428 protein-coding genes, 5 tRNA genes, 1 pseudogene and 4 riboswitches (2 of these 438 only partly in view) are annotated in these 451,929 nt (G+C 74.3%); of the genes and pseudogenes, 252 read left to right on the top strand and 182 right to left on the bottom strand.

The genetic code is table 11. The annotated features are described in order from the left end of the window. On the bottom strand, positions 1-207 hold the beginning of the coding sequence (locus CLV28_RS05865; protein WP_100422235.1) for a hypothetical protein. Its footprint begins 276 nt before the window's first position; only the first 207 of its 483 coding nucleotides appear in the window; its start codon is at positions 205-207; its stop codon lies off the left edge, out of view. A 327-nt stretch (positions 208-534) separates the two neighbouring features. On the opposite strand from CLV28_RS05865, the gene CLV28_RS05860 reads away from it, so the two are divergent. Together CLV28_RS05860 and CLV28_RS05855 are read left to right on the top strand one after the other, a co-directional pair. After that, on the top strand, positions 535-1,044 hold the full coding sequence (locus tag CLV28_RS05860; protein ID WP_100422234.1) for an FBP domain-containing protein: 510 nt from the start codon (positions 535-537) through the stop codon (positions 1,042-1,044). Positions 1,045-1,127: 83 nt separating this feature from the next. Continuing rightward, on the top strand, positions 1,128-1,853 hold the full coding sequence (locus tag CLV28_RS05855; RefSeq protein ID WP_100422233.1) for a tyrosine-protein phosphatase: 726 nt from the start codon (positions 1,128-1,130) through the stop codon (positions 1,851-1,853). An 85-nt stretch (positions 1,854-1,938) separates the two neighbouring features. Here the strand turns inward: CLV28_RS05855 and CLV28_RS05850 are convergent, their stop codons facing one another. From CLV28_RS05850 to CLV28_RS05840, 3 genes are all read right to left on the bottom strand, one after another. Then, positions 1,939-2,349, bottom strand: a complete 411-nt coding sequence (locus CLV28_RS05850; RefSeq protein ID WP_100422232.1) for a hypothetical protein — start codon at positions 2,347-2,349, stop codon at positions 1,939-1,941. A 142-nt stretch (positions 2,350-2,491) separates the two neighbouring features. Further along, positions 2,492-4,366 carry an alkyl/aryl-sulfatase gene (locus CLV28_RS05845; RefSeq protein WP_100422231.1) on the bottom strand — a complete coding sequence of 625 codons (1,875 nt, stop codon included), beginning with the start codon at positions 4,364-4,366 and terminating at the stop codon, positions 2,492-2,494. 83 nt (positions 4,367-4,449) lie between these two features. After that, entirely contained in the window at positions 4,450-5,445 is a 996-nt protein-coding gene (locus tag CLV28_RS05840) for a class I SAM-dependent methyltransferase (protein ID WP_100422230.1), read from the bottom strand. A gap of 48 nt (positions 5,446-5,493) precedes the next feature. Here CLV28_RS05840 and CLV28_RS05835 point away from each other — a divergent pair, with 48 nt between their 5' ends. Then, the gene (locus tag CLV28_RS05835; protein ID WP_100422229.1) at positions 5,494-6,144 is read left to right on the top strand and encodes a helix-turn-helix transcriptional regulator; all 651 of its coding nucleotides are present in this window, start codon (positions 5,494-5,496) and stop codon (positions 6,142-6,144) included. 90 nt (positions 6,145-6,234) lie between these two features. Here CLV28_RS05835 and CLV28_RS05830 read toward each other — a convergent pair whose 3' ends face one another. Next, entirely contained in the window at positions 6,235-6,594 is a 360-nt protein-coding gene (locus CLV28_RS05830) for a VOC family protein (RefSeq protein WP_100422228.1), read from the bottom strand. 19 nt (positions 6,595-6,613) lie between these two features. Continuing rightward, on the bottom strand, positions 6,614-6,856 hold the full coding sequence (locus tag CLV28_RS05825) for an acylphosphatase (RefSeq protein ID WP_100422453.1): 243 nt from the start codon (positions 6,854-6,856) through the stop codon (positions 6,614-6,616). Between the two features lie 81 nt (positions 6,857-6,937). Here CLV28_RS05825 and CLV28_RS05820 point away from each other — a divergent pair, with 81 nt between their 5' ends. Next, positions 6,938-7,243, top strand: coding sequence for a WhiB family transcriptional regulator (locus CLV28_RS05820; RefSeq protein WP_100422227.1), 306 nt, complete (start codon positions 6,938-6,940; stop codon positions 7,241-7,243). 2 nt (positions 7,244-7,245) lie between these two features. Here the strand turns inward: CLV28_RS05820 and CLV28_RS05815 are convergent, their stop codons facing one another. Next, positions 7,246-9,108, bottom strand: coding sequence for a cation:proton antiporter (locus tag CLV28_RS05815; protein WP_100422226.1), 1,863 nt, complete (start codon positions 9,106-9,108; stop codon positions 7,246-7,248). A gap of 158 nt (positions 9,109-9,266) precedes the next feature. Here CLV28_RS05815 and pdxH point away from each other — a divergent pair, with 158 nt between their 5' ends. The 7 genes from pdxH to CLV28_RS05780 all read left to right on the top strand — a co-directional run bounded on the left by pdxH (position 9,267) and on the right by CLV28_RS05780 (position 15,722). Beyond that, entirely contained in the window at positions 9,267-9,959 is a 693-nt protein-coding gene (gene pdxH, locus CLV28_RS05810; RefSeq protein WP_100422452.1) for a pyridoxamine 5'-phosphate oxidase, read from the top strand. An 89-nt stretch (positions 9,960-10,048) separates the two neighbouring features. Next, positions 10,049-10,546: a DUF1269 domain-containing protein gene (locus CLV28_RS05805; RefSeq protein ID WP_100422225.1), complete on the top strand. Its 498-nt coding sequence runs from the start codon at positions 10,049-10,051 to the stop codon at positions 10,544-10,546. Then, entirely contained in the window at positions 10,543-11,058 is a 516-nt protein-coding gene (locus CLV28_RS05800) for a mycothiol transferase (protein WP_100422224.1), read from the top strand. The genes CLV28_RS05805 and CLV28_RS05800 overlap by 4 nt, the downstream gene beginning before the upstream one ends. A 135-nt stretch (positions 11,059-11,193) precedes the next feature. After that, positions 11,194-11,787: a GNAT family N-acetyltransferase gene (locus tag CLV28_RS05795; protein ID WP_100422223.1), complete on the top strand. Its 594-nt coding sequence runs from the start codon at positions 11,194-11,196 to the stop codon at positions 11,785-11,787. Positions 11,788-11,942: 155 nt separating this feature from the next. Further along, positions 11,943-12,557, top strand: coding sequence for a YitT family protein (locus CLV28_RS05790; RefSeq protein WP_100422222.1), 615 nt, complete (start codon positions 11,943-11,945; stop codon positions 12,555-12,557). 58 nt (positions 12,558-12,615) lie between these two features. Next, complete coding sequence (locus tag CLV28_RS15455; protein WP_157802524.1) at positions 12,616-14,076, top strand: PQQ-binding-like beta-propeller repeat protein; 1,461 nt, start codon at positions 12,616-12,618, stop codon at positions 14,074-14,076. 47 nt (positions 14,077-14,123) lie between these two features. Further along, on the top strand, positions 14,124-15,722 hold the full coding sequence (locus CLV28_RS05780) for an outer membrane protein assembly factor BamB family protein (protein WP_100422221.1): 1,599 nt from the start codon (positions 14,124-14,126) through the stop codon (positions 15,720-15,722). A 37-nt stretch (positions 15,723-15,759) separates the two neighbouring features. Here the strand turns inward: CLV28_RS05780 and CLV28_RS05775 are convergent, their stop codons facing one another. From CLV28_RS05775 to CLV28_RS05765, 4 genes are all read right to left on the bottom strand, one after another. Next, positions 15,760-17,145 carry an NYN domain-containing protein gene (locus tag CLV28_RS05775; protein ID WP_157802523.1) on the bottom strand — a complete coding sequence of 462 codons (1,386 nt, stop codon included), beginning with the start codon at positions 17,143-17,145 and terminating at the stop codon, positions 15,760-15,762. A gap of 114 nt (positions 17,146-17,259) precedes the next feature. Continuing rightward, a complete protein-coding gene (locus CLV28_RS05770) occupies positions 17,260-17,874 on the bottom strand; it encodes a hypothetical protein (protein WP_100422219.1) in 615 nt (204 codons plus the stop codon). 120 nt (positions 17,875-17,994) lie between these two features. Then, on the bottom strand, positions 17,995-18,117 hold the full coding sequence (locus CLV28_RS16190; protein WP_275405076.1) for a hypothetical protein: 123 nt from the start codon (positions 18,115-18,117) through the stop codon (positions 17,995-17,997). A 135-nt stretch (positions 18,118-18,252) separates the two neighbouring features. Next, entirely contained in the window at positions 18,253-18,963 is a 711-nt protein-coding gene (locus CLV28_RS05765) for a DUF5701 family protein (protein ID WP_239073287.1), read from the bottom strand. Between the two features lie 195 nt (positions 18,964-19,158). Here CLV28_RS05765 and CLV28_RS05760 point away from each other — a divergent pair, with 195 nt between their 5' ends. The 3 genes from CLV28_RS05760 (at position 19,159) to CLV28_RS05745 (ending at position 21,115) form a co-directional block, all read left to right on the top strand. Next, positions 19,159-19,446 carry a DUF1905 domain-containing protein gene (locus tag CLV28_RS05760; RefSeq protein ID WP_100422218.1) on the top strand — a complete coding sequence of 96 codons (288 nt, stop codon included), beginning with the start codon at positions 19,159-19,161 and terminating at the stop codon, positions 19,444-19,446. 184 nt (positions 19,447-19,630) lie between these two features. After that, positions 19,631-20,359, top strand: coding sequence for a hypothetical protein (locus CLV28_RS15450; RefSeq protein ID WP_157802522.1), 729 nt, complete (start codon positions 19,631-19,633; stop codon positions 20,357-20,359). Between the two features lie 120 nt (positions 20,360-20,479). Then, positions 20,480-21,115 (top strand): hypothetical protein, encoded by a 636-nt coding sequence (locus CLV28_RS05745; protein ID WP_100422215.1) that lies wholly within the window; start codon positions 20,480-20,482, stop codon positions 21,113-21,115. A gap of 4 nt (positions 21,116-21,119) precedes the next feature. Here CLV28_RS05745 and CLV28_RS05740 read toward each other — a convergent pair whose 3' ends face one another. From CLV28_RS05740 to CLV28_RS05725, 4 genes are all read right to left on the bottom strand, one after another. Further along, positions 21,120-21,794 (bottom strand): ABC transporter ATP-binding protein, encoded by a 675-nt coding sequence (locus tag CLV28_RS05740; protein ID WP_100422214.1) that lies wholly within the window; start codon positions 21,792-21,794, stop codon positions 21,120-21,122. 59 nt (positions 21,795-21,853) lie between these two features. Next, complete coding sequence (locus tag CLV28_RS05735) at positions 21,854-22,984, bottom strand: ABC transporter permease (RefSeq protein WP_100422213.1); 1,131 nt, start codon at positions 22,982-22,984, stop codon at positions 21,854-21,856. A gap of 76 nt (positions 22,985-23,060) precedes the next feature. After that, a complete protein-coding gene (locus CLV28_RS05730; protein ID WP_157802521.1) occupies positions 23,061-23,585 on the bottom strand; it encodes a hypothetical protein in 525 nt (174 codons plus the stop codon). Positions 23,586-23,655: 70 nt separating this feature from the next. Next, positions 23,656-23,949: a DUF4287 domain-containing protein gene (locus CLV28_RS05725; RefSeq protein WP_100422211.1), complete on the bottom strand. Its 294-nt coding sequence runs from the start codon at positions 23,947-23,949 to the stop codon at positions 23,656-23,658. A 109-nt stretch (positions 23,950-24,058) separates the two neighbouring features. Between CLV28_RS05725 and rlmC the strand changes: the two genes are divergently transcribed. From rlmC to CLV28_RS05710, 3 genes are all read left to right on the top strand, one after another. Continuing rightward, positions 24,059-25,246: a 23S rRNA (uracil(747)-C(5))-methyltransferase RlmC gene (gene rlmC, locus CLV28_RS05720; protein WP_100422210.1), complete on the top strand. Its 1,188-nt coding sequence runs from the start codon at positions 24,059-24,061 to the stop codon at positions 25,244-25,246. 56 nt (positions 25,247-25,302) lie between these two features. After that, complete coding sequence (locus CLV28_RS05715; protein ID WP_100422209.1) at positions 25,303-26,559, top strand: ATP-binding protein; 1,257 nt, start codon at positions 25,303-25,305, stop codon at positions 26,557-26,559. 64 nt (positions 26,560-26,623) lie between these two features. After that, complete coding sequence (locus tag CLV28_RS05710) at positions 26,624-27,865, top strand: AI-2E family transporter (protein ID WP_100422208.1); 1,242 nt, start codon at positions 26,624-26,626, stop codon at positions 27,863-27,865. Between the two features lie 72 nt (positions 27,866-27,937). On the opposite strand, the gene CLV28_RS05705 is transcribed toward CLV28_RS05710, so the two are convergent. After that, entirely contained in the window at positions 27,938-28,558 is a 621-nt protein-coding gene (locus CLV28_RS05705; RefSeq protein ID WP_157802520.1) for a hypothetical protein, read from the bottom strand. Positions 28,559-28,705: 147 nt separating this feature from the next. On the opposite strand from CLV28_RS05705, the gene CLV28_RS05700 reads away from it, so the two are divergent. Genes CLV28_RS05700 through CLV28_RS05690 form a run of 3 tightly spaced genes read left to right on the top strand, consistent with a single transcriptional unit; the run spans position 28,706 to position 31,259 of the window. After that, positions 28,706-28,987: a hypothetical protein gene (locus CLV28_RS05700; RefSeq protein WP_100422206.1), complete on the top strand. Its 282-nt coding sequence runs from the start codon at positions 28,706-28,708 to the stop codon at positions 28,985-28,987. Next, on the top strand, positions 28,984-29,307 hold the full coding sequence (locus CLV28_RS05695) for a hypothetical protein (RefSeq protein ID WP_100422205.1): 324 nt from the start codon (positions 28,984-28,986) through the stop codon (positions 29,305-29,307). Before CLV28_RS05700 ends, CLV28_RS05695 begins: the two co-directional genes overlap by 4 nt. Then, positions 29,304-31,259 carry a hypothetical protein gene (locus tag CLV28_RS05690; protein WP_100422204.1) on the top strand — a complete coding sequence of 652 codons (1,956 nt, stop codon included), beginning with the start codon at positions 29,304-29,306 and terminating at the stop codon, positions 31,257-31,259. Before CLV28_RS05695 ends, CLV28_RS05690 begins: the two co-directional genes overlap by 4 nt. On the opposite strand, the gene CLV28_RS05685 is transcribed toward CLV28_RS05690, so the two are convergent. Then, positions 31,232-31,717 (bottom strand): hypothetical protein, encoded by a 486-nt coding sequence (locus CLV28_RS05685; RefSeq protein WP_100422203.1) that lies wholly within the window; start codon positions 31,715-31,717, stop codon positions 31,232-31,234. The two genes, CLV28_RS05690 and CLV28_RS05685, sit on opposite strands and share 28 nt — an antisense overlap. A gap of 66 nt (positions 31,718-31,783) precedes the next feature. Between CLV28_RS05685 and CLV28_RS05680 the strand changes: the two genes are divergently transcribed. Further along, positions 31,784-33,130 carry a DUF2809 domain-containing protein gene (locus tag CLV28_RS05680; protein ID WP_157802519.1) on the top strand — a complete coding sequence of 449 codons (1,347 nt, stop codon included), beginning with the start codon at positions 31,784-31,786 and terminating at the stop codon, positions 33,128-33,130. 131 nt (positions 33,131-33,261) lie between these two features. On the opposite strand, the gene CLV28_RS05675 is transcribed toward CLV28_RS05680, so the two are convergent. From CLV28_RS05675 to CLV28_RS05665, 3 genes are all read right to left on the bottom strand, one after another. Further along, positions 33,262-33,819 carry a dihydrofolate reductase family protein gene (locus CLV28_RS05675; protein WP_100422201.1) on the bottom strand — a complete coding sequence of 186 codons (558 nt, stop codon included), beginning with the start codon at positions 33,817-33,819 and terminating at the stop codon, positions 33,262-33,264. 152 nt (positions 33,820-33,971) lie between these two features. After that, the gene (locus CLV28_RS05670) at positions 33,972-34,994 is read right to left on the bottom strand and encodes a LacI family DNA-binding transcriptional regulator (protein WP_100422200.1); all 1,023 of its coding nucleotides are present in this window, start codon (positions 34,992-34,994) and stop codon (positions 33,972-33,974) included. 88 nt (positions 34,995-35,082) lie between these two features. After that, a complete protein-coding gene (locus CLV28_RS05665; protein WP_100422450.1) occupies positions 35,083-36,798 on the bottom strand; it encodes a glycoside hydrolase family 13 protein in 1,716 nt (571 codons plus the stop codon). Positions 36,799-37,152: 354 nt separating this feature from the next. On the opposite strand from CLV28_RS05665, the gene CLV28_RS05660 reads away from it, so the two are divergent. Genes CLV28_RS05660 through CLV28_RS05650 form a run of 3 tightly spaced genes read left to right on the top strand, consistent with a single transcriptional unit; the run spans position 37,153 to position 41,052 of the window. Beyond that, positions 37,153-38,421: a sugar ABC transporter substrate-binding protein gene (locus CLV28_RS05660; RefSeq protein WP_100422199.1), complete on the top strand. Its 1,269-nt coding sequence runs from the start codon at positions 37,153-37,155 to the stop codon at positions 38,419-38,421. 52 nt (positions 38,422-38,473) lie between these two features. Further along, positions 38,474-40,129, top strand: coding sequence for an ABC transporter permease subunit (locus CLV28_RS05655; protein ID WP_100422198.1), 1,656 nt, complete (start codon positions 38,474-38,476; stop codon positions 40,127-40,129). Further along, positions 40,129-41,052, top strand: coding sequence for a sugar ABC transporter permease (locus tag CLV28_RS05650; RefSeq protein ID WP_100422197.1), 924 nt, complete (start codon positions 40,129-40,131; stop codon positions 41,050-41,052). Before CLV28_RS05655 ends, CLV28_RS05650 begins: the two co-directional genes overlap by 1 nt. Before the next feature lie 4 nt (positions 41,053-41,056). Here CLV28_RS05650 and CLV28_RS05645 read toward each other — a convergent pair whose 3' ends face one another. From CLV28_RS05645 to CLV28_RS05635, 3 genes are all read right to left on the bottom strand, one after another. Then, entirely contained in the window at positions 41,057-41,524 is a 468-nt protein-coding gene (locus CLV28_RS05645) for a YciI family protein (RefSeq protein WP_239073288.1), read from the bottom strand. Positions 41,525-41,590: 66 nt separating this feature from the next. Further along, positions 41,591-42,511 carry an alpha/beta fold hydrolase gene (locus CLV28_RS05640; RefSeq protein ID WP_100422196.1) on the bottom strand — a complete coding sequence of 307 codons (921 nt, stop codon included), beginning with the start codon at positions 42,509-42,511 and terminating at the stop codon, positions 41,591-41,593. Positions 42,512-42,720: 209 nt separating this feature from the next. After that, positions 42,721-43,707 (bottom strand): alpha/beta fold hydrolase, encoded by a 987-nt coding sequence (locus CLV28_RS05635; RefSeq protein WP_100422195.1) that lies wholly within the window; start codon positions 43,705-43,707, stop codon positions 42,721-42,723. A gap of 131 nt (positions 43,708-43,838) precedes the next feature. On the opposite strand from CLV28_RS05635, the gene CLV28_RS05630 reads away from it, so the two are divergent. Further along, a complete protein-coding gene (locus CLV28_RS05630) occupies positions 43,839-44,591 on the top strand; it encodes an HAD family hydrolase (RefSeq protein ID WP_100422194.1) in 753 nt (250 codons plus the stop codon). Further along, on the top strand, positions 44,591-47,068 hold the full coding sequence (locus CLV28_RS05625; protein ID WP_100422193.1) for a glycoside hydrolase family 65 protein: 2,478 nt from the start codon (positions 44,591-44,593) through the stop codon (positions 47,066-47,068). The genes CLV28_RS05630 and CLV28_RS05625 overlap by 1 nt, the downstream gene beginning before the upstream one ends. A 98-nt stretch (positions 47,069-47,166) precedes the next feature. Here CLV28_RS05625 and CLV28_RS05620 read toward each other — a convergent pair whose 3' ends face one another. Continuing rightward, positions 47,167-48,234: a hypothetical protein gene (locus tag CLV28_RS05620; RefSeq protein ID WP_100422192.1), complete on the bottom strand. Its 1,068-nt coding sequence runs from the start codon at positions 48,232-48,234 to the stop codon at positions 47,167-47,169. Between the two features lie 305 nt (positions 48,235-48,539). Next, on the bottom strand, positions 48,540-50,144 hold the full coding sequence (locus tag CLV28_RS05615; protein WP_100422449.1) for an ABC-F family ATP-binding cassette domain-containing protein: 1,605 nt from the start codon (positions 50,142-50,144) through the stop codon (positions 48,540-48,542). 134 nt (positions 50,145-50,278) lie between these two features. On the opposite strand from CLV28_RS05615, the gene CLV28_RS05610 reads away from it, so the two are divergent. Further along, positions 50,279-50,557, top strand: a complete 279-nt coding sequence (locus CLV28_RS05610) for a type II toxin-antitoxin system VapB family antitoxin (protein ID WP_100422448.1) — start codon at positions 50,279-50,281, stop codon at positions 50,555-50,557. Beyond that, positions 50,554-50,952: a type II toxin-antitoxin system VapC family toxin gene (locus CLV28_RS05605; protein WP_100422191.1), complete on the top strand. Its 399-nt coding sequence runs from the start codon at positions 50,554-50,556 to the stop codon at positions 50,950-50,952. Before CLV28_RS05610 ends, CLV28_RS05605 begins: the two co-directional genes overlap by 4 nt. Before the next feature lie 62 nt (positions 50,953-51,014). Here CLV28_RS05605 and CLV28_RS05600 read toward each other — a convergent pair whose 3' ends face one another. After that, positions 51,015-51,596: a DinB family protein gene (locus tag CLV28_RS05600; RefSeq protein ID WP_100422190.1), complete on the bottom strand. Its 582-nt coding sequence runs from the start codon at positions 51,594-51,596 to the stop codon at positions 51,015-51,017. Positions 51,597-51,664: 68 nt separating this feature from the next. Between CLV28_RS05600 and CLV28_RS05595 the strand changes: the two genes are divergently transcribed. Continuing rightward, positions 51,665-53,047, top strand: coding sequence for a low temperature requirement protein A (locus tag CLV28_RS05595; RefSeq protein WP_100422189.1), 1,383 nt, complete (start codon positions 51,665-51,667; stop codon positions 53,045-53,047). A 31-nt stretch (positions 53,048-53,078) separates the two neighbouring features. Continuing rightward, on the top strand, positions 53,079-53,768 hold the full coding sequence (gene pnuC, locus CLV28_RS05590) for a nicotinamide riboside transporter PnuC (protein ID WP_100422188.1): 690 nt from the start codon (positions 53,079-53,081) through the stop codon (positions 53,766-53,768). Positions 53,769-53,955: 187 nt separating this feature from the next. Here the strand turns inward: pnuC and CLV28_RS05585 are convergent, their stop codons facing one another. From CLV28_RS05585 to CLV28_RS05565, 5 genes are read right to left on the bottom strand one after another with little or no spacing between them, the layout of a single operon-like run. After that, positions 53,956-54,504 carry an MOSC domain-containing protein gene (locus CLV28_RS05585; protein ID WP_100422187.1) on the bottom strand — a complete coding sequence of 183 codons (549 nt, stop codon included), beginning with the start codon at positions 54,502-54,504 and terminating at the stop codon, positions 53,956-53,958. Between the two features lie 10 nt (positions 54,505-54,514). Then, positions 54,515-55,246, bottom strand: a complete 732-nt coding sequence (locus CLV28_RS05580) for a phosphatase PAP2 family protein (RefSeq protein WP_100422186.1) — start codon at positions 55,244-55,246, stop codon at positions 54,515-54,517. Then, positions 55,243-55,953 carry a phosphatase PAP2 family protein gene (locus tag CLV28_RS05575; RefSeq protein WP_100422185.1) on the bottom strand — a complete coding sequence of 237 codons (711 nt, stop codon included), beginning with the start codon at positions 55,951-55,953 and terminating at the stop codon, positions 55,243-55,245. Before CLV28_RS05575 ends, CLV28_RS05580 begins: the two co-directional genes overlap by 4 nt. A gap of 10 nt (positions 55,954-55,963) precedes the next feature. Then, entirely contained in the window at positions 55,964-57,289 is a 1,326-nt protein-coding gene (locus CLV28_RS05570; protein ID WP_100422184.1) for an MFS transporter, read from the bottom strand. Next, a complete protein-coding gene (locus CLV28_RS05565; protein WP_100422183.1) occupies positions 57,286-57,915 on the bottom strand; it encodes a helix-turn-helix domain-containing protein in 630 nt (209 codons plus the stop codon). The genes CLV28_RS05570 and CLV28_RS05565 overlap by 4 nt, the downstream gene beginning before the upstream one ends. Before the next feature lie 137 nt (positions 57,916-58,052). Between CLV28_RS05565 and CLV28_RS15445 the strand changes: the two genes are divergently transcribed. Together CLV28_RS15445 and CLV28_RS05555 are read left to right on the top strand one after the other, a co-directional pair. Further along, positions 58,053-59,558 carry a trypsin-like serine peptidase gene (locus CLV28_RS15445; protein WP_157802518.1) on the top strand — a complete coding sequence of 502 codons (1,506 nt, stop codon included), beginning with the start codon at positions 58,053-58,055 and terminating at the stop codon, positions 59,556-59,558. Next, positions 59,555-60,538 (top strand): MvdC/MvdD family ATP grasp protein, encoded by a 984-nt coding sequence (locus CLV28_RS05555; protein WP_100422182.1) that lies wholly within the window; start codon positions 59,555-59,557, stop codon positions 60,536-60,538. The genes CLV28_RS15445 and CLV28_RS05555 overlap by 4 nt, the downstream gene beginning before the upstream one ends. 119 nt (positions 60,539-60,657) lie before the next feature. Here CLV28_RS05555 and CLV28_RS05550 read toward each other — a convergent pair whose 3' ends face one another. Beyond that, positions 60,658-61,851, bottom strand: a complete 1,194-nt coding sequence (locus CLV28_RS05550; RefSeq protein ID WP_239073289.1) for an MFS transporter — start codon at positions 61,849-61,851, stop codon at positions 60,658-60,660. A 44-nt stretch (positions 61,852-61,895) separates the two neighbouring features. Between CLV28_RS05550 and CLV28_RS05545 the strand changes: the two genes are divergently transcribed. Both CLV28_RS05545 and CLV28_RS05540 read left to right on the top strand, forming a co-directional pair. Continuing rightward, positions 61,896-62,726, top strand: coding sequence for an MBL fold metallo-hydrolase (locus CLV28_RS05545; RefSeq protein WP_100422181.1), 831 nt, complete (start codon positions 61,896-61,898; stop codon positions 62,724-62,726). Positions 62,727-62,772: 46 nt separating this feature from the next. Next, positions 62,773-63,687 carry a hypothetical protein gene (locus tag CLV28_RS05540; RefSeq protein ID WP_100422180.1) on the top strand — a complete coding sequence of 305 codons (915 nt, stop codon included), beginning with the start codon at positions 62,773-62,775 and terminating at the stop codon, positions 63,685-63,687. Positions 63,688-63,697: 10 nt separating this feature from the next. Here CLV28_RS05540 and CLV28_RS05535 read toward each other — a convergent pair whose 3' ends face one another. Continuing rightward, positions 63,698-64,375, bottom strand: coding sequence for a sugar O-acetyltransferase (locus tag CLV28_RS05535; RefSeq protein ID WP_308440391.1), 678 nt, complete (start codon positions 64,373-64,375; stop codon positions 63,698-63,700). Next, the gene (locus tag CLV28_RS05530) at positions 64,372-64,878 is read right to left on the bottom strand and encodes a MarR family winged helix-turn-helix transcriptional regulator (protein WP_100422179.1); all 507 of its coding nucleotides are present in this window, start codon (positions 64,876-64,878) and stop codon (positions 64,372-64,374) included. The genes CLV28_RS05535 and CLV28_RS05530 overlap by 4 nt, the downstream gene beginning before the upstream one ends. 72 nt (positions 64,879-64,950) lie before the next feature. Between CLV28_RS05530 and CLV28_RS05525 the strand changes: the two genes are divergently transcribed. Then, positions 64,951-66,273 carry an FUSC family protein gene (locus CLV28_RS05525; RefSeq protein WP_100422178.1) on the top strand — a complete coding sequence of 441 codons (1,323 nt, stop codon included), beginning with the start codon at positions 64,951-64,953 and terminating at the stop codon, positions 66,271-66,273. A gap of 4 nt (positions 66,274-66,277) precedes the next feature. After that, the gene (locus tag CLV28_RS05520) at positions 66,278-66,904 is read left to right on the top strand and encodes a nucleoside/nucleotide kinase family protein (RefSeq protein ID WP_100422177.1); all 627 of its coding nucleotides are present in this window, start codon (positions 66,278-66,280) and stop codon (positions 66,902-66,904) included. A gap of 98 nt (positions 66,905-67,002) precedes the next feature. Here CLV28_RS05520 and CLV28_RS05515 read toward each other — a convergent pair whose 3' ends face one another. Further along, positions 67,003-67,191 carry a hypothetical protein gene (locus CLV28_RS05515; RefSeq protein WP_100422176.1) on the bottom strand — a complete coding sequence of 63 codons (189 nt, stop codon included), beginning with the start codon at positions 67,189-67,191 and terminating at the stop codon, positions 67,003-67,005. Positions 67,192-67,398: 207 nt separating this feature from the next. Beyond that, positions 67,399-69,129, bottom strand: coding sequence for a GAF domain-containing SpoIIE family protein phosphatase (locus CLV28_RS15440; protein WP_170062621.1), 1,731 nt, complete (start codon positions 69,127-69,129; stop codon positions 67,399-67,401). A gap of 63 nt (positions 69,130-69,192) precedes the next feature. Between CLV28_RS15440 and CLV28_RS05500 the strand changes: the two genes are divergently transcribed. Continuing rightward, a complete protein-coding gene (locus tag CLV28_RS05500) occupies positions 69,193-70,608 on the top strand; it encodes a glycosyltransferase 87 family protein (protein WP_100422175.1) in 1,416 nt (471 codons plus the stop codon). Here the strand turns inward: CLV28_RS05500 and CLV28_RS05495 are convergent. Continuing rightward, positions 70,564-71,589, bottom strand: a complete 1,026-nt coding sequence (locus CLV28_RS05495; protein ID WP_100422174.1) for an Lrp/AsnC family transcriptional regulator — start codon at positions 71,587-71,589, stop codon at positions 70,564-70,566. The two genes, CLV28_RS05500 and CLV28_RS05495, sit on opposite strands and share 45 nt — an antisense overlap. A gap of 71 nt (positions 71,590-71,660) precedes the next feature. Between CLV28_RS05495 and CLV28_RS05490 the strand changes: the two genes are divergently transcribed. The 5 genes from CLV28_RS05490 to CLV28_RS05470 all read left to right on the top strand — a co-directional run bounded on the left by CLV28_RS05490 (position 71,661) and on the right by CLV28_RS05470 (position 76,509). Beyond that, positions 71,661-73,244: an MFS transporter gene (locus CLV28_RS05490; protein WP_100422173.1), complete on the top strand. Its 1,584-nt coding sequence runs from the start codon at positions 71,661-71,663 to the stop codon at positions 73,242-73,244. A gap of 175 nt (positions 73,245-73,419) precedes the next feature. Then, positions 73,420-73,899, top strand: coding sequence for an ATP-binding protein (locus CLV28_RS05485; RefSeq protein ID WP_100422172.1), 480 nt, complete (start codon positions 73,420-73,422; stop codon positions 73,897-73,899). A gap of 2 nt (positions 73,900-73,901) precedes the next feature. Further along, a complete protein-coding gene (locus CLV28_RS05480; protein WP_203968209.1) occupies positions 73,902-74,651 on the top strand; it encodes an SDR family oxidoreductase in 750 nt (249 codons plus the stop codon). A 213-nt stretch (positions 74,652-74,864) separates the two neighbouring features. Continuing rightward, positions 74,865-75,503 (top strand): DnaJ family domain-containing protein, encoded by a 639-nt coding sequence (locus CLV28_RS05475; protein ID WP_100422171.1) that lies wholly within the window; start codon positions 74,865-74,867, stop codon positions 75,501-75,503. Between the two features lie 151 nt (positions 75,504-75,654). Beyond that, complete coding sequence (locus CLV28_RS05470; protein ID WP_100422170.1) at positions 75,655-76,509, top strand: SDR family oxidoreductase; 855 nt, start codon at positions 75,655-75,657, stop codon at positions 76,507-76,509. 85 nt (positions 76,510-76,594) lie between these two features. Here CLV28_RS05470 and CLV28_RS05465 read toward each other — a convergent pair whose 3' ends face one another. Continuing rightward, complete coding sequence (locus CLV28_RS05465) at positions 76,595-77,029, bottom strand: VapA/VapB family virulence-associated protein (RefSeq protein ID WP_100422169.1); 435 nt, start codon at positions 77,027-77,029, stop codon at positions 76,595-76,597. A 169-nt stretch (positions 77,030-77,198) separates the two neighbouring features. Next, the gene (locus CLV28_RS05460) at positions 77,199-78,347 is read right to left on the bottom strand and encodes an FUSC family protein (RefSeq protein WP_157802516.1); all 1,149 of its coding nucleotides are present in this window, start codon (positions 78,345-78,347) and stop codon (positions 77,199-77,201) included. Between the two features lie 97 nt (positions 78,348-78,444). Between CLV28_RS05460 and CLV28_RS05455 the strand changes: the two genes are divergently transcribed. Continuing rightward, the gene (locus tag CLV28_RS05455) at positions 78,445-79,113 is read left to right on the top strand and encodes a hypothetical protein (protein ID WP_100422167.1); all 669 of its coding nucleotides are present in this window, start codon (positions 78,445-78,447) and stop codon (positions 79,111-79,113) included. Positions 79,114-79,228: 115 nt separating this feature from the next. After that, on the top strand, positions 79,229-80,752 hold the full coding sequence (locus CLV28_RS05450; protein ID WP_100422166.1) for a PepSY-associated TM helix domain-containing protein: 1,524 nt from the start codon (positions 79,229-79,231) through the stop codon (positions 80,750-80,752). Between the two features lie 111 nt (positions 80,753-80,863). Here CLV28_RS05450 and CLV28_RS05445 read toward each other — a convergent pair whose 3' ends face one another. Beyond that, positions 80,864-81,544: a 4'-phosphopantetheinyl transferase family protein gene (locus tag CLV28_RS05445; RefSeq protein ID WP_100422165.1), complete on the bottom strand. Its 681-nt coding sequence runs from the start codon at positions 81,542-81,544 to the stop codon at positions 80,864-80,866. Positions 81,545-81,583: 39 nt separating this feature from the next. Then, entirely contained in the window at positions 81,584-83,308 is a 1,725-nt protein-coding gene (locus CLV28_RS05440) for a PP2C family protein-serine/threonine phosphatase (protein WP_100422164.1), read from the bottom strand. 203 nt (positions 83,309-83,511) lie between these two features. On the opposite strand from CLV28_RS05440, the gene CLV28_RS05435 reads away from it, so the two are divergent. Continuing rightward, positions 83,512-84,210 carry a GNAT family N-acetyltransferase gene (locus tag CLV28_RS05435; protein WP_100422163.1) on the top strand — a complete coding sequence of 233 codons (699 nt, stop codon included), beginning with the start codon at positions 83,512-83,514 and terminating at the stop codon, positions 84,208-84,210. A gap of 142 nt (positions 84,211-84,352) precedes the next feature. On the opposite strand, the gene CLV28_RS05430 is transcribed toward CLV28_RS05435, so the two are convergent. From CLV28_RS05430 to CLV28_RS15435, 4 genes are all read right to left on the bottom strand, one after another. After that, complete coding sequence (locus CLV28_RS05430; protein WP_100422162.1) at positions 84,353-85,396, bottom strand: NAD(P)/FAD-dependent oxidoreductase; 1,044 nt, start codon at positions 85,394-85,396, stop codon at positions 84,353-84,355. After that, the gene (locus tag CLV28_RS05425; RefSeq protein ID WP_100422161.1) at positions 85,393-85,914 is read right to left on the bottom strand and encodes an isoprenylcysteine carboxyl methyltransferase family protein; all 522 of its coding nucleotides are present in this window, start codon (positions 85,912-85,914) and stop codon (positions 85,393-85,395) included. Before CLV28_RS05425 ends, CLV28_RS05430 begins: the two co-directional genes overlap by 4 nt. Beyond that, positions 85,914-87,140: a type III polyketide synthase gene (locus CLV28_RS05420; RefSeq protein WP_100422160.1), complete on the bottom strand. Its 1,227-nt coding sequence runs from the start codon at positions 87,138-87,140 to the stop codon at positions 85,914-85,916. The genes CLV28_RS05425 and CLV28_RS05420 overlap by 1 nt, the downstream gene beginning before the upstream one ends. A gap of 69 nt (positions 87,141-87,209) precedes the next feature. Beyond that, positions 87,210-89,285: a variant leucine-rich repeat-containing protein gene (locus CLV28_RS15435; protein WP_157802515.1), complete on the bottom strand. Its 2,076-nt coding sequence runs from the start codon at positions 89,283-89,285 to the stop codon at positions 87,210-87,212. Positions 89,286-89,409: 124 nt separating this feature from the next. Between CLV28_RS15435 and CLV28_RS05410 the strand changes: the two genes are divergently transcribed. Continuing rightward, the gene (locus tag CLV28_RS05410) at positions 89,410-90,258 is read left to right on the top strand and encodes a UbiA family prenyltransferase (protein WP_239073290.1); all 849 of its coding nucleotides are present in this window, start codon (positions 89,410-89,412) and stop codon (positions 90,256-90,258) included. 239 nt (positions 90,259-90,497) lie between these two features. Further along, positions 90,498-91,184: a GNAT family N-acetyltransferase gene (locus CLV28_RS15795; RefSeq protein WP_203968210.1), complete on the top strand. Its 687-nt coding sequence runs from the start codon at positions 90,498-90,500 to the stop codon at positions 91,182-91,184. On the opposite strand, the gene CLV28_RS05400 is transcribed toward CLV28_RS15795, so the two are convergent. Further along, on the bottom strand, positions 91,159-92,079 hold the full coding sequence (locus tag CLV28_RS05400) for an SDR family oxidoreductase (protein ID WP_100422159.1): 921 nt from the start codon (positions 92,077-92,079) through the stop codon (positions 91,159-91,161). The genes CLV28_RS15795 and CLV28_RS05400 overlap by 26 nt on opposite strands. Before the next feature lie 71 nt (positions 92,080-92,150). Between CLV28_RS05400 and CLV28_RS05395 the strand changes: the two genes are divergently transcribed. Further along, positions 92,151-93,422: a low temperature requirement protein A gene (locus tag CLV28_RS05395; protein WP_239073291.1), complete on the top strand. Its 1,272-nt coding sequence runs from the start codon at positions 92,151-92,153 to the stop codon at positions 93,420-93,422. Positions 93,423-93,441: 19 nt separating this feature from the next. Here the strand turns inward: CLV28_RS05395 and CLV28_RS05390 are convergent, their stop codons facing one another. Continuing rightward, complete coding sequence (locus CLV28_RS05390; protein WP_100422158.1) at positions 93,442-93,789, bottom strand: DoxX family protein; 348 nt, start codon at positions 93,787-93,789, stop codon at positions 93,442-93,444. Between the two features lie 111 nt (positions 93,790-93,900). Between CLV28_RS05390 and CLV28_RS05385 the strand changes: the two genes are divergently transcribed. Next, a complete protein-coding gene (locus CLV28_RS05385; RefSeq protein ID WP_100422157.1) occupies positions 93,901-94,317 on the top strand; it encodes a winged helix-turn-helix transcriptional regulator in 417 nt (138 codons plus the stop codon). Further along, positions 94,314-94,784 (top strand): GNAT family N-acetyltransferase, encoded by a 471-nt coding sequence (locus CLV28_RS05380; protein ID WP_239073292.1) that lies wholly within the window; start codon positions 94,314-94,316, stop codon positions 94,782-94,784. Before CLV28_RS05385 ends, CLV28_RS05380 begins: the two co-directional genes overlap by 4 nt. A 70-nt stretch (positions 94,785-94,854) precedes the next feature. On the opposite strand, the gene CLV28_RS05375 is transcribed toward CLV28_RS05380, so the two are convergent. From CLV28_RS05375 to CLV28_RS05365, 3 genes are all read right to left on the bottom strand, one after another. After that, on the bottom strand, positions 94,855-95,652 hold the full coding sequence (locus CLV28_RS05375) for a potassium channel family protein (RefSeq protein ID WP_100422156.1): 798 nt from the start codon (positions 95,650-95,652) through the stop codon (positions 94,855-94,857). 80 nt (positions 95,653-95,732) lie between these two features. Next, positions 95,733-95,942 carry a hypothetical protein gene (locus tag CLV28_RS05370; RefSeq protein ID WP_100422155.1) on the bottom strand — a complete coding sequence of 70 codons (210 nt, stop codon included), beginning with the start codon at positions 95,940-95,942 and terminating at the stop codon, positions 95,733-95,735. Then, positions 95,939-96,115, bottom strand: a complete 177-nt coding sequence (locus CLV28_RS05365; RefSeq protein ID WP_157802514.1) for a hypothetical protein — start codon at positions 96,113-96,115, stop codon at positions 95,939-95,941. The genes CLV28_RS05370 and CLV28_RS05365 overlap by 4 nt, the downstream gene beginning before the upstream one ends. Positions 96,116-96,316: 201 nt before the next feature. Here CLV28_RS05365 and CLV28_RS05360 point away from each other — a divergent pair, with 201 nt between their 5' ends. The 7 genes from CLV28_RS05360 (at position 96,317) to CLV28_RS05330 (ending at position 104,771) form a co-directional block, all read left to right on the top strand. Further along, on the top strand, positions 96,317-98,065 hold the full coding sequence (locus tag CLV28_RS05360) for an amidohydrolase (protein ID WP_100422153.1): 1,749 nt from the start codon (positions 96,317-96,319) through the stop codon (positions 98,063-98,065). Continuing rightward, entirely contained in the window at positions 98,062-99,042 is a 981-nt protein-coding gene (locus CLV28_RS05355; RefSeq protein WP_100422152.1) for a CobW family GTP-binding protein, read from the top strand. The genes CLV28_RS05360 and CLV28_RS05355 overlap by 4 nt, the downstream gene beginning before the upstream one ends. Positions 99,043-99,173: 131 nt before the next feature. Then, complete coding sequence (locus tag CLV28_RS05350) at positions 99,174-100,034, top strand: CPBP family intramembrane glutamic endopeptidase (RefSeq protein ID WP_100422151.1); 861 nt, start codon at positions 99,174-99,176, stop codon at positions 100,032-100,034. Positions 100,035-100,152: 118 nt separating this feature from the next. Next, positions 100,153-101,511 (top strand): aspartate aminotransferase family protein, encoded by a 1,359-nt coding sequence (locus CLV28_RS05345; protein WP_100422150.1) that lies wholly within the window; start codon positions 100,153-100,155, stop codon positions 101,509-101,511. Positions 101,512-101,543: 32 nt separating this feature from the next. Beyond that, entirely contained in the window at positions 101,544-102,302 is a 759-nt protein-coding gene (locus tag CLV28_RS05340; RefSeq protein ID WP_100422149.1) for an SDR family NAD(P)-dependent oxidoreductase, read from the top strand. Between the two features lie 40 nt (positions 102,303-102,342). Beyond that, positions 102,343-103,068: a sulfite exporter TauE/SafE family protein gene (locus CLV28_RS05335; protein WP_100422148.1), complete on the top strand. Its 726-nt coding sequence runs from the start codon at positions 102,343-102,345 to the stop codon at positions 103,066-103,068. A gap of 98 nt (positions 103,069-103,166) precedes the next feature. Continuing rightward, positions 103,167-104,771 (top strand): aminotransferase-like domain-containing protein, encoded by a 1,605-nt coding sequence (locus CLV28_RS05330; protein WP_157802513.1) that lies wholly within the window; start codon positions 103,167-103,169, stop codon positions 104,769-104,771. Positions 104,772-104,963: 192 nt separating this feature from the next. Here the strand turns inward: CLV28_RS05330 and CLV28_RS05325 are convergent, their stop codons facing one another. Then, a complete protein-coding gene (locus CLV28_RS05325; RefSeq protein ID WP_100422146.1) occupies positions 104,964-105,446 on the bottom strand; it encodes an SRPBCC family protein in 483 nt (160 codons plus the stop codon). Continuing rightward, complete coding sequence (locus CLV28_RS05320; protein ID WP_100422145.1) at positions 105,443-105,817, bottom strand: ArsR/SmtB family transcription factor; 375 nt, start codon at positions 105,815-105,817, stop codon at positions 105,443-105,445. Before CLV28_RS05320 ends, CLV28_RS05325 begins: the two co-directional genes overlap by 4 nt. Before the next feature lie 133 nt (positions 105,818-105,950). Between CLV28_RS05320 and CLV28_RS05315 the strand changes: the two genes are divergently transcribed. From CLV28_RS05315 to CLV28_RS05290, 6 genes are all read left to right on the top strand, one after another. Further along, complete coding sequence (locus CLV28_RS05315) at positions 105,951-106,340, top strand: hypothetical protein (protein ID WP_100422144.1); 390 nt, start codon at positions 105,951-105,953, stop codon at positions 106,338-106,340. A 60-nt stretch (positions 106,341-106,400) separates the two neighbouring features. After that, positions 106,401-106,880: an ArsR/SmtB family transcription factor gene (locus CLV28_RS05310; RefSeq protein WP_308440392.1), complete on the top strand. Its 480-nt coding sequence runs from the start codon at positions 106,401-106,403 to the stop codon at positions 106,878-106,880. Then, the gene (locus CLV28_RS05305; protein WP_100422437.1) at positions 106,880-107,863 is read left to right on the top strand and encodes a cation diffusion facilitator family transporter; all 984 of its coding nucleotides are present in this window, start codon (positions 106,880-106,882) and stop codon (positions 107,861-107,863) included. The genes CLV28_RS05310 and CLV28_RS05305 overlap by 1 nt, the downstream gene beginning before the upstream one ends. A 16-nt stretch (positions 107,864-107,879) precedes the next feature. Then, positions 107,880-108,509 carry a hypothetical protein gene (locus CLV28_RS05300; protein ID WP_100422143.1) on the top strand — a complete coding sequence of 210 codons (630 nt, stop codon included), beginning with the start codon at positions 107,880-107,882 and terminating at the stop codon, positions 108,507-108,509. Then, positions 108,506-109,174 (top strand): DUF4166 domain-containing protein, encoded by a 669-nt coding sequence (locus tag CLV28_RS05295; RefSeq protein WP_100422142.1) that lies wholly within the window; start codon positions 108,506-108,508, stop codon positions 109,172-109,174. Before CLV28_RS05300 ends, CLV28_RS05295 begins: the two co-directional genes overlap by 4 nt. A 179-nt stretch (positions 109,175-109,353) precedes the next feature. Then, a complete protein-coding gene (locus tag CLV28_RS05290) occupies positions 109,354-110,253 on the top strand; it encodes a PrsW family glutamic-type intramembrane protease (RefSeq protein WP_100422141.1) in 900 nt (299 codons plus the stop codon). Between the two features lie 201 nt (positions 110,254-110,454). Here the strand turns inward: CLV28_RS05290 and CLV28_RS05285 are convergent, their stop codons facing one another. Beyond that, positions 110,455-110,715, bottom strand: a complete 261-nt coding sequence (locus CLV28_RS05285; RefSeq protein ID WP_100422140.1) for a hypothetical protein — start codon at positions 110,713-110,715, stop codon at positions 110,455-110,457. Between the two features lie 160 nt (positions 110,716-110,875). Here CLV28_RS05285 and CLV28_RS05280 point away from each other — a divergent pair, with 160 nt between their 5' ends. From CLV28_RS05280 to CLV28_RS05270, 3 genes are all read left to right on the top strand, one after another. After that, positions 110,876-111,628: a ZIP family metal transporter gene (locus tag CLV28_RS05280; RefSeq protein WP_100422436.1), complete on the top strand. Its 753-nt coding sequence runs from the start codon at positions 110,876-110,878 to the stop codon at positions 111,626-111,628. 59 nt (positions 111,629-111,687) lie between these two features. Then, complete coding sequence (locus CLV28_RS05275) at positions 111,688-112,719, top strand: NAD-dependent epimerase/dehydratase family protein (RefSeq protein ID WP_100422139.1); 1,032 nt, start codon at positions 111,688-111,690, stop codon at positions 112,717-112,719. Between the two features lie 108 nt (positions 112,720-112,827). Further along, complete coding sequence (locus CLV28_RS05270) at positions 112,828-113,913, top strand: TIGR00341 family protein (protein WP_100422138.1); 1,086 nt, start codon at positions 112,828-112,830, stop codon at positions 113,911-113,913. Between the two features lie 3 nt (positions 113,914-113,916). Here the strand turns inward: CLV28_RS05270 and CLV28_RS05265 are convergent, their stop codons facing one another. The 3 genes from CLV28_RS05265 to CLV28_RS05255 form a co-directional block, all read right to left on the bottom strand. After that, positions 113,917-114,474 carry a DJ-1/PfpI/YhbO family deglycase/protease gene (locus CLV28_RS05265; protein WP_100422137.1) on the bottom strand — a complete coding sequence of 186 codons (558 nt, stop codon included), beginning with the start codon at positions 114,472-114,474 and terminating at the stop codon, positions 113,917-113,919. Positions 114,475-114,530: 56 nt separating this feature from the next. Continuing rightward, the gene (locus CLV28_RS05260; protein ID WP_100422136.1) at positions 114,531-115,118 is read right to left on the bottom strand and encodes a CDP-alcohol phosphatidyltransferase family protein; all 588 of its coding nucleotides are present in this window, start codon (positions 115,116-115,118) and stop codon (positions 114,531-114,533) included. A 141-nt stretch (positions 115,119-115,259) separates the two neighbouring features. Beyond that, on the bottom strand, positions 115,260-115,835 hold the full coding sequence (locus CLV28_RS05255; RefSeq protein ID WP_100422135.1) for a TetR/AcrR family transcriptional regulator: 576 nt from the start codon (positions 115,833-115,835) through the stop codon (positions 115,260-115,262). A gap of 120 nt (positions 115,836-115,955) precedes the next feature. On the opposite strand from CLV28_RS05255, the gene CLV28_RS05250 reads away from it, so the two are divergent. Further along, positions 115,956-116,378: an organic hydroperoxide resistance protein gene (locus CLV28_RS05250; protein ID WP_100422134.1), complete on the top strand. Its 423-nt coding sequence runs from the start codon at positions 115,956-115,958 to the stop codon at positions 116,376-116,378. A gap of 226 nt (positions 116,379-116,604) precedes the next feature. On the opposite strand, the gene CLV28_RS05245 is transcribed toward CLV28_RS05250, so the two are convergent. Beyond that, positions 116,605-117,705 (bottom strand): fatty acid desaturase family protein, encoded by a 1,101-nt coding sequence (locus CLV28_RS05245; RefSeq protein WP_100422133.1) that lies wholly within the window; start codon positions 117,703-117,705, stop codon positions 116,605-116,607. A gap of 198 nt (positions 117,706-117,903) precedes the next feature. Between CLV28_RS05245 and CLV28_RS05240 the strand changes: the two genes are divergently transcribed. Continuing rightward, on the top strand, positions 117,904-120,198 hold the full coding sequence (locus CLV28_RS05240; protein ID WP_100422132.1) for a SpoIIE family protein phosphatase: 2,295 nt from the start codon (positions 117,904-117,906) through the stop codon (positions 120,196-120,198). Here the strand turns inward: CLV28_RS05240 and CLV28_RS05235 are convergent. From CLV28_RS05235 to CLV28_RS05215, 5 genes are all read right to left on the bottom strand, one after another. Next, positions 120,182-120,631: an ATP-binding protein gene (locus CLV28_RS05235; RefSeq protein ID WP_100422131.1), complete on the bottom strand. Its 450-nt coding sequence runs from the start codon at positions 120,629-120,631 to the stop codon at positions 120,182-120,184. The genes CLV28_RS05240 and CLV28_RS05235 overlap by 17 nt on opposite strands. A gap of 9 nt (positions 120,632-120,640) precedes the next feature. After that, on the bottom strand, positions 120,641-120,922 hold the full coding sequence (locus CLV28_RS05230) for an STAS domain-containing protein (protein ID WP_239073293.1): 282 nt from the start codon (positions 120,920-120,922) through the stop codon (positions 120,641-120,643). A 113-nt stretch (positions 120,923-121,035) separates the two neighbouring features. Beyond that, entirely contained in the window at positions 121,036-121,911 is an 876-nt protein-coding gene (locus CLV28_RS05225; protein WP_100422129.1) for an SDR family NAD(P)-dependent oxidoreductase, read from the bottom strand. Further along, complete coding sequence (locus CLV28_RS05220) at positions 121,908-123,437, bottom strand: flavin-containing monooxygenase (protein ID WP_203968212.1); 1,530 nt, start codon at positions 123,435-123,437, stop codon at positions 121,908-121,910. The genes CLV28_RS05225 and CLV28_RS05220 overlap by 4 nt, the downstream gene beginning before the upstream one ends. A gap of 56 nt (positions 123,438-123,493) precedes the next feature. Continuing rightward, positions 123,494-124,255, bottom strand: coding sequence for a TetR/AcrR family transcriptional regulator (locus tag CLV28_RS05215; protein WP_203968213.1), 762 nt, complete (start codon positions 124,253-124,255; stop codon positions 123,494-123,496). 67 nt (positions 124,256-124,322) lie between these two features. Between CLV28_RS05215 and CLV28_RS05210 the strand changes: the two genes are divergently transcribed. After that, positions 124,323-125,723, top strand: coding sequence for an MFS transporter (locus CLV28_RS05210; RefSeq protein WP_100422127.1), 1,401 nt, complete (start codon positions 124,323-124,325; stop codon positions 125,721-125,723). 55 nt (positions 125,724-125,778) lie between these two features. Further along, on the top strand, positions 125,779-126,333 hold the full coding sequence (locus CLV28_RS05205; RefSeq protein WP_100422126.1) for an SRPBCC family protein: 555 nt from the start codon (positions 125,779-125,781) through the stop codon (positions 126,331-126,333). Between the two features lie 3 nt (positions 126,334-126,336). On the opposite strand, the gene CLV28_RS05200 is transcribed toward CLV28_RS05205, so the two are convergent. The 3 genes from CLV28_RS05200 to CLV28_RS05190 are packed head-to-tail and all read right to left on the bottom strand — an operon-like array spanning position 126,337 to position 131,289. After that, entirely contained in the window at positions 126,337-127,125 is a 789-nt protein-coding gene (locus CLV28_RS05200; RefSeq protein ID WP_203968215.1) for a deoxyribonuclease IV, read from the bottom strand. Positions 127,126-127,129: 4 nt separating this feature from the next. Further along, a complete protein-coding gene (locus CLV28_RS05195; RefSeq protein ID WP_239073294.1) occupies positions 127,130-130,267 on the bottom strand; it encodes a hypothetical protein in 3,138 nt (1,045 codons plus the stop codon). Positions 130,268-130,317: 50 nt separating this feature from the next. After that, positions 130,318-131,289, bottom strand: coding sequence for a peptidoglycan DD-metalloendopeptidase family protein (locus CLV28_RS05190; protein WP_100422124.1), 972 nt, complete (start codon positions 131,287-131,289; stop codon positions 130,318-130,320). Positions 131,290-131,467: 178 nt separating this feature from the next. Here CLV28_RS05190 and CLV28_RS05185 point away from each other — a divergent pair, with 178 nt between their 5' ends. Next, positions 131,468-134,182 carry a phosphoenolpyruvate carboxylase gene (locus CLV28_RS05185; RefSeq protein WP_239073295.1) on the top strand — a complete coding sequence of 905 codons (2,715 nt, stop codon included), beginning with the start codon at positions 131,468-131,470 and terminating at the stop codon, positions 134,180-134,182. Positions 134,183-134,256: 74 nt separating this feature from the next. Here the strand turns inward: CLV28_RS05185 and CLV28_RS05180 are convergent, their stop codons facing one another. After that, positions 134,257-135,030, bottom strand: coding sequence for a VOC family protein (locus CLV28_RS05180; RefSeq protein WP_100422123.1), 774 nt, complete (start codon positions 135,028-135,030; stop codon positions 134,257-134,259). An 87-nt stretch (positions 135,031-135,117) separates the two neighbouring features. Here CLV28_RS05180 and CLV28_RS05175 point away from each other — a divergent pair, with 87 nt between their 5' ends. Continuing rightward, positions 135,118-136,596 carry an NAD-dependent succinate-semialdehyde dehydrogenase gene (locus CLV28_RS05175; protein ID WP_100422122.1) on the top strand — a complete coding sequence of 493 codons (1,479 nt, stop codon included), beginning with the start codon at positions 135,118-135,120 and terminating at the stop codon, positions 136,594-136,596. 21 nt (positions 136,597-136,617) lie between these two features. Here CLV28_RS05175 and CLV28_RS05170 read toward each other — a convergent pair whose 3' ends face one another. Both CLV28_RS05170 and CLV28_RS05165 read right to left on the bottom strand, forming a co-directional pair. Continuing rightward, a complete protein-coding gene (locus CLV28_RS05170; RefSeq protein ID WP_157802512.1) occupies positions 136,618-137,034 on the bottom strand; it encodes a type II toxin-antitoxin system VapC family toxin in 417 nt (138 codons plus the stop codon). Positions 137,035-137,063: 29 nt separating this feature from the next. Next, complete coding sequence (locus CLV28_RS05165; protein WP_157802511.1) at positions 137,064-137,327, bottom strand: ribbon-helix-helix protein, CopG family; 264 nt, start codon at positions 137,325-137,327, stop codon at positions 137,064-137,066. Between the two features lie 151 nt (positions 137,328-137,478). Between CLV28_RS05165 and CLV28_RS05160 the strand changes: the two genes are divergently transcribed. The 3 genes from CLV28_RS05160 to CLV28_RS15425 are packed head-to-tail and all read left to right on the top strand — an operon-like array spanning position 137,479 to position 139,176. Further along, a complete protein-coding gene (locus CLV28_RS05160) occupies positions 137,479-138,840 on the top strand; it encodes an MFS transporter (protein WP_100422432.1) in 1,362 nt (453 codons plus the stop codon). A 34-nt stretch (positions 138,841-138,874) separates the two neighbouring features. Beyond that, positions 138,875-139,042, top strand: a complete 168-nt coding sequence (locus CLV28_RS15430) for a type II toxin-antitoxin system prevent-host-death family antitoxin (protein WP_157802510.1) — start codon at positions 138,875-138,877, stop codon at positions 139,040-139,042. Continuing rightward, positions 139,036-139,176 (top strand): hypothetical protein, encoded by a 141-nt coding sequence (locus CLV28_RS15425; RefSeq protein ID WP_157802509.1) that lies wholly within the window; start codon positions 139,036-139,038, stop codon positions 139,174-139,176. Before CLV28_RS15430 ends, CLV28_RS15425 begins: the two co-directional genes overlap by 7 nt. A 24-nt stretch (positions 139,177-139,200) precedes the next feature. Here the strand turns inward: CLV28_RS15425 and CLV28_RS05155 are convergent, their stop codons facing one another. The 3 genes from CLV28_RS05155 to CLV28_RS05145 are packed head-to-tail and all read right to left on the bottom strand — an operon-like array spanning position 139,201 to position 141,226. Then, positions 139,201-139,932: a nucleoside/nucleotide kinase family protein gene (locus CLV28_RS05155; RefSeq protein ID WP_239073296.1), complete on the bottom strand. Its 732-nt coding sequence runs from the start codon at positions 139,930-139,932 to the stop codon at positions 139,201-139,203. After that, a complete protein-coding gene (locus CLV28_RS05150) occupies positions 139,929-140,897 on the bottom strand; it encodes a 5'-3' exonuclease (RefSeq protein WP_100422119.1) in 969 nt (322 codons plus the stop codon). Before CLV28_RS05150 ends, CLV28_RS05155 begins: the two co-directional genes overlap by 4 nt. A gap of 38 nt (positions 140,898-140,935) precedes the next feature. Continuing rightward, positions 140,936-141,226 carry a hypothetical protein gene (locus CLV28_RS05145; RefSeq protein ID WP_100422118.1) on the bottom strand — a complete coding sequence of 97 codons (291 nt, stop codon included), beginning with the start codon at positions 141,224-141,226 and terminating at the stop codon, positions 140,936-140,938. A 106-nt stretch (positions 141,227-141,332) separates the two neighbouring features. Here CLV28_RS05145 and CLV28_RS05140 point away from each other — a divergent pair, with 106 nt between their 5' ends. Next, on the top strand, positions 141,333-141,710 hold the full coding sequence (locus tag CLV28_RS05140) for a VOC family protein (RefSeq protein ID WP_100422117.1): 378 nt from the start codon (positions 141,333-141,335) through the stop codon (positions 141,708-141,710). Between the two features lie 18 nt (positions 141,711-141,728). Here CLV28_RS05140 and crcB read toward each other — a convergent pair whose 3' ends face one another. From crcB to CLV28_RS15420, 6 genes are all read right to left on the bottom strand, one after another. Further along, entirely contained in the window at positions 141,729-142,097 is a 369-nt protein-coding gene (gene crcB / locus CLV28_RS05135) for a fluoride efflux transporter CrcB (RefSeq protein WP_100422116.1), read from the bottom strand. Next, entirely contained in the window at positions 142,094-142,525 is a 432-nt protein-coding gene (locus tag CLV28_RS05130; protein WP_100422115.1) for a fluoride efflux transporter FluC, read from the bottom strand. The genes crcB and CLV28_RS05130 overlap by 4 nt, the downstream gene beginning before the upstream one ends. After that, positions 142,522-143,103 (bottom strand): universal stress protein, encoded by a 582-nt coding sequence (locus CLV28_RS05125; RefSeq protein WP_100422114.1) that lies wholly within the window; start codon positions 143,101-143,103, stop codon positions 142,522-142,524. The genes CLV28_RS05130 and CLV28_RS05125 overlap by 4 nt, the downstream gene beginning before the upstream one ends. 61 nt (positions 143,104-143,164) lie before the next feature. Then, a complete protein-coding gene (locus tag CLV28_RS05120; protein WP_100422113.1) occupies positions 143,165-144,178 on the bottom strand; it encodes a sigma-70 family RNA polymerase sigma factor in 1,014 nt (337 codons plus the stop codon). 63 nt (positions 144,179-144,241) lie between these two features. After that, positions 144,242-146,455 (bottom strand): SpoIIE family protein phosphatase, encoded by a 2,214-nt coding sequence (locus CLV28_RS05115; protein ID WP_100422112.1) that lies wholly within the window; start codon positions 146,453-146,455, stop codon positions 144,242-144,244. Between the two features lie 163 nt (positions 146,456-146,618). Then, entirely contained in the window at positions 146,619-146,768 is a 150-nt protein-coding gene (locus tag CLV28_RS15420) for a hypothetical protein (protein WP_157802508.1), read from the bottom strand. A 240-nt stretch (positions 146,769-147,008) separates the two neighbouring features. Between CLV28_RS15420 and CLV28_RS05110 the strand changes: the two genes are divergently transcribed. Continuing rightward, positions 147,009-147,707, top strand: coding sequence for a hypothetical protein (locus tag CLV28_RS05110; protein ID WP_239073297.1), 699 nt, complete (start codon positions 147,009-147,011; stop codon positions 147,705-147,707). Positions 147,708-147,710: 3 nt separating this feature from the next. On the opposite strand, the gene CLV28_RS05105 is transcribed toward CLV28_RS05110, so the two are convergent. Beyond that, on the bottom strand, positions 147,711-148,418 hold the full coding sequence (locus CLV28_RS05105; protein ID WP_100422111.1) for a potassium channel family protein: 708 nt from the start codon (positions 148,416-148,418) through the stop codon (positions 147,711-147,713). Beyond that, positions 148,411-149,811, bottom strand: a complete 1,401-nt coding sequence (locus CLV28_RS05100) for a potassium transporter TrkG (RefSeq protein WP_100422430.1) — start codon at positions 149,809-149,811, stop codon at positions 148,411-148,413. The genes CLV28_RS05105 and CLV28_RS05100 overlap by 8 nt, the downstream gene beginning before the upstream one ends. Positions 149,812-149,895: 84 nt before the next feature. Between CLV28_RS05100 and CLV28_RS05095 the strand changes: the two genes are divergently transcribed. The 9 genes from CLV28_RS05095 to CLV28_RS05060 all read left to right on the top strand — a co-directional run bounded on the left by CLV28_RS05095 (position 149,896) and on the right by CLV28_RS05060 (position 159,710). Continuing rightward, the gene (locus tag CLV28_RS05095; RefSeq protein ID WP_100422110.1) at positions 149,896-150,243 is read left to right on the top strand and encodes an S-adenosylmethionine decarboxylase family protein; all 348 of its coding nucleotides are present in this window, start codon (positions 149,896-149,898) and stop codon (positions 150,241-150,243) included. Positions 150,244-150,278: 35 nt separating this feature from the next. After that, on the top strand, positions 150,279-150,962 hold the full coding sequence (locus CLV28_RS05090) for a DUF4178 domain-containing protein (RefSeq protein ID WP_157802507.1): 684 nt from the start codon (positions 150,279-150,281) through the stop codon (positions 150,960-150,962). 59 nt (positions 150,963-151,021) lie between these two features. Beyond that, complete coding sequence (locus CLV28_RS05085) at positions 151,022-151,234, top strand: DUF350 domain-containing protein (protein ID WP_100422108.1); 213 nt, start codon at positions 151,022-151,024, stop codon at positions 151,232-151,234. Positions 151,235-151,239: 5 nt separating this feature from the next. Then, positions 151,240-152,805, top strand: coding sequence for a polyamine aminopropyltransferase (locus CLV28_RS05080; RefSeq protein WP_275405078.1), 1,566 nt, complete (start codon positions 151,240-151,242; stop codon positions 152,803-152,805). A gap of 73 nt (positions 152,806-152,878) precedes the next feature. Beyond that, positions 152,879-154,504 carry an LLM class flavin-dependent oxidoreductase gene (locus CLV28_RS05075; RefSeq protein WP_100422107.1) on the top strand — a complete coding sequence of 542 codons (1,626 nt, stop codon included), beginning with the start codon at positions 152,879-152,881 and terminating at the stop codon, positions 154,502-154,504. Positions 154,505-154,542: 38 nt separating this feature from the next. Further along, entirely contained in the window at positions 154,543-155,757 is a 1,215-nt protein-coding gene (locus tag CLV28_RS05070) for a MalY/PatB family protein (protein ID WP_203968216.1), read from the top strand. A gap of 133 nt (positions 155,758-155,890) precedes the next feature. Then, positions 155,891-157,915: a penicillin-binding transpeptidase domain-containing protein gene (locus CLV28_RS05065; protein WP_100422106.1), complete on the top strand. Its 2,025-nt coding sequence runs from the start codon at positions 155,891-155,893 to the stop codon at positions 157,913-157,915. Between the two features lie 74 nt (positions 157,916-157,989). Further along, positions 157,990-158,061, top strand: coding sequence for a putative leader peptide (locus CLV28_RS16300; protein ID WP_373314316.1), 72 nt, complete (start codon positions 157,990-157,992; stop codon positions 158,059-158,061). A gap of 227 nt (positions 158,062-158,288) precedes the next feature. Next, positions 158,289-159,710, top strand: a complete 1,422-nt coding sequence (locus CLV28_RS05060; protein WP_100422105.1) for a dicarboxylate/amino acid:cation symporter — start codon at positions 158,289-158,291, stop codon at positions 159,708-159,710. Positions 159,711-159,867: 157 nt separating this feature from the next. On the opposite strand, the gene CLV28_RS05055 is transcribed toward CLV28_RS05060, so the two are convergent. Next, positions 159,868-161,106: an amidohydrolase gene (locus CLV28_RS05055; protein ID WP_100422104.1), complete on the bottom strand. Its 1,239-nt coding sequence runs from the start codon at positions 161,104-161,106 to the stop codon at positions 159,868-159,870. A 74-nt stretch (positions 161,107-161,180) separates the two neighbouring features. Here CLV28_RS05055 and CLV28_RS05050 point away from each other — a divergent pair, with 74 nt between their 5' ends. The 4 genes from CLV28_RS05050 (at position 161,181) to CLV28_RS05035 (ending at position 163,599) form a co-directional block, all read left to right on the top strand. Beyond that, positions 161,181-161,633 (top strand): hypothetical protein, encoded by a 453-nt coding sequence (locus CLV28_RS05050; protein ID WP_157802506.1) that lies wholly within the window; start codon positions 161,181-161,183, stop codon positions 161,631-161,633. 105 nt (positions 161,634-161,738) lie between these two features. Next, a complete protein-coding gene (locus CLV28_RS05045) occupies positions 161,739-162,398 on the top strand; it encodes a hypothetical protein (RefSeq protein ID WP_157802505.1) in 660 nt (219 codons plus the stop codon). A gap of 38 nt (positions 162,399-162,436) precedes the next feature. After that, complete coding sequence (locus tag CLV28_RS05040) at positions 162,437-163,138, top strand: copper resistance CopC family protein (RefSeq protein WP_100422101.1); 702 nt, start codon at positions 162,437-162,439, stop codon at positions 163,136-163,138. A gap of 179 nt (positions 163,139-163,317) precedes the next feature. Next, positions 163,318-163,599, top strand: a complete 282-nt coding sequence (locus tag CLV28_RS05035; protein ID WP_100422100.1) for an HU family DNA-binding protein — start codon at positions 163,318-163,320, stop codon at positions 163,597-163,599. 137 nt (positions 163,600-163,736) lie between these two features. On the opposite strand, the gene CLV28_RS05030 is transcribed toward CLV28_RS05035, so the two are convergent. Further along, the gene (locus CLV28_RS05030; RefSeq protein ID WP_100422099.1) at positions 163,737-164,762 is read right to left on the bottom strand and encodes an NADP-dependent oxidoreductase; all 1,026 of its coding nucleotides are present in this window, start codon (positions 164,760-164,762) and stop codon (positions 163,737-163,739) included. Positions 164,763-164,917: 155 nt separating this feature from the next. After that, positions 164,918-167,662 carry a lysylphosphatidylglycerol synthase transmembrane domain-containing protein gene (locus tag CLV28_RS05025; protein WP_239073299.1) on the bottom strand — a complete coding sequence of 915 codons (2,745 nt, stop codon included), beginning with the start codon at positions 167,660-167,662 and terminating at the stop codon, positions 164,918-164,920. Between the two features lie 200 nt (positions 167,663-167,862). Between CLV28_RS05025 and CLV28_RS05020 the strand changes: the two genes are divergently transcribed. Further along, the gene (locus CLV28_RS05020; RefSeq protein ID WP_157802504.1) at positions 167,863-168,774 is read left to right on the top strand and encodes an HdeD family acid-resistance protein; all 912 of its coding nucleotides are present in this window, start codon (positions 167,863-167,865) and stop codon (positions 168,772-168,774) included. A gap of 4 nt (positions 168,775-168,778) precedes the next feature. On the opposite strand, the gene CLV28_RS05015 is transcribed toward CLV28_RS05020, so the two are convergent. Further along, entirely contained in the window at positions 168,779-169,591 is an 813-nt protein-coding gene (locus tag CLV28_RS05015) for a CPBP family intramembrane glutamic endopeptidase (protein WP_100422426.1), read from the bottom strand. A 157-nt stretch (positions 169,592-169,748) separates the two neighbouring features. On the opposite strand from CLV28_RS05015, the gene CLV28_RS15415 reads away from it, so the two are divergent. Continuing rightward, positions 169,749-170,978 carry a hypothetical protein gene (locus CLV28_RS15415; protein ID WP_157802503.1) on the top strand — a complete coding sequence of 410 codons (1,230 nt, stop codon included), beginning with the start codon at positions 169,749-169,751 and terminating at the stop codon, positions 170,976-170,978. 205 nt (positions 170,979-171,183) lie between these two features. Here CLV28_RS15415 and CLV28_RS05005 read toward each other — a convergent pair whose 3' ends face one another. Then, positions 171,184-171,984 (bottom strand): glycerophosphodiester phosphodiesterase, encoded by an 801-nt coding sequence (locus CLV28_RS05005; protein ID WP_239073316.1) that lies wholly within the window; start codon positions 171,982-171,984, stop codon positions 171,184-171,186. 265 nt (positions 171,985-172,249) lie between these two features. Here CLV28_RS05005 and CLV28_RS15410 point away from each other — a divergent pair, with 265 nt between their 5' ends. The 4 genes from CLV28_RS15410 to CLV28_RS04985 are packed head-to-tail and all read left to right on the top strand — an operon-like array spanning position 172,250 to position 174,972. Continuing rightward, positions 172,250-172,927, top strand: a complete 678-nt coding sequence (locus CLV28_RS15410) for a hypothetical protein (protein ID WP_157802502.1) — start codon at positions 172,250-172,252, stop codon at positions 172,925-172,927. After that, entirely contained in the window at positions 172,920-173,234 is a 315-nt protein-coding gene (locus CLV28_RS04995; RefSeq protein WP_100422095.1) for a transcriptional regulator, read from the top strand. Before CLV28_RS15410 ends, CLV28_RS04995 begins: the two co-directional genes overlap by 8 nt. Then, a complete protein-coding gene (locus CLV28_RS04990) occupies positions 173,231-174,193 on the top strand; it encodes an ABC transporter ATP-binding protein (protein ID WP_100422094.1) in 963 nt (320 codons plus the stop codon). The genes CLV28_RS04995 and CLV28_RS04990 overlap by 4 nt, the downstream gene beginning before the upstream one ends. Beyond that, entirely contained in the window at positions 174,190-174,972 is a 783-nt protein-coding gene (locus tag CLV28_RS04985; protein ID WP_100422093.1) for an ABC transporter permease, read from the top strand. Before CLV28_RS04990 ends, CLV28_RS04985 begins: the two co-directional genes overlap by 4 nt. A gap of 155 nt (positions 174,973-175,127) precedes the next feature. Here CLV28_RS04985 and CLV28_RS04980 read toward each other — a convergent pair whose 3' ends face one another. The 5 genes from CLV28_RS04980 to CLV28_RS04960 form a co-directional block, all read right to left on the bottom strand. Beyond that, positions 175,128-177,686, bottom strand: coding sequence for a heavy metal translocating P-type ATPase (locus CLV28_RS04980; protein WP_100422092.1), 2,559 nt, complete (start codon positions 177,684-177,686; stop codon positions 175,128-175,130). 162 nt (positions 177,687-177,848) lie between these two features. Then, positions 177,849-178,229, bottom strand: a complete 381-nt coding sequence (locus CLV28_RS04975; protein ID WP_100422091.1) for a heavy-metal-associated domain-containing protein — start codon at positions 178,227-178,229, stop codon at positions 177,849-177,851. Positions 178,230-178,305: 76 nt separating this feature from the next. Next, positions 178,306-178,635: a metal-sensitive transcriptional regulator gene (locus CLV28_RS04970; protein ID WP_100422090.1), complete on the bottom strand. Its 330-nt coding sequence runs from the start codon at positions 178,633-178,635 to the stop codon at positions 178,306-178,308. Positions 178,636-178,733: 98 nt separating this feature from the next. Beyond that, positions 178,734-179,252 carry a hypothetical protein gene (locus CLV28_RS04965; protein WP_157802501.1) on the bottom strand — a complete coding sequence of 173 codons (519 nt, stop codon included), beginning with the start codon at positions 179,250-179,252 and terminating at the stop codon, positions 178,734-178,736. A gap of 113 nt (positions 179,253-179,365) precedes the next feature. Then, positions 179,366-179,680 carry a heavy-metal-associated domain-containing protein gene (locus tag CLV28_RS04960; RefSeq protein ID WP_100422088.1) on the bottom strand — a complete coding sequence of 105 codons (315 nt, stop codon included), beginning with the start codon at positions 179,678-179,680 and terminating at the stop codon, positions 179,366-179,368. 196 nt (positions 179,681-179,876) lie between these two features. On the opposite strand from CLV28_RS04960, the gene CLV28_RS04955 reads away from it, so the two are divergent. After that, complete coding sequence (locus tag CLV28_RS04955; protein WP_157802500.1) at positions 179,877-180,575, top strand: HdeD family acid-resistance protein; 699 nt, start codon at positions 179,877-179,879, stop codon at positions 180,573-180,575. A 72-nt stretch (positions 180,576-180,647) separates the two neighbouring features. Then, the gene (locus CLV28_RS04950; RefSeq protein ID WP_100422086.1) at positions 180,648-182,783 is read left to right on the top strand and encodes an MMPL family transporter; all 2,136 of its coding nucleotides are present in this window, start codon (positions 180,648-180,650) and stop codon (positions 182,781-182,783) included. On the opposite strand, the gene CLV28_RS04945 is transcribed toward CLV28_RS04950, so the two are convergent. Beyond that, on the bottom strand, positions 182,764-183,405 hold the full coding sequence (locus CLV28_RS04945; RefSeq protein WP_100422425.1) for a response regulator transcription factor: 642 nt from the start codon (positions 183,403-183,405) through the stop codon (positions 182,764-182,766). The two genes, CLV28_RS04950 and CLV28_RS04945, sit on opposite strands and share 20 nt — an antisense overlap. Before the next feature lie 94 nt (positions 183,406-183,499). Between CLV28_RS04945 and CLV28_RS04940 the strand changes: the two genes are divergently transcribed. After that, positions 183,500-184,747 (top strand): sensor histidine kinase, encoded by a 1,248-nt coding sequence (locus tag CLV28_RS04940; protein WP_170062620.1) that lies wholly within the window; start codon positions 183,500-183,502, stop codon positions 184,745-184,747. Positions 184,748-184,763: 16 nt separating this feature from the next. Here the strand turns inward: CLV28_RS04940 and CLV28_RS04935 are convergent, their stop codons facing one another. From CLV28_RS04935 to hemC, 6 genes are all read right to left on the bottom strand, one after another. After that, positions 184,764-185,252, bottom strand: a complete 489-nt coding sequence (locus tag CLV28_RS04935) for a hypothetical protein (RefSeq protein ID WP_100422084.1) — start codon at positions 185,250-185,252, stop codon at positions 184,764-184,766. A 51-nt stretch (positions 185,253-185,303) separates the two neighbouring features. Beyond that, positions 185,304-186,221 (bottom strand): hypothetical protein, encoded by a 918-nt coding sequence (locus CLV28_RS04930; protein WP_100422083.1) that lies wholly within the window; start codon positions 186,219-186,221, stop codon positions 185,304-185,306. 60 nt (positions 186,222-186,281) lie between these two features. Further along, positions 186,282-187,622 (bottom strand): glutamate-1-semialdehyde 2,1-aminomutase, encoded by a 1,341-nt coding sequence (gene hemL, locus CLV28_RS04925; protein ID WP_170062632.1) that lies wholly within the window; start codon positions 187,620-187,622, stop codon positions 186,282-186,284. Positions 187,623-187,704: 82 nt separating this feature from the next. Then, positions 187,705-188,700 carry a porphobilinogen synthase gene (gene hemB / locus CLV28_RS04920; protein ID WP_100422424.1) on the bottom strand — a complete coding sequence of 332 codons (996 nt, stop codon included), beginning with the start codon at positions 188,698-188,700 and terminating at the stop codon, positions 187,705-187,707. 5 nt (positions 188,701-188,705) lie between these two features. Next, the gene (locus tag CLV28_RS04915; protein WP_157802499.1) at positions 188,706-189,848 is read right to left on the bottom strand and encodes a uroporphyrinogen-III synthase; all 1,143 of its coding nucleotides are present in this window, start codon (positions 189,846-189,848) and stop codon (positions 188,706-188,708) included. Between the two features lie 149 nt (positions 189,849-189,997). Further along, complete coding sequence (hemC, locus tag CLV28_RS04910) at positions 189,998-191,032, bottom strand: hydroxymethylbilane synthase (protein ID WP_239073317.1); 1,035 nt, start codon at positions 191,030-191,032, stop codon at positions 189,998-190,000. A gap of 271 nt (positions 191,033-191,303) precedes the next feature. Between hemC and CLV28_RS04905 the strand changes: the two genes are divergently transcribed. Beyond that, complete coding sequence (locus CLV28_RS04905) at positions 191,304-191,909, top strand: hypothetical protein (RefSeq protein ID WP_100422079.1); 606 nt, start codon at positions 191,304-191,306, stop codon at positions 191,907-191,909. Between the two features lie 28 nt (positions 191,910-191,937). Here CLV28_RS04905 and CLV28_RS04900 read toward each other — a convergent pair whose 3' ends face one another. Beyond that, positions 191,938-193,362 (bottom strand): protoporphyrinogen/coproporphyrinogen oxidase, encoded by a 1,425-nt coding sequence (locus CLV28_RS04900; protein WP_239073318.1) that lies wholly within the window; start codon positions 193,360-193,362, stop codon positions 191,938-191,940. After that, positions 193,359-194,420 carry a uroporphyrinogen decarboxylase gene (hemE, locus tag CLV28_RS04895; RefSeq protein ID WP_100422078.1) on the bottom strand — a complete coding sequence of 354 codons (1,062 nt, stop codon included), beginning with the start codon at positions 194,418-194,420 and terminating at the stop codon, positions 193,359-193,361. The genes CLV28_RS04900 and hemE overlap by 4 nt, the downstream gene beginning before the upstream one ends. Positions 194,421-194,477: 57 nt before the next feature. Between hemE and CLV28_RS04890 the strand changes: the two genes are divergently transcribed. Beyond that, positions 194,478-195,782, top strand: a complete 1,305-nt coding sequence (locus CLV28_RS04890) for a glutamyl-tRNA reductase (RefSeq protein WP_157802498.1) — start codon at positions 194,478-194,480, stop codon at positions 195,780-195,782. A 38-nt stretch (positions 195,783-195,820) separates the two neighbouring features. On the opposite strand, the gene CLV28_RS15790 is transcribed toward CLV28_RS04890, so the two are convergent. Beyond that, entirely contained in the window at positions 195,821-196,483 is a 663-nt protein-coding gene (locus tag CLV28_RS15790) for a TetR/AcrR family transcriptional regulator (protein ID WP_203968239.1), read from the bottom strand. A gap of 108 nt (positions 196,484-196,591) precedes the next feature. On the opposite strand from CLV28_RS15790, the gene CLV28_RS04880 reads away from it, so the two are divergent. The 3 genes from CLV28_RS04880 (at position 196,592) to CLV28_RS04870 (ending at position 200,315) form a co-directional block, all read left to right on the top strand. Continuing rightward, positions 196,592-198,079: an MFS transporter gene (locus CLV28_RS04880; RefSeq protein WP_203968242.1), complete on the top strand. Its 1,488-nt coding sequence runs from the start codon at positions 196,592-196,594 to the stop codon at positions 198,077-198,079. Between the two features lie 110 nt (positions 198,080-198,189). Continuing rightward, positions 198,190-199,146, top strand: a complete 957-nt coding sequence (locus tag CLV28_RS04875; protein WP_100422076.1) for a Ppx/GppA family phosphatase — start codon at positions 198,190-198,192, stop codon at positions 199,144-199,146. Between the two features lie 143 nt (positions 199,147-199,289). After that, the gene (locus CLV28_RS04870; protein WP_100422075.1) at positions 199,290-200,315 is read left to right on the top strand and encodes a M23 family metallopeptidase; all 1,026 of its coding nucleotides are present in this window, start codon (positions 199,290-199,292) and stop codon (positions 200,313-200,315) included. A 9-nt stretch (positions 200,316-200,324) separates the two neighbouring features. Here the strand turns inward: CLV28_RS04870 and CLV28_RS04865 are convergent, their stop codons facing one another. From CLV28_RS04865 to purB, 4 genes are all read right to left on the bottom strand, one after another. Continuing rightward, positions 200,325-201,902, bottom strand: coding sequence for an arylsulfotransferase family protein (locus CLV28_RS04865; protein ID WP_157802497.1), 1,578 nt, complete (start codon positions 201,900-201,902; stop codon positions 200,325-200,327). Between the two features lie 62 nt (positions 201,903-201,964). Continuing rightward, positions 201,965-202,360, bottom strand: coding sequence for a type II toxin-antitoxin system VapC family toxin (locus tag CLV28_RS15405; RefSeq protein ID WP_157802496.1), 396 nt, complete (start codon positions 202,358-202,360; stop codon positions 201,965-201,967). Further along, complete coding sequence (locus tag CLV28_RS15785; RefSeq protein WP_203968243.1) at positions 202,357-202,716, bottom strand: FitA-like ribbon-helix-helix domain-containing protein; 360 nt, start codon at positions 202,714-202,716, stop codon at positions 202,357-202,359. The genes CLV28_RS15405 and CLV28_RS15785 overlap by 4 nt, the downstream gene beginning before the upstream one ends. A gap of 96 nt (positions 202,717-202,812) precedes the next feature. Beyond that, a complete protein-coding gene (gene purB, locus CLV28_RS04850; protein ID WP_373314320.1) occupies positions 202,813-204,315 on the bottom strand; it encodes an adenylosuccinate lyase in 1,503 nt (500 codons plus the stop codon). Positions 204,316-204,447: 132 nt separating this feature from the next. On the opposite strand from purB, the gene CLV28_RS04845 reads away from it, so the two are divergent. Together CLV28_RS04845 and CLV28_RS04840 are read left to right on the top strand one after the other, a co-directional pair. Next, positions 204,448-204,792: a hypothetical protein gene (locus tag CLV28_RS04845; RefSeq protein WP_100422072.1), complete on the top strand. Its 345-nt coding sequence runs from the start codon at positions 204,448-204,450 to the stop codon at positions 204,790-204,792. Further along, positions 204,789-206,396, top strand: a complete 1,608-nt coding sequence (locus tag CLV28_RS04840; RefSeq protein WP_100422071.1) for a PGAP1-like alpha/beta domain-containing protein — start codon at positions 204,789-204,791, stop codon at positions 206,394-206,396. The genes CLV28_RS04845 and CLV28_RS04840 overlap by 4 nt, the downstream gene beginning before the upstream one ends. On the opposite strand, the gene CLV28_RS04835 is transcribed toward CLV28_RS04840, so the two are convergent. Further along, positions 206,353-206,751, bottom strand: a complete 399-nt coding sequence (locus tag CLV28_RS04835) for a phage holin family protein (protein ID WP_100422070.1) — start codon at positions 206,749-206,751, stop codon at positions 206,353-206,355. The two genes, CLV28_RS04840 and CLV28_RS04835, sit on opposite strands and share 44 nt — an antisense overlap. A gap of 102 nt (positions 206,752-206,853) precedes the next feature. On the opposite strand from CLV28_RS04835, the gene hisC reads away from it, so the two are divergent. The 4 genes from hisC to CLV28_RS04815 all read left to right on the top strand — a co-directional run bounded on the left by hisC (position 206,854) and on the right by CLV28_RS04815 (position 212,172). Beyond that, entirely contained in the window at positions 206,854-207,957 is a 1,104-nt protein-coding gene (gene hisC / locus CLV28_RS04830) for a histidinol-phosphate transaminase (RefSeq protein WP_100422069.1), read from the top strand. A gap of 349 nt (positions 207,958-208,306) precedes the next feature. Further along, positions 208,307-209,464, top strand: a complete 1,158-nt coding sequence (pdhA, locus tag CLV28_RS04825) for a pyruvate dehydrogenase (acetyl-transferring) E1 component subunit alpha (protein ID WP_203968245.1) — start codon at positions 208,307-208,309, stop codon at positions 209,462-209,464. Next, positions 209,461-210,564, top strand: coding sequence for an alpha-ketoacid dehydrogenase subunit beta (locus CLV28_RS04820; RefSeq protein ID WP_100422068.1), 1,104 nt, complete (start codon positions 209,461-209,463; stop codon positions 210,562-210,564). Before pdhA ends, CLV28_RS04820 begins: the two co-directional genes overlap by 4 nt. 84 nt (positions 210,565-210,648) lie before the next feature. After that, the gene (locus CLV28_RS04815) at positions 210,649-212,172 is read left to right on the top strand and encodes a dihydrolipoamide acetyltransferase family protein (RefSeq protein WP_100422067.1); all 1,524 of its coding nucleotides are present in this window, start codon (positions 210,649-210,651) and stop codon (positions 212,170-212,172) included. A 63-nt stretch (positions 212,173-212,235) separates the two neighbouring features. Here CLV28_RS04815 and CLV28_RS04810 read toward each other — a convergent pair whose 3' ends face one another. Beyond that, the gene (locus CLV28_RS04810; protein ID WP_203968246.1) at positions 212,236-212,547 is read right to left on the bottom strand and encodes a hypothetical protein; all 312 of its coding nucleotides are present in this window, start codon (positions 212,545-212,547) and stop codon (positions 212,236-212,238) included. 142 nt (positions 212,548-212,689) lie between these two features. Between CLV28_RS04810 and CLV28_RS04805 the strand changes: the two genes are divergently transcribed. Beyond that, positions 212,690-213,505: a sirohydrochlorin chelatase gene (locus tag CLV28_RS04805; protein ID WP_100422418.1), complete on the top strand. Its 816-nt coding sequence runs from the start codon at positions 212,690-212,692 to the stop codon at positions 213,503-213,505. Here CLV28_RS04805 and CLV28_RS04800 read toward each other — a convergent pair. Further along, a complete protein-coding gene (locus tag CLV28_RS04800; protein WP_100422066.1) occupies positions 213,463-214,947 on the bottom strand; it encodes an MFS transporter in 1,485 nt (494 codons plus the stop codon). The two genes, CLV28_RS04805 and CLV28_RS04800, sit on opposite strands and share 43 nt — an antisense overlap. A gap of 101 nt (positions 214,948-215,048) precedes the next feature. Here CLV28_RS04800 and soxR point away from each other — a divergent pair, with 101 nt between their 5' ends. The 3 genes from soxR to CLV28_RS04785 all read left to right on the top strand — a co-directional run bounded on the left by soxR (position 215,049) and on the right by CLV28_RS04785 (position 218,838). Continuing rightward, the gene (gene soxR / locus CLV28_RS04795) at positions 215,049-215,573 is read left to right on the top strand and encodes a redox-sensitive transcriptional activator SoxR (RefSeq protein WP_239073319.1); all 525 of its coding nucleotides are present in this window, start codon (positions 215,049-215,051) and stop codon (positions 215,571-215,573) included. 33 nt (positions 215,574-215,606) lie between these two features. Beyond that, positions 215,607-217,703, top strand: coding sequence for a bifunctional copper resistance protein CopD/cytochrome c oxidase assembly protein (locus CLV28_RS04790; RefSeq protein WP_100422064.1), 2,097 nt, complete (start codon positions 215,607-215,609; stop codon positions 217,701-217,703). 196 nt (positions 217,704-217,899) lie between these two features. Continuing rightward, positions 217,900-218,838, top strand: coding sequence for a type IV toxin-antitoxin system AbiEi family antitoxin domain-containing protein (locus CLV28_RS04785; protein ID WP_157802495.1), 939 nt, complete (start codon positions 217,900-217,902; stop codon positions 218,836-218,838). 78 nt (positions 218,839-218,916) lie between these two features. On the opposite strand, the gene CLV28_RS04780 is transcribed toward CLV28_RS04785, so the two are convergent. Further along, positions 218,917-219,405, bottom strand: coding sequence for a hypothetical protein (locus CLV28_RS04780; RefSeq protein WP_100422062.1), 489 nt, complete (start codon positions 219,403-219,405; stop codon positions 218,917-218,919). A 154-nt stretch (positions 219,406-219,559) separates the two neighbouring features. Here CLV28_RS04780 and CLV28_RS04775 point away from each other — a divergent pair, with 154 nt between their 5' ends. The 4 genes from CLV28_RS04775 to CLV28_RS04760 all read left to right on the top strand — a co-directional run bounded on the left by CLV28_RS04775 (position 219,560) and on the right by CLV28_RS04760 (position 225,443). Next, positions 219,560-220,201, top strand: a complete 642-nt coding sequence (locus CLV28_RS04775; protein ID WP_239073320.1) for a DUF4956 domain-containing protein — start codon at positions 219,560-219,562, stop codon at positions 220,199-220,201. Next, the gene (locus CLV28_RS04770; protein ID WP_100422061.1) at positions 220,201-221,019 is read left to right on the top strand and encodes a polyphosphate polymerase domain-containing protein; all 819 of its coding nucleotides are present in this window, start codon (positions 220,201-220,203) and stop codon (positions 221,017-221,019) included. The genes CLV28_RS04775 and CLV28_RS04770 overlap by 1 nt, the downstream gene beginning before the upstream one ends. Positions 221,020-221,157: 138 nt before the next feature. Then, entirely contained in the window at positions 221,158-223,221 is a 2,064-nt protein-coding gene (locus CLV28_RS04765; protein ID WP_100422060.1) for a carbohydrate-binding domain-containing protein, read from the top strand. Between the two features lie 38 nt (positions 223,222-223,259). Then, positions 223,260-225,443, top strand: a complete 2,184-nt coding sequence (locus CLV28_RS04760; protein ID WP_100422059.1) for a S9 family peptidase — start codon at positions 223,260-223,262, stop codon at positions 225,441-225,443. Between the two features lie 252 nt (positions 225,444-225,695). Here the strand turns inward: CLV28_RS04760 and CLV28_RS04755 are convergent, their stop codons facing one another. The 9 genes from CLV28_RS04755 to CLV28_RS04715 form a co-directional block, all read right to left on the bottom strand. Beyond that, positions 225,696-226,556 (bottom strand): anti-sigma factor, encoded by an 861-nt coding sequence (locus tag CLV28_RS04755; RefSeq protein WP_239073321.1) that lies wholly within the window; start codon positions 226,554-226,556, stop codon positions 225,696-225,698. Further along, entirely contained in the window at positions 226,540-227,106 is a 567-nt protein-coding gene (locus tag CLV28_RS04750; protein WP_100422058.1) for an RNA polymerase sigma factor, read from the bottom strand. Before CLV28_RS04750 ends, CLV28_RS04755 begins: the two co-directional genes overlap by 17 nt. 100 nt (positions 227,107-227,206) lie before the next feature. Further along, on the bottom strand, positions 227,207-227,941 hold the full coding sequence (locus tag CLV28_RS04745) for a class F sortase (protein ID WP_157802494.1): 735 nt from the start codon (positions 227,939-227,941) through the stop codon (positions 227,207-227,209). Positions 227,942-227,956: 15 nt separating this feature from the next. Further along, the gene (locus CLV28_RS04740) at positions 227,957-228,841 is read right to left on the bottom strand and encodes a DUF4397 domain-containing protein (protein WP_100422056.1); all 885 of its coding nucleotides are present in this window, start codon (positions 228,839-228,841) and stop codon (positions 227,957-227,959) included. Positions 228,842-229,096: 255 nt separating this feature from the next. Then, positions 229,097-232,789 carry an HtaA domain-containing protein gene (locus CLV28_RS04735; RefSeq protein ID WP_100422055.1) on the bottom strand — a complete coding sequence of 1,231 codons (3,693 nt, stop codon included), beginning with the start codon at positions 232,787-232,789 and terminating at the stop codon, positions 229,097-229,099. A gap of 98 nt (positions 232,790-232,887) precedes the next feature. Continuing rightward, a complete protein-coding gene (locus tag CLV28_RS04730; RefSeq protein ID WP_100422415.1) occupies positions 232,888-233,718 on the bottom strand; it encodes a heme ABC transporter ATP-binding protein in 831 nt (276 codons plus the stop codon). Further along, entirely contained in the window at positions 233,715-234,827 is a 1,113-nt protein-coding gene (locus CLV28_RS04725) for a FecCD family ABC transporter permease (RefSeq protein WP_100422054.1), read from the bottom strand. Before CLV28_RS04725 ends, CLV28_RS04730 begins: the two co-directional genes overlap by 4 nt. Then, on the bottom strand, positions 234,824-235,981 hold the full coding sequence (locus CLV28_RS04720; protein WP_100422053.1) for a heme/hemin ABC transporter substrate-binding protein: 1,158 nt from the start codon (positions 235,979-235,981) through the stop codon (positions 234,824-234,826). Before CLV28_RS04720 ends, CLV28_RS04725 begins: the two co-directional genes overlap by 4 nt. 120 nt (positions 235,982-236,101) lie before the next feature. Next, positions 236,102-236,755, bottom strand: coding sequence for a biliverdin-producing heme oxygenase (locus CLV28_RS04715; protein ID WP_100422052.1), 654 nt, complete (start codon positions 236,753-236,755; stop codon positions 236,102-236,104). 198 nt (positions 236,756-236,953) lie between these two features. On the opposite strand from CLV28_RS04715, the gene CLV28_RS04710 reads away from it, so the two are divergent. The 6 genes from CLV28_RS04710 (at position 236,954) to CLV28_RS04685 (ending at position 243,846) form a co-directional block, all read left to right on the top strand. Next, the gene (locus tag CLV28_RS04710) at positions 236,954-237,208 is read left to right on the top strand and encodes a hypothetical protein (protein WP_157802493.1); all 255 of its coding nucleotides are present in this window, start codon (positions 236,954-236,956) and stop codon (positions 237,206-237,208) included. Continuing rightward, positions 237,205-239,523, top strand: coding sequence for a hypothetical protein (locus CLV28_RS04705; protein WP_100422050.1), 2,319 nt, complete (start codon positions 237,205-237,207; stop codon positions 239,521-239,523). Before CLV28_RS04710 ends, CLV28_RS04705 begins: the two co-directional genes overlap by 4 nt. Further along, positions 239,499-240,173, top strand: coding sequence for a hypothetical protein (locus CLV28_RS04700; protein WP_157802492.1), 675 nt, complete (start codon positions 239,499-239,501; stop codon positions 240,171-240,173). Before CLV28_RS04705 ends, CLV28_RS04700 begins: the two co-directional genes overlap by 25 nt. Next, positions 240,160-240,837, top strand: coding sequence for a hypothetical protein (locus CLV28_RS04695; RefSeq protein WP_100422048.1), 678 nt, complete (start codon positions 240,160-240,162; stop codon positions 240,835-240,837). Before CLV28_RS04700 ends, CLV28_RS04695 begins: the two co-directional genes overlap by 14 nt. Positions 240,838-240,958: 121 nt before the next feature. Continuing rightward, a complete protein-coding gene (locus CLV28_RS04690; RefSeq protein WP_100422414.1) occupies positions 240,959-242,941 on the top strand; it encodes an NHL domain-containing thioredoxin family protein in 1,983 nt (660 codons plus the stop codon). A 56-nt stretch (positions 242,942-242,997) separates the two neighbouring features. Beyond that, positions 242,998-243,846: a sugar phosphate isomerase/epimerase family protein gene (locus tag CLV28_RS04685; RefSeq protein WP_100422413.1), complete on the top strand. Its 849-nt coding sequence runs from the start codon at positions 242,998-243,000 to the stop codon at positions 243,844-243,846. Position 243,847: 1 nt separating this feature from the next. Here CLV28_RS04685 and CLV28_RS04680 read toward each other — a convergent pair whose 3' ends face one another. Next, positions 243,848-244,687 carry a DUF308 domain-containing protein gene (locus tag CLV28_RS04680; RefSeq protein WP_100422047.1) on the bottom strand — a complete coding sequence of 280 codons (840 nt, stop codon included), beginning with the start codon at positions 244,685-244,687 and terminating at the stop codon, positions 243,848-243,850. Positions 244,688-244,791: 104 nt separating this feature from the next. Beyond that, positions 244,792-246,336, bottom strand: coding sequence for a hypothetical protein (locus CLV28_RS04675; RefSeq protein ID WP_100422046.1), 1,545 nt, complete (start codon positions 246,334-246,336; stop codon positions 244,792-244,794). 145 nt (positions 246,337-246,481) lie between these two features. Between CLV28_RS04675 and CLV28_RS04670 the strand changes: the two genes are divergently transcribed. Continuing rightward, entirely contained in the window at positions 246,482-247,174 is a 693-nt protein-coding gene (locus CLV28_RS04670; protein WP_100422045.1) for an HAD hydrolase-like protein, read from the top strand. Positions 247,175-247,226: 52 nt separating this feature from the next. After that, positions 247,227-247,997 carry a MerR family transcriptional regulator gene (locus tag CLV28_RS04665; protein ID WP_100422044.1) on the top strand — a complete coding sequence of 257 codons (771 nt, stop codon included), beginning with the start codon at positions 247,227-247,229 and terminating at the stop codon, positions 247,995-247,997. A 152-nt stretch (positions 247,998-248,149) separates the two neighbouring features. Here the strand turns inward: CLV28_RS04665 and CLV28_RS04660 are convergent, their stop codons facing one another. Both CLV28_RS04660 and CLV28_RS04655 read right to left on the bottom strand, forming a co-directional pair. Next, complete coding sequence (locus CLV28_RS04660) at positions 248,150-249,499, bottom strand: MFS transporter (protein ID WP_157802491.1); 1,350 nt, start codon at positions 249,497-249,499, stop codon at positions 248,150-248,152. Next, complete coding sequence (locus tag CLV28_RS04655) at positions 249,496-250,098, bottom strand: TetR/AcrR family transcriptional regulator (protein ID WP_100422042.1); 603 nt, start codon at positions 250,096-250,098, stop codon at positions 249,496-249,498. Before CLV28_RS04655 ends, CLV28_RS04660 begins: the two co-directional genes overlap by 4 nt. Before the next feature lie 95 nt (positions 250,099-250,193). Here CLV28_RS04655 and CLV28_RS04650 point away from each other — a divergent pair, with 95 nt between their 5' ends. The 13 genes from CLV28_RS04650 (at position 250,194) to CLV28_RS04590 (ending at position 262,052) form a co-directional block, all read left to right on the top strand. Then, positions 250,194-250,718, top strand: a complete 525-nt coding sequence (locus CLV28_RS04650) for a DinB family protein (RefSeq protein WP_100422041.1) — start codon at positions 250,194-250,196, stop codon at positions 250,716-250,718. Between the two features lie 74 nt (positions 250,719-250,792). After that, positions 250,793-251,782, top strand: coding sequence for a hypothetical protein (locus tag CLV28_RS04645; RefSeq protein ID WP_100422040.1), 990 nt, complete (start codon positions 250,793-250,795; stop codon positions 251,780-251,782). A 773-nt stretch (positions 251,783-252,555) separates the two neighbouring features. Further along, entirely contained in the window at positions 252,556-253,575 is a 1,020-nt protein-coding gene (locus CLV28_RS04640; protein ID WP_100422039.1) for a pirin family protein, read from the top strand. A gap of 14 nt (positions 253,576-253,589) precedes the next feature. Then, positions 253,590-254,114, top strand: a complete 525-nt coding sequence (locus CLV28_RS04635) for an RrF2 family transcriptional regulator (protein ID WP_244900135.1) — start codon at positions 253,590-253,592, stop codon at positions 254,112-254,114. A gap of 165 nt (positions 254,115-254,279) precedes the next feature. Then, positions 254,280-255,443, top strand: a complete 1,164-nt coding sequence (locus CLV28_RS04630; protein ID WP_100422037.1) for an ABC transporter substrate-binding protein — start codon at positions 254,280-254,282, stop codon at positions 255,441-255,443. Positions 255,444-255,523: 80 nt separating this feature from the next. Further along, positions 255,524-256,315 carry an ABC transporter ATP-binding protein gene (locus CLV28_RS04625; protein WP_239073327.1) on the top strand — a complete coding sequence of 264 codons (792 nt, stop codon included), beginning with the start codon at positions 255,524-255,526 and terminating at the stop codon, positions 256,313-256,315. Further along, a complete protein-coding gene (locus CLV28_RS04620) occupies positions 256,312-257,223 on the top strand; it encodes an ABC transporter permease (RefSeq protein WP_100422035.1) in 912 nt (303 codons plus the stop codon). The genes CLV28_RS04625 and CLV28_RS04620 overlap by 4 nt, the downstream gene beginning before the upstream one ends. Before the next feature lie 46 nt (positions 257,224-257,269). Beyond that, entirely contained in the window at positions 257,270-258,640 is a 1,371-nt protein-coding gene (locus tag CLV28_RS04615; RefSeq protein WP_100422034.1) for an LLM class flavin-dependent oxidoreductase, read from the top strand. Beyond that, positions 258,637-259,917 carry an MFS transporter gene (locus CLV28_RS04610; RefSeq protein ID WP_100422412.1) on the top strand — a complete coding sequence of 427 codons (1,281 nt, stop codon included), beginning with the start codon at positions 258,637-258,639 and terminating at the stop codon, positions 259,915-259,917. Before CLV28_RS04615 ends, CLV28_RS04610 begins: the two co-directional genes overlap by 4 nt. Beyond that, entirely contained in the window at positions 259,914-260,555 is a 642-nt protein-coding gene (locus CLV28_RS04605) for an NADPH-dependent FMN reductase (protein ID WP_100422033.1), read from the top strand. The genes CLV28_RS04610 and CLV28_RS04605 overlap by 4 nt, the downstream gene beginning before the upstream one ends. Further along, positions 260,552-261,070, top strand: a complete 519-nt coding sequence (locus CLV28_RS04600) for a flavin reductase family protein (protein WP_100422032.1) — start codon at positions 260,552-260,554, stop codon at positions 261,068-261,070. Before CLV28_RS04605 ends, CLV28_RS04600 begins: the two co-directional genes overlap by 4 nt. A gap of 157 nt (positions 261,071-261,227) precedes the next feature. Next, positions 261,228-261,509, top strand: coding sequence for a type II toxin-antitoxin system TacA family antitoxin (locus CLV28_RS04595; protein ID WP_100422031.1), 282 nt, complete (start codon positions 261,228-261,230; stop codon positions 261,507-261,509). A 3-nt stretch (positions 261,510-261,512) separates the two neighbouring features. Then, entirely contained in the window at positions 261,513-262,052 is a 540-nt protein-coding gene (locus tag CLV28_RS04590) for a GNAT family N-acetyltransferase (RefSeq protein WP_100422030.1), read from the top strand. Positions 262,053-262,147: 95 nt separating this feature from the next. On the opposite strand, the gene CLV28_RS04580 is transcribed toward CLV28_RS04590, so the two are convergent. Continuing rightward, positions 262,148-262,218 (bottom strand) — tRNA-Gly (locus tag CLV28_RS04580). Between the two features lie 116 nt (positions 262,219-262,334). Between CLV28_RS04580 and CLV28_RS04575 the strand changes: the two genes are divergently transcribed. From CLV28_RS04575 to CLV28_RS04530, 10 genes are all read left to right on the top strand, one after another. Then, entirely contained in the window at positions 262,335-262,886 is a 552-nt protein-coding gene (locus tag CLV28_RS04575; RefSeq protein ID WP_239073322.1) for a TM2 domain-containing protein, read from the top strand. A 57-nt stretch (positions 262,887-262,943) separates the two neighbouring features. Beyond that, the gene (gene dcd, locus CLV28_RS04570) at positions 262,944-263,519 is read left to right on the top strand and encodes a dCTP deaminase (RefSeq protein WP_100422029.1); all 576 of its coding nucleotides are present in this window, start codon (positions 262,944-262,946) and stop codon (positions 263,517-263,519) included. A gap of 34 nt (positions 263,520-263,553) precedes the next feature. Next, complete coding sequence (locus CLV28_RS15400; RefSeq protein ID WP_157802490.1) at positions 263,554-264,618, top strand: hypothetical protein; 1,065 nt, start codon at positions 263,554-263,556, stop codon at positions 264,616-264,618. Positions 264,619-264,737: 119 nt separating this feature from the next. Then, positions 264,738-267,788, top strand: a complete 3,051-nt coding sequence (locus CLV28_RS04560) for a Na+/H+ antiporter subunit A (protein ID WP_100422028.1) — start codon at positions 264,738-264,740, stop codon at positions 267,786-267,788. Positions 267,789-267,832: 44 nt separating this feature from the next. Then, entirely contained in the window at positions 267,833-268,327 is a 495-nt protein-coding gene (locus CLV28_RS04555) for a Na(+)/H(+) antiporter subunit C (RefSeq protein WP_100422409.1), read from the top strand. Next, positions 268,324-269,961 carry a Na+/H+ antiporter subunit D gene (locus CLV28_RS04550; protein ID WP_100422027.1) on the top strand — a complete coding sequence of 546 codons (1,638 nt, stop codon included), beginning with the start codon at positions 268,324-268,326 and terminating at the stop codon, positions 269,959-269,961. Before CLV28_RS04555 ends, CLV28_RS04550 begins: the two co-directional genes overlap by 4 nt. Beyond that, complete coding sequence (locus CLV28_RS04545; protein WP_239073323.1) at positions 269,958-270,626, top strand: Na+/H+ antiporter subunit E; 669 nt, start codon at positions 269,958-269,960, stop codon at positions 270,624-270,626. Before CLV28_RS04550 ends, CLV28_RS04545 begins: the two co-directional genes overlap by 4 nt. Continuing rightward, positions 270,623-271,015, top strand: a complete 393-nt coding sequence (locus tag CLV28_RS04540) for an MrpF/PhaF family protein (RefSeq protein ID WP_100422026.1) — start codon at positions 270,623-270,625, stop codon at positions 271,013-271,015. The genes CLV28_RS04545 and CLV28_RS04540 overlap by 4 nt, the downstream gene beginning before the upstream one ends. After that, on the top strand, positions 271,015-271,422 hold the full coding sequence (gene mnhG, locus CLV28_RS04535; RefSeq protein ID WP_100422025.1) for a monovalent cation/H(+) antiporter subunit G: 408 nt from the start codon (positions 271,015-271,017) through the stop codon (positions 271,420-271,422). The genes CLV28_RS04540 and mnhG overlap by 1 nt, the downstream gene beginning before the upstream one ends. Before the next feature lie 36 nt (positions 271,423-271,458). Next, a complete protein-coding gene (locus CLV28_RS04530; protein WP_100422024.1) occupies positions 271,459-272,457 on the top strand; it encodes a cation diffusion facilitator family transporter in 999 nt (332 codons plus the stop codon). A 132-nt stretch (positions 272,458-272,589) separates the two neighbouring features. On the opposite strand, the gene CLV28_RS04525 is transcribed toward CLV28_RS04530, so the two are convergent. From CLV28_RS04525 to CLV28_RS04515, 3 genes are all read right to left on the bottom strand, one after another. After that, positions 272,590-273,165 carry a methylated-DNA--[protein]-cysteine S-methyltransferase gene (locus CLV28_RS04525; protein WP_100422023.1) on the bottom strand — a complete coding sequence of 192 codons (576 nt, stop codon included), beginning with the start codon at positions 273,163-273,165 and terminating at the stop codon, positions 272,590-272,592. Positions 273,166-273,230: 65 nt separating this feature from the next. Beyond that, on the bottom strand, positions 273,231-274,745 hold the full coding sequence (locus CLV28_RS04520; RefSeq protein WP_100422022.1) for an AlkA N-terminal domain-containing protein: 1,515 nt from the start codon (positions 274,743-274,745) through the stop codon (positions 273,231-273,233). Positions 274,746-274,778: 33 nt separating this feature from the next. Continuing rightward, positions 274,779-276,149: an FAD-dependent oxidoreductase gene (locus CLV28_RS04515; RefSeq protein ID WP_100422407.1), complete on the bottom strand. Its 1,371-nt coding sequence runs from the start codon at positions 276,147-276,149 to the stop codon at positions 274,779-274,781. Positions 276,150-276,232: 83 nt separating this feature from the next. Here CLV28_RS04515 and CLV28_RS04510 point away from each other — a divergent pair, with 83 nt between their 5' ends. Then, on the top strand, positions 276,233-276,595 hold the full coding sequence (locus CLV28_RS04510; RefSeq protein ID WP_100422021.1) for an ArsR/SmtB family transcription factor: 363 nt from the start codon (positions 276,233-276,235) through the stop codon (positions 276,593-276,595). Positions 276,596-276,608: 13 nt separating this feature from the next. On the opposite strand, the gene CLV28_RS04505 is transcribed toward CLV28_RS04510, so the two are convergent. After that, entirely contained in the window at positions 276,609-277,694 is a 1,086-nt protein-coding gene (locus CLV28_RS04505) for an LppM family (lipo)protein (protein ID WP_100422020.1), read from the bottom strand. 149 nt (positions 277,695-277,843) lie between these two features. Between CLV28_RS04505 and clpB the strand changes: the two genes are divergently transcribed. The 6 genes from clpB (at position 277,844) to CLV28_RS04475 (ending at position 285,644) form a co-directional block, all read left to right on the top strand. Continuing rightward, complete coding sequence (clpB, locus tag CLV28_RS04500) at positions 277,844-280,465, top strand: ATP-dependent chaperone ClpB (RefSeq protein WP_100422019.1); 2,622 nt, start codon at positions 277,844-277,846, stop codon at positions 280,463-280,465. Positions 280,466-280,619: 154 nt separating this feature from the next. Further along, positions 280,620-280,913 carry a hypothetical protein gene (locus tag CLV28_RS04495; protein ID WP_100422018.1) on the top strand — a complete coding sequence of 98 codons (294 nt, stop codon included), beginning with the start codon at positions 280,620-280,622 and terminating at the stop codon, positions 280,911-280,913. A 271-nt stretch (positions 280,914-281,184) separates the two neighbouring features. Further along, positions 281,185-282,267, top strand: coding sequence for a CAP domain-containing protein (locus CLV28_RS15780; RefSeq protein WP_203968250.1), 1,083 nt, complete (start codon positions 281,185-281,187; stop codon positions 282,265-282,267). Then, positions 282,267-283,031, top strand: coding sequence for a CAP domain-containing protein (locus tag CLV28_RS04485; RefSeq protein ID WP_100422017.1), 765 nt, complete (start codon positions 282,267-282,269; stop codon positions 283,029-283,031). The genes CLV28_RS15780 and CLV28_RS04485 overlap by 1 nt, the downstream gene beginning before the upstream one ends. A gap of 122 nt (positions 283,032-283,153) precedes the next feature. Continuing rightward, positions 283,154-283,267, top strand: a riboswitch (TPP riboswitch). Beyond that, positions 283,260-284,963 carry a phosphomethylpyrimidine synthase ThiC gene (gene thiC, locus CLV28_RS04480; protein WP_100422016.1) on the top strand — a complete coding sequence of 568 codons (1,704 nt, stop codon included), beginning with the start codon at positions 283,260-283,262 and terminating at the stop codon, positions 284,961-284,963. It overlaps the preceding riboswitch by 8 nt. 153 nt (positions 284,964-285,116) lie before the next feature. Further along, positions 285,117-285,644 (top strand): hypothetical protein, encoded by a 528-nt coding sequence (locus CLV28_RS04475; protein ID WP_100422015.1) that lies wholly within the window; start codon positions 285,117-285,119, stop codon positions 285,642-285,644. 52 nt (positions 285,645-285,696) lie between these two features. Here the strand turns inward: CLV28_RS04475 and CLV28_RS04470 are convergent, their stop codons facing one another. Continuing rightward, on the bottom strand, positions 285,697-286,506 hold the full coding sequence (locus CLV28_RS04470; protein WP_239073135.1) for a C40 family peptidase: 810 nt from the start codon (positions 286,504-286,506) through the stop codon (positions 285,697-285,699). Positions 286,507-286,508: 2 nt separating this feature from the next. Then, a riboswitch (cyclic di-AMP (ydaO/yuaA leader) is annotated at positions 286,509-286,676 on the bottom strand. Positions 286,677-286,947: 271 nt separating this feature from the next. Between CLV28_RS04470 and CLV28_RS04465 the strand changes: the two genes are divergently transcribed. Together CLV28_RS04465 and CLV28_RS04460 are read left to right on the top strand one after the other, a co-directional pair. After that, positions 286,948-287,775 carry a DUF4184 family protein gene (locus tag CLV28_RS04465; RefSeq protein ID WP_157802489.1) on the top strand — a complete coding sequence of 276 codons (828 nt, stop codon included), beginning with the start codon at positions 286,948-286,950 and terminating at the stop codon, positions 287,773-287,775. 9 nt (positions 287,776-287,784) lie between these two features. Next, positions 287,785-288,525: a TetR/AcrR family transcriptional regulator gene (locus CLV28_RS04460; protein ID WP_100422013.1), complete on the top strand. Its 741-nt coding sequence runs from the start codon at positions 287,785-287,787 to the stop codon at positions 288,523-288,525. Positions 288,526-288,527: 2 nt separating this feature from the next. Here CLV28_RS04460 and CLV28_RS04455 read toward each other — a convergent pair whose 3' ends face one another. Next, on the bottom strand, positions 288,528-289,091 hold the full coding sequence (locus tag CLV28_RS04455; RefSeq protein ID WP_239073134.1) for a septum formation family protein: 564 nt from the start codon (positions 289,089-289,091) through the stop codon (positions 288,528-288,530). Between the two features lie 262 nt (positions 289,092-289,353). Here CLV28_RS04455 and CLV28_RS04450 point away from each other — a divergent pair, with 262 nt between their 5' ends. After that, on the top strand, positions 289,354-291,585 hold the full coding sequence (locus CLV28_RS04450; protein WP_100422012.1) for an NTP transferase domain-containing protein: 2,232 nt from the start codon (positions 289,354-289,356) through the stop codon (positions 291,583-291,585). A 120-nt stretch (positions 291,586-291,705) separates the two neighbouring features. Then, entirely contained in the window at positions 291,706-294,129 is a 2,424-nt protein-coding gene (locus CLV28_RS04445; protein WP_100422011.1) for a glycoside hydrolase family 94 protein, read from the top strand. A gap of 93 nt (positions 294,130-294,222) precedes the next feature. Here CLV28_RS04445 and CLV28_RS04440 read toward each other — a convergent pair whose 3' ends face one another. The 4 genes from CLV28_RS04440 to CLV28_RS04425 are packed head-to-tail and all read right to left on the bottom strand — an operon-like array spanning position 294,223 to position 297,904. Continuing rightward, entirely contained in the window at positions 294,223-294,768 is a 546-nt protein-coding gene (locus CLV28_RS04440) for a DUF4190 domain-containing protein (RefSeq protein WP_100422010.1), read from the bottom strand. Between the two features lie 19 nt (positions 294,769-294,787). After that, positions 294,788-295,579 (bottom strand): exodeoxyribonuclease III, encoded by a 792-nt coding sequence (locus tag CLV28_RS04435; protein ID WP_100422009.1) that lies wholly within the window; start codon positions 295,577-295,579, stop codon positions 294,788-294,790. Between the two features lie 22 nt (positions 295,580-295,601). Further along, positions 295,602-296,297 carry a response regulator transcription factor gene (locus tag CLV28_RS04430; RefSeq protein WP_100422008.1) on the bottom strand — a complete coding sequence of 232 codons (696 nt, stop codon included), beginning with the start codon at positions 296,295-296,297 and terminating at the stop codon, positions 295,602-295,604. Then, positions 296,294-297,904 carry an ATP-binding protein gene (locus CLV28_RS04425; RefSeq protein ID WP_100422007.1) on the bottom strand — a complete coding sequence of 537 codons (1,611 nt, stop codon included), beginning with the start codon at positions 297,902-297,904 and terminating at the stop codon, positions 296,294-296,296. Before CLV28_RS04425 ends, CLV28_RS04430 begins: the two co-directional genes overlap by 4 nt. Before the next feature lie 216 nt (positions 297,905-298,120). On the opposite strand from CLV28_RS04425, the gene CLV28_RS04415 reads away from it, so the two are divergent. The 8 genes from CLV28_RS04415 (at position 298,121) to CLV28_RS04380 (ending at position 305,412) form a co-directional block, all read left to right on the top strand. Continuing rightward, a complete protein-coding gene (locus CLV28_RS04415) occupies positions 298,121-299,140 on the top strand; it encodes a Bug family tripartite tricarboxylate transporter substrate binding protein (RefSeq protein ID WP_100422005.1) in 1,020 nt (339 codons plus the stop codon). After that, a complete protein-coding gene (locus CLV28_RS04410) occupies positions 299,137-299,694 on the top strand; it encodes a tripartite tricarboxylate transporter TctB family protein (protein ID WP_100422004.1) in 558 nt (185 codons plus the stop codon). The genes CLV28_RS04415 and CLV28_RS04410 overlap by 4 nt, the downstream gene beginning before the upstream one ends. Beyond that, positions 299,687-301,363, top strand: coding sequence for a tripartite tricarboxylate transporter permease (locus CLV28_RS04405; protein WP_100422003.1), 1,677 nt, complete (start codon positions 299,687-299,689; stop codon positions 301,361-301,363). The genes CLV28_RS04410 and CLV28_RS04405 overlap by 8 nt, the downstream gene beginning before the upstream one ends. Next, positions 301,360-301,791: a universal stress protein gene (locus CLV28_RS04400; RefSeq protein WP_100422002.1), complete on the top strand. Its 432-nt coding sequence runs from the start codon at positions 301,360-301,362 to the stop codon at positions 301,789-301,791. Before CLV28_RS04405 ends, CLV28_RS04400 begins: the two co-directional genes overlap by 4 nt. Before the next feature lie 28 nt (positions 301,792-301,819). After that, the gene (locus CLV28_RS04395; RefSeq protein WP_100422001.1) at positions 301,820-302,593 is read left to right on the top strand and encodes an SDR family NAD(P)-dependent oxidoreductase; all 774 of its coding nucleotides are present in this window, start codon (positions 301,820-301,822) and stop codon (positions 302,591-302,593) included. A 75-nt stretch (positions 302,594-302,668) separates the two neighbouring features. Further along, complete coding sequence (locus CLV28_RS04390) at positions 302,669-303,922, top strand: PP2C family protein-serine/threonine phosphatase (RefSeq protein ID WP_170062619.1); 1,254 nt, start codon at positions 302,669-302,671, stop codon at positions 303,920-303,922. Then, a complete protein-coding gene (pyrE, locus tag CLV28_RS04385; protein ID WP_100421999.1) occupies positions 303,919-304,503 on the top strand; it encodes an orotate phosphoribosyltransferase in 585 nt (194 codons plus the stop codon). Before CLV28_RS04390 ends, pyrE begins: the two co-directional genes overlap by 4 nt. A gap of 51 nt (positions 304,504-304,554) precedes the next feature. Next, positions 304,555-305,412, top strand: a complete 858-nt coding sequence (locus tag CLV28_RS04380) for a type III secretion system chaperone family protein (protein ID WP_100421998.1) — start codon at positions 304,555-304,557, stop codon at positions 305,410-305,412. A 13-nt stretch (positions 305,413-305,425) separates the two neighbouring features. Here the strand turns inward: CLV28_RS04380 and CLV28_RS04375 are convergent, their stop codons facing one another. Beyond that, complete coding sequence (locus CLV28_RS04375) at positions 305,426-306,208, bottom strand: HAD-IIA family hydrolase (protein WP_100421997.1); 783 nt, start codon at positions 306,206-306,208, stop codon at positions 305,426-305,428. A gap of 89 nt (positions 306,209-306,297) precedes the next feature. Between CLV28_RS04375 and CLV28_RS04370 the strand changes: the two genes are divergently transcribed. From CLV28_RS04370 to fbaA, 3 genes are all read left to right on the top strand, one after another. Beyond that, a complete protein-coding gene (locus CLV28_RS04370) occupies positions 306,298-306,966 on the top strand; it encodes a TrmH family RNA methyltransferase (protein ID WP_100422403.1) in 669 nt (222 codons plus the stop codon). Between the two features lie 176 nt (positions 306,967-307,142). After that, the gene (locus CLV28_RS04365; RefSeq protein WP_100421996.1) at positions 307,143-307,865 is read left to right on the top strand and encodes a class I SAM-dependent methyltransferase; all 723 of its coding nucleotides are present in this window, start codon (positions 307,143-307,145) and stop codon (positions 307,863-307,865) included. A gap of 348 nt (positions 307,866-308,213) precedes the next feature. Next, positions 308,214-309,233, top strand: coding sequence for a class II fructose-bisphosphate aldolase (gene fbaA, locus CLV28_RS04360; RefSeq protein ID WP_100421995.1), 1,020 nt, complete (start codon positions 308,214-308,216; stop codon positions 309,231-309,233). Positions 309,234-309,355: 122 nt separating this feature from the next. Here fbaA and CLV28_RS04355 read toward each other — a convergent pair whose 3' ends face one another. Further along, the gene (locus CLV28_RS04355; protein WP_100421994.1) at positions 309,356-309,796 is read right to left on the bottom strand and encodes an STAS domain-containing protein; all 441 of its coding nucleotides are present in this window, start codon (positions 309,794-309,796) and stop codon (positions 309,356-309,358) included. A gap of 184 nt (positions 309,797-309,980) precedes the next feature. On the opposite strand from CLV28_RS04355, the gene CLV28_RS04350 reads away from it, so the two are divergent. Continuing rightward, a complete protein-coding gene (locus tag CLV28_RS04350; protein WP_100421993.1) occupies positions 309,981-312,230 on the top strand; it encodes an ATP-binding SpoIIE family protein phosphatase in 2,250 nt (749 codons plus the stop codon). A gap of 6 nt (positions 312,231-312,236) precedes the next feature. Here the strand turns inward: CLV28_RS04350 and CLV28_RS04345 are convergent, their stop codons facing one another. Continuing rightward, complete coding sequence (locus CLV28_RS04345; protein ID WP_100421992.1) at positions 312,237-313,931, bottom strand: SulP family inorganic anion transporter; 1,695 nt, start codon at positions 313,929-313,931, stop codon at positions 312,237-312,239. Positions 313,932-314,100: 169 nt separating this feature from the next. On the opposite strand from CLV28_RS04345, the gene CLV28_RS04340 reads away from it, so the two are divergent. Then, entirely contained in the window at positions 314,101-315,045 is a 945-nt protein-coding gene (locus CLV28_RS04340) for a DUF1254 domain-containing protein (RefSeq protein WP_100421991.1), read from the top strand. A 51-nt stretch (positions 315,046-315,096) separates the two neighbouring features. Here CLV28_RS04340 and CLV28_RS04335 read toward each other — a convergent pair whose 3' ends face one another. Next, positions 315,097-315,447 (bottom strand): STAS domain-containing protein, encoded by a 351-nt coding sequence (locus CLV28_RS04335; RefSeq protein WP_100421990.1) that lies wholly within the window; start codon positions 315,445-315,447, stop codon positions 315,097-315,099. An 87-nt stretch (positions 315,448-315,534) separates the two neighbouring features. On the opposite strand from CLV28_RS04335, the gene CLV28_RS04330 reads away from it, so the two are divergent. From CLV28_RS04330 to CLV28_RS04290, 9 genes are all read left to right on the top strand, one after another. Then, positions 315,535-315,990 (top strand): DUF3151 family protein, encoded by a 456-nt coding sequence (locus CLV28_RS04330; protein WP_100421989.1) that lies wholly within the window; start codon positions 315,535-315,537, stop codon positions 315,988-315,990. A gap of 176 nt (positions 315,991-316,166) precedes the next feature. After that, a complete protein-coding gene (locus tag CLV28_RS04325) occupies positions 316,167-317,459 on the top strand; it encodes an adenylosuccinate synthase (protein WP_100421988.1) in 1,293 nt (430 codons plus the stop codon). A gap of 69 nt (positions 317,460-317,528) precedes the next feature. Further along, positions 317,529-318,155, top strand: a complete 627-nt coding sequence (locus tag CLV28_RS04320) for a DUF4333 domain-containing protein (RefSeq protein ID WP_100421987.1) — start codon at positions 317,529-317,531, stop codon at positions 318,153-318,155. A gap of 96 nt (positions 318,156-318,251) precedes the next feature. Beyond that, positions 318,252-319,550 carry a phosphoribosylamine--glycine ligase gene (purD, locus tag CLV28_RS04315; RefSeq protein ID WP_100421986.1) on the top strand — a complete coding sequence of 433 codons (1,299 nt, stop codon included), beginning with the start codon at positions 318,252-318,254 and terminating at the stop codon, positions 319,548-319,550. Then, positions 319,547-320,506: a phosphoribosylaminoimidazolesuccinocarboxamide synthase gene (locus CLV28_RS04310; protein WP_100421985.1), complete on the top strand. Its 960-nt coding sequence runs from the start codon at positions 319,547-319,549 to the stop codon at positions 320,504-320,506. The genes purD and CLV28_RS04310 overlap by 4 nt, the downstream gene beginning before the upstream one ends. A gap of 458 nt (positions 320,507-320,964) precedes the next feature. Further along, positions 320,965-321,237, top strand: a complete 273-nt coding sequence (purS, locus tag CLV28_RS04305; protein ID WP_100421984.1) for a phosphoribosylformylglycinamidine synthase subunit PurS — start codon at positions 320,965-320,967, stop codon at positions 321,235-321,237. After that, complete coding sequence (gene purQ / locus CLV28_RS04300; RefSeq protein WP_100421983.1) at positions 321,237-321,953, top strand: phosphoribosylformylglycinamidine synthase subunit PurQ; 717 nt, start codon at positions 321,237-321,239, stop codon at positions 321,951-321,953. The genes purS and purQ overlap by 1 nt, the downstream gene beginning before the upstream one ends. Continuing rightward, positions 321,950-322,468 (top strand): GNAT family N-acetyltransferase, encoded by a 519-nt coding sequence (locus CLV28_RS04295; protein WP_100421982.1) that lies wholly within the window; start codon positions 321,950-321,952, stop codon positions 322,466-322,468. Before purQ ends, CLV28_RS04295 begins: the two co-directional genes overlap by 4 nt. Beyond that, positions 322,465-323,082 (top strand): DUF998 domain-containing protein, encoded by a 618-nt coding sequence (locus CLV28_RS04290; protein WP_100421981.1) that lies wholly within the window; start codon positions 322,465-322,467, stop codon positions 323,080-323,082. Before CLV28_RS04295 ends, CLV28_RS04290 begins: the two co-directional genes overlap by 4 nt. 196 nt (positions 323,083-323,278) lie before the next feature. Here the strand turns inward: CLV28_RS04290 and CLV28_RS04285 are convergent, their stop codons facing one another. Together CLV28_RS04285 and CLV28_RS04280 are read right to left on the bottom strand one after the other, a co-directional pair. Beyond that, positions 323,279-324,553 carry an O-succinylhomoserine sulfhydrylase gene (locus CLV28_RS04285; RefSeq protein WP_100421980.1) on the bottom strand — a complete coding sequence of 425 codons (1,275 nt, stop codon included), beginning with the start codon at positions 324,551-324,553 and terminating at the stop codon, positions 323,279-323,281. Next, on the bottom strand, positions 324,550-325,035 hold the full coding sequence (locus CLV28_RS04280) for a rhodanese-like domain-containing protein (protein WP_100421979.1): 486 nt from the start codon (positions 325,033-325,035) through the stop codon (positions 324,550-324,552). The genes CLV28_RS04285 and CLV28_RS04280 overlap by 4 nt, the downstream gene beginning before the upstream one ends. A gap of 7 nt (positions 325,036-325,042) precedes the next feature. Continuing rightward, positions 325,043-325,155: riboswitch (SAM riboswitch) on the bottom strand. 120 nt (positions 325,156-325,275) lie between these two features. Further along, a riboswitch (SAM riboswitch) is annotated at positions 325,276-325,391 on the top strand. 40 nt (positions 325,392-325,431) lie between these two features. Here CLV28_RS04280 and CLV28_RS04275 point away from each other — a divergent pair. The 5 genes from CLV28_RS04275 (at position 325,432) to CLV28_RS04255 (ending at position 329,468) form a co-directional block, all read left to right on the top strand. Beyond that, positions 325,432-326,862 (top strand): aminotransferase class V-fold PLP-dependent enzyme, encoded by a 1,431-nt coding sequence (locus CLV28_RS04275; protein ID WP_100421978.1) that lies wholly within the window; start codon positions 325,432-325,434, stop codon positions 326,860-326,862. A gap of 167 nt (positions 326,863-327,029) precedes the next feature. Next, positions 327,030-327,692: a hypothetical protein gene (locus tag CLV28_RS04270; RefSeq protein WP_100421977.1), complete on the top strand. Its 663-nt coding sequence runs from the start codon at positions 327,030-327,032 to the stop codon at positions 327,690-327,692. An 81-nt stretch (positions 327,693-327,773) separates the two neighbouring features. Beyond that, entirely contained in the window at positions 327,774-328,376 is a 603-nt protein-coding gene (locus tag CLV28_RS04265; protein ID WP_100421976.1) for a GNAT family N-acetyltransferase, read from the top strand. Positions 328,377-328,521: 145 nt separating this feature from the next. Continuing rightward, the gene (locus CLV28_RS04260) at positions 328,522-329,109 is read left to right on the top strand and encodes a hypothetical protein (RefSeq protein WP_100421975.1); all 588 of its coding nucleotides are present in this window, start codon (positions 328,522-328,524) and stop codon (positions 329,107-329,109) included. A gap of 20 nt (positions 329,110-329,129) precedes the next feature. Beyond that, the gene (locus CLV28_RS04255) at positions 329,130-329,468 is read left to right on the top strand and encodes a hypothetical protein (protein WP_157802488.1); all 339 of its coding nucleotides are present in this window, start codon (positions 329,130-329,132) and stop codon (positions 329,466-329,468) included. Positions 329,469-329,495: 27 nt separating this feature from the next. Here the strand turns inward: CLV28_RS04255 and CLV28_RS04250 are convergent, their stop codons facing one another. The 3 genes from CLV28_RS04250 to CLV28_RS04240 are packed head-to-tail and all read right to left on the bottom strand — an operon-like array spanning position 329,496 to position 333,208. Continuing rightward, a complete protein-coding gene (locus CLV28_RS04250) occupies positions 329,496-330,443 on the bottom strand; it encodes a MaoC family dehydratase (RefSeq protein WP_100421973.1) in 948 nt (315 codons plus the stop codon). After that, positions 330,440-331,801, bottom strand: coding sequence for a 3-oxoacyl-ACP reductase (locus CLV28_RS04245; RefSeq protein ID WP_100421972.1), 1,362 nt, complete (start codon positions 331,799-331,801; stop codon positions 330,440-330,442). Before CLV28_RS04245 ends, CLV28_RS04250 begins: the two co-directional genes overlap by 4 nt. Before the next feature lie 3 nt (positions 331,802-331,804). Further along, positions 331,805-333,208 carry an acetyl-CoA C-acetyltransferase gene (locus CLV28_RS04240; protein WP_100422402.1) on the bottom strand — a complete coding sequence of 468 codons (1,404 nt, stop codon included), beginning with the start codon at positions 333,206-333,208 and terminating at the stop codon, positions 331,805-331,807. Positions 333,209-333,425: 217 nt separating this feature from the next. On the opposite strand from CLV28_RS04240, the gene CLV28_RS04235 reads away from it, so the two are divergent. Next, positions 333,426-334,145: a TetR/AcrR family transcriptional regulator gene (locus CLV28_RS04235; protein WP_100421971.1), complete on the top strand. Its 720-nt coding sequence runs from the start codon at positions 333,426-333,428 to the stop codon at positions 334,143-334,145. Further along, positions 334,142-336,277, top strand: coding sequence for an acyl-CoA dehydrogenase family protein (locus tag CLV28_RS04230; protein ID WP_100421970.1), 2,136 nt, complete (start codon positions 334,142-334,144; stop codon positions 336,275-336,277). The genes CLV28_RS04235 and CLV28_RS04230 overlap by 4 nt, the downstream gene beginning before the upstream one ends. Here the strand turns inward: CLV28_RS04230 and CLV28_RS04225 are convergent. Next, positions 336,237-337,307 carry an EamA family transporter gene (locus CLV28_RS04225; RefSeq protein WP_100421969.1) on the bottom strand — a complete coding sequence of 357 codons (1,071 nt, stop codon included), beginning with the start codon at positions 337,305-337,307 and terminating at the stop codon, positions 336,237-336,239. The two genes, CLV28_RS04230 and CLV28_RS04225, sit on opposite strands and share 41 nt — an antisense overlap. Before the next feature lie 73 nt (positions 337,308-337,380). Here CLV28_RS04225 and CLV28_RS04220 point away from each other — a divergent pair, with 73 nt between their 5' ends. Further along, a complete protein-coding gene (locus CLV28_RS04220; protein WP_100421968.1) occupies positions 337,381-338,307 on the top strand; it encodes a LysR family transcriptional regulator in 927 nt (308 codons plus the stop codon). A gap of 46 nt (positions 338,308-338,353) precedes the next feature. On the opposite strand, the gene CLV28_RS15975 is transcribed toward CLV28_RS04220, so the two are convergent. Further along, on the bottom strand, positions 338,354-339,319 hold the full coding sequence (locus CLV28_RS15975; protein ID WP_239073133.1) for a DUF2599 domain-containing protein: 966 nt from the start codon (positions 339,317-339,319) through the stop codon (positions 338,354-338,356). Between the two features lie 205 nt (positions 339,320-339,524). On the opposite strand from CLV28_RS15975, the gene purL reads away from it, so the two are divergent. The 13 genes from purL (at position 339,525) to purM (ending at position 358,105) form a co-directional block, all read left to right on the top strand. Next, on the top strand, positions 339,525-341,885 hold the full coding sequence (gene purL / locus CLV28_RS04205) for a phosphoribosylformylglycinamidine synthase subunit PurL (RefSeq protein WP_100421967.1): 2,361 nt from the start codon (positions 339,525-339,527) through the stop codon (positions 341,883-341,885). Positions 341,886-342,059: 174 nt separating this feature from the next. Beyond that, positions 342,060-342,437, top strand: a complete 378-nt coding sequence (locus tag CLV28_RS04200; RefSeq protein WP_239073132.1) for a hypothetical protein — start codon at positions 342,060-342,062, stop codon at positions 342,435-342,437. Between the two features lie 59 nt (positions 342,438-342,496). Continuing rightward, positions 342,497-343,219, top strand: a complete 723-nt coding sequence (locus tag CLV28_RS04195; RefSeq protein ID WP_100421966.1) for a copper homeostasis protein CutC — start codon at positions 342,497-342,499, stop codon at positions 343,217-343,219. 214 nt (positions 343,220-343,433) lie between these two features. Beyond that, positions 343,434-345,161 (top strand): ABC transporter substrate-binding protein, encoded by a 1,728-nt coding sequence (locus CLV28_RS04190; RefSeq protein ID WP_100422399.1) that lies wholly within the window; start codon positions 343,434-343,436, stop codon positions 345,159-345,161. Positions 345,162-345,234: 73 nt separating this feature from the next. Continuing rightward, complete coding sequence (locus CLV28_RS04185) at positions 345,235-346,227, top strand: ABC transporter permease (RefSeq protein ID WP_100421965.1); 993 nt, start codon at positions 345,235-345,237, stop codon at positions 346,225-346,227. Continuing rightward, positions 346,220-347,293: an ABC transporter permease gene (locus tag CLV28_RS04180; protein WP_203968114.1), complete on the top strand. Its 1,074-nt coding sequence runs from the start codon at positions 346,220-346,222 to the stop codon at positions 347,291-347,293. The genes CLV28_RS04185 and CLV28_RS04180 overlap by 8 nt, the downstream gene beginning before the upstream one ends. A 32-nt stretch (positions 347,294-347,325) precedes the next feature. Beyond that, a complete protein-coding gene (locus CLV28_RS04175) occupies positions 347,326-348,180 on the top strand; it encodes an ABC transporter ATP-binding protein (protein ID WP_203968118.1) in 855 nt (284 codons plus the stop codon). Positions 348,181-348,182: 2 nt separating this feature from the next. Further along, positions 348,183-349,118: an ABC transporter ATP-binding protein gene (locus tag CLV28_RS04170; protein ID WP_100421964.1), complete on the top strand. Its 936-nt coding sequence runs from the start codon at positions 348,183-348,185 to the stop codon at positions 349,116-349,118. Positions 349,119-349,266: 148 nt separating this feature from the next. Then, the gene (locus CLV28_RS04165; protein ID WP_100421963.1) at positions 349,267-349,638 is read left to right on the top strand and encodes a sterol carrier family protein; all 372 of its coding nucleotides are present in this window, start codon (positions 349,267-349,269) and stop codon (positions 349,636-349,638) included. Positions 349,639-349,977: 339 nt separating this feature from the next. Continuing rightward, a complete protein-coding gene (locus tag CLV28_RS04160; protein WP_239073131.1) occupies positions 349,978-354,786 on the top strand; it encodes an ExeM/NucH family extracellular endonuclease in 4,809 nt (1,602 codons plus the stop codon). A gap of 153 nt (positions 354,787-354,939) precedes the next feature. Beyond that, positions 354,940-355,326 carry a hypothetical protein gene (locus CLV28_RS04155; RefSeq protein ID WP_100421961.1) on the top strand — a complete coding sequence of 129 codons (387 nt, stop codon included), beginning with the start codon at positions 354,940-354,942 and terminating at the stop codon, positions 355,324-355,326. Positions 355,327-355,397: 71 nt separating this feature from the next. Then, entirely contained in the window at positions 355,398-356,945 is a 1,548-nt protein-coding gene (gene purF / locus CLV28_RS04150) for an amidophosphoribosyltransferase (protein ID WP_100421960.1), read from the top strand. Positions 356,946-356,998: 53 nt separating this feature from the next. Further along, positions 356,999-358,105 (top strand): phosphoribosylformylglycinamidine cyclo-ligase, encoded by a 1,107-nt coding sequence (gene purM, locus CLV28_RS04145; RefSeq protein WP_100421959.1) that lies wholly within the window; start codon positions 356,999-357,001, stop codon positions 358,103-358,105. Between the two features lie 293 nt (positions 358,106-358,398). Here purM and CLV28_RS04140 read toward each other — a convergent pair whose 3' ends face one another. Then, a complete protein-coding gene (locus CLV28_RS04140) occupies positions 358,399-358,593 on the bottom strand; it encodes a DUF3073 domain-containing protein (RefSeq protein WP_100421958.1) in 195 nt (64 codons plus the stop codon). A gap of 338 nt (positions 358,594-358,931) precedes the next feature. Between CLV28_RS04140 and CLV28_RS04135 the strand changes: the two genes are divergently transcribed. Then, complete coding sequence (locus tag CLV28_RS04135; RefSeq protein ID WP_100421957.1) at positions 358,932-359,141, top strand: BldC family transcriptional regulator; 210 nt, start codon at positions 358,932-358,934, stop codon at positions 359,139-359,141. A 375-nt stretch (positions 359,142-359,516) separates the two neighbouring features. Here the strand turns inward: CLV28_RS04135 and CLV28_RS04130 are convergent, their stop codons facing one another. The 5 genes from CLV28_RS04130 to CLV28_RS04110 all read right to left on the bottom strand — a co-directional run bounded on the left by CLV28_RS04130 (position 359,517) and on the right by CLV28_RS04110 (position 360,880). Next, positions 359,517-359,795 (bottom strand): DUF3618 domain-containing protein, encoded by a 279-nt coding sequence (locus CLV28_RS04130; RefSeq protein ID WP_100421956.1) that lies wholly within the window; start codon positions 359,793-359,795, stop codon positions 359,517-359,519. Beyond that, a complete protein-coding gene (locus CLV28_RS04125; protein WP_100421955.1) occupies positions 359,792-360,343 on the bottom strand; it encodes a phage holin family protein in 552 nt (183 codons plus the stop codon). Before CLV28_RS04125 ends, CLV28_RS04130 begins: the two co-directional genes overlap by 4 nt. 175 nt (positions 360,344-360,518) lie before the next feature. Next, a tRNA-Phe gene (locus CLV28_RS04120) sits at positions 360,519-360,594 on the bottom strand. 44 nt (positions 360,595-360,638) lie between these two features. Next, positions 360,639-360,712: transfer RNA gene (locus CLV28_RS04115), tRNA-Asp, on the bottom strand. Positions 360,713-360,807: 95 nt separating this feature from the next. After that, positions 360,808-360,880: transfer RNA gene (locus CLV28_RS04110), tRNA-Glu, on the bottom strand. A gap of 102 nt (positions 360,881-360,982) precedes the next feature. On the opposite strand from CLV28_RS04110, the gene CLV28_RS04105 reads away from it, so the two are divergent. The 7 genes from CLV28_RS04105 (at position 360,983) to CLV28_RS04080 (ending at position 367,861) form a co-directional block, all read left to right on the top strand. Further along, entirely contained in the window at positions 360,983-361,345 is a 363-nt protein-coding gene (locus CLV28_RS04105) for a metallopeptidase family protein (protein ID WP_100421954.1), read from the top strand. Between the two features lie 66 nt (positions 361,346-361,411). Further along, positions 361,412-362,404 (top strand): UDP-glucose 4-epimerase GalE, encoded by a 993-nt coding sequence (gene galE, locus CLV28_RS04100; protein WP_100421953.1) that lies wholly within the window; start codon positions 361,412-361,414, stop codon positions 362,402-362,404. Positions 362,405-362,540: 136 nt separating this feature from the next. Next, on the top strand, positions 362,541-363,566 hold the full coding sequence (locus CLV28_RS15970) for a polyprenyl synthetase family protein (RefSeq protein ID WP_157802487.1): 1,026 nt from the start codon (positions 362,541-362,543) through the stop codon (positions 363,564-363,566). Next, positions 363,563-364,438: a phytoene/squalene synthase family protein gene (locus CLV28_RS15965; RefSeq protein ID WP_157802486.1), complete on the top strand. Its 876-nt coding sequence runs from the start codon at positions 363,563-363,565 to the stop codon at positions 364,436-364,438. Before CLV28_RS15970 ends, CLV28_RS15965 begins: the two co-directional genes overlap by 4 nt. 71 nt (positions 364,439-364,509) lie before the next feature. Further along, positions 364,510-366,186: a phytoene desaturase family protein gene (gene crtI, locus CLV28_RS15960; RefSeq protein WP_239073130.1), complete on the top strand. Its 1,677-nt coding sequence runs from the start codon at positions 364,510-364,512 to the stop codon at positions 366,184-366,186. Then, positions 366,183-366,602: a lycopene cyclase domain-containing protein gene (locus CLV28_RS04085; protein WP_100421951.1), complete on the top strand. Its 420-nt coding sequence runs from the start codon at positions 366,183-366,185 to the stop codon at positions 366,600-366,602. Before crtI ends, CLV28_RS04085 begins: the two co-directional genes overlap by 4 nt. Then, entirely contained in the window at positions 366,599-367,861 is a 1,263-nt protein-coding gene (locus CLV28_RS04080; RefSeq protein WP_100421950.1) for a prenyltransferase, read from the top strand. The genes CLV28_RS04085 and CLV28_RS04080 overlap by 4 nt, the downstream gene beginning before the upstream one ends. Here the strand turns inward: CLV28_RS04080 and CLV28_RS04075 are convergent, their stop codons facing one another. Further along, positions 367,862-369,295, bottom strand: coding sequence for a M15 family metallopeptidase (locus CLV28_RS04075; RefSeq protein WP_100421949.1), 1,434 nt, complete (start codon positions 369,293-369,295; stop codon positions 367,862-367,864). It lies immediately after the preceding gene. Between the two features lie 419 nt (positions 369,296-369,714). Here CLV28_RS04075 and CLV28_RS04070 point away from each other — a divergent pair, with 419 nt between their 5' ends. Both CLV28_RS04070 and CLV28_RS15770 read left to right on the top strand, forming a co-directional pair. Continuing rightward, positions 369,715-370,311 carry an antibiotic biosynthesis monooxygenase gene (locus tag CLV28_RS04070; RefSeq protein ID WP_100421948.1) on the top strand — a complete coding sequence of 199 codons (597 nt, stop codon included), beginning with the start codon at positions 369,715-369,717 and terminating at the stop codon, positions 370,309-370,311. Between the two features lie 66 nt (positions 370,312-370,377). Then, entirely contained in the window at positions 370,378-372,294 is a 1,917-nt protein-coding gene (locus CLV28_RS15770) for a mechanosensitive ion channel domain-containing protein (RefSeq protein WP_203968113.1), read from the top strand. Here the strand turns inward: CLV28_RS15770 and surE are convergent. The 4 genes from surE to CLV28_RS04045 form a co-directional block, all read right to left on the bottom strand. Beyond that, positions 372,288-373,055: a 5'/3'-nucleotidase SurE gene (gene surE, locus CLV28_RS04060; RefSeq protein ID WP_100421947.1), complete on the bottom strand. Its 768-nt coding sequence runs from the start codon at positions 373,053-373,055 to the stop codon at positions 372,288-372,290. The genes CLV28_RS15770 and surE overlap by 7 nt on opposite strands. Before the next feature lie 37 nt (positions 373,056-373,092). Continuing rightward, positions 373,093-374,082: a 1-phosphofructokinase family hexose kinase gene (locus CLV28_RS04055; RefSeq protein ID WP_100421946.1), complete on the bottom strand. Its 990-nt coding sequence runs from the start codon at positions 374,080-374,082 to the stop codon at positions 373,093-373,095. Positions 374,083-374,093: 11 nt separating this feature from the next. Beyond that, positions 374,094-374,858 carry a glycerophosphodiester phosphodiesterase gene (locus tag CLV28_RS04050; RefSeq protein WP_100421945.1) on the bottom strand — a complete coding sequence of 255 codons (765 nt, stop codon included), beginning with the start codon at positions 374,856-374,858 and terminating at the stop codon, positions 374,094-374,096. Positions 374,859-374,956: 98 nt separating this feature from the next. Continuing rightward, entirely contained in the window at positions 374,957-375,604 is a 648-nt protein-coding gene (locus CLV28_RS04045) for a DedA family protein (RefSeq protein ID WP_100421944.1), read from the bottom strand. Positions 375,605-375,913: 309 nt separating this feature from the next. Between CLV28_RS04045 and CLV28_RS04040 the strand changes: the two genes are divergently transcribed. Beyond that, on the top strand, positions 375,914-377,281 hold the full coding sequence (locus CLV28_RS04040; RefSeq protein ID WP_100421943.1) for a glycosyltransferase family 2 protein: 1,368 nt from the start codon (positions 375,914-375,916) through the stop codon (positions 377,279-377,281). 5 nt (positions 377,282-377,286) lie between these two features. On the opposite strand, the gene CLV28_RS04035 is transcribed toward CLV28_RS04040, so the two are convergent. Continuing rightward, complete coding sequence (locus CLV28_RS04035; protein WP_157802485.1) at positions 377,287-377,832, bottom strand: Rv1352/Rv1906c domain-containing protein; 546 nt, start codon at positions 377,830-377,832, stop codon at positions 377,287-377,289. A 397-nt stretch (positions 377,833-378,229) separates the two neighbouring features. Here CLV28_RS04035 and CLV28_RS04030 point away from each other — a divergent pair, with 397 nt between their 5' ends. Continuing rightward, positions 378,230-378,751: a hypothetical protein gene (locus CLV28_RS04030; RefSeq protein ID WP_100421941.1), complete on the top strand. Its 522-nt coding sequence runs from the start codon at positions 378,230-378,232 to the stop codon at positions 378,749-378,751. 255 nt (positions 378,752-379,006) lie between these two features. Here the strand turns inward: CLV28_RS04030 and CLV28_RS04025 are convergent. After that, a tRNA-Lys gene (locus CLV28_RS04025) sits at positions 379,007-379,082 on the bottom strand. Between the two features lie 113 nt (positions 379,083-379,195). Here CLV28_RS04025 and CLV28_RS04020 point away from each other — a divergent pair. Continuing rightward, the gene (locus CLV28_RS04020; protein ID WP_157802484.1) at positions 379,196-379,621 is read left to right on the top strand and encodes a transferase; all 426 of its coding nucleotides are present in this window, start codon (positions 379,196-379,198) and stop codon (positions 379,619-379,621) included. Between the two features lie 50 nt (positions 379,622-379,671). Here the strand turns inward: CLV28_RS04020 and CLV28_RS04015 are convergent, their stop codons facing one another. Next, positions 379,672-381,258 (bottom strand): multicopper oxidase family protein, encoded by a 1,587-nt coding sequence (locus tag CLV28_RS04015; protein WP_203968112.1) that lies wholly within the window; start codon positions 381,256-381,258, stop codon positions 379,672-379,674. Beyond that, positions 381,255-381,713, bottom strand: coding sequence for a hypothetical protein (locus CLV28_RS04010; RefSeq protein ID WP_157802483.1), 459 nt, complete (start codon positions 381,711-381,713; stop codon positions 381,255-381,257). The genes CLV28_RS04015 and CLV28_RS04010 overlap by 4 nt, the downstream gene beginning before the upstream one ends. Positions 381,714-381,864: 151 nt before the next feature. On the opposite strand from CLV28_RS04010, the gene CLV28_RS04005 reads away from it, so the two are divergent. Next, on the top strand, positions 381,865-382,338 hold the full coding sequence (locus CLV28_RS04005; protein WP_157802482.1) for a hypothetical protein: 474 nt from the start codon (positions 381,865-381,867) through the stop codon (positions 382,336-382,338). A 209-nt stretch (positions 382,339-382,547) separates the two neighbouring features. Then, positions 382,548-382,829 (top strand): HesB/IscA family protein, encoded by a 282-nt coding sequence (locus CLV28_RS04000; RefSeq protein WP_100421938.1) that lies wholly within the window; start codon positions 382,548-382,550, stop codon positions 382,827-382,829. Positions 382,830-382,908: 79 nt separating this feature from the next. Here CLV28_RS04000 and CLV28_RS03995 read toward each other — a convergent pair whose 3' ends face one another. The 3 genes from CLV28_RS03995 to CLV28_RS03985 are packed head-to-tail and all read right to left on the bottom strand — an operon-like array spanning position 382,909 to position 384,837. Beyond that, positions 382,909-383,667 (bottom strand): hypothetical protein, encoded by a 759-nt coding sequence (locus tag CLV28_RS03995; RefSeq protein WP_157802481.1) that lies wholly within the window; start codon positions 383,665-383,667, stop codon positions 382,909-382,911. Then, entirely contained in the window at positions 383,664-384,056 is a 393-nt protein-coding gene (locus tag CLV28_RS03990; RefSeq protein ID WP_100421936.1) for a DoxX family protein, read from the bottom strand. Before CLV28_RS03990 ends, CLV28_RS03995 begins: the two co-directional genes overlap by 4 nt. Before the next feature lie 46 nt (positions 384,057-384,102). Continuing rightward, on the bottom strand, positions 384,103-384,837 hold the full coding sequence (locus CLV28_RS03985; RefSeq protein ID WP_373314258.1) for a M50 family metallopeptidase: 735 nt from the start codon (positions 384,835-384,837) through the stop codon (positions 384,103-384,105). A 197-nt stretch (positions 384,838-385,034) separates the two neighbouring features. Between CLV28_RS03985 and CLV28_RS03980 the strand changes: the two genes are divergently transcribed. Beyond that, on the top strand, positions 385,035-386,636 hold the full coding sequence (locus CLV28_RS03980) for a DEAD/DEAH box helicase (protein ID WP_100421934.1): 1,602 nt from the start codon (positions 385,035-385,037) through the stop codon (positions 386,634-386,636). Between the two features lie 317 nt (positions 386,637-386,953). Here CLV28_RS03980 and CLV28_RS03975 read toward each other — a convergent pair whose 3' ends face one another. Continuing rightward, positions 386,954-387,841, bottom strand: a complete 888-nt coding sequence (locus tag CLV28_RS03975; RefSeq protein ID WP_100421933.1) for a hypothetical protein — start codon at positions 387,839-387,841, stop codon at positions 386,954-386,956. 351 nt (positions 387,842-388,192) lie between these two features. Here CLV28_RS03975 and msrB point away from each other — a divergent pair, with 351 nt between their 5' ends. Continuing rightward, entirely contained in the window at positions 388,193-388,600 is a 408-nt protein-coding gene (msrB, locus tag CLV28_RS03970; protein WP_100421932.1) for a peptide-methionine (R)-S-oxide reductase MsrB, read from the top strand. A gap of 120 nt (positions 388,601-388,720) precedes the next feature. On the opposite strand, the gene CLV28_RS03965 is transcribed toward msrB, so the two are convergent. The 4 genes from CLV28_RS03965 to CLV28_RS03945 all read right to left on the bottom strand — a co-directional run bounded on the left by CLV28_RS03965 (position 388,721) and on the right by CLV28_RS03945 (position 392,250). After that, a complete protein-coding gene (locus CLV28_RS03965; protein WP_100421931.1) occupies positions 388,721-389,143 on the bottom strand; it encodes a phage holin family protein in 423 nt (140 codons plus the stop codon). A gap of 76 nt (positions 389,144-389,219) precedes the next feature. Further along, positions 389,220-389,684 carry a MarR family winged helix-turn-helix transcriptional regulator gene (locus CLV28_RS03960; RefSeq protein ID WP_100421930.1) on the bottom strand — a complete coding sequence of 155 codons (465 nt, stop codon included), beginning with the start codon at positions 389,682-389,684 and terminating at the stop codon, positions 389,220-389,222. A gap of 143 nt (positions 389,685-389,827) precedes the next feature. Further along, positions 389,828-391,378 (bottom strand): MDR family MFS transporter, encoded by a 1,551-nt coding sequence (locus tag CLV28_RS03955; protein ID WP_100422394.1) that lies wholly within the window; start codon positions 391,376-391,378, stop codon positions 389,828-389,830. A gap of 320 nt (positions 391,379-391,698) precedes the next feature. Continuing rightward, positions 391,699-392,250, bottom strand: coding sequence for a MarR family winged helix-turn-helix transcriptional regulator (locus CLV28_RS03945; RefSeq protein ID WP_157802480.1), 552 nt, complete (start codon positions 392,248-392,250; stop codon positions 391,699-391,701). Between the two features lie 175 nt (positions 392,251-392,425). Here CLV28_RS03945 and CLV28_RS03940 point away from each other — a divergent pair, with 175 nt between their 5' ends. The 3 genes from CLV28_RS03940 to CLV28_RS03930 all read left to right on the top strand — a co-directional run bounded on the left by CLV28_RS03940 (position 392,426) and on the right by CLV28_RS03930 (position 394,920). After that, complete coding sequence (locus CLV28_RS03940) at positions 392,426-393,025, top strand: hypothetical protein (RefSeq protein ID WP_100421927.1); 600 nt, start codon at positions 392,426-392,428, stop codon at positions 393,023-393,025. A gap of 265 nt (positions 393,026-393,290) precedes the next feature. Further along, positions 393,291-393,911 (top strand): DUF47 domain-containing protein, encoded by a 621-nt coding sequence (locus CLV28_RS03935; RefSeq protein ID WP_100421926.1) that lies wholly within the window; start codon positions 393,291-393,293, stop codon positions 393,909-393,911. 4 nt (positions 393,912-393,915) lie between these two features. Further along, on the top strand, positions 393,916-394,920 hold the full coding sequence (locus CLV28_RS03930; protein ID WP_100421925.1) for an inorganic phosphate transporter: 1,005 nt from the start codon (positions 393,916-393,918) through the stop codon (positions 394,918-394,920). 140 nt (positions 394,921-395,060) lie between these two features. Here the strand turns inward: CLV28_RS03930 and CLV28_RS03925 are convergent, their stop codons facing one another. From CLV28_RS03925 to mshD, 3 genes are read right to left on the bottom strand one after another with little or no spacing between them, the layout of a single operon-like run. Then, positions 395,061-396,089, bottom strand: coding sequence for an NUDIX hydrolase (locus CLV28_RS03925; RefSeq protein WP_100421924.1), 1,029 nt, complete (start codon positions 396,087-396,089; stop codon positions 395,061-395,063). A gap of 4 nt (positions 396,090-396,093) precedes the next feature. After that, complete coding sequence (locus CLV28_RS03920) at positions 396,094-398,364, bottom strand: RNA degradosome polyphosphate kinase (RefSeq protein ID WP_100421923.1); 2,271 nt, start codon at positions 398,362-398,364, stop codon at positions 396,094-396,096. Then, a complete protein-coding gene (mshD, locus tag CLV28_RS03915; RefSeq protein WP_100421922.1) occupies positions 398,361-399,356 on the bottom strand; it encodes a mycothiol synthase in 996 nt (331 codons plus the stop codon). Before mshD ends, CLV28_RS03920 begins: the two co-directional genes overlap by 4 nt. A gap of 53 nt (positions 399,357-399,409) precedes the next feature. Here mshD and CLV28_RS03910 point away from each other — a divergent pair, with 53 nt between their 5' ends. Then, positions 399,410-400,711, top strand: coding sequence for an MFS transporter (locus tag CLV28_RS03910; protein ID WP_100421921.1), 1,302 nt, complete (start codon positions 399,410-399,412; stop codon positions 400,709-400,711). Positions 400,712-400,868: 157 nt separating this feature from the next. On the opposite strand, the gene acs is transcribed toward CLV28_RS03910, so the two are convergent. Continuing rightward, positions 400,869-402,890: an acetate--CoA ligase gene (acs, locus tag CLV28_RS03905; protein ID WP_100421920.1), complete on the bottom strand. Its 2,022-nt coding sequence runs from the start codon at positions 402,888-402,890 to the stop codon at positions 400,869-400,871. 189 nt (positions 402,891-403,079) lie between these two features. Between acs and CLV28_RS03900 the strand changes: the two genes are divergently transcribed. Next, a complete protein-coding gene (locus tag CLV28_RS03900; protein ID WP_100421919.1) occupies positions 403,080-404,147 on the top strand; it encodes an NADH:flavin oxidoreductase/NADH oxidase in 1,068 nt (355 codons plus the stop codon). Here CLV28_RS03900 and CLV28_RS03895 read toward each other — a convergent pair. After that, a complete protein-coding gene (locus CLV28_RS03895) occupies positions 404,144-405,097 on the bottom strand; it encodes an NAD-dependent epimerase/dehydratase family protein (RefSeq protein WP_100421918.1) in 954 nt (317 codons plus the stop codon). The two genes, CLV28_RS03900 and CLV28_RS03895, sit on opposite strands and share 4 nt — an antisense overlap. A gap of 192 nt (positions 405,098-405,289) precedes the next feature. Here CLV28_RS03895 and CLV28_RS03890 point away from each other — a divergent pair, with 192 nt between their 5' ends. Then, the gene (locus CLV28_RS03890; protein ID WP_100421917.1) at positions 405,290-406,027 is read left to right on the top strand and encodes a TetR/AcrR family transcriptional regulator; all 738 of its coding nucleotides are present in this window, start codon (positions 405,290-405,292) and stop codon (positions 406,025-406,027) included. On the opposite strand, the gene CLV28_RS03885 is transcribed toward CLV28_RS03890, so the two are convergent. Continuing rightward, complete coding sequence (locus tag CLV28_RS03885; RefSeq protein ID WP_100421916.1) at positions 406,001-406,849, bottom strand: HAD family hydrolase; 849 nt, start codon at positions 406,847-406,849, stop codon at positions 406,001-406,003. The genes CLV28_RS03890 and CLV28_RS03885 overlap by 27 nt on opposite strands. Positions 406,850-407,044: 195 nt before the next feature. On the opposite strand from CLV28_RS03885, the gene ssd reads away from it, so the two are divergent. From ssd to CLV28_RS16185, 7 genes and pseudogenes are all read left to right on the top strand, one after another. Continuing rightward, on the top strand, positions 407,045-407,836 hold the full coding sequence (gene ssd / locus CLV28_RS03880; RefSeq protein ID WP_100421915.1) for a septum site-determining protein Ssd: 792 nt from the start codon (positions 407,045-407,047) through the stop codon (positions 407,834-407,836). After that, complete coding sequence (locus tag CLV28_RS03875; protein WP_373314254.1) at positions 407,833-408,990, top strand: TadA family conjugal transfer-associated ATPase; 1,158 nt, start codon at positions 407,833-407,835, stop codon at positions 408,988-408,990. The genes ssd and CLV28_RS03875 overlap by 4 nt, the downstream gene beginning before the upstream one ends. Then, positions 408,987-409,655: a hypothetical protein gene (locus CLV28_RS03870; RefSeq protein ID WP_239073129.1), complete on the top strand. Its 669-nt coding sequence runs from the start codon at positions 408,987-408,989 to the stop codon at positions 409,653-409,655. The genes CLV28_RS03875 and CLV28_RS03870 overlap by 4 nt, the downstream gene beginning before the upstream one ends. Then, the gene (locus tag CLV28_RS03865; RefSeq protein WP_239073128.1) at positions 409,652-410,212 is read left to right on the top strand and encodes a type II secretion system F family protein; all 561 of its coding nucleotides are present in this window, start codon (positions 409,652-409,654) and stop codon (positions 410,210-410,212) included. Before CLV28_RS03870 ends, CLV28_RS03865 begins: the two co-directional genes overlap by 4 nt. A 335-nt stretch (positions 410,213-410,547) precedes the next feature. Then, on the top strand, positions 410,548-410,790 hold the full coding sequence (locus CLV28_RS03860) for a DUF4244 domain-containing protein (RefSeq protein WP_100421914.1): 243 nt from the start codon (positions 410,548-410,550) through the stop codon (positions 410,788-410,790). Between the two features lie 57 nt (positions 410,791-410,847). Continuing rightward, on the top strand, positions 410,848-411,162 hold the full coding sequence (locus CLV28_RS03855; protein ID WP_239073127.1) for a TadE family type IV pilus minor pilin: 315 nt from the start codon (positions 410,848-410,850) through the stop codon (positions 411,160-411,162). Then, positions 411,102-411,641: pseudogene (locus tag CLV28_RS16185) on the top strand (Rv3654c family TadE-like protein); the annotation flags it as partial. The gene CLV28_RS03855 and the pseudogene CLV28_RS16185, both read left to right, overlap by 61 nt. Positions 411,642-411,809: 168 nt before the next feature. Here the strand turns inward: CLV28_RS16185 and CLV28_RS03845 are convergent. Beyond that, positions 411,810-414,515, bottom strand: a complete 2,706-nt coding sequence (locus CLV28_RS03845; protein WP_239073126.1) for a DEAD/DEAH box helicase — start codon at positions 414,513-414,515, stop codon at positions 411,810-411,812. Then, positions 414,512-415,450 (bottom strand): molybdenum cofactor guanylyltransferase, encoded by a 939-nt coding sequence (gene mobA, locus CLV28_RS03840; RefSeq protein ID WP_239073125.1) that lies wholly within the window; start codon positions 415,448-415,450, stop codon positions 414,512-414,514. Before mobA ends, CLV28_RS03845 begins: the two co-directional genes overlap by 4 nt. Before the next feature lie 179 nt (positions 415,451-415,629). Between mobA and CLV28_RS03835 the strand changes: the two genes are divergently transcribed. From CLV28_RS03835 to CLV28_RS03805, 7 genes are all read left to right on the top strand, one after another. Continuing rightward, positions 415,630-417,135 (top strand): MFS transporter, encoded by a 1,506-nt coding sequence (locus CLV28_RS03835; RefSeq protein ID WP_100421913.1) that lies wholly within the window; start codon positions 415,630-415,632, stop codon positions 417,133-417,135. Position 417,136: 1 nt separating this feature from the next. Then, a complete protein-coding gene (locus CLV28_RS03830; RefSeq protein WP_170062618.1) occupies positions 417,137-419,674 on the top strand; it encodes a molybdopterin oxidoreductase family protein in 2,538 nt (845 codons plus the stop codon). After that, a complete protein-coding gene (locus CLV28_RS03825) occupies positions 419,671-421,428 on the top strand; it encodes an FAD-dependent oxidoreductase (RefSeq protein WP_239073124.1) in 1,758 nt (585 codons plus the stop codon). The genes CLV28_RS03830 and CLV28_RS03825 overlap by 4 nt, the downstream gene beginning before the upstream one ends. A 9-nt stretch (positions 421,429-421,437) precedes the next feature. Continuing rightward, on the top strand, positions 421,438-424,083 hold the full coding sequence (gene nirB / locus CLV28_RS03820) for a nitrite reductase large subunit NirB (RefSeq protein WP_100421912.1): 2,646 nt from the start codon (positions 421,438-421,440) through the stop codon (positions 424,081-424,083). A gap of 92 nt (positions 424,084-424,175) precedes the next feature. After that, positions 424,176-424,535, top strand: coding sequence for a nitrite reductase small subunit NirD (gene nirD / locus CLV28_RS03815; protein ID WP_100421911.1), 360 nt, complete (start codon positions 424,176-424,178; stop codon positions 424,533-424,535). Further along, positions 424,532-425,761, top strand: coding sequence for a uroporphyrinogen-III C-methyltransferase (gene cobA, locus CLV28_RS03810; RefSeq protein WP_100421910.1), 1,230 nt, complete (start codon positions 424,532-424,534; stop codon positions 425,759-425,761). The genes nirD and cobA overlap by 4 nt, the downstream gene beginning before the upstream one ends. 91 nt (positions 425,762-425,852) lie before the next feature. Continuing rightward, the gene (locus CLV28_RS03805; RefSeq protein ID WP_100422385.1) at positions 425,853-426,953 is read left to right on the top strand and encodes a uroporphyrinogen-III synthase; all 1,101 of its coding nucleotides are present in this window, start codon (positions 425,853-425,855) and stop codon (positions 426,951-426,953) included. 18 nt (positions 426,954-426,971) lie between these two features. Here CLV28_RS03805 and CLV28_RS03800 read toward each other — a convergent pair whose 3' ends face one another. The 3 genes from CLV28_RS03800 to CLV28_RS03790 form a co-directional block, all read right to left on the bottom strand. Further along, the gene (locus CLV28_RS03800) at positions 426,972-427,175 is read right to left on the bottom strand and encodes a helix-turn-helix transcriptional regulator (protein WP_100421909.1); all 204 of its coding nucleotides are present in this window, start codon (positions 427,173-427,175) and stop codon (positions 426,972-426,974) included. After that, positions 427,172-427,570, bottom strand: a complete 399-nt coding sequence (locus CLV28_RS03795; RefSeq protein WP_100421908.1) for a hypothetical protein — start codon at positions 427,568-427,570, stop codon at positions 427,172-427,174. The genes CLV28_RS03800 and CLV28_RS03795 overlap by 4 nt, the downstream gene beginning before the upstream one ends. Before the next feature lie 121 nt (positions 427,571-427,691). Beyond that, a complete protein-coding gene (locus tag CLV28_RS03790) occupies positions 427,692-428,999 on the bottom strand; it encodes a M18 family aminopeptidase (protein WP_100421907.1) in 1,308 nt (435 codons plus the stop codon). An 88-nt stretch (positions 429,000-429,087) separates the two neighbouring features. Between CLV28_RS03790 and CLV28_RS03785 the strand changes: the two genes are divergently transcribed. Beyond that, a complete protein-coding gene (locus CLV28_RS03785; RefSeq protein WP_157802478.1) occupies positions 429,088-429,969 on the top strand; it encodes a TetR/AcrR family transcriptional regulator in 882 nt (293 codons plus the stop codon). A 6-nt stretch (positions 429,970-429,975) separates the two neighbouring features. Here the strand turns inward: CLV28_RS03785 and CLV28_RS03780 are convergent, their stop codons facing one another. Genes CLV28_RS03780 through CLV28_RS03770 form a run of 3 tightly spaced genes read right to left on the bottom strand, consistent with a single transcriptional unit; the run spans position 429,976 to position 433,097 of the window. After that, on the bottom strand, positions 429,976-431,211 hold the full coding sequence (locus CLV28_RS03780; protein ID WP_100421905.1) for a hypothetical protein: 1,236 nt from the start codon (positions 431,209-431,211) through the stop codon (positions 429,976-429,978). Beyond that, positions 431,208-431,768: an RNA polymerase sigma factor gene (locus CLV28_RS03775; protein WP_100421904.1), complete on the bottom strand. Its 561-nt coding sequence runs from the start codon at positions 431,766-431,768 to the stop codon at positions 431,208-431,210. Before CLV28_RS03775 ends, CLV28_RS03780 begins: the two co-directional genes overlap by 4 nt. A gap of 60 nt (positions 431,769-431,828) precedes the next feature. Then, positions 431,829-433,097, bottom strand: coding sequence for a threonine/serine exporter family protein (locus tag CLV28_RS03770; protein ID WP_100421903.1), 1,269 nt, complete (start codon positions 433,095-433,097; stop codon positions 431,829-431,831). A gap of 177 nt (positions 433,098-433,274) precedes the next feature. Here CLV28_RS03770 and CLV28_RS03765 point away from each other — a divergent pair, with 177 nt between their 5' ends. From CLV28_RS03765 to CLV28_RS03740, 6 genes are all read left to right on the top strand, one after another. Next, the gene (locus CLV28_RS03765) at positions 433,275-433,823 is read left to right on the top strand and encodes a sigma-70 family RNA polymerase sigma factor (RefSeq protein ID WP_100421902.1); all 549 of its coding nucleotides are present in this window, start codon (positions 433,275-433,277) and stop codon (positions 433,821-433,823) included. After that, positions 433,820-435,229, top strand: coding sequence for a hypothetical protein (locus CLV28_RS03760; protein ID WP_100421901.1), 1,410 nt, complete (start codon positions 433,820-433,822; stop codon positions 435,227-435,229). The genes CLV28_RS03765 and CLV28_RS03760 overlap by 4 nt, the downstream gene beginning before the upstream one ends. A 147-nt stretch (positions 435,230-435,376) precedes the next feature. Continuing rightward, a complete protein-coding gene (locus tag CLV28_RS03755; RefSeq protein ID WP_100421900.1) occupies positions 435,377-437,692 on the top strand; it encodes a sodium-translocating pyrophosphatase in 2,316 nt (771 codons plus the stop codon). A gap of 67 nt (positions 437,693-437,759) precedes the next feature. Next, positions 437,760-438,341, top strand: coding sequence for a prolipoprotein diacylglyceryl transferase (locus CLV28_RS03750; protein ID WP_100421899.1), 582 nt, complete (start codon positions 437,760-437,762; stop codon positions 438,339-438,341). Positions 438,342-438,422: 81 nt separating this feature from the next. Further along, complete coding sequence (locus CLV28_RS03745) at positions 438,423-438,848, top strand: hypothetical protein (RefSeq protein WP_157802477.1); 426 nt, start codon at positions 438,423-438,425, stop codon at positions 438,846-438,848. 36 nt (positions 438,849-438,884) lie between these two features. After that, positions 438,885-440,531, top strand: coding sequence for a DUF7059 domain-containing protein (locus CLV28_RS03740; RefSeq protein ID WP_100421897.1), 1,647 nt, complete (start codon positions 438,885-438,887; stop codon positions 440,529-440,531). A gap of 126 nt (positions 440,532-440,657) precedes the next feature. Here CLV28_RS03740 and CLV28_RS03735 read toward each other — a convergent pair whose 3' ends face one another. The 3 genes from CLV28_RS03735 to CLV28_RS03725 all read right to left on the bottom strand — a co-directional run bounded on the left by CLV28_RS03735 (position 440,658) and on the right by CLV28_RS03725 (position 444,191). Beyond that, the gene (locus tag CLV28_RS03735; RefSeq protein WP_170062617.1) at positions 440,658-442,328 is read right to left on the bottom strand and encodes a sensor histidine kinase; all 1,671 of its coding nucleotides are present in this window, start codon (positions 442,326-442,328) and stop codon (positions 440,658-440,660) included. Next, positions 442,321-443,076, bottom strand: a complete 756-nt coding sequence (locus tag CLV28_RS03730) for a response regulator transcription factor (RefSeq protein WP_100421895.1) — start codon at positions 443,074-443,076, stop codon at positions 442,321-442,323. The genes CLV28_RS03735 and CLV28_RS03730 overlap by 8 nt, the downstream gene beginning before the upstream one ends. 356 nt (positions 443,077-443,432) lie before the next feature. Next, a complete protein-coding gene (locus tag CLV28_RS03725) occupies positions 443,433-444,191 on the bottom strand; it encodes a TetR/AcrR family transcriptional regulator (RefSeq protein ID WP_239073123.1) in 759 nt (252 codons plus the stop codon). A gap of 146 nt (positions 444,192-444,337) precedes the next feature. Between CLV28_RS03725 and CLV28_RS03720 the strand changes: the two genes are divergently transcribed. The 5 genes from CLV28_RS03720 to CLV28_RS03700 form a co-directional block, all read left to right on the top strand. Continuing rightward, positions 444,338-447,004 (top strand): beta-d-glucosidase, encoded by a 2,667-nt coding sequence (locus CLV28_RS03720; RefSeq protein WP_239073122.1) that lies wholly within the window; start codon positions 444,338-444,340, stop codon positions 447,002-447,004. 115 nt (positions 447,005-447,119) lie between these two features. Then, the gene (locus tag CLV28_RS03715) at positions 447,120-448,805 is read left to right on the top strand and encodes an ABC transporter substrate-binding protein (protein ID WP_100422383.1); all 1,686 of its coding nucleotides are present in this window, start codon (positions 447,120-447,122) and stop codon (positions 448,803-448,805) included. Between the two features lie 77 nt (positions 448,806-448,882). Beyond that, on the top strand, positions 448,883-450,010 hold the full coding sequence (locus CLV28_RS03710; RefSeq protein ID WP_100421893.1) for an ABC transporter ATP-binding protein: 1,128 nt from the start codon (positions 448,883-448,885) through the stop codon (positions 450,008-450,010). After that, positions 450,007-450,987 carry an ABC transporter permease gene (locus CLV28_RS03705; RefSeq protein WP_100421892.1) on the top strand — a complete coding sequence of 327 codons (981 nt, stop codon included), beginning with the start codon at positions 450,007-450,009 and terminating at the stop codon, positions 450,985-450,987. Before CLV28_RS03710 ends, CLV28_RS03705 begins: the two co-directional genes overlap by 4 nt. 1 nt (position 450,988) lies before the next feature. Continuing rightward, positions 450,989-451,929: the 5' portion of an ABC transporter permease gene (locus CLV28_RS03700; protein ID WP_239073121.1), read on the top strand. It continues 181 nt past the right edge of the window; only the first 941 of its 1,122 coding nucleotides appear in the window; it begins with the start codon at positions 450,989-450,991; its stop codon lies beyond the right edge, outside the window.

Below are 451,929 nucleotides of genomic sequence, written 5' to 3'. Positions count from 1 at the left end.
GTCGCGCGTCCACGCGGCGATGTTCTCGGGCGTCGGGTCGAGGTGCGCCATCGCGGTCACGACGTGGATGCGGCTCATCGCGGGCAGCGCGAACGTGCGCTGGTAGCCCACGAGCGCATCCACGGGGCCCACGGCCTCGTGGGTGACCTCGCACCCGGCGTCGGTCAGGCGGGTGGCGGCGGACTCGAGGTACTCGGCAGGCGTCATGCGCCGGAGAGTAGCGGGTCGCGAGAGTCACGAACAGGCCCTGTCCGAGGCCCGGGAAGGGGCCCGGACGTGACGCCCGCGGGGGTCGAGGCGTAGCGTGGTGAGGTCGCACACCGGTGCGGCACGGACCAAGGAGCAGCTGTGCGATCGATCGGCACGGGAACGGTGGTGGCCCGGCGGGCCTGCACACCAGCGCCCCGCCCCGTCGCCGCGACCCGCTGACCCCCTCGGGGTGTCGGACGACGGTCGCGGGGCTCAGCCCTACCCCGACCCTGGCACGGCCCACCACACCGCGGCCGCGCCGTCCTGCACCGGAAGCCGAGAACCATGAACCCCCTGGACGACAAGCAGATCCGCGCCGCCTTCGTGAACGCGTCGCGCCGTGAGGCCAACCAGGCCACCCTCCCCGACCTCGACGAGGTCGACTGGGAGAACATCGAGTACCTCGGGTGGCACGACCGCAAGGCGCCGCTCGCGTCGTACGTCGTGCTCGAGATCGACGGCGAGGCCGTCGCCGTGATGCTGCGCTCCGACGACGCCAAGACCGGTCGGGCGCGCCGCAAGGCCGTGTGCGCGTGGTGCGAGGACGTGGTCGTGACCGACGACGTCTCGCTGTACGTCGCGCGTCGCGGGGGCGCGTCGGGCAAGCGCGGCAACACGATCGGGACGCTCATCTGCACCGACTTCGGGTGCTCGCGCAACGTGCGGCGCACCCCCACGCGCGCCGAGGCCGGCAGCGACGTCGAGGCCGTGCGCGACGTGATCCGCGAGCGGCGCGTCGCGGGCCTGGTCGAGCGGTCCACACGGTTCGTGGGCGAGGTGCTGAGCACGCGCTGACGGCTGCGGGTCGTCAGGCTCGTCGCGCTCGTCGCGCCTAGGGTGGGTCCCGGCGCGACGGGCGCGCCCGGACGGAGGCACGCATGACCGGCACGTTCCTGCTCGACGGGCTCGCGAACCTGCGCGACGTGGGCGGCATCCCGGCGGGCGACCGCACGATCCGTCCCGGGGTGCTGTACCGCGCGGACTCGCTCGCGGCGCTCACGCCCGCCGGGCGCGCGCAGCTCGCGGCGAGCAGCATCGGCGCGGTCGTCGACATGCGCAGCTCGACCGAGGTGCTGGCCTCACCGGGCTGGGCGCCCGACGCCCCGCACCCGCGGCTGCACCCGATGCCCATGCTCGAGGGGGCCGTGCAGCAGCTCGCGACCATGCCGACGCTCGAGGGCGTCTACCGCGACCTGCTGCAGGGTGCGGGCGAGCAGTTCGTGCAGGTCGCGCGCCTCGTCGTCGAGACCGCGCCCGAGGGCGTGCTGGTGCACTGCACGGCGGGCAAGGACCGCACCGGGGTCGCGACGGCGCTCCTGCTGCTCGCGGTCGGGGCCGACCGCGAGGCGGTGCTCGCCGACTACGCGCTCTCGAGCGACAACCTCGACGGCCCGTGGATGGAGCGCACGTCGGCGGCGGTGCGGGCCGCGGGTGCCGAGCTCACGCCCGCGCTCGTCGAGCTGCTCGGCGGCACCGACCCCGTGGGGCTCGACCGGGTGCTCGCCGAGGTCGAGGAGCAGCACGGGAGCGTGCTCGGCTACCTCCGGGCGCACGGCCTCACGGACGCCGAGGCCGAGGGGCTGCAGGAGCGGCTGCTCGCCTGACGGCTTCAGCGGTTCAGGGGCTCAGAGACTCAGCGGTTCAGAGACTCAGCGGTTCAGAGGCGCGGCGATTCTGTGGGCCAGCGGTTCAGCGCGCCTGGCCGAGGTGCGAGCCCTTCGCGAGCGCGAGGGCGAGCACGCGCGCCCGGGCGCCGCTGGCCCGCCAGCCGACGACCTTCTCGCGGTGCACGACCGTGCCGTCGAGCGACACGTCGACGGGCCACGGGCGCCGGAACGCGACGCGGCCGATCCACACGAGCGGCAGCAGGAGCAGCAGCAGGAGCATCTCGCTGAGCATGATCACGAGCACGACGATCACGGGGACGGCGAGGATCAGCCCGATCACGAGCAGGATCGTGCCGAGGATCCCGAACTCGTCGAGGTCGCCGAAGTCGAACGACGGCAGGTCCATCCCTTCGGGGGTGCGGACCTTGCGCCGCCACGGCCACACACGGCGGCGGACGACGTACTCACGGCTGTCGGGAGCGGTGACCTTCACGGCGGTGAGCCTAACGTCCCCGCGCCCGGTCGGGCCTCGCGTCCCACGGGGATCCCCGCCACGGGATCACGTGTGCACGGGCGGCACCGGCACGGGTGGCACCCTCAGGGGGAAGGCCGCCCGCGACGGTGCCGCCCAGCCCTCAGGGCTCGACGATCGCGAAGTCGGGGTCGCCCTGCACGAGCACCCCGAGCAGCGCGCCGAGCACGCCCTGGTCGCCGTCGACGTCGACGCCGGGCGACGTCGTGTCGCCCCCGAGCAGCGCGAGCAGGCGCGTCTTGGTCACGCTGACGGTCGCCTGGGCGCTCGCGGCGTCGGGCGTGCGCTCGCGGTGCACGAGCACGCCGTTGCGGAGCGTGACGCGGTGGTTCCGGTCGATGTCGGTGAACGTCAGGTCGAAGACCAGGTCGAGGTCCCACGCGCGCGGCCCGTCGACCGAGATCGCGATCGAGTCGAGCAGCTGGGTGGGGCTGAGCCGCGCGACGATCTCGGGGGCGTCGCTCCGCAAGGGGGTGCCGAAGTTCGCGACGCGCAGCTCGGTCGCGCCCGAGAGGTAGAAGTTGCGCCACGTGCCGTTCTCGGCGCCGTAGGCGAGCTGCTCGAGCGTGTCGGCGTAGAGCTCGCGGGCGCCCGCGTGATCCTTGTCCGCGAAGACCGCGTGGTCGAGCAGGGTCGCGGCCCACCGCAGGTCGCCCTCGTCGAAGGCCTCCTGCGCGACCTCGACGACCCGGTCGATCCCGCCGATGGCCTTGACGTACCGCTCGGAGAGCGGCTTGGGCGGGTGCGGCCACAGCCGTGCGGGGTTGCCGTCGAACCAGCCCATGTACCGCTGGTAGATGGCCTTGACGTTGTGGCTCACGGAGCCGTAGTAGCCGCGCGCGTGCCAGGCGTTCTCGAGCGCGGGCGGGAGCGTGATCTCCTCGGCGATCTCTGTGCCGGTCATACCCTGGTTGAGCATGCGCAGGGTCTGGTCGTGCAGGTAGGCGTACAGGTCGCGCTGGAGGCCGAGGTACTCGCGCAGCTCGTCGTTGCCCCACGTCGGCCAGTGGTGCGACGCGAACACGACGTCGACGCCGTCGGCGTAGCGGTCGATCGCCTCGGTCAGGTACTGCGACCACACGTGGGGGTCGCGCACGAGGGCGCCGCGCAGCGTGAGCAGGTTGTGGAGCGTGTGCGTCGCGTTCTCGGCCATGCACAGCGCGCGGTAGCGCGGCAGCACGAAGTGCATCTCGGCGGGGGCCTCGGTGCCGGGGGCCATCTGGAACTCGATCTCGAGGCCGTCGATCGTGTGCACCTCGCCGGTCTCGCGCACCGTGAGGTTCGGGTCGACGATCCCGGGGGCACCGGTCGACGTGGTCTGGCCGAGCCCGGCACCGACCTGGCCGCGCGGTCCGCGGGCGAGCGCCGCGCCGTACATGTACCCGGCGCGGCGGCCCATCGCGGTGCCCGCGTAGACGTTCTCGGCGACGGAGTGCTCGACGAACTCCTCGGGCGCGACGACGGTGACCTTCCCGGCGGCGACGTCCGCGGGGTCGACGACGCCGAGCACACCGCCGAAGTGGTCGATGTGGCTGTGCGAGAAGATCACGCCGACCACGGGGCGGTCGCCGCGGTGCTCGCGGTACAGGGCGAGCGCCGCGGCGGCGGTCTCGGCGGAGATGAGCGGGTCGACGACCACGACGCCCGTGTCGGACTCGAGGAACGACACGTTCGACAGGTCGAGCCCGCGCACCTGGTAGATGCCCTCGACGACCTCGTACAGGCCCTGGCGGGCGACGAGCTGCGACTGGCGCCACAGGCTCGGGTTGACCGTGTCGGGCGCGTCGCCGTCGAGGAAGGCGTACGTGTCGGCGTCCCACACGACGTTCCCCGCGGCGTCGTGCACGACCCCCGGCTCGAGCGCGCCGAGGAACCCGCGGTCGGCGGCCTCGACGTCGCGCACGTCGTCGAACGGGAGCCGGTCCCGGATCTCCTGCTGCTGGCGGCGGATGTGCGCGCCGGCGTCCTTCTGGTCCATCGGGTTGCTCCTCGTTCTCGAGTCGGGTGCCTGCAGGAGCAACGTATGGCCGGGGGTCGGGGTCCGCGACCGGGGTCGCCGGCTCAGCCGCTGCGCCGGGCGGCCCACGCCGTGCGGGTGCCGCGCACCAGGAGGTCGTCGCGCTGCGCGACGCCGAGCGGCCCGTCCCCGAGCAGCGTCGCGAGTGCGGCGCGGTCGTCCGGGTCGAGCGCGTCACCCACCGCGGCCGCGGTCCGGGCGAGGTTCGCGTGCGCGTAGCGCGCGAGCGCGGGCTGGGTGGCGGACGACGCATCCGGGGTCGCGGTGCGGCGCGCGGTCTCGTGCCACCCCGTCGCGGCGAGGGTCGGGGTCCAGTCGGGGTGCGCGTCCATGTCGCCGTGCGCGACCGTGACCAGAGCCTGCAGCCGCGCCTCGAGGCCGGGGCGGCCGACCCCGGGGTCGTCGGGCAGGAACGTCGGGCGGGCGTCCATCTCGACCACGACGAGCAGCCCGTCGGGAGCCACGACGTCGTGCAGGCGCCGGAACCCCGCCGCCGGGTCGGCGAGGTGGTGCATCGACATCGACGCCCACACGAGGTCGAACGGGCCGGTGAACGCGTCGTCGCGGGGCCAGCGGCCGTCGTCCGCGACCGTGTCGAGGTCGTAGGCCACGGTGCGGACGCGGTCGGCGACGCCGTCCGCGAAGGCGCGGGCGCGCGTGCGGGCGAGCATCTGCGGCGACGCGTCGACGGCGGTCACCTCGGCGCGCGGGAACCGGTGCGCGAGGGCGAGGGTGCCGGTCCCGGTGCCCGCGCCGAGGTCGAGCACGCGGCGGGTCGCAGCGCCCGCGCGCAGGTCGAGGGCCCAGGCGGTGTGCTGGTCGAGGAGGTCGGCCAGCACGACCGCGTCGAGGTCGAGGAGCTCGGCGAGGTCTGCGTCGTCGTGGGCGGTGTCGTCATGGGCGGCGTGATGGTGATCGGCGCCATCGTGGCTGTGGCTGTGGCTGTGGCTGTGGCTGTGGTTGTGGCTGTGGTTGTGGCTGTCGGCGTGGGCGTGGGCGTGGGCCGACCCGGGGTTCTCGTGGCTCTCGGAGTGCGTCATGGGTCCAGCCTAGGACGGATTCTGCCTCTGAGGCATAGACTCTTGCGCATGGCGCAAGAATCCGCACCGACTCCCGAGCAGCCGCAGCGCGACCCGGTCGGCAGGGTCCACGGAGAGCACGACCCCGTCGACCATGACGCCCTCGTCCGGCACCGCATCCGCGCCCTGCGCGTCGCCCGCGGGTGGTCGCTCGACGCGCTCGCCGCGCGCTGCGACCTGAGCCCGTCGACGCTCAGCCGCATCGAGACCGGCCACCGGCGCATCGCCCTCGACCAGCTCGTCCCGCTGGCCCGCGCGCTCGGCACGACGCTCGACCAGCTCGTCGAGGCGGCGGACGACGCGGTCGTGATCCGACCGCACCGGCACGAGGCCCGCGGCACGACCGTCTGGACCCTCGCGAGCGAGCAGGGGCCCTGGGGGCTCACGGTCGCCCGGATGCGCATCACCGCACCGCCGCCGCCCGCCGGGTCGGCCGGACTCGGCGTGCACCCCGGGCGCGACTGGTTCACGGTGCTCTCCGGCACCGCGGTGCTGCGTCTCGGCGACCGCACGCTCGTCGTCGAGGAGGGCAGCTCGGCCGAGTTCTCGACCATGACGCCGCACGCGTTCGGCGCGCTCGGCGACCCGGTCGAGATCCTCGTGATCCTCAGCCGGGACGGGGAGCACGCGCACCTGGAACGCCCGTCGTCCGACGACTGACCCCCGCGCCGGCCGCACCCTCGACATCGGACGCACCCCGCGCCGTCAGACCCCCGCGCCCGACGCACCCGCGCCGTCCGACGCCCGCGCTCAGCCCCAGCAGAGGCAGAACGGGTGGCCCGCCGGGTCGGCGTACACCTGGAACCCGCGCGGGGTCGAGGTGTCGGCGGCCTGGAGCAGGCGGGCACCGAGCGCGAGCGCCTCGTCGTGCGCGGCGGCCGGGTCGTCGACGTACAGGTCGACGTGCGCCTGCTGCGGCGCGCCGTCGGGCCAGTCCGGCGGCACGAGGTCGGGCGCGAGCTGGAACGCGATGCGCGGCGAGCCGTCCACGAGCACGGTGTGCCAGTCGTCCTCGGCCGCGACGGTGCCGCCCAGCAGGCCCGCCCAGAAGCGGCTCTCGGCGGGCAGGTCCGGGGCGTCGAGGACGGTGATCTGTCGGGTGATCCTCATGCTGCCAGTCTGACCGCGCTCACTCGTCCCGCACGTCGACGCGCTCGACCCGGCCGGGCGTGCCTCCGCCGTGCAGCCACGTCACGAACGCGTCGACCGCCGGCCGCGGGCCACGCGCCTCGACGTGCACCGTGCCGTCTCCGTGGTTGACCGCCTCGCCGTCGATCCCGAGCCCCGCGAGCCGCTCGCGCGCCGCCCACCGGAACCCGACGCCCTGCACCTCGCCGTGCACGACCGCCCGCACCGACCGTTCGTCCGTCATCGCGACCACCTCCGGCTCCCATCATGCATCCGTGCGGCCGTTCGCGACCGAACACCAGGTGTACCCACGCGAGGAGGCACCATGACCACAGAGTCCAGCCGACGCCGCGACAGCGACCTGGCCGCGCTCGTCGAGCACCTCGACGCCCTCGAGGGCGCCGGACGTCGCGTGCCCTGCCGCGCCGGGAGCGTCACGAGCACCGCGATCTGGACCTCGGACGACCCCGTCGAGCAGGAGGTCGCGGCGCAGCGCTGCGCGGGGTGCCCGGCGCTCGCGTCGTGCGGGGCGTTCGGGCTCGCGCACCCGCGCGAGCTCGGGGTCTGGGGAGGGCGGACGGCGCACGCGCGGCGTCGTCGGCCGCGCTTCGACCCGTCCGTGGCGGCCTGACGTCAGCCGCGCATCTCGGTGCTGATCTGGTCGGCGTCCAGCACGTCGAGCGCCGACTGCAGCGCGGCCGAGCTGAACACCCCCAGCGAGCGTGCGTCGAGCAGGGCCGCGCGCTGCGCCTCGATCACGCGCAGGCGCAGCGTGCGGTACTGCGTCGCGTACTCCTGCGCGGCCTCGGGCGAGGGCGGGCGGAGGTCGCGCGCGCCGTCCGACCCCGTGCCGGGTCGTGACACCGGTCCCGACCCCGTGGCCACGGCGGTCCCCGGGGCGCCGGCGGGGGCGTCGTCTGCGGGGCTCGCGTCGTCGCCGGGGCTCGCGTCGTCGCCGGGGCCCGTGCCGTCCCCGGGGCCGTCGTCCGCCGGGGCGTCGTCCGCGTCGTCCGACCGCTTGTCGATCTTGCGGCGCACGCGGTCCACGATCCGGGGGTCCCAGCGCGAGCCCGCGTCGCGGGCGGCCTCCTCGAGCACGGTCCAGGAGGCCCGGCGCATGAGCGTGACCAGCTCGCCGCGCTCCGCGTCGTCCGACCACGTGCCACCGCCGATCCCGAGGCGCCGCACGACCCAGGGCAGCGTGCCGCCCTGGACGAACAGCGTGCCGATCGCGACGACGAACGCGATGAGCAACAGGTACGGGCGCTGCGGGGTGTCGAGGGGGAGCGTCTGCGCGGCCGCGACGGTGACGGCGCCGCGCATCCCGGCCCACACGAGCACGGTGCCCTCGCGCCAGCCGAGCGGCACGGCCGCGAGGTAGTCGATGTCCGCGACCTTGCGCCGCACGCGGCGGCGGGCGTGCTCGATGCGCTCGGCGGGGGCGTCGCTCGTCGCGAGCCGCTGCTTGAGCGCGGGCAGGCCCTCCCGGATGGCCTCGCCGCGGCGGCGCTGGCGGCGCGCCGTCCACAGCAGGTTGGCGACGTACCCGGCGCGCAGCGCGACGATCGCGACCGCGGCGACCAGGCCGATCCCGAGGGCCGCCCAGCTGCTGCTCTCCGACGCGCGCACGTCGTCGACGGTGCCGATGAGCTCGTACCCGACGAGCAGGAACACCGCGCCCTCGAGGACGAGCTGGACGGTGCCCCAGTTCGCGCGCTCCGCGATGCGGTCCTGCGGCCGCAGGAACCGCGTCGCGCCCCTGCCCGTGACGATGCCCGCCGTCACGGCCGCGACGAGGCCCGACGCGCCCAGGTGCTCGGCGGGCAGGTACGCGATGTACGGCGCGACGAACGACACCGCGGTGCTCGCCGCGTCGTTGCGCACCGCGTGCCGCACCCGCAGGTTCAGCGCCCCGACCACGAGGCCGATCGCGGCGGCGATCACGACCGAGACGACGAAGTCCCACGCGACGCCCAGGAGGCTCACGCTCACGGCCGTGGCCGCGACGGCCGAGCGCAGCAGCACGAGCGCCGACGCGTCGTTGAGCAGGCTCTCGCCCTCGAGCACCGCGACGATGCGCGGCGAGACGCCGAGGCTCTTGACGATCTGCGTCGCGACGGCGTCGGTCGGGCTCACGACGGCCCCGAGCGCGATGCCGAGCGCGAGCGGGATGCCGGGCACGAGCCACCAGAACAGGAACCCGAGCACGACCGAGCTCACGACCACCAGCACCACGGACAGCCCGCTGATCGCGGCGAAGTCCCGGCGGAACTCCATGGTCGGCATCGACACCGCGGTCGCGTACAGCAGCGGCGGCAGCACCCCCGCGAGGATCACCTCGGGGCCGAGGTCGACCACGGGCATGCCCGGCACGAGGCTCGCGAGGATCCCCACCGCGACGAGGATCAGCGGTGCCGCGACGCGCGTGCGGGGCGCGAGCGCCGTCACCGCGACGATGCACAGCACCCCGCCGACCGCCATGAGCGCGTAGTCCACCAGGGTCTCCCTTCCCGGCGCCGGCCCGGCACGGGCCGGGGGCTCCCGGACGGCGCGGACGTGACGTGCCTACGCTGCCAGGAGTGCGCCCCGACCGCGACGGCACGACGGCGCGACACCACGGCCGCCGCGACACCACGCGTGGCTACGCTGACGCCATGAGCCCGGCCGACAGCCCGATCCTGCGCACCGACTACACCGGCGACGGCCTCGACGAGGCCGACCTCCTGCCCACGCCGCTCGCCCAGGTGCGCGCCTGGGTCGCCGCCGCGCAGGCCCGGCAGGCCGCGCAGGGTGACGTGCCCGAGCCGACCGCCCTGTCGGTCGCGACGGTCGACGCGGCCGGGGCGCCCGACGTCCGCACGGTGCTCATGCGGTTCCTGGACGCGCGCGGGCCCGGGTTCGTCACGGACCTGCGCTCGGCCAAAGGCCGCGAGATCGGGGGGAACGCGGCGGTCGCGGCGTCGCTCACGTGGCCGTCGATGTTCCGTGCCGTGCGGTTCCGGGGGAGTGCCGTCGAGATCGGGCGCGGCGAGGTCGCCGAGTACTTCGCGGGCCGCCCGTGGGGGTCGCGGATCAGTGCGTGGGCGTCGCACCAGTCCGCCCCGACGGCCTCGCGCGCCGAGCTCGAGGCCGCCTACGCGGCCGTCGCCGCGCGCCACCCCGACACCGGGTCGCCCGACGACGTGCCCCTGCCCGACCACTGGGGCGGGTGGCGCATCACCTGCACCGAGGTCGAGCTGTGGGCCGGACGCCGCAACCGGCTGCACGACCGGATCGTGCTGACCCGCGTCGGCGAGGGCGGGCTCGACGACGCCGACGCGTGGTCGGTGGGGCGCCGTCAGCCCTGAGGCCGCCGTTGCCGCCTCGCGTGGCCGGTCGCCCGGGCCGCGGGCATGATCGGACGCGAGCAGGGGCGCCCGACGACGAAGGAGTGCGCATGGCCAGGTTCACGGTGTGGAAGTTCGACGACCCGGAGGGCGCGGACGTCGCCGCCGGGATCCTCAAGCGCGCCGCCTCCGAGGGGCTGGTCACGGTCGTCGACCACGTCGTCGTCTCGTGGCCCGAGGGCGACGGTCGCCCGTCGACCCACCACAGCCACGACGACACGGTGCGCGGCACCGGGTGGGGGGCGTTCTGGGGCATGCTGCTCGGCGCGCTGTTCTTCCTGCCGCTCGTGGGCGCGGCGGCGGGCGCCGCGGTCGGCGGCATCAGCAAGGCCCTCAACGGCATGGGCATCACCGACGACCAGCTCGACGCGGTGCGCGAGCAGGTCACGCCGGGCACGTCCGCGCTGTTCCTGATCAACGAGGTGGGCGACCCGGACCTGCTCGGCGAGCGGTTCCACGGGGTGCGCGCGACGCTCGTCGCGACCAACCTGACCGACGCCGAGCGTGACCTGCTGCTCCAGACCTTCGGCGGCGGGCCGGTGCGATGAGCGGCGTCGCGACGCTCCAGGACCTCTTCGGGCGCATCGTCCCCGCCGTCACGGCCACCGTCGACGGGCTCGACGACGACGCGCTGACCGCCCGCCTCGACCCGGCCGCGAACACCCTCGCCTGGCTCGCGTGGCACGTCGCGCGTGAGCAGGACGTGCAGGTCGCGGCCGCGGTGGGTCGTGAGCAGGTGTGGACGGCGCAGGGCTGGGCCCGGCGGTTCGACCTGCCGTTCGACGACGCGGCCATGGGCTACGGCCACACCGCGGACGACGTCGCCGCGGTCCGCGCCCCCGCCGACCTCCTCGTGGGGTACCTGCGGGCGGTCGGGGACGAGTCGGCCGAGGTGCTCGCCGACCTCGACGACGCGGCCCTCGACGAGGTCGTCGACGAGCGCTGGGACCCGCCCGTGACGCTCGGCGTGCGGCTCGTGAGCGTCGCCGTCGACGCCCTGGAGCACGCGGGCCAGGCCGCGTACCTGCGCGGCGTGCTCGAACGCACGGGCCGGGCGTGAACCGCCCGCGCCGCCCACCGCTGCCCGCTGCCCGCCCGGCCCACCGCCGAACGCGCGATCCGTACCGCTCTGGGGCGAAAACCCGTCACGGATGGCGCGTTCGGCGGTGGGGGCGTGAGCCGATAGCGTGACCGCGTGCCCTCCCTCGTCGCGCCGGTCGTCGCCCCCGGAACCCTGAGCTCGCGCGCGCAGCCGCACCTGTGCACCACGACCCCGACGGGCGCGGTCCTCGACCTGCGCCCCTGGGTAGCGGACGACGCCCCCGCGGTCGCGGCCGTGTACGACGACCCGGCCGTGCAGCGGTGGCACGTGCGCAGCATGACGCTGCCAGAGGCCCGGGCGTGGGTCGTCGCGCGTGGCGACCTGTGGACGACCGAGTCGGGTGCCGAGTGGGCGGTCACGGCGGGCGGCGAGCTCGTCGGCCGGTGCGGCCTGAACTACCTCGACCTCGACGCGGGCGTCGGCACGGTCGCGTACTGGGTCGCCCCTGCGGCCCGGCGCCGCGGGATCGCGACCGCCGCGCTGCGCGCGGTCGTGCGGTGGGCCTTCGACGAGGCCGGGCTCCAGCGACTCGTGCTCGACCACTCGACGCACAACGCGGCGTCCTGCACCGTCGCCGAGGGTGCAGGCTTCGCGTGCGAGGGCACCGAGCGGGCGTCGGTCCGCCACGCGGACGGGTGGCACGACATGCACCGGCACGCGCTGCTGCGCACCGACGACCCCCGCTGACTGCCCCACCGTCCCACCGCCGAACGTGCGATCCGTACCGCTCTGAGGCGAAAATCCGTGACGGATGGCGCGTTCGGCGGTGGGGGCAGTGCGTGCCAGGATGGTTGCCGCCCGCACCACCCCCGCCGGGCACGCACCGCTGAGGAGAACCACCCATGACCTCGCCCGCCCCCGCGGACCTCAAGCACAGCCTGCTCGAGGACGCGCTCGGCATCCTCACCGGGACGTTCGTCGTCTCGTTGGGGCTGTTCCTGCTGCACTCGGTCGGCGCCGTCACGGGCGGTACCGCGGGCCTGTCGCTCCTGCTCGGGTACACCGTCGACGTGCCGTTCGGGGTGCTGTTCGCGCTGGTCAACCTGCCGTTCTTCCTGCTCGCGATCAGCAAGAAGGGCTGGGACTTCACGATCCGCTCCGGGATCTCGATCGCGATCGTCTCGACCCTCAGCTCGCTGCACCCGGCGATGTTCGGCGACCTCGAGCTGCCCACCGCATACGGCGTGCTCGCCGGCAACGTGCTCGCGGGAGTGGGCCTGCTCATCCTGTTCCGGCACCGCTCGAGCCTCGGCGGGTTCAACATCGTCGCGCTGATCCTGCAGGAGCGCGCGGGGCTGCGCGCCGGGTACGTGCAGATGGTGCTCGACGGCCTCGTGGTGCTCGCGTCGTTCGCCGTGGTCGACCCCGGCACCGTGCTGATCTCGGCCGGCGGGGCCGTGCTGCTCAACCTGATCCTCGCGATGAACCACCGCCCCGGGCGGTACCAGGGGTACTGACCCGACCGCTCACCGGAGGCCGCGACGCGGCGGGCGGCTGGATCGGTACCCTCGCGGCATGACGAGGCGGCAGGGGAGACGAGACCGCGACCACGTGGTCCTCGAGTTCGACACGGTCGAGCCGGACGACGCTCACCCGCCGGCCGCCGCGCCCGCCGAGGAATCGCGCGTGGCCGCGCGGGCCGGACGACGCAGGGTCCGCTGGTGGCTGGCCGGTCTGGTCGTGGTCGGCGTCGTCGGGGCCATGGCGGCGGCGGACCGGTGGCACGAACGATCGGTCGAGGACCGTCTCGCGGACTCCGAGGGAGGGGTCACGTCGCTCGGCCCCGCGCCGTCCGTGCTCTGGACGACGGACGGCGTGGGCGACGTCGCGATGCAGCGCTGGGACGAGACCACGCTCCTCGTCGGCACCGAGGTCGTCGCGATCGACCCGGGCACGGGGGAGGAGCGGTGGACCGCACGGCTGGGCAAGGAGCCCGCGTGCGGATCCCCCACGACCGTCGACGGGTCGTGGACGCGCACGCTCACGTGCGTGTCGACGGTCGACGGGGACGCGACGGCCACCGTGCTCGACGACCGCGGTAGGACGCTCGGCGAGCGTACGTTCGAGGACGTCGCAGGCGTGGCCGCCGTCGCCGGCGACGGCGTGGTCGCCGAGATCCGCCGGGTCGACGGCCCCGGGAGCATCACGGTGCCCCGGGTATCCGTCGACGGTGCGACCCGGGGCCTGGCCACGGTGCGCGCGGTCGAGGTCACGATCCGCGACGTGCGCGCCGGCGAGGCGCTCGCCGTCACCCGGGTCGACCCGACGCCGCAGGACCAGGCGTGCCCGGGCGAGACCACCGCCGCTCCAGGAGTCGAGGACGACGGCAGGGTGCTCGTGCTCGCCGACTGCGGGCTCGACGCGTACCTCTCGCCCACGGGGGTCCGGCTCGACGACCCCGAGGTCCCTGGCGACAGCGTGGTCGCGCTCGGCGACGGGACGTCCCAGCGACGCGCGTCGGCCGGGTCGTGGGGCGCGGTCGTCGACGCCGACGGGGCCGAGGTCTGGCGGCCGGAGGGGGAGGTGCTGCGGCCCGTCGCGTCGGACGGCGCGTCGCGCGACGTCGTGCTGGTGCGCGAGCCGTCGGGGGTGGTCAAGGCGTTCGACGGCTCGCACCGTGAGCTGTGGTCGAGGACGGTGAGCGGCGCGACGCTGCTCGTCCAGGCGTCGGGCACCGTGGTGATGAGCGGGCCGACCAGCATCGTCGCGCTCGACCTCGACGACGGCGACGAGGTCTGGAGGCTCCCGATGCGCGCCGACACGTTCGTCGCCGGCGGGCTCACGGACGGCGAGCACGCGATCGTGCGCACCGCGACGTCGAACGGCGGCCCGCCCACGAACGGACGGCTCGCCGCGCTGCGGCTCGAGAGCGGATCGGCGGACTGGACGGTCCCGATCGAGGGTGACGCCGTGCTGACGGCGGTCGACGGCGCCGTTCTCCTGCTGGTGGACGGGGCGTTGGAGCGCCTGGGCTGAGCACCGACCGGCGGTCGCGCGCCACCCGCAGGGACTAGGCTCGACACGTGGCACACCGGCGTCGGCACCAGCACGAGGACGAGACGGTGGTGTTCGAGCTCGTCGACACCGCGTCCGAACCGCCGCGCGACGCGACCGGCCCGGACGGGCCGGTCGGCGAGGACGTGGCGGACGCCGCCGGGCCGGGGGAAGCCCCCGCTGACGCCCGGCGCAGTAGCCGACGCCGCACCGTCCCGCGCTGGGCCCTGGTCGCGGGGGCGCTCGGGATCGTCGGCGTCCTGTTCACGGGCGCGCGCCTGCACTCGCAGCACCTCGAGGCGCAGCGGGTCGCCGCGCCCGGCGGGCTGCTCCCGATGTCCACCGCCCCGGCGTCGCTCTGGTCGGCCCCGGCCGACGTCGGGTCGACCCTCCTCGCGTGGGACGACCTCGCGCTCGTCGTCGGTGACGGCGTGCGCGCCCTCGACCCGGCCACAGGCGAGGTGCGCTGGCAGGCAGACCTCGGCACCGCGACGCAGTGCGGTGACCCCGAGCGGGCGGGCGAGGAGCGCTGGTCGGACCAGCTCGTGTGCCTGGCCGGCGAGGCCGACGCCCGCGAGGTCGTGGTCCTGGACCGCGACGGGGAGGTCGTCGCGCAGCGCAGCGTCGACGCGGACCCGACCGACCTCGCCGCGACCGTGTTCGGCGACCTCCTGGTCTCGGCCACGCGGCTCGGGGAGCCTGTTCCTGTGGAGAAGCTCGACGAGGTCCAGGTCGCGGCGCTCACGGGCGAGATCGACGGCCTCGCGAGCAGGCTCCGGCCGCGCGACGTCCGCGTCGTGTTCGAGGACGCGAGGTCCGGAGAGGTCGTCGAGGAGACCGTCCTCGAGGCGGGCGGGGACCTGACCGCGTGCGTGGTGGTCAACGACGGCCTCGACTCGATCGAGGTCGAGCCCGACCGTCTCGACGTCTCCCAGGGGCCGGCGACGATCCGCGTCTCCGGGTGCGGCGTGGGCGGCACCTTCGGCCTGGACGGGCGGCCGTTCGAGGGCGGCGAGGTCCAGGAGGTGCGGCCGCTGGGCGACGGGAAGGTCGTGCTGACGGGCTCGCAGGGCCGGTCGACGGTCGTGGACGCGGCCGGCGAGACCCTGTGGGACCCCGACGGCACGATCCTCGAACCGATGGCCTCCGACGGCACCGCGGACGCGACCACGCTCGTCTCCAAGCCGGGGAGCGTCATCAACGGCGCGCTGCGCGCGTTCGACAGTGACCGTGAGCCCCTCTGGTCGTCGGGGGACGGCGTGTGGCAGGTGCTCGTCCAGACGGCGGGGACGGCGGTCGTCGTCCGCTCGCCCGACGTCGTCGGGATCGACCTCACGACCGGCGACGAGCTGTGGACGACCGAGTCGCCCGAGGACGGATTCATCGACGCCGCCTACACCGACGGGACGCACGCGATCGTGCGCATCCTGCGCTACCGGGAGTCCGAGTCGGACGACCCGTCCACCCCGTGGGGCTCGGACGTGACCGCGACCCTCGTCGCGTGGGACCTCGCCGACGGCTCGCGCGCATGGTCCGTGCGGCTGACCGACGGGTACGGTGACGCGCCCCTCGCGATCGACGGCTCGCTCGTCGTCAAGCAGGAAGGCACGGTGTCGCGCCTCGGCTGACGGTCCCGGATGCCCAGGACCGTCAGCCGCGCGTCGGTCAGTCGTCGAGCAGACCGCCGCCGACCCAGGCGCGCAGCGCCGCGACGTCGCCCGGGCTCAGGTCCATGCGCGCCCCCCGGCACAGCCCGACCACGTGGTCCGCGTACGCGGCCGCGAGCTCGGCCGCGCTCGGGCCGTCGCCGAGGGTGACGTCGGCGTAGAGCACGCCCGAGATCACGAAGTTCACGGTCGAGCGGCCCACGGGCGCGCCCGCCTCCTGGCACGCGTCCCGGACGCGCCGCGACGTCGCGGCACGGTCGAACGGGTGCGCGGCGACGTCGTCCGCGAGGGCCGTGAGCAGCGCCCGGTAGTTCTGCGGGCTCAGGCCGGGGACGTCCGTGACCGCGGTGACCTGGCGCTGGAGCGCGCTCGGGTCGGTGTCGGTCGTGGCGCCCGGGATGTCGGCCTCGCCGAAGCGCGCCGGGTCCCACACGTGGCCCGGCGGGCGCGAGGAGACTCCGACCTCGGGCACCTCGTGCGCGAGCCACGCCGCGAACCCGCCCGTGCCGGCCCAGTCGGAGCCGGCGAGCGCCGGGTCGGCCTTCTGCGCGACCTGCGCGACGGCGCCGAGCGTGAGCGGCCGGTCGGCGGCGCGCACGCGCTTGAGCACGACGGCCCGGGCGGGGGAGAACGGCAGCAGCTCGAAGTCGTCGGCCGCGGGTGCCGGGGCGGGGGCTTCCGTCCCGGCGGGCGTCGTCTCGGCCGCGGACGTCGCAGCCGGCGGCTCGGCCTTGGCGTGGCCCTGGCCTTGGCCGCGGCCGCGCGATCCGCCCGACCGGCCGCGCGAGGTGCGCGCCGGGGCGGGCTGCGCCACGGGGGCGTCGTCGAGCACGCCCGCGGTGCCCGTGACGAGCTCGGCGAGGTCGTCGGCCGTGATGACGGTGTCCGCGACGGCGCGGTAGGCGCTCGCGGCGGGGCTCGCGGTGATGATGGTGACGCGGCGGTCGTCGGCGCGGCAGCGCTGGAGCAGGGGCGTGAAGTCGGCGTCGGCCGAGACGATCACGAACTCCTCGTAGCGGGTGTCGGCCGCGAGCGCGTCGACGGCGTCGAGCACGAGGTTGATGTCGGCGGACGACTTGCCCTGCTGCGTGAGCGACGGGCAGTCGACGACCTGGAACCCGGCGCGCGTGAAGTTGGGTCGGAACTGCGAGAAGACCGACGGGTTGAGGTAGCACGAGCGCACGAGGAACCGTCGCGTGAAGTCGCCGTCGGCGTCGGTGCCCGTCTCGAGCTCGGCGAGCCAGTGCCCGGGGTCGGTCGCGAACGCCTCCGCGGCGGCCGGGTCGAGCCGGCGCAGCCCGATGTACACGTTGTCGAAGTCGACGAACATCGCGGCGCGGAGGTTGCGCGTGCTCTCGGTCGGTCCTGCGGTAGTCGTGGTCACGCGACCCATCATCCTCGCCCGCGCGGTGCGCCGCGTCCGGGGGTGCGTGCGGGGCGGTCACCATGCCGCGAGCCTCACCGCTGACGAGGAAGTCGCGCCCTCGCTCTCTCCCGGCTAGCAGAGCTCCTCGGGGGCCTCGGACCCGCACAGGTAGAAGTCCCACGACGTCCGAACCGCGTGCTCGGATCCGTCTGCCAGGAGGTATGTCACGGTCACGTCCCCCACATGGGCCCCGCGCTCGTCGGCGGTGAGGCTGATCAGGATCTCGTCGGTCAGCGGGCCCTCGAACCCGAGGTCGTCGCTACATGTCGCGCTGACGTCGAGCCCTTCGGTGCCTTCCCGCAGCTGCGTCGACCCGATGTCCAGATCCGTCGCCTTTCCGCGCATGCTCCCGATCGGTGTGTCGGTCGCGGGGTCGAAGGTGCGGGCGTACGCCACGGCCGATACGGGTTCCGGGCCGGTGGTGTCGGCGAACTCCAGTCCGGTCACTCGGGCTGGTCCGTCGTCCGTCGTCATGCACGGGATGAAGGTCCCGAATGTCCCGCTCCACTCGTGAGTGGTGGGAAGGTTCCGCGGGGCGCGGATCGAGATGGATCCCGAGTTCCCCATGCTGAGCGACATCGGTCCGTCCATCTCCGAGTGCACGACCGGCTCCGCCGAGCAACCCCCGACGATTAGCACCGCGACGACCCCGGCAATCGCAGCCGCCGTTGCTCGATTCCTCATCACCAGCTGCTCCTCTTCGCGCCGTCAACTGTGCGGGCGCAGCCATCCGGGACGCGCAGCGCACGACCCATGGATCGCATCACGCGGGGAACCGCAGCGTCGGAACCACGCCGGGCAGGTACGTCACTCCCATGCGGTGAGTTCCTCCTCGGGCAGGGGCGAGAAGAGGGCGTCCGGCACCCCGGTGTCGAGCGTGCCGAACTCGCGCGCGCGGAGGCGCGACTGCGTCGTCTTGGTCTCCTGCACGGTGACGACCGTGGCCCGCGGATTCGACGTGATGCATGAACACTAGGACTCTGGTCTGGCCCGGGCTACCAGACCGGGCCGGGCTGGGTGACGGAACCAGCGCGGACCGGTCTGACCCGCACGACGCAGGCCCGGTCAGCGCCGTCCGGCACCCGACGCGAACCCGAGCCAGGTGTGCCGGTTGCCCGCCCAGCACCACCCGACCTTCGGCGCGCCGCGGTTCTCCGTGCCGTCGCGCCCCGTGCCGTTCGAGATCCACAGCGCGGGCGTGCGCGCGTCGAGCCGCCCGGTGGGCTTGCGCAGCCGCGACCCGATGGTCATGAAGCAGTGGTTGCGCTCGATCACGTCGGGCACCTGGAGGGCCCACGCGATGCCCTCGGTGAGGGTGAGCGGGGTGCGTCCAGTGCCCGTGATCGCGGGCAGCGCCTCGTCGGGCGACCAGTTCGCCATCTCGTCGCCCCGCGCGGGCGCGGTCACGACGTACAGCGGCCCGTCGGGGAGGGTCACGCCCTCGACGGGGGCGAACCGGTCGACGTCCGCCATGTCGACGACGACGAAGCCGGGCTTGTCGCCCAGACGCAGCAGCGGCGCGAGGGCGGACGCCGGAGCCACCGTCGGGTGGACGACGAGCAGCAGGTCCTCGGCGGGGTCGCGGTCGTCACCGACGCGGGCGGCGAGGTCCGTGGCCGCGGCGCGGAACGCGGCGGGCGTCATGCCGGCGATCCGGGGGACGCCGAGCTCGACGAGGCGCTCGGCCTGCACGGTGATCGAGGGCAGCGGGGCCACGGGGGTCGGCTCCTGGGTCTGGGTCTGGGGCTGTGTCTGGGTCGGTGCGGGCGCGGTCACGGGGCCTCCGGGAGCTCGTCGGGCAGGCGTTCGTCGGGACGGTTCCAACACGGGGCGGGCGCCGGGTGTTCCCGCGGAGCCGGACGGCCAGGACTGGCGGGCGTTCGGGCGCTCCGACGGTCATGCTGCCGAGCGAGCCGGCGTTCGGGCGGACGTCGAGGTGGCGCGCCGCGCACGACCTGGCAGGCTCGGACCATGGCCCTCGCAGAACCGCAGCCCCTCGACATCACGTTCACCGCACCGATCCGCACGGACGGTCCGTTCGCCCGGTTCCTGCTCGTCGAGAGGTCGGCGGAGCTGCTCGGCACCGGTCGGGCGGTCAAGGTCGTCGCGACGTTCGACGGTCACGAGGCGGCGGTCACGCTCATGCCGTCGGGCACGGGCGAGCACCTCCTGCCGCTGCGGGCCGCGATCTGCACCGCGATCGGCAAGGGCGAGCAGGGCGACGAGGTGACGGTGCACCTGACGCAGCGGACCACCTGACGGCGTGGACCCGCCCCGGACGACGAAGCCCTCGGCCGCGGGGCGCTACGACGAGGCGTGATGACAGGGCGCGATGACAGCGCGCGATGACAGGGCCGCCGCGACCGGGAACCCTGGACCGCGGCGACCCGTTGGAAGCAGGGACCGCCACGACCCCCGGGCGGTCGACACCCAAGGAGCACGGATGCCCGCGACCCAGCCTGACGGCGGACTGACCTTCGACGCGCGCGCCGCCGCGATCCTCGGGGCGACGTCGTTCGCCTGGTACGCGGTGCCCGACGTCCTGCACGGCAGGGGAGCGCGGGCGCTCGCGAAGAGCGCGGTCATGACGGCCGGGATGGTGCTCGTCGCGACGTGCACCGACGACGGCCGCCGGACGAGCGACGCGGTCCAGCAGCTGCGCGACGTGCTCGACGGGAACCTCGACGCGTCCGACCCGGCGCACGACGCACCGGTCCCGACGTTCGACCAGGCCGAGGACGCCGACCATGCGGAGGCCCACGACCACACAGAGGACTACGACAGACCGGCGGCTCCCGACCTCGACGTGGCTCCCGACCGCGACGCGACCTCCGACCTCGATGCGGCCTCTGACCTCGACAGGGCTCCCGACCTCGACAGGGCTCCCGACCTCGACGACGTCCCCGACAACCCGCTGCCGTCCCTCGACGAGGACGTGCCCGTGCGGGTCACCCCGGGAGGGCGCGCGGTCCTCGCGGGAGGGCTCGTGCTCGTGCTCGGGGCGACCGCCGCGGTCGCCGTGGTCGGTGAGAAGGCGGCCTACCGGTGGGGCGAGCGCATGCGTGCGCGCGGCGTGCGCGCCCCGCACACGCGGGTCGGGCTCGCGCTCGGCGCGGTGACGGTGGCTCTCGCGGGCGCCACCGCACGCCTCGACTCGGGCCTCGACGTGTAGCACCTCGACGTCCCGCCGCGACCGGTAGCACCTCGACCCGTAGCACCCGACGTCTCTCGCGTCGCGACCGTCGGCTCCCGACCGGTTGCCCGGGCGCACCGGCACGGGCAGGCTCGACGCATGTCGCACCAGAGCAGCGAGGGCGGTCGCGCCGCGAGGACGGTCTCCTGGGTGCTCGCGGGCGTGGTGCTGCTCGCGGTGCTCGCCGGGTTCGGGTTCCTGGTCGTGGTCGGCTCGTCGCTCGGGGACGCGCTGGGCGCGGACCCGGACCCGCCGTCCGCGGCCGAGGACGGCGCCGCGACGCCGTCAGGCACGGTCGAACCCACGGGAGCGTGCCCCGACCTCGGCGACGGCGCCGGTGGTGCCCCGGGCGGCACGGACCCCGGCTGCGTGCCCTACGACCCGGACGCGCTCATGGGTTCCAACGAGGCGTACCGGCAGCGCGCGGGCGGGCCCGAGGACCATCCCCGGGCGCTCGCGGCCGTGCCCGCCGTCGAGGAGGCCCTTGCCCCGCTGGCCCGCACGTCGGACGCCGTGGCCGCGGACGACGTCGTCGCGGCGCTCGCCGACCTCGGGTACGCGGACGTGCAGGTCGTGGACCGGAACGCGTCGGGAGACCTGGTCGACACGGTCGGCTTCGGGTTCGTCGCGGGCGACGGCTGCGTCTACGGCGGGGTCGGCCCGGACGGGCGGCTCGACGTGCAGGCGGGCGGCGGGATCGCGGACGGCGGCTGCCTCGAGATGCCGTCGCACTGACGGGTCACACGAGGCGACCGTCGCGCAGGTGCACGAGCCGGTGGACGCTGCCGAGGGTCGACTCGTCGTGCGTCACGAGCAGCATCGCGGCGTCCTGCTCGCGCGCGAGGGACGTCACGAGCTCGATGATCTCGGTGCCGCGCTCGTGGTCGAGGGCCGACGTCGGCTCGTCGACGAGCAGCACGTCGGGCTCGCCGACGAGCGCCCGGGCGATCGCGACGCGCTGGCGCTGCCCGCCCGAGAGCGTCCCGGGACGCTTGTGCGCCCACGGCGCGAGCCCGACCGCGTCGAGCAGCTCGAGCGCCCGTGCGCGTCGTTCGGCGGGCTTGCGTCCGCGCAGGTGCGAGAGCAGCTCGAGCTGTTCGAGGGCCGTGAGCGACGGGACGAGCTGCGGCTGCTGGAACACGAAGCCGATGCGGGTCAGGCGCACGCGCGTCGCGTCGTCGGGCGGGGTCGTGGGCGTGAACACGGGCTCGCCGTCGCCGAAGGTCACGGTGCCCGACGTCGGCCGGGTCAGCCCGCCAGCGACCGCGAGCAGGCTCGACTTGCCCGAGCCGGACGGCCCGAGCAGCGCGGTCGTCTCGCCCGAGGGGACGTGGAGGGTCACGTCGTCCACGGCCGTGAGCGTCTGCTCGCCGTCCGGGTAGACGAGCGTGACGCCGTCGATGTGCAGGTCCATGGGGCTCCAGGGTCGGGGTTCGGTGCGGGGGTCGGACGACGCTCAGCGGGCCCGGGCGGTCAGCGCGCGGCCAGCGCGGCGTGCGGGTCGACGCGCGTGATCTGCAGGACCGCGAGCCACGCGCCCGCGACGCCCAGCACCACGAGCACCGCGGCGGGCAGCAGCACGGTCGAGGCGTTGACGACCGTCGGAGCGACCGACGAGAGCAGCGCGGCCGTGCCTGCCGCGAGGAACGTGCCCAGGCCCACGCCGATCGCGAGGATCACGAGCGCCTGCCCGATCGCGTCGCGCATGAGGTAGCGCGTCGACGCGCCAAGGGCCTTGAGCACCGCGATGTCGCCGCTGCGGCTGATCGTCCACACCGTGAAGAACGCGCCGACGACGAGCGCCGAGATGCCCACGAGGAACACCTCCATGAGCAGCAGCGACCCGTGCTCGGACGAGTACGAGCTGATCGCGCTCTTCGCGGCGTGCCGGGACTCGGTCTGCGTGCCGATGTCGGTGTCGGCGGCGGCGAGCGCGTCGTCGTCGAGGTCGGTCGTGAGCGCGACCACGGTCGCGACGGTCGTCGGTGCGGCGTCCGGGGCGAGGTGCGCCCCGAGGGACTGCCAGTCCTCGAGGCTCGTCCACAGCACGGGCGTGTGGGCGTACGACGCGTCGACGTCGAGCACGGTCGTGACGGTCAGGTCGAGGTCCCCGATGCGGACGACGTCACCGGCCTCCGCGCCGAGGTCGTCGGCCGCGCCCGACGACAGGAGCGTCGTCCCGGGCGCCACGTCGACCGCGTCCGCGCCGTCGTCCGGCACCGGGAGCAGGCCCGACGAGGGCGCGAGGCCGAACGCGGTCACGGCCGCGGTCGTCGCGGGCGACGTCGCGCGGGTCTGCGCGATCCCGAGCGGCTGCGCGTCGGCGACCCCGTCGACCTGGGCCCACGCCTCCCACTGGTCCTGCGTGACCTGCGACCCCGTGAACGTGGGCCCGCCGCCGGGACCGGCGGGCTCCGCGTCGTCCGGCACCGTGAACGCGAGCTGGTCGGCGGGCAGTCCCGTGACGCCCGAGGTCGACTCGTCGGCGAGGCCCTCGGTCAAGGACGCGAGGAACACCACGAGGTAGGTGATGAGCACGATGACGGTCGCCATGAGGACGAACCGGCCCCGCGCGAAGCGGAGGTCACGCAGCGCGACGAACATGGTGCGACTGTGCCCTGTCCGGCGCCGTCGCGCACCGCGACACGCGCGCCGTCGTGAGTGTGCGGCCGGGCGGTCGTCAGGGGTCCACGACCCACCCCTCGGGGGTGGTGACGACGTGCAGGTGCTGGCCTGCGGGCCGACCCGCCGCCGGGTCGAGGATCGGCTCGCCGGTCTCGTCGGGGAGCAGCCAGGCGTAGACCTGCACGCGCAGGCCGCGAGGGACCGCGTCGACGCCGGCCTCCGCCCCGCCGTGGAACGACGCCTCGAGGTAGAGGTGACCGTCATGGCCCGCGGGCAGCGCCCCCTGCTCGACCTCGTCGACCGCGACCACGACGGTCACTGTCTCGGAGCGGGCGGGATCGTCCTCGGACGACGCCCAGACCCGGCCCGGGGTGACGTCCTCGACCGTGCCCCGGACGACGACGTCCGACCAGGACGCGAGCTCCTCGGCGGACGACGGCGGCTCGTGGTCGCCGGACGTCCCCGCGACGAGGTCCGTGAACTCGTCCGCGGAGACCGGCGGGGCGCCGCCGCACCCAGCGAGCAGCGCCGCGAGGGCGAGCGTCGACGCCACGACGAGGCGGGCAGGTCGTGCGGGCATGGCAGGCTCCCACGTCGCGCCCCGCCGGTCGGGGCCCCGCCCGGTACGTGTCGGGGAGAGTCCGAACCTTTCAGGCGTTCGGGTTCGACGCCTTGCCGTCGAGCCACAGCGTGTCGGACGGGTCGGCGTGCGTGCCGTCCGTCCCGACGTGCTTGCTGCTGATCTGCGGTCCCTTGGTGATCACGTGCACCATCGCCATGCCGTGCCCGCGGCCGAGGCCGTAGTCCTGCGCGAGCCACGCGAGGATGTCGCCGGCCTTCGTGCCCGGCGCGTCGAGACCCTTGGCGTGCGCGACGTCGACGAGCTCGCGAGGGGTGAGCCCGGTCTTCGTCTCGACGGCGTCGAGGTAGGCCTGGAACGACATGGTGGTCCTCTCGGTCGGGGTCCGCGGGAGCGAACCTGTCACGAGCGTCGACCGGCCGCGACCCGGGAACTCATCGGGGACGACGGCGCCCGCGCCGTAGGATCGACGGATGCACTGCCACTACTTCGCCGCCGGGCGGTGCGGCTCCTGCACGCTCATGGAGCAGCCGTACGCCGAGCAGCTCGCGGCCAAGCAGTCCGTCGCGGCGGGCGTGCTCGGTGACCGCGACGGACTCGTGTGGCTCGACCCGCACGCGAGCCGCGAGTCCGGGTTCCGCAACAAGGCCAAGATGGTCGTCGGCGGCACGGTCGACGCCCCGACCGTCGGGATCCTCGACCCCGACGGCCACGGCGTCGACCTGCGCGACTGCGGGCTCTACACGCCCGGCATCCACGCGGCCCTGCCGGCGCTCGCGGCGTTCGTGACGCGCGCCGCGATCGCGCCGTACGACGTCCCCGCGCGCCGCGGCGAGCTCAAGAACCTGCTGCTCACCGAGTCGCCCGACGGCGAGCTCATGCTGCGGTTCGTGCTGCGCTCGCAGGAGCCCGTGGCGCGGATCCGCAAGCACCTGCCGTGGCTGCTCGACGCCGTGCCGGGCCTGCGGGTCGTGTCCGTGAACCTGCTGCCCGAGCACCGTGCCGTCGTCGAGGGCGAGCGCGAGATCGTGCTCACCGACGCCGAGACCCTCACGATGCGGCTCAACGGGATCGGCCTGCACCTGCGCCCGCAGAGCTTCTTCCAGACCAACACCGAGGTCGCGGCCGCGCTCTACCGCGGGGCGACGTCGTGGCTGACCGAGGCCCTCGCGCGCGCCGGGGTGGCGGACGGCGTCCCCGCCCGCGTCTGGGACCTGTACTGCGGGGTGGGCGGGTTCGCGCTGCACGTCGCGCGCGCCCTCCCGGACGCGGACGTCACCGGCATCGAGGTGAGCGCCGAGGCGATCGAGAGCGCGCGCACGACGGCCCGCGACCTCGGGCTCGGAGGGGAGTCCGGCGCGCGTGTGCGGTTCGCGGCCGGCGACGCGACCGGCTTCGCGGTCGGGGCGGACGCCGCACCCGACGTCGTCGTCGTGAACCCGCCCCGCCGTGGGCTGGGTGCCGACCTGTGCGCACGGCTCGAGACGTCGTCCGCCCGGTGGGTCGTGTACTCGAGCTGCAACCCGGCGTCTCTCGCGCGTGACCTCGACGCGATGCCGTCGTTGCGGCCGGTGCGCGCGCAGCTGTTCGACATGTTCCCGCAGACGACGCACGCCGAGGTGCTGGTGCTGCTCGAACGCCGTCCGAGCGCCCAGAGGTAGCGTTTGGACCTGCCCAGAGGTAGCGTTTGGACCTGCCCAGAGGTAGCGTTTGACCTGTGACTTACCTGCCTCGCATCGTGGACGAGCGACTTGCCGAGCTCGTCGGAGGGCTCCCGGCCGTCGCCGTCGAGGGGCCCAAGGCCGTCGGGAAGACGCGCACTGCCTCGAGACTGGTCGCGTCCACCATCGCGCTCGACGACCCGGACGAGGTGGCGCTGCTCGCCGCCGATCGCGGCCGGCTGCACCGGCTTCCCAAGCCCGTCCTGATCGACGAGTGGCAGCGACACCCCGCGGTCTGGGACATGGTGCGCCGTGCGGTCGACGACGGTGCCGGGCCCGGCAGCTTCGTGCTCACCGGGTCCGCGACGCCCTCAGCGCCACGACACTCCGGTGCAGGGCGGATCATGAGTCTGCGCATGCGCCCGCTCGCCTTCAGCGAGCGAGGGCTCGAGAGGCCGACGGTCTCCCTCGGCGAGCTGCTCTCCGGCAGTCGGCCGGAGATCGCCGGAGCGAGCTCGATCGCGCTCGACGACTACGTCGAGGAGATCGTGGCCTCAGGGCTCCCGGGTGTCAGGACGAGGGAAGGCGCTCTGCGCGCAGAGCTCCTCGACGGCTACGTGTCGTCGATCGTCGAGCACGACTTCGCCGAGCTCGGCCACGTCGTGCGACGCCCTGCCTCGCTGCGGTCGTGGTTCGCGGCCTTCGCCGCGGCGACGTCGTCGACCGCCACCTACAGCTCGATCCTCGACGCGGCCACGGCGGGGCTCCCGGAGAAGCCTGCGAAGTCCACGACCATCGCCTACCGCGACACGCTGGCCCGCCTGTGGATCCTCGACGAGCTGCCCGCGTGGCTCGGACCGCGCAACCACCTCGCGGCGCTGACGCAGGCGCCCAAGCACCACCTGGCCGACCCCGCGCTCGCGGCACGGCTGCTGAACGTCGGTGCCGGAGCCCTTCTCGACGGGTCCGCGCCCGCGCGGGGTGGCGCGCTGCTCGGCGCGCTCTTCGAGTCGCTGGTCACGATGAGCGTGCGCGTGCTCGCCGAAGCCTCGCGTGCGCGGGTGTCGCACCTGCGGACCAAGCGCGGCGAGCACGAGGTCGACCTCGTCGTCGAGCGGGACGACGGTCGGGTGCTCGCGATCGAGGTGAAGCTCGCGCGCACCGCGAGCGATGCCGACGTGACCCACCTGCGATGGCTGCGCGAGAAGATCGGGCACGACCTGCTCGACGCGGTCGTCGTGACCACGGGTGACGTCGCCTACCGGCGGCCGGACGGGATCGCGGTCGTCCCGCTGGCGCTGCTCGGGGCATGAACCAGGGGCCGGATCGGGGATGATGGGCCACGGTCCGCCGTCCGACGCCCCGAGAAGAGCCCCCATGACCACCCAGACCACCGCCCCTGACACGGCGCCCGCGCCCGGCATGTCGCCCACGGTGCGCACGCTCGTGACGCTCGCGGCGGCCGTCGTCGTGCTGGCCGGGGTGCACGCCGCGAGCGGGATCCTCGGCCCGCTGCTGCTGGCCGCCGTCATCGTCATCATCGTGATGCCCGTGCGCGAGCCGCTCGTGCGGCGCGGCTGGCCGGGATGGCTCGCGACGACCGGCGTGATCGTCACCGCGTACCTGATCCTCGCGGCCCTGCTCGCGATGCTCGTGTTCGCGGGGGTGAAGTTCGGGCAGCTCGTCGCGGACTACCTGGGCGAGCTGCGGCAGACCGTCGACGACCTCACGGGCATGCTGCAGAACCTCGGCCTCGACACCGACGTCGCCGACCTCGCGACGTCGTGGCTCGAGCCCGGCAAGGTCCTGTCGATCGCGTCGAACGTGAGCGGGATCGTCGTGTCGATCGGCACCGCGTTCTTCTTCGTGCTCGCCTACGCGATCTTCATGTCGGCCGACGCCGCCCGGTACGGCACCGCACGCACCCACTTCGGGCGCACGCACGGCGTCGTGATCGACCGGGTCACGGGCTACAACCGCGGCGTGCGCCGCTACTTCGTCGTCAACGCCAGCTTCGGCCTCGTCGTCGCGGTCATCGACGGGCTCGCGCTGTGGGCGCTCGGCGTGCCCGCGCCCGTCGTGTGGGCGATCCTCGCGTTCGTCACGAACTTCGTGCCCAACATCGGGTTCATCCTGGGCCTCGTGCCGCCGCTCGTCATGGCGCTCGTCGTCGGCGGCTGGCCGCTCGCGCTCGCCGTCGCGGCCGTGTACTGCGTCGTCAACGTGGTGCTCCAGGTGCTCGTGCAGCCCAAGTTCGTCTCCGACACCGTGTCGCTGAGCCTCACGCTGTCGTTCATGTCGGTCATCTTCTGGACCTTCATCATCGGCCCGCTCGGCGCGATCCTCGCGATCCCGCTCACGCTCCTCACCCGGGCCCTGATCCTCGAGCCCGACCCCGGGTCGGGCTGGCTCCGGTGGCTCTCCGGCGACGGCGACGCGGCGCCGAAGGACCCGCTGCCGGACGACGGCGCCGCAGCTGCCGGAGACGCCGACCTCGCCCCCGCTGTGGTCGGGGCAGGTGCGGTCATGGACGGCGCGGACGACGCGGTCACCGCTGGCGCGGTCTCGGACGACGCGATCTCGGACGACGCTGCCGAGCGGGGTGACGCCCGCCCCTGACCGGCTGCCTGTGGACGACCGTGCCCGGCGCCGTCGTCCGACCGCTCGCGCCCACGGGCTGAGCGGTGCGGCTCAGGTCGGGTCGACGGTGGTGAGGTCGACCGGGGCGCCCGCGCTCGGGGACGACGTGGTGGGCGGGACGTCCTGGTCGATGCAGAACTCCCCCTCGGGCGCGGTGAGGCCCCACGGGTCGGTGTCCTCGGTGTGGAACGGGACGGCCGCCGTCGCCGTGGTGCGGCGGTCGTTCACCCGCGCCTGCATGATCGCGGTGACGCCGTCGTCCACGGTGGTCGCGGTGATCTCGGTCGCCAGATACAGGGACGTGGTGTCGTCCGACAGGTAGCACGCAACGTGTCTCACCTCCCAGCCTGCGGCGCGCAGGTCAGCGACGAACTCGACGCTGCTGGCCCACGCGTCCTGCGTGCGGTCCTCGGTCGTCGTGACGTGTGCCCGGTAGGCGGCGACGTTGACCGACCGGAAGTGGTTCGCCTTGGCAGGGACGACCTTCCAGCCCGCGACGAACGGGTCGTCCGCGAGCGCCGCGACGCGGGCGGCGTCGACGTCGTCCGGATCGATGCCCGGGTCCCCGAACGAACAGCCGGCGAGCACCGCCGCGGTGAGCGCGAGAGCGCCCGCCGCGGTCGCCCGGGCGCGGGTCGTCGTGCGTCGCATGCCGTTCTTCCCCCTGGTCATGGGGGGCAGTATGCCGTGCAGCGCGAGCCACGGGCGACGAGTTCCGCGACGCCCGGCGCGGTCCGGTCCTGTGGACGCGCGTGCGGCGGACCGTCGTCCGACCGCTACCCTGCGCATGGCCACGACCGGGCGCGCACAGGGGGAACCATGGACAGGCTGTTCGTCGACCACGAGGAGGTCCGCGTCGTCGCGGACGGCCTCCACGAGATGTCGGACGAGCTCCGGCCGGGTGGCCCGGACCAGCCGTCCGCCGACTGGGAGGCCGCGTGCGGCGCCGACCTGCTGCCCGACGTGCAGGACATGCAGGCCGCGTGGCGGTCCGAGGTCGTGGCCACGGCGAACGCGCTCGGTGAGTTCGCGGCGCGGCTCGACGTCATCCTCGCGAGCACCGACGCGGCGGACGCCTCGCTCGCCCGGGCCGCGCGATGAGCGCGCTCGACACCGCCCGCCGAGCCGCGGCGCTGCACGCCGCCGGCGTGTCCGCGGCGACGACCCGCAAGGTCGCGTCCGTCGTCCGCACCGCAGGCACGGACGCCGTGCTCGCCCTCGGCCCGCGGGTGCTCGCCGACGTCGCGGCCGGGCGTGCGCTGCACGCCGTCCTGCGCGATCTCGGTCGCAGGCCCGTGCCCGTGGTCGTCGCCGCGCTCGACGACGTCGCGCACGTCCAGGCCGTCCTCGCCGCCGTGCCCGGCGGCGGGCCACGCGCCGTCCGCGCGGACGACGCCCGACCTGCGGGGGCCGCGGCGTGATCATCGACGACCTGTGCACCGACAGCCGGGCGGCGATCACGACCGCCCAGGGTCTCGTCGACGACGTCGAGCACGCGCGCTCGACCCTCTTCGGGGTGTCGCCGCTCGACACCATGGCCGCGCACCGCGTCGCGAACGCCGTCGACGCGACCGTCGACGGCACGATGAGCCACCTCACCGCGATCACGCGCTTCGCGGACGAGCCGCCACCGGGCAAGCCCGAGCAGGTCAGCCTCGTGGTCGCGTCCTACGACGGCCGGGCGGCGTCGCTGCGCGCGAACGTCGACGCGCTCGAGGCGGCCGCCACGACGTTGCTCGACGGGCACCTGTCGGGGGCCGCGCGCGTCGCGTTCACGCGGTCGGCGACTGCGTTCGCCCGCCAGGTGCGCGTCGACGTCGAGACGATGTCCGGGTCCGTCGTGGCGCTCCTGCAGTTCCAGGTCGCGCTCTCGCTCGCGCACCTCACGTACCGCGGCGGTGCCGCGCAGCTCGCGACCGGGCGCACGACGCTCTCCAGCGCGATCGGCGTCTGCTACGCGTCGTCCGGGTGGGGGGACGCGTCGATGCGCCTCGAGGAGGCGCGCGGCCGGGCCGACTCCGCGCTCGCGGGACTCCGGGAGATCGTCGCCGGGCTGCAGGTCTGCAACGCCGCGTACGTCGCGACGCAGGAGGCGGGGGAGCTGCTGCGCAAGGGCCTGCAGGCGGCCCGCGAAGGCGCACGCCTCGGTGACCTGAAACCCGTCGCGGGGATCCGGATCGCCGACCTGTACGCGGCGAAGGTCGCGGGGACGGCCGCCGGCGGCAACCCCGTGCTCGACGACGCCGAATGGGACGCCTGGACGCAGCGCTGGGAGAAGCTCTCCGACGCCGAGCGTGCCCGGCTCCAGGCGCTGCTCGACGCCGCGCCCGACGCCGAGTCGACGGCGCTCATCCTGTCCGCGCTGGGCACGGGGGCGCCGTTCGGCACCGTCGTCGCCTACGCCGAGAAGGTCGTGACGCTGTCGCCCGAGGAGGTCGCAGCGCTCAACGAGTTCTCGCCGTCGGACTACCCGGTGGGCACGGGCACGGGCACGGGCACGGGGACTGGTGCGGGCAAAGGCCCGGGCGAGGGGCCGGGGGCGGTCGACGTCCCGACCGTCGCGAAACCCTTGTCGCCGGAACCTCCGACGACCTGGGATCCCCTGACGGTCGGGGACCCGCTCGACGTCGGCCCGCCACTCGCCGTCGGAGGGCCGCTCCTGCCTGCACCCGGGCCGGTCGACGTACCGCCGACCGATGACCTCGCACCGGGTGACCGGCCGACGAGCCCGGGTGCGGGTACCGGCGGTTCGGTCGAGCTGCTCGTGCTCGCGGCGAGCCACGACCCGTTCGTCGGCCTGTGGATCCTGCAGGGTGAGCTCGTCGACGGGTACGTGCCGCCGTTCCTCGACGGGCTCGAGCTCGACCCGGCCTGGGCGACCCCGACCGAGCGGATCGAGGGCGTGCTCGCCGCGCTCGGGGGCGCGCAGGACGTCGAGCATGTCGACCTCGGCGCGGACGGCAGCGACGGTCAGGGCGACGGTGGTACGGGCAGCGTCGGCCACGGTGATGACGGTCCTGACGGTGGCGCTGGTCCTGACGGTGGCGCTGGCACCGGCGTCGGCGGCGTGCCGGGCTTCGCGTGGACGCCGGTCGGCGCGGCGGTCGAGGTCGATCCCGGCGCGCCCGCAGCGACCGCCGCAGCGCTCGACGCGGGCAGGCCGGTGCCGGTGCTGATCGGCCCGGAGGGCGGCGACGGCCCGCCGCGCGTCGTCCTGCTGACCGGGCACGACGGCGCGATGTTCTCCGTGCTCGACCCGGCGACGGGTGACACGCTCGAGCTCACCGACGCGCAGATCTTCGCGGGGGCGGACTCCGCCGAGGCGGCAGGCGGCTGGGGCCCGGTCTACGGGGTGCTCACGCCCACGGGGTGATCGTCGGGCGCGCCGTCCGACGCGCCCTCGGCCGCACGGCGGTCGTGGCGCGCCACGAGGTAGCGGCCACCGCCGGCCGCGACGGCCCCGTGCACGGCGAACGCGATCGCCGACATGTCGATGGAGTCGGGCGGCAGGAAGACGAACATCGAGAGGCCGGCGCCCGTGAGCGCGAACGCGACCACGGAGACCCACGTCGGCGGCTGCCCCCGCCAGGTCGCGTGCAGCACGTGCTGGACCAGCCACCCCACGGGCCACCCGACGAGCATCGTGACGATCGTGACGATCGCGAGGAATGCGATCGTCACCGCGGCGATCAGCAGGAGCGTCGATGCGTCGCCGGTGAGCAGCGACGACAGCATCCAGACCACGGCGAGTCCGCCGTCGAGGACGCCGACGATCAGCAGCGCCCGCGCGCAGGTGCGGGTGACCAGGAACGCGTGCGGGAACTCGCTCATGGCGACATCCAACCACCAGCGGTGCTGCACGCGGACCGGCGTCCGGGCGACTGGCAGCATGGCCGGGTGCATCCTCCCGAGCGGCCCGGACCGCAGCATCACGCCCCGTCGTCGGTCCCGTCGCCCGGCTCGGCGGTCGCGCCTCCCCGTGCCCGACGTCGGACGGCGGCCCTGGCCCTGGTGCTCGCGGTGGCCGCGGGCCTGGGCGTCGTGCGCCTGCCCCAGCCGTGGGGCGACATGGGCGGCGACCTCGTGTACGCCGTCGCGGTCTACGCGGCGATCGTGCTGGTGCTGCCCCGGATGCGTCCGGTGTGGGTCGCGGTCGTGGCGGTCTCGACCTGCTGGGTGATCGAGCTCGCGCAGGCGACCGGGCTCGTGGGCGTGGTGGTCGACGCCGTGCCGGCTGCGCGCTGGGTGCTGGGGACGACCTTCGCGGTCCGTGATCTCGTGCTCTATGCCGTAGGGGGTGTGCTCGCGCTGCTCGTGGACCGTGGGCTCGTCCGTCTCGCGCGTGGTTCTGTGCGCAGTGGTTCTGGCCGCAGTGGTTCCGCGCGCAGTCGTCCACAGGGTGCACAGGGTGTGGATAACTCTGTCCACAATCATCCACAGGCTGTGGAGGAAGTGCTCGCGGGAGGGAACTCGACCGCGGTCGTCCGGGTCGGCGACCGCGTTCACCGCACGGCCGGACCCTGGACGCCCACGATCCATGGACTGCTCGACCACCTGCACGAACGCGGCGTGGACGACGTGCCCGTGGCGCACGGCACCGACGACCAGGGGCGCGAGGTGGTGTCGTACCTGCCGGGCGACGTCGCGCACCACCCGCTGCCCGCGTGGCTGTGGACGACCGAGGTGCTGGTCGACTCCGCCCGGTGGCTGCGGAGGTTCCACGACGCGGGAGCCGACTACGCGACGTCCGACCGTCCGACGCTCGACGCGGCGGACCGCGACGGACCGACCGGCCCTGCGGCGTCCGACACGACCGACCGCGTGTGGCGGTCGCCCGTCCACGAGCCCGTCGAGGTCGTGTGCCACAACGACGTCGCCCCGTACAACATGGTGTTCCGCGACGGTCGGCTCGTCGGCGTCATCGACCTCGACACCGCGTCGCCCGGCCCGCGCGTGTGGGACCTCGCCTACCTCGCGTACCGGCTCGCACCGTTCGCGGCCGACGCGTTCGACGGGGCGGACGACGTCCCCGACCTCGACCCGCTCGCCCGCCTCGACGCCCTCGTCGACGCCTACGGGATGCCGTTCGCGCGCGCCGACGTGCTCGCGACGATGGCCGACCGGCTCGACGAGCTCGCGCTGGACGCCGAGGGCCGGGCTGCGACGTCCGGCCCCCCGGAGCTCCGGGAGCACGCCGCGATGTACCGGGCGGACGCCGAACGTCTGCGGGCCCTGCGCCCCTGACCCCCACCGCCGATCCCACCGCCCGCCCCACCGCCGACCGCGCGATCTGTCACCGGAAATCGCGGAATCGTGTGACAGATCGCGCGTTCGGCGGTGGGCACCGCGGGTGGGCAGCGGGTGGCGGACGGCGGTCAGCGGCGTGCGTAGGCGAGGTGCACCGTGCCGTCGGCGAACGCGTGCGTGCGGGTTAGCGTGAGGTCGAGGCGCGCGCCGTCGGGCAGCGCGCGCGTGCCGCCACCGACCACGACGGGCGACACGAACAGGTCGATCGCCTCGACGAGCCCGGCGCGCAGGAACGGCGCGGCCGTCGTCGGGCCGCCGATCGAGACGTCACCGCGCGCGGACGCCACGAGGTCGCGCACGTCGTCCGCGGCGAGGGTCCGCACGAGGCGGGTCCGGGCCGTCGAGACCTCGGCGAGCGTCGAGGAGACCACGACCTTGTCGATGCCGGCCCAGACCTCGGCGTACTCGGCGATCTCGGGCGGCAGCTCGCCGAACACCGCGGCGGGGTCGTCCCACACGGTCAGCACCTCGTAGGTGCGGCGTCCCAGGACGATCGTGCTCGCGCGTCGCTCGATCGCGTTGACCGCGCGGTGCACCTCGGGCGACGGCTGCGCCCAGTCGAAGCTGCCGTCGGCGTCGACGACGTAGCCGTCGAGCGAGCAGAGGGCGGTGTACACGAGTGCCATGCGGGGTGGACCGCCCGGCACGGCAGAACTCATCGGTGCGTCGCCGAACACGCGATCAGGCACCGCCGAGCACGGGGTTGTGCACACCGGGAGGCGCTCGGAGTGTGCCCAACCCCGTGCTCGGCGCGCAGTGCAGCGCCCCGGCAGGCGGGTCAGGGCGCCGGGCGCGCCGTGCTGCCGCGCACCACGAGCTCGAACGGCAGGGCGGTCGAGCGGGGCGCGGCGTCGGCGTCCGCGGCGTCGGGGTGCAGGTCGTCCATGAGCAGCTCGACGGCGAGAGCGCCCTGCCGCTGGGGGAACTGCGCGACGGTCGTGAGGTCGAAGAACGCGGCGAGCTCGTGGTCGTCGATGCCGGTGATCGACACGTCGCGGGGCACGGACATGCCGAGGTCCTTGGCGGCGAGGATGCAGCCGATCGCGACCTCGTCGGAGCCTGCGACGATCGCGGTCGGGCGCCCGTGGGGCCGTCCGAGCAGCTGCTTGGCTGCGACGTAGCCGGTGTCGATCGAGTACTCGGCCGAGCGGTAGTCCTCGTCGGGCACGTCGATCCCGGCGCCGTGCATGGCCTGCGCGAACCCCTGGCGGCGCGAGAGGTTGAGGTCGAACGCGCCGTCCTCGTCGAGCGACCCGCCGGCGAACGCGATGCGCGTGTGGCCGAGCGCGAGCAGGTGCTCGGTGCACAGCCGCGCGACCGCGGGGTTGTCGATCGTGAGGGTGCGCACGCCCGTGAGCGGTCCGCCGATCCCGACGAGCGGCTTGTGCAGGGCGTGCAGGCGCTGCACCTCGGCCTCGGTGAGCTCGAGCGACACGGCGATCACGGCGTCGACGCGCTTGCGCAGCAGGAACTGCTCGAACACGCTCGCGCGGGCCGCGCCGTCCTCGCGCAGCGTGTAGAGCGTGAGGTCGTAGCCGCGTTCCATGAGGGCGCGCTGGGCGCCCTCGATCACGGCCGAGAAGTACCAGCGGTCGACGAACGGCACGACGACGCCGACGTTGCGGGTGCGTCCGGAGGCGAGCGACGAGGCGCTCGACGACGCGACGTACCCGAGCGTCTCGGCGGCCTCGACGACCTTGCCGCGCGTCGCGGCCGAGACGTGCCCGTTGCCGCTGAGGGCCCGCGAGACGGTCGCGGCGGAGACTCCCGCGAGCGCGGCGACGTCGGTGATGCTCGCCATCGGGTCTCCAGGTCGTCGGGGTCGTGCGCGGACGGCCGTGCGGGCGGCGGGGGCCGAGGCTCCCGCCGCCTGCGATGCTACCGAAGCCTCAGGCGATCCAGACGGTCGTGTCCGTGGGCACGCCGCCGTCGGCGAGCGGTCCGCTCGCGGCGAGCAGCTCGCCCGCGGGCAGCGGGACGACGCCGTCGCCGAGGTTCGCGACGACGGTCACGTCGCCCGTGCGGAACGCGAGCACGTCGTCGCCGTAGCCGTCGAGCCAGGTGAGAGTGCCGGTGCCGAGGGAGTGCGCGCGGCGCGCGGCGAGCAGCGCCCGGTACAGCGAGAGGGTCGACGACGGGTCGTCGGCCTGGCGGTCGCGCGCGAACCGGTCCCAGTCGGCGGGCTGGGGGAGCCAGCTCGCGTCGGACGGCCCGAACCCGAACGACGGTGCCCCGGCCTCCCAGGGCAGGGGCACGCGGCAGCCGTCGCGGCCGTAGCGCTCGCCGTCGGTGCGGAACCACGTGGGGTCCTGGCGGGCGTCGTCGGGCAGGTGGATCGCCTCGGGGAGCCCGAGCTCCTCGCCCTGGTAGACGTACGCCGAGCCGGGCAGCGCGAGCATGACGGCGGTCGCGGCGCGGGCGCGGCGCAGGCCGAGCTCCTCGTCGGGCAGGCCGGGGCTGCGCGGCCCGATGCCGGCGCCCTGGGGGCTGTCGGCGGTCAGCGCGAGCCGGCTCGCGTGCCGGATCACGTCGTGGTTGGACAGCACCCACGTGCTCGGGGCGCCGACGCTCGCGAACGCGCCGATCGACGCGTCGATGACGCCGCGCAGGTCGGGGGCCGACCACGCGGTCGACAGGTACGAGAAGTTGAACGTCTGGTGCAGCTCGTCGGGGCGCACGTAGTTCGCGAGCCGCGTGATGGGCTCGACCCATGCCTCGCCGCACAGCGCACGGTCGCCGTCGTACTGCGCGAGCAGCGCGTGCCACGACCGGAAGATCTCGTGCCCGCCCTCCTGCGCCCAGAACGGCGGGGTCGCGGCGACGATCTCGGCCTCGGTCATCGTCGCGGCGTCGACGCCGCCCATGCTCGACGCGTCCGCCGGAGGCGTGAAGTCGGGCAGGCCGGGAGCCTTGATCATGCCGTGGGCGACGTCGATGCGGAACCCGTCGACGCCGCGGTCGAGCCAGAACCGCAGCACGTCGAGGAACTGCTCGCGCACCCAGGGGTTCTCCCAGTCGAGGTCGGGCTGCGACGAGTCGAACAGGTGCAGGTACCACTGGCCGGGGGTGCCGTCGGGCCGGGTGACGCGCGTCCACGCGGGCCCGCCGAAGATCGACTCCCAGTTGTTGGGCGGCAGCTCGCCGTGCTCGCCCCGGCCCTCGCGGAACATGTACCGTCCGCGGGCCTCGCTGCCCTCGGGCGCGGCGAGCGCCTCGGCGAACCAGACGTGGTCGGACGACGTGTGGTTGGGGACGACGTCGACCACGACCTTGATCCCGAGCCCGTGCGCGGTCGCGAGCATGGTGTCGAAGTCGTCGAGCGTGCCGAACACCGGGTCGACGTCGCAGTAGTCGGCGACGTCGTAGCCGGCGTCGCGCTGGGGCGAGGTGAAGAACGGCGACAGCCAGACGGCGTCGACGCCGAGCGACGCGAGCGCGGGCAGACGGTGGGTGATGCCGGGCAGGTCGCCCACGCCGTCACCGTCGGAGTCCGCGAACGAGCGCGGGTAGACCTGGTAGATGACGGCGTGCCGCCACCACTCGTCGCCCGGGGCGCTCGCGGCGGGGGAGAGGTCGGGGCGGGGGGCGTTCTGCAGCGTCGTCAACGGGTTCTCCTCGGGCGTGGGGCGGGCGGTGCGTGGGGCCGACGCGGCGCGCAGCGGGTCGTCCAGGTGCACCTCCAGCGTAGGGCCAATCAGGAAACGCTTCCAATCCCGTCCGTGAGTGCGGGGCCAGTGCGATCGCTGGCCGGCACCAGTTGCGCGGCAGAATCGGCGGTTCTGAGAGGAAATAGCGCGAAATGGCAACGGGTCACAGGTGCGTAACGCGGGATGGAAGCGTGTTGCATCCGGGTGGAAACGCTTGCTATACATGCCCTTGCTTGCACTCAGGGAGAACGACCTCCCGGCCTTCCGGCCGGCGCGGTGCTCACCCTCCGCCCCACCCAGGAAGGCACACCAATGAAGGTGACCAGACGGACGACCGCCGCGGCGGTCGTGGCCCTCACCGCGATCACGGCCCTCACCGCGTGCTCGTCGAGCGACGACGCCGCGTCGTCCGGATCGAGCGAGTCCGCCGCCGCACCGGCGAGCGACCAGACCCTCACGATCTGGCTCGACGAGCAGCGCGCCCCCGCGGTCGAGCCGATCGCCGAGCAGTTCCAGGCCGACACCGGCATCACCGTGAAGTCCGTCGTCAAGGACTTCTCGACCGTCGACCAGGACTTCATCAGCCAGGTCCCCACGGGCAAGGGCCCGGACATCATCGTGAGCCCGCACGACAAGCTCGGCGCGTACGTGCAGAACGGCGTGGTCTCGCCGATCGAGCTCGGCGACACGGCTGACCAGCTCGCCGACGTCGCGGTCCAGGCCGTGACCTACGACGGCGACGTGTACGGCCTGCCGTACTCGATCGAGAACGTCGCGCTGCTGCGCAACACGGCGCTCGTGCCGGACGTCGCGACGGACTTCGACGACGTGATCGCCAAGGGCCAGGCCGCCGTGGAGGCGGACGCGAAGGTCAAGTACCCGTTCCTGCTCGGGCTCGACCCCAAGCAGGGCGACCCGTACCACATGTACCCCCTGCAGACGTCGTTCGGCTCGAGCGTCTTCGCGCAGAACGAGGACGGCTCGTACGACGCGACCCGGCTCACGCTCGGCGACGAGGCGGGCCAGAAGTTCGCCGCAGCCGTCAAGACGTGGGGCGAGGAGGGCGTGCTCAACGCCAACATCACGGGCGACATCGCGCTCGAGGCGTTCGAGAAGGGCGAGTCGCCCTACTACCTGACCGGCCCGTGGAACGTGCCCGCGATCAAGGACGCCGGCATCGACTACGCGATCGACCCGCTGCCCTCGGCCGGCGGCGAGCCCGCGCAGCCGTTCCTCGGCGTCAACGCGTTCTTCATCTCGTCCAAGAGCGAGAACAAGGTCGCCGCGACCAAGTTCCTCACCGACTACCTCGCGACCGACGCCGCGCAGAAGGCGCTGTTCGACGTCGGCGGTCGCCCGCCGGCGCTCACCACCGCGTACGACGAGGTCGCCGCGGCCGACGCCGACGTCAAGGCGTTCGGCGACATCGGGCTCGACGGCGTGCCGATGCCCGCGATCCCCGAGATGGCCGCGGTCTGGGCCGACTGGGGCGGCGCCGAGCTGCAGCTCATCAAGGGCGAGGGTGACCCCGCCGAGGTGTGGACCAAGGCCGCCGACAACGTCGAGTCGAAGATCAAGTGACCCTCTGCGTGCGCGGGGCCCCCGGCCCCGCGCACGCCGGCTAGGAGCCCGCATGTCCCAGCACGAGACCACCGCGACCGACGTCGCCCCGTCGCGACCCGGCGCCCCCGCGCCGGGCCCCGCTTCGGCGTCCGACCGCGGACGCCGCCCCCGGCCCCCGCGCCGGATCGAGAGCGGGACCATGGTCGCGCTCGTCACGAAGATCGTGCTGCTCGGCCTGCTCGACGCGGTCGCGGCGTTCGCGATCGTCGTCATGGTCGGCCTCGACATGTGGCTGCCGATCGTCGCGACCGTGGTCGCGACCGGCCTGATCAACTGGATCTACCTCGGCCGCGGCACGCGGCTGCCCGGCAAGTACCTCGTGCCGGGCGTCGCGTTCCTGCTCGTGTTCCAGGTGTTCGTCGTCCTGTACTCGGGCTACGTCGCGTTCACCAACTACGGCGACGGGCACAACGGCTCCAAGGACGACGCGATCGCGGCGATCAGCCGCGCGGGCCTCGACCGCGTGCCCGACTCGCCGTCGTACCCGGTGAGCGTCGTCGAGAAGGACGGCGAGCTCGGCCTGCTCGGCCAGGCGCCCGACGGCGACGTCGTCGTCGGCACGTCCGACGAGCCGCTCACCGTGGTCGACGACCCCACGCTCAACTCGCTCGGCGTGCCCACCGGCGCGCCCGGCTGGACGACCCTGTCGCTCTCGGACGTGCTCGGGCGCCAGGGCGAGGTCGTCGACCTCACGGTGCCGCTCTCGGAGGACCCGGGCGACGGGTTCCTGCGCACCGACGACGCCTCGACCGCCTACGTCTACCGCTCGGCGATCGTGTACGACGAGGCGACCGACACGTTCACCGACGGCGACGGCGTCGTCTACACCGACGACGGCGAGGGCGAGTTCGCGTCCGCCGACGGCCAGGTGCTGCGCCCCGGCTGGAAGATCACCGTCGGGTTCGAGAACTTCGAGCGCGCGTTCAGCGACCCGCAAATCTCCGGCCCGCTGCTGCGCGTGACCGTGTGGACGTTCGCGTTCGCGATCCTGTCGGTCGCCACGACCTTCGCGCTCGGGCTCTTCCTCGCGACCGTGCTCAACCACCCCCGCATGCGGGGGGTCAAGGTGTACCGCGTGCTCGTGATCCTGCCGTACGCGTTCCCGGCGTTCCTCTCGGGCCTCGTGTGGGCCGGCCTCATGAACCCCGAGTTCGGGTTCATCAACCAGGTGCTGCTCGGCGGCGCCGAGGTCCCGTGGCTCACCGACCCGTGGCTCGCCCGGTTCTCGGTGCTGTTCGTGAACCTCTGGCTCGGCTACCCGTACATGTTCCTCGTGTGCACGGGCGCGCTGCAGTCGCTGCCCGGCGAGCTCGAGGAGGCCGCGCGCGTCGACGGCGCCGGACCGTGGACGGTGTTCCGCTCGATCAAGCTGCCGCTGCTGCTCGTGTCGACCGCGCCGCTGCTCATCGCGTCGTTCGCGTTCAACTTCAACAACTTCAACGTGATCTACATGCTCACGCGCGGCTGGCCGCGGTTCGACGACACGACGCTCGACATCGGCTCGACCGATCTGCTCATCACCATGGTCTACAAGATCGCGTTCGGCTCGGGAGGTGCGCGCGACTTCGGCCTCGCGAGCGCCCTGTCGATCCTCATCTTCCTGCTCGTCGCGGCGGTCTCGGTCGTCGCGTTCCGCCGCACCAAGTCGCTCGAGGAGATCAACTGATGTCCGCGCCCGCGCTCTCACCCCGCCGCACGCCGTCCGCCACCCCGACGGCGCCGCAGAAGCGGCCGTTCTCGCTGCGACGCTGGTTCCGGGACACCGGCTGGCGGCACCTCGTCGCGCTCGTGCTCGTCGTGTTCGCGGTGTTCCCGCTGCTGTACGTGCTCTCGGCGTCGCTCAACCCGGGCGGGTCGCTCGTCGGCTCGAACTCGCTGTTCACGACCATCGACTTCTCGAACTACGTCGACCTGTTCGGCAACCCGTCGCAGCCGTACGGGCAGTGGTTCGTCAACACGCTCGTGATCGGCCTGACGACGGCCGTGCTCACGGTGTTCATGGGCGCGATGGCCGCGTACGCGTTCTCGCGCATGCGGTTCACGGGACGCCGCATGGGACTGCTGTCGCTCATGCTCGTGCAGATGTTCCCGCAGTTCCTCGCGTTCGTGTCGATCTTCCTGCTGCTGTCATCGATCGGCGACGTGTTCCCCGCGATCGGTCTCGGCACGCGCCTCGGCATGATCATGGTGTACCTCGGCGGCGCGCTCGGCGTGAACACCTACCTCATGTACGGCTACTTCTCGACCGTGCCGGTCTCGATCGACGAGGCCGCCAAGATCGACGGCGCCGGGCACGCGCGGATCTTCTTCACGATGATCCTGCGGCTCGTCGCGCCGATCCTCGCGGTGGTCGGGCTGCTGTCGTTCATCGCGACGACCGGCGAGTACGTGATCGCGTCGGTCGTGCTGACCGACCCGAGCACGCAGACGCTCGCCGTGGGGCTCTACCAGTACGTGTCGCAGGCGTTCTCGAACAACTGGGCGATCTTCTCGGCCGGCGCGGTGCTCGCCGCGGTGCCCGTGATGGTCGTGTTCCTGCTGCTGCAGAAGTACATCGTGGGCGGCCTGACGGCGGGCAGCGTCAAGTAGCTCGTCAGGCCCACGGCCGAACGCAACCTTTCGCACCACAGACCTCGGTCGGACGGTGCGGAAGGTTGCGTTCGGCCGTGGGTCGCCACTCCATGACCTCGCGGATCTCGATCCACTCGTAGAGCGGCGAGCCGCCCGGCCCGGGCTCCGACGACACGTACGCCGCGAGCTCGACCGCGCGCTCGTACGAGGCGACGTCGACGAAGTACCACCCGGCGACGAGGGGCCCGTCGGCGGGGGCGTCCGCGGTCACGGGCTCGGCGTCCGGCCCGCCGTAGCGCACCCACGAGCTCGCCGGCGCGAACGCCTGCGCGTCGACGTACTCGCCGGTCTCCCGGAGCAGGTCGTTGACCTTCCCGAGGAAGGCCATGTGCGCGTCGACGTCCTCGGGCGCCCAGCGGTCCATGGTCGGGACGGGTCGGTGCGGTGCGGGGCCACCACGGTAGTGCTTGACGAGCAGGTACTTCGGCACGGTTCTCTCCGTTCTCTCCGTTCTCGGGGTTCTCGGGGTGTTCGGGCGTGCGTGTGGTGCGCCCCGTCAGCGCGCCCCGTCGAGCACCTCGCGCAGCCGCGCGGCGAACTCCGCAGGCTTGCCGGGCATGCCCTCGCCCTCGCCGACGAAGCCGCCGTGGTGGCTCGGGAACACGGTCACCTCGGTGCCGAGCGCCGCGGCCAGGCCCCGGGCGGTCCGGCCCGTGAGGAGCTCCGCGGACTCCTCGCCGGCCGCGACCACGACCCGCGTGGACGCCGCGACGAGGCGCGCGACGTCCGGCACGTAGGGCACGCAGGTGAGGACGTTCTGGCCGAGCAGCGGGTCGTCGCGCCGGCCGTCGTCCTCGGTCGGGAGGCCGAACGTCGCGGGGTCGGGTGCGGCGTCCGCGAACCCGGCGGGCAGCGGGCCCTGGGCCATGACGAGCCCGAGGAACCGGGCCATCGCGGGGCCGAACCCGTCGCGCTGGTAGGCGTCGGCCATCGCGGCGTTCACGGCGAGCACCTCGGCGCGGTCGGGCACGTACTCGGCGAGCGGCGGTTCGTGCGCGACGAGGGTGCGCAGCAGGTGCGGGTGCGCGGCGACGAGCGCGAGCGCGTTGACCGCGCCGCCGCTCGACGCGAACACGTCGACCGTCTCGACGCCGAGCGCCTCGATCACGCGCGCCAGGTCGTCGGCGTGCAGCTCGGGGGTCGAGCGCGGGGTGACGCCCGGCTCGACGTCGTGCCGCGTGCTGCGCCCGGCGCCGCGCGGGTCGTAGGTCACGACGGGCCGGTCGTCGAGGCGCGCCGCGATCTCGGCGAACCCGCCCGCGGCCATGGGCGACCCGATCGCGAGCAGCACGGGCCGCTCGGGCGTCGCGCTCGCGAGGTCGCCGTGCACGTCGTAGGCGATGGTCGCGCCGGGCGCCTCGAGACTCAGGTGGCGGACGGCGCGGGGTGCGTCCGGCAGGACGGTCTCGTTCGTCATGGGCGGGCCCTCTCGGTCGGTCGCACGCGGACGTTCCGCACGCTACGGAAGCAGGGACCGCTGCGCGCGTGGGAACTCATCGGTCGACGGCCGAACGCCCACGGCCGAACGCAACCTTGTGCACCGAAGACCGGGGCCGGACGGTGCGCAACGTTGCGTTCGGCGGTGGCGGTGGGGCCGGGGGGGGGGGCGGACGGCGGAGGGCCGGGTCAGTCCAGGAGCGCGTCGAGCGCCGCAGGCAGCTCCTCGAGCACCGACACGTGCCCCGCGCCCGGGACCTCCCAGAGCTCGGCCTCGGGCAGCGCGTCGAGCAGCATCCGGGCGTGCGCGGGCGGCACCACGCGGTCCTCGTCGCCCTGCACGAGCAGCACGGGCACGTCGACAGCGCCGAGGTCGAACCCCCAGGGCCGCACGAACGCGACGTCGTCGTCGACGAACGCGTCCGGCCACGCCGCGCCCGCCGGGGCGGCGTCCGCACCGAGCGAGGACCACCTGCCCTCGAGGGCGGCCCAGTCGGCGGCCGTGAACGACGACGGGTCGAACTCGGCGCTCTCGCCGTGCCGGGCGCGGGCCTCGCGGCCGTCGAGCGCGGCACGCAGCCCGCCGTCGTCCGCCATCCCGGCCCACCAGGCGGGCGCGCCCGCGGGGCCGTCCGACCGCGTGCCGCCCGCGAGCGGCGCGAGGCCGGCGAACGTGACCGCGGCGGTGACCCGACCGGGCAGCAGCGCGGCGCACGCGAGCGCGTGCGGGCCCCCGCCGGAGGCGCCGAGCACCGCGAACGGGCCGAGGTCGAGCGCGTCGGCGAGGTCGGCGACGTCGTCGGCGACCGCCGCGACGGACCGCCCGGGGTGCGGCGTCGACCCGCCGTAGCCCGCGCGTCCGAACGTCACGAGGCGCAGCCCGCGCTCGACGCACGCCGCGACGAGCGGGGCGAGCGGGGCGCCGGACTGCGGCGAGCCGTGGTGCCACACGACGGTGCCGGTCGTGCCGGTCGCACCGGTCGTGCCGGTCGTGCCGGTCGCACCCGAGTCGCGGGGCCGCACGTCGTGCACGCGCAGCACGCGGCCGTCGCGCAGGGTCACGTCGTGCTGCGTGGTCTCGTGCCCGACCGCAGCAGCCCCGGCCGCACCGGACCCGGCCGCGCCGGCCCCGGCCGCGTCGGCCCCGGCCACGGCGTCCTCCGTCGGATCCGTCATGCTCCCGACTCTAGATCCGCCCAGGTCCAGGCGGCAGACTGGGGGTGCCGCGCGTCGTCGGGCAGCGACCTCCGTCGTGCGGCACTGTGGAACCTCGGTAGAGCTTCGACGACTTTGGAAGAGAGCCTCCTTTGACCTTGCGTGCAGTCCTGTTCGACCTCGACGGCGTCCTCACCCCGACCGCCGAGGTCCACATGCGGGCGTGGTCCCGCCTGTTCACCGGGTTCACCGAGGCGCGCGGGCTCGCGCCCTACACGGACGCCGACTACTTCGCGCACGTCGACGGCAAGCCGCGCTTCGAGGGCGTCGCGACGTTCCTCGCCTCGCGCGGCGTCGAGCTGCCCTGGGGGGCGGACGACGACGCGCCGGGTTCCGGCACCGTGTGCGCGCTCGGCAACGAGAAGAACGAGATCGTCAACCGCATGTTCGACGAGGAGGGCATCGACCCGTACCCGGGGTCGGTCGCGTTCCTCGACGAGGTCACGGCCGCCGGTGCGCAGGTCGCCGTCGTGTCGTCGTCGCGCAACGCGCCCGCGGTGCTCGCCGCGGCGGGACTCGCGCACCGCTTCGAGGTGGTCGTCGACGGCGTGGTCGCGCAGGCCGCAGGCCTGCCGGGCAAGCCCGCGCCGGACACGTACGTGCACGCCGCGCAGGTGCTCGGCGTGCCGGTCGAGGAGTCGGTCGTGGTCGAGGACGCGCTCTCGGGCGTGCGCGCCGGGCACGCCGCACCGTTCGGCCTCGTGCTGGGCGTCGACCGGGGCGTGGGCGCGCAGGCGCTGCTCGACGCGGGCGCCGACGTCGTCGTGGGAGACCTCGGCGAGGTCGACGCGACGATCCTGGACTGGTCGCGCGCGACGTCCGCCACCGACGGGAAGGACGCCTGATGCCCCGCACCGAGGACGAGCGCCGCCGGGTCGACCGCGCACGGTTCCCCGTCGACCCCTGGCGGCTCGTCGAGTCGCGGTACTCGGGCGAGGAGCTCGGCGTCACGGAGACGCTGTTCGCGGTCGGCAACGGCTACCTCGGCATGCGCGGCAACGTCGAGGAGGGCCGCGACTCGCACACGCACGGGACCTTCGTCAACGGGTTCCACGAGACGTGGAAGATCACGCACGCGGAGGAGGCGTACGGGCTCGCGCAGGTCGGGCAGACCATCGTCAACGCGCCCGACGCCAAGGTGATCCGGCTGTACGTCGACGACGAGCCGCTGCTGCTGTCGGTCGCCGAGCTGCTCGACTACGAGCGCGCGCTCGACCTGCGCGACGGCGTGCTGCGCCGCGAGCTGCTGTGGCGCACGCCCGGCGGCAAGCGCGTGCGCGTGCGCAGCGAGCGCATGGTGTCGTTCGACGAGCGGCACCTGGCCGTCATGACGTTCGAGGTGACCCTGCTCGACGAGGCCGCGCCCGTCGCGATCTCGTCGCAGATCCTCAACCGGCAGGACGGCGAGGACGAGTACCACGTGCCGTCGGCGGCGATGGGCGAGGGGTTCGACCCGCGGCGCGCCAACCGGTTCTCGGAGCGCGTGCTCCAGCCGACGCTCCAGTGGGCCGACGACGACCGCCTCGTGCTCGGCTACCGCACGACCAACTCGGGCATGACGCTCGCCGTCGCGGCCGACCACGTCCTCGAGACCGAGAACCGGTACGAGCGGCGCACCCAGGTCGAGGACGACCTCGCCAAGCACGTGTTCCGGGTCTCGGCCGAGCCGGGCGTGCCGATCCGCCTGACCAAGACCGTCGCGTACCACACATCGCGCGGCGTCCCCGCGCGCGAGCTCGTCGACCGCTGCCGCCGCACGCTCGACCGTGCGCGCGACGTCGGCGTCGAGGGCATCCAGGCCCGTCAGCGGGAGTGGCTCGACGCGTTCTGGGAGCGGTCCGACGTCGAGATCGAGGGCGACGACGCCGCGCAGCAGGCGGTGCGCTGGAACCTGTTCCAGCTCGCGCAGGCCACCGCGCGCGCCGAGGGCACGGGCGTGCCGGCCAAGGGGCTCACGGGCTCGGGCTACGGCGGGCACTACTTCTGGGACACCGAGATCTACGTGCTGCCGTTCCTGACGTACACGAGCCCGCGGTTCGCGCGCAACGCGCTGCGGTTCCGGTACACCATGCTCGACGCGGCCCGACGACGCGCGGCCGAGGTCTCGCAGGAGGGCGCGCTGTTCCCGTGGCGCACCATCAACGGCGAGGAGGCGTCCGCGTACTACGCGGCAGGGACCGCGCAGTACCACATCGACGCGGACGTGAGCTATGCGCTCGTGCAGTACGTGCGCGCGACGGGCGACGCGGAGTTCCTCGACCACGAGGGCGTCGACATCCTCGTCGAGACGGCGCGCATGTGGGCCGACCTCGGGTTCTGGCGCACCAACGGCGACGACGCGTTCCACATCCACGGCGTCACCGGCCCCGACGAGTACACGACCGTCGTCAACGACAACCTGTTCACCAACGTCATGGCCCGGTTCAACCTGCGGGCCGCCGCGATCGCGCTCGAGACCATGTCGGAGCGGGACCCGGCCGCGCGCGCCGCGGCCGACCGGCGCCTCGGCGTCACGCCCGACGAGATCCTCGAGTGGCGGCGCGCCGCCGACGCCATGGCGATCCCGTACGCCGAGCACCTCGGGATCCACCCGCAGGACTCGCACTTCCTCGAGCGCGAGGTGTGGGACGTCGCCGCGACCCCGGCCGACCGGCGTCCGCTCCTGCTGCACTACCACCCGCTCGTGATCTACCGGTACCAGGTGCTCAAGCAGGCCGACGTCGTGCTCGCGCTGTTCCTGCAGGGTGCCGAGTTCACGCCCGAGCAGAAGCTCGCGGACTTCGAGTACTACGACCCGCTGACCACGGGCGACTCGACGCTCTCGGGCGTCGTGCAGTCGATCGTGGCGGCCGAGGTCGGCTACCAGGACCTCGCGCTCGAGTACTTCGACAAGTCGCTGTACGTCGACCTCGCGAACCTGCACGACAACGCCGCGGACGGCGTGCACGTGGCCTCCGCGGGCGGCGTGTGGTCGGCGCTCGTGCACGGGTTCGGCGGCGTGCGCGACCACGCGGGCGGTCGCTTCACGATCGACCCGCGCCTGCCGCGGTCGTGGGACTCGCTGACGTACCGGATCACCGTGGGCGGCTCGCGCCTGCGCGCGACCCTGCGGGCCGACGCCCTCGAGCTCGTGTGCGAGACGGGCGACGGCGCGACCGTGCACGTGCGCGGCACCGAGGTGCACGTGGGCGCGGGCGAGACCGTGACCGTGCCGCTCGACGGTCAGGGGCCGCTGCGCCCCGGCCGCCCCGGCATGCGGGCGCTCGCGGGCAACCGCCGCGAGGACGGCACGCTCATCAAGGCCGAGGTGCCGCATGGGTAGGTGTCACGCCGCCGCCCACCGCCGAACGCAACCTTGTGCACGGTTCTGATGCCTGTCGTCGTGCACAAGGTTGCGTTCGGCGGTGGGCCTGTGACGGGTCAGGCGGGCTGCTTCTCGCGCAGCGCCTGCGCCTTGGCGAGCCGCTCCGCGACCTTCGCGTTCTGCTTGTCCGCAGGGCACGCCGCGAGGTAGCGCTCCAGGATCGCGACCTCCGCCGCGTAGTCCTTCGCCTGGCGGTACATGATCGCGGCGGTCGTGGTGAACGACGGCGTCGGCGCGGCCGGTCCGCTCGCGCGCTCCGCCGCGTCGACGCACTCGAGCGTGAGGGCGAGCGCCTCGTCGGTGCGACCGTCGCGCTTGAGGTCCCGGATCGTGTCCGTCCACTCGGTGAACCGGCGCCCGCGCACCTGGTCGGGGGCGTTGGCCGGCGTGGTCGCGGCAGAGCTCTCGACGCTGTCGGACGTCGCGGACGGCGCAGTCCCGGGCGTGGCCTCGGGCGTGGGCGTGGGCGAGGCGTCCAGCGCGGGCTCGGGCTCCGCCTCAGGCTCTGGCTCTGCCTCGGACGTGGGCTCTGCCTCGGACGTGGGCTCTGCCGCCGGCTCGGGCTCTGCCGCCGCCTCGGGCTGCGACTCGACGGCCAAGGCGTCCTCGGCGGACCCGACCGGATCGCTCCCTGCGGCGGGCGTCTCGTCGATCGTCACGTTCGCGACGAAGGTCGAGGGCGCGGGCTCCGCGGCCGGCGCCTCGACGGGCTCTGCGTCGGCGGGCTCCGTGTCGGCGGGCTCCGTGTCGGCGGGCTCTGCGTCGGCAGGCTCTGCGACGGCGGGCGTCTCCGCTGCTGGCACGGTCGCGGCAGGCACCGACTCAGCCTCGACGGGTGCTGCAGGCACCGGCTCGGCCTCGATGGTCGCGGCAGGCACCGGCTCAGCGGGGACGGGCTCGGCGGGCGAGCCCTCCGCGGGGGCGGACGCGACGGAAGCTGCGACGTCCGAGGTCTCGGGCGCGGGGGCGACCGGGGCCTCCGAGGCGGTGAGCATGGCGTCGAGCTGTGCGGTGCTCGACTGCTCAGCGTTCGAGTGCTCGGCGTTCTCGGAGGGCGACGTCTCGGGCGCCGGGGCCGACGTCGACGCACCGCGTCGACCGAAGATCTTCTTGAACCAGTTCACAGGGGCTGCCTCCAGGGCTGGCCGACGTCGCAGAGCCCTCGGGCGGAGCGCGGCGCAGGCCGGGACGTTTCGGGACGACGCGACCGTACCCAGCGCACCCGGACGTCGTCACATCCGTCCGCGCGTCGCGCACCGCGCGTCACGCACCGCCCGCAACATCCTGCGTGCCGAGCACGGGGTTGGGCACACCCGACGGGCGTCGCCGTGTGCACAACCCCGTGCTCGGCCGGACACAACCCCGTGCTCGGCCGGACACAACCCCGTGCTCGGCGAGCGGGACGCCGGAGCGCGCCGTCAGAGCGCCGTCAGAGCGCGCCGGTCGCCGCCGACTCTTCGACCCCGCCCGCGCCGTCGAACGTCAGCAGCCGGTGCGCGACCTTGTCGATGAAGTATCGGTCGTGGCTCACGACGACGACGGCGCCGGGGAAGTGCGCGAGCGCGCGCTCCATGACCTGGGCGGAGGTCAGGTCGAGGTGGTTGGTCGGCTCGTCGAGCACGATCACGGACGCGCCCGAGAGCAGGCACTGCGCGATCGCGACGCGTGCCCGCTGCCCGCCCGAGAGCGTGCCGATCTTCTGCCGCAGCTCCATCTCGGAGAACTGCAGCATCGTCAGGAACCGGGTGACGTTCTTCTTGGTCGCGGAGAACGCGAGCGTCCCGGGCGCGGCGCTCACGGCGTGCGCGACGGTGTCGTCGAGGTCGAGCTCGGCCACGACCTGGTTGTACGAGACGAAGGTCGAGTTCTTCTTCCAGGTGATCTGCCCGGCGTCGGGCGGCGTGACCTGCGTCAGCACGTCGAGCAGCGTCGACTTGCCCGAGCCGTTGGCCCCGACGACGGCGACGCGGTCGCCGCGGTGCAGCGAGAACGTGAGGTCGCTGAACAGCGGGTCGCCGCCGTAGCCCTTGGTCAGGCCCTCGACCTGCACGAGGTTGTCGCTCACGTGCAGGTCGGCGTAGATGCTGGTGATGATCTGGTCGACGGGGCGCGGCGCCTGCTTCTTCTTGATGTCGGCGAGCTTGCGCCGCAGCCCGCGGCTCTTGTCCTTGGCGGCCTGACGGCGCGCGTCGCTCGCCTCGGCCTCGTACGCGAGCAGCTCCTCCTCGTGCGCGAACTGCCGCTCGATGGTCTTGATGCGCGACTGCTTGGCGTGCACGTAGTCGGAGTACCCGCCCTCGTACTCGTGCAGGCGGTGGTTCTCGATCTCGACGATCCGGGTCACCGCGCCGTCGAGGAACTGCCGGTCGTGCGAGACGACGAGCACCGCGCCCGGGTACGACTGCAGCCAACTCTCGATCCACCGCACGCCCTCGAGGTCGAGGAAGTTCGTGGGCTCGTCGAGCAGCAGCACGTCGGGGCGCTGCACGAGGATGCGTGCGAGGGCCGCGCGGTTGCGCCAGCCGCCCGAGAGCTGGTCGACGGGCAGCACGCGCCGCTCGGCGTCGAACCCGAGGCGCGTGAGCACGGTGTCGATCGTGTTCTCGTACGACCAGCCGTCGATCGCGTCCATGCGTTCGAACAGCTCGGCCTGCTCGGTGAGCAGCCTCGTCATCTCGTCGCCGCCGTCGTCCATGAGGCTCGGCTCGGCGAGGCGCTCGCCGATCGCGTCGAGCCGAGCCTGCGTCGCGTGGACGTCGGCGAACAGCTCGCTGAGCTCCTCGACGGCACTACGGTGCCCTGCGAGCTCGGAGAACTGCGAGAAGTAGCCGATCGTGACGCCGAGGTTCACGTCGACCGTGCCGGCCGTGGGCTCCTTGCGCCCGAGGACCAGCTCGAGGAACGTCGTCTTGCCGGTGCCGTTGCGGCCCACGAGGCCGACGCGCTCGCCCTCGCGCAGCTTGAGGAACGCGTCGCGCAGCACGACCTTGTCGTCGAACTGCATGCTCACGGCGTTCAGGCGGATCAGGCTCACGGGGGTCCTCTCGGGCGCCGTGCCGGACGTCGGCACGGACCTCGAACCCTACGCGGGCCGTGGGTGCGGGGCTGGCGGGCGTCAGGGTAGACGAGGCCTTCTGCCAGGGTAGATCGAGGTCTAGCATGGAGCCCATGGGCCTCAACATCAAGAACGAACGGACGCACGCCCTGGTGCGTCGCCTCGCCGAGGTGACGGGTCAGTCGCAGACGAGCGCGGTCGAGGACGCGGTGCGGCGCCGCCTGGACGAGGCGCTCGACGCGGACGGTCTCGCGGCCGCGGAGCGTTCGTCGCGTGAGCAGGACGTGAACCGTCTGCTCGCCGAGTTCCGCGGTGCCCTGACCGACGACGACAAGGAGCGGATGGGGCGCACCGCGAGCGAGCTCTACGACGACGCGGGGTTGCCCCGATGATCGTCGACACGTCCGCGATCGTCGCGATCCTCACGGGGGAGGAGGGTGCCGAAGCGCTCTCCTCGGCACTCCTCGACGCCGGGGGTGCGCAGATCTCCGCAGCGACCCTCGTCGAGCTCTTCGCGGTCGTCGACTCGAGATCCGCTCCTGAGCAGCGTCGACGCGTCGACGCTCTGCTCGCCGCGTACCGGATCACCGTGACGCCGTTCACCGCGGAGCATGCCGCGGTCGCGCGCGAGGCCTACCGGGACTTCGGGCGCGGGAGCGGCCACCCGGCACGCCTGGACCTCGGAGACTGCTACTCGTACGCGCTCGCGGCGGTGGCGAAGGAGCCGATCCTGTTCGTCGGCGACGACTTCACGCGCACCGACCTGCGGTCCGCGCTCGCGCCCTGACGCGCGCGCCAGCGTTCCGGCGTGCCCAGGGCGCAGTCGTGCCCAGCGCTCAGGCGTCGCGTTCAGGCCTTCTGGGCGAGCGCCTCGAGCCGCGCGACGTACGCGGCCCAGCCGTCTGCCCCGAGCGGCGGCACGTTGTCGCCGGCGCTCCGCAGCCCGACGGCGCCGTCGTGCAGCTCGCGCAGGACGTCGGCCTGGCCCGCGTGCCGGGCGAGGTCGGACGTCGTGTGGACGACCAACCGCCGCAGCGTGACGTCGGGGCTGCCCCACCAGGGCACGTGCGCGGGCGCGTCGAGCCCGAGCTCGGCGATGTTCGCGTCGGCGAACGCCCACACCCGGCGGTACAGGTCCACGACGCCGTCGAGCGACTCGTCGGCGGTCGCGTACATGTCGGCGTTGGGGTCGTCGTCGCCCGCGGTCTCCCAGGTCTGCTCGGAGGGGTCGGGCCAGGGCCGGCCCACGCAGTCGCCGAAGTAGCCGATCTCGATCGCCGCGGCGTGCTTGACGAGCCCCAGCAGATTGGTGCCGGTGGGGGTGCGCGGCCACCGGGCGGCGCGCTCGTCGAGCCCGTCGAGCTTGAGCAGGAGCGCGTCGCGCGCCTCCTGCAGGTAGCGGTGGAGGATCTGCTGCTCGTCGTCGGCCATGCGTCCAGACTCGCTGCGCACGCGGCGTCCGGCAAGCCCTTTCGCACCCACCCGGGCAGCATGGGGCCATGAGCGACGACGGGGACGGCGCGGCCGCGCCGGAGGAGTCCGGGGGGCAGGCCGACGAGCGGCACGCGTCCTGGCTCGAGCTGTTCTTCGACCTGGTCGCGGTCGCGGGCATCGGGATGCTCGCGCACCTGCTCGCGCACGACGCGAGCGCGGGCGGCCTCGCCGTCTACGCGATCGCGTTCACCGCGTACTGGCTCGTGTGGGCGTGCTTCACGACGTACGGCAACCTCGCGGGCGAGAGCACGCGCACCCCGACGATGCTCGTCGGCATGGCGGTCCTCGCCGTGATGACCGCCGCCGTGCCGGAGATCCACGGCGAGCACGCGCTCGGGTTCGCCGTCGCGTACGTCGTGGGCCGCCTCGCGGCGTCGCGGCCGTGGCACCGCGGCACGGTCGTGGTCGACCTGCCCGTGGTGCAGGCCGCGTTCGGGGTCGTGCCGTGGGTCGTGTCCTTCTGGTTCGAGGGCACCACGACGTACGCGCTGTGGGCGCTGGGGCTCGCGCTCGACCTCCTCATGCTGCTCACGACGACGCCCGAGCGGTTGCTCGCGAGCAGCCAGGAGCGGCTCGACCGGGTGCGCGTGCAGCACACGGCCCGCGGTCGGGCGCACGACGCCCGGGAGGGTGGTCGTCGGGAGCGCCGGGCCGCCGCGGCCGACCCGGCCGGGCGGCGTCCGCGACGACCCGAGCGCGCGTTCCCGGACGAGGTCACGGCCGCGACGTCCGACGTCCCGCACCTGGGGGAGCGGCTCGGCCTGTTCGTGCTGATCGTGCTGGGCGAGGGGCTCGTGCAGGCGATCGACGGCGCGAGCGAGGCCGTGTGGGACCGCTCGCTCGCGGTCACGGGCGCCGGGGCGTTCGCCCTCGTCGTCGGGCTGTGGACGGTCGCGGTGCGGCGCGGGTACGCGGGCGTGGCGCTGCTGCCCGAGCGCGGGCTGACGCCGCGGCTCGCGTGGGCGGCGCACCTCGTCGCGACCGGGGCGCTCGCGACCCTCGCGGCCGTGCTCGGGGCCGTGGTCGCCGAGCCGTCCGCGCCGGTGATCGACCACGACCGGTGGATCCTCGTCGCCGCGTCCGCGACGTTCGCGGCGCTCGCGGTCGTGGTGCACGCGTCGCTCGCGGCACGGTCTGCGGACGCCGCCCGGCGGGCCGCCCTACGGCGTGCGGTCGCGGTCGGGGTGCCGATGCTCGCCGCGGCGGCCGTGGTCGCGCTGCGTCCGGGCGCCGCGGCCGAGGGGGTCGTGTGGGTGCTCGCCGGCGGTGTGCTGGTCACCGTCGTGCTCGACGTGCGGTCCCGCGGCGCGGGGCGCGCGCGCCGGGGGAAGCAATCGCGCGGCGTCGGCGTTGATCGTCCGGGCCCGGAGGTCGGGCCCGCGGACTGACCGGGCGTCGTCCGCGACGACGGGAGGTCCCGTGGACGTCATCCACTGGCTGTTCGACGCGCAGCTCGTGATCGGCTCGCAGGTGATCCTGTGGCGCGAGGTCCTCGGCAACCTGTTCGGGCTCGCGTCGGCGCTCGGCGGGATGCGCCGACGGGCGTGGGCGTGGCCCGTCGGCATCGCCGGGAACGTGCTGCTGTTCACGGTCTTCATGGGGGCCGTGTTCGGCACGCCCCACCCGGTCAACCTGCTCGGGCAGGCGGGCCGGCAGGTCATGTTCGTCGCGGTGTCCGTCTACGGGTGGCGGCGCTGGCGCTCGGCCGCGCGCGACGGGGCGGACGTCGGGCCCGTGACGCCGCGCTGGGCGTCGTGGCGCCAGCGGGCGTTCCTCGTGGTCGCGATGGTCGGCGGCACGGCGCTGCTCACGCCCGTGTTCCGGGCCCTCGGCTCGTACGAGCCGGTGTGGTCGGACGCCTGGATCTTCGTCGGGTCGGTGCTCGCGACGTACGGCATGGCGCGCGGCTGGACCGAGTTCTGGCTCGTGTGGGTCGCGGTCGACCTCGTGGGCGTGCCGCTGCTGCTCGGCGCGGGGTACTACGCGTCGGCGCTCATGTACGTGGTCTACGGCGCGTTCACGCTCGCCGGGTTCTTCGTGTGGTGGCGCGTCCAGCGTCGGACGCCGCCCCTGGCCTCGCCCGAACCCGGGGCCCTGGTCGCGACCTGAGCGCCCGGCCGGCCGGCCCTCGGCGCGCGCTCAGTCGCAGGTGCAGCGGTCCGCCTCGGCGACGCCGGCGAGCGCCTCCTCGACGTGCAGGCCGCAGCCGGTCCAGGTGGTCTTGGCGCATCGCGGGCACCGTGCGGGGCTGCACATGGGGTCTCCTCCGGGTCGAGCAGGGGTCGCGTCCAGTCTCTCAGACCGGCGCGAGCGCCTCGTGCGGGCCGTCGGGCAGCTCGACGGTGATCGCGTCGCCGGGGCGCATCACGCCGCCCTGCTCGACCACGGACATGACGCCGCCCTTGCGCACGACCCCGCCGTCGGCGTCCGGCACGAGGAGCTGCTTGAGGAGGCGGTCGCGGAACGTGTTGATCTGCTGGCAGGGGTTGCGCAGTCCGGTGACGCGGAGCACGACGTCGTCGCCGATCCGCAGGCGCGCGCCGCGGGGGAGCGCGAGCAGGTCGAGTCCGGCGGTCGTGACGTTCTCCCCGAGCTCTCCGGGTGCGACGTCGTAGCCGGCGGCGCGGAGCTCGTCGAACAGCTCGGCGTGCATGAGGTGCACCTGGCGGAGGTTCGGCTGGGTCGGGTCGGTGCGCTTGCGGCTGAGGTGCTGGACGAGCTCTCCCGCGTGGGTGTCGCCCTCGATGCCGTGGCCCGCGACGACCGTGACCTGCTCGCGCGTGGGCTTGCTGAACTCGTGGTGGGCGCTCGCGGCGACGGCGACGACGCGGGGGGAGGGGCTCATGCGGCGGAGGTTAGCGCACGGCGGCCCGGCGTCGCAGGTAGGCCCATGCGAGCAGCACGCACACGAGCCCGTTGACGATCGCGAACCCGACGTCGGTCACGTGGTGCATGCCCCGGTACAGCCGCGCGGTGCCCACGAGCAGCGGCTCGGCGACGCACAGGATCGTGACGGTCCAGCGCAGGCCGGTGTGCTCGATGCGCTGCGCGAGCATCGCGAGCGTGAAGAACAGCGCGGTCGAGGCGCCCGTGTGACCGCTCGGGTAGCTCGCGGTGGGCGGGGAGTCGTCGAGCTTCTCGACCTCGGGCCGGTCGCGGCCGACGACGGTCGCGGCCGTGACGAACACGAGGGCCTGCACCGAGACGGCGATCGCGGGCACGACCGCGAACCACCACTGGCGCGAGCGCCAGAGCAGCACGAGGCACGTGATCACGGTCATCGCGATCACGAACGGCGTGGACCCGGCGAGCGAGAACCAGCCCGAGACGGTGTCGCCCCAGCCCGAGCGGTTCTCGGCGAACCAGTCGTTGACGCCCTCCTCGGCGGGCAGGTCGTTCAGCGGGCCGACGATGAGCAGCCCGATCCCGGTGATCACGGCCCACAGCGCGACCGCGGGCAGCAGCGCGCGCAGGCCCAGGTCGCGGGCCGCCTCGCCCACCGTGGGCCGCGAGGTGTCGATCTCGTAGCGGTGGACGAACGGGTGGTCGGCCTGGCGCCGGGTGGGGGCGTGCGTCGTGGTGGTCATGAGTCCTTCGCAGGTCGGGTGGGGCCGTGGTCGGGTTCGGGCAGGTCGCCGGGGTGCTGCGGGTTCCAGCCCACGTAGCCCAGGTAGGAGGCGGTCGAGAGCGTCGCGCCGAGCAGGCAGCCCGCGACGACGTCGGAGGGGAAGTGCGCGCCGAGCAGGAGCCGGTCGAGCGACGTCAGCACGACGACGGACCCCGCGACGAGGGGGACGACGACGCGGGCGCGCGGTCCCAGCACGGGCCACACCAGGAGCGTGAGCGTCACGGCGGCCGTCGCCGACGCGGTCGCGTGGCCCGACGGGAAGCTGAAGCCGGGCGCGTGCACGAGCGCGTCCTCGACGACGGGCCGGGCGCGGCCCACGACCTGCTTGGCGAGCACGGCGACGCCCCACGAGGCGAGCAGCGTGCCGACGGCCCACAGCGCGCGCGTCGCGAGGCCGTGCCGGCGCCAGACCCACAGCGCGAGCACCGCGCCCGCGAGGTTGACGTACCGCGGCTCGAACACCTCGGACCACACGGTCGCGGCGGTCTCGACCGCGGGGTGCTCGCGCGTGAACGTCGTGGTCGCCTCGACCACGGACACGTCGAGGTCGAGCAGGCCGGGCGCCTCGGCGCGCACGAGGTACGCGAGCACGAGCGTGGGTACCGAGGCCACGAGCGCGAACGCGCCGGCCCTCAGGAGCGCGCGGCGGCGGGGTCTCGTGAGCATCCCCGGGACACTAGCGGGGGGTCGTGCGACTCGCCCGTCGGAGCGCGGCGGGGGCTGCGACGGCCGCGCCGGCGAGCACGCCGACCGCGGTCAGCGCGACGAGCAGCCGGTAGTCGACGGCGCCGACGACGGCCGCCCCGACGAGCGTGAGCACGAGCTGCGGCACGTTGAGCAGCAGGTTCGTCGCGGCCGACGTGCGGCCCTGGAGCCGTGCCGGGGTCAGCAGCTGGCGCTCGGTCACGAACCCGACGATCGCCCACGTGATGCCGAGCCCGACGAGGCCGAGGCCGAGCAGCACGCCCACGACGCTCGTGCCCAGCGTCGGCAGCACCCCGAGCGCGACGACCCCGAGCGCGACCACGACGAGCCGCGGGGCGCCCCAGCGCTCCACGAGCCGGCCCGCGGTGAGGCCCGCGACGATCGCGGTCACGGCCTGCACGCTCGAGATCGGGCCGAGCAGCTCGGGCTCGAGCCCGAGACCCTGGTCGATGATCGCGAAGCTCACCGCGTTGAGCAGCCCCACCCCGCCGAACGCGACGGCCAGCGCGATCGTCATCGCGCCGAGCGGGGCCGTGCGCAGCAGGTGCCGGAACCCGGCGGCCGCCTCGGTCCAGAACGCCTCGCGCTCGTCGGACGGCGTGGGCGGGGTCTCGACGAGCGCGACCCGGCCGATCAGCGCGGCCGCGGCGACGAACGCGACCGCGGCCGCCGCGACGAGGGGGCGCGGGCCCGCGACGGCGTAGATCGCCGCACCGATCACGGGCATCGCGAGGCGGAACACCTGGTCGATCGTCGTCAGCCGCCCGTTGGCGCGGCCGAGCGCCGCGTCGGGCAGCATGTCGCGCACGAGGCCCGACTGCGCGGACGCCGTCGCGAAACCCACGGTCGAGTAGACGACCGTCACGAGGTAGACCAGCCAGAGCTGACCGGCGTCCTGCACCGCGAACAGCGACGCGAGCGTGAGGGCGCCCGCGAGGTACGTCACGACCATCATGCGGCGCCGCGAGACGCGGTCCGCGAGGTGCCCGAGCAGCGGGGCGACGAGCGCGGGTGCGCCCAGCGCCGCGAACACGAGCGCGGCCTGACCGTCCGAGCCCGTGAGGTCCTTGACCCACACCGCCAGGATGATCACGAGCACCGAGTCGGCGAGGTTGGTGCAGGCCCACGCGGCCGTGAGCAGGCGGAACGGGCGCGTGCGCAGGGCGGCCTGCGGGTCGGGTGCGACGCTGTCGGAGGGCACGCTGTCGGACGGCGCGGCCGGGGTCGGGTCGGACGGCACGGTGTCGGACGGCGCGGTGTCGGACGGCGCAGCCGGGGTCGGCCGGTCGGTGCTCATCGCGGGTCTCCCGGGACGTCGGCGTTGACGACCGCGAACAGGTGCGCGCGCCGGGCGTCGGCGGGGCGCCGGGCCGGGTCGTGGCGGTCGGCGAACCGGTCGACCAGCGCGTTGACCTCGGCCGAGAGTGCGGCGAGCTCGTCCTGCGTGGCCCAGAACGTGGCGGAGGTCTGCGTCGAGGCGAGGGCCCACGCGTCGTCCGCCCGGGTCGATCCGCCGGCGCGGGTCGCGGCGTCGAGCCAGGCGTGAACGCGGGCGGTCTCGCGGTCGAGCAGCAGGTGCGCGAGCTCGGCCGAGGCGCGGCGCGAGTCGGGCACGGCCGGGTCGAACCGGCTCGCGCGCGAACGGCTCACCGTGCGGAACGGCTTCTCGCGACCGCGCGGCTCGGCGCGCTCGACGTACCCGTACCGCACGAGCTGGTGCAGGTGGAACGAGCAGCTCGCGACGGACTCGCCCGTGAGCTCGGCGCAGCGGGTCGCGGTGGCCTCGCGCTCGGTGTCGAGGAGCTCGAGCAGCGTCAGGCGCAGGGGGTGCGCGAGGGCGCGGATGCGCGCGGGGTCCGAGGTGACGTCATCGGTGAGGGTGCCGTCGCCCGTGACTTCGTGGTGCTGCTCGGGGCTGCTCATGCGACCGACGATAGATCATCAAGACCTCTTGATCAAGAGGTCTTGATGATCGACCGCGTATCACCGCGACCTCGCGGGCCCTCGTTCCGGGTGGAGGCCCGAGGAGGAGCCCCGGGCCCTGGTCAAAGGGGACGACCATGCCCACCACCGGATCCACCAGCTCGCCCAAGCGCGCCCGGGCGCGCAGCCCCAAGAAGGCTCCGTTCGCCCACCTCGACGACGCGCTGTTCGTGCCGCGCCTCGACCAGCTCGACCTGGGCGCCGACGCGCTCGAAGGCGCCGGGCCCGGCTACTCCGAGCTCATGGAGTCGATCTGCGGCGTCGTGGACGACTCGCAGGAGGTCGAGCAGTACGACGGCACGCTCGGCGTGACCGCCGCCTTCGTCGCGGCCCACGAGCAGCCCGTCGCGCAGGTCGCCTGGAACGCGAACCTCGCGAGCACGTACACCGACCCCGGCAACGTGAGCGGGGTGCGCTGGGGCAGCGGGACCATGATCGGCCCCGACCTGTTCCTCACCTGCGGCCACCTGTTCGACGCCGACCCCAACGGGTGGCGCATCCCCCGCCAGAACGGCACCGTCACGGCGATCACGCCCCAGCAGGCGGCGACGTCGATGCACCTCAACTTCCTGTACCAGCGCGACCCGTCAGGCGCGATGCGCGCCGAGCAGAGCTTCCCGATCGTGGCGCTGGTCGAGTACCGGCTCGGCGGCCTCGACATGGCGCTGTGCCGCATCGGGGGCAGCCCGGGCAGCACGTACGGGTGGACCGAGTTCGGCACCACCAACCCCGCCGTGGGCGACATGCTCGCGATCATCGGGCACCCCGCGGGCCAGCCCAAGCGCATCGAGGCCGGACCGGCGACCGGCGTCACGGGCACGGTGGTCTCCTACAACGACATCGACACCCTGGGCGGCAACTCGGGTTCCGGGATCCTGCACGCGGCGACCGGGCGCGTCGTCGGCGTCCACACCAACGGCGGCTGCAACAGCGCCGGGACGGGCAGCAACACCGGCGTCGCGATCGCGGCGATCGTCGCAGCCTCGCCGACGCTGCGGTCGCTCACGCCCAGCTCGAGCACGGCCTCCGCGGCCGACCGGCCGTTCGCGACCCGGATCTCGGACGACGTCCTCGCGACCCACGCGGCCGCCGACCGGATCGACACCGCGTTCCTGCGCGACCACGGCGGATTCACCCTGGCGACCCTCGACGACGTCGGCACCGGGCTCGGCCGGGACACGACGCTCGTGAGCGACCAGATCGGGACGCCGCTCGCCCGCGACGTGCGAGGCACCGTGCTCTCGGGCGACCTCACGACCAAGCTCGCGGGCGACCTCGGCACCGTCGGGGCAGGGGACGACCCGAACAACACCCTCCAGGAGGGCGTCTTCGACCCGGGCAAGGTCTTCGACCCGGTGCTCGACCCCGTCGTCCGCGGGGGGCTCGCCGGGTTCCTCGGGGCGACCGTGCGACCGTTCGTGCAGGCGGGCGAGCACGCCGACGTCGGGGCGCCCGGCGACGGCACGCTCGCCGACCAGGTGCTCGCCGAGCTCGACGCGTTGCTCGTGGCGCAGCAGTCCGTCACGGCCTCGCTCACGACCCTGCGCGCCGCGCTCGCGGCGATGTTCGAGGAGGAGGCGTGATCGGGATCGTCTCCCACGCCGACGACCTGCACGCGGTCGCGGTGCGCCGGCACCTCGACGCCGCAGGCGCCCGGCACGTGCTGCTCGACACCGCCACGGTGCCGAGCAGCGCGTCGCTGACCACGCGCCAGACGCCGCAGGGCGGGTGGTCCGGCACGTGGGAGACGCCTGACGGAACCGTCGACCTCGCCGCGCTGCGCGCCATGTGGTGGCGGCGCCCGCAACCCTTCACGCTGCACGACGAGCTCGTGGGTGGCGACGACCGCGGGTTCGCGCACGGCGAGTGCGCGTCGCTCGTGGCCGGGCTGTGGACCACTCTCGACGCGGAATGGGTCAACGATCCCGACCTCGACGAGACGGCGTCGCGCAAGATGTGGCAGCTGCGCCTCGCGGCGTCGATCGGCCTGCGCGTGCCGCGCACCTGTATGACGAACGACCCGGCGAGCGCGCGAGCGTTCGTCGGCGCCGAACCCGAGGGCGTGATCTACAAGCCTTTCAGCGGCACGCCGCGCACCTGGCGCGAGACGCGGCCGGTTGGCCCCGACGACCTCGACCGGCTCGACCTCGTCCGGCTCGCGCCGGTGATCTTCCAGGAGTACGTGCCCGGCGGCGGCGACGTGCGGGTCACGATCGTGGGGGACGAGGTGTTCGCGGCACGGATCACCGCCGCGTCGACGGGGTACGAGTACGACTTCCGGGTCGACCCGGACCCCCACATCGTCGAGCACCGGCTGCCCGCCGACGTCGAGTCCGCGCTGCTCGCGCTGATGCGGCGGCTGGGCCTGCGGTACGGCGCGGTCGACCTGCGGCTCGCGCCCGACGGCGGCTACGTGTTCCTCGAGATCAACCCCGCCGGGCAGTGGCTGTTCGTCGAGATCGCGACCGGGCAGCCCATCACGGCGGCGCTCGCGGGGCTGCTCGCGCGCCTCGACCGTGCGCCGGCCGAGCACGGGGTCGAGCGCGGTCGAGCACGCGCTTAGGCACACGCACAGGTGCCGCGGGTGTGCCCAACCCCGTGCTCGGCGCGCAGGGCAGCGCCGGCGCGCAGCAGGTCAGGTGCTCAGCGGCGCAGTGGAACAGCAGCGCGGGCGCGCAGCGCTCAGGGGCGCGCCGGGAACGTGCGCGGCGCGACCAGCACGAGCACGAGCGCGAGCGCGACGATCCCGGCGCCGACCCACGCGAGCATGCTCGCGCCGGACGCCTCGAGCACCGCGCCTCCGAGCGCCGCACCGACGCCGATGCCGAGGTTCGCGGTCGTGTTGACGAACGCGCCCGAGATGTCGGGCGAGACGCCGTCCGACCGGATGACCGCGGCCTGGAACACGGGCGGCATCGCGCCGAAGGCCGCGAGCCACACCATGCACACGAGCAGGACCGGCACCAGGTGCGGCAGCGCGAGCCCGAGCGCGACCAGGGTCGCGGTGACGACGGCGACCGGCAGCGCGGCGCCGAGGCGCGGACGGCGGTCGACGGCCCACGCCGCGAACGCCGTCCCGACGAGCCCGAGCGCGCCGAAGACGAGCAGCACCGGTCCGAGCGCGCTGTCGCGCAGGCCGGCACCGAGCAGGATCACCGCGATGTACGTGTACACGGTGTAGTGCCCGAGGAACACGAGCGAGTTCGCGGTCGCGGCGATCGCGAGGCGCGACCGGTGCCCGCCGCCCGCGGCGCGCTTGTCGCGCGGGGGAGTGTTCTCGACCGCGGGCAGCAGCGCGACGACGAGCGCGGCCGCGAGCAGGCACGCGATCACCAGCACCCCGAAGGCCCACCGCCACCCGACGGCCTCGCCGAGCGACGTCGACAGCGGCACGCCGAGCACGAACCCGGCGGTGCCGCCCGCCGACGTGATCGACAGCGCGCGCCCGACCTGCAGCGGACCGACGATGCGCGTCGCGTACGCGATCGCGACCGAGAAGAACAGCGCGTGCGCGATCCCGCCGAGCGTCCGCCCGACCGCGAGCACCGCGAAGCCCGGCGCGAGCATGACCACGACGTTCGACGCCGCGTACCCGACGAGCGTCCCCACGAGCAGCGGCTTGCGGGGCAGTCGGCGCGTGAGCGCCGTGAGAGGGATCGCGAGCGCCGCGACCATGAGCGCGTAGATCGTCACGAGCAGCCCGGCGCGCGACTCGCTCACGCCGACGCCCTCGGCGATCTGCGGCAGCAGGCCCACGGGCAGCACCTCGACCGTGATCGCCACGAACGTTGCGACCGCGAGCGTCAGCAGCCCCGGCATCGCGCCGCGCAGGCTCGGCGGTGGCGTCGGACGGCGGTCGGCCGGGTCGGGGGTCACGCGTCCAGTATCCCCGCCGGGGCCGTCTGGCTAGGGTCGTGGTCATGACCTTCTGGATCTGCCGCACGTGCGGCGTCGAGCACGCGTCCCGTCCCGAGGTCTGCGCGATCTGCGCGGACGAGCGCCAGTGGGTGCCCGCCGAGGGGCAGGTGTGGACGACGCTCGACGAACTCGCGGGCGAGGGCATGCGCGTCGCGGTGTCCGAGCTCGAGCCCGACCTGTTCGCGCTCGACACGGTGCCCGGCCCCGGGGGCGGGGGCGTCGGCATCGGGCAGCGCGCCAAGCTCGTGCGCACCCCGGCGGGCATGCTGCTGTGGGACCCGCTGGGCTTCGTGGACGACGACGCCGTGGCCGCGGTCCGCGCGCTGGGCGACGTCGTCGCGGTGGCGGCGAGCCACCCGCACATGTTCGGCGTGCAGGTGGCGTGGGCGCGGGCGCTGGGCGACGTCCCGGTGCTGGTCGCCGCCCCCGACATGTCGTGGGTGCAGCGCCCCGACCTGCTCGTCGAGGCGTGGAGCGGCGACACCGAGGTGCTCCCGGGCGTGACGCTCACGCAGCCCGGCGGGCACTTCCCCGGCAGCGCGGTCGCGCACTGGGCGGCGGGCGCCGACGGGCGCGGGGTGCTGCTGAGCGGCGACACGATCATGGCGAACCCGGACCGTGCGTCGGTGAGCTTCATGCGCTCCTACCCCAACCGGATCCCGCTCTCGGCGGCGGTGGTCGAGCGCGTCACGGCGCACGTCGAGCGGTTCGCGTTCGACCGGCTGTACAACAACTTCGAGGGCGTGATCGAGACCGACGCACGCGCCGTCGTCCGACGCTCGGCGGACCGGCACGTCGCGTGGGTGCGCGGCGACCACGACGACCTGACCTGAGGCGACCTGGACCGCCCGCCCAGGTCGCCGGACTACCCTGCGCACCATGCCCACGCTCGACGTCACCGCCCTGACCACCACGCCCTCGGCCGCGCAGGTCGACGCGCTGCGGGACTCCGCGCTGCGCGGCGAGCTCGGCGCGGCGAGCGCCCGCACGGCGCGCGCGGACGCCTCGGGCGCAGCCGTCGCGGCGACGCTCGTCGCGGGGTTCGTGGCGCTGCTGCCGCTCGCGTTCCTCGCGCTGACCCGCAACACCTCGCACCTCGCGGTGATCGTCGCGATCGTCGCGGTCGCGGTCGCGCTGTGGTTCGGGGTGCGCGCCCTGGTGGGCGCGTCGGCCCGACGCCGGTGGCGCGACCACGCCCGCGTCGTCGCGTTCGCGCGCGCGAACGGGTTCGACGCCGAGCCGGTGGTCGACCTGTCGTCGGTGCCGTCCGGGTTCTTCCACCTGGGCCGCGACGGTCGGACGACGGACCGCGTGCGCTGGGTCCGCGGCGGGGCCACGGCCGAGGTGGGCACGTTCACGTTCACGCGGGGCGGCTCGAACGCGCAGTCGTGCCGCTACCTCGCGCTCGACCTCACGGGTGGCGCGCCGCGCGAGCCGTGGGGCGAGGAGCTGCCCGACGACGTGATGCCGCACGAGGAGCCCGTCGAGGCCGAGGCGACGTCGGCCGCGCTCGTGCCCGCGGGTGCCGCGCACCGCATGCACCTGCTGACCGTCCCCCGGGCGCGGGGCGAGCTCGACGGGGCGCCCGGCGTGGTGCGGCACGGCGACGTCGCGGCGTACCCGGTGCTCACGCCCGCGCTCGCGCGCCTGCTGACCGCGCACGAGCCGGCGCTCGTGGCCGAGGCGGGGGACGGCTGGCTCGTCGTCTCCGCGTTCGGCGCGACCGACGCGACCGACGCCGCGCTGTGGGAGCGGTTCGCCGCGATCGCGGACGCGGTGCCCGCGCAGGCCTGACGGGCCCGGGTCAGTCGATCTCGCGCACCACCCGCGCCGGGTTCCCGACCGCCACCACGTTCGGCGGCAGGTCGCGCACCACGACCGACCCGGCGCCGACCACGGTGTTCTCCCCGATGGTCACGCCGGGGCACACGGTCACGCCGCCGCCGATCCACACCCCGTCGCCGATCGTGATCGGCCGGCCGCCCTCCCACCCCGCACGGCGGGTCACGGGGTCGATCGGGTGCGTCGGCGTGAGGAGCTTGACCGAGGGGCCGATCAGCACGTCCTCGCCGATCGTGATCCGTGCGACGTCGGCGCACTGCATCCCGTAGTTGATGAACGACCGCGCCCCGACGTGCGTCTGGTAGCCGAGGTCGCAGTAGAACGGCGGCCGCACGTCGGCGCCCTCGCCGAACGTGCCGAGCATCTCGGTGAACAGTGCGCGACGCTCCTCGGCCTGGGCGGGGTGCAGCGCGTTGATGCGGTGCTGGAGGTCCTTGCGACGCTCGGCGTCGGCCTGGATCTCCGGGTCCCAGGCCTGGTAGTCGAGACCGGCGAGCATGCGCTCGCGCATCGTCATCCCGGCCGCGCGCGGGTCGTCGGCCGGGTCGGGCCGGGGCCCCGGGCTTCCGGTCGTCCCGGTGCTCCTGGTCGCAGCCGGGTTTCCTGCGGGGTCTTGGTCGGACGTCGTGTGCTGGGTCATGCGGTCCACGCTACGCGCGACGGCGCGTCGTCGACCGCGCGCAGCACCACCGCGAGCAGGCGGGCGAGCTCGGCCCGGGCGTCGGCGTCGAGGTCGGCGAGCACCGCGCGCTCGCGCTCGACCTGCGCCGGGAACTGGGCGTCGACGAGCGCGACGCCGGCGGGGGTGAGCGCGACGAGCACGCCGCGCCGGTCCCGCTCGGGCACGGTCCGCTCGACGAGGCCCGCACGCTCGAGCCGGTCGACGCGCTTGGTCACGGACGCCCCGGGCGCCTGGTGCAGCGTCTGGATCTCGCCCGCGCGCAGTGGCCGTCCTGCGCGACGCAGGGTCGCGAGCACGTCGAACTCGGGGCGCGTGAGGTCGTGGTCGGCGAGCGCGACTTCGGACTGCTGCGTCACGAGCGCGGCGATCCGGGTGATGCGGGCGACGACGTCGGCGGGCGAGGTGTCGACGGCCGGCAGCCGCTCGGCCCACTGCGCGCGCACACGGTCCACGTAGTCCATGGTCCGAGCCTAGCGACGGACATCACTGATTCACGAATGTTTTACCTGTGAAGTACCACGTAGGATCGCAGCATGACCCTCGCTCCTGCGGCGCGCACCCGCGCCGCGACCCGCGACGCGGCGCGGGAGATCCTCGCCCCCGCGACGCTGCGCGCGGCGCTGCACGTCACGCCCGCCGACGCCACGGTCGCCGCCGCCCTGCGCTGCGGGCTCGCCGTCGCGCTCGCGCTCGTCGTGGCCGCCGCGACCGGGCACCGCGACCTCGCGGGCTTCGCCGCGCTCGGCGCCCTCGCCTCGGTCTACGGCCGCTACGACCCGTACCGGCGGCGCGCCGTCCTGCTGGCCGTCGTCGGTGTCGTGCTCGTGGTGGGGATCACGCTCACGGGACTCACGACGGCGCTCGGCGCGCCGGTCGCGGTCACGCTCGTCGTGGTCGCGGCCCTCGCGGGCTCGACCACCGCGTTCGCCGACATGACCCGGCTCGGCCCGCCCGGCGCCACGATCGTCGTGTTCGCCGCGGGCGCCGGGATGGCCGGCAGCCCCGACCTCGCGGACGTCGGCCGGCACGCGCTCGCCGCGGCGGTGGGCGTCGCGATCGCCTGGGTCGTGTGCACCGCCGGGTACCTCGCGCGACCCACGGCCCCCGCCCGGCTCGCGGTGCGGCGGGCCGGGGATGCGGCGCGGCACGCGCTCGACGGCGGGAACGTCGACCGCGCGCAGGCGACGGTCGCCCACGCGCGCCGGGTGCTCGCCGACGACGCGTCGCACGAGCGCACGCGCCCCGAGGCCCTGCGGCTCGCCGCCCAGGTCGACGTGATCGAGGCGACGCTCACGCCCGCGGGCGTCCAGCACGGGCGCTGGGACGCGCCCGCCGGGCTGCCCGCCCGGACCACGCTGCGACGTCAGCTCGCCCTCGCCGCCCGTGCGGGCGGCTGGTGGCAGGCACCCGCACGCGTGGCCGCCGCGGCGCTCGTGGCGGCCGGTGTCGCGCAGGTCGCGGGCTTCGGCCACCCCGTGTGGGCGGCGGTCGGCGCGACCGCGACCCTGCAGGGGGTCTCGCACCGCCACGCCGCGGTGCGCGGCCTGCAGCGCGCGGCGGGCACGTGCGTCGGCGCGCTCCTGGCGTGGCCGCTGCTCGAGCTGCACCTCGGGTTCTGGGCCGCGATCGCCGTGATCGTGGTGCTGCAGGTCGTGACCGAGATGATCGTCGGCCGGCACTACGGGGTCGCGATGCTCACGATCACGCCCATGGCGCTGCTCATGACGTCGCTCGCGGCGCCCGCGACCGGGACCCTCGCGCTCGACCGCGCCCTGGACACCGTGATCGGCGCCCTGATCGGCGTCGTCGTGCTGGTCGTCGTGCCCCTCGCGCACGGGAGCCGCGTGAGAGCCTGACCGGGTGCGCGTCGAACCCCTGACCCCGCAGGCCCTGGTCGAGCGCCTCACGGACTCGCTCGCGGCCCTGCCGCGCGAGCGCCGGTGGCGCGTGCTGGTCGACGGTCACCCGAGCACCCGGCCCGGCGACCTCGCCGACACGCTCGTCGAGCCGCTGCACGCGGCCGGTCGTGCCGCGCCGCGCGTGCGCACCGGGGACTTCCTGCGTGCCGCCTCGCTGCGGCTCGAGCACGGACGGCACGACCCGGACTCCTACCTCGACGAGCGTCTCGACGTCGCGGCGCTCGACCGCGAGGTGCTGCGGCCTTTCGGCCCGCAGGGCGCGGGCACCTACCTGCCGAGCCTGCGCGACCCACGCACCGACCGCTCGACCCGGGCGGTGCCGGTCGCGGCCCCGCCGGGCGCCGTCCTGCTGCTCGACGCGCACCTGGCCCTGGGGCTCGGGCTCGCGGTCGACGTCACGGTGCACCTCGCCGTCCGGCCCGAGACGCTCGCGCGGCGCGTCGCGGCGGACGACGCGTGGACGCTCCCGGCGTACGCGCGGTACCGGGCCGAGACGGACCCGGAGAGGGTCGCGGACGTCGTGGTGCGCGTGGACGACGCGCGGCACCCCGCGCTCGTGCTGCCGTGACGCGCGTGGTGCCGTGACGCGCGTGGTGCCGTGACGCCCGTGGTGCCGTGGCGCTCGCGCCGACCCGACGTGCGCGCCGGGCTCGCTGGGGGTGGGGCTCAGGCGGGCACGCAGTCGCGCTCGAGCCAGCGCTGGACTATCGCCGCGTCGGCCCGTGCGCGCAGTGCGCTCGTCGGGGCGGTCGCGCGCTGGTGACGGTGCCACAGCAGCGTCTCGCGGTCGTGCGCGAGCGCCCACATGAGCGCGCGCCGCACCTGCTCGTGGCTCGGCGTGGTGGTCAAGGTCATCGGTGCTCCTGGTTCGTGCGTGTCCCCGTCGTCCTAGAGATGTCGGCGGCACCCGCGGGTGACGCCGTCGCAGGTCACGATCCGATAACGGCAGGACCGCCGACGTCTTGCGATACTCACCGTGCGATCCGTACCCCGGGCGTCCGGCGGGAGAACCCCCGGTGAACTCTCGTCCCGATCCGGGCAGAGCGGGACGCGAGCGACGCCCTACGCGGGCGCGCCGACCGTCGCCGTGAGCACCGCGACGTCGTCGTCGGCCGTGCCGCCCGGCGCGAGGGCCTCGAGCAGGTCGACCGCGCGCAGCCCCGCCCCGTGCACCGCGGCGACGCGCAACAGCTCGTCGACGCTCGCGCGCAGCGACGTCCCACGACGCTCGACCAGCCCGTCGGTGTACAGCACGAGCGTGTCGCCCGGCGCCAGGCGCAGCGCGCGCTCGGTGCGCGGCAGCGCGTGCGGCAGACCCAGCGGCAGGTCGGGGGCGTCGGACGACGCACGGTCCGTCACGCCGTCCGCGCGCACCACGACCGGGGGGAGGTGGCCCGCGGACGACCACCGGACGTCGCGCGCGCCGTCCGACCCCGCGGGGCCGAGCCGCACCAGGACGACCGTGCCCGTCGCGTCGAGGCGGGTGCCGAGCGCGACCGCGTCGAGCCGCGCGAGCACGTCGGACGCGGACCCCGGGTTCTCCCACGCGAGCGTGCGCAGCATGATCCGGAGCTGACCCATGAGCGTCGCCGCGTGCAGGTCGTGGCCCGTGACGTCGCCGACCACGAGGTCGAGCGAGCCGTCCGGGTGGGGGAGCACGTCGAACCAGTCGCCGCCCACCCGGTCGGTCTCGAGCGCGGGCGCGTACACCGCGTCGAGCGCGACGTCCGCGACGGCCGGGAGCGTGCCGAGCATCGCGCCCTGGAGCACCGTCGCGATGCGCTGCTGACCCTCGATGAGCGTCGCGCGCTCGAGCGCGACCGCCGCGTACCCCGCAAGTGCCGCGAGGAGGTCCACGAGGTCGGTGTCGAACGTGCGGGGCGCGGCCCAGCGCAGCACGACCGCGCCGAGCGTCGCGGTGCGCGTCGAGACGGGCACGATCGCGGTCGCGCCCGGCCCGCCGATGCCGCGCATCACGGGGAACACGTCGGCGAGCGCGTCGGCGTCCTCGAACAGGAACGTCTCGCGGTGCGCGACCGCGCGCACGCCGGGCCACTCGACCTCGGTGAGGGCGCGGGGCGACCACATGTCGTCGGGCATGCCGGGCACGGGCTCGGCGCGCGCCCAGCGCACCTGCTCGCCGTCGACGAGCGCGACCGCGCAGCGCACCGCGCCCGCGACGCTCTCCGCGACCTCGTGGACCGCGTCGAGCACGTCGACCACGGTGCGGCCGGCGGCGAACCGCTCCGAGAAGCGCAGCAGCACGCGCGAGTGCTCGTCGCGGCGGCTCGCGCGGGCCTCGGCGCGCGCGGCGCGCTCGCCCTCGGCGCGCAGCCGGATCTCGGTCGTGCACGACTCCGCGAGGTCGGCGAGCACGGCGAGCTCCGACTCGGTCCACACGCGCGGCTCGCCGTCGATCGCGCACAGCGAGCCGACCGCCCGGCCCGAGGGGTCGCGCACGGGGAAGCCCGCGTACGCGATCGCGCCGAGGTCCTCGATCGCGAGGTTGTCGCGCAGGAAGTCCACCTCGCGCGCGTCCGACACGACGAGTGGCCCGTCGGCCGCGACGACGTGCTGGCAGAACGAGTGCGACAGCGGGGTGCTGCGCGCCGTGGCCCAGGGCTCGGGCAGCCCGATCGCGCCGGGAAACACCTGACCGTGGTCGTCGACGAACGACACCAGCGCGACGGGCGCGCCGATGTACGCCTGCACGAGGCGGGCGTAGCGCTGGTACGACTCGTCGTGGATGTCGCCGACGACCTCGGCGAGGGACGGCGCGTCAGGGTTGTGCACGTCGCAAGTATCCGCCACGCGACGCCGTGCTCCGACCAGGCCCGTGATCGGTAGGGTGTCGCCGTGATCGAGACCCCCGCGCGGCACGACGGTCCGTGGTCGTCCCGCGCAGCGCGCACGCTCGGCGGGCTGCCCGTGGTGTGGATCGGCTTCGTGCTGGTCCACGCGGTGCTCGTGCACCAGGTCGCGCAGTTCCCCGGGCAGCTCGACGGCGACGTCGACCTCTACCGCTCGTGGGTCGAGGCCGGGCTGCGGGACGGCACGTGGCCCGTGCTCGACACCGGCTGGGTGTACCCCGTCGGCGCGCTCGTGCCGATCACGCTCCCCGGGCTGTGGTCGCTCGACCCCGAGGCGTACCGGGTGCTGTTCGTCGCGATGGTCGTGGCGCTCGACGGACTCGCGGTCGGGTCGCTCGTGCGCGCGGGCCGTGGACGCACCACGGGCGCCTGGTGGTGGCTCGTGTTCCTGCTCGCGCTCGGGCCGATCACCCTGACGCGGCTCGACGGCGTCTCCGCCGCGCTGACCGTGATCGCGCTCGCGCAGCTCGCGCCCGTCGCCCGGCCGCGCCTCGCGAGCGCCCTGGCGACCGGCGCCGCGTGGGTCAAGGTCGCGCCGGGCGCCGTCCTCGTCCCGCTCGCGCTGGTCGTGCGCCGGCCGTGGCGGCGCGTCGTGCTGCCCGCGGCGCTCGTCTCGGCCATCGTGGTCGGGCTCGCGCTGCTCGGCGGTGCGGGAGCGCGCGTGCTGACGTTCTTCGGCGACCAGGGCAGCCGCGGCCTGCAGGTCGAGGCAGTCGCCGCGACGCCGTTCTCGCTCGCGCGCCTGTGGTCGGGCGAGTTCCCGGTCGTGTTCGACGCGCCCCTCAAGGTCCTCGAGATCACCGGGCCCGGGACGGACGCGACCGCGGCCGCGCTCGACACGCTGCTGCTCGTGGCCGTCGCGGCGGTCGCGCTCGCGACGTGGCGCTCGGCCGCGCGCCTGCGCCGCGCCGTGCCGGACGACGTCGCGCGCCGCGGTCCCGACCTCGAGCTCGTGCTCCTGGCGACGCTCGCGCTCTCGCTGTGCCTCGTCGCGTTCAACAAGGTCGGCTCGCCGCAGTACGTCACGTGGTTCGCGCCGCCCGTCGCGGTCGCGCTCGCGGCGCTGGGGGCGCGCGGGTCGCGCGTGCTGCGGCCCGGGACGTGGACGGTGCTCGCGGCCGCCCTGCTCGTGGTCGCGCTGCTCACGCACCGGCTGTTCCCCGACCACTACGACGAGTTCCTGCTGGCCGTGCCGCTCGACACCGTGCTCGCGGCGGTGCGCAACGCGCTCGTGCTCGTGCTCGCGGTCGCGGCGGGCGTGCTCGTCGCGCGCGTGCGGGTTCGGGAGGGTGCCGGGTCCGCGGGCGACGGGCCGGTGGATGGTCGGTCGGTGGACGACGGGGCGGTGCGCGCGTCGTCAGCGGACGACGGGGATCGCGACCCGGGCGGTCCGACGACCTGACGCGTCGAGCACGGTGCCGACGATCTTCGCGGTGCGCAGCACGGTCGAACGGTCGACGATCACGACGCCCGGCAGCCGCGCCTCGAGCGTCGACTCGAGGCGCTGCACGTCCGTGAGGGTGCGCAGCCACACGCCCACCGCGATGTTCCAGCTGCCGATCGTCGACATCACGGTGCGCACCTCCTCGACCCGACCGAGCTCGGTGCCCACGCGCTGCGCCTGCGCCGCGGGGACGCGCAGGAAGTACCAGGCGTTGACCGGCCACCCCGAGACCGCCCGGGTCACCTCGGTGCGCAGGCGCACGTGCCCGTGCAGCACGGTCCGCAGCGTGTCGCGGGCCCGGCGCTCCGAGACGCCGAGCCGCCCCGCGAGGGCGGTCGCGCTCACGCGTCCGTCGGCCGCGAGCTCGGCGACCACGGACTGCTCGAGCGGGGTCGTGGCGCGTCGTGCGAGCGGCGGCGCGGGCTCCTCGAGGCGGGCGACGGTCTCCGGGTCGAGCGCCCGCAGCCGCCACGTGCTCGCGTCGGCGAGCACCTCGGCGACGATCTGCGACCGGATCGACCGGATCGAGCGCATGCGTCCGAGGCGGTCCACGAGGTACTCGGCGAGCGCCGTCTGATCGGTCGCGGCGACCGTGAGCAGCAGGTCGCGGCTGCCCGCCGTCACGTCGATCGAGAGGCACTGCGGGTCGTGCGCGAGCTCGTCGACGAGCGCGTGCACGTGCCCGGCACGGCTCTCGAGCTCGACGAGGGCCCCCGCGGGGTCGCTGCCCACGAGGCGCGCGGGGTAGGCGGTGACCCACGCCAGACCGTCGCCCGCGAGGCGCTCCCACCGCCGCGCGACGGTCGCGGGGTCGAGCCCGAGCACCTCGCCGAGCAGGGTCCACGAGGCGCGCGGGCGCACCTGGAGCGCGTGCAGGATCCGGCGATCAGCCTCGTCGAGGTCGGAATCCTGCAATCGTGAGGTCGATTCCGTCGGCATCCTGCGATGTTACCCGCCGGAAACGCTGCCATCCCTAGCGTCGGTCGCACGATCCGACCGGGAGGTCACACATGTCTTCACCATCGTCATCACGTACCGGCGCACCGGCGCGCACCGCGACGGTCTCGTCGCTCGTCGGGTTCCTCGTCGTCATGGAGCTGTCGAGCGGGTTCCTCCAGGGCTGGTTCCTGCCGCTGCTCGGGCAGATCGGCGAGCGCTTCGACGCCCCGCCGAGCGCGCTCAACTGGGTCACCTCGGTGTTCCTGCTCACGAGCGTCGTGTTCGTGCCCGTGATCGCCAAGATGGGCGACCGCTACGGCCACAAGCGCATGCTCGCGATCGCCGCCGCCCTGACCGCGATCGGCTCGATCGTCGTCGCGGTCGCGCCCACGTTCGAGATCTTCCTGCTCGGCCGCGCGATCTCGGCCGCGCTCGTCGCGTTCATCCCGCTCGAGTTCGCGATCGTCCGCGACCGCAACCCCGAGAACGCCGGCAAGGCGATCGGCCTGCTCATCGGCGCGCTCACGCTCGGCGCCTCGCTCGGCGCACTGCTCTCGGGCGGCCTCGGCGAGGTGCTCCCGCTCGGTGTCGTGCTGTGGGCCCCGGCCGTGCTGCTCGCCCTGTGCGTGCCCGTCGTGATCTTCCTCGTGCCCGAGACGTCGGTGCGCTCGACCGGCACGATCGACTGGTGGGGCGCTGCGCTCCTGGGCCTCGGCCTCGTGATGCTGCTCGGCGGCGTCGGCAACGGCAACGTGTGGGGCTGGACCGACCCGAAGACCCTCGTCGCGATCGTCGGCGGTGCCGTGGTGCTCGCCGGGTGGACCGCGCTCGAGCTCCGCGTGACCTCGCCGCTCGTCGACCTGCGCGCCGTCGGCTCCTCGGGCGTGGGACTGCCCATCGGCCTCGGCGTGCTGTTCGGCGCCTGGATGCTCGGCGGGCAGACCCCGCTGTCGGTGTTCGCGCTGACCGACCCGGACGTCGCTGGGTTCGGGCTCGGCATGGGCTCGGCAGGCGTCGGCCTGATCGCCCTCGTCGCGGGCGGCTTCGCGTTCCTCGGCGCGAGCATGGGCGACCGGATCGCCCGCCGCATCGGCTACCGCGCCACGATCCTCGCCGGGAGCCTCACGGCCGGCGCGACCTACCTCGTCATGGCGGCGTGGCACTCCTCGACCCCGGGCTACCTCGCGCTGACCGCGGTCACGTCGGTCGCGGGCGGCGTCCTCATGGCGACCCTGCCCACGATCGTCGTGATGCGAGCCCCGCAGGACCAGGTCGCGATCACCTCGTCGCTCTACAACACTTCGCGCACCGCCTCGGGCGGCGCCGCGGGTGCCGTGTTCGCCGCGATCATGAGCGGCCTCGTCACGACCGTCGGCACGGGCGACGCGGCGTCGACCGTCGCGAGCGAGTCCGCGTACGTCGCGGTGTGGCTCGTCTCTGCCGGCCTCGCGCTGACGTTCGCGGTGCTCGCGCTGCGGATCTCGAACGGCAAGGCACGCGCCGGCGAGTCGGACGGCACGCCCGCGACCGCCTCGACCGTCGAGGCCGCCGCCCCGGTCTCGCCGACCCCGGTCTCGCCGACCCCTGTGCCGGTCGGCGCCGGACCGGCGGTCCCGGTCGTGGCACGCGGAATCCTCGCGGAGGAGCCTGCCTGACCTGCGACGACGCATCCCGGGGGACGGCTCGACCGGGCGGACGGCGCGGCCGCGGTCGCGCCGTCCGCCCCCGAGGCACCGGACGTGGCGCCCACCACATCCGGTGCCTCTCGCCGCGCGTGCACGGCCCGGACGGCGCACCCTGGAGGTCCGACCAGACGAGGGATGTGATCGTGTGCACGAGCTCGACGAACAGGTTCCCCCGGCAGGTTTCGTCCCGCAGCGCCGGTGGGTGATCGACTCGCTCGACGAGCTCGCCCGGCTGCGGGGCACGCTCCACGAGGAGCTCACGGGGCTCCCGCCCGCGGCGGGCGCGCGGCTCACCGAGAGCGCCGAGCAGATGGTGCTCGTCGCGAGCGAGCTCGCCACGAACGCGCTGCGGCACGCCCTGCCCCCGACGCGGGTCGTGCTCTCGACCCGCGGCACCCAGCACCTGCTCGACGTCGCGGACCACGACCCGACGGGCGTGCCCGAGTTCGGCGGCGACCGTGCGCCCGGCGAGGGCGGCTTCGGCCTGATCCTCGTGGCACGCGTCGCGGAGGCCGTCGGCTGGTACCGCGTCGGCAACAGCAAGCACGTGTGGGCGGTCTTCACGCCCGAGCCGGGCGCGCCCGACACCCCGGCCGCCGAGGCCCTGGCGCCGACGGCGGGATAGTCGTGCGGGTCGCGGTCGTCGGCGGCACGGGCACGCTCGGGAGGGCGACCGTGCTCGCCCTCGAGGCCCGGGGGCACGACGTGCGCGCGCTCGCCCGGCACGCGCCGCACCGGGTCGACCTCGCCACGGGGCGAGGGCTGCACGAGGCGCTGACCGGCTGCGACGTCGTCGTCGACGCGACCAACGCCGTCTCGGTGAGCCGGGCGCGCACCGCCGCGGTGCTCGTCGACGGCACCCGGCGGCTCATCGCGGCCGAGCAGCAGGCCAGCGTGACGCACCACGTGGGCGTCTCGATCGTCGGGTGCGAGCGCGTGCGGGCCTACGGCTACTACGCGGTCAAGGCCGAGCAGGAGGTCGTGGTCGAGTCGTCGCCCGTGCCGTGGACGCTCGTGCGGGCGACCCAGTTCCACGACCTGCTCGGGTCGGTCTTCGCGGGGGCCGCCCGGGCGCGCGTCCTGCCCGGCCCCGGGTTCCCGCTCCAGCCCGTCGCGGTCGCGGACGTCGCGGCCGCCCTCGCGGACGTGGTCGAGGCCGGTCCGCGGCGGGGTCGCGTCACGGTCGCGGGCCCCGAGGTGTCCGACGTCGCGGGGCTGGCCCGCCAGTGGGTCGCGGCCACGGGCACGACCGCGCTCGTCGTCCCGCTGCGCGTGCTCGGTGCGAGCGGCCGGGCCCTGCGCGCCGGCGCGCTCACCTGCGCGGACCCGGACGTGCGCGGCGCGGTCACGTTCCGCACCTGGCTCGCGGCCCGCTGAGCCCGAAGGGCGCCGTCCGCACTGCCCGCCGTCCGCACTGCCCGCCGCCCGAACTGCCGCCGCCCGCACTGCCCGCCGAGCACGGGGTTGTGCACACCGGCGAGGGCCGCGCGTGTGCACAACCCCGTGCTCGGCGGTGCCTGATCGCGTGCTCGGCGGACGCCGCTCGGTACGCTGGTTCCACGGGTGTCCAGCGAGCCGAGGGAGTCCGTCATGAGCGAGGACGCCGCGCGCAACGCCGCGCAGTACCGCGCGGACCGGGACGCCGGGGGTCCGACGGCCTACGACCCGGACGACGCCGACCGGCAGGTCGCCGAGTTCGAGCAGGCCGAGCGCGAGAAGGCGCTCGCGGAGCGTCGGCGGCGGGACCGTGCCGCGACCAAGCACCTGTGGGTCGAGCGGCAGATCCAGCAGGCGATGGAGCGCGGCGAGTTCGACGACCTCCCGCTCGCGGGTCGCCCGATCCCCGGCATCGACAGCCGCGACCCCGACTGGTGGGTCAAGAACCTGATCGAGCGCGAGCAGATCACGGGCGTCGCCCCCGAGGCGATCCAGCTGCGCAAGGACGACGCCGTGCTCGACGCGCGTCTCGACGAGCTGTTCACGGCCGACGAGGTCAGGGCGGCGCTCGACGAGTTCAACGCGCGCGTCGTGGCCGCGCGACGTCAGCTCACGGGCGGCCCGCCCGTCGTGACCCCGCTGCGCGACGTCGAGCACGAGGTGGCGGCGTGGCGCGCGCGCCGGGCGGCGCGGGTCGCGCGCGCGAAGGGCCCCGGGGACGCCGCGGGGCCGACGGCGCCCGGCGCACCGGGGGAGGCCCGGGCACGTCGACGCTGGTGGCGCCGGGCCTGAGCCGTGCAGCGCCCGGAGCGCCGTGGCACCGAGAAGTGGCGCACGTCGCTCGCGCTCTCCGCTCGCTCCCCGTGCGAGTGCGCGCACGCCTGCTTACCGTGCGAGCGGCGTCAGGAAGCGGCGCCACCCCCTCGTCACGGAAGGACGCGTGATGACCCCACCGTTCCCTGCCCAGCAGCAGGAGCCGCCCGGCCTGACCGGGCGCATGGACCCGGTCCCGGACCACGGCGAGACGTCGTACGTCGGGCGTTCCCGGCTCGAGGGTCGGCGGGCGCTGATCACCGGCGGTGACTCGGGCATCGGCCGCGCGGTCGCGATCGCGTTCGCGCGCGAGGGCGCGGACGTCGCGATCGGCTACCTCCCCGAGGAGCAGGAGGACGCCGAGGCGACCGCTGCGCTCGTGCGCGAGGCCGGCCGCACCGCCGTCCTCGTCCCCGGTGACCTGCGCGACGAGACCGTGTGCCACGAGGTCGTCGCGGGAGCGGTCGACGGGCTCGGCGGCCTCGACGTGCTCGTCAACAACGCGGGCTTCCAGATGGCCCGCCGCGAGTCGGTCGCGGACGTCACGACCGACGACCTCGACCGCGTCATGAAGACCAACCTGTACGCGCTCGTGTGGGTCACGCAGGCCGCGCTCCCGCACCTCGAGGCGGGTGCGAGCATCATCAACGTGTCGTCGATCCAGGCCTACCAGCCGTCGACGTCGCTGCTCGACTACGCCTCGACCAAGGCTGCCATCAACAACATGACGGTCAACCTCGCGGCCGAGCTCGGACCGCGCGGGATCCGCGTGAACGCGGTGGCCCCGGGGCCGATCTGGACCCCTCTGCAACCGGCGACGCAACCGCCCGAGAAGCTCGAGACGTTCGGCGAGGACACCCCGCTCGGGCGGGCGGGCCAGCCCGCCGAGACCGCGGGGGCGTTCGTGTTCCTCGCGTCCGAGCGCGAGGCGAGCTACGTCTCCGCAACCGTCCTCGGGGTCACGGGCGGCAAGCCCGTGTTCTGAGGATTCGGGCGGGACGCCAGGCCCTGTGCCGGCCAGACGTCCCGCCCGGCCCCGCCCGCGAGAGCGGGCGGGGCACCCGCCGGGGTCAGGCCCAGCTGCCGGAGCCCCCGCCGGTGCCGGTCGACGTGCCGAACGCGCCGGCCTGGAGCGACCCGAGGAAGGTGCTGCTCGAGTCGAAGAAGTTCACGTTGAAGTACACGGGCGTGGTGTTGAACTGGAAGCTGACCGTGTCGCGGTAGAGCCGGTCGAGGTCGTCGGTGTAGACGTCGCCCCAGAACCCGCCGCCGCCGGGCACCGCGATGCCGCCCGCGTTGCCCACGAACGACTTGCCGCCCGTGACGTCGATCGAGACGCGGATCCAGAACACGAGGCTCGCGACGCTGCCGGTCGCGGGGTAGGACGCGGTGGCCGTGCGGATCTGCTCGGCGGCCGCGTCGATCTTGTCCTGCGGGAGGATCTCGGCGACGGAGGCGGCGAAGTCGTCGGCGACGACGGCCCGGTCGATCATGGTCTCGCTCATGGTGTGCTCCCTGCTGCGTGTGGTCGACGCCCTGGGCGTCGTCGTCCGGGCCCGGCGACGGTGCGCGGGCCGTGAGGAGCGCCGGGAGGGCCGCTCGGACAGGGGCCGGCGGCCCCTCGCAGCAGGAGGGAGCCCACGCCGCGACGTCCCGTGACGTCGCGGCGGGACTTCACCCCGCGGCGTCGTCCTCGAGGGTCGCGAGCGCGTCGGCGCCGCGGCGCAGCGCGAGCACGAGCGTGCCCGCGACGAAGAAGTCCTCCTCGGACTCGTCGCGCGCGCCCCGCACCACGGTCCGCAGGTGGTCGGCCACGTCGCGCACCTCCGCCGCGCGGCCCGGGTCGGAGCGCAGCACGTCGGCGTACGTCGCGAGCGCGTCGGCGACGTCGGGCCGCACCGAGGCGCCGAACGCGAGCTCGTCGCGCCCGTCGGACTCCCAGCGCATCACGAGCCGGCTCACGTCCTCGACCATCTCGGCCGTGACCCGCAGCGCCTCGGCGCGCACGAGCAGCCGGTGCACCTCGCCCGAGCGGCGGCGGGCCCGCACGTTGCCGCGCGCTGCCTCGCGGCTCTCCTCGACGGCCGCGGTCGCGCGCGCGAGCACGGGCCGGATCTCGCGCCGGCGCTCCTCCCACTCGTCGTCCGCGGGCGGGGTGCTCGCCCGCAGCCCGTCGACGACGGCGTCGAGCTGGTCGGCCAGCCGGTCGCGCAGCCGGTCGAGCTCGATCGCGGACGGCACGATCAGCAGCGGCGGCGCGAGCGCGTTGACGAGCGCGCCGATCGCCGCGCCGAGCGCGACGAGCCCCGCGTACGCGCCCACGAACCCGAGCTTGTCGGTGTTGCCGATGATCAGCACGATGAGCGACGACGTCACGACCCAGTCGCCGAGCATCCCCCAGCCGCGCCAGCCCGCCAGCAGGATCGCGGCGCCCACGACGACCGCGATCGCGATCGCCCCGGGCGCGAGCACGAGGTCGGCGAGGCGCGCGATCACCGCGCCCGCGACCACGGCGCCCGCCGCCTGGAGCCCCGAGACGGCCGAGCCCACGACCGTCCGGTTGGTCGCGACGACCGCGCCGAGCGGCGCGTAGTACGCGAAGTCCGAGATCGGGGCGGGCAGCAGCAGCGCGACGAACCACGCGAGCGCGGCCGCGAACGCGCCCTTGAACGCCATGGACCAGCGCGGGTGCCGCGCCCAGAGCCGGTCCGCGGCGCGCGCCGCGCGCCCGACCCACCCGTCGCGCCAGCGTCGGGCGCCGGTCTCCCGCGCGTCGGACGGCGGACGGTCGGGCAGGCGCGCTGCGCCAGGATCAGGGGGCATGGTCCCGCACGCTACGCGCGGGGCCGCGGCACGCCAGCGGGGGTGCCCGACTCGGGCGACTCTTCCCGAGATGTCGGCCCGGCGCTAGGATCCGCGCATGATCACGACGACGCGGGGGGCGGTGCGTGCGCCCGCGCGCCCACGACCCGCCGCGGTCGTGCAGGTCGTGCGGGCCGCGCTGCTCGCGGCGACCGCGGTGGCGTTCGCCGCGGGCGCGCACGTGCTCGCGGGCGGACTGCTGCCCGAGGCGCGGGGGACCGTCGCGGTCGTCGTGCTCACCTTCGCCCTCACGAGCGCGGTCGCCCGCACGCGGCTGCGCCTGCGCACCCTGCTGCCGACCCTCGTGCTGCTCCAGCTCGCGCTGCACCACGCGTTCGCGGCGCTCGCCGGGCACGCGCCCGGCACCGAGCTGTCGTCGGGCGGCGCCCACGCGCACCATGCCGCGCCCGACGCCGCGCCCGACCTCGTCGCCGGTCTCGCGACCGCCGCGCACCAGAGCACCGGCATGCACCCCGGCATGCTCGCGGCGCACGTCGGCGCCGCGGCGCTCACGGGCGTCGTGGTCGTCGCCGCCGACCGTGCGGCCGAGGCCGCGGTCGACTGGTTCACCGCGGTCGTCCCGCGTCTGCTCGGGTTCGTCCCGCTCGCGATCCCCGTCCCCGGTGCCCGACGCCGCGCGCCGCGCCGTGTCGTCCGCCCGGCCCAGGTCTTCCTCACCGCGCGTCCGCTGCGGGGCCCACCTGCGGCGTCCGCGGCCACCGCCTGACCCCTCCCGTCCGGGACCGGGTCCCGGGGCCGCGCACGCTCGCACCCCCCGACCCTGCGACGACGGGCGCGCCCTGCGCGCGCCCGGACGCTCGCGCGCACCCGGAGAGAGACCCATGACCACGACCATCTCACCCACACCCAGCACGCCCGAAAGTCCCAGTACCTCTGAAGGTCCCGGCGGCCCGACGACGGACGGCCGGACCACCCCGCCCGACGCCGGGAGCCCGGTCGCGTCGTCCGGCACGACCCGCCGGCGCGGCGTCTGGCAGGCGCTGCACCCGCTGCTGCTGCGGCTGCACTTCTACGCGGGGATCCTCGTCGGCCCGTTCCTCGTGGTCGCCGCGACCACGGGCCTGCTGTACACGCTCGCGCCCGTGATCGAGCGCCAGCTGCACGACGACCTGCTCGTCGTGCCGGTCGGCACGGCCGTCGAGCCGCTCGGCGACCAGGTCGCGGCCGCGCGCGACGCGTACCCCGAGGGCACGGTCGCCAAGGTGATCGTGCCGGGCGAGCAGGACCTCTCGACGCGCGTCGTGCTCGCGGTCGACGACGTGCCCGAGGGCGCGACCCGCACCGTGTTCGTCGACCCGTACACGGGCGACGTGCTGGGGCAGTCCACGACGTACGGCAACTGGCTGCCCGAGCGCGAGTGGATCGAGACCCTGCACAGCTCGCTGCACCTGGGCACGGTCGGCTACGTCTACAGCGAGCTCGCGGCCTCGTGGCTCGGGATCGTCGTCCTCGGCGGCCTCGCGATGTGGATCGCCCGTGCGGTGCAGAAGCGTCGCGCCCGCCTGCTCGTGGTGCCCGAGGTCTCGGCCCGCGGACGACGCCGCACGCTCAGCTGGCACGGGGTCGTGGGGCTGCTCGCCGCGGCCGGGCTCGTGGTGCTCGCCGTCACGGGCATCACCTGGTCGACCTGGGCCGGCCCGCGGGTCGACACGATCCAGCGTGCCGTCTCGACCGAGGCGCCCGTGCTCGACACGAGTCTCGACGGCTCCGGCCCTGCGGGCGGCGGCGGGCACGGCGACCACGGCGGCGGTGGTGGCGAGGGGCTGAGCGACGAGCACCTCGCGCACGGCGGCTCGTGGGACGGCGTGAACGACGCCGCGACCGTGGCCGGCCTCGACCTGCCGTGGACCGTCACGCCGCCCGCGGCCATGGGCCAGGCGTGGACGGTCGCCGAGTCGGCGACGTCGTGGCCCGCCGCGAACGACACGATCGCGGTCGACGCGAGCACGGGCGAGGTCGTGGACCGCGTCGACTTCGCCGACAAGCCGCTCATGTCGAAGCTCACGACGTGGGGCATCTACTTCCACCTCGGGATGCTGTTTGGCACCGTCAACCTCGTGTTCCTCGCCCTGGTCGCGAGCGCGCTCGTGGTGCTCGTGGTGCTCGGGTACCGCATGTGGTGGCAGCGGCGTCCCACCCGGGCGACCGGGTGGAAGCCCGGCCCGTTCGTGCGTCGCGGCGGGCTCGCGAAGGCCCCGCGCTGGCTCGTCGCGGTGATCGCGGGCGTCACGCTCGTGACCGCCTGGTACCTGCCGCTGTTCGGGATCAGCCTCGCGGCGTTCCTCGTGGTCGACGTGGTGCTCGGCGCGCGTGCGCGCCGGCGGGTGGCGCGCCCGAACGCGTGACCTGACCGCGCTACCCCCCACCGGGCGCCCCCACCGCCGAACGCGGGATCTGTTCGCCGTTTCATCGATTCATGACGAACAGATCGCGCGTTCGGCGGTGGGGGCTGCCGCCTACCGCGGGATCGCGAGGGCGACTGCGACCAGGGCGTCGCCGGACGGCGCGGCGTCGGGCACGTCGGTCAGCGACAGGTGCGCCGTCGCGCACGCACCGGACGCGCCGACCACGCGCGCCGGCGCGTCCGCGGGGCCCAGCACCAGGTCGTCGCGTGGCGCGAGCAGCCCGCACCCGACGGCCTTGAGCACGGCCTCGCGCCGCACCCACGCCCGCGTGAAGGTCTCCGCGGACCAGCCCGACGTCGGCCGCTCGGCCGCGGGGACGGCGTCCGACAGGTCGTCGAGGTGGCTGACGACGGCCGCGACCTCCTCGACGTCGACCCCGACCCGGGCGCCGGGCGGCCCGTCGAGCAGCGCCACGAGCACGACGTCGCCCGCGTGCGCGAGCGAGAAGTCGGGGCCGTCAGGGGTCGTGGGCCGCCCGTGCGTTGGCCCGGGCGGGGCGACGTCGATCCGCACGCGGGCCGGGTCGGTGCCCCGGGCCGCGCCGAGCACGGCGCGCAGCAGCGTGCGGCCCGTCGCGAACCGCTCCTGGTCGGCCACCCGCCGGTAGCGCGCGAGGCGGGTGCGCTCGTCGTCGGTGAGCCGGTCGAGCGGCAGCGCGTCGAGCGGGGTGCGACGCGCGACGTGGAGCGTCACGGGGTGCGCGAGGTCGACGCGGACCGTGCGGTGCTCCATGGCGCGAGCCTACGGGCCGGCGTCCGGCCCCGGGCCGCGTCAGACCGGCTGCGTCTGCGCCGTCGTGTGGGAGGACGGCGCATCGGCGCGGGTCACCGGGCCGGGTGCGGTGATGGTGCCGAGCGGGACGGACGCCGCGGCGTGCGGACGCGACTCGTCGTGCTGGTAGGTCGCGAGCGCGACGTCGTCGGTGCCGCCGTCGGGCAGGAGGGTCGCGATCAGCGCGTCCGGGAGGTCCTCGGCGGCGATCTTGCGCAGCAGGGTCGAGGCGACCGACCCGAGCCGGTCGAGGCCCACGCGCAGGGACTCCCCGCGGCGCTCGACCAGACCGTCGGTGTAGATCAGCACGGTGTCGCCGGTCGCGAGCGGCGTCGTCGCCTCGCCGCGCTCGTCGCGCGCGATCGTCAACGACGGGCCGTGCGCGCGGTCGAGCCACTCGACCGCACCGTCGGCACGCACGAGCACGGGCGGCGGGTGGCCCGCGGTCGCGTACGTGAGCTCGTGCGTCGCGGTGTCCAGCACGCCGCAGAACACGCTCGTGAACTCCGCCCCGGGCAGGGTGCGCGCGAACCGGTCGAGCCCGTCGATCGTCGCGGCCGGGCCGACGTTGTCGAGCATGAGCGCGCGGCTCGCGGACCGGAGCTGGCCCATGCGGGCCGCGGCACTGAGCCCGTGCCCCACGCAGTCGCCGAGCACCACACCGGTGCGCCCGTCGCCGAGGTCGATCACGTCGTACCAGTCGCCGCCCACCGCGAGGCTGCCGTCGGCGGGCCGGTAGCGCGCGTGCCAGCCCTGGCCGAGCTCGTCGTCGGGCAGCATGGCGGCCTGCAGCGCCTCGCTCACCGAGCGCAGCTCGCCGATCTCGCGCAGCACCGACAGCGTGCCGCTCATCGCGGTGCCGACGGCCGAGGCGAGCAGCGCCAGGAACGAGCGGTTCGCGGCGTCGAACGGGCGGTGCGGGTTCGCCTCCATCACGAGCACGCCCTGCGCGACCGCGTCGCCCGGGGCCGCGAGCGGCGCGGCGACGGCGGACGCGACCGCGACGGCGGTGCGGGTCTCGAGCACCTCGTCCAGCACGTGGCGCGGGACGATGCGGCGGGTGCGCCCCTCGCTCGTCGAGGCGATCAGCACCGGCCCGGCGGTGCCGCGCAGGTACAGGTTGGCGTAGCGCACGTCGGGGCTGCGGTCGAGCACCTGGATGGTCGCCCGGGCGAGGTCGCCCACGTCGCCCTGGAGCTCCTGCAGCGTCGTCGAGAGCTCGCCGAGCGTGATGAGCCGACGACGGTCGACGACCTGGTGCGTCGTCTCGGTCGCGATGTCCATGAGCCCGCGGATCTCGCCCGCGGAGTCGCGCAGGGGGCTGTACGAGAAGGTGAAGGAGGTCTCCTCGAGGAACCCCGAGCGCTGCATCATGAGGGGCGCGTCGACCTCCCACACGGGCTCTCCCTCGCCGAGCACCTGGTCGAACCAGGGCTCGAGGTCGGGCCAGATCTCCGCCCACGTCTCGTCCGCGGGTGCCGCGAAGGCGGCCGGGTGCTTGTCGCCCAGCATGTCGCGGTATCCGTCGTTGTAGAGCATCGTGTGCTCCGGGCCCCACGTCAGCATGATCGGGAACCGGGTGCCGAAGCACAGCCGGACCGCGGAGCGCAGACCTCCGTCCCACGTGCTCGGGTCGCCGAGCGGGGTCGTCTCCCACGCGAACGCGCGCGCGAGTGCGCCGGTCTCGCTGCGGCCTGTCGCCGCAGCGAACCAGTCAGAAGTCACCGTGGCATCGTACGGGTCGCGTGTGAAGGTCGAGGGACGGGCCGTTCACGGTCCCTCCACCGGCGACCGCGTCATCTGTTCCGCGAAATCGCCGAGAAGCGTGACGGATCGCGCGTTCGGCGGTGGGTGGGCGGCGGTGGGCGGACGGCGGTGGGTGGGCGGCGGTCGTGCGGTGGGCGGACGCCGGGCGGTAGCGTTCCGGCATGACGACGCCTGCCGCCCCCACCCCGCCCGACCTGCTCGACGTCTGGCCGATGGCCGGTCTCGTGGTGCGGCAGGGCGACCTCGAGCTGCGCTACCTCGACGACGAGCTGGTGCACGAGCTCGCCCTCCTCGCGGCGCAGGGAATCCACGACCCGGGGTTCATGCCCTTCACGTTTCCTTGGTCGGTCGGTGAGCCGACCGCGGTGGCGCGCAGCGTGCTCGCCTACCAGTGGGGCGCTCGCTCCCGCCTGAGCCCTGAGTCGTGGACGATGGAGCTCGCGATCGTGCGCGGCGGGCGGGTGCTCGGCGTGCAGTCGATCTTCGCGACGGACTTCGTGGTGCGACGCGAGGCGGAGACCGGCTCCTGGTTGGGTCGCGCGCACCAGGGGCAGGGGATCGGCACGCGCACGCGGCTCATGATGCTCGGCCTGGGCTTCGACGGGCTCGGTGCGCTGGGCATGACGACGGCCGCGTGGGTCGACAACGCGTCGTCCCTCTCCGTGACGCGCAAGGTCGGGTACCGGGAGAACGGTCGGGGCTGGCTCGAACGGGGTGGCGAGCGCACCGCCGAGCAGCGGTTCCGGCTCGAGCGGGGCGACTGGGAGGCGGGGCTGCCGACCCTCGACGCCTTGGTCGCGCAGCACGGCCCGATCGAGCTCGAGGGCGTCGAGCGGGTCCGGGCGTTCCTCGGTCTCTGACCTCCCACGGGCCCCGTCGCCACCGCCGAACGCGTCATCTGTTCCGCAAAATTGCGAAAAGCCGTGACAGATGACGCGGTCGGCGGTGGGGTACGGCGGTGGCGGTGGCGGTGGCGGTGGCGGTGGCGGTGGCGGACGGCGGTCAGCGGGCCAGGCGGTCGACCACGGCGCCGTAGAGCGCGGGCGCGTGCGTGGCGAGCGGCACGATCGCACGTCGCGCGGGCGACGTCGCCGCAGCCACGAGGCCTTGCGTGAGCACGCGGTAGTCGCGCGTGACCCGCGCCCACGCCCGCTCGTACGCCTCGGGGTCGTCGAGGTGGCGGACGGCGGCCGCGGCCTGGGCGAGCCCGACGCGCAGTCCCTCGCCGGTGAGCGCGTCGACGTACCCGGACGCGTCGCCCACGAGACGGACCCGCCCGGCCGTGCGTCGTCGGGCGTCCTGCCGCAGCGGGCCGGCGCCGCGCACCCCGCCGAGCGGCTCGGCGGCGGCGAGCCGCGCGGCGAGCTCGGGCACGCTCGCGAGCCCGGTCGCGTAGTCGGTGCCGCGCGGTCCGAGCAGCGCGACGCCCACGACGTCGTCCGCCACGGGCGTCACGTACGCCTCGACGCGCGCCGCCCAGTGCACCTCGACGAGGTCCGTCCATGCCTCGACCCGGTAGTGCTGGCGCAGCCCGAACCGCTGGGTGCCGGACGACGCACGCCCCGCCCGCCCGGGACGCGCGGTCTCGAGGCCGGTGATCCGGCGCACGGTCGAGTGCAGGCCGTCGCACGCGAGCATCCATCGTGCGCGCACGCCCGCGGCCTCGACCGCGTCGACGGCCTGCGTCACGGTGTCGACCCGGGCGTCGACGAACCCGACCCCGAGCGCGACCGCGCGCTCGTGCAGGGCGGCGTGCAACGTCGTCCGCCGCACGCCACGGCCCAGGATGCCACCGCCGAACCGGTGGTCGGCGACGCGGCGGCCGTCGCGGTAGCTGATGCCCGCGAGCACGTGCCCGGGCGGGTCGACGCCGAGTCGCTGCACGGCGGCGAGCGCGCCCGGCATGAGGCCCTCGCCGCACGCCTTGTCCACAGGGGCCGTGCGCGGCTCGACGACGACGGCCGAGAGCCCGGCGAGCCGGGCCTCGATCGCGGCGGCGAGCCCGACGGGGCCGCCGCCGACCACGAGCACGTCGGTGCGGCTCACGCGCGCACGCCCGCCTGCAGGGCGCGCTCCTCGCACGGGATGCGGTACCCGAGCAGGAGCCAGGCGTTGAGCACCGTGAACGCGACCGCGGTGATCCAGGCACTGTGCACGAGCGGCAGCGCGAAGCCCTCGACGACGACCGCCACGTAGTTCGGGTGCGGGATCCAGCGGTACGGCCCGGCCGTGACGAGCCGGTCGCCCGGCACCACGATCACGCGCGTGTTCCAGTGCGCGCCGAGCGTCACGACGCACCACCACCGCAGCCCCTGCGCGGCGACGACGAGCACGATCATGGGCCAGCCGAGCCACGGCACGAACGGCCGGTCGAGCGCGAGCACCTCCCACACGCACGCGACCAGCAGGCCCGTGTGCAGCGCGACCATTGCGGGGAAGTGCCCGCGACCCGACTCGACACCGCCGCGCGCGAACGACCACCGCGCGTGACGGGTCGAGAGCACGAGCTCGACGAGCCGGTCGACCGCGGTGAGCGCGACGAGCACGAGGTAGAGCGTGAGCATCAGGCCTCCGGGTCGGTCGGGGTGGTCGCGGGTCTCGGGTCGGTCGGGTCGGTCGGGTCGGTCGGGTCGGTCGGGTCGGTCGCGGGGGGTCGGCGCAGCAGCACGAGCTCGGCGCTCACGCCCGGCCCGAACGCGAGGACGACGACGTGGCCGCCGGGTGCGGGGGCGTCGTCCGCGAGGGTCGCGGCGAGCACGTGCAGCACCGACGACGACGAGAGGTTGCCCGTCGCGGCGAGCGCGGCCCGGGTGCGGGCGACGTCCTGCTCGTCGAGGCCGAGCGTCTCGCCGACGGCGTCGACGACCTTGGGGCCGCCCGCGTGCACGACCCATGCGGCGACGTCGGGCACGTCGAGACCGTGCGGGGCGAGCAGCGACTTCACGTCGGCCGCGAGGTGCTCGCGGATCACGTCGGGCAGCCCGGCCGAGAGCACGATCCCGAACCCGGTGTCGCGCACGTCCCAGCCGAGGTGGTCGCTCGTGCCGGGGTAGAGCCGCGACCGGGTGTCGACCACGTCGAGCACGGGGTTGTGCACCGCCGAGCACGGGGTTGGGCACACGTCCGGCTCCGCCGGGTGTGCCCAACCCCGTGCTCGGCGCGCAGTGTCGGACGCCGCGGGGTGCGTGTCGCCGACCATGACGACCGCGGCGGCGCCGTCGCCGAACAGGCCGCTCGCCACGACGTTGGCGGTCGAGTCGTCGCCGTGCTGGATGGTGAGCGAGCACAGCTCGACCGAGACGACGAGCGCGACGTGCCCGGGGTGCCCCGCGAGGTGGTCGTGCACGCGCGCGAGGGCCGCGGCACCGGCCACGCAGCCGAGCCCGAACGACGGGGTGCGGCGCACGTCGTCGCGCAGCCCGAGGCGGGGGACGAGCAGCGCGTCGACGGACGGCGCGCTCACGCCGGTCACGGTCGTGAAGAAGATCAGGTCGACGTCGCGCGCTGCGATCCCGGCGGCATCGAGCGCCGCGCGGCACGCCTGCTCGGCGAGCGCGGGGGCCTCGCGCAGGTAGTGGCCGGTCGCGACGCCGAACGACGTGACGCCCGCGTACGCCTCGAGCGGCAGGGCGAGGTGCCGGGTGTGCACGCCCGCGTTGGCGTGCACGCGCTCGAGCAGGGAGCGCCGCGGGCCGGGCTCCGTCAGGAGCGGCCCGAGGACCCCGGTGATCTCGGCCTGCGCGTACGCGTGCGCCGGGAGCACGGGGGCGACGGCCAGGACGCGCGACATGCGGGCATCGTGTCACCGGCCGTGGGGGCTCGCGCGGCAGGACGGTCCGCCCTGCCGCGCGAGCGGCCGTCAGCTGTCGGCGGGGAGCTCGAGGTCCTCGTACTCCGCGAGCATGTCCTCGAGGTACTGGTCGAACTCCTCATCGGTCATGTCGCTGAGGTCGGGGAGGTCCTCGGTGCCGTAGTCGTCCAGGCCGAAGTCGTCGGTCCCACCGTCGGTGCCGTAGTCGTCCAGGCCGTAGTCGTCGAGCCCATAGTCGTCGGTGCCGTAGTCGTCGAGCCCGTAGTCGTCGAGCCCGTAGTCGTCCAGGCCGTACGGGTCGCCGTAGCCCCCGCCCATGCCGAGGTCGCCACCGAGCTCCTCGATGCCCTTGCCGAACTTCTCGAGGGTCTCGTCGAGCGTGCCGGCCTCCTCGAGCTCCTGGACGTGCTCGCCGAACACGGTGAGCGCGCTCGTGAACGAGCCGAGCAGCGACACGTGCCAGCGGCCGTCCTCCTGGAAGGCGACGGGACCGATCTCGTCGAGGCCGAGGTCGGAGGCGCCGTCGACGTCGCTCAGGCACATCTCGGTCTCGCCGGCGCCCGCGTCGACGGACACGCAGGTGCCCCGCAGCGACACGGTCACGCCGTCCGAGGTGACGCCGAGGTCGTCGACCGTGAGGCGGGCGACGTCGCCCTCCTGCTCGGCGACGCTGAACGTCGACGCCGTGAACTCGAACTCCCCGGCCTCGGCCGTGGCGGCGTCGTCGTCCATCATCGCGGGACCGTAGACCGCGAGGAACCGCGCCTCGGCGGTCGCGAGCGCGGGGGCGAGGTCGCGCACGTCCGCGGACGACGCGAACGCGCTGAGCGCGTCGGTGAGGCCGGTCGCGGCCTCCTCGGGGGTCGAGAAGTCACCGATCTCGTCGTCGGTGAGCATGTCGCCGCGCTCCGACGTCTTCGCGGACGTCTCGAGGCCGTACTCGCCGGCGGTCATGAGCGCCGACACGTACCAGTCGCCGCCCTCCTCGACGGTCACGAGGAACGGCTCGATGCCGTCGGTCTCGAGGTCGGAGACGTCGAACGTCGCGGGGAACGCGTCCTCGAGCGCGGTGCGGATCTCGTCCTTGGTCGCGTCCTCGTCAGCGAGGGCCTCGTCGATCGTGTCCCACACGAGGTCGCCCTCGGGGCCCAGGTCCCCGGCGTTCTCCTTGGCGTAGTCGATCGCCTCGGTGCCGAGGGTGAAGACGTCGTCGGTGAGCGCGTCGACGTCGGCGTCGATCGTGAGGCTGCCGTCGGTCAGCGTGACCTTGGCGAGCCCGTCGCCGATCTCCTCGGTCGACGTCGCGAGCCCGTCGACCGTGATGTCGAGGTCGTCGACGACGGCCTCGAACGCCTCGGTGACCTCCGCGGGCACTGTGGTCTCCGCGTCGGTGGCGAGGTCGCCGAGCCCCGCGAAGGGCTTGACCTCGGCGGGGGACAGCACGCCGTACACGGCGACGCCGTCGAGGTTCGCGGCGCCCTCGACGAGCTGCGTGACCGCGGCCTCGGGGCTCGCCGCGCCGCCGAGCTTGGAGAATAGCGTGGTCCACGCGAACGCGCCACCGCCGACGAGCACGAGCGCCACGGCCGCGGAGATGCCGATCACGAGCGGACGGCGGCTACGACGCGGGGGGACCGCGCCGAACGCCGTGGTCTCGGTCCCGGCAGGCCCGGCAGGGTTCGTGGCCCACGCGCCGCCCGCGACGGGCAGGGCGGTGGTCGGGGCGCCCGTGACGGGCAGCGCCGCGGTCGCGGGTGCCCCGGGCGGGGGCGGGGGGACGCTCGCGACGGCCTGCGCGGCCGCTGCCTGACCCGGCGTCGGGGGCAGGGGGCGGACGACGGTCAGGTCGTCGGGCGCCTGCGCGGCGTTCGCGCCGGGCGCAGGTGCGGGCGCAGGAGCAGGTGCGGGCGCCGCCGCCACCGGTCCTGCTGCGAGCGCCGCGGTGACCCCGGCGTCGCCGAGACCTGCGAGCCAGGCACGCAGCTCGGGGTAGAGCGCGGGGTTGCGCGCGATGTCGGCGCGCAGGTCGGGGCGCGCGGTCGCGATCCGGGCGAGGGCCTCGCCGGGTGTCGCGGGGTCGAGGGCGGTCGCGGACGTCGCGGACGCGGGGTCGATCTGGGACACGGGGGTTCCTCGGGGTCGCTCGGGCTCGGTGCGGTGCGGGCTCATCCTGCCCGAGACCACCGACGCGTGCGGCGGCCGTCCACAAGCGGGCGCGGGGCGACCCTGCACGCGCTACGGTCCCCCCATGGTGCCGATGGGCGTGCGCGTGCGAGGCCTCGTGGTCGCGAGCCATGCGGGCCCGACGGCCGTCGTCACGCTCCTGACGCTCTCGCTCGCGACGGGGATCGAGGCCGGCACGCTCACGACGGTGCTCGTCACGGCCGCGGTGCTGTGCGGCCAGCTCTCGGTCGGGTGGTCGAACGACTGGCTCGACGCGGCCCGGGACGCCCGTGTGGGACGGTCCGACAAGCCCACGGTCGTGGGGGTGGTCGGCGCGTCCGAGCTGCGCACGGCGGCGTTCGTCGCGCTCGCCGCGTGCGTCGTGCTCTCGTACGCGAACGGCTGGGTCGCCGGGACGTTGCACGTGCTCGCGGTCGCGAGCGCCTGGTCGTACAACGTGCGGCTCAAGTCGACCGTGCTGTCGTGGCTGCCGTACGCGGTCTCGTTCGGCCTGCTGCCCGCGTTCATCGTCGCGGCGCCCGACGACGGCCGGGTGGTCGCCGCCTGGACCGTGGCCGCGGCGGCGCTGCTGGGTGTGGGGGCGCACCTCGCGAACGTGCTGCCCGACATCGAGGACGACGCCGCGACCGGCGTCCGCGGTCTGCCGCACCGGCTGGGACGTCGCCGCGTCGCGGTGCTCGCCCCGCTCGTGCTGCTCGCCGCGAGCGTCGTGATCCTGGTCGGGCCGTCGTCGTCGCCGGGCCTGCCGCGGATCGCGTTCGCGTCGCTCACGGTGGTCATGGCGGTCGCCGCGGGGGTCGTCGGGGCGCGCTGGCCGCGCAGCCGGCTGCCGTTCGGGCTGAGCATGGGCGTCGCCGCGCTGTGCGTGGTCGAGCTCGTGATCGTCGCGCCGAGCGTCGCGCTGCCCGGATGACCTGGCGACCTGGCGACCTGGTGACCCGGTGACCCGGTGACCCGTTGACCGGCCCGCCCGGACGGTGGGCCTCGGACGGCGGCCGGCGGGCTCGGCGTCGTGAACAGGCTCAGCGCGGTGAGCAGGCTCGGCGCCGTGAACGGGGTCAGCGCGGTGAACCGGTTCGGCGGTGAACGGCGCACGAACGCTGGGCGCGACCCCTTCCGGCGCGCCCGAGCGCTCGCGTAGCGTGTGCGGTCGTGGCGCACACCCTCGTCTGCCCCGACCCCGGCGGCCGCACCCCGGCACCGCTCGCGACGGGCACCCCCACACCCGGAGTTCGGACCGTCGAACGCCAGACCGTCGAACGCCAGACCCTCGAACGTCAGACCGTCGACCGTCCGACCGTCGACCACCCCTCCGCCGAACCCCACCTCACCGAACACCCCTCCGCAGCGACCCTCGTCGGCCGCGCGCGCCGCGTCGCGGCCCGCCTCCCCGGCCCCCCGCCGGGTGTCGCGCTGCGCCCGCTGCGCGCGCGCGACGCCCCGGCGCTCGCGGTCGCGTCGCTCGCGGCGTGGGCCCCGGTCGCGGTCGACCTCGACGAGGCCGCGGACGACGTCCGCGCGGTCCTCGCGGGCGCGTACGGGCCACTGTGGTCGGCGGCGTCACCGAGCGCCTGGGTGGGCGACGTGCTCGTGGGATCGGTGCAGACCGTGCGGGCCTCGCCGTGGGAGGACCGTGCGTGCCCGTTCGTGCTCGACCTGTTCGTGGTGCCGGGCTGGCGTCGGCGCGGGATCGGCGGCGCGCTGCTCGCGGCTGCCGCGCGTGCGTGCGTCGCGGCGGGTGCCGCCGAGCTCGCGCTGCGCGTCGCGGACTCGACGTCGCCCGCCGCGCACCGCCTCTACGCGCGCGCCGGTCTCATGCCGGCAGCGACGTCCCGGTGAGGTCCTGCGCCACGACCCAGAGCCGGGCCGCGACGTCGTCGTCCCGCATGCGACGCGTGAGCCGGGCGACGCCCGGCGGGCCGACCATCGAGAAGCGGCCCGTCGGGCCGTAGTACCCGCCGTTGACGGCGTCGGGGCTGGTCGCGGCGAGCAGGAGCGGCTCGGCCCCGGCGGCGGCGTCCTGCGAGGGCACGAGGCCGAACAGCCCGGTCGAGAGCAGTCCGCGGGCGGGCGCGTCACGGCCGAGGCTCGCGCCCGCCGACTGCAGGTTGGTGCGCGCGAACCCGGGGTGCGCGGCGTCGCTCAGGAGGTCCCAGCCGCGCTGGTCGGACACGTGCGCGAGGTGCCGGGCGAGCAGGAGGTCGGCGAGCTTGGACTGCGCGTACGCGCGCGTGGGGGAGTACCGGCGGGTCGACTGGAGGTCGTCGAACCGGATCCGTCCCACGGTCGCCATGCCGCTCGACATGGTCGTCACGCGCGGTGCGGGCGCCGCGAGCAGCAGCGGCAGCAGGCGGTTGGTCAGGGCGAACGGGCCGAGGAAGTTCGAGCCGGTCTGCAGCTCGAACCCGTCGACGGTCTCGAACCGCTCGGGCGGCGTCATGACGCCCGCGTTGTTGACGAGCAGGTCGAGGTGCGGCAGGTCGCGGGCCAGGCCCTCGGCGAACGCCGCGACCGAGGCGAGGTCGGCGAGGTCGAGCACGCGCACCTCGGCGCTCGCGCGCTCGTGCGCGGTGACGATCTCCTGGAGCGCTGCCTCGCCCTTGGCCCGGGTGCGCACCGCGAGCACGACGTGCGCGCCCGCGGCGGCGAGCCGCTCGGCCGCGACGCGCCCCGTCCCGCTGTTGGCGCCGGTCACGACGACGGTGCGGCCGGTCTGGTCGGGGACGTGCAGCACGGGGCCTCCTGGGGTGGTCCGTCCGTCGGCCCCGACGGGTGCCGGACGACGGATCGGGTGACCATCGGAGCATGGACGAGGCACCCTCGCAGGACGCGCCCACCGTGGCGACGGCGCGCGCGCACCGGCGCGTGCCCATGCGCGGCCGGGATCCGCACGAGCCGCACCGGGCCGCGACGCCGCTCGAGCTGCTGTTCGACCTCACCCTCGTGGTCGCGTTCAGCGCGGCGAGTGACGAGCTCGCCCACCTGCTGGCCGAGGGGTTGGTCGGCGGTGCGGTCCTCGGTTTCGCGGTCGCGATCTTCGCGACGGTGTGGCCGTGGGTCAACTACTCCTGGTTCGCCTCGGCGTACGACACGGACGACTGGGTGGTCCGGCTCCTGACCATGGTGCAGATGTTCGGCGTGCTGCTCGCCGCGCTCGGGATGCCGCAGTTCTTCGAGTCGATCGCGAACCGCGAGAGCCCCGACAACACGGTCGTGATCGTCGGGTACGTCGTCATGCGCCTCGCGATGGTCGTGCTGTGGCTGCGCGCGGCGGCCGAGGACCCGGTGCACCGCCGGGCGTGCCGCACGTACGCGCTGCTCATCTCGGTCGTGCAGGTCGCGTGGGTCGTCTCCGCGTTCGTCGACCTGTCGTTCGTCACGGGACTGGTGTTCGCGCTGTGCGCCGTGGCCGCGGAGATGCTCGTGCCGGTGGTCGCCGAGCGCCAGGGGCCGATGACCCCGTGGCACGCCCACCACATCGTCGAGCGGTACGGCCTGCTCGTGATCATCGCGCTCGGCGAGGTCGTGCTCGGCACGACGGCGTCGATCTCGGCGGTCGTGCAGGAGCAGGGGTGGACGGCGGAGGCGGCCACGGTCGGGTTCGCGGGCGTCGCGCTCGTCTTCGGGATGTGGTGGGTGTACTTCACGCTGCCGTTCGCCGAGGTGCTGCACGTGCGACGTCGGCGGTCGTTCGCGTTCGGGTACGGGCACATCCTGGTCTACGGCTCGATCGCGGCGCTCGGCGCGGGACTGCACGTCGCGGCGTACACGGTCGAGGGGGAGTCCGAGCTCTCGGGCACGGGCGCCGTGCTCGCGGTCGTGGTGCCGGTGCTGATCTACACGGTCCTCGTGTTCGGCATCTACGGCGCCGTCGTGCGGCACGTCGACGGCCTGCACGTGGTGCTGCTCTCGGCGACGCTCGTGGTGCTGCTGGTCGCGGTCGTGCTCGCGGCGAGCGGGGCGCCGTTGGCGGTCACGCTCGCTGTCGTCGCGGCAGCCCCCTGGGTCACCGTGGTCGGCTACGAGACGGTGGGTCACCGGCACGTGGCCGCGGAGCTCGGCCGGCTCGGCGCATGACGGCCGAGCCGGCGCGACGTCAGGCGGACAGGATCCGGAGCACGGCCGCGGCGACCGCGAGCAGCATGAGCACGACGACGGGTGCGACGTTCTTGTCGCCGGCACGCAGGTGCGTGACGACCGCGCCCGCGAAGTAGAGCGCGAGGCACACGGCCGCGGCGATGCCGATCGGCGCCCACCACAGGCCGACGACGAGGCCGACGGCCCCGGCGAGGAGCAGGGCCCCGAGGAGGGGGATGTGCTGCTGCTTGACGCCGAGGCCGGTGAGCTGGGTCGTGAGCGCCTCGACCTGCTTGACCTTGCCGGCGCCGGACATGACGCAGGCGAGGGCGAGGACGACGGACACGATGGCGGCGGCGATGAACACGGGTACTCCTGGGGGTTCGGGTCGAGAGCGGGGGCGCGGGAGCGCCGTCCGAAGTCTGGGGCGACCGGTGGCCTCTTGCCAAAAACGGCATTAGTGGCTCACTCTGGGTAAGTGACTTCTCTCGCACCAGCCCCAGCCGCGCGCACGCCGCTCGACGAAGGCCCCGACGGCTCGGCCTGCACCGTGTTCCAGCGCACCCTCGAGCTCGTCGGACGACGGTGGTCGGGTGCGATCCTGTTCGCCGGCGTCGCGGGGGCCCGGCGGTTCGTCGAGTACCGGCGCGCCGTGCACGGCATCTCGGACCGCCTGCTCGCCCAGCGCCTCAAGGAGCTCGAACGGCAGGGGCTCGTCGAGCGCGAGGTCGTGCCCAGCACGCCCGTGCAGATCCTGTACCGACCGACCCCGCGCGGGGCCGAGCTGATGGCGGCGCTCGGGCCGCTCGCCTCGTGGGGAGGCCGACACCTCGACGTCGTCGCGCCCGACGTCGTCGCGCCCGACGGATCCGCGCCCGGTCCGGCGTCCGCGTGAACGCGCACCCGCCCACCGACGCCGTGATCGCCGACGTCGCCCCGCTCGTGGTCACGGCGGCGCGGGTCGACGACGCCGCCGCCCTCTGGCCGCTCGTGCAGCAGCTCGCCGCCACGGCCACGCCCGACCGGGGTGCGTTCGAGCGCACGCTGCGCGACCTCGTCGACGCACCGACGTCCCTGGTCGCGGTCGCGCGGACCGCGGCGGGCGACGTCCGCGGCTACCTGCTCGCCCACCGGCAGCCGACGTTCTTCGCGGGGGCGCCGGTCGTGTGGGTCCAGGAGGTCGTCGTCGACGAGGGCTCGCGGCGCGGCGGCGTCGGCCGACGGCTCATGGCGCACGCCGAGGCATGGGCCGCCGAGCAGCGCGCCGCGTACGTGTCGCTCGCGAGCCGCCGCGCGGGCGACTTCTACGCCGCGCTGGGCTACGCGGACTCGGCGACGTTCTACAAGCTGCCGCTCGCCTGACGGCCCGCGGGCTCGCGCCGCAGCGTCGTCAGGTCCATCGCGTCGTCGGGTCCATCGCGTCGTCCGGGCCTCAGCGGCGCTGGACCCGCGCCGCGGCGAGGCTCACGATCAGCGCGACGAACACCACGAGGTACACCTGCCCGATCACGGCCTCGCTCATCGCGAGCAGCCGGCCGAGCGGCTCCGCGGGGGTCAGGTCGCCGTACCCGAGGGTCGTGATCGTGGTGAGCGAGAAGTACATGAACGACGACGTCGGCTGGTCCTCGCCGAAGAACGGGGTGCCGCCGAGGTTCTCGACCGTGAGGAACGCGTAGAAGTACGCGACGGGGATCAGCAGGTACGCCCCGACCGCGCCGAGCACGGTCGCGAGCGTGACCGACCGGTGGTGGATCACGCGGCGGGCGACCACCGCGGGGGCGAGCACCGCGAGCGCGAAGAGCACGGGCGGGGCGGTGGTCACCTCGTCGGTCGTGTCGACGAGCAGCACGAGCACGAGCGCCGTCGCCGCGACGAGGACGAGGACGGCGTACGCGGGCCGGCGCCAGCGGGCCCGCAGGCCCGCCGCGCGCAGGGCGAGCGCGAGCGTGAGCGTGACCGACGCGGTCGTCGCGAGGCCCGTCAGCGTGGCCCACACACCGCCGACCGCACCGAGGTCGGCGAGCGAGAGCATGGTGATCGTGATGCCCGTGAGCACGAGCAGCACGCCGAACCTGTCGACCCAGCGGCCCGACTCGTCGAAGAGCGTCGAGGATGTGGTGACGGGCTGGCGTCCGCGCGCGAAGAACGGGGGCCTGGCCTCCGAGGCGTCGGGGAAGTCGCCCGGCGTGGGGCCCTCGGGCTCGCGGGGGGTCGGGTCGTCTGCCTGCACGCCTCCTGCCTACCTGCTCGCGGGGGCGTGCGCGCGGCGGCGCGCGGGTCCACCCTCGCCTGCACCCACGCCCCAGGAGCTCACCCCTCGGCCGCGGCCGGGCGGGAGGCGTCGACGAGGTACTCGACGCCGTCCAGCTGCACCTGGACCTTCTCTCCCGCGACGCCCTTGGCCGCGAGCAGGACCCGTGCGTCGCGCGTCTGGATCCCGAGCTTGGAGTCGGCGATCACCCGGGTCTGAGCAGCGTGCACCTGGGACGGGGTGATCTTGTACAGCCTGCGTTCGGTCATCGGGGCTCCTGGCGGGCGGACGTCGTGCTGTGCTCAGTATCGTCGCCGTCCGTCGGGGTGTCGAGGACGACGGGCAGGCGATCCAAGGGCGGCAACGAGTCGGTGTCGTCCCGGACGAACGCCTTCAGCAACGCGGACTCGCTCTCCTCCGCGAGCGGGCTGTCGATCAGCATGCGCATCGCCGCCTCGCCGACTTCCTCGACGTTCGCCTGGTCGCTCAGCGACTTGTCGTCGGCGAGGTCCCGGTGGCATGACCACCGTGTTTCGCACGTCTCGCACGCGTTACGTCTGGTGCGCCCGTCCTGGTCCCGGTCTGGGCCTGTGCCGGGCCCGGCGCTCGCGGGAGGGTCGGGGTACCCGCAGAGAGGACCACCATGTCGACCAGCACCCCCACCCCCGCAGCAGCACCCGCGCCCGCACCCGACGAGATCGTCGTCTACCCGGCGCGCCTGGTGCGCACCATGGACCCTGCACGCCCGGTCGCCGAGGCCGTCGCGGTGCGCGGCGACCGCGTCGTCGCGGTCGGCACGCTCGACGAGCTCCGCGCCTACGGCCCGGTCACGGTCGACGACCGGTACGCGGACGCCGTCCTGCTCCCCGGCTTCGTCGAGGCCCACAGCCATGCGATGAGCGGGTCCTCCTGGGACAAGGTCTACGTCGGGCGGTTCGAGCGCACCTCGCCGGACGGGCGCGTGTGGCCCGGCTGCGAGGACGTCGCGGCCGTCGTCGACCGCCTGCGCGCGGCCGAGGCCGAGCTGGACGACCCGGACGCGCCCCTGCTCGCCTGGGGTCTCGACCCGATCTACTTCCCGGGCGAGGAGCTCGCGGCGCGCGAGCTCGACCGCGTCTCGACGACCCGCCCGGTGCACGTGCAGCACGCGAGCGGGCACATCGTGGCCGTGAACTCCACGATGCTGCGGCTCGCGGGCGTCGACCGCGGCACCGACGTCGAGGGCGTCGTCAAGGACGCCGCGGGCGACCCGACCGGCGAGCTCCAGGAGTTCGCCGCGATGGGGCTCGTCATGGCGCACGTCGGGGCGGGCAACCCCATGGTCACGACCCCCGCGGCGCTGCGGGCGTTCGCGCAGGACGCCGTCAACCACGGCGCGACGACGCTCACCGACCTCGGCTCGGTCGAGGTCGCGGGCCCCGCCGGCCCCGCGACGTACCTGGAGACCGTCGACGAGACGTTCCCCGCGCGCCTGTCGGTGTTCCACTTCGGCTCGGCCGGGGCGCTCAGCGGGCCGCCACGCGAGGCCGCCGCCCGGATCGCGGCGGCCCGCGAGCTCTCGACCGACCGGCTGCAGCTCGGGCACGTCAAGCTCATGCTCGACGGCTCGATCCAGGGCTTCACCGCGCGGCTCATGGAGCCCGGCTACCTGGGCGGGCGGCCCAACGGGATCTGGGCGATGGCGCCGCACGAGTTCGAGGAGGCGCTCACCGCGTTCCACGTCGCCGGGCTGCTCGTGCACGTGCACTGCAACGGCGACCAGGCCACGCAGCTGTTCGTCGAGACGCTCGAGCGCGTGCTCACCGCGCACCCGCGCCCCGACCACCGGCACACCGTGACGCACTCGCAGATGACGACGCCCGCGCAGTACCGGCGCATGGCCGCGCTCGGCATGTGCGCGAACATCTTCGCCAACCACGTCTGGGCGTGGGGCGACCAGCACATGGACGTGACCGTGGGCCCCGACCGCGCGGCCCGCATGAACGCGGCCCGCACCGCGCTCGACACGGGCGTGCCGATCTCGCTGCACTGCGACACCCCGGTCACGCCCCTCGCCCCGCTCGAGACGGTGCAGCACGCCGTGACCCGGCAGACGCCGTCCGGCCGGGTCATGGGCGAGCACGAGCGCATCACCGTGGGCGAGGCGTTGCACGCGGTCACGCTGGGGGGCGCGTACATGCTCAAGCTCGACCACGAGGTCGGGTCGATCGAACCCGGCAAGTACGCCGACCTCGCGGTGCTCGCCGACGACCCGATGGCGGTCGAGCCCGACCGGATCGGGAGGATCGCGGTGCTCGGGACGGTCGTGGGCGGCCGGCACCACGCGTCCACGGTGCACGCGACGGTGACCGCGTCGTCGGCGCCCGCCCCGGCGCTCGCGGGGGCCCGGTGACCGCCCGGCTGTCCGTGCTCGGGGGTTACCTCGGCGCGGGCAAGACGACTCTGCTCAACGGCCTGCTCGACACCGCCGGGGGCCGCCGGATCGCGGTCGTCGTGAACGACTTCGGGACCGTCAACGTCGACCGCCGCCTCGTGCGCTCGGCGACCGCCGACACCCTGGAGCTGAGCGACGGCTGCGTGTGCTGCACGTTGCGCGGCGAGGTGGCCGACGTCATGACGCGGCTGGCGCGCCGGGACGACCTCGACCACGTCGTGGTCGAGGCGTCCGGGGTCGCCGACCCGGCGGGCCTCGCGACCTGGGGCCGGTTCCCGGGCCTCGCGCCGGGCCCGACGATCGTGTGCGTCGACGTCACGCGCATCACGCGCTGGCGGCGCGACCCGTACGTGGGCGACCTCGTCGAGCGCCAGCTCGCCCGCGCCGACGTGCTCGTGCTCACGCGCACCGACCTCGCCGCGGCCGAGACGGTCGCGGCCGCGGAGGCCGCGTGCCTCGCGCTCGCGCCCGGCGCACGCGTGGTGCGTTCGCGCGGGGGAGACGTCCCGGCGGCGGTCCTGCTCGACGACGTCGCGCAGGACCTCGCCCCCGCCCCCGTGGGCATCGACCCGCACCGGTCCGAGTCGGTCGCCCTGCAGGGGCTGGTCGACGTGCCGCGGCTCGTCGCCCGGCTCGGGCGCACGCCCGCGACCCTCGTGCGGGCCAAGGGGTTCGTGCGCGACGCCCGCTCGCCGGGCGTGCGCACGCTCGTGCAGCTCGCGGGCGGTCGCGTCGAGGTCACGCACGCGGGCCCGTGGGCCGCGGACGACGTCCCCGGCCTCGTGCTCGTGGCCGCAGGCCCCGACGCGCGGGCCGTGCTCGCCTCGACGGCCTCGGGCCTGCGCGCGACGGCGCTCACGGGCACGGCGTCATCAGGCACGGCGCCGTCAGACACCGTGTCGAGGACGCTCGGGGCCCCGCTGCCCGTGGCCTGACGCGTGGGTCCGGGGCCGACGACGGCCCCGGACCCTCCGGTCGCCACCGACGGGGCGCGACCCTACGCTCGCCAGATCGGGACCGGGCCCGACGTGGCCGCGGGGCCACCCCAGGAGCGAGGGGCGGCACCATGGCAGAGCATCCCGGCCCGGTCGAGCAGCACTCGTCGGCGTGGCAGCGGTTCTGGGAGCGGGGCGGGTGGTGGCGCGCGTTCGGCGTCGCGGTCGTGTACGTCGCCGTGTACACCGGGGTGTCCCGGCTCGTGGCGCTCACGGGGCGCGGTCCGGACAGCATCGACACCGTGCTCGACTCGGCCGGCACGGTGTTCTTCGGCCTCCTGCTGCCGATCCTCGTGATGGGCGTGCTCCTGGCCGTCCTGGTGCGGACCACAGGCCTCTGGCGCGAGGTGTTCGGCCCGCAGCCGGTGCAGGGTCGCCGGTGGATGTGGATCGCCCCCGTCCTCGTGCTCGTCCCGGTCGTGCTCCACGTCGCCGCCACGAGCTGGTCGTCGTACGACGTGTCGGTCGTGCTGACCGTGCTCCTGCTCGGCCTGTGCATCGGGTTCGCCGAGGAGGTGCTGAGCCGCGGCGTCGCCGTCGCCCTGCTGCGTCGCGCCGGGTACGGCGAGAAGGCGGTCATGGTGCTGTCCTCGCTCGTGTTCGCGCTGCTGCACAGCATCAACGTCACGTCCGGCATGGAGATCGCCACGGTCGGGGTGACCGTGGTCTACGCGTTCGGGTTCGGCGTCACGATGTACCTGTCGATGCGCGTCACGGGCAGCATCGTGCCCGCGATCCTGCTGCACGCCGCGACCGACCCGACGACGATCCTCGCGACCGGCGGCATCGACACCCACGGCGCGAACGCGGGCGCCGAGGCCCTCGACTCGGCCGCCGGCGCGTTCAACGTCCTCTACCTCGTGCTCGCGATCGTCGCGGTCGTCGTCGTCTCGGGGCGCGCCCGCGAGCGCGGGACTGTTTCGTCCGTGTAAACGCTGGCCCCCCGGTCTGGTACCCGCGCTGGCGCTACCGGCTCCCGCGGGTGGTGGCGCACGCTGGTACCGGGCGCCCCGGCGTCCGACACCTCGCCCACCACCCGAAGGAGGCACCATGCCCGCACCGAAGGACGACGCCGGTCGCCGCACCTACGAGCTCGACCGCGCCCACGTGTTCCACTCGTGGTCGGCGCAGGCGGCCCTCGACCCGATGGTCGTCACGCGCTCCGAGGGCTCCTACCTGTGGGACGCGGACGGCGCCCGGTACCTCGACTTCTCGGGCCAGCTCGTCTACACGAACGTCGGCCACCAGCACCCGCGCGTCGTCAAGGCGATCCAGGACCAGGCCGCGACGCTGTGCACCATCGCCCCCGCGCACGCCAACGACAAGCGTGCGCTCGCCGCGAAGCTCATCACGGACCGTGCCCCCGAGGGCATGAACAAGGTCTTCTTCACCAACGGCGGCGCCGACGCCGTCGAGCACGCGGTCCGCATGGCCCGCCTGCACACGGGCCGCTACAAGGTGCTCACCCAGTACCGCGGCTACCACGGCGGCACGCACCTGACGATCAACATGTCGGGCGACCACCGCCGCTGGCCCAACGACAACGGCACCGCCGGCACCGTGCACTTCTGGGGCCCGTTCCTGTACCGCTCGGCGTTCCACGCGACGACCGAGGCCGAGGAGTGCGAGCGCGCGCTCGAGCACCTCGAGCAGCTCATCCGGTTCGAGGGCCCCGAGTCGTTCGCGGCGCTCGTGCTCGAGACCGTCGCCGGCACGTCCGGCGTCATGCCCCCGCCGCCCGGCTACCTGCAGGGCGTGCGCGAGATCTGCGACCGCTACGGGATCGTGTACGTCGCGGACGAGGTCATGGTCGGGTTCGGCCGCACCGGCACCTGGTTCGCGGTCGAGCAGCACGGCGTCACGCCCGACCTGATCACCTTCGCCAAGGGCGTCAACTCCGGGTACGTGCCCCTGGGCGGCGTGATCATCGGAGACCACATCGCCGAGACGTTCGCGCACCGCGTCTACCCGGGCGGGCTCACCTACTCCGGCCACCCGCTCGCGACCGCGGCGGCCGTCGCGACGATCGAGGCCATGGCCGACGAGAAGATCGTCGAGAACGCCGCCGAGATCGGCCGCACCGTGCTCGGCCCCGGCCTGCGGGCGCTCGCCGAGCGGCACCCCAGCATCGGCGAGGTGCGCGGTGTCGGCGCGTTCTGGGCGCTCGACCTCGTGACCGACCGCGAGACCAAGGAGCCGCTCGCGCCCTACGGCGGCTCGAGCCCCGCGATCCAGGCCGTGCTTGCCGAGGCCAAGGCCCAGGGCCTGCTCGTGTTCACCAACTACCACCGCATCCACCTGGCCCCGCCGCTCAACGTGACCGAGGCTGAGGTCAAGGACGCGCTCACCGCGCTCGACGTCGCCCTCGCGCACGCCGACGCGGTGTACACGGGCGCCCCGATCGCCTGAGCCGGCCACCCCACCCGCACCGAAGGAGCACCATGAGCACCACCAGCAACCCCGTCGCCGTCGTCACCGGCGCGAGCAGCGGCATCGGCGCGGCCACCGCGCGGGCGCTCGCGGGCGTCGGCTACGACGTCGTGCTCGGCGCGCGTCGCCTCGACCGGCTCGAGGAGGTCGCCGCGGAGTGCGGCGGCACCGCGATCGAGCTCGACGTCACGGAGGACGACTCGGTCGCTGCCTTTGCCGCGGCCGTCGACGAGAAGTTCGGGCGCTGCGACGTCCTCGTCAACAACGCGGGCGGTGCGCTCGGCACCGAGTCGGTCGCCGAGGCGAACATCGACGACTGGCGCTGGATGTACGAGGTCAACGTGCTCGGCACGCTGCGCGTGACCAAGGCGCTCCTGCCGGCGCTCGTCGCGTCGGGCGACGGCCAGGTCATCTCGATCGGGTCGATCGCTGCGCGCGAGCCCTACAAGGGCGGCGCCGGGTACAACGCCGCCAAGCACGGCGTCGCGGCGCTCTCGCGGGTGCTGCGCATCGAGCTGCTCGGCCAGCCCGTGCGGGTCTGCGAGATCGACCCGGGCATGGTCCACACCGACTTCTCGCTGGTGCGCTTCAAGGGCGACCAGGAGAAGGCCGACGCCGTCTACCGTGGGGTCACCCCGCTCACGGCCGAGGACGTCGCCGACACCGTGAGCTGGGTCGCGACCCGACCCGCGCACGTGAACATCGACCAGATCCTCATGCTCGCCCGCGACCAGACCTCCGCGCAGGTGGTCCACCGCACCGAGCAGTGACCGGCGCGCACGAGCGCCCGCGCGTGGGGATGATGCGAGGGTGACCCCCTCGATCCTCGCGCTGGCCGCCGCGACCCTCGTGGTCGCGGTGGCCGCGCTCGCGCAGTCGGCGACCGGCTCCGGCTTCAGCGTCATCGCCGCGCCGCTGCTGCTCGTGATCGACCCCGTGCTGGTGCCCGGCCCGCTGCTGCTCCTGACGCTCGTGGTCATGGCGAGCGTCGTGTGGCGCGAGCGGGCGGGGCTGCGGCACGTCGACCTGGGCTGGGCGGCCGTCGGCGCCGTGCCGGCCGCGATCGGCGCGACCTGGCTCGTGCCCGTGCTCGACGAGCGGACGACGGCCCTGGTGCTCGGCCTGTTCGTGACAGTGAGCGTCGTGGCGGGCCTCGCCGGGTGGTCGGTGCGTCAGAACCGGGCCACGCTCACCGTCTCGGGCGCCCTCGGCGGCGCGCTCGGCACGATCGCCGCGACGCCCGGGCCGCCCGTGATCGTCGTCTACCAGCAGCCCGACGTGACCCGGTACCGCGCGAACCTGTCCGCGTTCTTCTTCGTGACGTCGGCCGTGTCGTTCGTGTCGCTCTTGGCCTCGGGCGGCACCGGCGCGCACGACGCCGTCACCGCGGCCGCGCTGCTGCCCGGGCTCGCGCTCGGGATCGTCGCGGCGCAGGTGCTCGTGCCGCGCATGCCCGCGCGGTGGGTGCGGCCCGGCGCGCTCGCGCTGTGCCTCGTCTCGGGCGTGAGCCTGCTCGTGTCGGCGGCGACGGCGTGACGGGGCGGGACTCGACGGGGCGGGACGCGACGGGCCGGGACTCGACGGGCCGGGACGCGACCAGGCGCGACTCGACGGACCCCGGCGACGATGGGCCGGTGCGCGCCTGGATCGACCGCTCCTCGTCCGACCCGCTCTACGTGCAGGTGCGCCGGTTCGTCGAGCGCGGTCTGCGCACCGGGAGGTTCCCGCCGCAGCGTCGCCTGCCGTCGTCGCGCGAGCTCGCGCAGGCGCTCGGCGTCTCGCGCAACACGATCAACGCGGCGTACCTCGAGCTGGTCGCCCTCGGGCTGCTCGTGAGCCGGCCGCGCTCGGGCCTCTACCCGGCGGGGGCGTCGCGGCGCGACCCCGACGAGCGGTGGCCGGGCGGCGGGCTCAGCGGTGGCCGAGCCGGTGCCGCTCGGGACGGAGCTGCCCACGGCGGTGCCGCCTATGACGGTGCCGCCCACGGCGGTGCAGATCACGGCGGGACCGGCCACGGCGGGTCGGTGCGTCCCGGGACGGGCCGCGGTGACGTCGTCCGCCCGGCGAGCGCGCCCGACTGGGCCGACCACGTGATCGCCGTCGACGACCCGTGGCCCGAGCGGCCCACGATCGAGCCCGACTACACGGACTTTCCGTACCCGTTCCTGCCGGGGCAGGTCGAGCTGCGGTCGTTCCCGGCGCGCACGTGGCTGCGCGCGAGCACGCAGGCGTTCGACGGCCCGCACCGCGCGTTCAGCCTGCGCGACTCGGTCGCGCGCGACGACCCGCTGCTGGTCGACGAGATCTGCTCGACGATCCTGCCGGCCAAGGGCATCGCCGCGACGCCCGACGAGGTGCTCGTGACCAACGGGTCGCAGCAGGCGTTGAGCCTGCTCGCGGCGACGCTGCTCGACCCGGGCCGCACGGTCGCGGTCGAGAACCCGGGCTACGTGGACGCGGCGCGGATCTTCCGCCGGGCGGGCGCGCGGCTCCTGCCGTGCCCCGTCGACGCGCACGGCGTGGTGATCGACGACGTGGCCGACGTCGACGTCGCGTACGTGACGCCGAGCCACCACCACCCGACGAACGTGACGCTCAGCCCGGCGCGGCGCGAGCGCCTGCTCGCGCAGGCCGTCGCGCGCGACTTCGTGGTCGTCGAGGACGACTTCGACTCCGAGGTGCGCTACCGGGGGTCGCCCACGCCCGCGATCAAGGCGCGCGACGTGGACGGCCGCGTCGTGTACCTCGGGACCTTCTCGAAGTTCCTCGCCCCGGGCCTGCGGCTCGGGTTCCTCGTGGCGGACGCCGCCCTGGTGCGTGAGCTGCGCGACCGCCGGTACCACCAGACCAAGCACCCGTCAGGGCACCTGCAGCGCACGCTCGGGCTGTTCGTCGCGTCGGGCGACTACCACCGCCAGCTCATGCGGCACCGGCTCGACCTGCGGCGCAAGTGGGAGACGCTCGGCGCGGCGCTCGACGCGCACGTGCCCTGGCCCGTGGGCGAGCACCCCACGGGCGGCCTGAGCTACTGGCTCACGGGGCCCGAGGGGTTCGACGGCACGGTCGCGGCGCGCCTGGCCCGGCGGCACGGGGTGCTCGTGAGCCCCGGGGCGGCGTACCACCTGACCCCGGACCCGCCGCGCACGAGCCTGCGCGTGGGTTTCAACGCGATCCCGCAGGCGCGCATCGTGCCGGGCGTCGTGCGGCTCGCCGAGGCCATCGGGGAGGCCACGGCCTGACCCTGGTCCCCCTGGACCCAAGCCCACCGCCGGCTGACCCCCACCGCCGGCTGGCCCCCACCGTCGGCTGCCCCCCACCGCCGAACGCAACGTTGTGCACCGTCCGGGTGGTCGATCTGGTGCACAACGTTGCGTTCGGCCGGGGGCCGGGGGCCGGGGGCCGGGGGCCGGGGGCCGGGGCCCGGGCGGGGTTCAGGCCGTGAGCTCGGCAGTGAGCGCGTCGAGGCGGTCGTACGACTCGGTCATGCCGCCCTCCATTCCGGAGGCGAGCATCCCGTCGCGGTCCTCGACCGACTGGTAGGTCGCGTGCACGTGCAGCCGGGTGCCGCCGTCAGGCAGCGCGGTCAGTGTCATGGCCTCGAGGCTGACGTGCCCGGGGTAGCCGGCGAACTCGAAGGTCTGCACGGCGGACTCGGGCGGCGTGACCGAGTGGAACGACCCGTGGAACCCGAACTCGCCGTCGTCGGCGACGTGCGCGTACGCCCACGAGCCTCCGGTGCGGGCGTCGTAGTGGTCGAGCCGCATGGCGTAGCGGTGCGGGCCGAGCCAGCGGGGCACGAGCTCGGCGTCGGTCATGGCGCGGAACAGCAGCTCGCGCGGGGCGTCGAAGTCGCGGGTCACGTCGATGAACGGCGTGCCGGGCTCGGCGGTCACGGTGGTGGGGTGCGTGGTCATGGTCGGGTTCCCTCCGGTTCCCCCCGGGACGCAGGGTCCTGGAGGGTGTCGAGCACCGCGTCGAGCCGGCGGAACGAGCGTTCGGCCGCGAGTCGGTACCCGTCGATCCAGCCGGTCAGCGCCTCGAGCGCCGCCGGGTCGAGGTGGCACGGCCGTTTCTGGCCCTCGCGCGTGCGGGTGATGAGGCCCGCGCGCTCGAGCACCTGGACGTGCCGGGAGACGGCCTGGACCGTGATCGGGAACGGCTCGGCGAGCTCGTTCACGGTCGCGGGGCCGCGGGAGAGCCGGGCCACGAGCGCGCGGCGCACCGGGTCGGCCAGGGCGAGGAACGCCCGGTCGAGGTGGTCGTCGGTCTCGTGGTCGGCGTGCACGGTGGTCCTTCCCGAGGGGGCGACGGTTGTTCAACCAAGCCGTTGTTCAAACAGACAGTTGATCAACCGATACGTTGAACATACGCCCGACGGCGCGCTGCCGCAAGAGGGTCGTCGTGAGATCGTCGGGGTCATGAGCCCCGCACGCGTGACCGCGATCGTCGGCGTCTACCACGCGGACGGCGGCCTCGCGGGCGAGGTCCGGTACGTCGTCGGCAAGGTCCTGGGGCGCGCGCACTGCGCGCTGTGCGACGTCACGCACTCGCCCGTGCGTCGCAAGCGCGCCTGGGACGCGATGGTCGCCCGGCTCGACGTGCCCGTCGAGCTCGTCCACCTCGACGAGATGTCGGACGACGTCGCCGCGGTCGTCGCCGAGGCGGGCAGTCCCGTCGTGCTGGGCTGGGTGCCCGCCGCGGGGGCCGGTCGGTGGGTCGTGCTGCTCGAGGCCGCCGCGCTCGAGACGCTCGACGGGTCGGTCGACGCGTTCGAGGTCGCGCTGCACGCGGCGATCCACCGGCTCTGACCCGGGTCGTGCGTGCGGCAGGTGCGTGCGGGTTCGCTGCACGCAAGTTAGCATCGCTGAATGACGATGCAATCGACGGGTGTCGAACGATCGCGCTCGGAGGCCGGGCAGCCCGAGCCGGCGACGGGCAACCACGAGCTGACCGTGCCCGACGAGCTGACCGTGCCCGACGAGTCGACCGGGCCTGACGAGCCGATCGTGCCCGACGAGTCGACCGCGCTCGCCCCGGCAGCGGCGCTGTTCCGGGCGCTCGGGGAGCCCGCGCGGCTCACGATCCTGCAGCACCTGTTCACCGGCGAGCACCGGGTGCGCGACCTGACCGACCACCTCGGCCTCGCGCAGAGCACGGTGAGCGCGCACCTGACGTGCCTGCGCGAGTGCGGGCTCGTCGTCTCGCGCGCCCAGGGGAGGGCGTCGTGGTTCTCGCTCGCCGAGCCCGAGCGCCTGCACGGCCTGCTCGCGGCGGCCGAGCACGTGCTCGCGGGCACGGGCGCCGCGGTGACGCTGTGCGCGCACGTGCCCGCACCGCGGGAGCCCTGATGGCGCACGCGCACGGTCATGGTGACGGCCGAGGGCGCGGCCACGGACCCGGACCCGTCGGGGGAGCCGGCCATGCGTCGTCCGGCACGGGGGACGCGGCCGACCACCGCCGCCGGCTCGCGATCGCGTTCGGGATCACCGCGACCCTGCTCGTCGCGCAGGCCGTCGGGGCGGTGCTCACGGGGAGCCTCGCGCTGCTCGTCGACACCGCGCACATGCTCACCGACGCGGGCGGGCTGCTGCTCGCGCTCACGGCCGCGCAGCTCGTGCTGCGGCCCGCGTCGAACCGCCGCACGTGGGGGTTCCGCCGCGCCGAGGTGCTCGCCGCGCTCGCGCAGGCCGCGGTGCTGCTCGCGGTCGGCGTGTACGTGCTGGTCGAGGGCGTGCGGCGGCTGCTCGCGCCGCCCGAGGTGCCGTCGACCGAGCTGCTCGTGTTCGGGGTGATCGGCCTGGTGGGCAACCTCGTCGCGCTGCTCGTGCTCGCGGGGCGGCGCTCGGCGTCGTTCAACCTGCGCGCGGCGTTCCTCGAGGTGCTCAACGACGCGCTCGGGTCGGTCGCGGTGATCGTCGCCGCGATCGTGATCGCCACGACCGGCTGGTACCGGGCCGACGCGGTCGCGGGCCTCGTGATCGGCGCGCTGATCCTGCCGCGCGCCCTGCGGCTGCTCGTCGAGACCGCGAGCGTGCTGCTCGAGTCGACGCCGCCCGGCCTCGACCTCGACGAGGTGCGCGCCGCGCTGCTCGACATGGACCACGTCGAGGGCGTGCACGACGTGCACGCGTCGCTCATCGCGAGCGGTCTGCCCGTGATCTCGGCGCACGTCGTGGTCCAGGAGGGCTGCTTCGCGGACGGTCACGCACCCCGGATCCTCGACGACCTCCAGCGCTGCGTCGCCGAGCGGTTCGCGCTGCCCGTCACGCACTCGACGTTCCAGCTCGAGACGCCCGAGCACGCGCGGCACGAGCCCGGTCACCACGACTGACCGCTAGCCTGCGCAGGTGGGCACCCGAGGCATCTACGTGGAGACCGTCGTCGCGGCGTCGATCGACGACGTCTGGTCGTTGACGCAGGACCCGGTGCAGCACGTGCGCTGGGACGTGCGGTTCACGCAGATCGTGCCGACCGGCGTGACCGACGACGGCGCCGAACGGTTCACCTACACCCGGCGGGTGCCGTTCCGCACCGTCGCGGGCGACGGCGTGAGCCTCGGGGAGCGCGGCGGCCCCGGCGGCGCGCGCACCTCGGCGCTCCGGTTCGCCACGGCCGACCGGCTCTCGCCGATCCGGGCCGGGCGCGGCTACTGGCGGTACGTGCCCGAGGACGGCGCGGTCCGGTTCGTGACCGGGTTCGACTACGCCCCGGGCTGGGGTGCGCTGCTCGACCGGCTCGCGCGCCCGGCGCTCGGGTGGGCGACCGCGTGGAGCTTCGACCGCCTGCGGATCTGGGCGGAGCGCGGTGACCCGCCCGAGCGGTGGCCGCTGTGGAGCGTGCTGTGGATCTGGCGTCCGGAACGACCGCGCGCGTCCCGGTGCCGCCGCGCGCCCGCGCACGGACGCCGCCACGACGACCACCTGCGCGACGCCCCCGCGACCCTCGCGACCCTTCCCACCCCGGAGTCCGAGACATGACCTCGATGTTCGAGCAGGCGATGGGCGAGGACTTCGACCGGCTGCACCCGATGATGCGTCGGCGGTTCGGCGTGGGCCTCGACGCGGGCGAGGCCTGCGTCGGGCGAGGCGTCATGACGTCGGTCCGGCGCGGACCCTGGTGGACGGTGCCGTTCCTCCAGCTCGGCAGGCTGCGCAACATCCTCGTGCCGGACGTCGGCACCGACGTGCCGTTCACCGTCGAGAACTACCCCTACCGGGACCCGTTCGGCCGCGAGACCGTCACGTTCGTCCGCTCCTACGCGCTCGGCGGCCACCGTCGACGGTTCGACGCGACCATGGTGCTCGCGGACGGCAAGGTCGTGGACTACCTGGGAACCCACCAGCACCTCGCGGTCGACCTCGACCTGCAGGTCGACGACGACGGCGGCCTGCGACTCACGTCCGACGCGCAACGCTTCTACGAGGGTCCGGTCGGCTTCCGGTTCCCGATGCTCTTCAGCGGCCGTGCCCGCCTGCACGAGTGGTACGACGACGCGCAGGAGAGGTTCCACGTCGACCTCGAGGTCCACAACGACCGGTTCGGGTTCCTCTTCGGGTACCGCGGGTCGTTCACCTGCACCTGGATCCCGGCCTCGGACGCGCCCGAACGGCTCAAGCCCCGCCGGCACGAGCGACGCACGTGACGGGCGCACCCCACCGGAGCAGGTGAACGGGCACGCCCGAACCGGCGCGCCCGAACCCGGGCTGCGCGGCGTCGGACCTCGACCACCGACCGCGGTTCGCCGCGCCGCCCGCCCCGCGGGTGGCCATACTCTGTGCCGGACGTCGTCGCGGCGTCACCCGCGATCCGCCTGGAGGAACCATGCACGACCCGACGCCCACCCCGGGCAAGCAGCTCACCGCGCGCGGCTGGTGGTGGAAGGCGCTGATCGGCGGCGGGGCGCTCTGGCTCGTGACCGCGGCCGTGACCGCGTCGACCCAGAACTCGAACCTCATCCCGACCGTGATCCTGCTCGGCAGCTTCCTCGTGCCGTTCTGCGTGGTGCTCTACGTGGTCGAGCGCGCGCAGGGGTCGCTCGACACGTTGCTGCTGTTCATGGCGTTCTTCGTCGGCGGGATCTTCGGCGTGCTCGGCGCGTCGATCCTCGAGCAGCACCTGACCCCGTCGTGGTGGGTCTACGTCGGCGTCGGCGCGATCGAGGAGCTCGTCAAGATCCTGATCTTCCTCGTCGTGGGCACGTACGTCGCGGAGCGGACCGCGCTGCGCGGCGCGTGGCTCGGGGCCGTCGTCGGCGCAGGGTTCGCGGCGTTCGAGTCGGCCGGGTACGCGTTCAACGCGGGCCTGACGAGGTTCGGCCACATCGACCTCGACGCCATGCTGCGGACCGAGGCCGTGCGCGCCGTCCTGACCCCCGTGGGGCACGTGCTGTGGACGGCGATCCTCGGCGCCGCGATCTTCGGGGCGGCGTCGGCCGCGGGCCGCTACAAGCTCACCGGCGGCGTCGCGCTCGCGTACCTCGCGGTCACGGGCCTGCACGCGCTGTGGGACTCGATGGGGTTCCTGTCCGCGTACCTCGCGATCAAGGTCACGGGCGGCGTGCAGCACGTGCTCGCCTACGGGCGTCTGCTCCCGACCGCCGCGGACAATGCCGGCACGTACGCGACGATCTTCTACGTGGTCGGGCTCGCGCTCATCTCGTTCGGGGGCATCGTGCTGCTGCGTCGGCTCACGCGGACGCCGGCCCCGGCCCCCGCCCCGTAGCCCGCGGCATCGTCCCCACGGCCCGCGGCCCCGCCGTCCGGCAACTGCCCCGCCGCCCCCACGGCCCGCGGCCCCGCCGTCCGCGCGCCGAGATAGAACCGAGCGGCCGAGGTAGAACGTGCGGGCCTCTATCTCGGCCGCTCGGTTCTACCTCGCGGTGACCGCCGACCGCCGGCCGCTGACCGGTGCCGGGTCGCGCTGTCAGGGGCGGACGGCGCGGGCGTCGTCCGCCCGGACGGCACGCCCCGCGCCGCGCTCGGGCAGGAGCAGCAGGACTGCCGTCGCACCGAGCACGGTCGCGACGTACGCGGCGACGGCGGTCGGCGCGGTCGCCGTCAGGGTCACGGGAGCGCACAGCGCGACGGCCGCGACAGCGCCCCAGAACCGGTCGCGCTCGGCGTGGGCCCGGACCGCGGTGCGGGCGACGACGAGTCCGACCGCGACGGCGATGACGATCTCCACGGAGCTCCCCCTTCGTGGCCGCCGCGCCGTGCGGAGGCCGTGCGGCACACGGTAGCGGGGCACGTGCCCGTGCGGGGGATGCGTGCCCCGGGCACGATGGCCGTGTCGGCGGACCGGACCCGAGCGGGCCGGTGTCCGGACCTGAGCGGAGGTGGCGCGCGTGCCGGGATGGCTCGAGGCGGGGGCGTGGGGGCTGCTGGGCGGCGGCGCGCTGCTGATCGGCGCGCTCGTCGCGTGGTTCGTGCGCGTCCCGTCGCGCGTGGTCGCGACCGTCATGGCGTTCGGCGCGGGCGTGCTGGTCTCGGCCGTCGCGTTCGACCTCACCGAGGAGGCCGTCGACCAGGGCGGTCTCGGCCCGACGATCCTGGGGTTCGCCGCAGGGGCGCTCGCGTACGTGGGCGCGAACCTCCTGCTCGCCCGGCACGGGGCGCGGCACCGCAAGCGTTCGGGCGACCAGCAGCCCGGTGCGGACCAGCAGGGCAGCGGGGCGGCCATCGCGATCGGCGCGCTGCTCGACGGCGTGCCCGAGTCGGTCGTGCTCGGCGCGAGCCTGCTCAGCGGGCAGGGCGTGAGCCTGTCCGTGCTCGCGGCCGTGTTCATCTCGAACCTGCCCGAGGGCCTCTCGAGCGCGGCGGGCATGAAGAACGCGGGTCGCAGCGCGCGGTACGTGCTCGGCACGTGGACGGCGATCGCCCTGAGCGCCGGGGTCTCCGCGCTGCTCGGGTACCTGCTGCTCGACGGCGCGTCGGGCGCGACCCTCGCGGTCATCAACGCCGTCGCGGCCGGGGCGATCCTCACGATGATCGCCGACACGATGATCCCCGAGGCGTTCGAGAAGGCGCACCTGTTCACCGGGCTCATCACGGCCGCGGGGTTCCTCGTCGCGCTGTCCCTCACGACGCAGGGCGGCTGACCGACGCGCCCGGGGCCCGCCTGCGGCGTTGAGCGGCGCGCGCGGGCGAGCATGGGGGCATGAGGCTCCTCGTGCTCGGCGGGACGCGGTTCCTCGGCCGCGCCCTGGTCGACGACGCGCTGGCCCGCGGCTGGGACGTGACGGTCCTGCACCGCGGGTCCGCGCCCCTGCCTGCGGGATGGGAGGCGGTCACGGACCTGCACGGCGATCGCACGACGCCCGGGGGTCTCGACGCGCTCGACGCCCCGACCGGCGGGCAGGACCAGGCGCGCTGGGACGTCGTCGTCGACACGTGGTCGTGGGCACCGTCCGCGGTGCGCGACGCCGCACGGGCGCTCGCCGACCGGGCCGACCGCTACGTCTACGTGTCGAGCCGGTCGGTGTACGACGCGCCCGCGCGGGGCGCCCGCGAGGACTGGCCGCTGGTCGACGGGTCGCCCGACGACGGCGCCGACGTGCCGTACCCGCGGCTCAAGCGCGGCGGCGAGATCGCCGCGGTCGAGGTGTTCGACGGCCGCGCGACCGTGGTGCGCCCCGGGGTGATCCTCGGCCCGCACGAGGACGTCGGCCGGCTGCCGTGGTGGCTCGCCCGGGCGGCGCGCGGCGGGCGGATCCTCGCGCCGCGCCCGCGCAGGGCAGAGGTGCAGTACGTCGACGCGCGCGACCTCGCCCGGTTCACGCTCGACGTCGCGCCCCGCGGCGGGGTGTACGACGTCGTCGGGCCGGCCGGGACCGCGACCATGCGCACGGTCCTCGAGGAGTGCGTCCGGGCGACCGCGACCGCCCGCCGTCGGGCCGGCGCGCCCGAGGCCGAGCTGTGCTGGGTCGACCCCGAGGACGTGCTCGCCGCCGGGATCGCGCCCTGGACGGACCTGCCGTTGTGGCTCCCGCCCGGCCCGGACCACGACGCGCTGCACGGCGCCGACGTCTCGACCGCCCTCGACGCGGGGCTGCGCGTGCGCGGCCTCGACGCGACAGTGCGCGACACGTGGGCGTGGCTCGAGAGCGTCGGCGAGGCGCCGTCGCGCGCCGGGCGGCCGCGGCTCGGCCTCGACCCGGACGTCGAGGCGCGGGTGCTCGGCCCCGCGTGACGAACCCAAGCCCGTGGGCGATACTGAGCCGCTGAGTCCGGCCCGACGCCGCCTCGGCCGGGCGCGATCGACCGGCGCTGCCCGTCGCACGCGCCGAGAGAGCCGCCCATGAGCACCGTCGTCGACCCCACCGACTCCGCCGCCGCCGCGGACCGTCCGCCCACGCCCGCGGGCCGCCGTCGCACGTTCACGCTCGTGCCCGCCAACCAGCGGCGCAGCCTCGACGAGCTCGTCGACCGCCTCGACCTCGACGCGGGCGACACCCGGGCCAAGCGCTCGGCGTTCTGGGCCATGCTCACGCTCTCGGGGATCATCGCGATCTCGGGCGTCATCACGGACTCGACCGCGACCGTGATCGGGGCCATGATCATCGCCCCGCTCTCGACGCCGATCCTCGGGATGGGCATCGGGATCGTCACGGGGCGCGCCGGCCACGTCGGCCGCTCCGCCCTGTACGTCCTGACCGGTGTGGCGCTCGTCGTCGCGATGGGGTTCCTCGCGGCGCTGGCTCTGCCCGCGACGTCCGACGTCCTGACGAACCCGCAGGTCACGGGTAGGACGTCGCCCGGCGTGCTCGACCTCGTCGCGGCCTTCGCGACCGGGTTCGCCGGGTCGATCGCGCTCTCGCGCAAGGACCTCGGCGACGTCCTACCCGGCATCGCGATCGCGATCTCGCTCGTGCCGCCGCTCGGCGTGGTGGGCGTGTGCCTCGGCTCGGGCGCCCCGGCGCTCGCCGCCGGCGCGCTGCTGCTGTTCCTGTCGAACGTGGTCGCGCTCGTGATCGCGTCGACCGTGGTGTTCGTCGCCGCGTCGTACGGGCGTGACGCGCTCGGGGCGCAGGAGACCGCGGAGGGCGTCGCCCGCCGCAAGCGCGCCTACGTCGCGATCGGCGCGGTCGCGGTCGTCGTCGCCGTGCCGATGATCGTCAACACGGTCTCGGTCACGCTCCAGGCCGTGTGGGCGGGGCAGGTCAAGGGCGCGGCCGAGCGCTGGCTCGCCGAGACCCCCGGGGCGACCGTCGAGGACGTGTCGTGGCAGGGCGACGAGATCATCGTGTCGGTGCGCAGCCCCGAGGCGCTGCCGGACGTCGACGACCTCCAGACGACGGTCGACGACCTCGTGCCGCTCGACCCCGACGTCGTGGTGCTGCACACCGTGGGCGAGCGCGTCACGGAGCAGCGCGCGGGGGAGTGAGCCTCAGTCGGTGAGCGCCTGCTCGACGGCCCCGAGGAACGCGTCGAGGTCGTCCGGCGTGCGGGACGTCACGAGCGTGAACCCGCCCGACTCGTCGGTGACGACGGGCTCGTCGACCCACGTCGCGCCCGCGTTGCGCAGGTCGGTCGCGAGCGACGGGTACGACGTCAGGCGGACGCCCTCGGCGAGCCCGGTCTCGGCGAGCATCCACGGCCCGTGGCAGATCGCTGCGACCGGCCGGGCCGCGGCGGCCACGGCGCGCACGATCGCCAGCGCGCGCTCCTCGAGCCGCAGCGCGTCGGCGTTGAGGGTGCCGCCAGGGACCAGCAGCAGGTCGTAGTCGGCGGGGTCGACCTGGTCGAGCGTCGTGTCGGGGTCGACCTGGGTGCCCGGGTCCTGGTCGCCCACGAGCGTGCGCACGGGCGCGTCGTCCACGGCGGCGACGTGGACCGTCGCGCCCCGCTCGCGCAGGTGCTGCACGGGGACGACGAGCTCGTCCTGCTCGACGCCGTAGTTCGTGACGATCGCGAGCACGCGGCGTCCGTCGAGGGTCGTGGTCATGGTGCCTCCTTCGTCCGGTCCCACGACTCGATCACGAGGCCCGACGACTCGCACGTCTACCGCGAGAGCATCGCGCGCAGGTACTGCCCCGCGGCGATCCAGTGCCCCGCGCAGCCGGCGAACACGACGACCTCGGCGGCCACGTAGACCCCGGAGTGGACGGCGTCGAACGTGCGCGCGAGCAGCATCACGGGCAGCCCGAGCATGAGCAGCGCGGTGCGCACCTTGCCGACGATCGTCACGGGCACCTCGGGGTTGCCGTGGAACTTCACGAGCGCGACGAGACCGAGCGTGAGGTCGGGCACGACGATCGCGACGAGCACCCACCAGGGCACGATCCCGACGGCCGCGAGCACGAGGGTCACGGTGACGATCATGAGGCGGTCGGCGATCGGGTCGAGCGCGGCGCCGAACCGGCTCACCTGGTCGAGTCGCCGCGCGAGGTAGCCGTCGACCCAGTCGGTCGCCCCGATGACGACGAGCACCCAGATCGCCGCCCGGTACTCGCCCGGCCCGAGCACGAGCCACGCGAACAGCGGCAGCCCGAGCAGCCGCAGCACGGTTGCGAGGTTCGCCCACGTCAGGACGTCGTCCCGCACGGCCCGCGTCACGCCGCGGGGTGCGCCTGCGCCGATGAGCCTCATGGCGCTCATCCTCCCACCGAGGGCGGCGGGAGCTCGCGTCGAGCGGAGTGATCCCGGCGACGTCCGCGCGCGAGGTGCCGGGCGTCGCCCGCCGGGGCGGGCGGTGAGTGAGGTTCCCGTGCCGGACGCCGCCCGCCCGGGTCAGCGGTGCGCGCGCACGATCGCGGTGCCGACCCGGGTCACGCGCTCGGCGAGCCCCGCGCCCTCGCCCACGTACCCGGCGACCATCGCGCCGTCCCGCAGCATCATGAGCTCCTCGGCGGCCGCGGGCGGGTCGTCGACGCCGAGCTCGCGCACGAGAGACGCGAGGGTCTCGACCCACCAGGCGCGGTGCGCGGCCACGACCCTGCGCACGGGGTGCTCGGCGTCGGGGTACTCGGCGGCGGCGTTGATGAACGCGCAGCCGCGGAAGTCGGGCCGGCACACCATCTCGCCCGCGAAGCCCGCGATCTCGCGCAGGGTCGTGGCGGCGTCGTCCGGGTGGGACGCCCGCAGCCCGTCGAGCGCGTCGCGCTCGCGCGTCGCCCAGGCCTCGAGGTAGGCGACGACGAGGTCGTCCTTGCTGCGGAAGTGCCGGTAGAAGGTCACCTTCGAGACCTCGGCCGCGGCGATGATCCGGTCGGCGCTCACGGCGCGCACGCCGTCGGCGTAGAACTGGCGCGTCGCCGCGTCGAGGATCCGCGTCCGGACGTCGGAGGGTCGGGTCGTGCCGGTCATGTGATCACTCTCCCACGGGGTGCTCCGGGCGGGGTGGTTGCGTCCGGGAGGTGCTCGTGCTTAGGTAGACGAACTAGTAACTCTACCTCGGGCGACAGCCCGACGACACGAGGAGCACACATGGCAGCGATCTACACGGCCGTCGCGACGGCCACGGGCGACGGACGCAACGGGCGCACGCGCTCCGACGACGGGATCCTCGACGTCGACCTCGCCGTCCCGAAGGAGATGGGCGGCGCCGGCGGCGCGAGCAACCCCGAGCAGCTCTTCGCCGCGGGCTACGCCGCGTGCTTCCACTCGGCACTCAAGCTCGTCGCGGGCAAGCAGAAGGCGCCGATCAGCGACTCGGCCGTCGTCGCCGAGGTCGGGATCAACCCGAACGGCGAGGGCGGGTTCGTGCTCGCCGTCGCGCTGCACGTCGAGCTCGCGGGCGTCGACCAGGCGACCGCCGACGCGCTCGTCGAGGCCGCGCACGTCGTGTGCCCCTACTCGAACGCGACGCGCGGCAACATCGAGGTCACGGTCGACGCGACCGTCGCCTGACCGCGGGTGCGTCGTCCCGCGAGGTGAGTCGTCCCGCGAGGTGAGTCGTCCCGCGGGCGGGTCGCCGGGCACGGGGCTGCGCCGCGCGTGCGTCGTCCCGCGAGATAGAACTGAGGGCGCGAGATAGAACGTGGAGCGTTCTATCTCGCGCCCTCAGTTCTACTTCGGCGCAGGCGTCCGTCGGCGTGAGACCCATCGGCGGGGTGTCACGCCCGCGCGCGGCTCGTCAGCGGCCGCGGAGCTGGTGGAACATCGGGCAGTCGAACGGGTCGCGCGCCTTGAGGCCGACCTCGTTGAGGTACCGGACCACGATCATGTACGAGTGGAACAGGTTGGTCTCGGTGTACGGCATGCCGAGCCGCTGGCAGTGCTCGCGCACCATGAGCCGCGCCTTGATCAGGTGCGGGCGGGGCATCGACGGGAACAGGTGGTGCTCGATCTGGAAGTTCAGGCCGCCCATGAGCACGTTCATGAACCAGCCGCCGCGGATGTTGCGCGAGGTGAGCACCTGCTTCGACAGGAAGTCGAGCTTCTCGTCGGCCGCGACGATCTTCATGCCCTTGTGGTTGGGCGCGAACGACGCCCCCATGTACACGCCGAACACCGCGAGCTCGACGCCGATGAACGCGAACGCGAGCCCGAGCGGCAGCGCCCAGAAGATCAGGGCGGTCACGACGGTCAGGCGCGTGATGATGAGCGCGAGCTCGACGGTCCGCTCGCGGCTGGGCTTGCTCGCGAACAGCGACCGCAGGGCGACGACGTGCAGGTTGAGGCCCTCGAGGGTCAGCAGGGGGAAGAACAGCCAGCCCTGGAACCGGTGGATGAGCGAGAAGAACCGGCCGCGCGGCTCGGCCGCGCTCTCGGGCGTGAACACGATGACATCCATGTCGATGTCCGGGTCCTTGCCGATCTTGTTCGGGTTCGCGTGGTGACGCGTGTGCTTGGTCATCCACCACGAGTACGAGATGCCCACGAGGCCGTTGGCGAGCAGCCGCCCCACGCGGTCGTTGACGGGGCCCGACTCGAACACCTGACGGTGCGCGGCCTCGTGCGTCACGAACGCGAACTGGGTCATGACGATCCCGAGCGCGCCCGCGATCAGCAGCTGGAACCAGGAGTCGCCCAGCAGCACGAACCCGGCCACGCAGCCCGCGAGCGCGAGCGTGAGGACGCCGAGCGTGACCATGTAGTAGGTGTGCGTGCGGCCCAGGAGCCCGGCCTCGCGCACGCGCTGCGACAGCGCGGTGTAGGTCGAGGTGATGCTCGTGCCGTCGCCCGTGCGGGGCTTGGTGGCTCGGAATCCTGGCTGGACGGTCGTCGATGTCATTCGGACCCCTCAGGGGTTCGGTGCCGACTTCCCAGCCGTACGTCTGTGAGCAGGTGCTCGGGCTCTCCGGATGCCGCGAGTCTACGTGCCAGGAGGCCCGAACGGACGGGATGCGTGTGGAGGAACGGTGCATAGACTTGCGGACGTACCGGCAGCGCGACCCTCGCCTGACCACGGCGACCGAGCACTGGAGCCCGTATGACCGACCCTGGGCACGACGCCCCGCTGGACCTCCTGCCGCCGGACGTCCCCGTCGACCTCGACAACTGCGCACGCGAGCCCATCCACATCCCGGGACGCATCCAGCCGCGCGGGGTCCTGCTGGCCCTGCGGGCGTCGGACGCGCGGGTCACGCAGTGCTCCGACACCGTGGCCGCGGTCCTGGGTCGGCCCGTCGACGACGTGCTGGCCGCGCCGCTCGCGGACGCCGTGGGTGCCGCCGCGGCGCGCGCCATTCTCGACCGCGCCTCGACCATCCCCGACCTGCGCGCGCGCAACCCGCTCGACGTCGTGGTCGACGTCGCCGGGGTCGGGCTCGTGCGGATGGACGCGATCCTGCACCACGCGCCGATCGCGCCCGGTGCGGTCCCCGAGGCCGAGCCCGTGCTCGTGGTCGAGCTCGAACCGGTCGACGGCGCGCGGCCCCTGACGTTCGAGGACACGTTCCAGCCCGTGCGCGGCGCGCTCGCCGACCTCGACCGTGCCGGGTCGCTGACCGAGCTCTACGACGTCGCGGTGCGGCACGTGCGCTCCCTGACGGGCTTCGACCGCGTGATGCTCTACCACTTCGACGCCGACTACAACGGCGAGGTCGTGGCCGAGGCCCGCCGCGACGACCTCAACGCGTTCCTGGGACTCCACTACCCGGCGTCCGACATCCCGCCGCAGGCCAGGGCGCTGTACGAGAAGAACTGGATCCGGCTCATCGCCGACGTCGCGTACGAGCCGTCACTCGTCGTGCCGACCGACGACCCCGTGACCGGGCAGCCGCTCGACCTCACGTTCAGCACGCTGCGCAGCGTGTCGCCGATCCACGTCGAGTACCTGCAGAACATGGGCGTGGGTGCGTCGATGTCGATCTCGCTGCTGCGCGACGGCCGGCTCTGGGGCCTCATCGCGTGCCACCACTACTCGGGCGCGCACGCCCCCACGTACGCGGCGCGCGCGGCCGCCGAGTTCCTCGGGTCGTCGTTGTCGATGCGGCTCGTCTCGCAGGTCGAGGACGACCGCGCCGAGGCGCAGCGCCGCACCGCGGGCGTGCTCGCGCACCTGGTCGCCCGCTCGCAGGACGACGCCACCCCGCTCGCGGCCGCGCTCTCGGGCTCGCCCGGCCTGCTCGAGCTCGTGCCCGCGCAGGGCGCGTTCGTCCTCGCGGAGGGTCGGGTCGAGTCGCGCGGCACCGCGCCCGACGACGACGCGTGCCGCCGCGTCGCGCAGCGGCTCGCCGCCGCGGGCACCGAGATCGTGACGACCGACCACCTCGAGGGCCTCGACCGGTCACTGGCCGACGACCTGCCCGGCTCGGCCGGGCTGCTCGCGATCACGCTGCCCGGCGGCGCGTGCGCGGTGTGGCTCCGCGACGAGGTGCGTCAGCAGGTCGACTGGGGCGGCGACCCGTACAACAAGGCGATCGCGCGTCGCGAGGGCGACACGGTGCGCCTGTCGCCGCGCAAGAGCTTCGAGCGGTGGCGCGAGGTCGTCGACGGGCGGTCCGCACCGTGGACCGAGGACGAGGTCGACGCGGCCGCGACCCTGCGTTCGCACCTCGTCGAGGCGCTGCTGCTGCGCGGGCGGCGCGACATCCGTGCGGCCGAGGCGCTGCAGCGCAGCCTCCTGCCCGCGACTCTCCCCGTGGTCGAGGGGTGGCGGATCGAGGCGCGCTACCAGCCGTCGGACGGCGGGTATGCGGGCGGCGACTGGTACGACGCGATGCTGCTCCCCGGCGGACGGCTCGCGGTCGTCGTGGGCGACGTCACGGGTCACGGGCTCGCGGCGTCCGCGACCATGGGGCAGCTGCGCAACGGCCTGCGCGCGCTGCTCTCGGTCGGTGGCGGCCCCGACGCGGTGCTCATGAACCTCGACGCCCTCGCCCGGCTCACGCTCCCGGGCGAGGTCGCGACCGTCGTCGTCGCCGTGGTCGACCCGAGCGACGGCACGGTCGAGTACGCGACCGCCGGGCACCCCCCGCCCCTGGTCGTCGCTCCCGGCTCCGCGGAGTTCGCGCCGCGCGTCGTGGGCGCGCCCGTGGGCGTCGGCGACCTGCCGCGCGCGGGCGGGACCACCCGGGTCGAGCCCGGGGGAGCGCTCGTGCTCTACAGCGACGGGCTCGTCGAGCACCGGGACGAGTCGGTGCGCACGGGGCTCGAACGGCTGCGCGCGACCTTCGCGGATGGCCCCGCCGGGCCCGACGACGCGCTCGACGCGTGCCGCGACCCCCGCTCGGAGGACGACGCGACGCTGATCGTGGTGCGGCGGCTCAGCTCGCCGTCGTGAGGCGCGAGCGGTCGTCCGCGGCGAGCACCGCCCAGACGTGCTTCGCGGTGCGGGTCGAGTACCAGCCGACGTCCTGCGCGAGGCGTGAGGCGAGCACGAGGCCGAACCCGCCCTCGCCGGCGGCACGTGGCCCCGCGACGACGGGCGCCGACTCGGGCGCGTGGTCCACGACCTCGATCATGTAGGCGCCACGGCTCTGGTGCAGGCGCACGAGCGCGGGGGCGCGACCGTGCCGCAGCGCGTTCGTCGTGAGCTCGCTCGTGACGAGCACGATCGACTCGGGGATCTCACCGAGGCGACGCGTCCCGGACCCGGGGAGCATCGTGTAGAGCGCGTCCCGCACGTGCGTGAGGTCGTCGGTGGTCGTCACGGCCCACGCCGCCACCTCGGTGAATCCCGAGGGGGTGCGTGCTGGGGGCAGGGTGGCGTCCACGGAGCGTTCCTAGTCGGCGATCGTGAAGAGCGGGGCGACGCCGCTGAGGTCGAGCAGGTCGCGCACGTTGACGGGCGTCCCGACGAGCACCGGCGGGGTGCTCGTCCGGCCGGCGGCGAGGTACAGCAGGCGCAGGCCGCCCGAGTCCAGGAACGTCACGCGGGTCAGGTCGATCGTCACGCCGCCCTGCGCGGGCAGGCTCGCGACGAGGTCCTCCTCGACCTTGCCCTGGATCGCGGCGTCGATCTCGCCCCACATGACCCAACGGTTCCCGTCGGACTCGAGGCTCACGCCACCGTGCACTGAATCTTCCACGTCGACCTTCGTTTCGCTGCCGTGGCCGCGCATGGTCTGCGGGCGGCCGGAATCATCATGCCTGATCGGACGGCCTCACGCAGAGCGGGTCACCGCGCGCGGCCCACCCGCTCGACCAGTCCGGCCGCGAGCGGGGCCGCGTCGAGGTCGCCCGCGCGCACCCGTGCGGCGATCGTGCGCCGCACCTGGCGGTCGGCGACCGCGGGCAGGTGCCGCGCGAGGGCCATCTCGAGCCGGCCGCGGCGCGTGGTGGGCACGTCGCGCAGCGGCCTGCGGGACGTCGCGCACCGCAGGATCGCCGCGACGACGCCCTCGACGGGCTCGTAGCGGGACACGCCCTGGAGCGACAGGCCCGCGTCGGCGGTCGAGGAATGGATGGGCGAGGCGACCATGGACGGGTAGACCACGCTCACGCCGACGTGCGTGCCGACCTCGAGGCGCAGCGCGTCGGCGTACGCGACGAGCCCGCGCTTGGTGACGCCGTACGCGGCGGCGAGCGGGAGGGGCAGCACGGCCATGCGGGACGAGACGAACACCACACGACCGCGCGAGGCCACGAGGTGGGGCAGGGCCGCGGCCGTCGTCCGCCACGCGGCGAGCAGGTTGACCTCGACCTGGCGGCGCACCTCGGCGGACGGCGCGAGCTCGGCCGGGGCGGGGCCGCCGACGCCCGCGTTGTTGACGAGCAGGTCGATCCCGCCGAGGAGCTCGGCGGCCGCGGCGACGCCCGCGGGGACGGCGTCGTCGTCGGTCAGGTCGCACGCGAGGACGGGGGCGTCGTCGTGCTCGACGGCGCGCAGGTCGAGGCCGACGACGCGGGCCCCGGCGGCGACGAAGTCCTCGCGCAGGCGGGTGCCGAACGTCCCGGCCGCGCCGGTCACGACGACGCGCTGGCCGCGCAGGGTCCGGGGGGTGCGGGTCTTGTCGGGCCTGGTCTTCTCGGGCCTGGTCTGCTCGGTGGTCATCGTGCGTCTGCCTTCTCGTGCGTGGTCGTGGTGTCGTCCTGCGGGGTCTCGCCGTGCGGCGTGCCGTCACGGGCGGCCTCGCGTGCGGCGGGCGTCGGCGTGGTGCTCTGCGGCGCGGCCGGCGCGAACGCGACGCCCTGGCCGCGGCTCGCGCGGCGCGCGCCGTCGACGAGCTCGCGCGCGGCGAGCGCGACGTAGCCGTCGAAGTCGACCCGCATCGCGGGGCGCGACTCGCCCCAGCGGGCGCGCGCGGCACGCAGCTCGCGCACGCACGCGGCGCGCTGGTCGGCGTGCGACGGCAGCGCGTACTCGCCCGCGACGTGCGCCGCGACGAGCCGGCCCTGGGCCTCGACCACGGGCAGCGCCGCGCCCGTGGACTGCATGAGCCCGACGAAGTACAGCCCGGGCTGGTCGAGGTGGAACACGTGGCGGTAGAGCATCAGCCGGTCGGCGCCGGGCGCGAGCACCGCGGGGTCGAGGAACGGGACGTCGACGCGGTAACCCGTGCACCAGACCACGAGGTCGGCGCGCTCGCGGCGTCCGTCGGTGAACACGACCGCGTCGCCGTCGAGGCGCTCGACGCCGGGGCGCACCCCGATCTCGCCGTGCGCGACGCGCGCGTACAGGGCGTCCGAGAGGGTGGGGTGGCCCTCGAGGAACCCGCGCGTGGGTCGCGGCAGGCCGTGCGACTCGGGCCGGCCGGCGGCGAACCCGATGGTCGTCTCGCTGATGCGCTGGCGCAGGCGCCAGGGCAGGTGCTTGGCGAGCGCGCCGTTGAGCGTGTCGGACGGCCGCCCGAACACCTGCTTGGGCACGACCCACACGCCGTGCCGCAGCGACAGGTGGGTCTCGGCGGCGGCGTACGACGCGTCGACCGCGATGTCCATGGCGGAGTTGCCGCCGCCGACGACGACGACGTGCCGGCCCGCGAGCTGCTCGGGCCCCCGGTAGTCGTTGCTGTGCATCTGGTCGCCGTCGAACGTGCCGGGGTAGGCGGGCTCGGGCCAGCGCGGTGCGGCGTTGTGGCCGTTGGCGACCACGACCGCGTCGTAGTGGTCGGTGCTCGTGCCGTCGGGCCCTGTCGCGGTGACCTCCCAGCCGGCGTGCCGTCCGTCGTCGGTGCCGGACGTCGCCCCCGCGGCCCGCACGGACGTGACCTCGTGCCGGAACCGGGTGCGCTCGACGAGCCCGAAGGTGCGCGCGTAGTCGGCGAGGTACCCCGCGACGCGGTCGTGGCGCGGGAAGTGCGGCCAGTCGGCGGGCATCGGGTGGTCCGTGAACTCGGTGCGCGTGCGCGAGGTGTTGAGGTGCAGCGTCGAGTACGCGGGCGAGCGGCCGCCCGCGCCGCCGAGCACCCACAGGCCGCCGGGCACGTCGCCCGCGTCGTACGCCCAGGCGTTGACGCCACGGTCGAGCAGGGCCTTGAGCGTCGCGAGGCCCGAGGGGCCGGCGCCGATCACGGCGACGCGGGGTGACGTCAGGGGCGACGTCGGGGTGGACGTCGGGGCGGACGGCGTCGGCGCCATCGGGACTCCTTCGGCAGCGGGCCGAGCGCTAATAGAACGCTCGTTGCATTACTGCGTCAGTGTGCACCAGCGCCGTACATCGCGTCCACCCAGCGGTGCACGAACGCCCGGGTCTCGCGGCGGGCCCGGGCGTCGCCGTCGCGCTGCCCCGGGGCCACGGCCGCGAGCGTCACGACGTGGCCGTGCACGGCCCACACGAGCGAGCGGACGGCGGTGTGCGGGGTCGGCTCGTGCAGCAGGCCGCGCGCGTGGGCGGCGGCCAGGAGCGCCTCGACCTCGGCGTAGATCGGGTCGGCGTAGTCGGTGTCGAGGCGCCCGTGCTCGGCCGGTGCCAGCCAGCGCCGCAGCCACAGCGCCGTGGTCTCGGGGCGGTCCTCGAGGAAGTCCACGAACGCGTCGACGAGGTCGTGCAGCGCGGCGGCGAGCGCCTCGGGGCCCTCGTCGAGCGCCGCGCGCGCGGGGGTCACGGCGGACTCGACCGCGGCACGCTCGGCCGCGAAGATCCGCGCGAAGCAGGCGTCGTAGAGCTCGGCCTTGCGGCCCCCGTGGTGGTGCACGGTCGCGACGTTGACGCCCGCCGCCTCGGCGACGTCGCGCACGCCGACGGCGTCGAACCCGCGCTCGGCGAACAGGCGGGTCGCGGCGCGCAGCACGATCTCGTGCGTGTCGCGCTGATCCTCGCGGCGGGGGCGTCCGGGGCCACGCCTCGGGGCGCCGTCCGCCCTGGTCACCGGCCTGGTCGCCGGGGTGGTCACGGGCGGGCTCGCACGGGTGGTCTCGGGCGGGGCAGCGCTCGGGTTTCGCTCCGTCGTGGTCACCCCGTTAGCATGCCGTATTCAATCAGCCGTTGGAAACCGCAACGGCCCGAGTCGCAGGAGGCCGTGCATGGGCGCACCGCCGGTCGCAGCACCCGTCCGCACCATCCCGGGCCGGTCGCTGCTCGCCTACGCGAGCGGATCGCTCGGCATGGGCATCTGGGTCACCGTGCCCGGGCTCCTGCTGCTCGTCTACCTGACCGACGTGCTCGGCGTGACGCCGTGGCTCGCGGGGCTCGTGGTGCTCGTGCCGAAGATCCTCGACGTCGTGCTGCACCCCTGGGTCGGGCAGGTCTCCGACGCGCAGCTCGCGCGGTACGGGCACCGGCGCCGCCTGCTGTGGGTCGGCACCGCGCTGGCGCTCGGCATGGTCCTGCTGTTCTGGGGGCCGGCGACGCTCACGGGCGACGCCGCCGCGATCTGGGTCACGGGCGCCTTCGTGCTCGCGAACCTCGCGTTCGCGGCCTTCCAGGTGCCCTACCTGTCGACGCCCTCGGACCTCGCGATCGGGTACGGCGAGCGCACCCGGCTCATGACCTACCGCATGGTCGTCCTGACCGTCGGGATCCTCGTCTCCGGGCTGCTCGCGCCGATGATCTCGCACGGCGCCGACGGCACGCGCGCGAGCTACCTGCTCATGGCCCTCGTGCTCGCTGTCGTGATGCTGCTCGCGATGCTCGGCGGGATCCGCGGCGTGCGGCTCGTGACGCGCGACGCGCCCGGGGTGCCCGAGGAGCTCGTCGCGGGCGGTCCCGGGGCGTCGGCCGTCGCGGCGACCCCGCACGACGCGCGCCCCCTGCGCGCCCGCATGGCCGAGGCGCTGCGCGACCGGCACTTCCGCCCGCTCGTGCTGGCCTACCTGGGCATGTCGACGACGTCGCACCTCGTGCTCGCGGGCGTGCCGTACTTCGCCAAGTACGAGCTCGACCGCGCGGGCCTCGCGACCGTGCTCGTGGCCGCGTTCGTCGCGCCCGCGCTGTTCGCGACGCCCCTGTGGATGCTGGCCTCGCGCCGGTTCGGCAAGCAGCGTTGCCTGCTGTGGGCCCAGGGCACGTTCGTCGTCGGCTCGCTCGTGCTCGCCCTCGGCGCCGGTGCCGGGGTGCCCGTGCTCGTGGCCGCGGTCGCGGTGCTCGGGACGTGCTTCGCCGCGATGCAGCTGTTCCCGTTCTCGATGGTCCCCGACGTCGTCCGCCACCACGGCGACGAGGGTGCGGCCAAGGCCGGGACGTACACCGGGGTGTGGACGGCCACCGAGGCCACGGGCGCGGCGCTCGGCCCGTACCTGTACGCGAGCTGCCTCGCGATCGGCGGGTTCGTCGCGACCACCGCGGGCGAGGCCGTGATCCAGCCGGGGGCGGCGCTCGTGTGGGTGCGCATCGGCATGGGCGTGGTGCCCGCGGTCGTCATGGTCGCGGTCTGGCTCGTGCAGCGCACGTACCGGCTCGACGAGGTCGCGCGCGCGGCGGAGTGACCCGGATCACACGGAACCCTGGCGGTCGGGCGCCCGGGCGACTAGCGTCCTGCGCATGGTCAACAAGGAGATCGTCGAATCAAGGGTGATGGACGCTCCGGTCGACGCCGTCTGGCGCGTCATCACCACCATCCGGGACGCGGCGTCGGTGCTGCGGGGGGTCGAGAGGATCGAGGTCGTCGCGGGTGACGACGGGCCCGACGGCTACGCCGTGGGGCTGCGCTGGAAGGAGACGCGCAAGATCCTCGGCCGCTCGGGCACCGAGGAGATGGAGGTGACCGACGTCGAGCCGGGCCGCTCGACGCGGATCACGGCCGAGAGCGGCGGCATCGTCTACACCACGACGTTCGAGCTGCAGAAGATCGGGCCCAAGACGCGTGTGGTCGTGCGGTTCTCGGGCATCACGCCGCCCGACGCGTCGGTCGTGACGCGCGGCATGGTCGCGCTGTTCGGCGGCCTCGGCACGCTCGCGACGGGCGCAGGGCTGCGCCGCGACCTCGAGGACATCGAGAAGGCCGCCGCCGGGCGGCTGACCGAGATGGCGGGCGGTATCACGCCGACGAACGGCGAGGGCACGACGCCCGAGTCCGCCGCCGCGGCGCAGGGCTGAGCCTCAGCCCACGCGGGCGCGCAGCCAGGCGACGTCGTCGGGCGCGCTCGCGTGGGTCTCGCACACCACGGGCGCGTCCGCCGCGCGCACGAGCGCGACCAGGGCCTCGGGGTCGATCGTGCCCTCGACGAACGTCGTGTGCCGGTCCTGGCCCGAGTCGAACGCGCCGATGCTGCCGTTGGCGTGCACCAGGTCGATCCTGCCCGTGATGCCGCGGACCGCGGTGACGGCGTCCGCCAGGTCGATCCCGCCCGCGTGCGCGTGGCACGTGTCGAGCGTGAAGCCCACCTCGACGTCCCCCGACGCCGCGGTCACCGCGTCCCACAGCTGCGCGATGCGGTCGAGCCGGCGGGCCATCGAGTGGTCGCCGCCCGCGGTGTTCTCGATCAGCACGGGCACGTCGGTCTCGAGCGACTCGACGGCCTTGCGCCAGTTGTCGAACCCCTTCGCCGGGTCGTCGGCCGCGGTCACGTGCCCGCCGTGCACGACGACGCCCGCCGCCCCGACCTGCGACGCGCCGTCCATGATCTTCTGCAGCAGCTTGCGCGACGGGATCCGGATCCGGTTGTTGGTCGAGGCCACGTTGATCACGTAGGGCGCGTGCACCACGAGCCGCAGGTCGGCCGCCGCGGCGTCGGCGCGCAACGCCTCGGCGCCGCCCGGGTATGTCCACTCGGGGCCCTTCCACGACTGCGGGTCGCTCAGGAAGATCTGCGCGACGTCCGCCCCCAGGGCCTGCGCCTGGGTGATCGCGTCCGACTGGTCGACGTGTGCTCCGATCCGCATGGGCACGAGCCTATGCCGACCGACGTCGCGCGCCCACCGCCCGGAGCACGAGCCACGCGACCGCGACCGCGGCGAGCACCGTCGCTCCGAGCGCCGCGACGAGCAGCGGCAGGTCGGTCGGGATGCCCAGGTGCACCGTGATGCCGAGGATCCGCGAGAGCCCCCACGGCAGCAGCGCCATCTGGTCGTTCCAGACCGTGAGCGCGTGCTCCGTGCCGAGCGCGGCGACCCCCAGGCCGCCGAGCACGAGCGGTGCCGCGCCGGCGGCGAGCACGCGGCCGACCGCGCCCGCACGCGAGAAGCCTGCGACGCGCAGCGCGAACGCCGCGCACACGAGCACCCACGCGAACCCGGCGAACGCGACGGTCACGTACGCGGTGCGCGCGCCGGGCGCCGTCCAGAACCCGAACCAGTAGCCGCCCGGCCCGCGCGGCGAGAGCGCCACGAGCAGCACCACGGTGCGGGCGACCGCGGCCCCGCCGACCGCGGCCACGAGCGGGCGCACGCCGCGCCGTCCGCCCGCGAGGAGCAGGACCAGGCCGAACACCGCCCACGCGCCCAGCACGAGTGCGAGGTGCGCGGGCGCGAGCGCCCACGTGTAGACGACGCGGCTCGCCACGAGGGCCAGCACGGGGACGGCGACGAGCAGCACCCGGTCGGCGCGGCCGAGCCCGGCGCCCTCGTCCGCGAGCCGCCACGGGCGGGTCGCGCCCACCCACAGCGCGCGCGCCGCGCCCGCGCCGGGCAGCCGCCGGCCGCGGCGCACGAGCAGGCGCTGCGCGGGGGCGGTCCCGAGCGCGAGGGCGACCACGAGCACCACGAGCAGGGTGCGCGCCCAGCGGGCGGCGGCGGGGTCACGGTCAGCGCGGGCCGTGCCGAGGTCGGCCGCGGTCACGGTGTACGCGGGCAGCGCGACGTCGTCGCCGTAGCGGTCGAGGTGGTCGGCGCGCGCGACATCCCAGGCCTCGCGCGCCGCGTCGCGCTGCGCGAGAACCGTCGCGGAGCCGGTGTCGAGCCACTGCGCGTGCCGCAGCACGAGCGTGCGGTAGGCGGAGAGCATGCGCAGCAGGTCGACCTCGTAGTCGAGCGCGTCGAGCATCTGACGGCGCGACGCCGGGTCGGTCCACGTCGCGGCGTCGGTCCCGGCGATCGTCGCGCGCATGCCCTCGGCCGTGGCGACCGCCGCGGCGCCCTGCGCGATCGCGTCGTCGACCGCGCCCGGCCCCGAGTCGCGGACCACGGAGTAGATGGAGTCGAGCGCGGCCGAGTCGCCCGTGAGGATGTCCCACTCGAAGATCCACATCATGGGCGGCGGCTCGAGCCCGAGCGCGCGGGTGCTGGTGCGTGCAAAGGGTGCGACGTACAGACCCTGGGTCACGGCCTCGCGCGAGTCGGCCATGGCCTGCGCGACCGCGTGCACGGTCGCGGGGTCGTCCGAGAACGTCGCGCGCGCCCAGTCGGCGGTGAGCTGTGCCGGGTCGGCGTCCGGGTCCCACGCGAGCCGCCCGGCGACGTACACGTTGAGGTCGTAGAGCTGCCAGAACCCCGTGCGCCCGTACAGGCTCAGCGGCCCGGCGTGCCACGGCCCGCCGTCCTGCGTCCACGTCCACGCCCCCTCGACCTGGGGGTTCGCGGTGCGGTAGTGGTCCAGGGCCGTCGCGAGCTGCGAGCCGAGGTCGTTCGGGACCGCGCCGAACGCCTCGAACTCGCGGCGCGCCTGGAACTCGACGACGCGCCGCTGCGTGCCGACGTCGAGCGTCGGGTTGAGCGGCAGCCACGAGTAGAAGTCGCCCGCGACGAGCTTGGTCGACACGACGAGGTGGGGCGAGTCGATCCCGTCGAGCACCGCCGCGTACGACTCGGGGTTCGTGTGCATGTCGCCGACCGCGCCCACACCCACGCTCCACGACCGGAAGATCACGTCGCGGTCGGCGTCCTCGGCGACGGCGAGGAACGCGGTGAGCATCCGGCGGACGGCGTCGGGCGTGGTCACGCCCAGCTCGGACCAGTAGTCCCAGCCGGGGTTGTCGTAGATCGCACCGCCCTCGCCGATCCGGATCATGAGGCCGTCGACGCCCGTCTCCTCGAACAGCTCGCGCAGGCCCGCCGCGTACACGTCCCACGTCCGCGCGTCCTGCGCGTCCCACCCGCGCGCGTCGAGGTACTCCTCGAGCGGCGTCGAGAGCGCGAGCATGTCGGTGCTGAGGTAGACCCGCATGCCGCGCTCGTGCGCGTACCGCCACAGCGGCGCCCAGGCCTCGCGCATCGCGAGCGCCCGGCCCACGTGCGGGTCGTCCTCGGCGTAGACCTCGTGCCCGTCGCCCACGCCCGAGAACGTCACGTACTCGAGGAACCCCGGCAGGACGATCGCGTCGTACCCGCGCGCCAGGGTGCGGTCGACGTAGTCGCGGAGCTCGGCCGCGTCGCCCGCGAACGCGTCGGCGTCGACGTACGGGGCGTCGTCGAGGATCGCGTCGTCGAACGCGCCCGAGTTGTGCGAGTAGGGGTCGCCGGCACCCCAGGCCTCGGGGGAGTCGTCGACGCCGGCGGCGCCCTTGTCGACGAGCCGCGTCGCGAGCGCGGGGGCGACAACGACGCCGTCCTCGTCGGCGGGCAGCAGCGCGTGACCGGTGCGCACCCGGTCGGCGAGCCGGTACAGGCCCGCGGCGGCGCCGCGCGCGTCGGCGGCCTCGAGGCTCCACCCCGCGGTGTCGGACGACGCCCGGTACGCCTCGTCGTCGGCGCCACCCCCGGCCGGGGCGGGGAGCGTCGCGCCCGTGCTCACCGCGAGCTCGCCCGGGGCGCCCGACCCCGGACCCGTCACGACCGTGGGGAGCGGCGCGCCGCGCGAGGCGACCGCGTCGGCGAGCTCGCCCGCGGCCTGGACGACGGCGACGTCGTCGGGGACCGCGACCGTGGTGATCGCGGGGGCGGGGTCGTCGGCGCGCACGGGCGCGACCGCGCTCGTGTCGGGCACGGGTTCGACGGGCGTGGTCGAGATCGCGAGGAACCCGCCGATCTGGCCGGCGAGACCGAACCCCAGGGCGAGCAGGAGCACGAGGGCGGTCAGGGCGAGCAGCGGGGCGCGCAGCGCGCGGCGGCGCGCGGTGGCGGGGGTGGGCGACGGCGGCGTCGCGGTGGTCGGCACCGGGACAGCGTAGGTGGTTCAGGTCACACGAAGGTCACGCGTGGGCGCGGTCACTTCCGCTGCAGGTTCGCCGTCCACACGAAGCCCCGGGTCGAGCCGTACTGGACGTCCGTGTAGTTCCCGATCCGGGCGTAGACGGTCGAGATCGTGGCCCCCTTCGGGATCTTCCGCACCTTGCGGTACCCCGAGCTCGGACCGATCCACACCGACGAGGCCCGCAGCGTCGTGTACCGCGGCGCGGCGGTCGACGTCCCCGGCTTGTCCGCCAGGACGTAGCTCGACGAGACCCAGCCCTTGGTCGAGCCGATCGTGACGGGCACGAACCCGTTCGTGAGCCGGCCGGGGGTCGAGCGCATCGCCGTCCCGCGCGAGACGGTGCGCAGGACCTTGTAGCCCGTCGACGGCCCGGACCGGACGTTGAGCGACGTCGACGCGTAGTAGGTGCAGCTCGTCTCGCGCACGCGCTGGTCGAAGATCGCCCCCTTGGCGATGCTCACGCCCCGCAACGTGAACCACCGCACGGGGTCGACCGTCGTCCCCGTGCCGTGGAACGCGCCCTTCCACACCTCGACGTGCAGGTGCGGGCTCGTCGCCGGACCGCTCGAGCCGACGAGCGCGATCCGCTGGCCCTTCGCGACCCGCTGGCCCGTCGAGACGTACTTCGTCGCCGAGTCCATGTGCACGTACGCGACGTAGTACGTCGTGCTCGCGACGGTCGTGCGGACCACGACGTAGCCCGCGTTCCCACCCTTCGGGTTCACCGCGGCGGTGACCGTCCCGCCCACGGACGCGTAGATCGGTGCGCCGCGCTGTGCCTCCAGGTCGATCCCCAGGTGCTGCGCGGACGCCCCCGCGACCGGGAGGCAGCGCGGCCCGTACATCGACGACGTGTAGAACGTCTCGGCCTTGAGCGGCAGCACGCCGGGGACGGTCGCGGCGCTCGCGGGCGCGGCCCCCACGAGCGACGCGGCGAGGACGAGCAGCGGCAGCAGGGCCGCGAGCCAACGACGGGAGCTCGGCACGGTGGGCCTCCTGGTGCGCCTGACCGCGGGACGTGCGGCCACCACCGATGGTGGCACGACGTGCGCGGCACGGGCGAGCGGTGCGCGGCGGCCCGGCGTCGGCGCAGGTGGCGGGCGTCACGGGTCAACTGCCGGACGCTTGACCCCCCGGTGACGCGGAGCGTCTACCCTCTTTACCGTGACTGACAACGTCGAGAACCCAGAGACGACAGAGGCCGGGCGCGGGCTCGCGCGCCACGACGTGCCCGACCGGCTGCGTGACGACGTCCGCCTGCTGGGCGGGCTGCTCGGCACGGTCCTCATCGAGTCGGGCGGGCAGGACCTGCTCGACGACGTCGAGCGCCTGCGCGAGCTCGTGATCGCCGCCTACGACGAGCGCGGCACCGACGGGGAGTCGTTCGCCGCGGCCGAGGCCGTCGTCAAGGGCTTCACGCTCGAGCGCGCCGAGCAGGTCGCCCGCGCGTTCACCTGCTACTTCCACCTCGCCAACCTCGCCGAGGAGTACAACCGCGTGAGGGTGCTCCGCGAGCGCGAGTCGGCCGAGACCGCGGGCGCCGCGACGAGCGACGGCTCGCTGCCGCAGGCGTTCGAGCAGCTCGCGCAGGAGGTCGGCCGCGAGGAGGCCCTGCGCCGCGTGCGCGCCCTCGAGTTCCGCCCCGTGCTGACCGCGCACCCGACCGAGGCGCGCCGCCGCGCCGTCTCGGGCACCGTGCGCCGCATCTCGGTGCTGCTCAACGAGCGCGACTCGCTCAACCTCGGGGGCGCGTCGCTCGCCGAGAACGACCGCGCGCTCGTCGCCGAGATCGACATCATGTGGCGCACGTCGCCCATCCGGGCCGCCAAGCCGACCGTGCTCGACGAGGTCAAGACCGCGCTCGGCGTGTTCGACGCGACCATGTTCGACACGTTCCCCCAGGTGTACCGCCGCCTCGACGACTTCCTGCTCGGCGAGGGCGCGGGCCGCGAGGAGCCGCTCGCCCGCCCGTTCGTGAGCCTCGGCAGCTGGATCGGCGGCGACCGCGACGGCAACCCGAACGTGACCGCCGAGGTCACCCGGGCCGCCGCGGCGCTCGCGTCCGAGCACGCGCTGACCGCGCTCGAGAGCGAGGGCCGGCGCGTCGCGCGCAAGCTCACGCTCGACGAGGAGGGCACCCCGCCGTCCGAGGACCTGCTCGCGCTGCGCCAGCGTCAGCGTCAGCTCTCGGCCGAGCTGTCCGAGAAGGCGGACGCCGAGTCGCCCCGCGAGCCGCACCGCGCCGCACTGCTGTTCGTGGTCTCGCGCATCGCCGCGACCCGGGCTCGTGACGCCGACCTCGCCTACGCGGGCCCCGAGCAGCTCGAGGCCGACCTCGCGATCGTGCAGCAGTCGCTCGTGGCTGCCGGTGCGGCGCGCTCCGCGTACGGCGACCTGCAGCAGCTCGTCTGGCAGGTCGAGACGTTCGGGTTCCACACCGCCGAGCTCGAGGTGCGTCAGCACTCGCAGGTGCACGCCGCGGCCCTGGCCGACCTCGAGAAGAACGGCGTCCACGGCGACCTCGAGGACCGCACGCGCGAGGTGCTCGACACCTACCGTGCGATCGGCTCGATCCAGCAGCGCTACGGCGTCAAGGCCGCGCGCCGCTACATCGTGTCGTTCACGCAGGCGCCCGAGCACATGGCTGCGGTGTACCAGCTCGCCGAGTACGCGTTCCCGGACCCGGCTGAGGCGCCCGTCATCGACGCGATCCCGCTGTTCGAGACGTTCGACGACCTCGAGAACAGCATCCCGATCCTCGAGTCGATGCTCACGCTCCCGCAGGTGCGCAAGCGTCTGGCCGAGACGGGCCGCCGCGTCGAGGTCATGCTCGGCTACTCGGACTCGTCCAAGGACGTCGGCCCGGTCGCCGCGACCCTCGCGCTGCACTCCGCGCAGCGCCGGATCGCCGAGTGGGCCGAGCGCAACGACATCACCCTCACGCTGTTCCACGGCCGCGGCGGCTCGCTCGGCCGTGGCGGCGGCCCCGCCAACCGTGCGGTGCTCGCGCAGCCCCCGGGCTCGGTCGACGGGCGCTTCAAGCTGACCGAGCAGGGCGAGGTCATCCTGGCCCGCTACGGCGACCCGGTCATCGCGGAGCGCCACATCGAGCAGGTCGCCGCGGCGACCCTGCTCGCGTCGGCCCCGTCGGTCGAGAAGCGCAACGCCGAGGCGACCGAGCGGTTCACCGCGCTGGCCGCCGAGCTCGACCGGACGTCGCGCGCGCGGTTCCACGAGCTCGTCAAGGCCGAGGGGTTCCCGCAGTGGTTCGCCGAGGTCACGCCGCTCGAGGAGGTCGGCCTGCTGCCGATCGGCTCGCGCCCCGCCAAGCGTGGCCTCTCGGTCAACTCGCTCGACGACCTGCGCGCGATCCCGTGGGTGTTCTCGTGGTCGCAGGCGCGCATCAACCTCGCCGGCTGGTACGGCCTGGGCACCGCGCTCAAGGAGTTCGGCGACCTCGAGCTGCTCCAGCAGGCGAACCGCGAGTGGCCGCTGTTCTCGACGCTGCTCGACAACGTCGAGATGTCCCTCGCCAAGACCGACGAGCGCATCGCGCAGCAGTACCTCGCGCTCGGCGACCGCGACGACCTCGCCGAGATGGTGCTCACCGAGCTCCGCCTCACGCGCGAGTGGGTCCTGAAGGTCACGGGCAACGCGTGGCCGCTCTCGGGTCGCCGCGTGCTCGGCCGGGCCGTGCAGCTGCGCTCGCCCTACGTCGACGCGCTCTCGCTCATCCAGGTGCGCGCGCTGCGCGGCCTGCGCCACGGCGAGATCGAGACCGGCGAGAACGGCGTGAGCCCCGCGACGACCGACGAGCTGCGGCACCTGCTGCTGCTCACCGTGAACGGCGTGTCGGCGGGCCTGCAGAACACCGGGTGACGCCACCCCCCGGGGTGATCCCGGACGAGCACGCGAGCGGCGGTCGAGGGTTCCTCGGCCGCCGCTCGCGTGCGTCACGCGGGCTCGGGCCGCGCCATGACCTTGAACCGTGCCCCGAACGGGTCGACGAGCGTCGCGAGCCGCCCGTAGGGCGTGTCCTCGGGTCCCTGCTCGACGCTCCCGCCGTGCGCGGTCGCGAGCGCGGCGGTCTCGTCGGCGTCGGTGACCTCGACGTACACGCCCCAGTGCGCGGGCATCGCCTCGGGCAGCCACGCGGAGGCGTCCATGACGCCCGCCCACTGCGCGTCGTCGGCCGTCTGCACCGCGTAGCGGAAGTCGTTCGTGTCGCCCTGCACCTCGATCTGCCAGCCGAAGACGTCCTGGTAGAAGTCGAGCGCCGCGCGGTAGTCGCGCGTGAGCAGCTCGTGCCACGTCGGGGCGCCTGGCTCCTCGGCGACCTGGAACCCGTCGTGCCCCCGCGCCTCCCACAGCCCGACCGCGGCGCCGCCCGGGTCGGCGACGAACGCCATGACGCCCTGCCCGGGGATCTCCATGACGGGCACGAGCGCGGTGCCTCCGGAGGCCACGGCACGGTCCAGGGTCGCTGCGGCGTCCGACACCTTGAGGTAGACCTGCCACGCGGACGGCGCGGTGCCCGGGTTGGGCCCGACGCCGGCGACGACCTTGCCGTCGAGCGTGAACGCGCCGTAGTGGCCGAACTCCGCGCCGTAGTCGTGGTGCTCCCAGCCGAGCACCGCGGTGTAGAACGCGACGCTCGCGGGCAGGTCGTCCGTGCCCAGGTCGTTCCAGCAGGGGGCACCGAGGGGCACGTTCGCACGGGCAGCCATGGCACGACCGTACTGCGGGGCGTCCCCGCGCGCCGGACGGGCAGGGGAGATCTTGCGTGCCGCTGCGCACGTGGTGACAGTGGGCGCATGAGCACCGAGATCCGCACCGCAGCCCAGGCCACGCTCCCCGCCGTCCCCACGCAGCTGTGGATCGGCGGGCGGTGGCGCGACGCCACGGGCGGGGGCACGTTCGCCGTGACCGACCCGGCGAACGGCAACGAGCTCGCGCGCGTCCCCGACGCCACGGTGGCGGACGCCGTCACCGCGCTCGACGCGGCCGTGGCCACCCAGGCCGAGTGGGCCGCGACACCGCCGCGCGAACGCGGCGAGGTGCTGCGGCGCGCGTTCGAGCTGGTCGTGGAGCGCACCGACGAGCTCGCGACGATCATGACGCTCGAGATGGGCAAGTCCCTCGCGGAGTCGCGCGCCGAGATCGCGTACGCGGCCGAGTTCTTCCGGTGGTTCTCGGAGGAGGCGGTGCGGATCGCGGGACGCTGGTCGACGGCCCCCGCCGGCGGGTCGCGACTGCTCACCATGAAGCAGCCCGTGGGCCCGTGCCTGTTCGTCACGCCCTGGAACTTCCCGCTCGCGATGGGCACCCGCAAGATCGGGCCGGCGCTCGCCGCCGGCTGCACCGTGGTGGTCAAGCCGGCGTCGGCGACGCCGCTGTCGATGCTCGCGCTCGCGGGGATCCTCGCCGAGGCGGGCCTGCCGGACGGCGTGCTGAACGTCGTCACGACGCGCTCGACGGGCGACGTGGTCGACCGTCTGCTCGCCGACCCCCGGCTGCGCAAGGTCTCGTTCACGGGCTCGACCGACGTGGGCCGGGGCATCGCGGCCAAGGCCGCGCAGAACCTGCTGCGCGTGTCGATGGAGCTCGGCGGCAACGCGCCGTTCCTGGTGTTCGCCGACGCGGACCTCGACGCCGCGGTCGAGGGCGCGATGCTCGCGAAGATGCGCAACGTGGGCGAGGCGTGCACCGCGGCCAACCGGTTCCACGTGCACCGCGACGTCGCGGACGAGTTCGCCGCGCGGCTCGCGGACCGCTTCGCGGCGCTCACGCTCGGGCACGGGACGGCCGAGGGGACCGACGTCGGCCCGCTCGTGGACGCCTCGACGCGCGACAAGGTCGCCGAGCTCGTCGACGACGCGGTCTCGACCGGCGGGCGCGTGCTCACGGGCGGCACGGCGGTCGACGGGCCGGGGTACTTCTACCGGCCGACGGTGATCACCGGCGTGACGGGCGAGGCGCGGATCCTGCGCGAGGAGGTGTTCGGGCCCGTCGCGCCGATCACCGTGTTCGACGACGACGCCGAGGCCGTGCGGGCCGCGAACGACACCGAGCTGGGCCTGACGGCGTACGTGTTCACGCGGTCGCTCGACCGTGCGATCCGGGTCAGCGAGGCGCTCGAGACCGGGATGGTCGGGCTCAACGCGGGCATCGTGTCGAACCCGGCGGCGCCGTTCGGCGGGGTCAAGGCGAGCGGGTACGGGCGCGAGGGTGGCGTCGAGGGGATCGAGGAGTACCTGTCGACCAAGTACGTCGCGGTCGCGCTGCCCGACTGAGGCGCTGAGGGCCCCACGGCGTCAGAGTTCGAGGTCGACCGGGTCCACACGTCGAAGCCCCGGGACGCCGTCATAGTCACGGTCTGGCGAGAGGATGACGGAGATGCCGAGCAGGAGGCCCGTCGCGGCGTGCACGGCGTCCCGTCCGCCGAGCGTTGTGCGCGCGACGAGCGCCAGGGAACGGTCGAGAACGGCACGATCGAAGGGGTGGAGCACGCAGACCGCGGCAGCGAGCTGCGCCTGCCGTACCGCGTCCGCACGGTTTGTCCGCCGCATCCGGTGGTGGACCAGCTCCTGCACGAGCTCGATGCTCGCGTGCAGCTCGACGACTCCCCGTTCGGCGGCGGCGATGACCGCTCGGCATGCGTCGCGCTGCTCGTGCGCCCCACCGAGCGCGTAGGCGAACACTGCCGTGTCGACGAGCGTGCGCCCGCCCACGACGCCCTCGCGCCGAGATCCGGTCGTCGTCACGGTACCTGTGGCGCGATGTCGCCGACCAAGGCGCGCTTGGACTCGGCCCAGTCGGGCTCGGGCCCGGCGTCCGTCAATGGTTCGGCCAGGAAGTCACGCGCGGCGGAGGCCCGCAGGGCGACGTCCGACGCGAAGTGCTGGTCGATCGCTTCGCGGACGACCGTGGCCACCGATGAGCCTCGCGCAGTCGCCTCCGCCTCGAGGCGGGCGTACCGCTCCTGGTCTACCAGGATCTGCAGGCGTCGTTCGAGCAAGGACATGCTCATACGTTAGCAGGAGTATGCATGCTGCGTACCGTCGCTGTGCACGAGAAGATTGCCCGGGAACACCGTCGGGCTCCGCGCGGTTGCGCACGTCGTGACTTCTGACGTGGGCTTCCGGTCCGAGCGCGGCCCCATCCTGATCGCCCTGATGATGACGACCGGGCTCATCGCGATCGACGCGACGATCCTCGCGACCGCCGTCCCGACGATCGTCGACGACCTCGGCGGGTTCGCGCAGTTCCCGTGGCTGTTCTCGGTGTACCTGCTCGCGCAGGCCGTGTCGGTGCCGGTGTACGCCAAGCTCTCCGACGTGGTGGGCCGCAAGCCGATCGTCCTGCTGGGGATCGGTCTGTTCCTGCTGGGCTCGCTGCTGTGCGGCCTCGCGTGGTCCATGCCCGCGCTCATCGCGTTCCGCGCGGTCCAGGGCCTCGGGGCCGGCGCGGTCCAGCCCATGGCGATCACGATCGCGGGCGACATCTACACGCTCGCCGAGCGCGCCAAGGTCCAGGGCTACCTCGCGAGCGTCTGGGCGATCTCGTCGGTCGTCGGCCCGACCCTCGGCGGGGTGTTCTCGGAGCTCGGCATCTGGCGCTGGATCTTCTTCGTCAACGTCCCGCTGTGCCTGCTCGCCGGGTACCTCATCGTGCGCAGCTTCGACGAGACGATCGAGAAGACGACGCACCGCATCGACTACGCGGGCGCGACCCTGCTGACGACGTCCCTGACCCTGCTGATCCTCAGCGTGCTCGAGGGCGGGCAGGCGTGGGCCTGGGGCTCCTGGCAGTCGATCGGCGGGTTCGCCCTCGGCGGCGTCCTGCTCGTCGCGTTCGTGCTCGTCGAGCGTCGCGCCCCCGAGCCCGTGCTGCCGCTGTGGGTGTTCTCGCGACGCCTGCTGCTCTCGACCGCCCTGGTCGCGCTCGGCGTCGGCGCGATCCTCATCGGTCTGACGTCGTTCGTGCCGACCTTCCTCGAGGGCACCCTCGGCGTCTCGCCTCTCGTGTCCGGGCTCGCGATCGCCGCGCTGACCCTCGGGTGGCCGATCGCGGCCTCGTTGTCCGGGCGCCTGTACCTGCGCATCGGGTTCCGTCGCACCGTGCTCATCGGGATGGGTCTCGCGATCACCGGGACGCTCCTCATGGCGTTCCTCGCCGGCTCGCCGTCGGTCGTGTCGGTCGCGCTCTCGACGTTCGTGGTCGGCCTCGGCCTCGGCCTCGTCGCGACCCCGTCGCTCATCGCGGCGCAGACGTCCGTGCCGTGGAACGAGCGCGGCGTCGTGACGGGCAACAACATGTTCGCGCGGTCCATCGGCAGCGCCGTCGGCGTCGCGATCTTCGGAGCGCTCGCCAACAACGTCCTCGGGGCGGACGGCGCGGGCGACCCCGCCGTCGTCGGCGACGCCTCGCAGGTGGTGTTCGTCGCGGTCGCGGTCGCCGCCGTCGCGACGCTCGCGGCGGCGCTGTGCATGCCGCGCACGGTCCAGGAGGCGCCCGAGCCGGTGCCCGCCGCCTAGGCTCCCGCGGGCCACTCTGACGTATCGTCGATGCATGGAACCGATCGTCGAACTCGCGTGGGTGCCCCGGACGGCTTCCGCCGTCGTCAGCACGCGAGAAGGCCGTGCGGACTGGTCCCATCTGCTCTCGCGGGCGAACTTCGGTCACGAGCGCATCGTCATCACCCGTAACGGTCGGCCTGCCGGCCTGCCGGCGTGCTGATGGGGATGGACGAATTGGAGCACCTCGAGCGCCTCGAGGAACTCGTGGACAGCCTCGCCGTGGCGCAGGCGCGGGCTGAGGACGACGGGGAGCGCATCGACGCTGACGCGCTCTACGCCGCCCTCGGCCTGTGACGGATACGCCCTCTGCGGTGAGGTTCACCTGGCCCTCGTCGCGACCCCGTCGCTCATCGCGGCGCGGACGTCCGTGGAGTGGAACGAGCGCGGCGTCGTGACCGGCAACAACATGCCGCGCACGGTCCAGGAGGCGCCCGAGCCGGTGCCCGCCGCCTCGGCTCCCGCAGGCGTCGAGGCCGTGTCGATGCGGACGTCGACCAGCAGGTCGGCCCGGTCCCGCGGCGCGAACCGCGCCTCGAAGTCGCGCTCGTTCGGCACCCAGACCTCGTTCCACAGGGCGTCGTGCCGCCGCCCGAGATCGGCGTCGCGCGCCATGCCGCGGGACGTCGCGGTCGCCAGGTCGACGTCGCACCACACCGCGACGTCCAGCGCGGGCGACGCGTCAGGGTGGAACAGCCCGATCAGGTCGACCACCATCACGTCGGCGACGGGCACGGGCTCCGGGGCGCCGAGCGCACGCACGCCCCAGTCGAAACGCCGGAACGTCGATGCACGGCTCTCGCGGAACGGCGTGAGCACCTCCGTGACGAGGCGCTCACGCTCGACGCCGTCCCAGTCGGTCGAGCGCCGGTGCGAGCGCACCGGATCGAGGAAGTCGTCACCGCGCATCCGGACCGCGCCCGGCACCGCGGCGACGATCCGCCTCGCGAGGGTCGACTTGCCCGACCCCCCGTACCCCGAGACGCCGACGACGATCGGCCGGCCTGCGAGACGCTGCTCGGCGGCGATGCGGTCGGTGAGCTCGGCGATCACGAGCCCAGCGCACCCAGCACGCGCTGCACGCTCGAGCGCAGCCCCCAGCGCTCGGTCAGCGCGTCGAGGGCCGCGGGGTCGGCCGGGGCCGCGGGGACGGCGTCCGACACCTCGCCCACGGGGGCGTCGGGGGCGACGGTCACGACCACGGGCGCGACGGCCAGGTAGTCGGCGGCCTCGACGAGGCGGCGACGCTGCGTCGCGGTCAGGCCCTTGTCGGACTCGTCGTCGCGCGCGGCGAGGATCCCGTCGAGCGAGCCGTACCGGTCGAGCAGCTTCGCGGCGGTCTTCTCGCCGATGCCCGCGACGCCCGGCAGCCCGTCCGAGGGGTCGCCGCGCAGCGTCGCCATCTCGGCGTACGCACGGCCCGAGGCGACCGCGTACTTCTCGCGCAGCAGCGCCTCGTCGACGACCGTGAGGTCCTTGACGCCGCGGGCGGGGTAGAGCACGCGCACGCCCGCGGCGTCGTCGACGAGCTGGAACAGGTCGCGGTCGCCCGTGACGACGTCGACCGGCACGCCCGACCCGGACGCGAGCTCGCGCGCGACGAGCGTGCCGATCACGTCGTCCGCCTCGTAGCCGGGCACGCCCACGCGGGCGATGCCGAGCGCCGCGAGCACCTCGACGATCACCGCGACCTGCGGCGTGAGCGCGTCGGGCACCTCCTCGACGTCGCCGGCGTCCGACCCGCCGGCCGAGCCGCCCGCGGGCGTCGCGACGCGGTGCGCCTTGTAGCTGGGGATCGCCGCGACCCGGAACGCGGGCCGCCAGTCGTCGTCCCAGCAGGCGACGAGCCGCGTCGGCCGGTACTCGGTCACGAGCGTCGCGATCATGTCGAGCAGCCCGCGGACGGCGTTCACCGGCGACCCGTCGGGCGCGCGCAGCGAGTCCGGGACGCCGTAGAACGCGCGGAAGTACAGCGAGGCGGTGTCGAGCAGCAGCAGCTTCTCGGGGCGGTCGGTCATGCGCCCCACGGTAGCGGTGGGGGGCGACGCGGACGGCGTCAGCGCAGCGGGTGCCACCGGTTGCCCCACCGGCGCGTGACCCTGGGCGGCGACGCCTCGGCCATCTCCTCGACCCGGTGGTACGCGGCGAGCCCGACCTGCGCGGCCGCGACGTCGGTGTCGACCATGAACCGCACCGTGATCCGGGCCTGGCCGCGCACGACCGCGATGTCGGTCGCCTCGACCGTCGCGAGCGCGGCCACGGCATCCGCGGTCGCGGGGAGCACGGTGGCCGGGTCCGTCGAGCGGTCGAGCGCCCCGACGGCGAGGGTCACGCGGTACGACGGCACCGACCCAGCCTCCCACAGCGGCCCGCGGCTGGTCGGCGATGAGTTCCGGCCCGGGGGACGGTCTGCCCCTCGGAGGCCGTCGCCCGACGGCCGGAGCGGAGCAACCATGTTCACCACCGGGTTCAGCGGGTTCTCGGTCGACGACGTCCCCGCGGCGCGCGCCTTCTACGGCGACGTGCTCGGCCTGCCCGTCGAGGGCGACGACATGCTGCGCGTGACCATCGCTCCGGGCGTCGACGTGCTCGTCTACCCCAAGGGCGAGGCGCACCGGCCGGCGTCCTTCACGATCCTCAACTTCCCCGTGCCCGACGTCGCGGCGGCCGTGGCCGAGCTGAGGGCGCGCGGCGTCGAGTTCGAGACGTACGAGGGCACACCCACGGCGGTCGACGACGACGGGGTGTTCCGCGGCGGCGGCCCGGAGATCGCGTGGTTCACCGACCCCGCGGGCAACGTCCTGTCCGTGCTGGCGGACGACGCGCGCTGACCGGCGTCGGGCGCGGCACTACAGCGCGGCGGCGAGCGCGATGCCGAGCGCCGCGGCCGCGACGGCCGCGACCGTGGTGCCGAGCGCGTTGGCGAGCGCGAGCCGCCCGCGGTCCGACTGCGCGAGCCGCACCGTCTCGACCATCGCGGTCGAGAACGTGGTGAACCCGCCGCAGAACCCGGTCGCGGCGTACAGGTGCCAGGCCTCGGGGGCGTCGTGGTGGATCACGGCGCCCATGACGACGCCGATCACGAACGATCCCAGCACGTTGATCGTGAACGTCGCCCACGGGAAGGCGGTGCGCCAGCGCGCCCGGATCACGCCGTCGGTCACGAAGCGCGCCCCGGCGCCCAGGCCGCCGCACACGCACACCAGCACGAACGTCATGCGCGTGCGCCCCGCGCTGCGAGCACGACGCCACCCGTGCAGGCGAGCGCGCCGAGCACGAGCGTCGCCGCGGCGTACCCGAGCGCGGTCGCGACGTCACCGCCCGCGAGGAGCCGCTCGATCTCGAACGCGAGCGACGAGAATGTCGTGAACCCGCCGAGCGCGCCCGTCCCGACGCCGAGCCGCACGCGCCGCAGGCCCGTGGTCTCGGGGCCGCGGCGCACGAGCGCCTCGAGCAGCAGGCCCAGGCAGAACGCCCCGACGACGTTCGCGGTGAGGGTCGCGAGCGGCCAGCCCGCGACCGTCGGGACGGCGAGCGCGAGCCCGTACCGCCCGGCCGTGCCGACCGCCCCGCCGAGCACCACGAGGGCGACGAGCGCGGGCTGCGCGTGCGCGGGCCGCGGGGGCCGCGAGGACTCTGCGGTCACCGGGCGTCGGTCCCGTCGTCGTCGGTCCTGTCATCGCCGCGCCGGCGGTCGTCGACCCGGTGGTCGTGGTGCAGGTTCGGCAGCACCGTCACGGGCCGGTGCTGCGAGTGCGCGAGGCGCCCCGCGACGGACGTGCCGATCACGGTCTCCATCCACCGGCCGAACCCGGGCTTGTGCGTCCCGACGACCACGAGCGTCGCGTCGTGCGCCTCGGCGGCCGCGACGATCCCGTCGCGCACCTCGCCCGCGGTGCGCTCGTACGACCACGCGACCCCGGTGCCGTCGAGCTGCGCGGCGAGGTCCGCGCGCAGGGCGTCGTCGCCCGCCCAGGCGTCGCCGTCCGGGTCGAGCGGGACGACGACGCGCGCGCCGTCCGCGTCGTGCTCCAGGACGCTCGCCGGGTCGACCCACACGCACACCAGGCCCACGCCGAGACGGCGCGCGAGCTGCGCGGCCCGCCGGGCGACGTCCTGCCCCTGGCCGGGGTGCACGCCCACCACGACCGGCCCGGAGCCGGGGCTCCCGTCGCCGTGCGGGTGGTCCGGGTCGTGCGCCGCCGGGCGGCCGCCGTGCGTCATGCGTCCACCGTATCGTCGGCGCCCGCGGCAGGGGCGCCGTGCGGGCGCCCGACGCCGGGGCTCAGGCGTCGAGGTGCAGCGGCAGCCCGAAGCGGGGGAAGTGGGTGCCGACCTCCAGGAACGCGACGATGCCGGTCACGCGGCCGTCGGCGTCGAGGTCGAGCACCTGCAGCGCCCAGGCGTCGTGCCCGCCGGTGGGCGACGGGCGGTACTGGCCGAACGCGACCGACCCGTTCGCTGCGACGGGCACGAGCCGCGAGCCGCGACACCCGTGCCCGGGGCCGACCATCCAGCGCACGACCTCGGGCGCGCCGCGCAGCCACAGGTCGTAGGGCGGCATCGAGAGGGTCGCGTCCTCGTGCAGCAGCGCGACGAGCGCGTCCATGTCGTACCGCTCGAACGCGTCGACGTACCGCGCGAGCAGGGCCGCCTCGACCGCGGACGGCGCCCCCGAGCTCCAGCGCGTGCGCGCGGCGAGCGTCGCCCGGGCCCGCTGCAGCGCGCTGTTGACCGACGCGACCGTGGTGTCGAGCAGCGTGGCGACCTCGTCGGCGCGCCAGCGCAGCACCTCGCGCAGGATCAGGACCGCACGCTGCTTGGGCGGCAGGTGCTGGATCGCGGCGACGAAGGCGAGCCGGATCGACTCCCTGCCCACCGCGACGTCGGCCGGGTCGCCGTCGAGCGGCAGCACCGAGTCGTCGGCGACGGGCTGGACGAACCTGTCCTCGGGCAGCACGTCGCCGAGGTTCTCGAGCTCGGCGGTGCGCGCCGCGGTCATGTCGACGGGACGCTCGCGCCGCTGCCGGCCCGCGAGCGCGTCGAAGCACACGTTGGTCGCGATGCGGTAGAGCCACGAGCGCAACGACGAGCGGCCCTCGAAGCGCTCGTACGAGCGCCAGGCGCGCACGAAGGTGTCCTGCACCGCGTCGTCGGCCTCGAACGACGAGCCGAGCATCCGGTAGCAGTAGCCCGTGAGCTCGCGGCGGTACGCGTCGAGCGCGTCGCCCAGGCCGTCGAGCGTGGGGAGGTCGTCGCGGGTCGTGACAGCCGTGCCCGCTGCGATTGTCTCGGTCATGCCTGCTCCTCGGGGTGGCGCGCCGGGAGCTCGACGCGCGGCGGACGTGGTCCACCTCACACGCTACGCGCGGCCCCCGACACGGTGCGCGACGGGTCGCACGCGACGCGGCACGGGAAGCTCGCGCGCGAGCGTGAACCACACGGACTTGCCCGGCCCCCCGTCGTCCGCGGGCTCGACGCCCCACGCCGACGAGAACCGTGCGACGAGCTGCATGCCGCGCCCGCCGCCCGCGTACGGCGACGGGTCCTGCAGCACCGGGTGCTCGGGCGACGCGTCCGCGACGGCGACGCGCACCTGGTCGTCGTCGACACGGACCCCGAGGCGCACGGGCAGCTCGCCGTGGTGCAGCGCGTTGGTCACGAGCTCGCTCGTGAGCAGCATCGCGTCGCGGCGCAGGCGCGAGGCCACGCCGCAGCTCTCGAGCAGGTCGTCGACCCACCGGCGCGCGTTGCCCGCCGAGGCCCGACCGGGGCCGACGTCGCGCGAGCGCGCGACCGGGTCGGCGTTCGTCGCGGGCCGGGTCGCCGCACCGTGGCGCACGCGCACCGCGAGCACCGCGACGTCGTCGCGCTGGCGCTCGCCCACGAGGCGGCGCACGAGCGCGTCGGGCAGCGCCGCGGTCGATCCGTCGCCGTACGCGGCCGCGGCCTGCACGAGCGCGTCGACGTCGACGCCCGTGAGAGCGGCGCGCTGCTCGACGAGGCCGTCGGTGAACAGCACGAGCGTGTCGCCGGGGGAGAGCCACGCGGTGTGGTCGGCGCGGTCGGAGCCCGGCGCGACGCCCAGCATGAAGTCGGGCGCGCCCGAGAGGATCTCGGCCGTGCCGTCGGCGCGCAGCACGACCGGGGCGATGTGGCCGGCCGACGACCACGTCAGCACGTGCCCGGGCCGGGCCGGGTCGTTGCGGCGGTCGAGCCGGGCCACCACGGCCGTGCCCGTCGCGTCGAGCCCGAGCCCCGTGTTGGCGCGGTCGAGCAGGCGCAGGAGCGTCGCGGGCGACTCGTCCTGGCTCCACGCGAACGTGCGCAGCATCGACCGCAGCTGGCCCATGACGGCCGCGGCGCGCATGTCGTGGCCCGTGACGTCGCCGATCATGAGCACCGCGGCGTCGTCGTCCAGCACGACGGCGTCGTACCAGTCGCCGCCCACCTGGTCCGAGCGCGCGGCGGGCGAGTAGGTCGAGGCGAGCTCGAGCCCCGCGACCGCGGGCAGCTTGGTCAGCATCGCCGCCTGGAGCGTCGTCGCGACCGCGCGACGGTCCTCGAGCAGTCGCACGCGGTCGAGGGCCTGCACGGTGTACCGCGCGAGCGCGAGCTCGACCGAGCGCTCGTCGTCGTCGGTCTCGTGCGCCGCACCCCACACCACGCACACCACGCCCACCAGGCGCCGGCCCGAGTGCAGCGGCAGCACCACGCGCGCGCCCGTGCACGCGTCGATCGACGCGCCGGGGAACGCGCGCAGCACGCTCGCGGCGTCGTGGAACTGGCACAGCTCGCCCGTGCGCGCGGCCTGCGTGAGCGGCGACTCGGCGTCGAGCGGCGTCACGAGCGCAGCAGCGGCCTCGCCGGGCGGCAGGAACGTGTTCGACGCGTATGCGAGGGACTTCCCGTCGGCGTCGAGCAGCGCGAGCCCCGTCCACCGGGCGCCCAGCCCTGCCATCGCGACGCGCGACAGCGTCTCCTCGACGTCGCTCACGGACCCGGCGTCGGCGAACGCCTCGGACAGCATGAGCAGCGCGCGGCTCTTGCGGTTGGCGCGCACCGCGACGTGCTGGATGCGTCGTGCCCGCTCGCGCTCCGCACGCATGCCGAGCTCGGCCGTACAGGCCGCCGCGAGGTCGGCGAGGGCGGCACGGTCCTCCGCGCTCCACACCCGTGAGGCGGTGTCGGCGGCGCACAGCGCACCCACGGGACGACCGCGCAGGTCGTGGATCGGGTAGCCGACGAATGCGCCGACGCCCAGGAGGGCGACCGTCGTCGCGACCCGGGCCCGCGCGTCGCGCGTGATGTCGTCGATCACGAGCGGGGCGCCGTCCTCGACGACGATGCGGGCGAGCGACCGGTGCCCCTGCAGGCGGCGCTCGCGCTGCAGCGTGTCGTTCAGGCCGAGCGCGCCCGGGAAGACGTCGGCGTCGTCGAGCACGATGACCACGGCGGCGAGCGGGGTGCCCAGGTGCCGGCGCACGAGCCGCGCGAACCGGTCGAACGAGGGGTCGGGCGCGGCCGAGTCGAGGCCTGCCTCGACGAGGTCGCGCACCGCCTCCACCCGGGTCATCGGTCCAGTATGTCGAGGTTTTGGCCCGGCGAGCGGTGAGGGCCTCGACAATTTCGCGCGCCCCGGTGTGTTTTCACCCGTTCACCTCGGGCCGCGACAGCCCCCAGCCGCGACCCCGGCCGCGCCCCGGGGCTCGTGCCCGGGGACGTGGACGGGGACGGGATCAGCGGACGCCGGTGCCGCGCCCGCCGCGGTGCGGGGTGTGCGCGCGGACCCAGTGCAGGATCGGCCCCTCGCCGCGGTGCAGGTCGCTGCGCAGGTGCTCCTCGTGGTACTTCAGGTCCGCCTTGATGAACTCTCCTGGCAGGGACATGACCGCTCCTCGTCGGGGAGGCCCGCGAGGTCCGGCGGACCCCGGGACGTCGGGTCCGTCCCCTCACCACCGAGGGAGCGCCGCGGGGCCGTGTCGTGACACCGGATCCACGACGCGCCGCAGCCGCTCGCCCGGCCCGCACGCTGCCGCCGGCAGGCCGCCTGCCGCAGCCCGTTGCGCGTCGCCGGGGCCGGGAGCACACTGGAGATCCACCTGTCTGCTCGTCCGGAGGAGTCCGGGATGAACGCGATCGGATCGTACGACCTGCTGCCGATGCTGGGACGCGGCAAGCACCGCAACCCCCGGCGCGGCGCGTGCTTCATGGAGCTCGCCTCGTACCTGGCGGGCGAGAAGTGGACCGACCACCCGGCCTGCACCCACCCGCTGCTCGCGATGATGGCCCGAGCGGTCAACGACCTCACGTCGAACGCGGGGCGTCCGCTCCTCGCGCCGCACGTGCCGTCGGTCATCGGCCTGACGAGCAAGGACCCGCACTGGGACGTGCTGATCGCGCTGCGTGCGGCGACCACCGCGTTCCCCGTGGCGCCCGACGACCGTCGGCAGACGCTCGCCGTGTCGATCCTCGGCGCGGAGCGCATGCTCGACGTGCTCGACGACCGCCCGCCGGGCACGCGCTCGGCACGCTCGCAGGAGGCGCTCGCGGCCGCGCCCGAGGTCACGGCGTGGGCCGAGCGCTTCTGCTGGGGCGGCAAGGTGCGGCCGTCACGCTTCGTGCGCGACGCCGCCCCGAGCATCGTCGCGGTGTCGGTCCAGGCGCTCGGCGAGGCGTCGGTGTTCGACCCGGACCTGCTCATGCGCGACCTGCTCGTCGACACGATCGCGGACTGCCGCGGCTGGGCGGCGGTCGACGACCCGCCGACCGCTCTCGTCCCCGCGGACTGGGCGGACGTCGTCCGCCCGGCCGGGGCCGACGTCTGACGTTCAGCGCATCCGGCTGAACGCCTCGGCCTTGTCGACGTCGCCCGCGACGATGATCCGGTCCGTCTCGGCCAGCACGGTCGTGTTGCTCGCGTACGACCAGCGCCCGCCCTCGGGGCGAACGGCGACGATCGTGACGTCGTGCTTGGGGCGCAGGTCGGAGCCGCCGAGCGGGACGCCCACGTAGGCCGCGGGCGGGTTCGTCTTGATCATGACGAACCCGTCCTCGAACTCCACGTAGTCGAGGATCGCGCCGCGCACGAGGTGGGCGACGCGGCGGCCCATGTCGTGCTCGGGGTAGATGATGTGCGGCACGCCGAGCTGCTCGAGGATCTCGCCGTGCGGCGTGCTGATCGCCTTGGCCCACACGGTCACGTCCCCGAACCGCAGCAGCCGCGAGGTCACGAGGATCGACGACTCGATGTGGGTGCCGATCCCCACCACCGCGCGGTCGTACTCGTGCACCGCGAGCTGGCGCAGCACCTCCTCCTTGGTCGCGTCGGCGCGCACGACGTGCGTGAGGCGACCGTTGAGCGACTGCACCCTCTCCTCGTCCACGTCGATGCCGAGCACGTCGATGCCCGTGTCCATGAGCTCGAGCGCGAGGGAGGTGCCGAACCGGCCGAGGCCGATGACGACGACCGAGTCGGCCTCCGCGAGACGCTGCGGAGGGCGCTGGCCGAACCAGGGTGACCTGCTCGAGCTAACCAATGATCGGCCTTTCCTTGGGGAGGTCGTACAGGCGCGTGCGGCGGCGCAGGACGAGCGACGTCGCGAGCGTGATGGGCCCGAGGCGACCCACGAACATGAGCCCGACGAGGATCAGCTGGGCCGTGGTCGGCAGGTCGGCCGTGATGCCGGTCGACAGGCCCACGGTCGCGAACGCCGAGATCACCTCGAAGAGCGTGCGATCCAGACCGTAGTCCTCGATCGTCAGCAGCACCATCGTCGAGCCGACCACGAGGCCCACCGCGAGCAGCGCGACGCTGATCGCCTGGCGGTGCGTCGAGCGGGGCAGGCGCTTGCCGAGCACGTGCACCGCGACGTCGCCGCGCACCTCGGTCAGGATGATGAAGTACAGGATCGCGAAGGTCGTGACCTTGATGCCGCCGCCCGTGCCGGCCGGGCCCGCGCCGATGAACATCAGGATGTCGGTGCCGAACCAGCTCGTCGACGTCATCTGGGACGTGTCGATGCTGTTGAACCCGGCGGTGCGCGCCATGACGGACTGCGTGAACCCGCTGAGCACCTTGTCCGCCACACCCATCGGGCCGAGCGTCCCGGGGTTGCGCCACTCCGACGCGGTGAAGAACAGCGTGCCGAGCACGAGCAGCGCGCCCGAGGCGAGCAGGACGACGCGCGTGTTCATGGTCCAGTGCAGGGGCGTGCGCAGCTCGCGGCGCAGCTCGAGCAGCACGGGGAACCCGAGGCCGCCGAGGATCACCGCGGCGCACAGGGGCAGCAGGATCAACGGGTCCGACGAGTATCCGATGAGGGAGTCCGACCACAGCGCGAACCCCGCGTTGTTGAACGCCGAGACCGCGTGGAACACCGCGAGCCACGCGGCGCGCAGCGGCTCCTCGCCCAGCGCCCACCAGCGCACCCACAGCACGACCGCGACGACGCCCTCGATCACGAGCGCCGTGCGCACGACCCGCTGGAGCAGCCGGCGTACGCCCCCGAGCGCGGTCGACTTGACCTCGGCCGCCGCGGACAACCGCGAGCGCATGCCCATGCGGCGTGCCACGAGCATGCCCAGGACCGTCGCGAACGTCATGACGCCGAGGCCGCCGATCTGGATCAGCGCGAGGATGACGACGTGGCCGAACCCGGTCCAGTAGGTCGGGGTGTCGACCACCGCGAGTCCCGTCACGCACACCGCCGACGCGGCCGTGAACAGCGACTCCATGAACGACGCGCCGCCCGGGCCGACGGACGCGATCGGCAGCATGAGCGCGGCGGTGCCGAGCGCGAGCGCGGTGAAGAACCCCAGCACGATGACCTGGGCGGGGTGCAGCCCGCGCAGTCGCACGCTCAACCAGCTCCGCGATCTCGGCACGATGCCCGATCGTAGACCTGCCCCGGGGTGTCCACCGTGTGACATCGCCCCGCGCGTCGGGCGACGCGACATCTAGGGTCACGGCCGACAACCCGTCGAGACCAGCACGAACCAGGAAACACCGCGCACATGCCCCCGAACCGCAACCTCGTCTACGTGTTCGACGTCGCCGGGGCGGACCCCGCGCTCCTGGACCACGAGCCCTCCGTGCGCCACGCCGTCGACCGCGTGCTCGACGCCTCCGGGCTCACGCGCGTCGCCGAGGCCTCCCACCGGTTCGAGCCGCAGGGCTTCAGCCTGGCCGTCGTGCTCGCCGAGTCCCACCTCGCGGTGCACACGTGGCCCGAGGACGGCACCGCGTACCTCACGCTCACGACCTGCCGGGCTCCGGCGTCCGACGCGTTCGAGGACGAGACCGCGGCCCTGCTGACCGACCTGCTCGCGGCGACCGCGGTGACCGTCCGGCGGCTGGTGTGAGCGTGCGGACGCGAGCCAGGCTCGCGATCGGTGACGTGCTGACGATGTCCGGCCTGCGGCACGAGGTCACGGGGGTCGTGGTCTACGTGTCCGTGGCCGACCCCGACGAGACGTGGGAGGAGTGGGCGCTTCGCCGCTCCGACGGCGCCGAGCCGTGGATCGAGTACGAGCACGCGGACCGGCAGGTCACGTTGCACGACCAGGTCGAGGTCGAGGAGTGGCCCGAGGTCGAGACGTGGGTGCCGGGGCAGCGTGTGACGCTGACCCGCGCTGGCAGGCCGTCCACGTTCACGGTGCGCGCGCGGGGCGCGGGGCGGGCCGTCCACGTCGAGGGTCACCTGCCCGTGCCGATCGTGCCCGGGCAGGTGGTCCGGTACGCCGAGCTGGCCGGGCCGCGCGGGCGGCTCGACGTCGAGAAGTTCGACGAGCACTCGATCCGGGTCTACCGGGCCAGGCCGCTGGACCATCCCGAGGAGCAGGTCGTCCTCGGCCGACGCATCTCGCGTCGCACGCCCCCGAGCCCGGGCACGATCGTGGTCGCGTTCCTGGTCGCCGCGGTGCTCGGCCTGCTGATCTGGGCGATGGTCGCCGCGGCCCACGCGGACGACGACGAGGACCTCGACAGCATCTACGTGAACTCCGGCTGCACGAGCCGGGGGCTCTCCGGCTGCGACCACCGCTCGGTCTACGGCGGCGGTGGCGGCGGGCTCGGGAAGTAGCCGGCCCTCTCGCACCTGCCGTTCGACCGCACGACACCACCCACACCAAGGAGTCACCCATGCCCGACGTCCTGATCGAGCTGCTCTCGACGATCCTCTACTCGGTGCTCGGCATCGTGCTGCTGGTCGGCACGATCGTCGTCGTCAACAAGACGTTCAAGCTCAACCTGCACCACGAGCTCGTCGAGGAGCACAACGTCGCGTTCGGCCTCATGCTCGGCGGCCTCGCGGTCGCGATCGGCATCATCGTCGCGGGGACGATCTCGTCCTGAGCGCCGTGACGACCGGCCCGGCCGGGCCGCGGACGGCGCCCCCGGCCTCGGCCCCGGAGATGGACCGCCCGACCGTGTTCGCCGCGGCGCTGCTGGTCGCCGTCGGCGGGATCGTCTACGAGCTGATCCTCGGCACCGCCGCGTCGTACCTGTTCGGCGACTCGGTCGTCGCGTTCTCCGTCGCGACCGGGCTCACGCTGTTCGGCATGGGCCTCGGCTCGCTCGTCTCGGCGCGGCTTGCCCGCTCGGCCGGGCTGAACTTCGTGCGCAACGAGCTGCTGCTGAGCCTCGTGGGCGGCAGCTCGGTGCTCGTGCTGTTCGCGGCGTTCAGCCTCACCGAGGTCTACTGGCTCGTCTTCGTGCTGCTGAGCCTTGCGATCGGCGCGGGGATCGGCGTCGAGATCCCGCTGCTCGTCGCGCTGCTCAAGGACAACGGTCGCGACGAGTCGGTCGCGCTGCTGTCGAAGGTGCTCGCGGTCGACTACTTCGGGGCGCTCGCGGCGTCGCTCGCGTTCCCGTTCGTGCTGCTGCCGTACCTCGGGCTCATGCGCACCGCGTTCGCGGTCGCGATCGGCAACGTGCTCGTCGCGCTGTTCATGCTGCGCCGGCTCGGGCAGCGCGCCCGCTGGACGTGGCTCTCGGTCGGGACGCTCACGCTGCTCACGGTGTGCTTCGCCGCGTCGCACGTGCTCGAGGAGGCCGTCAACACGCGGCTCTACCAGGACCCGGTCGTGTACTACGACGCGACCCCGTACCAGAAGCTCGTGCTGACGGACTACCGGGGCGACGTCCGCCTCTACCTGAGCGACCAGCTCCAGTTCTCGTCGGTCGACGAGGCCCGGTACCACGAGACGCTCGCGCACGCGGCGCTCACGTCGGTCGCCGGGCCGCGGGACGTCGCGATCCTGGGCGGGGGCGACGGGATGCTCGCGCGCGAGGTGCTGCGCTACCCGGGCGTCGACTCGGTGACGGTGGTCGACCTCGACCCGGCCGTGACCGAGCTCGCGCGCACGCACCGGCTCGTCGCCGACCTCAACGGCCACGCGTACGACGACCCGCGCGTGCACGTCGTCAACGGCGACGCGTTCCGGTGGGTCGACACGACCGACGAGACGTTCGACGCGGTGCTCGTCGACCTCGTCGACCCGTCGAACGAACGCATCGCGAAGCTCTACTCGCAGGAGTTCTACGCGATGGTCGTCGCGCACCTGCGCCCCGGCGGCGTCGTCGCGACCCAGGCGACGTCGTCCTACTTCACTCCCGACGCGTTCTGGCAGGTCGTCGCGACGCTCGACGCCGCCGCACCGGGGCGCACCGTGGTGCCGCTGACCGTCAACGTCCCGTCGTTCGGCGAATGGGGTTTCGCGCTGTCCGTGCCGACGCGCGACGCGCTGTTCGCGCGCACGCCCCTGCCCGCGGGGCTGCGGTTCCACACCCCGGAGTCGCTCGCCGCGACCACACGACTCGGTGCGGACAGCCCGGGGGAGCGCCGCGCCATGCCCGTCTCGACGCTCCTGTCGCCCACGATCTACCGCACGTACCAGGACGACATGCGGCACTGGCGGTACTGACCGCCGCGACCGCGCCGGGGGCGTCGCCGCGGGTATACCGTCGAATCCTCGACGGAACGGCGGCTGGAGCAGCATGGACTACGGGCACGACCTCCTCTTCGGCACCTTCCTGACGCCGTCCGCCGCGGACGCCGAGCGCGTCGTCGCGCTCGCCCGCGTGGCCGACGAGACGGGCCTCGACCTCGTCGCGCTCCAGGACCACCCGTACCAGGCGAAGTTCCTCGACGCGTGGACGCTGCTGTCCGTCATCGGTGCGAGCACCGTGAACGTGCGCGTCGCGCTCGACGTCGCCAACCTGCCGCTGCGCGACCCCGCGGTGCTGGCCCGCAGCCACGCGAGCCTCGACCGCCTGACCGGCGGACGCGTCGAGCTCGGGATCGGCGCGGGCGCGTTCTGGGACGCGATCGCCGCCAACGGCGGGCCGCGCCGCACACCCGGCGAGGCCGTCGAGTCGCTCGCCGAGGCCATCGCGATCGTGCGCGACCTGTGGGCCGAGGACTCCGGGTCGGTGCGCCGCCGCGGCACCCACTACGACGTGCACGGCGCGCACCCCGGGCCCGCGCCCGCGCACGACATGGCGATCTGGGTCGGGGCCGTCGGCCCGCGCATGCAGCGGCTCGTCGGCCGCCTCGCCGACGGCTGGTGGCCGTCCATGGCCTACCTCGGCCCCGAGAAGCTCGCCGAGGCCAACGCCCGCATCGACCAGGCCGCGGCCGACGCCGGACGCGCGCCGGCCGACGTCCGCCGCCTCTACAACGTCAACGGGCGCTTCGGCCGCGGGGCGGGGATGCTCCAGGGCTCGCCGCAGGACTGGGCCGAGCAGCTCGCCGCGCTCACGCTCGAGCACGGCACGAGCGCGTTCGTGCTCGCGACCGACGACGCGGGGACGATCCGCCGCTTCGCGACCGAGGTCGCGCCCGCCGTCCGCGAGCTCGTCGACGGCGAGCGGGCCCGTGGTGCCTCCACCATGACCACGGAGGCCACGGACGGGGCGGAGGAGGCGAAGGACGTCAAGGCCGCGCGCGTCGCGGGTGGTCAGGTGTCGGACGTCGGTCGAGCGGCCGGTCCGAGCCCCTCCGCCGCGTCCGGGGCCGGGCTGCGAGTCACGCCGACGCCGGACGACGGGACCCGGCGCAGCGCCGTCCGCGCCTGGGACGAGTCGACCCGGCCGAGCGGGCCCGGCGCCCCCGCGGGCCGGGAGTACACCCCGCACGAGACCGCGACCGGTCAGCACCTCGTCGACGTGCACGACCACCTGCGCGCCGAGCTCGACCAGGTCCAGGGGCTCATCGACCAGGTCGCGGCCGGGGCGCTGAGCGTCGGCGCGGCGCGCTCCGCGATCAACACCATGACCATGCGGCAGAACTCCTGGACGCTCGGCACCTACTGCGAGTCGTACTGCCGCGTCGTCACGACGCACCACACCATCGAGGACCAGTCGATGTTCCCGCACCTGCGCTCGGCCGAGCCCGCGCTCGCGCCCGTGATCGACCGCCTCGAGGCCGAGCACCACACGATCCACGAGGTGCTCGAGGGCGTCGACCAGGCGCTCGTCGCGATGGTCGCCGAGCCCGACCCCGCCGCCGGGATCGCCGGGCTGCGCGCCGCGGTCGACCTGCTGAGCGACACCCTCCTGTCGCACCTGGCGTACGAGGAGCGCGAGCTCGTCGAACCGCTCGCCCGCCACGGCCTCGGCTGACCGGGGTCGGACGCCGCCCGCCCGGGTAGCGTGGACACGTGGCCACCGAGACCCCCGACCTCACGCCCTTCGACACCCTCACGCTCGCCGACCTGCGGCGCCGCACGTCCGTCAAGTGGCGCGCGTACGCGCCCGACGTGCTGCCGCTGTTCGTCGCCGAGATGGACGTGACGCTCGCGCCGCAGGTCGTCGATGCCGTGCACCGCGCGATGCAGGACGGTGACACGGGCTACGACCACGGCACCGGGTACGCCGAGGCGCTCGCCGGGTTCGCGGCACCCCGCTGGGGCTGGGAGATCGACGTCGCACGCACGCGCACGCTCGCCGACGTCATGGTCGGGCTGACCGAGGTCATTGGCGTCCTCACCGGGCCGGGCGACGCCGTCGTCGTCAACCCGCCCGTGTACCCGCCGTTCTACTCGTTCCCCGGCAACGCGGGGCGTCGCATCGTCGAGGCGCCGCTCGCCGACGGGCGGATCGACCTCGACGCGCTCGAGGCCGCGTTCGCCGACGCGACGGGCGTCGCCGCGCACGGCGACGGCCCGGGCAGCGGACGCCGCGCCGTCTACCTGCTGTGCAACCCGCACAACCCGACGGGCACCGCGCACACGCGCGCCGAGCTCGAGGCCGCGCTCGCGCTCGCCGCCCGTTACGGGGTGCGCGTGGTGGCCGACGAGATCCACGCACCGCTCGCAGGGCACCTCGCGACCGACGGGCCCCGGTTCACGCCGCTGCTGAGCGTCGACGGGTCGGACGACGCGATCACGGTGCTCTCGGCGTCGAAGGCGTGGAACCTCGCAGGGCTCAAGACGGCGGTCGCCGTCGCCGGTCCCGGTGCCGCGCACGACCTTCGACGGATCCCCGAGATCGCGAACCACGGCGTCTCGCACCTCGCGGCCGTCGCGCACGCCGCCGCACTGCGCGACGCGGTCCCGTGGCTCGACGCGGTGCTGCGCGGCATCGACCGCAACAAGGAGCTGTTCGCCGACCTCGTCGAGATCCACCTGCCCGGCGCGGTCCACCGGCCCGCCGAGGCGACCTACTTCGGGTGGGTCGACTGCCGGGGCCTCGACCTGGGGGCCGCCGGTGGTCGGACGCCGTCGCGGTACTTCCTCGACGAGGCGCGGGTCGCCGTCAACGAGGGCGCGACGTTCGGCGAGGCCGGGCGCGGGCACGTGCGCGTCAACCTCGCGACGTCGCCGGCGATCCTCACCGAGGCGGTCGAGCGGATGGGTGCGGCGCTCGCGCGGTGACGGCATCGCCGAGGTCCATCGCCGGGACGTGAGGGTCGCGTGAACGTACGCCACGCCGGGTGACCCCGGCAACCGCCGCGGGCTACGGTGCACCGGGCGAATCAGCCCGAACCGGTCGGCAGAGGGGCACGACATGCAGGGCAGGGCAGCACGTACGGGGGTCGTCGCGCTCGTCGCGACGGTCGCAGGTCTGAGCCTCACGGCGTGCTCCCCGCCCGACCCGGAGCCCGAGGACGCCGCCGCCGAGCTCGCCCGGGCCCTCGCGGGCGGGTCCTTCGAAGGGCTCGCGCTCGCCGCGGACGACGGCACGGAGCTCGCGGCGGACGACGTGGCCGCGGCCCGCGACACGCTGTTCGAGCCGCTCGCCGACGTCGCGCGCACGGTCGACGTGACCCGCGTGACCCCGCACGTCAACGACGCGGACCACGCGACCGCGACGTTCGCCTGGACGTGGGACGTCTCGCCCGACGACCCGTGGACGTACACGACGGACGTCATGCTCGAGAAGGTCGACGCGCCCGAGGGCGTCGAGACCGACGTCGTCTGGCAGGTCGACTGGGAGCCCGACGTCCTGCTGCCGCACCTCGCCGACGGCGGGTCGCTCACGGTCGACCGGGTGCGCGCAGAGCGCGCGGGGATCCTGGGCGAGGGCGGCGACCCGATCGTCAAGGACCGTGCGGTCTACCGCGTGGGGGTCGACAAGACCCGGGCCACGGACGCCGCGGCCCAGCGGAAGGCCGCGCGCGAGCTCGCGGCGCTCGTGGGCCTCGACGCCGACGACTACGCCACGCGCGTCGAGAACGCGGGGGACAAGGCGTTCGTCGAGGCGATCACGGTGCGCCAGGACGACACCACGTCCCTCGACGTCGAGGCCGCGCAGGCGATCCCGGGCGTCGTGACCGTCCCGGACCAGCTGCCGCTGGCCCCGACGCGCGACTTCGCGCGCGCCCTGCTGGGCCGTGCGGGCGACGCGACCGCGGAGGTCGTCGAGGCGTCGGACGGCGCGGTGCTGGCCGGGGACACGGCCGGGCTGTCGGGCCTGCAGCAGCAGTACGACGCGCAGCTGCGCGGCACGCCCGGGCGGACGATCAGCCTGCAGCCGGCCGAGGGCGACCCGACCGAGCTGTTCTCGACCCCGCCGGTCGCGGGCGTCCCGCTCGCGACGACCCTCGACGTGGGCATGCAGACGGTCGCGGAGGACGTGCTCGCGGACGTCGCCCCCGCGAGCGCCCTGGTCGCGATCGACGTGTCGACGGGCGACGTGCTCGTCGCGGCGAGCGGGCCGGGCGGCGACGGGCTGTCGACCGCGACGCTCGGCGAGTACGCGCCGGGCTCGACGTTCAAGGTGGCCTCGACGCTCGGGATGCTCCGCACGGGACTGACGCCCGACTCGACCGTGGCCTGCCCGGCGTCGATCACGGTCGACGGGCGCGAGTTCCGCAACGTGCCCGGCTACCCGGCGGACGCGACGGGCGACGTGCCGCTGAGCGTCGCGTTCGCGAACTCGTGCAACACGGCGATGATCGGGCAGCGCGACGCGGTCGACCAGCAGGCGCTGCACGACGCCGCGGCCGACCTCGGGCTCGGCGTCCCGGCGCCCGCGTTCGGTGCGCCGGCGGCCTGGGGCGACGTGCCGACGACGGCGGGCGAGACCGCGCACGCGGCCTCGATGATCGGGCAGGGTGAGATCGTCGCGTCGCCGCTCGCGATGGCGCGCCTCGCGGCGAGCGTCGCGGCCGGGCATCGGGTCGACCCTGTGCTCGTGCGCCCGGCCGCGGGGGCGACGTCGGGCGACGACGTGGCCGCGGGGGCGGCGTCAGAGAGCGCGAGCGGGACCGCGGGCCCCACCGGCACCGCGGATCCGAGCCCGAGCGCGACGGTCGTGCCCGACTCGGGGCTCACGGAGGGCGAGGCGGACACGCTGCACACGCTCATGCGCGGCGTCGTCACCGACGGCAGCGCCGAGGTCCTGGGCGACCTGCCGGGCGACCTCGCCGCGAAGACGGGGACGGCGCAGTTCGGCGACGGCACGCACGCGCACGCGTGGATGATCGCGGTCCAGGACGACGTCGCGGTCGCGGTCATGGTCGCGGACGGCGAGTACGGCTCGACCACGGCCGGGCCGCTGCTGCACGAGTTCCTGGAGCGGATCGCCTGACGGGTGTCCACGGTCACACCCGCGGGGTGGCCGGGACGGGAATACGGCGGGGCGGCTCTCAGGTTGTCCCCACCATGACCCCGTGGAACCTCACCGAGCGCCGCGCCGTCGACCTGCACCGGGTCGCCAGCGCGCTGTGTCGCTGACCCCACGCGCCTGACGCCGGCCACGCCGGCGGCCCTCCCGGCTGACGACCCGCCGGGTGCGCGTCCCACGCCCGTCCACCCCCACCCACCGCCGAACGCGGGATCCGTCACGTCTGCGTGCCCGTAGGCGCGACGCATGACGCGTTCGCCGGTGGATCGCGAGAGGTATCCCCGTGTCCACCACCCCTGCACCGGCGTCGACGACGCCCACGCGCCGACGGCTCCGCATGCCGTCGTTCTCCGTCCAGATCCTCCTCGGCCTCGGCATCGGGATCGTCCTCGGCGCCCTCGCGCTGAGCCTCGGCCCCGTCGACGCCGGCACCGACCACGAGACGCCCAACTGGCTCGCGTCGACGCTCGGCACCATCGGCACGTCGTTCGTGACGCTGCTCAAGGCGATCGTGCCGCCGCTCGTGTTCACCGCGATCGTCGCGTCGATCGCGAACCTGCGGAAGGTCACCAACGCCGCGCGTCTCGCCGGCCAGACCCTGCTGTGGTTCGCGATCACCGCGCTCATCTCGGTGGCCGTCGGCATCGGCCTCGGGCTGATCTTCCAGCCCGGCACCGGCACGGGCCTGAGCCCCGAGGACGGCGCCGACCCGGGCCGCAGCGGCAGCTGGCTCGACTTCCTCAACGGCCTGATCCCCGGGAACTTCCTCGGCATCGGCGCGGGCACGCAGCTCGAGACGGCCGCCGACGGCACGACCAGCGCGAGCACCTCGATCTCGTTCAACGTGCTCCAGATCGTCGTGATCGCGCTCGTGATCGGCGTCGCGACGCTCAAGGTCGGCGCCAAGGCCGAGCCGTTCCTCGCGTTCAACCGCTCGGCGCTGTCGATCATCCAGACCGTGCTGTGGTGGATCATCCGCCTCGCGCCGATCGGCACCGCGGGCCTCATCGGCTACGCGATCGCGACCTACGGCTGGGACCTGCTCGCACCGCTCGGGAAGTTCGCGATCGCGATCTACACGGGTCTCGCGATCGTCCTGTTCGTCGTCTACCCGATCATCCTGCGCTCGAACGGGCTGCGGATCCGCAGCTACTTCAAGGGCGCGTGGCCCGCGATCCAGCTCGCGTTCGTCTCGCGCTCGTCGATCGGCACGCTGCCCGTGACGCAGCGCGTGACCGAGCGGAACCTCGGCGTGCCGCGCGAGTACGCGTCGTTCGCGGTGCCGCTCGCCGCGACGACCAAGATGGACGGCTGCGCCTCGATCTACCCCGCGATCAGCGCGATCTTCGTCGCCGAGATCTTCGGCGTGCACCTGTCGATCACCGACTACCTGCTCATCGCGTTCGTGTCGGTCGTCGGCTCGGCCGCGACCGCGGGCCTCACCGGCGCGCTCGTGATGCTCACGCTCACGCTCTCGACCCTGGGCCTGCCGCTCGCGGGCGTCGGACTGCTGCTCGCCATCGACCCGATGCTCGACATGGGCCGTACCGCGGTCAACGTCGCCGGTCAGGTGCTCGTGCCGACCGTCGTCGCCAAGCGCGAGGGGATCCTCGACCAGGAGCAGTACGACTCGGTCACGACCGAGGACCTCTTCTCGGACGACGAGGCGGACGCCCGGACCGAGGTGCCGGACGACGGGACCGCGGTCGCGTCGTCCGCCACCGAGGTCGCGGGGCCGCGCGAGCACGCGAAGGTCTGACCCGGCCGCCCCACCGCCCGGCCGCCCCACCGCCCGGCCGCCCCACCGCCCGGCTGCCCCACCGCCGGCCGCCCCACCGCCGAACGCGCGATCTGTCACGGATTCTGGCTCAGAACCGTGACGGATCGCGCGTTCGGCGGTGGGCGTGCGCCCGGGGTCAGGCGGTGAACCGCTCCGAGCGCTCCACGACCCGACCGCGGCCCCGGCCGCCGTCGGCCTCGCGGTCCCACGTGTAGACCTCGGTCCCGGTGATGAGCACGTGCTCGGCGCGCGCGGTCACGTCGAGCGGGTCGCCCGACCACACGACGACGTCGCCGTCGAGCCCTGGCGCGAGCGCACCCACGCGGTCGTCGAGGTCGAGGAACGCGGCCGGGTTGGTCGTGAGGGCCGCGAGCGCGACGTCGCGGTCGAGCCCCTCCTTGACCGCGAACGACGCCTGGTGCACCAGGAAGTTGATAGGCACCACGGGGTGGTCGGTCGTGATCGCGACCCGCACCCCGGCGCGGGCGAGCGCCCCGAGCGCCCCGATCGAGCGGTCGCGCAGCTCGACCTTGGACCGCGAGGTGAGCAGCGGGCCGAAGATCACCGGCACGTCGCGCTCGGCGAGCACGTCGGCGATCGCGGCGCCGTCGGTGCCGTGGTTGACCACGAGCCGGTACCCGAACTCGTCCGCGAGGCGCAGCGCGGTCGCGATGTCGTCGGCGCGGTGCGTGTGCTGGTCCCAGAACAGCTCGCCGTCGAGCACGCGCGCGAGCGTCTCCTTGGCCAGGTCGCGCGCGAACGGCTTGCCCTCGGCTTGCGCGGCGTCGCGTGCGGCCGCGTACGCCTGCGCCTCGACGAACGCCTCGCGGATCACCTGCGCGACGCCCATGCGGGTCGACGGTGTCTTCTTGCGGTCGCCGTACACGCGCTTCGGGTTCTCGCCGAGCGCGGACTTGACCGACACGGCCGCGCGGATCACCTGCTCGTCGACCGTGCGCCCGCCCCACGTCTTGATCGCGACGGTCTGCCCGCCGATCGGGTTGGCCGAGCCGGGCTTGACGACGGCCGTCGTGACGCCGCCCGCGAGCGCGTCGCGGAACCCCTCGTCCTCGACGTACAGGCCGTCGATCGCGCGGAACGCGGCGCCGTTCGGGTTGGTCGACTCGTTGGTGTCGTTGCCCGCCCAGCCCTCGCCCTCCTCGTGCATCCCCATGTGCGCGTGCGACTCGACGAACCCCGGGAGCACCCAGCGGCCCCCGGCGTCGAGGACGCGGACGCCGTCCGGCACCGTGACGTCCGTGCCGACGGCCGTGATCACGCCGTCCTCGATGAGGACGGTCGCGTCGTCCAGGGGTGCGGACGCGACGGGGACGACGTAGCCGTGGGTGATGGCGATGCTGCTGCGAGTGGTCATACCTCTATCCATACTCCTTCGACCTGGACGTGTGCAGGACGGCGCCGCCGCGGTCGGTCTGTCATGCTCGGCCCATGAGCCCGCGACGCGCAGCACCGCACCGACCGGCCGTGCTCGTGGCGGGCGGGATCGTCGCGGGCGGGATCGTCACCGCGGCGCTGCTCGCGGGGTGCGCGTCGACGCCGACCGTCGGCGCCTCGGCGGCGTGCGAGGCACCCAGCATCACGGTCGAGCCCCGCGCCGTGGCACCGGGGGAGTCCGTGATGATCACGGGCGAGGGGTTCATGAGCGACTGCGACGACACCCCCGACGGCGACGCGGGAGATCCCCTGCAGGGGCTCGAGGTCGTGTTCGACCACGACGGGCAGACGTACGCGGGCGGCACGGCCGACGCCGGGCCGTCGGGCACGCTGTCGATCACGGTGCCGGTGCCGCTCGACCTGCCCGCCGGGAAGGTCGACGTGAGCGTCGGGACGTCGGAGCCCGAGACGATCACGGTCTCGCCGCTCGAGACCACGGGCGGCTGACCCCCGCCGACCCCCACCGCCGACCGCGCGATCTGTCACCGTTCTGGGCCGATTCGCGTGACGGATCACGCGATCGCGGGTGGAGCGGCACCTAGAGTGGACGCCGTGCCCGCCACCCTCGACCGCCCGCTGCGCCTCGCGCGCACCGCGGTCGTCGCGACCCTCGTGCTCGCGCTGTCCGCGACGGGCCACGTGCTCGCGGGCGGCACGCTGCCGGGCGTCGTCGGTGCGGTCGCGCTCGCCGCGGTCACGCTCGCGGTCGTCGCCGCGGCCTCCCGGTGGACGACGACGGCCGCGCGGCTGGTCCTCGTCCTGGCCGTGGGGCAGGCCGGGCTGCACCGCGGGATGTCCATGCTCGGCGGGGCGGTGCCGTGCGCACCCGACGGGCTCGCGGACCCGCACGCCGCGCACGCGGGCACGGCGCTGGTCGGGAGCACTCTGGCCGGGAGCACGGCGCTGGGCGCAGGATCGCCCGTGGCCGTGTGCGCGCCGTCGCCGGTCGGCATGCTCACGCACGGCGACCCCGCGGCGATGCTCGTCGCGCACGCGGTCGCCGCGCTCGTCGCCGGGGTGCTCGTCGCCCGCGGCGAGCAGGCGGTGCGCGGCCTCGCGGCGTGGATCGCACTGCGCGTCCCGGCCGCGACCCCGCCCGGCGTCGTCCGCCCGGTGTTGCGGGCGCGGGTGCGGCAGCGGCCGCGCCTCGTGCGCGCCCGCACGGCCGTGCTCGTGCGGGGCCCGCCGCGCGCGCCCGCTCCCGCCCTCTGACCTGCCCGACGCCCGGGCACCCTGACCGAAGGATCCCGATGACCCGCCAGAACCTCCCCGCCCGCCCGGCGACCGCCCGCCGCGCCCTCGCCGGACTCGGCACGGCCGCCCTCACGGGTCTGCTCCTGCTCGCCGTGCCCGGCGCAGCGCAGGCGCACGACCAGCTCGTGGGCGCCGACCCCGCGGACGGCTCGACCCTGACCGCCGTCCCCGACGCGATCACGCTCACGTTCAACGAGGAGGTGCTCGAGGTGTCGCCCGAGATCGTCGTGACCGACGCGTCGGGCACCGCCGTGACCGACGGGACCCCCACCGTCTCGGGCATCGACGTGACGCAGGCGCTGCCCGCCGACCTCGCGAACGGCGAGTACGACGTCGCGTGGCGCGTCGTCTCGGGCGACGGGCACCCGATCGACGGCGAGCTGAGCTTCACGGTCGACGCGCCGGCCCCGGTCGCGACGCAGGAGCCGGCCGCGACCTCGGACGTCGCGACGGATCTCGCGACCGACGCCGCCTCGGACGGCGCTGCCTCGGACGACGCCGCCGCGAGCGAGGCCACCGACACCGCGCCGAGCGCGCAGGCCGTGGTCACGTCCGCCACGACCGACGACGGCGCGCCCACCGCGCTCCTGATCGGTGGCGCCGCGGTGCTCGCCGCGGCGCTGGTCACGGTGCTGCTCGTGGTGCGCCGCAACCGCGGGTTCACGGGCGGCAACGGCCCGGCGAGCGGTCAGGCCTGACCGCGAGGGCCGTCCGCACGCCCGTTCGAGGGCTCCCGACGGGCGTGAGTGACGTTTCTCGCCCAGAATCGCCGGGGAAAGCCCGTGTTCGTGCCGAAAGTCGGCGCATTCAATGGCACAGTAGTCCCCGACGCACGCGGGCAACCGCCCGCGACCGCGTGAACTGAGAGAGGAACCCCATGGCGCTCAACAAGTCCGATCTGGTTTCCGCCATCGCCGAGAAGGCCGGCCTGTCGAAGGTCGACGCCGGTGCTGCGGTCGACGCCCTCCAGGCTGTCCTGGTGGAGTCGCTCGAGCAGGGCGAGGCCGTCAAGGTCACGGGCCTGCTGTCGGTCGAGCGTGTCGAGCGTGCCGCTCGCACGGGCCGCAACCCGCGCACGGGCGAGGAGATCTCGATCCCGGCCGGCTACGGCGTGAAGGTCAGCGCGGGTTCCGTGCTGAAGAAGGCCGTCCAGAAGTGACGTCCGCGGCGCGCTGAGCGCCGCAGCGACCGCCCCGGCGGTCAGCGCACAGGGCCCGGACCACCTCGGTGGTCCGGGCCCTGTCGCGTTCGGTCCCCGTCGCGGGCGGCCCTGTCGCTTCCGGGCTGCGGTGCTGGTCAGGCCGTACGCACGACCATCTTGCCGGTGTTCTCGCCGTCGAGGAGGCCGAGGAACGCGTCGACCGTGCGGCCCACGTCGCCGACCGCGTCGACCACGGTCTCGTCGAACACGAGCTCGCCCGAGCGCACCCACGGCCCGACCTCGGCGAGGAACTCGGGCATGTGGTGCTGGTACGCGGCGAGCGTGAAGCCCGTGAGCGTGAGGCTGCGCGTCACGACGTTCGTCATGTTGTCGGGCCCGGGCTGCGGCTCGGTCGCGTTGTAGGCGGAGATCGCGCCGCACAGCGCGACCCGGCCGCCGGTGGTCATGACGTCGAGGGCGGCCTCGAGGTGGTCGCCGCCCACGTTGTCGAAGTACACGTCGATGCCGTCGGGCGCGGCGTCGGGCAGCTGGCTGCGGATCGGCGCGGCCCGGTAGTCGATGCCCGCGTCGAACCCGTACCGCTCGACGAGCGCCGCGACCTTCTCGGGCGTGCCCGCGCTGCCGACGACGCGGCTCGCGCCCTTGAGGCGGGCGATCTGCCCGGCGGCCGAGCCGACCGCACCCGCGGCACCCGAGACGAGCACGGCGTCGCCCTCGCGGAACCGCGCGATCTGCGTGAGCCCGACCCACGCCGTCAGACCGGTCATGCCGAGAATCCCGAGGAACGCGGACGTCGGGACGCCCGGCACCTCCTCGACGACGCGGACGGCGGCCGCGTCGAGCTGGGCGACGTCGCGCCACCCGTCGCCGTGCAGCACGACGTCACCGACGGCGACGTCGTCGGCCTCGGACGCGACGACGCGGCCCACGGCCGCGCCGACGAGGGGCTCGCCCAGGGCGAACGGCGGGACGTACGACTTCACGTCGTTCATGCGGCCGCGCATGTACGGGTCGACCGAGCAGAACTCGTTGACGACGCGCACCTGGCCGGTCGCGAGAGGGGGGAGGTCGACGGTCTCGACCTGGAAGTCCGCGTGCGTGGGCCGGCCGGTGGGCCGTGCGTTCAGCAGCACGCGCGTGCTCTGCGTGGGGATGTCCATGCATCGAGCGTCGCACGACGCGCGGTTGCTCGCGGCTGGTCCGCGGGGGTCCGGGGTGTGGCCTCGGCGACAGGGTCGGCGGACGACAGGGTCGGCGGGCGACGGGCCCGGCGGGCGACGGGCCCGACGGACGACAGGCCCGACGGACGACAGGGCTACAGGTCGTTGACCTTTTGCAGGTACCGCATCGCGACCCACCCGATCGGGATGCGCGCCCAGTAGGTCGCGACGCGGAACACGACGGTCGCCGAGAGTGCGACGCCCGCCGGGACGCCTGCGGCGGTCAGACCACCCGTGAGCGCGAGCTCGATCGTGCCGATGCCGCCCGGCGTCGGCACGAGCGCGCCCGCCGTGTTGCCCACGAGGTAGATGATCGACACGTCGACGAGCGTGAGGTCGACGTTGAACGCCTGGAGCGCCGCGTCGAACGCGAGCACGTAGCTCAGCGCCTGGATGACGTTGCCGAGCATGCCGAACGCGAGCCGCTTGGGCTGGCCCAGGATCGCGCTCAGTGCGGGCCAGACCTGCCGGAGCGTCGGGCGGATCTTGCGCAGCACCCACACCCGGACCCCGGGGATCAGCAGGGTAGCGACGACGAGCAGCGCGACGCCGCCGATCGCGAGCAGGACCGTGGTCGACGGCAGCTCGACGAGCCCGTCGCCCTTGCCCGTGGTGACCATGAGCAGCAGCAGCATCGCGATTGTCACGACGAACTGGCTGAGCTGGATCACCGCGACGGTCGCGACCGACAGCGACATCGTGACCCCGCGCCGGGTGAGCATCCGCAGGTCGAGGGCCGCCGCACCGACGCCCGCCGGCGCGGCGAGCGCGACGAACGACGCGGCCGCCTGCTTGGCGATGGCCCGGAACATCGGCAGCCGCACGGGCGCGAACGCGACGAGCGTGAACGCCGCGCCGAGCCACGTGAACAGGCCGAGCACGAACGACGCGACCGCCCACCACGGGTTCGCCTCGCTCACGGCCGAGGCGATCTGGTCGAAGTTGAACGTCGTGACCACGACGACGACCACGACGATCGTGAGGGTCAGCGTGACGATGCGCCGGGTGCCGAACCGCTCGATCTGCTCGGGCTCGATCACCGCCTCGGGCAGCCGTTCGACGAGCGCCGAGCGCAGGTCCTTGAGCAGCGACTTGTCGCGCCGGATCTCGTCGCGCGTCGTGCGCGGCAGCGCGACCGGCTGCAGGAGCGGGCCGATCGCGGCGATGTCGTCGTCCGGCAGCACCTCGACCGCCGAGGCGACCGCGCGCGGCGCGCCCACGCGCAGCGCGAGCAGCGCGACCATCTGCGTCAGGTCCATGCGCCGCGCGAGCTCGCTCGACGCGATGTCGCCCTGGTCCCAGCCCGTGATCCACACCTCGGGGGCGCTCGCGGTCGACTCGCCGACGAGCAGGACGTCTGAGGTGAGCGCGCGGTGCGCGAGCCCGGCGGAGTGCGCGGTCCGCAGCTGGCGCCACACCTCGGCGAGCACCTCGTCGGTGAGCCGCTCGGCGGGCAGGTCGCGCAGGGAGACCGCCCCGGCCGAGTGCTCCTGGACGAGCACCATCGAGTCGGCGGCCTCCCCGATGCCGAGCAGCCGCGGCGTGCGGACGCCGGCCGCGGTGGCCGCGTACGAGAGCAGGGCGTTGCGCTCGGCGACCGAGCGCAGGTTGATCGTGTTGCGCCCCTCGACGCCGCGCAGGCGCAGCGCGCGCCACAGGCGGGTCAGGAACCCGACGACCACGCGGTCGCCGTCGAGCACGACGACGTCGCGCCGCACCCCGTACGGCGTGAACATCGCGTAGACCCGGGAGTCGCCCGCCCGGCTCAGGGCGATGGCCGCGGCGTCGGACGACGTCGTGTCGGCCGGGTCGTCGCGGCGGTCGGCGGGCAGGAGGTCGGGGGCGATCGAGGCGTCCTCGGTCACCGACACGAGGTGCTCGGCGCCGTCGCGGTGCACGGGGTCGACGTGCAGCGCGGCGACGACCTCGCCGTCGGCCGCGACGTCCGAGATCGGGTCGGTCTCCGCGACCGCGCGCTCCGCGTCGTCCGACAGGTCGCGCACGCGCACGACCACGGACGGCGTGAAGCCGGCCCGGCGGATCGCGGTCACGAGGTCGCCGTCGAACGCGCGCTCGGAGCGCACGCCCGAGACGTAGCGCACGGTGTACCCGGCGACGCGACCGACGAGCAGCGCGACGAACACGCCGGGCAACGAGACCGTGTTCGTGATGATGAGGACGAAGAACGTGAAGAACAGCAGGTTCCAGGACCACGCGACCGTGCGGCGTCGGGTGCGCGGGCCCGCGACGGTGAGCAGCGCCGCGACCGCCGCGGGGTAGACGGGCAGCGCGAGCGCGGCGGCGGTGCCGTAGCCGACCGAGAGGCCGTCGACGAGCGAGTCGGATCCCCACCAGATCACGGCCGCGGCCACGAGGGCGCCGAGCACGAACGCGAGCGCCGCCGCGCTGATGGCCTCGATGATCTGCCGGCCGAGTCGGCGGATCCCGAGCTCGATCAGCACGGCCGCGGGCGCGAACACCGTGACCAGGAGCTGGAGCACCGCGACGGGGATCACGAGCACCTGCGCGAGGAGCTGCGAGAACCCGCGCACGTCCTCCGTCACGCCGACGGTCGTGCCGTGCGCGTACACCGAGGCGAGCAGCACCACGACCACGCCGAGCGCGGCGAGCACGATGGCGAGCAGGTCGGACGGGTGCCGCATGCGCGCCTCGGCCGTGTCGACGACGCGGACCAGGCCTTCGTCGTCCGGGCGGGCTGGCTCGGGGTCGGGCTCGTGCACGCGCGCGGCGAACAAGGGCACGTCCGTGCCCGGCGGCGGCGCGGGCACGATCGCCCCGGCGCCGTCGACCACGCCGGAGGCAGGCTCGCGCGGGGACATGCGGCGAGTCTAGGCCGCGCACGGCCCGTCCACCGGGCGTCGGGGCGGCGTGTGAGACGCACGGCACGTCACGGTTCGGACACGGGCTCGTGCGGGTCGGGCGCTCCGGGCGCTGGCCGCGCGACCCGCGGTCCGTCCTGCCAAGGTGGGAGGACGGCGCCCGGTGGCGTCGGACCCGCGACGACAGGACGGTGGCGACGATGGCACGCGAACGAGGGCACTCCCCGGCGGCCGACCCCGCACCGACGCCGCGCGCGTTCCGGCGCGTGTGGTGGATGCCCGTGCTGCGCGGGCTCGTGCTCGTGGTGCTCGGGCTCGTGCTGCTGCTCGACCCGTTCCAGACCCTCGACGCGGTGCCGTGGATCCTCGGCGGGTTCCTGCTCGTCGACGGGCTGCTGCTCGCGCTCCAGGGTGCGGTGCAGCGCAAGCAGCTCGGCTCGGTGTGGTGGCTCGTGCAGGCCGCGGTCGACGTCGTGTTCGCCGCGACGTTCGTGCTGTGGCCCTCGATCACGCCCACCGCGATCTACTACGTCGCGGTGTGCTGGATCCTCGTGCTCGGCATCACGGCGATCGTGGGGGCCGCGTTCCTGGGTCGCAACCGTGACCTCGCCGCGTCGTGGATGCTCGTGCTCGGCGTCGTGTCGACCGTGTTCGGGCTGACGCTCCTGACGCAGCGGCTCGCCGACTCGGGCCTCGTGTTCGTGTGCGTCGTCGTGAGCCTGTACGCCGTGGTCATGGGCGCGATCCTCGTGGTCTCGGGCTTCGCGGTCCGTTCGATCGCGGTCGAGCTGCGCGACCTGCGCGCGCAGGCCGAGGCCGCGGGCGTCGTCGTGACCGGCGGGTCCGTGCTCGGGGCGGCGGCCGACGCGCCCGTGGTCGAGCAGCCGAGGGTCGCGGCGGCGCCGGACCGGAAGGTGACCCCGGAGCCGACGCCCGTCGAGGAGGTGCGGACGACGGACGCTCCCGGTCCGGCACGGACCACCGCTCCGGACGGGTCGAGCACCGGTCCTTTGACCGACCCGACCTCCGGCCCGACGCCCGACGCCGGATCGACGACGGAACCGGGCCCCGCGCCGTCCGGCAGCGAGCCCGGGCGCGGTCCGGGCGCCTGACGGCTCAGAGCCCGAGCCAGTCCTTCGCGCCCTCGGGCAGCAGCGCGTACCCGACGAACGCGACCACGTCGAGGAGCGTGTGCGCGACGACGAGCGGCAGCACGCGGCGTCGTCCCCAGCGCGAGGTGTAGAACCACGAGAAGACGACGCCCATGACGACGTTGCCGATCGCGGGGCCGATGCCCTGGTACAGGTGGTACGAGCCGCGAAGCAGCGAGCTCGCGACGACGAACCTCACGCGCGACCAGCGCAGGTCGGTGAGCCGCTCGTACAGGTAGCCGACGACGATCACCTCCTCGAGCAGCGCGTTCTGGAGGGCCGAGAGGATCAGCACGGGCACGGTCCACCAGTACGCGTCGAGCCCCGACGCCTGGACCTCGACCGTGATGCCGATCGCGCGCCCGAGCAGGTAGAAGCCGAGCCCCGGGATGCCGATCGCCGCCGCGAGGGCGAACCCCCACGCGATGTCGCGCCCCGGGCGGCTCGCGTCGAGGCCGAGCGCGGCGCGCACCGAACGCCCACGGCCCGCGAGCAGGTACAGCGCGAGCGCGACGGGCACGAGCGCGAAACCGATGCCGAGCAGCTGGTACGTCAGGTCGAGGTACGGGCGCGGCGAGCGCGTCGGGTTGAGCTGGGTCGACTGCTCGGCGAGCGGCGTCTGTGCCGAGAGCCGGGCGACGATGTTCACGAGCGCGTACACCGCCGACTGCCCGAGGCTCAGCCCGAGGACGATCCAGATCTCCGCGGTGACGCGGCGGCGGGGCTCGCCCGTGAGCGTCCCCGGGCGCGACCCGGGCGCCCGCCCGACGGCGGGCACGGGACCGGGGGAGGGGGCGTCGTCGGGCACCACCCGGTTATAGCACCGGGGCCTCGGACGCCGCTGGGCGGGCCTCTCACGAGATCCGCACAAGTCCGCCCGAGATCGGTCCCCGCGCACCCAGGAGGTGTCCGGATCGGGTACCTAGCCTTGGCCCGTGACCACCGTGCAGCGACCCCCGCAGCCGGCGCGCCCCACGGGCACGCCGGACCCGGTCGCGCCCGCGGACGACGACAAGGGCACGCCCGAGCCGCCACGGCTCAGCGGGATCCAGATCACCGCGAGCGCGCTCGCGGCGGTCAGCTCGACCCTCGCGCTGTCGTACCTCGGGGTCGCGGGCACGATCATCGGTGCCGGCATCGCGTCGGTGCTGACCGTGCTGGGCAACTACTTCTACACGCGCTCGATCCTGCGCGCGCACCGCACCGTCAAGGCCGTGCGGCCCGTGCGCGTCACGGGTGCGCGCCGGGCGGGCGGCACGACCGTGCTCGACGTCGCGGTCGACGCGGCGCTCACGGGCCAGGCCGACGGGTCGGTCGAGACCGTCAGGATCGACGGCGTGACGGTCGAGACCGCGGACTTCTCGACCTCGCCGACCGCGGTCCAGGGCGTGCTGCCGGGCCTCGACGACCTCGACCTCGCGGCGGCGTCGGACGGCGCGGGCGGCGTCGGTCCCGCGGGCGCAGCGGGCCGGGGGGCCGACGGTGCGGACGGCGCGGAGGGTGCCGACGGTGCGGACGGCGTGGGGGATCCCGAGGACGGCGCGCCGCGCCGGCGCACGCGACGCCGGCTCGTCGTCGCCTGTCTCGCGGTGTTCGGCGTGATCCTCGCGGGCATCACGGCCTTCGAGATGGTCGTCGGCAAGCCGCTCACCGACGTGCTGAACGGCACCGAGGGCTCGGGGTCGAGCATCTCGCACGTCGTGAACCGCAGCGCGTCGGTCGACGAGACGCCGATCGACGACGCCCCGGCCGGCGAGGTGCCCGCCGACGAGGCTCCTGCCGACGAGGCCCCGGCCGGCGACGACCCGGCCGTCGAGGACGGCTCGGGCACCGGGACGGACGGGACCGGGACGGACACGGGCACCGACGGCACCGGAACGGACGGCACTGACACGGGCACGGACACCGGCACCGACGGCTCCGGAACTGACGGCACCGGGACGGACACGGGCACGGACACCGGCACCGACGGCACCGGCACCGACACGGGCACCGACGGCTCGGGCACCGGGACCGACACGGGCACCGACGGTTCCGGTGCGGAGACCGGGACCGACGGTTCGGGCTCCGGCGACGTCGAGCAGGACGGCGCCGGGCCGACACCCGCGCCGTCGAGCACGGGCTCGCCGAGCGCGGCGGCCACGGGCGTCCTCGCCGCCCCCTGACGAGCACCCGCGAGCGGGAGCTCGGCGAGCGCGCCACGGACGAGCGCGCCCGGAGCGTGCCCTTGACGATCGTGCCGGCCCGACGGCGTGCCCGGCCCCGCGCCGTCCGACGCGTGCCCGGCTTGACGACCCGCCCGGCCCCGCGCCGTCCGACGCGTGCCCGGCTTGACGACCCGCCCGGCCCCGCGCCGTCCGACGACCGGGCTCAGGCGTGCGCGTGCAGGCGGACGCCGGCCGCGACGTCCGACCCCCGGCGCTCGCGGCCGAGGGGAGCGTGGCCCCGCCCGGCGAGCCAGCCCACGAGGCGGTCGGGGCGGTCGGTGATGATCGCGTCGACGCCCTGCTCGACGGCCCACGCCCACTCGTCGGGCTCGTCGAGCGTCCACACCATGACCTGGATGCCGGCGGCGTGCAGGTCGTCGAGCAGCCGGGGCTGCTGCGCGAGCAGGATCCCGTGCGGGTTGCAGGCGTGGACGCCGAGGCTCGCGCACGCCGAGCCGAGGTCGGCGGGAACGTCGGCGAGCAGCAGGCCGCGGCGGACGGCGGGCGCGGCGTCCCGCAGCGCGGCGACGGTCGCGCGCGAGAAGCTCTGCGCCACGACGCGCGAGGTGAGCCCCGCGACGGCGAGCGGCCCGGCGACGAGCCGCACCTCGCTCGGGGTCCACTCGCCCTTGAGCTCGACGAGCAGCCGCAGGCCGGGCCGGTCGGCGAGGAACGCGACGACCTCGGCGAACGTCGGCACGCGCTGACCGGCGTAGGCGCTCGCGAAGGAGGTGCCCGCGTCGAGCGAGCGCACGGCGCGGCGGTCGAGCACGGTGACGCGGCCCGAGCCGTCGGTCGTGGCGTCGACGGTCGCGTCGTGGATCACGACGACCTCGCCGTCGCGCGTGAGCCGCAGGTCGAGCTCGATCATGTCGGCCCCGGCCCGCCAGGCGGACTCGAAGGCGGCGAGGGTGTTCTGGGGAGCAACGGACGAGTTGCCCCGGTGGGCGACGACGGCGGTCACGGTGCGGCTCCTTGGGTGAGGTCGCGCGCCGGCCCCTGGCGAGGCCGGGCGAGCACACCGTAGGCAGCGCGCGCCCTGCGGGGGAGGGGTCGCGGGGGGTTCGGGAGGAGTGTTCGGCGAAGGTTCACCGGGCGACCCCCGGGCGGACGGCGGGCGGCCGCCCCTTGCGCGGTGAGCGCCACGGTGGTCTACTTGCAAAGTAGTTTGCAGCGCAAAGTTACCCGCCGACGACGGCGGGCGACCGCGATCCGAGGGGGAACGCACGATGATCGACGACGCACGACGCACGACGGGCGACGGGACCGGCCCGGCGCCGCAGGACGACGCCGCGCTCGACCCGGCCGAGAGCCTGCGGCTCATCCGCGCGCAGCAGGACCGCGCGCGCGACCTCACCCCGGACGGCCGCGTCGTCTACGGCACCTGGGGCGTCGCGTGGCTCGTCGGCTACGGCGCGCTGTGGTTCAGCGTCGACAACGCCGACTCGGCCGCCGGGGCGTGGGCCTTTGTCCTGTTCGGCACGCTCGTGCTCGCGGCCATCGCGACGACCGTCGTGCACACCACGCGCCGCAGCCGGGGGATTGCCGGGCCGAGCGCGCAGGTCGGCACCCTGTACGGGATCGCCTGGGGGATCGCGTTCACCGCGATGTCGGTCACGCTCGGCGGCCTCGCCACGGCCGGCGCGAGCCCCGACGTCGTGGGCCTCGCGGCCAACGCGATGTCGTGCCTCGTGGTCGGCATGCTCTACTTCCTGACCGCCCTCGTCTGGGGCGACCGCCGCGTCTACGTGCTCGGCGCATGGATCCTGCTCGTCGGCGCGGTCTCGCCCTACGTCGGCTACCCCGGCAGCTACCTCCTGCTCGCGACCGCCGCCGGCGGCGGGTTCCTCGTCATGGCTGGCGCCGAGGTGCGCGCCGCCCGGCGCCGGGCGGCGACCGGTGGCTGAGCCCGGCGGCCCGGGCCTCGACCCGGTCATCCACGCCGCGTCCCGGCTGCGCGTCGTCGCGACCCTCGCGGCGCTCGTCCCGGGCGACAAACTCTCGTTCCCGCGGCTGCAGACGCTGCTCGACATGACGGCGGGCAACCTCTCGACGCACCTGCGCAAGCTCGAGGACGCCGGCTACGTCGTCGTCCACAAGACCCACGAGGGGCGGACCCCCGCCACCTACGTCGAGCTCACGGCCCGAGGTCGTCGTGCGTTCGAGCAGTACACCGAGACCATCACCGCACTCCTGGGAGGGGCAGGACGATGACCGAGGGACCAGGTGGGGCAGCAGCCCGCCGGGCCGGACCGACGCTGGTCGAGGTCGACCGCGTGACCAAGCGGTTCGGCGACGTCACGGCGCTCGACGACGTGTCGCTGAGCGTCGGGCCGGGCGAGCTCGTCGGCATGCTCGGGCCGAACGGGGCGGGCAAGTCGACGCTCCTGTCGCTCGTGTCCGGGCAGCGCCGACCCGACGCCGGGACCGTGCGCCTGGGCGGCGGCGACCCGCGCGACGCCGCGAGCCGCGTGCCGCTCGGTCTCACCCCGCAGGAGACCGGGCTGCCGCCGACGCTGCGCGTCGGGGAGGTCGTCGAGTTCGTCGGCCGGCACTACCCGTCGCGCGTGCCCACCGCCGAGCTGCTCGACCGGTTCGGCCTCGCCGACCTCGCGAAGCGGCAGACCGGGTCGCTCTCGGGCGGCCAGAAGCGTCGCCTCGCCGTCGCGCTGTCGCTCGTCGGCCGGCCGCGCGTCGTCCTGCTCGACGAGCCGACGACAGGGCTCGACGTCGGGGCGCGCCAGGCGCTGTGGGCCGCGATCCGCGAATACCACGCGGACGGCGGCACGGTGCTCCTGACGAGCCACTACCTCGAGGAGGTGCAGGAGCTCGCGCAACGCGTCGTCGTGATCGACCGCGGGGTCGTGCGCGCCGACGCCCCGCTCGAGACCGCCCTCGCGCAGGTCGCGCTGCGGCGCGTCCTGGTGCGCAGCGACGCCCCGCTCGACGCCCTGCCCGGGGTCGTGCGGGCCGAGCGCGTCGCCGACCCCGGCACCGCGGGCGACCCCCGGTGGGAGCTCTACACCCCCGACGCCGACGCGCTCGTGCGCGAGCTCGTGACCTCCGGCACGCCGTTCCACGGCCTCGAGATCCGCGGGGCGTCGCTCGAGGAGGCGTTCGAGCAGATGGTCGCGCACGACGCCGTCCGGACCGACGAGAGGAGCGCCCGATGAGCGCCGCCACGACCACGGCCGCCCGCCCGGGCGTGCTCACGCTCTGCCTGCTGCACGTCCGGTTCCAGTTCCTCGAGACCGTGCGCGTGCCCATCGCCGTGATCGGCAACCTCGTGTTCCCGGCGCTCGCGATGTTCTTCTTCGTGGTGCCGCAGGACGCCGTCGCGGGCGACCCGCTGCAGTCGACCGTCGCGGTCGCGTCCCTGAGCCTGTTCGCGGTGTGCTCCGCGTGCCTGTTCAGCTACGGGGTCGGTGTCGCGGAGGACCGGCAGCAGCCGTTCGACCCGTTCGTGCGGGCCCTGCCCGCGGGACCGCTGCCGCGCATGGTCGGGCGGATCGTCAACGGCATGATCTTCTCGCTGTTCGGCGTGGTGCCGGTCGTGCTCATCGGGTGGCTGTTCACCGCCGCCGCGCCGAGCGCGATCCAGCTCCTGGTCGGGGTCGTGACGCTCGTCGTCGTCGCCGTCCCGTTCACGCTGCTCGGCCTCGCCGTCGGGTACTCGCTCCCCGCCAAGGCCGCGCTGCCCGTGGTCCAGGTGATCCTGTTCCCGCTCGCGTTCGCCGGCGGGCTGTTCCTGCCGCCGTTCCTGTTCCCTGCGTGGCTCGACACGGTCTCGGAGCTCACCCCCACCCGGGCCGCGCGCGACGTGCTCGTGCAGACCCTCACGGGCGAGCCCGCCTACGCGTACGCGTGGGTCGTGCTGATCGGCTGGGCGGCGGTGTTCGCGGCTCTCGCCGTGGCGGCGTACCGGCGTGACGAGGGCCGCCGGTTCCGCTGACGGCCCCGCCCCCTCTGCGCCTCCCCTTTTTCGCGCCGAACCGGCGATCGTGGTCGATCTCGAGCCTCGGACCGACAACGATCGCCGGTTCGGCGGTGCAGGATCGCCGGGTCGGCAGGGGGGGCGGGGTTGGCGGTGCAGGATCGCCGGCCGGGTCAGCCGGCCCGGCGCAGGCGCAGCGAGTTACCGACCACGATGACCGAGCTCGCCGCCATCGCGGCGCCCGCGATCATCGGGTTGAGCAGCCCGGCCGCGGCGAGCGGGATCGCCGCCACGTTGTACGCGAACGCCCAGAACAGGTTCTGCTTGATCACGCGCAGCGTTCGGCGCGAGAGCCGGATCGCGGTCGCCGCGGAGCGCAGGTCGCCCCGCACGAGCGTGATGTCGGACGCCTCGATCGCGACGTCCGTGCCGGTGCCCATCGCGAGGCCGAGGTCGGCACCCGCGAGCGCCGCGGCGTCGTTGACGCCGTCGCCGACCATCGCGACGACCTTGCCCTCGGCGCGCAGGCGGGCGACGACGTCGACCTTGTCCTGCGGCAGGACGCGCGAGATCACGTCGTCGTCGGGGATCCCGACGGCGCGTGCCGCGGTCAGCGCGGAGCCCTCGGAGTCGCCCGTGAGCAGGATGGGGCGCAGTCCGAGCGCGGTCAGCTCGGCGACGGCCTCGGCGGAGGTGTCGTTGACGGGGTCGCGCAGCACGAGCACGCCGCGCGCGGCGCCGTCCCACCCGGCCACGACGGCGGTGGCGCCGGACGACTCGGCGTCGCGGACGGCGTCCGACACCTCGGTGGGGACGGTCAGGCCCTGCTCGCCGATCCAGGCGAGCTGACCGACGACGACGCGTCGGGACCCGAGGTCGGTGCCGGTGCCGAGGCCGGCGTGCGCACGGCGCACGACGGCCTCGACGCCGCCGCCCGCGCTCGACCGGAAGTCGAACGCCTGGAGCGAGCCGACGGTGACGCCGTCGGCGCCGGCGTCGTGCGGTGCGTCGGAGGTGTCGGACGACGCCCCCGCGGCCGCGACGGCCTGCGCGATGGGGTGCTCGCTCAGGGCCTCGACGACGGCGGCGTGCGCGAGGACGTCGTCCTCGGCGGAGCCGGGGGCCGCGACGACGGTCTCGAGCGCCATGCGCCGCTGCGTCACGGTGCCGGTCTTGTCGAGCACGATCGTGTCGACGCGGCGCGTGGACTCGAGCACCTCGGGGCCCTTGATGAGCACGCCGAGCTGCGCGCCGCGGCCGGTGCCGACGAGCAGCGCGGTCGGGGTCGCGAGGCCGAGCGCGCACGGGCACGCGATGATCAGCACGGCCACGGCGGCGGTGAACGCGAACGCGACGTCCGCGCCCGCGACGAGCCAGCCGGCGAGCGTCAGCACCGCGATCGCGAGCACGATCGGCACGAACACCGCCGAGATGCGGTCGGCGAGCCGCTGCACGGGCGCCTTGCCGGTCTGCGCCTGCGTCACGAGGCGTCCGATGCGCGCGAGCGTCGTCTCCTCGCCCACGCGGGTCGCGCGGACGAGCAGGTGGCCCGACGTGTTGACGGTCGCGCCCGTCACGTCGTCGCCCGGGCTCACGTCGACGGGCACGGGCTCGCCCGTCAGGAGCGAGGTGTCGACCGCGCTCGTGCCCTCGACGACCACGCCGTCGGTCGCGACGGTCGCGCCGGGTCGCACCGTGAACAGGTCGCCCTCGGCGAGCGCGGCGACGGGCACCTGCTCGGTCACGAGGCGGCCGCCGTCGCGGCGGGGGTCGCCGTCGGCGTCGACGAGCACGCGCTCGGCGTCCTTGGCGCCGAGCGCCAGCAGGGCGCGCAGCGCGTCGCCCGCGCGGCGCCGTGACCGGTGCTCGGCCCAGCGGCCCGCGAGCAGGAACGTCGTGACGACGACCGCGACCTCGAAGTACAGCTCGGGCGTGCCGTGGTGCTCGCGCGAGGGCAGCAGCGTGAACTGCATCTGCATGCCGATTTCGCCCGCGCCGCCGAGCAGCAGCGCCCACAGCGACCACAGGGTCGCGGCGATCACGCCGATCGACACGAGCGTGTCCATGGTGGACGCGCCGTGCCGGGCCGCCCGGAACGCGGCCGCGTGGAACGGCCACGCGCCCCACACCACGACCGGCAGGGCGAGCGCCGCGACGACCCACTGCCAGCCGTCGAACTGGAGGGCCGGGACCATCGAGAGCAGCACCACGGGGGTCGCGAGCACGGCGGAGACGACGAGGCGCCGCTTGAGGTCGGCCCCGCGGTCGGGCGTCGGGGCGGAGGTGTCCTCGCCCTCGACCATGACGTGCCCCTCGGCCATCGAGTGGCCCGAGAGCGCATGCTCGGCGGGGTCCATGCCGGCGTGGTCAGGGCTCGTGTGGTCGGTGCCCTTGTGGTCGGACGCCGCGTGGCCGCGCGGTCCTGCCGCGGCGTCGGTGGCGGGCCGGGTCGTGCGCCGACGGGTGACCCGTGCGGTGTAGCCGGCGCTCGCGACGGCGGCCCGCAGCGCGTCGTCCGACACGTCCTGCGTGAGGACGACGTGCGCGGACTCGAGCGGGAGATTGACGGTCGCCGTGACGCCGGGGACCTTGCCGAGCTTCTTCTCGACGCGGGCGACGCACGACGCGCAGGTCATGCCGTCGACCGCGAGCTCGACCTCGGCGAGGGGTGCTGCCGGGGCGTCGGGCTCGCGGGTGCCGGCGGGGGTGCTGCCGGTGTTGGTGCTGCTCATGGTGGCCTCCGTGGGTGTGGGTGCCGTTCAGGGTGGGTGCCGTTCACGGTGGGTGCTGTTCACCGCCGAGCACGGGGTTGGGCACACGCGGCACGCGTGTCGGTGTGCCTAGGCCCGTGCTCGGCGCGCAGTGTCTGGCGCGCGCGGTGCTCGGCGCGGTGCTCAGCCGCGGGGGATGCGCGGGTCGTACGTGACGGGCTCCGGTGCCGACGCGTCGCCGCCGCAGCACCCGCCGCCGCAGCACCCGCCGCCGGCGGCCTCGGCGGCCTCGCGCTCGGCGGCCTGGGCCGCGGCCTGCGCGGACTCGGCGTCGACCTGCACGGCGAGGGACGCGAGCCCGTAGCCGGACTCGTCGACGGCCTCCCGGAGCTCGGCCTCGTCGAGCGGGTCGTCGGACGTGACGGTCACGCGCGAGGCCTGCCCGACGCGCAGCTCGACGCTCACGCTCTCGACGCCGGCCACCTGGCCGAGGTCGCTCGTGACGTGCTCGACGCACGCGCCGCACGTCATGCCGGTGATGCCGAGGGTGGTGACGGTGGTCATGGGTTCTCCTGTGGATGCGGGTGGTGCGAGTGGTCGTGGGTGCCGGGCAGTGCGGGCAGTGCCGGACGGCGCGTGGTCAGCTGCGCACGAGGCGGGAGATCGCGTCGGCGGCCTCCTTGACCTTCGCGGCGCCCTCGGCCTCGGAGCTGCGCGCCGCGCTGACGACGCAGTGGCCGAGGTGGTCCTCGACGAGGCCGATGCTCACGGCCTGGAGCGCCTTGGTCACGGCGGAGACCTGCGTGAGGACGTCGATGCAGTAGGTGTCGTCCTCGATCATCCGGGCGATGCCGCGAACCTGGCCCTCGATGCGGCGCATGCGCTTGAGGTACGCGTCCTTGTCGGGCGTGTACCCGTGCGGGGGCGCGGGGGTCTCGTCAGCGATGCCGCTCGCGGTGGGGTCGGTCATGGCAGGCTCCTTCGTGATACCCGGTGGGGGTATCTCGAAGGTACCCCCCTGGGGTACCTGGGTCAAGCGGGCCTCGCGGCCGAGGCCGCCGTGGCAGGTCAGGCGGCGGGGGCGACCCGCCACGCACGGGGCAGGAGGCGGAGGCCGCCGAGGACGATCCGCAGCACGAGGACCCCGAGCAGGACCAGCATGACGACCGCGACCCAGCCCGAGGCGACGGGGCCGCCGTCCTCGGAGGTGAAGAGCACGGACTGCCCCGCGGTGACCACGAGGCCCACCGCGCCGTACAGCAGGACGAGCCCGCGCCCGAACGCCGGACGCCGGACGGTCGCGGTGGTCCGCGACGGACGCAAGACCCGGGGCAGCGGGAGCACGAGCCAGACGATCCAAGCGAAGAGGAGCGCCGGGGGCCAGGCGAGCCAGCGGACGAGCGCGATCCCGGGGACCTGCGACATGGCGTCGCTGCCCACCGTCGCACCGAGGATCGGCGCGACGACGACGACGAGCAGGATCTGCACCGCGACGCACCCGAGGAGGTACACCGTCATGAGGTCGTCCACGCGCCCCCAGCGGCGGGCCTGCCAGGCCGCGAGCTCGGACGGCGACCTCGGTGCCATCGTCATCCCCCCACGACGGGAGGTCGTCGACGCTCACGAGACATGGGATGCAGCATCGCACGAACCCGCGCCTCCGGTAGGGGGAGAACTCCCCGGCGCCCTGTGGACGGTGCTCAGGCGCCCCCGGCGCGTACCGCGGAGTCGTGGGCGGCCTGCATCGCGGCGGCCTGCGTGGCACGCTCGAGCGCCTCGGCGTCGGGCGCGACGTCGACCGCGGCCACCGTGAGCCCGGCGTCCTCGACCGCGGCCCGCAGCGCGACGTCGTCGAGCAGGCCGTGCGAGTGGACCCGCACCTGGGCGGGGCGGCCCGCCCGGAGCTCGACCGCGACCTCCTGCGTGCCCGCGACCCCCTCGAGCGCGGCACGGACCCGCGCGACGTCGTCGATCCCGGTGATGCCCTGGACGTGCAGCGTGGTGACGGTCGTCATGACGGTCCTCCCGGTCGGTGTCCCCCGACCACGGTAGGCACCGGGGCGGGAACCTGCCGGACGACGCGCGGTCGGGACGGCGCGTCCGGCCCGCGCGCGCCGACACCGCACCATGGCTCGGACGCGCGATGATGGGGCGATCCACGATGATGGGCACGGAGCCGCGACGCCGTCCGGCACAGGAGGAAGGACCCCCATGAGCAGCACCGCACCACGACCGCCGATGCCGGCGAACTTCGGACAGCTCGCGCAGAGCGTCTGGTACTGGCCGGTCGTGCGCGGCGTCCTGACCGCGCTGTTTGGCCTCGTCGCGATCTTCGCGCCCATCGACACCTCGCGCGCGCTCGTGCAGGTGTTCGGCGTGTTCGTCATGGTCGACGGCCTCGTGAACCTGATCGACGGGATCCGTCGCAAGGGCACCGCGGCCGGCACGTTCAACACGACCCTCGGCGTGCTCGGGCTCGGGTTCGGCCTCGTGCTCGTGCTGCTGCCCAACGTCGCGATCGGCGTCGTCCTGCTGCTCATCGCGCTGTGGGCGTTCGTGATCGGCGCGTTCCAGCTCGTCGTGAGCCTCGGCGTGCGGCGTGCGCAGGGCGGGTCGTGGATCTGGGGCGCGATCAGCGGTGTGCTGCTCATCGCGCTGGCCGTCACCTGCGTCGTCAAGCCGAGCCAGACCGTGAGCGTGCTCGCGGTGATCGTCGGCATCTTCGCGGTCGTGACCGGGATCGTGCTGATCGTGCTCGGCTTCCGGCTGCGCGACCTCGGCAAGCACCCCGAGCACGCCGCGGGCGTGTTCGGCGCCGCCGGTCCCGGCGCGACCGGGCCGGGGTCGTCCCGCCAGGGCGAGGTCATCGAGGGCGAGATCGTGATCGAGGGCAAGCCGATCGACGAGTAGTCGTGTCGCGCCCGCCACGATCGTGGTGCCTGCACCACTGACGGCGGCGCGCGGGGAACGAACGATGGACTCATGGTCCAGACACTCGAACCCCCGCGCGTCGCCCCACCGGCCCGGCGCACGCCCCTCGTCGAACGCGTCGCCCTGTGGAGCGCGACCCACCGGTGGACGGCCATCGGCCTGTGGGCGCTCGTGGTCGCCCTCACCTTCGGGGTCGGCACGGCGGTGGGCCCGCGCGACGCGACGGCCCTCGACCTCGGCGTCGGGGAGTCCGGCCGGGCGTCGCAGGTCGCGGCCGACGCCGGGTACGTCGACCCGGTCGTCGAGAACGTCCTGATCACGTCGCCCGACGGCGGCCCGCTCACCGCGTCGTCCGACGCGGGGCAGGCGGCCGACGCCGCCGCGGACGACCTCCTGACGGGCCTCGGCGCCCTCGACGAGGTCGCCGCCGTGACCGGACCCGTCCCGTCGGACGACGGCACCGCCGTCCTCGTGAGCGCCCGGCTCGTGGGCACCGCGGACGACGCGCAGGCGAAGGTCCCCGCGCTGCAGGACGTCGTCACCGACGTCCAGGCCGACCACCCCGACCTCCTCGTCGAGGAGGTCGGGACGGCGTCGATCGGCGTCGAGTTCGACGAGTGGCTCGGTGCCGACCTGGAGAAGGCGACCGGGCTCAGCATCCCCCTGACGCTCCTGATCCTCCTGGTCGTGTTCGGCGCGATCGTCATGGCGGGCGTGCCGCTCGTGCTCGGCGTCGGGTCGGTCGCGTCCGGGCTCGGCCTGTGGATGCTCGCCTCGCACCTGGTTCCCGACCCGGGCATGGTGCTGCACCTCATCGTCCTCGTGGGCCTCGCCGTGGGCGTCGACTACTCGCTGTTCTACCTGCGCAGGTTCCGCGAGGAGAAGCACGCGGGTGCCGGCGACGTCGACGCGGTCGCGATCGCCGCCCGCACGGCGGGGCACTCGGTCGTGGTGTCCGGGATCGCGGTCACGCTCTCCATGGCCGGGCTGTACGTCGCGGGGGACACCACGTTCTCCGCGCTCGCGACCGGCGCGATCCTGGTCGTGCTCGTGGCCCTCGTCTCGGCCGTCACCGTGCTGCCCGCGATGCTCGTGCTCCTCGGTCGCTGGGTCGACGCGCCCCGCGTCCCGCTGCTGGGCCGGCTCTCGGGCCGCGAGCCCCGGTTCGTCCCCGCGCTGCAGCGCCGCGTGCTGGCGCGCCCGGTCCGCTGGGCCGTCGGCTCCGTCCTGCTCCTCGTCGCGCTCGCCGCACCGCTGCTGGGCATCTCGCTGCACAACACGACCGTCGCCGACTTCCCGCGCACCCTGTCGACCATGCAGTCGTACGACCGACTCGTCGCGGCGTACCCCGAGCAGGCGTCCGCCGTCCAGCTCGTCGTGCAGGTCCCCGCGGGCCAGGAGGACGCGCTGCTCGCGGGCATCGCCGACCTGCCCGCCGCGGCGGACCCCTGGGTGTCGGACGACGGCCGCACCGCCGTCGTCCCTCTCGACGAACCGCTCGACCAGGTCCGGGCGGACGACGTCCCCGCGGTCCGCGACGCGACCGGCGCGAGCTTCGTCGGGGTCACGGGCGAGGCGGCGCAGGACGCCGACTTCACGGCCAACCTCCAGCGGGCCATGCCCGTCGTCGTCGCCGCGGTGCTCGCCCTGACCTTCGGGGTGATGCTCCTCGCGTTCCGGTCGCTCGCGGTCGCCGGGCTCACGGTCGTGCTGAACCTCCTGTCGCTCGGCGCGACCTTCGGGATCCTCACCGCGGTGGCGCAGGGCTCGTGGGCCGAGGCCCTCGGGTTCCCGTCGAGCGGGCACGTGGTCTCCTGGATCCCGCTCCTGGTGTTCGTGGTGCTCTCGGGCCTCTCGCTCGACTACCACGTGTTCGTCGTGAGCCGGATCCGCGAGCACGCGCAGCGGGGGGTCGGGGCCGCGGAGGCGATCCGCGCGGGCGTCGTCGGGACCGCGGGCGCGGTCACGAGCGCGGCCGTCGTGATGGTCGCGGTGTTCTCGATCTTCGGCCTGCTGAGCTTCATCGAGCTCAAGCAGCTCGGGATCGGCCTCGCCGTCGGCGTGCTGCTCGACGCGACGCTCGTGCGCCTCGTGACGCTGCCCGCGCTCATGCTGCTCGCGCGCCGGTGGCTGTGGTGGCCCGGCGTCCGCGCCCGCCGCGCGGAGGTCAGCCCCGCAGGTAGGTGAGCACGGCGGCGACGCGGCGCGACGCCGACGTCGCGGGCGGGAGGTCGAGCTTCGTGAAGATCGCGTTGATGTGCTTCGCGACGGCCTTCTCCGTGACGAACAGTCGCGCCGCGATCGCCGCGTTCGCGTCGCCCTCCGCCATCGTCGCGAGCACCTCCCGCTCGCGCGGCGTGAGGCGGTCGAGCCGGCCCTGGGCGGTGCGGCGCGCCATGAGCGCCTCGACCACCTGGGGGTCGACGACCGTGCCGCCCGCCTGCACGGTGCGCAGCGCGCCGACGAACTGGACGTCGTCGAACACGCGGTCCTTGAGCAGGTAGCCGACCCCCGCGCCCCCGCCCGCGAGCAGCTCGTCGACGTACAGCTGCTCGACGTACTGGGACAGGATCATGACCGGCAGCGGCCTCTCGGCGCGCAGCGCCAGGGCGGCACGCAGGCCCTCGTCGGTGAACGACGGGGGCAGGCGCACGTCGAGCAGGGCCAGGTCGGGGGCGTGCTCGACGACGGCGGGAACGATCTCGTCGCCGTGCGCGACGGCCGCCACCACCTCGATGCCGTGCGCGTCGAGCAAGCGCACGAGGCCGTCGCGCAGCAGGTACTGGTCTTCGGCGAGGACGACGCGCATGCGCCGGAGTCTAGGTGTCGCCGAGCGCGAGCACCGCCGGATCCGGGTGCAGGCACCACCGACACCGGCACCGGAAGTCGGGCAGGGTGGTCCCATGACCACCGCCGCACGCGCCGTCTGGCGCGGGACCCTCCTGGCCGGCCGCGCCATCCTCGAGATCCTCGTGCTCGCGTGGGCGCTCGTCGTGGTGGTCCTGTCGTTCCTGGGCGTCGGGATCCTGCTCGCCCCCGGGGCGCTCGCGGCCGTGCGGGGCGACGCCCGGTGGCAGCGGCGGCACGCGCTGCGCTGGTCGGGCGTCGAGGTGACCGAGGCGTACGGTCCGCAGCCCGTGCGGACCCCGGGGTTCCGGGGCGCCGCGCGCTGGTCCTGGACCGCGCTGCGCGACGGCGCGACGTGGCGCGACCTCGGGTGGCACCTGGCCGACCCGGTGGTCGGGCTGGCGATCGCGCTCCTGCCTCTCGCGCTCGTGGCGAACGGCGTCTGGGGCGTCGTGCTCCTGGGCCTGTGGGAGCCCGCCGCCACGTGGGACGGCAATTGGTACCTCTTCGTGCCTCTCACGAGCCAGACCGCCGCCGGGATCGCGGCGGTGCTCGGCGTGGTCCAGGTGGTGTGCGGGTTCGCCGCCGCCGCGTGGTTCGTGCGCCTGCACGCCCGGTGGGTGCGTGCCGTCCTCGGGCACCGCGCGCGCGACCTCGAGCGGCGCGTCGAGCACCTCGCACGCTCCCGCGCTGACGCCGTCGACCACCAGGCGTCGGAGGTCCGCCGCATCGAGCGCGACCTGCACGACGGCGCCCAGGCGCGGATCGTCGCCACGGGCATGACGCTCGCCGCGGCCGAGCGCCTCCTCGACACGGACCCCGAGGCCGCCCGCGCGCTCCTGCAGGACGCCCGCGCGACGTCGTCCGCGGCGTTGCAGGAGCTGCGCGACCTCGTCCGGGGGATCCACCCGCCCGTGCTCGCCGACCGGGGGCTCGTCGACGCGGTGCGCTCGCAGGCCGTCGCGACCGGCCTCGACGTCGACGTCGTCGGTGCGCTCGACGCACGCCCGCTGCCGAGCGTCGAGTCCGCGGCCTACTTCGCGGTCGCCGAGCTCCTCGCGAACGTCGCCAAGCACGCAGGCGTCGGCGCCGCGTCGGTCGACGTGACCCGGGACGGCGCGGACCTCGTCGTCGTGGTGTCGGACGACGGCACCGGCGGTGCCGACGCGACCCGCGGCACCGGCCTGGCGGGCGTGGCCCGACGGCTCGCCGCGTTCGACGGGACGCTCGACCTGGTGAGCCCCGCGGGCGGCCCGACGCGCGCCACGGTGCGCGTGCCCGCCGCGTGGCCCTCGGACGGCTGACGCGCCGACGCCCCGATCAGTCGACGAAGTCGGGGACCTCGACGTCGATCGGTCCCGAGAACCGCGCGCAGTCGCGCTTGACGAACGGCTCCGTGCTCGCGAGGTCGTCGAGGATCATCTGCTCGATGAGGTGGTTCTCGGCGGGCCACTCGGGCTCGGGTCCGGGCTCGCGCAGCATCTCGACCGCGATGAGCACGTCGAAGTCGAGGCCCGGAGGACGCAGCGACCCGGCCGCGGCGAACACGGCCCCCGGGAGCACCGCGACCTCGGTGCCCGTCGGGTCGTCCGTGAAGTCCGCGAGGTAGCGCGCGGTCTGGTTCATGAACGCCACGACGTACCGCACCCCGTAGTTCGACGCGGCGACGCGGATGTCCGCGGACGTGGGGATCGCCGCCGTCACGACGAAGCCCGGCGGGACCGGTCCGTCGTAGGCGCTCAGCGCGCGGTAGGACGGCCGTGTCCAGGCGGGTTGGTCGAGTATGCGGCGGGCGAGGTTCTCCGGCATCGCGCCAGAATGCCACGGGTCCTGCGAAACATGGAAGGTGTCTTCCAGATGTCAGGACGACGGCAACGCCCATTCGTCCGGGATCAGCTGGATGTGCTGGAGCCGGTCGACATCTGTTGCGGGCACGAACACGTCGTAGACCCCGGCGTCGAGCTTGCGCCAGCCCAGGCCCTCGGCGAAGTCGGCGTCGTGCCCCGTGTACGTGCACCAGTACATGAGGGTGCCGTCCTGAACAGTCCACTGTCCGATCACGCGGACCGGGAGGCCCTGGACGACCCCGACCATCGAGAGCTCGAAGATCTCGCCGACCTCGGCGCGATCCACCTCGGCGCGCCAGCGCCCGGCCGGGGTGGAGGTGAATCCCGGGCCGGCGTACTCCTCGGCCGCGAGGACGACGCGACCGTTCTCGAGGACGTCGGCGCTGTACATCTTGCCCCGATAGTCGGTGATCGCTCCGGTGCACGGCGAGATGTACGGACCCGGAGGTTCGACCACGTCGGTCCAGGAGACCCAGCCGGTCGCGACGTCGACGTACCGCGCGACCAGGCGCGAGGTCCCGGCGCGGGTGAAGCGATGGATCTCGCTGCCGCGGGGGACCCGCGACGAGACGAGCCAGTACAGCGGGACGATGCCGCCCGACCACGCGGTGAACCCGGTCCCGTTGAACGGCGGCCGATCCACGAACGGCCCACCGGTGATCGCGCGGGACTCCTGGTCCACGCCGCCGGTCGCGTCCTCGTGCCGCAGCTGCGCGGTCAGCGGGTACAGGAGCATGTCGACGTGCTCCGCGTCGCGGGTGAAGGGGCTCCCGGGGAACCCGAGGCCGAACAGGTCGAACAGGTCGGCCGGGGTGCGCGCCTCGCGTGCGTCGGCGGCGCGCACGACGAAGCCCGCGACCTGGTCGAACGTCCCATCGAGGTAGTTCTTCACCATGGCGGGCAGCAGTGCCTTCTGCATGATCGTCTCCACGTCGGACACCCTAGGCCCGGGCGTGGAGGGTCTGGGCCGGCCGTGCGCTCCGTGGACGGCTCAGGCCGTGGCGCGCGCCGCCGCCCGCGCGCCCAGCGGCAGCGCCTCGAGGATCCGGTCCACGGCCGCGTCGTCGTGCGCCGCGCTCACGAACCACGCCTCGAACACCGACGGCGGGAGGTTGACCCCGGCGTCGAGCATCGCGTGGAACAGGGCCTTGTAGCGGAACGTCTCCTGGGCCTGCGCGGCCGCGTAGTCGTGCACGCCGTCCACGGTCGAGGGCCCGAAGAACGCGGAGAACAGCGAGCCGGCGCGCTGGATCACGTGCGGCACGCCCTCGGCGTCGAGCGCGTCGCCGAGCGCGGTCGACAGGACCGAGGACACCTCGTCGACGCGCGCGTACACCGCGTCGTCCGCGAGGCGCAGGGTCGTGAGGCCCGCGGCCACGGCGACGGGGTTCCCCGAGAGCGTGCCCGCCTGGTAGACGGGGCCGAGCGGTGCGAGGTGGTCCATGACCGCGGCCGGGCCGCCGAGCGCGGCGACGGGCATCCCGCCGCCGACGACCTTGCCGAACGTGAAGAGGTCGGGCGTGTAGTCGAGCGAGTCACGGTTCTCGTACCCCCACCAGCCTGACGGGCCGACCCGGAACCCGGTGAGCACCTCGTCCATGATCATGAGCGCGCCGTGCGCCGAGGTGATGCGGCGGATGCCCGCGTTGAACCCGGGCAGCGGCGGCACCACACCCATGTTCGCGGGGCTCGCCTCGGTGATCACGGCGGCGATGTCGCTGCCCCGCTCGGCGAACACGGCCTCGAGCGCAGCGAGGTCGTTGTACGGCAGCACGAGCGTCTCGGCGGCGCTCGCCGCGGTGACCCCGGCCGAGCCCGGCAGCGCGAGCGTCGCGACGCCCGAGCCGGCCTCGGCCAGCAGCGCGTCGACGTGCCCGTGGTAGCAGCCCGCGAACTTCACGACCAGCGCCCGGCCGGTCACGCCGCGCGCGAGGCGGACGGCGGTCATCGTGGCCTCGGTCCCCGTCGAGACGAGGCGCACCCGCTCGGCCGCGGGCACGCGGCGGCGGATCTCCTCGCCCAGCTCGACCTCGGCGAGGGTCGGTGCACCGAACGACAGACCGCGGGCTGCGGCGTCCTGCACCGCGGCCACGACCTCGGGGTGCGCGTGACCCAGCAGCGCGGGTCCCCACGAGCACACGAGGTCGGCGTACTCGCGACCCTCGACGTCGGTGACCCAGGCGCCGCGCGCCGACGTCAGGAACCGCGGGTCGCCGCCGACCGACCCGTACGCGCGCACGGGCGAGCTCACGCCGCCCGGCAGGACGCGCTGCGCACGCTCGAACGCGCTGTGGTTGTCGGGGCTCGTGCCGAGCGAGGCGGCCGCGGCCATCTGCGTCGCGGTCCCGGTCGTGTCGGTCATCGCTGGGTCTCCATCGCTCGGGTCACTGGTCTCGTGTCGTTCAGGGGGTCGCTCAGGCGTCCGCGGCGAGCCACGCCGCGATCTCGGTCGCCCAGTACGTCAGCACGACGTTCGCGCCCGCGCGCCGGATCCCCAGGACCGACTCGAGGATCGCGCCCCGGCGGTCGATCCAGCCGTTCGCGGCGGCCGCCTCGATCATCGCGTACTCGCCCGAGACCTGGTAGGCGGCCACGGGCACGTCGGACCGCTCCGCGACGCGCGCGAGCACGTCGAGGTACGAGCCCGCGGGCTTGACCATGACCATGTCGGCGCCCTCGGCAAGGTCGATGTCGGCCTCGCGCTCGCCCTCGCGGCCGTTCGCGGCGTCCATCTGGTACGTGCGACGGTCGCCCTGGAGCGCCGAGTCCACGGCCTCGCGGAACGGGCCGTAGAACGCGCTCGCGTACTTCGCGGAGTAGGCCAGGATCGCGACGTCGCCGAACCCGGCGTCGTCGAGCGCGTCGCGGATCACGGCGACCTGGCCGTCCATCATGCCGGACGGCGCGACGACGTCGGCCCCGGCCCTGGCCTGCTCCACGGCCATGGCCGCGTACACGGGCAGGGTCGCGTCGTTGTCGACGCGGCCCTGGTCGTCGAGCACGCCGCAGTGGCCGTGGTCGGTGAACTCGTCGAGGCACGTGTCGGCCATGACCACGAGGCCCTGGCTGGTGCCGGCCGCGACCTCGGAGTCGACGATCGAGCGCGCCGTGCGCAGGGCGCGCTGCAGGACGCCGTCCGGGTCGGTCCCGGCCGAGCCCGCCGCGTCGCGCACCGCGGGGATGCCGAACAGCATGATGCCGCCCACGCCCGCCGCGAGCGCCTCGCGCACCGCGCCGGGGAACGACGCCTCGGAGTGCTGGACGACGCCCGGCATCGACGCGATCGGGTGCGGCGCGTCGATGCCCTCCTTGACGAACATCGGCAGCACGAGGTCGCGCGCGTGCAGGCGCGTCTCGGCGACGAGGCGTCGCATCGCGGGGTTCGTGCGCAGACGGCGGGGGCGCAGCAGGACGGTCACGTGGGGCTCCCAGGGGTGGCGGGGGTTTCGTCGGTCACGGCCGGTGGTGTCACGGCTGGTGGTGTCACGGCCGGTGGTGCCGAGGACGTCGGTGCCGGACGTCGCGGGGTGAGCGCCGCGGCAGGGGCTGCCGTGCGGGACGCGGCACGGGCGCGCCGGTCGTTCGCGGTCGCGCGGGCGACGGCCTCGATCGCGGCGAGCAGGCCCGCGTCGTCGGCCGTCGGGGCGACCTCGTCGACGCGCAGGTCGACCTCGGCCGCGGCGCGCGCGGTGGGCCGGCCGATCGCGACGCCCGCGACGCAGCCGTGCGCGCCGAGCTGGGCGGCGACCTCGCGTGCGACCGACCCGGAGGTCAGGACGACGACGTCGACCGTGCCCTCGCGCCACGCCGCGACGGCCTCGGGCGAGAGCGGGTGCGAGACGGTCCGGTAGACCGTGACGACGCTCGGGTCGTACCCGGCGGCGGCGAGGCCCTCGACCATGCGCGGTGCGGCGAGGTCGCCCTGCGGCACGAGCACGCGCGGCGGGGCGAGCGCGTCGCCCGGCGGGGGGAACGCGGCGAGCAGGCCGCGCGCCGAGTTCTCCTCGGGCACGAGCTCGACGTCCACGTCGATCGCGGCGAGGCCGGCCGCGGTCGCGGGCCCGACGGCCGCCCACCGGGCCGGGGCCGCCGCGAGGTCGGTCCCGGCGCGCGACGCCGCGGCGACGAGCTCGTCGATCGCGTTGACGCTCGTGACCGTGACCCACGTGAACGCGCCGCGCGCGAGGGCCGCGACGGCGTCGTCGACCGGCGTGACGTCGTCCACCGGCGCGCGCGTGATCGCGGCGCTCACGACGGCGCGGGCGCCCCGGGCCTCGAGCAGCGCGACGAGCCCCGCGGCACGCTCGGGCGCGCGCGGCACGAGGACGGTGAGGCCGTCGAGCGGGTCGGCCGGGTCGGCCGGGTCTGCTGGGTCGGTGTTGCCGGCGTCGCCGGTGCCGACCGCCGTGCCGGGCGCGGTGTCGATCGCGCTCCCGACCTGAGCCTCGCCGCCGGTGGCATCGCCGGCGGTGGCACCGCCATCGCTGGCATCGCCGCCATCGCTGGCATCGCCGCCGGCGGTGTCACCGACCGCTGCGGGCACGGCATCGGTGGGCACAACGCCAGCGGGCGCAGCGTCGGCAGGCACAGCGTCGCTTGTCACTGCGTCGTCCGGCGTCGGGGCGTTCGCGAGCCGGACGGCGCGGGCACGCTCGATCCCGGCCGCGAGGCGGTGCATGTCGCTGGGGTCGCGCAGGCGTCCGGGCATCAGTCGCCCGTCCCGGGGGTGCCGGTCGCGCGCAGCGGCGCGAGCTGCTCGGCCCCGCGGGCGAGGAGCTTGTCCGCGACGTGCACCCCGAGGTCGTGCGCGGCCTGGGTCCGTGCGGCGGCAGTCGCCGTCGTGGAGTCTGTGGACCGGTCGGAGCCTGCGGGGAGCGCCTCGAACGTGGTCGACGCGGTGTGGCGCAGCGACTCGCTGCCGTCGACGCGCGCGACGACGGCGCGCAGCACGAGCGTGTCGCCGGGCAGTGCGTCGACGGGGGTGCCCTCGAGCGTCGCGGAGGTGCCGACCGGTGCGGCGCAGCCTGCCTCGAGGCGGCGCAGCAGCGCACGCTCGGCGGTCACGGCGAGGCGCGTGGGCTCGTGGTCGAGCGCGGCGAGGGCTGCGGCGAGCGCGGGGTCGTCGCGCGAGCCCGCGCGCACCTCGACGCCGAGCGCCCCCTGGCCGGGGGCGGGGAGCACGGTGTGCGGGTCGAGCAGCTCGGTCGCGGAGTCGATCCGGTCGATGCGGCGCAGGCCTGCGGCGGCGAGGACGACGGCGTCGAGGTCGGCGTCGGGCCCGAGCGCGCGCGCGAGCCGGGTGTCGACGTTGCCGCGGATGTCCACGACCTCCAGGTCGGGGCGCACGAGCCGCAGCTGCGCGGCGCGGCGCGGGGAGCCCGTGCCGACGCGGGCGCGCGCGGGCAGGGTCGCGAGCGTGAGGCCGTCGCGCGCGCACAGGGCGTCGCGGGGGTCCTCGCGCTCGGGGGTCACGAGGTGCAGGCCCTCGGCGGGCTGCGTGGGCAGGTCCTTGAGCGAGTGCACGGCGACGTCGCAGCGTCCCGCGAGCAGGGCGTCGCGCAGCGCGGTCACGAAGACCCCGGTGCCGCCCATCTGGCTCAGCGGCCCGGTGAGCACGTCGCCGTCGGTGCGCACGCGCACGAGCTCGACGTCCTCGCCCGTGAGCTCCTGGAGCCGTCGGGCGACGTGCCCCGACTGCGTCCACGCGAGCGTGCTGCCTCTGGTCCCTACCCGGATCGTCACCGCCCAAGTGTCCTCCGTCGGCGGGTCGATTGTCGAAATGTGATCCACGGACGTGACGCGGAAATGACGTGCGGTCATCTTCGTGACGACATCGCGTCAGCATTTCCAGAATTCCGCACAATGCGGCGTCCGACAATCGGCCGGCGCGACGGGAAAAGGCGGCGGAATCGTCGTCCACAGCAACTTCCCAGGCGCGTCGTGGCGGCGTCCCAGACCCGGGCGCTACCTTGCCGACGAGCGGCACCGAGGCCGCAGGGAGGACACACCACGCATGGGAACCAAGCGCGTCGTCTACACGCCCGAGCAGGCGCAGGCACGCTCCGACATCAAGCTCGCCGCGGTCGACCTCGCCGCGTACCTGCACGGGTACGGCGCACGGGTCTCGTTGCGCCGGGTCACGCCGCAGCGCGGCACCGTGAGCGTGCGTGCCCCGCGCCCGCAGGCGCAGCCCGTGGCCGTCGAGGTGCGGCTCGAGGACGGCGCGCCCCGGTACTCCTGGACCGACCGCGAGAGCGGGGGAGAGGTCGAGGCGTCGACGTTCGCGGAGGTCCGCGACGAGCTCGGCGTGCGCGTGCGGCGCCCCGGGCGCGTGGTCGTCGAGGCGCTCCTCGCGCTGCTCGCGGTCGCCGCGCTCGCGGGCCTCGTCGCGCTCACGATCCCCGCGTGGCGGCACCTGGAGTACATGCACCCCGTGCGCACGGTCGCGCTCGGGGTCCTGCTCGCGGGCGCCGCGGTCGTCGTGCTCGAGGCGCGGCGCGTGCGCCGTCGGGTCACCGCGCAGGCCGAGTTCGCGGTGCGCATGCGCAGCGCCAAGGAGCGCGAGCAGCTCGTGGTGCGCGGGGCCGCGCCGGGCGAGCGCACGGCCGTCGCCGGCTGAGCGGGGGACCGCTCCAGCTCCGCGACGGCTACAGCTCCGCGACGGCCGCGCTCGCGTGGCCGACGACCGCCGCGAGGCCCGTGCCCGCGACCCAGCCGCCCGTGAGCGCGAGGCCGGGGACGGCGTCCGCCCGGGCCGCGACGTCCGCGACCGCCCGCCGGTAGTCCGGCGTCGGGGGCGGCAGCGTGCCGTCCCAGCGCGTGCTCAGGTGGGCCTCGACCGCGGACGGCGCGAGCGGCGTCCCGAGGAGCGTCGCGGCGTCCGCGACGGCCCGGGCGAGCGTCGGCTCGGGCGTCGGCACGCCCAGGCGCCCGTACGACAGGCGCACGACGTGCCGCCCCGCGCCGAACGTCGAGCGCACGCGCTCGGCCAGCCACGGCCACTTCGCGGTCGCGTGCGTGAGCGCCTTCGCACCCACGTCGGTGCCCGGCGCCACGAGCACGCCGGTACCGCGCGGCGCCGCGTCGAGCGCGGGGGCGTCGAGCAGGAGCGTCACGAGGCGGACGTCGGTCCCGGCCGGCCGTGGCGGCGTGACCCCCACGCCGGTGGGGCCGCCGTCGGCGCCGACGTCCTGCACGAGGTCCACGACCCCGGGTGCCGCGACCACGAGCCGGCGCGCCAGCACGGGGTCGCCCGCGCCGTCGACCAGCACCGACCACGCACCGTCGGTGCGCGTGCGGAACACGGCCGAGACGTGCGCGCCCGTGCGGACCGTGCCCGCCGGGCCGACCCCGGGCGTCTCCTCGACCGCGGCGACGAGCGCCGTGACGAGTCCGTGCACGCCGCCCTCGACGCCCCGCACCGCCGAACCCGCCGGCGCGAGCGCGCGCAGCGAGCGCACCGCCCCTGCGAGCGAGCCCTCGCGGTCGAGCGCGGCGCGCAGCCCGGGCGCGACCGCGTCGACGTCGAGCGCGTCGAGCGGCGCCGAGTGCACGCCCGCCGCGACCGGCGCGACGAGCCGGTCCACGACCCGCGCGCCCAGGCGCGAGCGCACGAGCGCCCCGAGGTCCGAGGCGTCGGTGCGGCCCGCGGGCAGCCACCGGTCGAGCGAGGCGCGCAGGGCGCCGCGCAGCCCCACGGCCCGGCGCACGTCCGCGGCCCACGGGTCGCCCGGGATGCCCAGCACGCCCGCCGCCGGGATCGGGAACACGTCGTCGGCGGTGCGGATCCACGCGCTCGCACCGCTCGGCTCGACCACGTGCAGGCCCAGGCTCCCGGCCAGCGCCGCGACGCCCGTGCCGCGCGCCGCGAACGACTCCGCGCCCACGTCGACGGCCAGCCGGGCGCCGTCCGCCCGCACCAGGGTGCCGCCGCGCACCGGACCGCCGCACCGCGCCCCCGCCTCGAGCACGAGCACGCGCAGGCCGCGCGCCCGCAGGCCGTGCGCCGCGGTCAGCCCCGCGACACCACCGCCGACGACGACCGCGTCCCACACCTGCCCGGGCGCGCTCACAGCGAGTGCACGAGCTCGACGACGCGGGTCAGGACCGTCGGGTCGGTCTCGGGCGGCACGCCGTGGCCCAGGTTCACCACGTGCGCCGGGGCCACCCGGCCGCGCGCGACCACGTCGCGCACGTGCGCCTCGAGCACGGGCCACGGCGCCGCGAGCAGCGCCGGGTCGACGTTGCCCTGCAACGGCACGCCGCCGCCCAGCAGCGCGTCCGCCTCGTCGAGCGGCGTGCGGTGGTCGACGCCCACGACGTCGGCCCCGACCGCGTGCATCGACCGCAGCAGGTGCTCGGTGCCCGTCCCGAAGTGGATGACCTGCACGCCCAGGTCGTGCACGTGCGTCAGCGCGCGGGCGCTCGCGGGCGCCGCCCCGGCCTCGTAGTCGGCGCGCGAGAGGCTGCCCGCCCACGAGTCGAACAGCTGGGCCGCGCTCGCCCCTGCGCGCACCTGGGCGCGCAGGAACGTGCCCGTGAGGTCCGCGGCCCAGGTGACCAGGCGGTCCCAGGTCTCGGGGTCGGCGTGCATGAGGGTGCGCGCCGCGAGGTGGTCGCGGCTCGGGCGGCCCTCGACGAGGTACGCGGCGAGCGTGAACGGCGCGCCCGCGAAGCCGATGAGCGGGGTCGCGCCGAGCGCGTCGACCGTGAGGCCCACGGCCTCGACGACGGGCGCCAGGGCCTCTTCGGTCAGCTCGGACTCGACGAGGCGCGCGACGTCGTCCGCGGTCCGGTACGCCTGGCCCATGACCGGGCCCACGCCGCTGCGGATCTCGACGTCGACGCCCGCGAGACGCAGCGGCACGACGATGTCCGAGAAGAACACCGCGGCGTCCACGCCGTGCCGGCGCACGGGCTGGAGCGTGATCTCCGACGCCATGTCGGGGCGCAGGCACGACTCGAGCATCCCGGTGCCCTCGCGCAGCGCGCGGTACTCGGGCAGCGAGCGGCCGGCCTGCCGCATGAACCACACCGGTGTGATTTCCGGGCGGTCGCCGTGAATTGCGCGCACGAAGGGCGAATCATTCGTGACGCCGGTCACCAGGGGGTGGTTCGAGGGAAGGTTCACGCCACCGATTCTGCCTTTGCCTGCCGTGAATGATTAAATCGACGCACTGTGGTGCTCATGTCGATGACGGCCAGCCACCACGACCTCGACCTCGACGCCCTGGAGATCCTCTCCGGCGGAGCGCACACGGTCGCAGCGTCGGCGGTGACCACGTGCCAGGCGATCTCCGGAGCGGTTGCACTCGCGACGTGCAACCGGTTCGAGCTGTACCTCGACATCGACGGCACCCTGACCGACCTCGCCGCCGAGCACGCCGCCCGGGAGATCGCGGGCCTCGTCGCCACGGCCTCGGGCGTCACGCTCGACGAGGCCGTGGCCGCGTTCACGGTGCGCCGCGCGGACGACGTCGTCGCGCACCTGTTCGACGTCGCCTCGGGGCTCGACTCGATGGTGCTCGGGGAGCGCGAGATCGCGGGCCAGGTACGCCGCTCGCTCGCGACCGCGCACGCCGAGGGCACCACGAGCGCGTCGCTCGAACGGCTCTTCCAGACCGCCTCGCGCGCGTCCAAGGCCGTCGCGGCCCGCACCCACCTCGGCGCCGACGGCCGCTCGGTCGTGTCGGTCGCGCTCGACCTCGCCGAGCCCAGCGTGCCCGCGTGGCGCGCCGCCCGCGCCGTGATCGTCGGCACCGGCGCGTACGCGGGCGCCTCGGTCGCCGCGCTGCGGGCCCGCGGGTGCACCGACGTGCGCGTGTGGTCGGCCTCGGGCCGTGCCGCCGAGTTCGCGGCCTCGCACGACGTGATGGCCGTCGACGACCTCGTCGGCGCCCTCGCCGACGCCGACCTCGTGGTCTCGTGCTCGGGCACCGCGCGCCGTGGTCCCGTCGCCACGACCGACGGCGACATCGCCTACCTCGTCCACGCGGCGGCCGTGGTCCAGGCACGCTCGCGCGCCACCGCCCGCGCGGGCGACGACGCCGGGTCGCACGGCCTGGTCGTGCTCGACCTCGCGCTGCACCACGACGTCGAGCCCGCCGTGGGCGACGTCGACGACGTGCTGCTGCTCGACCTCGCGGCCGTGCGCGCCAACGCGCCCACCGAGACCGCGGAGCGCGTGAGCTCGGCGCGCGAGATCGTCGCGGGGTCTGTCGCCCGGTTCACGGTCCAGGAGTCGGAGCGCAGCGCCGACGGCGTGATCGTCAGGCTCCGCGAGCGCGTCGAGGCCGAGCTCGACGCCGAGCTCGCGCGCAGCGCCGGGTCGTTCTCGACCGACGCGGACCGTGCGGCGCACGAGCGGTCGCTGCGGCGATTCTCGGGCGCGCTGCTGCACCGGGCGATCTCGCGGGTGCGCGAGTCGGTGCGGTCGGGCGTGGACGCCCGGACGATCGACCCGGACTCCGTGCTGGAGCAGCTCGCCGGCTGACCGCCGTCGGGCGTGCCGGGCCCCGGGCGTGCCGGGCCTCAGTCGTGCCAGGTGCCGACCCACTCGTCCCAGGCGGGACCGCCCTCGAGCACGACCCCGGCGCTCGCCTGCGCGCGCATCCCGGCGTCCACCAGGTCGAGGTAGCGCAGGTGCAGGGCGTCCGCCTGCGCGCGGGGGAGCGGGAGCGTCGGGCGCAGGTGGAGCAGGAGCTGCATGACGTCGGCGGCGGTGAGCCCCGCGGGCACGACCCCCGCCCGGACGTCCTGCGCGACGAGCGTCTCGAGGGCCTCGTGGAGCTCGTCCGAGGCGCGGGCGAGGTCGGGCGGGATGGGCGTCGTGGCTCCCGTGGGTCGCAGCAGCGGGCCGGTCGCGGTGCTGATCTGGCAGGCGACGAAGCGCACGACCGCCCCCGGCGCGACCTCGTCGGCGACGCGTCGCGCGAGCCGGGCCGCCTCCTGGACGCCGTGCGTGTGCAGGGCCTCGACGAGCGCCTCCTTGGTCGGGTAGCGCCGGTACACGGACCCGACGCCGACGCCGGCCTCGCGGGCGACGTCCGACATCGCGGCACCGTGCCCCTGGGCGGCGAACACGGCTCGCGCGGCGACCAGGATCGCGGTGTCGTTCGCCCGCGCCTCGCGCTGCCGCCCGGGGAGGGCGGCGGCGTCGCGGTCGGGAGGGGACGCGGGTGTGGACGACGGCATGCGCCTCACGGTAGCCCGTGGGGCGGTGCTACAGTGAATCGGAACGGATGTTCCGTTCCGATCAATGGCCCGGGAGACCGGGACCCCGTCCGAGAGAGCGAGACGTCCGTGTCCGCCAGCACCACCACCGGCCCCACGCCCACGCCGGGCGCGACCCCCGCCCCGGCGGCGACCCCTGCCCCCGGGGCGGCAGCCATCGCCGGGCCCACCCCCACGACCACCGTCGCGCGCCGCCCGGGGCTCGTGACCCTCGCGCTCGCCGTGACGGTCCTCGCGTACTCGCTCGCCCAGACGCTCGTCGTCCCCGCGCTGCCCACGATCGGCGTCGAGCTCGGCGCGAGCGCCCAGGGCACCGGCTGGATCCTGACCGCGTTCCTGCTCGCGGGCGCCGTCCTCGCCCCCGTCGTCGGCAACCTCGGCGACCGGCTCGGCCACCGCCGCGTGCTCGTCGGCACGCTCGTCGTGTTCGCCGTCGCCACGACGGTCGCGGCCCTCGCCCCGAACCTCGGCGTGCTGCTCGTCGCGCGCGTCGTCCAGGGGGCCAGCACCGCGACGTTCCCGCTCTCGCTCGCCCTCGCACGGCAGGTCCTGCCCGCCGAGCGGCAGGGCAGCGCGTTCGGCTGGATCGCCGGGATGATCGGGCTCGGCGCCGGCGCGGCACTCGTCGTCGGCGGCGTCGTCGTCGAGGAGCTCTCGTGGCGCTGGCTGTTCGCCCTCGGCACCGCGGTCGTGCTCGTCGCGCTCGTCCTCGTGCTCGCGTACGTCCCGCGCGGCACCGCGCCCGGCGTCGCGCGTCGCACCGACTGGCCCGGCATCGTGCTGCTCTCGGGAGGGCTCGTGGGCATCCTCCTCGCCGTCTCGCAGGGACGCTCGTGGGGCTGGGACTCGCCCGCCACCCTCGGCGTCGGGATCGGCGGCGTCGTGCTGCTCGTGGTGCTGACCCTCGTCGAGCTCCGCACCGCGGCGCCCGTCGTCGACGTCCGCACCTTCCGGCACGGCCCGCTCGTCCTGATCAGCCTGCTCACGGTCGCCGTCGGGTTCGTGCCCTACGTCTGCTACGTCGCACTGCCCGTGCTGCTGCAGTCGCCCTCCGCGACCGGGTTCGGCCACGGCATGAGCGTCACCGCGTCAGCGCTCGCGCTCCTGCCCAGCGCGGTCATGGTGTTCCTCGGCGGCCGACTGACGCCGGTCCTGGTCGCCCGCACGAGCACGGGCGTCGCGGCGCTCGCGGCCTCGGGGGTCATGGCGGTCGGCGCCGCCGGGCTCGCCCTGTGGCCGGCCTCGACCTGGGCCGTCGTCCTGTGGTTCGGCGTCCTCGGGCTCGGCAACGGGATCGGGTACGCGATCTGCGCGCAGCTCGTCGTGAGCTGGTCGCCCGCCGCCGAGACCGGCGCGGCCATCGGCCTCAACAGCGTCGTGCGGACCGTCGGCTCGGCCGCCGCGGCCCCCGTGATCAACGCGCTCCTGGTCTCCGCGGCGAGCGTGAGCAACCCGTCCGCGCCGTTCAGCGACGCGTTCTGGACCGCGACGGCCGTGAGCGTCGTCGGCGTCCTCGTCTCGATCGCCCTCGTGGGCCGGTCGCGCCGGAGCGCCTGAGCGCGACGGTCGCCCCGGGTCGGCTATCGTCGGCGCGTCCCGGGGCGACCCACGCCCCGGCAGTCCCGGGGGAGACCCGTGCGCATCGCCCACACCGACGGCCCCGCCCGATGACGGCGGCGCCGTCCCGCGACCCGGGCGCGCTGCGCCTCGGCGTGCTCGACATCGGCTCCAACACGGTGCACCTCGCGGTGGTCGACGCCGCCCCCGGAGCCCGGCCCGTGCAGGCCGCGGGCGACCGGACCGTGGTGCGCGTCATGCAGTACCTGCGACCCGACGGCTCGATCTCGCCGGACGGCGTCGCGGCGCTCCTCGCGGCGGTCGAGAGCGCGACCGCCCTCGCCGCGGCCTCGCACGTCGACGAGATGCTGCCCATGGCGACGTCGGCGCTGCGCGAGGCCACGAACGGGCCCGAGATCCTCGCAGCGATCAGCGCGCTCGTGGGCACGCAGGTCCAGGTGCTCTCGGGCGTCGACGAGGCCCGCCTGACGTTCCTCGCGGCCCGCCGGTGGCACGGCTGGGCGGCCGGCCGCCTGCTCGTGCTCGACATCGGCGGCGGGTCGCTCGAGATCGCGGCGGGCCTCGACGAGGAGCCCGAGCTCGCGGTCTCGGTCCCGCTCGGCGCGGGGCGCATGACGCGCGAGCACCTCACGAGCGACCCGACCGACCCCGAGCAGGTCGAGGGCCTGCGCGCGCACGTGCGCGAGACGCTCGCGTCGGCGGTCGTCGCGTTCGACGCGCTGCCCGCCCCGGACCACGTCGTCGTGACGTCCAAGACGTTCCGCTCGCTCGCGCGGCTCGCCGGCCAGAAGGTCGACGTGGTGGGCCCCGACGAGCGGTGGCGCATGCGTCGCGGGCAGCTCAGCGACTGGGTCCCGCGGCTCGCGCGCATCGACGCCGAGGGGCGGACGGCGCTGCCGGGCATCACGCCCGAACGGACCTTCCAGATCGTGGCGGGGGCGGTCGTGGCCGAGGAGGCGCTGCGCGCGTTCGGCGTCGACGAGGTCGAGGTGTGCCCGTGGGCGCTGCGCGAGGGGGCGATCCTGCGGCGGATCGACCGGATCTGACGCCCCCGGGCGCGGCGCGGAAGCCCTGATCAGGGCGGACGCCTCACATCGCGCGCGTCGGGCGAATCGATCTTATGGTGCTCCGGGGGACATGATCGGCTGGTCGTCAAGGCGACACGCCGGGAGCACCGAAGGGGATCGCCATGCGTATCGTCCACGGCCCTGCCGACACCGCAGCGGCCACCAGTCCCGCACGGCGTGCGCTCGCACGCGGCGTCGCGCTCGCTCTCGCACTCGTGCTCGCGACGGGCGTCACCGTCGTCGGCGTGGCGCCACCCGCCCACGCGGCGTCGACGTACGTCGCCCCGCTCCCGGCCCGGACCTACGTCCTCTCGTCCTACTACGGCCCCCGGTGCATGCCGATCGCGGGAGCGTCCGCGTGGCATCTCGGGCAGGACATGGGGGCGGCGTCCGGCACCGACGTGAAGGCGATCGCCGCGGGCACCGTCACGCGGGCAGGCGCCGTCTCCGGGTTCGGGCAGTGGGTCGTGATCGAGCACACGATCTCCGGGAAGAAGGTCTCGTCCGTCTACGGGCACGTGATCGACGGGGACAGGTACGTCAAGGTCGGCTCGAAGGTCTCCCAGGGCCAGCACGTCGCGGACGTCGGCAGCTCGGGCACCTCCACGAGCCCGCACCTGCACCTCGAGATCTGGAAGGGCAGCTATGGCAACGGTGCGACCGTGGTCGACGCGCTCGCCGCGCTCAAGTACTACGGCGTCGACCTGACGACGACCTCGACGCGCAACTACTCGCGCACCGTCCCGTCGTCGTGCACCTACTACACGACCGCGAACGTGAACCTGAGGACGGGGCCCGGGACGTCATACTCCTCGCTACGCGTGGTCCCCGTCAACGGGCGCATGACGGCGAAGCCCGGCGCGAGCTCGGGCTCGTGGCGCAAGGTCACCTACGGGTCCACGACGGGCTGGATGTCGGCGAGCTACGTGTCGCCGAACCTCACGGTGCTGGGGACCCGGTGGGTGCGCGTCTCGGCCCTGCACCTGCGCTCGAAGCCCTCGACGTCGTCGACGATCGTGCGCACGCTCTCCCGCGGGCAGGCCGTCGGGCTGCTGTCCGCCACGACGTCGACCGGCTGGGTGCGCGTCAAGGTCGGCAGCAGTACCGGGTACGTCGCGGCGACGTACCTCTCGCGGGTCCCGCAGTAGCGGCCGAGGTCACGGCGTGCCGGTGCCCAGCACCGCGCCGTCCGCGGCCAGGGCCTCGACCGCGACGTACTCCGCGTCGTCGGGCACGGGGGCGAGCGCGGTCTCGAAGCCGTCGCGGGGCACGGTCGCGACCTCGGTCGCGGACGCCTCGTCGTCGCCCGCGACGAGGCGCCACGACGCGACGTCCGTCGCGCCGTTCCACGTCACGTACGCGGTGCCGTCCTCGACCACGACGGCAGGGGGGTCGGACGGCGTCGCGTGCCAGTCGGCCCGGTACGCGCGGTAGCTCTCGCCGGCCTCGATCGGGAACTCGCGCACGAGCTCGCCGTCGGCCGTGTACTCGCCGAAGACCTGCGCGTCGCCCCAGCCGATCACGACGTCCCCGTCGTCGAGCACCTGCACGTTGCCCTGCGAGCCGGCGACGAGCGTCGGGTCGCTCGGCAGCCACTCCTGGTCGACGGTCGCGGTCGTCGGCACGCCGTCGGCGTCTGTCTCGAGCGCGAGCCGCAGGCCGCGGGAGTGGTCGCCCACGGCCGGGTCGCCCTCGTTGTCGAACACCGTGAGCGTGCCGTCCTCGTGGAGCTGGGCGTCGTGCTGCCACGCGAACTGCGCGCCCGTGCCGGGCTCGTCGTCCGGGCCCGAGCCGACCATCTCGACGTCGCTCGACCGGCCGCCGAGGGTCCAGCGGACCTCCCCGGTCCCGCGGTCCAGCGCGTACACCGCGTGCGTGTTGCGACCCGAGACGAGCACGTCGCCGTCCGGCGTGAGCTTTTTCGCGGAGTTGACGTGGAACCAGTCGAACGGGGCGTCCTGCGTCCCCGTCGCCTCGGCGTCGTCGGTCGCCTCGGGCGTCGCGAACGTGTCCGCGAGGTCGACGTGGTCGAGGGCCGACCACGTGCTGACCACGTCGCCTGTCATGACGTCGACCTCCTGCACGACGCCGTCGAACACGTAGCCGTCCGCCGGGCCGCCGAGCGCCGACAGGTCGCGCGGGACGATCGGGTACGACGTCAGGAGCATCGTCCCGTCGGGCGTGATGGTCGAGTCGTGCAGGTCGGCGTGGTCGGGCTCGAGCGGGTCACCCGTCGTCACGCGCGCGATCTCCTGGTAGCTCGTGTCGAGCACCACGATCGACCCCTGCCCGTTGCCCACGAACGGCGCCCGGCCCTCGTAGTAGGTCAGCACGGGCTCGCCGTCGAGCTCCTGGACGCGCACGTCGTAGCCCGCCGACCGACCCGGCGAGATCCACACCGGCTCGCCCGTCGCGTCCACGAGCAACGGGCCCACGTGCACCGCCTCGTCCTTCTTGGGCCCCAGCACGTACAGGTCGTCCGAGGTGTCGGACGACGCGGCCGGGCCCAGCGTGACCGGCAGCTCGGGGGCGACGACGTCGGTCGAGACGTACGACCGCACGCCGGGCCCGGTCGGGGTCGGGTCGCTCACCGGCGTCTCGTCGGGCTCGGCCGATCCGGTGCACGACGACGCGAGCAGCGTCGCGGCCACGAGCGCGGCCACGCCCGACGTACGGGCGGCGGCGGTGCGCCGGAGCCGTGCCGCGCAGGGGTGGGGGCGGGTGTCGTTCGCCATGCTGTCGAGGATGCCGCACGCGGCCGGTCGCCGCCCGTGGCTCGTGCGCACCGTCGGTACCGCTAGCGGACCGCCACGACCGTCACGTCGTGCAACGGCGCCCGTGCGAGGCGTGCGTCGGCGGTCAGGAGCGGGGCGCCGAGCGCCCGCGCGAGGGCGACGTAGTGCGCGTCGGCGACCCGGAGCGTGGTGTGCAGCCGCCAGATCTCGGGGACGAGCGACGAGGTCTCGAGCCGGTCGCACGGGACGATCGCCCACGCCTCCACGGCACGCTCCGCCTCGGCGGCGGTGATGGCACCTGCACGCTCGAGCCGCGCGAGCGCAGAGAGCACCTCGGTGTCGACGAGCGCGGGAGCGACGAGGTCGTGCCCCGCGATCGCCGCGAGCGTGCGGTCGCGGAGCAGGCCGGGCACGAGCGTGCTGACCGCGGCCGAGGCGTCGAGGACGAGCCGGCTCACCGGGCCGGACCCGACGGCGACCCGGCCGCGGTGCCTGACGTGTGCGCGGTGCCGGACGTGTGCGCGGGGGCGCCGTCCTGCCCGACCTGGACGTCGTGCACTGCTCGGACGTCGTGCTCGGGCCGGACGTCGTACTCGACCCGGACGTCGTCGAGCGCGTGGACCACGTCGATCGGACGCGCTGCCACGGGCTCGGCGCGGCGCGCCTCGATCCAGGCGTCGAGCGACGGTCGGGAGAGGTCACGCCGCAGCAGGCGCGTGACGTACTCCGACATGGTCACGCCCTGCTCGGCCGCGCGCTCGGCGAGGGCCGCGTGCAGCGCGTCGGGGAGGTTCTTGACCTGGAGCATGCCCATGGGGCGACACTAGCATGCCCGCAGCATGCTGCGTCGTCCGGGCTCGGCCCCGACCCGGTCACGGACCCGACGCGTCCCGGAGCCCCCGGTCGCGGCTCAGGCCAGGTGGTCGGCCACGAGCCGTGCCGCGATCCCCGTGTACGTGCCCGGGGTCAGCGCCTGCAGGCGCGCGGTGACGTCGTCCGGCAGACCGAGGCCCGCGACGAACTCCCGCATCTCGTCGCCCGTGAGCCGGTGCCCGCGCGTGAGGTCCTTGAGGCGCTCGTACGGGTTCTCCATGCCGGGCACGCCCGCGACCGAGGCCGCGCGCATCGCCGACTGGATGGGCTCGCCGAGCACCTCCCAGTTGGCGTCGAGGTCCTCCGCGAGCAGCGCCTCGTTGACGTTCAGGGCCTTGAGGCCGCGCGCCACGTTGTCGATCGCGAGCAGCGAGTGCCCGAACGCCGGGCCGATGTTGCGCTGCGTCGTCGAGTCCGTGAGGTCGCGCTGCAGGCGCGAGGTCACAAGCGTCGCCGAGAGCGTGTCGAGCAGCGCGCAGCTGATCTCGAGGTTCGCCTCGGCGTTCTCGAACCGGATCGGGTTGACCTTGTGCGGCATGGTCGACGAGCCCGTCGCGCCCGCGACGGGGATCTGCGTGAAGAACCCGAGCGAGATGTACGTCCACACGTCGGTCGCGAGGTTGTGCAGGATCCGGTTGAACCGCGCGACGTCGGCGTAGACCTCGGCCTGCCAGTCGTGCGACTCGATCTGCGTCGTCAGCGGGTTCCACGTCAGGCCCAGGCCCTCGACGAAGTGCCGCGACACCGCGGGCCAGTCGACGCCCGGCACCGCGACCGTGTGCGCGCCGTACGTGCCCGTCGCGCCGTTGAGCTTGCCCAGGTACTCGGCGCCGGCGATGCGGCGCAGCTGGCGGCGCAGGCGGTGCGCGAGCACCGCGAGCTCCTTGCCGATCGTGGTGGGCGTCGCGGGCTGCCCGTGCGTGCGGCTCAGCAGCGGCACGTCCGCGCTGTCGCGCGCCATCCCCGCGAGCTGGTCGGCGAGCGCCGTGGCCGCGGGGGCCCAGACCTTCGTCACGCCGCCCTGCACCATGAGCGCGTACGAGAGGTTGTTGATGTCCTCGCTCGTGCACGCGAAGTGGACGAGCTCGCCCACGCCGGTCAGGACCGTCTCGCCGAGCACCTCGGGCGCGCGCTCGATGCGGCGCTTGATGAAGTACTCGATCGCCTTGACGTCGTGGACGGTGGTGCGCTCGATCTCCTTGAGCTCGGCCACGCCGTCCGCGTCGAAGTCCGTGACGATCGCGCGCAGGTAGGCGCGCTCGGCGTCGCACAGGCCCGGGGCGCCCGGGACGACGGCACCGTCCGTGACGCCGGGGACGCCGTCGCACAGCGTGATCAGCCACTCGACCTCGACGTGCAGGCGCTCGCGGTTGAGCGCGGCCTCGCTGAGGTGGTCGACGAGCGGCGCGACCGCGGCGCGGTAGCGGCCGTCGAGCGGGCCGAGCGCGATCGCCGGCTCGGCGTCGGCGAGCACGGTGCGCGCGGGGGCGTCGGTCAGGGACTGGGGCGCTGCGTTCTCGGACGCGATGTTCTCGGGCACGTGCCTGATTCTCCCACGCGCGCACGGCGGCGCACCGATCGTGTCCGTGCACAGGCGCGCGCGGCGCCCCGTCGTCCCCAGGTGGCCACGCGTCCCGCCCGCGGACGGCGCGTGGTCCCTAGCGTCGCGGCCATGACCTCGACCCTTCCGCCCCGGTCGTCCGACCCGGTGCCGCCGTCCGTGCCCGAGACCGTCTCCGTGTGGAGGTGGTCGGGGCCGGTCGGGGTGCGGGGCGACGTGGACGCGCTGCGCTCCCTGCTGGACGACGCCGCACGGTCCCTCGCGGGCACGCGCATCGAGTCGTGGGCGGGCTTCGCCGCGCAGGCGTACCGGCGCCGGCTCGACGCGCTCGACGCGGCGCTCGCGCAGGCCGAGCGGCTCGTGGGCGTCGCGCAGTGCGAGGCCGACCGGCTCGCGCGGCTCCTGGACGACGCCGCGACCGAGCACCACTACCTGTACGCGGAGGCGACCGCGTGAGCGCCGACGACGTGCGCGACCTGCTCGTGTCCGGCGGCCGCCTGACCGCGGTCGACGTCGACCGCATCCGCGACTCGGCGCGACGCACGCGCGACGTGCGCGACGTGCTGGGCACGGCGCTCGCGCGGCTCGAGGCCGCGCGCACGGGCGCAGCGGTGCTCGACGTCCCGACCCCCTCCGGGCCGCAGGCCGCGGCGCGCCTCGCGATGCTGGGCCACCTGTCGCACGCGACGCTCGTGGCCCTCACCGGCGCGGGGGACGCGGTGCGCGCGACGCTCGAGGCGGCGCGCGGGCACCTCGAGCACGCGTGCGGCGGGCTCACGGACCTCGCCCGCAGCGTCGACCACGCCGCGGGGATCTACGACGACGTCGACGCGAGCGTGTGGTCGCGCATCACCCGCGGCGTCGGCGCCACGATCGACGCGTCGACGTTCCCGGGCACGCAGGTGCCGTTCGCGCTCGCGCGCGGCGCCGCCCGGACGGGCCTCGGCGCGCTCGGCGGCGACGGGTGGCGGTGGAAGTACGTGACCGACGCGACCGCGCAGGAGCAGGAGGCGATGGCCGGAGGGCTCTCGCAGGTCATCGCCCACGGGCCGGGCCTGCTCGGGCCGCTGGACGACGGGTCCCGGGACGCGGACGTCCCCGGGGCCGCGGACGACCTCGGGCGGCTGCTCTCGGTCTACCGCGCACGGTTCGAGGAGCTGCCCGTCGTGACCGAGGTCGACGCGACGGGCGTCGACCTGGGCAGCCCGCGGACCATGCGGGAGGCGCTCGAGAACCTCGACGTGCTCTACGACCACGACAGCGACGCGCTGCCGACCGGCAGCGTCGGCGTGCAGCGCATCCTGGGTGACGACGGCGCGACGCGCTGGCTCGTGACCGTGCCCGGCACGCAGCTCGGCCCCGGCACGGCGTTCGGGGCGGTGCAGGACGTGCAGGCCATGGCGTCGGACGCCGCGGTGCGCGAGCGCACCGACACCGTGCAGGTCGTGCTCGAGTCGATGCGGCGCGCCGGGGTCGGCGCCGACGAGGACGTCATGATCGTCGGTCACAGCCTCGGGGGCATGGCCGCGACCGTCGTGGCCGGTGCCGCCACGGGCTTCCGCGTGCGGCAGGTCGTGACCGCCGGGTCACCGGTCGCGCTCTACCCCGTGCCGTCCGACGTGCGCGCGACGCACGTCGAGGTGACCGGGGAGGTCGTGAGCGCCCTCGACGGCGCACCCAACCCGGCCGTCGAGAACCGGGTCACCGTCGCCGGGCGCATCGACCCCGCCGCCATGGGCGACGACGCGCTCGCGCACTCGATGCGCTACCAGCTCGACGTGCTCGACGCCGCGACGGCCGAGGGCTCGCCCGCGCTCGGCGCCAACCTTGCGGCCGCGCAGGACTTCCTCGACGGCGAGGTCGTCGAGACGCGCGTGTTCGAGGGGCACCTCGTCGAGCGCGAGCCCGCGCCGACGCCCCCGGGCGGCACGTCGGAGCTGCGGCCGTTCGGTCCGCAGACCCTGGGCCCGCCGACGTTCGGGCTCCCGCCCGTCGGCACACCGGCTGGCGGTGCCGTCAGCGGCGGTCCGAGCTCGACAGCCCCGGGAGCACGGCCGTGATCGCCCAGCTCACCACGGAGATGATGAACGCGATCCACAGGGCCCACCAGAAGCCGCCCTCGATCGAGATGCCCCACGACGTCTGGCTCGTGATCCAGTCGGTGAGCATGAGCATCAGGGCGTTGATGACGAGGTGGAACAGCCCGAGCGTGAGGATGTACAGCGGGATCGACAGGATCTGCACGATCGGCTTCACGATCGCGTTGACGAGCGTGAAGATCAGCGCGACCACGAGCAGCACGATGATCGTGCCCCCGACGGTGTTGTCGCTCTCGATGAAGAAGTGCTCGTCGATGATCAGGCTCGTGAGCCAGAAGGTGAAGCCGGTGACGACGAGGCGCAGGAGGAAGTACATGGGGTCCATTGAACTACGTGCCGCTCGGGCACGGGTCGAGGGCGCGCCCTCGTGATCCGGCGAGGTTCCGACCGCGGCGCGCGGGAGTGGCATCCTGGTGGCGTGACCGCCCCCCGCGCCCCCCGTGTCCCCGTCCGCGACTCGATCCAGGCCCTGCCCGCCTACGTGCCGGGCGCCCGCATCCCGGTCGGGGCGTCGGCGTACAAGCTCTCGTCGAACGAGAACCCGTACCCCCCGCTGCCGTCGGTGCTCGCCGCGATCGCGGACGCCGCGGCCGACGTCAACCGCTACCCCGACATGTTCGCGACCGAGCTCGTCGAGCGGATCGCCCAGCACCTGACGGTGACGGGCGGCGTGCCGGTCGGTCCCGAGAACGTCGTGGTCGGCAACGGGTCGGTCGCGGTGCTCCAGCACGTGCTCGACACGGTCGTCGAGCCGGGCGACGAGGTCGTGATGCCGTGGCGCTCGTTCGAGGCGTACCCGATCACGGTCGCGGTCGCGGGCGGCGTCTCGGTCCAGGTGCCCGTCACGGCCGACGGGCGGCTCGACCTGCCCGCGATGGCGGCCGCGATCACGGAGCGCACGCGCGTCGTGCTCGTGTGCAGCCCCAACAACCCGACGGGTCCGGTGGTGCACCAGGGCGAGCTCGACGCGTTCCTCGCGCAGGTGCCGGGCGACGTGCTCGTGGTGCTCGACGAGGCGTACGTCGAGTTCGTGCGCGACCCCGACGTCGCCGACGGCCCCGCGACGTTCGCGGCGCACCGCAACGTGGTGCTGCTGCGCACGTTCTCGAAGGCGTACGGGCTCGCGGGCCTGCGCGTCGGGTTCGCGGTCGCGCGGCCCCGCCTCGCGTCGGCGTTGCGCTCGGCCTCGACGCCGTTCGGCGTGAACCACGTCGCGCAGCGTGCCGCGATCGCCTCGTTGGGAGCAGTCGACGAGCTGCTCGAGCGGGTCGAGGCGCTCGTGGCCGAGCGCACCCGGCTCGTCGAGGGCCTGCGCGACCAGGGGTGGGACCTGCCGGACGCGCAGGGCAACTTCGTGTGGTTCGACCTGGGGGAGCGGACGGCGGCGCGCGCGGCCGAGTCGACCGAGGCCGGCGTGCTCGTGCGCCCCTTCGCGGGCGAGGGCGTGCGCGTGAGCGTCGGCGAGCGCGAGGCGACCGACCTGTTCCTGCGTGTGGCGGCGGGCTGGCGCACCGCACGCTGAGGCTCGGCGCGGACCCGACCGGGCGGCGTCCGACGGCTCGCAGGGAGAATGGCGGACCCGACCGGGCGGCGTCCGACGGCCCTGTGCCGGGAGGCGTCCGACGGGCCTGTGCCGGGCGGCGTCCGACGGCCTGGTGCGGGCGGTCTGCGCCCGTGCGGCGCGCGGCCGGACGTTGGAGGATTCCCACAAAGGACGCGACGGAGCATTGCGGTGCTCACGGATCCACAACCTACGGTTCCGTAGCCTACGCTGGCGTAGCCTACGGAACCGTAGGAAGGTGGACCGCACCCGTTGCCCACGCCCGCTGCACGCGCTGCACCGCAGCGCAGGAGCACGAAGGAGACCCGGAGTGAACCAGCAGGACGCACCCGCCGACGTCGACCCCGACCTCGTGCAGCTGCTCACGCCCGAGGGCGTCCGCGTGAGCGACGAGGCCGTCGCCCCCTACGCCGCGCGCGTCGCGCACCTCGACGCCGCCGCGCTGCGCGAGCTCTACCACGACATGGTCCTCGTGCGCCGGTTCGACACCGAGTCCACGTCGCTGCAGCGCCAGGGCGAGCTCGGGCTCTTCCCGCAGTGCCTGGGCCAGGAGGCCGCGCAGGTCGGCTCGGGCCGCGCGCTCGCCCCGCAGGACTACGTGTTCCCGTCGTACCGCGAGCACGGCGTCGCGTTCACCCGCGGCCTCGACCTCGCCGAGATCCTGCTGCAGTTCCGCGGCGTCGACCACGGCGGCTGGGACACCGAGAAGCACAACTTCCACCTCTACACGCTCGTGATCGGCTCCCACACGCTGCACGCGACCGGCTACGGCATGGGCCTGCAGCGCGACGGGCTCGTCGGCACGGGCGACCCCGAGCGCGACACGGCCGTGGTCGCGTACTTCGGCGACGGCGCGACCTCGCAGGGCGACGTCAACGAGGCGCTCGTGTTCGCCGCGACGACCAACGCACCCGTCGTGTTCTTCTGCCAGAACAACCAGTGGGCGATCTCCGAGCCCACCACCCGCCAGTCGCGCGTGCCGCTGTTCCACCGCGGCCGCGGGTTCGGCATCCCGAGCGTGCGCGTCGACGGCAACGACGTGCTCGCGAGCTACGCGGTCATGGACGAGGCGCTCGAGCGCGCCCGCAGCGGCGGCGGCCCGACCTTCGTCGAGGCCTACACGTACCGCATGGGCGCGCACACGACGTCCGACGACCCGACCCGCTACCGCTCGCGCTCCGAGGAGGAGCACTGGCGGCGCCGCGACCCCATCGACCGGCTCGCGGCCCTGCTGCGCGCCGAGGGTGCGTGGGACGACGCGTGGGCGGCCGACGTCGAGGCCGAGGCCGACGGGCTCGGCGAGCACCTGCGCACCTACGTGCGCGCGATCGAGGCGCCGCCCGCGTCGTCCATGTTCGACCACGTCTACGCGAGCGAGCACGGCACGGTGAGCGCCGAGCGCGCGTGGCACGCTGAGTACGAGGCGTCGTTCGACGTGGACGCCGCGGCGCAGGGCGGTGCCCGATGAGCGCCGCGCACGAGGGCACGTTCGGCGAGGAGGCCACGGTGAAGACCCTGACGCTCGGCAAGGCGATCAACGAGGGCCTGCGGCGCTCGCTCGAGCACGACCCCAAGGTCATGCTCATGGGTGAGGACATCGGCGCGCTCGGCGGCGTGTTCCGCGTGACCGACGGCCTGCAGAAGGACTTCGGCGAGGACCGTGTGGTCGACTCCCCGCTCGCCGAGTCCGGGATCGTCGGCACCGCGATCGGCCTCGCGCTGCGCGGCTACCGCACGGTGTGCGAGATCCAGTTCGACGGGTTCATCTTCCCCGCGTACGACCAGATCACGACGCAGCTCGCGAAGCTGCACAACCGGTCGAAGGGGCGCCTGAACCTGCCCGTCGTGATCCGCGTGCCGTTCGGCGGCGGCATCGGCGCGGTCGAGCACCACAGCGAGAGCCCCGAGGCGCTGTTCGCGCACACCGCCGGCCTGCGCGTCGTCTCGCCCTCGACCCCGCAGGACGCCTACACGATGATCCGCGAGGCCATCGCCTCGCCCGACCCCGTCCTGTTCTTCGAGCCCAAGGCGCGGTACTGGGACAAGGGCGAGGTCGACCTGAGCCTCGGCGCCCCGGTCGGCGGCGCAGCGTCGGACGGCGCAGCGTCGGGCAGCACGGTGTCGGACGACGGCTCCGCGGTCGCGTCCTCAGCCGCGGGCTCGACGCTCGGCACGGCCCGCGTCGTCCGACCCGGCACGGACCTCACGCTCGTGACCTACGGACCCGCGGTGCACGTGTCGCTCAAGGCCGCCGAGACCGCCGCGGCCGAGGGGCGCAGCGTCGAGGTGATCGACCTGCGCTCGATCTCGCCGCTCGACACCGCGACCGTGACCGCGAGCGTGCGCCGCACCGGACGCTGCGTCGTGGTGCACGAGGCGCCCACGTTCCTCGGCTCGGGCGCCGAGGTCGCCGCGCGCGTGACCGAGGAGTGCTTCTACTCGCTCGAGGCGCCCGTGCTGCGCGTCGGCGGGTTCCACACGCCGTACCCGGTCGCGAAGATCGAGCACGACTACCTGCCGAGCGTCGACCGGATCCTCGACGCCGTCGACCGCGCGTTCACGTACTGAGCGCGTCGCCGTCACGAACCGACCGTCCCGACCGTCCCGACCGTCCTGACCCGACCCGACCCGACCCAGGAACAGGAGCACCCCGTGCCCACGCAGCAGCAGTTCCGACTCCCCGACGCCGGTGAGGGCCTGACCGAGGCCGAGATCGTGCGGTGGCTCGTCGCGCCCGGCGACGTCGTGACCGTCAACCAGACGATCGTCGAGATCGAGACCGCGAAGTCGCTCGTCGACCTGCCGTCGCCGTGGTCCGGGACCGTGACCGCGCTGCTCGTCGAGGAGGGCGTCACGGTCGAGGTCGGCGTGCCGATCATCACGATCGAGACCGAGGGCGACGGGCCCGCGGACGGCGCGGGCGGCGCTGCCGGCGCAGGCTCGGCCGATGGTGCAGGTTCGAGCGGCGGCGCAGGTTCGAGCGGCGGTGCAGCACCTGCCGTGGACGCCGGGTCGGCCGCGGACGCCGGGTCGGGCGCGGACGCAGGGTCGGGCGCGGTGCTCGTCGGGTACGGCACCGCGCAGCACGGCACCGGGCGCCGTCCGCGCCGGGCCGCTGCGCCGTCGACCGCTGCGCCTGCTCCCGGTGCGCCTTTGACCGCTCCGGCCGCGGCCGTCACACCTGCTGCCGCGACCCCGCCCGCGACGTCGTCGGCCGCCCACGGGACCCCGGCTGCGGCGTCCGCGTCACCGGCGACGACCGCGGGGGACCAGGGGCGCGTGCTCGCCAAGCCGCCCGTGCGCAAGCTCGCCAAGGACCTCGGGGTCGACCTCGCGAGCATCGACCCGACCGGCCCGGGCGGGATCGTCACGCGCGAGGACGTTCTCGCGCACCAGGCGCGCGCCGAGGCGCGCGAGCTCGCGACCTACGACGAGTCCGAGCCGTGGCGCGAGGCCGGCGGCGTCACGGAGGACGGCCGCCAGACCCGCGTGCCCGTCCGGTCGGTGCGCAAGCGCACGGCCGAGGCGATGGTCGCGAGCGCGTTCACGGCCCCGCACGTCACGGTGTTCGCGACGGTCGACGTCACGCGCACCATGCGGCTCGTGGCCCGGCTGCGCGAGGACCGCGAGTTCGCCGACGTGCGCGTCACGCCCCTGCTCATCACCGCGAAGGCTCTCCTCATCGCGGTCAACCGGCACCCGGAGATCAACGCGAGCTGGGACGAGGCGGCGCAGGAGATCGTCTACAAGCACTACGTGAACCTCGGGATCGCGGCCGCGACGCCGCGCGGGCTCGTGGTGCCGAACGTCAAGGACGCGCACGCGCTCGACCTCAAGGGGCTCGCGCAGGGCCTCGCCGACCTCACCGCGACCGCCCGTGCGGGGCGCACCACGCCGCGTGACATGAGCGACGGCACGATCACCATCACCAACGTGGGCGTGTTCGGGATCGACACGGGCACCCCGATCCTCAACCCCGGCGAGGCCGCGATCCTCGCGTTCGGCGCGATCCGCGAGCAGCCCTGGGTGCACAAGGGCAAGATCAAGAAGCGCTGGGTCACGCAGCTCGCGCTGAGCGTCGACCACCGGCTCGTGGACGGTGAGCTCGGGTCGCGCGTGCTCGCGGACGTCGCGCGCGTGCTCGAGGACCCGGCGCAGGCGCTCGTCTGGTCCTGAGTCTCGTCTGGTCCTGAGTCTTGTCGGCTTGGCTTGGCTTGGCTTGGCTTGGCCCGGCTCGGGTCAGGCCGGGCCGAGGCGCGTGAGCTGGTCGTAGAGGTCCCAGTCGGCCGGGCGCACCTCGGGGTCGAACCACTCGGCACCGCGCTCGATCCACCGGCGCCGGTAGTCGCGGGCGCGCTCGACCGGGACGTCGTCGACGCCGGACTCGGCGCCGCAGCAGTCGCAGATCGTCCGGGTCGGGCCTTGTGCGGTCCAGGGTGGTTCGCCCAGGTCCCAGCCGCATGCGCGGCAGCGCGTCGGCGGTCCGGCGCCCGTGCCGTCAGCACCCGACGTGCCGTCAGCACCGCCCGAACCGGTGTCGTTGGTGCCCACAGCGCGCTCCCGTCGTGTGCAGGTGATCGCATCGTAGCCCTGGGATTCCGGCCCTGGACAGGGTGAACGTGCCCGACGTCCGGGGTGAAAACGGCGCCGTGGTCGCGCTACCGTGGGGCTCCCCGAGACCCCTGGAGTCGCCGTGCGCACGCAGACCCCCGTCCTCGTCGGCTGCTCCCACGGGACCGCCGACCCCGCCGGTCAGGCCGCGATCCGCGCGCTGCTCGACGACGTGCGCGCGGCCCGGCCCGCGCTCGACGTGCGCGAGGCGTTCGTGGACGTGCAGCAGCCCGAGGTCGGCGACGTCGTGAGCGAGGTCGTGCTGGGCGGTCCGGCCTCGGACGACGCCGGGGCCGGCGTCGTGAACGGTGCTGTGGACGGCGCCGCGGACGACGCCGCGGACGCCGCGGACGGCGCGACGGTGGCCGACGCGGTCGTCGTGCCCCTCCTGCTCTCGGCCGGGTTCCACGTCCACGTCGACGTCACCGAGGCGGTGGCCTCGCGCGGGGCCGACGCCGGGGCCGCCGTCCGCACCGCCGCGCTGGGGCCCGACGCGAGGCTCGTCGAGATCCTGCGCGACCGTCTCGACGCGGCGGGCCTCGCGGCGTCCGACACCGTGGTCCTCGCCGCGGCCGGGTCGAGCGACGAGCGCGCCTCGCGCGACGTCGAGGCCGTGCGCGACGCGCTCGCCGCCGCGATCCCGCAGCCCGTGGTCGTGGGCTACGGGTCGATGGCACGCCCGAGCGTGCGCGAGGCCGTCGCCGCGGCGCGCGAGGCCGGGGCCGCACGGGTCGTCGTCGCGTCGTACCTGCTCGCCCCCGGGTTCTTCCTCGACCGGCTGCGCGAGGCCGGGGCCGACGTCGTCAGCGACGCCCTCGCGCCCGACCCGCGCCTGACCGCGGTCGTGCTCGACCGCTACGACGCCGGCGTCGAGGCCCTGCCCGCGCTCGCGCGCTGAGCCGCGCCGGGTGCGACCCTGCCGCCGAGCGCCGCCCCCGCGGCACCCAGGACCAGCACGACCACGAACGCCGCGAGATACCCGGCCGGGACGACGTCGCGCAGCGCCCACACGAGCGAGCCGGTCAGGGCGAGGGCCGTCGCCTGCGCGAGCGCGCCCCCGACCTGCAGCGCCGACGACGCGTCGCCCTGCCCGCCCGCAGGAGCGAGGTCGAGCGCGAGCACCGAGAGCGTCGGGCTCACCACGCCCATGCCGACGCCCGCGAGCACCCAGGCCGTCACGCCCGCGGCGACGGGGACGTCGGAGCTCACGAGCAGGGCGCTGCCGGCCACGCCGAGCGCGAGCACCGCCCCGCCCGCCTGCAGGAACGTCGGCGCGCTCCATCGCGCGGTCCAGCGCTGGCGCGCCCACGACCCCGCCGACCAGCCGAGCGCCCCCGCCGTCAGCACGAGCCCCGCGAACGGCGCCGAGTAGCCGCGCTCGGTCGTCAGCAGCAGCGGGATCAGGGCCTCGGCGCCGACGAACGCCGCGCTGACGAGCGCCTGGACCGTGACGACGGCCGGCAGGCCGCGCGCCGCCCGGAACGTGCCGCGCGGCAGGAGCCTCGGAGTCGCGACGGCCACGAGCAGCGCGCCCACGAGCAGTCCCGCGACGCGCGTCGTCCCGGTCCACGACCCCGCGAGGTGCAGCAGCGCGACACCGCCCGCAGCGGCGACCGACCACCCGACGCGGCCCACCGCAGCGCGGGTCGAGGCCGCGTCGGCCGGGGCCGCGGGGGCGGCGTCCGACGTCCGCAGCGCGGGCAGGACCAGCGCGACGAGCGGGACCATCGCGACCGCGACCCCGAGGTAGATCCAGCGCCAGCCCACGTGCTCGACCACGAGGCCCGCGAGCGCCGGGCCGACGAGCGACGGCACGATCCACGCGGCCGAGAAGAGCGCGAAGACGCGCGGGCGCTCCGCGGGCGCCCACGTGCGGCCGACGAGCACGTAGACCGCGACCCAGAAGACGCCGCCGCCGAGCCCCTGGAGGGTGCGGCCCGCGAGGAACGTCGTCATGGTCGGGGCGAGCCCGGCGACGACGAGACCCGCGGCGAAGCCGCCGAGCCCGGCCAGCATCGGCGCGCGCGGGCCGACGCGGTCGCACCACGGCCCCGCCAGGACGAGGCCGACGACGCTCGCCGCGATCGTGCCCGCGAACGCGAGCCCGTAGAGGGAGAGCCCGTCGAGGTCGTCGGCAACGGCGGGCATCGCGGTCGCGACGCCGAGCGTCTCGAACGCGGCGAGGACGACGAGGGCGACGAGTCCGAGGAGGGTGCCGCGCGGGGCGGTGGTCGGTGGGGGAGCGCCCGGGGTCTGCGGGGCTGCGTCGGCGTGCGCGCCGGTGTCGGGCGCGGTGCCGGGCGCGGTGCCGGTGTCGGTGTCGCGGGCGTGGGAGGTCATGGGTCTCCTGACGTCGTGGACCCGCGGGCGCGGGGCTTCATCAGTCTTGAACCTCGACTATGGTTGAGGTCAAGGGGAGTCCGCGAGGCCGGGGGAAGCCGTTGACCAGCGACGACAGGGCGACGAGGGCGGCGCACGTCGATCCTGGGCGCACCGAGCTCACGCCCGCCGAGCTCGCCGCGCGCAGCGGCGTCGCGATCTCGGCGCTGCACTTCTACGAGCGGCAGGGGCTGATCGTGTCCCGGCGCACGCCGGGCAACCAGCGGCGCTACGCGCGCAGCACGCTGCGACGGGTCGCGTTCGTGCGGGCGTCGCAGCGCGTCGGCATCCCGCTCGCGCGCATCCGGGCCGCGCTCGAGACGCTCCCGACCGACCGCGACCCCCGCGCCAAGGACTGGCAGCGCCTCACGCGCGCCTGGCGGGCCGACCTCGACGCGCGCATCACCGCGCTCGAGGCGCTGCGGGACGACCTCGCGGGCTGCATCGGCTGCGGCTGCCTGTCCCTGCGGCGGTGCACGCTGGTCAACCCCGGCGACGCGCTCGGCGACGAGGGCGCGGGCGCCAGGCGGTTGCCGGGAGCGACGGACGGTGCAGAACCTCACGGATCCGGTCCCGACGAGGGGTAGGGCGCACACCTGCCCGACCCCTACCCTGGACCCGTGACCTCCACCGCCTCGCGTCCCAGCGCGACGTCCACGACCTCCGGGGCGCGCACGCGCGACCCGCTCGTCGCCCCCGGCACGCCCTGGTGGCTCGTCGCGGCAGGGCCGGGCGCCGTCCTCGTGGCCGTGCTCGCGGTGCTCGCGGCGGGCGCGTTCTCCGGGGCGCTCGAGGCGACCTTCGTCGACCCCGGCACCTTCGCGCGCATCGGCCTGCCGATCTCGACCGTGCTGACCGAGCTCGCGGCGTCCGTGACGATCGGCTCGCTCGCGCTCGGCGCGTTCGTGCTCGCGCCCGGCCGCCCGCTCGCGCGCGCCCTCGCGACCGCGGGCGTCGCCGCCGCGACCTGGGCCGTGCTGACCGTCGTCCAGCTCGTGCTGCGGTACTCGTCGATCTCCGGCACGCCCGTGACCGCGTCGTCGTTCGGCGACCAGCTCGGCCAGTTCGTCACCCAGATCGCGCTCGGGCAGACGTACCTCGCGATCATCGTGGTCGCCGCGACCACCTCGGCCGTCGCGCTCGCCATCCGCACGCCCAACGGGGCGCTCGTGACCGGGCTGCTCGCGCTCGTCGCGATCGGCGTCCAGGCGAGCACGGGGCACGCCTCGGGCGCGGCCAACCACGAGATCGCGATCTCGTCGATGTTCCTGCACCTCGCGGGCGCCGCGCTGTGGATCGGCGGCCTCGGCGGCCTCGCGGTGAGCCGCGTGCGCGGGGCGATCGGGCGCAAGCAGTTCACCGACGCGGTCTCCCGGTACTCCGGCATCGCGCTGTGGTGCTACGTCGCCGTCGGCGTCTCAGGCGTCGCCAACGCGCTCATCCGCGTCGAGAACCTCGCCGACCTCGGCACGCGCTACGGCGAGCTGCTGATCGTCAAGGCCGTGCTGCTCGTCGTGCTCGGCACGTTCGGGTTCGTGCACCGCGAGTCCGTGATCCGGCGCATGCGCGGCCTCGGGTCGCTCGCCAAGGCCGAGCGCTCGGGCGTCGAGAAGGTCACCACGCGGCTGTTCTGGCGGCTCGTGTCGGTCGAGCTGCTCGTCATGGGCGCGGTCTCGGGCGTCGCCGTCGCGCTCGGCTCGACCGCCCCGCCCATCCCCGACGACCCGTTCGTCGACCCGACGCCCGCCGAGGTCGTCACCGGTCACGAGCTGCCGCCCGAGCCGTCCGCGGCCGGGTGGGCGTTCGGCGTCCAGATCGACCTGCTGTGGGCGTTCGTGTGCGTCGCGGGGATCGTCGTCTACCTGCGCTGGGTGCGGCGTCTGCGCCGTCGCGGCGACGCGTGGCCGTGGCAGCGGGCGGTGTTCTGGTGCGCCGGGATGCTCGTGCTGCTGTGGACGACCAACGGCGGTGCCGCCGTCTACGGGCACGTGCTGTTCAGCGGTCACATGATCCAGCACATGACGCTCGCGATGATCGTGCCGATCTTCCTCGTGCTCTCCGCGCCGGTCACGCTGCTCCTGCGCGCCAACGCCGCGCGCCGCGACGGCTCGAAGGGCCCGCGCGAGTGGACGCTCGGCCTCGTGAACTCGAAGTTCGGGCACTTCGTCGCGCACCCCGTCGTGGCGGGCGTGAACTTCGCGGGCTCGATGATCGTCTTCTACTACACGCCCGCGTTCGAGTACGCGCTCACGACCTACGTGGGCCACGTGCTGATGATCACGCACTTCACGCTCGCCGGGTACCTGTTCGTCAACGCGCTCATCGGGATCGACCCCGGGCCGGCGCGCCTCGGCTACCCGCAGCGGCTGCTCCTGCTGCTCGCGACCATGGCGTTCCACGCGTTCTTCGGCGTGACGCTCATGATGAGCAACGAGCTGCTCGTCGCCGACTGGTTCGGGCTCATGGGCCGCCCCTGGGGGCCGAGCGCGATCGCCGACCAGCAGAAGGGCGGCGGCATCGCGTGGAGCATCGGGGAGATCCCGACGCTCGCGCTCGCGCTCGTCGTGGCGCTGTCGTGGTCGCGGTCCGACGAGCGCGAGGCGCGCCGTCGCGACCGCCGCGTCGATCGCGACGGCGACGTCGAGATGGACCAGTACAACGAGATGCTCGCGCAGCTCAAGGAGCGCGACGACCGGGTCGAGCACCCCGACCGCTGACCCGCCGGCCGCCCCGGCCGCCCACGGCCGCCCACGGCCGAACGCAACGTTGCGCACGATGAAGTGGCCTCCGGTGGTGCGCAACGTTGCGTTCGGCGGTGGGGATGGTCGTCCACAGGGGCGGCCGGTGGCAGGTCGTGCACAGGCTTCGGGCTTCGGGTGTCGTGGCCGGCGCCCGACGTGGTGCTCTCGTGCGATGCCGACCGCGACCGAGATCCCCTCCACGCTGCACGCGCGCGCCGTCACGCAGCAGGGACTCGTCTCCGCGGGCCAGGTCCTCGCCTCCGGCATCTCCCGGCGGGTCCTCGACCGGCTTGTCGCGAACGGCACCTGGGCCCGGGTGTGCCGTGGCGTCTACGACACCGTGCCGTCCGCACCGCGTGACGTCGACGCCGGACGCCGCAGGGTTGCGTGGTCCGCGTTGCTGGCCGTCGGGCCGGAGGCGGTCGCGGTCGGCCCCTGCGCGCTCGCCCTGCTGGGAGTCCGAGGGCTCCCGGTGCACATCACGCCGGAGGCCGCGGTGCCCGGCGGTGCGTTCCGTCGCGACCGCGGCGACGTCCGGGTGCGGCGCTTCGACGACGGGATGCGCACGTGCACGGTGCAGGGAGCACGCGTCGCGGAGCCTCGGTGGGCACTTGCCCAGGCGGTGCCCGAGCTGCCGCGGCAGCACGCGCTCGCGGTGCTCGACGACGTGCTTCGGCGTCGTGTGCTCGACCCGCGGGGTGTGGATCTCGCACATGCCGTCGCGCGCGGACGGCGGGGCGTCGAGGCGCGCCACGACCTCTGGGAGTGGGCCGACGCCCGGTCGGAGTCGCCGCTCGAGTCGTTCGCCAGGCTCGCGTGCATCGACGGCGGCACCCGGCCCGACACGCTCCAGCTCGTCGTCCGGGACGAGCGCGGGCGCTTCGTCGCGCGCGGGGACATGGGGTGGCGGCTCCCCGGCGGGCGCTGGTTGATCGCCGAGATCGACGGTCGCGACGTGCACAGCACGCCGGAGGCGGTGTTCGCCGACCGGCAGCGGCAGAACGCGATGCTCGCCACCGGGCGCGTCGAGCTCCTGCGATTCACGAGCCGCGACCTCCCGGAGGCGATGCCTCGAGCGATCCGCGCGGCCCTGCGCACGTTCCGCACCTAGCCACCCACTGCCGAGCGCAACCTTTCGCACCAGATCGCGCGGCTGCGTGGTGCGGAACGTTGCGTTCGGCGGTGGGCGTCAGGAGGCCGGGGCGACCAGCCACCCGCCGTCCGAGGCCTCGGTGACCGTCATCGTGGCCGATCCGGGCGTCACCACGACGGGGTCCGTGGGGGCGTCGGCGCACAGGTCGGCCTCGTCGCGCGGGACGTCGACGACGTCGGCGACCTTTCCGCTGTCGACGAGCACCAGGTGGCCGAGCGAGTCGTCGTCGAGGTCGGGGACGTCGCCGGTGGCGGGGCCGGCGTCCGAGCCGCCCGCGGCCAGCACGGCGTCCGGATCCTGCCCCGGGCACGCGATGACGATGCGCTGCCAGTCGGTGTGCATGGTGCTCACGAGGTCGACCTCGCCCGTGCTGCCCCCGGCGACGTCGATCGCCTGCAGGAACTCCGACTCGAGGGTCACACCCTCGTCCGCGCTGCACGCGGCGAGCGCGAGCACGAGCACGGCGGGCGCGACGACGGCGGTGGCGCGGACGGTCAGGGACGAGGTGTGGCGACGGGAGCGCATGCCCCCAGTATTCCCCCGGCCGGGCGCGCCCGGCCCGCCCGGCCCGCCCGGCGCCGTCAGGCACCGGCCCGCCCGGCGCACGCACCCACCCGAGGCGGAACTCGAACGTCGCACCCAACCGCGTCAAAGCCCACGCACAGGTTCGGGGCGCTTGATGGATGCAGTCACCGAGACCCTGGAGGACCTCATGGGCCAGCTCGCCCTGTTCGGCGTCGACCTCGTCGCGATCGCCGTGCTCACGTTCGGCATCTACTTCCCCCGGCACCGCCGCCGCGACCTCGCGGCCGCGTACCTGGGCCTGAACGTCGGCGTGCTCGCGGTCTCGGGGGTGCTCGCGCAGAGCGCGATCGGTGCGGGCCTCGGCCTCGGGCTGTTCGGCGTGCTGTCGATCATCCGGCTGCGCTCGTCCGAGATCGCGCAGCACGAGGTCGCGTACTACTTCTCGGCGCTCGCGATCGGCCTGCTGGGCGGCCTCGGTGGCCTCGGCGGCCTGCCTGCGTGGATGGCGCCGACGTTCATCGCGGTCATCGTCGTGACGATGTTCGTGGGCGACCACCCGCGTCTGCTGGGCCGCTACCGCTCCCAGACGGTCGTGCTCGACACGGCGATCACGGACGAGTCGCGGCTCGTGGCGCACCTGGAGGCGCTCCTGGGGGCCCGGGTGCGCGCGCTCACGGTGCAGAAGGTCGACCTCGTGAACGACACGACGGTCGTCGAGGTCCGGTACGAGCTGCCCGTGGGGACGACGGCGCAGGCCGGGTCCGGTGCGACGTCGGCCTTCGCGGGGGTGCGCTGATGCGCGCGCCCGGCACGCACGTCCCGCTCGCGGGCTTCGCGCCGATCACGATCGACGAGCTCGTCACGCAGGCCGCGCTGCTGACCCGCGTGGACCGCAAGTACGTGGTCCCGGTGGCCGCGCTCGACGTGCTGCTCGGGCAGCTCGCGCGGTCGGACGCGGACGACGCCCCGCGGGCTCTCGACATCGGCGGTGAGCGCTCGTTCGGGTACGCGTCGGTGTACTTCGACACCGTGGACCGCGACAGCTACCACCGCTCGGCGCACCGGCGCCGTCGGCGGTTCAAGGTGCGGACCCGCACGTACGTCGACACGGCCGAGTGCTGGCTCGAGGTCAAGACCCGCGGGCCGCGTGGCACGACCGTCAAGCAGCGTGCGCCGCACGCCGCGGCGCCCGACGCGCTGCCCGACGACGGTCGCGCCTTCGTCGCGGCGACGCTCGCCGGCGCGGGCGTCCCCGGCGTCGACGTCGCGGGCCTGGTGCCCGTCCTCGAGACGCGCTACCACCGCAGCACGGTGCTCCTGCCCGCGACGTCGAGCCGCGTCACGATCGACACGGGCCTGACCTTCGTCGACCGGGCCGCGGACGACGTCCCCGCGGTCGGCACCACGGGCATGGCCGTGGTCGAGACCAAGACGGGGTCGACGCCGTCCGCGTTCGACCGCGCGCTGTGGGCGGCGGGGCACCGACCCGTGCGGATCTCGAAGTTCGGCTCGGGACTCGCGGTGCTGCACCCCGAGCTCCCCGCGGCGCCCTGGCGGCGCGTGATCGACCGCCACCTCCTGCCCGGCATCGCCCCGGCGGCGCACGCCGCCTGACGGGACGCGGCCCGGCGTCCGACGTCCGGCCGACCGAACGCGACCGAAGGATCACGAACCAACGGCCGTGACGAACGACTGACCTTCACGAACCAACGACTTCACGAACGACATGCACGTCCGACCCAAGGAGACATCGTGCGACGCAAGCTTCCTCTCATCCTGACCTCGTCCGCGGTCGCGGCCCTGCTGATCGCGGGCTGCACCACCACCGACGACTCGACCGACACCGACGCGACCGGCAGCGCGAGCACCGAGACCGCGCAGGTCGCCGAGCTCGACCAGGAGGTCACGACCGACGACGTCATGGCGGACAACACGGCCGCGCACGAGGTCGACGCGTCGTCCGACGACGCCGACGAGGTCGCGATCTCGCTCGACGGCGACACGGCGAGCGTCTCGTCGTCGGACGACGACGCCGTGACGGTCGACGGGTCGACCGTCACGATCACCGCGCCGGGCACGTACCGGCTCTCGGGCTCGCTCGACGACGGGCAGGTCGTGGTGTCGTCCTCGGCCGAGGGCACCGTGCGCGTCGTCCTCGACGGCGTCGACATCAGCTCGTCCACGGGCGCGGCCATGGTGGTCGACGACGCCGACGACGCGGTCGTCGTCCTCGCGGACGGCTCCGAGAACCGCCTCGGCGACGCGACCGAGTACGACGACACGACGTCGGAGAACGCCCCGAACGCGGCCCTGTTCTCGGCCGCGGACCTCGCGATCACGGGCTCGGGCGCGCTGACCGTCCAGGGCAACGCGAACGACGGCATCACGAGCAAGGACGGGCTCGTGATCGAGTCCGGGAACATCACGGTCGACGCGGTCGACGACGGGATCCGCGGCAAGGACTACCTCGTGGTCTCGGGCGGCACGCTCGACGTGACGGCCAGCGGCGACGGGCTCAAGGCCGACGACGACTCGGACGAGACGCTCGGGTACGTGCAGGTCACGGGCGGCACGACCACGGTCGACGCGGGCGCCGACGGGGTGCAGGCCGAGACCGACGTCGTGGTCTCGGGCGGCACGCTCGACGTGACCTCGGGCGGGGGCGCGGGCGCCGAGCTCGCGGACGACGCGTCCGCCAAGGGCCTCAAGGCCGGCGTCGTGGCCGTGGTCGGCGGGGGAGAGGTGACGGTCGACGCCGCGGACGACGCCGTGCACTCGGGCAACGTGGTCGCTGTCGACGACGGCACGCTCGACCTCGCCTCGGGCGACGACGGCGTGCACTCGGACGGCGGCCTGTGGATCGGCGGCGGGTCGGTCACGGTCAGCGAGTCGTACGAGGGCCTCGAGGGCACGCACATCACGATCGCCGACGGCACGGTCGACGTGACCGCGAGCGACGACGGCGTCAACGCGTCGACCGGCTCCGGCGAGGCGGAGGGGATGATGCCGGGCGCGGCCGCCGGGGGCACGACGCAGGACGGTGACACGGCGCAGGACGGTGACACCGCGCAGGACGGCGGGATGCCGCAGATGCCTGAGGGGATGGCCGAGGGCGATCGCCCCGCGATGCCCGGGGGCGGCGAGATGGGTGGCGCCGGCGGCGGCACGGGCGGTGGCATGGACACCGCCGAGGACGTGAGCGTCACGATCTCGGGCGGCTCGGTCACGGTCGACGCGGGGGGCGACGGCCTCGACTCGAACGGGTCGATGGACGTCTCGGGCGGCACGGTCGTCGTGCACGGCCCGACGAACGACGGCAACGGCGCGCTCGACGTGAACGGCACGTTCACGGTCTCGGGCGGCACGGTCCTCGCGGTGGGCAGCTCGGGAATGGCGGTCGCGCCGGACGTCGACTCGCCGCAGGCCTCCGTCATGGCGACGCTCGACGCGACGTACGACGCCGGTGCCGACGTGCAGGTGGTCGACGCGGACGGCGACGTCGTGGCCTCGTTCACCGCGACCAAGGCGTTCTCGTCGGTCGTGTGGTCGTCGCCCGACGTCGAGGACGGCGCCGTGTACACGGTCACGGTCGACGGCACCGAGGCAGCCACCGCGACGGCCGGTGAGTACACGAGCGGCGGCATGGGCATGGGCGGCGGGATGCCCGGCGGTGGCATGCCCGGTGACACGGACCAGGGCACCGGCCAGAGCTCGGACCAGGGCACCGGCGCGACGTCCGGCACGACGGACGGGACGAGCGACGGCACGACCGGCACGACCGGCGGGACGGACGGCTCGGACAGCGGCACCGTCTGAGGCGGGAGGTCGTCGGCGGCGCGTGATAGGACGGTGGAGTGACCCCTGACACGAACGCCGCGACCACCCTCGGCGGCGACCACGCGACCACCGACCCCCGCACCAGCGACGCGCCCAGCACCGATCCGTGGGCCGACCTCGACGCCTACGTCGCGCTGCCCCGCACGAGCGGCCTCGCGCTCTCGCCCGACGGCACGCGCCTGGTGACGTCGGTCGCGACGCTCGACGCGAAGCGCACGCGCTACGTGACCGCCCTGTGGGAGGTCGACCCGACGGGCGCCGCCCCCGCGCGCAGGCTCACGCGCTCGACCAAGGGCGAGTCGTCCGCGGCGTTCACGGCGGCCGGCGACCTGCTGTTCACGTCGGCCCGCCCCGACCCGTCGGGCGAGGGCGACGACGACGCGCCGTCCGCCCTGTGGCTGCTGCCGGCCACGGGCGGCGAGGCGCGCGTGGTCGCGACGGCACCGGGCGGCGTCGGCTCTCCGGTCCCGGCGCGCGACGCCGCGACGCTGGCCCTGACGTCGTCGCTGCTGCCCTCCGCCCGCGACCTCGACCACGACGCCGAGCTCCGGGACGCGCGCAAGGAGCGCAAGGTCGCCGCGATCCTGCACACCGGCTACCCCGTGCGCTACTGGGACCACGACCTCGGCCCCGACCGCACGCACCACCTCGTCGCCGACCTCGCGGCGCTCGCGGGCGACCAGGTGTCGGACGCCGCGACCGCGGCCGACCCGGACGCGCGCCTCGCGCTGCGCGACCTCACGCCCGCACCGGGCGCGGCGCTCGAGGGTGCGCAGGTCGCGCTCTCGCCCGACGGCCGCACGCTCGTGACGACGTGGGCGGTCGCAGGGCCGCGTGCCTCGGTGCGCACGACGCTCGTCGCGATCGACACCGCCACCGGCGAGCGCCGCACGCTCGTCGACGACCCGGCGGCCGACGTCGGTGCCCCGCAGGTCTCGCCCGACGGCACGCTCGTGTCGTTCGTGCGCGAGACGATCTCGACGCCCGAGCTCGCGCCGGTCGCGACCCTCGGCCTCGTCCCCCTGGCCGGGGGAGAGGCCACGCCGGTCGCGCAGGGCTGGGACCGTCGTCCGACCGGGGAGACCTGGCTGCCGGACTCGAGCGGCCTGCTCGTGACCGCGGACGACGAGGGCAGCGGTGCGGTCTTCCACGTGCCCGCGGACGGTGGCGAGGTCGTGCGCGTGACCTCTGACGCGGCGGTGTTCACCGACGTCGTGGTCGCGCGCGACGGGTCCGGGGCGTACGCGATGAGGTCGAGCTACCTCGCGGCGCCGCACCCCGTGCGCCTCGACCTGGCGGCGTTCCGGGCGACCGGCGAGCCCGTCGCGGCGGTCGCGCTGCGCTCGCCCGCGGGCGCACCCGAGCTGCCCGGGACGCTCACCGAGGTCGAGGCCCACGGCACCGACGGAGCGCGCGTGCGCTCGTGGCTCGCGCTCCCCGCGGGCGCGTCGGCCGAGAGCCCCGCGCCGCTCGTGCTGTGGGTGCACGGCGGGCCGGTCGGCTCGTGGAACACGTGGTCGTGGCGCTGGAACCCGTGGATCCTCGTCAAGGCCGGCTACGCCGTCCTGCTCCCGGACCCGGCGCTGTCGACGGGGTACGGGCAGGAGTTCCTGCAGCGCGGGTGGGGCGCGTGGGGCGACCACCCGTTCACCGACGTCATGGCGGCGACCGACGCGGCTGAGGCGCGCGACGACGTCGACGCGACGCGCACCGCGATGATGGGCGGCTCGTTCGGCGGGTACATGGCGAACTGGATCGCGGGCCACACCGACCGGTTCCGGGCGATCGTGACGCACGCGAGCCTGTGGGCGCTCGACCAGTTCGGACCGACCACCGACGCGGCGTTCTACTGGGAGAAGGAGATGACGCCCGAGATGGCGGCCGCGCACTCGCCGCACCGCGCGGTCGGCGACATCCGCACGCCCATGCTCGTGATCCACGGCGACAAGGACTACCGCGTGCCGATCGGCGAGGGCCTGCGCCTGTGGCGCGAGCTGCTCGCCGACTCGGGCCTGCCCGCCGCGGACGACGGGTCGACCGTGCACCGGTTCCTGTACTTCCCGGACGAGAACCACTGGATCCTCGCGCCGCAGCACGCGATCGTCTGGTACCAGGTGGTGCTCGCGTTCCTCGCCGAGCACGTGCTGGGCACCGCCCCGGGCGAGGACGGCGCCCCGGAGCTCCCGACGACGCTCGGCTGACCCGCCGCCGGCCGGGTGTGACGCGGCCCGGGTGTGACGCGGCCCGGGTGTGGCGCCGGGCCGCTGTGTCGCCGGCCGGGTGTGTCGCCGGCGGGGTGTGACGCCGAGATAGAACTGAGCGGCCGAGATAGAACTCCCAGAGTTCTATCTCGGCCGTTCAGTTCTATCTCGCGTGGCCCCCCGGGCCGTGACCGGGATCGAGAGTCGGCGGGCGGACGCGGCGGGCCGGGCGGCAGACGCAGAGCGGCGGGCTCAGGCGCCCGTGAGGCCTCCGCGCACGATCGAGTCGCCCGAGTGCGCCGGGTCACCGTCGAAGTGCTCCTCGGAGACGTCGACGAGCGAATACGTGCTCAGGTCGAGGCCGTCGGGCACGGGGAAGGTCCCTTCGGTGCCCGAGAGCACGCCGAGGCTCACGAGACCGCTGAGGTCGTCCGCGATGAGCCACACCTCGCGGTAGCCGCCGTCGGTGGGCGGCGCCTGCATCTGCACCACGACGGAGCGGGCGCCGTCGGGCGCCTCCTCGACGCGCGCGTCGCCCGTCGCGTCGGGCCAGTCCGGCAGCGGGTCGAGCGTCGCGGTCGCGACCGTGAGCTCGGGCGGGGCGCTCGGCGAGCCGGTGGACGTCGCGCTGGGCGAGGGGTCCGCGACCGGTGCGGCGTCGCGGCCTCCCCAGAGCACGCCGCCAGCGACGCCAGCGACCAGCGCGACGCCGGCCGCCGCGGCGAGCCATGTGCCCGAGTAGCGGCGGCGACGGTCGGCGAGCGGCACGACCGGGGCAGTCGTGTCGGAGCCCGTCGTGCCGGAGTCCGTCGTGCCGGAGTCCGTCGTGCCGGTGGTGGCCGGCGCCGGGAGGTCGCGCACGGCGTCCGACAGGCCGAGCTCGGCGTGGATCGAGGCCCACACGCCCGCGGGCGGGTCGACGAGCGCGTCGTCGTCGGTCACGCTGCGGCCCGTGGCCGCGACGTCCGCGAGTGCCGCGACCTCGGTGCGGCAGGCCTCGCACGCGGCGAGGTGGGCGCGCTGACCGGCGTCCGCGACGTCGTCCGCGGGCTCGCCGAGCGCGAGGAGCGCGAGGACCTCGGGGTCCACGTGCTGGTCACCGTGCTGCACCATCCACCTCCAACCGTGCGCGGAGCCTCGTGAGGCTTCGTCTGACGTGACTCTTGACGGTACCGAGGGGCAGCGAGAGCTCCTCGGCGATCTGCGTGTGCGTCATGTCCCCGAAGAACGCGAGCTTGAGGATCGTGCGGCCGGGGTCGCCGAGCCGGTCGAGCTCGTCGGCCACGAGCACGCGGTCCGCGACGCGCGCGCCGAGCGGGTCGGACTCCCCGACGGGGTTCGGGGCGACCGCCTCGGCGGCGTGCTCCTGCTTGCGCGTCCTGGCCCGTGCGGCGTGCGCGTCGGCGATCTTGTGCCGGGCGATACCGAGCAGCCAGGTCGAGAGGCGTGCGCGGTCGGGGTCGTACCCGGCGCGTCCGCGCCACGCGGCGACGAACACCTGCTGCGTGACGTCCTGCGCGTCGTCCCGGTCGCCGAGCGAGCGCAGGGCCACGGTGTGCACGAGCGCGGACCACCGCTGGTACGCCTGCGCGAGCCCGACCTCGTCGCCACGGGCGAAGGCCTCGGCGACGCGAGCGTCCTCGGGCGTGACGTCCGGGCTCACGGGCCTCCTTCGTGGTCGGCGGGTCGACGGTCTCCTGCGGGGCAAACTACACGGGTCGGTCCTGCCCGGCACCGCACGGCCCGCCGGGCGTGCCGGACCATCACGGCACCGCCGTGACGATCACGTTGTCGGCGTAGTGGCCGATGCTCGCGTCCCACCGGCCGCCGCAGGTGACGAGCACGAGCCGGGGCGGTCCGTCGCGGTCGAACACCTGGTCGAGAGGCACGTCGGTCTTGGCGATCCGCTCGACGGTCGCGACCGTGTACTCGTGGGCGGCGCCCGTCTCGTCGAGCACGCGCACGGCGTCGCCGGGGCGGGCGTCGACGAGCCGCGCGAACTCGCCGAGCCCGTCGGCCACGGTGTCCACGTGCGAGGTCACGACCGCGGTGCCGGCGTCCGACCCGGGCACGGCGCCGTAGCGGTACCACCCGGCGACCTTCCCGGACTCGGGGATCCCGACCGTGCCGTCGTCGTCCACGCCGACCGGTGTGACGGGCATGTCGACGTCGAGCGCGGGCAGCTCGAGCCGCACGGGCGCGGGCTGTCGGACGACGGGTGGCAGGGTCGCGGCGACGACGGGGACGCCGGTGGGTCGGGGCCCGTCGTCCGCGGCGGGGCGGGTCGACCCGGGGGCCGGGGCGCCGGTCGGGGAGGCCGACGCCCCGGCGTCCGGGGGACCGTCCGCCGTCGCCGGGGCGACGACGGACGGGCCGGCGCCCGCGCTCTGCAGGAGGAGGATCCCGAGAGCGACGAACGCTGCGGCGAGGCCGGCCGTCACCAGGGCGAGGGCGGGGAGCCGCCGGCCGGCCGGTCTCGTCGCGTCAGGGGTGCGCATGGTGCGGGCGCCGCCTCAGTGGCGCGAGCGCACGCGGTGCGCGCGGGGGTGCGTCTGCGCGTGCTCGCGTGACGCCTTGACGAGCATCGTCACGCACGCGGCGAGCAGGACTCCGACGAACGCGAACAGCGCGCCGACCGCGATCGGGCCGAACGTCTGCTGGTCCGGGGCGGCGAGGCCGGTCTGGCCGGCGTCGACGCCGGCCGGGGCCGAGCCCATGCCGTCGACGGTCTGCACGGCGAGCGCGAGGTTGTCGTCGTCGAGGCTGCCCCACGCGTAGGCGATGGTGTTGGTGCCCTCGGCGACGTCGACGTCGGCCGGGCCGATGACGGGGTCGGTCGTGCCGGTCGCGGCGACCGACGCCGAGACGGTCCCGGCGGGCAGGTCGAGCACCTTCTCGTCGGGGTTCGCGAGGTTCTCGATCACGGGGCTGTCGCCCGCGAGGACGTCGACCGCGGGGGCCGCGGCGACGTGCCGGACCGTGAGCCGGCCCTCGCCCGCGGCGATCTCGGACGTGTCGTTGGTGAACAGCGTCGCGGTCGGGGTGCCCTCGGCGTCGAGGTGCGCGGCCGCGGTGTAGTTGACGCCCGCCTCGAGCGGCAGGTCGACGGGGCCGATCGCCGGGTCGGAGTCGTCCGCGGCGTCCGCGGCCGTGATCGCGACGGTGTAGGTGCCCGGCGCGAGCTCGAGCGGGCCGGCCATGTCGCCGGGCTCGAAGTCGTCGAGGGTGAGCTCGCCGTTCACGTAGACGTCGACCGTCAGGTCGGGGACCCCGTGGAACACGGACAGCATGGCCTGGTCGCCGTCGGCGGCGCTCGCGGGGAGCGCGAGCACGGCTCCTGCTCCGAGGGCCAGGGCTGCGGTGCCGACTGCGGCGACCGCTCGGTACGTCGTGCGCATGAGTTCTCCAGGTGTTCGTGCCTCGTCCTCGAGCCGGACGAGAACGTCATGGACGTGCTGACACCTGGTTGTTCGGCCGCGGGGGCGTGCGCGGATGCACCTGTTTTTTTTGGGACGCTCGCCGAGATGGACTGGGCATAGGCCGAGATAGAACTGAGGGGCCGAGATAGAACTCTCAGAGTTCTATCTCGGCCCCTCAGCTCTACTTCGCGGGGGTGGTGGCGACGCATCACGACGCCGCCACCACCCCGTGCGTCAGGCCGTGTGCGTGAACCGGCGGCGCGCCACGAGGGCGCCCGTGCCGAGCAGCAGCAGCCCGAGCGCCGCCCACGCCGCCGCGAGCCCGTCGGCCCCCGTCGCCGCGAGCGAACCCGTGAGGGCGTCGCACTCCACGTCGCCGCCGAGCGGCATCGTGAACGACACCGGGGCGAGCGTCTCGCCCGCCGAGTAGAACCCGGCGAACGCCGCGGCACCCGCGGCGGTGAGGGTCGCGGGCACGTCGGTCCACGCGGCCTGCGAGCCCGAGACGCCGCCGTGGCCGCTGAGCGCGAGGGTCGCGATCGCGACGCCCGACTGCGACGACGCGTTGCCCTCCATGTCGCTCGACGCCATGTCGGCGATCAGCAGCGCCGAGGAGGGGCTGGTGACGCGCACGCGCGGGTTCGAGATCTTCAGGTCGAGCAGACCGTCGTGACCCGTGAAGTGCACCGCGCCGCCGAACGACGCCTGGCCCTGGACGAGCTCGGTGTTGAAGCGGCCGGTGCCGCCCGACCACACATACTCGCTGCCGGACGTCGAGGTGCCCTCGGTCGAGACCGAGCCCTTGGCGATCGGGCCGGTGATGTACGCGGTGAAGCTGTCGCGCACGCCCCAGCTCAGCGTCGCGCCCGAGACCGCGCGGGCCGTGCACTGCGGCGCCGCGACGGGCGCCGCGACGACCGTGATGGTCGCCGAGACGGTGTGGTCCGCACCCTCGAGCGAGAGCGTGTGCTCACCGGCCTCGAGGTCGGTCGGGATCGTCACGGTGACGCTCGCGGTGCCCTCGGCGTCGGCCGTGACCCCCGTGGCCAGGGTGCGGGGCGTCGAGCGGATGACCGAGATCAGACCCGTCTCGCCCGCGCCGAAGCCCGAGCCGCCGATGGTGACGTCGTCCCCGGGGGAGACCTGCGTCGCCGACAGGGTCGCGACGCCGTCCGCCCCGGAGCCGGAGCCCGAGCCGTCGGAGCCCGAGCCGGAGCCCGAGCCGGTGCCCGACCCGTCGGTCCCCGCGTCGGTCGAGCCGCCGGGCGTCGTGGTGTCGGCCGCGCCGACCGTGAAGGTCACGGGGTCGAGCGCGGTGCCCGCGGCGTAGAACCCGGCGAACGCGTCGGCGCCCGCTGCCGTGAGGGTCGCGGGGGCACCCGTCCAGGTGGTCGCGCCCCCGGCGACGGCGCGGCTCGCGGCCGAGAGGTCGAGCGTCGCGAAGCGCACGCCCTTCTCGTCGTACGTCGAGCCGTCGAGGCCCGCCGAGGCGACGTCGACCAGGAGCGTCGCGCGGGACGCGCTCGTGACCTCGACGCGCGGCGCCGAGACGACCATGTCGAGCAGGCCGTCGTGGCCCGAGAACCGCACCGCCCCGCGGTAGGACGCGGTGCCGGTCGTGCCGTCGAGCGAGCCCGCGGACTGCGGGAACCGGAACAGGCCGGCGCCCGTGGTCGTGGCGCCGCCCGACGTGGTGGTGGTGCCGTGCGCGACGGGGCTCGCGATGTAGCTGCGGAACGACTGCTTGAGGCCCCACGTGAGCGCCCCGGCCGTGGTCGGGTTGGTGGTCGGCGGGGTCGTGGGCTCGGTCGTGGGCTCGGTCGTGGGCTCGGCGGTCGGCTCCGTCGTCGGCTCAGTGGTCGGCTCGGTGGTCGGCTCAGTGGTCGGCGGGGCCGTGGGCTCGGGGTCCACCGGGGTGGCGGCGAGCGTGACCGGGACGAAGATCTCCTGGTCGGCGTTCGTGGTGCCGCCCGCGGCGTAGGTGTAGACGCCGTAGCGTCCGCCCTCGAGCGCGGTGTCGGTCACGGTGAACGTGGCCTCGAACGTGCCGTCGGTGCTCAGCGGCACCCACGCGGCGCGCACCGTGTCGACGTACTTCGGGTCGACGGTGTCGAGCACGGCCTGGGAGATCGCCCAGCGCTGGACGGCGGCCTTGCGCGACGACGCGGGTGCGCCCTCGCTCGGACGCCAGGTGTCGAGCGTCTTGCCGAGGATCACGTAGGTGCCCTGCGGGCCCCGGGGGAGCGGGGCACCGTAGCCGCCGACGTTGCCCTCGGGGTCGTACCCGCTGCCCTTGACCACGATCTCGTCGCCGGCCTGCACCTCGGTGTCACCCAGGGGCGTCGTGCCGTCGGCGGCGAGCACCTCGAGCGTGGGCTCGAACACGGGCGCGGTGGTGAAGGTGACCGGGACGAAGATCTCCTGGTCGGCGTTCTTGGTGCCGCCCGCGGCGTAGGTGTAGACGCCGTAGCGTCCGCCCTCGAGGTCGGCGGCCGTGACGGTCACGGTCACCTCGAAGCTGCCGTCCTCGCTGATGGGTGCCCAGGCCTTGCGGATCGTTCCCTGGAACTGGGCGGGGACCTGGTCGAGCACCGGCTCGGCGAGGGCCCAGGTCTGCACGGCGGCCTTGCGTGACGACGACGGGGCGTCGAGCGACGGCTGCCAGGTGTCGAGCACGGACCCGAGCACGACGTAGGTGCCCTGCGGCAGGGTGTTCGGGACGGGGACGCCGCGCCCGCCGACGTTGGCGGCGGGGTCGTAGCCCGTGCCCTTGATGACGATCTGGTCGCCCTCGCGCACGGGGGTGTCGCCCAGGGGCGTCCCGTCCGCGGTCAGGACGGCGAGCGCGGGCTCGAACACCGGCTCCGGGTCGGGCGTGGGCTCGGTGGTCGGCTCCGTCGTCGGCTCGGTGGTCGGGGTCGGCGTCGGCGTGGGCTCGGGTGCGGTCACGGAGACGGACGCGAAGGCGTCGAGCGTGCGGTCCGTGGCCGAGAGGGCGTGCGCGGCCGAGGTCGCGACGACGTAGTCGGTGCCGGCCTTCAGGGTGCCGGCGGGCACGGTGAGGGTGGTCGTGAACGTGCCGTCGGTGAACCCGCGGACCCAGGCGGTCTTCGCCCAGCCCGTCGCGGGGTAGGGGCTGCCGCCGGTCCAGAGGTCCTTCGCGCCGATCGAGACGTAGGCGCCGTTGGCGGCGCCCGCACCGACGAACCCGGTGCCGGTCACCGTGAAGGTGTTGTCGACCGTCGGGTCGACGTCGGAGGCCGGGCTCACGGAGATCACCGGGTCGGCGACGGGCGCGGGGGCGACGTAGGCCGGGGCGCTAAACGTCACGGGGTCGAGCGCGGTACCGGCGGGGTAGAACCCGGCGAACGCCGCGGCGCCGTCGGCGGTGAGGGTCGCGGGCGCGGCGCTCCAGGTGAGCGTCCCGTCGGCCTCGGTCGGCGTGCCGAGCGCGAGGGTCGCGAACGCGACGTCGGTGCCCGAGAAGTCGTCGCCCGAGAGGCTCGCGGACTCCGCGTCGAGGTAGAGGGTCGCGCTCGAGGGCCCGGTCACGACGACGCGCGGCGCGCCGAGCGTCATGTCGAGCTGGCCGCCGTGGCCCACGAAGCGGACGCCGCCCGCGTAGGCGGCGGCGCCGGTCGCGTCGGCGTCGAGGTCGGCCGTGCCGAGCGGGAACGTGAAGGTGCCGTCGGCCGCGACGGCCGCGCCGCCGCTCACCGTGGTCGTGCCGTGCGCGATCGGGCTCGCGAGGTAGCTGCGGAACGACTGCTTGACGCCCCAGGAGAGTGTGCCGTCGCCGGCGGCCGCGGCGGTGGGCGCGGCAGCGGTCGCGACGGGGCTGACGCCCACGAGCGCGAGCGCGGCGACGAGCGTCGCGGCGAGGAGGGAGGCGATGGCGCGCGGCCCTCGCGTGGACTGGATGTGCACGGGTTCTCCTGGGTGGTGGGAGCGGTCGACGGGGCAAATCTACAAGGTTAGGCAAACCATATCTAGATGAGGTTCACCTAAGTAGTGAGAGGTGGGTCTCAGCGCCGCGGCAGCACGATGGGCGCGCCGCCGCCGGGATGGTCGAGCACCTCGACCGGGTGGCGGTAGACCTGCGTGAGCAGGTCGGCCCGCATGACGTCGAGCACGGGGCCGTCCGCGACCACGAGCCCGTCGTCGAGCACCGTGACCTGGTCGGCGTGCGCGGCCGCGAGCCCGAGGTCGTGCAGCACGACGACGACGGCGGCCCCGGCCTCCGCGCGCTCCCGGGCCACCCGCAGCACGAGCTCCTGGTGTCCCAGGTCGAGCGCCGCGGTGGGCTCGTCGAGCAGCACGGTGCCCGCCCGCTGCGCGAGCACCCGGGCGAGCGCGACGCGTGCGCGCTCGCCGCCCGAGAGGGTCGGGTACGAGCGTGCCGCGAGGTGCCCGGTGTCGGTGGCCGCGAACGCCGCGGCGACCGCGGCGTCGTCGTCCTCCTCGAACGGGGTGCCCGCCCACGGGGCGCGGCCCATGCGCACGACGTCCTCGGCGGGGAACGGGAACGCGATGCCGACCTGCTGGAGCAGGACCGCCCGGCGGGTCGCGAGCTCGGTCGCGGACCACGACCCGACGGGAGCGCCGTCGACGGTCACGGTGCCCTCGTGCGGCGTCAGGTCGCCCGTGAGCACGCCGAGCAGCGACGACTTGCCCGCGCCGTTCGGGCCGATCAGCGCGCGCACCTCGCCCGCGCGCACGGTCAGGTCGACGCCGCGCAGCACGTCGGTGCCGCCCAGGCGCAGCCGGGCGCCCTCGACCCGGGCGACGACGTCGCCGCGGTCGGCCGGGACGGGCAGGCGCGTCGTCCGACGCCACGGGGCCCAGGTGCGGCTCATGCCCACCCTCCCTGCCGTGCGCGCGTGCGACGGAGCAGCCAGAAGAAGAACGGGCCGCCGATGAGCGAGGTGATCATGCCGAGCGGCAGGTCGACGTTGTCGACCGCGGTGCGCGCGAACAGGTCGGCCGCGAGCAGCAGCACCGCCCCGGCGAGCGCCGAGACGGGGATCAGCGTGCGGTGGCTCGGGCCGAGCACCATGCGCACCAGGTGCGGCACCACGAGCCCGACGAACGCGATGATGCCCGTGAACGCGACCCCGGCCGAGACGAGCAGCGCGACCACGGCGACCACGACGAGCCGCAACCGCTCGACGTCCACGCCCAGGTGCCGGGCGGCACGCTCGCCGAGCGCGAGCAGGTCGAGCCGGGTGCGCACGAGCATCGCGACGACGATCCCGCCGAGCGCGATCGGCAGCGCGACCGCGACCGCGTCCCAGGTGGCGCCGCTGAGCGAGCCGAGCTGCCAGAACACGATCTGCTCGCGCGCGGCCGCGTCGGCCACGAACACGAGGAACGCGAGCAGCCCGCCCGCGAACGCGTTGACCGCGATGCCGGTGAGCACGAGCGTGACGACCTCGGTGCGCCCGTTGCTGCGCGCGAACGCGTACACGAGGGCGGTCGTGACCAGGCCGCCCGCGAACGCCGCCGCCGCGATCCACGGGCCGGCGACGAGCGAGCCGCCGAGGACGATCGCGGTCGACGCGCCGACCGCGGCGCCCGAGGACACCCCGATCACGCCCGGCTCGGCGAGCGGGTTGCCGAACACGCCCTGCATGAGCGCGCCCGCGCAGGCGAGCGACGCCCCGACGGTCAGCGCGAGCACGACGCGCGGGAACCGCACGATCCACAGGGCGTTCTCGCCCTGCGGGTGCGCGGGCAGCGGGCCGACGTCGAGGCCGAGGTGGTGCGCGAGCGAGCCGAGCACCTCGACGGGAGCCACGGGCACCTGTCCCGACATCCCGGCGACGACGGTCAGCACGACGAGGGCGACGCTGAGGCCGCCCACGACGAGGGTCGTGCGGCGCGCGCCGTGGGCGGGCTTGGTGGGGGTCGGCGCGGGCGCGGCGGGGTCGGTGCGCGGGGCCGCGTCGGTCGTGGGGGAGGTCACGCGGCGTCCGTCCCGTAGAGCGCGGCGGCGAGCGCGCTGATCGTGCCCGCGGTGCGGGGTCCGAACGTCAGCAGGTCGGTGTCGTCCATGTCGATCACCCGGCGGGCCTCGCCCGCGGGGGTCTGCCCCACACCGGGGATCGCGAGCATCGCGTCGATCCCGCCCGCGGACTCGAGGCCGCCGGTCATCACGAGGTAGGCGTCCGGCGCGGCGGCGATGAGGGCCTCGCTCGTGACGGGGGCGTACTCGCGGCCGAGGTCGATCGCGGTGCCGGCGTCCTGCGCGCCGATCGCGGCGAGCAGCTCGTCCGCTCCCGAGCCGGGCCCGAACAGCAGCTTGACGTTCCCGCCGCGCAGGTAGAGGAACGCGACGAGCGGCGCGTCGGCGGGCTCGGGCACCCCGGCGAGCGCGACGCAGATCTCCTGCGCGGTGCGCTCCGCGAGGTCCGTGCCCGCCGCGGGCACGCCGAGCGCGGTCGCGACGGCCTCGATGCGGGGGCCGACGCCGTCGAGCGTGCGCGCGGAGTCGAACAGCACCACGGGCACGCCCGAGTCCTCGAGCTGCGTGCGGGTCGCGTCGGTCAGGATCGTGTCGTCCGCGAGGATCACGGTCGGGTCGAGGCCGAGCAGGGCCTCGACCTGGAGCGCGTGCCCGCTGCCCGTGACGACGGGCAGGTCGGCGGCCTCCGCGAACCCGGTCGACGCGTCGCGACCCACGACCTGGTCGCCCAGGCCGAGGCTGAACACGATCTCGCCGAGCGTGCCGTACAGGTCGACGGCGATGATCCGGCTCGTGTCGGTGACGGTGACCTCGCCGCCCTCCGACGGCACCGTCACCGGCAGCGTCGGCGCGGGCGCGTCGGCGATCGGGTGGATCGCGTCATCCGCGACCACGCCCGTGCGCGGCCCGTCGGGCAAGGACGCCGGGGCGGCGGGGCGGGGTTCCGCCCGGGCCGCCGTGCACGCGTCCGCGGGCGTCGTGGCGTCGGGGGCCGCGGTGCCGGCGGTGGTGCCGGACGACGCGGCGTCCGTCGGCGCGGACGCCGCGGCCGAGGTGGTGGCCGGCTGCGTGGCCGCGGTCTCGATCGGCGCGCAGCCGGCGGCGAGGGCGACGGCGAGCGCGACGAGCGCGACCGCGGTGCGGGGGCGGTGCATGGGACGACTCCAGAGCAGATAAGGGTAGGCGACGCTAAGTCGGTACGGGTCGTGCGAGGGCCGCGAACGCGACGTCCCGCACCGCCACCACGGCGGGCGCGGTGCGGGACGTCGCGCTCGTCAGCGCACGTGCACGGCGCCGAGGTCGGCGAACACGGCCGAGTTGAGGCGGAACGCGAGCTTGGCCTCCGCGACGGTGCGCGCGGTCTGCTCGGCGTCCAGGGCGAGGCCGTCCAGGCGCTCGCGGTAGACGTCCTTGAACGGCTTGGCCTTCGGGATCTCGTCGAACGTGTAGAACGCCAGGCCGTCGACCGACAGGCCGTAGTGACGCTCCATCATGCGCTTGATGATCTGCCCGCCCGACAGGTCGCCGAGGTAGCGGGTGTAGGCGTGCGCGGCGTACCGGGCGACGTCGTCGCCCAGGCCCCGCAGGTGCGCGGCGTACGCCTCGGTCGCCGGGTGGATCGTGATGCGCTCGGCCCAGTCCTCGCCGACGAGGAACGCGAGGTCCCGCTCGATCGACGGGGTCCGGGTCAGCTCGTCGAACACCAGCGTCGCGCCCTGGGCATCGTGGCGGACGACAGCGCTCGCGGCCTCGAGCGCGCCGTAGATGGCGTACTGCTGCGCGGCGAGGTCTGCGTAGGCCGCGACGTCGAGCTCGCCGCGCATGAGCTGCTCGACGAACCCGGACGACTCGGCCGCCTCGTGCTCGGGGCGCGTGCCCTCGCGCAGCAGGAGGGAGAGCGTCGGGGTGCTGGCGGGCGCTGCGGTCACGGGGGACTCCTCGCGAAGACGGCTGCTCGCAGCCGTGGTGACAAGACGTCAGGAACTGTAACCCATGAAGGTAAGGCTTGCCTATAGTCGTCTCGCAGTCCGTCACGATCGCAGGGCCCTGGCCGCCGCTCCGCTAGTGTCAGGGCGGCGCAATGTCGGCTTCAGGGGGTTTGGGTGTCAGCACAGGGGGATCTCGTCGTGTCCTACGGCACGATGGCGGACGTGACGACCGCGCTCGTCGCGCTGGTCGGGGTCTCGCCCGAAAAGGCGCAGGCGTGGTGCGACGGTGTCGGGAGCACCCAGGTGCGTGACGCCATCGACGACTGGTCCCTGTGGTACTCGAGCGAGCTCATGCTCGCGCGTGACGGGCTCGTCGGCCTGCACGAGCAGCTCGCGGTCGTCCGTGAGTCGCTGGAGGCAGCCGACGCCGAGCTCGGGCGGGCCGCGTCGTGACCCAGTGGAGCGACCTCGACCCGGGCGCGGGGGAGATGATCGGGCCCATGGGTCTGGCGGCACTCCTGAGGGGCCAGGAGACGGCGCTCGCCGAGGTGTACGAGGGCACGCGGCGCGCTCGAGAGGAGCTGAGCGACGACACCTGGTCCGGCGAGGCGGCGGTCGCGTGGCGCGGTGTGAGCGCAACCCTGCGCGAACGGCAGGAGCGGCTGGTCGAGGGCGTCGGGCCGGTGCACGGCGCGCTCGACGACTACGCCACGGCGGTCGTGGACATCGCACTCACGGCGAGGATCCACCAGAACGCCCGCGAGGACGCGATGAGCCGGCGCAACCTCGTGTACTCGCTGACCTCCTACACGCCGCCCGCGGTGGTCGCCCAGGTCGAACGCCTCGCGGAGCAGGGCGCGCTGGACCTGGACCACGCGGAGGTGCAGCTTCGCGCGCTCGCTCGCGCCCGGCAGGACGCCGACCAGGCGCTGATCCGCGCACTCGCGATCCCCTCGACGACGAACTGGACCCAACGCAAGGCCGTGCTCGCGCGCGCCGGCATCACCGACGTCGAGTCGCTCTCGACCACGAAGCTCGTCGACGCGTACGCCGACCTGGCAGACCGCCTGATGGACGGGAGCATGACGGCGGACGAGGCGCAGCAGCTCGCCGACTTCCTCGACGTCTGGGGGGACGACCCAGAGGTGATGGACGCGTACTTCGCGAAGCTCGGGCCGGCGCGCACACGGGATCTCGTCAACGAGCTCGGGGTCGAGATCGGACGGCAGGGAGTCGACGACGCACTCCTCCTTGCCGCCGCCACAGGCCTTCGGCACGGCCTCGCCACCGCCTCGCAGACATGGGACGAGAAGGCAGCCACCGACTTCGCCGACGCAATGATCGAGTCGGCCTTCCCCGGTGTGGGCGGCGGCTACTCGACGATCTCCTGGCTCTTCTCCGACCCGCGGGGCGACCGGATGGGCGCCGAGTTCACCGTCGCCGTCCTCGACCGGATCGACGCGATCGAGCGGGGCCCCCGGGACAACACCAACTCCCGCCTCGAGGACGCGAGCGTCATGCCGGGCGGAAGCTGGCTGTTCAAGTACGAGGGAACCACCGACGAGGCAGCCTGGGGCCAGCCCGCGATCCACGTGCTCCAGACCCTCGCGACCTACCCCGAGGCGACGCTGGAATGGTTCTCCACCTCCGATCCCGATCCTGTCGAAGGGGGCGACGAGAGGAAGGGCGATCCGTTCGACCTCGGGAAGGCGCGGATTGCCTACTGGTTCGGCGACCGCGACTGGAGCGTCAAGACCACGGGCGACGGGTTCGAGACCCCCGCGGCACTGTGGCTCTCGATGCAGTCGGTGACCGGCGCACCGGGGAGCGGCGGCTACGACCCGGGCCCGTGGAACTTGGCTGAGAAGGTCTCGGGAACGATCATGCAGCAGCTGCCCGACAACGCGTCGTTCACCACGGAGAACATGTCGACCGACGCGGCGATCGGCATGGCGGCTGCATTTACCGTTGAGTTGCCGATGCTGACCGAGAGTGCGGTGATCGGAACGGCTGATAGTTGGGATACCCCGAACTCGCAGGTTCTACCGTGGGCTGTCGAGGAGCGCGCGGTCTTGGCTGTGGACCGACGGGATCTCGCAGAGTTTCTCGGGATCGTCGGCCAGAACGGGAGCGCGGGGACACTGCTCCGCGAGTCGGTAGTCGCGTACCAGAACGGTCTGATCGCAACCGCGGCAGCCGACCCGACGGCGTCGATCGGTGCGGGCGTTTCCGCTACAGACGGCGTCTTGACGCGAGTCATGGGTCTGCAGGCGATGCTCGACGGTCCCGCGCACGGGACACAGATCGCCGATGCCGCGCAGCTCGACGCGCATCACAAAGCGATCACGGACTGGATCGGGAAGGGCGCCGAGGCAGTCGTGCGCATCCCGGGGGGCGACCGCGTGGTCTCGTCGGTCGGGAACCGGGTCGCGCAGTGGGCCGTCGAGTCCGTCTGGGACTTCGGAGAGGGCTACGCAAAGTCCGAGGGCGTCAAGCTCCTGGCATCGCACATCCCCGCGACGTGGACGGGCAACGAGAGCGCCACGATGGCAGCGTCCACCGAGGAGTGCCTCGCGCGCTCGAAGGAGCTGCAGCGAGAGGTCGAGGCAGTGGCGTGGGCGATCGACCCGAACTCCTACGTGTCGACGGACCGAGCCGCCTACTACGAGCAGCTCGCACAAACGTACCGGGACGTGTATGGCGGATTCCGGGATCTCGCGGACGGAAAGGCTGGGGAGGCTGCATGCGTGGCACCGGAGTTCGACTGATTGTCGTCGGTGTACTTGTCGGCGTTGGAGTGGTGGGGTTGTCGGCGTGTGGTCCGCCGGAGGAGTGGTCGTGGGATCGGGATCCCGAGCCGGCGGTGACGCCGTCGATCGTGTGGTCGGACGGTGAGCCGACGTCGGATCTGGAAGCTGATCCGTGGGTGCAGGCGGTGCGGGCCGGGTTGGTCCCGTATGCGGTCGCGTACGACAGTCGGGATCTGCGCAGCGACTCGTTGCACGAGACGTGGACCGCGAACGGGATCGACCGGATGACGCGGAAGCTCATGTACTTCGTCGGTGAGGACGATTGGCCTCGCATTCCGGGGCCGTACCCGTTCGACCCGTTGACGGTCGAGGTGGCGCAGGACGGTGCGAGCGCGACCGTGCACGGCTGCTCGCTTGTGCCCTGGTGGTACACGAGCCTTGACCCGTGGGAGCGGCTGGAGCACGAAGCGTCGCCCACCAAGATCAGGTTCGAGGTCGTCACGACGGCCGAGGGGGCCTACCTGATCGACAGCGTCGAACCGACGCTGGTCGCGTGCGAGTCGGATCACATGACGGCGGGGGTGTTCGATCCGCTCCCGGACGGCAGTTGGGAGTTCGAGTCGGGGCAGATCTTCACGCGTGACGAGGCGGCTGATGCGGGGGAATGACGTCGGGCGGCGCTCTGTCGTCGGCGTTCTCGTCGGCGTTGGAGTGGTGGGGTTGTCGGCGTGTGGTCCGCCGGAGGAGTGGTCGTGGGATCGGGATCCCGAGCCGGCGGTGACGCCGTCGATCGTGTGGTCGGACGGTGAGCCGACGTCGGATTTGGAAGCCGATCCGTGGGTGCAGGCGGTGCGGGCGGGACTGGTCCCGTACGCGGTGGCGTATGACAGTCGGGATCTGCGCAGTGACTCGTTGCACGAGACGTGGACCCCGAACGGGATCGCTCAGATGCGAAAGGACATCGCGAGTTTTGCGGGCGAGGACGATTGGTGGCGCATGCCGGGGCCGTTCCCGTTCGACCCGTTGACGGTCGAGGTGGTGCAGGACGGTGCGAGCGCGACGGTGCAGGGCTGCACTCTGGAGCCGTGGTGGTACGGACGCCTCGACCCCTGGGAGCGACAGGAACGGCAGGTCTCGCCTAGCACGATGAGATTCGAGGTCGTCAAGACAGACCCCGGGGGCTACTTGGTCGACAGCGTCGAGCCGATCGGCGTTCCTTGTGAGTCGGATCACATGACGGCGGGGGTGTTCGATCCGCTTCCGGACGGTAGCTGGGAGTTCGAGTCGGGGCAGGTCTTCACGCGCGACGCCACGGCCGACGCCGACTCGTGACGCGCGCCCCGACCCACTGACGGTCGAGCCCGGTCGCGTGCCCCGTCGTGTGCGGGAGAATCAGGCGGTGCGATCCACGACCTCATCCGGCCCCGAGCCGACGCAGACCACGCCCGCCTCGATCCCTGCCGCCCCCGCCCCGACGCGCCTCCCGCGCGTCCGCGCCTCCGAACTCGTCGGCCGCGGCTGGCTCAACACGGGCGGCGAGCAGATCACGCTCGCCGACCTGCGCGGCAAGGTCGTGGTGCTCGACTTCTGGACGTTCTGCTGCATCAACTGCCTGCACGTGCTGGACGAGCTGCGGGACCTCGAGCGGCGCTTCGCCGACGAGCTCGTGATCATCGGCGTGCACTCGCCGAAGTTCGCGCACGAGGCCGACCCGGTCGCGCTCGCCGCGGCGGTCGAGCGGTACGAGGTGCACCACCCGGTGCTCGACGACCCGGAGCTCGTCACCTGGTCGGCGTACACCGCGCGGGCCTGGCCGACGCTCGTCGTCGTCGATCCTGAGGGCTACGTGGTGTGGCAGATGGCAGGTGAGGGGCACGCCTCGGCGCTCGAGGCGCTCGTCGCGGAGCTCGTCGCCGAGCACGACGCCAAGGGGACCCTGCACCGGGGGTCCGGTCCGTACGTGGCCCCGCCTGCGACGTCCGGCACCCTGCGGTTCCCGGGCAAGGCCATCGGCCTGCCGAACGGCAACCTGCTCGTGGCGGACGCCGGGCACCACAGCCTCGTCGAGCTCGCGGCGGACGGCGAGACCGTCGTCCGGCGCATCGGCGCGGGCGAGCGTGGGCTGGTGGACGGCGCGGCGGACGTCGCCCGGTTCAGCGAGCCCAACGGCCTGTGCCTGGTCCCGGAGGAGCTGCGCGCCCGGACCGGGTTCGACGTGCTGGTGGCCGACACGGTCAACCACGTGCTGCGCGGGGTGCGCCTCGCCGACGGCCTCGTGACGACGGTCGCGGGCACGGGCGAGCAGTTCATGGTCGGCGCGACCGACAACGTGCCCGGCACGGCGGGGGTGGTCGACCTCGACGACGCGTTCGACGCGCGCGCGGTCAAGCTGTCGTCGCCGTGGGACGTCGTGTGGTTCGAGCCGATGGGCGCGTTCGTCGTGGCCATGGCCGGCAACCACACGCTGTGGGGGTTCGGGCGCGACCGGATCGCGCACCTCGGCGGGACCATGAACGAGGGCCTGCTCGACGGCCGTCTCGCGGAGGCGTGGTTCGCGCAGCCGTCGGGCCTCGCGGTGGGCCCGGACGGCGCGCTGTGGGTCGCGGACTCGGAGACGTCGTCGCTGCGCCGGGTCGAGGCGGTCACGGGCACGCCCGAGGGCACGGTCACGACGGTGGTCGGCCAGGGGCTGTTCGACTTCGGTCACCGCGACGGGGCGGCCGACCAGGCGCTGCTGCAGCACCCGCTCGGCGTCGCGGCGCTGCCCGACGGCTCGGTCGTCGTCGCCGACACGTACAACGGCGCGGTGCGCCGGTACGTCCCGGCGGCGGACGGCGCCCCCGGCCAGGTCACGACCCTGGCCACTGGCCTCGCCGAGCCGAGCGACGTCGTCGTCCTCGTGGACGGCGCACCCTGGACCGGGGCGGACGCCGCCCCCGGCCCCGACGCGCGGCTCGAGCTGCTCGTGGTCGAGTCGGCCGCGCACCGGCTCACGCGCGTCGCGGTGCCGGCCTCGCTCGCGGGCGAGGTGCTCGACGCGGGCGCGCACCGCACGCAGCGCCCCGTGACGGACGTCGTCGCGGGCGAGCTGCGCCTCGACGTGCCGTTCACGCCCGCGCCGGGGCAGAAGATGGACGACCGCTTCGGCCCCTCGACGCGCCTGCAGGTCAGCGCGACACCGCCCGAGCTGCTGCTCGACGGCGCGGGCGACGCGACCGACCTGACGCGCGTGCTGCGCATCAACCCGGACGTGACCGAGGGCGTGCTGCACGTGACCGCGCAGGCGGCGTCGTGCGACGTCGTGGCCCCCGGTGACGAGGAGACCGTGTTCCCGGCCTGCCACCTGGCCCAGCAGGACTGGGGCGTGCCGGTGCGCGTCGTGCCGGGCGGGGCGTCGGCCCGCGACCGCGTGCTGGTGCTGCCGCTGCGGGGGTAGTCGGTGCCCCGCCCGCCTGGACGCGAGCACCAGCGCCGCGGTCTAGTGTGGCGGGCATGTCCGAACCGCGCGTGCACGTGACCCTGTCCACCGCGTCGACGTACCCGCGCCGCGCCGAGTACGCGTTCGACGTCGCGGCCGGCCTCGGCTACGACGGCGTCGAGGTCATGGTGTGGGGCGACGAGACGACGCAGGAGGCGCACCTGCTCGAGGCGCTGAGCTCGAAGTACTCGATGCCGATCCGCAGCATCCACGCGCCCACGCTCCTGGTGAGCCAGCGCGTCTGGAAGGGCGGCCCGGCGCCCAAGCTCACCCGCACGGTCGACATGGCGGTCGAGCTCGGGGCGGGCACCGTCGTGGTGCACCCGCCGTTCCGGTGGCAGCGCGAGTACGCGCGCGGGTTCGAGCAGCAGGTGCACGACCTCGCGCGGCTCACCGACGTGACCATCGCGGTCGAGAACATGTACCCGTGGCGCGGCGGCAAGCGCGAGCTCGTCGCCTACCTGCCGGGCTGGGACCCGTCGGAGCACTCGTACGAGTCGGTCACGCTCGACATCTCGCACACCGCGGTCGCGCACCAGGACCCGCTCGTGCTGATGGACTCGTTCGGCCCGCGCCTGCGGCACGTGCACCTCGCCGACGGCACGGGCGCGGTGTTCGACGAGCACAAGGTGCCCGGCCGGGGCACGCAGCCGTGCGCGCAGGTGCTGCACCGGCTCGGCGAGCAGGGCTGGTCCGGGGACGTGGTCGTCGAGATCACGACCCGCAAGGCCAAGGACGACGCCGAGCGTGAGAAGGACCTCGAGGAGTCGCTGACGTTCGCGCGCGAGCACCTCGCGGCCGGAGCCGCCGCACGCACGACGGCCCCCGACGCCGCAGGGGCGCCGGAGGCCGTCGAGGGCTGAGTCAGTCGCGCGGCTCGTCGCGCGGGTCGGGTGCGGCGTCGGTCGTGCCGGCCGCGGTGAACGGACCGGTCCCGACCGGTCCGCCGTCGCTCACGCCCGCGACGTTCACGGTGGCCTCGGGCGAGGCGCCCGCCTGGAGGGTGCCGGGCTCGACCACGACCTCGCGCGAGGTGTCGGACGCCGGACCCGCCGTCGTCCCCGTGCGTGCGGACCCGCCGGACGCGGCCCCGGTGCCGGTGCGCGCCGAGACGGGACGGCCGGCCGCGGCGTCCTTCGCGGACACGTGCAGGGCCCAGCCGGCGACGGTCAGCACGATGCCCGTGAAGATGAGGAACACCGCCAGCGCGGTGATCACGAGCTGCAGGTCCTCGAGCGGCTTGACCAGCACGAGGATGCCGAAGAACAGCCACAGCAGCGCGGTCGTGAGCTCCCAGTCCCACGCCGGACGGCGGGCGCGGAACGCCCGCACGCCGCTGACCAGGTTGACGACGCCCGCGACGATCGCCCAGATCGCGACGATCCGCAGGATCGCGGTGAACGTGGACTCGGGCCACACGAGCACCGCGACACCGGCCACGGCCGCGATGATGCCGAGCACGAGCCGGATCGTCGCGCCGTTCGCGTCCTTCTCCTTGGTGCGCTGCCACTCGACGATCAGCACCACGGCCTGGAGCGCGAACACCACGAAGAACAGCCACTGCAGCAGCGTGTTGCCGAGGTCGGGCCACAGGAAGATCACGAGGCCGACCACCAGGAACAGCACGCCGCGCACGAGCGCGGTCGCCCAGACCTTCTTCGCGACCTCGAACGTGTGCGTGCTCAGCAGCTCGTCGTCCGCCATGACGTCCTCCCCATTCGGCGCGCCCGCTGGCGGCCGCTCGTCAGCCTGTGGACGCAACGTAGCGCCCCGGGCGTCGTCGCGCGCGACGGCGCCCGGGGGAGCGATCAGGCGCGGTGACGACCGCGCCGCGCGACGCTCACGCCGCCGAGACCTGCGAGCACGAGCGACCCGGCGCCGGCGAGCGTCGCGTACACCGGGAAGGTGGCCCCGGTCGCCGCGAGCGTCGGGGTCGCGACCGCGGCCGCGACGATCTGCTCGGTCGGCGCGGCGACCGAGACGCCGAGGACCTCGCGGGGCGCGGCGGCCGCCGGCGCCTCGACGGTGGTCTCGGTGCCGGTGGTCTCGGTGCCCGGGGTCTCGGCGCTGGGGGCCTCCGTGCCGGGGGTCTCGGGGTCGGTGGGCTCCGGGGTCTCGACGGTGCCGGTCGACGTGCCGGACTCCGTGTCCGTGCCGGGCGCGTCCGTGTCGGTGCCGTCCTGGTCGCCGGTGTCGACGCCGGGCGTCGGGTCGGTGGTCGGGTCCGTCGTGGGCTCGGGCTCCGGGTCGACGGTGGGCTCGGGCTCGGGCGCCGGCTCGACGACCTCGTCGTCGACGAGCGTGATCGCCTTGAGGTGCGTCCCGCCGCCGGCGTTCTGCGTGCCTGCGTTGTCGGTCGTGAGCGCGGTGACGCAGTACTGCCCGGCCGGGAGGTCGGCAGCCGCGAACGTGGCCGACCATGCGCCGTCCGACCCCACGGGGGCCGTGGTGGTCGCGACGAACGCACCGCACTTGCCGTTGTCCTTGAGCGGGCGCAGGTGGAGCGTCACGAGGTCGTCGGCGAGCGCGTAGTCGTCGGTCGCGGTGCCGGTCACGGTGAAGCCGCGGTGCACGACGTCGTCGACCGAGGGCGACGTGATGGTCACGACGGGGGCGGCGTTGGCGAGCGCGGGCGTCGCGACGGGGAGGTCGGTGTAGTAGCCCTTGCCCTCGATCCACTTGTACGCGGCGATGACGGCGGAGCCTGCGGGCACCGACGCCTTGTGCGTGTCGACCGTGAAGTACGCGGCCTTGCCGGGCTGCACGACCTGCGCGTCCGAGTTCCCGTACGGGGTCTTGTAGCGCACGGTGACCGCGTGGGCGCCCTTGTTCACGTAGTACCCGGAGAGGTAGACCGTCCCGTCCTGGGGGTGCACCCAGGCGTTGGCGTTCGCGGTGCCGCGCGGGTTCTGCGTCGCGACGACCTCGGCGTACTGCACGGTGCGGGCGGTGTACCGGGCGGAGGTGTCGGGGGTCGCGGGCACGTACGCGGCGACGGTGACGCTGCCCGCGGGGGCCGTGCCGAGGCCCGTCGGGAGCTCGACGTAGGCGGCCTTGCCGGGCTGGACCTTGCTGAAGGACTGCGTGCCGTAGGGCGTGGTGATCTTGACGTCCACGGCCGCGGACTCGTTGTTGTAGACGTGGACCGCGAGGGTCGTGGTCTCGGTGTCGGTGTACGCCTTGGCGCGCGCGCTGATCGTGACGTTCACGGGCGCGGGGGCGACGGCCTCCCCGAACGCGGTGGTGCCCGTGGGCGTCTGCTCGGTCGCGGCGGCCGGGCCGGCGACGACGGGGGCGGCGCAGATCGCGGCCGCGACGCCCAGCGTGAGCAGGGCGGACTTCTTGCGGGTCATGGGAGTCCTCGGGGTGGCGCGTCGGGGGAGGGTGACCACGCTACGAGGCTTCGTGCGGCACGAAGGGCCGAAGTCCCGAAAAGTAGATGAAGATTCAATAACAGTTGCCGGGAGGCGCTCCGCCCGCGCGTGCGAGGCTGGGCGCATGCAGCTGCCGACCCGCCCTCGCCTCGTCCTGCTCGACCTCGACGGCACCCTCACCGACTCCGCGCCCGGGATCATGGCGTCGATGCGCCACGCGTTCGGCGCGCTCGGCCTCCCGGTGCCGGACGACGCCGGGCTACGCTCCATGGTCGGGCCGCCGTTGCAGGTCAGCATCGCCGAGCAGGGCGTCCCGGACGAGCTGAGCGACGCGCTGATCGACGCCTACCGCGCCGAGTTCCGGCGCGAGGGCATGCTCGGCGGCAACTCCGTGTTCCCCGGCGTGCCCGAGGCGCTCGACGCCCTGCGCGCGGCCGGCCTCCCGCTCGCGGTCGCGACGTCCAAGCCGCAGGTGTTCGCCCGACAGATCGCCGAGCACTTCGACCTCGCGCGGCACATGGTCGGCGATGTCGAGGGCGTCTTCGGCGCCGACATGGACGGCGGCCCCCGGGCGACCAAGGCTGCCGTGATCGAGCACGCGCTCACCTCGCTCGCCGCCCGCGGGCTCGACCTGCGCGAGCACCCGCAGGACGTCGTCATGGTCGGCGACCGCTCGCACGACGTGCACGGCGCCGCCGCGCACGGCATCGCGACCGTGGGCGTGGCCTGGGGGTACGCCGAGCCCGGTGAGCTCGAGGACGCGGGGGCGGTGACCGTCGTCCGACACCCGGACGAGCTGGCGGCACTGATCGCTTGACCTTGACGTAGCGTCAACTTCTACCGTGGATCGTGCACGGAAGGAGGACGCCATGGACGACTGGTCCATCCACGAGGTCGCCCGGCTCGCCGGGACCACGAGCCGCACCCTGCGGCACTACGACGCGATCGGGCTGCTGAGTCCCACGCGCGTCGCCGCCAACGGGTACCGGCACTACGACGCCGACGCGCTCGTGCGCCTCCAGCGCATCCTCCTGCTGCGCGAGCTCGGGCTCGGCCTCCCGGCCGTCGCCGAGGCGCTCGACGGGCAGGTCGACGAGGTCGACGCCCTGCGCACCCACCTCGGGTGGCTGCGCTCCGAGCAGGACAGGCTGGCGCGACAGGTCGCGTCGGTCGAACGCACGATCGCCGCACGCACGCGGCACGACACGGAAGGAGGCCGGCTCGTGGCGAAGGACATGCTCGACGGGTTCGACCACACGCAGCACAAGGACGAGGTCGAGCGACGCTGGGGCAAGGACGCGTACGCGCGCTCCGACGCCTGGTGGCGCTCGATGTCGGACGACGAGCGGTCGGCCTGGCAGGCCGACGCGACGCGGCTCCAGCAGGACTGGGTCGCGGCCGCGACGGCGGGCACCGACCCGTCGTCCGAGGTCGCACAGGCGCTCGCGGAGCGGCACGTCGCCTGGCTCGGGGCGATCCCGGGCACGCCCGGGCACGGGGGAGAGCCCGACGTCGACTACGTGCTCGGCCTCGGCGAGACGTACGTCGCCGACGACCGGTTCGCCGCGCACTACGGCGGCGTCGAGGGCGCGACGTTCGTGCGCGACGCGCTCGCGGAGTGGGCGATCCGGCGGGTCTGAGAGGTGCGCGGGCGTGCGTGCGGGCGTGCGGTGATGCCGTGCGGCCGTGCGTGCGTGCAGTGGTGCGTGCGGTGATGCCGTGCCGCCAGCCCGCGAGGTAGAACCGAGCGCGCGAGATAGAACCCCGGGGCCTCTATCTCGCGCGCTCGCTTCTACCTCGGCGAGTCGTCCCGTGGGTCGGAGTCGGTCGGCGAGTCAGCGGGCGGGTCGGCGGGCGGGGCGGCGGGCGGGTCGTCGTGCACGTCCTCGGGGTTGGGCAGGCCGGCCAGGAACCGGAAGCCGAGCGCTGCCGCGGCGGCGGCGAGCCCGCCCGCGACGACGAGCGGCAGCGACAGCCCGCCGCGCGCGAGCAGTCCGCCGAGCACCGACCCCAGCGGCATGACGCCCCACAGCAGCGTGCGCCAGGTGCCGTGGACGCGGCCGAGCATCGGCCCGGGGATCACGGCCTGGCGCAGCGACATCACGAGCACGTTCCACACGGTGGTCGACCCGAACGAGACCGCGACGCACACCGCCGCGACGGCGATCGCGGCGCCGCCGTCGAGCACGAGCGGCACCACGCCGAGCGTGACGAGCGACAGCGGGCCCACGAGGTTCGCCGCGGCCATCGCGGTCCCGGCGCCGAGCCGCACCTTGAGCCGCCCGACGACGGTCGCGGCGAGCAGCGCACCGACGGCCCCGCACAGCAGGAACGCGCCGTACCAGGCCTCGTCGAGGCCGAGCGCGTCGAGCACGAACAGCGCGAGCGTCGCGGTCGCGGCCGAGAAGCACAGGCCGATGAATGTGCTCAGGAGCCACAGCGGCTTGAGCATCGGATGTCCCACGATGTACCGGAACCCGTCGGCGACCTGCCGGTACCAGGCGGTCGCCTCGGTCGGCGGAGCCGTGCGGTGCTCGCCTGCCGCGGCGGCGGGCAGCCAGAGGGCGAGCAGCGCGGCCACGGCGTAGGACAGCGCTCCCACCCCGAGCGGGACGACCACCGCGACCGCGAAGAGCGCCGAGGTGATCGGCCCCGAGACGAACTGCTGCACCACGATCTCGCCCGCCTCGATGCGCGAGTTCGCGCGGGGCAGCCCGCGCCGCGGCACGATCGACGGGACGACGGCGCGGATCGCGCCGTCGTACACGGTCTCGAGCGCCCCGTACGCGAAGATCACGAGGTAGAGCCACCAGATGGTGAGCGCGTCGGTCGCGGCGAGCACGAGCAGGAGCACCGCGAGCGCCGCGCGCACGGTGTTGGCGACGCCGAGCGCGCGTCGTCGGTCGACCCGGTCGAGCAGGATCCCCGCGGGGATCGCGAAGAACAGCCAGGGCAGCATCGCGACCGCGGCGACGCCTGAGACGAGCAGCGGGTCGTCGGTCAGGCGGACGGCGAGCAGGGGAGCGGCGACGCGGGCGATGCCGTCGCCGAGGCTGGACGTGAGGTTCGCGGTGAAGACGTTGGTGAACGCGGGGCCGAGGGGCTCCGCGGCGGACCCGTCGCGTGGTCGGGGGCGCCTCACGCGGCGGGCACGGCGGCGCCGACGGCGCGCAGCACGAACGACTCGGTCGCGCTCACGGCGCGCTCGCGAGCGTCGGTCTCCTCGGGGATCAGCCGACCGGAGAGGCACGCGTTGACGAGGTTGACGGTGATCTCGACGTCCTGGCGGGGGAACTCGCCGAGCTCGACGCCCGCAGTGATGATGCGGCGCAGGATCGCCTCGACGATCACGGCGTGCTCGCGCAGGCGGGCGCGGGTGGAGCGCGACAGCACGGTGCGCAGGTCCGGGCCGGGGGCGAGGTGGAAGATGCGGGTGAGCTGGGCCTGCTGGCGGATGTAGGTGCGCAGCTGCTCGACGGGGTCGTCGACGTCGGCGAGCGCGCGCTCGAGCGTGCCCACGTACTGCTCGGTCTCGTGCGTGATGAACCCGAGCAGGAGGGCTTCCTTGTCGGCGAAGTGGTTGTAGACGGCGGTGCGCCCCACCCCGGCGGCGGCGGCGATGTCCGCGAGGGAGATCGCGTCGAACCCGCGCTCCATCATGAGCGTCGACAGGGCCGAGAAGAGCTTCTGCCGGGTCTGCTCGCGATGCTCGTGCAGGGATCCACCGATGATCTTGGGCATGCTGACATACTAGGCACGCGTCGTCAGATCGCCTGCATCCCCGCGGGCGGTCGCGCGTCCCCGCGGCGTCGGGGCGCGCGGGTACGCTGCGGGCCATGACGGAGATCACGCCCGACACCAAGGACTGGACCTGGGTCCTCGAGCGCCCCTGCCCCGAGTGCGGCTTCGAGGCGTCGTCGGTCACGCCCGACGCGGTCGGCGCGCTCGTGCGCGCGGTCGTGCCGCGCTACGTCGAGGTGCTCGCCCGCCCGGACGCGCGCGACCGCCCGGCGCCCGACGTCTGGTCGGCGCTCGAGTACGGCGCGCACGTGCGCGACGTCTTCGGGGTGTTCGACGTGCGGCTCGCGTCGATGGTCGAGGGGGACGCGCCCGAGTTCGCGAACTGGGACCAGGACGCCACGGCGCTCGCGGACGACTACGCCTCGCAGGAGCCTGCGGTCGTCGCGCGCGAGCTCGAGATCGCGGCCGACCGGGTCGCCGGGCGCTTCGACGCGGTCGTGCCGGACCAGTGGGAGCGCCCGGGCCTGCGGTCCAACGGCTCGCGGTTCACGGTGCGCACGCTCGGGCAGTACTTCGCCCACGACGTGGTGCACCACCTCCACGACGTCGGGGCCCGCTGACCCCCTCACCTGCGCGAACGTCCCCGTAGCCTGCGCGAAACACGGCGGAATCCTGGCGGGTCTACGGTCCCGCCATGGTGGAGATCTCAGGCGGCCTCCCGGCCGCGTACGCGCACGACCACGTCCTGGTGGTCCCGGCCGGCGCCACGCCGCTCGACGGCTTCGCCCGGGCCTGGTTCCCCGACGCGACGTGGTCGCGCGAGCCGGTGAGCGCGGAGGAGGCCGGACGTCGCGCGCCGCGGTCGACGGGGGCGCGGTTTCGTGGGCTCTCGGTGCAGGTCGCGGCCGAGCCGGGCGAGCTCGCGCTGACCCCGGGCTGGACGGTCGTAGGGCCGTTCGCGACCGAGGCGGGGCGGGTCGCGGGCTTCGAGGTGCCGACCGACACGTGGGTGCTGCACGCCGAGGCGACGGTCGAGCGCGGGGCGCCCGCGCAGGGCGGGCCCGACCGGGACGGCATCGCCCGGGCGTTCCCGGCCGGTCATCCGGTGGGCGCCGAGCTGCAGGTGCTGCGCTGGGCGGTCGCGGTCGCACGGGTCGTCGGCGGCGCGGTGCTGCCCGACACGCGCGCGGTGCTGCGGCCGGACCCGCAGGGCGCGGTCGACCTCACAGTCTACGGGCCGCTGGTGCTGACCTCGGGCGAGATGCTGCCGCTGCTGCGCAAGGCGGTCACGGGCGCGCGCATCGTCTCGGAGGGCACCGACGCGCGGGGCGCGGCGTACGCGTCGCTCGTGGGGGAGTCGGCGTACGACGGGTCGCTGCACCTGACGATGCAGCGCGTCGACTCGGTGCCGAACGCCTTGGCGGCGCTCGACTGGCGTGACTACGGGCCGTTCGCGTACGCGGTCGCGTGGCGCCCGACGGACGGCTACGAGCTCGACCTGGAGGACCCGTCGGGCACGCACCTGATCGCGCGGGCGCGCATGCGCGCGGCGGCGGCCCGGCTCGCGGAGTCGCTGCAGCGGCGCGTCGGGGGTGCGGTGGTGGACGACGGCGGGTTCCTCACGCCGGTCCCCGGCCTGCGTGCGCGGGGTGCGGACGAGTCGCACGGGCGCCTCTGGGGCTAATCCGTCCACACCTGTTATCCACAGCCCTGTGAAGGGCGGGATGCCTGCACGGCTCTGCCTGTGGACGAATCTGTGGGCAACCTCGTCCGTGCAGGTCAGGGCCTCGCAGCCGCGTCCTGACGGGGGTCCGGCGGGAGTGTGGCGCGGATCTCGGGGTGAACGCGCGGTGTCCGCGGGGTGAGGCCCGTCGGGCGTCCACGGACTGGGCAGGGCTGTCCACAGATTTTGTCCACAGGGTTGTGGGTGATTCCGGGAGCATGCGGCTCCGGTTGTGGACGACGCTGTGCGTTTCCTGGGGGCCCGCCGGATCGCCGTCGTGCTGTTGCGCACGTCACATCCACGTACTAGACACGACCACGGCGGCGACGATGCCGCGGACCCGACGGTGGACGACGAGCCGTCGCCCGCGACCCGCGTCGCTGCCGACCACACCGGAGAACGGCTCGACATCCTCGGCACGCCGAGGGCTGCGCGTGACGGCGCAGGTCCCGCCGGACCCGGAACCTCGACCACGAGAGGGCGTCGGTCGACGCGTCAGGGTCCCAGGACCCCTGACGTCGAGACCGCACCACGCCGCGACGTCACCGCGGCGCCCCGACCGTCCGCGTCCCTGGGGAGGCGGACGGGTGACGCGGGGCACGGGGTCGACAGCGGGGCTCCGCGGCCAGGAACGACGCCGCGGAGCCCCGCTGAGGGTGTGGATCGGCCCCGCCGTCGCCGCCCGCCGTCCACAGGACGTCGCGCCCGCGCCCGAGGCTCCTTACGCTCGCACCATGAGCAACCTCGAGACCCGCCCCCAGGAACAGCTGTGCGGCGCCGGGAGCCAGGGCGCGCAGGTCGAGGTGCTGACGTCGCGCGACGTGCCCCTCGGCGGCCCGCGCGCCATGACCGTGCGCCGCACGATCCCCCAGCGGGCGCGCTCGCTCGTGGGGGCCTGGTGCTTCTGCGACCACTACGGGCCCGACGACGTCTCGCGCAGCGCCGGGATGCAGGTGCCCCCGCACCCGCACACCGGGCTGCAGACCGTGACGTGGCTGTTCGAGGGCGAGGTGATGCACCGCGACTCGCTCGGCAGCGAGCAGCGCGTGCGCCCGCGCGAGCTCAACCTCATGACCGCGGGTCGCGGCATCTCGCACTCCGAGGAGTCGCCCCGGTCGCACGGGCCCGTGCTGCACGGCGTCCAGCTGTGGACGGCGCTGCCGGCCTCGGCGCTCGGGGACCGGCCGTCGTTCGAGCACCACGGCAACCTGCCCGACGTGTTCGCGTTCGGTGCGCGCGTCCAGGTCATCATGGGCCGCGTGGGGCTCGGCGGGCGCTGGATGGTCTCGCCCGCGACGACCCACACCCCGCTCGTGGCCGCGCAGGTCGACCTCGACCCGGGCAGCGACGTCCGGCTCGACGTCGACCCCGTGCACGAGCACGCGCTGCTCGTCGACCACGGCGAGGCCACGCTCGAGGGCGAGGTCGTGCCGCCGTCCGCCCTCGGGTACGTCGGGCCGGGGCGCGACGAGCTGCGCGTGACCGCGTCGACCGCGGGCCCGGTGCGGGCCGTGCTGATCGGCGGCGAGCCGTTCGACGAGGAGATCGTCATGTGGTGGAACTTCGTGGGGCGCAGCCACGAGGACGTCGCCCGGGCGCGCGCCGACTGGCAGGTGCAGCTCGAGCCGGGGGCGGACGGCGCGGCGCCGGGCCACGCCGAGGGCGCGCGGTTCGGTCGCGTCGACGGGTACGCCGGGCCGCCGCTGCCCGCGCCCGCGCTGCCCGACGTGCGGCTGCGCCCGCGCACGCGGTAGGGGTCGCCCGCGACGTGCCGGTGAGAGACTGGGGCGTGCGCATCACGGCGAAGGTGGACTACGCGGTGCGGCTGTGCGTCGAGCTCGCCGGCCGCGACCGCCCGGAGGCGTTCGTCAAGGCGGACGACCTCTCGGCCGCGCAGGACGTGCCCGTCGCGTACGTGCTCGGGATCCTCAACGCGCTCAAGCAGGCGGGGATCGTCGAGAGCCGGCGGGGGGCGGACGGCGGCACGCGCCTCGCGTCGCCCGCGCGCGAGATCGTCGTGGCCGACGTGATCCGCGCGATCGACGGACCGCTCGCGACCGTCGGGGGCACGCACGTCGAGGAGGTCGACTACGGCGGCCGCGCGACCGCGGTGCGCGACGTCTGGGTCGCGCTGCGCGCGTCGATGCGCTCGGTGCTCGACGTGGTCACGCTCGAGGACGTCGCCCGCTCGGCCCTGCCCGAGCCCGCCGCGACGTTCCTCGCCGACGACGACGCGTGGGCGACGCGGCCCAACGGTCGCGCGACGTGGGTGGGACGCCGGCAGGACGGCTGAGCCCGGGAGGGCATCGCGTTACACGTTCTCGCATCGTGACCCCTTCTTGAGCAAAAGACTCAAGTTCACTACCGTCGTCCGCATGACCACGCACCCCACCCGCCACCGCTCCTCGTGTCGCCCCGCCCGCACCGCCGCCCCACCGCCACCACCCCGGGAGACACCATGACGCACCAGATCCGTACCCAGCACGCACCCGGCACCACCCAGCACGCACCCAGCACCACCGGGCGCACGCCCCGCACGACCACCCCGAGCGCGACCCGGGCCCTCGCCCGACGGCGCGCGCTCACGCTCCCGGCATCCGCCGGCGTCCTCGTCCTCGCCCTGACTGCCTGCTCCGCGTCGAGCGCGACCACCCGCGACGACGGCACGACCGTGCTGCGCTACCAGGGCGCCGTCGCGAGCGTCGGCTACCCCGAGCTCGCCGAGGACCTCGGCTACTTCGAGGACGTCGAGCTCGAGTGGGTCGGCGACGTCACCGGCGGCCCCGCGTCGATCCAGGCGGCCGTCACGGGCGAGACCGACTACGGCAACGCGTTCAACGGCGCGATCGCCAAGCTCGCCTCGACCGGCGCCGGCGTCACGTCCGTCATCACCTACTACGGCGCGGACGACCTCACCGCGAGCCACTTCTACGCGCTCGAGGGCAGCGGCGTCACGGGCGCCCGCGACCTGATCGGCAAGAAGGTCGGCGTCAATACGCTCGGCGCGCAGTCCGAGACGGTCCTGCGCGACTGGCTCGCGCACGAGGGGCTGAGCCGGGACGAGATCGACGAGGTCGAGCTCGTCGTCATCCCGCCCGTCAACGCCGAGCAGGTGCTGCGCGAGGGCCAGGTCGACGCCGTGAGCCTGGGCGGCGTGCTCCAGGACACCGCGCTCGAGCGCGGCGGCCTGACCGCGCTGTTCGGCGAGGCCGACCTCTACGGCGAGTTCGGGTACGGCTCGATCATCTTCCGCGACGACTTCATCGCCCGGAACGAGGACGCCGTCGCGGACTTCGTGCAGGGCACCGCCCGCGCGATCCGCTGGGCCCAGACCTCGCCGCCCGAGGAGGTCCGCGAGCGCTACGTGTCGATCCTCGAGGAGCGCGACCGCGGCGAGACGACCGACCTCGTCAAGTACTGGAAGTCCACGTCGATCCCGACCCCCGGCGGGGTCATCCAGGAGGACGAGATCTCCCGCTGGGTCGAGTGGCTCGAGGACGACGGCCAGATCGAGCCCGGGTCGCTCGACGTCCCCGACCTCTACACCAACGAGTACAACCCGTACGCCAACGGCACGTACGCCCCGGACGCGGGCCCGGACGGCGAGGAGGTGACCTCGTGACGCTCACCGCGGCGGCGGCGTCCGCCACCGACGTCCTCGCCCCGGACGCGGGCGCGCCCGCCCGGCTCCGGTTCGAGCACGTGCGCAAGGAGTTCACGGTGCGCGGCGACCGGCGCCGCGCACCCTCGACCCTCGTCGCGGTCGACGACCTCTCGCTCGACGTCGCCGCGGGCGAGCTCGTGACCGTCGTCGGGCCCTCCGGCTGCGGCAAGTCGACGCTGCTCGACCTCGTCGCGGGGCTGTCCACCCCGACGTCCGGCCGGATCCTCGTCGACGGGCGCGAGGTCACGGGGCCCGGCCTCGACCGCGGGATCGTGTTCCAGCAGTACGCGCTGCTGCCGTGGCGCAGCGCGCAGCGCAACGTCGAGCTCGGGCTCGAGGCGCGCGGCCTGCCGGCGCCCGAACGGCGGCGCGTGGCCCGCGAGAAGCTCGAGCTCGTCGGCCTTGCCGGGTTCGAGGACCGCTACCCGCACGAGCTCTCGGGCGGCATGAAGCAGCGCGTCGCGATCGCCCGGGCGCTCGCCTTCGACCCCGAGGTGCTGCTCATGGACGAGCCGTTCGCGGCCCTCGACGCGCAGACGCGCGAGCAGCTCCAGGACGAGCTGCTGCGCATCTGGCGGGCCACGGGCAAGACGATCGTGTTCATCACGCACGGCATCGAGGAGGCCGTGTACCTGGGCCAACGGGTCGTCGTGCTCTCGGGGCGGCCCGGCAGGGTCCGCACCGTGATCGACGTCGACCTGCCCCGCGGCGACGAGCTCGCCGGCACCGACCTGCGCACGGACCCCCGGTTCGTCGCCCACCGGCACACCGTCTGGGAGGCGCTGCACGCCCCCGCCGGCACGCCCGAGCGCACCGGAGGTGCGGCATGACCACGACCATCAGCCGTGACGCCGGCCCGACCGCCGGCCCCCGGACCGACCCGGCGACGGACGCGATCGGGGTCGACGCCCCCGCGTTCGCCGACCCGCCCACGCTCGGTCGCCGCAACGTGCTCGCGGTGCGCGGCGGCTCCGGGCGCGCGCGGCGCACGGGGCTCGTGGTGCTCCGCTCGTCGCTCGCGTTCGTCGCGTTCTTCGCCCTGTGGGAGCTCGCGCCACGCCTCGGCTGGGTCGACCCCGTGTTCCTGCCGCCCCTGAGCACGGTGCTCGCGACGTTCGGCGGCCTCGTGGCCGACGGCACGCTCGCCGAGCAGGTCGGCACGAGCCTCGTGCGCGCCGTGAGCGGGTTCGCGATCGCCGTGTCCTTCGCGATCCCCGCGGGCGTGCTCATCGGCTGGAACGACCGCGCCGCGCAGTACCTCAGCCCGTTCCTCGAGGTGCTGCGCAACACCGCGGCGCTCGCGCTGCTGCCCGTGTTCATCCTCGTGCTCGGCATCGGGGAGACGTCGAAGATCGCGATCGTCGTCTACGCCTGCTCGTTCCCGATCCTGCTCAGCACGATCACGGGCGTGCGCACCGTCGACCCGCTCCTGGTGCGCAGCGCGCGCTCGCTCGGCCTCGGCCGGGTCGCGCTGTTCACCAAGGTCGTGCTCCCGGCGGCCGTCCCCACGGTCTTCACGGGCGTGCGCATGGCCGCGACCGCGTCGATCCTCGTGCTCATCGCCGCCGAGATGGTCGGCGCCAAGGCCGGCCTCGGCTTCTACATCACGTACACGCAGTTCAACTTCCAGATCCCCGAGATGTACGCCGGGATCCTGACGATCGCGCTCGTCGGGGTCGCCGTCAACACGCTCCTGGTGACCGTCGAGCGCCGGCTCTCGCGCTGGCGCACCGCCTGACGCCCGCCACCCGACCCTCGCCCGCGACCACGCGAAAGGCACGACCATGCCCGCACCCCGTCCCCGCACCCTGAGCCTCAACCTGTTCCTGTACCACCTCGGTCACCACGAGGCCGCGTGGCGGCACCCGTCGACCGACCCGTCCCGCATCTACGACCCCACCTACTACGTCGAGCTGGCCCGCAAGGCCGAGGCCGCCAAGCTCGACGCCGTGTTCTTCGCCGACGGACCCGTGCTCCACAGCGGCGTCGACCACAACCCCGCCGAGGGGCCCGAGCCGCTCCTGACCCTCGCGACGATCGCCGCCCACACCCGGCGCATCGGCCTCGTCGCGACCGCCTCGACCACGTTCTACGAGCCCTACAACCTCGCCCGGCTGTTCGCCTCGCTCGACCACCTCAGCGGCGGCCGGGCCGGGTGGAACGTCGTGACCACCCAGTCCGCGGACGCCGCAGCCAACTTCGGTCTCGACGCGCACCCCGACCCCCTGGCCCGGTACGCACGGGCCGAGGAGTTCCTCGAGGCGACGACCCGGCTGTGGGACTCCTGGGAGGAGGGTGCGGCGCTCGCGGACCGCGTGCAGGGCCGGTGGGCCGACCCCGACCGCATCCACCCCGCGGACTTCACGGGCGAGCACCTCGCGGTCGCCGGCGCGCTCAACGTGCGCCGCACGCCGCAGGGCCGCCCCGTGATCGTCCAGGCCGGTGCGTCGAACGCGGGCCGTGACTTCGCGGCCCGGTGGGCCGAGGCGATCTTCACCGCGCACCAGCGGATCGAGGACGCGCAGGCCTTCTACTCGGACGTCAAGCGGACTGCGCTCGCGCACGGCCGCTCGGCCGACCAGATCAAGATCCTGCCCGGGATCAGCCCGTTCATCGGGTCGACCGAGGCCGAGGCGCGCGAGCTCGAGGCGACGTTCAACGAGCTCACGGTGCCCGAGTACGGGCTGCGCAACCTCGGCGCGCAGGCCGGCGTCGACCTGACGACCCTCGACCTCGACGCGCCCGTGCCGCTCGACCTGTTCGCCGACGCGGGCGACGTCACCGACAACACGCGCAGCCGGTTCCAGGTCGTCGCGGGGATCGTGCGGCGCGACCGGCCCACGCTGCGAGAGCTCCTGCACCGGCTCGCGGGGGCCCGCGGCCACCAGGTCGTGGCCGGCACGCCCGAGCAGATCGCGGACCGCATCGAGACGTGGTTCACGCAGGGCGCCGCCGACGGGTTCAACGTGATGCCGCCCGCACTGCCGCTCGGCCTCGACGCGTTCACCGACCACGTCGTGCCGATCCTCCAGCGGCGCGGGCTGTTCCGCACCGAGTACGAGGGCACGACGCTGCGCGACCACCTCGGGCTCGAAGTGCCCGAGAACCGGTGGACGCGTCAGAGGGCGGCCCTCGGGGCCCGCGCGAGCGCATGATCCCCGCGCCGAGCCGCCGCACCCTGCTCACGGCCGTGCACGTCCCCGCGGGCGTGCTGGGCCTGGGCCAGGGCGCGGCGGCGCCGGTCGTGGCGCTCGCCGCGCGTGAGCTCGGCGCGTCCGTGCCGGTCGCGGGGCTGGTCGTGGCGCTCGGCGCCCTCGGCCTGCTCCTGGCCGACCTCCCTGCGGGGGCGGTCGTGGCCCGCTGGGGCGAGCGGACGGCGATCGCGGCGTCCGGCGTCGTGGGCGCGGCCGGCGTGACGCTGAGCCTGCTCGCGCCCGACGTGCTCTGGCTCGCCGTCGGGGTGCTCGTCACGGGTGCCGCGGGCGCCGTGTGGGGCCTGGCACGCATGACGTACCTCGCGGCCGCGGTGCCGCCGCAGGCCCGGGCCCGGGTCATGTCGACCATGACCGCCGCGATGCGGGTCGGGTTCTTCGTCGGCCCGTTCCTGGGCGGGGCCGTGGTGCTCTCGCTCGGTCCGCGCGGCGGGTTCGTCGTCGAGCTGGTCGCGGTCCTGGTCGCGACCGTGCTCATGGTCCGTGTCCCGGACCTCGCGGTGCCGCCCTCGGCACCGGGGTCGCGCGTCGTGACGGTCGCGCGGGCCAACGCCGCGCTGCTCGCGTCGCTCGGCACCGGGGTCGCGCTCCTGGGGCTGGCCCGCGCGGCCCGCACGGCCGTCGTGCCGCTGTGGGCCGAGCACATCGGGCTCGGCCCGGCGGCCGCGAGCCTCGCCTGGGGCGTGGCGAACGCGGTCGACGTCGCCGCGTCGTACCCCGCCGGCGCGCTCATGGACCGCGTCGGACGGCGCGTGGTGACCGTCCCCGCGATGGGCGTCCTCGCGCTCGGGTTCTGCGTGCTGCCGCTCACGGGGTCGCCCGCGACGTTCCTCGCCGCCACGGTGCTGCTCGGCCTGGGCAACGGCATGACGAACGGGAGCGTCATGACGCTCGGCGCCGACGTCGCCCCGGCGTCTGCCCGCGCCGAGTTCCTCGCGTCCTGGCGCCTGCTGCACGACGCGGGCGCGCTCGCCGGGCCCGCGCTCGTCGCCCTCGTGGCCGCGGTCGCACCGCTCGCCGCAGCCGGCGCCGTCCTCGCGGTCGGGGCGACCGCGGCCGGCTGGACCCTGTGGCGCACCGTGCCCCGGTACGTGCCGTCGCGCGCGGACCGATGTCGCGACGTCGTGACCAGCGCGCCGACCGGCAGCGTGCCGACCGGCAGCGTGCCGACCGGCGGCGTCCCGACCACCACCGACCTGACGAACGGAACCGTGCCATGACCATCGAGCAGAACCCTTCGCGCCAGAACCCTTCGCACCAGACCGACCGCACCTCCGAGGGCCACCCCGCCCGCGTCGTCGTCCTCGTGGGCAACCCGCGGGCCGGGTCGCGCACCCTCGCCGTGGCCCGGCTCGTCGCCGAGCGTTCGGCCAGCCGCCTCGGCATCGACGGCGCGGTCGAGACGATCGACCTCGCGACGCTCGGCGGGCGCGTCCTGACGGGCGGCGAGGGCGTCGACGACGCCCTGCGCACGCTCGGGGAGGCGACGCTGACCGTCGTCGCGACACCCGTCTACAAGGGCTCCTACACGGGGCTGCTCAAGGCGTTCCTCGACCGGCTCCCGGCCGGCGGGCTCGCGGGCGTCGCCGCGGTGCCCGTGGTCGTCTCCGCCGCGCCGCACCACGCGGCGGCGGGGGAGCGGCACCTCGCGCCGCTGCTCGCCGAGCTCGGTGCGACGCTCCCAGCGCGCCCGCTGAGCGTGCTCGAGTCCGAGATCCCGCACGCCGACCAGGTGGTGCGGCGGTGGCTCGACGAGTCGGTCGGGCACCTCGCGCGGGCCGTGCACGCCCCGCGCGCCGGGGGCGTGAGCTCCGACGCGGTCACCCCCCACGTCGTGCTCGCCGGAGGTGCCCGATGACCGCCGTCGACGAGACCCGGCACGCGACCGCCGTCCCCGTGCCGCCCGAGGCCCTGCGCGCGGTGTTCCGCGGGCACCCTGCGGGCGTCGCCGTCGTCACGACCGTGCACGAGGGGCGTCACGTCGGGTTCACCGCGACGTCGGTCATCTCGGTCTCGGCCGACCCGCCCGTCGTCGCGTTCTCCCTCGCGGCGACCTCGTCGTCGTGGCCCGCGCTCGCCACGGCGCGGACCGTCGCGGTGAGCCTTCTCGGCGCGCACCAGGCCGACCTGTCGGCGCGGTTCGCGACGAGCGGCATCGACCGGTTCGCGGACGGCGGGTGGGTGCCCCTGCCCTCGGGAGAGGCCGTGGTCGACGGCGCCGCGGGCTGGGTCCACGGGCGGGTGCTCGACCGGGTCGTGGCGGGCAGCAGCCGGATCGTGACCGTCGAGGTCCTCGCGCACCACGTGCGCGACGACGTCGCACCGCTCGTGTTCCACGACCGGGGGTACCGGGCGCTGGGGGCGCGGGTCTGACGGCCCGCCGATGACGGGTCGCCCCGACGACGTCGGCCCCCGCACCGAGGTGGTGCGGGGGCCGTCGTGCGCGGAGTCGCGGCGCTGCGGCAGCGGTCCCTGACGTGCGCTTGCACGGGGTCTTGCACGACCCACCGCGTGATGCCATTGTGAGTACATGAGTGCTGCAACGAAGGACGAGCGTCTGCAGGTCCGTGTCAGCCCGGACGAGAAGCACCGCGCTGAGGAGGCCGCACGCATCGAGGGCACGTCGCTGTCGTCGTTCGTCACAGCCGCGGTGCGTCAACGCGTCGACCTCGTGCTCGCCGATCGTCACACGATCGTCCTGGGCCCGGCCGCGGCCGCGGAGCTCTCCGACGCACTCGCACGTCCCGCGGAGGTCAGTCCCAGGATGCTTGCGGCGCTCAGCCGCCCGACCGCTTTCACCTGGGCCGACTGACGCGTGGAGCTCCTGCGCCCCGTCCCGCTCACCAGGGCCCACGACCGCACCGGCTTACGCAGCGGCGCCGACACTCTCGACGAGTATCTGAAGCAGACGTCGACGAAGGCCCAGAAGACCGGCACCGCGGTCGTGTGGGTCGTGACCGACACCGCCCTGAAGGTCGTCGCGTACATGACGTTGTCGATGACGGCGGTCGCGCGCACGTCCGCCCCTGCCTTTCGCAGGGGCTCACCGGTCCTCATCCCCGGACTTCTCATCGGACGACTTGCGGTGGACCAGCGCTACCAGAGGAAGGGCCTGGGCACCCGGCTCGCGATCCACGGCCTGAACGTGGCCGTCACGACCAGCGCCGACGTCGGCTTCAAGGCCGTCTTCGTGAACGCGCGCGACGCGGACGCGCGTCGCTGGTGGGTCGACGCGATGGGATTCCTGCCGTGCGACCCCGATGACCCCGACTGCCTGGACCTCTACCGCACGACCGCGGACATCCGCGCGACGTACGAGGCGCACGCACGAGCAACGCTCGCGGCGGAGCAGTAGGACGCGTCGCGAGGCCGCGAACGCCCCCGCACGACGAAGGCCCCCGCTCGACGAAGGCCCCCGCACCGTGGAGGTGCGGGGGCCTTCGCGGACCGAGCGGATGACGGGAATCGAACCCGCGCTATCAGCTTGGGAAGCTGAAGTTCTACCATTGAACTACATCCGCGTCGCACGCCTGACGGATGCGTGCGACACGAGCATACCCAGACATGCGACACGATCATACCCAGATGCGTCGGTGATTCCAGAACCGGCGCCGTCCACCGAGGAGACACGACTGCCGTGAGCAGCCAGGACCCGTACGACCCCTACGCGAGCGGCAACGACCAGCCGACCGCTCCGCTGCCGCAGGACCAGACGCCCCCGTACGGGTCCGCGGGACCGACCGGGTACCCGGCGCAGCAGGCCTACGACCAGGCCCCGCAGCAGCCCTACGGTCAGCAGTCGTACGGTCAGCAGCCCTACGGCCAGGCCCCGCAGCAGCCGTACGGCCAGCAGCCGTACGGCCAGCAGCCGTACGGGCAGCAGCCCTACGGCCAGCCGACCCAGCCGGGCCAGCCCCCGTATCCCGCGCCGTACGCGGCGCAGGACCCGTACGCCAAGTCGCGCCTCGCGGCGGGCCTGCTCGGGATCTTCCTCGGCGCGCTCGGCATCCACCGCTTCTACACCGGGTACACGGGCCTCGGGATCACGATGCTCCTGATCTCGGTGCTCTCGTTCGGGTTCCTCGCGTGGGCCGTCGGGATCTGGGGTCTGATCGAGGGGATCCTCTACCTCACGGACAAGACGGGCTCGTTCTCGCGCGACCGCTCGGGGCGTCCGCTGCGCGACTGACGGGTCGCTGGTCGGGCGGCCCTACTCCGGGGCTGCCCGATCGGCTACCGTGGCGGCGTGCTGCTCTCCGACCGTGACATTCGCGCCGAGCTCGACGCCGGCCGTGTCCAGCTCGACCCGTACGACCCGGCGATGCTCCAGCCGTCGAGCATCGACGTGCGCCTCGACAAGTACTTCCGGCTGTTCGACAACCACAAGTACCCGTTCATCGACCCGCGCGAGGACCAGCCCGAGCTCACGCGGCTCGTCGAGGTCGACCCGGACGAGCCGTTCATCCTGCACCCGGGCGAGTTCGTGCTCGGGTCGACGTTCGAGGCGGTCACGCTGCCGGACGACGTCGCGGCGCGTCTCGAGGGCAAGTCGAGCCTGGGCCGTCTGGGCCTGCTCACGCACTCGACCGCCGGGTTCATCGACCCCGGGTTCTCGGGCCACGTGACGCTCGAGCTGTCGAACGTCGCGACGCTGCCGATCACGCTGTGGCCGGGCATGAAGATCGGCCAGATGTGCTTCTTCCGCCTGTCGTCGCCGTCGGAGCACCCGTACGGGTCGAGCGTGTACGGCTCGCGCTACCAGGGGCAGCGCGGACCGACGGCGTCGCGCTCGTTCCAGAACTTCCACCGCACGACGGTCTGACGCCGGACCGCACGAACCGACGAACGAGACGACGATGCCTCCCGCCTCCCTGCCACCGCTCCCGCTGTCGACCGCCGCCGGCTACCAGGCGCGGCACCTGCTCGTGCTGCCGGGCGACGTCCTGGTCGACGAGGTCGAGACCCTCGCGGTCTCCCGCTTCGCCGGGGCCCGGTGGGACGTCGTCCCCGCGGGCGTCGAGCCCGCGACGGTCGCGCCGCGCACGGCCGCGCCGGGCGAGCCGGGGGTGCTGCGCACCTCGCGGCACACCACGCTCACCGGTCCGTTCGCCCCGGGCCCGGGCCTGCCGCCCGGGTCGGCCATGGTCTTCGACGTCGTGACGCCGCGCGAGCGCGGCGAGGCCGCGTTCCCGGGGTCGGGCGACCGTGACGGACTGGGCCGGGCCTTCCCGGCGGGTCTTCCCGAGAAGGAGGAGCGCCGCGCGGTCGACTGGCTGGTGGAGGCCGCACGCCGGCTGGGCGGCTCGATCGCGGTCGACGTGCCGTCGTCGGGCGCGCCCGGCATCGTCCTGACGCCGGACCCGGGGGTCGCGGTCGACATGACGCTCTACTCGGACGTCTGGCTCGAGCCCGACGCCGCGCAGGCCGTGCTCGGGCAGGTCGACGGGCGGATCCGGCTCGCGATGGACGGCGTCGACTGGCAGGGTCCGCCCGCGGGCATCGCGGACAAGCCCCTGTACCGGGGCGAGCAGATGGACCCGGCGGTCCGCAAGCAGATCCACGCGGCCGCCGACGACGTCGACATCGCCGCGCTCACGAGCGGCGAGCCGCTCGACGGGTACGGGCTGCTGCTCGACCTCGGCGTCGACGGCATGATCGCGGTCGAGATCGGCGACGAGCCCGACCTGCCGTTCCTGCTGCGCGGCCTGCCGTGGGCGGCCGGCGGCGCGGTCTCGTACCGCGTGCGCTGGGAGCCGGACGACCTCGCGGCGTCCCAGGACGAGTTCCCGCCCATGGAGTACACGGTCGCGCGCAAGCGCTCGGCGGGCATCGTCGCCGCCCTGGCCAAGGCGCTGCACGGCGCCGTGGGAGGCGAGATCGCCGACGAGGCGGGGTTTCTGGTCGAGCCCGACGACCTCTGACCGCACTCACTGACCGCTCGGTCGGGAAGATGTGATCTTCGCCCGTCCCCGCACGTCAGGGCGGGTGCCGTTGATACGATCACGACACCTCGCCCACCCGCCCACAGGACGGAGCGGACGTGCTGCTGCTGCTCGTGGCCCACCTCCTCATGGCCGTTGCCGCGCCCGCACTCGTGTCGTGGCTGCACCGGCGGGCGTTCTGGGTCCTCGCGCTCGCCCCCGCGTCGGCCTTCGTCTACGCGCTCGCGCTCACGCCGCGCGTCATGGACGGCGACTTCCCCGAGCAGACCGTCTCCTGGGTGCCGTCGATCGGCCTCGAGCTCGCGTTCCGCCTCGACACCCTCGCGTGGCTCATGCTGCTCGTCGTGGGTGGCGTCGGCGCCCTCGTGCTCGTGTACTGCTCGGCGTACTTCTCACGCTCCGCGACGGGCCTGCGCCGGTTCGCCGGGGTCCTCACGGCCTTCGCCGGGTCCATGGTCGGGCTCGTCACCGCCGACGACCTGCTCCTGCTGTTCGTGTTCTGGGAGCTCACGACCGTCTTCTCGTACCTGCTGATCGGCCACTACGCCGAGCGCAAGGCCGGCCGCCGCGCCGCGATGCAGGCCATCGTCATCACCACCGCGGGCGGTCTCACGATGCTCGTGGGCCTCGTGATCCTGGGCGTCTCGGCCGGGACCTACCGCGTGTCGGACGTCGTCGCCGACCCGCCGTCCGGCACCGCGGTCACGGTCGCCGCGGTCCTGCTGCTCGTGGGTGCCGCGACCAAGTCCGCCCTCATCCCCTTCCACTTCTGGCTGCCCGCCGCGATGGCCGCCCCCACGCCCGTGAGCGCGTACCTGCACGCTGCGGCCATGGTCAAGGCCGGCGTCTACCTCGTGGCCCGGTTCGCGCCCGCGTTCTCCGACCTGCCCGAGTGGAAGGCGGTCGTGATCGCGCTCGGCGGCGGCACGCTGCTCGTCGGCGGGTACCGCGCGCTGCGGCAGCACGACCTCAAGCTGGTGCTCGCGTTCGGGACCGTGAGCCAGCTCGGCCTCATCATCCTGCTCGTGGGCCTCGGCACGCGCGGTGCGGCGCTCGCGGGGCTCGCGATGCTCGGCGCGCACGCGATGTTCAAGGCCGCGCTGTTCCTCTCGGTCGGCATCGTCGACGCCGCGACCGGCACGCGCGACCTGCGCCGACTCACCGGGGTGGGTCGTCGTCTGCCGTTCACGGCGACCGCGGCGGCGCTCGCGACGCTCTCGATGATCGGGTTCCCGCCGTTCGCCGGGTACGTCGCCAAGGAGGCCGCGCTCGAGTCGCTCGTGCACGGCACGGGCCCGGGCTGGCTCGACGCGACCGTGCTGTGGGTGTTCGTGGTCGGCTCGGTCCTCACGGTCGCGTACGGCGCGCGGTTCTGGTGGGGCGCGTTCGCGACCAAGCACGCCGAGGTGTCGGTCGCCCGCGCCAACGCGCACGTCGACTCGACGGCGTTCGACCTGCCCGCGGGCACCCAGACCACGCGCCGCACGCGCCGCAACGCGCTCGCGACGGTCGGCGACGCCGAGGTCGAGCCGATCGACCCGCGCCGCATCGAGCGCCCGTCGTTCCTGCTCGTGGGCCCGCCGATGATCCTCGCGGTCATGGGTCTGCTCGCCGCCCTGCTGCCGCACGTCGGCGAGCAGGTGCTCGGCCCCTACGCCGCGACCTACCCCGCGGGCGAGGAGGGGCACCTGACCCTGTGGGGCGGGTTCGGGCCGCCGGTCGTGCTCACGCTCGTCGTGTTCGCCGGCGGTGCGCTGCTGTTCTGGCAGCGCGGCTGGGTCGAGCGCTTCCAGGCGTCGGCGTGGGACGTGCCCGAGGCCGATCGCGTCTACCGGCGCACCATGCGCCGCCTCGACGACCTCGCGGCCGACGTCACCGCCTGGACGCAGCGCGGCTCGCTGCCGTTCTACCTGGGCGCGATCCTGCTCGTGCTCGTCGTCGGCCCCGGCATCGCGGGGCTGTCCGGCTGGTCGGGCGAGCTCACGGTCAAGGCGTGGGACCGTCCGGCGCAGCTCGCGGTCGTGCTCGTCGTGTGCATCGCCGCGATCCTCGCGACGCGTGCCCGCCGCCGCCTCAAGGCCGTGCTGCTCGTGGGCGCCGCCGGGTACGGCAACGCGGCGCTGTTCCTGCTGCACGGCGCGCCCGACCTCGCGATGACGCAGGTGCTCGTCGAGACGGTGACGCTCGCCGTCATGGTGCTCGTGCTGCGCCGGCTGCCCCCGTACTTCTCGGACCGCCCGCTCGTGGGCAGCCGGTTCGTGCGGCTCGGGATCGGCCTCGCGGTCGGCCTGACCATGATGGCGTTCGCCGTGGTCGCGCCCCTGGCCCGCATCGCCCGGCCCATCTCGCTCGACTTCCCCGCCGAGGCGTACGAGTTCGGTGGCGGCAAGAACGTCGTCAACGTGACCCTCGTCGACGTGCGCGCCTGGGACACCGTGGGCGAGATCTCGGTGCTGCTCGTCGCCGCGACCGGCGTCGCGTCGCTCGTGTTCCTGAGCCGGCGCAGCGGCGAGATCGAGCGCGTGCGCAGCGTGCGGGCCATGCCCGAGCCGCCCCAGGTGTGGAGCGAGCCGTCGGACGGCGGGTCGGCGCTGCGCCGTCGTGCCGTGCGGCCGGTCCCGGGCCCGGACGGCAGGACGAGCGCCACGACGACCGCGGTGCGCCCCTGGTTGCGCGCCGAGGGGACCCTCGCGCCGCAGCGCCGGTCGGTCATCTTCGAGGTCGTCACGCGCCTGGTGTTCCACTCGATGATCGTGTTCGCGCTGTACCTGCTGTTCTCGGGCCACAACTCGCCGGGCGGCGGGTTCGCGGCCGGCCTGCTCGTGGGCATCGCGCTGCTCGTGCGCTACCTCGCGGGCGGCCGCTACGAGCTCGGCGAGGCGGCGCCGATCAACCCCGGCCTGCTGCTCGGCACGGGCCTGTTCCTGTCGGCCGGGGTGGGGCTCATCGCGCTGCTCGCGGGCGGCGAGGTGCTGCAGTCGGTGATCGTCGACCTGCACGTGCCGCTCCTGGGCGACATCCACCTCGTGACGTCGCTGTTCTTCGACGTGGGGGTCTTCCTGCTCGTGGTCGGTCTGGTGCTCGACATCCTGCGCTCGCTCGGCGCCGAGATCGACCGCCAGGTCGAGGCCGGGGGTGAGGTGCTGTGATCTCCGCGGAGTCCGTGCCCAACCCGCCCGACCTGGGCCTGTCGATGGTGCCGAGCCTCGCGCTCGTGCTCGCGATCGGCGTGCTGTTCACCACGGGCGTGTACCTGCTGCTCGAGCGCAGCCTCACGCGCGTGCTCATCGGGTTCGTGCTCGTGGGCAACGGCGCGAACCTGCTGCTGCTCGTCGCGGGCGGACGGGCGGGCGGCGCGCCGATCGTCGGCCTCACGGCGACCGAGCGCATGAGCGACCCGCTCGTGCAGGCCATGATCCTCACCGCGATCGTCATCACGCTCGGCATCACGGCGTTCGTGCTCGCGATGGCCTACCGGTCGTGGCAGCTGCACGGGCACGACGAGGTCCAGGACGACCTCGAGGACCGCCGGATCGCGCGCATCGCGGCCGAGAACGCGCCCGTGTACGACGACACGGACGCGTCCGACGCGAGCACGCTCGACGACGAGGCCAGCACCGTGCGCGACGACACGAGCGAGCTCGGCTCGGGCGACCGACGTCGGCACGACGACGGGGGGCGCGCATGAGCTACGGCGTCCAGACCCTCGTCCCCCTGCCCGTTCTGCTGCCGCTGTTCGCGGCGGGGCTCGCGCTCGCGCTGTACCGGTTCCCGCGCGCGCAGCGCGTGATCTCGGTCGTGACGCTCGCGCTCGTCCTCGCGGCGTCGGTGGGCCTGCTGATCGGGGCCGACTCCGGGCCCGTCGTGGTCGACGTCGGCGGGTGGGCCGCGCCCGTGGGCATCGACCTGGTCGCCGACCGGCTCTCGGCGCTCATGCTCGTGGTGTCCTCGACCATGCTCCTGGCGGTCCTGCTGTACTCGCTGGGCCAGGGCATCGCGGACGACGCCGACGACTCGGTCGAGTCGATCCCGGTCGCGATCTACCACCCGACCTACCTCGTGCTCGCCGCGGGCGTGTCGAACGCGTTCCTCTCGGGCGACCTGTTCAACCTGTACGTCGGCTTCGAGGTGCTGCTCGCCGCGAGCTACGTGCTGCTGACCCTCGGGGGCACGGGCGAGCGGATCCGGGCCGGGTCGATCTACGTGGTCGTGGGCCTCGTGTCGTCGGTGATCTTCCTCGCCGCGATCGCGCTCACGTACGCGGCCGCGGGCACCGTGAACCTCGCGCAGCTCTCGCAACGTCTGCCCGAGATCGACCCGGACGTGCGGCTCGGCATCCAGCTCATGCTGCTGCTCGCGTTCGGCATCAAGGCGGCGATCTTCCCGCTCTCGGCGTGGCTGCCCGACTCCTACCCGACGGCGCCGGCGCCCGTGACGGCGGTGTTCGCGGGCCTGCTGACCAAGGTCGGCGTCTACGCGATCATCCGCACCCAGACGCTGCTGTTCCCGGACGGCCGGGTCGACGACGTCCTCATGGTGCTCGCGCTGCTGACGATGGTCGTCGGGATCCTGGGCGCGGTCGCGCAGAACGACATCAAGCGTCTGCTGTCGTTCACGCTCGTGAGCCACATCGGGTTCATGCTGTTCGGCATCTCGCTCGCCTCCGAGGCGGGCATGTCGGCCGCGATCTTCTACGTGGTGCACCACATCACGGTGCAGACGACGCTGTTCCTCGTCGTGGGCCTCGTCGAGCGGCGCGGCGGGTCGACGTCGCTCGACCGGCTCGGCGGCCTCGCGAAGGTCGCGCCCGGCCTCGCGATCCTGTTCTTCGTGCCCGCGATGAACCTCGCCGGCATCCCGCCGCTGTCCGGGTTCCTCGGCAAGGTCGGTCTGCTCGAGGCGGGCGTGACCGAGGGCGGCGCGCTCGTGTGGGTGCTCGTGGTCGGGTCCGTGCTCACGTCGCTGCTCACGCTCTACGCGATCGTCAAGGCCTGGAACAAGGCGTTCTGGCAGGCGCCGCCCGAGGACCTCCCGGAGGTCACGATGCCCGCGACCATGGTCGGCCCCGCGGCGGGCCTCGTCGTGTTCGGCGTCGCGCTGACCGTCGCCGCCGGGCCGCTGTACGCGTACACCGACCGTGCGGCCTCGACCCTCATGGACGGCCGCTCGTACGTCGAGGCGGTCTTCCCGGGCGGTGCGGAGCGGGGCCAGGGCCAGTCCGACAAGGTCGGCGACACCGCGAAGGTGCAGGACGACGACCCCGCACCCGCGTCGCCGACCGCGGTGCCGTCGTCCGACGCCACGACGGGAGGCACGCCGTGAGCCCCGCGACGCCGCAGGACGCCGGCTGGTGGGCGCGGTGGCGCCACCGGATGCGCACGCAGTGGCACGCCGCGCTGTGGCTCATGGTCGTGTGGGTGCTGCTGTGGGGCGGCGTGTCGGTCGCGAACGTGCTCGCCGGGACGCTCGTCGGGTTCCTGCTGATCTCCGTCATGGCGCTGCCGAGCATCGACTACCGGGGGCGCGTGCGGCCCGTCGCGGCGCTGCGCCTGCTCGGGTTCTTCGTGCGCGACCTGCTCGTGGCCTCGGTCCAGGTGTCGTTCCAGGCGCTGCGGTTCGGCTGGACGCCGCACGGGGCGGTCGTGCGCGTGCCCATGCGCGACACGGGCGACCTCTACCTCACGGTCACGTCGGTGCTCACGTCGCTCGTGCCCGGCACGGTGATCGTCGAGGCGCACCGGATCACGGGCACGCTGTACGTGCACGTGCTCGACCTCGAGTCGTCCGGCGGGGCCGACGCGGTGCGGCACCACATCCACGAGCTCGAGGAGCGGGTGCTGCGCGCGCTCGCGTCCGACGACGAGCTCGCGCACGCGGGCCTCGGCCCGCAGGGGACGGCGGTGGCCGACGCGCGCGCCGTCGAGGCCATGGCGGGGGACGTCGACCCCGGCGCCCCGTCGGTGACGCCCGAGGAGGACCGACCATGATCGTCGTCGCGATCGTCTGCGCCGTGCTCGTCGCCACGGGCGGCGTGCTCGCGCTCGTGCGCGTCGAGCGCGGGCCGTCGATGCTCGACCGCACCATCGGGCTCGACGTGTTCACCGCGACCCTGGTCGGCGTGATCGCGGTCGAGGCCGCGTTCTCGCGGCGCGCCGAGACCATCCCGATCCTCGTGGTGCTCTCGCTCGTGGGGTTCGTCGGGTCGGTCGCGATTGCGCGGTTCGCCGCGGTCGAGCCCGAGGGCGAGGGGCGCATCCGCACGGCCGAGGAGATCGCCGCCGAGGACGCCGAGCGCGCCGAGGCGATCGAGCACGACCGGACCTCGGCGGCCGACCCCGAGAGCCACGGCGGCTACCCCGAGGGAGAGGTGCGCTGATGGACTGGATCGCCGTGGCCGACGTCGTCGCCGCCGTGCTCATGCTCTGCGGCGCGTTCCTCGTGCTCGCCGCCGGGGTGGGCGTGGCCCGGTTCCCGGACCTGCTCGGGCGCATGCACGCCGCGACCAAGCCCCAGGTGCTCGGCCTGGTGCTGCTGCTCACGGGCGTGGGCCTGCGCGTGCACGCGTGGGACGTCGCCGGGATGCTGTTCCTCGTCGCGGTCTTCCAGCTGCTGACCGCGCCCGTCGCGGCGCACATGGTCGGCCGTGCCGGGTACCGCACGGGCAAGGTCGACACGAGCCTGCTCGCGCTCGACGAGCTGACGCCCGACCAGGAGGCTGCCGAGCGTGCGGCGCAGGACGAGGCGGACGGCGAGACCGAGCAGGCGGACGCCGACCCGCGGTAGGGCGCGGGGCCGCGTGCGCGTGGTAGACCGGACCCCATGACCGACGCCCCGCGCCCGCACGACGTGTCCGCCCGCCTGGCCGGGGCCGTGGGCACCGACGACGACGAGGGCGGCGACGAGTCGACCACGACCGTCGTGATCGCCTTCGCTGCGAACGCGCTCATCGCCGTCGCGAAGACGTTCGCCGCGATGCTGACCGGCTCGGCGTCGATGGTCGCCGAGGCCGTCCACTCGTGGGCCGACACGGGCAACGAGGTGTTCCTGCTCATCGCGGGCCGGCGCTCGCGGCGTCCCGCGAACGCCGACCACCCGCTCGGTCACGGCCGCGAGGCGTACGTGTGGTCGATGTTCGCGGCGATCGGGCTGTTCGCGATCGGGGCGGGCGTGTCGATCACGCACGGCATCCAGGAGCTCGTGCACCCCGAGCCCGCGACCGACTACGGCGTCGCGTACGCGGTGCTCGCCCTCGCGTTCCTGCTCGAGGGCTTCTCCTTCTTGCAGGCGGTGCGCCAGACCCGCGCCGAGGCGGCGCGTGGCGAGCGCGAGCTGCTCAAGCACGTGCTGCGGACGTCCGACCCGACCGTGCGCGCGGTGTTCGCCGAGGACGCCGCGGCGCTGATCGGGCTCGTGGTCGCGTTCGTCGGGATCGTGCTGCACCAGGTCACGGGCTCGCCCGTGCCCGACGCGATCGGGTCGATCGTCGTCGGCCTCGTGCTCGGCGTCGTCGCCGTGGTGCTGATCGACCGCAACCGGCGGTTCCTCGTGGGCCAGGGCGTCGAGCCGCGCACCCGGTCGCTCGTGCTCGAGCGGCTGCTCGACGCGCCCGTGGTCGAGCGCGTGACGTACCTGCGCATCGAGTTCGTCGGGCCGCGCTCGCTGTACGTGGTCGCGGCGGTCGACATCGTGGGCGACGAGGTCGAGTCGGACGTCGCACGCACCCTCGCGCGCCTCGAGCGGGCCATCGTCGCGGAGAAGGCGATCGTCGGCTGCGTGCTCACCCTGTCGGCCCCCGAGGACGTGTCGCTCGCGCCGTAGCCGTGCTCGTCCGCGTAGCCGTGCTCGTCCGCGTCCCCCCATCCCCGCGAGGTAGAACCGAGCGCGCGAGATAGAACGTGCAACGTTCTATCTCGCGCGCTCGGTTCTACCTCGGCGACAGAGGTGGCGGGGTCAAGGCGTCGCGGCCTCGCGCGCGAGCAGCGACTCCTTGACCTCGAGCCCGTAGCGGAAGCCGCCGAGCGTCCCGTCGGTGCGCAGCACGCGGTGGCACGGCACGAACAGCGCGGCCGCGTTCATCGCACACGCCCCCGCCGCCGCGCGCACGGCCGCGGGCCGACCCGCTCGCCCCGCGTACTCGGTGTACGTCACGGGCGCACCGGGTCGGACGTCGCGCAGCACCTCCCACGCGTGCGCCCGGAACGGGCCGGAGACCTGGGTCACGGCGACCGCGCGCGGCGCGTCGAGGTCGCCCGCGTAGTACGCCCGCACCGCGGTCACGGCCGGGCGGACGGCGGGGGCGTCGTCCGCCACCTCGTCGACGCGGGTGGGGCGCAGGCTCGGGTGGACGAGCGCGACGAGCGACGCGACGTCGTCGGTCCAGCCCGAGGCGAGGACGGCGCCCGCGGCGTCCGCGACGATCGTGAAGGGTCCGTCGGGGGTGGAGAGCGTCGTGCTCGTCGCGGGCGTGCTCGTCGCGTGGTCGGTCGCCGCGGTGTCGGTCGGGGCCGCGGTACTGGTCGTGGTCATGGTGCTCCTCGGTCGGGATGCCGCAGGTCGGGGCCCTGCGGGTCGGGATGCTGAGGGTCAGGGTGCTACCGGGCAGGCTGCTGTGGTGCGGGCGCGGCGGCGCGCCACAGGTGCATGCCGGCGTACGAGCGCCAGGGCGCCCAGCGGGCCGTCGTCGCGTCGGTCAGGGGGTCGGGGAGCCCGAGGCGTCGGGCGCCGGCGCGCAGCGCGAGGTCGGAGCCGAGCAGCACGTCGGGGTCGCCGAGCACGCGCATCGCGACGTACCCGGCGGTCCAGGGTCCGACGCCCCGCCGGGCGAGCAGCGCGGCGCGCAGCTCGTCGGGGTCGCTCGCGGCCGAGACGTCGAGCGAGCCGTCGGCGAGGGCGGCGGCGACGCCGAGGATCGCCTCGACACGGGCGCGCGGGCCGCCCAGCACCGCGTGGCCGTGCTCGGCGACCTGGGCCGCGGTGGGGAACAGGCGCCCGAGGCCACGGGCGGCGAGGTCGGGGCCGAGGTCGGCCGGGGTGCCGAGGGTCGCGAGCCGTCCGAGGTGCGTGCGGGCGGCCTTGACGGAGATCTGCTGCCCGATCATGGCGCGCAGCACGACCTCGTGCGGGTCGACGGCGCCGGGCAGGCGGATCCCGGGCGTGGCGCGCACGCTCGCGGCGAGCGCGGGGTCGGCGCCGAGCACCTCGTCGACGGCGAGCGGGTCGGCGTCGAGGTCGAACAGGCGGCGCACGCGGGCGATCGCGACGGGCAGGTCGGCCAGGCCCGTGACGTGCAGGCGCACCGCAAACCGGTCGCCGTCGGCGTGGACCTCGACCGCGGCGGGGCCGTGGGGGAGCGCCAGGGTGCGCGCGTACGTCGTCGTCCCGCCCTGCTCGACGCCGTCGACCGCCCGCGCGTCGAGGAACGCGAGCACGCCCGCGGCGTCGAACGGCGCGCGCACGGGGAGCGTGAGGTCGACCGTGACGGGACGCCCGGGCGCCGTCGGCGCGGGGTCCGGAGGCCTGCCCGGGGTCCGGTGGCCCGCGCGGCGGGTGGCGCGCAGCACGGTCGGGGACATCCCGAACACCTCGGCGACGGTGTCGTTGAACTGCCGGATGCTCCCGAACCCGGCGGCGAACGCGACGTCCGCGAACGGCAGGTCGGTGGCCGTGACCAGGGTGCGGGCGGTCTGCGCGCGCACCGCGCGGGCCACGGCGAGCGGGCCCGCGCCGAGCTCGGCGCGCATGACGCGCCCGAGGTGCCGCTCGGAGTAGCCGAGCCGTGCGGCGAGCCCGGGCACGCCCTCGCGGTCGACGACGCCGTCCGCGACGAGCCGCATCGCGCGGGCCGCGAGGTCGTGCGCCGCGTTCCACGCGGGGGTGCCCGGGACGGCGTCCGGCAGGCAGCGCTTGCACGCGCGGAAGCCGGCCTCGTGGGCCGCGGCCGACGTCAGGTAGAACGCGACGTTCTCGGGTTTCGGGGTGCGCGCGGGGCACGACGGGCGGCAGTAGATGCCCGTCGTGCGCACCGCGGTGATGAACTGCCCGTCGAACCGGCGGTCGCGCGCGCTGATCGCGCGGTAGCGCTCGTCGAAGCTCGTCGGGGTGCTCATGCCCCCATCGTCACCCGCGCGCGGGCACCCGGGCTAGCGGGATTCGGACGTCGCGGTGGGGTCCCCGACGCCGAGCGTGACGAGCTGCGGCTCCGGCGTCGTGCCGCCGCAGCAGGACCCGCCCGCGGCGTCGTCCTCGACGAGGTCGGTCGAGCAGACCCCGGTCGCGGGCAGGTTCAGCCGGACGGCGTCGGCCGCGACCCGGTCGCCCGCGAGTGCCGCCGCGACGGACCGGACCTGCTCGTAGCCGGTCGCGAGGAGGAACGTCGGCGCGCGGCCGTAGGACTTCATGCCGGCGAGGTAGAACCCGTCGTCGGGGTGCCGCAGGAGCGTCTCGCCGTGTGGGGGGACGGTGCCGCACGAGTGCAGGTTGGGGTCGATCAGCTCGGCGAGGCCGCTCGGCGACTCGACGACGGGGTCGAGGTCGAGGCGCACCTCGCGCAGCATGTCGAGGTCGGGGCGGAACCCGGTGGCGTTGACGATCGCGTGCACGTCGAGGTCGACGGTCTCGTCGCGCGAGCGGCCGAGGACGCGCACGGTGTCGTCGCGCGCGACGAGCTGCTCGATCGAGATCCAGCGGACGAGGGTGAGGCGGCCGGCGTCGAGGGCGTCACGCAGGCGGGTGCCGAGCAGTCCTCGCGCGGGCAGCTCGTCGTCGGTGCCGCCGCCGAACAGGCGTCGCGGCGAGCCGCCGCGGATCGCCCAGGTGATCGTGGTGCCGGGGGCGGACTCGGCGAGCTCGACGAGCGACAGCAGGGTGTTGGCCGCGGAGTGGCCCATGCCGACCACGAGCGTGTGCTTGCCGGCGAACCGATCGCGGGCGCCGCCGAGGACGTCGGGCAGCGGGCCCGTGACGAACCGCTGGGCCTGCGCCTCGCCGAGTGCGGGCAGGCCGCTCGTGCCGAGCGGGTTGGAGGTCGTGAACGTGCCGGACGCGTCGATCACGGCGCGCGCGAGGACGTCCTCGACGCGGCCGTCGCCGGTCACGGTGCGCACGCGGTACGCGCGGCGGTCGCGGCCGAGGCTGCGGGTCTTGTCGGCGCCGTCGCGCGCGACGGCCAGGACGCGGGTGCGGGTGCGCAGCCGTGCGGCGATCTGCGGGGTCGCGGCGAGCGGCGCGAGGTACTCGCTGACCAGGTCGCCGCCGGTGGGGAGGGTGTCGAGGTCGGGCGTGGTCCACCCGGTCGGGGCGAGCAGGCGTCGCGCCGCCTCGTCGACGTCGTAGCGCCAGGGCGAGAACAGGCGCACGTGGCCCCACGACGCGACCGCGGCTCCGGCGCCGTCGCCGGCCTCGATCACGACCGGTTCGATGCCTCGCTCCAGCAGGTGGGCGGCGGCGGCCAGCCCGACGGGCCCTGCACCGATGACCACGACCGGCAGGTCGGCGCGCACGACGTCGCTCATCTTCACTCCTTGCATCGAGAACGATCAATGGGTTGCTCGGACCCAACGTATCCACAAACTTCGATACGTGGCAAGATGGGTGCATGACGACGACCGAGCTGCACCTGTCGGCCGAGCCGGCCACGACCTCCTGCTGCGCCCCCGTGCTACGGACCGTCGACCCCGGGACCGCGCGCGACCTCGCGCGCACCTTCAAGGCCCTCGCCGACCCCACGCGCGTGCAGCTGCTCTCGATCGTCGCCGCCGGCGCGGGGGGCGAGGCCTGCGTGTGCGACCTCACCGAACCTGTCGGCCTCTCCCAGCCGACCGTGAGCCACCACCTCAAGATCCTCGTCGACGCCGGACTCCTGCACCGCGAGCAGCGCGGCCGCTGGGCGTACTACTCCCTCGTGCCGGGGGCGCTCACGGCGCTCGCGGGCACGCTCACGGAGACCGTCGGGGGCTAGCGGGCGTCCGCGCTCAGGAACGCGGTGCGTCCGGGTCGTCACCGGGCGTGCCGGGCGGCGGCGGGGGAGCGTCGGGCGCGGGCGGCGTGGTGGGGTCCGTGGGCGTGGTGGGTGCCGCCGGGCTCGGGGGCTCTCCGGGGCTCGACGGTGCGGCGGGGTTCGTCGGTGCCGCGGGGCTCGTCGGTGCCGTGGGCGCGGACGGGGTCACGGGTGCCGGCGGCGTCGTCGGCGCCTCGGGGGTGCCCGGTGTCTCGGGGACGGGGGACACGGCGTCGGACGGCGCGGAGGGCGCGGCGTCGGACGGTGCGGCAGCAGTCGGCGGGCCCGGTGCGGGCTGGTAGCCCACTGGAGCCCCGGGCGGGGGCGGGGGCGGCGGCGCGTACGACCCGACGCCGGCTCCGGCGTCCGCGGACCGGGCGGCGTCCTGGCGCGAGCTGCGGCGCACGAGCCACACGGCGAGCGCGACGATGGCCGCGAGCACGATCACGGCGATCGCGATGATCCACCCGGTGCCCAGCCCGCTGCCGCCCTCGACGGCCGACCCGCGCGCGCTGATCTCGGTGACCTCGCCGTAGGCGGGCGTCCACACGACGGTGTTGTCGCCCTCGAGCTCCCCGGTGTGCTCGGTCACCTCGCCGGGGAACGTGATCGACACGCGGACGTCGAGCGAGTCGAGCATGCCGTCGGGCACCGCGGTGCCCGAGTCGTCGGTCAGGTCCATCTCGCCGCTGACGACGTACTCGTCGCCCTCGCGCGTGACGCTGAGGTCGTCGGCCCCGCTGCCCTCGGAGACCTCGTCGATGGGTGTGTCCTCGAAGGTGACCTTGGTGCCCGTGTAGCCGTCTTCGGCGTACGGCTCGGACGTCGCGCCCTCGGGCAGGTCGTCGGTGTCGACGCCCGCGCCGGACTGGTCGGCGAGCTCCTCGGGCGTGGTGCCCAGGGCGTCGGCGACCTCGTCGGAGAACGCGATCACGAGCGAGCCGCTCGCGGTGTCGTCCTCGTGGAGCGTGTAGTCGACGTGCATGCGCATGCAGCCGGACAGCAGCAGCGCGCAGGCTGCGGCGAGGGTCGCGAGGAGGGCACGCCGGTGTGCGGTCATGGTTCCAGCATGAGCGCATCTGCGGCGGGTGCAATCGGGGGCGGCGTCGCGCCCGTGGCCTCCGCCGCTCCTCAGGGTTGAGCGGAATAGACTCAACTCTGGTCCCGTTGACGTGATCAGACCACCCGACCGACACACCAGGGAGTGCCATGGACACCAAGTTCACGACCATGTCGCAGCAGGCGATCGGCGACGCGATCCAGCAGGCGTCGGCCGCCGGCAACCCGCAGCTCGAGCCCGTCCACCTGCTCTCGGCGCTGCTCGCCCAGCCCGGCGGCGTCGCGATGGGGCTGCTCGACGCCGTGGGCGCCGACGCGCAGGCGATCGGCCAGAAGGTCCGCGCCCAGCTCGTCGCCCTGCCGTCCGCGAACGGCTCGGCCGTCGCGCGCCCGACCGCCTCGCGCGGCACGTCCGTCGTGCTCGAGCTCGCGGGCAAGGAGGCGGAGTCGCTCGGCGACGAGTACGTCTCGACCGAGCACCTGCTGATCGGCCTCGCCGCGTCGTCGTCCCCCGCGACCGACGCGCTCGCCGGCGCGGGCGCGACCGCGGACGCCCTGCGGTCCGCGCTGCCCGCCGTCCGCGGCTCGGGGCGCGTGACCAGCCCCAACCCCGAGGGGACGTTCAAGGCGCTCGCCCAGTACGGCGTCGACCTGACCGAGCGCGCCCGCGAGGGCAGGCTCGACCCGGTGATCGGCCGCGACGCCGAGATCCGGCGCGTCGTGCAGGTGCTCAGCCGCCGCACCAAGAACAACCCCGTGCTCATCGGCGACCCGGGCGTCGGCAAGACCGCCGTCGTCGAGGGCCTCGCGCAGCGCATCGTCGCGGGCGACGTCCCGACGTCGCTGCAGGGCAAGCGCCTCGTGTCGCTCGACCTCGCGGCCATGGTCGCGGGCGCCAAGTACCGCGGCGAGTTCGAGGAGCGGCTCAAGGCCGTCCTCGAGGAGATCACGGCGTCGGACGGCGAGGTCGTGACCTTCATCGACGAGCTGCACACGGTCGTCGGCGCAGGTGCCGGCGGCGAGGGCGCGATGGACGCGGGCAACATGCTCAAGCCCATGCTCGCCCGCGGCGAGCTGCGCCTCGTCGGCGCGACCACGCTCGACGAGTACCGCGAGCACGTCGAGAAGGACCCGGCCCTCGAGCGGCGCTTCCAGCAGGTCTACGTGGGCGAGCCGACCGTCGAGGACACGGTCGCGATCCTGCGCGGGCTCAAGGAGCGCTACGAGGCGCACCACAAGGTGACGATCGCCGACTCGGCGCTCGTGGCCGCCGCGACTCTCTCCGACCGGTACATCACGGGCCGCCAGCTGCCCGACAAGGCCATCGACCTCGTCGACGAGGCCGCGTCGCGCCTGCGCATGGAGATGGACTCGTCGCCCGTCGAGATCGACGAGCTCCAGCGTGCCGTCACGCGCCTCGAGATGGAGGAGGTCGTGCTCAAGGACTCCGACGACGCTGCGTCCGCGGAGCGTCTTGAACGCCTGCGCAAGGACCTCGCCGACCGCCGCGAGGAGCTCGCCGCGCTGACCGCGCGCTGGGAGTCCGAGAAGGCCGGCCACAACCGCGTCGGCGACCTGCGCGCCCGCCTCGACGAGCTGCGCACCGCCGCCGAGCGCGCGGTGCGCGAGGGCGACCTCGAGGCCGCGGGACGGCTGACCTACGGCGAGATCCCGCAGGTCCAGCGCGAGCTCGCCGAGGCTGAGGCCGCGGAGGAGGAGTCGAGGGCGGCCGCGTCGTCCGCCGAGCACGGGGACACGGACGTGCCGCCCATGATCGCCGACAAGGTCGGGGCCGACGAGATCGCCGAGGTCGTCTCCGCCTGGACGGGCATCCCCGCCGGGCGCATGCTCCAGGGCGAGTCCGAGAAGCTCCTGCACATGGAGGAGGTCATCGGCGAGCGGCTCATCGGGCAGCGCACCGCGGTCGAGGCCGTCTCGGACGCGGTGCGGCGCGCCCGCGCGGGCGTCGCCGACCCGGACCGGCCCACGGGCTCGTTCCTGTTCCTCGGCCCCACGGGCGTCGGCAAGACCGAGCTCGCGAAGGCGCTCGCGGACTTCCTGTTCGACGACGAGCGCGCCATGGTGCGCATCGACATGTCGGAGTACTCCGAGAAGCACTCGGTCGCGCGCCTCGTCGGCGCGCCCCCGGGGTACGTCGGGTACGAGGAGGGCGGCCAGCTGACCGAGGCCGTGCGGCGACGTCCGTACTCGGTCGTGCTGCTCGACGAGGTCGAGAAGGCCCACCCCGAGGTGTTCGACGTGCTGCTGCAGGTGCTCGACGACGGGCGCCTGACCGACGGCCAGGGCCGCACGGTCGACCTGCGCAACGTGATCCTCGTGCTGACCTCGAACCTGGGGTCGCAGTTCCTCGTCGACCCGACGCTCGACGACGACGCCCGGCGCGAGGCCGTCATGGGGGCCGTGCGGGCGAGCTTCAAGCCCGAGTTCGTCAACCGCCTCGACGACGTCGTGGTGTTCGACCCGCTCACGATCGACCAGCTGGGCCGGATCGTGGACATCGCGGTCGACCGCCTCGCCGCGCGGCTCGCGGACCGGCGCATCACGCTCGACGTGACGCCCGAGGCGCGCGAGCGGCTCGCGCTCGACGGGTTCGACCCGGCGTACGGCGCCCGCCCGCTGCGCCGCCTCGTGCAGCGCGAGATCGGGGACCGGCTGGCCCGGCTCCTGCTCGCGGGCGAGGTGTCGGACGGCGCGACCGTCGTCGTCACGTCGGGCGACGACGGGCTCGAGGTCGGGGTCCGTCAGGCCTGACGTCGGCTGGCCAGGGGCATCCGCGCCCCTGGCCAGCCTGCTCGTCACCGTATAAAGGGTGATTTGAGCGGATGTGTTGCGCCCGGGTCCCGGAGGTGCAACGCTTCCGCCAACGCTTCCGCAGGGGGAGCTGGGAATGCCAAAGGGGGCATTGATGAAGCGCAAGATTCTGGGTGCGGCGATGGCGGCGGTGATCGCGCTCGGGGGCGTTGCCGTGGCGGCTCCGGCCAACGCCGCGACGACCAGCACCGGGTGCCAGGTCGTCGGTGGTTATGCCAACGGCAAGTTCACGGTCTACAACATCTCCTGCAACTACCCGGTGTCTGTCCGGGTCTACTACCGGCACCCGACCACAGGTGTCGTGACCTCGCGGTGGGTCGGGCCTGCCAGCATCGGACACCCCGCCACGGTCGCCGTTCCGTACTACGTCAGCTGGACGCTCTCTTAGCTCGATCTGGTGGGTGGTGCGCTCGGTCACGGGCACCGGCGGCGGGCCGGGGTGCAGCAGCACCCCGGCCCGCCCTCGTGCGTCCGGAGTTCACCCGGGAGGCGGGCGAATCGTTCCCCGCGCGGTATTGACGTGGCGCTCCTAGTGTGAATCGAGTCACGGCCCCGAGGGCAGGGGCGATCGTCGATCTGCTGGGGGCAGCATGCCGCTCGCCGTTCCGGAACCGCACGCGCATGACGCCCCCGTCTCTCCGTGGCGACACCGACGGCGGGTGAGCGGCCTCGTGCTCGTCCTCGTCGTGGCGGCAGGTTTCGCCCCGGTGCCCGGGGCGGTGGTCGCGCAGCAGAGCCTGCCCGCGGACCCTCCCACGGCGAGCGACAGAGCGGCAGCGTCGGGACGGCCAGCGACCACGGCGCTCGTGGCGGAGCGGTCGAGCAGTCGCGACGCCGCCGCGCTCGCGGCCGAGGCCGCGGCTGTGGCGGACGCTGCCGAGCGGACTGCGGAGAGGGAGGCCGCCGCGTCGGAGGCGGCCGCACGGGCCGCGCAGCAAAAGGCCACGGACGCCGCGTCCGAGAAGGCGGCCGCTGAGAAGGCGGCTGCGGCTCAGACGGCTGCGGCTCAGACGGCTGCGGCGAAGAAGCAGGCGGCACAGAAGGCCGCGGAGAAGCAGGCGGCGCTCGACGCCGGGCCCGCCCGCCTCGGGGCGCGCGGCGCGAAGACCCTCGCGGTGCAGAAGCGGCTCGTGGCCCACGGGTGGCGCGTCGCGGCCGACGGCGACTTCGGGCCGGCCACCGACCGCGCGCTGCGCGCGTTCCAGTCCTCCCGTGGTCTCACGGCCGACGGCGTCGCGGGGGACCGGACCGTCGCGGCGCTGAACGCGGCGCCGCGGGCGACGAGCGGTGGCACGGGGAGCGCGTCGTCCGGCGGATCGTCGTCGGGCGGCTCGTCGGGCGGGTCTGGCGCCCCGGCGAAGTCGGCGCCCCAGGCCGCGTCGGCCCCGAGCGGCGGCGTGGTCGCGCAGACCAACTGGTACCGCGCGCAGGCCGGCTGCGGGCCGCTGAGCGTCGACTCCCGGCTCGGCGCCGCGGCGCAGGGGCACGTGAACGACATGGCGGCCAAGGGCTACTTCGCGCACGACAGCCTCGACGGCACGACGTTCGACCAGCGCATCCGCCGCGCCGGCTACGGCGCACCGGGCGGGGAGAACCTCGCGCGCGGGCAGTCGAGCGCGACGCAGGTGCTGCGCGACTGGATGGCCTCGCCGGGGCACCGGGCGAACATCGTCAACTGCGCGTTCCGCACCATCGGTGTCGGGCAGTCGGGCAGCTACTGGGCACAGGACTTCGGGTACTGATGCGCCGCGCACCGCTCGTCCTCGCGCTCGTCCTCGCGCTCCTCTGCGGGGTCGCACCTGCGGCGTCCGCCCAGGGTCACGCCGCCCGGGCGGTCCCCTCCGCCGCGGTCGTCTCCGGCTCGGGCGTGACCGCCTCGGTCCCCTCGACGGTCACGCCCGCCGTGGTGCTGCACGCCGCGACCCGGCCGACGGTGCGCCTCGGGTCCCGCGGGTCGACCGTCGTGGTGCTCCAGAAGCGCCTGCGGGTGCACGGCTGGTACGTCGCCGCGGACGGCGTCTTCGGGTCCAAGACCCTGGCCGCGGTGCGGAGCTTCCAGCGGTCCGTCGGGCTCGGCTCCGGGGGAGTCGTCGGACCCAAGACGTGGGCCGCCCTGGGCAGGTCGCCCGCGAAGACGCCGCCCGCGACGCTCCACGGATCGCTCTTCGCGATGACCAACTGGTACCGGGTGCGCGCCGGCTGCAAGCCCCTGGTCGCGGACGCACGGCTCACGAGCGCCGCGCAGCGCTACGCGACCGACATGGCGACGCACGGGTACTTCTCGCACACGGGCCGCGACGGCAGCACGTTCGTGCAGCGCATCAAGGCTGCCGGATACCCGTCCCCGGGCGGCGAGAACCTCGCGCGCGGCCAGACGACGCGGACGCAGGTCATCACGGACCTCATGGCGTCGACGACGCACCGGGCGAACGTCGTCCGCTGCTCGTTCGTGCGCCTGGGTACGGCGCGCTCGGGCACGTACTGGGTGCAGGAGTTCGGGTACTGACCGGTCGGACGCCGGTCGGCCGGGTCGTCGCGCACCTGCGGTACCGTGGGCGCGTACCACCCGATTCACCCGAATCGCCGAGCAGTGCCGCAGGCGTACGCCTGCACGATCGACCACAAGAGAACACAGCCCACGGGAGTCCGCGGCAGCGGACTGAGAGGGCGGCTGATGCCACGCCGCCGACCGTCTGAACCTGTTCGGATCATGCCGACGTAGGGAGAGAGTCAGATGACTTCCGCACGCCCCGAAGCCGCCGCCACGCGCGGCGGCGCCATCGCCGAGAACGGCGAGCACCGTCTCACCACCGGCCCCGTCGCGGGCTCGTCCAAGGTCTACCTCGAGGTCCCGGGAGCCCCGCACCTGAAGGTCCCCGAGCGTCGCGTGCACCTGAGCAACGGCGAGCACCTCGACCTGTACGACACCTCGGGCCCGTACACCGAGGGCACCGCCGAGGCCCCGGCCCCGTCGATCGACGTCCGCGCGGGCCTGCCCCGTACCCGGGACGCGTGGACCCGCCCCGCCCCGGTCGACGGCGCGAGCACGCAGCTCGCCTGGGCGCGGGCCGGGATCGTCACGGATGAGATGCGGTACGTCGCGGCCCGCGAGGGCGTCGACGTGCAGCTCGTGCTCGACGAGGTCGCGCGCGGGCGCGCCGTCATCCCCGCGAACCACCGCCACCCCGAGTCCGAGCCGATGATCATCGGCAAGGCGTTCGGCGTGAAGATCAATGCGAACATCGGCAACTCGGCGGTGACCTCCTCGATCGAGGAGGAGGTCGAGAAGATGGTCTGGGCGGCGCGCTGGGGCGCGGACACGCTCATGGACCTCTCGACGGGCAAGGACATCCACGAGACGCGCGAGTGGATCATGCGCAACTCGCCCATCCCGGTCGGCACGGTGCCGATGTACCAGGCGCTCGAGAAGGTCAAGGGCGACCCGGCGGCGCTCACGTGGGAGGTCTACCGCGACACGGTGATCGAGCAGGCCGAGCAGGGCGTCGACTACATGACCGTGCACGCGGGCGTGCTGCTGCGCTACGTGCCGCTGACCGCGCGCCGCGTCACGGGGATCGTGAGCCGCGGCGGGTCGATCATGGCGGCGTGGTGCCTCGCGCACCACCAGGAGTCGTTCCTCTACAGGCACTTCCGTGAGCTGTGCGAGATCTTCCGCGAGTACGACATCACGTTCTCGCTCGGCGACGGCCTGCGCCCCGGGTCGATCGCGGACGCGAACGACGCCGCGCAGTTCGCGGAGCTGCGCACCCTCGGCGAGCTCACGAAGATCGCGAAGTCGTACGGCGTGCAGGTCATGATCGAGGGCCCCGGGCACGTGCCGATGCACAAGATCGTCGAGAACGTGCGCCTCGAGGAGGAGCTCTGCGAGGAGGCGCCGTTCTACACGCTCGGCCCGCTCGCGACCGACATCGCCCCGGCGTACGACCACATCACCTCGGCGATCGGCGCGGCGATCATCGCGCAGGCCGGCACCGCGATGCTCTGCTACGTCACGCCCAAGGAGCACCTCGGGCTGCCGAACCGTGACGACGTCAAGACCGGCGTCATCACGTACCGGATCGCGGCGCACTCGGCCGACCTCGCGAAGGGGCACCCCCGCGCCCAGCTGCGGGACGACGCGCTGAGCCGGGCGCGCTTCGAGTTCCGTTGGCACGACCAGTTCGCGCTCTCGCTCGACCCGGACACGGCGCGCGAGTTCCACGACGAGACGCTCCCGGCCGAGCCCGCCAAGACCGCGCACTTCTGCTCGATGTGCGGGCCGAAGTTCTGCTCGATGCGCATCAGCGCCGACGTGCGCGAGTACGCCGAGAAGAACGGCCTCGACACGGTCGAGGCGATCGAGGCGGGCATGGCCGAGAAGTCGGCCGAGTTCGCGGACGCCGGCGGGCGCGTCTACCTGCCCGTGACCACCGCCTGACCTGGGGCCCGACGGCGTCCGACCCCCGGGCCGGACGCCGTCGGCGGGCCCGTGCGGCGAGCGCGGGCCGGGGAAGGGACCTGTGTACGCTCCGGTGCCATGAGCGCAGGGGACCGATGAACAGCGCAGGGCGAGCATGAGCGCAGGGCGTCGATGATCACCGGGGGAGCACCGCGGGCGCGTGCCGTCGACGTCGGTGCCTACGCGGACCCGCGGCGCCCCGGTCGGGTCGTGCTCGTGGTGCTCGGGGTGCTGCTCGGCCTCGTGGTCCTCGTCGGGCCGCTCGTCCTCTACGCCGTCGTCTCGGGCGAGGCGCACGCCGAGATGTACGACGAGGCGTACGCGTGCGACCCGGACGACACGGAGGGCGTGCTCGCGACGGACGCCCTGCTCGCCCTGGTGCCGCCCGATGCGACGGTCGGACCGGTCGAGTCCGGCTGCGACACCGACGACCGGTACCGCTTCGCGTACGTCGTGGTCGAGGGGATCGACGTCGAGACGGCCGACGCGTACTACCTCGCGGCGGCGACCGCGCAGGGGTTCACCCGCACGACCGCCGGCGGTTCGACCTGCACGTCGGTCGACCGCGACGGCCGGTCGATCGCGCTCGAGGTCTCCCCGGACCCCGAGGGCGTCGTGGTCTCGCTCGTCGCCGCGGCCGACGGGAAACGCCAGTGCTGACACGACGGCGCCCGACCCTCGAGGTCGGACGCCGTCGGCGTGTCCGTGCGCGTCAGACCGTGATCGCCTTGGACGACACCCGCAGGAACGTCGGGCTCGACTGCCAGATCTGGCGGAACTGCACGGTCTTGCCGGGGCGTGGCGCGTCGATCATGGTGTTGCCGCCCGCGTAGATCGCGACGTGCCCGGGGCTCCAGATGAGGTCGCCGGGGCGCGCTGCGCTGCGCGAGATCTTCTTGCCCTGGTGGCGCTGCGCCGAGGACGAGCGCGAGAGGGTCTTGACCCCGGCCTTCTTGTAGACGTAGCTCGTGAAGCCGCTGCAGTCGAAGCCGGCGGGGGTGCCGCCCCCGTAGCGGTACTTGGTCCCCACGTACTTCGAGGCGACGTTGAGCACGCGCGAGGAGTACTTCGAGACGGTGATGCGCTGCGACTTCTGGATCCCGCGCAGCCCGGTGCTGCTCGACGGGATCGCCACCGCGGTGAGCGTGTGGTTGCCGTAGGAGTGGCGGTTCGAGGGGCGGTACCAGGCGTATCCGCGGCTGTCGAACGACATCTTGCGGAACGTGTGCCCGTCGATCTTGAAGTAGGCGACGCCGCGGACCGGCTTGCCCTTGTAGGTCGCCTTGAGGCGGATCATCGGCGAGCTCTTGTACTTGACGATCGTCGACGTGCTCGCCGTGACCGTGATGGCAGGGCGCTTGACTGCGGCCTCGGCGGGGGCCGCGGCCAGGGGGTTCGCCGCGAGGGCGGTCCCGCCGATGAGGGAGGCGGCGAGGGCCAGCGCGACGGAGAGCCGGCGGCGACGCGGTGCCTCGCCGTGCGCGTCGGGGCGCGGCTCGGCCAGGGTCTGGGTGGTGGACATGCGTGACCTCTCGACGCCTTCGAGGTGAGCTGTCGGGTTCGGGCCGGAGGTGTGGCCCGGTCTCGTGGACCGTGATCGTCCGTGAGACTTCACCCCGAGGGTGACCTGTCGGTCGCCCGGTGGAGAGGTGGGTCCCCCGCCGCTGCCGTGCGTGTCGTCGTCGTCCGTGACCGTCGGCAGCGCTCGGCGTGCGGCCCGGATCTTCCGCCTTCGGGGTCGAGGACGGTCCAGCGAACGTAGCCCGATACGCAGGGGAGGTCACTATTCGATAACGAGGATTGCCGACGGTTTGTGTGAAGGCCTCGTGGGAGCGGGGCGTTCCGCGCGAAACGGTGTGTCCGGCTTGCCCCTGGCCGCGATACATTGCGCCGTCTTCACGAGCCGCCGATTGGTTGAATCCTTGATCACCCGGCACCTCGCCCCCAGGAAAGAGGTGCGGCCGTGCCGTTCACCCCGAGCCACGTGCTCGCCGTCCTGCCCGGCATCGGACCACGCGGCTCGCGCCGTGCCGCGCTGCTGCTGCCGTCCGCCCTGGTCGCCGGCACCGTCGTCCCCGACATCACCTACTACGTGCCCGGCGTCTCGATCGACCACTCGCTCGGCATGCACACCGCACGCGGGGTCGTCACGACCGACCTCGTGGTCGGCCTCGTGCTCGTCGCGCTCTGGCTCGCCGTGCTGCGCACCCCGCTGCTCGAGCTCGCGCCCGACGTCGTGCGCTCGCGCGTCGACCCCGTCCCCCGGCCGCGGACGACGCGGGCCTGGCTCGCGCTCGCCGCCGTGGCCGTGGTCTCGGTGCTGCTGGGCGCCTGGTCGCACGTCGCGTGGGACGAGCTGACCCACCCGGGCGGGCTCGGGGCGCAGCACGTGCCGTGGATCGCGCAGTCGCACGCCGGGGTCGCGGGCTCCGCGTGGCTCCAGCTCGTCTCGAGCGCGGTCGGACTCGTCGGCACGGCATGGTGGCTCGAGGTCCGACGCCGACGCACCCCGCCCCGCGTCGTCCGACCGCCCGCGCTGCCGGTGCGGCGCGAGGTCGCGTGGGGCGTGCTCGCGGCGGCCTGCGTGGTCGCGGTGCTCGGCACGGCGGTCGTCCTCGGGGTCGGGGGAGCGCGGGCGAGCGGGTTCGTGCTGCTGACCGGGGTCATGACCGCCGTGGCCTGGACGCTCGTCGCGGCGTGCGTCGCCTGGTGGGCCTGGCGCGCGACGCGGGGCGGTGCGCCCCGCCCCGGGACCCGACCCGACGGGCACCCCCAGGACGCCGCGCTGTAGGGTCGCGACGTGAGCGAGAGCCCGTCCGAGAGCGCGCCCGGCACCCCTGCCGGGCCGCGCCCCACCCGCCGGTACGCCAAGGGGCAGGCGACGTGCGCGGCGCTCGTCGCCGCGGCGGGCGACGTGTTCGGCGAGGTCGGCTACCACGGCGCGTCGCTGCGGGACATCGCCGCGCGGGCGCAGATCTCGCACCCCGGGCTGCTGCACCACTACCCGACCAAGGCCGACCTCCTCGCCGCGGTGCTCGCACGGCGCGACGAGGTCGACGACGCCGCGATCGACGCGGACCTCGCGGCGGGCGTCGACTTCTTCGAGGCCCTCGTCCGCCTGGTCGAGCGCAACGCCGCCCGGCCCCGGATCGTCGAGCTCTTCGCGGTGCTCTCGACCGAGGCCACCTCGCCCGACCACCCCGCGAACGGGTACTTCCGTGCGCGGTACGCGCGGAGCGTCGCGACCGTGGCCGCCGCCGTCGAGGCCCGGGTCGAGGCGGGGGCCCTCGCGCCGGGCACCGACGCCACGTCGATCGCCCGGGCGGTCGTCGCGCTGCTCGACGGCCTGCAGGTCCAGTGGCTGCTCGAGCGCAGCGGCGGCACGTCGGCCGTCGACGCGCCTGCGGTCGACGGGCTTCCGGTCGACGGGCTTCCGGTCGACGGGCTTCCGGTCGACAAGCCTGCGGTCGACATGGCAGCCGAGGTGCGCGCGCACCTCCAGCGCCTGGGCCTGCTCGGTCCGGGCGCAGCGGGCGCCTGACCTCAGTCGAGCAGCGAGCCCTCGCGCGACTCGCCGGCCGCGACGCACAGCGCGGTCCGGTCGCCGTCGGCCCACGAGGCCTCGGTCGGGATCCACAGCACGAGGCGGAACTCTGCCGGGTCGACGCCGTCGGCGGTCAGCGTCCGGTCGGTGCACACGCGCGCGGCGCGGCGCTGCGCGTCGCGCTCCCCGGGCCACACGGCGGCGTCCGACCAGTCGGTGCGCGCCACGACCTGCGCCTCGTGCGCGTCGGCGCACGGCACGACGTCGACGCGACCCAGCGCACCGTCGTCCGGCAGCGTGGCGAGGCAGCTGCCCAGCACGAGCTGGCGGCTCGCGGCCGAGGTCGGTGAGGCGACATCCGCGGGTAGCGGGGCCGTCGACGCGTGGTGCGACCACGCGAGCCCGGCCCACGTCGCCCCTGCGACGACCACGAGGCCTGCGGCGGCCAGCGCGACGGTCCGCGCGGTCCGGCGTCGTCGCCCGGCCGTGGCCGCGACGTCGGGCTCGGGGGCCCACCCGGGCGCCCGGTGCGGCGCGGGGTACAGGTGCTCGTCGGGCGTCACGGGCTCACGCTACCGGGAGCGCGCCCCCGCGCGGGCGGACGCCGCAGGACGAGGTTTGCAAGGAAGGCGTCCTAACGGCATATGATCGCCAGTGGTACCGGGCGTCGTCAGCCCGTCGCGTCGCACCCGCCTCACGGTAGGAGCCGGCCCTGGTGCCGCGGCGGAACGCGGTCGCAGGGTCGCGCGACGTCACCCAGACAGCGTCGACGTCGTCACCACGACGGCGTCGTCGAGACAGCGTCACCCGACGAGTGAGGACGCCATGGCCCCGCAGCGTGCACAGTCCAGCCCCACCCTGACCCCGACGGGCCCGCGCGCCGCGGTCGTCCTCGCCGCGGGCAACGACGACGCGTCGCGCGCCCTGCTCTCGCAGCCGCTCGGTGACGCGACGGTCGTCGAGACCGCGGTCGACAACGTGCGCCGCATCGTCGACGCCGACCGGATCGTCGTGGTGGTCGCCGCGGGGGACCGGACCGTGCGCGACCTCCTGGGGGACGACCTCACGTACGTCGAGCAGGCCGAGGCCTGCGGCACCGGCGACGCCGCGCTCACGGCCCGCGCCGCGGTGCTCGCCGCGCTCGGGGACGACGCGGCCGACGCGTCGGTGCTCGTCGCGTACGCCGACACGCCGCTGCTGCGCTCGCAGTCGCTGCGCGGCCTCATGACCCGGCACCTGCTCACGGGCGCCGACCTCTCGCTGCTGTCCGCCGTGGTCGACGCGCCCCGCGCGACCGACGGCCGCATCGTGCGCACCGACGGCGAGATCAGCGCGATCCTCGAGCCCGAGGACCGCCCCGACGTCGAGGTCGACGGCCCCACCGAGATCAACGTCGGCGCGTACGTCGCCGCGCCGGGCCTGCTGTTCGACGAGCTCGACGCGATGGTCGCCGACGGCGAGAACCGCCTCACCGAGCTCGCGCGCCGCGTCATCGCGCACGGTCGCCGCATCTCGTCGTACCGCATCTACGACACCGACGAGGTGCGCGGCGTCAACACCGACGCCGAGCTCGCCGAGGCCGCGGACGTCGTCCTCAAGCGCCTGTTCATGCCGAAGAAGAACACCGACACCAAGATCGTGTTCGGCACGGGCGGCTGGCGCGCCGTGATCGGCGAGGGCTACACGCTCGCGAACGTGCGCCGGCTGTGCCAGGCCATCGCGAACCAGGTCGTGCGCCAGGGCATCGAGACGCAGGGCGTCGTGATCGGCGGCGACCGCCGGTTCCTGTCGCGCGAGTCCGCCGAGGCCGCGGCCGAGGTGTTCGCGGGCAACAACATCCCCGTCGTCCTGCTGCCCGACGACGTCCCGACGCCGCTCGTGACGTTCGCCGCCCCGCACCTGGGCTCGGCGCTCGGCATCATCATCACGTCGAGCCACAACCCGCCCGAGTGGAACGGCATGAAGGTCTTCCGCGCCGACGGCTCGCTGCCGCTCGACGACGAGACCGACCGCTACCAGGACGAGGCCAACGCCCTGGCGGTCGACGACGTCATCACGCTCGACCTCGCGCTCGCGCGCCGCACCGGCATGGTCACCGACAAGGTGCTCACCGAGCCCTACGTCGACGCGATCGAGAAGATCGTCGACGTCGACTCGGTGCGCGGCTCCGACCTGCGCGTGATCGTCGACCCGATGTACGGCACGAGCCAGCTCACGCTCGGCACGATCCTCAACGACATGCGCGTGCGCTCGGAGTTCATCCACGCCGCGCACAACCCGCTGTTCGGCGGCATCGCGCCCGCGCCCGACCTGCAGCGCCTGAGCACGCTCATCACGATGATCGAGCAGGGCGGCGGCCGCTACGACCTCGGCATGGCGACCGACGGCGACTCGGACCGCATCGGGATCGTCGACGAGACCGGCGAGTACATCACCACGAACGACCTGCTGCTCCTGCTCTTCTGGTACCTGCACGAGGTGCGCGGCGAGAAGGGCGGCGTCGTGCGCAACCTCGCGACGACGCACCTGCTCGACCGCCTCGCGGCGCACTTCGGCGAGGAGTCGTACGAGTGCAAGGTCGGCTTCAAGCACGTCACCGCGGGCATGGAGAAGATCGGCGCGGTGCTCGGCGGCGAGTCCTCAGGCGGCCTGACCATCCGCGGCTGGATCCTCGGCAAGGACGGCATCTTCGCGTGCGCGCTCGTCGTCGAGATGCTCGCCCGCACGGGTAAGCGCATCTCCGAGCTGCGCGAGATGATCTACGAGATCACGGGCCGCCTGTACACGCTCGAGGCGAACGTCGACTCGACCCCCGAGATGCGCGTGGCCGTGCCGCGCCGGCTCGAGGCCGAGCCGCTCACGCACGTCGGCCCGTACCCCGTCGTCAGCGTCTCGCACCTCGACGGGACCAAGATCCTGCTCGAGAACGACAACTGGGCGCTCCTGCGCTTCTCCGGCACCGAGCCGGTCCTGCGCATGTTCGTCGAGGCGGACTCGCCCGAGAAGGCTGCCGAGCTGCTCGACTGGCTCAAGGGCTTCGTTACCGCGGGCGTCTGACCCCGCGGCCCGCGCGGCCGTACCGCACCCCGCACGACCAGCACGACCTGCACGACCCCGCGGCCCCGCGGGGCGCACCAGCACCAGCAGCACGACCTCACAGACAGGAACCGCCCGACGATGCGCTACGGCCACTTCGACACAGATCGCGACGAGTACGTCATCGACCGGCCGGACGTGCCGGTGTCGTGGACGAACTACCTCGGCACCAAGGACTTCTGCACGGTCCTGTCGCACAACGGCGGCGGGTACTCGTACTACAAGTCGTCGCAGTACGGCCGCATCTCGCGGTTCCGTCAGAACGGCGTGCCGCTCGACCGCCCGGGGCACTACGTGTACCTGCGCGACGAGGCCGACGGCGACTACTGGTCGGTGTCGTGGCAGCCGGTGGGCAAGGGCCTCAAGGCGGACGGCCACCCCGACGCCGCGGAGTACACGACGCGCCACGGCCTGAGCTACTCGACGTTCGAGGCGAAGTACAAGGGCATCGACGCCGAGCAGACGATCTTCATCCCCCTGGACGACGACGTCGAGCTGTGGGACGTCACGCTGACGAACACGACCGACGAGGTCCGTGAGCTCACGGTCGGCTCGTACGTGGAGTTCAGCTTCCACACGATCACGATCGACAACCAGAACCTGCAGATGTCGCTCTACGCGTCGGGCTCGTCGTACGAGGACGGCATCATCGAGTACGACTTCTACTACGAGCCGTGGACGTTCCACTGGTTCGGGTCGAGCCGGACCCCGTCGTCGTACGACTCGCTGCGCGACAACTTCATCGGCCCCTACCGCTCCGAGGCCAACCCGATCGCGATCGAGCGCGGCGAGGGCTCGAACCAGAGCGCGACCACGCAGAACCACTGCGGCTCGCTGCAGCACAAGATCACGCTCCAGCCGGGCGAGACCACGCGCCTCGTCTACATGCTGGGCTACGGCTCGCGCGACGAGGCCGGCCGCCCGCTGCAGGAGAAGTACGCGGACGTCGCGAACGTCGACGCCGAGCGCGCGCGCCTCAAGAAGTACTGGACGGACAAGCAGGACAAGCTCCGCATCCGCACGCCCCACGAGGGCATGAACACCATGATCAACTCGTGGACGCTGCTCCAGGCCGAGACGTGCGTCGTGTGGTCGCGCTTCGCGTCGTTCGTCGAGGTCGGCGGCCGTGCGGGCCTCGGCTACCGCGACACCGCGCAGGACGTCATGAGCGTGATCCACTCGAACCCGACCAAGACGCGTCAGCGCATCGTCGAGCTCCTGCGTGCGCAGACCGAGGCCGGGTACGGGCTGCACCTGTTCGACCCGAAGACCTTCGACCCCGACGCGCCGAAGCTCCCCGACGTTCCGTCGCCGACGATCGTGCCGACGCCGAACCTGGCCGACCTCATCCACGGCCTCGAGGACACCTGCTCCGACGACCACCTGTGGCTCGTGCCGTCGGTCGTGGAGTACGTCAAGGAGACGGGTCGTCTCGAGTTCCTCGACGAGGTCATCCCGTTCGCGGAGGGCACCCCGGCGACGGTCTACGAGCACCTCACGCGCGCGCTCGACTTCTCGACGCAGCAGGTCGGCGAGAACGGCGTGGCCCTGGGCCTGCGCGCCGACTGGAACGACTGCCTCAACCTCGGCGGCGGGCAGACGTCGCTCGTGACGTTCCTGCACGCCTGGGCGATCCGCTCGTTCCTCGAGATCGCGCGCCCGCTGGGCCGCGAGGACGACGTGCGCAAGTACGAGGCCGAGCTCGAGCGCATCACCAAGGTCGCGGACACCGAGCTGTGGGACGGCAAGTGGTGGATCCGCGGCTACACGCGCGACGGCGTCAAGGTCGGCTCGAACGAGAACGCCGAGGGCAAGATCTTCCTCGAGCACCAGGCCTGGCCCGTGATCGCGGGCATCACGTCGCAGGAGCGCGGCGAGCAGTCGATGGACTCGGTGCGCGAGCTCCTCGGCTCGGAGTACGGCAACCACCTGAACTGGCCGGCGTTCACGACCGTCGACGACACGGTCGGGTTCGTGACCCGCGTGTACCCGGGCATCAAGGAGAACGCCGCGATCTTCAGCCACCCGAACGCGTGGCCGATCATCGCCGAGGCCATGCTCGGCCGCGGTGACGAGGCCGTGCAGTTCTACGACTCGATCCTGCCGTACAACCAGAACGACAACATCGAGGTGCGCGGCGCCGAGCCCTACGCCTACGTGCAGTTCCTGTACGGCCGCGACCACGAGTGGTTCGGCAAGGCGCAGAACCCGTGGCTCACGGGTACCGCGGGCTGGATGTACACGGCCGCGACCAAGTACATCCTCGGCGTCCGCCTCGCGCTCGACGGGCTCGTCGTCGACCCGTCGATCCCCAAGGACTGGGACGGCTTCGAGGTGCGTCGTGAGTGGCGCGGCGCGGTCTACCAGATCGAGGTCAAGAACCCCGACCACGTCTCCAAGGGCGTGCGCTCCGTGACGGTCGACGGCGTTGAGGTCGACCCGACGCAGCCGATCCCCGTGCAGCCCGAGGGCGCCGAGGTCTCGGTCGTCGTCACGCTGGGCTGACCGGCCGCCCGAGGTCCTCGGGCGTCGGACGACGAAGGGCCGGGTCGCGTGCGCGACCCGGCCCTTCGCGGTCGGTGGGGGTGTCCGGGAGGGTCAGTAGGAGGAGGTCCCGGAGAGCAGCAGGCCCCAGAGCCCGACGAAGATCACCCAGATCGCGATCCCGGCCGCGCCGATGACCACGCCGGCGATCGCCATGCCGCGTCCCTCGAGCCCGTCGCGCTTGATCTGCCGCAGCGCGACGATCCCGAGGACGAGGCCGACGACGGCCGGGATGGCGTAGATGACGAAGCCGGCGATCGAGGTGACCATCGACGCGATCGCGAGGCCGCTCGTCGGGCGCTTGGCGGGGGCGTACGGGTAGCCGTAGTGCCCGGGGACGGGCTGCTGGCCGTAGGGGGCCTGCCCCTGGCCGTAGGGAGCCTGGCCGTAGGGAGCCTGGCCGTAGGGGGCCTGGCCGTAGGGGGCCTGGCCGTAGGGCGGGGTCCCGTACGGTGCGGTCGCCGCGGGCTCGCCCCCGTACGGAGGGGTCCCGGACGCAGGGGTACCGGACGCAGTGCCGCCCGTACCGGCTGGCGTGGCGTACGGGTTCGGCGGCGTGTCGTCGCCGTACGGGTCGTGCGGCGGGTACGGGTTCGTCATGGCAGGACCGTATCGGTGCTCAGTCCGCCAGGTCGAGCACGATCGGCACGTGGTCGGACGCGCCCTTGCCCTTGCGCTCGTCGCGGTCGATCACGGCGCCGGTCACGCGCTCGCGCAGCGCCGGGGAGGCGTAGGCGAAGTCGATGCGCAGCCCCTTGTTCCGGGGGAACGCGAGCTGCTGGTAGTCCCAGTAGGTGTACGTGTTCTCGGCCGGGAGGATCTCTCGCGTCATCTCGGTGTACCCGGCGGCGCCGAAGGCCGCGAACGCATCGCGCTCGGCGGCCGAGACGTGCGTCTTGCCCGCGAAGACCGCGGGGTCCCACACGTCGGTGTCGAGCGGGGCGACGTTCCAGTCGCCCATGAGGCAGATCTGCGCGGCCGGGTCGTCGGCGAGCCACGCCTCGGCCTGGTCGCGCAGGCGGGCGAGCCAGTCGAGCTTGTACGCGTAGTGGGGGTGGTCGAGCTCGCGCCCGTTGGGCACGTACAGGCTCCACACCCGCACGCCGCCGCACGTCGCGCCGATCGCGCGCGGCTCGAGCACCGCGGGGTCGCCGAAGGCCGGCTGACCGGGGAAGTGCCGCACGACGTCGTCGAACCCGACGCGGGACGCGATCGCGACCCCGTTCCACTGGTTCGACCCGAGGTGCTCGACCTCGTACCCGGCGGCCTCGAACGCGAGGTACGGGAACTGGTCGTCGCGCGCCTTGGTCTCCTGGATCGCAAGCACGTCGGTGCCGGTGCGCTCGAGCCACGCGACCACGCGGTCGACGCGGGTGCGGACGGAGTTCACGTTCCAGGAGGCGATGCGCATCGGGCCAGCGTACGCGGCGGCGTCAGACCGGGCGGAAGCCGTTCTCGGGCCGTCCGGTGCCCCCGTAGCGGGGGTCGACGCTCGCGCGCCCGCACGCCACGAGGTGCTCGAGGTAACGGCGCGCGCTGACCCGCGCCATGCCGGTCGCCGCAGCCACCTCGGCGGCCGAGAGCCCGGCGTCCGCGGGGGCGTGCGCGAGCGCGGCCGCGACACGGTCGAGGCTGCGGGGCGACAGGCCCTTGGGCAGCGTCGGCGTCGGTCCGCGCCCCTGCACGAGCGCGTCGACGCCGGCCTGGTCGAGCTCGCCGTGCACCGCCCGCACCCCGGCACGGAAGCGCAGCACCTCGTCGAGCCGCTCGCGCAGCGCGGCGGCGGTGAACGGCTTGACGAGGTAGTGCTGCACGCCGCCCGCCATGGCCTCGCGCACGGTGTCGAGCTCGCGCGCCGCGGTCGTCGCGATGACGTCGACGGGCGGGCCGGGTCGACGCCGGATCTGCCGCAGCACGTGCAGTCCCGTGGTGTCGGGCAGGTAGATGTCGAGCAGCACGAGCTCGGGGTCGAACAGCGTGACCGCGCGCAGCGCCTCGTCGCCCGTGTGTGCCTCGGCGACGACGACGAACCCGGGGTGCGACTCGACGAACCCGCGGTGCAGGCGGGCGATCGTGCGGTCGTCCTCGACGACGAGCGTGCGCACGCGCTCGTCGGTCCGCGGGCTCACGGCGCGACCGCCGCGAGCGGGGCGTGCGGGTCTGCGGCGACGGCCGGGGCCGGCAGCACGACCGCGACCCGCGCGCCGCCCAGGGGAGAGGCCGTGAGCCGCACGTCCCCGCCGCGTCGCTCCACGATCCGGCGCACGAGCGTCAGCCCGATCCCGCGGCCCGGAGCCCCGCGGCCCGGGCCGCGCAACGCCTTCGTCGAGAACCCGGCCACCCACACGGCCTCGCGCAGGGCCCGGGGGACGCCCGCGCCGTCGTCGTCCACCTCGAGCCGGACACCGGAGGCGGAGTCGTCGACCAGGACGCGCACGTGCCCGCCCGGACCGGCCGCGTCGACCGCGTTGTCGACGAGGTTGCCGAGCACCGTCAGGAGGTCGGCGTGCAGGCGCTCGGCCGCCGCGCCCGCGGGGGCGGCGAGCCGCGACGCCGGGTCGACGTCGAGGTCGACCCCGCGCTCGCGGCACGTCGACGCCTTGACCAGGAGCAGCGCCGCGACCTCGGGCGAGCCGACGTGCGGCGCCGTCGACGACGCCGTGAGCAGGCCGCCGTGGCCGACCCGCTCGATGAACGCGACCGCCTCGTCGACCTGCCCGAGCTCGAGCAGGCCCGAGACGACGTGCAGCTTGTTCGTGAACTCGTGCGACTGCGCGCGCAGCGCGTCGGTGAGGCCGCGCGCGCCGTCGAGGTCGCGCAGCAGCGCGTGCAGCTCGGTGTGGTCGCGCAGCACGAGCACCGTGCCCACGTCGCGGTCGTGCGCGCGGGCGTGGTCGGCGCGGGCCAGGAGCACGCGCTCGCCGACGAGCACGAGCTCGCCGGCCTCGGGCAGGTCGCATAGGCGCGGGTCGAGCACCTCGTGGGCGGGCGAGCCCACGACGTCCCTGTCCAGGCCGAGCAGCCGCCGCGCCTCGTCGTTGACGAGCGCCACGCGCCCGTCGCCGTCGACCGCGACCACGCCCTCCGAGATCGCGTGCAGCATCGCGCTGCGGGTCTCGAGCAGCGCCGCGATCTCCTCGGGCTCGAGCCCGAAGATCCGTCGTCGCACGAGCCGCGTGACCCACCACGCGCACACGACGCCCGTGACGACCGCGCCGCCGACCGCGCCCCACAGCCAGCCGACCTCCTCGAACAGGTCGTCCTGGAGCTCCGACTCGAGCACGCCCACGCTCGCGGTCCCCACGACCTGCCCTGCGGCGTCGAAGATCGGCACCTTGACCCGCCAGGACTCGCCGAGCGTGCCGGTCTGCGTGCCGACCCAGACCTCGCCCGAGAGCGGCACGGACGGGTCGGTCGAGACGAGCTCCCCGATCCGGTCGGGGTCGGGGTGCGACAGGCGCAGGCCCGCGTCGTCGGTCACGACCACGTAGGTCACGTCCGAGGCCTCGCGGATCACCTCGGCGATCGGCTGGACCGTCGCCGAGGGATCGGCGTCGTCGAACGCGTCGACGATCGCCGGCAGCCGGGCGACGGACAGCGCGACCCCCGTCATGCGGTCGAGGTACGCGTCGCGCAGCTGCTTCTCCTGGAGGGCCGTGGCGACCGCGCCCGTGACGGACACGACCAGGAGCACGACGGCGAGCTGCAGCACCAGGAGCTGCAACCGGAGCGGCATTGCCCGAATCACCGCACCAGTGTGCCCCAGGTCACGCCGAGGTCGGTCCGGGGGTGCGACCGAAACGACCGGAACCACGACCCGGACCACGACGGGGACCGTGACCGGAACGACCGCAACGACCACGACGACCACAAGCCGGGCGTGCCCGGCGCGCGGCCCTAGCGTTCGCCGGACCCGGCCCGCACCGTCGCGGGCCACGCTCGAGGAGGAGCCATGCGACACGTCCACCGCCCCCTGACCGCGATCCTGTGCGCCGGCGGGATCGCGCTCTCCCTGACCGCCTGCGCGAGCCTCGACCCGCAGACGCCGGCCGGGACCGACGACGGCGCCGCGGCGCTCGGCTCGCTCGACGTCGTGGTGCCGGCCGACCCGGGCGGCGGCTGGGACCAGACCGGCCGCGCGCTGCAGAAGGACCTCCAGGCGCAGGACCTCGCCGGCACGGTGACCGTGACCAACGTCGGCGGCGCGGGCGGGACCGTGGGACTCGCGTCGCTCGCGAGCACCACCGACCCCGAGACGCTCATGGTCATGGGGCTCGTCATGGTCGGTGCGGTCGAGACCAACCAGGCGCAGGCCCGGCTCGAGGACACGACGCCCATCGCCCGGCTCACGGACGAGGCGCTCGTCGTCGTCGTGCCCGCCGACTCCCCGTACGAGACGCTCGAGGACCTCGTCGCGGACGTGCAGGCCAACGGCAAGGACGTCGCGATCACGGGCGGCTCGGCGGGCGGTGCCGACCACATCCTCGCCGCGATGCTCCTGCAGGCCGCGGGGACGCCGTCCGAGGAGATCCCCGGGACGCTCAACTACATCGCCTACTCGGGCGGCGGCGAGTCGCTCGCCGCGCTGCTCGGCAGCAAGGTCGACGCCGGCATCTCGGGCGTCGGCGAGTACGCCGAGCAGGTCGAGGCCGGCACGGTTCGCGCGCTCGCCGTCTCGGGCGCCGAGCCCGTCGACATGCTCCCCGGCGTCCCGACCATCACCGAGGCCGGGTACGACGTCGAGCTCACCAACTGGCGCGGCGTCGTCGCCCCCGGGGGGATCAGCGACGGCGAGCGCGCCGCGCTCGAGCACGCGGTCGAGGAGCTCGCGACGTCCGACGCCTGGCAGGCGACGCTCGACGAGAAGGGCTGGGCCGACGCCTACCTCGGCGGCGCCGAGTTCGAGACGTTCCTCGACGAGTCGATCGCCGAGGTCAAGGTCACGCTGACCGACCTCGGGCTCGTGCAGTGACCACGCCGACCTCCGTGGCGACGTCCCCCGACGACGGGCGGACGGCGCTCGCGGCCCTGCGCCGCAGGCCCGGCGAGCTCGTGGCCGCGCTCGGCGTGCTCGCGCTCGGGATCTTCGTGCTCGTCGACACGCGCACGATCGTCGTGCCCGGCTCGGCGAACACGCTCGGCCCGCGCGCGTTCCCGTACCTTGTGGGGGCGCTGCTCGTCGGCGCCGGGATCACGCTGCTCGTCGGGCTCGCCCGCGGCCGGCACGGCGAGGAAGAGGGCGGCGAGGACGTCGACGCGTCCGTCCCGACCGACTGGCGCACCGTGGCCCTGCTCGTCGCGGTGTTCCTGGCGCACGTGCTCACGATCACCACGATCGGGTGGCCGCTCGCGGCGACCCTGCTGTTCGGCGGCTCGGCGATCGTGCTCGGCGCCCGGCCGTGGTGGCGCGCGCTCGCGCTCGGGCTCGTGCTCGCCGTGACCGTCCAGGTCGTGTTCGGCGGGCTGCTCGGCCTGTCGCTCCCGCCCGGCCCGCTGTTCGAGTCCGTGGCGGTGTTCCGTGGATAACCTCGCCGCGCTGCTCGACGGGTTCGCGACCGTCGCCCAGCCCCAGTACCTGCTCTACGCGCTGTTCGGCGTGTTCGTCGGGACCGCCGTCGGCGTCCTGCCCGGCATCGGCCCGGCCATGACGATCGCGCTCCTGCTCCCGCTCACCTACTCGTTGGACGCCACCGCGGCCATCATCGTGTTCGCCGGCATCTACTACGGCGGCATGTACGGCGGTTCCACGACGTCGATCCTCCTCAACACCCCCGGGGAGTCGGCGTCGATCGTCACGGCGCTCGAGGGCCACAAGATGGCCAGGCTCGGGCGGGGCGCCGCGGCGCTCGCGACGGCCGCGATCGGCTCGTTCGTGGCCGGCACCATCGCGACCGTCGCCCTGACGTTCGTCGCGCCGGTCGTGGCGCGCTGGGCCGTGCAGCTCGGCGAGCCCGACTACTTCGCGCTCATGGTCGTGGCGTTCGTGACCGTCGGGGCGCTGCTCGGCTCGTCCGTGTCCCGCGGGCTCGCGGCCCTCGCGCTCGGGCTGTTCCTGGGCCTCGTCGGCACCGACACCCTCACGGGGCAGCAGCGGTTCACGTTCGGCGTGCCGAGCTTCGCCGACGGCGTCGACGTGGTCGTCGTCGCGGTCGGGCTGTTCGCGGTGGGGGAGGCCCTGCACGTCGGGTCACGCCTGCGGCACGGACCGGTGCACCTCGTGCCCGTCGAGCGCGGCTGGCGCTCGTGGATGCGCCGCGAGGACTGGCGACGCTCGTGGAAGCCCTGGCTGCGGGGCACCGCGATCGGGTTCCCGGTCGGGACCATCCCCGCGGGCGGTGCCGACGTCGCGACGTTCCTGTCGTACGCGACCGAGAAGAAGCTCGCCGGTCCCCACCGTGCCGAGTTCGGCAAGGGCGCCATCGAGGGCGTCGCCGGGCCCGAGTCGGCCAACAACGCGGCCGCGTCGGGCGTGCTCGTGCCGCTGCTCACGCTCGGCCTGCCGACCACCGCGACCGCGGCGATCATCATCGTCGCGTTCCAGTCGTACGGGATCCAGCCCGGGCCCCTGCTCTTCGAGAGCCAGTCGTCGCTCGTGTGGGCGCTCGTCGCGAGCCTCTACGTCGGCAACCTCATGCTCGTGGTGCTCAACCTCCCGCTCGTGGGCATGTGGGTCAAGGTGCTGCAGATCCCGCGGCACTACCTCTACGCCGGGATCCTGCTGTTCGGCGCGCTCGGCTCGTTCGCGCTCAACTTCGCGCCGGTCGACGTGCTCGTGCTGCTCGGCGTGGGTCTGCTCGGCTTCGTCATGCGGCGCTACGGCTACCCCGTCGCACCGCTCGTGGTCGGCATGATCCTCGGCCCCATGGCCGAGGACCGGCTGCGCCGGTCGCTCGCGATCAGCCAGGGCGACCTCACGACCCTCGTCGCGAGCCCCTTCGCCGCGACCGCGTACGGCGTCATGGCGCTCCTGCTCGTGGCCGGGCTGTGGCTCAAGCGCCGCGAGCGGGCCGCGGGTGCCGTCACGTCCGGCCACTCGTCCGACGACACGTCCGGCCACTCGTCCGACGACGCGTCCGGCCACGCGTCCGACGACGTGTCCGGCCCGGCGTCCGGCAGCGAGCAGGACGCCGGTCACGACCCCGGGTCGGGGACCCGCCCATCCCACGCTGCGACGTCCGAGGAGACGAACCGATGACCGGACCGCGCCGCACGATCGTCCTGGCCTTCGTCCCGAGCGCGCTCGGGCGCGAGGCGGCCCGCGTGGCCCGCGACCAGGCGGCGCTCACCGGGGCGCGCGTCGTCGTCGTCAACACGACCCGGGCCGACCGGCTCGTCGACCTGCGCTGGGCCGACGAGCAGCAGGTCGCCGAGGTCGTGGCGCTCCTGCGGCGCGGCGGTGTCGCGCACGAGGTGCGGCACGCCGCCGACGACCGCCTCGCGGCCGAGGTCGTGCTCGACGTCGCGGCCGAGGTGGGGGCCGCGCTCATCGTCATCGGGGTGCGCCGCCGCTCGCCCGTGGGCAAGCTCGTGCTCGGCTCGACCGCGCAGCGGATCCTGCTCGACGCGCGCTGCCCCGTGCTCGCGGTCCCCGCGACGCCGCCCGACGACGCGCTGCCCCGGTGAGGTCCCCGCCTGCCCGTAGGCTGACGCCATGGGCACAGCACTCATCACCGGCGCGAGCGCCGGCCTCGGTCTCGAGTTCGCGTGGCAGCTCGCCACCGCCCGGCACGACCTCGTGCTCGTCGCGCGCGACGAGGCCCGGCTCGACCTGCTCGCGGGCCAGCTCCGGGCCGCGGCCGGCGTGCACGTCGAGGTCCTCCCGGCCGACCTCTCGGTGCCGGACGACGTCGCCCGGGTCGCGTCGCGGCTCGCGGTCTCGGCACCCGAGGAGCGCCCCGTGGGTCTGCTCGTCAACAACGCCGGGTACGGGCAGCGGCAGCGGTTCGTCACCGGCGACCTCGACCGCGAGCTCGCGGCCCTCGACGTCATGGTGCGCGCGGTGCTCGAGCTCTCGCGGGCCGCGGCCGAGCAGATGGTCGGTCGGGGGCGCGGGGCGATCCTCAACGTCGCGTCGGTCGCCGCGCTCATGGCCGGCGGCACGTACTCGGCGCACAAGGCCTGGGTGCGCACCTTCACCGAGGGGCTCGCGGTCGAGCTCACGGGCACCGGGGTGACGGCGACCGCGCTCTGCCCGGGTTTCGTGCACACCGAGTTCCACGAGCGCGCCGAGATGCGCGTCGACGGCTACCCCGAGATCGCGTGGCTCAGCGCCGACGCCGTGGTGGCGCGGGCGCTCGCGGACGTGCGTCGCGGCGTCGTCATCTCGACCCCGTCGCTGCGCTACACCCTCGCCTCGGGGCTGCTGCGGGCGCTGCCGCGCCGCGCGGTGCGTGCGCTCGAGGGCGGGCGGCGCGGGCGGCGCTGACCGCAGCGCGGATGCGCGCGTCTCGCCCGGCGAGAACGCGCGGGGCGCGGCCGGGGTGGACGTAGCATGCGGGACGTGGACGCGAGGATCGGCACGACCCTGGCGCCGGACCGGCGCGACGTCGACTATCGCGCGGTGTTCACCGCGCTCTCGGCCCCCAAGCTCGTGCTGAGCCCCGACCTCGTGGTGCTCGACGCGAACGACGCCTACCTCGCGAGTCGCCGGCGCACGCGCGCGTCGATCGTCGGCCGGCACCTCGCCGACACCGACCCGCAGCAGCGCGAGCGAGCCCCGGAGAGCGTCGCACGCGTCGTGAGCGCCCTGCAGCGGGCCCGCCGCACCGGCCGGTACGAGATCGTCGAGCCCCATCGTCTCGACGTGCCCGGCCCCGACGGCACGATGCGCGAGCGCTACGTGCTCGTCACGGTCATGCCGGTGGTCGCCGCGACCATGGAGGTCGAGGCGCTGATCCTGCGCCTCGAGGACGTCACCGGCATGCTGAGCCCCGCGCACGCCGGGGCGGGCACGGACGACGTGCTCGCGATCCGCGCGTCGCTCGCCCGGATGCGCCGCGACGTCGCGCGCGAGCGGGTCGCGGCGCGACGCCTCCAGGACTCCGTGCTCACGGCCCCGCCCGCGACGCCCGGTCTCGTGCTGGACGTGCGGTACCGGCCGGCGTCGACCGAGACGCGCCTCGGCGGTGACTGGTACGACGTGATCACGCTGCCCGACGGGCGGACGGTGCTCGTGGTCGGGGACGTCACGGGCCACGACGTCGACGCGGCGGCGACCATGGCGCACCTGCGGGGCGTGCTGCGCACCGTCGCCTACGACTCCGCGGGGTCGCCCGCGCAGGTGCTCGACCGTGCCGAGCGTGTCGCCGCGGGCCTCGGCATCGACGCGTTCGCGGCGGTCGGCGTGGTCGCGCTCGACCCGCCCGCGGACGACGGGAGCCGGCGTCTCGTGTGCGCGCGGGCCGGGTCCTTGCCGCCGTTGCTGCGGCGCGCCGACCGTTCGGCCGAGCTGTTCGACGCGCCTCCCGGCGCGCTGTTTGGGCTACGGCTCCCGGGGCCGCGACCCGAGGCGGTCACGCACCTGTGCCCGGGCGGGACCCTGCTGATGTTCACCGACGGCCTGGTCGAGCGGCGGGACGAGAGCTGCTGCACGTCGCTGGAACGGCTGCGCGACGACGTGGCGGCGATGGTCGACGTCCCGCCCGAGGTGCTGTGCGACGCGGTGCTGGGCGCGGGAGACGGCGGTGGTGACGACGACGTCGCGCTCGTCGCGGCGCGGGTCCTGCCCGCCCCGGGCGATATCGTGGCGCCATGACGAACGAGACCGCCGCCTTCGGCGCGACCCCCCGCGAGCAGCTCCGCGACCTGATCAAGGAGCTCGCCGTCGTGCACGGCAAGGTCACGCTGTCCTCGGGCAAGGAGGCCGACTACTACGTCGACCTGCGCCGCACCACCCTGCACCACCGGGCTGCGCCCCTGATCGGCCACGTGCTGCTCGACGCGCTCGAGGAGTGGGGCTTCGGCACGGCGGAGGTCCAGGCCGTCGGCGGGCTCACCCTCGGCGCCGACCCGATCGCGACCGCGCTGCTGCACGCCGCCGCGTCGCGCGGGCTCGACCTCGACGCGTTCGTGGTACGCAAGGCCGCCAAGGCGCACGGCATGCAGCGCCAGATCGAGGGCCCGGACATCGCGGGCCGCAAGGTCGTGGTGCTCGAGGACACGACGACCACGGGCGGCTCGCCGATCACCGCGATCGAGGCGGCGCGCGCGCAGGGCGCCGAGGTCGTCGCGTGCGCGACCATCGTGGACCGCGCGACCGGCGCGGGCGAGAAGATCGAGGCGCTCGGGGTGCCCTACCGCTACCTGTTCGACCTCGCGGACCTCGACCTCGTCTGAGCCGTCCGGGCAGCTTGTCCCGGTACGCCCGGGAGGCGCTATTCTCCGGCCATGGACCCGTTCGCCGGCATCTTCGCCCTGATCGTGCTGGCCGCCTTCGGCGGTGCCATCGCCGTCAACCAGATCGCGCGCGTCCGGGCGCGCGAGCGCGGCGAGGCGCTCGCCGCGTGGGCGCTCGCCCGAGGGTGGCGCTCGCTCGACCAGGACCCGTACCTGCCGGGCCGGTGGGCCGGCACACCCTTCGGCGAGGGCGACGACAGGCGCGCGACCGACGTCGTGCGCGGCGTCCGCCACGGGTACTCGATCGTGTCGTTCACGTACCGGTGGACGACCGTCTCGACCACGAGCGACGGCGACGGCGGGCGGCGCACGTCGCGCACGAACCACCACGCGCACGTCGTCGCGCTCGACGTGCCGCCGAGCCTGCCGACGGTCGAGCTCACCCCGCAGGGGCTGGGCTCGCGCATCGCGACCTTCTTCGGCGGGCAGGACGTCGAGGTCGGCTGGCCGCCGTTCGACGACGCGTGGCGGGTGCGCACGAGCGACGAGCACCACGCGCGGTCGATCCTGGACGCCCGCGCGACGCAGCGGCTCGTGCAGCCCGACGTGCTCGGCCGGCCGGTCCGGCTCGAAGGGCACTCGCTGCTCACCTGGGTCTCGGGCCCGACCGACGTCGCGGGGCTCGACCACCGCGTCGACCAGGTCGCCGAGCTCGCGCAGGCGCTCGGGCTGCGGCCCGACGCGGTGCACGACGCCCCGCCGCCCGCCGCGCCGCGGGGCGGGATCCCCGGCCCCGCGTCGTCGGGCATGCCGGACTACGGCACCCCGGACGGCGGTACGCCCGACTACGGCACCACCGGGTACGGCATCTCCGGGCACGGCACGCCCGACTACGGCACCTCGGACTAGACGAGGTCGACGACTAGACGAGGTCGACGAGGTCCGCGACCGAGTCCTTGACCACGCTCGGTCGGAACGGGTACTTCTCGACCTCGCTGAGCCGCGTGGAACCGGTCAGCACGAGGTAGGTCAGCAGGCCGGCCTCGATGCCCGCGACCACGTCGGTGTCCATGCGGTCGCCCACCATCGCGGTCGACTCGGAGTGCGCGTCGATCCGGTTGAGCGCCGAGCGGAACATCATCGGGTTCGGCTTGCCGACGAAGTACGGCTTGCGGCCCGTCGCCGCGGTGATCATCGCGGCGACCGCGCCCGTCGCGGGCAGCGGACCCTCCTGCGACGGCCCGGTCGTGTCCGGGTTGGTGCAGATGAACCGGGCGCCGTCCTTGACCAGCCGCACGGCCTTGGTGATCGCCTCGAACGAGTACGTGCGGGTCTCGCCGAGCACCACGTAGTCGGGGCTCGACTCGGTCAGCGTGTACCCGGCCTCGTACAGGGCCGTCGTGAGCCCGGCCTCGCCGATCGCGTACGCCGACCCGCCCGGGATCTGGTCGTGCAGGAACTGCGCCGTGGCGAGCGCGGACGTCCAGATCGACTCCTCGGGCACGTCGATGCCCGAGGTGCGCAGGCGCGCGCGCAGGTCGCGCGGCGTGAAGATCGAGTTGTTCGTCAGGATCAGGAACGGGCGCTGCTTGTCGCGCAGCGCCCGGATGAACTCGGGCGCCCCGGGGATCGCGTGGCCCTCGTGGACGAGCACGCCGTCCATGTCCGTCAGCCAGCTCTCGATCACGCGCTCGGATTCGCTCATGTCCCGAGCCTAGTGCGGCCCGCCGTACGGGATCGACCACGCTGGTGGCCGTGGTCGCCGTGGTAGCCACGGACGGCATGATGGTCGCCATGGACGGGACGGCGGACGACGCGCACGACGACGCGCGTGAGGTGGGCGTCGGCCCGTGGCCGGGCGGCGAGGCGACGTGGCCGCGGACGGCGGACGGCGCCCCCGACCCCCGCTACGACCCCGAGCTGCTCGCGGGCGGAGACCGGCGCAACGTCGTCGACGCGTTCCGCTACCTCACGGTCGAGGCGATCGTCGCCGAGCTCGACACGCGCCGGCACCCGCTGCACGTCGCGATCGAGAACTGGGGGCACGACCTCAACATCGGCTCGGTCGTGCGGACCGCGAACGCGTTCAACGTCGCGGGCGTGCACGTCGTGGGCCGTCGCCGCTGGAACCGGCGCGGCGCGATGGTGACCGACCGCTACCTGCACGTGCACCACCATCCTGACGTGGACGCGCTGCTCGCGTGGGCCGCGGGGGAGTCGCTGCCCGTGCTGGGCGTCGACAACGTGCCCGGGTCGGTCCCGATCGAGGGCTTCGCGCTGCCGCGCGCGTGCGTGCTGCTGTTCGGGCAGGAGTCCGCGGGCCTGAGCCCCGAGGCGCTCGCGGCGAGCCGGGCGGTGCTGCACATCACGCAGTTCGGCTCGACGCGCTCGATCAACGCGGGAGCGGCCGCCGCCGTCGCGATGCACGCCTGGGCGACCCAGCAGGCGGACGTGCCGCGGTGACGGTCGATCCCCCCGACGCCGACGGAGGGGCGGCGGGCGATCCCCCTGACGCCGAGGGAGAGGTGGCGGGCGATCCCCCTGACGCCGAGATAGAACCGAGCGCGCGAGATAGAGGCCTCGGGGTTCTATCTCGGCCGCTCGGTTCTATCTCGGCGGGTGGCACCGGGGCGGGAGACGTGGCTGGGGCAGGCGACGAGGCCGAGGCGGGAGACGAGGGCGGGGGAGGCGGCGAGGCCGGGGCTGCGCGGGGTGCGGGACGGTGGCCCGCCTACAACGCCGCACAAGTCGGGCGTGGGCCGCGCGATCTCGTGCTGCGCGCGATCGCGCTGGGCCGCACGCCGACGCCTGGTGCGTTCGCGGTCGTTCCCTCGCCGAGCGGTGCTCGGCAGGCGATCGATCTCGGGTGCGGCGCAGGGGTCGAGACGTCGGCGCTGCTCGCCGCGGGGTACGACGTGCTCGCGATCGATCCCGCCCCGGGGACCGCGGAGCTGCTGGAAGGCCGCGCGCCGTCGTCCGACGGGGAACGGCCCGAGAGCGGGACGCCGCGGCTCGAGGTGCGGGTCGCCGGCTTCGAGGACCTCGGGCCGCTGCCCGACGCCGACCTCGTGCACGCGTCGTACTCCTTGCCGTACGCCCCGCCCGACGTGTTCGAGCAGGTCTGGGCCGCGGTGCGCGCGTGCCTGCGCCCCGGCGGGATCGTCGCGGTCGACCTCTTCGGTGACCGCGACGGGTGGGCGGGTGCGCCGGGCGAGACGTACCTGCGTCGCGCGGAGGTCGACGCGCTGCTCGACGGTCTCGAGGTGCTGTGGTCCGAGGAGGAGGACGCCGAGGGGCCGTGCTGGTCCGGGACCAAGCACTGGCACGTGTTCCACGTGATCGCCCGGGCGGTGCGTCCGTGACCTCGTGCAGTCACCGTGCCCTGCGATGCATCCACCGAGGTAGAAGCGAGCGCGCGAGATAGAGGCCTCGGGGTTCTACCTCGGGCGCTCGCTTCTATCTCGCGGGCCTGAGCCACGGGGCCCGAGCCACGGGGCCTGAGCCACGGGGCCCGAGCCACGGGGCCCGAGCCACGGGCCCGCGGCACAGGTCCGCGACGCGGGCCGGGCACCCGGCGTCCGACCAGTAGACGCTCGGAGCGTTCCCAGGTGGACGTGACAAGATGGGGACGACAACCGGGTGTGCTCGCCGCCGCGTCGACGCGCGGGACGTCGTCGCCCGTACCCCTCCCGTCGTTTGGAGCTCAGCAGATGCCTATCGCAACCCCCGAGGTCTACGCCGAGATGATCGACCGGGCGAAGGCAGGCAAGTTCGCCTACCCCGCCGTCAACATCACGTCGTCGCAGACCGTGACCGCCGCGCTCCAGGGCTTCGCCGAGGCCGAGTCCGACGGCATCATCCAGGTCTCCGTGGGTGGCGCCGAGTACGCGTCCGGCTCGACCGTCAAGGACCGTGTCGCCGGGTCGCTCGCGCTCGCCGCGTACGCCGCCGAGGTCGCCAAGGGCTACGGCATCACCGTCGCCCTGCACACCGACCACTGCGCCAAGCAGAACCTCGACTCGTGGGTCCGCCCGCTGCTCGCCCTCGAGGCCGAGCAGGTCAAGGCCGGCAAGCTCCCCACGTTCCAGTCGCACATGTGGGACGGCTCGTCCGTGCCGCTCGACGAGAACCTCGTGATCGCCGAGGAGCTCCTCGAGCTCTCGGTCGCCGCGCGCACCATCCTCGAGATCGAGGTCGGCGTCGTCGGTGGCGAGGAGGACGGCCACGAGGCCGAGATCAACGAGAAGCTCTACACCTCGGTCGAGGACGGCCTCGCGACGGTCAAGGCCCTCGGTGCGGGCGAGAAGGGCCGCTACCTGACGGCCCTGACGTTCGGCAACGTGCACGGCGTGTACAAGCCGGGTGCCGTCAAGCTGCGCCCGAGCCTCCTGCGCGAGATCCAGGACGGCGTCGGCCAGGCCATCGGCAAGGAGAACCCGTTCGACCTCGTGTTCCACGGCGGCTCGGGCTCGACGGCCGAGGAGATCTCCGAGGCGGTCGACAACGGCGTCATCAAGATGAACATCGACACGGACACGCAGTACGCGTTCTCGCGCCCGGTCGCCGGCCACTTCTTCAGCAACTACGACGGCGTCCTCAAGGTCGACGGCGAGGTGGGCAACAAGAAGGCCTACGACCCGCGCGCCTGGGGCAAGCTCGCCGAGGCCGGCATGGCCCAGCGCATCGTCGAGGCGTCGCAGCAGCTGCGCTCGGCCGGCAACAAGCTCTGACCCACGGTCCCCGGGCGTTCGCGCCCTGACCGGATGACGAGGGCCCCGGTCCGCCACCTGGCGGGCCGGGGCCCTCGTGCGTGCTGCGGGCGAGTCGGCGCCCGCCCAGCCCTGCGGCCTGCTCAGTCCTGCGGCTCGCGGCGACCGCGCTCGATCGGCACGGGCCCGCTGACCTCGAAGCCCGGGTCGTCGTCGGCGATCTCGAGGAGCTCGCCGATGCGGGTCACGTCGAGCAGGAACCGCACGGTCGGCGGTGCCCGCAGGATCCGCACGGGGTGCGCGCTGCGTGACGCGAGCCGAGCGAGGAACGCGACGCCCGAGGAGTCCATGAAGGTCACGTGGTGCGCGTCGATCTCGACGGGCAGTCCCGTGGCCTCGGCGTGCGCGGTGGCCTCGGTGAGCTCGCCCGCGAGGTCCGCGTCGACCTCGCCCGAGAGCACGATCCGGGCGCGTGCCGACCCCACGATCACGTGGACGCTCGCGGGGTCCCCCGCGGGTGCGGTCGGGGCGCTGGCGCCCTGGTCCGGGGCGCTGCCCGGCGTCGATGCACGTCCGTCGCGCACGATGCTCCCTTCCTGTCGCGGCCCGGGGGTTGCTCCGGGTCCCACAGGGAACCAATCTACGGTTGAATGACCGTTCGGGATAGCAACGCGCGCGGACGAGCTGACGACGGAGGACGACGTGGACGACGGATCACCCTCCGGGGCGGCGCAGGTGCCGACCCCCAGGAAGGGTCTGCCGTTGCCCATGCCGCGGCCCGGAGGCGGTGTCGGGGTGCCGCTCGAGGCGCGCGCGCACGCCATGTCGGCGTCGTCGGTCGCGATGTTCCTCACGGGCTCGCGGGCCGAGGGAATGCCGATCCTGTGGGTCAACGACGCGTTCGTCCGGGAGACGGGTTTCACCCTCGAGGACGTCGCGGGGCGGGGTCGCGGCCCCGAGGTGCTCGTCGGGCGCCTGGTCGAGTCGTTCGACGTCGACGCGATGCGCACGGCGGTCGCGCAGGGGCGCGGCTCGACCGAGATCTTCCACGCCCTGCGCGCCGACGGCACGCCCGCGTGGATCCAGCAGACGCTCGACCCGATCGCGGACCCGGACGGCGACGGCCCGCCCCGCTACTGGGTGGGCGTGCTGCTCGACGTGTCGTCGCACATGCGGCGCCAGGCCGAGCAGAGCGCGACGCTCGAGGTCGAGCGCCGCGCACGCACGGGCCTCGACGTGATCGCGCAGGTCTCGGACCTCCTGGCCGACCTCGAGTACCCGTTCGTGCTGCGCGAGATCGCGGAGCACGTGAGCGGTCCGGTCGTGGCGTGGGCGGGCTTCTACATGAACGACGGCGGGCTGCGGCACGCCGAGGGGATCGACGTCGCCGCCCCGCCCTCGGGTCGTGGGCGCCAGCACGAGTGGCGGCCCAGCACGCGCCCGGAGAACCCGCCGGCGACGGGCGAGATGGACGCGCTGGGCGACCCGGTGCGCCCGGGCGCGGTCTCGTCGGTGTCGATCGACGGCGCGGACGTCGACGACGCGGTGCAGATGCTCCTCGACGGCGCGGACGACCAGCCCGTGCACTTCGACCTCGACGGCGAGTACCAGCGCTCGTCGGCGTCCGCGTGGCTCGCCGCCGACCTGCGCGAGCGCCTGCCCGCGGGTCTCGGGGACCGTGACGTCTCGGTGCACCCCGTGCCGGGCCGACGCCGCGTGCTGGGCCTCCTCGTGGTCGTGGCCCGGGCCTCGGCCGCGGACGACGTCAACGTGCCCGCCGTCCTGGGCGTGACCGCGCGCCGCGCGGGCCTCGCGATCGACAACGCACGCCTCTACGCGCGCGAGCACCGGCTCGCGGAGACGCTGCAGCGCGCGATGCTGCCCGAGCAGGCGGACGTGCCGGGGCTCGACGTGTGGACGTACTACGCCCCGAACTCGGAGCACGCGCAGGTCGGGGGCGACTGGTACGACGTCCTGCAGATCACGCAGGACGTCGTCGGGATCGTGATCGGCGACGTCGTGGGTCACGACGTCGAGGCCGCCGCGGCGATGGGCCAGCTGCGGTCGGTCGTGCGCTCGTACGCGTACGAGCGCACGACGCCCGGCCCGGTGCTCGAGCGTGTGGACGCGCTCGTCGCGGGCATGCGCATCCCGCGCTCGGCGAGCCTCGTGTACGCGACGCTCGTGCGCTCGGCCGTGCCGCCCGAGGAGGACGTCGACGCCACGGGGCAGCGCTGGATCCTGGAGTACTCGCGGGCCGGGCACCTGCCGCCGCTGCTCGTGCGCGACGGCGAGGTGCGGCTGCTCGGCGAGGCGGGCGGCCCGCTCGTCGGGTTCGGCTCGCGGCCGCGGTCGACGGGCCGGGCCGACCTCGAGCCGGGCGACACGCTGCTGTTCTACACGGACGGCCTGATCGAGCGGCGCGACCGTGCGCTGCGCGTCGGGCTCGACGCGCTGGTCGAGACGTCCGCGGTGATCGAGGCGACCGACGCCGCGGGGATCGGCGAGGAGCTCCTGTCGCGCCTCGCCGAGGCGCCCGAGGACGACGTCGCGCTCGTCGTCGTGCGCGTGCCCGACCCGACGGGTACCGGCGGTTCGCCGGCCGCGAGCCCGCGCAGCCGCCGCTGGCTGCTGCCGAGCGAGGCCGCGTCGATCGGCCGCGCGCGTCACGCGGTGCAGCGCACGTGCGCCGCGTGGGAGCTCCCCGACGTCGCGAACGCCGAGCTCGTGGTCTCGGAGCTCGTCGCCAACGGCGTGCTGCACGGGTGGGGGCACATCGCGCTGCGGCTGTTCGAGACGGGCGAGGGCCTGCGCATCGAGGTCGAGGACTCCAACCCGGCGCCGCCGGTCACGACCGACGGGCACGCCAACCGTGCGGGCGGGTTCGGGATGCAGATCGTGGAGCGGCTCGCGGAGTGGGGGTGGCGTCCCTCGCGCGCGGGCAAGGTCGTGTGGGCCAAGCTGCGTCCGGCCCCGGAACGCACGCCGGTCGCGACCGACGCGACGCCGGTCGGCTGACGCGCCTCAGCCTGCGGGCGGGGACGCGAGCCGCCGCGCGTGCTGCACGGCCGCGTCGAGCGACTGCGTGATCCCGGGGCGCGCGGCGAACACGTTCGCGGTCCCGACGCCCCGGCCGACGCCGGTCCGCTCGAGCTTGGCCGCGAGCCGTGGCTGCACCCCGGCGAGCACGAGCGTCGCGTGCTCCTGGGCGAGCGCGTGCCGGTATGCGTCGAGCGCCCGCAGGCCCGTCATGTTCATGTCGGGCACCGCGTGCAGGCGCAGCACCACGACCGCGCCGCGCGCACCCCGCGGGTCCGGCAGCAGCCCGGCGAGACGCGGGAACTCGGCGAAGAAGCTCCACCCGCGCAGGCCGAGCACGACGACCTCGCCCGGCCGGACGACGTCCGGCACGGGGCCCTCCTGCCAGTAGCCGTCGTCGCCGCGCACGAGCCCGTCGACGCGGCCCGCGCGCGACGACGACGCGACGAAGACCGCGATCGAGAGGCCGGCGCCGAGGAAGATCGTCCACTGCAGCGGGACGAACAGCGCCGAGACGAAGGTCAGCGCACCGGCGGCGAACGACACGTACGACGTCTCGAAGGCCATGCGCACGTACGCGACGCGGCCCAGCACGAGCTCGCCCGCGATGACGAACAGCAGCCCGGCGATCACGGCGAGCGGCACGCGCTCGGCGAGGCTGCCGAGCAGCACGAGCAGCGCCGCGAGCCAGACCGCCGCGAGCACGCCGCCCCAGCGCGACCGGGCGCCGCCGCTGACGGAGATGCCCGTGCGCGAGAGCGACCCGCCCGTGGGCATCGACTGGAAGAAGCTGCCCGCGAGGTTCCCGAGGCCCTGCCCGAGGAAGTCGCGGCTCGGCGGGGCGGGCGAGCCGTCCGGGTTCGGGTAGGCGGTGCTGATGCCGGCGCCCTGCACGAGCGCGACGAGCGCGACCGAGACGGCACCGAGCGCGAGCGTCGGCACGAGGTCGAACGCGGGCGCCTCCGGCCCGGGCAGCCCGCGCGGGATGCTCGCGATGTCGCCCACGGTCGCGACCGAACCCAGGTCGGCCAGCGCGACGACGACCGTCATGACGACGAGCACGAGCACGGGGGCGAGCTTGGCGGTCAGCGAGAAGCGCTTGCCCACGATCACGAGCGCGAGGCTCGCGACGGCGACGAGCGTGGTCGGCAGGTCCCACGAGCCGACGTGCGTCAACCAGTCCCACGTCTGCGTGAGCTTGTTGCCGCCCTCGGGCTCGTAGCCCGAGAAGTCGCCCAGCTCGCCGAGGATGATCAGCACCGACGCGCCCGCGACGAACCCCGTCATGACGGAGCTCGACACGAAGTTCACGAGGCTGCCGAGCCGCAGCACCCCCAGCAGGAACATGACCGCGCCGGTCAGGAGGGTGACCGTGAACAGCGCCCCGGGCATCTGGGCGTCGGTGATCGCGGCCGCGCTCAGGACGCTCCCGGTCGAGAGCGCGATCGCGCTCGTGAGGGTCGAGATCATGAGCACCGAGCCGGTCGTGAGCGCGGCGACGAGCGTCGCGACGATCCCCGAGTAGAGCCCGTAGACGGGGTCGACGCCCGCGAGCTGCGCGTACGCCATGCCCTCGGGGATCGAGAACACCCCCGTCGCGAAGCCTGCCGCGACGCCCGAGCGCAGCGAGTCGCGGCGCGAGGGCGACGAGTATGGGCGTGCAGGAGGGGAGGTCGTCACGACGGCCAGGCTAGCGACGTGCGCGCGTGCGCGCCGGGGGAGCGGGCACGCGCCGACGCCCGCCTCCGACGGGTCGTACGCCGGCCGCGCGCCCCGGCGCGGGCGCCCCTACGCTGTGGATCGCCGCGTGGGGAGGCCGCGTCGGCGCCGTCGAGCAAGGAGACAGACCGTGCCAGGAACGCGCGTCACACTCGAGAGCTTCGCGCACGCGGAGACGTCGTCCTACCTCCTCAAGCAGCTCGAGAAGGCTCCCGTCAACGAGTACTTCCACAACCGGGTCCCCGTGGACGTCGAGAACCAGGTCATCATCCGGTCCAACGTGGACCTCATCTACTCGTACGCCGTGGTCGACGTGACCGACGAGGCGACGTTCTCGGTCGCGCCGTCCGCCGAGTACCAGGTGGACCAGATCATCGACGAGAACCACTACGTCGTGGGCGTGGTCTACCCGGGAGAGACCCTGACCGTGCGCAACGACGACCTCTCGACGGGCACGCACGTGTACGTCCTCGGCCGTACCGCGATCACGGGCGGGGTCGAGCGCGCGCACGAGCTGCAGGACGCCCGCCGCATCACCGCGGCGACCTCGAACGCGTACGTCGCGCCCGAGTACGACCAGGACAGCCTCGTCGCGATGCGCGCCGAGATCGAGTCGCGCGCCGCCGAGGCGGACTTCTCGCGGGGCTTCGGCACCCCCGCGTCGACCGACCCCGTGAACCATGCGCTCGCCGCCGAGCTCGGGTGGGGAGGGCTGCCTCCCGAGCACGCGCAGTACTTCCAGGCCCTGGCGACCGGGACCGGCTGCGACCTGTGGACGTTCGACGTGCCGCCCCTCGACTACGCCAACAACGGCTACTTCTCCGTGATCAAGTACACCGACTCGGGCTGGCTCGACGTCGCCCGGCCGGGGTTGTCCGACACCGAGATCGTGCGCGACGACGACGGGCGGATCACGATCTGCTTCGGCGACGGCCGGTGCGACCACCCCAACACGATCGAGACCCAGGAGGGGCAGCGCTTCTTCCACGGGATGCGCATGTACCGGCCGCTCGACGTCGAGGAGACCAAGGCCTACATCGAGCGACTGCGCGCCACGCCCCCGCGCCCGGCCTGACCGCAAGGCCGGCGGCGTCCGACCCGGGTCGGACTCCGCCGGGGGTAGCCGTCAGTCGGCCGAGGAGTCCGTGCGCGTGGACGTGGGTGCGCAGCGGTGCTCGGAGTCGACCCGGAACAGCTCGAGCGCCCCGCACACCTCGAGAACGAACAGGTCGCGGTCGTCGCAGCCGCGCAGCACGGTCGCGCCGCCGCGCTTGCGGCCCGAGTCGGCGAGCGAGATGAGGAACGCCGCGCCGGTCGAGTCCATGAACGTCACGCGGCACATGTCGATCACGAGGAGCTGGCGGCGCAGGCCGACCACGCGGGCCGCGATCTCGGGGAACTGGTCCCGCTCGGCGAGGTCGAGATCACCGGCGATCACGAGCGTGGTCGTGGCCGGCGACGTCGCGATCTCGATCATGCACCGAACTGTAGACAGTCGGGGTGGTGCCCGCACACGGTGGTGGCCCGTGCGGGTGTGACGCCCGTCGCCTGCGAGGATGGGGGCATGACGTCGACCCCCGCACCCCGGCCCGCCCACCCCGCGCAGAACCTCCTCGGCGGTCCCGCACCGACGCTCCTGCCCGACACCCACCCGGACGTCGCGGCCCGGGCCGCGCTCGCCGCCGGGGAGGCGCTCGACGCCGTCACACGCACGCACCCCGCGTCGTCCTACGTGTGGGCGGTGCTCGCCGAGATCGCGCTCGACGGCGACGACCCGGTCGCGGCCTACGCGTACGCGCGCGCCGGGTACCACCGCGGGCTCGACGCGCTGCGCCGTGCGGGCTGGCGGGGCCAGGGGCCGATCCCGGCAGACCACGCCGCCAACCAGGGGTTCCTGCGGGCGCTCCTCGCGCTCGCGGACGCCGCCGAGGAGATCGGCGAGGACGACGAGGCGGCACGCTGCACACAGTTCCTCGTCGACTCGGGCACCTCGGCCGACGAGGTGCGCACGCTGCGCTGACCCCGCCCGGCGTCGTCCGGCACGCGGAACCCCGGCGGAACCCTCGGCGGCGCACCGGCGGCGGCAACGCGCCCTCGGGTCAAAGACTTGTAAACTCGTGCAGGTTCGTCGGGCGCTCGGCCCGCGAGCCCGCGGGCCTCGGGCCCGGAATCTCGGCAACCGGAAGTAGGGATCGCATGCCAGCCGTCGTGCTCGTCGGGGCGCAGTGGGGTGACGAGGGCAAGGGGAAGGCGACCGACCTCCTCGGCTCGCGCGTCGACTACGTGGTGAAGTTCAACGGCGGCAACAACGCCGGCCACACGGTCGTCATCGGCGACGAGAAGTACGCGCTGCACCTGCTGCCGTCCGGGATCCTGTCTCCCGGCGTCACGCCCGTGATCTCCAACGGCGTGGTCGTCGACATCGACGTGCTCTTCGAGGAGCTCGACGCGCTCATCGCGCGCGACGTCGACGTCTCGAAGCTGCTCATCTCGCAGGGCGCGCACGTCATCGCCGGCTACCACCGCACGATCGACAAGGTCTCGGAGCGGTTCCTCGGCAAGCGCCGCATCGGCACCACGGGCCGGGGCATCGGGCCCGCCTACGCGGACAAGATCAACCGCGTCGGCCTGCGCATCGCCGACCTGTTCGACGAGAAGATCCTCGCCGAGAAGATCGAGGGCGCGCTCGACCAGAAGAACCACCTGCTGGTCAAGGTCTACAACCGCCGCGCGATCACGGTGCAGGAGACGCTCGACGAGCTGCTCGCCAACGCCGAACGCCTCAAGCCGATGGTCACCGACACCGGCCTCGTGCTCAACAAGGCGCTCGACGACGACAAGACGGTCCTGTTCGAGGGCGGTCAGGCGACCATGCTCGACGTCGACCACGGCACCTACCCGTTCGTGACGTCGTCCAACGCGACCGCGGGCGGCGCCGTGACGGGCTCGGGCATCGGGCCGACGCGCGTCGACTCCGTGATCGGCGTCATCAAGGCGTACACGACGCGCGTGGGCGAGGGGCCGTTCCCGACCGAGCTGTTCGACGACAAGGGCGAGTACCTGCGCAAGACCGGCGCGGAGTTCGGCGTCACGACCGGCCGCGCGCGCCGCTGCGGCTGGTACGACGCCGTGATCGCGCGGTACTCCTCGCGCGTCAACGGGCTCACGGACATCGTGCTGACCAAGCTCGACGTGCTCACCGGCATGGAGAAGGTGCCCGTGTGCGTCGCGTACGACGTCGACGGCGTGCGTCACGACGAGATGCCGATCGACCAGACCGCGTTCCACCACGCGAAGCCGATCTACGAGGAGCTCGACGGCTGGTGGGAGGACATCTCCGCCTGCCGCACGTTCGAGGACCTGCCGGTCAACGCGCAGCGCTACGTGCGCGCGCTCGAGGAGATGTCGGGCACCCGCGTCTCGGCGATCGGCGTGGGCCCGCGTCGCGACGAGATCATCCCGATCCACGACCTCATCCACGGTCGCTGACGCGTCCGGGCGTCCCACACTGTGGGGTGCCCGGACCCGTCGGGAGGCCGCGTTGGTACGTTCCTTCCCATGAGGCCAACGACGTCGACCCCCGCCCGCCGCGCGACCCTCGCCCTGATCGTCGTCGGCCTGGCCGCAGGGCTCGGCGGGTGCTCGGTCTCGGTCAACAAGACCGTCTCGGGGAGCACCGTCGCGAACCTCGCCGAGGACACGTTCGAGGAGCAGATCGGGCAGCGTCCCGAGGTCGAGTGCCCCGAGTCGCTCGCGCTCACGATCGACGAGACCATGCGGTGCACGCTCACCGACCCGTCGTCGGGCACCGAGTACGGCATGACGGTGCTCGTCCAGGACGATGCCGCGGACGGGTCGGGCCTGCACTTCCAGGTCGACGACGAGGCCAAGGGCGCAGGGACGACCGACGACGCGGCCGACGACGCGGACGCCGACGCAGGCTCGCCGACGCTCTCGGCCGGGGCGGTCGAGGCGTCCGCCGCCGACGCGCTCGAGAAGAGCGTGGGCGTGCGCCCCGAGGTCGAGTGCCCGAGCGCGATCGTGCTCGAGGCCGGCCAGACCCTGCGCTGCACGGTCACCGACCCGAACACCGAGACGCGGTTCGGCATGACGACGACCGTCGACGAGCCCGCCGCGGACGGTTCCGGCCTCTCGTTCCAGGTCGACGACGTCCCCCTGGACTGAGACGTCCCCCTGGACTGAGACGGCCCCGGACCGAGACGGCCCCTGGACTGAGACGTCCCAGGGGCTGGCGGACGCTCGCCGGTAGACTCGCCTCCCGTGAAGATCCTCGTCGTCGGAACCGGTGCCCGAGAGCACGCCATCGTCCACGCCCTCGCGCACGAGGCCGCGCTCGCGGGCGGTGAGACGCACGAGCTGCACGCCGCACCCGGGAACCCGGGCATCGCGGCGCTCGCGGAGCTGCACGCGGTCGACGCCCTCGACGGCGCCGCGGTCGCGGCGCTCGCGACCTCGCTGGGCGTCGAGCTCGTCGTGGTCGGCCCCGAGGCCCCGCTCGTCGCAGGCGTGGCCGACGCGGTGCGCGCGGCCGGGATCCCCTGCTTCGGCCCGAGCGCCGAGGCCGCGCGCCTCGAGGGGTCGAAGGCCTTCGCCAAGGACGTCATGGCCGCCGCGTCGGTGCCGACCGCGCTCGCGCACGTGTGCACCGACGTCGCGCAGGTCGCCGAGGCGCTCGACGCGTTCGGCGCCCCGTACGTCGTCAAGGACGACGGCCTCGCCGCCGGCAAGGGCGTCGTCGTGACGTCGGACCGTGACGAGGCGCTCGCGCACGCCGCAGCGTGCTTCGAGGCGCGCGGCACCGACGGCCGCGTCGTGATCGAGGAGTTCCTCGACGGGCCCGAGGTCTCGCTGTTCTGCATCTGCGACGGGACGACGGTCGTGCCGCTCGCGCCCGCCCAGGACTTCAAGCGCGTGGGCGACGACGACGCCGGGCCCAACACGGGCGGCATGGGCGCGTACAGCCCGCTGACGTGGGCGCCCGAGGGGCTCACCGAGGAGGTCGTGACGCGCATCGCGCAGCCCACGGTCGACGAGATGGCGCGTCGCGGCACGCCGTTCCAGGGCGTGCTCTACGTGGGCCTCGCGCTGACGAGCCGCGGCACCCGTGTGGTCGAGTTCAACGCGCGGTTCGGCGACCCGGAGACGCAGGTCGTGCTCGCCCGGCTGCAGACCCCGCTCTCGGCGGTGCTGCTCGCGGCGGCGCGCGGCGAGCTCGCCGACCAGCCGCGGCTGCGGTGGTCCGACGGCACCGCGGTGACCGTCGTCGTCGCCTCGCACGGCTACCCCGAGTCCCCCCGCACGGGCGACGCGATCACCGGGATCGACGCGGCCGAGGCCCTCGACGCCGTGCACGTGCTGCACGCCGGCACGTCGACCGCGGACGGCGGCGCGCTCGTGAGCGCGGGCGGCCGGGTCCTGTCCGTGGTCGGGCAGGGCGCCGACCTCGACGCCGCGCGCGAGCGCGCGTACGCGGGCGTCGCGCAGATCGCGCTCGACGGCTCGCACCACCGCACCGACATCGCCGCGAAGGCCGCGGCCGGTCAGGTCGTGGCCCTGTGAGCGCGGACGCCGTGCGCGGCCTCGACACCGCGTCGCTCGACCTGCCCGGGTGGCGGCACGTCTACTCGGGCAAGGTCCGTGACCTGTACGAGCCCGACCTCCCGGCGCTCGGTGGCGCGCACCCGCTCGGCGACGTCGTGCTCGTCGTCGCGAGCGACCGCGTCTCGGCGTACGACCACGTGCTGAGCCCCGGGATCCCCGACAAGGGCACGGTCCTGACGCAGCTGAGCCTGTGGTGGTTCGAGCAGCTCGCGGACCTCGTGCCGAACCACGTCGTGTCGACCGAGGTCTCGGCCGAGCCGGGCGACGGCCTCGTGCCCGACGTCGTCGCCGGCCGGGCGATGGTGTGCCGGCGGCTGCAGATGTTCCCGGTCGAGTGCGTCGTGCGCGGCTACCTCACGGGCTCGGGCCTGGTCGAGTACCGCGCGGGGCAGAACGTGTGCGGCGTCCCGCTGCCCGCGGGGCTCGTGGACGGCTCGCGGCTCCCGGAGCCGATCTTCACGCCCGCGACCAAGGCCGAGATCGGCGACCACGACGAGAACGTGACGTTCGATCAGGTCGCCGCGACGATCGGCGACGAGGCGGCCACGCGCCTGCGCGACCTCACGCTCGCGGTGTACGCGCGGGCCGAGTCGATCGCGCGCGAGCGCGGCGTGATCCTCGCCGACACCAAGCTCGAGTTCGGGATCGACCCCGAGTCGGGGGCGGTCGTCCTCGGCGACGAGGTGCTCACGCCCGACTCCTCGCGCTTCTGGCCCGCCGACCAGTGGGAGCCGGGGCACGCGCAGCCGAGCTTCGACAAGCAGTTCGTGCGGGACTGGCTCACGTCCGCGGAGTCGGGCTGGGACAAGGCGTCCGACGTCGCACCGCCCGCGCTGCCCGGGACCGTGGTCGAGCGCACGCGCGACCGCTATCTCGAGGCGTACGAGCGGCTCACGGGGTCGGCGCTGCACTGACGGACCTGCGGCGCCGCGCGGCGTCCGCCCGGCTGCGGCGTCCGCCCGGCTGCGGCGTCCGCCCGGCTGCGGCGTCCGCCCGGCTGCGGCGTCCGCCCGGCTGCGCTGACGGACCTGCTGTGCCGACGGAACCCGCTGCGACGGGCCCGCACGCGTGGACCTGCGGGAGCGAGCGCCAGGGGGTGCGCCCGCTCCCGCAGTAGATCGGCGACGACGTCAGGGGGAAGGGCGTCGCTCGAACATGTGTTCGAGCATAGGGTCTCGTCGGCGCGTGCGCCAGGGGTGCGCGCACGTGTGGACGACCGGGTCGCGGACGCCGTCCGGGGCCGTGGCGCAAGGCCGGTAGACTGGCCCCGGAATCCCGGCGCCGTGCTCTGTCCCCGCTCGCGAGCCCTCCCGGCTCGGTGCAGCGGTCGCGCAGGCCGGTGCCCTCACACCCAAGTGCTCGAGGAGCCCCCGTGGGACGCGTCGTCGTCGAGGTCATGCCCAAGCCCGAGATCCTGGACCCGCAGGGCAAGGCTGTCGTCGGGGCGCTGCCGCGCCTCGGTTTCACCCAGTTCACCGGCGCCCGCCAGGGCAAGCGGTTCGAGCTCGAGGTCGAGGGCGACGTCACGCCCGAGGTCCTCGCCGCGGCCCGCGAGGCCGCCGAGACCCTGCTGTCGAACCCGATCATCGAGGACGTCGTCCGCGTGGCCGACATCTCGGACGTGACCACCGAGGTCACGGCCTGATGAGCGCGACGCTCGCCTCCGCACGGATCGGCGTCGTCACCTTCCCCGGGACGCTCGACGACCGCGACGCCGCACGCGCCGTCCGCCTCGCCGGTGGCGAGCCCGTGTCGCTGTGGCACGCGGACGCCGACCTGCACGGCGTCGACGCCGTGGTGCTGCCGGGCGGGTTCTCGTACGGCGACTACCTGCGCGCCGGCGCGATCAGCCGCTTCGCGCCCGTGCTCGACACGCTCGTCGACGCCGCCAAGGGTGGCCTGCCGATCCTCGGGATCTGCAACGGCTTCCAGGTGCTGACCGAGGCGCACCTGCTGCCCGGGTCGATGATCAAGAACGACCACCTGCACTTCGTGTGCAAGGAGCAGGTGCTCACGGTCGAGAACGCCGAGACCGCCTGGACGCGCGACTACGCGCAGGGGCAGCGGATCACGATCCCGCTCAAGAACCAGGACGGCCAGTTCGTCGCCGACGAGCGCACGCTCGACGAGCTCGAGGGTGAGGGCCGCGTCGCGTTCCGCTACACCGACGGCAACCCGAACGGCTCGCGCCGCGACATCGCCGGCATCACGAACGCCGCGGGCAACGTCGTCGGGCTCATGCCGCACCCCGAGCACGCGGTCGAGGCAGGCTTCGGCCCCGCGTCCGAGGCGGGCGCCCGCGCCGGCACGGACGGGCTCGGGTTCTTCACCTCGGTGCTCGGGTCGCTCGTCCACGCGTGACCTCGAACGCTCGAGGTGCCGTCCCGCTGGTGCTGACGAGCGTGCCGTGGGCCGACCCGGCCGGTACGGCGCTGCGCCGCGAGATGTTCGAGCGCACCAACCTCGCGCTGTACCCCGACGGGTTCGGGCACCTCGCGGCGCCCGGCGCCTGGGAGGCCGACGACACCGCGCTCGGGCTGACGTGCGTCGTCTCGCTCGTCGTGACCCGCGGTGGGGCTCCCGTGGGTCACGCGGCGCTGCGGACGCCCGACGACGGCGCCCCCGCGGGCGCGCTCGAGGTCTCCAAGGTCTACGTGCGCGCCGAGGCTCGGCGCACCGGTGTCGCGAGCGCGCTGCTCGTCGCTCTCGAGGACGCCGCCCGGGCGCGCGGCGCGCGGCTCCTGGTCCTCGGCACCGGCCCGCGCCAGCCCGAGGCGGCCGCGGCGTACGTGCGGCACGGCTACGCGCGCATCGACGGCTACCCGCCGTACGACTCCTACGGCGACGCGCTCTGCTTCGGCAAGAGGCTCGCGTGAGCCTGCGCACCCGCCCCCGGGCCTGGGCGCTCGTCCCGGCCGTGCTCGCACCGGTCGCGATGATCGGCGGGTGGCGGCTCGCCGCGGCGCAGCAGCCCGCGTTCGACCCGGTGGCCCAGACGATCTCCGCACTGGCCGCGGCGCCGTCGTCCGACACCTGGATCATGACCGCCGGACTCGCGCTCACCGGCGCGAGTCACGTGGTCACCGCGCTCGGGCTCACGGGCCTGCCCCGGCCCGGGCGGGTGCTGCTCGCCCTCGGAGGTGTCGCGACCGCAGCGGTCGCGGCACTCCCGGTCGACCTGCACCCTGCAGGACACACGGTCGCCGCGACCGTCGGCTTCGTGGCGCTCGCGGCGTGGCCCGCGGCGTCCGCGCGTCGGGAGAGCGGCGGGCCAGGGCCGGGCGTCGCAGGTCTGCCCGCGCCCGTCGCCATCGGCACGACGGCCGCGCTCGCCGCCCTCCTGGGCGTGTTCTTCCTCGAGCTGACGCGCGTCCTGCCGGACGACGGTGCCGCGGTCGGTCTGACCGAGCGGCTCGTCGCCGGGGCGCAGTCGCTCGTGCCGCTGGGGGTCGTCGTCGGGGCGCTCGTCAGCGGGCGACCTGCGCGCTGACCAGGTGAGCGCGTGCCCCGGGCCGCAGCCGGAACCACGCACGAGCTACGAGCCACGAGGCGCGACCCGGCCCAATGCCTCGCGACGGTCACGTTCTGGCCCTCGTCCCCGCGAGCGTCACGTTCTGGCCCGTTCCCGGAGGCGTGAAGGGGCCCGGACGTGACCCTCGCGGGTCGAGGCGCACCGAGCGCTGTGCCTACCTCGCACCCAGCGCTTGTTCCACGTCCTCGATGATGTCCAGCGGGTCCTCGAGCCCGACGCTCAGGCGGACCGTGGTCTCCGCGATGCCCACGGCGGCGCGGCCCTCGGGGCCGAGCTTGCGGTGCGTCGTCGTCGCGGGGTGCGTCACGAGCGACTTGGCGTCGCCGAGGTTGTTCGAGATGTCGACGATCCGCAGTGCGTCGAGGAACGCGAACGAGCGCTTCTTGGCCGTCTCGGGGTCGGTGCCCTCGGGCACCGCGATGTCGAGCGTCACGACCGTGCCGCCGCCGGTCTGTTGCGAGCGCGCGAGCTCGACCTGCGGGTGCGAGTCGAGGAACGGGTAGCGCACCTGCGCGATCCCGGGCAGCTGCTCGAGCGCGGCCGCGACCTGCGCGGCGTTGGCGTTCTGCGCGGCCACGCGCACAGGCAGTGTCTCGAGGCCCTTGAGCAGCGTCCACGCGTTGAACGCGGAGAGCGACGGGCCGGTGTTGCGGATGAAGGTCTGGACGGGCCCGTAGACGTAGTCCTCGCTGCCGAGGATCGCGCCGCCGAGCACGCGGCCCTGGCCGTCGATGTGCTTGGTCGCGGAGTACACGACCACGTCGGCGCCGAGCTCGAGCGGCTTCTGCAGCAGGGGAGTCGCGAACACGTTGTCGAGCACCACGGTCGCGCCCGCGGCGTGCGCGAGCTCGCTCACGCGGCGCACGTCGACGATGTCCTGCATGGGGTTGGACGGCGTCTCGAAGAACACGACGTCCGCCGGCGTCGAGAGCGCCTCCTCCCACTGCGCGAGCACGTGCCCGTCGACGTAGTCGGTGCGCACGCCCCACTTGGCGAAGATCTCGTCGAAGATCACGAGCGACGAGCCGAACAGCGCGCGGGCGGCGACGATGCGCGACCCCGAGCCGACGAGCGCGGCGAGCGCCGTGAACACGGCCGACATGCCCGAGGCGGTCGCGTAGCACGCGTCGGCCCCCTCGACGAGGCGCATGCGCTCCTCGAACGCGTGCACGGTCGGGTTGCCGTAGCGCGAGTAGATGAAGCGGTCGAGGTCGCCCTTGAACGCGGCCTCGGCGTCGGCGGCGTGGCCGTAGACGAAGCCCTGCGTGAGGAACAGCGCCTCGCTCGTCTCGCCGAACTCGGACCGGCGGTGACCGCCGCGCACCGCGAGCGTCGCGGGGCGCGCCGAGGCGGGCAGCGGGCCGCGACCCGAGCCGCCGGGGATCTCGCCCGGCCCGGACGAGCCGGTGACGCTCCCGAACCCGCTCATGCCCGGGCCTCGTCCGGGGTCGCGCCCGTCGCGGCGTCCGACGGCCAGGTGGTCGTGGGCAGGCCCGCGGCCTGCCAGCCGGTGTGCCCGCGGCGACCGTCGGGGCCGACGTCGCCCTCGAACCCGTGCAGCACGTTGTAGGCGGGCCCGTACCCGGCGGCCGTCAGCGCGGCGGACGCGCCGATCGAGCGCTGCCCGGAGCGGCACAGGAAGACGATGGGCTGGCCGGGGCGGACGCCGGTCGCGAGGACCTCGTCGACGAACGCGGGGTTCGGTCCCTGCGGCGTGACCCACTGCGCGAACCCGACGGTCTTGCCGAGCTGCGCGACGTCCGGGACGCCGATCGTGCGCCACTCGCCCTCGGTGCGCACGTCGACGATGACGGCCTCCGGGTCGGTGCGGAGCAGCTCCCACGCGTCGGTCACGGTGAGGTGGCCGGCGAAGCCGTCGGCGGGCTGGGGCGTGATGCGGGGTTCGACCATGATGTCTCCTCCATCGGTCGTGGCGGTAGCACCCTCGCCCGCTCGCCGCGCCGGAGCGCGGGGACCAGGGGGTTGCTGCGGCGTCATCGTGCCAAGTCACTCGGCCGCTCTGGATGGTTGCTCGGATGCTACGCCACGCCGGGCGGCGTCCGACGCCCGTGTCCAGAACTCGTGCCCACGATGCGAGACGCCGCGACCACCGGTTGACACGCTCGACGGCGCTCGCGGATGCTTGACGCAGGTCATGAGTGCCAGCGCAAAACCCCGGTTTGCTGGCCGGCAACCCTCCACTCGCGGTGGGGTGCCCCGGGTGACGACCCGGCCGCTCGCCACGAGGCGTGGGGCAAGCGCGGGGAAACGCCGGTGGGTGCGTCCCCGAGATCTCGGAGGAGCACCATGAGCGCACAGACCATCGACACGACCTGTCCGTCGGCCCCCGGCACGGTGCAGGACGTCGCACCCGTCCTTCCCGTCGCGAGCGGCGACACGTTCGTCCCCCTCGTCGACGGCACGAGCGTGCGGTACGCGAACCTCGACGTGGCGGCCTCGGCTCCGGCGCTCGCGAGTGTCGCGGCACGCGTGAGCGAGGTGCTCCCGCTGTACGCGAGCGTCCACCGCGGCGCGGGCTACCTCTCGCAGGTCTCGACCGCCCTCTACGAGGCGTCGCGGCAGAGCATCGGTGCGTTCGTCGGGGCGCGCGCGGACGACGTCACGATCGTCACGCGCAACACGACCGACTCGCTCAACCTCCTCGCGGGCTGCGTGCCCGCCCAGGCCGACGGCACGCCCGGGCGCGTGCTCGTGCTCGACGTCGAGCACCACGCGAACTTCCTGCCCTGGCAGCGCACGGGCGCCGCGACGGTCCTGACGGGCGGGGCGACCGTCGCCGCGACCCTCGACGCGATCGAGGGCGAGCTCGCGCGCACCCCCTACGCGCTGCTGGCCGTCACGGGCGCCTCGAACGTCACGGGCGAGTCGCTGCCCGTCGCCGACCTCGTGCGCCTCGCGCACGACGCCGGGGCGCGCGTGCTGCTCGACGGCGCCCAGCTCGTGCCGCACCGCCGCTTCTCGCTCGAGGCCACGGGCGTCGACTACGTCGCGTTCTCGGGCCACAAGACCTACGCGCCGTTCGGGGCCGGTGCCCTCGTGGGCCGCCGCGACTGGCTCGACACCGGCACGCCGTTCCTCGCGGGCGGCGGCGCGGTGCGCAACGTGCGCGTCGACGCCACGACGTGGCACCCCGCGCCCGCGCGGCACGAGGCCGGCTCGCCCAACGTGATCGGGGCCGTCGCGCTCGCCGCCGCGTGCGAGGCGCTCGCGACCGTCGACCCGGCGTCGCTCGCCGAGCACGAGGCGACGCTGCGCGCACGGCTCGTCGACGGCCTGGACGCTCTCGAGGGCGTGCACGTCGTGCACGCGTGGGACGACGCGACCGACCCGGTCGGCGTCGTGACGTTCGTGGTCGAGGACCACGACCCGGGGCTCGTCGCCGCGTACCTCTCGGCCGAGCACGGCATCGGGGTGCGCGACGGTCGGTTCTGCGCGCACCCGCTGCTCTCGCGCCTCGGGCTCGACGGTGGGGCGATCCGCGCCTCGGTGGGCGTCGGGACCGCGGGCGAGGAGGTCGAGCGGCTCATCGGCGCGCTCGCGTCGTTCGTCGCCGACGGCCCGCGTGCGCAGTACGCGATCGTCGAGAACCTCTGGACCGTCGTCGACGACCCGCGTCCCGTGCCTGCCGGCTCCGGGCTCAGCGGGCTCTTCGCGACCGCCGCCGCGGGCTTCATCGCGGAGTCCGCGGGCTGCGGCCCGCTGCCCGCCGACGGCTGACCCGCACCACGCCCGCGCCGGGCCTGACCGGCGCCACCCGCACACGCCGTCGCGCGCACGACCCCTGCACGCGCGGCCCCGCGCACGACCCTGCACGCCGTCCCGCGCTCGGTCCCCTCCGCGACCCTGCGCGACGTCGCGACCCCTCCCGCACCCCGGAGACCCTCATGAGCCACGTCCTGCCGTCGGCGACCCCCGATCTCCCCCAGTTCACCTACGCCGTCCGCTTGCCCGACGGGCGGACCGAGTCCGTCGTCGGCCCGGCGGGGCTCGCGAGCTGCGCGATCGCGACCGGCCCGGCCGACCCGGCGCGCGCGTCCCTCGCGCTGCGCCGGTACGCCGCGACGCACGAGGGCGTCGCGCTGCGCCTCGAGCAGGCGGCGAGCCGACGCGAGTTCGTCGTCACCCCCGCGCAGGCCGGGCACGGGTCGACGCTCCAGCTCGTCGGCTCGGGCGTCGGCTGCTCGACGTGCCCCGAGGGGCCGTTCGACGTGATGTACCCGCCGAGCGACCTCGAGACGGCGGTCGGCACCGACGACGACGCCGCCGACCACCTCGGCGACGAGCTGTGCGAGCGCGCCCTCGCCCAGGCCGTCGTCGAGCGCGCGGCGGCGCACGAGCACCGGGAGCGCGCCGCACGCCTCCTGGCCGACCCGTCCGTGCGGGGTCGCTGGGAGGTCGACAGCTGGCTCCGGGAGGGGATCTTCACGCGCCGGCAGGTGGTGCTCACGGGCGAGCGCGGCCTGCTCCACGGGCGCACCGCGGTGCTGCTCCCGGTCGCGCAGACCCCCTGCGGCCAGGCGGTTCACGCGGCGTCCACCTCGTCGTAGCGCGAGAGTTCACCGGGCGTTGCGAACAGGTACCTCGAACCCTCTAGTCGAGAGGGCCTGCGGTGTGCTCCCATTTTCCTCATGGAGCACCACGTCCACCTCGACGGCCACGGATTCCGCCTGGAACCGCTGGCCCTGAGCCATGCCCCCGCGCTCGCCGGGATCGTCGACGAGGCGATGTGGGCGGGCATGAGCGGTCCCCTGCCCGTGGGGATCCCGGGCATGGTCGAGTACGTGCTGCGCAACCAGGCAGCGGCCGACGTGGTCGCGTTCGCGGTGCTGCGCACCGACACCGGCGAGGTCGTCGGCAGCACCGCTTTCCGCGACCACTCGGCCGACGACCGTCGCGTCGAGATCGGGCGCACCTTCTACGCGCGCTCGACGTGGGGGACGCTCGTCAACCCGGTCGCGAAGTGGCTCATGCTGCAGCACGCGTTCGAGGTGTGGGACGTGCACCGCGTCGGGTTCCGCGTCGACGTGCGCAACACGCGCTCGCTCGCCGCGATGCGGCGCCTCGGCGCCTACGAGGAGGGCGTGATGCGGGCGCACCGCACCGCGTGGGACGGCTCGCGCGCCGACTCGGTGTGCTTCTCGATCCTCGCCCCCGAGTGGCCGGGCGTCGAGCTCGGCCTGCTCGGGCGCATCCTCGGCACGAACGTGCTGGCGATGCCCGACATCGCGTAGGCGGCTCCGAGGCGCACCGCCTGGCGGGCGCCGACCTCACGACGCGGCGTCTTGCTCCGTGGGCGCCCGAGCGGGCCGTGCCGCACGTTCGATGGGATGGCCGCGTGGCCCGGCCGGGCCCGCACCATCGACGCAGGGGGACGACGTGAGCACGTATCCGCAGGGCAACGGGACGCAGGGCTACGGACCGCAGACCGACCGAACGCAGGGCTACGGACCGCAGTCGCACGGCTCGCAGGGCTACGGACTGAGCTGGCCCCAGGAACCCGACGCGCCGAAGGGCACCCCGGGCCCGCGTGCGCCGATGCAGCCCGACGTGCTGTGCAAGGCGATCCGGATGCTCCGCGTGTGGATTGCGATCGCGACGCCTCTCGGGCTCATCTCGCTCGCGATCATCGGCTCGATCGCCGCCGAGTACGGCGCGCCCGCGTCGCTGATCGCGTCGCTGTGGGTGGCCGCGGTGACGACGCTCGTCCTGGTCGGGCTCGAGCTCTGGCTCGCGGTGCTGGCCCTGCGCGGGCGTCGGTGGGCCCGCGTGACGCTCGTGGTGCTGCTCCTGGTCGGCGTCGTGGAGGACGTCGTCCAGCTCTTCAGCGGGACGTCGGGCTTCGCGGTGCTCCTGACGATCGGCGGCGCGGTGCTCGCGATCGTGATCGTGGTGCGGCTGTGCAGCGCGGAGGTCGGCTACTACGAGCGCCAGGTCGCGGCGTACCGGCTCGCCACGAAGGGCTGAGCAGAGTGAGACGTGTGCTCGTGCGGGGGCCGTCCTGCGGCGCGTTCGTGGTCGCTGCCGCGCTCCTCGTCGGCGGGTGCCAGGCGGGGGACGCGAGCCACGAGCTCGTCGTGACTACCGCCGAGGGCGACACGACCTACGTCGTCGATGCGGGTGACATCCCGCGGGACGGTCTCGTCGCGGCAGGCTGCGTGCTCCTCGGCGCACCAGTCAGCGATCTCGTCGATGGATGGGAGCTCGTGTCCCCGGGATCGGTCGTCGCTGACGGGGTGCTGGAGTCGTTCACGGTCGACGGAGAACGCTTCGGCGCTCACGAGTGCGCCCGCTACCTCGAGGAGAACCCGCAGTCAGGAGGCTGACGAGCGACCTGACCGCGGGCAGGACGGTCACGCGCGGGGCGTGACCGTCCCGGTGAGGTGCGGCCGACCGTGCCGTGCGTCCCAGCCGACGTAGTCGAACCCTGCCGGGCCGCGCGTGATCGCGACGTCGACCGTGCCGGGCAGCAGCACGGGCGTGGCGAACTCGACCGACCAGTCGTAGGCGTCGCCCCGCGCGGGGCCGACCTCAGCGAGCGCGCGCGCCGCGGTGTACATGCCGTGCGCGATGGCCCGCCGGAACCCGAACGCCTTCGCGCCCAGCGCCGACGTGTGGATCGGGTTGCGGTCGCCCGAGACCGCGCCGTACGCGCGCCCGGTGCCCGCGTCCAGCCGCCAGCGTGCGGTGGGCACCGGAGCGACGAAGGTCTCGCGTCGGTCGTCGGTGCCGGACGACGCAGCCGCAGTGACGTCGTCCGGCAGGGTGAAGCCCTTGGCCAGGTACGTCGACACGCCGCGGTAGGCCGTCTCGCCGGACGTCGCGACCTCGGTCACGAGGTCGACCTGCACGCCCCGCCGGTGCGGGCGCAGGTTCTCGGCCCACGCCGTCACGCGCAGGGTCTCGCCGAGCGCGACCGGGCGCGTGAGCGTGACCGCGTTGGCGAGGTGCACCAGGCCGACGAGCGGCAGCGGGAAGTCGCCGCGCACCATGAGCGCCGTCGCGACGGGGAACCCGAGCACGTGCAGGAACCCCGCGGGCAGGTGATCGACGGGGCCGGTCGGCGGCGGCTCGCCCACGACCCGCCGGTACGCGGCGAGCCGGGCCGCGACGTCCGGCAGGTCGGTCGCGACGTGCTCGACCCGGTACGCGACCTCGGGCAGCGCGAGACCGCCCGGGGCGCCCGGGAGCGTGCGCCGGGCGGCGTCGACCGCCGAGCCCGCCGCGCCGCGGGCGAACGACCGCCCGAGCGCGGGGACCTCGGCGAGGATCTCGACCCGCGTGCCCGCAGGGGCCGTCACGCGCCCACCAGGTTCTGCCCGCACACGCGCAGCACCTGACCGCTGATGCCGGTCGTGCCGGGCGAGGCGAGGAACGCGATGGCCTCGGCGACGTCGATCGGCTGCCCGCCCTGCTGGAGCGAGGACGCGCGACGCGCTACCTGGCGCGGCACGAGCGGGATCGAAGCGGTCATGTCGGTCTCGATGAACCCGGGGGCGACCGCGTTCGCGGTGCCGCCGAGCGGAGCGAGCAGCCGGGCGTGCGCGCGCGTGTGGCCGATCACGCCGGCCTTCGAGAACCCGTAGTTGGTCTGCCCCCGGTTGCCCGCGATGCCGGACGTCGAGGCGAGCGACACGACGTGCGGGGTCTCGGAGAACCCGCCGACCTCGAGGAGGTGCTCCGTGATGCGCAGCTGCGACTCGAGGTTGACCGCGATCACCGCGTCCCACTTCTCGGGCGTCATGTTCGCGAGCAGCTTGTCGCGCAGGATCCCGGCGTTGTGCACGAGCACGTGCAGGCCGCCGTGGCGTGCGCGCGCGTGCTCGAGGATGCGCGCACCCGCGTCGTCCGCGGTCACGTCGAGCTGGAGCGCGGTCCCCTTGATCTCGTTGGCGACCGCGGTCAGGGCCTCGCCCGCCGCGGGGACGTCGACCACGACGACCTTCGCGCCGTCGCGCGCGAGCGTGCGCGCGACCTCGGCGCCGATGCCCCGGGCGGCCCCGGTGACGACCGCGACGCGCCCCGCGAGCGGCTGCGACCAGTCGAACCCGCTCGCGTCCCACGCCGGACCGTCGCCGACGCGCAGCAGCTGGCCGTCCACGAACGCGGACTTCGCCGACAGGAAGAAGTGCAGCGCCGCGAGCACGGCCGGGTCGCCGACCTGCGCGCCCGCGGTGAGCTGCACGCCGTTGCCGGTCGCGCCGCCGCGCAGCTCCTTGGCGAGCGAGCGCACGAACCCGTCGACGCCCTGCCGGGTCGCGGCGATCGCGGGCGCGTCGTCGTCCCCGGGAGCGCGCGAGAGCACCACGACTCGACCGCCGCGCGCGAGCGAGCGCAGGTGCCCGGCGACCGCCAGCACGGCCTGCGACACGTCGCCCGGTCGCTCGGCCCCCGTGAGGACGACGACCACGGCGCCCCAGCGCTCGGACGCGTCGGCGGGCGCCTGGCGCACGTCGAGGTCCCAGCGCAGCAGGGCCGCGGCGACGTCGTCCGCGTCGTCGTGGACGCCGGGCGTGCCGCCGACGACGAGGACCGGGCCGGGCACGAGCGGCGCACCCGGCTCGTACCGGCGCAGCACGGCCGGCTGCGGCAGCCCGAGCTTCTTGGCGAGGGTCTTGGTGAACCCCGCGTTGACGGCGTTGAGGTAGGAGTCGGTCATGGCTCAGGCCTCCGTCTCGGTGGACGTCGTGGTGGTCGTGGCGGTGGGCTCGACGCCGCCAGCGGACTCGACGACCGCGGCGACGCCGAGGCCGCCCGCGGCGCACACCGAGATCAGGGCGCGGGCCGGGCGGCCCGTCTGCGCGGCGCGGGCCGCGACGAGCTTGGCGGCGGTCGCGACGATCCGCCCGCCGGTCGCGGCGAACGGGTGACCCGCGGCCACGGACGAGCCGTTGACGTTGAGGCGCTCGCGGTCGATGCTGCCGAGCGCGCCGTCGAGGCCGAGCTCGGTGCGGCAGTACTCGTCGTCCTCCCACGCGGCGAGCGTGGTGAGCACGGTCGAGGCGAACGCCTCGTGGATCTCGTAGAAGTCGAAGTCCTCGAGGCCGAGCCCCTGGCGCGCGAGCAGGCGGGGGACGGCGTGCGCGGGCGCCATGAGGAGGCCCTCGTGGCCGTGCACGTAGTCGACGGCCGCGGTCTCGGCGTCCACGACGCGCGCGAGCACGGGCAGGTTGCGCTGCGCGGCCCACTCGCGCGAGGCGAGCAGGACGGCGGACGCGCCGTCGGTCAGCGGTGTGGAGTTCCCGGCGGTCATGGTGGGTGCGGTCTCCAGGCGCGTGCCGAACACGGGCTTGAGGCCGCCGAGCTTCTCGAGCGAGGTGTCGGCGCGCAGGTTCTGGTCGCGCACCAGGCCGCGGTGCGGGGTCACGAGGTCGTCGAAGAACCCGGAGTCCCAGGCGGCGGCGAGGTGCTGGTGGCTCGCGAGCGCGAGCGCGTCCTGCGCCTCGCGCGTGATTCCCCAGCGGGCGGTCGTGATGGCCTGGTGCTCGCCCATCGAGAGCCCGGTGCGGGGCTCGTCGGTCGACGGCGTCAGGGGTGCGAGGTCCTTGGGGCGGACCTTCGTGAACGCCTTGACGCGGGCGCCCGCGCTCTTGGCGTGGCTCGCCTCGAGCAGCGCTCGGCGCAGGCCCTCGCTCACGGCGATCGGCGCGTCCGAGACGGTGTCGGTGCCGCCGGCGATGCCGGACTCGACCTGGCCGAGCCGGATCTTGTTGGCGATCGTGACGACGGCCTCGAGGCCGGTCGCGCAGGCCTGCTGGAGGTCGTACGCGGGGGTCTGGGGCGACAGCGACGAGCCGAGCACCGACTCGCGCACGAGGTTGAAGTCGCGGGAGTGCTTGAGCACCGCGCCGCCGACGACCTCGCCGATCCGCTCGCCCTGGAGCCCGAAGCGTGCGACGAGCCCCTCGAGGGCGGCGGTGAAGAGCTCCTGGTTGCTCGATCGCGAGTACTTGCCGCCCGCGCGTGCGAACGGCACGCGGTTGCCGCCGACGATCACCGCGTCGCGGAGACCTCCGGTCGGCTGCCCCGGGGTGGGGGAGGGCTGGGCTGGGTTCCTGGGGGCCACGGCGTCGTGCTCCTTCGCATCGTTGTGCGGGTGGTCGTGGTGCGTCGTCGGTGTCGTCCCTGCCTCGTGCGCGCACGACGACGTCACGGGGTGTCCTTGACTCACAGTACCTGATACTCTGAGTTTCGCGTGAGGCCCGTCACAGGCCCGCGCCCCGAGCGCGGCCGACGCCGCCAGCCTAGGGACGACACCGACGTCGGGCACGAGGAGCCGCACCGTGAGCAACGAGACCACCAGGACCAGGCCGGGGTCCGCGCCGCCGTCGACCGACGGCCGGTCGACCCGGTGGGACGACCACCGCGCCGCGCGCCGGCATGAGCTCGTGCAGGCCGCGCGCAAGGCCGTCCACAAGAAGGGCCCGGGCGTGTCGATGGACGAGATCGCGGCCGAGTCCGGGACCTCCAAGTCGATCATCTACCGCTACTTCGACGACAAGGTCGGGCTCCAGGTCGCGATCGGCAACGACGTCGGCGTCCAGATGCACCACGCGCTGACCCGCGCGGCCGAGGAGGCCGGCACCCCCAAGCGCGCGCTGCGCGCCATGGTCCGCGTCTACCTCGAGATGATCGAGCAGTCGCCGCACGTCTACTGGTTCGTCACGCGGACCGGCGTGATCGTCGGCACCGACGGCGACGGCGCCCCCGTCAAGGCGCCGCTGGACGCGTTCCTCGAGTCCGTGACCGAGCTCGTCGCGCAGCCGTTCGCGCAGGTCGCGCACGTCGCGCCCGCGGACGCCGCAGCCTGGGCCGCCGGGGCCGTGGGCTTCGTCCGCGGCGCGGGGGAGTGGTGGCTCGGCCACCGCGACCGGCCGGGCACCCCGACGCGCGAGGCGCTCACCGAGCAGGTCTCGGACTGGCTCTGGTTCGGGCCCGTCGGCGTCCTCTCCGACCACCACGACAGCACCACGGCGACCACCACAGCCAGGGAGAACTCATGACCACCACGTCGGACCGACCGGTCGAGACCACCACCAACACCACGACGGGCACCGCCGGGACCGGGCGCGCGACGTCGTCCGCCCTGCACCACGAGGCCGCCGAGGGCCGCGTCGACGTCGCGTGGCTCTCGACCCACCTGCTCGGCCGCTGGGCCGACCTGCGCGCGAGCGCGCGCGCCACCGCCGGCGAGAGCGCGTTCCACAAGATCGAGGGCCAGAGCAAGGAGGAGCACCGCGAGCGCGTGCTCGAGCAGTGCCGGGCGCTCGCCGCCAAGGGCCAGGTGCACCTCGCGTTCCCCGAGCGCCTCGGTGGCGGGAACAACCCGGGCGCCAACCTCGCCGGGTTCGAGGAGCTCGTCGCGGCCGACCCGTCGCTCCAGATCAAGGCCGGCGTGCAGTGGGGCCTGTTCGCCTCGGCGATCCTGCACCTCGGCGTCGAGGAGCAGCAGGACCGCCTGCTGCCCGCCGCGATGGACCTGAGCGTCCCGGGCGCGTTCGCCATGACGGAGACCGGGCACGGCTCGGACGTCGCCGCCGTGGCCACGACCGCGACGTACGACCCCGAGACGCAGGAGTTCGACCTCCACACGCCGTTCCGCGCCGCCTGGAAGGACTACCTCGGCAACGCGGCGGTGCACGCCACGGCAGCGACCGTGTTCGCGCAGCTCATCACCCGCGGCGTCAACCACGGGGTGCACTGCTTCTACGTCCCGATCCGCGAGGTGGCCGCCGACGGCACGGCCGGCGCGTTCCTGCCGGGCATCGGCGGCGAGGACGACGGCCAGAAGGGCGGCCTCAACGGCGTCGACAACGGCCGGCTGCACTTCGACCACGTGCGCGTGCCGCGCGCCGACCTGCTCTCGCGCTACGGCGCGGTCGCCGAGGACGGCACCTACTCGTCGTCGATCGACAGCCCCGGGCGCCGGTTCTTCACGATGCTCGGCTCGCTCGTGCAGGGCCGCGTCTCGCTCGACGGCGCCGCGTCCAACGCGTCGAAGATCGGGCTGCAGATCGCCGTGACCTACGCGAACCAGCGGCGCCAGTTCGCAGGCCCGGGCACCGACGAGGTCGTGATCATGGACTACGGCACGCACCTGCGCCGCCTGCTCCCGCGCGTCGCCGAGACCTACGCGACGCACTTCGCGCACGACCGCCTGCTCGACCTGTTCCACTCGGTGTTCTCGGGCGAGCAGGACACGCCCGAGACGCGCGAGGACCTCGAGACGACCGCCGCCGCGCTCAAGGCGACCAGCACGCGGTTCGCCCTCGACACCCTGCAGGAGACGCGCGAGGCGTGCGGCGGGGCGGGGTTCCTCACCGAGAACCGCATCACGAGCCTGCACGCCGACATGGACGTCTACGCGACGTTCGAGGGCGACAACACGGTGCTGCTCCAGCTCGTCGGCAAGCGCCTGCTCTCGGACTACGCGCGCGCCATGAAGGGCATCACGCCCGGCGGCATGGCCCGGTACGTGGTCGAGAAGGCCGCGGACGCCGCGATGCACCGCACGCCGCTGCGCCGCGCCGCGCAGGCGCTCGCCGACTCGGGCTCGGTGCGCCGCGCCGCGGGCCACCTGCGCGAGGAGGAGACGCAGCGTGCGCTGCTGACCGAGCGTGTCGACGCGATGGTCGAGGAGGTCGCGCTCGCGCTGCGCCCCGCGCAGAAGGCCGACCCGGTCAAGGCCGCCGAGATCTTCAACCAGCACCAGGTCGCGCTCGTGGACGCCGCGAAGGCCCATGCCGACCTGCTGCGCTGGGAGGCGTTCACGCAGGCCCTCGCCGGGATCGAGGACGAGGGCACGCGAGCCGTGCTGACCACGGTGCGCGACCTGTTCGGCCTCACGCTGGTCGAGCGCAACCTCGCCTGGTACCTGATCAACGGCCGCATCTCGTCGCAGCGCGCACGTACCGTGACGAGCTACATCGACCGTCTGCTCGTGCGCCTGCGTCCGCACGCGCAGGACCTCGTCGACGCCTGGGGGTTCGGCCCCGAGCACCTGCGCGCCAAGATCGCCTCGGGCGCCGAGGCCGAGCGCCAGGACGAGGCGCGCGCGTACTACCGCGCGCTGCGGGCGAGCGGCGACGCGCCCGTCAGCGAGAAGTCGCAGAAGAAGGCCGCGAAGCGCGCCTGACCCGCACCGCCGAGGGCGGCGCCGTGCCTGCGGGCGCGGTGCCGCCCTCGGCGTGTCCGGCTCGCGCCCGCGGGCGGGGCCGGGTGCGCGGGCGTGACCGCGGTCGTGGTCGTGGACGCACGAGCGTCGCGACGGCGACCCCGAGCAGCAGCACCGCACCGCCCGTGGCCTCCCACGCGTTGGGCAGCTCGTCGAGCACGGCCCAGGCGGACGCGAGCCCGACGACCGGCACGAGCATCGCGAACGGCACGACCGCGGACGACGCGTGGTGCGCGAGCAGGGTGTTCCAGATCCCGTAGCCGACGAGGGTCGCGACCCACGCGGTGTACGCGGTCGCGAGCGCCGCGGCGAGCGTCGGGTGGGCGAGCGCGTGGGCGACCTCGGCCGGACCGTCCACCACGAGCGAGAGCAGTAGGAGCGGCACCGGGACCACGGTCGCCGACCACACCGTCATCGAGAGCCCGGCGCCGCGCGCGGGTGCGGCGTCCGGCGTCCGCGTGGAGGTGTCGCCGGGCGGCCGGGTGCCGGTGCCGCGTGCGGCGGCCCGCCGGGCCGCGACGTTGCCCAGCGCCCACGAGGTCGCGGCGCCGACCACGAGCACGACGCCGAGCGCGGGGGTCGTGGCGGCGCGTCCGACGGCGACGATCCCGAGCCCGACTGCGCCGATCGCGACCCCGATCACCTGGGGACGTGTCGGCCGCTCGTGCAGCACGCCCGCCGAGAGCACGATCGTCAGCACGACCTGCGCCTGGAGCAGCAGCGACGCGAGCCCCGCGGGCAAGCCCACGGCGATCGCCGTGTACAGCAGCGTGAACTGTCCGAGGCTCATGCACGCCCCGACGAGCACGACGTCGCGCCACGGGACCTGTGGTCGTGGGACGAGCCAGAGTGCGGGGACGAGGACGACGACGAACCGCACGGCGAGCAGCAGCATCGGCGGGAACCCGTCGAGCCCGAGGTCGATCACGACGAAGTTCACGCCCCAGATCACGGCGACGAGGGTGGCGAGGGCGACGTGGCGAGGGGGCATGGGCTGATCCTGGTCGCCGTTGACCGTGCAGGTCCAGCAAACCTTCGTGAGCAGAACTCGGTAGCATCGCTGCATGATCGATCTTGTCGCCGTCGAGGCGCTCGTGGCCGTCGACCGCTGCGGGTCCGTGGGCGGCGCCGCGACCGAGCTCGGGTTCACGCCGTCCGCGGTCTCGCAGCAGGTCAAGCGGCTCGAGCGACAGGTCGACGCGGTGCTGCTCGAGCGCGCGGGGCGCGGCGTCGTGCTGACCGCCGCGGGCCGGCGCCTGGCCGCCGAGGGGCGCGCGCTCGCGGCCCAGGTCGAGGAGCTCCGCTCCCGGCTGCACGCCGACGAGGGCCGCCCGGTCGGGCTCGTGCGACTCGCGGCGTTCGCGACCGCGGTGCGCGGGCTCGTGCCCGACCTCCTCGCGGGGTTGCGCGAGTCCGCCCCCGGCCTCGACGTCGAGGTCCGCGAGATCGACCCGTGGGACGCCGTCGCCGAGGTCGCCGCGGGCCGCTGCGACGTCGCGCTCGTGCACCACTGGGAGGGCATCGGGCTGCGCATCCCGGCAGGACTGCGGTCGGAGCGCGTGCTGGTCGACACCGCCGACGTGCTCGTGCACAGCGACGACCCGCTCGCGGGCCGTGCGTGGGTGACCCCGACCGAGCTCGCCGACCACGCCTGGGTCTCGACGCCGCCCGGCACGATCTGCCACGCGTGGTTCGACCACATGTTCCGCGGGGCCGAGCGCGCGCCGCGGGTCGACTATCGGTGCGTCGAGTTCGCGTCGCAGGTCGCCCTCGTCGAGCGCGGCCTCGCGGTCGCGCTCGTGCCACGGCTCGGGCGGGGGCGCCTGCCCGCCGACGTCGTCGCCGTCCCCGTGCGCGACCCCGAGCCGACCCGACCCGTCGACGTCGTGTGGCGCGCGAGCATGACCGCTTCGCCCGCCGTCGCGGCCGTGCGCGACCGCCTGCGCGGTACGTCGGACGCCCCGTCCCGAGCCGGTGACCCGGGCCGGTGACCTGCGCCGGGACGGCGGTGCGTCCCGGCCGGGCCCAACCGTCCGACTACGTCGGGTTGCAGCGCGCCACCATCACGGCCAGCAGCCCGACGTCGGGCCGCCACGGCTCGAGGTTCCACGTCGCCTTGTCGGGTGCGCCGACCGCGTGGCAGTCGAGCTGGTCGCGCATGCCCGGCACGTCGGCGTCGGGCTCCGCCGCGACCACCGCGCTCCACGTCGCGTCGACGCCCGCCATGCCCGCGCCGCGCGCCCAGGGCGACGGGTCGACCGCGAGCGACCGGCCGCCCTCGGCCTCGCCCCACGTCGCCGAGACGAGCGCGTCGGCGCCGAGCGTCACGACGACGGGCGCGCCCGGCCCTGTCGTCCCGGGCGCAGTGCTTCCGGGGTCGGACGACGCAGCCGCGGCGCCGTCGTCCGACGCGGGCGCGTCGTCGGTGGTCGTTCCCTCGGCGGCCGTTCCCTCGGCGGTCGTGATCAGGAGCGACGCGCCGTCGACCTCGACGTCCGCCCCCGGGGCGTCGACCGTGATGCCGCCCACCGTCGTCCCGTCCGTCGTGGCAGTGTCCATGGTGCTCACGTCCGACGCGCTTGCGCCGTCCGGTGTCGCACCGACGCGCACGGAGATCGTGCCGTCGGCGTTCCGGGCGAGCGTCGCGCCGGCCGGGTTCGTGACGGTGATGACGACGGTCGCGGCGCCGTCGACCGTCGCGGTGCGGCTCGTCGCGGGTCCGTCACCGAGCGTGCCGTGCGGGGCCGTGGTGGTTCCGGTCGCGTGCACGTCGGCGACGACCTGGTCCGGACCGGCAGCGCCGACGACCATGCCGAGGTCGATCGCCGGCATCTCGGCACCGCCGGGAGCCGCGCCCTCCGACGCGACCGCGGTGCCGTCGTCCGCGGACGACGGGGAGACCGCGGGCGCGTCGTCCGAGCACGCGGCGAGGCCCACGGTCAGCGTGACCGCGAGCGACACCGCGAGCAGGTGCCGCCGGGCGGGGCGATCGGGACGTCTCACGTCGCGCACGCTAGCGCACCCGAACGCCGGGTGCGGGGCGCCGGACCACGCGATGTCGTCGTGCCGACCGGGTGGGCGACGGGCGTCCCGGCGTGCTCCCGGACGGCGGCGCGGCACGTGCGCGCGGGCCGGTAAACTGGCGGTGTCCCAGCACCCCTGTGCCCGGCGCCTGCGCGCCGTCGGCACGCCACCGACGAGGGATCCGATGAGCGCCCCCACGAACGACGCGACCGCCCGCCCCGGTACGCCCCGCCCCGTCCTCGACACGGTCGAGAACGCCGCCGCGACGCCCGAGGAGTCCCAGCCGTTCGCGGAGCTCGGGCTCAAGCCCGACGAGTACCAGCGGATCAAGGACATCCTGGACCGCCGTCCCACGGCCGCCGAGCTCGCGATGTACTCGGTCATGTGGTCCGAGCACTGCTCGTACAAGTCGTCGAAGAACCACCTGCGCAAGTTCGGCGACAAGGTGACCGACGAGATGAAGAAGCACCTCCTCGTCGGGATCGGCGAGAACGCGGGCGTCGTCGACATCGGTGACGGCTGGGCCGTGACGTTCAAGGTCGAGTCGCACAACCACCCGAGCTACGTCGAGCCCTACCAGGGTGCCGCGACGGGCGTCGGCGGGATCGTGCGCGACATCATCTCGATGGGCGCGCGCCCCGTGGCCGTCATGGACCAGCTGCGCTTCGGCGCCGTCGACCACCCCGACACCGCGCGCGTCGTGCACGGCGTCGTCTCCGGCGTCGGCGGCTACGGCAACTCGCTCGGCCTGCCCAACATCGGCGGCGAGCTCGTGTTCGACTCGTCGTACCAGGGCAACCCGCTCGTCAACGCGCTCTGCCTCGGCGTGCTGCGGCACGAGGACATCCACCTCGCCAACGCCTCGGGCACGGGCAACAAGGTCATCCTGTTCGGCGCCCGCACGGGCGGCGACGGCATCGGTGGCGCGTCGATCCTCGCGTCCGAGACGTTCGAGGACGGCGTGCCCGCCAAGCGCCCGAGCGTGCAGGTCGGCGACCCGTTCATGGAGAAGGTGCTCATCGAGTGCTGCCTCGAGCTGTACGCGGCGAAGGTCGTCGAGGGCATCCAGGACCTCGGTGCGGCCGGCATCTCGTGCGCGACGTCCGAGCTCGCGTCCAACGGCGACGGCGGCATGCACGTCGACCTCGACGACGTGCTGCTGCGCGACCCGTCGCTCAACGCGGGCGAGATCCTCATGTCGGAGTCGCAGGAGCGCATGATGGCGGTCGTGCGGCCCGAGAAGCTCGAGGAGTTCCTCGCGATCACGGGCAAGTGGGACGTCGAGACGTCCGTCATCGGCGAGGTCAACGGCACGGGCCGCCTCACGATCGACCACCACGGCCAGCGCATCGTCGACGTCGACCCGAAGACCGTCGCGCACGAGGGCCCGGTCTACGACCGCCCGTACGCGCGCCCGGCCTGGATGGACGCGCTCAACGCCGACACCGCCGACTCCCTCGCCCGCCCGGAGAGTGGCGACGAGCTGCGTGCGACCGCGCTGCGCCTGCTCTCCTCGCCCAACCTCGCGAGCAAGGAGTGGGTGACCAACCAGTACGACCGGTTCGTGCAGGGCAACACCGCGCTCGCGCAGCCCGACGACGGCGGCGTCGTGCGCGTCGACGAGACCACGGGCCTCGGCGTCGCGCTCGCGACCGACGCGAACGGCCGCTACGCCAAGCTCGACCCGCGCACGGGCGCCCAGCTCGCGCTCGCCGAGGCGTTCCGCAACGTCGCCGCGACGGGCGCGCGCCCGCTCGCCGTGACCGACTGCCTCAACTTCGGCTCGCCCGAGGACCCGGACTCGATGTGGCAGCTCGTCGAGGCCATCGAGGGCCTCGCGGACGGCTGCATGGAGCTCGCGGTGCCCGTGACCGGCGGCAACGTGTCGCTCTACAACGGCACGGGCGAGCCCGGGCAGATCGACTCCTCGATCCACCCGACCCCGGTCGTCGGCGTCCTCGGGGTGCTCGACGACGTCGCGCAGGCCACGACGTCGGGCTTCCGCGAGGCCGGCGAGGTCGTCGTGCTGCTCGGTGCGACGCGCGCCGAGCTCGACGGCTCGGCCTGGGCCGACGTCGTGCACGGCCACCTGGGCGGGCTCCCGCCGCGCCTCGACCTCGCGGCCGAGAAGGCGCTCGCCGACGTGCTCGTGACCGCGAGCCGCGACCACATCGTGACGGCGGCGCACGACCTCTCGGAGGGTGGCCTCGCGCAGGCGCTGCTCGAGTCGTCGCTGCGGTTCGGCACGGGCGCGAGCGTCTCGCTCGACGCGCTGTGCGAGCGCGACGGCGTGACGCCGTTCGAGGCGCTGTTCTCGGAGTCGACCGCACGCGCGATCGTCACGGTGCCGCGCTCCGAGGCGCAGAAGCTCGTCGACGCGTGCGTCGCGCGCGGCGTGCCCTACGTCAAGCTCGGCGAGACGGGACGCACGGTCGAGGTCGACGGCGAGGACGTCGAGGCGCTCGAGGTCGTCGGGCAGTTCAGCCTCCCGCTCGCCGAGGCCGACGCCGCGTTCCGGGCCACGCTGCCCGCGATCTTCGGCTGACCCCGATCGTCAGCCGCAGGGCGCCGTCCTCCGGGACGGCGCCCTGTGGTCGTCCTGGCCTCGGCTGACTAGGCTGGGAGGGACGTGACGGCGTCCCGGACGCGGGGGTCCGGGACCGGTGCCGAGGCGGCGCCCGAGGCGCACGTCGTGGGGACGTGGCTGATGACCGGGTGGATGACGACGTGGTTGGCGGGCTGGTGGCCCGTCTTGGCGAGCGCTGCGGTGATGGTGGTCGTTCTCGTCCACGCCGTCCTGTCACGCGCCCGTGTCGAGCCCGTGCTCGGGCCCGACCCGCTCGTGGCGCTCCGCGTGCAGGTCCGCCTGTCGGAGCTCGCGGCCGAGCTGCGCCGCATCGAGGCCGATCCGGACCTCTACGGCCGTGTGCACCACTACCGCGCGGTGCGCGGCGCGTACGACGGCCTGCTGCGCGAGGCCTGCGCGCTGGCAGGCCTCTCGCTCGACGCCCCCGCGCTGCAGGCGGGGATGCTCGACGACCCCGACGAACGCATGCGCGAGGAGCTCGAGCTGAGCGCCCGCGGCTGGTCCTGGTAGCAGGGCCGCCCGCCGCGACGTTCTAGGATCACCCGGTCGGACGAACCGGGGAGGACACCATGGGCGCACGCGTGCTCGAGATCGCTGTGCAGGACGTCGAGGGCGTGCGCGTCGCCGCGCGCGTGGGCGCGGCCCGGGTCGAGCTCTGCTCGGCGCTCGGTGCGACCGGTGGCCTGACGCCGAGCGCGGGCCTGCTGCGCGCGGTGCTCGCCGCCGCCGGCGAGGTCGAGGTGCACCCGCTCGTGCGGCCGCGACCGGGCGGGTTCGTGTACTCGGCCGACGAGCTCGACGTGCAGGTGCGCGACGTGCGCGACGCGGTCGCCGCGGGCGCGCACGGCGTGGTCGTGGGCGTCCTGCGCGCCGACGGCACGGTCGACGAGGACGCGCTGGGCCTGCTCGTCGAGGCCGCGCAGGGTCGCGAGGTGACGTTCCACCGCGCGTTCGACGTGGTCGACGACGTCGCCGCCGCCCTCGACGTGCTCGCACGCCTCGGCGTCGCGCGCGTGCTCACCTCGGGCGGCGCGGCGACCGCGCCGCAGGGCCTCGACCGCCTCGCCGCGACCGTCGCCCGAGCGGCGGGGCGCGTGCAGGTCATGGCCGGTGGCGGCGTCCGACCGGACGACGTCGCGGCGCTCGTCGCGACGGGCGTCGACGCGGTCCACCTCTCGGCCAAGGCCGTGGTGTCGGACGCCGGCGGGCCGGGTGGCGGGGGTGACGCGGGTTTCGAGGTCACGGACGAGACCGTCGCGGCGGCTGCCGCGGAGGCGCTCGCGCACGCCTGACCGGCCCGTTCTGCCGGGGATCCCGGGGGTTCCGGGCGGTCCGTCCCGATGGGAGCGTTGCCGTCGAGTTTCAGTTAGGTAACTTTCCTGATGAATCTGGCTGTGATGTGGATCAATTCGTTAGTGTTCCTGCACGACGCCCCGCAGGGGGGTGGACGCACGAAGATGTGCGGCGCGAAGCGCCGACCATCGACCTTCTTCGAGAGGACCGATGATGATCCGAAGCACGGGGCGCAAGCGCCTCCTTGCCGTGACCTCCCTGGTTGCCGGCGTGACCCTCCTGGCAGCCGGCTGCGGTGGCGGGGACGACGAGGGCAGCGGCGACGGGACCAAGTCCCCGGCCGCCGCCGAGGGCACCGACACCGATCGCACGCTCATCGTCTGGGCTGGTGCTGAGCCGCCCATCACGGCGAACTTCAACCCCTTCTCGCCCACGCTGCTCGCCGGGACGAACGGCGTCATCTACGAGACGCTCTTCTACTACAACAAGACGTCGGCCGAGGCGCCGCGCCCGATGCTGGGTGAGTCGTTCGAGTGGAACGAGGACGGCACGGAGCTCACGATCAAGCTCCGTGAGGGCGTCAAGTGGAACGACGGTGAGGACTTCACCGCGGACGACGTCGTCTTCTCGCTGACGAACAAGTTCACCACGCGTGCGTACATCACGGGTGCCGAGGCGGTCGACCCGCTGACGGTCAAGGTCTCGTTCGACGGACCCGAGTTCACGAACGAATTCTCGGTGCTCGGCACGACGCTCATGGTCCCCGAGCACGTCTGGGCCGAGAAGGAGGCCGATGTCGAGGCCGCCCTCACGTGGACGAACGAGGACGCCCCTGTCGGCACCGGCCCCTACACGGTCGGCGAGACCTCGGCCGACTCGTACACGTTCGAGGCGAACCCGGACTACTGGGGCGGCAAGCCCAAGGTCGCGCAGGCCCGCTACATCGGCGTCGCAGGCAACCAGTCCGCCCAGGACATGCTCACGACCGGCCAGATCGACTGGACCGGCATGTTCATCCCTGACCCGGACTCGATCGTCAGCTCCTCGGGCGACGCCGTGGGCTACGTCAACACCCCGCAGGACCCGACCGCCATCTACACCTGCGCGAACGTGGACCTCGGGTGCGAGGGCCCGCAGACCGACGTGGCCGTCCGCCAGGCGCTCAACGTCGCGATCGACCGCACCGAGATCAACAACAAGGCGTTCGTGGACCTCGCGGCACCGGTCTCGCCGACCTTCGCGCTGCTCGGCCGTGACGACAAGTGGATCGCCGACGGCATGCCCAAGGAGAGCCCCCAGACCGCGAACGCGGAGGAGGCCATGAAGATCCTCGAGGACGCCGGCTACACCAAGGGTGCGGACGGCATCTACGAGAAGGACGGCCAGAAGGTCGAGATGACCCTCACGTCGCCCGCGACGTGGACGGACTACAACAGCACCAACAAGCTCGTCGCCGCGCAGGCGCTCAAGGCCGGGATCAAGATCGACGTGACCGAGCCGACCCAGCAGGAGTGGGGCGACGCGCGCTTCTCGGGCAACTTCCAGCTCACGCTCGGCGGCATCGTCGGCACGTCCGTGCCCGACCCGTTCCAGATCTACAAGGACTGGTTCACGACCGACGCGACGATCAAGGTCGGCGAGACGCTCGAGCCGGGTGACTGGAACTTCACGCGCTACAGCAACCCCGCGGTCGACGAGGCCGTCAATGCTGCCGCGGCGACGAACGACGAGGCCGCGAAGAAGGACGCCTACGCCAAGGTGCAGGCCGAGATCACCGAGGACCTGCCGTACATCCCGGTCGTCGTCAACGCGACCGAGACCTTCTGGAACGCGAAGGACTACACGGGCTGGCCGACCGAGGACAACCTGTACGCCTTCCCGCCGGCGTGGGGCGCGGGCGCCTCTGGCCTCATCCTGAGCCAGCTCGGCGGCACCGAGTGATCGTCCGCCGGAGAGGCGCTGAGACGGTGAAGAACTGTGTGGCGCAGAGCGCGCCGCAGACTGGGGCAGAACGGTGAAGTACTACACACGACGCATCGTCTTCTACGTGTTGACGTTGTGGGTCGCGATCTCCTTGAACTTCCTCCTCCCGAGGTTGTCTCCCGGAGACCCGGCCCAGATCATGATCGACAAGATGAGTCGTGGCGGCGAAGTCACCCCGGAACAGATCGCAACCATCCAGCGCCTCTTCGGCGGCGACTCGGACCAGTCCCTCTGGGACGCGTACGTGCAGTACCTCAACCAGGTGATCCACTGGGACCTGGGAACGTCGGTCACGAAGTTTCCGGCCCCGGTCACCGAGCTCATCTCCCAGGCGCTCCCGTGGACGATCGGGCTGGTCGGTCTCGCGACCGTCATCTCGTTCCTCGTGGGCGTCGGCGCCGGCGCCATCATCGGATGGCGCCGGGGCACCTGGGTCGACCACATCGTGCCGTCGACCACCCTCATCCAGTCGCTGCCGTACTTCTGGCTCGCGCTGCTGCTGATCTACCTGCTCGCGGTGCAGAACCCCGTGTTCCCGGTCGGCAACGGCTACGACATCCGAGAGTTCGGCGGACCCGAGTGGAGCTGGGCGTTCGTGGGTGACGTGATCTACCACGGCACCCTCCCGGCGCTGACGATCGTCATCAGCTCGGTCGGGGGATGGCTGCTCGGCATGCGCAACATGATGGTCTCGACGATGTCCGAGGACTACATCGTCACGGCCGAGGCCAAGGGGCTGCGCAAGTCGCGGATCCTCATGACCTACGCGACTCGCAACGCGGCACTGCCCTCGATCTCCGGCTTCGGCATCACGCTCGCGTTCGTCGTCGCCGGGTCGATCGTCATGGAGCAGGTGTTCAGCTACCCCGGCCTCGGCAAGCTCATGATCACGGCGGTGCGTGGCAACGACTACGCCCTCATGCAGGGCCTCTTCCTGGTGATCACGCTCACCGTGCTCGCGGCGAACTTCATCATGGACATCGTCTATGGCTTCATCGACCCGAGGACCCGATCCAATGCCTGAGGACATCCGAACCGAACTGACCGTTCCCGAGACGGCCGCGAGCGGCGACACCGTCCCCGAGGTGCCCACGGCGAGCGCACGCGAGGCGGTCGGCGTGGCGCGCACCGTCGAGGTCGCGTCCAGCCCTTCGCCGACCTCGCCGACACCGCCGCGCGCGGTCCCGCGATTCGCCCTCCCGCGGTTCTCGGGCAAGCTCGTCGTGGGCCTCGTCCTGGTGATCGGCGTGGTCCTGCTCGGGCTCGTCGGCCCCTTCTTCACGCAGGACCCGGCGAACACCGAGAACCCCGCGATGCTCCCTCCGGGAGGCGACCACCTGCTGGGCACCACGGCCCTCGGCTACGACGTGCTCGCGCAGCTCGCGATCGGCACGCGCGCCTCGCTCTGGGTCGGGCTCCTCGCAGGCTCCATCGCGGTCGTGCTCTCCCTCGTCTTCGGCATCGTCGCGGGGTACCGGGCCGGGATGACCGACGAGGTCCTCTCGTTCGTCACCAACGTCATGCTCGTGATCCCTGGTCTGCCCCTCGTCATCGTCATCTCGGCGTTCCTCGAGGTGCGCAGCATGCTCGTCGTGGCGGTCGTCCTCGGTCTCACGAGCTGGTCCGGCTCAGCAGTGATCCTGCGCATGCAGGCGAAGTCCCTGCGGAACCGTGACTACGTCTCCGCCGCCCGTGTCGCGGGTGAGAAGGCTCCCCGGATCATCGCGGTCGAGATCCTGCCCAACCTCCTGCCCCTCCTGACCGCGCAGTTCCTGTTCGGCGTGATCCTCGCGATCCTCGCCGAGGCGGGGCTCTCGTACCTCGGCCTCGGCCCGTCCGGGTCGGTCACGCTCGGCACGATGCTCAACGAGGCACAGGCAGGCTCCGCCCTGTCGCGCGGAGCGTGGTGGTGGTTCATCCCGCCGGGCCTCGTGATCGCCCTGTTCGGCTGCGGGCTCTCGCTCATCAACTTCACCATCGACGAGATCATCAACCCCAAGCTGCGCATCGCACCCGCTGCCCAGCGCAACGTCCGCAAGGCGCGTCGCGAGCGCGACGCGCAGCGCAGCACCGAGGAGGCGGCCGCGTGAGCGCCGAGCTGACCAGCGACCAGACCGTCGGCGTGACGCCGGAGCCGGTGCTGACCGCGAGGAACGTCTCCATCGAGTACGAGGTGGATCCGGTCGTCAAGGCGGTCAAGGACGTCTCCCTGACGCTCAACCGCGGCGAGATCCTGGGTCTCGCCGGCGAGTCCGGCTGCGGCAAGACGACGCTTGCGTACGGCCTGAACCGACTGCTCAAGGCGCCGGCGCTCATGACGTCCGGAGAGATCGTCTTCCACGACAGGAGCGGTGAGGACGTCGACGTCCGGGCGCTCGACGGCGACGGTCTGCGCGCCTTCCGCTGGGACAAGATCTCGATGGTCTTCCAGGGCGCGATGAACTCGCTCAACCCGGTCATCAGCATCCGTGCGCAGCTCCACGACGTCCTGACGACGCACCGCCCCGGCATGAGCAAGGACGAGAAGGAGGCACGAAGCGTCGAGCTGCTCACGCTCGTCGGCGTGGACCCCTCCCGTATCAACAGCTACGCGCACGAGCTCTCCGGCGGTATGCGCCAGCGCGTCATGATCGCGATGGCGCTCGCCCTCGAGCCGCAGATCATGATCATGGACGAGCCCACGACCGCGCTCGACGTGGTGGTCCAGCGCGGCATCATCCGCGAGATCATGCGGCTGCGCGAGCAGTTCAACTTCGCGGTCGTGTTCATCACGCACGACCTGCCGATGCTGCTCGAGATCTCCGACCGCATCGCCGTCATGCTGCAGGGCGAGATCGTCGAGATGGGCACCGCGCAGGAGATCTACCGCAACGCCCAGCACCCCTACACCCGCAAGCTCCTGAGCTCGTTCCCCAGCCTGACCGGGACGCGCGGCGACTTCGTGCGCCGGGGCGACAGCACCGAAGGAGCGGCCTGACCATGGCGACCGACACCACCAGCACGCCACGGCCCGCGGGAGAAGCACCGGGTGCTGCCACGCTCGAGCTCCGGGGGGTTCACAAGGACTTCACGCTGCGGCAGGGCTTCAAGCGGTCGACGCTGCACGCCGTCAAGGACGTGTCCTTCACGCTCGAGCCGGGCAAGACGATCGCCGTCGTGGGCGAGTCGGGCTCGGGCAAGTCGACCGTCGCGCGCATGATCGCGAAGCTCGAGACACCGACGACCGGTGAGATCCTGCTCGACGGCAAGCCGCAGCCCCGCGGCGGTCGAGCGCTCGACCGGTACCGGTCGAACGTCCAGATGGTCTTCCAGGACCCGTTCGCGTCGCTCAACCCGTTCCACACGATCGCCCATCACCTCGAGCGCCCGCTGCGCCTGCACAAGCGGGAGCTCAGCCGCGAGCAGATCGACGCACGGGTGCTCGAGCTGCTCGAGCGCGTGCGGCTGTCGCCCGCCGAGGAGTTCGCCCGGCGCAAGCCGCACGAGCTCTCGGGCGGCCAGCGCCAGCGCGTCGCGATCGCCCGCGCACTCGCCCCGGGTGCGCGGTTCCTGATCGCGGACGAGCCGGTGTCGATGCTCGACGTGTCGATCCGGCTCGGGGTGCTCAACCTGCTCGCCGACCTCCAGCGCGAGGAGAACCTCGGGGTCCTGTACATCACGCACGACCTCGCGACCGCGCGGCACTTCAGCGACGAGATCATCGTGATGTTCCGCGGTGACGTGGTCGAGCGTGGGCCGGCGGACGAGGTGATCCTCAACCCGCAGCACGACTACACCAAGCTGCTCCTGCAGGCCGCGCCGAACCCGGAGAACCTCGGCAAGATGCGCGACGAGGTGCGCGCCGAGCTCGCGGGCCTCGCCGAGGGCGAGACCCTCGACGCCGGGCGCGACAGGTTCGGTACCCGCGGGCTCTGACCCCGCACGAAGCACCACGGGCTCCTCCCGACGACGTCGGGGGGAGCCCGCCGTGCGTCCGGCGTCGGCCCGTGAGCTCGTCGCCCGACGTCGCGCCTGCGCGTGCCGGGCGGTGCCGGGTGCCCCGCGCGGCCCGTACCCTCGTGCCATGCCCGCCCGACGACGCACCGACCCCGCGGTCGGCCGTGCCGCCCTCGCCGCATGGCAGGACGGCGCCCGTGACCGCACGACCGTGACGACCGCGGTCCGGTTCACGCTCGAAGAGCTCGCGGACGTCGCGCCCGGGCACACGGTCGAGGTGCGCGTGCCCCCGGCGGGAGCGACGCAGTGCATCGCCGGGCCGCGACACACGCGCGGCACCCCGCCGAACGTCGTCGAGACGGACCCGACGACGTGGCTCGAGCTCGCCTCCGGCTCCCTGACCTGGGCCGACGCCGTGGGCTCGACGCGGGTCAGCGCGTCGGGCGAGCGGGCCGACCTGCGCGAGGTGCTCCCGCTCCAGGCGGCGCGCCGGCGCTAGGTGCACCGCCCGCAGCGAGGTCGGTCCCGGCCGGCCCGCCTGCATGCCCGCCTGCCGTCCGCGCGTCGCCGCGCGACGTCCGACGGTCCGGGCTAGGTTCGTGCGACCAGCGGCCGAGCGCCGGGGACGCCCTCACCCGGGCGATCTCCGCCACCCGGGAGTTTTCGGGCACGTGACACCGGAGTCATGTGTTGTTCACACCCGGCGTGTTGGCTCGGAGGGCCGCTGCGACCCGTCGCTCACGCGGCGCGAAGGTGCGCCGGAGATCCCGGCTCGACACGGAGGGAAGTCAGCGTGATCAGTCGTCACCAGTTGTTCTCGGGCGGACGGAGGGCAGCGGTGGCGTCATGCGCCGCGCTCGCCCTCGCCGTCCCGACCGCGGGCGCCGCACTCGGCGCCACCCCCGCTCCCGGAGACCCGGACGGCGCGCACGTCGTCATCAGCGAGGCGTACCTCGTCGGCGGTTCCGCGGGGCAGCCCTTCACGAACAAGTTCGTCGAGCTCTACAACCCCACGGGCTCGGCGGTCGACCTCTCCTCGTGGTCCGTGCAGTACAAGTCGTCGAGCGGTGCCAGCTTCTCCGGCATCACGCGCCTGAGCGGGTCCATCCCCGCGGGTGGCCACTACCTCGTGCAGCAGGGGTCGAACGGTGCGGCCGGGGCGGCGCTGCCCACGCCCGACGCCGTGGGCGCGACCTCCCTCGGCGGGTCGAGCGGCGTGGTCGCCCTCGTCGCGTCGCAGACCCTCGTGGCCAACCCGGCCAAGGGGTCGCACACCGCCGACCCGGCGTTCGTCGACCTCCTCGGCTACGGCGCGGCGGACGTCTTCGAGGTCGCTCCCGGCCCGGCGGGCCAGGGCACCGGCACGGTCGGTGCGCTCGAGCGCACGGCCTTCGGCAACGACAACTCGGCCGACTTCACCTTCTCGGCCGAGGTCACCCCGGAGAACTCCGCGGGCGACGGGACCGACCCGGACCCGGAGCCGACGCAGACGGCCACCCCGACGCCCACGCAGACGACGACGCCGGGCGACGTCGTCCCGATCGCCCAGATCCAGGGTTCGGGCGAGCGCAGCCCGCTCGTCGGGCAGACCGTCACGACGCGCGGCGTCGTCACGGCCGCGTACCCCACGGGCGGCCTCAACGGCGTGACGATCCAGACCGAGGGCACGGGTGGCGACCTCGACCTGGCCGAGCACACGGCGTCCGACGCGATCTTCGTGTACTCGTCGGCAGCGGCCGCAGCGCTCGAGATCGGTGACCACGTCGAGGTGACGGGCAAGATCTCCGAGTACGACTCGAAGGAGACCTCGACCTCGCCCGCGAACGGCTCGCTGACGGAGATCTCGCCCGCGGCGGGCGGCTGGACGGTGCTCGCCGAGCCGGCCGAGGCCGTCAAGCCCGCCACGGTCACGTGGCCCGCGTCCGACGCGCAGCGCGAGAGCCTCGAGGAGATGCTGCTCGCGCCGCAGGGCGACTTCACGGTCACCGACAACTACTCGACCAACTACTACGGGTCGATCGGGCTCGCGGCGGGCAGCTCGCCGCTCGTGCAGCCGACCTCGGTCGGTCGGCCGGGTAGCGCCGAGGCGACGGCGGCCGCCGCCGACAACGCGGCCCGCGCGATCGTGCTCGACGACGGCGCGACGACCAACTTCAACTCGACCAAGACGGCTCCGCTGCCGTACCTGACGAAGGACGCACCGGTCCGGGTCGGGGCCGCGGTGACGTTCACGACGCCGGTCGTGCTCGACCAGCGCTACGGGACGTGGAACCTCCAGCCGCTCGCGGCGCTCACGCCCGCGGTCGCGGGCACGGTCCAGCCCGCGACGTTCGAGGACACGCGCGAGGCGCAGCCCGAGGACGTCGGCGGCGACCTGACGGTGGGCACGTTCAACGTGCTCAACTACTTCACGACGACGGGTGACGAGCTCACCGGCTGCACCTCGTACAAGGACCGGTTCGGCAACCCCGTCACGGTCAGCGGCGGGTGCGACGCCCGCGGTGCGTGGGACGCGGAGAACCTCGACCGCCAGGAGACGAAGATCGTCGCGGCGATCTCCGCGCTCGGCGCCGACGTCGTCTCGCTCGAGGAGATCGAGAACTCGGCGGCGTTCGGCAAGGACCGCGACACCGCGCTCGGTGACCTCGTCGACGCGCTGAACGCGGCCGACGGCGCGGGCACCTGGGCCTTCGTGGCCTCGCCCGACGCGCTGCCGAGCAGCGAGGACGTGATCCGGACGGCGTTCGTGTACCGCACGGCCACGGCCGAGCCCGTGGGGGACTCGACGATCCTCGTCGACGACCCCGCGTTCGACAACGCGCGCGAGCCGCTCGCGCAGACGTTCCGTCCCGCGGGCGGCACCGCCGCGCAGGACGTCGTCGTGATCGCGAACCACTTCAAGTCCAAGGGTTCCGGCTCGGGGGCGGACGCCGACCAGGGCGACGGGCAGGGCGCGTCCAACGCGTCGCGCGTGGCCCAGGCGACGGCCCTGACGGCGTTCGCGGACGACGTCGCCGCCGCGGCGGGCACCGAGAAGGTCCTGCTCGTGGGTGACTTCAACTCCTACGCGCAGGAGGACCCGATGGTCGTGCTGCACGAGGCCGGGTACACCGACCTCGGCGCGACCACGGGCAAGGAGACGTACCAGTTCGACGGGATGGTCGGCTCGCTCGACCACGTGCTCGCGTCGCCGGCCGCCACGGCCGCCGTCGCCGGGACCGACGTCTGGAACATCAACTCGGTCGAGCCGATCGCGAACGAGTACTCGCGGTACGACTACAACGTCGTGAACCTCTACGACGAGACGCCGTTCCGCTCGTCCGACCACGACCCGATCCTCGTGGGTCTCGACCTCGCGGCCGACACCACGACCACGATCGACCTGGTCTCGATCAACGACTTCCACGGTCGCATCCAGCCGTACTCGAACGACGGCACGACGAACCCGACGCTCGGGTTCGCGGGCACCGTCGAGGCCCTCAAGGCGCAGAACCCTGACGGGACGGCGTTCGTCTCGGCAGGCGACAACATCGGCGCCTCGCTGTTCGCGTCGTCGCTCCAGCAGGACCAGCCGACGATCGACGTGCTGAACGCTCTCGGGCTGGCGACCTCCGCGGTCGGCAACCACGAGTTCGACCAGGGGTTCTCGGACCTCACGGGTCGGGTCACGGACGCGGCCGACTGGTCGTACCTCGGTGCGAACGTCTACGAGAAGGGCACCACGACCCCGGCCCTGCCGGAGTTCGACGTGATCGACGTGGACGGCGTCCAGGTCGGGTTCGTCGGCGTCGTGACCCAGGAGACCCCGACGCTCGTGACGCCCGCGGGCATCGCGGACCTCGACTTCGGCGACCCGGTCGACGCCCTGAACCGCGTCACCGACGACCTGCTCGACGGTGACGACGCGAACGGCGAGGCGGACGTCGTCGTCGCGCTGGTCCACGAGGGCGCGGGGGCGGGAACGCCGGACGGTGCGTCGATCGACGACGAGGTCGCCGCAGGTGGCGCGTTCGCCGAGCTGGTCGAGGACACCGACCCCCGGGTCGCGGCCTTCTTCACGGGACACACCCACAAGCAGTACGCGTGGGACGCCCCCATCACCGGCACCGACCGCACGCGTCCGGTCGTCCAGACCGGGAGCTACGGCGAGTACGTCGGGCACATCTCGCTCACGGTCGACACCGCGTCGGGCGACGTCGTCGACCACACCGCCGAGAACGTCGCGGCGTCCAAGGCGCCGTGGAGCCAGCTCGTCGCGAGCTACCCGGTGGTCGGCGAGGTCAAGACGATCGTCGACGACGCGCTGGCCGAGGCCGCGGTGATCGGCTCGAAGCCCGTGGGTTCGGTGAGCGCCGACATCACGACGGCGTTCACGGGCGGGAAGTACGTCGACGGCGTCTACCAGGGGCCCGGCCCGGCCGCGAGCACGGGTCGTGACGACCGCATGTCGGAGTCGACGCTCGGCAACCTCGTCGCGAACTCGCTGCGCGAGACGCTCGCCGACCCGGACCGTGGCGGTGCCGACTTCGGCGTCGTCAACCCGGGCGGCCTGCGCAACGAGCTCTTCTACGCCCCTGACGGCACGGTCACGTTCGCCGAGGCGAACGCCGTCCTGCCGTTCGTCAACAACCTGTGGACCGTGACCCTCACGGGCGAGCAGGTCGTCGAGATGCTCGAGCAGCAGTGGCAGACCAACGCGGACGGCACCCGTCCGTCGCGGCCGTACCTCGCGCTCGGGCTCTCGGACAACGTGAGCTACACGGTCGACACGGCCGACGGGACCGCGGCACCGGGCGGTCACGTCACCTCGGTCACGATCGACGGCGAGCCGATCGACCCGGCCGGCGAGTACCGGGTCGCGACGTTCTCGTTCCTCGCGACCGGCGGGGACAACTTCCGGGTCTTCACGCAGGGCACGGACGCGAAGGACTCGGGTCTCGTCGACCGCGACGCGTGGATGGCGTACCTGGGCGACAACCCGGACCTCGCGCCGTCGTTCGCCCGCACCCGCGCCGTCGTCCCGGAGCTCCCGGGCGACGTCGAGGCCGGCGGGACGACGTCGGTCACCGTGTCGTCGCTCGACCTCACCTCGATCGGCAGCCCCGCGAACACCGGGGTCTCCGGGTACCTCGTGGCACGGGACGACGCGTTCGACGCGGACGCCCCGGGCCAGCCCGTCGGCACCGCCCCGGTCACCTCGGGCTCCGCGACGCTCGACGTCACGGTGCCCACCGGCACCGCGGCGGGGGAGTACGACCTGTGGGTCGTGGCGAGCCCGAGCGGGACCACGGTGCGGGTCCCGCTGACCGTGACCGCCCCCGTGGTCGTGGACACCTACCAGCCGGGCACGGTGTACGTGGCCGGTGACGAGGTCGTCTACCAGGGCGTCGTCTACCGCGCGCTGTGGTGGACGCAGGGCACGACGCCCGGCTCGACGTCGTGGGGCGCATGGGTCGAGGTCGGCCCGGCCGACGGCTCGGTGCCCGTGTGCGGCGTCGCGTGGACGTCGAGCATGGTCTACACGGGCGGCGAGGTCGTCTCGCACGACGGCCACCGCTGGTCGGCGAGCTGGTGGACCCGCAACCAGGAGCCCGGCGCCTCGCCGTGGGGCCCGTGGAAGGACCTGGGGGCCTGCCCGACCGCATGACCGTGGCGGCCGGGGGTGGTGCGGAACCACCCCCGGCCGTCCACCGGCGGACGACGCCCGCCCTGCGCCGTCCGCGACCGTGACCGCGGACGGCGCAGGGCCGGGTATCGCCGCAGGGCCGGGTATCGCCGCAGGGCCGGGTATCGTCGTCGCGTGAGCACGACCGATCCCCACGACGAGCCCGAGCGCGACGAGACGGCACCCAGCGACCAGACGGCACCCCGCGACGAGAAGCCGACCGACGAGGTCGAGGCGGACGAGCCCGTCGACGAGGTCGAGATCGAGGACGTCGTCGACCCGACGACCGTGCGCCGGGCGCCCCGCTACAAGGCGTTCTTCCAGGCCGGCACGTACGTCGGGATCGTGCTCGGCGCGACGTTCGCGACGTACCTGCTGCTGCAGGACGAGGCCGAGGGCCTGCTCAAGCCGGGGGTCTACTTCACGGTGATCACGCTGAGCGTGACGACCGTCACCGTGCTCCTCGCGGGTTTCCTCGCAATCCTCGCGGATCGCCGCAGCCTGCGGCGTCGCGGGCGCTGACCCGCGGGACGACGCGTCCCACGGGCTGCCCGCCCCGCTTGCGGTCCTGGCGCGTGTGTGACAATTGAGCCGTGGCACCTCGCGGAGATGGACGTCTCAACCACGACCTCATGCCCGGTGAGAAGGGCCCTCAGGACGCTTGCGGCGTCTTCGGGGTCTGGGCTCCCGGGGAAGAGGTCGCCAAGCTCGCATACTTCGGGCTCTACTCCCTGCAGCACCGGGGGCAGGAGTCCGCAGGCATCGCGACCAGCAACGGGGAGCAGATCCTCGTCTACAAGGACATGGGGCTCGTGTCCCAGGTCTTCGACGAGACCGCGCTCGACGCCCTGACGGGACACATCGCCGTCGGGCACTGCCGCTACTCGACCACGGGCGGCGTCACCTGGGAGAACGCGCAGCCCACGCTCGGCGCGACGACCGCCGGCACGGTCGCGCTCGGCCACAACGGCAACCTCACGAACTCCGCCGAGCTCGTCGACCTCGTCGCCGAGCGCTACGGCGCACAGCGTCGCGGCGAGCTCGCGCGCGGCAACACGACCGACACCGCTCTCATCACCGCCCTGTTCGCGGGCGACGCCGACCACACGCTCGAGGCGACCGCGCTCGAGGTGCTCCCGCGCCTGCGCGGCGCGTTCTCGCTCGTGTTCATGGACGAGCACACGCTGTACGCGGCGCGTGACCCGCAGGGCGTGCGCCCGCTCGTGCTCGGGCGGCTCGAGCGCGGCTGGGTCGTCGCCTCCGAGACCCCGGCCCTCGACATCGTGGGCGCGTCGTTCGTGCGCGAGATCGAGCCGGGCGAGCTCATCGCGATCGACGGCGACGGTCTGCGCTCGCAGCGGTTCGCGCCCGTCGAGCGTGCCGGCTGCGTGTTCGAGTACGTCTACCTCGCGCGCCCCGACACCGCGATCAACGGCCGTTCCGTGCACGCGGCGCGCGTCGAGATGGGCCGCCAGCTCGCCCGCGAGCACCACGTCGACGCCGACCTCGTGATCCCGGTGCCCGAGTCGGGCACGCCCGCCGCGGTCGGGTACGCCGCCGAGTCGGGCATCCCGTTCGGGCAGGGCCTGACCAAGAACGCGTACGTCGGGCGCACGTTCATCCAGCCGTCCGACACGCTCCGCCAGCTCGGGATCCGGCTCAAGCTCAACCCGCTGCGCGACGTGATCCGCGGCAAGCGCCTCGTCGTGGTCGACGACTCGATCGTGCGCGGCAACACCCAGCGCGCGCTCGTGCGGATGCTCCGCGAGGCCGGCGCCGCCGAGGTGCACGTGCGCATCAGCTCCCCGCCGGTCAAGTGGCCGTGCTTCTACGGCATCGACTTCGCGTCGCGCGCCGAGCTCATCGCGAACGGCCTGACCCCCGACGAGATCGGGGCCTCGCTCGGCGCGGACTCGCTCGGCTACATCTCCGAGGAGGGCATGATCGCTGCGACCGAGCAGCCCGCCTCGCAGCTGTGCACCGCGTGCTTCACGGGCACGTACCCGATCGAGCTGCCGCCCGAGGAGCAGCTCGGCAAGCACCTCCTCGAGCAGGCCGAGCTGCCGCTCGGCGCCCCCGAGGACGGCCTGCGCCACCTGAGCGTCGGCGCCGGGGGCGGCACCGCGCTCCAGCAGCCGTGAGCCTGCCGGCCGCCGCGACCACCGCCCGACCAGACGACAGCAGGAGACAGCACGTGACGAACGAGGGCCTGACCTACGCAGCAGCCGGGGTCGACACCGAGGCGGGCGACCGGGCCGTCGAGCTCATGAAGGACGCCGTGCGGCGCACCCAGGGCCCGGCCGTGCTCGGGGGCGTCGGCGGGTTCGCCGGGCTGTACGACTTCAGCGCCGTGCAGAAGTACCGCCGCCCGCTGCTCGCGACCTCGACCGACGGCGTCGGCACCAAGGTCGCGATCGCGCAGGCGCTCGACATCCACGACACCATCGGGTTCGACCTCGTGGGCATGGTCGTCGACGACATCGTCGTGGTCGGCGCCGAGCCGCTGTTCATGACCGACTACATCGCGTGCGGCAAGGTCGTGCCCGAGCGCATCGCCGACGTCGTGCGCGGCATCGCGGCGGCGTGCGAGGTCGCGGGCACCGCCCTCGTGGGCGGCGAGACCGCGGAGCACCCCGGGCTGCTCGGCGTCGACGAGTACGACGTCGCGGGCGCCGCGACCGGTGTGGTCGAGGCCGACGACCTGCTCGGCCCCGAGCGCGTGCGCGCGGGCGACGTGCTGATCGGCCTCGCCGCCTCGGGCCTGCACTCGAACGGGTTCTCACTCGTGCGCGCCGTGATCAACCACGCCGGCTGGGGCCTCGAGCGCGAGGTCGAGGAGTTCGGCCGCACCCTCGGCGAGGAGCTCCTCACCCCGACCCGCGTCTACGCGAGCGACTGCCTCGCCCTCGCCCGCGACGAGGCCGCGCAGGTGCACGCTTACACGCACGTGACCGGTGGTGGGCTCGCGGCGAACCTCGCGCGCGTGCTCCCGCAGGGCCTCGTCGCGACCGTCGACCGGGCGAGCTGGGAGGTCCCGGCGGTGTTCCAGGTCGTCCGCGAGCTCGGTGGCGTGCCGCGCACCGACCTCGAGAACACCCTCAACCTGGGTGTCGGCATGGTCGCGGTCGTCGGGGCGGACGGCGTGGACGCCGCCCTCGCGCGCTGCGCGGCCCTCGGCCTGCCGGCCTGGGTGCTCGGCCAGGTCGACGAGCTCGCCGACGATGCGGACCGGTCCGGCCTCGTCGCCGGCACCAAGGGCGTGACCGCGGGCGCCGTGCGCCTGGTCAACGACTACCGCTGACGCGCACGGTCGCCGGCGGTCACGATCGCCAGCGGTCACTGGCGGCGACGACCTCACCGCACGACGATCGCCCGGCGGCGGGCAGCCGCCCGCCGCGCCGGGGCGATCGCCCGACGGCGATGTTCAGCTCGTGGCGCGATGACCGCTGCTGGCACGCCGGTCAGCCGACAGATCGATGACCTCACAGCGCGACGACCTCACCGCACGACGATCGCCCGGCGGCGGAACAGGTGTTCCGCGCACCGGGCGTCGGGTTCGTGCATGGCCCCGCGCGAGCGGGGGTGTGGGGAGCGTCAGCGCTCGTCGGACCAGTTCGCGTAGCCCTGGTCGTCGTCGTCATCGTCCGCGGAGTACCGCGACTCGGTCACGACGTCGGTGTTGGGATGGGACAGTTCACGCTCGAGCGCCGCATAGTTGGTCTCGGGGCTGTAGTACTTCAGCTCCCGTGCGACCTTGGTGTGCTTTGCCTTCTGACGGCCGCGGCCCATGGCTCCGACCCCCCTCAACTAGGAGCGGGGCGGCAACGTGCTGTCACGTGCGGCCCCGGAGTGTTCTGTACGTCTGTTCGCTGGCAACGATACAACCTCCCGGGGGATTCTCTCCACCTGATGACCACGCCTGGGACGCGGCTCACACGCCCGGAAGGGCCCGGAACCCCCGAGATCCGCGGAATGTGAGCACTCTTACAGGGCAATACCGTCCTATTTCACCCTGTTCCCAAGTCGTGGAATTGCCCCATCCTGTGACAATGGATGGACTGGCACGAACTGTCATGTCGTCCGGCGCCTCAGCTGGAGCAGTTCGCGGCCGCGAGGAGGTGCAGCGTATGTCTGTGCATGGCGACTCCGAAGTCCTGCTCACGCCGGCCGAGGTGGCCAGCCTGTTCCGGGTCGACCCGAAGACCGTCACACGATGGGCGAAGGCTGGAAAGCTCTCGTCGATCCGGACGCTCGGTGGTCACCGCCGCTACAAGGAGTCCGAGGTTCGGGCGCTCCTGGGTGCGGCGAGCGAGGAGATGAAGAAGTCCGACGACTGACGTCGCGCGCGGCCCGGCGACGGGGATCGCGCCGGGCGCGACGTCAGACGTCACGGCCGGGCCCCACGGGTCCGGCGGAGCTTCACCAGGCGAGGGGAACGAGCGGGTCCGGCTGACCGGATCCGCTGATTCGTGCTGCCACGACGGACCGTGGTGCCAGGACGGACCGTGCTGGATGGGCAGCCGGACGACGGCGCGAGCACTCGGGTGGAGACGCGACGTGCGAGACCGCGTCGACCAGCGACGCAGTGTCGCAGCGCGAGAACCGCAGGCGCCGTGGACTTCCCGCCGTGGCCGATGATCCGATCCGTGCAGCGGCCGACGTGCGGTCGATCGGCTCAGCGGCCGAGCCCTGCAGCGCGTGAGCCTGCGGAGTCAGCGTCGTGCGCGCAGCACCACGACGGCGGCGAGCACCACGACACCCAGGGCTGCACCGAGCGCGACCTTGACGTTGCGGGCGCGCGAGCCGTCGGCGGGCAGCCCCCCACCGGTCACGAACGTGCGCGTGTCGTCGACGGCGGCCTTGGCCGAGCCGGCGACGTTCTTGGCCTGCACCCGCGGGTCGAGGCGGGCGGTCAGCTCGTCCACCGTGCGGGCTAGCTCGGCGCGCGTGCGGCGGATCTCGGCCTCGATGGCCTCCTGCTGGGCGCTCATGCGGTCTTCTCCCCAGGGTTCGAGGCGGACGTCGTCGACGTGGTGCCGGTCGACGCGGTTCCCGGCGTCGGCTTCGCGGTGCTTGCGGAGGACGCAGGCTTTGCGGACGCCTTCGCGGACGCGGTCGGCGTCGCCGAGGCGGAGGTCCCGCCCTTGAGCGTCGCGATGTCGTCCTTGATGCTCTGCATCGCGGCCTCGGGCGTCGGCGGCATGCCGCGCTTGAGCTGCGCCTTGCCGACGAGCGCCATGATCGCGATCACGACGAGCAGCGCGACGCCGAGGATCAGCGCGGCGAGCCATGGTGCGAACGCCTCGGCGAGTCCGGCGAACGCGGCGTACAGCAGCCACCCGAGCGCGTACAGCGCGAGGACGCCGGCGACGACGAAGAGTCCGATCGCGATGCCCGCGTGCGTGAGCTTGGTCGTCAGCTCGGCCTTGACCAGGGCGATCTCGGACCGCACCAGGCGCGTCGTCTGCTCGGTGAGCTTCTCGACGAGCTGGCCGATCGACGGTCGGGGCGGCTCGTGTCCGTCGTCCCAGTCGCTCATGTCTCACCTCTTCCTCGGCGTGGATCTGTCCCCACTCAACAGTGAAGGTTTGGTCGCCGCAACTCACCGCGCCACGCGGCCCGGTCGGGGCGACGTGAGGCCGCGCACACCGCCGTCCGACAGGGGCTGTCCCGGGACGCGAGAAACCCCCAGGTCGATGACCTGGGGGTTTCGGTGGTGGCTCCGACCGGCGTCGATCCGGTGACCTTTCGATTTTCAGTCGAACGCTCTACCAACTGAGCTACAGAGCCCTGACACGAACGCCCGGTCATGATGACCGGGCGGATGTGCAGTGCGACCCTGACGGGACTTGAACCCGCGACCTCCGCCGTGACAGGGCGGCGCGCTAACCAACTGCGCTACAGGGCCTTGCTGATCCGTTTCCGAACCGTGAGAACCTTACCCCACCCTCGCGGCGAATCTGAAATCCGCTCGGTGTGAGGCCGGTCCCATGTGGTGCTGCGTACCCCCAACGGGATTCGAACCCGTGCTACCGCCGTGAAAGGGCGGGGTCCTGGGCCGCTAGACGATGGGGGCTGGACTGGCCGGGACAAGCATACGGTGGGCGCCCGCAGCCGCGCAAAGACGCGTCCCCGGGCGTGCGGGGCGGTCGTCCGTCACGCCGTCGGATGGGGCAGGATGGCGTGCGTGGTGGAGATGACGCGCGAGGCGTTCGAGGAGGCCGTCGGCGACGGCCTCGACCTGGTGCCGCCCGAGCTCGCGGCGCGCATGGACAACGTGGTCGTGCTGGTCGAGGACGACGCGCCCGACGACGACCCCGAGCTGCTCGGTCTGTACGAAGGGGTGCCGCTGACCGAGCGGGACGGCGGGTGGGCCGCGGGGTCGCTGCCCGACCGCATCACGATCTTCCGCAACCCGACGCTCGCGATCTGCGACACGATCGAGGAGGTCGTGGAGGAGGTCGCCGTGACGGTCGTGCACGAGATCGCGCACCACTTCGGGATCGACGACGACCGTCTGCACGCGCTCGGCTGGGGCTGAGCCGCAATCCCGGACAAGAGCGAACATGAATGCACAGAATCGCTCACTCGCGCTAGGATCCGTGACATGACGATTCTGGTGACGGGCGGGGCGGGGTACATCGGCGCTCACGTGGTGAGGCTCCTGCAGGAGCGCGGTGACGACGTCGTCGTCGTGGACGACCTCAGCACGGGGCGCGCCGAGCGGGTCGAGGGCGCGACGCTCGTCGAGGTCGACGTGTCCGCGCCGGAGGCCGTCGAGGTGCTCGAGCGGGTCATGCGAGAGCGCGCGGTCACCGCCGTCGTCCACTTCGCCGGGCGCAAGCAGGTCGGCGAGTCGGTCGAGAGGCCGGCCTGGTACTACCAGCAGAACGTGGGGGGCTTCACTAACCTGGTCACGGCCATGGAGTCGGCCGGGGTGGACCGGCTGGTGTTCTCGTCGAGCGCGACGCTCTACGGCAACCAGGCCTCGGCGATCCTGGACGAGAAGCTCCACACCGAGACGTTGAACCCCTACGGGGAGACCAAGCTCGCGGGGGAGTGGCTCGGCCGCGCCGCGTCGCGCGCCTGGGGCCTGCGCTTCGTCGCGCTGCGCTACTTCAACGTCGCCGGCGCAGGCTGGCCCGAGCTCGGTGACCCGGCGATCCTCAACCTCGTGCCGATGGTCCTCGACCGCCTCGAGCGGGGCGAGCGGCCGAAGATCTTCGGCGACGACTACCCGACCGCCGACGGCACGTGCGTCCGTGACTACGTGCACGTGCTGGATCTCGCGCACGCGCACCTCGCGGCTCTCGACCACCTCGGCGAGGACGACCGCCCGTTCGACGTGTTCAACGTGGGGACGGGGACCGGCTCGTCGGTGCGCGAGGTGATCGAGGCGGTCGGCCGGGCGAGCGGACTCGACGTGACCGCGGACGTCGTCGAGCGGCGCCCCGGCGACCCAGCTCGCCTCGTCGCCTCGGTCGAGCGCATCGAGCAGGTGCTCGGGTGGCGCGCGAGCTACGCGCTCGACGAGATCGTCGCCTCCGCCTGGGAGGCCTGGCAGCAGGGCCCGCGGCCGATCGATCTGCCTGCCGGCTGACGTGCCGTGCTGCCCCCGGCCTGATTACTCAGTATGCTGAGCATTCACGAGAGGGGTGGTGCGGGTGCTCGAGCAGGATGTCCGACGGCGCGTCCGACCTGCGCGGTCCGACGTGGCGTCGGCGGTCGACCAGGCGATGGGGCGCGTCCGTGCGTCCGGCGTGCTCTACGTCGAGGGTGCCCGACGCCGCGCGCTGGCCCTGGACCCGCGCGCCGCGCAGCTCTGGGCCGACCTCGGTGACCAGGTGGGCGGCAAGATGCTGCGCCCGCGCCTCACGCTCGCGGCCTACCTCGGCCTCGGTGGGGACGACCTCGACGCGGTCGTCCCCGTCGCGCTCGCGCAGGAGATCCTGCACACCGCCATGCTCGTGCACGACGACGTGCTCGACCACGACGACGTCCGGCGCGGGCGGCCCAACATCGCCGGTGCCACGCGCGCCCGCCTCGCCGCCGAGGGCGTCGCGCCCGAGGTCGCACGCGCCCAGGGCGACGCCGCGGCGCTGCTCGGGGGCGACCTCGCGATCGCCGCGGCGGTCGACGTCGTCCTGCGCGCCCCGCTTGCGCCCGCCGTCGCGACCGAGGTAGTCGGTCTCCTGGTCCGTTCGATCCACACGACCGTCGCGGGCGAGCTCCTCGACGTCGCGGCGTCGTCCGAGCTCCCGGGCCGCACCGACGCGCTGCTCGTCGCCGAGCTCAAGACCGCGACCTACACGTGCGTCGTCCCGCTGCTCGCCGGCGCGGCGCTCGCGGGCGCGTCCGCGGAGGCCAGAGACGCGCTGACCACCTACGGTCTGCACATGGGTGTCGCCTTCCAGCTCGTCGACGACGAGCTCGGCGTGCTCGGGGACCCCGCCGTGACCGGCAAGTCGGTGCTCTCCGACCTGCGCGAGGGCAAGCGGACGCACCTGGTCGCGCTCGCCCACGCGCTCGCGGACGACGCCCAGCGGCGCACGCTCGATGCCCACCTCGGCCGGCCCGACCTTGACGCCACCGACGCGGCCCGGGTCTGCGCCGTCCTGCGCGCGACGGGCGCCGTCGACGCGCTGCACCGCGAGGTCGACGCCCGCGTCGCCGCGGCCACGGTCGCGCTCGACAGCCTCCCCGCCCCCCTGCGCGACCACCTCGCCGAGCGTGCCCGCACGCTCGTGGAGCGGTCCGCGTGAGCCGCGCGGTGGGAGCGGCGCTCTACGACCGGGCCGCGTACCGCGCGAGCCACGGCGTGCTCGCGGAGTACTCGACGTCGTTCGGCCTCGGAGCGCGCCTGCTGGGTCGTCGCGCCCGCGCGCACATCGACGCGGTGTACGGGCTCGTGCGCGTCGCCGACGAGATCGTCGACACGCGCCTCGGGCCCGACGCCGCGCAGGCGCTCGACGCGCTCGAGGCGGAGGCCCGCGCGGCGCTCGTGAGCGGCTGGTCGGCCAACCTCGTGGTGCACGCGTTCGCGCGCACCGCCGCCGAGGTGGGCATCGACCGCAGCACGCTCGACCCGTTCTTCGCGTCCATGCGCGCCGACCTCACCGTGCTCGTGCACGACAAGGCGAGCTACGAGCGCTACGTGTACGGCTCGGCCGAGGTGGTCGGGCTCATGTGCCTCGCGGTATTCCTCGCGGTCGAGCGGCCCGAGGGCGCGCCCGTCGTGACTCCCGACGCGGAGCTCGTGCGCGGGGCGCGCGCCCTCGGGGCGGCGTTCCAGAAGATCAACTTCCTGCGCGACCTACGGGCCGACTACGCCGACCTCGGCCGCTGCTACTTCCCTGGCGTCACGCCCGAGACGCTCGACGACGCCTGCCTCGCGGTGTTGCTCGCCGAGATCCGGGACGACGTCGAGGTCGCCCGGACGAGCATGCCCGGGCTGCCGCGCCGCGCCCGCGCCGCCGTCGCGGCGACCCTCGCGCTCTACGACCGCCTGCTCGTGCGGCTCGCCGCGACCCCGCCCACCGAGCTCCTGACCCGCCGCGTGCGCGTCCCCGACGCCGAGAAGGCGCTCGTGGCCGGACGCGCCGCGGTGCGCGAGCTCGTGCGGGTGCACGCGTGAGCCGCCGGGCGGCTGCGTCTCACGGGGGCAGCACGCACGCGGGCGGTACGCACGGAGAGGCTCTGCGCGTCGTGGTCGTCGGCGGTGGCGTCGCGGGCCTCGCGACCGCGGCCCTGCTCGCGCACGGCGGCGCACAGGTCACGGTCGTCGAGCGGGGCGAGAGCGTCGGCGGGCGGGCGGGCACGCTCGAGGTCGACGGGTTCCGGTTCGACACGGGACCGTCGTGGTACTTCATGCCCGAGGTGTTCGAGCACTACTTCGCGATGCTCGGCGAGGACGTCGCCGACCACCTCGACCTCGTGCCGCTCGACCCCGGCTACCGCGTGTTCTTCGAGCCCTCGGGCGACGGACCGAGCACGGGCGACGACCGCCTCGACGTGACGCGCGACCCGGTCGCCAACGCCGCGACGTTCGACCGGCTCGAACCGGGCGCGGGCGAACGCGTGACCGCGTACGCGCGACGCGCGAGCGAGGCCTACCGGCTCGCGCTCGACCACTTCCTCTACACGACGTTCGCGCGCCTCGACCGCGCGGTCGACGGTGCCGTGCTGCGCCGTCTGCCCCGGCTCGCGACCCTCCTGACCCGCACGCTCGCGCAGGAGGCCGCACGCGCCGTCCGCGACCCCCGGCTGCGCCAGGTGCTCGGATACCACGCGGTGTTCCTCGGATCGTCGCCCTACCGGGTGCCCGCGCTGTACAGCCTCATGAGCCACCTCGACCTCGTCGACGGGGTGCAGTACCCGCGCGGTGGCATGTACACGCTCGTCGAGGCGCTCGAACGCCTCGCGCGCGAGCGGGGCGTGACGATCCGTACCTCGACCGAGGTCGAGGAGATCCTCGTCGACGCGCCCGAGGACCCCGACGGCCGCCCGCGCCGGGATGCGTTCCGTCGAGTCGGGCTGCGTCACCTCGGACGGCGGCCCCGCGGTCGTGCCCGGGGCGTGCGGCTCGCCGGTGGCGAGGAGCTCGCCGCCGACGTCGTCGTCTCGGCCGCCGACCTGCACCACACCGAGACGGCGCTGCTCCCGCAGCGGTACGCCGACCTGCCGGCGCCCACGTGGGACCGCTCGGGCCCCGGGATCTCCGCGATGCTCGTCATGGCGGGCGTGCGCGGCGAGCTGCCCGAGCTCGCGCACCACTCGCTGTTCTTCACGCGCGACTGGCCCGGCAACTTCGCCGCGGTGCTCGGCGACGACCGCGCCTCCGCCGTCCGCGGCCTCGACGTGCCCTCGCCCGCGTCGCTCTACGTGTCGCGGACGTCGGCCACCGACCACGCCGGGACCGCGCGGCCCGCCGCCCCGGCCGGCCACGAGAACCTGTTCGTGCTCGTGCCGTTCCCGGCCGACGAGAGCCTCGGGGCCGACGACGCCTCGCAGGAGAGGCTCGAACGGCTCGCCGACGCCGCGCTCGACCAGGTCGCGGCGTGGGCCGGCGTCGACGACCTGCGCGAACGCGTGGTCACGCGGCGCGTCGTCGGGCCCGCGCACTTCCACGAGACGTTCCACGCGTGGCGCGGGACCGCGCTCGGCATGGAGCACACGCTGCGCCAGTCGGCCATGTTCCGGCCCGGGAACGCCTCGCGGCGCGTCGAAGGGCTCTACCGCGCGGGCAGCGGCACCGTCCCCGGCGTCGGCCTGCCCATGTGCGTGATCAGCGCCGAGCTCGTCGCCAAGCGGCTGCTCGGCGAGACGTCCGCGCGCCCCCTGCCCGTGCCCCTGCGACGCGGCTACCTGGGGGTGCGTGGGTGAGCCTCGACCTCACGGGCCTGGCGTACCTCACGGCGCTCGCGGTCTCGCTCGGCGGGCTCGCGCTGATCGACCGGCGGCTGCGGCTCGCGTTCTGGCACGCGCCGCGGCGCAGCGCGGTCGTGCTGCTCGTCGCGGTCGTCGTGTTCCTCGCGTGGGACGTCGCCGGGCTCGCCCTCGGGATCTTCGCGCGCGGCGACTCGCCCCACCAGACGGGTCTGCTGCTCGCGCCCGAGCTGCCGGTCGAGGAGGCCGTGTTCCTGACCCTCCTGTCGTACACGACGCTGCTCGCGTGGCGCGGCACGGACCGCTGGTGGCGCCGGCGGCAGGGCGTCGGGGAGGACGCAGCGGACGGCGGCGGTGCTGGCGACGGCGGTGCTGGCGGCGGCGCGAAGCCGGACGTGGGGGGTGCGGCGTGACCAACGTGGTGCTCAACATCGTCGTGGTCGGGGTGCTCGCGCTCGTGTGCGTCCCGGTGATCCTCCGGCGACCGCGCGGGACGCGGCTCGTCCCGCTGCTCGTCGCGGCGGGCGTCATGTGCGCGCTCACGCTCGTGTTCGACACGATCATGATCGACGTCGGCCTCTACACGTTCGACCCCGACAAGATCCTCGGCGTGTGGCTCTGGGGAGCTCCGCTCGAGGACTTCTTCTACCCGGTCGCGGCGGTGCTCATGGTGCCGGCGCTGTGGACGTGGCTCGAGCGTCGGGGCCGTCGGACGGCGCGCGAGGAGCGGGCGGCGGGCCGGTCGCAGGACGACGAGCCGGACGGCGTCGGCGCGCGCGACGGGTACGGCGCGCTGGAGACCGTGCGCGCGGTGCTCGCCGCGTCGCGGCCCTTCTCGTGGGTCAACACCGCGTACCCCTTCGCCGCGGGATACCTCGTGGCCACGGGCGGCCGGGTCGACGCCGCGCTCGTCGTCGGCACCCTGTACTTCCTGGTGCCATACAACGTGCTCATGTACGGCATCAACGACGTGTTCGACTACGAGTCCGACCTGCGCAACCCGCGCAAGGGTGGGATCGAGGGCGCGCTCGTGGCGCCCGAGCGCGCACGCACGCTGCACCGGCGGATCCTGTGGGCGACGGTCGTGACCAACGTGCCGTTCCTGGCACTGCTCGTCGCGTGGGGCGACCTCGCCGCGAACCTGGTGCTCGCGGTCGTGGTGTTCCTCGTGATCGCCTACTCGGCGCCCGTGCTGCGGTTCAAGGAGCGTGCGTTCGTCGACTCGTTCACGTCAGCGATGCACTTCGTCGGTCCGCTGCTCTACGCGCTCGTGCTCGTCGACGCCCCGCTCGACGCGCGCAGCACCTGGCCGGTGCTCGTCGCCTTCGTGCTCTGGGGCGCCGCGTCGCAGGCGTTCGGCGCCGTGCAGGACGTGCGCGCCGACCGTGCGGCCGGCCTCGGATCGGTCGCGACCGTGATCGGGGCGCGGGCGACGGTGCTCGTCGCGGCCGGCGCCTACGTCGTCGCGGCGCTCGTGCTCCTCGTGCTCGGCTGGCCGGGCGCGCTCGCGGCGATCCTGCCGCTGCCCTACGCGGTCAACGTGCTGCGGTTCCGACGCCTCACCGACGACGACGCGGAACGCGCCAACGCCGGGTGGCGCGCGTTCCTGTGGCTCAATCTCGTGACCGGGTTCTGCGTGACCATGCTGCTCATCGCAGCGAACTGGCCCTGATCAGTCGTTCGTGCCGAACTCCCAGTGCCACGGCTCGGCCTTCGAGCCGCCCGCCCGCGCCCACGAAGGGTTGTCCCACCCGAAGGCGGGGGCGTTCGCCAGCAGCCACACGTACTCGGCCGAGCCGTAGCCGCCGATGCTGAGGTCGACAGCGACCGCGTCACCATGGTTCGAGGTGCCGGGCGTGGCCGCGAGGTAGCCCTTGGCCGCCTTGGTCGACACCTGGGCTGCGTACGAGCGATAGGTCGAGTTGATCGCGAGGTGCCCGCCGAACTGGTTCGCGTACGCCGCGTCGAGGTCCTCGAGGGCCGCCGCCGCGTCGCACCGCAGCAGGACGGACGCGTCGAACGACACGTCGCACAGGAGGTTGCTCGGGATCTCGCCGTTGCCGTACGCGGCGGCCTGGGCCGACAGGTCGGCGATGCGGGCCGCCTCGGCCTCCGCGGCAGCCTTCGCCTCGGCCGCCTCCTGGGCGGCGATCTCCTCGGGCGTCGGGCCGGCGATCACGACCGGAGTGCTCGCGTCCTCGGCCTGGTCGAGCACCGCGGTGAGCTCGGTCGTCGCGACGGCGAGCTCGTCGGCCTGCGGCAAGGTCTCGACGACCTCGGTGAGGACCTCCTCGTCCGCAGGCGCGGAGTCGTCGGTCGCGTCGGCCAGCGCGGAGTCGACGACGGTCGAGCCGGTCTCCGGGGCCTCGTCAGTGCGCGCCCCGGCCGTCAGGTCGGCGATCTCCTGTGCGACCTCGGTGGTCGGGTCGGTCGTCGGGTCGGTGGCGGACGACTCGGTGGCGGACGACGTCGTGGCGGACGACGCGGCCGCCTCGGTCGTGGCGGGCTCCATGGTCGTCGTGGTCGCGGACGTGACGGGCTCCGCCGAGTGGTCGCCCTCCGCCGACGCGGCCAGCACCGGCGTCGCGTCGGCGACCTCGGCGGCGAGGGACTCGACCTCGGCCTGCGCCTGCGTGATCTCGGTGCGCGTCGCTGCGTCGACGTGCTCGGAGTCCGCAAGGTACGCGGCCCGGTCGACCTCGGCGGTCGCCTCGTCGACGAGCTCGCTCGCGACCTCGACGTGCTCCTCGGAGACATGCTGCCCGGTCTGCGACGTGACGAGGTCGGCGGCCGCGGCGTCGGGCGACTGCTGGGGGGCCATGGCGGCGGTGCCGGCCGAGGTGATGATGACGGCTGCGACGCCCGCGGTGATGCCGGTCGACCGTCGTCGGCGCATCACGATGGTGCGGGACGCCGCGCGGCGACCTTCGCGGCTCGTCGCGCCGTCCTCGCGGGAGTCGGTGCTGGTGGTCGCGCGGCGGTCGTCGCGGGAGCGCGCACCCCTCGTGCGGGAGGTCGCGTCGGCGCGGTGGCGGCCTGGCGTCGAGCCTCGGCGTGCCGGGTCGGTCATGGGTGCGGGGTCGGTCACGGGTGCCGTGGCGTTCACAGGTGCCGGGGTGTTCTCGGGCGATGGGCTGGTTCCGGGTGGGGTGGTCACGCAGGGGGTCCGTCCGTCGGGGCATGGCATGAGCCCGCGACGCCGAACACAAGGGGGGGGACAGTTCGTCGTCGCGGGCTCGAGATCCATCCTGCTCCCCGAGCCTGGGCGTCCCGTCAGCACGGGGAGAAGGTTCCTCGCCGGTCCCGTGGTGGGCTCGTGCGGCACCTGTGGAGATCGGTGCGAACAGGGTCCGCCCGCCGTGCGGGGCGACCTGGTCGTCGCTACCTTCCCGCCCCTCGGTGGTCCTGCGCCGACGTCCGCGACCTCCGGTGGTCCTGGCCGGAGGTTCCCGCCCCTCGGGACGCCGAGTCCCACGCCATCGGTCCCGCGGGCGCGGCGGGCCGCGCGGAGCGTTGACTCGTCGCATGACGACACCATCCCCGGACGGCGGCTCCGTGACGCGCACCGTCACGGTCTCCGTGCACCGCCGTGTGAGCCCCGAGCACGTGCCCGAGGCGACCCGGTGGGTCCAGGCGGGCGTGAACCTCGCGAACCGCTACCCGGGGTTCCTCGGGTCGGGCTGGGTGCGCGACGGCGAGGACTCGCACGACTGGCACCTGCTCTACCGGTTCGCCGACGCCGCGCGGCTCGCCGCATGGGAGACGTCGGACGAGCGCGCGGCCTGGCTCGCGCGCGGCCGTGGCCTGGTCGAGGAGCAGAGGGTCGTCCGCCGCACCGGCATCGAAGGGTGGTTCGACGCGCCCGCGCGCGAGGACGACGCCCCGCCCGCCGTCGTCGTCCCTCCGCGATGGAAGCAGTCCGTGTCGATCTGGCTCGCGTTCTTCCCGCTCAACCTGCTCGTGACGGTCCTGCTCGGGCACGTCGACGGGTTCGAGGACGTGCCCGTGGTGCTGCGCGTGCTCGGCACGACCCTGCTGCTCACGCCGATCATGACGTACCTGCTCATCCCGTGGGTCACGCGGCTGCTGCGCCCGTGGCTCACGGCGCCGCGCAGGACGTGACCCGACGCACGCCCGGGGACCACGGTCTCAGGTCGCGGGGCAGACGCCCGCTCCTAGGGTGGACGCATGGACGACCCGGAGATCTCTGAAGCAGCCCAGGAGGCGTACAGCGTCGTGCTGACGCTCGGCGCGGTCGCGATCGCGGTCGTCGCTGCCCTGCTCGTCGCGGTGGTGCTCCGCCTCGTCGTGGGCAGGATCGGACGGCGCAGCGACGTCGCGCGGGACATGTCGGTGCGCATGCGGCGCCCTACCCGGACGGTGCTGCTCGTGCTCGCGGTGCTCGTCGCGGTCCAGGTCACGGTGCCGCGCGACGGGACCGGGCTGTGGTGGCGCGCACCGCTCGTGCACCTGCTCGACATCGGGCTCATCGCCGCGGGTGCGTGGCTCGTCGGCTCGGTAGCGTTCGTGCTCGAGGACCGTCTGCTCGTGCGGTTCTCGTCCGAGAACACATCGGACGACCGGCACGCGCGCCGCGCCCGCACGCAGATCGTCGTCGTGCGACGCCTCACCGTCGCGATCCTCGTGGTCTGCGCGATCGCCGGGATCCTCATGACCTTCCCCGCGGCGCGGGCCGCCGGGGCGAGCATCCTCGCCTCTGCGGGCCTCATCTCGATCGTCGCGGGCCTCGCCGCGCAGACGTCGCTCGCCAACGTGTTCGCGGGCATGCAGATCGCGTTCACCGACGCGATCCGCTCGGACGACGTCGTGGTGCTCGAGGGCGAGTGGGGTCGCATCGAGGAGATCACCATGACGTACGTCGTGGTGCACCTGTGGGACGACCGACGGCTCATCCTGCCCTCGACCTACTTCACCACGACACCGTTCGAGAACTGGACCCGGCGGCAGTCCGAGCTGCTCGGCACCGTCGAGGTCGACCTCGACTGGGAGGTGCCCGTGGGTCGCATGCGCGGCGCGCTCAAGGCGCTGCTCGCCGAGTCCGGCCTCTGGGACGAGCGCGTCGGGATCCTGCAGGTCACTGAGGCCACGGGCGGCCGCGTTCAGGTGCGCGCGCTCGTCTCGGCGGCCGACGCGCCCACGCTGTTCGACCTGCGCTGCTACGTGCGCGAGGGACTCGTCGACTGGCTCCAGCGCGAGGCGCCCCAGGCGCTGCCGCGCGTACGGTTCAGCGAGGAGCCCGGGCGCGAGCCGGTGGGCGCCGCGACGACCGGGGCGGTCGGGACGACGACGGGCGCGACGCCCACCGGAGCTACTGCCACCGGAACTACGGCAACCGGAACTACTGCCGCCGGAGCCGCAGCTTCCGGAGGGTCGCCGACCGGCCCGGACGACCTCGACGCCGAGGACCGGCCCGGCGGGGCGACGTCCGACGGCGACGCGCACGGGGCGCCCGGCGCCGGGGGCGACGGGCAGGACGGCCCGCGGTTCGACCTGTCCGGAGCGACCGGACGCAAGGGCAAGGGGCGCAAGCGCGGTCCCGTCCGGGTCCCGCGCCTGCACCGCGGGGCCGACGGCGCCGTCGACGTGCCGCCCGTGCCCGCGGTCGTGCCGGTGGACGCCGCCGCGATGCCCACGCCGAGCGACGACGCGACCGTCGTCATGGAGGAGGTGTCGACCGCGAGCGAGTCCGCGCTGTTCAGCGGCACGCGCGAAGGCATCGAGCGGTCGCGCGCGTTCTCGGGACCGGGCCAGGAGGTCTGGGACGAGCGCGAGGAGACAGCCATCCGGAACGCGGAGGACCCGCACGGCGACGCTCACCCGCGCGGCGACGGCCATTCCCACGGCGACGTTCACCCGCGCGGCGACGGCTCTGGGCACGGACACGAGGACGGCCGCGCGGGCGGCGACGCGCGGGACGCGCCAGAGGGTTCGACGTCCGAGGAGACTCCCGACGAGACGCCCCACGAGACGCCCCACGAGACGCCCGACGAGCGTGCCCGGCGCGCACCCCGGGGCGGCGACCCGACGGGCTCGAGCGACGGCGGGGACGGCGGCAGCGGGGACGGTGGCGGCGGGGACTACTGACCCGCGACGGGCCCGAAGCCCGGGAACACCGCGGATACGTCCGCGAACGGTGCGCGCAGGAGCGTCGCGGTCGCCCACCCGCGCACGAGCAGCCCGGCGTCCGACTCTGGCTCGCCCGACGCGTCGGTGCCCGTGTAACGCAGCGTGAGGTTGCGGTCGTCGTCCTGGTGGATGCGCGCCGAGACCGCGCCGAACGTCGCGAGCGGCGCCTGCCGCAGCCCGCGCACGCGGTCGAGCGGCAGGTCGGGCACGTTGAGGTTGAGCACGCGACCCGCGAGGTCGTGCGACGTCGCCCACGCGAGGCCGTGGTCGGTCACGCGCCGTGCGGTGTCCCAGTGGGTCGGTGCGGCGGCGTCGATCGACACCGCGACCGACGTGATGCCGTGCGTCGTCGCCGACAGCGCGGCCCCCACCGTGCCCGAGTGCAGCACCGCGTTGCCCGTGTTCGCGCCCTTGTTGACGCCCGAGAGCACGAGGTCGGGCTTGGGCCCGAACCCGCCGTACGCCGCGACGAACGCGATGAGCGCGGGCGCCGCGCGCACCGCGAGCGACGTCACGCCGTCGGGCAGCCCGGGTGCGCGCACCGACTCGACCACGAGCCGACCGTCCTTCTCTGCACCGAGCAGCGACGCGCTCGCGCCCGACGACTCGCGTGCGGGGGCCGCGACCACGACCTCGTACCCGGCCTCGACGGCGCTCGCGGCGAGCACCGCGAGGCCCTCCGACATGATCCCGTCGTCGTTCGTGATGAGTGCTCGCACGGTGCTCCTCCGGTCGGTCGGCGGGCGACGAGCCCGGTCAGGTCAGCTCGCGCACGCTCACGCGCCGCGCGAAGCGTTCGATCTGGTCGCGCCGGCCCGTGCCGAGCCCGCGTCGTGTCACGTTGAGCGCGCCCGCGGCGGCACCCAGCCGGACGGCGTCCGGCAGGGCGAGGCCCCGCCCGAGACCGACCGCGATCCCGGCGGTCATCGAGTCGCCTGCGCCCCGGTGGTCGACCGTCGTGATGCGCGGCGTCGTGACCAGGTGCGCCGTGTCGGCGGTCAGGAGCAGGGACGGCTTCTCGGCGCGCGAGACGACGACGGCGCGCGGCCCGCCGTCGAGCAGCGCCCGGCCGGCGGCGCGCAGCGCGTCGAGCGAGTCGTCGGCCGAGAACCCGCCGTCCACGAGCTCCTCGTGGCTGATCTTGAGCACCGCGCCCGGGGCGCTCGCGGCGGCCGCGGCCTGCCTGCCCGAGAGGTCGGCGACCGTGAGCTTGTCGGACGCGTGCAGGTCGCGCACGAGCCGGCCGAAGAACGACGCGGGGACGCCGACCGCGGGCTCGGCGCCCGTCACGATGCAGACGTCGGCCTCGAGCGCCGAGACGAGGACGGTGCCGTAGAGGTCGTCGAGCTCGTGCCGGTCGAGCGGGCGGGGCGGCATGAGCGCGATCTCGCGGCGGACGCCGTCCGTGCGGTCGTGCACGTAGGCGCCGTTGCCCGCGGTGGTCGTGGGTCGTAGCTCGAGGTTCTCGGCGCGCGCGAGGTGCGCGGCGACCGACCCGGTCTCGCCGCCGAACGGGCCGCAGACCACGACCTCGGCGCCGAGCGAGTACGCCATGCGGGCGAGCCAGAGACCCTGCCCGCCCGGGTGCACGTGGACCTCGGGGGTGGACTCGGTGGGGCCGGACGGCTCGATCTCGACCGTGAGCTGCGGCGTGACCGCGAGGACGCACACGCGCGGCGTGCGGGCGGGCTCGGCCGGCGCGGTGGCCGGGGTGCTGGGCGCCCTGCGGGGCGGTTCGCTGCTCATCCCTGCCGAGACTAGGCGCGGGCGCCCTCCGCCCGCGCGTCGAACCACCGCGCGAGGGCGCCGGGGTGGTCGGTCATGATCGCGTCGACCCCGAGCGCCGTGCACAGCTCCCACTCCTCGGGGGTGTCGGCGTCCCAGACCATGACGTGGTGACCGGCGTCGTGCAGCGCGGCGACCAGGCCGGGGTCGGCCGCGACGAGCGCCACCGCGGGGTTGCACGTCCACACGTCCAGGCGGGCGCACGCGTCGAGGAGGTCGGGCGTCGGGTGCTCGACGAGCAGGCCGCGCCGCACGCCGGGTGCCGCGGTGCGCACGGCCTCGACGGTCTCGCGCCGGAAGCCCTTGACGACGACCCGCCCGGCGACGTCCGCGTCCTGCAGCGCGCGGACGACGGGCGCGACCTCGGACGCCGCCCAGACGCCCTTGAGCTCGAGCAGGAGCTCCGTGGTCGGGTGGTCCGCCAGGAGCGTCACGAGGTCGTCGAGGGTGGGCACGCGCTGCCCGGCGAACCGGGCGTCGAACGACGTGCCCGCGTCGAGCGCGCGCACCTGCGCGAGCGTGAGGTCGGCGACGAGCCCCCGGCCGTCGGTCGTGGCGTCGACCCGCGCGTCGTGGATGACGGCGGGCGCGCCGTCCGCGGTCAGGCGCAGGTCGGTCTCGATCCCGTCGGCGCCCTCGGCGAGCGCGAGCCGGAAGGCGGCGAGGGTGTTCTGGGGGGCGTCCGCGGAGGCGCCGCGGTGCCCGACGACGGAGGGTCGGCCGGGGTGCAGGAGCATGGGGTCAGTCAACCAGCCGGTACGTCACGGCGGGTTCAGTCGGGTTCTGCCGGGTTCTGCCGGGTGCTGGCGGGTTCTGTCGGGTGCTGCCGGGGCCGTCAGGCGCGTGCGGCGCGGCGCGTGCGCACGACGCGCACGAGCACGGGGGTCACGCACACGACGATGAGCGCGACGAGGATCAGGTCGAGGTACGCGGAGACGAAGTCCGAGACCACGGGGATCTTGCCGAGCTCGTAGCCGAGCACGATCAGGGTGGTGCTCCAGGCGGCGGCACCGACGAGGTTGAAGAACGAGAACGTGCGGCGGCGCATGACGGCGACGCCCGCGACCACGGGCACGAACGTCCGCACGATCGCGACGAACCGGGCGATCGCGACCGTCGCGGGACCGAAGCGCTCGAAGAACCCCTCGGCGCGGGCCACGCTCGCGCGGCTGAACAGACCGCTCTCGCGCTTGTCGAACACCGCCGGGCCCGAGCGACGTCCGATCTCGTAGCCGAGCTCGCCGCCGAGCGTCGTCGCGGCCGTCACGAGCAGGACCACGAGCCACAGCGGCTGGGTGATCTGGCCGCTGAGCGTGATGATGCCGGTGAAGAACAGCAGGGTGTCGCCCGGGAGGAAGAAGCCGAGCAGAAGGCCGACCTCCGCGAAGACGATCGCGCAGACCAGGGCGAGGGCGGTCGTCCCGCCGCCGGACAGCCACGACTCGGGGTCGAGCAGCCCGGTCTGGGCGAGCGTGTGGAGCATGCGGGGTGCCTTCTGTCGACGGCGCACGAGAGGCGTGCGAGCCCTGGCCGGCCGCGCGAGGCGGCCCGTCGGGGCACAACGGCCCCGGGAGGACCGTTGTTCCGCAGGCTACTCGCCGGTCACCCCGTGCGGGCCGTGAATTGGGCCGATTGCCGGTCCTTCACGACAGGTGTCGCGCACGTCACGTCGCGCTGGTCCCATTCTCACGGGACCTCCACGCCGCGCGCACCGGGAGCGCGACGGACGCGCGAAAGTTCTCCCGATGCGAAACATAGTGTCCCGGGCTGTGCTGACACGTGTGCGCCTCCCGTGAGCGCCTTCTCCCTCTTCACCGGTATCCCGCTGATCCCCGCGATCGTCCTGAGCGTCCTGCTCGCGGTCGCGCTCGGCGCCGTCGCCTGGACCCTCCTGCTGGTCGTGCTCGCCGCGCGCGAGCGCCGCCGGCGCCGTCGTGCCGACCGCACGCCCCGCGCCGACGAGTCCGACTTCATGTGGGTGTTCGTCGTGCCCGCGATGGACGAGGAGGTCACGATCGCCGACTCGGTGGGTCGCCTCGCGGACGTCCGCGCGACGCACCGCCGCATCGTCGTCGTGGACGACGCCTCGGCCGACGCGACCCCGACCGTGCTCGCGGGCCTCGACGTGCCCGACCTGCGCGTGGTGCGTCGCGAGCTGCCCGAGGCGCGCATCGGCAAGGCCGCGGTGCTCGACCTCGCGTGGCGCATGATCGGCGAGGAGCTCGCGGGGGTGCCGCGCGACCGCGTGATCGTGGGCGTCGTCGACGCGGACGGTCGCCTCGACCCCGGGGCGCCGTCCGTGCTCGCGCAGCACTTCGCCGACCCCCGCGTCGGCGGGGTGCAGACGCTCGTGCGCATCTACAACCAGACGGGCTACCTCACCTGGGCGCAGGGCCTCGAGTTCTCGGTGTTCGGGCGCGTCATGCAGCTCGCGCGGTCGTGGTGGGGCACCGCGAACATGGGCGGCAACGGGCAGTTCAACCGGCTCTCGGCGCTCGACGACCTCGTCGTCGACGAGCAGATGCCCGAGGGCGTGGCGCGCGGCCCGTGGCGCGACAAGCTCACCGAGGACCAGGACCTCGGCGTCCGGATGGTCCAGGCCGGCTGGCGCGGCGAGCAGACCAACGCGGCCGTGGTCGAGCAGCAGGGCGTGCCCAACCTGCGCCGCCTGTACCGGCAGCGCACGCGGTGGGCGCAGGGCGGGTGGCAGGTCGTGCCCGACGTGCTCGGCGTGCGGCGCATGCGGCACGTCTCGCTCGTCGCGCGGCTCGACGCCGTGATGTACCTGCTCACGCCCGTGGTGCAGGCCGCCGTCGCGGTCGGCATGACCATGACCTTCTGGTACTGGGTCGTCGAGGACGTCGCGATCCTGCCGCGCGTGATCCCCGCGATGGTCCTGTTCGTCGTCGCGGCGCTCGGCCCCGCCCCGCTCGGGGTGCTGCTGCGCGGCGGGACCCGGCGCGAGGTCGCGACCGCACTGATCGTCGTCCTGCCCTACATGCTCTACTCGCTCATCACCTACCCCGTGGTGTGGCGGGCGCTCGGGCGGCAGCTCCTGCGCCGCCACGGCTGGGCCAAGACGGCGCGCGAGCCGATCGTCGTCGACGACGGCCCGCGGCTGCTGCCCGACGTCGAGCCGGAGCGGTTGCCCGCGGTGTGACCGCGCTACTGCTTGGCCCAGGACCCGCAGCGGTTGGTCGTGAAGTCCTGGCCCTCGGAGAGCACGACCGTAGGGAATCCTCCGGTCACGATGTCGTTCTCGACGATGTCGCTCCCGTTGCTGCCGGAGCGCTCGATGCTCCAGTAGCACTCGCCTCCGACGGCTGCCGTCGTCCGGTAGGTGCCGGGAGCGATATCCGTGCCTACGGTCCAGGTGCCCTCCGTGATGGTCGACGCAGCGATCCGCTCCTCCGTGGTCGTCACGGTCTTCTCTCGCTCGTCGAGCTCAGAGGCTCGCGACTCGAGCTCCAGGCGCAGCGCCTCGACCGATGACGCGTCCGCGTCGAGCGCCTCGACCTGCTCCGTGAGCTCTCGCACGCGCTGGTCCTTGCTCGCGGTGGCATCCTGGGCGCGCTCGACGTCGACGAGCGCGTCGTCGAGCTCCGCCTGCAGGTCGTCCGCCTTGGCGACCCAGGACTGCGCGCTCTGGTAGTTCACGATCCAGAGCGCGGTCGACGTGACCGTGGCGGCGAGCAGCACGGCGAGCAGCACGATCGTGATCGTGCGCTGCCGGCCACGTGAGAACCAGCGTCGGTGCGTGGCCGGAGCGGTGGCGACCGCGTGGTCGTGAGGGGGCGGCGGGGGAGGGGGCGGCGTCGACATGGCGTCCGTTCGTGTGCGTGAATCGAAGGGTCTGCGTCTGCGGCCTGGTGCGACGCGGCGTCAGTATTCCATTCGTCCCATGCCAAGAATGCGGACAGAAGCAGTCGTGCCGGGTGAAATGCTGCCCGATCGACCTGCCTCGCGCGGGTCGTCCGCGGCTGCGTGCGAGGCAGGTCATGTCAGCGGTGGTGACCCGTGGGAAGGCCGATACCGTGGACTTGTCATTTGTCGATGAATCCGCTTGCTTGCTCGGATCAGCGGGACTAGCGCCGGAAGGTTCCGCCCTATGAACTCAGACAGCGCACTCACGCTCCGCGACGTGGCGCAGACAGCATCCGACCAGCATGGCGGCGTCCGCGGTCGAGCCCTCGGGCGCCTCGCCGAGCAGCGAGGCCTCACCCTCTCGTACACGACCGTCGACAAGATCCTCGCCGGCAACTACCTCTCCCGGCCCTCGGGCAAGACCCTCGAGGCCCTCGCAGTTCTCTCCGGCTACCCGATCGAGCGCGTCTACGCCGCCGCCGACCTTCCGATGCCGCTCGCGTCGCTCGCCGACCAGCTGCCCCCAGACGCTGACCTGCTCTCCGCCGATCAGCGCCGCACGGTGATCGACGTCGTGCGTCAGTTCGCTCGCGCGAACCGCGAAGTGCTCGCCCTGCGCGAGGCGGCACCCGGTGTTGGTGTTGTGGAGCCCGGGCCGGAGCAGGACCAGACCGACTACAGCCTCGCCGCGCGCGCCGGCTCGTCCCGCAAGGCGCAGGAGCGCGCCGCCTGGGACGACGACGTCGAGGCCGGGGGAGGCGCATGACCGCTCGCGCGAACGGGCAGGTGGCCGCCAGAGGGGCACGCCCGCGCACGAGCTCGTGCCTATGGATCGTGGTGACGAGCAGGCCCGCCTCGCCGACGCCGTGCTGCGCCGCGGCAACACGGCCTGACGTGCCCGATTCGCGGCTGTGGCTTCGTGGCTACACCGCAGGGCGGTTTCGGGGCCTTCGAAGGGGTCTCGGCTACACGTGTGGCTACACCTGCGGGGCAGTCAGGAGGTCGGAACCGTTGGAAACACTGGTGGGCCCCGTGGGGTTCGAACCCACAACCTACGGATTAAAAGTCCGCAGCTCTGCCAGTTGAGCTAGAGGCCCGTGGGACGAGGATATGGCGCGCGGGGACCGTGCGGACAATCCGCCCGGGAATCCTCGGGCGGGCTCGTACGTTGACGATGCTGAGAATCATGTCCATCCGACAGGAGGTCCGCATGGTGAGGCTCGCACGCAACGTCGAGGTCGAGCACGACGACGGTCGCGTCGTGAAGTACGTCAGGCACCCCAACGGGGGCGGTCCCGTCTCGACGCGCGCCGACGTGCACCCGGACGCGTGGGTCGCCGAGAGCGCCTACGTCGAGCCCGGGGCGGTCGTGGGCGCCCGCGCCCACGTCGAGGCGGCCGCATGGGTCGACGAGGACGCCCGCGTCGGCACCGACGCGGTGGTCGGGCGCGCGGCGCACGTCGGCCCGCGCGCCGTGGTGCACCGTGGTGCGCGCGTCGGGGCCCGTGCGCGGCTCGGCGCCGAGTCGGTCGTCGACCCGGGCGCGCTCGTGCCCGACGACGAGGCGCTGCCCGCAGGGAGCCACGTCGGCCCGCAGCGCACCGCCGGGCGCAGCGGCGGGTACGCCGCCGCCTGACCCCCGGCACCCGTCGGGCGGGCCGGTGCGGCCCGCCCGACCGCCCGGGCTCACTCGGGCTCGTTGCCCGTGTCGCCCCCGACGACGTACGGCGTCGTGACCCCCTCGTACATCAGGTGGGTCACCAGGCCGTCGGCCGCGTGCTGCAGGTTGTGGCAGTGGTCCATCCAGATCCCCGGGTTGTCCGCGACGAACGCGACCTCGTACGTCTCGCCGTCGCGCACGTCGAGCGTGTCGAACCACCACGGGCTGCCCGTGGCCGCGACGCCGTCGCGCGAGAGCACGACCGCATGGTGCCCGTGCAGGTGGATCGGGTGGACCGCGCCGCTGTCGTTGCTGATCGTGATTCGCACGACGTCGCCCTCGCGCACCATGAACATCGGCAGGTCCGGGAACACGTGCCCGTTGACCGACCACCACATGCCCGGACGCCCGCCGACGAACCCGGGCCGGCGCCCGATCGCGTACTCGAAGCTCCGGTCGGGCGACGCCGGGTCGATCCCGAGCGGCGCCGGCGTCCCGTACGCGAGGAGGTCGACCGCGTCGTCCGGCCGCTCGACCGGGGGAGCCTGCGCCTGCGCCGGTCCCACGACCAGGGCGTCGGACGACCCGACCTGGACGCGGGCCGCGGTGCCGTCGTCCGGCACCACGACCTCGAGGTCGACCCGGCCGCCCGCCCCGACGCCGACCGTCGCGCGCTCGACGGCCGGTGGCTCGTGCACGTCGTGGCCGTCCACCGCGACCACCCGGTACGGGACCGACGCCCACGCCGTGAGCGTGCCGTCGTCCGTGTCGACCAGCCGGAGGCGGACGACGTCGCCGGGCTCGGCGGGCACGCGCACGTCGCCCTCCTGACCGTCGAGCGTGAGCGCGCCGCCGTACGTGTGCGCCACGACCACGCGGTCGACGTCGACCGGCCGCGTCGGGGTCGCCGGGTGCACCACGAGCGCGCCGAGCAGCCCGCCCACGACCTGCTCGTGCGAGACCTGGTGCGAGTGGTACCAGTAGGTCCCCGAGTCCGGGGCGACGAACCGGTACGTGTGCTCACCGCCCACGGGCACCGCGTCCTGCGTGACGCCCGCGACGCCGTCCTGCGCGTTGGGCACGTCCACGCCGTGCCAGTGCAGCGTCAGGCCGGACCCGACCGACTCGTTGCGCAGGTGCACCTCGAGCAGCTGGCCCTGCACGACCTCGATCAGCGGCCCCGGGGACGTGCCGTTCAGCGTGTACCCCTCGACCGTGCGGCCCGAGGCCAGCCGGACCGTCCCCGCACGCGCGACCAGGTCGACCGTGACGTCGGCCCGCCGCGTCGGGTCCGTGTCGAGGTCGGTCACCGAGACCTCGCGGCCCGCGGCGACCGCCTCGTGCCGGTGGGCGAGCGGCGTCGCGCCGCGCGGCCCGACGCCGTCGCCCGGGCGCGTGGCCGGGTCGGCCGGGTCCGTGCCGGTGCCTGTGCCCGTGCCCGTTCCTGCGGTGCCCGCGGTGCCCGTGTCGACGTAGCCCACCGACGTCACCGCGTACGTCCCCGGCAGGAGCGACGCGTGCCAGAACCACGCGATCGGCGCGAGCACGAGCAGCGTCGCGGCGCAGGCGACCAGCAGGCCGACGCGGCCGCCCGCCCCGCGCCCGGTGGTCACGTCGTCGCGCGCTCGGGCACGGTCGCCGTCGTCCGGCCCGGGCGGGCCGCGCGGGCCGCCGCGACGCCGAGGCCCGCGAGCACGAACGCGTTGATCCCGTGGAACGCGCCCACGACCGGCGCGCCGAACGCCGCGAACGCGATGCCGATCTGCAGCACGACGTCGACCACGACGAGCAGCGCCCAGAACGTGCCCCGCGGGACCTTCGCGAAGAACGACACGACGAGCAGCAGCAGCGCGACGAGCGGGATGAGCATCATCCCGTTCATGCCGTGCACGGCGAACCCAGCGATGCCCCCGACGTCCGGGGAGTCGCTGTCGAAGGTCGAGCTCGTGAGGTCGTTGCCGTCCTCGACCCACTTGCCCAGACCGAACAGGGCGAACGCGATCGCCGCAGCCTGCACCAGCACCAGGACGGGTATCGCCCACGCGAGCACCCGGTAGACAGCCCTCATGAAACCCTCCAGCTCAGAAGGGTCGCGTCGCCGACGGCGCGGCCGTGGTCGGCGCGTTCGCGCCACCTGGAACGACACCGGGGCCGGGCCGGGTGATGCACGGGCAGCGGGTGAAAACCCGCACGCAGGTTCGTCTGGTCCAATGGAGGGCATGGAACGCAGAACCCTCGCCGCCGCCTCCGCGATCACCCTTGCCTCCGCGGTGCTGCTCGTCGGCTGCAGCGCCGACGCCGACGACACCGCCGCGTCGACCCCCGTGACCGAGACCTGCACCGAGATGTACGTCGGCGGGGGAGACCCGCTCGAGCGGGCCGTGGGCGACGTGCTGATCCGCGCGAGCCAGGGCTTCGACGGCACGGTCGCGTCGTCCATGAACGCCGTGGGCAAGCGCCTGCAGGAGCTCGAGAAGAGCGCGCCGACCTCGTTCACGGCCGCGATCCAGAAGGTCGAGCAGCCGTTCCTCCAGGTCCAGGAAGGGCTCGACCAGGGGACCGAGAGCACCGAGATCGACATCGCGAGCGCGACCGAGGGCCTCACCGAGATCCGCGACCTCTGTGCCGACGCCGGCTTCGACTTCCCGAGCGCCGCGCCGACGGCCGCGGCGACGCCGTCCGCCACCTCCTGACCCCGCCGGCGGCTCCCGGGGGCGCACCGTAGGCGCCACGGGCGCGGATGTCACGCGCGGTCTTGCCCAGTGAGAGATTCGGGCGACATCGGCGTCCACGCTTGCCAGCGACGCCGGACCTTGCTTGGTTGGAGGGGACCGAGAGGCCCACGGACGGGTGCACCGCATGGTGTTCCGTGAGGTCTCGCCCGGCGACGAGAGGAGCTCTCGTGCTCACCCTGACCGACAACGCTCGCACCGCAGTCAACGACCTCACGACCCAGGCCGGCGTGCCGGAGGGCGGGGGCCTGCGCATCGCGGAGTCCGCGCCGCAGTCCGGCAGCTTCGAGCTCGCGCTCGTGCCTGCGCCCCAGCCCGACGACCAGGTCGTCGAGAACGGCGACGCCAAGGTGTTCGTGGACTCCGCGACGGTGCCCACGCTCGACCACCTGACGCTCGACACCGACCCGAACGCGCAGGGTCCGGCGTTCGTGCTCACGCCCCAGGCCTGAGCCCGCAGCACCCGACGGCCCGCCCGCTCCCTCGAGGAGCGGGCGGGCCGTCGTCGTGCGGGCGCTCGTCGTGCGGGCGCTACGGGTTCGTGACCGTGAGCGACCCGATCCCGGCCGCGCTGCGCAGGTCGTAGTACGGGCCGGACTCGTCGAGGTCGGGCGTGGTCAGCTCGGTCTGCGCCGCGATGCCCTCCGTCGTCTCGCCCAGGAGTGTCGCGGTGCCCGCCCCGGCGGACGTCGTCCACCGCAGCCCCGTGCCGTCGGGCACCTGGACCGTGACGTCGCCCAGCCCCGCGGTCTGGTCGATGGGGACGACGTCGTCCGGCGCGGGCAGCCGGAACGTGCCCTTGCCCGCGCCTGCCTCGATCGTGATCCGGTCGACGTGCGTCGCGGTCAGGTCGACGTCCCAGGCGTCCGTGCCCGCCTGGATCAGCACCGTCCAGCGCACGTCCGGGTCGAGGCGCACCGCGACGTCGCCGCCGTCGAGCGCGACCTGGTAGCGCGGCCCCGCGTCGTCCGCGTCAGGGGCGGGCGTGGTGAGCACGAGCCCGCCGTCGTCCGCGTCGCCCGGCACGTTGGTCGCGTCGGCGGCCACCGCGGGGCCGCCGTCCGGGTCCGTGCCGAGCGTGATCGAGTCGCCGCCGCCCGTGAGGACGAGCGTGGCGGACGCCGCGTCGTCGGCCCCCGCCTCGACGTGACCCGAGCCCGTCCCGGCCTGCTCCCCGCTCTCCGCCGGGGCGTCGGTGCCGACGTCCGACGGCTCGGAGTCGCCGCACGCGGCGAGCGCGAGCGCGAGCACGACCGCCGTCGCGGCGGCGGTCCCGCGCCGCGCGATCACGACGCACCCCCGGCCGTGCGTGCCACGCGCAGCGCCCACGCCACGAGCGGCACCTGGAACGGCAGGCGCCCCCAGGCGACCGCAGGCCGCATCGCCCACGAGCGGGCGCCCGGGTGCGAGGCCAGCGCCATCGTCACGTTGCCCGGGAACACGGCGACGAACAGCGCGGCGGTCGCGAGCCCGCCCGCGCGGCGGGTCGCCGGGGCGGCCACGGCCGCGGCGCACGCGAGCTCGGCGACGCCGCTGCCGAGCACCCACGCGCGCGGCGAGCCCAGTCGGCGCGGGATCAGCGGCTCGAACGTGCGCGGCCGCACGAGGTGCAGCACGCCGGTCGCGGTGAGCGCGCCGGCGAGGGCCAGCGCAGGCAGGGGGCGGGAATCTCGTGGCATGACCGCGACGCTAGCGGCCCCGGCGTCCGCTCGCCGGTCGGGCGCGTCAGTCGACGGGCGCCCAGATCCACGAGCCGCCGAGCACCGCCGCGCCCACCGTCACGACGAGGAAGATCCCGACCCAGACGATGCCGGGCAGCGGGGTCAGGCGCGCGAGCACGTCCGCGTCCGAGCGGGAGCCGCGGCCACGGCGGCGCTGCGCCTGCAGCTCGAGCACCGGGCGGACCGCGCCCAGGAGCAGGAACCACGTGACCGCGTACGCGACCGCCGACTGCGCCGGGCCGTCGAGGAACCACGAGACCAGCACGAGCGCGGTGCCGCTCACGAGCACCGACCACAGGCCGAACCAGTTGCGGATCTGCAGCAGCAGGAGCGCGAGCAGCAGCACGAGCAGCCACAGCAGCCCGACCGCGTACCCGGCGTGCAGCAGCGCCGCCGCGCCCAGGCCGACCAGCCCCGGCGCGACGTACCCCATGAACGCGGTGACGATCATGCCGAGCCCGCGCGGGCGACCCTTCGACACCGTGAGGCCCGAGGTGTCCGAGTGCAGCCGGATGCCGCTGAGCTGTCGGCCGCTCAGGAGCGCCGCGACCGCGTGACCGCCCTCGTGCGCGATCGTGATCAGGTGCCGCGCGACGTGCCACGTCGGGCGCACGAGCACCACGGCCGCCGCGACCGCGGCGCAGACCAGGACCACGGACGGCGCGGGCGCGTCGACCGGCGTCGTCGCCGCGTCCCAGATCTGGGAGACCACGTCGCCGACGTTCTCGAAGAAGCTCACGCGGGCCATCGAACCACGTCCGTCCCGCGCCGCGGGGCGTGGTTCGTCACAGTCGGGGCGTTCCGGGCGCGAGCCGTGAGAGACTGGAGGTCCGAGGGCGGCGCACACCTGCGCGCCCCGCGTCGTAGAGGTCCCCGGCGGATTGTCGTGCGGCGGACTCCGACCGAGCAGTTTTCTGCCCCGAGAGGCTCATTTCCTTGACCACCTTTGCTGACTTCTCCCTGCCCACGCCCGTCGTCAACGTGCTGGCGCGGCAGGGCATCACCACCCCGTTCCCGATCCAGGTCGCGACGCTGCCCGACTCCGTCGCCGGTCGCGACGTGCTCGGTCGCGGGCGCACCGGCTCGGGCAAGACGCTCGCGTTCTCGCTGCCCGCCGTGACGCGGCTCGACATCTCGCGCACGAGCCGGCACCCGCGGCGTCCGCGGGCGCTCGTGCTGTGCCCCACGCGCGAACTCGCCAACCAGATCAACGCGACCATGGAGCCCATCGCCAAGGCGCTCGGGCTCGTGACGACCACGATCTTCGGCGGCGTCGCGCAGTCGCGCCAGGTCTCCGCGCTCAACGCGGGCGTCGACATCGTCATCGCCTGCCCCGGCCGCCTCGAGGACCTGCTCAAGCAGAACCTCCTGACGCTCGACGGCATCGAGATCACGATCCTCGACGAGGCCGACCACATGGCCGACCTCGGGTTCCTGCCCGGCGTCAAGCGCATCATGGACCGCACGCCCAAGGTCGGGCAGCGCATGCTGTTCTCGGCGACGCTCGACAACGGCGTGGACCAGCTCGTCAAGCGCTACCTGTCGAACCCCGTCAAGCACTCGGTCGACGACGCCGCCTCGGCCCCGCCGAAGATGACGCACCACATCCTCGCGGTCAAGGACGCCGACGCGAAGAAGCAGGTCGTCGAGACCCTCGCCTCGGGCACGGGCCGACGCATCCTGTTCATGCGCACCAAGCACCAGGCCAAGAAGCTCGCCAAGCAGCTCACCGCGTCGGGCATCCCCGCGGTCGACCTGCACGGCAACCTCGGCCAGGGCGCGCGCGAGCGCAACCTCGAGGCGTTCTCGAACGGCGACGTCAAGGTCATGGTCGCCACCGACATCGCGGCGCGCGGGATCCACGTCGACGAGATCGAGCTCGTCGTGCACGTCGACCCGCCGGCCGAGCACAAGGCGTACCTGCACCGCTCGGGCCGCACCGCGCGTGCCGGCGAGGAAGGCGTGGTCGTCACGATCATGCTCCCCGAGCAGCGCAACGACGTGCGCGACCTGACCCGCAAGGCGCGAATCTCCGCGCAGCCCGTGCAGGTCACGCCCGGCGACGAGCTCGTGACGTCGTTCGTCCCCGAGGTCGCGCCGTACGTCAAGCCGGCGCCCGTGCACACGCAGGTGCAGCCCGCACGCAAGAGCACCTCGGCCGGTGGCGGCGCCTCGCGCGGTCGCGGCCGTGGTCGCGGTCAGACCGCGGCGCAGGCTGCGGCGTCCGGCCAGCAGGGCGGCCCGGCGGGCGGCAAGAGCTCCACGGGCGGTCAGCGTGGCGGCTCGGCCGGTGGTTCTGCCGGCGGCCAGCGTCGTCGCTCGGGCGGCGGCGCGGGCGCGGGTCAGGGCTCGTCGCGCGGTCAGCGTGCCGGCGGCTCGGCCCTCGCATGGTCGTCCTCGACCGGCGGGGCCTCGCACGGCCCGGCGTCGTCGTCGGGCACGCGCGCGGACGACGCGGCTCAGCCCCGTCAGCCGCGCCGCGGCGGCCGCGGGCGCGGTCGTGCCACGCGCGACTCGGGAGCTCCGAGCTCGCGCTGACGCGCCCGGGACGCCGTCGTGCGGCCCTACGTCGTTCGGCCTACGTCGTTCGGCGCTACCGTCGTGCGTCCCCACCGCCGACCGTGCGATCTGTCACCGCCGTGCGGCCCTACCGTCGTGCGTCCCCACCGCCGACCGCGCGATCTGTCACCGCCGACCGCGCGATCCGTCACGGGTTTTCGCCGATTTCGGTGACAGATGGCGCGGTCGGCGGCTGCGGGTGACAGATGGCGCGGTCGGCGGCGGCGGGTGACGGATGGCGCGGTCGGCGCCGGTGCGTGACGGATCGCGCGGTCGGCTGGGGCGTGCGGGACGGATCAGGCGGTCGGCCGGCGCAGCTGCATGAGGGTCCGCCGGACGACCGCCCCGATCTGCTCGGGCGAGTCCTGGCCCGTGAACCGCAGCATCTCGACCCTGCCGGTCGCGAGCATCGCGTTCTGCCGGGCGCGGTCGGCGTAGACCGCCCGGGGCGCACCGTGCACGTCGCGACCGTCCATCTCGACGACGAGCCACCGACCGCCCCCGAGGCGCCACGCCATGTCGGCACGCCCGACGAACGCGCCCGTCGCGTCGCGCACGACGAGCTGGAGGACGTGCGGGGGAACGCCCGCCTCGACGCACGCGAGACGCCCGTACGACTCGAGCGGCGACTCGGCCCGGGAATCGGCCAACGCCCAGAGGTCGTGGTGCGTCGCCACGCCCCGGCGTCCGCGTGCCACGGCGTGCGCGAGGTCGAGCCCTGCCGCGTCGATCACCCCACGCGCGAGGGCCGAGTCGAGCACGGCGAGCGCGCGGGCCCGCGACAGCTCGGGCACGCACTGGGCGATCGCCCACCGCGGCGCCGCGACTCGCATGCCCTGGACCGTGACGGTCCGCATGCCGTCGTCGAACCGGCGGAATCGGACCGGCCCTCTCGACCGGCGTGCCTGGCCACCGGGCAGGGTGACCTCGGACCGCGGCTCGAGCGGGAGGCCCGCGACGCCGAGCATGGTGAGAGCGCTCGGACCGACGGCGATCGCGTGCGGCCCGTAGGCCAGGACGCCGAGCCAGGCCGCGCGTCGGCGTCTGGCCTCGTGGTCATCGCCAGGACCGTCGGGCGCGAGGTCGTAGACGCCGCTGACGGGCCGCGCCCAGGAGCCCGCGGCGACCCGACGTGCGGCCGTGGCACGACTGATCCCGTGGGCTGTGCACTGCGCGAGCGCCACCAGGCGCTCCTGCGCGCGGGCGATCTGGAGGAGTGGGGAGCGATTCCGGCGAGAGGTCCGGGACGAGGCGACGTCTGCATGGGCCGACCGAAGCAGCACGCGGGGGCGTGGCGCACCCTGCGGCGTCCGCGTCCTGTCACGACGGTGCGAGGCGGCCGCCTGTGGACGACGTGGTCCGCCTCGAACCCCGCTGCCGACCGCGCGATCTGTCACGGATCCGGGCGCAGAACGGTGACGGATGGCGCGTTCGGCGGTGGGCGGCGGCCGGGCGGCGGGACCGGGGAATGTCCTGCCGGTCGCCACGGTTGAGCCTGGAGCACGTATGGACTCGACAAAGGTAGGGGTAACGACATGACGTACGACGTGACCTGGACCGACGCGCAGTGGCGCGAGAAGCTCTCGGCGCAGGAGTTCGCGGTGCTGCGGCAGGCGGGGACCGAGCGTCCCTGGACGGGCGAGCTGCTCGACGAGAAGCGTGAGGGCACGTACGCGTGTCGCGCGTGCGGCAACGAGCTGTTCGGCGCGGGCACCAAGTTCGACTCGCACTGCGGGTGGCCGAGCTTCTACGAGGCGAAGCCCGGGACGGTCGAGCTCATCGAGGACCGCACGCACGGGATGCTGCGCACCGAGGTGCGCTGCGCACGGTGCGGCTCGCACCTGGGGCACGTGTTCCCCGACGCCCCGCAGACGCCCACGGGGGACCGCTACTGCATGAACTCGGTGAGCCTGGAGTTCACGCCGGCCGAGCAGGCCGGCTGACGCTCGCGGGACGCTGACGCGCACGAGGCCCGGACGGTCGAACCGTCCGGGCCTCGTGCGTTCTCGTCCAGCAGCCTCGGGTGCTGCGGCGTCAGGCGCCGCGACGCTCCCCGTGCGGCGTCACTCGTTGTTCTCGCGGACCTTCTCGACGCCCTCCTTGACGAGGAAGATCGGCAGGAGCAGGGTCGCGAGCATCGACACGAGCCAGACCACGAGCGGGCCGATGATCCAGCCCTGCCAGCCGCCGATGTCGAGCCCGTCGCTCGCGATGAGCCACGCGATGAGCAGCGAGATGTAGGTCGTGACCAGTCCGACGGCGCCGAGCAGCGCGGGCGCGTTGTTGCGGGCGACCTTCGCGATGAACGGCGACAGGATCCCCTGCGCTGCACCGAAGATCAGGACCGCGAGCACGAACGCGAGCGGGTTGCTCCAGTTGATGTCGAACGTCTCCAGATCGAAGATGCTGAAGATCCAGTCCGTGAGAAGGATCCCGATCGCCGCGGCGAGCAGGAAGATGGCCGTCCGGATGAGGAACTTGATCATTCCCGGAGCATAGCCACGGGTGACGCGCGCCACAGCCTGAACGGGCAGGTTGGTGCGGCGTGTCGCGGACGGCGCGTCAGGCGGGGTTCTCGCTCTGCCAGCGCACGACGTCCTCGGAGTAGCGGTGCAGGAGCCCCGCGAGGGTCGCGACGTCGGCCACGTCCCAGGTCGCGAGCCCCTGCGAGAGCGACGCGATGCGCCGCTCGCGCGCGTCGGCGAACCGGGCGGCGCCCTCGTCGGTGAGCGTCAGCAGCTGCCCACGCGAGTCCTCGGGGTCGACCTCGCGCTGGATCAGGCCGAGCTCCTCGAGCCGGGCGAGCTGGCGCGAGACGGTCGCGCGACCCACGCCGAAGTGCGTCGCGAGGTCGGAGCCCCGCACCCCCGGGTTCGAGTCGACGTGCGCGAGCAGCGGGTACGCGCTCGCCTCGAGGTCGGGGTGGACGCGGCGCGCGATCGCCGCGCCGGAGGACGACGCGCGGCGGATCAGCACGCGCAGCTCTCGCTCGAGGTCGGCGAAGGGGGTCTCGTCAGGGTGCTCCATGGACCAATGATGCCGTGCCGAGGCCCGCACGGCCGCATCGGCCCCTTCGACGCAGGCCTTGGCGGCGGACGACGCGCACGCCCCCGGTCCGCAGGCGCGGGCCGGGGGCGTGGCGGGGTCGTGCGTGGGGCGTGGGTCCGGGGTCAGACCGCGGCACCCTCCCGGGCGTCCTCGGCCGCGCGCTGCTCCTCGAGGAGCTGCTCGACGCCGGACTTGGTGCCGAGCGGCACCTCCTTCATGAACACGACGCACACGAGCGCGACGAACGCGAGGGGCGCGGCCCACAGGAAGATGTCGGCGATCCCGTCGCCGTACGAGCGCTCGACGAGGTCGCGCACGGGGGCGGGGAGCGTCGCGAGGTCGGGCAGCGCGCCGCCACCCATCGCGTCGGCCGCCACGCCGAGCTTGGCGAGGCCGGCCGCGAGCGAGTCGCGCACGTCGGTCGCGAGCACCGCGCCGAGCGCCGAGACGCCGATCGCGCCGCCGAGGGTGCGGAAGAACGCGACCGTCGCGGTGCCGGACCCGATCTCGGTGATCGCGAGCGTGTTCTGCACCGCGAGCACGAGGTTCTGCATGAGCATGCCGACGCCGGCGCCGAGCACGAACAGGTAGACGCTCACGATCACGAGCGAGGTCTGGTAGTCGATGGTCGACAGCAGCACGAGGCCGGCGGTCAGGAGCACCCCGCCCGCGAGCATGTAGCGCTTGTAGCGGCCGGTGCGCGAGATGACCTGGCCGATGAGCGCCGAGGTGAGGAAGAGGCCGACGACCATGGGGATGGTGAGCAGGCCGGACTGCGTGGGCGTCTTGCCGCGCGCGATCTGCATGTACTGCGACAGGAACACCGACGTGCCGAACATCGCGACGCCGACCGAGACGCTCGCGACGACCGCGAGCACGAGCGTGCGGTTGCGGAACAGGTGCATCGGGATCATCGGCTCCGCGGCGTGGAGCTCGACGACGACCGCGACGACGAGGAGCACGAGCGAGGCGCCGATCATCGCGCCGGTCTGCCACGAGATCCAGTCGAACTTGTCGCCCGCGAACGTGACCCACAGGAGCAGCGTGCCGATGCCGGCCGAGATGAGGATCGCGCCCCAGTAGTCGATGCGGACGACGCGACGGGCGACCGCGGGCAGGTGCAGGGTGCGCTGGAGCACGACGATCGCGGCGACCGCGAACGGGATGCCGACGAAGAAGTTCGCACGCCAGGTCAGGGGCGAGTCGGTGATGACGCCGCCGAGCAGCGGGCCGCCGACCATCGACACGCCCATGATCGCGCCCATGAGGCCCATGTACTTGCCGCGCTCGCGCGGCGAGATGATGTCGGCGATCAGCACGGTCGCGAGGGCGGTGAGGCCGCCCGCGCCGATGCCCTGGAACGCACGGAACGTGATGAGCGTGCCGACGTTGTGCGAGATCCCGGCGAGCGCGGCCGAGACGACGGAGATCGTGAGGGCGATCTGGATGAGCAGCTTGCGGCTCGTGAGGTCGGCGAGCTTGCCCCAGATCGGGGTCGAGATGGTCGTGGTCAGGAGCGTCGCGACGACGACCCAGGTGTACGACGACTGCGAGCCCTCGAGGTCGCTCACGATCTTCGGCAGCGACGACGACACGACGGACGTGGCGAGGATCGACACGAACATGCCGAGCAGGATGCCCGAGAGGGACTCGAGCACCTCGCGGCGGGTCATGCGCCCCTCGACCGCGGCCGACACGTCGGGCGCCGCGGAGTCGCGGTCCGTCGTGGCGGGCGTCGTCGTGGCGGCCGCCTCGCCGGCGGGGCTGGTCGTGGTGTCGGACGGCGCGGGCGTCGTCGTGCTGTCGGGCGCGGTGGCGTCCGTGGCGCGTGGTCCCGTGGTCTCGGGCGTGCTCGGCATGGCGTTCTCTTCCTGGGACGGGACGTGGTGACGTCCGTGGGCGGTGGGACGTCGTCGTCCGGAGGTGTTCTTCTTCGTGCTGGTCGATGGCGTTCTGGGTCGTGCGCTCCGGGCCGTGCGTCCCGGCCGTGCGGTCAGGCGGTGCGGCCCGGTGGGCGGTGCGGCTCGGCGGTGACCGGGTCGGTCGCGAGGCGGTTGGCGATCTGGCAGACGGTCTCGCTCACGCGGGCCAGGGCGTGCGCGGCGACGTCGAGGTCGTCGGCCTCCCAGTCCGCGAACGACGTGACGGTCAGTCGTTCGATCGTCGTCTGCGCGCGGGCCGCGAGGTCGTGACCCGCGGGGGTCAGGCTCACGACGCGGGCGCGGCGGTCGTCGTCGGGCACGGTGCGTTCGATGAGCCCGGCCTCGAGCAGCGCGCTGACGTTGCGGCTCGCGACCGAGAGGTCGACGCGCAGGGCCTCGGCGAGGTCGCCGACGTGGCTCGTGCCGCAGACCTCGAGGATGCGGACCGCGGCGAGCGTCGAGCGGGACACGTCGAGCGCGCGGGCCGTGGCCGCGCTGACCTCGCGCTGGGCGCGCGAGAGCTGCTCGAGCGCGACGACGAGCGTGCGCAGGCCGGCGTGCGGCGCGGCTGCCGGGCACTCGTCGGCGGGGGTGCGCGTGGTGCTCGGCGCGGTGGCGGTCATGGCTCTCCTCGGGATTCGTGGAGACCTTACGCGCATTCATTGCCCAAAGCAATTATTGTGTGAAGCAACCGGATCGGCCCCGTGGTGGTCCCCGGTCGCCTCGACCGCCGGACGGTCGGCGCGCGAGAATCGGACGATGAGCCCGACACCTCCGCGCCCGCCCCGCCGCCCCGCGATGCTCGACCCGCGCGCGGCGGCCGAGCTGCCCGACGACGTCGACCCGCGCACGCGCGACGAGATCGCGCACACGACGGCCGCGGTGATCGTGCGCCGGGCGCGTGCCGCGGAGGACCCGGACGTCGTCGACCGCCTCGTGCGGCTCGTCGAGACCGAGGGCCTCGACGTCGTCGCGGGCCTGTGGGCCGACGCCGCCCCGAACTCGCTCCCGGGAGCGCTCTGGCGGCTCTACGTGCTGCGCGAGTGGACGCGGCGCGACCCCGAGGGCGTGGCCCTGCGCTACCGGCTCGGGGTCGACGCCGCGCCCGTGAGCGAGGCCGTCGCGGGCGTCGTCCGCCCGCCCGGGCCGGATGACGTGCGCGACCTCGCCGACGCGGTGCTCTCGGGCGTCTTCGCGGGCGAGCTCGACGTCGCGCTCGACCGCGCGGGGGCGTTCTGCCGGATCGTCGCGGCGGGCGCGGCGCAGGACGCGGACGCGCGCGAGGTCGCCGACCCCGAGGCCGCGCGGCGCGTCACGCACGGCGCCGCGTCGCTCCAGCGCACCGCCGACGAGCTCGTCCACGCCGCCGCCCTGCACCGCGCGGGGATGCTCGAGTGAGGCTTCTCACCGCCCACCCCGAGGCCCGGGGAGCGGGCGTACGATGGTCGGGCGACGTCGGGTCGAGGTAGCCCCGGGCTCCATCTTGAGCCGCTACGAGCGGCCCCGCGCCGAGAGGCGCTCCCGGCCCGGCGTCGCACTCCTCCCACCCGGCCGGACCGCCCGCGTTCACCGCACGGCAACCTCCCGTCCACCTGGTGTGGCCCGGCGCGCAGACCCTGCCCTACGCTTGGCACGACAACGCCCCCGCTGACCGGAGCCCACCGTGCGCATGCGTCTGACCCCGCGCGACTCGTCGTTCTTCGACCTCCTCACCGCATCCGCCGAGCACCTGGTGACCGGCAGCAAGCTCCTCGCGGAGCTGCTCGGTGCCGACCGCAAGACGCGCAAGGAGATCGCCAAGCAGCTCTCCGACACCGAGCACGACGCCGACGAGGCGACGCACGCGATCATGCGTCGGCTCAACCAGACGTTCGTCACGCCGTTCGACCGCGACGACATCTACGAGCTCGCGTCGGCCCTCGACGACTGCATGGACTTCATGGAGGAGGCCGCCGACCTCATCGTCCTGTACCGGATCGAGGAGCTCCCGGCGCGCGTCGCCGACCAGGTCCAGGTGCTCGAGCGCGCCGCCGAGCTCACGTGCGAGGCCATGCCGCGGCTGCGCACCATGAAGGACCTCTCCGACTACTGGGTCGAGGTCAACCGCCTCGAGAACCAGGCCGACAAGGTGCACCGCAAGCTCCTCGCCCAGCTCTTCGACGAGATCACCGACCCGATCGAGCTCATGAAGCTCAAGGAGGTCGTCGAGATCCTGGAGCACGCCGCCGACGCGTTCGAGAAGGTCGCGAACACCGTCGAGACGATCGTCCTCAAGGAGTCCTGACGCCGTGGAGCTCGTCCTCGTCGTCGTCGTCGTCGCCCTGGCTCTCGGGTTCGACTACACCAACGGCTTCCACGACGCCGCGAACGCCATCGCGACGTCGGTCTCGACCCGTGCGCTGACCCCGCGGGCCGCCCTGCTCATGGCGGCGTTCTTCAACCTCGTCGGCGCGCTCCTGGGCACCGAGGTCGCGACGACCATCGCCGAGGAGATCATCGACATCGGCTCGGTCGACGCGCACGAGGCCCTCGTCGTGGTGCTCGCCGCGCTCGTCGGCGCGATCACCTGGAACCTCATCACCTGGCGGCTCGGCCTGCCCTCGTCCTCGACCCACGCGATCATCGGCGGGCTCACGGGCGCGGGGCTCGCGTCGGGCGTCACGGTGTTCTGGACGTCGATCTGGGACAAGGTCGTCCTGCCGATGGTGTTCTCGCCGATCATCGGGTTCTTCGGCGCGTTCGCGGTCATGGTCGGCGTGCTCTGGCTGTTCCGCAACGCCGCCCCCGCCAAGACGTTCCGCCGGTTCCGCATCGCGCAGACCGCCTCGGCCGCCGGCATGGCGCTCGGGCACGGCCTGCAGGACGCGCAGAAGACCATGGGCGTGATCCTGCTCGCGCTCGTGGCCGGCGGGTACCACCCCGACGACGGCGACATCCCCCTGTGGGTCAAGATCTCGGCGGCGACGGCGATCTCGCTCGGCACCTACTCGGGCGGCTGGCGCATCATGCGCACCCTCGGACGCCGCATCATCGAGCTCGACCCCGCGCGCGGCTTCGTCGCCGAGACGGTCTCGGCCGTGGTGCTGTACGTCAACGCGTTCGCGCTGCACGCACCCGTGTCGACCACGCACACCATCACCTCGGCCGTCATGGGCGTGGGCGCGACCAAGCGCGTCTCCGCGGTGCGCTGGGGCGTCGCCAAGAGCATCGGCGCCGCCTGGGTCATGACGATCCCGGCCGCGGCGCTCGTCGCCGCCGTCATGTACTGGATCCTCTGGCCCATCCTGCGCTGACCTCGCCACGCGTCGTCCGGCGCTTCCCGGGCCGCCCGGCCACGCGTCGTCCGGCGGTTCCCGGGCCGCCCGGCCACGCGCCGTCCGCACACACGGTCGGACGACGCGTGCCCGGGTGCGGCGTCGGGGCATCCGGCTGGTCAGTGCAGCGGCGGGCTGACGCGCTCGGCCGCGACGACGCGGGGGCCCTTGTCCGTCTGCGCGACGTGCGCCACGATCAGCTCGCCCGGCTCGAGGAACGGGTCGGTCGTGGGCAGGGCGTTCGCGACGCTGCGGCGCGCGTGCTGGCCCAGCACGTCGAGCACCGTGGGCAGCACCGGGCGGTGGGTGCACAGCACCGACGGCTGCGGGTCCTCGAGCATCGCGCGCACCACGGCCCCGACGCGCCCGGGCGAGCGCTCGTGCTGCGCCTCGGTGAGCTGCTCGCTGCGCGTGGTCATGATGCCCGCCGCGTGCGCGAACGGCGCGATCGTCGTCGCGCACCGCTCCCAGCGGCTCGTGACGACCCGGCCGACGCCGTAGGCGGCGAGCACGGGCACCATCGCGGCGGCCTGCGCGTGCCCCATCGGCGTGAGCGGGCGGTCGCGCTCGTCGCCGTACCAGGTCGAGCGTGCCTGCGCCTTGCCGTGCCGGGCGATGACGACGGGGTGCGTCGAGAGCCGGCCGTGCTCGTGCTCGGCGACGAGCGCCGCGAGCGGCACCCGGTCGACCTTGCGGGTCAGACGCCGCGCGGCGTCCTCGGCGGAGAGCCATACCGAGGCGTCGATCTCCTCGGGCGAGACGGGGTGCACGGGCGCGCGGGCGGTGATCGCCGCGGCGTCGTCCCGCTTGGTCGCACGCTGCGCGGCCCAGTAGTGCACGCGCTTGACCCGCCCCTCGGGCGTCAGGTACTGCAGGCCGGGCAGCGGCTGCCCGAGCACGATCGACCGGCCCGTCTCCTCCGCGACCTCGCGCACCGCGGCCGTGGGGAACGCCTCGCCCGGGTCGAGCTTGCCCTTGGGCCACGACCAGTCGTCGTAGCGCGGGCGGTGCACGAGGCGCACCTGGAGCTCGCCCTCGCGCACGCGCCACACGAGCGCGCCCGCGGTCTCGATCACGCGGGCGTGCTCGACCCGGGTCGGTCCGAGCGCGGCGCGCAGCGGCGAGGCGGTGACGGCGGCAGCGACCATCCGCTCAGCGTCCCGCGCTCATCCGGCGGCGCTGGCGCTGCACGAGCGAGGCCTGCAGGTCGGTGAACCGGTCGGGGTCGTCGCCCGCGGCCGTGTCGGGGTGGCGGGTCCAGGCCGAGTCGTGCAGGTGCCACGACGCGGTCGAGTCGTCCATCGACGTCTCGAGCAGCTCGAGGATCTCGGCGACCTGGTCGGGGTCGGCGATGCGCACGAGCGTCTCGACGCGGCGGTCGAGGTTGCGGTGCATGAGGTCGGCCGAGCCGATGAACACCTCGGGGCCGGACTCCGCGCCCTCGCCGATCGCGGGCCCCGAGGAGTTCGCGAACGCGAACAGCCGCGAGTGCTCGAGGAACCGCCCGAGGATCGACCGCACGCGGATGTTCTCGCTCAGGCCCGGCACGCCGGGGCGCACCGCGCAGATGCCGCGCACCACGAGGTCGACCTTCACGCCCGCCTGCGACGCGCGGTACAGCGCGTCGATCGTCGTCTCGTCGACGGCCGAGTTGACCTTGATGCGCACCCACGCCTCGCGCCCCGTGAGCGCGGCCTGGCGCTCGCGCTCGATGCGCTCGATGAGGCCCGTGCGCACGGTGCGCGGCGCGACCAGGAGGCGGTGGAACCGCGACTGCGGGGCGTACCCGCTGAGCTGGTTGAACAGCCGGGTGAGGTCCTGGCCGACGTCCGGGTCGCACGTCAGCAGACCGTGGTCGGTGTACAGGCGGGCGGTCTTGGGGTGGTAGTTGCCCGTGCCGACGTGGCAGTAGCGGCGCAGGCCGTCGGACTCCTGGCGGACCACGAGCGAGAGCTTGCAGTGCGTCTTGAGGCCCACGATCCCGTAGACGACGTGCACGCCGGCCTGCTCGAGCTTGCGCGCCCACGAGATGTTGGCCTGCTCGTCGAACCGGGCCTTGATCTCGACGAGCGCGAGCACCTGCTTGCCGGCCTCGGCCGCGTCGATGAGCGCGTCGACGATGGGGGAGTCGCCCGAGGTGCGGTAGAGGGTCTGCTTGATCGCGAGCACCTTGGGGTCGTTCGCCGCCTGCTCGAGGAACGTCTGGACCGACGTCGAGAACGAGTCGTACGGGTGGTGCAGCAGGATGTCGCGCTCACGGATCGCGGCGAACACGTCGGTCGGGCTGGCCGACTCGACCTCGGCGAGGAACCGGTGCGTCGTCGGCACGAACGGCGGGAAGTGCAGGTCGGCGCGGTCGAGGTCGGCGATCACGTTGAGGCCGGTCAGGTCGAGCGGCGCGGGCAGCTCGTACACCTCGTCCTCGGCGACGCCGAGCTCGCGCACCAGCAGCTCGCGGATGCGCGGGCTGATCCCGGTCGCGAGCTCGAGCCGCACGGGCGGACCGAAACGGCGGCGCAGGAGCTCCTTCTCCATGGCCTGCAGGAGGTTCTCGGCGTCGTCCTCCTCGACCTCGACGTCCTCGTTGCGGGTGACCCGGAACGTGTGGTGCTCGAGCACGTCCATGCCGGGGAACAGGTGGTCGAGGTGCTGGGCGATGACCTCCTCGACGGGCACGTAGGACATCTGGCCCTTGCCGGGCGTGGGGGTCGCGGACGTCGGGGCGCTGGGCCGGCCCTTCGCGTCGACCGCGATGAACCGGGGCAGCAGCGGCGGCACCTTGACCCGCGCGAAGTGCTCCTTGTTCGTGGTCGGGTTCGCGACGACGACGGCGAGGTTGAGCGAGAGCCCCGAGATGTACGGGAACGGGTGCGCCGGGTCGACCGCGAGCGGCGTGAGCACCGGGAAGATCTGCTTGCGGAAGTACTTGTGCAGGCGTTCCTGCTCGCGCGTCTCGAGCTCGTCCCAGTGCACGAGCGTGATGCCCTCGTTCGCGAGCGCGGGCTGCACCTCGTCGCGGAACACGCGCGCGTGCCGGTCCATGAGCTCGTGCGCGCGCTCGCCGATCGCGGCGAGCACCTCGCGCGGGCGCAGGCCCGACGCGGCGGTCACCGCGAGGCCCGTCGCGATGCGTCGCTTGAGGCCCGCGACGCGCACCATGAAGAACTCGTCGAGGTTCGACGCGAAGATCCCGAGGAACCGCACGCGCTCGAGCAGCGGCTGGTGCGGGTCCTCCGCGAGCTCCAGGACGCGCTGGTTGAACGCGAGCCAGCTGATCTCCCGGTCCGCGAAGCGGTCGTCGGGCAGCGGCTCGAGCTCGGCGAGCGGCGTCGGCTCGGGCGCACCCGTCTCCTCCGCGATGTGCTCGGCGATGTGGGCGGCGAGGTCCGGGTCCAGGGTGCTCTGCGCGGTCGAGTCCGTCATAGGCCCATCGTGGCACCAGTTGATGAACTGTGGGTGTCCGAGCCGCCCGTCGTCGTGGCCGGGCCGTACTGCACGTCGACCGCGTCGCGGGCGAACCCGGCCCGCTCGTAGGTGCGGACCGCGGCCGTGTTGTCGCCGTCGACGTACAGCACGGCGCGCACGCACGTGCGCGCGAGGTGCGCGAGACCGACCTCGGTCAGCACGGCGCCCAGGCCCTGCCCCTGCGCGTCGGGGTCGACGCCCACGACGTACACCTCGCCCTCGGGCACGCGGCCGTCGGGCGCCGGGGTCTGCCCGGCCGGCACCTTGGTCCAGTGGAAGCCCGCGAGCGTGCCGTCGGCGCGCTCGAGCAGCCAGAACCCGGACGCGTCGAACCAGTCCTCGTGCTGCCGCGCCCGCAGGTCGTCGAGGGTCGTGCGCCCCTGCTCGGGGTGGTGCGCGAACGCCCGGGCGTTGAGCGCGAGCCAGGCCGCGTCGTCCGCACCCGGGACGAACGGTCGGACGACGTAGCCGGGCGGGACCTGCGGGCGCGGGCGGTCCGGGGCGAGGTCGAGACCCAGGCGCAGGAGCTCGCGCACGACCACGAGCCCCTCGGCCGCGGCGAGCCCCTGCGCGGGCGGCAGGTCGCCGTGCGCCCACACGTGCAGCGCCTTGCCGTGCTGGCCGGGCGTGCCCGAGTAGGCGGGCAGACGCGCGTCGCGCACCGCGGTGCGCAGCAGCGTGCGGCCCGTCCCGCGGCGGCGGTGCTCGGGGTGGACGACGATCTCGGCGCTCGCGTCGTCGCCGCCGCGGTCGACCTGCGCGTACCCGACGACCTGCCCCGCGCTGCGGACCACCACGTGGGTCAGGAGCTCGGAGTCCGTGCCGAGGCGCAGCAGCGGCTGCTCCGAGAGCGGCGCGACGCCGTCGGCGCGCTCGGCCGCGTCGGCGAGGGCGCGCACCTGCGCGGCGGTCGGGGCGTCGAGGGGGCCGATGTCGAGCGCGAGGGGCATGCGCCCATCCCACCACACGCGGCCGCGCGAGGGAGCGCCGCTAGGCTGCGGGCGTGACCGACCCCGGCGACCTCGCCCCCGTCCAGCGCCGCACCGTCCGCGTGCTCGCCACGTCGCAGGTCCTCGGCGGGATCGGCGTCGCGACGGGCATCTCCGTGAGCGCCCTGATCGCGTCGCGGCTCTCCGGGTCGGACGTCGTCGCCGGGCTCACGCAGACCGCGGGCGTCGTCGGGGCCGCGCTCGCGGCCGTGCCGCTGTCCCGGGCCGCCGCGCGGTCCGGGCGCCGGGTCTCGCTCGTGACGGGGTACGCGACCGCGACGGTCGGGGCGGTGCTCGCGGCCGTCGCGACCACGGTCGGCAGCTGGCCGCTGCTCGTCGTCGCGATGCTCGCGTTCGGCGCCGGGACGGCGAGCGGGCTCGCGTCGCGCTTCACCGCGACCGATCTCGCGACGCCGCAGCGGCGCGCGACCGACCTGTCGGTCGTGATCTGGGCGACCACGGTCGGCTCGGTGCTCGGCCCCAACCTCGCGGGCCCCATGAACCGGCTCGGCGCGTACCTCGGCCTCGCCCAGGTCGGGGAGCCGACGCACGGCTCTCCCGCGCCGACGGCGTTCCCGTACGTGCTCTCGGCCGTCGCGTTCGCCCTCGCCGGGCTCGTGCTGTGGCTCGCGCTGCGGCCCGACCCCCTGCACGTCGCGCGGGCCGCGGCGTCGGCCACCGCCCCGGCCACCGCCTCGGCCCCGGTGCGAGGCGACGGGATCGCGGAGGGCTGGGCCGCCGTGCGCGGGTCGCGGGCCGCGACGTCCGCGCTCGCCGCGATCGTCCTGAGCCACACGGTCATGGTCGCGCTCATGTCCATGACCCCCGTGCACATGGACCACGGGGGAGCGAGCCTCGAGGTCGTCGGGGTCGTCATCAGCGCGCACATCGCCGGGATGTACGCGCTGAGTCCCGTGATCGGGCGCCTCGCCGACGTCTGGGGGCACGCGCGCGTGCTCGTGCTCGGTGCCGCGATCCTGCTCGTGTCCGCGGTGACTGTGGCGGGCGCGCCCAGCGACGACTCGGTCCGCCTGACCGTGGGGCTCGTGCTGCTGGGCGTCGGGTGGTCGTGCGGGCTCGTCGCAGGGTCCGCGCTGCTCGTCGACGCGACGCCCTCCGCGCGCACCTCCGTCCAGGGGCTCTCGGACCTCGTCATGAACGTCGGCGGTGCCGTGGGCGGTCTGGTCGCGGGAGCCGTGATCGCGGTCGCGTCGTACGCCGCGCTCGGCTGGGGTGCCGCGCTCGTGGTCGCGGTCGGGCTCGTGGCGCTCGGCCTGCGCCTGCGGCCGGTGCGCCCGGCCCACGGCGCTGCGTAGCCCGGAGAGACGCTGCGTAGCCCTGAGAGGCGGCGCTGCGTAGCCCTGGGAGGTCGCGCGCGCGGACCGCGCAGGGTCGGCACGCACGAAGGCCGCGAGCCCCCTGGCCGCACCCCGAGGGGCACGGCCGGGGGACCCGCGGCCGGTGACGTGCGGGTCAGTCCTCCGCGCCGGCGGGCTTGGCGAGCCCCGCCGAGATGAGGTTCATGACCGACGAGTCCGCGAGGGTCGTCGCGTCACCCACGGTGCGGTTCTCGGCGACGTCGCGCAGCAGACGGCGCATGATCTTGCCCGAGCGGGTCTTGGGCAGCTCGGGCACCACGAGGATCTTGCGCGGCTTGGCGATCGGGCCGATCTCCTTGGCGACGTGGTTGCGCAGCGTCGTCTCGATCTCCTTCGAGCCCTCGTCGGTCGAGGCCTTCTCGGCGTGCTCGCCGCGCAGGATCACGAACGCGACCACGGCCTGGCCCGTCATCTCGTCCGCGGCACCCACGACCGCGGCCTCGGCCACGAGCGGGTTCGACACGAGCGCCGACTCGATCTCGGTCGTCGACAGGCGGTGGCCCGAGACGTTCATGACGTCGTCGACGCGGCCGAGGAGCCAGATGTTGCCGTCCTCGTCCTTCTTGGCGCCGTCGCCCGCGAAGTAGATGCCCTGGAACCGAGACCAGTAGGTGTCCTTGAAACGCTCGAGGTCGCCCCAGATGCCGCGCAGCATCGACGGCCACGGCTCCGAGAGCACGAGGTACCCGCCGCCACCGTTCGGCACGGGCTTGGCCTCGTCGTCCACGACGTCCGCGACGATGCCCGGCAGCGGCACCTGCGCCGAGCCCGGCTTGGTCGCGGTGACGCCCGGCAGCGGCGAGATCATCATCGCGCCGGTCTCCGTCTGCCACCACGTGTCGACGATCGGCGCCTTGTCGGCACCGATGACGCGGCGGTACCACATCCAGGCCTCGGGGTTGATCGACTCGCCCACCGAGCCGAGCACGCGCAGCGAGGACAGGTCGAACTTGTTCGGGATCTCTTCGCCCCACTTCATGCAGGCGCGGATCGCGGTCGGGGCCGTGTAGAACAGCGACACCTTGTACTTCTCGACGATCTCCCACCAGCGGCCCTGGTGCGGGCTGTCGGGCGTGCCCTCGTAGATGACCTGCGTCGCACCGTTGACCAGCGGCCCGTACGTCACGTACGAGTGCCCGGTGACCCAGCCGATGTCGGCCGTGCACCAGTAGACGTCCGACTCGGGCTTGAGGTCGAACACGTTCTTGTGCGTGTACGCGGCCTGCGTGAGGTAGCCGCCCGTGGTGTGCAGGATGCCCTTGGGCTTCCCCGTCGTGCCCGACGTGTACAGGATGAACAGCGGGTGCTCGGCGTCGACCCACACGGGCGTGTGCTGCACGTCCGCGGCCTCGAGCGCGTCGTGCCACCACACGTCGCGGTGCTCGGTCCACGCGGTGTCCTGCCCGGTGCGCTTGACGACGAGCACGTGCTCGACCGTGGTCGGCTCCGCGCCGTCCTTCGGGGCGAGGGCCTCGTCGACCGCGGGCTTGAGGGCGCTCGCGGACCCGCGGCGGTAGCCGCCGTCCGCGGTGATGACGACCTTCGCCTCGGCGTCGGCGATGCGGCTGCGCAGCGCGTCGGCCGAGAACCCGCCGAACACGACCGAGTGGGCCGCGCCGATGCGCGCGCACGCGAGCATCGCGACGACGGCCTCGACGATCATCGGCAGGTAGATCACGACGCGGTCGCCCTTGACGACGCCCAGCGCGTTGAGCGCGTTCGCCGCGCGGGAGACCTCGCGCTGGAGGTCCGCGTACGTCACGGTGCGAGTGTCGCCGGGCTCGCCCTCGAAGTGGATCGCGACGCGGTCGCCGTGGCCGGCCTCGACGTGGCGGTCGACCGCGTTGTACGCCGCGTTGAGCTGTCCGTCGCCGAACCAGCGCGCGACGGGCGCGTTCGACCAGTCGAGCACCTCGGTGAACGGCTTGTGCCAGCTCACGAGCTCGGTGGCCTGCTTCGCCCAGAACGCCAGGCGGTCGGCCTTGGCCTCGTCGTAGATGCCCGGCTGCGCGTTGGCCTGCGCGGCGAACTCGGCGGAGGGCGCGAAGGTCCGCGACTCGTGGAGCAGGTTCTCCAGGCCGGGCTCGGCCGTGGTGGTGGTTTCGTTCTCTGGCACGCTGACCTCCGGTGCGCATCGACTCTGGTGCGGTCGTGGGACCGATCGTCCCGACGGGCGCGAGTCTAGACCCGTTCCGGTGACGGGTGTCACTGGCTTCCAGGATTCGGCGGGAGTGCTGACAAAGCGGTCGCGCGCCGCGCGCACGCCCCGTGGAATGGGGGCGGCCCCCGCGGGGTTCGCTCCATCGTGACCCGTCTCTTCGAGCCGCTGACGCTGCGCGGCACCACGTTCGACAACCGTGTCTGGCTCGCCCCCATGTGCCAGTACTCCGCGACCGACGGCGTGCCCGACGCCTGGCACCTCGTGCACCTCGGCGCGCGCGCCGCGGGCGGCTTCGGCCTGATCCTCACCGAGGCCGCGGCCGTCGTCCCCGAGGGGCGTATCAGCCCCCAGGACGCCGGGATCTGGGACGACGCGCAGCGCGACGCCTGGGCGCCGATCGTCGAGTTCGTGCAGGCGCGCGGCGCGAAGATCGGCATCCAGCTCGCGCACGCCGGCCGCAAGGCCTCGACCTTCCGGCCGTGGTCCGAGCAGCGCGGCTCCGTGCCCGCGGACGACGGCGGGTGGGCCACGCTCGCGCCGTCCGCCGAGCCCTACCCCGGGTACGCGACGCCCGCCGAGATGACCGCGGACCAGATCGCGGCGGTGCCCGGCCAGTTCGCGCAGGCCGCGCGTCGCTCGCACGAGGCCGGGTTCGACGTCGTCGAGGTGCACGCCGCGCACGGCTACCTGATCCACCAGTTCCTGTCGCCGCTGTCGAACGCGCGCGACGACGTGTACGGCGGGTCGCTCGAGAACAGGTCACGCCTTCTCGTCGAGGTCGTGGGCGCCGTCCGCGCCGCGTGGCCCGACGACAAGCCGCTGCTCGTGCGGCTCTCGGCGACCGACTGGGTCTCCGGCGGCCTGACGGTCGACGACGTCGCCGAGGTCTCGCGCGTGCTGGCCGACCACGGGGTCGACCTCGTCGACGTCTCGACCGGTGGCAACGCGCCCGCGACGATCCCCGTCGCGCCCGGGTACCAGGTGCCCGCGGCGCGCACGGTGCGCGAGGTCTCGGGGCTGCCCGTGAGCGCGGTCGGGCTCATCACCTCGGCGCAGCAGGCCGAGCAGACGCTCGTCGCGGGGGCCGCCGACGCGGTCATGATCGGTCGGGAGGGTCTGCGCGACCCGATGTGGCCGCTGCGCGCCGCGGCGGAGCTCGGGGTCGCCGACGCCGTGCCGTGGCAGCCGCAGTACGCTCGGGCGCCGTTCTAGGGTCGCGGGCGCTCGTGCCCGAGGCGCTCGGCGGCGACGACCGCGGTCACGATCCGGTCCCACGAGGTCGGCGTCACGCCGAGCGCGGCCTGCGTCGAGCCCGAGTCCATCACGAAGGGCGCGTCGAACTGGTACGCGAGGGGGCGCAGCTCACGGACGGCGGGGGAGAAGACGCCGACGAGCCCCATCGCGCGCGTGCCGAGCACCGCGAACCTCGGCTCGCGAGCGCCCAGCGCCGTGGCGATGCGCGTCGCGAGGTCGCGGAACGTCAGTGGGTCGGGCGAGGGGGCGTGCCAGACCTTCCCCCATGCCGACCTGGTCGTCGCGGCGGTCACGAGCGTCGCGGCGAAGTCGGGCAGGTACGTCCAGGTGTGGGGCTGGTCGGCCGACCCGATCGGGCGCAGGGGTCTGCCCTCGCGCAGCGGGCCGAGCATCCGCTCGCCCGCGTGCGCCTGGTGGCCGGCGCGGGGCCCTACGTAGTCCGAGCCGCGAACCTCGACCGCGCGGATCTCCCCGCGGTCGTGGGCCGCGCGCATCTCCCGGCTCAGGCGGATGCGCAGGCGACCTTTCGCGTCGGTCGCGCGCTCAGGCGTCGTCTCGCGCATCGGGCTCGACCCGGGGCCGTAACCGTAGAGGTTCCCGACGGCGCACAGGACGGCGCCGGACTCGCGCGCCGCGCCGATCGCGGCCCGGTTGAGGGCCGGCAGCTCGTGCGCCCAGCGGCCGTACGCCGGGGCGGCGGAGTGGTAGATCGCGTCGACCCCGTGCGCGGCTGCGACGAGCGCGGTGTGGTCGCGCACGTCGATCGCGAGGTGCTCGACCCCTCGACGGGGAGGCCCTGACGGTCCGGTGCGGCTGACGACCGTGACGGTCCGGCCGTGCTCGAGGAGGTGGTCGACGATCGCGCTGCCGAGCGGGCCCTTGCCGAGGACGAGGTCGCGCTGGTTCATGGGGTTCTCCCGGTGGTGACGGTCGAGGAGGTGCCGAGGTGTTCGGCGGACGAGCCGTTGTGTGAGCACTGCTCTCGTTAAAGATCAATGCTCACACAACGCTGGTGGAGCGTCAAGAGCACTGCTCTCGTCTAGGGTCGGCAGAGGTCGTCCCGCACCGGGGAAGGCCGTCGACCGTCGAGGGAGAGAGCCGTGCCGACGAGAGCCGCCGGGGTCAGGGAGCGTGCTCGCGCGCAGCTCGTGGGCGAGATCCTCGCCGCCGCGCGCACGAAGCTCGCCGCCGACGGCGCCGCCGACCTCTCGCTGCGATCGATCGCGCGGGACCTCGGCATGGCGTCGTCGGCGATGTACCGGTACTTCCCGTCACGTGACGCGCTCCTGACCGCGCTCGTGATCGACGCCTACGACGCGGTCGGCGACGTCGCCGAGGCGTCGGCCGCGGACGCTCGGGCCGCCGGGGCCGGCCCGGGCCCGGTCTGGCTCGCCGTCGCTCGTTCGTACCGGTCGTGGGCGCTCGAGAACCGGGCGAGCTTCGACCTGGTCTACGGCACCCCCGTGCGCGGGTACGACGCACCGCAGGACACCGTCGCCCCGGCGCTCCGGCTCTGGCGCGTCATCGCCTCGGTGCTCGGGGAGGCGCTCGCCCGGGACGAGCTGACGCCGCGCGCTACGTCACCCGAGACCCGTGACCTGCTTCGCCCCGTCGTCCTCGAGGTCGCGGGCGTGCCCGCGGGGCAGTCCGCGCCGCCGCACGTCGCGGACGCGGCGGCGCGGTCGGTCGCGCTCTACGCAGGGCTGGTCGGGGCGGTCACCACGGAGCTGGCGGGCCACTACGCGGACGTGACGACCGATCCGTCGCGGCTGTTCGACGTCACCGTGCAGACGATGGCGCTCGGTGCAGGGCTAGCCGTCGAGCTGCCCGCGCGCTGACCGTCGGCGGACCGCTCGCCAGACCAGCACCCCAGCGACCGCCGCGACGGCCGTGCCCACGACGATCGCGGTCGGCACGGGGCGCACGACCGGGCGCAGGCGCACGGGCCGCACGAACCGCAGCACCTCCCAGCCGTTCTCGTCCGCGACGCGTCGCAGGCCGCGGTCCGGGTTGACCACCGCCGGGTGGCCCACGATCGCGAGCATGGGGGCGTCGGTCACCGAGTCGGAGTACGCGTACGACGCCGCGAGGTCGTACCCCTCGGCCGCCGCGAGCCGCTCGATCGCCTCGGCCTTGTACGGGCCGTAGGCGTAGAACTCGATCTCGCCGGTGTACGCGCCGTCCGCCACGGTCATCCGGGTCGCGATCGCGTGGTCGGCGCCGAGGACGGCCGCGATCGGGTCGACGAGCTCGGCGCCCGAGGCGGAGACCACGACCACGTCGTGGCCCTGCGCGTGATGCTTCTCGATGAGGGCGACGGCCTCGGCGTAGACGACCGGGTCGATGTGCTCGTGCAGGGTCTCGGCGACGATCCGCGAGACCGTCGCGACGTCCCAGCCCGTGACCATGGTCGAGAGCATCGCGCGCATGCGCTCGGTCTGGTCGGCGTCGGCGCTGCCGAGCATGAACAGGAAGTGCGTGTACGCGCTGCGCAGCGCGTCGCCGCGCGAGAGCAGCCCGCCGCGCAGGAACGGGCGGGAGAAGGCCGCCGCGGACGACGTCGCGATGATCGTCTTGTCGAGGTCGAAGAACGCCGCGACGCGACCCCCGGGAGTCCCGGGGGCGGTGGGCGGGGGCGTCGTCGCCGCGTGCTCGGTCACGCCGCCGAGCCTAGCCAGCGACAGGTCGCACGTCCTTGTCGAGGCACTGCACGTTCGTGCAGCCTGCCTGTCGGGTTCCGCACGGGGGTGCCGTCCAGGGGATCAGCGGCACGACGGTCGTCCACAGGAAGGCATTGTCCCCAGACGCCCGCACCGAGGTCGCGGGCGACGCGCCGGCCCCTCGATCGTGTCGGCATGCCGACCACCATCGACCAACCACTCGCAGCAGCCGCGGGCGCGGCGCCGCCACCGGGCCGCGCCGTCGCGGTCGTCGGCGCGTGCGGGGGAGCCGGCGCCACGACCGTCGCGACCGCCGTCGCCCACGCCGTGCGCCGTGCGGGCCACGCGGGCGTCCTCGTGGACCTCGACGGCGGCGGGGGAGGCGTCGACGTGCACGTCGGGATCGAGGACGAGCCCGGCGCCCGCTGGCCTGAGCTCGGGGACGTGCGCGGGGAGATCTCCGGCGCCGAGCTCGCCGCGGCACTGCCGCGGTGGCGCGGCACACCGGTGCTCAGCGCCGACCGGCACCGCCCCCGTCGGCTCGACGCCGAGGTGCTCGTCGACGTCCTGCGCGCGCTCGCGCGCGCCCACGACGTCACCGTTCTCGACGCGGGACGTGGCGCCGCGCCGTCCGACGTCCTCGCCCGGTGCAGCGCCGTCGTGCTCGTCGTCCCCGCCGACCTGCGCGGCGTGGCCGGGGCCATCGCGGCCCTCGCCACGCTGTCGGACGCCGGGGCCGGGGTCGCGGGGACCGTGGTGCGGGGCGTCCGGGGCGGGGTCCACCCGGTCGAGGTGGAGGACGTCCTGCAGGTCCCGACCCTGTGCGCCGTCCCCGACGACCGTCGCCTCGGCAGGAACGCCGCCGCGGCGCCCGCGCTCGGGCGCCGCTCGACCCTCGGCCGGCTCGCCCACGCGCTCGGGACCGGACCCGTCGGCGCGCGACTCGGCCTCGACGGTCCCGCCCGGCTGGCACCCACGCCGTGGTGAGCGACGACGCGCACGACGTCGTCGCTCACGTGCGACGCGACCTGCTGCGGCCCGGCACGGGTCCGCGCGAACGCGGCGAGGCGGTGCGCCGTTCCGTCGAGGGCGCCGGTCGCCTGCTCGGCAGCACCGCGGCCGACGCGCTCGCACGACGCGCGCACGCCGACATCTTCGGGGCCGGACCGCTGCAGGCCCTGCTCGAGGTCGACGGCGTGACCGACGTGCTCGTCAACGGACCCGACGACGTCTGGATCGACCGCGGTCGCGGCGTCGAGCGCGTCGGGGTCCGGTTCGCCGACGCCGCCGCGGTGCGCGCCCTCGCAGTGCGGCTCGCCGCGGCCGGGGGCCAACGCCTCGACGACGCCGCGCCGACCGTCGACGCGAGACTCCCGGACGGGACCCGGCTCCACGCCGTCGTCGCCCCGCTGTGCGCCGAGGGCGCCGTGATCTCGCTGCGCGTGCTGCGCACCCGGGCCTTCACGCTCGACGCGCTCGTGCGCGGCGGCTCGGTGCCCACCGCCTGGGAACCGCTCGTGCGCGGCCTCGTGCTGCGCCGCGCCAACGTGCTCGTCTCGGGCGGCACCGGCACGGGCAAGACCACGCTGCTCGCGGCACTGCTCGCCGCGGTCCCCACGAACGAGCGGGTCGTGTGCGTCGAGGAGGCCCGCGAGCTCGTCCCCGCGCACCCGCACGTCGTGCCGCTCACCGCGCGTCGAGCCAACGTCGAGGGTGCCGGAGCGGTGGGTCTCGACGCGCTCGTGCGGGCCGCGCTCCGCATGCGCCCCGACCGGATCGTGCTCGGCGAGTGCCGCGGCGCCGAGGTGCGCGAGGTGCTCATGGCGATGAACACGGGCCACGACGGCGGCCTCGCGACGATCCACGCCAACACCGCCGGGCACGTGCCCGCGCGCCTCGAGGCGCTCGGCGCCCTCGCCGGCATGAGCCGCGCGGCAGTCGCCGCCCAGGCGGTCGGTGCGCTCGACGCCGTGCTGCACGTGCGCCGGGTCGGCGGACGGCGGTTCGTCGCCGAGATCGCGTGCGTCGAGCGCGACGGCGACGGGCTGCGCGTCGTCCCCGTCGCGACCTGGGACGGCGTCGACGCGCCCTGCACCGCACCCGCCTGGCCCGCGTTCGTCACCCGGTGGGCCGCCCGATGACCGGGACGTACCTCCCGCTCACGCTCCTGCTCCTCGCGGTGCTCGGCACGTCGCGTCGCGCCGAGCGTGACCGACGGGTGCGCCGGCTCGCGCGCGTCGACAGGAGCGCGGTGCGCTGGCGCGGCGTCCGGCGCTCGCGCCGCCGCGGTACGCCCGACGCCGCGAGCGCCCTCGCGCACGTCGCGTCGCTCGTGCGCGCGGGCGGCCGACCCGCCGACGCCTGGCAGTCCGCGCTCGGCGTCCCGGTCGACGCGTACGGGGTGCCCGACGCGCACGCACTCGACCGGTGCCTGCGCACCGACGGCGGACCCCGCGAGTCCCGGCAGGCGGCGGCCGTCGTCGCCGCCTGCCGGGTCTCGGGCGAGACCGGCGCACCGCTCGGCGGCGTGCTCGACGCCGTCGGCGCGGCCCTCGCCGCCGACGCGCGGGCGCACGACGACCGCGAGGCGGCGCTCGCGGGACCGCGCGCGACGGTCACGGTGCTGACCTGGCTCCCGCTCGTCGGGATCCTGCTCGGCGCAGTGCTCGGAGCCGACCCGACGACCCTGCTCGACGGCGGGATCGGGACGGGATGCCTGCTCGGCGGGATCGTGCTGCTGTGCGCCGGGCGCGCCTGGACCGCCCGGCTCGTCGACCGGGCGCGCCGGGACGGAGCGCCCGCGTGACGGGGGTCGTGACCGCAGCGGTCCTGGCCCCGTCGATGGTGGTCGCGCTGCTCGCGGGGGCGTCGGGGCGACAGGCGTCGAGGCGCGTCCGGGCGCTCGGCGTCACGAGGACGGCGCAGGGCCCGCGCGTGCCCGTCCCCGTGCTGCTCGAGCTCGTGGGGGCCGCGATCCGCGCGGGCGCGGGCGTCCCGCGTGCGCTCGCCGCGGTCGGCGGGGCGCTCGGGGTGAGCACCGCCGACGGTGCTGCCCTCGCACGGGCCGCGGACGCGCTCGTGCTCGGATCGCCCTGGGACGAGGCGTGGGCCGGCGCGCCGCCCCGGCTCGAGGTGCTCGCCGCCGCGCTGCGGCCCACCTGGGAGGCCGGGGCGTCGCCCGCCGAGGCGCTGCGCGTCGCAGCCGAGCAGTCGCGGCAGGCCGCCGCCGCACGAGCGAGGACGGCGGCGGGACGGCTCGGCGTGCATCTGGTGCTGCCCCTCGGGGCGTGCTTCCTGCCCGCGTTCGTGCTCGTCGGGCTCGTGCCGGTGCTCGTCGCGCTCGGCATCGGGCTCGTCGGCTGACCGCGCTCCGGACCGCGCTCGTCGGCTGACCGCTTGGCCCGACGCGGCAGGACCAGCGCTCCGCGGCGCTCCCGCGCGACGTGGCGTCCTCCAGCAGCTCGGCGTTCTCGGACGGCCCGGCGTTTCGTACGACGTGGCGTTCTCGGACGACTCGGGAACGCGGCGGGGCGGTCGGTCCCGCGACGGTCGTCCACAAGCGGCCCGCGCGGGGAGTCGTCCACCGGTGCCCCGCGAGCACCGGCGCGCGTGGTCCCGACCCGGGCACCCTCGGAGCACGGCACGCAGGAGGCGTGCCGAACGAACTCGGCGCACGGCGCCGAAGGACGGAGGACGACATGCAGGGGCGGACGACGACCAGGAGCATCACGGGGGATCGCACGGCACGACTGCGCGGCGAGGTCGCACGGCGGTGGCGCCGGCTCGCGGGTGCGGCCGAGCAGGGGATGGCGACCGCGGAGTACGCGGTCGCGACGGTCGCAGCCGTCGGGTTCGCCGGGCTGCTCATCGTGGTGCTCAAGAGCAACGAGGTGCGCGGGCTGCTCCTCGGCATCGTGCGCAGCGCACTGTCGATCGGCTGACCGGTGCGACCGACCGTGCACCCGCAGGGCCCCGGAGACTCGCGAGACCGCGGGGCGGTGACCGCCGAGCTCGCCCTCGGCCTGCCCGTCGTGGTGGTCGTGCTCGCCGCGGTGCTCATGCTCGTGGCGGCGGCGACCGCGCAGATGCGGTGCGCCGATGCCGCGCGTGCCGCCGCACGGTCGGTCGCCCTCGGCGAGGACGCCGCGGTGCAGCACGACGTCGTGGCGCGCGTCGCAGGGGCCGGGGCGACGTCGAGCACGCGCAGCGACGGGGACTGGGTCACCGTGCGTGTCGAGGCGCCGGTCGTCGGGTGGCTCTCCGCCGTGCCGCTCACGGCGAGCGCCGAGGCCGTCGCGCGGGCCGAGCCGTGAGCGCAGCGTGGTTCCTGCGAGAGCGCGATCGCGAGGCCGAGCCAGGGCGCGATCCCGAGCCCTTGCCCGAGCCAGACCTCGAGGCCGGGCATGAGCACAGGCGCAGACACAGGCACGGGCACGGGCACGGGCAGGGCGGCGAGCGGGCGAGCGGCGGTTGGCATGAGCGGGGCGCCGGCACCGTCCTGGTGCTTGCTCTCGTGCTCGCGGTGCTGGTGCTCGGGGCTGGCGTCTCGTGGCTTGCCCGGGCGCAGGCGGCACGGGGCGCCGCGCAGTCGGCAGCCGACCTCGCGGCGCTCGCGGGCGCCGAGGCCGCGCGTGACGGTCTTGCGGCGTGCGCGGTCGTGTCCGAGGCGGTGCGCCGCAACGGGGGCGTCCTCGACGCGTGCGTCGACGAGGGGGCAGGGGTCGTGCGGGTCGAGGTGTCGGTCGACGTGGCCGTCGGGACCCTCGACCTGGGTGTGGCGCGCGCGGTCGCGCGGGCAGGTCCGGCGTCGGCCCGCTCTGCCGGTCCGAGCGCCGGGGGCGTGCTGGGGAGCGCGGCGGGCCGCACCCGGGCAGGAGATGCCGGGGTCGTGGGTGCCGAGGGTGCCCGGTCCTGGACGGCCCGGTCCTGGACGGCGCGGTCCCGGGCGGCGCGTGCCGGGTCAGCGGGGCGCGTGCGCGAGGACGGCGTCGAGCAGTCGCACGGCGGCGGCCTTCTCGAGCGGGCTGTTGAACGTGCCGCACTTGGGGGACTGCACGCACGCGGGGCAGCCGTCGGTGCAGGGGCACGCGTCGATCGCGTCACGGGTCGCGCGCAACCACGTCGCCCCGAGCTCGTAGCCGCGCTCGGCGAACCCCGCACCGCCCGGGTAGGCGTCGTACACGAAGACGGTCGCCTGCTCGGTGTCGACGTGCAGAGCCGTCGAGACGCCGCCCAGGTCCCACCGGTCGCACGTCGCGAGCAGCGGGAGCAGACCGATCGCGGCGTGCTCGGCCGCGTGCAGCGCACCGGGCGCGAGGTCGGGGCCGATCGCCGCGTCGTCGAGCAGAGCGTCGGGGACGCTCCACCAGACCGCTGTCGTGGGCAGCACGTGCTCGGGCAGGTCGAGGGGCTCGTCGCTGAGCACCTGCAGGTCGGGCAGCCGCCGACGCTGGAACCCGACGACCTGCGACCGCACCTCGACCGGCCCGACGCCCCACGTGACCGGGCCCCAGCGTCGGTACGTGGTGGGCCGGGGCTCGTCGGCCGGGGCGTTCCCGGGACGCGCGGAGGCACCACCGTGCCCGTTGACCACGTCGTGCCCGTCTGCGCCGACGGCCCCGTCCTGCCCGACGGCCCCGTCCTGCCCGTCAGCGCCGTCGTGCCCGCTATCGGCGCTGTCGTCACGCTCGTGCAGGTCGTCGACCGTGATGCTCGTGACGTCGCGCGACCAGGTGCCGTGCCCGACGTCGCGGCGGGTCGCGGTCGCGACGCCGTCCGTGAGGTCGAGGTGCCCGATCACGTAGGTCTCGCCCTGGTGGACGTACACCGCGCCGTCGTGCACCTGGCCGTCGGCCGAGCCGGCGTCGACCGTCCCGAGCACGCGGCCCGTCGCGGCCTCGACGACGCGGACGGGCGCACCGCCGGTGCCCCGCAGGTCGGTCAGGCGGGCCGCGCCCTGCGGGTGCGTCCAGTACCAGCCGGACGGACGGCGGCGCAGCGCGCCGCGGGCGACGAGGACGTCCAGGACCGACCGCACGTCCGCGGGTCGGCCGAACGCGGTCAGGTCGTCAGTGCGTACCGGTAGCTCGGCCGCGGCCGCGCACAGGTGCGGGGCGAGCACGTACGGGTTCGCGGGGTCGAACACGGTGGCCTCGAGCGGGGCGTTGAAGACGGCCTCGGGGTGGTGCACGAGGTAGGTGTCGAGCGGGTCCTCGCGCGCGACGAACGCCACGAACCCGTCGGCGCCGGCCCGACCGGCACGGCCCGCCTGCTGCCACACCGACATCCGGGTGCCCGGCCAGCCCGCGATGAGCACCGCGTCGAGCCCCGAGATGTCGACGCCGAGCTCGAGCGCGTTGGTCGTCGCGAGCGCGCGTACGGCCCCCGAGCGCACTGCCTGCTCGAGCTCGCGGCGCTCCTCGGGCAGGTACCCGCCCCGGTACGCGGCGACGCGCCGGGCGAGGTCCGGGTCGATGCGCCGCAGGTGGTCGCGCGTCGCGCTCGCAACGGTCTCGGCGCCGCGGCGCGAGCGCGTGAACGCGAGCGTGCGGGCGCCGTGCGCGACGAGGTCGGCCAGGAGGTCCGCGGTCTCGGCCGTCGCGGTGCGGCGCGGATACTCGGGCTGGTCGGTGGGCACGAGCACGTCGGGGGCGTCGTCCGGCCCGGGGGCACCCGGCTCGTGTGCATCCGGCTCGCCTGCGTCCGGCGGGAATGCGTCCGGCGGGAATGCGTCGTCCGACCCGGGTGCGCCGTCCGGCCGGGGAGCAGCCGCGTCGTCCGGCGGTCGGTAGCCGGTGATCTCGGGCGGCTCCCACAGGGCGAACGTGGTCGACCCGGCGGGCGACGCGTCGTCCGCGACGACGACGACGTCGTGCGGGTCGACCCCGGCGAGACGGGCCGCGGTCACGCCCGGGTCCGCGGACGTGGCCGACGCGACCACGAACGTGAGGCCGCGCGGCTCCTCGCCCGGACGGCGGGGCGCGTAGTGGCGTGCGAGGCGTGCGAGGCGGCGCAGCACGAGCGACACGTGCGCGCCGAACACGCCCCGGTAGGCGTGGCCCTCGTCGACGACGACGTAGCGCAGGCTCCGCAGCAGCCGCGCCCACCGCTGATGGTTCGGCAGCAGGGAGAAGTGCAGGAAGTCCGGGTTGGTGAGCACGACGTCGGCATGGTCGCGCACCCAGGAGCGCTCGTCGAAGCCCGTGTCGCCGTCGCACGTCGCGACGCGCAGGTCGCGCGCACCCGAGGCGTCGACCAGGCGCGAGAGCGAGGCGAGCTGGTCGGCCGCGAGGGCCTTCGTCGGGCAGACGTACAGCACCGCGCCGCGCCCCACCGCGGACTCGATGCGGCCCGCGTCCAGCACCCCGCGTGCGGTGTCGACGCGCACCGACGACAGCGCGGGCAACCAGAAGCCGAGCGACTTGCCCGACCCCGTGGACGTCGCGAGCGCGACGTGCCTGCCCGACCATGCGGCGTCCGCGGCCTCGACCTGATGACGCCACGGGCGGTCCACGCCCAGGGCGCGATAGCCGCCGACGATCGACGGGTCGGCCCACGACGGCCAGTCGGCGTGCACGGCCTCGCGGGGCGGCAGCGTGCGCACGTGCGTCAGGCGGTCGGCGCGGCGGCCGTTCGCGAGCAGCACGTCGAGCAGCGGGTGCGTCACGGGGTGCCCGCGTCGTCGTGGTGCGTGCCGTCCTGGCCTGCGTCGCCGTCGTGCATGTCGTCGGAGCGCTTGCCTTCGGCGTGCTGGCGGTCGGGGTGCTTGCGGCCGGGACGCACATCGCTCGGCTGCGCCTCGTCGTGCTGCGCCTCGTACCGGGCGACGTCGTCCCACGTGTCGAGGTCGACGCTCAGCCCGGCGTCGTCGGGCACCTCGACGCAGCGCAGCCCGTCGACGAGCCTGCGCACGGGGAGCCCGTCGAGGGCGCCCGTGGGGCGGGCGAGCGAGGCGAGCCGCGCGTCGAGCGCCGACCGGCGGTACAGGCCCACGAGCCATTGCGCACGGCCGTCGCGCACGAGGTACGCGCCGTCGGCCTCGGCCTCGGACTCGGTCTCGGTGTCGGATCCTGCGTCAGATCGCGCGTCGGCGTCCGCCCGGGCGTCGGTTCCGGCACCCGTGCCGGCCACGGCCGCGATCAGCGCAGGCACGGCTCGTGCGGCGCGCGGGACGTCGCACGCGAGCACCAGGACCCACGGTGCGGGTGCGTCGAGCGCTGCGAGGCCCGCGCCGATCGCGGCGACCGGTCCACCGAACGGCGGGTCTTCCCGCACGACCCGGACGCCCGGGCGGCGCAGGTCGTCCGGGCCGACGACGACCACGCCCGCGGCCGACGCCGTCGCGGCGAGCACGTGGTCGAGCAGCGTCGACCCGGCGACGACGATCTCGGGCTTGGGCGCGCCGTCGAGCCGCGAGGACCGTCCGCCGGCGAGCACGATCGCGTCGAGCATGATCGCCGCGTGGGCGCGAGCGCCGAGCCCGATCACGTCGTTGGCGCGAGCGTCGAGCCCGATCACGTCGTGGGCGCGAGCGCCGTGAGCGAGCGGGCTGCCAGGGAGCGTGCGGTCGCTGAGCGTGCGGTCGGTCGGTCGGGCAGGCATGCGCTCACCGTAGCCACCCGGGAGCGCCCACGCGCCGTCTCACACCCCGCACGACGGCGCTGTGCGGAGTTCCTTACGGCGACTTAACGGCATCGGCCGGGCGGGGAAACACGCCGTCCTTAGCGTCGCTGCCACAGGGACGTTCCCGCCCAGCACCTCGACGCACCGGAGGACCGGACATGTCAGGACCGAACCACGACGCCTCGCCCGAGCCACTGACCGGGTCGAGTGCCGCGACCGTGCAGGACGCACCGCCTGCGGGCGCCACCGTCACGCCGGCCGTGAGCCCGACGACGGCGACGTCCCCGAGCACGTCCCCGAGCGCGAGCGCCACCGCTGGAGCCGCGCCGCGCGCGCGGCTCGGGGGGCGCTGGATCGACCACTGGGACCCCGAGGACGAGACGTTCTGGCACGACGGCGGCAAGCGCATCGCCAACCGGAACCTGTGGATCTCGATCTTCGCGGAGTTCCTCGGCTTCGCGGTGTGGGGCCTGTGGTCGATCGTCGTGCCGCAGCTCGCCGACGCGGGCTTCGCGTTCACGACCGACCAGCTGTTCTGGCTCATCGCGGCGCCGAGCCTCGTCGGGGCGACGCTGCGCATCCCGTACACGTTCGCGGTGCCGCTCATCGGCGGTCGCAACTGGACGATCGTCTCGGCGCTGCTGCTGCTCGTGCCGACGATCGCCCTCGCGTGGGCGGTGCAGCGCCCCGACACGTCGTTCGGCGTGATGCTCCTGGTCGCGGCGCTCGCAGGGTTCGGCGGCGGCAACTTCGCCTCGTCGATGGCGAACATCTCGTTCTTCTACCCCGAGCGCGAGAAGGGTCGGGCACTGGGCCTGAACGCGGCGGGCGGCAACCTCGGCAGCGCCGCGGTGCAGCTCGCGGTGCCGATCGTCATCACGGTCGGCGCGGGCGTCTCGCTCGAGCGGGCCGGCCTGATGATGATCCCGTTCATCCTGCTCGCGGCGTTCCTCGCGTGGCGGTGCATGGACAACCTCGCCTCGGCGAAGTCGGACCCGCGTTCGTTCGGGGCGGCGACCCGCGAGAAGCACACCTGGGTCATCTCGTTCCTGTACATCGGGACGTTCGGCTCGTTCATCGGCTACGCGGGCGTGTTCCCGCTGCTGCTCAAGGGCCAGTTCCCCGAGATGGCGCTGTCGATCGCGTTCATGGGGGCGCTCGTCGGGTCGGTCACGCGTCCGCTCGGCGGGATCCTCGCCGACCGCGTGGGCGGTGCGCGCGTCACGATCGTCGCGTACGCGGCGATGGCGCTGGGCGCGGTCGGGGCGATCGCGGCGCTCGGCTCGCACAGCTTCTGGCTGTTCTTCGGGTCGTTCCTGTGGCTGTTCGTCGCGACGGGCGTGGGCAACGGGTCGGTCTACCGCATGATCCCGGCCGTGTTCCAGGTGAGCGCGGGCCGGGCGACCGCCGGGCAGGACGACGCAGCGGTCGCGGCCGCGCGCACCGCCGCCCGCAAGGCCGCGGCGGGCTGCCTCGGCATCGCCGGCTCGGTCGGGGCGTTCGGCGGGTTCTTGATCCCGCGCGGGTTCGCGGCGTCGACGTCGGCGACCGGCAGCATCGTCCCGGCGCTGTGGACCTTCATCGGGGTCTACGCGGTCATGGCGGTCGTGTGCTGGGCCGTGTACTCGCGCCGCGGCTCGGTCATGGGCGCGGCGAAGGTCTGACATGACGACCAGCACCACGGCCCGCGCGGACGCGGCAGCTCCCCCGAGCACGACGAGCAGCGGCACGACGGGTACGGGCTCTCGCAGCACGGGCACGACGAGCACGCACTGCCCGTACTGCGCGCTGCAGTGCGCGATGTCGTTGACGCCGACGTTGCCGACACCGTCGACGCCCGCACCGTCGACGCCCGCACCGCAGTCACAGACCCCGGTGCCGGGCATCCCCGCGGACGGCGCCGGGCCGGGAGCCGCCGCGTCGGGGGCGGACGTCGCACCCGACGTCCGCCCGGTCGTGGACGTCCAGCCGCGGCAGTTCCCGACCAACCGGGGTGGGCTGTGCCAGAAGGGGTGGACGAGTGCGAGCGTCCTGCGGGCGAGCGACCGCATCACGACGCCGCTGCTGCGTGGCGCGGACGGCGCGCTGCGCCCCGCGTCGTGGGACGAGGCGCTCGGCCTGGTGGCCGGGCGCCTCGGCGCGCTCGCGGCCGAGCACGGTCCGGCGTCGGTCGCGGTGTTCGGCGGCGGGGGGCTGACGAACGAGAAGGCGTACGCGCTGGGCAAGTTCGCGCGCACGGTGCTGCGCACGCCGAACATCGACTACAACGGCCGGTTCTGCATGGCGAGCGCGGCGGCGGGCATGAACCGAGCGTTCGGCGTGGACCGAGGTCTGCCGTTCCCGCTCGCCGACCTGGGCGGCGCGCAGGCCGTGCTGCTGCTCGGCTCCAACCTCGCCGAGACGATGCCGCCGTCGGTGCAGCACCTCGAGGGTGCGCGTGCCGCGGGCGGCCTGGTCGTCGTCGACCCGCGACGCAGCGTGACCGCGGGCCTCGCGGACGACGGCCGCGGCATCCACCTGCAGCCCGTGCCGGGCACCGACATGGTCGTGCTGCTCGCGCTGCTGCACGTCGTGTGGTCCGAGTCGCTCGAGGACGTCGCGTACCTGGCCGAGCGGACCACGGGCGCGGACGACGTCCTGCGGGCCTGCGCCGCGTGGTGGCCCGAGCGGGCCGAGGGGGTGTGCGGGGTGCCGGCCGACGAGCTGCGACGTGCGGCGCGGCTGCTCGCGGCGGCATCGCCCGCGCGCGGCGGGCGCGGTGCGTACGTGCTCACGGGGCGCGGCGTCGAGCAGTCGACGCAGGGGACCGCGACCGTGACCGCGGCGATCAACCTCGCGCTAGCGCTCGGTCTGCCCGGACGCGCGGGCAGCGGGTTCGGGGCCGTGACGGGTCAGGGCAACGGGCAGGGCGGTCGCGAGCACGGGCAGAAGGCCGACCAGCTGCCCGGCTACCGGCGCATCGACGACCCTGCGGCGCGTGAGCACGTCGCGCGCGTGTGGGGCGTCGACCCCGCGACCCTGCCGGGCCCGGGGATGCCCGCGGTCGCGCTGCTGCGGTCGCTCGGCACTCCGGGCGGGCCGCGCGCGCTGCTCGTGCACGGCTCGAACCTCGTGGTCAGCGCCCCCGACGCGAGCAGGGTCGTCGAGCGGCTGCGCTCCCTCGACCTGCTCGTCGTGTGCGACACGGTGCCGTCCGAGACGGCGATGCTCGCCGACGTCGTGCTGCCCGTCACGCAGTGGGCCGAGGAAGAGGGCACGATGACCTCGCTCGAGGGCCGAGTGATCCGCCGCCGCAAGGTGCTCGACGCCCCGGGCGAGGCACGGTCGGAGCTGTGGATCCTCGCCGAGCTCGCCCGCCGGCTCGGGTCGACCGTCGATCTCCCGACCGACCCGGCCGTCGTGTTCGACGAGCTCGCGCGCGCCTCGGCCGGCGGGCCCGCCGACTACAGCGGGCTCAGCCACGCGCGGCTCGACGCCGCAGAGCTCGGTGCTGCAGAGCACGGCACCGCGGAGCCTGACGACGCGGCTCCCGGCGGCACCGGGCTGTTCTGGCCGTGCCCGGCTCCGTCGTCCGACACCACGGGGCAGGGGCAAGGGCAGGGGCCGCACCCGGGCACGCCGCGGATGTTCCTCGACCGGTTCGCGACGCCCGACGGGCGGGCCCGTATGACGGTCGTCGACCACGTCGGGCCCAGCGACGACGTGCGCGACGAGGCGCCGGTCTACCTCGTCACGGGGCGCGTGCTGCAGCACTACCAGTCGGGCGCGCAGACGCACCGCGTCGCCGAGCTCGAGCGCGCGGTGCCCGCGCCGTTCGTCGAGATCCACCCCGTCCTCGCGTCGCGTCTCGGGGTCGACGACGGCGCCCCGGTGCGGCTCGAGTCGCGCCGCGGCGTCATGGTCGCCGAGGCGCGCTGGACCGACCGGGTGCGTCCCGACACGGTGTTCGTGCCGTTCCACTGGAGCGGCGACGGCAGCGTCAACCGCCTCACGACCGACGCGGTCGACCCGATCTCCGCGATGCCCGAGTTCAAGGTGTGCGCGGTCGCGGTGTCCGCGGTGAACCCGTCCGCCGACGACCCTGCCGACCGCCCCACCGCCGAGATAGAACCGAGCGGCCGAGATAGAACCCCGGACGTTCTATCTCGCGCGCTCACTTCTATCTCGGCGACACCCCCGACGGATGCGGGGGCACGGACGTGACGCCGCAGCCTCCGATCCCGCAGGCCCATTCCCCGCAGGCCCGGACCCCGCGCGTCGTCGTCGTCGGGCACGGCATGGTCGGGTCGCGATTCGTCGAGGACCTCCTCCAGCGGCGCGGCACCGCGCCCCTCGCGGTCACCGTGCTCGGCGCCGAGGGGTACGAGCCGTACAACCGGGTGCTGCTGAGCGACGTCGTCGCGGGTCGGGCCGACGTCGCGCGCATCACCCTCGCGAGCGCGCGCGACCCGCGCGTCGCGGTGCACGCGGGCGTGGGCGCGGTCGGCGTCGACCGGACCTCGCGTTGCGTCCTCGCGGACGACGGCACCGCGCACCCGTACGACGTGCTGGTCCTCGCGACCGGCTCGGCCGCGCGGATCCCCGACCTGCCCGGTCTCGACCCGCTCCCCGCGGGCGTGCACGCGCTGCGCACGCTCGACGACGCGCGCGAGATCGTCGCCGCGACGCTCACCGCGACGCGCGCGGTCGTCGTCGGCGGGGGAGTGCTCGGGGTCGAGGCGGCGGCCGGTCTCGCGGCCCGCGGTCTCGCGGTGTCGCTCGTGCACGGCGCCACGACGCCCATGGACCGGCAGCTCGCGGCCGGCGCGGGGGAGGTGCTCGCGGCGCAGCTCGCCCGTGCGGGCGTCGACGTGCGCACGGGCGCGCGCCCCAGCGAGGTGCTCGTGCACGACGGTCACGTGCACGGGCTGCGCCTCGACGGGCACACCCGGACCCCCGGCGAGGTCGTCGAGGCGCAGCTCGTGGTGCTCGCGTGCGGCACGGTGCCCGAGGTCGCGCTAGCGGACGCCGCAGGGCTCGCGGTCGACCACGGCGTCGTCGTCGGGCACGACCTCGCGAGCCCCGACGACCCCACGATCCACGCGATCGGCGACTGCGCGCAGCCGCCGGGTGGCTCGCAGGGGCTCGTCGCGCAAGGCTGGGACCAGTCGCGCCGCCTCGCCGAGAGCCTCGCCGAGGGCTTCGCGCGCGACGACCGGGTCGACGCCCGGGGCCGGTCCGGCCCCAGCCCCAGCCCAGGCGACACGACCGGGCCGACCGTCCACCTGCGGCTCCCCGGCGGCTCCGACCGCCCCTCGATGGCGGTGCGCCTCGGCACGGCGCTCGCGAGCCGGTCGCCCGGCCGAGGAGGGACCGGGCCGACGACGCGTGGCACCGACGTCGTCAAGGTCAAGGGCCTCGACGCGGTCGCGATGGGCGTGTGCGGCACGCGCCGCACGCCCGACCCGGCGTCGCGGACCGTACGGCTCGACGACCCCGACGCGGGCCGGTGGGTCGAGGTCGTCGTCGCCGACGGGGTGCTCGTGGGCGCCACCTGCGTGGGCGACCCCCGCATCGCGGCAGACCTGACGGCCGCGTACACGCGGCGCACGCCCGTGCCGGCCGACCCGGCCCACCTGCTCACGGCGACGGTCATGCCGACCGCGGCGCCGGCGTCGTCCCCCACGACGATGCCCGACGCGACCACGGTGTGCCGGTGCAACGGCGTCAGCAAGGGCGACCTGGTCGCGTGCTGGCACGAGGGCGGCGCGCGCAGCGTCGAGGACGTCGCGCGCGCGACCCGCGCCACGACGGGCTGCGGCGGCTGCACCGAGGCCGTGTGCGGGATCGTCGACTGGCTGCGCGAGGCCTCGCCCGAGCAGGGCACGGAGTTCTCACGCGAGACGGACCGTGCCGGTGAGAAAAGCATTACGGCACCGAAACCGCGCCCTGCACGGGCCGAAACCGTGGCTCTCTAGCGTCGAGCCATGAGCACAGGACCCCTGCCCGAGGGCACACCCAGCCAGCTCGTCGCAGCGCACGAGCTCGTCGTCGTCGGCGGCGGGATGGTCGCGCAGCGGCTCGTCGAGGCGTTCCTCGCCCGGCTCGACGCCGCCCCCGGCGCGGGCGCGTGGCACGTCACGGTCTTCGCGGAGGAGCCGCGGCTGCCGTACGACCGCGTCGCGCTCACGTCGTACTTCTCGGCGCGCGACCCCGAGGAGCTCGTGCTCGGCGACGCGAGCATGTGGGACGACCCGCGCGTCACGCTGCACCGCGACTGCAAGGTCGACGCGGTCGACCGCGACGCGCGCACCGTGACCGACCGGCTCGGCCGCGTGCACGCGTACGACGAGCTGGTGCTCGCGACCGGCTCGTACGCGTTCATGCCGCCCATCCCCGGCCACGACCTGCCGGGCGTGTTCGTCTACCGCACGGTCGACGACGTCGCCGCGCTGCGCGGGTGGGTCGAGCAGGTCCGGTCGTCGCGGGGCGACGGGGTCGACCGCCCGGTGCGCGGCGCGGTCATCGGCGGCGGGCTCCTCGGCCTCGAGGCAGCGGGCGCGCTCAAGGCGCTCGGCGCGCAGGCGACCGTGATCGAGTTCGGCACGCACCTCATGGGCGCGCAGATCGACCTGGGCGGCGGGCAGGCGCTCAAGCGACTCATCAACGAGCTCGGGATCGCCGTCCGCCCCGGCTCGGCGACCGAGAAGATGGTCGCCGACCGGCGCAGCGGCCGCGTGAGCCGGCTCCAGTTCGGTGACGGCGGCAAGCTGGGTGTCGACGTCGTCGTCGTCGCGACCGGCGTGCGGCCGCGCGACGAGGTCGCGCGCGACGCGGGCCTCGAGATCGGCGAGCGCGGCGGCGTGGTCGTCGACCTCGGGTGCCGGACGTCGGACCCGCACGTCTTCGCGGTCGGCGAGGTCGCGTGCATCGAGGGTCGGTGCATCGGCCTCGTGGCCCCCGGGTACGCGATGGCCGAGGTCGTCGCGGACCGGCTGCTCGGCGGCGACGCGACGTTCCCCGGCGCGGACACCGCGACCAAGCTCAAGCTCCAGGGCGTCGACGTCGCGAGCTTCGGCGACGCGTTCGCCCGCACCGAGGGCGCGATGGAGCTCGTGTGGGCCGACCCGGTCGCGGGCGTCTACAAGAAGCTCGTGCTCTCGGACGACGCGCGCACCCTCCTCGGCGGCGTGTTCGTGGGCGACGCGACCCCGTACGCGTCGCTGCGGCCCATGCTCGGCAGCGCGCTGCCGGGCGACCCGGGCGCGTTCCTGCTGCCCGAGGGCACCGGCGGGGCGCCCACCCTCGAGCTGCCCGACGACGCGGCGGTGTGCTCGTGCAACAACGTCTCGGCGGGCACGATCCGCGCCGCGGTGACCGACCACGACTGCACCGACGTCGCGTCGGTCAAGGCCTGCACGCGGGCCGGCACGAGCTGCGGGTCGTGCCTGCCGCTCGTCAAGAAGATCACCACGACCGAGCTCGAGCGGGCCGGCATCGAGGTGTCGAACGCGCTGTGCGAGCACTTCGAGATGTCGCGGGCGCAGCTGTTCGACGCGGTGCGCGTCGCCGACCTGCACACGTTCAGCGAGATCATCGGCCGGTTCGGGGTCGAGGGCACGCGCGGCTGCGACATCTGCAAGCCGACCGTCGCGTCGATCCTCGCCTCGCAGGGCAACGGGCACATCCTCGCGGGCGAGCAGGCGGCGCTCCAGGACACCAACGACCACGTCATGGCGAACATGCAGAAGGACGGCACCTACTCGGTCGTCCCGCGCATCCCCGGCGGTGAGATCACGCCCGACGGGCTGCTCGTGATCGGGCAGGTCGCCAAGGACTTCGGGCTCTACACCAAGATCACGGGCGGCCAGCGCATCGACATGTTCGGCGCCCGCATCGAGCAGCTGCCCGACATCTGGCGGCGCCTGGTCGAGCACGGCTTCGAGTCCGGGCACGCGTACGGCAAGTCGCTGCGCACCGTGAAGTCGTGCGTCGGGTCCACGTGGTGCCGGTACGGCGTGCAGGACTCGGTCGGCATGGCCGTCGAGCTCGAGCTGCGCTACCGGGGCCTGCGCTCGCCGCACAAGATCAAGCTCGGCGTCTCGGGCTGCGCGCGCGAGTGCGCCGAGGCGCGCGGCAAGGACGTCGGCGTGATCGCGACCGACAAGGGCTGGAACATGTACGTGGGCGGCAACGGCGGGTTCACGCCGCGGCACGCGCAGCTCTTCGCGGAGGACCTCACGAGCGCCGAGCTGCTGCGCACGATCGACCGGTTCCTCATGTACTACGTGCGCACCGCCGACCGCCTGCAGCGCACCGCGCCGTGGGTCGACGACGTCGAGGGCGGCCTCGACGGGCTGCGCGCGGTGATCCTCGAGGACTCGCTGGGCATCTGCGCGGACCTCGACGCCGCGATGGCCTCGCACGTCGACGCGTACGAGGACGAGTGGCGGGCCGTGCTCGAGGACCCGGACAAGCTGCGCCGGTTCGGGTCGTTCGTCAACGCGCCCACGGTCGCCGACCCCGACCTCGCATACGTCGCCGAGCGCGGTCAGCGACGGCCCGCGACGCCCGAGGAGCGGGCCGCCGACGCCCCCGTGATCGCCGGACCCAGGCTGGAGGTGCGCGCATGAGCGCGACGCCGATCGAGAGGACGCTCGTGACGACGACAAGCACCACGACGGCCAGCAGCCCGACGGCCAGCAGCCCGACGACAACCACCCCGATGACCAGCACCCCGATGACCGTGCCCGTGTGCGCGCTCGCGGACCTCGCCCCCGAGCGCGGCGCCGCGGCGCTCGTCGACGGCGTCCAGGTCGCGCTGTTCCGGCTCGCGGACGGCACCGTCCGCGCCGTGCAGCAGCTCGACCCGTACAGCGGCGCGAACGTCATGTCGCGCGGCATCGTGGGCACGCGCGGCGACGTCCCGACGGTCGCGGGCCCCATGTACAAGCAGGTCTTCTCGCTCCTGACGGGCGAGTGCCTCGACCCGGTCGGGTACTCGCCCCGGCCAGGCCACGGCCCGGACCTGGTCGCGCACCGGGTCGAGGTGCGGGACGGCGTCGTGCACGTGGGCCTCGCGTGACCACCCTCCTGGGCGTGGACGTCGCCGGACGCGACGTGCTCGTCGCTGGCGGCGGCCCTGTCGCGGCCCGCCGCGCCCGTGCCCTCGTGGCGGACGGCGCGCACGTGCGCGTCGTCGCGCCGTGGGCGTGCGAGGACCTGCGCGACCTCGTCGCGACGCCCGACGCGGTCGGGCCGGGCCGGGGAACGGTCCGGTGGGACGAGCGCGAGGTCGTCGAGGCCGACGTCGACGGCGCGTGGCTCGTGCATGCCGCGACCGACAGCACGACCGTGAACCGGGACGTCGCACGCTGGGCCGAGGCCCGACGCACCTGGTGCGTCGTCGCGAGCGAGGTCGACGACGGCACCGCGCGCACGCCCGCCGTGACCCGCTCGGGCGACGTCGTCGTGGGCGTCGTCAGCGCCCACGGCGCCGACCCGCGCCGGGCGCGCGGCGTACGCGACGCGATCGCCGAGCACCTGCGCACGGGCGTCGACCAGCGTCGCCGCCGCACCGGGCCCGGGAGCGTCGTCCTCGTCGGCGGCGGACCGGGCGCGGTCGACCTGCTCACGGTGCGCGGCCGTCGCGCGCTCGCCGAGGCGGACGTCGTCGTGACCGACCGCCTCGGCCCCACCGGCGTGCTCGACGAGCTCGCGCCCGGCGTCGAGGTCGTCGACGTCGGCAAGACGCCCGGCCACCACGCCGTCCCGCAGCACGAGATCAACGCGATCCTCGTCGAGCAGGCCCGCCGCGGACGCCGCGTGGTGCGCCTCAAGGGCGGCGACCCGTTCGTCTTCGGTCGGGGCGGCGAGGAGGTCGACGCGTGCCGCGAGGCCGGGGTCGCGGTCGAGGTCGTGCCCGGCATCAGCAGCGCGCTGTCCGTGCCCGCGCTCGCGGGGATCCCGCTCACGCACCGCGGCACCGTCGCCGCGTTCCACGTCGTGACCGGCCACGACTCGGCCGGGCGCGCCACGCTCGACGCCGCGGCGGTCGCGTCCGTGGTCGAGCGCGCGGCTACGCTGGTCGTGCTCATGGGGGTCTCGGCGCTCGACGCGATCGCCGCGCAGCTTACCGCCGCCGGCGCGGACGCCGCGACGCCCGTCGCGATCGTCGAGCGGGGCTCGACGCCGCAGCAGCGCGTCACTCGGTCGACGCTCGCGGACGTCGCCCGGCGGGCCGGGGAAGTCGGGGTCCGGGCACCGGCCGTGATCGTCGTCGGCGACGTCGCGGCGCTGGACCTCGCGTGAGCGGGCGGGCCGGCACGACCAGTGCAGTGCCATCGAGAGGGAGAGCGTGACGGAGCAGTCGGAGGCGGCGCGGCCAGCGCTCGGTCAGGTCATGGCGGGGTGCACCGTGCTCGTCACGGCCGAGCGGCGCGCGGGCGAGCTCGCGGCTGCCCTGGAACGACGCGGGGCGACGATCGTGCACGCGCCCGCGCTGAGCATGATCCCGCACGTCGACGACGAGACGCTGATCGCCGGCACGCGCGCGCTCATCGAGACCCCGCCCGACGTCCTCGTCGTCACGACCGGCATCGGGTTCCGTGCCTGGGTCGAGGCCGCCGACGCGCACGGCCTGGCCGACCGGCTGCTCGAGGTGCTCGCCGACGCGCGGATCGTGGCGCGCGGGCCCAAGGCGCGCGGCGCCATCCAGGCCGCGGGGCTCCAGGCCGACTGGGTCGCCGAGTCGGAGACGTCGGCCGAGATCGCCGAGGTGCTGCTGAGCGAGGGCGTCGAGGGGCTGCGCGTCGCGGTGCAGCACCACGGCGCGGGCGCGGACGGGCTCGACGTCGTGTTCGCCGAGGCGGGGGCGCGCGTGTCGAGCCTCGTGGTGTACCGGTGGGGCCCGCCGCCCGACCCGGCCGCGCTCGTCGCCTCGGTCGAGGCCGCCGCGTCGGGCGAGATCGACGCGGTCGCGTTCACGTCCGCGCCCGGCGCCGAGGCGTGGATGCGCGCGGTCGAGGAGGCCGGGCTGCTCGCGGCCGTGGTCGGCAGGTTCGGCAACGGGTCCATGGTCGCCGCCGCCGTCGGCCCGATCACCGCGGCTCCGCTCGCCGAGCGCGGCGTGCCCACGCTCCAGCCCGACCGCGGTCGCCTCGGCGCGCTCGTTCGCACCCTCGTGGGGCACTACGAGCACGCCGAGACGCTCGCGCTGTGCACGGTCGCGGGGCGCTTGCTCATCCGGTCGCGCACCGCGGTGCTCGACGGCGCCGTTCTCCCGCTGTCGCCCTCGGGGCTCGCGGTGCTGCGCGCGCTCGCCGAGGCCCGCGGCGACGTCGTCCCGCGCGACCGCGTGCTCGAGATCCTGCCGGGGGCGTCGCTCGACCCGCACGCGGCCGAGGTCGCGATCGCGCGGCTGCGCGAGGCCGCAGGCAACCGCGCGCTCGTCAAGACCGTGGTCAAGCGCGGCTACCGGCTGGAGCTCACGGAGACCGCCTGAGACGCTGCGCCGCGCGGGTCAGGGTGCGGCACCCTCGGGGTCGAAGATCTCCTCGATCGGTGCGTCGAAGACGGACGAGATCCGGAAGGCCAGGGGGAGGCTCGGGTCGAACCGCTCCTTCTCGATCGAGATCACGGTCAGCCGTGTCACGCCCAGCAGCTCGGCGAGGCGGGCCTGGGACCAGCCGGCGGCGAGCCGCCGGGCGCGGACGCTGTTCCTCACGCCCCGACCGCCCGGGCGCGGGCCAGGGCGTAGCGCGTGGTGGCCGAGGCGAGCACCACGAGCAGCACGCCCAGGAGCACGAGCTGCGCCGGCAGGTCGAGCCCGGCGACCGACACCACGGCGAGCGCGAGCCCGGCCGCGACGACCACGTCGGTCGCGGCCCCGGACAGCGCCGTGCCGAGCCACGCGGACTCGGCCGAGTCCCCTGTGGTCGACGCGGGCGGCCGTGCGACCGCGACGACCCAGCCGACCAGCACGCCGAACGGCAGGGCCGTCGCCGCGAAGACGACCGCGGAGGTTCCGGGGTGCTCCGGGGAGAGGGTCCAGGCGAGCAGCGCGACGGCTCCGGTGATGCCGAGACCGATCAGCACGGCCCACGACCAGCGTGCGAGCACGGTTCCTCCAGGGATGGTGACCTATCCGTATAGTGACCTATACGGATAGGTCACTATACACAGTCGCCACGGAGCGGCGTCGCCCCGGACCAGGTCCGCGGACGCCGACACGCGCGCCCGCTCAGCGCGCGAACAGCTCCCGCACCGCGCGCGTCAGGAACCACGGGTCGAGCACCGCGCAGAGCTCGCGCGCCGAGTGCATCGACAGGATCGGCACGCCGACGTCGACCGTCCGCATGCCGAGGCGCGTCGCGGTGATCGGGCCGATCGTCGAGCCGCACGGGATCGTGTTGTTCGAGACGAACTCCTGCGACGGCACGCCCGCGGCCGTGCACGCGCGGTTCCACAGCGCCGCGCCCACGGCGTCGGTCGAGTACCGCTGGTTGGCGTTGATCTTGAGGATCGGCCCGCCGCCCGCGAGCGGCTGGTTCGCCGGGTCGTGCCGCTCGGGGTAGTTCGGGTGCACCGCGTGCCCGACGTCGCTCGAGACGCACAGCGACGCGGCGAGCGCCCGGTGCCTGTCCTGCGCGTCCGCGCCGAGCGCGTCGCCGATCCGGGCGAGCACGTCCTCGAGGAACGGGCCGGCCGCGCCCGAGCGCGACCCGGAGCCGATCTCCTCGTGGTCGAACGCCGCGAGCACCGGGATCGTGGTGAGCTCGACCCCGGCGCCGTCGGCGACGTCGAGCAGCGCGACGAGCCCCGCGTGCGTCGAGAGCAGGTTGTCGAGCCGCCCCGACGCGAGCAGCGCCGCGTCGGCGCCGAAGGTCCGCGGTTCCTGGGTGTCCGCGACGACGACGTCGTACCCCGCGACGTCCGACCCCTCGAGGCCGGCCTGCGCGGCGAGCGCGGCGACGACGTCCGCCCCGGCGAGCTCGCCCAGCCCCCACACGGGCTGGGTGTGGCGCTGCTTGTCGAGCGCGAGCCCGTCGTTGACCGCACGGTCGAGGTGCACGGCGAGCTGCGGGATGCGCAGCATCGGGCCGGTGCGCACGAGGTGCTCGGTGCCGTCCGTGCTCACGAGGCGCCCCGCGAGCTCGAGCTCGCGGTCGAGCCACGAGTTGAGCAGCGGCCCGCCGTAGACCTCGACGCCGGCCTGCCACCAGCCCGCACGGCCCGTCGTCGGGCGCGGCTTGAGCTTGAACCCGGGCGAGTCGGTGTGCGCGCCGAGCACCGTGACGCCCGTGGTCGGCGTCGCGCCGTCCGGCACGACCCAGGCGACGGCCGCGCCGTCGCGCACGACGACGTACCGGCCGGGCCCCGTGGGCCAGGCGTCGGCCTCGTCGAGGCGGACGAAGCCCGCGTCGACGCAGCGGCGCGCGATCTCGGCGGCGGCGTGGAACGAGGAGGGGGACGCCGTCACGAACCGGGCGAGGTCGTCGACGTGGGTGCGGGCGGCGGCGGGGACGGGGGACGTGGTCTGGTCGGTCACGGGTCCAGTCTGCCCGTTCCGGGGTCGACAAGCGGCTCCGGGCCCGGCGCTCCCCGGTGCGGGGCCGCACGTCTGCCAGAGTGTGGGCGTGACATCCGCCGACAGCAGCACGCCGTCCAGCAGCGCGCCCACCAGCGCCGGGACATCCAGCAGAACGACCGCGAGGAACGCGAGCGGCGCGACGCCCGCCCGGCCGCGCGACCCCGCCCGCACGCTCGCGATGCTCTGGGGTGTGGGCGACCGCGCCACGCGCGGCCCCCGGCCCTCGCGCACGGCCGCCGAGGTGGCCGACGCCGCGCTCGCGCTCGCCGACGCGCACGGCCTCGACGGGCTCTCGATGCGACGCCTCGCGCAGTCGCTCGGCCTCGGGACGATGAGCGTGTACACGTACGTGCAGAACAAGGACGACCTCGTCGACCTCGTCGTCGACCGCGCGTACGCCGCGATGTACCGCGCGTCGCACGAGGTGCCGGGCGCGACGTGGCAGGAGCGGCTGCGGGCCGTCGGGCACGAGAACTGGACGCTGCTCACCGAGCACCCGTGGCTGCTCGACGTCGACCTCGCGCGCCCCGTGCTCGGCCCCGGCGAGACCCGCAAGTACGACCTCGAGCTCGGCGCCCTCGACGGCACGGGGCTCGACGACGTCACGGTCGACGCGACCGTGACGCTCGTGGTCAGCACCGCGGCGAGCGCCGCACGGCGCTACCGCGAGGCCGAGCGCCTGCGGTCGGACGCCGAGCAGCCCGACGACGCGTGGTGGACCGAGAACGAGGACGTGCTCGTCGCGATCGGCGAGCTCAGCCCGTACGAGCGTGCGGCCCGCGTGGGCGCGGCGGTCGGCGAGGCGCAGGCGGCCGCGTGGTCCGCGACGACGGACCTCGAGTTCGGGATCGACCGGGTCGTCGCGGGGGTCGCGGCGATGGTCGACGCCCGGGCCGACGTGCAGGCCCGGGCGTCGCGCACCTCCTGACGCGGCTCAGTCGCCGGCGGGCGCGAGCACCACGGTCGCGGTCGTGACGTCCTCCGGCAGGGCGCGCAGCACGAGCTGGTACGGGTGGCCCGCCGTGAGCGCCACGACCGGCGTGCCGTCCGCCGCGACCGGGTCGCCGGGTTGCCCGCCGACGCACCGGACGGTCCCGGCCGCGACCTCGCGGTCGGCGTCGTCGGGGGCACCGGAACCTGTGGCGGCGTCGAGCAGGGACCACCGCAGGAGCGCCTCCCCGGTCCCGAGGTCCCGGCCGGCGCACGCCGCCCGCACCTCGTACGTCGTCCCGGCCCGGGCGACGTCGACCGCCGTGCCCGTGCTCGTCGGGATCACGCCGCGGTCGTCGGTGACGTCGCGGGCGATCTCTCCCGGGACCACGGGCGCTCCGGCCTCCCCGGCGATCGCGGACGACGTCACCGCGCCGTCCGCCCCGAGCGTGACCAGGGCCGAGGCCTGCGCCGTCGTGGTCCAGACCTCGTCGCCGGGGGTGTGCTCGTCCGTCCAGACGGGACCGTAGGCGACGACGGTGTATTCCCCCGCGGGCATGGTCGCGGGGTAGGTCCCGTCCGGCCCGGGGGCGCAGTAGTCGGTCGCGTCCGCGAGCGCCTCGCCGTCGATGCGGACGTCGGCGGGCCACGAGGTGGCCGTGGCGGGGTCGGGCGCGGCACCCAGGCCCACGACGCGTCCGTGCTGGACCCAGGCGAGCGTCGGCCGGACCCCGTGCAGCCGCTCCGTGCCCTCCTGCGCGGGAAAGGCGTAGGGGAGCCGGTACTCCCACCCGCCGTCGTCGGCGCGGGTCGCGGCGAGCGGTGCGGTCGCGGTGATCGTCACGTCGGTCCCGGCGGCGGTCGTGGGGACGGCCGCGAGCAGGGTAGCGTCCGCGCCGCACGCGAGGCTCGTGCCCTCGAGCCAGGCGGGGACGGACCCGTCCACGAACCCGCCGGTCGGGGCGACCGTCGAGGTCGAGGTCGGGCTCGGGCCGGCGGGGATCGCGCCGTCGTCGCCCGGGAGCTGGATCCCGACGACCGCGACCGCGGCGACCGCGGCGACGCCGAGCGCGCCGGCCGACGTGCGCTTGGCGGCGCGGCGACGGCGCGCGGTCCGGGCGATCGTGGGGAGGTGCGCGTCGAGGGCGCCGGCGGGTGCGGTCGCGCCGAGGCGCCCGAGCCCTGCGCGGAGCTCGGCCTCGAACGGGTCCTGCTGCGGGGTGCTGTCGTGGGCGCTCATCGCGTGACCTTTCCGGTCGGGGTGCCGATCGTCGTCTTGAGGGCGTTCATCGCGTCGTGCAGGTGCCGCTTGACGGTCCCCTCGGCGATGCCGAGCTCGTGCGCGACCTGCGGCACGGTCATGTCCTCGTGGAACCGCAGCACGACGCACGCGCGCTGCCGTGGGCTGAGCCGGGCGAGGCCGGCCTCGAGGTCGGTGCGGTCCGCGACGGCGGCCTCGGGCCCCTCGTGCCGGTCGGGGCCGGCGACGAGCGGGAGCCGGACCGTCCAGCGCTGCCGCCGCCGGTAGGAGTCGAGGTAGCCGCGCAGGATCGTCGCCCGCACGTACGCCTCGAGGTGCTCGATCGTGGTGCGGCCGTCGGGCCCGTGCAGGGTCAGCTCGTCGGGCGAGCGTGGTGGTTCGGGCGGCGGGCGCAACCGCGAGAACGCCCGCACCAGGGCGTCCTGGACGAGGTCCTCGGCGGTCCCGCGGTCCCCGCAGAGCAGGAACGCGTACCGCACGAGCGCATCGCCGCGGCCCGCCACGAGGGCGCTCAGCCGGTCGTCGTGCCGTGTCATCGGGCACCTCTCGAATGCTTCACACCCTGGTCGACGCACGGGTTGCCGCGACCGTTGGGGTCAGCGTTCGAATCCCCACTCGCGGTCGGTCAGCATACGGGCGAACGCCAGCCCGATCGCGAGCGACGCGACGACGAGGCCGGCCTCGACGCCGTACGCGAGGGCCTGGGTCGTCTCGCCGTTGGACAGGTGGAAGATCGCCCGGTAGGCGGCCGCGCCGGGCACCATGATGACGACGGCGGGGACGGAGGTCGTCACGCGCGGCACGTTCATGCGGGGCGCCACGAGCGCGGTGACGAGGCCCACGACGAGCGCGGCGACCGCAGCGGCGCCCTGGACGGGGAAGTCGGCGTCGACGAGCGCGAGCCGCAGGACGTTCGCGACCGCGCCGATGCACCCCGCGGCGAGCGCGACCGACCACGTGCTGTTGAACATGAGCGCGAACCCGGCCGCCGCCACGAAGCTCGCGAGGACCCGCAGGACGACGAGCAGGCCGGTGTCGAGCCCGAGCGGGGCGGCGGGCACCGGGTCGAGTCCCGCGACCTCCGAGACCGCCCACACCGCGAGCGCCGCGGACGTGAGGATCATGAGCGCGTAGGTCAGGCGGGCCACGCCCGCCGAGAAGTCGAGCTTGGCGAGGTCGAGCGCCCCGGTCACGAGCGGGAACCCGGGCACGAGGAACAGCACGGCCGAGGTGTACCCGGCCTCGTGGTTGGCGGCGTCCGCGCCGAGGCCCTGGAGCCCCAGCAGCACGAGCACGTACAGCAGGCACGCGACGGTCGCGGCGAGCATGGTGACGCCGAACTGGTTCCAGCCACGGTGGATCATGGTGCGGCGCACGGCCTGCCCGACGCCCGCGCCGACGAACACGCCGAGCAGCTCGACCCAGCCGCCGTTGTTGAGGAACGCGAACCCGGCGCACGCGAGTGCGGCCCAGAGGGCGTTGACGGCGACGGGGTACAACGGCGGCTTGTCCTGGATGCGGTCGAGCTCGTGCGCGACCTCCTCGACCGTGCTGCGCCGGCCCTTGTCCTCGAGGCGCTGCGCGAGGCGTTCGAGCTCGGTCAGGCGGTCGGCGTTGATGCCGACGGAGCGCACCTCGGTGACCTCGGTGCGAAAGCTCGCGCCCAGGTGCGAGGTCGCGGTGATCTCGGTGAGCGTGACGAGCGCGTGGTGCCGTTCGATGCCGACGGCGCGGGCGACGCGGGCCATCGACGCCTTGACCCGGTACGAGCCCGTCCCGGCGGACAGGCTCAGCCGGCCTGCCCGCAGCGCCACCCCGGAGCGGCGGATCAGCTCGATCTCGTGGTCGTCGGGCGCCGTGGGCATGCCCCCATCATGGTCGGTCGGCTGGTCCGGGGCATCCGGCGGCACAGCCCGGCGACGTCGTCCCCGTACGATGCGGCACCGAACCCCAACGATCGAGGCGTGGCGGCCGTTGAGGCTCCGACAGATGTTCCGGACGATCGACTCCGGACGATCGACGACGAACCCTGGGGACGGGCGATGGCGCAGTGGGACGAGGTGCTGGACGAGATGTTCCGCACCAGACGCAGAGCACTGGTGGGCTACGCCTACCTGCTCACGGGCAACATGCACGAGGCGGACGACGTGGTGCAGGACGCGTTCGTCAAGACGTTCCGCCGGGGCCGCCGCGCGAACGACCTCCCGCTCGCGGAGGCGTACGTGCGCCGCGCGATCCTGACGATCTTCATCGACTCGCGGCGCGCGTCGTCGCGGCTGCGCGACACGCAGGTGCGCCTCGTCGACGACCCGGCGCGGGCCTCGCTCGCGCCGACGGTCGACACGCGCGTCGACGTGCAGGCGGCGCTGCGCTGCCTGTCGCCCCGTGAGCGCGCGTGCGTCGTCCTGCGCTACTACGACGACCTCACGGTGCCCGAGGTCGCGCGCCGGCTCGGTATGCGCGAGGGCACCGCCAAGCGTTACCTGCACGACGCGAACGCGAAGCTCGCCCGCGAGCTCGGACCTCGCCCGGGCGCCGCCCGGCCGTTCGCACCGCAGTTCCCCGCGACCACGACGGAAGGTGCCTCATGACCACCGACGACCACGGCCGCGACCTGCGGTCGGCACTGAGCTCCGTGGCGGACGCCGCGGGCACCCACGCCACCGCGGGCGACCTCGCGGACCTGCGCGGCCGGGCGGCCGCCGGACGCCGGCACTACCGCTCGGGCGTCGCCGTGACGGGGGTGGTCGCCGCCTGCCTCGTGGTCGGTGGTGCGCTCGTCACGGGCCTGCCGGGCGGGGACGCCCCCGTGCTGCCGGCCACGACGTCGAGCCCGACGCCGGACGCGACCGCGGGGCCGACGTCCGACCCGAGCCCGGCGCCGTCCGCGGACGGCACGCCGACGGTCGACCCGACGCTCGCCGCGGCGTGCGGGGTCGAGGTCGCGACCCTCGACCCCGTGGGGGACGACTCCGTCTACCAGTACCGCGCGGCGGGGCCGTACACGACGTACTCGGGCCAGACGGACGAGAACGGTGCGCTGCTGACGGGCGGCACGGATCTCGTCGACGCGCTCGACGCGGGGGCGACCTTCGCGGTCGGCGCGGTGCAGGACGGCACGGTCGTCGCGGTCTCGCGCGCACCGTTCGACGCGCAGACCGACGGCGGGCCCGAGGCCGTGCGGTCGATCGCGGACGAGCACGCCGTCCTCGTCGCGTGCGACGGGTCCGGCCTCGTCGCGCCCGGCCCGTACGCCGAGGCGCAGCTCGTGGTGGACGGCGCGTCGGTGCGCAGGGCGAGCTCGCTCGACACGGCGTACTCGGCGCAGATCCGGGTGGACTCCGCGGGCAGGATCAGCGTGCGGAGCCTCACCGCGGCCGTCGACGCACCGACGCGGCTCGGTGCTCTCCCCGTCCCGGCGGACCAGGGCGCGGGGCCGGGCTTCGCGTCGCCGCTCGCCGCGTTCCCCGCGGACGAGCAGCCGACGTTCGTGTGCGGGGCGCCGGCCCCGACGCCGAGCGGGCCCGAGCAGCTGGCGTCGCTCACGCTCACGAGCAGCGCGCAGGAGCTCACCGACTCCCGGCTCCAGGCGTTCGACTACGAGATCAGGGCCGACGTCGACGCCCGCGTCGAGGTGCGGGACTTCCTCACCGCGCCCGCGGCGGACGGGCTCCTCGTGACCCAGGACGGGGTCGTCGTCGGGAGCTACCCCCAGTACGCGGGCAGCGGCGACGCGTACGCGACCCTCGAGGCGGGCGAGACGTTCGCCGCCCGGGTGGACTCGCTGGGCCTCACCCCCGACGAGGAGAACCTCACCTGCGACGGGGCGCCGTTGCCCGCCGGGCAGTACCAGGTGCAGGCCGTCGTGGCGTGGCAGGTGTACTCCTACTCGCTGCGTCAGACCGACCACTCGTGGGGCGAGCTGCAGGAGCTCACGGGCGCCGAGATCCCCTCGGGGTTCCTCGTCTCGAGCCCCGTGACGGTCACGCTGGGGTAGCGCGGCGGGTCGGCCGCCCCCGCGCACCACGCGGGGGCGGCCATCACGTGACGTACGTCACGAAACGCGTACACTCGGGCGCATCGCGCCGACAGGGGGTCGGTGCGTCCCGCTCCCGGCAGGTCCGGCAGTCGTCAAGGAGGACGGATGCTCGAGCTAGGAACCACCAGTACCACCGTGGTCGTCGTGATCGCGCTGATCGCGCTCGCCTCGCTCGCGTTCGCGATGGTGCTGCGCCGCCAGGTGCTCGCGGCGCCCGTCGGCACCGAGAAGATGAACGACATCGGGCAGGCCGTGCAGGAGGGGGCGTCGGCCTACCTCAGCCGGCAGTTCCGCACGCTCGCGCTGTTCGCGGTCGTCGTGTTCGGGCTGCTGTTCCTGCTCCCCGGGGACGGCGGGGTGCGCGTCGGTCGATCGGTCGCGTTCCTCGTGGGCGCCGGGTTCTCGGCCGCGATCGGCTACCTCGGCATGTGGCTCGCGGTGCGTGCGAACGTGCGCGTCGCCTCGGCCGCGACCCGTCCCGGCGGCCGTGCCGAGGGCGCGCGGATCGCGTTCCGCACGGGCGGCGTCGTCGGGATGTCGGTCGTGGGTCTCGGGCTGCTCGGCGCCGCGGGCGTCGTGCTGATCTACCAGGGCGACGCGCCGTCGGTGCTCGAGGGCTTCGGGTTCGGGGCCGCCCTGCTCGCGATGTTCATGCGTGTGGGTGGCGGGATCTTCACCAAGGCCGCGGACGTCGGGGCCGACCTCGTCGGCAAGGTCGAGCAGGGCATCCCTGAGGACGACCCGCGCAACGCGGCCACGATCGCCGACAACGTGGGCGACAACGTCGGCGACTGCGCGGGCATGGCCGCCGACCTCTTCGAGTCCTACGCGGTCACGCTCGTCGCGGCGCTGATCCTCGGCAAGGCCGTCATGGGCGAGGACGGCCTGGTGTTCCCGCTGATCGTGACCGCGATCGGGGCGGTCGTCGCGGTGCTCGGGGTGTTCATCACGCGCGTGCGCGGCACCGAGTCGGGCCTGCGGGCCATCTACCGCGGCTTCTACGTCTCGGCGGTCATCGGCGCGGTGCTCGCGGCCGTCGCCGCGTTCGTCTACCTCCCGTCGTCGTTCGACGGGATGGGCGGCACGGCCGACCTGTCCGACGTCTCGGGCGACCCGCGGATCGTCTCGGGCGCCGCCGTCGTGGTCGGCGTGCTCCTCGCGGGCGTGATCCTGTGGGTCACGGGCTACTTCACGGGCACGACGTCGAAGCCGACCCTGCACGTCGCCGCGACCTCCCGGACCGGCGCGGCGACCGTCGTCCTGTCCGGCATCGGCGTCGGGTTCGAGTCCGCCGTCTACACCGCCGGCATCATCGCCGCCGCGATCTGCGGCGTGTTCCTCATCGCGGGCGGCTCGGTGTGGCTCTCGCTGTTCCTCGTCGCGCTCGCGGGCTGCGGGCTGCTGACGACGGTCGGCGTGATCGTCGCGATGGACACGTTCGGCCCGGTGAGCGACAACGCGCAGGGGATCTACGAGATGGCGGGCGGGGCGTCGGGCGAGCTCGGCGGCGCCGACGACGAGGGCGCGCAGATCCTCACCGACCTCGACGCGGTGGGCAACACGACCAAGGCCATCACCAAGGGCATCGCGATCGCGACGGCCGTGCTCGCCGCGACCGCCCTGTTCGGCTCGTACGCCGACGCGGTCGAGAAGGCGTTCGACGACGTCGACGAGGTCGGCACGGGGCTCGTGACGTCGATGCTCGACTACCAGATCATCTCGCCCGTGACGCTCGTGGGCGTGATCCTCGGCGCCGCGACGGTCTTCCTGTTCTCGGGCCTCGCGGTCGACGCCGTGACCCGCGCCGCGGGGGCCATCGTGTACGAGGTGCGGCGCCAGTTCCGCGAGCACCCCGGGATCATGACGTACCAGGAGCGCCCCGAGTACGGACGCGTGGTCGACATCTGCACGCGCGACTCGCTGCGCGAGCTCGCGACGCCCGGACTGCTCGCCGCGTTCGCGCCCATCGCGGTCGGGTTCGGGCTCGGGGTCGGGCCGCTCGCCGGGTTCCTCGCCGGGGCGATCGGCGCTGGCGTGCTCATGGCCGTGTTCCTCGCGAACTCGGGCGGCGCGTGGGACAACGCGAAGAAGATCGTCGAGGACGGCGCGTACGGCGGCAAGGGTTCGCCCGCGCACGAGGCGACCATCATCGGCGACACCGTGGGCGACCCGTTCAAGGACACCGCCGGCCCTGCGATCAACCCGCTCATCAAGGTCATGAACCTCGTGGCGGTGCTCATCGCCCCGGCGGTCGTCGCGACGAGCGTCCCCGCCGACGCGAACCCGGTCGTGCGCATCGGGATCGCGGTGCTCGCGGCGGGCATCGCGTTCGGCGCCGTGATCGCGTCGCGGCTGCGCGCGTCGCGCGTCGACCGCGAGCAGGAGTCCGAGGGCACGGCCGCCGTCGGCGCACGGGTCTGACGCCACGGGGCGCCCTGCGGGGCGCCCCGCGGTTCCCCGGACGCCGTCCGTGGGTGAGGATGGAGCCATGACGACGACCCCCTGGCGCCGTGGCGCCGCAGCCGTGACCGCCGCCGCGATCCTCACGCTCGGTCTCGCCGCGTGCAGCGGCGACTCGGACGACGACGCCGCGCCCGCGCCGAGCGCGACCAGCACGACGGCCGACGACTCCTCCGACGCCGCGTCGGAGGCCGCGACGGGCGGGGCGAGCGCCGAGGCCACCGACGACGCGAGCGAGGGTGCGGCCGACAGCGCGGACGACGACGTCGAGGCGAGCGCGGCCGACCCCGAGTTCTGCTCGGCGGCGCGCGCGATCGAGGACTCGTCCACGATCGACTCGACCGACCCGCAGGCGGCCGCGAAGGCCTACAAGGATCTCGCGGACGCGCTCGTCGAGGCCGACCCACCGGCCGAGATCGCCGACGACTGGGCGACGTTCGCCGCTCCGTTCACGGTCATCGCGGACGCGATGCAGGACGTCCTCGACGACCCCGCGAACTCGGCCGACGCGCAGGACTCGCTCCAGGACGTCCTCACGACGATGTCGGACGACGCCTACCTCGAGGCCGGGCAGAACGTCGGCACCTACGTCACCACGAACTGCCCGTGACAGGTCGCGGCGGCAGGGGAGAACTCCCCAGTTGCTGAGACCTGGCTGTGGAGGGTCGGGGAGTACGGCAGGATGGCGCGCATGACCACGAACCTCCGCCGCTCCGCGGCTGCCCTGTCCACCGCTGCACTCCTCGCGATCAGCCTCACCGCCTGCGGCGGCGACTCGACCGTCGAGGCGTACTGCGACGCCGGTGCCGACCTCGCCAACGGCTCCGCCATGGACGACGTCGACCCGAGCGACCCCGGGGCGACGGCCGACGCGTTCGACGACATGATCGGCGAGATCGAGGACGTCGAGGCTCCCGAGGAGATCGCGGACGACCTCGACGTGGTCCTCGACGGGCTGCGCCAGGCCAGCGACGTCTTCCACGAGCTCGACGGCGTCGAGCCGGGGAGCGACGAGTTCAACGAGACCGCCGGCAAGCTGGGCGACCTCATGGGTGACGAGTTCACGACCGCCACCACGAACATCACCGACTTCGAGAACGAGAACTGCACGGCATGACCCGCCGGGGCGCGCGACGTCCGGGACCATAGGGTCATGGACACCGCGCGCCCCGACCAGCACACCGCTCCCGGCCACGACCGGGAGCTCGTCGACGCCCTGCGCGACGACCTCGACGCCGCGACCTACACGGTCGACGGCGTCGAGTCGTTCCTGGGCCCGCTCGCCGCCGCAGCCCTGCACCGCGAGCAGTCGGTGCCGGCGCGCCGCGTGCTCGCCCCGGCGCTGCGCTCGGAGCCGGACCCCGTCGCGGTGCTCGCGTCGCTGTTCCTGCTGGGCGACGAGGTCGCCGCGTCCGCGGTCGAGCAGGCCCTGCCGTCGCTCGGGGTGGACGGCGCGGCCCGGCTCGGGCTGGTCCGCCGCGCCGGCCAGGGGGCGGGCGACGCCGTGCAGGCCCTGGTCGACGTGCGCCCCTACGCCGCCGCGGACGCCGCGGGGGCGGTCGACTGGTGGTTGGCCTCCGACCTCGGCGAGCTCGTGACGGGACGACGGCTCGCTGCGGACCACGTGCTCGGCGCGGGCGGGGCGTCGATCACGCTCGCGCAGGTCACCGCGCGCACCCCGGTCGGGCGCGTGCTCGACCTCGGCACCGGCTGCGGCATCCAGGCGCTGCACGCGGCCCGGCACGCGCGCGAGGTCGTCGCGACGGACGTCTCGCGGCGCGCGCTCGCGTTCGCACGGCTCAACGCCGACCTCAACCTCGGTGCGGGTGCGGGTGCGGGTGCGGGTGCGGGTGCGGGTGCGTCGGCGCCGGGCGTGGTCACGCTGCGCGAGGGGTCGATGCTCGAGCCCGTCGCGGGCGAGACGTTCGACCTCGTCGTGTCGAACCCGCCGTTCGTCATCACCCCGCGGGCGGCGGGAGGTGCGGGGACGTCGTCCGGCACCGTGCTGCCCACGTACGAGTACCGCGACGGCGGGCGCGCGGGCGACGACCTCGTGCGCGACCTCGTCACGGGCGTCGGGGCGGTGCTCGCGCCGGGCGGCGTCGCGCAGATGCTCGGCAACTGGGAGCACCGGCGCGGCGAGCCGTGGACCGAGCGGGTCGGGGCGTGGCTCGACGAGTCGGGGCTCGACGGCTGGGTCGTCCAGCGCGAGCTGCTCGACCCGGCCGAGTACGCCGAGACCTGGATCCGCGACGGGGGCACGACCGCCGAGCGCGAGCCCGGCGCGTGGGCGGCGGCGTACGGGGCGTGGCTCGACGACTTCGCGTCGCGCGACGTCGAGGGCGTCGGGTTCGGGATCGTCACCCTGCGCCGTCCGCTCGACGGCGCCCGGCCCACGCTGCGGCGGCTCGAGGAGCACACCGGGTCGGTGCACCAGCCGCTCGGCGCGCACGTCGCGGCGTCGCTCGCGGCGCACGACCTGGTCGGGGCTCTCTCGGACGCGCAGCTCGCGCAGACCCGGCTCGTCGTGGCGCCCGACGTGACCGAGGAGCGGTTCCACACCCCGGGCGTGGGCGACCCGAACGTGGTCGTGGTGCGTCAGGGCGGCGGGTTCGGGCGCGGCGTGCACGCGTCGTCCCCGCTCGCCGCGCTCGTGGGCGCGTGCGACGGCGAGCTCACCGTCGGGCAGATCGTGGGGGCGCTCGCCGCGCTGTTCGAGGTCCCGGCCGACGCGCTCGCGGCCGAGCTGCTGCCCGCGGTGCGCGGACTCGTGCGCGACGGGTTCCTCGCGCCCGCCTGACGCGGGTCGCCCCACCGCTGCCCGCCCCACGCCGTCCCGCCCCACCGCCGACCGCGCGATCTGTACCGCGTTCGGGCGCGAAACGGCGAACAGATCGCACGGTCGGCGGTGGGGTTCCGGGCGGGGTCAGCGGGGGATCCGTACCTCGAACGTCGTGCCGGACGGCGCCGGGTCCGCCGTCTCGGCGGCCGGTGGCGCCGTGCTCGAGCGCACCGTGATCGTGCCGCCGTGCGCCTGGACCACGGCCTGCGCGATCGCGAGGCCCAGCCCCGTCGACCCGCCCACCCGGTTCCGTGCGGAGTCGCCGCGGCTGAACCGCTGGAACAGCGACGGCACGAGCGCGGCCGGGATCCCGGGTCCGTCGTCCGCCACCGAGAGGACGACGACGCCGGGCTCGGCCCGCACCCCGACCGTGACCCGGGTGCCGGGCGGGGTGTGCACGCGGGCGTTGCCGACGAGGTTGGTGAACACCTGGCGCAGGCGGGCCTCGTCGCCGGGCACGGTCAGCGCGTCGTCGGGCCCGTCGTCCTCGCCGGGCAGGTCGAGCGACCACACGTGGTCGGGGCCCGCGGCGTGGGCGTCCATGACCGCGTCGACCGCGAGGCCCGCGAGGTCCACGGGCGCGGCGTCGAGCGGGCGCCCGGCGTCGAGGCGCGCGAGCAGCAGGAGGTCCTCGACGAGGGTCCCCATGCGCGTCGACTCGGACTCGATGCGGTCGAGCGCGCGCAGCGTGTCGGGCGGCACGTCGTCGGGCGAGCGGCGCACGAGCTCGGCGTAGCCGCGGATCGACGCGAGCGGGGTGCGCAGCTCGTGCGAGGCGTCCGCGACGAACTGGCGTACCTGCGTCTCGGACTCGTGCCGCGCGGTCAGCGACGACTCGACGTGGCCGAGCATGCGGTTGAGGGCGGCACCGACGCTGCCGACCTCGGTGCGGTCGTCCGCGAGGCTCGCGTCGAGCCGCGGGATCGCCGCGACCTCGCCGCGGTCGAGCGGGAGCTCCGAGACGCGCGTCGCGGCGGCAGCGACCGCGTCGAGCGGGCGCAGCGAGCGCCGCACGAGCCAGGCCCCCGCCAGGCCGGCGAGCGCGACGCCCGCGACCGCGAGGCCGACCTCGACGAGCACGTACCGCCGCACCGCCGCGTCGAGCGGGTCGGTGCTCATGGCGGTGACGACGCGGACGTCGTCCGCCGTGGTCGTCCCGGTCTGCCGGGCGCCGGGGTCGCTGCCCGAGGGCACCGACAGCGCCCGGTACCCACCCAGGCCGGGCACGTCGACGTCGTGCGACGACCCGTCGGCCGGGACGGTCGCGAGCGCCGCCGCCTGGTCGGCGTCGAGCGCGACCCAGGTGCCGTCGTCGTCGACGTAGCCGCCGCCCGCGGCGTCGGGGGTGACCAGGACGTTGATCGTGCCGGCGCCCTGGCCGCGGGGCGGCTCGGCGTCGTCGGGCAGGCCCGCGCCGGGGTCGCCGAGGCCGTCGGCGGGCCCGGCCTGCGCGCCGAACGGGAAGCGTGCGGCGCGCTCGGAGGCGGAGCGGAGCTCGTCGTCGAGCTGGCCGGAGAGGTTGTCGTGCACCGCGAGGGTCGAGGCGACGCCGAGCGCGCCGCTGAACGCGACGAGCACCGCGACGAGCACGAGCACGAGCCGGCGCCGCAGGGTGCGGGGGCCGCGACCGGCCGGGGGCTCCGGGGTCGGGCTGCTGGCAGGGTCGGCCGGCGGCGGGGGCGGCGGTCCGACGACGGGGGGCGGGGGAGGCGGGGCGGCGTCCGGGGGCGGAGGTGGCGGGGCGGCGTCAGGCACCGGGCGTCTCCGTGCCGGGTGCGGGCTTGAGGACGTACCCGACGCCGCGCAGCGTGTGGATCATGGGCTCGCGGCCCGCGTCGATCTTGCGCCGCAGGTACGAGACGTAGAGCTCGACGATGTTGGCCTGCCCGCCGAAGTCGTAGTTCCACACCCGGTCGAGGATCTGCGCCTTGGACAGCGCGCGGCGCGGGTTGCGCATGAGGTAGCGCAGCAGCTCGAACTCTGTCGCGGTGAGCTGCACGTCGTCGCCACCGCGCGAGACCTCGTGCGAGTCCTCGTCGAGCACGAGGTCGCCGACGACGAGGGTCGCGTCGCTGCGGGCCGCGGCGGCGCCCGCGCGGCGCATGAGGCCGCGCAGGCGGGCCACGACCTCCTCGAGGCTGAACGGCTTGGTCACGTAGTCGTCGCCGCCCGCGGTGAGTCCCGCGACGCGGTCCTCGACCGAGTCCCGCGCGGTGAGGAACAGCACCGGGACCTCGGGGCTGCGCGAGCGGATGCGGCGCATGACGCTCAGGCCGTCGAGGTCGGGGAGCATCACGTCGAGCACGATCACGTCTGGTTCGACGTCGCGCGCGAGCCGGATCGCGGACTGCCCGTCGAGCGCGGTCGACACGTCCCACCCCTCGTACCGCAGCGCCGAGGTCAGCAGCTCGGCGAGGTTGGGCTCGTCGTCGACGACGAGGACGCGCAGGGGGCTGCCGTCGGGGCGGGCGAGGACGTCGGTCGGTGCGGTCACGTCGTCCATCGTGGCGCGCGCGGGTGCGGGGCGCCTGTGGTGATGCTGTGCGGTCGCTGTGGGGCGGGCGGGGTCGCTGGGCGGGCATCCGCTCGGAGGTGCCGGGTGTCAGGTCACCACGGCGGGGCGATGCCGCTCTTCTCGGCCTGACGCTCCGCCAGGCGCATCGTGCTCTGAATCCGGTCCAGCCACCAGGCGCGCACGTTCTCGAACTCGAAGCTGTCCGTGCCCGATGGTCGTGAATGCCGCGTCCCTCGCGGGCCGGTCCGATGGCGACGTGCTCAGCGAGCGGCGTGCCGCGAGCGACCGACGGCCCGACGCCGGACGAGCCGGTCACGTGCGCATCCTGCCCGAACCGCCCGTGCCTAGTCGAGCGGTCGCGGGCGGTCCGCCCCGGCGACGACCGAGGCGAGGATCGCCTCGATCGCGAACCGCGTGGTCCCGGCGAGGTCGACCGCGTCGGGGTCGAGCAGCCACTGGGTCTGCAGCCCGTCCATGACCGCGATGACGGCGCTCGCGGCGACGTCGAGCGCGGCGTCCGACTGCTCGGGGCGCGACGGGTCCTCGGGGGCGTCGGGTGCGCCGCGCAGCATCTCGCGCAGGCCGTCGACGAGGTCCTCACGCAGGCCCGCGAAGCGGTTCGTCGCCCAGGGTGCCGCGGGGTGGCCGTCGGTCACGGACTCGGCGGTGATCACGGTGTAGGCCTGCACGATCCCGCGGCGCGCGGCGTTGAGGCGTGCGGTGGTCACGAGGTGGCGGAACATGTCGACGCCGCCCGGCAGGTGCTGGCCCTCGAGGTGCTCGACGTCGACCTTGTCGCGGAACTCGAGCACCTCGATCAGGAGCTTGTCCTTGGACCCGAAGTGGTGCAGGACGCCCGCGTGCGTGATCCCGACCTGCTCGGCGACCTCGGTCAGCGAGCCGTTGTGGTAGCCCTTCGACCCGAAGGTGCGGATGGCGGCCTGCAGGATCTCCTCGCGTCGCTCGGCCGTGGCCTTGCGGGGCTTGCGTGCGCGCGCCGCGTTGCTGGTCCGGGCGCTCGCGGGACGCGCCCCGGGGGAGTCCGGGGTGCTGCCGTCGCCGGCCGTGCGGTCGTCGTCGACCGTCTCCATCGCGTCGCTCATGCCGCAACCATACTGTGACCTCCGACAACTTACTAACCCGTCAGTAAGTGTGCTTGGATGTGACGCGAGTCGCTTACTGACATGTCAGTAAGTGATTCGGAAACATCACCGCAACGATGACGACGACGTCGGACTGGAGCACCCGGGTGTCACTGGAGACCACCGATCGCACGGCCGGGCAGGACCCGCGGCCCGTGCCCGCGGCGACGCTCGACCGGCTCGTCGCCACGCTGACCCTCGAGGAGAAGGTCGCGCTCGTCGTCGGCGCCGGCATGTGGGCCACGACCGCGATCGACCGCATCGGCCTGCGCGCCGTCACGATGTCCGACGGCCCCGTGGGCGTGCGGCCCGTCACGCCCGAGCACGCCGACGGCGCGGTGCGCACGTCCGCGATGTTCCCCGCGCCGAGCGCGCTCGCCGCGACGTGGGACCTCGACCTCGCCCGCCGCGCGGGCGAGCTCTTCGCGGCCGAGGCGCGCCGGCACGACGTCGACGTCGTCCTCGCCCCGCAGGTCAACCTCCAGCGCACGCCCGTGGGCGGACGGCACTTCGAGTGCTACTCCGAGGACCCGCACCTGACCGCCGAGGTCGCCGTCGCGCTCGTCGCGGCCGCGCAGGACTGCGGGGTCGGCATGTCGGTCAAGCACTACGTCGCCAACGACTCCGAGACCGAGCGCACGCGCTACCTCGCGCAGGTCGACGAGCGCACGCTGCGCGAGGTCTACCTCGCGCCGTTCGAGCGGCTCGTGCACGACGCCCGCGCGTGGAGCGTCATGGGCGCCTACTCGGGCGTCGACGACGGCACCGCCGCGGCGCCCGCGCTCGAGCACCGACCCCTGCTGACCGGCGTCCTCAAGGACGAGTGGGGGTTCGACGGCGTCGTCGTCTCCGACTGGGTCGCGACCAAGACCGTCGGCCCGGCCGTGCGCGGCGGCCTCGACCTGCAGATGCCCGGGCCGGACGGTGCGTGGGGCGACGGTCTGCTCGCCGCGGTGCGCGCGGGCGACGTCGCCGAGCACGAGCTCGACGACAAGGTGCTGCGCCTGCTCCGGCTCGCGGTGCGGGTGGGAGCGCTCGCGCCCGACGACGCGGCGGCGTCCGACCCGGCCGCGGCCCGCCACCCCGGGACGTTCGGCGAGTTCGGGACGACGTCCGCGTCGTCCGCCTACCTGCGCGAGCTCACCGCACGCGCCATGGTCGTCCTCAAGGACGACGCCGGACTCCTCCCGCTCGACGTCGCGGGAGGCGCAGGAGGGACGGGTCGGCCCACGGTCTCGCTGCTCGGGCCGGGCGCGGTCGACCTGTTCCTCCAGGGCGGCGGCTCGTCGTTCGTGGTGCCCGACCACGTGAGCGACCCCGTCGCCGAGCTGCGTGCGGCACTGCCCGGGGTCGACGTGACGGTTCACGCCGGCGCCCGCCCGCGGCACAACCCGCCCGCGCTCGACGTCGCCGCGACGTGCCGCGACCCCCGCACCGGGGGAGCGGGCGTGCGCGTCGAGCTGCTCGACGCCGCGGGCGAGGTGCTCGCGACGCGTGCCGAGCAGCCCTGGGACGGCTGGGGCAAGGACCTGCGCCCCGACGCCGCGACCCTGCGCCTGAGCGCCGAGCTGCACCTGACGACCCCCGGCACGCACGCGCTCGGGGTCGGGACGATCGGCGTGCACGAGGTGCGCCTCGACGACGAGCTCCTCACCCGCGGCGACCAGCATGTGGGCGTCGAGATCGTGCTCGGCTCGGGGCACAACCACCCGGTCGCCGTGGTGCGCGAGGTCGAGGTCCCCGCGGGCGGTCGCGTCGTGCGGCTCCACGCCGACCTGCAGGTCGTGCACCCCGTGGGCTACGACTCGTTCGTGCGGGCCGAGCTCGTGCACGGCCACCCCGGGCCGAGCGCCGAGGAGGAGATCGCCGAGGCCGTCGCCGCCGCGGCCGCCGCCGACGTCGCCATCGTCGTGGTCGGCACGACCGAGGAGGTCGAGTCCGAGGGCTACGACCGCCCCTCGCTCGCGCTCCCCGGCAACCAGGACGAGCTCGTCGCCCGGGTGCTCGCCGCGAACCCGCGCACCGTCGTCGTCGTCAACGCGGGAGCCCCCGTGCTCCTGCCGTGGCTCGACCGGGCGCCGACCGTGCTGTGGGCGTGGCTCCCCGGGCAGGAGGGCGGCGCCGCGCTCGCCGACGTGCTCACGGGCGTGACCGAACCCTCGGGACGTCTGCCCTGGACGCTGCCCGCGCGCGCCGAGGACGTCCCCGTGCCGCACGCGATCCCCGTCGACGGGGTCGTCGCGTACACCGAGGGCATCCACGTGGGGTACCGCGGCTGGGAGCTCGCGGGCACGACGCCCGCGGCGCCGTTCGGCCACGGGCTCGGCTGGACGACGTGGACGTACGACGACGTGGCCGTGCAGGACGACGGCGTGCAGGACGACGGCCCGGCGGAGCACCCGGGCGAGCAGCCGAGCACGCACCCGACCGCGCGCGGCGGGGACGTGGTCGTCTCCGTCGTCCTGCGCAACGACGGCGCGCGCCGCGGGCGCGAGGTCGTCCAGGTGTACGTCGAGCCCGCCGACGGGCCCGAGCCCGGGGCCACCGACCCGCACGGCAACCCCGCCCGGCCGGTGCGCTGGCTCGGCGGCTTCGCCACGGTCGACGCCGACGCCGGCGAGACCGTGACCGCGCACGTGCGCGTGCCCCGGCGCGCGTTCGAGACCTGGGACGCCGAGCACCACCGGTGGACCACACCCCCCGGCGACCACGCGCTGCGCGTGGGCCGCTCCGTCCGCGACCTGCGGCTGCGCGCCGTCGTGCCGCACGCCTGACCCGACCCGAACCGACCCGACGAACGCCCCACCGAACGACCGACACGACCCCAGAGAACGAACGACCCGAGATCCATCACCGATGAGACCCCTCATCCCGTGCAAGGAGGCACCCGTGAAGATCCGCACGCTCAGCGCCGTCGCCGTCGGCGCGCTGTCCCTGGCCCTCGTGGCCAGCGGCTGCTCCGGCAGCAGCGACGACCCGAAGACGACGACCACGTCGGCGTCAGGCACGTCGCAGGGCACCCAGGCCCTGACGATCGGCATGCCGAACGGGCCGCAGACGAACAACTCGAACCCGTTCCTCAACACGTCGGCCGCGCGGTCGCTCGGCTACGCGTTCGCGATCTACGAGCCGCTCGCGCAGGTCAACGACACGCGCCCCTCGCAGGACCCGATCCCGTGGCTCGCCAAGGCGTTCGAGTGGAACGAGGACTACACGCAGCTCACCCTCACCGCGCGCGACGGCGTGACGTGGTCGGACGGCGAGGACTTCACGGCCGAGGACATCGCGTTCTCGCTCCAGATGCGCAAGGACAACGACGCGCTCAACACCGAGGGCCTGCCCTACGGCGACATCACGACCGACGGCGACACCGTGACCGTGACGTTCACGTCCGGGCAGTTCGTCAACCAGATCAAGGTCCTGCAGATGTTCGTCGTGCCCAAGCACATCTGGGAGGGCATCGCCGACCCGTCGAAGGACACCAACCAGGAGCCCGTCGGCACGGGCCCGTACACGCTCACGAGCTGGACCAACCAGGCCGTGACGCTCGACGCGAACCCCGACTACTGGGGCGGCGAGCTCGCCGCGCCGCAGCTGCAGTACACGTCGTACAGCGGCAACGACACGCTCACCCCGGCGCTCGCGACCGGCCAGGCGCAGTGGGGCTGGACGTTCATCGCGGACTACGAGAACACGTTCATCGCGAAGGACCCCGAGAACAACCTCGCGTACTTCCCGGCCGGCCTCGGCATCGACATGCTCGTGCTCAACACGACCAAGGCGCCGTTCGACGACGTCGCGGTCCGGCAGGCCGCGAACATGGTCGTCGACCGGGAGAAGGCCTCGAAGATCGCCGAGTCGGGGATCTTCCCGGAGCTCACGAGCATCACCGCGATCCCGACGCCCGCGGGCGACGACTTCATCGCCGACGAGTACAAGGACCAGAGCTACGAGGTCGACGTCGAGGGCGCCAAGAAGGTCCTGACCGACGCGGGCTACACGTACGACGGCGACAAGCTCATCGGCAAGGACGGCCAGCAGGTCTCCGTCACGCTGCAGGACCCGTCGGGCTGGAACGACTACATCACGTCGCTGCAGCTGATCTCCGACTCGCTGCAGTCGATCGGGTTCGCCGTCAAGGTCGAGACGCCCAACGCCGACGCCTGGACCGCCAACCTCAACAGCGGCAACTTCGACGCCGCGCTGCACTGGACCAACGGCGGCGTGACGCCCTACGAGATGTACGCGAACATGTTCGACCCCGCGTACTACGCCCCCGTGGGCGAGAACGCGTCGTGGAACTACGGCCGCTACCAGGACGACGACGCCGCGGCGCAGTTCGTCGCCTACACCGACGCGACCGACGACGCCGGGCGCAAGGCCGCGCTCGACGCGCTGCAGAAGATCTACGTCGAGGACGTCCCCGTGCTCGGCATCGACGCCCGCCCCGCGGGCGCCGAGTTCTCGCAGAAGTTCTACACCGGCTGGCCGTCGGACGACGACGACTACGCGAACCCGCAGCCGACGACGCCGGGCGTCTCGCTCATCCTCACGAAGCTCCAGCCCGCCTCGTGACCTTCCCCGGCCGGCCGGTCCTCGCGACCGGCCGGCCGGGCCCCGCCCCCCGGACCCGCACTTCCCCCCAGGTGACCATGAGTGAAGCAACGACGGTGCGCAGCGGTCCAGCCGCCCCGCCCCCGACGTCCGACGCCCCCGTGCTCGAGGCCGTCTCCCTGACCAAGCACTTCCCGGTGCGCGGCCTGCGCTCGCGCGGCGCCGCCGTGCACGCCGTCGACGCGGTCGACGTCGCGCTGCGGGCCGGGCAGGTCGTCGCGCTCGTCGGCGAGTCCGGCTCGGGCAAGTCGACCGTCGCGCGGCTCCTGGCCCGCCTGCACACCCAGACCAGCGGCGACGTGCTGCTGCACGGAGAGCAGGTCACGGCGCACCGCGGCCGCGCGTTCCGCGCCTACAGCCGCCGCGTGCAGATGATCTTCCAGGACCCGTTCGCGTCCCTGAACCCCGTGCACACCGTGCGCTACGTGCTCACGCGCTCGCTGCGGATCCACCAGCCGACGCTGCGCGGCGACGCCCTCGAGGCCGCGCTGCACGCGCTGCTCGAGCGCGTCCAGCTCGCGCCCGAGCGGTTCGTCGAGAAGTTCCCGCACGAGCTCTCGGGCGGTCAGCGCCAGCGCGTCGCCATCGCTCGGGCGCTCGCGGCCGACCCCGAGGTGCTGCTCGCCGACGAGCCGATCTCGATGCTCGACGTGTCGATCCGGGTCGGCGTGCTCAACCTGCTCCAGGACCTGCGCGACCGACTCGGCATCGCGGTCCTCTACATCACGCACGACATCGCCTCGGCCCGCTACTTCGCCGACCGCACCCAGGTCATGTACGCCGGACGCACGGTCGAGGCGGGCGACAGCGAGTCCGTGACGCAGACGCCCGCGCACCCGTACACGCAGCTCCTCGTGCGCTCCGCGCCCGACCCCGAGAACCTCGCCTCGACGAGCCGGGTCACGGCCGGCGGCGAGCCGCCGAACATGGTGACGCCGCCCGCCGGGTGCCGGTTCAACCCGCGGTGCCCGTTCGCGACCGACCTGTGCCGCACCCAGACCCCGCCGCTGCTGACGATCGCCCCGGGGCGCCAGGCCGCCTGCTGGGGCTACGCGGCGCGCGTGCCCGGAGCGCTCGACGGCGTGCCCGCCGACGCGCCCCTGCCCGACCTCGGCGCCGACGCCGTGCCGGTCGAACCCGCCAGCCCGAAGGACGTGACCCGATGAAGTTCCTCGGACGCCGTCTCGCGTTCTACCTGCTCACGGCCTGGGCCGCCGTGACGATCAACTTCTTCATCCCGCGCGTCATGAAGGGCGACCCCGTCCAGTCGCTCATCAACCGCTACCAGGGCCAGATCTCGACCGAGGCCGAGCACTCGCTGTACGTGCTGTTCGGGCTCGACACGCAGGAGAGCCTCTGGCAGCAGTACGTCGACTACTGGGGAGAGATCCTGCACGGGAACTTCGGGATCTCGTTCACGAGCTTCCCGACGCCCGTGACCGAGGTCATCGGCGACTCGCTGCCGTGGACCCTCGGGCTCGTGGGCGTCGCGACCGTGATCGCGGTGGTCGGCGGCTCGCTCGTCGGGATCCTCATCGGCTGGCGGCGTGGCACCTGGATGGACGCGATCCTGCCCGTGACGACGTTCTTCTCGTCCGTGCCGTACTTCTGGCTCGGGCTCATCGCGATCTCGGTGTTCGCGATCTGGTGGCCCGTGCTCCCGCTCGGCGGCGCGTACGACGGCGGGCTGATCCCGGGGTGGAGCTGGGAGTTCGTCTCGTCGGTGCTCGAGCACGCCATCCTGCCCGGCCTGACGATCGTGCTCGCCTCGATCTCGGGTTGGATCCTCGGGATGCGCAACATGATGGTCACCGTCACGTCCGAGGACTACGTGACCGTCGCGCACGCCAAGGGCCTGAGCGAGCGGCGCGTCATGTTCGGCTACGCCGCGCGCAACGCGATCCTGCCGCAGGTCTCGGGCTTCGCGCTCTCGCTCGGGTTCGTCGTCTCCGGCACGCTCGTCATGGAGATGGTCTTCTCCTACCCGGGCATCGGCCTGCAGCTGTTCAACGCGATCGGCGGCAAGGACTACCCCCTCATGCAGGGCATCTTCCTGATCATCACGCTCGCGGTGCTCGTCGCGAACGTCCTCGCGGACGTCGCCTACGTGCTCCTCGACCCCCGCACCCGTCAGGAGGCCTGACATGTCCAGCATGCCCGTCGGCGTCGTCGACGCCGAGTCCGAGATCCTCGCCCCGGTCGAGCCCACGAGGACGCCGGGGGCCCGGGCCAAGCGGTCGCGCGTCGCCTTCCTGTCGAGCGGCAAGGCCACCGCGGGCCTCGTGATCCTCGTGCTGTTCGCGGTCTTCGCGATCATCGGCCCCTGGGTCGCCCCGTACGACCCGAACGAGGTCACGGTCGACCTGCTGCTCCCACCCTCGGGCGCGCACTGGCTCGGCACCGACCACCTCGGCCGCGACGTGCTCTCGCAGCTGCTCGTCGGGACCCGGTCCGTGCTGCTCGTGGGCGTCCTGGCCGGCGTCTTCGCGACGCTGCTCGCGATCCTCGTCGGGGTCTCGGCCGGGTTCCTCGGCGGGGTCGGCGACGAGATCCTCTCGGCGCTGTCCAACGTGTTCCTCGTGATCCCCGCGCTGCCGCTCATCATCATCGTCGCGAGCCAGGCGCCCGACGCAGGCAACCTGCTGGTCGCAATCGTGCTGGCGGCCACGGGTTGGGCCTGGGGGGCGCGCGTGCTGCGCGCGCAGACCCTCTCGCTGCGCAAGCGCGACTTCATCGAGGCCGCGCGCGCCAACGGCGAGTCGACGGCGCGGATCGTCTGGTTCGAGACGCTGCCGAACCTCACCGCGATCATCGCGTCGAGCTTCGTCAGCACGGTGACGTTCGCGGTGCTCTCACAGACGACGCTCGCGTTCATCGGCGTCACGTCGAGCTCCGACTGGTCGTGGGGCACGGTGCTCTACTGGGCGCAGGCCAACCAGGCGCTCTCGCGCGGCGCGTGGTGGTGGTTCATCCCCGCGGGGCTGCTCATCGCGACGCTCGGCATGGCGCTCACGCTCGTGAACTTCGGCATCGACGAGTTCGTCAACCCGCGGCTGCGTGCCGCAGGTCTCTCGGGCCGCGGTCT

The sequence above is a fragment of the Sediminihabitans luteus genome, assembly GCF_002797595.1.
Classification (GTDB): domain Bacteria; phylum Actinomycetota; class Actinomycetes; order Actinomycetales; family Cellulomonadaceae; genus Paraoerskovia; species Paraoerskovia lutea.
The sequence above is the reverse complement of the archived record's forward strand: the minus strand, read 5'-3'. Positions and strand labels throughout refer to the sequence as shown.

Bases quoted from the DNA above. Each gene is read 5' to 3' on its own strand.
- CLV28_RS05860 (WP_100422234.1), top strand. From the start codon at position 535: ATGAACCCCCTGGACGACAAGCAGATCCGCGCCGCCTTCGTGAACGCG.
- CLV28_RS05855 (WP_100422233.1), top strand. From the start codon at position 1,128: ATGACCGGCACGTTCCTGCTCGACGGGCTCGCGAACCTGCGCGACGTG.
- CLV28_RS05845 (WP_100422231.1), bottom strand. From the start codon at position 4,366: ATGGACCAGAAGGACGCCGGCGCGCACATCCGCCGCCAGCAGCAGGAG.
- CLV28_RS05840 (WP_100422230.1), bottom strand. From the start codon at position 5,445: ATGACGCACTCCGAGAGCCACGAGAACCCCGGGTCGGCCCACGCCCAC.
- CLV28_RS05835 (WP_100422229.1), top strand. From the start codon at position 5,494: ATGGCGCAAGAATCCGCACCGACTCCCGAGCAGCCGCAGCGCGACCCG.
- CLV28_RS05830 (WP_100422228.1), bottom strand. From the start codon at position 6,594: ATGAGGATCACCCGACAGATCACCGTCCTCGACGCCCCGGACCTGCCC.
- CLV28_RS05825 (WP_100422453.1), bottom strand. From the start codon at position 6,856: ATGACGGACGAACGGTCGGTGCGGGCGGTCGTGCACGGCGAGGTGCAG.
- CLV28_RS05820 (WP_100422227.1), top strand. From the start codon at position 6,938: ATGACCACAGAGTCCAGCCGACGCCGCGACAGCGACCTGGCCGCGCTC.
- pdxH (WP_100422452.1), top strand. From the start codon at position 9,267: ATGAGCCCGGCCGACAGCCCGATCCTGCGCACCGACTACACCGGCGAC.
- CLV28_RS05805 (WP_100422225.1), top strand. From the start codon at position 10,049: ATGGCCAGGTTCACGGTGTGGAAGTTCGACGACCCGGAGGGCGCGGAC.
- CLV28_RS05800 (WP_100422224.1), top strand. From the start codon at position 10,543: ATGAGCGGCGTCGCGACGCTCCAGGACCTCTTCGGGCGCATCGTCCCC.
- CLV28_RS05790 (WP_100422222.1), top strand. From the start codon at position 11,943: ATGACCTCGCCCGCCCCCGCGGACCTCAAGCACAGCCTGCTCGAGGAC.
- CLV28_RS15455 (WP_157802524.1), top strand. From the start codon at position 12,616: ATGACGAGGCGGCAGGGGAGACGAGACCGCGACCACGTGGTCCTCGAG.
- CLV28_RS05760 (WP_100422218.1), top strand. From the start codon at position 19,159: ATGGCCCTCGCAGAACCGCAGCCCCTCGACATCACGTTCACCGCACCG.
- CLV28_RS15450 (WP_157802522.1), top strand. From the start codon at position 19,631: ATGCCCGCGACCCAGCCTGACGGCGGACTGACCTTCGACGCGCGCGCC.
- CLV28_RS05745 (WP_100422215.1), top strand. From the start codon at position 20,480: ATGTCGCACCAGAGCAGCGAGGGCGGTCGCGCCGCGAGGACGGTCTCC.
- CLV28_RS05740 (WP_100422214.1), bottom strand. From the start codon at position 21,794: ATGGACCTGCACATCGACGGCGTCACGCTCGTCTACCCGGACGGCGAG.
- CLV28_RS05735 (WP_100422213.1), bottom strand. From the start codon at position 22,984: ATGTTCGTCGCGCTGCGTGACCTCCGCTTCGCGCGGGGCCGGTTCGTC.
- CLV28_RS05730 (WP_157802521.1), bottom strand. From the start codon at position 23,585: ATGCCCGCACGACCTGCCCGCCTCGTCGTGGCGTCGACGCTCGCCCTC.
- CLV28_RS05725 (WP_100422211.1), bottom strand. From the start codon at position 23,949: ATGTCGTTCCAGGCCTACCTCGACGCCGTCGAGACGAAGACCGGGCTC.
- rlmC (WP_100422210.1), top strand. From the start codon at position 24,059: ATGCACTGCCACTACTTCGCCGCCGGGCGGTGCGGCTCCTGCACGCTC.
- CLV28_RS05710 (WP_100422208.1), top strand. From the start codon at position 26,624: ATGACCACCCAGACCACCGCCCCTGACACGGCGCCCGCGCCCGGCATG.
- CLV28_RS05705 (WP_157802520.1), bottom strand. From the start codon at position 28,558: ATGACCAGGGGGAAGAACGGCATGCGACGCACGACGACCCGCGCCCGG.
- CLV28_RS05700 (WP_100422206.1), top strand. From the start codon at position 28,706: ATGGACAGGCTGTTCGTCGACCACGAGGAGGTCCGCGTCGTCGCGGAC.
- CLV28_RS05695 (WP_100422205.1), top strand. From the start codon at position 28,984: ATGAGCGCGCTCGACACCGCCCGCCGAGCCGCGGCGCTGCACGCCGCC.
- CLV28_RS05685 (WP_100422203.1), bottom strand. From the start codon at position 31,717: ATGAGCGAGTTCCCGCACGCGTTCCTGGTCACCCGCACCTGCGCGCGG.
- CLV28_RS05675 (WP_100422201.1), bottom strand. From the start codon at position 33,819: ATGGCACTCGTGTACACCGCCCTCTGCTCGCTCGACGGCTACGTCGTC.
- CLV28_RS05670 (WP_100422200.1), bottom strand. From the start codon at position 34,994: ATGGCGAGCATCACCGACGTCGCCGCGCTCGCGGGAGTCTCCGCCGCG.
- CLV28_RS05660 (WP_100422199.1), top strand. From the start codon at position 37,153: ATGAAGGTGACCAGACGGACGACCGCCGCGGCGGTCGTGGCCCTCACC.
- CLV28_RS05655 (WP_100422198.1), top strand. From the start codon at position 38,474: ATGTCCCAGCACGAGACCACCGCGACCGACGTCGCCCCGTCGCGACCC.
- CLV28_RS05650 (WP_100422197.1), top strand. From the start codon at position 40,129: ATGTCCGCGCCCGCGCTCTCACCCCGCCGCACGCCGTCCGCCACCCCG.
- CLV28_RS05640 (WP_100422196.1), bottom strand. From the start codon at position 42,511: ATGACGAACGAGACCGTCCTGCCGGACGCACCCCGCGCCGTCCGCCAC.
- CLV28_RS05635 (WP_100422195.1), bottom strand. From the start codon at position 43,707: ATGACGGATCCGACGGAGGACGCCGTGGCCGGGGCCGACGCGGCCGGG.
- CLV28_RS05625 (WP_100422193.1), top strand. From the start codon at position 44,591: ATGCCCCGCACCGAGGACGAGCGCCGCCGGGTCGACCGCGCACGGTTC.
- CLV28_RS05610 (WP_100422448.1), top strand. From the start codon at position 50,279: ATGGGCCTCAACATCAAGAACGAACGGACGCACGCCCTGGTGCGTCGC.
- CLV28_RS05605 (WP_100422191.1), top strand. From the start codon at position 50,554: ATGATCGTCGACACGTCCGCGATCGTCGCGATCCTCACGGGGGAGGAG.
- CLV28_RS05600 (WP_100422190.1), bottom strand. From the start codon at position 51,596: ATGGCCGACGACGAGCAGCAGATCCTCCACCGCTACCTGCAGGAGGCG.
- CLV28_RS05595 (WP_100422189.1), top strand. From the start codon at position 51,665: ATGAGCGACGACGGGGACGGCGCGGCCGCGCCGGAGGAGTCCGGGGGG.
- CLV28_RS05585 (WP_100422187.1), bottom strand. From the start codon at position 54,504: ATGAGCCCCTCCCCCCGCGTCGTCGCCGTCGCCGCGAGCGCCCACCAC.
- CLV28_RS05580 (WP_100422186.1), bottom strand. From the start codon at position 55,246: ATGACCACCACGACGCACGCCCCCACCCGGCGCCAGGCCGACCACCCG.
- CLV28_RS05575 (WP_100422185.1), bottom strand. From the start codon at position 55,953: ATGCTCACGAGACCCCGCCGCCGCGCGCTCCTGAGGGCCGGCGCGTTC.
- CLV28_RS05570 (WP_100422184.1), bottom strand. From the start codon at position 57,289: ATGAGCACCGACCGGCCGACCCCGGCTGCGCCGTCCGACACCGCGCCG.
- CLV28_RS05565 (WP_100422183.1), bottom strand. From the start codon at position 57,915: ATGAGCAGCCCCGAGCAGCACCACGAAGTCACGGGCGACGGCACCCTC.
- CLV28_RS15445 (WP_157802518.1), top strand. From the start codon at position 58,053: ATGCCCACCACCGGATCCACCAGCTCGCCCAAGCGCGCCCGGGCGCGC.
- CLV28_RS05545 (WP_100422181.1), top strand. From the start codon at position 61,896: ATGACCTTCTGGATCTGCCGCACGTGCGGCGTCGAGCACGCGTCCCGT.
- CLV28_RS05540 (WP_100422180.1), top strand. From the start codon at position 62,773: ATGCCCACGCTCGACGTCACCGCCCTGACCACCACGCCCTCGGCCGCG.
- CLV28_RS05535 (WP_308440391.1), bottom strand. From the start codon at position 64,375: ATGACCCAGCACACGACGTCCGACCAAGACCCCGCAGGAAACCCGGCT.
- CLV28_RS05530 (WP_100422179.1), bottom strand. From the start codon at position 64,878: ATGGACTACGTGGACCGTGTGCGCGCGCAGTGGGCCGAGCGGCTGCCG.
- CLV28_RS05525 (WP_100422178.1), top strand. From the start codon at position 64,951: ATGACCCTCGCTCCTGCGGCGCGCACCCGCGCCGCGACCCGCGACGCG.
- CLV28_RS05515 (WP_100422176.1), bottom strand. From the start codon at position 67,191: ATGACCTTGACCACCACGCCGAGCCACGAGCAGGTGCGGCGCGCGCTC.
- CLV28_RS05495 (WP_100422174.1), bottom strand. From the start codon at position 71,589: ATGCCGACGGAATCGACCTCACGATTGCAGGATTCCGACCTCGACGAG.
- CLV28_RS05490 (WP_100422173.1), top strand. From the start codon at position 71,661: ATGTCTTCACCATCGTCATCACGTACCGGCGCACCGGCGCGCACCGCG.
- CLV28_RS05475 (WP_100422171.1), top strand. From the start codon at position 74,865: ATGAGCGAGGACGCCGCGCGCAACGCCGCGCAGTACCGCGCGGACCGG.
- CLV28_RS05470 (WP_100422170.1), top strand. From the start codon at position 75,655: ATGACCCCACCGTTCCCTGCCCAGCAGCAGGAGCCGCCCGGCCTGACC.
- CLV28_RS05465 (WP_100422169.1), bottom strand. From the start codon at position 77,029: ATGAGCGAGACCATGATCGACCGGGCCGTCGTCGCCGACGACTTCGCC.
- CLV28_RS05460 (WP_157802516.1), bottom strand. From the start codon at position 78,347: ATGCCCCCTGATCCTGGCGCAGCGCGCCTGCCCGACCGTCCGCCGTCC.
- CLV28_RS05455 (WP_100422167.1), top strand. From the start codon at position 78,445: ATGATCACGACGACGCGGGGGGCGGTGCGTGCGCCCGCGCGCCCACGA.
- CLV28_RS05450 (WP_100422166.1), top strand. From the start codon at position 79,229: ATGACCACGACCATCTCACCCACACCCAGCACGCCCGAAAGTCCCAGT.
- CLV28_RS05445 (WP_100422165.1), bottom strand. From the start codon at position 81,544: ATGGAGCACCGCACGGTCCGCGTCGACCTCGCGCACCCCGTGACGCTC.
- CLV28_RS05435 (WP_100422163.1), top strand. From the start codon at position 83,512: ATGACGACGCCTGCCGCCCCCACCCCGCCCGACCTGCTCGACGTCTGG.
- CLV28_RS05425 (WP_100422161.1), bottom strand. From the start codon at position 85,914: ATGCTCACGCTCTACCTCGTGCTCGTCGCGCTCACCGCGGTCGACCGG.
- CLV28_RS05420 (WP_100422160.1), bottom strand. From the start codon at position 87,140: ATGTCGCGCGTCCTGGCCGTCGCCCCCGTGCTCCCGGCGCACGCGTAC.
- CLV28_RS05410 (WP_239073290.1), top strand. From the start codon at position 89,410: ATGGTGCCGATGGGCGTGCGCGTGCGAGGCCTCGTGGTCGCGAGCCAT.
- CLV28_RS05395 (WP_239073291.1), top strand. From the start codon at position 92,151: ATGGACGAGGCACCCTCGCAGGACGCGCCCACCGTGGCGACGGCGCGC.
- CLV28_RS05370 (WP_100422155.1), bottom strand. From the start codon at position 95,942: ATGACCGAACGCAGGCTGTACAAGATCACCCCGTCCCAGGTGCACGCT.
- CLV28_RS05365 (WP_157802514.1), bottom strand. From the start codon at position 96,115: ATGCTGATCGACAGCCCGCTCGCGGAGGAGAGCGAGTCCGCGTTGCTG.
- CLV28_RS05360 (WP_100422153.1), top strand. From the start codon at position 96,317: ATGTCGACCAGCACCCCCACCCCCGCAGCAGCACCCGCGCCCGCACCC.
- CLV28_RS05350 (WP_100422151.1), top strand. From the start codon at position 99,174: ATGGCAGAGCATCCCGGCCCGGTCGAGCAGCACTCGTCGGCGTGGCAG.
- CLV28_RS05345 (WP_100422150.1), top strand. From the start codon at position 100,153: ATGCCCGCACCGAAGGACGACGCCGGTCGCCGCACCTACGAGCTCGAC.
- CLV28_RS05340 (WP_100422149.1), top strand. From the start codon at position 101,544: ATGAGCACCACCAGCAACCCCGTCGCCGTCGTCACCGGCGCGAGCAGC.
- CLV28_RS05325 (WP_100422146.1), bottom strand. From the start codon at position 105,446: ATGACCACGCACCCCACCACCGTGACCGCCGAGCCCGGCACGCCGTTC.
- CLV28_RS05315 (WP_100422144.1), top strand. From the start codon at position 105,951: ATGAGCCCCGCACGCGTGACCGCGATCGTCGGCGTCTACCACGCGGAC.
- CLV28_RS05310 (WP_308440392.1), top strand. From the start codon at position 106,401: ATGACGATGCAATCGACGGGTGTCGAACGATCGCGCTCGGAGGCCGGG.
- CLV28_RS05305 (WP_100422437.1), top strand. From the start codon at position 106,880: ATGGCGCACGCGCACGGTCATGGTGACGGCCGAGGGCGCGGCCACGGA.
- CLV28_RS05295 (WP_100422142.1), top strand. From the start codon at position 108,506: ATGACCTCGATGTTCGAGCAGGCGATGGGCGAGGACTTCGACCGGCTG.
- CLV28_RS05290 (WP_100422141.1), top strand. From the start codon at position 109,354: ATGCACGACCCGACGCCCACCCCGGGCAAGCAGCTCACCGCGCGCGGC.
- CLV28_RS05275 (WP_100422139.1), top strand. From the start codon at position 111,688: ATGAGGCTCCTCGTGCTCGGCGGGACGCGGTTCCTCGGCCGCGCCCTG.
- CLV28_RS05270 (WP_100422138.1), top strand. From the start codon at position 112,828: ATGAGCACCGTCGTCGACCCCACCGACTCCGCCGCCGCCGCGGACCGT.
- CLV28_RS05265 (WP_100422137.1), bottom strand. From the start codon at position 114,474: ATGACCACGACCCTCGACGGACGCCGCGTGCTCGCGATCGTCACGAAC.
- CLV28_RS05260 (WP_100422136.1), bottom strand. From the start codon at position 115,118: ATGAGGCTCATCGGCGCAGGCGCACCCCGCGGCGTGACGCGGGCCGTG.
- CLV28_RS05255 (WP_100422135.1), bottom strand. From the start codon at position 115,835: ATGACCGGCACGACCCGACCCTCCGACGTCCGGACGCGGATCCTCGAC.
- CLV28_RS05250 (WP_100422134.1), top strand. From the start codon at position 115,956: ATGGCAGCGATCTACACGGCCGTCGCGACGGCCACGGGCGACGGACGC.
- CLV28_RS05245 (WP_100422133.1), bottom strand. From the start codon at position 117,705: ATGACATCGACGACCGTCCAGCCAGGATTCCGAGCCACCAAGCCCCGC.
- CLV28_RS05240 (WP_100422132.1), top strand. From the start codon at position 117,904: ATGACCGACCCTGGGCACGACGCCCCGCTGGACCTCCTGCCGCCGGAC.
- CLV28_RS05225 (WP_100422129.1), bottom strand. From the start codon at position 121,911: ATGACCACCGAGCAGACCAGGCCCGAGAAGACCAGGCCCGACAAGACC.
- CLV28_RS05220 (WP_203968212.1), bottom strand. From the start codon at position 123,437: ATGGCGCCGACGCCGTCCGCCCCGACGTCCACCCCGACGTCGCCCCTG.
- CLV28_RS05210 (WP_100422127.1), top strand. From the start codon at position 124,323: ATGGGCGCACCGCCGGTCGCAGCACCCGTCCGCACCATCCCGGGCCGG.
- CLV28_RS05205 (WP_100422126.1), top strand. From the start codon at position 125,779: ATGGTCAACAAGGAGATCGTCGAATCAAGGGTGATGGACGCTCCGGTC.
- CLV28_RS05180 (WP_100422123.1), bottom strand. From the start codon at position 135,030: ATGGCTGCCCGTGCGAACGTGCCCCTCGGTGCCCCCTGCTGGAACGAC.
- CLV28_RS05175 (WP_100422122.1), top strand. From the start codon at position 135,118: ATGAGCACCGAGATCCGCACCGCAGCCCAGGCCACGCTCCCCGCCGTC.
- CLV28_RS05165 (WP_157802511.1), bottom strand. From the start codon at position 137,327: ATGTCCTTGCTCGAACGACGCCTGCAGATCCTGGTAGACCAGGAGCGG.
- CLV28_RS05160 (WP_100422432.1), top strand. From the start codon at position 137,479: ATGATGACGACCGGGCTCATCGCGATCGACGCGACGATCCTCGCGACC.
- CLV28_RS15430 (WP_157802510.1), top strand. From the start codon at position 138,875: ATGGAACCGATCGTCGAACTCGCGTGGGTGCCCCGGACGGCTTCCGCC.
- CLV28_RS05150 (WP_100422119.1), bottom strand. From the start codon at position 140,897: ATGACCGACCGCCCCGAGAAGCTGCTGCTGCTCGACACCGCCTCGCTG.
- CLV28_RS05140 (WP_100422117.1), top strand. From the start codon at position 141,333: ATGTTCACCACCGGGTTCAGCGGGTTCTCGGTCGACGACGTCCCCGCG.
- crcB (WP_100422116.1), bottom strand. From the start codon at position 142,097: ATGACGTTCGTGCTGGTGTGCGTGTGCGGCGGCCTGGGCGCCGGGGCG.
- CLV28_RS05125 (WP_100422114.1), bottom strand. From the start codon at position 143,103: ATGACGCACGGCGGCCGCCCGGCGGCGCACGACCCGGACCACCCGCAC.
- CLV28_RS05120 (WP_100422113.1), bottom strand. From the start codon at position 144,178: ATGACCGAGACAATCGCAGCGGGCACGGCTGTCACGACCCGCGACGAC.
- CLV28_RS05115 (WP_100422112.1), bottom strand. From the start codon at position 146,455: ATGACCCGGGTGGAGGCGGTGCGCGACCTCGTCGAGGCAGGCCTCGAC.
- CLV28_RS15420 (WP_157802508.1), bottom strand. From the start codon at position 146,768: ATGTCCCTGCCAGGAGAGTTCATCAAGGCGGACCTGAAGTACCACGAG.
- CLV28_RS05110 (WP_239073297.1), top strand. From the start codon at position 147,009: ATGAACGCGATCGGATCGTACGACCTGCTGCCGATGCTGGGACGCGGC.
- CLV28_RS05100 (WP_100422430.1), bottom strand. From the start codon at position 149,811: ATGTCACACGGTGGACACCCCGGGGCAGGTCTACGATCGGGCATCGTG.
- CLV28_RS05095 (WP_100422110.1), top strand. From the start codon at position 149,896: ATGCCCCCGAACCGCAACCTCGTCTACGTGTTCGACGTCGCCGGGGCG.
- CLV28_RS05085 (WP_100422108.1), top strand. From the start codon at position 151,022: ATGCCCGACGTCCTGATCGAGCTGCTCTCGACGATCCTCTACTCGGTG.
- CLV28_RS05075 (WP_100422107.1), top strand. From the start codon at position 152,879: ATGGACTACGGGCACGACCTCCTCTTCGGCACCTTCCTGACGCCGTCC.
- CLV28_RS05065 (WP_100422106.1), top strand. From the start codon at position 155,891: ATGCAGGGCAGGGCAGCACGTACGGGGGTCGTCGCGCTCGTCGCGACG.
- CLV28_RS05060 (WP_100422105.1), top strand. From the start codon at position 158,289: ATGCCGTCGTTCTCCGTCCAGATCCTCCTCGGCCTCGGCATCGGGATC.
- CLV28_RS05055 (WP_100422104.1), bottom strand. From the start codon at position 161,106: ATGACCACTCGCAGCAGCATCGCCATCACCCACGGCTACGTCGTCCCC.
- CLV28_RS05050 (WP_157802506.1), top strand. From the start codon at position 161,181: ATGAGCCCGCGACGCGCAGCACCGCACCGACCGGCCGTGCTCGTGGCG.
- CLV28_RS05040 (WP_100422101.1), top strand. From the start codon at position 162,437: ATGACCCGCCAGAACCTCCCCGCCCGCCCGGCGACCGCCCGCCGCGCC.
- CLV28_RS05035 (WP_100422100.1), top strand. From the start codon at position 163,318: ATGGCGCTCAACAAGTCCGATCTGGTTTCCGCCATCGCCGAGAAGGCC.
- CLV28_RS05030 (WP_100422099.1), bottom strand. From the start codon at position 164,762: ATGGACATCCCCACGCAGAGCACGCGCGTGCTGCTGAACGCACGGCCC.
- CLV28_RS05025 (WP_239073299.1), bottom strand. From the start codon at position 167,662: ATGTCCCCGCGCGAGCCTGCCTCCGGCGTGGTCGACGGCGCCGGGGCG.
- CLV28_RS05020 (WP_157802504.1), top strand. From the start codon at position 167,863: ATGGCACGCGAACGAGGGCACTCCCCGGCGGCCGACCCCGCACCGACG.
- CLV28_RS15410 (WP_157802502.1), top strand. From the start codon at position 172,250: ATGATCGACGACGCACGACGCACGACGGGCGACGGGACCGGCCCGGCG.
- CLV28_RS04990 (WP_100422094.1), top strand. From the start codon at position 173,231: ATGACCGAGGGACCAGGTGGGGCAGCAGCCCGCCGGGCCGGACCGACG.
- CLV28_RS04985 (WP_100422093.1), top strand. From the start codon at position 174,190: ATGAGCGCCGCCACGACCACGGCCGCCCGCCCGGGCGTGCTCACGCTC.
- CLV28_RS04980 (WP_100422092.1), bottom strand. From the start codon at position 177,686: ATGAGCAGCACCAACACCGGCAGCACCCCCGCCGGCACCCGCGAGCCC.
- CLV28_RS04975 (WP_100422091.1), bottom strand. From the start codon at position 178,229: ATGACCACCGTCACCACCCTCGGCATCACCGGCATGACGTGCGGCGCG.
- CLV28_RS04970 (WP_100422090.1), bottom strand. From the start codon at position 178,635: ATGACCGACCCCACCGCGAGCGGCATCGCTGACGAGACCCCCGCGCCC.
- CLV28_RS04965 (WP_157802501.1), bottom strand. From the start codon at position 179,252: ATGGCACCGAGGTCGCCGTCCGAGCTCGCGGCCTGGCAGGCCCGCCGC.
- CLV28_RS04960 (WP_100422088.1), bottom strand. From the start codon at position 179,680: ATGACGACCGTCACCACGCTGCACGTCCAGGGCATCACCGGGATCGAC.
- CLV28_RS04955 (WP_157802500.1), top strand. From the start codon at position 179,877: ATGAGCAGCACCGCACCACGACCGCCGATGCCGGCGAACTTCGGACAG.
- CLV28_RS04950 (WP_100422086.1), top strand. From the start codon at position 180,648: ATGGTCCAGACACTCGAACCCCCGCGCGTCGCCCCACCGGCCCGGCGC.
- CLV28_RS04945 (WP_100422425.1), bottom strand. From the start codon at position 183,405: ATGCGCGTCGTCCTCGCCGAAGACCAGTACCTGCTGCGCGACGGCCTC.
- CLV28_RS04940 (WP_170062620.1), top strand. From the start codon at position 183,500: ATGACCACCGCCGCACGCGCCGTCTGGCGCGGGACCCTCCTGGCCGGC.
- CLV28_RS04935 (WP_100422084.1), bottom strand. From the start codon at position 185,252: ATGCCGGAGAACCTCGCCCGCCGCATACTCGACCAACCCGCCTGGACA.
- hemL (WP_170062632.1), bottom strand. From the start codon at position 187,622: ATGGCCGCGGCCGCCTCGCTCGGCACGAGCCCCGACAACCACAGCGCG.
- CLV28_RS04905 (WP_100422079.1), top strand. From the start codon at position 191,304: ATGGGAACCAAGCGCGTCGTCTACACGCCCGAGCAGGCGCAGGCACGC.
- CLV28_RS04890 (WP_157802498.1), top strand. From the start codon at position 194,478: ATGTCGATGACGGCCAGCCACCACGACCTCGACCTCGACGCCCTGGAG.
- CLV28_RS15790 (WP_203968239.1), bottom strand. From the start codon at position 196,483: ATGCCGTCGTCCACACCCGCGTCCCCTCCCGACCGCGACGCCGCCGCC.
- CLV28_RS04875 (WP_100422076.1), top strand. From the start codon at position 198,190: ATGACGGCGGCGCCGTCCCGCGACCCGGGCGCGCTGCGCCTCGGCGTG.
- CLV28_RS04870 (WP_100422075.1), top strand. From the start codon at position 199,290: ATGCGTATCGTCCACGGCCCTGCCGACACCGCAGCGGCCACCAGTCCC.
- CLV28_RS04865 (WP_157802497.1), bottom strand. From the start codon at position 201,902: ATGGCGAACGACACCCGCCCCCACCCCTGCGCGGCACGGCTCCGGCGC.
- CLV28_RS15785 (WP_203968243.1), bottom strand. From the start codon at position 202,716: ATGGGCATGCTCCAGGTCAAGAACCTCCCCGACGCGCTGCACGCGGCC.
- CLV28_RS04845 (WP_100422072.1), top strand. From the start codon at position 204,448: ATGACCTCGACCCTTCCGCCCCGGTCGTCCGACCCGGTGCCGCCGTCC.
- CLV28_RS04835 (WP_100422070.1), bottom strand. From the start codon at position 206,751: ATGTACTTCCTCCTGCGCCTCGTCGTCACCGGCTTCACCTTCTGGCTC.
- CLV28_RS04820 (WP_100422068.1), top strand. From the start codon at position 209,461: ATGAGCGCCGCGCACGAGGGCACGTTCGGCGAGGAGGCCACGGTGAAG.
- CLV28_RS04800 (WP_100422066.1), bottom strand. From the start codon at position 214,947: ATGACCTCCCACGCCCGCGACACCGACACCGGCACCGCGCCCGGCACC.
- CLV28_RS04785 (WP_157802495.1), top strand. From the start codon at position 217,900: ATGCCGACCGCGACCGAGATCCCCTCCACGCTGCACGCGCGCGCCGTC.
- CLV28_RS04780 (WP_100422062.1), bottom strand. From the start codon at position 219,405: ATGCGCTCCCGTCGCCACACCTCGTCCCTGACCGTCCGCGCCACCGCC.
- CLV28_RS04775 (WP_239073320.1), top strand. From the start codon at position 219,560: ATGGATGCAGTCACCGAGACCCTGGAGGACCTCATGGGCCAGCTCGCC.
- CLV28_RS04770 (WP_100422061.1), top strand. From the start codon at position 220,201: ATGCGCGCGCCCGGCACGCACGTCCCGCTCGCGGGCTTCGCGCCGATC.
- CLV28_RS04755 (WP_239073321.1), bottom strand. From the start codon at position 226,556: ATGGTGCAGCACGGTGACCAGCACGTGGACCCCGAGGTCCTCGCGCTC.
- CLV28_RS04745 (WP_157802494.1), bottom strand. From the start codon at position 227,941: ATGCGCACCCCTGACGCGACGAGACCGGCCGGCCGGCGGCTCCCCGCC.
- CLV28_RS04740 (WP_100422056.1), bottom strand. From the start codon at position 228,841: ATGCGCACGACGTACCGAGCGGTCGCCGCAGTCGGCACCGCAGCCCTG.
- CLV28_RS04730 (WP_100422415.1), bottom strand. From the start codon at position 233,718: ATGAGCCGCACCTGGGCCCCGTGGCGTCGGACGACGCGCCTGCCCGTC.
- CLV28_RS04720 (WP_100422053.1), bottom strand. From the start codon at position 235,981: ATGCACCGCCCCCGCACCGCGGTCGCGCTCGTCGCGCTCGCCGTCGCC.
- CLV28_RS04700 (WP_157802492.1), top strand. From the start codon at position 239,499: ATGCGTGGCACCGGAGTTCGACTGATTGTCGTCGGTGTACTTGTCGGC.
- CLV28_RS04695 (WP_100422048.1), top strand. From the start codon at position 240,160: ATGCGGGGGAATGACGTCGGGCGGCGCTCTGTCGTCGGCGTTCTCGTC.
- CLV28_RS04685 (WP_100422413.1), top strand. From the start codon at position 242,998: ATGTCCGAACCGCGCGTGCACGTGACCCTGTCCACCGCGTCGACGTAC.
- CLV28_RS04680 (WP_100422047.1), bottom strand. From the start codon at position 244,687: ATGGCGGACGACGAGCTGCTGAGCACGCACACGTTCGAGGTCGCGAAG.
- CLV28_RS04675 (WP_100422046.1), bottom strand. From the start codon at position 246,336: ATGACCCGCAAGAAGTCCGCCCTGCTCACGCTGGGCGTCGCGGCCGCG.
- CLV28_RS04670 (WP_100422045.1), top strand. From the start codon at position 246,482: ATGCAGCTGCCGACCCGCCCTCGCCTCGTCCTGCTCGACCTCGACGGC.
- CLV28_RS04665 (WP_100422044.1), top strand. From the start codon at position 247,227: ATGGACGACTGGTCCATCCACGAGGTCGCCCGGCTCGCCGGGACCACG.
- CLV28_RS04655 (WP_100422042.1), bottom strand. From the start codon at position 250,098: ATGCCCAAGATCATCGGTGGATCCCTGCACGAGCATCGCGAGCAGACC.
- CLV28_RS04650 (WP_100422041.1), top strand. From the start codon at position 250,194: ATGACGGAGATCACGCCCGACACCAAGGACTGGACCTGGGTCCTCGAG.
- CLV28_RS04645 (WP_100422040.1), top strand. From the start codon at position 250,793: ATGGTGGAGATCTCAGGCGGCCTCCCGGCCGCGTACGCGCACGACCAC.
- CLV28_RS04640 (WP_100422039.1), top strand. From the start codon at position 252,556: ATGAGCAACCTCGAGACCCGCCCCCAGGAACAGCTGTGCGGCGCCGGG.
- CLV28_RS04630 (WP_100422037.1), top strand. From the start codon at position 254,280: ATGACGCACCAGATCCGTACCCAGCACGCACCCGGCACCACCCAGCAC.
- CLV28_RS04620 (WP_100422035.1), top strand. From the start codon at position 256,312: ATGACCACGACCATCAGCCGTGACGCCGGCCCGACCGCCGGCCCCCGG.
- CLV28_RS04615 (WP_100422034.1), top strand. From the start codon at position 257,270: ATGCCCGCACCCCGTCCCCGCACCCTGAGCCTCAACCTGTTCCTGTAC.
- CLV28_RS04610 (WP_100422412.1), top strand. From the start codon at position 258,637: ATGATCCCCGCGCCGAGCCGCCGCACCCTGCTCACGGCCGTGCACGTC.
- CLV28_RS04605 (WP_100422033.1), top strand. From the start codon at position 259,914: ATGACCATCGAGCAGAACCCTTCGCGCCAGAACCCTTCGCACCAGACC.
- CLV28_RS04600 (WP_100422032.1), top strand. From the start codon at position 260,552: ATGACCGCCGTCGACGAGACCCGGCACGCGACCGCCGTCCCCGTGCCG.
- CLV28_RS04595 (WP_100422031.1), top strand. From the start codon at position 261,228: ATGAGTGCTGCAACGAAGGACGAGCGTCTGCAGGTCCGTGTCAGCCCG.
- CLV28_RS15400 (WP_157802490.1), top strand. From the start codon at position 263,554: ATGCCTCCCGCCTCCCTGCCACCGCTCCCGCTGTCGACCGCCGCCGGC.
- CLV28_RS04555 (WP_100422409.1), top strand. From the start codon at position 267,833: ATGGTGCCGAGCCTCGCGCTCGTGCTCGCGATCGGCGTGCTGTTCACC.
- CLV28_RS04550 (WP_100422027.1), top strand. From the start codon at position 268,324: ATGAGCTACGGCGTCCAGACCCTCGTCCCCCTGCCCGTTCTGCTGCCG.
- CLV28_RS04540 (WP_100422026.1), top strand. From the start codon at position 270,623: ATGATCGTCGTCGCGATCGTCTGCGCCGTGCTCGTCGCCACGGGCGGC.
- mnhG (WP_100422025.1), top strand. From the start codon at position 271,015: ATGGACTGGATCGCCGTGGCCGACGTCGTCGCCGCCGTGCTCATGCTC.
- CLV28_RS04530 (WP_100422024.1), top strand. From the start codon at position 271,459: ATGACCGACGCCCCGCGCCCGCACGACGTGTCCGCCCGCCTGGCCGGG.
- CLV28_RS04525 (WP_100422023.1), bottom strand. From the start codon at position 273,165: ATGACCACGACCAGTACCGCGGCCCCGACCGACACCGCGGCGACCGAC.
- CLV28_RS04520 (WP_100422022.1), bottom strand. From the start codon at position 274,745: ATGAGCACCCCGACGAGCTTCGACGAGCGCTACCGCGCGATCAGCGCG.
- CLV28_RS04515 (WP_100422407.1), bottom strand. From the start codon at position 276,149: ATGAGCGACGTCGTGCGCGCCGACCTGCCGGTCGTGGTCATCGGTGCA.
- CLV28_RS04510 (WP_100422021.1), top strand. From the start codon at position 276,233: ATGACGACGACCGAGCTGCACCTGTCGGCCGAGCCGGCCACGACCTCC.
- CLV28_RS04505 (WP_100422020.1), bottom strand. From the start codon at position 277,694: ATGACCGCACACCGGCGTGCCCTCCTCGCGACCCTCGCCGCAGCCTGC.
- clpB (WP_100422019.1), top strand. From the start codon at position 277,844: ATGGACACCAAGTTCACGACCATGTCGCAGCAGGCGATCGGCGACGCG.
- CLV28_RS04495 (WP_100422018.1), top strand. From the start codon at position 280,620: ATGAAGCGCAAGATTCTGGGTGCGGCGATGGCGGCGGTGATCGCGCTC.
- CLV28_RS04485 (WP_100422017.1), top strand. From the start codon at position 282,267: ATGCGCCGCGCACCGCTCGTCCTCGCGCTCGTCCTCGCGCTCCTCTGC.
- thiC (WP_100422016.1), top strand. From the start codon at position 283,260: ATGACTTCCGCACGCCCCGAAGCCGCCGCCACGCGCGGCGGCGCCATC.
- CLV28_RS04475 (WP_100422015.1), top strand. From the start codon at position 285,117: ATGATCACCGGGGGAGCACCGCGGGCGCGTGCCGTCGACGTCGGTGCC.
- CLV28_RS04470 (WP_239073135.1), bottom strand. From the start codon at position 286,506: ATGTCCACCACCCAGACCCTGGCCGAGCCGCGCCCCGACGCGCACGGC.
- CLV28_RS04450 (WP_100422012.1), top strand. From the start codon at position 289,354: ATGGCCCCGCAGCGTGCACAGTCCAGCCCCACCCTGACCCCGACGGGC.
- CLV28_RS04445 (WP_100422011.1), top strand. From the start codon at position 291,706: ATGCGCTACGGCCACTTCGACACAGATCGCGACGAGTACGTCATCGAC.
- CLV28_RS04440 (WP_100422010.1), bottom strand. From the start codon at position 294,768: ATGACGAACCCGTACCCGCCGCACGACCCGTACGGCGACGACACGCCG.
- CLV28_RS04435 (WP_100422009.1), bottom strand. From the start codon at position 295,579: ATGCGCATCGCCTCCTGGAACGTGAACTCCGTCCGCACCCGCGTCGAC.
- CLV28_RS04425 (WP_100422007.1), bottom strand. From the start codon at position 297,904: ATGCCGCTCCGGTTGCAGCTCCTGGTGCTGCAGCTCGCCGTCGTGCTC.
- CLV28_RS04415 (WP_100422005.1), top strand. From the start codon at position 298,121: ATGCGACACGTCCACCGCCCCCTGACCGCGATCCTGTGCGCCGGCGGG.
- CLV28_RS04400 (WP_100422002.1), top strand. From the start codon at position 301,360: ATGACCGGACCGCGCCGCACGATCGTCCTGGCCTTCGTCCCGAGCGCG.
- CLV28_RS04395 (WP_100422001.1), top strand. From the start codon at position 301,820: ATGGGCACAGCACTCATCACCGGCGCGAGCGCCGGCCTCGGTCTCGAG.
- pyrE (WP_100421999.1), top strand. From the start codon at position 303,919: ATGACGAACGAGACCGCCGCCTTCGGCGCGACCCCCCGCGAGCAGCTC.
- CLV28_RS04380 (WP_100421998.1), top strand. From the start codon at position 304,555: ATGGACCCGTTCGCCGGCATCTTCGCCCTGATCGTGCTGGCCGCCTTC.
- CLV28_RS04375 (WP_100421997.1), bottom strand. From the start codon at position 306,208: ATGAGCGAATCCGAGCGCGTGATCGAGAGCTGGCTGACGGACATGGAC.
- CLV28_RS04370 (WP_100422403.1), top strand. From the start codon at position 306,298: ATGGACGGGACGGCGGACGACGCGCACGACGACGCGCGTGAGGTGGGC.
- fbaA (WP_100421995.1), top strand. From the start codon at position 308,214: ATGCCTATCGCAACCCCCGAGGTCTACGCCGAGATGATCGACCGGGCG.
- CLV28_RS04350 (WP_100421993.1), top strand. From the start codon at position 309,981: ATGCCGCGGCCCGGAGGCGGTGTCGGGGTGCCGCTCGAGGCGCGCGCG.
- CLV28_RS04335 (WP_100421990.1), bottom strand. From the start codon at position 315,447: ATGATCGAGATCGCGACGTCGCCGGCCACGACCACGCTCGTGATCGCC.
- CLV28_RS04330 (WP_100421989.1), top strand. From the start codon at position 315,535: ATGACGTCGACCCCCGCACCCCGGCCCGCCCACCCCGCGCAGAACCTC.
- CLV28_RS04325 (WP_100421988.1), top strand. From the start codon at position 316,167: ATGCCAGCCGTCGTGCTCGTCGGGGCGCAGTGGGGTGACGAGGGCAAG.
- CLV28_RS04320 (WP_100421987.1), top strand. From the start codon at position 317,529: ATGAGGCCAACGACGTCGACCCCCGCCCGCCGCGCGACCCTCGCCCTG.
- purQ (WP_100421983.1), top strand. From the start codon at position 321,237: ATGAGCGCGACGCTCGCCTCCGCACGGATCGGCGTCGTCACCTTCCCC.
- CLV28_RS04285 (WP_100421980.1), bottom strand. From the start codon at position 324,553: ATGAGCGGGTTCGGGAGCGTCACCGGCTCGTCCGGGCCGGGCGAGATC.
- CLV28_RS04280 (WP_100421979.1), bottom strand. From the start codon at position 325,035: ATGGTCGAACCCCGCATCACGCCCCAGCCCGCCGACGGCTTCGCCGGC.
- CLV28_RS04275 (WP_100421978.1), top strand. From the start codon at position 325,432: ATGAGCGCACAGACCATCGACACGACCTGTCCGTCGGCCCCCGGCACG.
- CLV28_RS04270 (WP_100421977.1), top strand. From the start codon at position 327,030: ATGAGCCACGTCCTGCCGTCGGCGACCCCCGATCTCCCCCAGTTCACC.
- CLV28_RS04265 (WP_100421976.1), top strand. From the start codon at position 327,774: ATGGAGCACCACGTCCACCTCGACGGCCACGGATTCCGCCTGGAACCG.
- CLV28_RS04245 (WP_100421972.1), bottom strand. From the start codon at position 331,801: ATGACCGACTCCTACCTCAACGCCGTCAACGCGGGGTTCACCAAGACC.
- CLV28_RS04230 (WP_100421970.1), top strand. From the start codon at position 334,142: ATGACCACCACGTCGGACCGACCGGTCGAGACCACCACCAACACCACG.
- CLV28_RS04225 (WP_100421969.1), bottom strand. From the start codon at position 337,307: ATGCCCCCTCGCCACGTCGCCCTCGCCACCCTCGTCGCCGTGATCTGG.
- CLV28_RS04220 (WP_100421968.1), top strand. From the start codon at position 337,381: ATGATCGATCTTGTCGCCGTCGAGGCGCTCGTGGCCGTCGACCGCTGC.
- purL (WP_100421967.1), top strand. From the start codon at position 339,525: ATGAGCGCCCCCACGAACGACGCGACCGCCCGCCCCGGTACGCCCCGC.
- CLV28_RS04200 (WP_239073132.1), top strand. From the start codon at position 342,060: ATGACGACGTGGTTGGCGGGCTGGTGGCCCGTCTTGGCGAGCGCTGCG.
- CLV28_RS04195 (WP_100421966.1), top strand. From the start codon at position 342,497: ATGGGCGCACGCGTGCTCGAGATCGCTGTGCAGGACGTCGAGGGCGTG.
- CLV28_RS04190 (WP_100422399.1), top strand. From the start codon at position 343,434: ATGATCCGAAGCACGGGGCGCAAGCGCCTCCTTGCCGTGACCTCCCTG.
- CLV28_RS04180 (WP_203968114.1), top strand. From the start codon at position 346,220: ATGCCTGAGGACATCCGAACCGAACTGACCGTTCCCGAGACGGCCGCG.
- CLV28_RS04170 (WP_100421964.1), top strand. From the start codon at position 348,183: ATGGCGACCGACACCACCAGCACGCCACGGCCCGCGGGAGAAGCACCG.
- CLV28_RS04165 (WP_100421963.1), top strand. From the start codon at position 349,267: ATGCCCGCCCGACGACGCACCGACCCCGCGGTCGGCCGTGCCGCCCTC.
- CLV28_RS04140 (WP_100421958.1), bottom strand. From the start codon at position 358,593: ATGGGCCGCGGCCGTCAGAAGGCAAAGCACACCAAGGTCGCACGGGAG.
- CLV28_RS04135 (WP_100421957.1), top strand. From the start codon at position 358,932: ATGTCTGTGCATGGCGACTCCGAAGTCCTGCTCACGCCGGCCGAGGTG.
- CLV28_RS04130 (WP_100421956.1), bottom strand. From the start codon at position 359,795: ATGAGCGCCCAGCAGGAGGCCATCGAGGCCGAGATCCGCCGCACGCGC.
- CLV28_RS04125 (WP_100421955.1), bottom strand. From the start codon at position 360,343: ATGAGCGACTGGGACGACGGACACGAGCCGCCCCGACCGTCGATCGGC.
- CLV28_RS04105 (WP_100421954.1), top strand. From the start codon at position 360,983: ATGGCGTGCGTGGTGGAGATGACGCGCGAGGCGTTCGAGGAGGCCGTC.
- galE (WP_100421953.1), top strand. From the start codon at position 361,412: ATGACGATTCTGGTGACGGGCGGGGCGGGGTACATCGGCGCTCACGTG.
- CLV28_RS15970 (WP_157802487.1), top strand. From the start codon at position 362,541: ATGGGGCGCGTCCGTGCGTCCGGCGTGCTCTACGTCGAGGGTGCCCGA.
- CLV28_RS04070 (WP_100421948.1), top strand. From the start codon at position 369,715: ATGACGACACCATCCCCGGACGGCGGCTCCGTGACGCGCACCGTCACG.
- CLV28_RS15770 (WP_203968113.1), top strand. From the start codon at position 370,378: ATGGACGACCCGGAGATCTCTGAAGCAGCCCAGGAGGCGTACAGCGTC.
- CLV28_RS04055 (WP_100421946.1), bottom strand. From the start codon at position 374,082: ATGAGCAGCGAACCGCCCCGCAGGGCGCCCAGCACCCCGGCCACCGCG.
- CLV28_RS04050 (WP_100421945.1), bottom strand. From the start codon at position 374,858: ATGCTCCTGCACCCCGGCCGACCCTCCGTCGTCGGGCACCGCGGCGCC.
- CLV28_RS04045 (WP_100421944.1), bottom strand. From the start codon at position 375,604: ATGCTCCACACGCTCGCCCAGACCGGGCTGCTCGACCCCGAGTCGTGG.
- CLV28_RS04030 (WP_100421941.1), top strand. From the start codon at position 378,230: ATGAACTCAGACAGCGCACTCACGCTCCGCGACGTGGCGCAGACAGCA.
- CLV28_RS04020 (WP_157802484.1), top strand. From the start codon at position 379,196: ATGGTGAGGCTCGCACGCAACGTCGAGGTCGAGCACGACGACGGTCGC.
- CLV28_RS04010 (WP_157802483.1), bottom strand. From the start codon at position 381,713: ATGAGGGCTGTCTACCGGGTGCTCGCGTGGGCGATACCCGTCCTGGTG.
- CLV28_RS04005 (WP_157802482.1), top strand. From the start codon at position 381,865: ATGGAACGCAGAACCCTCGCCGCCGCCTCCGCGATCACCCTTGCCTCC.
- CLV28_RS03990 (WP_100421936.1), bottom strand. From the start codon at position 384,056: ATGCCACGAGATTCCCGCCCCCTGCCTGCGCTGGCCCTCGCCGGCGCG.
- msrB (WP_100421932.1), top strand. From the start codon at position 388,193: ATGACGTACGACGTGACCTGGACCGACGCGCAGTGGCGCGAGAAGCTC.
- CLV28_RS03965 (WP_100421931.1), bottom strand. From the start codon at position 389,143: ATGATCAAGTTCCTCATCCGGACGGCCATCTTCCTGCTCGCCGCGGCG.
- CLV28_RS03960 (WP_100421930.1), bottom strand. From the start codon at position 389,684: ATGGAGCACCCTGACGAGACCCCCTTCGCCGACCTCGAGCGAGAGCTG.
- CLV28_RS03955 (WP_100422394.1), bottom strand. From the start codon at position 391,378: ATGACCCGCCGCGAGGTGCTCGAGTCCCTCTCGGGCATCCTGCTCGGC.
- CLV28_RS03945 (WP_157802480.1), bottom strand. From the start codon at position 392,250: ATGACCGCCACCGCGCCGAGCACCACGCGCACCCCCGCCGACGAGTGC.
- CLV28_RS03940 (WP_100421927.1), top strand. From the start codon at position 392,426: ATGCTCGACCCGCGCGCGGCGGCCGAGCTGCCCGACGACGTCGACCCG.
- CLV28_RS03925 (WP_100421924.1), bottom strand. From the start codon at position 396,089: ATGGTCGCTGCCGCCGTCACCGCCTCGCCGCTGCGCGCCGCGCTCGGA.
- CLV28_RS03920 (WP_100421923.1), bottom strand. From the start codon at position 398,364: ATGACGGACTCGACCGCGCAGAGCACCCTGGACCCGGACCTCGCCGCC.
- mshD (WP_100421922.1), bottom strand. From the start codon at position 399,356: ATGCCCCTCGCGCTCGACATCGGCCCCCTCGACGCCCCGACCGCCGCG.
- CLV28_RS03895 (WP_100421918.1), bottom strand. From the start codon at position 405,097: ATGAACCAGCGCGACCTCGTCCTCGGCAAGGGCCCGCTCGGCAGCGCG.
- ssd (WP_100421915.1), top strand. From the start codon at position 407,045: ATGCCGACCACCATCGACCAACCACTCGCAGCAGCCGCGGGCGCGGCG.
- CLV28_RS03870 (WP_239073129.1), top strand. From the start codon at position 408,987: ATGACCGGGACGTACCTCCCGCTCACGCTCCTGCTCCTCGCGGTGCTC.
- CLV28_RS03860 (WP_100421914.1), top strand. From the start codon at position 410,548: ATGCAGGGGCGGACGACGACCAGGAGCATCACGGGGGATCGCACGGCA.
- mobA (WP_239073125.1), bottom strand. From the start codon at position 415,450: ATGCCTGCCCGACCGACCGACCGCACGCTCAGCGACCGCACGCTCCCT.
- CLV28_RS03835 (WP_100421913.1), top strand. From the start codon at position 415,630: ATGTCAGGACCGAACCACGACGCCTCGCCCGAGCCACTGACCGGGTCG.
- CLV28_RS03830 (WP_170062618.1), top strand. From the start codon at position 417,137: ATGACGACCAGCACCACGGCCCGCGCGGACGCGGCAGCTCCCCCGAGC.
- nirB (WP_100421912.1), top strand. From the start codon at position 421,438: ATGAGCACAGGACCCCTGCCCGAGGGCACACCCAGCCAGCTCGTCGCA.
- nirD (WP_100421911.1), top strand. From the start codon at position 424,176: ATGACCAGCACCCCGATGACCGTGCCCGTGTGCGCGCTCGCGGACCTC.
- CLV28_RS03805 (WP_100422385.1), top strand. From the start codon at position 425,853: ATGGCGGGGTGCACCGTGCTCGTCACGGCCGAGCGGCGCGCGGGCGAG.
- CLV28_RS03780 (WP_100421905.1), bottom strand. From the start codon at position 431,211: ATGAGCGCCCACGACAGCACCCCGCAGCAGGACCCGTTCGAGGCCGAG.
- CLV28_RS03775 (WP_100421904.1), bottom strand. From the start codon at position 431,768: ATGACACGGCACGACGACCGGCTGAGCGCCCTCGTGGCGGGCCGCGGC.
- CLV28_RS03770 (WP_100421903.1), bottom strand. From the start codon at position 433,097: ATGCCCACGGCGCCCGACGACCACGAGATCGAGCTGATCCGCCGCTCC.
- CLV28_RS03765 (WP_100421902.1), top strand. From the start codon at position 433,275: ATGGCGCAGTGGGACGAGGTGCTGGACGAGATGTTCCGCACCAGACGC.
- CLV28_RS03760 (WP_100421901.1), top strand. From the start codon at position 433,820: ATGACCACCGACGACCACGGCCGCGACCTGCGGTCGGCACTGAGCTCC.
- CLV28_RS03755 (WP_100421900.1), top strand. From the start codon at position 435,377: ATGCTCGAGCTAGGAACCACCAGTACCACCGTGGTCGTCGTGATCGCG.
- CLV28_RS03750 (WP_100421899.1), top strand. From the start codon at position 437,760: ATGACGACGACCCCCTGGCGCCGTGGCGCCGCAGCCGTGACCGCCGCC.
- CLV28_RS03745 (WP_157802477.1), top strand. From the start codon at position 438,423: ATGACCACGAACCTCCGCCGCTCCGCGGCTGCCCTGTCCACCGCTGCA.
- CLV28_RS03740 (WP_100421897.1), top strand. From the start codon at position 438,885: ATGGACACCGCGCGCCCCGACCAGCACACCGCTCCCGGCCACGACCGG.
- CLV28_RS03730 (WP_100421895.1), bottom strand. From the start codon at position 443,076: ATGGACGACGTGACCGCACCGACCGACGTCCTCGCCCGCCCCGACGGC.
- CLV28_RS03725 (WP_239073123.1), bottom strand. From the start codon at position 444,191: ATGAGCGACGCGATGGAGACGGTCGACGACGACCGCACGGCCGGCGAC.
- CLV28_RS03710 (WP_100421893.1), top strand. From the start codon at position 448,883: ATGAGTGAAGCAACGACGGTGCGCAGCGGTCCAGCCGCCCCGCCCCCG.
- CLV28_RS03705 (WP_100421892.1), top strand. From the start codon at position 450,007: ATGAAGTTCCTCGGACGCCGTCTCGCGTTCTACCTGCTCACGGCCTGG.